Genomic DNA, 461,373 nt, shown 5'->3' on the forward strand with positions numbered 1-461,373 from the left:
CGGCGCCGTGAAGGAAGTCATGCGCGAAGATGCGCTGCTCCAGCACACGCGCGGTGAGCCAGACGAAGTGCTCGGCGCGGAAGAGCGGGGAGTGCGCCGGGGGCGTCGGGGGCGTCGGGGGGAGTGGGTATGCTCCGGTTTCGGCCATGCGTCAGACCGTAGGGCGGAAAGCGGTCTCGGCTGGCGCTCACGGAGGGGGACGCCCCCGAGGGCGGGATACTGGGGTCATGCGGTTGACGGTCTTCTGGCAGCGGATGGACGAGCACTTCGGCACGGGGTACGCCGAGACCTTCGCGCGCGATCACGTGATGACGGAACTCGGCGGGCGCACCGTGCGCGAGGCGCTGGCGGAAGGCTGGGCGGCCAAGGACGTGTGGCGCGTGGTCTGTGCGGTGATGAACGTTCCTCAGGAAATGCGCTGATCGTCAGGAAAGATCGCAGGCGGCGGTCCGATTGTCGGTGGGGTAGGCGAGACTTGATCCGTGGCACCCACTGACGAAACCGGGCGGACAGCCCAGAACGCGCCCCCGCACGGCCCGACGCCGCCTCCCGGACCCCCTCCGGTCGAAGACGGCGCCGCGCACGGCGCGCGCATGCCGCGCTGGCTGCCGCGCGCCATGGTGCTCGCGCTCGCTCTCATCGCGGCGTTCCAACTCGGCACGTGGGCGTTCCACCAGCTCATCGGCCTGCTGATCAACGTACTCATCGCGTTCTTCCTGGCCCTCGCCGTGGAGCCCGCGGTCAGCCGGTTGGCCGCTCGCGGGATGCGCAGGGGGTTCGCCACCTTTCTGGTCTTCTTCGGCCTGCTGATCGTGGTCGCCGGCTTCTTCACACTGCTCGGCTCGATGCTCGCGGGACAGATCATCAAGATGATCGAGGGCTTCCCGGACTATCTGGACTCCGTGATCAACTGGATCAACACCACGTTCCACACCGAACTCAGGCGCGTGGACATCCAGGAGGGACTGCTCCACTCCGACTGGCTGCGCAAGTACGCCCAGAACAGCGCGGCCGGGGTCCTGGACGTCTCCACTCAGGTCCTCGGCGGTCTTTTCCAGCTGCTGACGATCGCCCTGTTCTCGTTCTACTTCGCCGCCGACGGACCGCGTCTGCGCCGGGCCCTGTGTTCCGTCCTGCCTCCGGCCAAGCAGGCCGAGGTGCTGCGCGCGTGGGAGATCGCCGTCGACAAGACGGGCGGCTACCTCTACTCCCGCGGGTTGATGGCGCTGATCTCCGGTGTGGCGCACTATGTGCTGCTGGAGGCCCTCGGCATCCCCTATGCGCCCGTGCTCGCCGTCTGGGTGGGCGTCGTCTCGCAGTTCATCCCCACCATCGGCACCTATCTCGCGGGCGCCCTGCCGATGCTGATCGCCTTCACGGTCTCGCCGCTGTACGCGCTGTGGGTGCTGATCTTCGTCGTGGTGTACCAGCAGTTCGAGAACTACGTGCTGCAGCCCAAGCTGACCTCGAAGACGGTTGACATCCACCCTGCTGTCGCGTTCGGCTCCGTCATCGCGGGCACCGCCCTCCTGGGCGCGATAGGCGCGCTGATCGCCATCCCGGCGGTGGCCACGCTGCAGGCGTTCCTGGGCGCCTACGTGAAGCGGTACGACGTCACGGACGATCCCCGCGTCCACGGCCACCGGGAGCGTGGCGAGGGGCCCGGCCCGTTCGCGCGCGTGCAGCAACTGTGGACCCGGGCGCGCAGCCGGACGAGGGGCTCGCGGGACAGGTCCGGCTGAGGGCGGAACCGGGCGTCAGCGGGTTCGGTGTGGCAGGCAGGGCGCGTCGGCAGCCTCAGTAGGTGTGGGCAGCCTCAATAGGTGAGGACGGCCCACACGCCTGCCGCGACGACCGCGGCCGCGTAGCAGCCCACCGCCGCCGCGGTGATCCGCCACCGCACCCTCTCGTTCCAGGCCGTGCGGGACGACATCAGCCAGGCCAGCGCGGGAAGCACCAGGACGGCGTGCAGGCTGACTCCGTGCAGCGGCTTGAGCGGTGCCGTGGAGCCGTACGCCGCCTCCTGGTGGCCGGTGCGGGTGAGCACGACACCGCGCGCGATCATCGCCGCCCCGGAGACGAGCGCGACCAGCAGGATCGCGAAGCCGGAGCGCACCGCGAGAGCCATCCCGGCCGGGCCCGTCGGTCGATGCCGGAAGGAGGCCACGGCGAACACGGTGAGCAGCGCGACGAGGACGCCGCCTCCGACTGCGAGCGTCATGGACACGGCGGTGTCGAAGGGCGTCTCCATGTCCAGGTGCGAGGGCACTCTCCGCCAGGCCTGGAGGGTGATGCCCCCGACCTCGACGACACAGTCGGCGGCGAACACCCCGAGCAGCGCGGTGCGCACCCGTGGGCTCATCCGCAGGAAGGACGTCACCCCGACGACGGCCCGGAGGGTCACGCCGAAGGAGAGCCCGAAGGTCACCGGCTTGCGCCAGGAGACGGGGCCGTTCCAGGGGCCGCCGTCGACGGCGAACACCACCAGGTGCAGGAGACCGGAGGCGATGAGGACCAGCGCCGTCGCCCCGTAGACGCCCCCGGCTCCGCCCCCGCCCCCGGCCCCGGCCCCGGTCCCGGTCCTGGTCCTGGTCCTGGTCCCGGTCCCGGCTCCCGTCCCCGCCCCGCTCCCGGCTCCGGCCTTGGCTTCGGTGCGGGCCGCGGCTTCGGGTCCGGTCTCGGCGCCCGTCTCGGACCCGGTTCCCTTGTGGCGCCGTGCGGTCGTCTGCTCGTCCATGCGACCGAGCGTCCCGGTCGCGGTGGCACGCCGTCGTCGTCCTGCCGAAGACACCCGTCGTACGCCCGGGGGAGCAGCAGGCGGGCCAGCCGGTGGAAAGGACGGGCGGACGGGTCGCGCCGGAGCCGGGTTTCGCGGTGGCGGCGGTTCGTGAACGTAGCCTCGGGAGTGCCGCGTGGTGCGCTTGACACAAAAATCGAACATCCGTTCTTATGGGGGCTCCGGCGGCTCTCGCGGCGGGCGTTCTGTCCCGTCTGGAGTCGATAAGCGCCTGAGTTATCCACAGGCCGGACCGGCGTCGAGGCGCATTGTCAGTGGCAGGCGTTAGCGTCTTTGACGTGAAGCGATCGACTCAAGCAAACCGGGTGGAACCCATGGCAGGAACCGACCGCGAGAAGGCGTTGGACGCCGCACTCGCACAGATTGAACGGCAGTTCGGCAAGGGCGCGGTGATGCGACTCGGCGAGCGGCCGAACGAGCCCATCGAGGTCATCCCCACCGGGTCGACCGCACTCGACGTCGCCCTCGGTGTCGGCGGGCTGCCCCGTGGCCGCGTGGTGGAGGTGTACGGGCCGGAGTCCTCCGGTAAGACGACGCTGACGCTGCACGCGGTGGCGAACGCGCAGAAGGCAGGCGGCCAGGTCGCGTTCGTGGACGCGGAGCACGCCCTCGACCCCGAGTACGCCAAGAAGCTCGGCGTCGACATCGACAACCTGATCCTCTCCCAGCCGGACAACGGCGAGCAGGCTCTGGAGATCGTGGACATGCTGGTCCGCTCCGGCGCCCTCGACCTGATCGTCATCGACTCCGTTGCCGCACTCGTCCCGCGTGCGGAGATCGAGGGCGAGATGGGCGACAGCCACGTCGGTCTGCAGGCCCGTCTGATGAGTCAGGCGCTGCGGAAGATCACCAGCGCGCTCAACCAGTCCAAGACCACCGCGATCTTCATCAACCAGCTCCGCGAGAAGATCGGCGTCATGTTCGGCTCCCCGGAGACCACGACCGGTGGCCGGGCGCTGAAGTTCTACGCCTCGGTGCGCCTGGACATCCGCCGCATCGAGACGCTGAAGGACGGTACGGACGCGGTCGGCAACCGCACCCGCGTCAAGGTCGTCAAGAACAAGGTCGCCCCGCCCTTCAAGCAGGCCGAGTTCGACATCCTCTACGGGCAGGGCATCAGCCGCGAGGGCGGCCTGATCGACATGGGCGTGGAGCACGGCTTCGTCCGCAAGGCGGGCGCCTGGTACACGTACGAGGGCGACCAGCTCGGCCAGGGCAAGGAGAACGCGCGCAACTTCCTGAAGGACAACCCCGATCTGGCCAACGAGATCGAGCGGAAGATCAAGGAGAAGCTGGGCGTCGGCGTGCGCCCGGACGAGTCGACCACCGAGTCGGGCACGGACACCGCGGCGGCCGCGGGCGCGACCGCGGACGACGCCAAGGCGGTTCCGGCTCCCGCAGCCAAGGCCGCCAAGCCCAAGGCCGCAGCTGCCAAGAGCTGATCCGTGACACGACGAACGGACTGGGCCGAGTACGTCCACCCCGGCGCCCCCGGGGGGACGGGCAACGGGGTCGACGGCGGCCTGTCCCAGGACGGCGACGACCGGTCGGACACCGGCCGGGCAGCGGTCGGTGACGAGGGCGGTCCACGTGGCGGGCGTGGGCGCCGTCGGCGCGGCCCCCGGAAACCGTCCACCGAGGACGGAGGCGCTTCTTCCTCGTCGAGGGCCGAGAAGGGGCAGTCTTCGGGGGACCCGGCTGAGCGGGCACGGGCGATCTGCCTGCGCCTGCTCACCGGGACCCCGCGCACGCGCAAGCAGCTCGCCGACGCCCTGCACAAACGGGAGATCCCCGACGGCGTGGCGGAGGAGGTGCTTTCGCGGTTCGAGGAGGTCGGACTGATCAACGACGGTGCCTTCGCGGACGCCTGGGTGGAGTCCCGTCACCACGGCAGAGGACTGGCCCGGCGCGCGCTCGCCCAGGAGCTGCGGACCAAGGGCGTCGACCCCGAGCTGATCGAAGAGGCCGTCGGCCGGCTCGACTCCGAGCAGGAGGAGGAGACGGCGCGCGAACTCGTCGCCCGCAAGCTGCGCGCGACCCGTGGTCTCGACCGCGACAGACGGCTGCGCCGCCTCGCCGGCATGCTCGCACGCAAGGGCTACCCCGAGGGCCTGGCCCTGCGGGTGGTCCGGCAGGCGCTGGAGGAAGAGGGCGAGGACACGGAGTCCCTGGAGGGCGACGGGTTCTGAGCGCAGCCGCGCCACCACCAGCGTGCGGCTACTGCGTCACCGGGAGGCCCGCCGCCTTCCACGCCTGGAAGCCGCCGACGAGATCGGTCGCCCGGTGCAGTCCCAGCTGGTGCAGGGAGGCGGCGGCCAGGCTCGACGCGTAGCCCTCGTTGCAGATCACGATCGCCCGCACGTCATGGCTCGTGGCCTCGGGGAGGCGATGACTGCCCTGAGGGTCGAGACGCCACTCCAGTTCGTTGCGCTCCACGACCAGCGCGCCGGGGATCAGCCCGTCCCGCTCCCGCAGAGCGGCGTACCGGATGTCGACGAGCAGTGCCCCGCCGGAGCGGGCGGCCTCGAACGCTTCCCGGGCCTCCACGCGCGCGTACCCGGCACGGACCCGCTCGAGCAACTCGTCGATCCCCGTGGGCTGTTCACCGCGTCGATCCTGGTGCGGTTCCTCGTGTCGCTCACCGTGCCGTTCGTCATCCTGCCGTCGCTGCCGGGCGGTGCTCGCGTCGCCGCTCACTGCCAGTCCTGCGGACGTTCGACCTGCTCCAGCCGCAGCACCTGTCCGGTACGGCTGTAGCGGCGGATGCGGGGCAGCGGCGGGTAGTAGGCGTGGACGGAGACGGCGTGGTCCTCGGCGGACTCGTTCATGACCTCGTGGACGTGGTGGCGGCCGAAGGACCGGCCCCGGCCGGCGGGCAGGGTGCGCGACCGGTCCACACCGTCGGTCAGCTCCAGGGTCCGCCAGCCGTCGGTGGGCAGCCGGGCGGCCAGCGAGTACTCCTTGAGCGCACCCCGCGCGGTCAGGAACGCGCCCACCGAGTCGGCGTGGTCGTGCCAGCCGGTGCCCGTGCCTGGCGGCCAGCCGATCAGCCAGGCCTCGCTGCCGCCCGGCCCCTCCAGACGCACCCAGGTGCGGCCCTCCGGATCGAGGGGGAGCGAAGCGATCAGCGCGGAGTCCGCAGCCGTACGCCGGACGAAGTCGAGGAGGTCCGCCTGCGTGGGTGCGGCGACGGCAGTGCGCGACGAGGTGGGCGACGGGCGGGTGGCAGGGGAGGACGAAGAGAGGGAGGCGGAGACAGACACGGAAACCGTCCTGGGAACGTTCGCGAGGAGCGCGGACCGCACGCGGGCGGAGGCGCATCGGCGGCGCGCGCCGTGGGGAAGGGGGCGAGTTCAGCAGGACGGACGACACACGCAGCCCGCATAGCGGACGAGGTCCATATGGACCCTCCGCCACAGGCGCACATCGGTGTCGGTCACGATCCGGAGTAGAGCATGCCGGTGCACCGCGGTCAACTCACCGTCACTCTGTGGACCGCACGGTGACGACTGCGCGGGCACCGCGGGTCCGGTGACCGGTTTTGCCGCAGGGCCGGTGCCGAGAGTCATGGCCGTGGGCCCTGCGTTCCTACCGGCCCCCCCGTCCCGGCCCGCAGTCGGCTGACGTCGCGCACGCATCCCGTTGCCGCTACCGGTTCGCGCCGGGCCGCCATGCTCGGGACGCGAGGTCAGCCGTCACGCGGCGGCGAAGTACGCCGTCATTTCGCCGCCGAGCCCGCTGTCGCCTCCGCCGCGGGCGCATCCTCGGCCGTGTGTGCCGGGCCGCCCACGGCTGCCTCCGCCGCGGCGTACAGGTCGGCCGCGCGCACCCCGTTGAGCGCGGTGACGAGATGGCCGTCCGGACGGATCAGCAGGACCGTATGTGCGGCCGCACCCGGGTAGCTCTCGGCCACCAGCAGCTCGGCGGGGCACGGCAGGGCCGTCACCGCGGCGGCCAGCCGGGGCATGATCCCGGCGCCGACCCAGTGCCGGCGTTCCCACACGCCGGTGCCCGGTGCGATCAGCAGCACGAGCAGGGCGCCCCGGCCGAGCCGGTCCCGGAGCCGGACGAACGAGCCGTCCTCCGCGGTCACCCGGACGTCCTCGACGGGCGCCCCGGGAGGCGTGTCCACCGGTGTCTCCGCCTCCAGGTGCCGGGGCGCGAGCGGGGAGCCGGCGTACGAACCCGGCGCGCCCAGCGGGCCGCGTCCCAGGTGACCGTCGGTGAGCAGCACGTCGTGACCGCGGGCCGCGCCGGGGACGTACGCCCTGATGCCCCCGCCGCCGCGCAGCAGCGGGAGCGCCTGGTCGGCCGCCCGCAGCCGGGCGGCGACGACCGCGCGGCGCTCGGCCTGGTAGCTGTCGAGCAGTGCCTCGTGCGGCCCGTGGTGCCAGGCCAGGGCCAGTTTCCAGGCGAGGTTGTCGGCGTCCCGCAGGCCCTCGTCCAGGCCTTGGGTGCCGAGCGTGCCGAGAAGGTGGGCGGCGTCCCCCGCGAGGAAGACCCGGCCCACGCGCCAGCGGCGGGCCAGCCGGTGGTGCACGGTGTGCACGCCGGTGTCGAGCAGTTCGTACGGAGGCGTGGAGCCGCCGCTCCAGCCCGCCAGGGTCTCGCGGACGCGCGCCACCAGTACCTCGGGCGTGACCAGGTCCTTGCCGGGCGGCAGCAGCCAGTCGAGCCGCCAGACGCCGTGGGGCAGCGGGCGGCCCGTGACCTCCGCGGCAGGGGGACCGGATGCCCGCCAGGGCGGGGTCCGATGGAGCAACGCCTCGCTGTCCCACGGAAGTTCCGCGCGCAGTGCGGCCACGGCGTGTCGCTCCACCGCGGTACGGCCGGGGAAGCGGATGTCGAGGAGCTTGCGGACGGTGGAGCGGGGGCCGTCGCAGCCGATGAGATAGCTGCCGCGCCACCAGGTGCCCTGCGGGCCGCGCGTGTGCGCGGTGACCCCGGAGGGCTCCTGCTCGACGGTGTCCAGACGGCTGTTCACGGCGATCTTCGCCAGCCGCTCGCCGGCGAGGGCGGCGCGCAGGGCCCCGGTCAGCTCGTGCTGGGCGATGTGCAGCGGTGCGGGCTCGGCGGCGGCGTCGAAGGCGATCTCCTGCGTCACCTGCTTGCGCCGCATGGACCGCCATCCGGACCAGCGCACCCCGGCGTCGGCGAGGGACGCTCCGGTCAGCCGCTCCAGGAGGGCGGCGGTGTCCTCGCGCAGCACGACGGTGCGCGCGAGGCGGTGCTCGTCCTTGCCGGGGCCCTCGTCGAGGACCACGGACGGCACCTGCTGGCGCGCCAGCGCCAGGGCGAGCGTGAGCCCCACCGGCCCCGCTCCGACGATGATCACCGGGTCCACGGCGCGGCGCTCCCTGCCTTCGACGGTGTCCTCGCGGGCTTGGGTGAACAACAGGTTGGAGCAGGGTGCACGATCACAGAACGTATGCAACCCATTGTCGTTGTTTGCGTCAAGCGACGAAAGGCAGTGGCGCGCACGCCACTGCCTTTCGTACGGACATGATCCTTGATTCTGCGTCAGATACCGCCGCCACCCGCGCCGGCGCCGTACGAACCGCCTACCTCCGCCGCGTTCAGGTCGTCGACCTTCTCCACGCCCAGCACCGCGCCCGTGCTGCGCTTGCTGCGCCGCAGCCTCTTCTCCAGCCAGCTCGCGAAGCTGGTCAGGATGAAGTTCAGCACGATGAACATGATCGCGACGACGATGAAGCTCGGGATCACGTTGGCGTAGTTGGCCGCGAGCGTGCCGCGCGAGTTGAGCAGCTCGGTGAAACCGATCATCACTCCGCCGAGCGCGGTGTCCTTCACGATGACGACCAGTTGGCTGACGATCGCCGGGAGCATCGCGGTGACCGCCTGCGGAAGCAGGATGCTGCTCATGGTCTGTCCCTTGCGCAGACCGATGGCGTACGCCGCCTCGGTCTGCCCCCTGGGCAGGGAGAGGATGCCGGCCCGGACGACCTCGGCCAGGACGGCCGCGTTGTAGAGCACCAGACCGGTGACGACGGCGTAGAGGGGGCGGTCGTCACTGCTGACGTCCGTGTAGCGGGAGTAGAACTCGTTGGCGAACAGCATCAGCAGCAGTACCGGGATCGCCCGGAAGAATTCCACCACCGTGCCGGACACTCCGCGTACCCACCGGTGGTCGGACAGCCGGGCGATGCCGAAGACCGCGCCCAGGGGGAGGGCGATCACCATGGCGAGCGCCGCGGCCTTCAGCGTGTTGGCGAGGCCGGGCAGCAGGTACGTCGTCCACGCCTCGGACTGGGCGAACGGCTTCCACAGCGCGGAGTCGAGCTGGTTCTTGTCGTCCATCTTCTGCCACACCCACCACAGGAGCAGGGCGAGCAGGACGGTGAAGAGCGCCGAGAACAGGACGTTGCGCCGCTTGGCACGAGGTCCGGGAGTGTCGTAGAGGACCGAGCTCATCGCTTCACCGCCAGTCGCTTGCTGAGCCAGCCCAGGATGAGGCCGGTCGGCAGGGTCAGAACCACGAACCCGAACGCGAAGACCACGCCGATGAGCAGTGTCTGCGCCTCGTTCTCGATCATCGTCTTCATCAGGTAGGCGGCCTCGGCGACGCCGATGGCGGCCGCCACCGTGGTGTTCTTGGTCAGAGCGATCAGGACGTTGGCCAGCGGTCCGATGACCGAGCGGAAGGCCTGCGGAAGGACGACGAGGGTCAGGGTCTGGCTGAAGCTCAGACCGATGGCCCGGGCCGCCTCCGCCTGGCCGACCGGCACGGTGTTGATGCCGGAGCGGATCGCCTCGCACACGAACGCCGCGGTGTAGCCGACCAGGCTGAGCACGGCCAGCCGGAAGCCCTGGACGTCGAAGTCGTCGCTCCCCATGGTCATGCCGAAGATGTCGGCGAGGCCGAGCGAGCTGAAGAGGATGATGACCGTCAGGGGGATGTTCCGGACGACGTTGACGTAGACGGTGCCGAACCCGCGCATGAGCGGAACCGGGCTCACCCGCATCGCGGCCAGCAGGGTGCCCCAGATCAGGGAGCCCACGGCGGAGACGGCGGTGAGCTTCACCGTCATCCAGAACGCCCCTAGGACGTCATAACCTTCAAGAAAGTCGAACACGATCTCCCGCGCTTCCGACTGGGTGGCGTATGTGGAGGGCGGGGCGCGCCGCCGCCGTGATCGCGACGGACGGCGGCGCACCGCAGGAACCCCGCTGTGGCTGAGCGTGGTTACGAGGCGTTCGGGACAATGACGCCGATCTTCGGGGCCTGCTCGTTCTTGTAGTTCGCCGGGCCGAAGTTGTCCTTGACGGCCTTGTCCCACGAACCGTCGCTGACCATCTGCTCCAGCGCCTTGTTGATCTTGTCGACGGTCGCGGTGTCGCCCTTCTTGACGCCGATGCCGTAGTTCTCGTTGCTGAGCTTCAGGCCCGCGAGCTTGAACTTGCCCTTGTACTGGTCCTGGGACGCGAAGCCGGCGAGGATCGAGTCGTCGGTGGTGACCGCGTCCACGGCGCCGCTCTGCAGGCCGGCGATGCACTCCGAGTAGGAGCTCACCTTCTTGAGGTTCGCGTCCGGGGCGATGGTGTTCTTGACGTTCTGCGCCGACGTCGACCCGGTCACGGAACACAGCTTCTTGCCGTTGAGGTCCGTGCCCTTGGAGATGTCCGAGTCGGACTTGATCAGCAGGTCCTGATGGGCCAGCAGGTACGGGCCCGCGAAGTCGACCTTCTTCTTGCGCTCGTCGTTGATCGAGTAGGTGGCGGCGATGAACTTCACGTCACCGCGCGAGAGGGCGTTCTCGCGGTCGGCGCTCTTGGTCTCGACGAACTCGATCTGGTCCGGCTGGTAGCCGAGCTGCTTGGCGACGTAGGTCGCGACGTCCACGTCGAAGCCGGCGAAGGACCCGTCGGGCTTCTTCAGACCGAGGCCGGGCTGGTCGTACTTGATGCCGACCTTGATCTTGCCGCCGCCACCGCTGCCCGCGCTGGCGCTGCTGCTCGTGTCGTCGTCCTTGCTGTCGCCGCCGCCGCACGCGGTGGCGGTCAGGGCGAGGACGAGGGCTGCGGCCGAGGCGGCGGTGACCTTGCGAAGCTTCATGGTGACTTCCTTTTGAGAAGAGTGGTGAAGTTATGCGAGCGGTGCGGGTTTCCGTCGGTGATGCGGATCAGTGGTGCAGGATCTTCGACAGGAAGTCCTTGGCCCGGTCGCTGCGCGGATTGCTGAAGAACTGGTCGGGCGCAGCCTCTTCGACGATGCGCCCGTCCGCCATGAACACCACGCGGTTTGCAGCCGATCGTGCGAAACCCATCTCATGGGTGACGACGATCATGGTCATGCCGTCCCGGGCCAGCTGCTGCATGACTTCGAGGACCTCGTTGATCATCTCGGGGTCCAGGGCCGACGTCGGCTCGTCGAAAAGCATGACCTTCGGGTCCATCGCCAGCGCCCGCGCGATGGCGACGCGCTGTTGCTGGCCGCCCGAGAGCTGGGCAGGGTACTTGTCGGCCTGGGTGCCCACGCCGACCCGGTCGAGCAGGGCGCGGGCATTGGCCGCGGCCTGCGTCTTGTCGGCCTTGCGGACCTTGATCTGGCCGAGCATCACGTTCTCGAGCACGGTCTTGTGAGCGAACAGGTTGAACGACTGGAACACCATGCCGACATCGGCGCGCAGCCGGGCCAGCGCCTTGCCCTCCTGGGGCAGCGGCTTTCCGTCGATCGTGATCGCGCCGTCGTCGATCGTCTCCAGGCGGTTGATCGTGCGGCACAGCGTCGACTTGCCGGACCCGGAGGGGCCGATGACCACGACGACCTCCCCGCGGGCGATCGTCAGGTCGATGTCCTGGAGAACGTGCAACGCGCCGAAGTGCTTGTTGACGCTCTTCAGGACGACCAGGTCACCGCTCGCGACCGCGTCCTCCTTGGTCACCGATACTTCGGTCATCGCTTCGGGGCTCCGTCCTCCTCGGTTTCGGAGGACAGTAGTGACCCGCCCCGACCAGCGTCATTACATCTGAGGGGAATCTGAGCATCACGATCCGATAGCAATCGGACACATGTCGTAGCACTTGTGACCTGCGCGCGTATCGGCCCAGTAACGGTAGCCGCGCGCAACCGGAAGCCACTTGACTGCGTCTCGTCCATCCGCGTGACTGCCATGATGCACGCACGCGTGTGCCGCCGATTCGCGGAGCCGCAGAACCGAACACCCGTTGTAGTGAGTCAGACCGTATGTCCGACGAACCGGAGGAGGCCGGGATGAGACTGCTTCTCGTCGAGGACGACAACCATGTCGCCGCCGCCCTGTCCGCGGTTCTCAAGCGGCACGGTTTCGACGTCACCCACGCGCGCAGCGGCGAGGAGGCGCTGCAGGCGCTCGTCCCGGAGGGGCCCGGCTTCGGCGTCGTCCTGCTCGACCTGGGGCTGCCGGACCAGGACGGCTACGAGGTGTGCGGCAAGATCCGCAAGCGCACCGCCACCCCGGTGATCATGGTGACCGCCCGCTCCGACGTGCGCTCCAGGATCCACGGCCTCAACCTGGGCGCCGACGACTACGTGGTGAAGCCGTACGACACCGGGGAACTGCTCGCCCGTATCCACGCCGTGGCCCGCCGCACCGTCCACGAGGACGCGGCCGCCGAGGCGGAGAGCGCGCTGCGTCTGGGCCCCGTGCAGATCGAGCTGCCCACCCGGCGCGTCACGGTGGACGGCACGGCCGTCCAGCTGACCCGTAAGGAGTTCGACCTGCTGGCGCTGCTCGCGCAGCGACCCGGCGTGGTGTTCCGGCGGGAGCAGATCATCAGCGAGGTGTGGCGCACCAGCTGGGAGGGGACCGGGCGCACCCTGGAGGTGCACGTGGCCTCGCTGCGCGCCAAGCTGCGCATGCCCGCGCTGATCGAGACGGTGCGCGGAGTCGGATACCGGCTCGTCGCGCCGGCCGCTTAGCGGGGACCCCTGTTGAGTACGCGTCTGCTGCCGCTCCTCATCGTCCTGATGGCGGCCGTGCTGCTGGCCCTCGGGGTGCCGCTGGCCATCAGCGTGGCGGGCGCCGAGCAGCAGCGGGTGGTCGTCGACCGCATCGACGACACCGCGCGCTTCGCGGCGCTCGCCCAGTTCGTGACCGTCTCCTCGGGAGTGGACGATCCGACGTCGGCGTCCACGAACGAGCGGCGCGAGACCCTCAGTCGGGAACTTGCCAGCTACTACGACGTCTACGGCATTCGTGCCGGGGTCTTCTACACCACCGACACCCCCATGGCTCATGCCCCGCGCGACTGGTTCCTCCCCGAATCGGGTGAGGTGCGGGACGCGTTCGAGGAGGCGTCGCTCAGCCGGCGCAGCCACGACCCCCGGCAGGTGTGGCCCTGGCAGCGCAACCGGCTCGTGGTGGCCTCCCCGGTCATCCGGGACGGTGACGTCGTCGCCGTCGTCGTCACCGACTCGCCCACCGGACCGATGCGGTCCCGGATCCTGAACGGCTGGCTGGTGATCGGCGCCGGAGAGGCCGCCGCGATGCTGCTGGCCATCGGCGCCGCCCTGCGGCTGACCGGCTGGGTGCTGCGGCCGGTGCGCGTCCTGGACGCCACCACCCACGAGATCGCGAGCGGCAGGCTGAAGTCGCGGGTCGCGGTGGCCGGCGGGCCGCCGGAACTCAGAAGGCTGGCCGGCGCGTTCAACGAGATGGCGGACAACGTCGAGGAGGTGCTGGAGCAGCAGCGTGCCTTCGTCGCCGACGCCTCGCACCAGTTGCGCAACCCGCTCGCCGCCCTGCTGCTGCGCATCGAACTGCTGGGGTACGAACTTCCCGAGGGCAACGAGGAGATCGCCTCCGTCCAGCACGAGGGCAGGCGCCTCGCCCAGGTCCTGGACGACCTGCTGGGCCTGGCCCTCGCCGAGCACGCCGACGCCGACCTGCGGGTCACCGACATCGGCGCGCTGGCCGCCGAGCGGGTCGCCGCCTGGGCGCCCACCGCCACGGCCAAGGGCGTCCGGCTGGTGGGAGACTGCCCGCCCACCACGGCGTGGGCCGACCCGGTGACGCTGTCCAGCGCGCTGGACGCGGTCATCGACAACGCCGTGAAGTTCACCCCCGAGGGAGAGAGCGTCGAGGTCACGGTCATCGCAGTGGGCGGGACCTCCTCGGTCGTCGTCACGGACAGCGGGCCGGGGCTGACCGACGAGGAGCTCACGCGCGTGGGCGACCGCTTCTGGCGCAGCGGCCGCCACCAGAACGTCAAGGGCTCGGGCCTCGGCCTGTCCATCTCCCGCGCCCTGCTCGCGGCGGGCGGCGGCTCCCTGTCGTACGCCCACCACGAGCCGAGCGGACTGACGGCGACCGTGTCGGTACCCCGGTCGCCGACGTCGTAGCGGCGCGTCCTACGGCTTGACGGAGCGGTAGTAGCGCCGGGCGCCCGTGTGCAGTGTGAGCGGGTCGGTGTAGATGGCCGTGCGCAGGTCGACCAGCTGGGCGGAGTGCACATGCGCGCCGATGAGGTCCCGGCTCCTGATGACGGTACGGGTCACCCACTCGGTGAGCCGGGGGTCCACGTCGCTGCGGGTGATCAGCAGGTTGGACACGGCGATCGTCGCCACCGTGGAGCCGTTCTGGATGGTGGGGTAGGCCGACTCGGGCATGTTCGTCGCCCGGTAGTAGCCCGTGGCGTCGTCCTGGTCGTGCATCTTGGCGACGAGTTCGGGGCTGATCGGCACGAACCGGAAGGTGAAACCGTCGGCCAGCGTCTCCAGTCCGGCCGTCGGTACCCCTCCCGACCAGAAGAACGCGTCGATCTTCCCCTGCTTGAGCTGCTCGGGACCGGTGTCGATGCCCCGCTCCACCGCCTTGATGTCCTTCGCCGGGTCCAGGCCCGCCGCCTTGAGGACCCGCTCGGCGATCAGCCGCACGCCGGAGCGGGGCAGGCCCGTCGCCACCGTCCTGCCCCGCAGGTCCGCGAGGGAGTGGATGTCCGAGTCACGGGCCACCACGAGCTGGACGTAGTCGTCGTACAGCCGGGCCACCCCGCGCAGCCGGGCGGCAGGGCCGGGATGCTGCGCCTGGTACGTCTGCACCGCGTCGGCCGCGGCGATGGCGAAGTCCGCCTCGCCCGCCGCCACGCGCGCGACGTTCTCCGGCGACCCGTTGCTGGCCGACAGTTTCACGTCCAGGTCGGGCATGTCCTTGGCGAGCGCGGTGCGCAGCTGGCTGCCGTACGCGTAGTAGACACCGCTCGTCGTGCCCGTGTTGAGGGTGATCGAACCGCTCGGCGGCTCCTCGCCCAGCGGCAGCAGCCACCACAGCAGCAGCCCGAGGACGACGACACCGGCGGCCGTGCCCTGTAGGGCGCGGGCACGGCTCTTGCCGATTCGGGGGAACGACGGGGACATGGGCGCGATCCTGCCAGCCGTCACGCGGTGCTGGCCAGGGCGGGGCGCACCGGGCCGACGGGAAAGGCGGACGGGAGGGACGAGAAGGGCAGAAAGGGTAGAAGGGGCGAACGGGATGGGAAGGGTGGCAGGGGCGGACGGGACGGGAGGGAGGGGTGAGCGCGGGTGTCGGTGGCCGTCGATACAGTCGGGGCATGAGTTCCTCGCCTGCCGACCTGGTCCGTGAGTTCCACCGTGCCTTCGGGCTCGACGCCCGCAGTACGCCCACGCAGGTGTCTCCCGCGTTGGCCGCCCACCGCGGGGAACTGCTCGCCGAGGAGGCCGCGGAGGTAGCCGAGGTGTCCGTCAGCGGGCCCCTGGACCGGCTGGCGCACGAGCTGGCCGACGTCGTGTACGTCGCGTACGGCACGGCCCTCGTGCACGGGATCGACCTCGACGCGGTGCTCGCCGAGATCCACCGGTCGAACATGACCAAGCGGGGCCCGGACGGCCGGATCGCCCGCCGCCCCGACGGCAAGGTCCTCAAGGGCGACCACTACGAGGTCCCGGACGTGTCCGAGGTCCTGCGCCGCCAGGGGTGGACCGGCAGCGCCGACGGCAGCGGCAGCGGCACAAGCAACGGGGCGTGAGGCGGCCGGGGGCGGGCGGTCGGGCCGGGAACAGGGTGATGCCGTGTCGGCCCGGCATCACCGCGTACCCCGCCGCCGCGTCCCCGCCCCAGCCTCCGCCTCCGCCTCAGTCACCCACCCGGGTCTGGGGGCGTGGCTCGGGCTGTGACGTCGGTGTGCTGTCGGCGCGGGGTTGCCCGCGCCGGGACCAGCGGGCCGCCAGGGGTTCCGTGTAGCGGGCGGTGAGGGGGCCCACGATGACCAGGATCAGGACGTACGCCGTCGCCAGCGGGCCGAGCGACGGCTCGATTCCCGCCGTGACCGCCAGTCCCGCGATGACGATCGAGAACTCCCCGCGCGCCACCAGCGCACCGCCGGCCCGCCAGCGTCCCCTGACCGGGATCCCGGCGCGGCGCGCCGCCCAGTACCCGGTGGCGATCTTCGTGGCGGCCGTGACGACCGCCAGGGCGAGGGCCGGAGCGAGAACGGGAGGGATGCTCGCGGGATCGGTGTGCAGGCCGAAGAAGACGAAGAAGACGGCGGCGAACAGGTCCCGCAGCGGGCTGAGCAGGGTGTGCGCGCCCTCGGCGACCTCCCCGGAGAGCGCGATGCCCACCAGGAACGCCCCCACCGCCGCGGACACCTGCAACTGCTGCGCCACGCCGGCGACCAGGATCGTCAGCCCCAGCACCACCAGGAGCAGCTTCTCCGGGTCGTCGCTCGACACGAAACGGGAGATGACCCGGCCGTAGCGCACCGCGGCGAAGAGCACGAGGCCCGCGACGCCCAGTGCGATCGCCAGGGTGACGCTGCCGGCCGCCAGCCCCGCCCCGGCCACCAGGGCGGTGACGATGGGCAGGTAGACGGCCATCGCCAGGTCCTCCAGGACCAGCACGCTGAGGATCACCGGCGTCTCTCGGTTGCCGACCCGGCCCAGGTCGCCGAGTACCTTGGCGATGACCCCGGACGACGAGATCCAGGTGACGCCCGCCAGCACCACGGCGGCCACCGGCCCCCAGCCCAGCAGCAGCGCGACGGCGGCGCCCGGCACGGCGTTGAGGGCGCAGTCGACGAGGCCGGGGCGCTGTCGGCCCAGGAGCGTGAGCGTCACCGTGTCGCCCGGGAGCTGCACGACGAGGTGGGCCAGACCCTGACCGCCGTACTGCTCCAGCTCAAGCGCGTCGCCGACCGGGCCCCGGGGGAACTGCGGGAGGAACTGGGTCAGGCACAGGAGGCCACCCGGGCCGGTCTCGACGAGATCCGCCGCATCGCCCGCCGACTGCGCCCCGGCGTCCTCGACGAGCTCGGCCTGCTCAGCGGGCTGCGCTCACTCGCCGGCGAGTTCACGACGCACGGACTGACGGTGCGCCACGATCTGCGCCCGGGCCTGCCCCCACTGACCGAGGAGACGGAGCTGGTGCTCTACCGCGTGGCGCAGGAAGCCCTCACCAACACCGCACGGCACGCCGGGGCCGACCGCGCCGAACTCCGCCTGTGCCCGGTTCCCGGCGGCGTCGAGCTCCTGGTGCGGGACAACGGCACGGGTCTGGGCGCGGCGGCCGGTGAGGGCGCCGGAATCCGCGGGATGCGCGAACGGGCCCTGCTGATCGGCGCGCACCTCACCATCTCGTCGCCGGCACACGGGACCGGCGGTGGGACGGTCGTACGGCTGCGGGCGGCGGCGGACAACGACCGGGGCGAATCCGTCGGTCGCACCGGAACCGTCGATCCAGCCGCGCTCGTCCACCGGGCGGAGCCGGCACGTCCGGCAGTCTCGGCCCGCCGCACGGACTCGCCGGTCTCTCGGGGAGGCCGCCGGTGACGGACGGCACCCCAGCGACGCCCCCACCCACAACCCCACCGACGCCGCCGCCGACGACTCCACCGAAGACCCCGACGGCCGGATCAGGTGCACCCGGCGCAGGCGTGCCGCCCACGCGCGTGCTGCTGGCCGACGATCACACCCTCGTGCGCAGGGGAGTGCGGCTCATCCTGGACGGTGAGCCCGATCTCACGGTGGTCGCCGAGGCGGGCGACGGGGCGGAAGCGGTCGAGCGGGCCCGCGCGGGCGACGTCGATCTGGCCGTCCTCGACGTGGCCATGCCCCGGATGACCGGCCTGCAGGCGGCCCGTGAACTCTCCCGGCGCCTCCCGGACCTGCCCATCCTCATCCTCACGATGTACGACAACGAGCAGTACTTCTTCGAGGCCCTCAAGGCGGGCGCCGGCGGGTACGTCCTCAAGTCGGTCGCCGACCGGGACCTGGTCGAGGCGTGCCGGGCGGTCGTGCGCGACGAGCCGTTCATCTACCCGGGCGCGGAACGGGCCCTCGTCCGCTCCTACCTGGACCGGCTGCACCGCGGCGACGACGTGGGCGGCCTGCCCGAGCGGCCCATCACCGAGCGCGAGGAGGAGATCCTGAAGCTCGTGGCCGAGGGGCACACCTCCCGGGAGATCGGCGCCCTGCTGTTCATCAGCGCCAAGACGGTCGAACGGCACCGTGCCAACCTTTTGCAGAAGCTCGGCATGCGCGACCGGTTGGAGCTGACCCGCTATGCGATCCGCGCCGGGCTCATCGACCCCTGAGGCGTCGCTGATCGTCCCCGCGCCTCACGGGGACGGGCGTTCTCCGCGACCGCCTACCCTTGACGCATGACCAGCAGCAGTGACCGGAGCCTCGCCGTGGACGCGCCCGCACCCAAGAGCTACGAAATCCGCACTTACGGGTGCCAGATGAACGTCCATGACTCCGAGCGATTGTCCGGACTGCTCGAAGAGGCCGGGTACGTGCGCGCCCCCGACGGGTCGGACGGCGACGCCGACGTCGTCGTCTTCAACACCTGCGCGGTGCGAGAGAACGCCGACAACCGGCTCTACGGCAACCTCGGCCGGCTCGCGCCGCGCAAGGCGAGCCGGCCCGGCATGCAGATCGCGGTCGGCGGCTGCCTGGCGCAGAAGGACCGCGACACCATCGTCAAGAAGGCGCCCTGGGTGGACGTCGTCTTCGGCACGCACAACATCGGCAAACTCCCGGTGCTGCTGGAACGCGCGCGCGTGCAGGAAGAGGCGCAGGTCGAGATCGCCGAGTCGCTCGAGGCCTTCCCCTCCACACTGCCCACCCGGCGCGAGAGCGCCTACGCGGCCTGGGTGTCCATCTCCGTCGGCTGCAACAACACCTGCACCTTCTGCATCGTCCCGGCGTTGCGCGGCAAGGAGAAGGACCGGCGCACCGGCGACATCCTGGCCGAGATCGAGGCGCTGGTCGGCGAGGGCGTCAGCGAGATCACCCTGCTCGGCCAGAACGTCAACGCCTACGGCTCCGACATCGGCGACCGCGAGGCCTTCAGCAAGCTGCTGCGCGCGTGCGGCACGGTCGAGGGCCTGGAGCGCGTCCGCTTCACCTCCCCGCACCCGCGCGACTTCACCGACGACGTCATCGCCGCCATGGCCGAGACGCCCAACGTGATGCCGCAGCTGCACATGCCGCTGCAGTCCGGCTCGGACACGGTCCTGAAGGCGATGCGACGCTCGTACCGGCAGGAGCGCTACCTCGGGATCATCGAGAAGGTGCGCGCCTCGATTCCGCACGCCGCGATCACCACCGACATCATCGTGGGCTTCCCCGGCGAGACCGAGGAGGACTTCGAGCAGACGCTTCACGCGGTGCGCGAGGCACGGTTCGCACAGGCGTTCACCTTCCAGTACTCCAAGCGCCCCGGCACGCCGGCCGCGACGATGGAGGACCAGATCCCCAAGGAGGTCGTGCAGGCGCGGTACGAGCGTCTCGTGGCACTCCAGGAGGAGATCTCCTGGGAGGAGAACAAGAAGCAGGTGGGCCGCACCCTGGAGTTGATGGTCGCCGAGGGCGAGGGCCGCAAGGACGGCGCCACCCACCGCCTCTCCGGCCGCGCCCCCGACAACCGCCTGGTCCACTTCACCAAGCCGGAGCAGGAGGTACGCCCCGGCGACGTCGTGACCGTGGAGATCACCTACGCCGCCCCGCACCACCTCCTCGCCGAGGGTGCAGTCCTGGAGGTGCGCCGCACACGCGCGGGGGACGCCTGGGAGAAGCGCACGGCCGAGAAGGCGGCGAAGCCGGCGGGCGTGATGCTGGGTCTGCCGAAGGTCGGCGCCCCGGATCCGGTGCCGACGGCCGTGGCGAGCGGCTGCGGCTGCGACTGACGGCCTGACGGGAGCGACGGACACGAGCGACGGGACACGAGCGACTCACACGAGCGGGCGGCAACGGTCCGGTCGAGGACCGGCACCGGGTCGTGCCACAGCGTTACCCTGCTGATCATGCTTGTCGCCGCCGCAGTCTGCCCCTGCCCGCCGCTCCTCGTGCCCGAGGTCGCCGCGGGCGCCGCGCCCGAGCTGGACCCCGTGCGCACCGCCTGCTCCGACGCGCTGGCCGTGCTGGCGGCCGCCCGGGCGGACCGGCTCGTCGTCGTCGGGCCCGCCGAGCAGTCGGGACGCGGTCCGCACCCCGAGGGCGCCCGGGGTTCGTTCCGGGGCTTCGGAGTGGATCTCGACGTCCGGCTGGGTCGCGGCGGCGCGGACACGCCCGCCGGACGTGAGCTGCCGCCGTCCCTCGCCGTGGCGGCCTGGCTGCTCGAGTGGGCCGGCTGGTCGGGCGCCCCGTGGAGGGCCTCGGCGTGGGCGAACCGCTCGCAGCCGAGCGGTGCGTCGAGGCCGGCCGGCAGATCGGCGGCGCGGCGGGGCGGATCGCGCTGCTGGTGATGGGCGACGGCAGCGCGTGCCGGACGCTGAAAGCCCCGGGCTACCTCGACGAGCGCGCGGCGCCGTTCGACGCGGCGGTCGCCCGTGCCCTCGGCACGGCGGACGTCGAGGCCCTCAAGGCGCTGGACACGGAGCTGGCCCACGAGCTCAAGGCGGCGGGCCGGGCGCCCTGGCAGGTGCTGGCGGGCGCCGCCGAGGGCACGGAGCCGGCCGGGGCCCTGCTGTACGAAGACGCGCCGTACGGCGTGGGGTACGTGGTCGCGACCTGGTCGTAGCCGCGCGTCCATGACGTCCGGCACTGCACGACGTCCGCCACCTGGTCGCAGCCGCGTCTCCACGACGTCGCGTCACTGACGGCCGACGGCAGGCGCGAGACGTCCCGCCACGGACGGCGGACGGCCGCGAGGCTGTTCGCCACGCGGCCGTCCGCAGCTCGCCGGTTCGGCGCAGGTGTTGCTCAGGAGGCCGGCGGGGGCGTGTTCGGCGGCGTGAAGGTGTCGCCGCCCCCTGCGGAGCCGTCTTTGTGCGCGAGCCGGTCCATGGCTCCCTTGGCCTTGCCGGTGCCCGTGTGGATCCTGTCGCTGTACTTGCCCTTGGTCTTCTCGTCGACGACGTGCGCGGCCTTGTCGATGCCGTGCTGGATCTTGTCCCCGTGCTGGTGCGCGAGGTCCGAGACCTTGCCTTTGGCCGGGGTGAGCTTGGCCTTCAAACTGTCCAAGAGACGCATGGGTCACCTTCCTCGCGGGTTCCTCACGTGCGGGCGCCGTCGTCCGCCGCGCTGTCGGCGGCCTCCTCGGCGGACTGCTGCCGGGGGATCCCGACGCCTTCGCCGGCGGCCGTTTCCGTCTCACTCTCCGGTTCCGGTTCCGGCTCCGTCTTCGACTCTGTCGCCGACTTCCTCTCGGTCCCGGCTCGGTCCCGGTCCCGGGCTCGGTCCCGGGCTCGGTCTCGGGCTCGGTTTCGGCGGCGGTGTCCTCGGCCCTGGCCTCGGCCTTGTCCTCTGCCTCGGTCCCGGCGAGCTCCTGTGTCGGGGAGACCTCGGCCGACTCCTCGACCTCGCCGACGGTCGCCGCCTCCTCCGCTGCGGCTCCTTCCGTCGCCGCCTCCTGCGAGGCCTTCGACCTTCCGAAAAGTCGCTCAAAAACGCCCATATCCACTCCATACGGTACTCGTGCGGGCGAAATCCCGCGTCGGCCGGTGCGTCCGTTCGCGCCACCGGAGGCCGCCGTTCCCGCCAGGGCGACGGGAATCCCGCAACGGGGAACGACGCCGCACCGGCCCCGTCACGTAACTCGTTCGAGGGCGGCCGTGGAGGTTTGCGAGACTGGTGCCGTGAGCAGCGCACCCCCCGCCCCCCGCGTCATCGCCGTCGTCGGACCGACTGCGGCCGGAAAGTCCGATCTGGGCGTCTTCCTGGCCCAGCGGCTCGGCGGCGAGGTCGTCAACGCCGACTCCATGCAGCTCTACCGAGGGATGGACATCGGGACCGCCAAACTGACGGCCGAGGAACGCGGCGGCGTCCCGCACCACCTCCTGGACGTCTGGGACGTCACGGTCACCGCCTCCGTCGCCGAGTACCAGCGGCTGGCGCGGGAGCGGATCGACGCCCTGCTCGCCGAGGGCAGGTGGCCGATTCTGGTCGGCGGCTCCGGCCTGTACGTCCGCGGCGCCGTCGACAACCTGGAGTTCCCCGGCACCGACCCCCAGGTCCGCTCCCGGCTCGAGGAGGAGCTCACGCTGCGCGGTTCGGGAGCCCTGCACGCCCGGCTGGCCGCGGCCGACCCGGAGGCCGCGCAGGCGATCCTGCCCGGCAACGGCCGCCGTATCGTCCGCGCGCTCGAGGTGATCGAGATCACCGGCAAGCCGTTCACCGCCAACCTGCCCGGACATGACTCCGTCTACGACACCGTCCAGATCGGCGTGGACGTGGCGCGCCCGGAACTCGACGAGCGCATCGCCCGCCGCGTAGACCGGATGTGGGACGCGGGGCTCGTGGAAGAGGTCCGCGCGCTGGAGGCCCGGGGTCTGCGGGAGGGCCGTACGGCCTCACGCGCACTCGGCTATCAGCAGGTCCTCACGGCCCTGAGCGGGGAGTGCACGCAGGACGAGGCGCGCGCGGAGACCGTCCGTGCCACCAAGCGCTTCGCGCGCCGTCAGGATTCGTGGTTCAGGCGCGATCCGCGGGTGCACTGGTTGAGTGGGGCCGCGGCTGATCTCGCGGAACTTCCGGAGTCCGCACTGGCGTTCGTGGAGCGACCGGTCACAGCCTGATCACGTCATGGCATCGGGACGCCCAGGCCGTCATCCAGGTCCCCCGCGCCGTGCCATCATCGAGCTTCGATCGACCAAGTGGAGTCCGAGTTGGGAGGGCGCGTGGCGATGGAGGCCGGCCCTCGCGACACCGCACACGGCACCGAACCCCTCACCACCGAGCGTGGTGAACCGGAGCCGGAGGAAGGCCGTCTGAGCCCCGACGGGCCGGACGAGGACGACACCCAGGGCGGCGTGACCGACGACGGTCCCGAGCCCGAGGAGATGTTCGCGAGAGGCCCCGAGGTCGAGGTCGAGCTGCGCCCGCAGCGACGGCTGCGGATCTGGCAGCTCGCGCCCATCGTGGCCCTGGCCGCCACCGGCTCCCTGATGTTCGCCTTCCCGCTCGCCTTCGACTTCGGCGACAGCGGCGCCATGATCGCCATGCTCGGGCTGCTGATCTGCTTCTGCGCGGCCGGATGGGGCATGACGGCCGCCCGCCGCGTCGGTTACACGTGGCCCGGGCTGCCCCCGCGCGGCTCCGGGCGCAGACCGGACTGGCGGGTCGCCCTCGCCTATGTCGTGATGGTCGCGGCAGTGGTGGCGCTGGCCGTCTGGCGGGTCGCCAGGCTGCGCTGAGCTGCCGCGCGGCACGCCGTACGATCGAGGAATGAGCACCCGGATCGCCTTCCTCAAGGGGCACGGGACCGAGAACGACTTCGTGATCGTCCCGGACCCCGAGAACGCCCTAGACCTCTCCCCGGCCCACGTCGCCGCCCTGTGCGACCGCCGCGCGGGCATCGGGGGCGACGGTGTGCTGCACGTCGTGCGCTCCGCGGCGCACCCCGAGGCCGGGCACATGGCCGCCGAGGCGGAGTGGTTCATGGACTACCGCAACGGCGACGGCTCCGTCGCCGAGATGTGCGGCAACGGCGTCCGTGTCTTCGCGCGCTACCTCCAGTACGCCGGACTCGTCACCGACGGCGACCTGGCGGTCGCCACGCGCGGGGGCGTGAAGCGCGTCCACCTTGCGAAGGACGGCGACGTCACGGTCGGCATGGGCAGGGCCCGCCTCCCCGAGGGCGACGTCACGGTGAGCGTCGGGGAGCGCAGCTGGCCCGCGCGCAACGTGAACATGGGCAACCCGCACGCCGTCGCCTTCGTGGACGACCTCGCGCACGCCGGCGCCCTGCTCTCCCCGCCGCCCTTCGGCCCGGCCGCCGCCTACCCGGACGGGGTCAACGTCGAGTTCGTCGTGTACCGCGGCCCGCGGCATGTCGCTCTGCGCGTGCACGAACGGGGCTCCGGCGAGACGCGCTCGTGCGGCACGGGCGCGTGCGCCGTCGCCGTGGCCGCCGCGCGCCGGGACGGCGCCGACCCGGCGGCCACCGGAACGCCCGTCACGTACACGGTCGACCTGCCGGGCGGACGCCTGGTGATCACCGAGCGACCCGACGGCGAGATCGAGATGACCGGGCCGGCCGTGATCGTCGCCACAGGTGAGATCGATGCCCAGTGGCTGGAAAACGCCGTTCGCTGACGCGGTCGAGGCTTGGCATCGGAGGTGGGGCACGGCCTGGAGTAGCCATGAAGGCCTCCCCGCCCCGATCACGGGTTTCGAATTCCCGATCGAGTTCAGTCACGGTGGCTCGAAATCGTAAACCTGCGATCCGTCGCTCGAATGGGTGATCCGTTTCACGCTCGACGAGAGGCGGTCAGTCGCGCGTGATGGGCTCGGTAGCATCAAGCACCGGCCCGGACGGGGGACGTTGAACCAGTCCCCTGAGCCGTGTCCGCCCTGGGACACCCCGTCCGCCGGTCCACGCAGCCGGAGGTGCCCATGAGTGCGGAGGCCACGAACCCTGCGACCCCAGGCCCGGTAACCCCGGCCACGCCCCGCAGGCGCAGCCTTCCCCGGATCGACCTGCGCCGCCTGGGCCGGGCCGCGCTGCTCGGCCCCGCCTCCCGCGGCCGGCTGCCCGACGCGATCAGCCATGTCGTCGAGGTGCATCGCGCGCATCACCCCGATGCCGACCTCGAAACCCTGCGCCGCGCCTATGTGCTCGCCGAGTCCTCGCACCGCGGGCAGATGCGCAAGAGCGGCGAGCCCTACATCACCCACCCTCTCGCGGTGACGTTGATCCTGGCCGAACTCGGCGCGGAGACCACCGCCTTGACGGCCTCGCTGCTCCACGACACCGTCGAGGACACCGATGTGACGCTCGATCAGGTCGGCGAGGAGTTCGGCGCCGAGGTGCGCTATCTCGTCGACGGCGTCACGAAGTTGGAAAAGGTCGACTACGGCGCGGCCGCCGAACCCGAGACGTTCCGCAAGATGCTCGTGGCCACCGGCAACGACGTCCGCGTGATGTCGATCAAACTCGCCGACCGGCTGCACAACATGCGCACTCTCGGCGTGATGCGCCCCGAGAAGCAGGCGCGCATCGCCAAGGTGACCCGCGACGTCCTCATCCCGCTCGCCGAACGCCTCGGCGTCCAGGCCCTCAAGACGGAGCTGGAAGACCTCGTCTTCGCGATCCTGCACCCCGAGGAGTACGCGCACACCCGCGAGCTGATCGCCGGCAACGCGGCGCAGGAGACCGACCCGCTCGCCGAGTTCTCCGACGTGATGCGCACGGTGCTGCGCGAGGCCGGCATCCAGGCCGAAGTCCTCATCAGGCCGCGGCACTTCGTCTCGGTCCACCGGGTCTCCCGCAAACGCGGCCGGCTGCGGGGCTGCGACTTCGGCCGGCTGCTGGTGCTGGTGAACGAGGACGCCGACTGCTACGCCGTGCTGGGCGAACTGCACACCTGTATGACGCCGGTCGTCTCGGAGTTCAAGGACTTCATCGCGGTTCCCAAGTTCAACCTGTACCAGTCGCTGCACACCGCGGTGGCCCGCGAGGACGGCCAGGTCGCGGAAGTCCTCATCCGCACGCACCAGATGCACAAGGTCGCCGAGGCCGGCGTCATCGCGCTCGGAAACCCCTACACGGCCTCCGCGGAGGAACAGACCGGCCCGGGCGCCCCCGCGTACGAGGAGCGCGTCGACCCCACCCGGCCCGGCTGGCTCTCCCGCCTCCTGGACTGGCAGGAAGCGGCGCCCGATCCCGACACCTTCTGGTCGACCCTGCGCGAGGACCTCGCCCAGGACCGCGAGATCACCGTCTACCGCCCCGACGGCGGGGCCCTCGGCCTGCCCGAAGGGGCCACCTGCGTGGACGCCGCCTACGCGCAGTACGGCGAAGACGCCCACGCCTGCATCGGCGCCCGGGTGAACGGCCGGCTGGCGACCCTCAGCACCGTCCTGCGGGACGGCGACACCGTCCAGCTCCTCATGGGCCAGGACCCCGCCTCGGAGCCCTCCCGGGAGTGGCTGGAGCACGCCCACACACCCGCCGCCCGGATCGCCATCCAGCGCTGGCTGACGACGCACCCCGCGCCCGCCGAGGACGACGCAGCCGAACCCGCCGCCGAGCCTGCCGCCGGGCCCGCTGCCGGACCCTCGCCCCGACCCGCCGAGACCGCGCCCCCCGCCCGGGCGACGGCCGAGACCGCGCCCCCCGCCCGGGCGACGGCCGATACCGCGCAGCCCGTCCGGTCGGCGACCGGTGCCGCCCCGGCGGACCCGTCCGCCCCGCGCCCAGGAGCCGCGATCACCGTCGTCGACCGGCCCGACGCGAACGTCCGGCTCGCCGGGTGCTGCACCCCGGTGCCGCTCGACGAGGTCACCGGCTTCTCGGTGCGCGGGGGAGTGGTCACCGTGCACCGCGTCGAGTGCGCCGCCGTGGCGCGCATGGCGGACGCGGGGCGCGAGGAGGTCGCCGTGCAGTGGGGCGACACCACCGGATGCCGGGTCACCCTGGTCGCCGAGTCGTTCGGACGCCCCCACCTGCTCGCCGACCTCACCGAGGCCATGGCACTCGAGGGCGCCGAGATCGTCTCCGCCACCGTCGAACCGCCGAGCCAGCAGCGGGTGCGGCACACCTACACCGTGCAACTGCCGGACGCGGCCCGCCTGCCCGCCCTCCTGCGGGCCATGCGCAACGTGCCCGGTGTGTACGACGTGGGGCGTGCGCAGCACCACGCGGCGGCCTCCTCCGGGACGAGGGCCCCCTCCGGGACGAGGTAGGTCCGCCCACGCGCGCGAGTCGCCGAGGCCGCGCGTGCGGGTCTGCCCACGCGCGCGTGAGCCACCCGTTCGAGTGGGCCGGGCGCGCGTCGCCGACGCGGCGCCCCCGCCCGCTGGTAGCGGTGGTGCATGCTGCTCACCCCCCGCGCCCGGCTGAAGTCCGCGCTGCTCGCCTCGGCCGTCTCCGTCTGCCTCGTCGCCGCGAGCGCGCCGGCGGCCCCGCTCGGCGTCGGCGACCGCCTCTTCCCGCACCTCGGCAACCCCGGATACGACGTCGCGTCGTACGACCTGTCCTTCACCTACTCCGGCGCCAACGACAAGCCGCTCCAGGCCGTCACCGTCATCAACGCCTGGACCACCGCCGCCCTGGACCGGATCAACCTCGACTTCGCGCACGGCAAGGTCGACTCGGTCGAGGTGGACGGCAGGCCGGCCGACTTCACCGGCGTGGACGACGACCTGGTGATCACTCCGCAGGACACCCTCGTTCCGGGGAGCTGGACGCGCATCACCGTGCGGCACACCAGCGATCCCGTGATGAGCGGCGACCGTGACGGCGGCTGGGTCAGGACCGCGGACGGCCTCGCCATGGCCAACCAGGCGGACGCCGCCCACATCGTCTTCCCGTGCAACGACCACCCCTCCGACAAGGCGATGTTCACCATCCGGGTGACCGCGCCGGACGCATACACCGCCGTCGCCAACGGGCTGCCCGCCGGCGTGGAGAAGTCCGGCGGGACGACCACCTGGACGTACCGCAGCCAGCACCCCATGGCCACCGAGCTCGCCCAGGTGTCCGTCGGCCGCTCCACCGTCGTGCACCGCGAGGGGCCGCACGCACTGCCCCTGCGGGACGTCGTGCCCACCAAGGACCGCGCCCTCCTCGAACCCTGGCTGAAGAAGACCCCCGAACAGATCGCGTGGCTGGAACGCAAGGTCGGCCCCTACCCCTTCGAGACCTACGGGCTGCTCATGGCCGACGCCGCCACCGGGTTCGAGCTCGAGACGCAGACGCTGTCCCTCTTCGAGAAGGACCTCTTCACCCAGCCCGCCTACCCCAAGTGGTACGTCGAGTCGGTCATGGTCCACGAGCTGGCCCACCAGTGGTTCGGCGACAGCGTCTCGCCGCGCACCTGGTCCGACCTGTGGCTGAACGAGGGACACGCCACCTGGTACGAGGCGCTGTACGCGGAGGAGAAGTCGGGCCGCACCCTGGAGGCGCGCATGAAGGCGGCCTACGCCGCATCCGACCGCTGGCGCGCCGCGGGAGGCCCGCCCGCACTGCCCAAGGCGCCGAAGTCCGGCCAGAAGATCAGCATCTTCCGCCCCAACGTGTACGACGGCGCCGCGCTCGTCCTGTACGCGCTGCGCCAGGAGATCGGCCGGGCCGCGTTCGCGCACCTGGAGCGCGCCTGGACGCACAACCACCGGGACTCGACGGCGGGCACCGCCGACTTCGCCCGCCTCGCTGAGAACGTCTCCGGACGCGACCTGACCCCGTTCTTCAGGGAGTGGCTCTACGGCGAGAAGACCCCGCCGATGCCGGGCCACCCGGACTGGACGCCGACGGAGCCCGTCACGAAGAGCCCGGCCGGCAAGGCCCCGAAGCCTGCCCCGCAGGCCCCGCCCGCCGCGAAATAAGGCCGTGACGAGACGGGCCGTGCCGTGCGACCATCGTCAGGTCGCCACGGCACGGGAGACGGGAATCTCCCGGGCTGCTCGCGCGTTGAGCAGCATGAAGGACGCCGAGTCGGCACCTCCAACGACGTAAGGACCCAATGACCTCCTCTTCTTCCTTTTCCCAGGACACCCAGCGCATGGCGCACGCCTACCCCGAAGGTCTTCGGGCCGATGCCCTGATGGAAGAGGACGTCGCCTGGAGCCACGAGATCGACGGAGACCGGGACGGCGACCAGTTCGACCGCTCCGAGCGCGCGGCACTGCGCCGCGTGGCAGGCCTCTCCACCGAGCTCGAGGACGTCACCGAGGTCGAGTACCGACAGCTCCGCCTGGAGCGCGTCGTACTCGTCGGCGTCTGGACCACGGGGACCGCGCAGGACGCGGACAACTCCCTCGCGGAGCTCGCCGCCCTCGCGGAGACCGCGGGCGCGCTCGTGCTCGACGGCGTCATCCAGCGCCGCGACAAGCCCGACGCGGCCACCTACATCGGCTCCGGCAAGGCGAGCGAGCTGCGCGACATCGTCCTCGAGACGGGCGCCGACACCGTCATCTGCGACGGTGAGCTCAGCCCGGGCCAGCTCATCCACCTCGAGGACGTCGTCAAGGTCAAGGTCATCGACCGTACGGCCCTCATCCTCGACATCTTCGCCCAGCACGCCAAGTCCCGAGAGGGCAAGGCGCAGGTCGCACTCGCGCAGATGCAGTACATGCTGCCGCGGCTGCGCGGCTGGGGTCAGTCGCTGTCCCGTCAGATGGGCGGCGGCAAGGGCGGCGGCCTCGCCACCCGCGGTCCCGGTGAGACCAAGATCGAGACGGACCGGCGGCGGATCCGCGAGAAGATGGCGAAGATGCGCCGGGAGATCGCGGAGATGAAGACCGGCCGCGAGATCAAGCGCCAGGAGCGCAAACGCCACAAGGTGCCGTCCGTCGCCATCGCGGGCTACACCAACGCGGGCAAGTCCTCCCTGCTCAACCGCCTCACGGGCGCGGGTGTCCTGGTCGAGAACGCCCTGTTCGCGACCCTGGACCCGACCGTGCGCCGGGCCGAGACGCCCAGCGGCCGTCTGTACACCCTGGCGGACACCGTCGGATTCGTCCGGCACCTGCCGCACCACCTGGTCGAGGCGTTCCGCTCCACGATGGAGGAGGTCGGCGAGTCCGACCTGATCCTGCACGTCGTGGACGGCTCGCACCCTGACCCGGAGGAGCAGCTGGCCGCCGTGCGCGAGGTGGTGCGGGACGTCGGCGCCACCGGCGTGCCCGAGATCGTCGTCATCAACAAGGCGGACGCGGCCGACCCGCTCACCCTGCAGCGGCTCATGCGGGTCGAGAAGCGCTCCATCGCGGTCTCCGCCCGCACCGGCCAGGGCATCGAAGAGCTGCTCGCGCTGATCGACGACGAGCTGCCGAGGCCGTCCGTCGAGATCGAGGCGCTCGTGCCGTACACGCACGGCAAGCTGGTCGCCCGTGCCCACGACGAGGGCGAGGTGCTCTCCGCGGAGCACACGGCGGAGGGCACCCTGCTCAAGGCGCGCGTGCACGAGGAGCTGGCGGCGGAACTCGCGCCGTACACGCCGGCGCCGGCCGCCTGAGCCGTCCGTCCTGGTTTGAAGCCCGCGAAGGGCTGAACACACGAACGCCCGCCCCCTGCGGCAAGCAGGGGGCGGGCGTTCGCGTGTGCGCGCGGCGGCGCCCGTCAGACGCGCGCCGCCGCACGCTCGGTCACCGGCCGGCGAACTTCTTGCTCACCGAGTCGTACACGCCCTTGGCCACGTCGTTCAGCCGCGGGCCCGCGAGCCAGCCCGCGCGCACCGGGCCGATCGAGGTGTTCGACACCAGCGCGGGCTTGCCGTCCGAGCCCGTGGCGACCCAGCCGCCGCCCGACGCGCCGCCGGTCATCGTGCACCCGATGCGGTACATCGTCGGGTCCGCGGTGCTCAGCGAGAACCGTCCCGGCTTGGCCTTGCACTGGTAGAGCTTCTGCCCGTCGTAGGGCGCCGCCGCCGGGTAGCCGGTCGCGGTGATACGGCCCGCCTTCGGCACCGCCGGGGCCTTGAAGTCCACCGGGAGCGCCGAACCGACCGTCTCCTCCAGGGACTTGCCGGAACCGCCCTCCTCCGGCGTCACATGGATGACGGCGTAGTCGTAGGAGGCGCCGTCACCGCCGGTCTGGCCGCCCTGGGCGATCCACTGGTCGGAGGTCTGCGCCCAGTCGCCCCACCACACGCCGTGGGGAGCCGCCTCCTTCTTGGTCGCCGACTCCATCTGCGCGGCCGACTTGCCCGAGTCGTTGTACGACGGAACGAACGCGATGTTCCGGTACCAGCCGCCCTTCTTGCCGGCGTGCACGCAGTGACCCGCCGTCCAGACCAGGTTGGACTTCCCGGGGTGGGCCGGGTCCTGTACGACCGTCGCCGAGCAGACCATCGTGCCCTCGGGAGAGTCGAAGAACACCTTGCCCGCCTGGGGCGCGTTGTCGTGGTACGCGGGCGGCACGGCCTTCGCCTGCACAGTCGCCGGCGTCGGGTCGGTCACCCCCTGGTCGCCGGAGAGGTCGCTGTCGTCGACGCCCCGGTCCGGGTCCTCGGCCTCGCGCATCCGGTCCGGGTCCCACAGCCCCTTGATGATCGGATTGACGTAGTCCTGCGCTTCCCGCAGCCAGTCGTCCTGGTCCCAGTTCTTCCAGGCGCCGTTCCTCCACTTGTCGAGATCGATCCCGTGCTCTTTGAGCCGGTCCTTGATGTCGTCCGGGATCGTGATCTTCCCGTCGTCCGTGGCCGACGCCGAGGCGCTCGCCTGACCGCTCGCGTCGGCGTCGCCCGAATCGCAGGCGGTCGCGGTGAGCGCGAGCACCGAGGCGAGGGCGAGCGCGCTCAGCACGGGGGAGGTTCTGCGACGCGCGTTCCTCCCCCGGCGAGCGGTGGACGAAGGCCGTATGGATCGCATGCTGTTACTCCCCCTGCTGTCAACGAACTTGAAGCACCGGCCGTCCCACGGAGCGAACACGGTCGAACTCGATCGGAAGCGGCTGCGCTCCGTCGAGCTCGGTTCAACTCGGCCGAACGCAGACGAACTCGGTCACGTCCCTCGAACTCATCGTGATCTCACGTCGAGTTCAAGCGGGTCTCACGACCGGGTGCGATGCCACCACACGATATGCGGTCGCTGTGGGGGACTTCCGACGGAACGGCAACTGTTCGGTCACAGCAGCGATCTTGAGGCAACCCGTAACCGGTCGATGCGTCCGGGGTTGTAGCGACAGGGGCTCCTTGATGCCCGCCGCTGACCGCGGGCCGGCAGGGAACGCGGCCGGGGAGCGCGGCCGTGGCCCGAGCCGGTGCCCCTGGGCGTTCGTGATCGGGCCGGCGGGCTGGGCGCGGTGGGCGAGCAGCCCCGCACGATGCCGTGTCACCGCCGCGATCACGCACGGCCCCCCTTCTTCACCAGGAGCGACCTTGACCACCTCCCTCGAGTCCACCGTCGATCTCCTGGACCACCCCGATCCGCACACGGCGGCCCAGGCCGCTGCCGTGGAGAACCTGCTGCGCTGCTGGGCGCGCGAGGCCGGCCTGTCCGCACCCGCCGACGACCTCCTCCGGGTGCCGCTGCCCGCCAGCGGGGTCGCCCTGCTGGCGCCCGTCCTCTACTGGTCCCCGACGGGCATGCACCGCTTCGGCCTGCCCCGCCTGGCGGGTGCGCCCGAACAGACCCCGCCCGTGGACGCCGTCATGGTCGCGGCGCTGCTGGCGCGCGAGGCGAACCCGGGCGACGCTCGGACCGGCCCGCTCCGCGGGCCCGGCGGAGCCCGGCCGGTCACCGCCGACGGCGAAGGAGTCGAGCTGGTCGCACGGGTCGCCGACTCCGTCCGCCGTACCGCCGCCTTCATCGGCGAGCGCCGGGAACGCCCCGCCGACGCTCCCGACCTGTTCCTCGCCGCCGAGCAGGCACTGGTGCTCGGGCATCCGCTGCATCCCACACCGAAGAGCCGGGAAGGGCTCACGGAGGGTGACGCGCGCCTGTACTCGCCCGAGGCACGGGGTGCGTTCCCCCTGCACTGGCTCGCTGTCGATCCGTCCGTGCTGGCCACCGACTCCGCCTGGACCGAGGGCGGCCGCCCCGTGCCCGCCGCCGTGCTGACGGCCCGGCTCGCCGGCCGCGGGCTTTTGCTGCCCGAGGGCTTCGCGGCGCTGCCGGTGCATCCCTGGCAACTGCGCGAGGCGCGGCGCCGGCCCGAGGTCCGGTCCCTGTTCGACGCCGGACTGCTCCGGGACCTGGGCCCCCACGGCCTGCCCTGGCACCCGACGTCCTCCGTGCGCACCCTCCATCGCTCCGGTGCCGCCGCGATGCTCAAACTGTCGCTGGGACTGCGCATCACCAACTCCCGGCGCGAGAACCTCCGCAAGGAACTGCACCGCGGTGTCGAGGTGCACCGGCTGCTGCGGGCCGGCCTGGCGGCGCGGTGGCGGGCCGCCCACCCCGGCTTCGACATCGTCCGGGACCCGGCCTGGCTCGCCGTCGACGGTCCGGACGGCCTCCCGCTGACGGGGCTCGACGTGGTGATCCGCCACAATCCGTTCGCCCCGTCGGACGACGTCACCTGCCTCGCCGCTCTCGTCGCACCCCGGCCGCACGGCCCGCGGACGGCCGCCGACGCCGCTGCCCCGGACCCGGCCGCCGCCCCCCGCTCACGGCTGGCCGCGATCGTCCAGCGCCTCGCCCGACGCATCGGCCGGACCCCCGGGGCGGTCGCCGCCGAGTGGTTCCTGCGCTACCTGGAACGGATCGTCCGTCCCGTCCTGTGGCTCGACGGCGAGGCGGGCATCGCGCTGGAGGCGCACCAGCAGAACACCCTCCTCCTGCTGGACGCCGACGGCTGGCCCACCGGCGGCCGCTACCGCGACAACCAGGGCTACTACTTCCGCGAGTCCCGCCGCGCGGACCTCGCCGCCCGACTGCCCGGGATCGGCGAGGCCAGCGACACCTTCGTCGCCGACGAGGTCACCGACGAGCGCTTCTGCTACTACCTGGGGATCAACAACGTCCTCGGACTCGTCGGCGCGTTCGGCTCGCAGCGGCTCGCCGACGAACGACTGCTGCTCGCCGCCTTCCGGCGTTTCCTCGGGGACGCCGCCCACGGCCCGGGCCGACTGCGCAGTTCACTGCCCGCACGGCTGCTCGACTCGCCCGTCCTGCGCTGCAAGGCCAATCTGCTGACCCGGCTGCACGGTCTCGACGAGCTCGTCGGACCGGTGGACACCCAGTCCGTCTACGTCACCGTCCCCAATCCGCTGCGCCCCTGAGCCGAGCGCCCGCTGTTCGCCTGCCGTCGGCGCTGCCGCCGTCCGCCTTGCCGTGTGTCCCCCTGAGAGGAGCCTGCCGTGCGGTCCGTCGAGACCGGAGCCGAAGCCCACCCCGTCTGCTGCCCCGTCTCCGGTCTCGGTGACTGGGGGACCGCCCGGACGCACGCGGGCGGGTTCCGCCTCATCCCCGTGCGCATCGAACGGGACCTGTCCCTCGTCGGCCGCTGGATGAACGACCCCGCCGTCGCGGCCTTCTGGGAACTGGCGGGGCCCGAACGCGTCACGGCGCGGCACCTGCGCGATCAACTCGCCGACGGCGGCCGAAGCGTCCCGTGCCTCGGTGTGCTGGAGGGGCGGCCCATGAGCTACTGGGAGATCTACCGGGCCGATCTCGATCCGCTCGCCGGCCACTATCCGGCCCGGCCGTACGACACCGGGATCCACCTGCTCATCGGCGGTGCCGCCGACCGGGGGCGGGGGCTCGGGAGCATGCTGCTGCGCGTCGTCGCCGATCTCGTCCTGGCCGGGTCGCCCGCGTGTGCCCGGGTGGTCGCCGAACCCGACCTGCGCAACGTCGCGTCCGTCGCCGCGTTCCTGACCGCCGGTTTCCGGCTCTTCACCGAGCTCGATCTTCCCGCCAAACGGGCCGCCCTCATGGTCCGGGACCGGAGCCTGCGTGATCTGCTGTGAGGCCTGGCCTGGCCGGTCCAGACCAGACCGGTCCTGTGTGGTCTTCGGTGGTCGGGTTCGGCCGCCGGCCGATCACCGATCGGTCATTTCCCTTCCCGTCCCTTCCCGGTTCGCTCACCTTCGTCCGCCTCACCTCCCCGCAGCGAGAGGCCACCGTCTTGATCCCTTCCCTCCCGTCCGCCTCGACCGCCCGTTTGTCAGTGCCGCGCCGTAGGGTGGTCGCGCTATGACGAAGCCCTCACTCCCCGAACTCCTGCACGCCGCCGTCGCCGCCGTCGGCGGCACGGAGCGCCCCGGCCAGGTGACCATGGCCGAAGCCGTCGCCGAGGCGATCGACGACGGATCCCATCTGCTGGTCCAGGCCGGCACCGGCACCGGCAAGTCGCTCGGCTACCTCGTGCCCGCGCTCGCCCACGGGGAGCGCGTCGTGGTGGCGACCGCCACGCTCGCCCTGCAGCGCCAGCTCGTGGAGCGGGACCTGCCGCGCACGGTCGAGGCCCTGCACCCGCTGCTGCGGCGCCGCCCGGAGTTCGCCATGCTCAAGGGCAGATCGAACTACCTGTGTCTGCACCGGCTGCACGAAGGCGTCCCGCAGGACGAGGAGGAAGGCCTCTTCGACCAGTTCGAGGCCGCCGCGCCCACCAGCAAGCTGGGCCAGGACCTGTTGCGGCTGCGGGACTGGTCCGGCGAGACCGAGTCCGGTGACCGCGACGACCTGACCCCGGGCGTGTCCGACCGGGCCTGGGCGCAGATCTCGGTCTCCTCCCGGGAGTGCCTGGGTGCGACGAAGTGCGCGTACGGCGCCGAGTGCTTCGCGGAGATGGCCCGCGAGCGCGCGAAGCTCGCCGAGGTCGTCGTCACCAACCACGCCCTGCTCGCCATCGACGCCATCGAGGGCGCCCCCGTCCTTCCGCCGCACGAGGTGCTGATCGTCGACGAGGCGCACGAGCTGGTCTCCCGGGTCACCGGCGTCGCGACCGGCGAGCTCACCCCCGGCCAGGTCAACCGGGCCGTGCGCCGGGCGGCGAAGCTGGTCGACGAAAAGTCCGCCGACCAACTGCAGACGGCCGCCGAGGGCTTCGAGCGGCTGATGGAGCTGGCGCTGCCCGGCCGTCTGGAGGAGGTCCCGGAGGATCTCGGCTACGCGCTCATGGCGCTGCGCGACGCCGCGCGGACCGTGATCTCCGCCATCGGCGCGACCCGCGACAAGTCCGTCCAGGACGAGGACGCGGTCCGCAAACAGGCGCTGGCCTCGGTCGAGTCGGTGCACGACGTGGCGGAACGCATCACCAACGGATCCGAGTGGGACGTCGTCTGGTACGAGCGGCACGACCGTTTCGGCGCGTCGCTGCGGGTCGCCCCGATGTCGGTGTCGGGTCTGCTGCGGGAGAAGCTTTTCACGGACCGCTCCGTCACCCTCGCCTCGGCCACGTTGAAGCTGGGCGGCGACTTCAACGGGGTGGGCGCTTCGATGGGGCTGGCCCCGGAAGGCGCGGAGGGGGAGGACGTCCCGCAGTGGAAGGGCATCGACGTCGGATCGCCCTTCGACTACCGCAAGCAGGGCATCCTGTACGTCGCCAGACACCTCGCGCGCCCCGCGCGGGACGGCGACCGCGCCGACATGCTCGACGAGCTGACCGAACTGATCCAGGCGGCCGGCGGTCGCACCCTCGGCCTCTTCTCCTCCATGCGGGCGGCGCAGCTCGCCGCCGAGGAACTGCGTGTGCGCATCCCCGAGTTCCCGATCCTGCTCCAGGGCGAGGAGACCCTCGGCGAGCTGATCAAGAACTTCTCGGCGGATCCGCAGACCTGTCTCTTCGGCACGCTGTCGCTCTGGCAGGGCGTCGACGTCCCCGGCGCCAGCTGTCAGTTGGTCGTCATGGACAAGATCCCGTTCCCGCGCCCCGACGACCCCCTCATGACCGCACGCCAGAAGGCGGTGGAGGAGGCCGGAGGCAACGGCTTCATGGCTGTGGCGGCCACGCACGCGGCGCTGCTCATGGCCCAGGGGGCGGGCCGTCTCGTCCGGGCGTCGGGGGACCGTGGAGTCGTCGCAGTGTTGGACCAGCGGCTTGCGACGGCCCGCTACGGCAGCTATCTCAAGGCGTCCCTTCCCGACTTCTGGTACACCACGGACCCCCACCAGGTCCGCAGGTCGCTGGCGGCGATCGACGCGAAGGCGAAGCAGGCGGAGACGGTGACGGAATAGACCCGGCGGCGAACGCCCGGGCCCTTCGAGGGCCCGGGCGCGTGGAGGGACCCGGGCCCGTCGAGTCGAGGGCCCGTGCGCCGCACAGGCTTTGGGCGCCGCACAGGCTTTCGGGCACAGCACAGGGCCCCGGAACCGGCGCAGGGATCCCGGGGCCCAGTCAGGGGGACGGGAAAGGCCCGTCCGTCGCCGTGCTCAGACGCGGCGGAGTACGGCCACCACCTTGCCGAGGATCGTCGCATCGTCGCCGGGGATCGGCTCGTAGGCGGCGTTGTGGGGGAGCAGCCACACATGGCCGTCCTCGCGCTTGAAGCGCTTGACGGTGGCCTCGCCGTCGAGCATCGCGGCCACGATGTCGCCGTTCTCCGCGACGGGCTGGCGACGCACGGTGACCCAGTCGCCGTCGCAGATGGCGGCTTCGATCATCGAGTCGCCGACGACCTTCAGTACGAAGAGCTCGCCGTCGCCGACCAGCTGCCTCGGGAGCGGGAAGACGTCCTCCACCGATTCCTCGGCGAGGATCGGACCGCCGGCGGCGATACGCCCGACGAGCGGGACGTACGACGCGGCGGGCTTGCCGGCGGTGTCCGTGGGCTGCACGGAGGCCGCCTGGTCGGAGCCTCGCACCTCGTACGCGCGCGGGCGGTGCGGGTCACGGCGCAGGAAGCCCTTGCGCTCCAGCGCCATCAACTGGTGTGCGACCGAGGAGGTGCTGGACAGGCCGACCGCCTGGCCGATCTCCCGCATCGACGGCGGGTAGCCGCGCCGTTGTACGGAATCCCTGATGACTTCGATCACTCGGCGCTGCCGGTCCGTGAGTCCCGAGCTGTCCGCGCGGATGCCTGGAGGTCGGCCCGGCAGGGAACGCTTGTGTCCCTCGGGATTCATGGCTTCGTTCATCGCATGCACCGGCTCGAGTCGGCCCTGGGAGCGGTCCTGGGCAGTGATGGTGGCACTGTCTGCGGTGGTGGTCACGTCGGCCCCTCTCGGTTGTCTCCCTGCTGGACAACGGTAGTGGCTTTCGAAAGGTTGCGCCAAACACACGTTCGAGTGAAAAAGCGCGGATAGCCTTACTTGATCACGTGTCGGGGTGTATGGGCTGGCGCGGTTCGGTGACGGAGGGGCGAGATCGTCGTCGTACCCGTTGTTGTAGTCTTCACCGCCGGAGCCGGTGACCTTGTGAGGCGTGGCCCCAGTGTGCCATCCGGCCTCCTGTAGATCGGGAACGGGCCGCGCTCTGCGCGAGAATCCCACCGCTCCTCCTTGTGGCGCTCACGGTATCGCCGCATCAGCTCCGGCGATACGACTGCACGCGCGTGCGTGCCTCGGGTGCGCGTGTCACGCGTGCGCGTGCCGCGAGTCCGGCTTGCGGAGCGGCTCGCGAGTGAGGCTGTCGGCGTGTGGGCGCGCCACCCGGCGGGCCTGCGGACGGGCAGGTCCCGTGCGTGGTTCCGGGTGCGCAAAGTGACCGCCGCAACGCGTGCGGTGAGATCGGCGAGGCGACACGCGATATGGCCTGGATGTATGAGCCAATCCCTACATCTAGTGGTTGGATGGCCGAAGCGGCCCAGAAGTTGTGGTCCCCGGTGTCTTCGGATGCTCATGGATCGCCTATGCTTGGGGCTGCTTCGAGGGGCCCGTGAGGCCTGGCGAGGCTATTTGGTCTGCTGTGAGGAGGGTTGGAGTACATGCACTGCCCCTTCTGCAGGCACCCCGACAGCCGGGTCGTCGACAGTCGGACCACGGACGACGGCACGTCGATCCGGCGGCGTCGCCAATGTCCCGACTGCTCTCGTCGGTTCACGACCGTGGAGACGTGCTCGCTGATGGTGGTCAAGCGGTCCGGCGTCACCGAGCCGTTCAGCCGCACAAAGGTCATCAACGGCGTACGCAAGGCATGCCAGGGGCGGCCGGTCACCGAGGACGCTCTCGCTCAGCTCGGCCAGCGGGTCGAGGAGGCGGTGCGGGCCACCGGAAGTGCCGAGTTGACCACCCATGACGTGGGACTGGCCATACTCGGTCCGCTGCAGGAACTCGATCTCGTCGCCTATCTGCGGTTCGCCTCCGTCTACCGGGCGTTCGACTCGCTCGAGGACTTCGAGGCCGCCGTCGCGGAACTCAGGCGCGGGGCGGGGGGCTCCGACGCGGACGACGACGACCGTGCGGACGACGCCCGGGCCGAGGACGACACAGGAGCCGTCGCGGGGAGCCGGGAAGACGGCGGCGGGCCGGGAGGGACCGTGCAGGTCCCCGAGCCCGCCCACGCCACCGACTGACCGCCGGAACCGGACTCATGAGTCCGGGCGGCCGGTGCGGCGGCGGACGAAGACCTGCTGCGGGCGGTGGCGCGTGGACGCCCGCAGTACCAGGCAGTACCAGACAGAACAACGTGCCACGGGAACAACGTGGCATTTCAGGGCGTTTTCGCCCGCAGAGGGAGGCGGCATGACAGAGACGGCGAGCGGTCCGGCACGAGGTTCCCGAGCCAAGGGCGCCAAGACCACCAAGGGCCTGCGTATCGAGCGTGTCCACACCACCCCCGGAGTTCATCCGTACGACGAGGTGGTCTGGGAACGCCGTGACGTCGTCATGACCAACTGGCGCGACGGCTCGGTCAATTTCGAGCAGCGTGGCGTCGAGTTCCCCGACTTCTGGTCGGTGAACGCGGTCAACATCGTCACCAGCAAGTACTTCCGGGGCGCCGTCGGCACCCCGCAGCGCGAGACCGGCCTCAGGCAGCTGATCGACCGCATCGTGAAGACGTACCGGAAGGCCGGCGAGGACCACAGGTACTTCGCCTCGCCCGCCGATGCCGAGATCTTCGAGCACGAGCTGGCATACGCCCTCCTGCACCAGATCTTCAGCTTCAACAGCCCTGTCTGGTTCAACGTGGGCACCCCGCAGCCCCAGCAGGTCTCCGCCTGCTTCATCCTGGCCGTCGACGACTCCATGGAGTCGATCCTCGACTGGTACAAGGAAGAGGGCATGATCTTCAAGGGCGGCTCCGGCGCCGGCCTGAACCTCTCCCGCATCCGCTCCTCCAAGGAACTTCTCTCCTCCGGCGGCAACGCCTCCGGCCCGGTCTCCTTCATGCGTGGCGCCGACGCCTCCGCCGGCACCATCAAGTCCGGCGGCGCCACCCGTCGCGCGGCCAAGATGGTCGTCCTCGACGTGGACCACCCGGACGTAGAGGACTTCATCGCCACCAAGGTGAAGGAAGAGGAGAAGATCCGCGCCCTGCGCGACGCGGGCTTCGACATGGACCTGGGCGGCGACGACATCACGTCCGTCCAGTACCAGAACGCCAACAACAGCGTCCGGGTGAACGACGAGTTCATGACGGCCGTCGAGAACGGCACCGAGTTCGGCCTGCGCGCCCGGATGACCGGCGAGATCATCGAGAAGGTCGACGCCAAGGCGCTCTTCCGCAAGCTCGCCGAGGCCGCGTGGGCCTGTGCCGACCCGGGCATCCAGTACGACGGCGTGATCAACAACTGGCACACCTGCCCCGAGTCCGGCCGGATCACCGCGTCGAACCCGTGCAGCGAGTACATGCACCTGGACAACACGTCCTGCAATCTCGCCTCGCTGAACCTGATGAAGTTCCTCAAGGACGACAGCAAGGGCCACCAGTCCTTCGACGCCGACCGCTTCCAGAAGGTCGTCGAGCTCGTCATCACCGCGATGGACATCTCCATCTGCTTCGCGGACTTCCCGACCCAGAAGATCGGCGAGAACACGCGCGCGTTCCGCCAGCTCGGCATCGGCTACGCCAACCTCGGCGCCCTGCTGATGGCGACCGGCCACGCCTACGACTCCGCCGGCGGCCGCTCGCTGGCCGGCGCGATCACCTCGCTGATGACCGGCACGGCCTACCGCCGCTCCTCCGAACTGGCGGCGGTCGTCGGCCCGTACGACGGCTACGCCCGCAACGCCGACGCCCACAACCGCGTCATGAAGCAGCACTCCGACGCCAACGCCACAGCCGTCCGCATGGACGACCTGGACACCCCGGTCTGGGCCGCCGCCACGGAGGCCTGGCAGGACGTGCTGCGCCTCGGCGAGAAGAACGGCTTCCGCAACTCCCAGGCGTCCGTGCTCGCCCCGACCGGCACCATCGGTCTGGCGATGTCCTGCGACACCACGGGTGTCGAGCCCGACCTCGCCCTGGTCAAGTTCAAGAAGCTGGTCGGCGGCGGCTCGATGCAGATCGTCAACGGCACCGTTCCGCAGGCCCTGCGCCGCCTGGGCTACCAGGAGGAGCAGATCGAGGCGATCGTCGCCCACATCGCCGAGAACGGCAACGTGATCGACGCCCCCGGTCTGGCGCACGAGCACTACGAGGTCTTCGACTGCGCCATGGGCGAGCGCGCCATCTCCCCGATGGGTCACGTCCGCATGATGGCCGCGATCCAGCCGTGGATCTCCGGCGCCATCTCCAAGACGGTCAACATGCCGGAGACGGCGACCGTCGAGGAGGTCGAGGAGATCTACTTCGAGGCCTGGAAGCTCGGCGTCAAGGCCCTCGCGATCTACCGCGACAACTGCAAGGTCGGCCAGCCCCTCTCCGCGAAGACCAAGGAGAAGGAGAAGACCGAGGTCACGGCAAAGGCCGAGGACACGATCCGCGCCGCGGTCGAGAAGGTCATCGAGTACCGCCCGGTCCGCAAGCGGCTGCCCAAGGGGCGTCCCGGCATCACGACCTCGTTCACGGTCGGCGGCGCCGAGGGTTACATGACCGCCAACTCCTACCCGGACGACGGTCTCGGCGAGGTCTTCCTGAAGATGTCCAAGCAGGGCTCGACCCTCGCCGGCATGATGGACGCGTTCTCCATCGCCGTCTCGGTCGGCCTCCAGTACGGCGTGCCGCTGGAGACCTACGTCTCGAAGTTCACCAACATGCGCTTCGAGCCGGCTGGCATGACCGACGACCCGGATGTGCGGATGGCGCAGTCGATCGTCGACTACATCTTCCGGCGTCTGGCGCTCGACTTCCTGCCGTTCGAGACGCGTTCCGCGCTCGGCATCCACTCCGCCGAGGAGCGTCAGCGCCACCTGGAGACCGGTTCGTACGAGCCGACCTTCGAGGAGGAGAACGTGGACGTCGAGGGCCTGGCTCAGTCGGCCCCGCGTCAGACGGACCTCAAGGCCGTCGCCGCCCCGAAGGCCGAGGTCGAGGCCGTCGAGCCGGCCCCGAAGCAGGTCCACACCAGCGCCGAACTGGTGGAGATGCAGCTGGGCATCCAGGCCGACGCCCCGCTCTGCTTCTCCTGCGGCACGAAGATGCAGCGCGCGGGTTCCTGCTACATCTGCGAGGGCTGCGGTTCCACGAGCGGCTGCAGCTGACGTCGGACGTCCGCTGGAACTGATCCAGCTCGTCGGGGCGGTGGAGTCGATGTCCGGCTCCGCCGCCCTCGGCGTTTTTGCGCCCGGGAGGCGGCTCCGGCGCCCGGGAGGCTTCGCCTACAGGAGGCCTCCGTGGACGGCGCGGAGCCCGGCGGCGGTCAGGAGCGGCGCGTCCGGCCCATGATCCGGGTGAACGTCGACGGATCGTCCTCGAAGCCCTGGACGCCGGAGTGGAACGACCAGCTGTCCGACGTCTCCCGGACGAACTCCGCGACGGTCGCCGCCGTCGCGCCGAGGACGTCGCCGAAGTCGTTCTCGTCCAGGACGGTGTAGCCCTCCCTTATCCGGAAGGCCGGGTTCAGCACGCTGACGAACGTCCGGTGGTCCTGTAGCTGCTGGATGACGACGCCGACCACCACGCGCGCGTACCGCGCGTCCAGACGGTCGAGTTCCAGCGTCATGACCTCGTCCCAGCCGAAGCCCTTGCCGTCCTTGCTGTCCCGGTTGAGGTAGATCGTGCCGTCGGGGGAGCGGCTGTCGAAGTGCACGACGTAGGCCGGCTCCCCCTGCGGGTCGCTCGTCAGATAGGTCGCGGCCACGATGTCCAGGTCGGTGGGCGGCCGGCCTGCCGGGCTCGGGTCCCACTTGAGCGACATCTCGATCTTGCGGATGCCCTTCTTCAGTCCGCTCACCGGACTTCCCCTCCCCGTTTCCCCGTCTGTCTGCCGATACCCCGAACTGCTCGGCCGTCAGGGCCGGTTGTCCATCCTGCCACGCGCGCGTGCGCGGTCGCAGGCTAGCTCTCTGTCCAAGGGTGACCAACGCCACGTCCGGTGGCCTTACCATGGCGCGGTGCTGGTCAAGTGGATTCGCTGCACCGTGGTGGACCGCCGCGGTTTCGAACGGGGACAGCGAAAGTGGGCGGGGCTTCTGGGCGAGCCGGGATTCAGGGGACAGGGCGGGGGCTGGAGCAGGGCACGGCCCTCCGTCGCCCATGTCTTCGCCTTCTGGGAGAGCCGCGCCTTCTACGACTCCTTCATGGCCCGCTCCCACGACCGGCTGGCGACCGCTCAGGCGGGCACGTTCAAGGACGTCCAGGCACGGCTGTTCGACTACCGCTTCGACGTCAAGACCGGCTTCGAGCCCCGCTTCACCGACTCCGACGTGGTGCGGGTGGCGCTGTGCCGGGTCCACGAGGAACGCGCCGAGCACTTCACGCTGATGCAGGAGAAGGTCTGGAACCCGGCCATGGCCGGCTCGCCCGGCATGATCCGGGGCATGTTCGCCGAGGCGCCCGGACACGAGTTCCTGGTGCTGTCGATGTGGCGCTCGCAGGCCGAACACGGCAAGTACCGCACCGAGCGGGTGGAGCGGCTCGCCCTCCGTGCGCAGACGGAGGCGGACATCGCCTCCCTCACCGGCGACATCGTCGAACTCGAGTCGGCCTGGACGGTCTGACCCCGCAGCCCAGGGGTGGGGAACGTGCGCCGTCCGGCGTCTTCCGGTGCGGGCGCGGTGTGACCTACGCCGTATGGAGGCCGCCCGAGTGCTCTATCGGGCGTCCGTCGATCTAGGGTCTTGGCATGGCACGACCACGGCGCATCGTCCTTGTCCGGCACGGCGAGTCGACGGGCAATGTTGATGACACCGTCTACGAGCGAGAACCCGATCATGCTCTGGGCCTGACGGAGCTGGGCCGTCGGCAGGCGGAGGAGACGGGAAAGAACCTGCGGGAGGTGTTCGGCCGCGAGCGGGTCAGCGTGTACGTCTCGCCCTACCGGCGTACACACGAGACCCTCCGAGCCTTCCGCCTCGACCCCGAACTCATACGCGTACGGGAGGAGCCCCGGCTGCGCGAGCAGGACTGGGGAAACTGGCAGGACCGTGACGACGTCCAGTTGCAGAAGACCTACCGGGACGCCTACGGGCACTTCTTCTACCGGTTCGCGCAAGGCGAGAGCGGAGCCGACGTCTACGACCGCGTCGGCGGCTTCCTGGAGAGCCTGTTCCGCAGTTTCGAGGCCCCCGACCACCCTCCGAACGTGCTCCTCGTGACCCACGGGCTGGCGATGCGGCTGTTCTGCATGCGCTGGTTCCACTGGACGGTCGCCGACTTCGAGTCGCTCGCCAATCCCGGGAACGCCGAGATGCGGATGCTCGTTCTCGGTGACGACGGCAAGTACACCCTCGACCGGCCGTTCAACCGCTGGCGGGAGCCGGAGCCGTACGGAATCACCGGAGATAGAGTGGCAGAGAGATGACAGCTGATTCCTCCGGTGTCTGTGGTGCCTCCGGTGCCTCTGGCTCCTCGCCTGAGGGCCGCCTCGACCGGGCGCTCGCCAGTCTGCGCGGCCTCGCCGTGGGCGACGCACTGGGCTCGCAGTTCTTCGTTCCGGTGAACTTCCCCCTGCTCCAGCGCCGCGAGCCACCGCCCGGACCGTGGCAGTGGACGGACGACACCGAGATGGCCTGCTCCGTCGTCGCCGTCCTGGCCGCCCACCAGCGCATCGATCAGGACGCCCTGGCCCGCTCCTTCGCGGAGCACCACGACTTCGACCGCGGCTACGGTCCCGCCGTCAACCGACTGCTGCGGCTCGTCAGGGAGGGCGCGGACTGGCGTGAGCTGTCGGCCGCCCTGTTCAACGGACAGGGATCCTGGGGCAACGGCGCGGCGATGCGCATCGCCCCTCTCGGCGCCTGGTACGCGGATGATCCGGAGCAGGCGACCCATCAGGCCGAGATCTCCGCCTATCCCACCCACCAGCACCGGGAGGCCGTGGTCGGGGCCATGGCCGTCGCCGCGGCCGCCGCGCTGGCGGCCGCCCCCGCGGGCCCGCCCAGCGCAGAGGCGCTGCTGGACGGCGTCGTCGACCTCGTGCCGAAGAGCGCCGTCGGCGCCGGGCTGCGTCGCGCCCGGGACATGCTCGACTACGCGGACGCGGCCACCGTCGCGGCCGTCCTCGGCTGCGGGCGGCGTACCTCGGCCCATGACACCGTCCCCTTCGCGGTCTGGTCGGCCGCCCGCGCTCTCGGGGACTTCGAGGCGGCGTTCTGGACGACCGCGCAGGTCGGCGGGGACGTGGACACGACCTGCGCCATCGTGGGCGGAATCGTGGCCGGCGGCAAGACCGGAACTCCGCCGGCCGCCTGGACGCGGCAGGCCGAGGAACTCCCGGAGTGGGTGCCCACCGCAGGTTGACGCCGCGGGTGCCCGCCATCGCACTCGTCACCGCGAGTCGTCCGGTGCCCGTTCACGTGTGACGTCGGGCGCATGTCGCTGCGAGATGTCCAGGGCCTGTCAGTGTGTGGCGCCCGTGCCCTGCGTCTCCGCTCGGCGGCGGGCCGGGCCCCTGGCCGATGAGAACTCTCTGTGCCCGGCGGGAACTCTGTGTGATCGTCCCGCGTTGTCCGAATACCGCCGCGCGACATGTGCGAAGTCCACGGCGCGACGGGAGCGGGTGGGTGCCGGGGGTGCCAGGGGTGCCGGGGGTGCATGGACCGGGGCTGTGGCCGGGGAGCGATCCAGGGGGTGGGTATGAGGTTCGTGCTGGCGATGCTGTTCGTGATCATGTCGATGTGCCGGGGCTGCCGACGGGGCCGGCCCCGGGGCGACCATGGCCGCGCTGTGGCAGACCGTGACGCTCCCGGGGCGGCTCGTGCGGTCGTACGGTCACCCCACCGCGGGGCCCGCCGTACCGGACAGCGCTTCCAGGTCGCTCTTGCGGACCCGGATCACGAACCAGGCCGTCACCAGAGCGAGCACCGCCATGGCGGCGGCCGGCACGAACGCCGCCGAGATGCCGTGGGCGAGCACCTCGTGCCCCCAGGGGGCGGGCAACTGGTGCGTTGTGGCGAACTCCGCCTTCTGCTCTGCGGTGCCGTCGGCGAGGAACCGGGGCAGCTGCTTCTCCGCCTCGTCCTTGCTCGCCGACCCGAAGACGGTCGTCAGGATGGACAACCCCAGCGAGCCGCCCACCTGTTGCGTGGCGTTGAGCAGCCCGGAGGCCGCGCCCGCCTCGTGCGCGGGCACCCCGGACACCGCCGTGACGGTGACCGTCACGAAGTTGAGCCCCATCCCGAAGGCGAAGATCAGGATCGGCCCGAGGACCCCGCCGGCATAGGAGCTGTCCGGGGTGATGAACGCCTGCCAGCCGAGCCCGATCGCCACCAGGGCGGAGCCGACGAGCATGAACGGCTTGGGACCCAGTACCGGCAGGAAGCGCTGCGACAGGCCCGCGCCCACCGCGATGGCGACCGTGACCGGCAGGAAGGCGAGACCGGCCTTGATCGGGCTGTACCCCAATATGTTCTGCACGAAGAGCACGATGTAGAAGAACATGCCGAACATGGCGGCCGCGAGGCTCAGCATGATCACGTACGTGCCGGAGCGGTTGCGGTCGGCGAACATCTTCAGCGGGGTGATCGGCTCCTTGGCGCGCATCTCGGTGAAGACGAAGCCGATCAGCAGGATCACCGCCGCTGCGAACGCGCCGAGGGTCAGGCCGTCCCGCCAGCCTTCCTCGGCCGCGCGGATGAAGGCGTAGACCAAGGAGGCCATGCCGGCCGTCGACGTCAGTGCGCCCACGATGTCGAAGCGACCGGGATGCCGCTCGGACTCGTTGATGTACATCGGCGCGACGACAGCGATGAGCACCCCGATGGGCACGTTCACGAACAGCACCCAGCGCCAGTCGAGCCACTCGGTGAGCATGCCGCCCGCGAGCAGTCCGATGGCGCCGCCGCCTGCGGAGACCGCTGCGAAGACGCCGAAGGCCCGGTTGCGCTCGGGGCCCTCGGGGAACGTCGTGGTGATGAGCGCCAGCGAGGTGGGCGACGCGATGGCGCCGCCCACGCCTTGCAGCGCCCGTGCGGCCAGCAACTGCCAGGGCTCCTGGGCCAGTCCGCCCAGGAGCGAGGCGAAGGTGAAGATCAGGATGCCGGCCATGAAGGCACGTCGCCGGCCGAGGATGTCGCCCGCCCGGGCGCCGAGCAGCAGCAGCCCGCCGAAGGTGAGCGTGTAGGCGCTGACCACCCAGGTGAGGTCGGTGGTGCTGAACTTGAGCGCGTCTTGAATGTGCGGGAGTGCGATGTTCACAATCGTCGCGTCGAGCACCACCATGAGTTGGCAGGCCGCGATGACGGTGAGCGCGATGCCGGGGTGTCCCGCCCGGCGGGCCGCACCTGGTTTCTGTTTTTTGGTCAACTGAGAGGTCGTCACGAAGGGTCCCCCACAAGAGCGTTAGTGAACGCTGGCGTTCACTGGCGCGTCAACGGTAGTGAGTCCCTAGTAGTGAACGCAAGCGTTCACTTGCGGCGTCGCCCCAGGGCGTGTCCCCCGTCGCGATCACGCAGGGCCTCACCCGGCCCCGGTCCCCGCTTCACCCGCGATCCCCGCTCCTACTGCTCGCTGGAGACAGTCAGATGGATACTTTGCGCTGGACGGCCGCCCCCGCTCAGGCGGCCTCCCCCCGCCGGCGCGGCGCCGTGCTCGAACGTGCGATTCTCGATGCCGCGCTGGAGCAGTTGGGCACGGTCGGCTGGAACGGCCTCACGATGGAGGGCGTCGCGGCCGGCGCCCAGACCGGCAAGGCGGCCGTCTACCGTCGCTGGCCGTCCAAGGAGGATCTCGTCGCCGACGCCCTGCGGGCCGCACTGCCCAGCTTCGACCGTGTTCCGGATCTGGGAAGCGTGCGGGCGGACCTGGTGGCCCTGTGCCGCACCGCGCGGGACGCGATGTTCTCCCGCCCGGGTTCCGCCTTGCGCTCGGTGATTCACGAATGCGATCCGTCCCAGGCGGGGCGCTTCCAGACCCTGATCCTCGAGGGCGTGGTGGAACCCACCGTCGGACTTCTGCACGAGGTGATCAGTCGTGGGATCGAGAGGGGAGAGGTGCGGGCCGATGCGGCGAACGGCTATGTCTTCGACGTCATCCCGGCCGTCATGATGTACCGCTCCAAGGTGTGCGCGTGCGAATGGAGCGACCGTGATCTCGACGAGATGATCGACACGCTCATGTTGCCGCTGCTGCGGCCGGACGCGTCCTGAACGGCGGTTCGGCGACGCCGGAATCGGGCCGTGCCGCGGCCCGGCGGGGGCCGGGGCGACCGGGGTGTCGCTCCGGGATCCGGTCGGCGTAACCTAAGGACGCCATGCCGTACGAACCACCTACTCACACCGTCGAGCGCTCCCTTCGCGCCACGACCGGAGCGAAGATCATTGCCGGTGTCGACGAGGTGGGCCGCGGTGCCTGGGCCGGACCCGTCACCGTCTGCGCGGCGGTCACCGGACTACGCCGACCGCCCGCCGGCCTCACCGACTCCAAGCTGCTCACCCTCAAGCGGCGTACCGCCCTCTCCGCGGTGCTGCTCGACTGGGTGACGGCGTACGCCCTCGGGCACGCCTCCCCGGAGGAGATCGACGATCTGGGGATGACCGCCGCGCTGCGGCTCGCCGCCCAACGCGCGCTGGACGCTCTCCCGGTCCGGCCGGACGCGGTGATCCTCGACGGGAAGCACGACTATCTCGGCGCTCCGTGGCAGGTCCGCACGGTGATCAAGGGCGACCAGTCGTGCGTGGCGGTCGCGGCTGCCTCGGTGATCGCCAAGGTCCAGCGCGACAAAATGATGGCCGAACTGGGCATCGACCATGCAGACTTCGGCTTTGCGGACAACGCCGGCTATCCGTCGCCCGTGCACAAGGCCGCACTGGAGGAGCGGGGCCCCACCCCGTACCACCGGTTGTCGTGGGCGTATCTTGATGCGCTGCCCCAGTGGCGGCACCTCAAGAAGGCCCGCAGCTGGGCGATCGGAAGCGCTCCGGAGATCGAAGGCCAGCTCGGCTTCGACTTCTGACGACTTCGGCCGTTCCGATGTGTCACCCGCCGGCGTGGGCCGCACCCACGTCTGATAAATAACAGCTCATGCCTCTCATTCCCGAGGAGCCTCAGATTCACGAGAGTGCCCAGGGTCCCCGCGCGACTCCGGCCAGCGGCCGCACCGCGCCGACCCCTCGACCTGTACCCGGCCCCCGTCCCGCGGCTCCGTCGCGTCCGGGTCGTCCCGGACCCCTCCGGCCCACGCCGCCGGCGCAGCGCGTGCCGCGTGACGGGGCCGTCAAACCTGGGCCGCCGGCCCCGGCTTCCCCTGCCGTCGCGCCCGCTGCGGCGGCTCCCCAGATCCAGTTGCTCCAGGCCTCGGCCGAGGGGGCGCTGGACGCCGCCGAGGAGGCCGTGGACCTCCTCCTGGAGTCGGGCCGCGCCCCGGGGGACGTGCTGGTGATCACCACCGGCGAGCAGCACCCCTGGGCCGCCCACGAGCTCTCCTTCGGTGAGGCCTCCTACTGGGCGCAGCACGACGCGGGCGACGACGTGTTCTACGCCGACGCTGCCCTGGCGGGCCGCGCGGGCGTGCGTCCGGTGGTCGTGGTCGCCGTCAACGGCGGCGCCGACACGGTGACCGCGGCTCTGCCGCTGGCCCGCGCCCGGGCCGGCGCCCTGCTGATCTGCTGCGGCGACCCCCAGCTGATCAACCCCGTGCTGGGCGCGGGCGTCTGATCCGCTGCGGCGTTACCCACGGCAGGCCGGGTGCGCCCGGAGTCCAGGTCCACAGAGGCGCCGTGCTGCGACGCCTCTGTGGTCTGCCCCGGGCGTCGAACGTCTGTCCGCGGCCGATGGTCCCGGGGCGGGCAGCCCGTCGCCCTGCGCCGAGTGACCGGTGCTCCCGCGCCACATGACCGGTGACCGTGCGCCGACCGCCCCCTCGTACGCATGCACGGTATGCGGGGGACGGGTGACCGTGCGCCGAGGGAGTGGCCGTCCGGCTACTGCGGGCGACGGAGCCGCGACGGGTGCACACCACGACTGCCCGGCGAGCGGTCGCCCTCAAGGGGCGGCCGTTCGTGCGTCAGCGGGCGGCGGCGCGGCGCAGTACCTCTGAGGCGGAGCCGCCGGTCCGCGGCAGTGGAGGCGGGGCCTCGGAGAGCGCGAACGGCTCGGGGACCGAGTCCGCGTTGGGACGGCGGCCGCCACGACCCTCGCCGAGAACCTGCCAGCCGTCCCGGGTCAGCGTGATGTACGCCCCGCAGCGCAGTCCGTGCAGCGTGCAGGCGTCCCGCAGGCCCCACATCCACGCGCCGTCCTCCTCCGTCCAGCGGGCGTCGCCGTCACGGCAGTAGAGCAGCACGGCGGTGCGTACCGGCGTGCGGCGCCGCAGGTCGTGCGGGACGACCCGGCGCAGCTGGGCCAGCAGGGCGTTGCGGTACATCCAGCCGTCGGTCGACGCCTGGCGCCGGGTGAACGAGGCGCTCGCCCGCACCCTCTCGTCCGGGTCGAGTACGGCCACGATCGCGGTGGCCGGCCCCGGCCGGTGCCGTGAGTGCAGCCCGCTGACGACCTCCCGCGGACTGCGCAGCAGCGGGATGCCGGCCGAAGCCCATTCGGCAGGCTCGAGCAAACGGTTGGCGGAAGTGGCGGACGTGTTCGTCGACAACGATGCCGCCGAGGACGGAGCGAATCCGAAGGTCACGATCCTCCCTTCGGCTACGGCCCACACTGCGGGCGGGGCGGATGAGGGGGAGCGCACGCCGCAGCAGAGCCCTACCGGACTACGGGCGAGCCGTGCGGGGAGCGGACCTCAATTCTTCCTGTCGAACTTGGATGCGGCAACGAGCAATTGGGGCTGCCGACCGTTATATGGCGGCGAGTGACTTATATCCCTACCCGGTGATTCACGGCAGGACGCCTGAGCGCACCGTTGCAGTCCGGCTCGCCGGACCCGGCGGACCCATCGCGAGACCGTCGTCACGCTGCGTGAAGTAGCTGATTGTCAGTGCCATCGGGTTGCATGGAGACATGGACGATCTGGATCTGCGCACCGAGGCCGACGCCATCCTCGCCGAGCTCGTGGGCGCCCCCGGGGGCGCGGCACGGCTGCGGGAGGACCAGTGGCAGGCGGTGGCGGCCCTGGTGCGGGAGCGCCGGCGGGCCCTGGTGGTGCAGCGCACCGGATGGGGCAAGTCCGCGGTGTACTTCGTCGCCACCGCTCTGCTGCGCCGACGCGGCTCCGGCCCGACGGTGATCGTCTCGCCGCTGCTGGCGCTGATGCGCAATCAGGTGGAGGCGGCGGCGCGCGCCGGGATCCGGGCCCGCACCATCAACTCGGCCAACCCGGAGGAGTGGGACACCGTCTACGACGAGGTCGAGCGCGGCGAGACCGACGTCCTCCTGGTCAGCCCCGAACGCCTCAACTCCGTCGACTTCCGTGACCAGGTGCTGCCCAAGCTCGCGTCCACGACCGGACTCCTGGTGGTCGACGAGGCGCACTGCATCTCCGACTGGGGACACGATTTCCGGCCCGACTACCGCCGGTTGCGGGCCATGCTCGCCGAACTCGCCCCCGGCGTGCCGGTGCTGGCCACCACCGCGACCGCCAACGCCCGGGTGACAGCCGATGTGGCCGAGCAGTTGGGCACCGGCGGCGGCGAGGCCCTGGTGCTCCGCGGTCCGCTGGACCGGGAGAGCCTGCGGCTGGGCGTGGTCCGGCTGCCGGACGCGGCGCACCGCCTGGCCTGGCTCGCCGAGCACCTGGACGAGCTGCCGGGCTCGGGAATCGTCTACGCGCTCACTGTCGCCGCCGCCGAGGAGGCCACCGCCTTCCTGCGGCAGCGCGGCTTCGAGGTCGCGTCCTACACGGGCCGTACGGAGAACGCCGACCGGTTGCAGGCCGAGGCCGACCTGCAGGAGAACCGGGTGAAGGCACTGGTGGCGACGTCCGCGCTGGGCATGGGGTTCGACAAGCCGGACCTGGGCTTCGTGATCCATCTCGGGTCGCCGTCCTCGCCGATCGCCTACTACCAGCAGGTGGGGCGCGCGGGCCGCGGCGTGGCCCACGCCGACGTGCTGCTGTTGCCGGGCAAGGAGGACGAGGCCATCTGGCGCTACTTCGCCGACACCGCGTTCCCGCCCGAGCCGCAGGTCAGGCAGACCCTCGCGGCTCTCGGCGAGGCCGGACGGCCACTGTCCGTGCCGGCTCTGGAGACGGCGGTGGATCTCCGGCGCAGCCGACTGGAGACCATGCTGAAGGTGCTCGACGTCGACGGCGCGGTCAAGCGCGTCAAGGGCGGCTGGACGGCCACGGGCGCCGCATGGGTGTACGACGCCGAACGCTATGCGTGGGTGGCACGGCAGCGGGCCGCGGAGCAGCAGGCCATGCGCGACTACGTGAGCACGTCGGGGTGCCGGATGGAGTTCCTGCGCCGTCAGCTGGACGACGAAGGCGCCGAACCTTGCGGCCGGTGCGACAACTGTGCGGGGCCCTGGGCCGACCCGACGGTCTCGGCGGAGACGCTGACCGGCGCGACGAGGGAGCTCGACCGCCCGGGAGTGGAGGTCGAGCCGCGCCGGATGTGGCCGACCGGGCTGCCCGCGCTGGGCGTCGAGTTGAAGGGCCGTATCCCCGCCAAGGAGCAGTGCGCCGCGGGACGGGCTCTGGGCCGCCTGTCGGACATCGGCTGGGGCAACCGGCTGCGCCCGCTGCTGGCCGAGAACGCCCCTGACCAGACGGTTCCGGACGACGTTCTGAAGGCGGCGGTGGCGGTGCTCGCCGACTGGGCGCGCTCTCCCGAGGGCTGGGCCACGAACGGCCCGGACGCCGCTGCCCGGCCGGTGGGAGTCGTCGCCGTGCCGTCCCTGTCCCGCCCGCGGCTGGTCGGCTCCCTCGCCGAGGGCATCGCGGCCGTCGGCCGGCTGCCCTTCCTCGGCGCGCTGACCTACACGGGTCCGGGCGGTGCGCACGCGGCGCGTCGCAGCAACTCCGCCCAGCGGGTCCGGGCGTTGTCCGGCGCGTTCGCCGTCTCGGAGGAGCTGGCCGAGGCCCTGGCAGGGCCTCAGGGCCCCGTACTGCTCGTGGACGACTTCACCGACTCCGGCTGGACTCTCGCCGTCGCGGCGCGGCTGCTGCGCCGTGCGGGCGGGGGCGAGGTCCTCCCGCTGGTGCTCGCCACGGCCGGCTGAACTCCCCCGGCGGTGCTGCCGCGTAAGGCGCGGAGAGGCTCCGATTTCCCTGTCGGGAAGAGCCGTTCGAGCGTCGGGCGGAACGTTGAGTGAACTGCCCGAGGGCCACTGCGCCTATGAGGAGGAGGCGATCGTCACCGCGCTCGACGCTACGGCGTCGGCTCCGCACTTCGGCTGACATGTCTCCGACCTGAGTTATCCACAGGCCAAGCGGAACTTTGCGATCCGCGAGATCGTCGGGGCATGACGAACCACAGCGAAGCCCCGGGAACCCCCGAAAACAGCGACATTACGGGCTGGGTAGAGCCCGGTCCGGACGCCCCCGACCGGCACGAGGGAGGTCAGGAAGGGTGGGACGGCGCCGTCCACCAGGTCACCCTGCGCACCCCGGCCGAACTGGCTGACGCACTGCCCTACCTGCTCGGCTACCGTCCGGAGGACAGCATCGTCCTGGTCGCCCTGCAGGACGAGGGCGGGCGAGGTCGGTTCGGCGGCCGGGCCCGGCTCGGCATCCCCTCGAACCCCGACGACTGGCAGGCCGTCGCCGAGCAGTTGGCGCGAGGGCTCGTGACAGGTGGTGAACGCCGGGGCGCGCGTCCCGCGCAGATGGTCGCCTATCTCTGCCAGGAACCTACGAAAGGCGAGACGGGCCGTCAGACCATGGAACGGCTGCAGCCACTGGCCCAGCAACTGCGGGTGGCGTGCGGGCGCCTCGACGTCCCGGTGATCGAGGCACTCTGCATCGCCGACGGCCGCTTCTGGTCGTACTGCTGCGCGGGCAAGGCCTGCTGCCCGGTCGAGGGAGTCCCGATGGGCCTCCCCGGGACCTCCGTCATGGCCGCGGCCGCGACCTACGCGGGCATCCAGGTCCGAGGCACCTTGCGTGAACTGCGCGCTCGGCTGCAGCCCTTGGAGTCCGCGGCCGCGCTGGAGCAGGAAGTCGCCCTGGACACCGCGGGCCTGGAGCTCGTCCCGCGGATCCTCGACGGGTCGAGCCGCCCGTCGGTGGCCGACGAGACGATCGGACTGGCTCGACTTGTCATGAGCCGCCTCGCCGACGCACCGGTCGTGCCGGGCTCCCCGGCGGCCGACGTCCGGGACGACGAACTGCTCGCCCCGGACGAAGCCGCGGCCCTGATCCTCGGACTGCAGGACCGGGTGACGCGCGACCGGGCGGCGGAGTGGATGGAGGGCGACGAGGCCGCCCCGGCGCTGCGTCTGTGGCGGGCGCTGGCCCGCCGCTGTGTCGGACCGTACGGCGAACACGCGGCGGCGCCCCTCACCCTGGCCGGCTGGGTGGCATGGTCCAGCGGCGACGAGCTCGAGGCGAGGGAGGCCCTGGCGATGGCTCTGGGCGCCGACCCCGGATATCTCTTCGCCCGCCTCCTGCACCAGGCCTGCAACGAAGGGCTCGACCCCGAGTCGGTACGCCGCTGCCTCCGAGCCGAACGCACGGGACGAACGCGCCCCACGGTGCTCGGGACAGAGGAGGAGCCGAGGCAGGAGGGGGAGCCCGGACGGGAATCGGCGCGAACGCCGGCACCGGTGCGGTCACCGGAAACGGGAGAGGAGCCGAAACCGGGAGAGGAGCCGCAGGCATCGGGAGAGACGCCGAAATCTGGCGAGGAGCCTGAAAACTCGCTCGCACGACCCGAACCGACGAGCAGTGCTTCTACGGTGCGCGCCTCCCGCTCCCGCCTGCAGAAGCCGCAGCCCACGCGTCCCGCTGCGGGCGGACGGGCCACGTCCCGCCCACGCCCGGCCGGCAAGGCCTCCGCGCGGCGTCGTGGCACCCGCCCCGAAGGCGCACGATCCGAGGGAGACGCCGCCCCGGGCAGGTCGTGACGCCGGAGCGGGAGCGCCGGGCGCGTGCGCCGGAGTGCCTGGCCTGTCCACCGCCATTCGGTGGGGTCTGCGACCCGGTGCGTGACCTGGGGGAGTGCAGCCCCGTTCACCTGAGTGGCGGAACGCCCGCACGGGTGGACCGCCGCGCGCACCCGCCCTCCCGGAGCCTTCCAGCAGGCCTCGACCATGCCCGAGGCGCACAGAGTGCAGAAGAGGTCACCCATGCATCAGTCGACTCCGCCCTCCGACGCCGACGAGCGCTCCCGCCTGGACAGCCCGGGCCCTGCGCCGGGTCCTACGTCGCCTTCTCCACCCGCTCCACCCGGCTCCTCGGTCCCGCCCGTCTCCCCGGGTCTGCCGGGACCGCCGACTGGGTCTGTCCGGCAGCCGTCGTCCACTCCTCGTGCCCCGGGTCCCTCGCCGCGTGCGGAGCCGACAGGCGGGCAGGGCCCGGCGTCGGGTCAGGGCGTCCGCGGCACACCCCGCTTCCCGTCGGCGGGTGCGCCGCGGCGTGCGTCCACGCCGGCGTTCAGGGGCACCGCGTCGCCGTCCGGTCCGCCGTCCCCGCCGCGCGCCGCCGGACTGCCTCCGGCCCACACGGCGATGATCTGCGTCGCCCTGCCGGGCCTCGCCGTCTCCTCCGACCAGGGACAGCTGACGGGGCGCGGACTGGACGGGATCTACCGCGCGGGCCGACGGATTCTGTCCCGCTGCCAGCTGCGGGTGGCGGGGCGCGAACCACTCGTCGTCCAGGCCCGGATGACATCCGCCGACTGTGCCCGCTTCGTCGCCGCCCTGCGCGTCACGCCGCACGGCGGCCCGGACCCCGACGTGATCGTCGAACGGACCCGTTCGGCGGACGGCGTCGAACGGATCACCCTGCGCAGTGCCGCCGCCCGGCCACTGCGCCTGCCGGTGGAGGTGGCTCTCGGCGCCGACCTGGCCGACCTGGGCGCGATCGCGGCCGGCGCCGCCGGTCCCGAACTATCCGCCAGCGTCCACGACTCGGGCCTGCGCTGGTCCGGCGCCACAGGAACCTCGTACGTCACCGCGCATCCGCCGCCCGCCGACGCGATCGCCGCCGCAGGTCTGTTGCGCTGGGAGTTCGACGTTCCACCTGGCGGCAGCGTCTGCGTCGAGCTGCGCGTGCGTCTGGACGGCACCGGACCGGTCCGGGCCGTGGGCCGTGCGGCGACCGGCCCCCTGGCGCAGGCGAGCGCCACCGGCGACGATCCGCGCGTCCGGGCCCTGCTGGCGACGAGCGTCAGGGATCTGCGGGCGTTGCTGGTGCGCGACCCCGCGCACCCCGCGGACACCCATCTGGCCGCCGGAGCGCCCTGGCGCTGCGGCCTCGCCCCGGCCGACGCGCTGGCCGCCGCCCGTATGACACTGCCGCTCGGCACGCGCCTCGCCGCGGGGACACTGCGCACCCTGGCCCGCACCCAGATCAGCGGGCCGGGCCCCCGCTCCGGCATGATCCCCGGCCCCCGGCGGGACGCCGGACCGCACCTCCCGCCGGGCTGCACGGGAACGGAGGCCACGCTGCTCTTCCCGGTGCTCCTCGCCGAGGCCCGCCGCTGGGGACTGCCCGATCACGAGACGGAGGAACTCCTGCCGGCGGCCGAGCGCTGCCTGACCTGGCTGCGCGGCGCGGTAGGAGACCAGCCCTACCTGAGCGATCCCCAACCCGACGGACCCGTGCGCTGCGAGACCCAGGCCCACGCACACCGCGCGGCCCTGCTCGGGGCCGATCTGCTCGACGCCTGCGCGAGACCGGGCGGCGGCACCCTGCGGGAATGGGCCCGGACCTCGCGTGCCGTGTTCCGCAGGGACTTCTGGATCGACGACCCCGGAGGGGGCAGGCCCGCCGCCGCGCGCACTTCGGACGGGCGGACGCTGCCCCACCTCTGCGCGACCGCGGCCCATCTCCTCGACACCGGACTGCTGGGCGGCGGCGCCCACGCCCCGGGGCTGTTGGACAAGGTGCAGACCGAGCAGCTCGCCCGGCTGCTCGGCGGTCCCGTCATGGATTCCGGCTGGGGGCTTCGCAGCCTCGGCGCCAAGGAAACCGGCTACAACCCCTTCGGCCACCGTAGCGGCGCCGTGCGCATCCATGAGACCGCGATCGCTGTCGCGGGCATGGCGGCCGCGGGCTACGAGAAGGAGAGCACCGCGCTGCTCAGGGGTGTTCTGGCCGCGTCCGAGGCCTTCGGCCACCGCCTCCCGGAAATGTACGCCGGGGAGCAGCGCGGGGACGGCAGCGCACCACTTTCCCATCCAGCCGCATGCCGGCCCGCCGCGACCGCCGCGGCGGCGGGCGTCCTGCTGCTGACCGCCCTCGTCGGCATCCGCCCCGACGCGCCGGCCGGCACCGTCGCCCTGCGCCCGTTGCCCAGCGCACCCCTGGGAGAAGTCGGTCTCACGGGGCTGCGGGTCGCGGAAGCCCCCTTCTCCGTACGGGTCAGCCGCCTCGGACTCGCCATGGTGGAGGAAGCGGCCGAATGCCTTCAACTGGGCGTGTGACCTCTGTGTTCCGACCGCTTTCGGGTCGCGGGCCGGGCATTGACGAGGCCGACGAAGGGCGTGTTTATCGTCAGGAAGACGACTATGATCGCCGTATGTCCTACGACCCGTCAGCCTTTCCGCCCTTCGCCGTCACCGTGGATCTGGTCGTGCTGACCGTGCGCCGCCATGCCCTGTGCGCGCTGGCGGTACGCAGGGGCGAGGCGCCGTTCCAGGGATGGTGGGCGCTACCCGGCGGATTCGTACGGGCCGACGAGGACCTCACCCAGGCGGCGGCGCGCGAGCTGGCGGAGGAGACAGGGCTGCACACCCATGACCCCTCGGTCCCGGCCCAGGACAACGGCGCCCACCTCGAGCAGCTGGCCACGTACGGCGATCCCGACCGCGATCCCCGTATGCGCGTGGTGAGCGTCGCGCACCTGGCGCTCGCCCCCGACCTGCCGGCTCCGCGAGCGGGAGGCGACGCCAGCAACGCGCGGTGGGCGCCCGTCGAGGAACTGCTCCAGCAAAACGAGCACGGGAGGGAGGGCGGGCACGGGAAGGACGGCGAACCGGGCGCACCGCTGGCCTTCGACCACGCGCGGATCCTCGCCGACGGAGTGGAACGCGCCCGCTCCAAGATCGAGTACTCCTCCCTCGCGACCGCGTTCTGCCCCACGGAGTTCACGGTCGGCGAACTGCGCCGTGTCTACGAGGCGGTGTGGGGCGTGGCGCTCGACCCGCGCAACTTCCACCGCAAGGTGACGGGCACACCAGGCTTCCTGGTCCCCACCGGCGGCACCACCACCCGGCAGGGGGGCCGCCCCGCGCAGCTGTTCAGGGCCGGCGGCGCGACGTTGCTCAACCCGCCGATGCTGCGCCCGGAGGTGTGAGAGCCGGCGCCGGGGGAGCGCTGATGCACGACTGACAGTGCGGTACACGGAAAAAAGGGATATAACGCGCTATCTTCCTGAAGGTGATCCAGGCCTACGGACTGACCAGCGATTCCCGTAAGGCGCTTCCGCCCGCCGTCGACGACGTCTCCTTCGAGGCGCACGCGGGCCGCGTCACCGTGCTGCTCGGAGCGCCGGGCAGCGGCAAGACCACCGTGCTGAGACTTCTGCTCGGACTTCAGCAGGGCCGCGGCGTCGCCTACTTCAGAGGCCGCCCGCTGCATCGCGTCGCCCACCCCTCGCGCGAGGTCGGCGTCCTCCTCGGCGATGTGCCGGGACACCCCGCCCGCACGGTCCGCGGCCACCTGCGCATGCTGTGCGCGGCCGCCGGCGTCGCGGTCCGGCGGGCCGACGAAGTGCTCGAGGTGGTCGGCCTGGTCAGCCTCCGAGACGAACGCCTCGGCGGCCTCTCCCGTGGCATGGACCGTCGGCTCGGACTGGCCGGCGCACTGCTCGCCGACCCGCACACCCTCGCCCTCGACGATCCGGCCGATGGACTGTCCGGACGCGAGAGCCGTTGGCTGTACGGCATGCTGCGCGCGCACGCGGAGCAGGGGGGCACGGTGCTGACGACCATGGCCGACCCGAAGGAGGCCGCCCGCGTCGCCGACCGGGTCCTCACCCTGGACCGGGGCAGGCTCGTCGCCGACCAGGAGGCCGCCGTCTTCGCCCGCACCCGGTTGCGCCAACGGGTGGCCGTCCGCAGCCCCCACGCGGTCCGCCTCGCCGCGCAGCTCACCAGGGAGGCCCGCGCCGCGCAACGCTCCGTCGAGGTCGTGCAGGAGGGCGGCAACCGGCTCTCCGTGTACGGCAGCAGCTGCGCCGACGTCGGCGAGACGGCCTTCCGGCACGGCATCCTCGTCCATCAACTCGCCGACGAGACAGGCGACATGGGGCCGGGGGCGGGGGCGGAGAACAAGGCTGCGGGGAACAGAGCTGCAGGGAACAGAGCTGCGGGGGACAGGGCTACGGGGCAAGAGGCTGCGGAGAGCGCGGCGGGGGAGAACAAGGCCGGGGAGAACACGGCTGCGGGGAGCATGACCGCGGCGAGCGTGGCCGTGGGTACGGGCGGGACGCCGACGGAATCCGGACCCGCGACGGAACAGGCCCCCTCGGCCGCGAGCCCGCACGTCCTCACGTCGCCGGAGCACCCCGCCCCCACGGATCGTCCCGTGGGAACGGACGACCCCCGTCCCGAATCCCACGCCGAGCCCCCTGCGTCGCCCTCGCCGCCCTCCTCGCCCCGTCTCGCCGCCCACACCCCCGACGGCCTTCCCGCGCTGCCGCCACCCCTCTCCGTGCGCTCCGCGCCGAGCCCCCTGCGCCCCCTCCGCTACGAGATCCGCCGCGCCACCGGTATCAGCACCGGCTTCCTCACCGCCGCCGCCGTCCTGCTCGTCTCCGCCCTCACCGCCGTGATGCTGGGCGGCGCGGGCCACACCGCTCAGGCACGCCTGCTGACCGCCTGGCCCGTACAGCTCCCGCTGCCGCCCGCGGCCCTCGGTGCAGGCCTGCTCGGCGCGCTGGCCTTCGGGGACGAGTTCCGCCATCCCGCCCTGGCCGCGGACCGAGGCACCGTGCCGCGAAGACTCGGGGTGCTCACCGCCAAACTGCTCGTCGCCGCCGTCACCGCCCTGACGCTGGCCTTCCTCACGGTGGGCTGCGACGCCGAGGTGCTCTACCTCGTCTACGGACAGGAGCTCGTCCGAGTTCCCGCGGACTGGATGGCGCTCGGCGTGAGTTGGCTCGCGTTCGTGGTCGGCTGCGCCTGGGCCGGGGTGCTGGCTGCCGGCGTGTTCCGGTCCACCACGGCCGGGCTGGCGGCGGTGGTCGCGGTGCCCGTCGTCGTCGTGCCCGTCGTACAGAAGGCCGTGCAGAGTGCGTCCGTGCGGACGGCGGCCGGATTCTCGATGCGGTTGCGCGAGACGCTTCTGGTGCAGTGGCCCTTCGGAGGGGGGCGGTATGTGGACGCCGCGGCGCGCGTGCTCGGCCAACCCGTCGGCGGGGCAATGGCGTTGTCGCTGACCGCGCTGCTGTGCGCGTATCTGCTCACGGCCCTGCGCGGCAGGGTCCGATGACGACCGTCCGTACCCAACCGGTCCCGGCGTGTGCGCAACTCCCCGTAGAAAGCCCATTTCTTTCCGATAAGGCGTCAATTGCGACGGGGTGAGCGATCACCCTTTCGTGTGCTTTTCACCAAAGACCTCAAGGGAGTTGGAAACAGCGCCGACAAAGGATCCGTGAGTACCCTTGCGCACACCATGATGACCGCCGCCCGCTCCACCGACTCCGGTCTGGCCGGCCCGGGCGAACTCGACCGCTATCCCTACGCCGAGGCCCCCGTCGCCGACCGCGTCGGAGCCCCTGTCTGGGAGGCCGCGGAGCCCGAGCTGGGCCGCGTGGGCCGCCGCTCCACGGGGAACCGCGGGCGCGGACTGCACGGCCAGCTCGTCCAGCAGCTGGGTCAGATGATCGTCTCGGGCGACCTGGGCGCCGACCGGCCCCTCGTGCCCGAGGAGATCGGCCAGCGATTCGAGGTGTCCCGTACCGTCGTCCGCGAGTCGCTGCGCGTCCTCGAGGCCAAGGGCCTGGTCAGCGCACGTCCGAACGTCGGCACGCGCGTGCGCCCCGTGAGCGACTGGAATCTTCTCGACCCGGACATCATCGAGTGGCGCGCCTACGGCCCCCAGCGCGACGACCAGCGGCGCGAGCTGAGTGAGCTGCGCTGGACGATCGAGCCGCTGGCCGCCCGCCTCGCCGCCGGGCACGGACGGGAGGACGTCCAGCAGCGGCTGTCGGACATGGTGGAGATCATGGCCCACGCGATGACGCAGGGCGACGCGCTCACCTATTCCCGAGCCGACACCGAGTTCCATTCCCTGCTCATCCAGGTCGCCGGTAACCGCATGCTGGAGCACCTTTCCGGGATCGTGTCCTCCGCCCTGCAGGTCTCCGGCGGTCCGGTCACGGGCTGTGAGCGGCCCAACGACGCCTCGCTGGCACACCACGGCAGGATCGTAGACGCCCTGGCCGCGGGCGACGGAACCGCGGCCGAGGTGGCCATGCGCCAGCTGCTCACCGTGCACCCCGAGGTGGAGCGCGTCGTGCCGGCGCCGCGCGAGCACTGACCCGCAGTCCGCGGGCGCGACGGTCCGGGAGGCCTTCCCCTTCCCGCACCTTCCCCGACCCGGTAGGCCCGCACCGCACCCCCGTCGGACCCCGCAGCACCCGTCCCGGGAACTGCGGGGTCCGACGGTCTGTGTGGCGGGATTTGGTGGCGGAGGTGTGGGTAGACACCACGGGTGACCACCTCTGCCCGTGTCTGACCGTTTTTGAACGCTTACGGGGTGTGACTCGGGCCACGAAGATTGGGCGTAACGCTTGTGGAAACCACGCGATGACCTAAGAGGTGACAGCCGCAGAGGGAATACGGACGCCGTTCACGGCGCTGTGCATCCTCCCGGCCCCCGCCCGCACCGTCGGCCCGTTTCCAGGCCGGTGGTCGGCTCCAGTCCGTCGTGGACGGGGCCGGAAGCCGTTTTCCAACGTTCCGAGAGGTTGTTCGTGTCGGCCAGCACATCCCGTACGCTCCCGCCGGAGATCGCCGAGTCCGTCTCTGTCATGGCGCTCATTGAGCGGGGAAAGGCTGAGGGGCAGATCGCCGGCGACGATGTGCGTCGGGCCTTCGAAGCTGACCAGATTCCGGCCACTCAGTGGAAGAACGTACTGCGCAGCCTCAACCAGATCCTCGAGGAAGAGGGTGTGACGCTGATGGTCAGTGCCGCGGAGCCCAAGCGCACCCGAAAGAGCGTCGCAGCGAAGAGTCCGGCCAAGCGCACCGCCACCAAGACGGTCGCGGCGAAGACGGTGACCACGCGGAAGACCGCCGCTGACGCCGCCCCGGCCACCCAGGCCGCACCTGCTGTGGACGACCCCGCAGAAGAAGAAGCCGCCCCCGCCAAGAAGGCGGCTGCCAAGAAGACCACGACGGCCAAGAAGGCTGTTGCGAAGAAGACCGTCGCGGCCAAGAAGACGGCGGCCAAGAAGACCGCCGGCAAGAAGGACGACGCCGAGCCGGTCGAGGAAGAGGCCATCGAGGACGCCCCCAAGGCGGGCGACGAGCCCGAGGGCACCGAGAGCGCCGGTTTCGTTCTCTCCGACGACGACGAGGACGACGCGCCGGCCCAGCAGGTTGCCGCCGCGGGCGCCACCGCCGACCCGGTCAAGGACTACCTCAAGCAGATCGGCAAGGTCCCGCTGCTCAACGCCGAGCAGGAGGTCGAGCTCGCCAAGCGCATCGAGGCCGGTCTGTTCGCCGAGGACAAGCTGGCAAACGCCGACAAGCTCGCACCGAAGCTGAAGCGCGAGCTGGAGATCATCGCGGAGGACGGCCGCCGCGCGAAGAACCACCTCCTGGAGGCCAACCTCCGTCTGGTGGTCTCCCTGGCCAAGCGTTACACCGGCCGCGGCATGCTCTTCCTGGACCTCATCCAGGAGGGCAACCTCGGTCTCATCCGCGCGGTCGAGAAGTTCGACTACACCAAGGGCTACAAGTTCTCCACGTACGCCACCTGGTGGATCCGTCAGGCGATCACCCGCGCGATGGCCGACCAGGCCCGCACCATCCGCATCCCGGTGCACATGGTCGAGGTCATCAACAAGCTCGCGCGCGTGCAACGTCAGATGCTCCAGGACCTGGGCCGCGAGCCCACGCCGGAGGAGCTGGCCAAGGAACTCGACATGACCCCCGAGAAGGTCATCGAGGTCCAGAAGTACGGCCGTGAGCCCATCTCGCTGCACACCCCGCTGGGCGAGGACGGTGACAGCGAGTTCGGTGACCTCATCGAGGACTCCGAGGCCGTCGTGCCGGCGGACGCGGTCAGCTTCACGCTTCTGCAGGAGCAGCTGCACTCGGTTCTCGACACCCTGTCCGAGCGTGAGGCGGGCGTCGTCTCCATGCGGTTCGGTCTCACCGACGGTCAGCCGAAGACCCTCGACGAGATCGGCAAGGTGTACGGCGTCACGCGTGAGCGGATCCGTCAGATCGAATCCAAGACCATGTCGAAGCTGCGTCACCCGTCGCGTTCGCAGGTGCTGCGCGACTACCTCGACTAGGTCGCTTCCGTACGCGTCGAAGGCCCGGTGTCCCGTGAGGGAGCCGGGTCTTCGACATGTGCGCGCGGGTGCGTCCCGCCGCGGGTTGGATCACTGTGGGTGTTCACCGAGCACTGCAGAGTGAGGAGCCCTCATGCGACGTCCCCTGGTCCGGGCCCTGTCCCGGCCGTTGATTCTGGCCGCCATGGCCATGGTCATACCGTTGGCCTCCGCCACCCCTGCCGCCTCCGACGGCGTCGTCCTCGGGGGCTACCCGGTCGACATCGCGCAGAGCCCGTGGACGGTCGCGCTGTCCAGCCGTGACCGGTTCGGAGGTATGCGCTCGGGGCAGTTCTGCGGAGGCGTGGCGGTCGGCCCGACGACCGTGCTCACCGCGGCACACTGCATGGGCGAGGAGGCCCTGGGTCAGCGGCCGGAGCGGGTCTCGGACCTCAAGGTCGTCGCCGGCCGTACGGATCTGTACTCGGATGCCGGGCAGGAGGTCTCGGTGCACAGCGTCTGGGTGAACCCCCGCTACGACAGCGTCAGCAACACCGGGGACTTCGCCGTGCTCACCCTGGCCGCGCCCCTCCCGGCGGGAGCGGCCATCGGCATGGCCGCCGCGGGTGACGCGGCGTACCGGCCCGGCGGGGAGGCCGTGGTGTACGGCTGGGGCGACACCACGGGGTTCGGCGCGTACGCGCACACGCTCCGGGCGGCACAGGTGCACGTGCTGGCCGACTCGCTCTGCGAGCGAGCGTATCCGGGTTCGGCCGAGGGCGCGTACGTCGCGCGAAGCATGGTGTGCGCCGGGGAGACCCGTGGGGGCCACGATGCCTGCCAGGGGGACAGCGGCGGGCCGCTGGTCGCACAGGGCCGGCTCATCGGGCTCGTGTCGTGGGGCAGCGGCTGTGGGCGGCCCGGCAGCCCCGGCGTCTACATGCGGATCTCCGACGCCCTGCGGACGCTGGGGTGGGATGTCGGCCACCCGAGGCCCGCTCAGGGCTCCTGACGGCCCCTGAACGGCCATTGCCCTGGGTGGGGGCCGGGTGGCGGGGTGTGGGTATGAAGCGGGCGGCCGCCCCTGATGTCAGGGACGGCCGCCCGTCCGCCGGCCTGTGCCGACTCTTGCTCGTCGTGGACGTGTCGGATCAGCGCTCTTCTTCCAAGGTGGACGCCGGGACGGTAGTCAGCCGCTCCGTCTCGTCCTGTATCTCAGCGGCGATCTTCTTGAGTTCCGGCTCGAACTTGCGGCCGTGGTGGGCGCAGAAGAGCAGTTCTCCGCCGCTGAGCAGCACGACGCGTACGTACGCCTGGGCGCCGCAGCGGTCGCAGCGGTCAGCGGCCGTCAGCGGGCTCGCGGGGGTCAGAACAGTAGTCACGTCGCCTCTTCTCTAGCTCGACGAGCTGTCGTACCAGGGTCAACATCCAACCAGCCCCAAAACGTTCCCGCTCGTGGCTTGTCCTCGAAAAAATCTTTCCGAGGTGGCCGTCTGCTGCCGGTTTGGCGGCGAATGTGCCGTATTGCGTGGTCTGTAATGCTTACGGTTTCGCGCTGTCGGTCATGGTTCGATCCTCCCGGCCGGCTTGCCGGTTTGTTCATGAGGACGTGCCCGGAGCCTAAATGGTTCATGCCCCGAAGGGAACGTGATATGTACTTCACTCCAACGAGGGATCGAACACGCATGCGATGCTGGACTAGTCTGAGTTTCGGACGAGGGTGGCGTGACAACGGCTCTACCAGGCCTCGGTACCCTCTTGGCGGCTACCCGAGCCGCGCCCTTACCCGTAAGGGCCCCAAGTGAAATTCAGCGAGGAGCGAACCGCGTGACCGCCGAAACGTCCGTGCCGTCCACAGCGCTGCTGGCAGGAGCAGACCGGGACGGTTCCAACTACACCGCGCGGCACCTGCTCGTCCTCGAGGGCCTCGAGGCCGTGCGGAAGCGCCCGGGAATGTACATCGGCTCGACCGACAGTCGCGGTCTGATGCACTGCCTGTGGGAGATCATCGACAACTCGGTCGACGAAGCCCTGGGCGGGTACTGCGACCACATCGAGGTGATCCTCCACGACGACGCCTCGGTCGAGGTCCGTGACAACGGCCGGGGCATCCCCGTCGACGTCGAGCCCAAGACAGGTCTGTCCGGCGTCGAGGTCGTCATGACCAAGCTGCACGCCGGCGGCAAGTTCGGCGGCGGTTCCTACGCCGCCTCCGGCGGTCTGCACGGCGTCGGCGCCTCCGTCGTCAACGCCCTGTCCGCCCGACTCGACGTCGAGGTGGACCGAGGGGGCCACACGCACGCGATCAGCTTCCGGCGCGGGGTCCCGGGCGCCTTCGCCGCAGGCGGTCCCGACGCCAAGTTCGAGCCGGGCGGCTTGCGCAAGGTCAAGCGGGTCGCCAGGAACCGCACCGGCACGCGCGTGCGGTACTGGGCCGACCGCCAGATCTTCCTCAAGGACGCCAAGCTCTCCCTGGAGAACCTGCACGGCCGCGCCCGCCAGACCGCTTTCCTGGTGCCCGGCCTGACGATCGTCGTCCGCGACGAGTACGGTCTGGGAGACGGTGGAAGCAAGGGTGAGGAGTCCTTCCGCTTCGACGGCGGCATCAGCGAGTTCTGCGAGTACCTGGCCACCGACAAGCCGGTCTGCGACGTCCTCCGCTTCACCGGGCAGGGCACCTTCAAGGAGACCGTCCCGGTCCTGGACGAGCACGGGCAGATGACCCCGACCGAGGTGACCCGTGAGCTCGGCGTCGACGTGGCGCTGCGCTGGGGCACCGGCTACGACACGAACCTCAGGTCGTTCGTCAACATCATCGCCACACCCAAGGGCGGCACGCACGTCGCGGGCTTCGAACAGGCCGTCGCCAAGACGATGAACGAAGTGCTGCGCGCCAAGAAGCTGCTGCGCGTCGCCGAGGACGACATCGTCAAGGACGACGCCCTGGAGGGCCTGACCGCCGTTGTCACCGTACGTCTGGCCGAACCCCAGTTCGAAGGCCAGACGAAGGAGGTCCTCGGCACCTCGGCCGCCCGGCGCATCGTGAACACCGTGATCTCCAGGGAACTCAAGGCGTTCCTGACCTCCACCAAGCGCGACGCCGCGGCTCAGGCCCGGGTCGTGATGGAGAAGGCGGTCGCCGCCGCACGGACGCGCATCGCGGCCCGGCAGCACAAGGACGCGCAGCGTCGCAAGACGGCGCTGGAGTCCTCGTCACTGCCCGCGAAGCTGGCCGACTGCCGCAGTGACGACGTCGAGCGCAGCGAACTGTTCATCGTCGAGGGGGACTCGGCGCTCGGCACCGCCAAACTCGCCCGGAACTCCGAGTTCCAGGCGCTGCTGCCGATCCGGGGCAAGATCCTCAACGTCCAGAAGTCGTCCGTGACCGACATGCTGAAGAACGCCGAGTGCGGCGCGATCATCCAGGTCATAGGAGCCGGTTCCGGGCGGACGTTCGACATCGACGCGGCTCGCTACGGCAAGATCATCATGATGACGGACGCCGATGTGGACGGCTCCCACATCCGCACGCTGCTTCTGACGCTGTTCCACCGCTACATGCGGCCCATGGTCGAGTCCGGCCGGGTGTTCGCCGCGGTCCCGCCGCTGCACCGGATCGAGCTCGTCCAGCCCAGGAAGGGCCAGGACAAGTACGTGTACACGTACTCGGACCGTGAGTTGCGCGACCGGCTCATGGAGTTCCAGAGCAAGGGTGTCCGGTACAAGGACTCCATCCAGCGCTACAAGGGTCTCGGTGAGATGGACGCCGACCAGCTGGCCGAGACCACGATGGACCCGCGCCACCGCACGCTGCGCCGCATCAACCTCTCCGACCTGGAGTCGGCCGAGCAGGTGTTCGATCTGCTCATGGGCAACGACGTGGCACCACGCAAGGAGTTCATCTCCAGCTCGGCGGCGACGCTGGACCGGTCGCGCATCGACGCGTGACCGCCGCGTCGGTCCGTGGCCCTTCCGCCCGGGCGGGCTCGGCCGGGTTGGGCGGACGGGCCGGGTTGGGCTCGGGCCGGGAGTGGTGCAGTGGGTCCGAGTAACTGGACCGCCGGGCTGACCCGGGCTTCTCCACCCTCGGGTGGAGAAGCCCGGCCCGTGGAGATCCACCCATGATCCACCCTGGCTCCGATCTGCGGCGCGGGTCGATTCCGTAGCGTCGAAGGCGTCGGCAGCGCTGGCTGCCGGCATTCCCTTCCCGCTCACGGAGGCAGTGATGTCCGGGTTCCTCGACGCACTGGTGATCGCGGCCGTGGTCGTTCTCGTGATCGTGCGGCAGTTCCGGGCGAGCCGTATAGCGGCGGACCGGCGATGGTGGGTCCTGCCCGGGATCCTGGCGGTCACGGCGCTGCGCGAGCCCGGCCTGCTGGACGCGCGCCACCCCGCCACGTCCGCCCTGATGCTCGGCTCCGAACTGATCGTCGCCCTGGTCATGGGGGCCGCCTGGGCCTGGACCACCCGCGTATGGGTCGAGGCGGACGGCTCGGTGTGGAGCAAAGGCACCAAGGCCGGCGTAGCCGTCTGGTTCGCCGGCATCGCAACTCGGCTCGGCCTCTTCGGACTCGGCGCGCTGATGGGCGTCCACCAGCACAGTTCGACCCTGATGCTGGGACTCGCGGGCACCCTGCTGGTGCGCTCCGGGCTTCTGGTCCTGCGTGCGCAGTCCCTGCACGGGACCCTCCCCGCACAGGCCACGGCTTACGGTGACCGCGTGTCCCTGGCCGCGTGGAAGGAGCGCGTGTGACGGAGAACTTCTGGACCCGCTGGCCCTCACGAGAGGCGCTGAGCCCGAAGGCGATCACCCGGTCCAGGCGGCTGCTGGCCTGGGGAGTGCGGCTGCTGGCACTCGTCGCGCTGGTGTGGAGCGCCCTCCACGACAGCCGCCTCCACGGGTGGGCGGGGGTGGCCGGAGCGGGAGGGCTGCTGGTGGCCGGCGGGCTGGCGTGGGCCCTGCTCCGGACCACGCTCGAGCACCGGCTGTGGCCCTCCCTCGCTCTTTTCCTCACGCTGCTGGGACTGGCCGGCGGGGCCGAGGCCGCCGGATTCCGCTCCCCGGCTGTGGTCCTGTGCTGCGGTTGTGCCGTCGCGGCTCTGGAGCGACTGCCGCTGTCCGTCGCCCTGCCCGTGGCGGCGGCCGGTTTCGCCGCTTTCGCCGTGGTCGACGACGACCGAGGGGCGGTCTCGGCCTCCGTCATCGGGGGCATGGCCCTCGCGGGCTACGCGCTGCGGCTCGACGCCGAGGCCAGAGGCACCGCACAGCGCCTGCTCGCCCAGGAACGGGCGGCGCGCGCGGCCGAGGCGGAATCCGCGGCGCTGGCGGAGCGCGCCCGCATCGCCCGGGAGATCCACGACGTGCTCGCCCACAGTCTCTCGGCACAGTTGGTACACCTGGAGGCCGCCCGGCTGCTGATCGAGCGGGGCGCGGACCGCGAACAGATCCTCGAACGCGTGGTGGCAGCACGTGGCATGGCCCGTGACGGTCTCGAGGAGACGAGGCAGTCGCTCTCCGCGCTGCGCGGTGAGGTGACGCCGCTGGAGGAGTTCCTCACCGGCCTCGTCGGCGCGTCCGACGGAGCCGAGGTCACGGTCGCCGGCGAACGCGTACCGCTTCCGGTCGAGGCCTCGCAGGCCGTGCGCAGGGTTGCCCAGGAAGCCCTGACGAACGCGCGCAAGCACGCGCCGGGCGCGAAGGTGAGCGTGCGGCTCGAGTACGGCCCCCGCGAAGTCATCCTGAACGTGCGGGACTCGGGCGGCTCGCCGGGCGAACTCGCCGGGGCCGGCGGCGGGTACGGTCTGCTGGGTATGCGTGAGCGCGCCGAGTTGCTCGGCGGCTCGCTCGCCGCAGGGCCGGCCGAGGAAGGGTTCGTGGTGACGCTGAGGGTGCCCGTATGACCGGGGATCGGGAGAGGCCCGCCAGGGTGGTGGTCGCGGACGACCAGACCGTTGTCAGAGAAGGCATCGTGATGCTGCTCGGGCTGCTGCCGGGCGTCGAGGTCGTGGGGGCCGCGGGGGACGGCGAGGAGGCGGTGCGGCTCGTCGCCGAACTCGCTCCCGACGTGGTGCTGATGGACCTGCGCATGCCTCGCTGCGACGGTGTGGAGGCGACTCGGCGCATCACGGCGGAGTACCCCGGCACCCAGGTCGTGGTACTCACCACGTACGCGGACGACGAGTCCCTGTTCCCGGCGCTCAAGGCCGGAGCCCGGGGATACCTCACGAAGGACGCCGGCGGGGACGAGATCGTGCGGGCGGTGCACAGCGTGCTGTCCGGGGACGCCGGCCTGTCGCCGAGTGTCCAGCGCAGGCTGCTGGAACGCCTGTCGGCGCCCGAACCCGCACCTGCGCGGCCCGCCGTCATGCCCGACGGGCTCACCACACGGGAGGCGGAGGTTCTGGTGCTGATCGCCGAAGGCCTCAGCAATTCGGAGATCGCGCGCAGGCTGAGCGTCTCCATCGCCACGGTGAAGACCCACATCAACAACATGTTCTCCAAGACGGGACTCAAGGACCGTGCTCAGGCAGTGAGTTACGCGTACCGGAAAGGACTGGTGCCGCCGCCCGCCGCGGGATCGGCCTGATGGTCACCTGATGGAGTGAAGTGTGCGGGGAAGAAGAGTCAGGGATCTTCCCGTTCTGTCCATCCTTGGGCATGCAGTCAAGCAACGGTTGTGTCCGCACCGGCGGGGACGATCCCGAGACCGGCGGCGCCACGCCGCATGCGCGCAGGACACACCCACGTCAGGAGCGGACGAACCCGGGAACGACGGGTGAGGTGCACTACGACGATCCGTGGTATGACGCGCTCGCCTCGGGCTGGGGCGAGTCGGCCGCGGGGCACCTGCCCCCGACCGAGATTCCGGCGGCGCGCGCGAGCGGCGCCGCGGCGACGGCCGAGATCTACCTCGAAGTGCAGCGCAGCCCGGCCTTCCAGGAGGTGCGCAGCCGGTATCGGCGGTTCGTGGTGCCCGCCGTCGTCGGGTTCCTCGTCTGGTACGTGGCGTATGTCGTGACGGCCACGACCGCGCCCGCGTTCATGGCGCGGCCGGTGGTGGGCGCGGTGAACCTGGGGCTGCTCGCCGGGCTCGGACAGTTCCTCAGCACGTTTCTGCTCACCTGGGCCTACGCCCGGCACGCACGGCTGCGCCGCGACCGCGTGGCGCTCGAACTGCGCTGGGACACCCAGGAACTGACGCGCGAAGCCCGCGGCGGTGCGTGGTGACCGGCGACCATCAGGCGCTCGCGTTGACGCTGTTCAGCGTCTTCGTCGCGGTGACGCTGGGGATCACCACCTGGGTGAGCCGCAACCGGCAGGGTTCGGCGGAGGAGTTCTACGCCGGGGGCAGGCTGTTCTCCCCGATGGAGAATGGTTTTGCCATCGCCGGCGACTACATGTCCGCCGCCTCCTTCCTCGGCATCTCCGGATTGATTGCGCTCTTCGGATACGACGGCCTGCTGTACTCGGTGGGTTTCCTGGTCGCCTGGCTGGTGGTGCTGTTCCTGGTGGCCGAACTGGTGCGCAACTGCGGGCAGTTCACCCTGGCCGACGTGGTCGCCGCACGGATGAGGGAGCGGCCGGTGCGGATCGCGGCGGGAACCTCCTCGGTCACCGTCTCCGTTCTCTATCTGGTGGCGCAGATGGTGGGCGCGGGCAGTCTGGTCGCGCTGCTGCTCGGGAACACGGGGGAGGAGGCCCGGTCCTGGGCCGTCATCGGCGTCGGTGCGCTCATGGTCGTCTATGTGTCGCTGGGAGGGATGCGGGCCACGACGTGGATCCAGATCGTCAAGGCGGTTCTGCTGCTGGGCGGCACCGTCACGCTCACCGTGCTCGTCCTCGTGCGTTTCCACGGCGATTTCGACCAACTGCTGCGTACGGCCGCCGAGCGCAGCGGGCACGGCGACGCGTTTCTGGCGCCCGGGCTGAAGTACGGCGGGGACTGGACCGCGCGCTTCGACTTCATGAGCCTCGGTCTCGCGCTGGCGCTGGGCACGGCCGGGCTGCCGCACATCCTGTCCCGCTTCTACACCGTGCCCACCGCGCAGGCCGCCCGGCGGTCCGTCGTCTGGTCGATCGGGCTCATCGGAGGCTTCTATCTGATGACGATCGTGCTGGGCTTCGGCGCGGCGGCGATCGTCGGCCCGGAGGCGGTCCGCGGCTCGAACGCCTCCGGGAACACGGCGGTGCCCCTTCTGGCCCTCGATCTGGGCGGCGGTCCCGACTCCACGGGCGGCACCGTTCTGTTCGCGGTGGTGGCGGCCGTCGCCTTCGCCACGATCCTCGCGGTCGTCGCCGGGATCACGCTGGCCTCCTCGGCGTCGGTGGCGCACGACCTCTACGCCTCTCTGCGGCGCCGGCGCTCCCGGCCCCGCAGTGAGGTGGCGGTGGCGCGGGTCGCCGCCGTCGGAGTCGGAGTGGTCGCGATCGCCCTCGGCCTGCTGGCGCGTGACCTCAACGTCGCCTTCCTGGTCGGACTCGCGTTCGCCGTCGCGGCCTCCGCGAACCTGCCGGTCCTTCTGTACTCACTGTTCTGGCGGGGCTTCACCACGCGGGGCGCCGTGTGCGCGGTGTACGGCGGGCTGATTCCGGCCCTGGCGCTCGTGGTGTTGTCGCCGGTGGTGTCGGGCAGTCCGGGGTCGCTCTTCCCTGCGATGGACTTCCAGTACTTCCCGCTGGAGAACCCCGGCCTGGTCTCGATTCCGCTGGGCTTCCTGGCGGGCTGGCTGGGCACGGTCACCTCGGCCGAGGTCGCCGACGAGGCCAAGCACGCGGAGGCCGAGGTGCGGTCGCTGACCGGGGCCGGCGCGGCGTAGGGACGGGCCCGGGGTGCGGGTGCGGTCGAAGCTGTGCCGTGCGCGGTCGTGCCGCACCGCAGCCGCAGCCACAGTTGCAGCCCCAGCGCGAGGGCCGGGCGCGGCTAAGGGGTCACCCACGCGTACCGGTGCTCGGGGCGGCCCGTGTCGCCGTACTTGAGGGAGAGATGCAGTCGGCCGGCCTGCTCGAGGTGGCGCAGGTAGCGCTGGGCGGTGGAGCGGCTCAGACCGGTCTCGGCGGCGACCTCGTGGGCCGACAGCGGGTGGTCGGCGCGGTGCAGCACCGTGCAGATCAGGTCGGTGGTGGGTTCCGAGTGCCCGCTGGGCAGGCCGGGGGACGGCGGGGCCGGCGTGGTGCGCAGAGCGCTGAAGATCCGGTCCACCTGTTCCTGACCGGCGACGCCGTGGCCGCCCACCCGGTCCACCGTGCGGCGCAGGGCGGCGTAGGAGTCGAGGCGGGTGCGCAGAGCCGCGAAGGTGAACGGCTTCACCAGGTAGTGCAGGGCGCCCAGCCGCATCGCGGTCTGCACCGTCGTCACGTCACCGGCCGCTGTGATCATGATGACGTCCGTGCCGTGGCCCTGCTCCCTCATGCGGTGGACGAGTTCCAGTCCGGTCCCGTCGGGAAGGTAGTGGTCGAGCAGGACCAGGTCGATGCCTTGGCGCTGCACCGAGGCGAGCGCCTGGGCGGCACTGTGCGCGCGGGCGGCGACCCGGAAGCCGGGAACCTTCCCCACGTATTTGGCGTTGATCTCGGCGACACGGAAGTCGTCGTCCACCACCAGGACGTCAATCATCGGGCCTCTCTCCGTCAAGGCCAGGCGGGCGATGTGCCCGTGTTTCGGCTTCGTTGTTCTAGCGCGAGCTAAACGAGCACAACAGGCCCTTGCAAGCAAAAGAAGCGCATGCGCCCAGAAGGCTGCTCCAGTCCCGCCGCTCGCCTCTACCGTCCCGGGCCATGAGCGCACACACCAGCCCCGCCATCGAGCTGCGGGGTGCGAGCAAGGTCTTCAGGACCCCTTCGGGGGCCCCGCACACCGCTGTGCGGGACCTCGACCTCACCGTCGCACGCGGTGAGTTCGTGGCCGTCGTCGGACCGACCGGCTGCGGCAAGTCGACCACGTTGACCCTGGTCAGCGGGCTGGAAGAGCCCACCCAGGGCGAGGTGCTGGTCACCGGTCAGTCGGTGCGCGGCGTCGGCGACAACGTCGGCTTCGTCTTCCAGCAGGACGCGACTTTCCCGTGGCGTACGGTCCTGTCCAACGTCATGGCCGGGCCCCGATTCCGCGGTGTGCCCAAAGCGGAGGCCAAGCGCAGGGCCCGTGAGTGGCTGGACCGGGTCGGACTCGCCGCCTTCGAGGACCGCTATCCCCATCAGCTCTCCGGTGGCCAGCGCAAGCGCGTCGCCCTCGCCGCGACCTTCGTCAACGACCCCGAGATCCTGCTCATGGACGAGCCGTTCTCGGCGCTCGACGTGCAGACCCGGGCGCTGATGTCGGACGAGCTCCTCGAACTGTGGGAGGGCACCGGCGCGTCCGTGGTGTTCGTCACCCACGACCTGGAGGAGTCCATCGCGCTGGCCGACAGGGTCGTCGTGATGACCGCCGGCCCCGCCACCGTGAAGCAGGTCTTCGACATCGACCTGCCGCGTCCGCGCAAGGTCGAGTCGGTGCGCCTGGAGCCGCGGTTCATCGAGATCTACCGCGAGATCTGGGAGTCCCTCGGTGAAGAGGTCCGCATCACCCGTGAAAGAGGTGCCGCACATGTCGCCTGACGTTCTCAGCACGCCGGTCGTCGGCACGGCCAAGGCGCCGGACCGCGCCCACTCCCGCGCGCGTGCCGCACGCAGGCGCAAGGCCCTCGTCATGGCCTCGAGAGCGCTGCTCCTGGTGGCCGTGCTCGGTCTGTGGGAGGCGCTCTCCCGGGCCGAGATCATCGATCCGTTCAACTTCTCGATGCCCACGAAGATCTGGGACCAGATCTACACCTGGGTGATGCACGGAACCGCTCTCGGTTCACTGGGCGAGCAGATCTGGTACACGCTCCACGAGGCGCTGCTGGGGTGGGTCATCGGTGTGGCCGCGGGTGTGGTGTGCGGTATCGCGCTCGGGCGGATCGCCTTTCTCGCCGATGTCCTCGGCCCGTACATCAAGGTGCTCAACTCCATACCGAGGATCGTGCTGGCCCCGATCTTCGTGATCTGGTTCGGCCTCGGCCCGGCCTCCAAGGTCGCCTCGGCCGTCGTCCTGGTCTTCTTCCCGGTCTTCTTCAACGCCTTCCAGGGCGCTCGCGAGGTCGACCGCAACCTTGTCGCCAACGCCCGCATCCTCGGCGCGAGTGATCGGCGGGTGACGTTCCAGGTGGTCATCCCGTCCGCCACGTCCTGGATCTTCACCAGCCTTCATGTCAGCTTCGGGTTCGCGCTCATCGGCGCCATCGTCGGCGAGTACATCGGCGCGACCAAGGGCATCGGCCTGCTGGTCGCGCAGTCGCAGGGCACCTTCAACGCGGCCGGCGTGTACGCCGCCATGGTCATCCTCGCCGCCGTCGCCCTGGTCGCCGAGGGACTGCTGACCTTCGCCGAGAGCCGCATCTTCCGCTGGAAGCCGGCCGGCTCCGACGGCTGATCTCTTCGTTGATCGGTCCTTCGAGACTTTCGTCCACTCGTCACACCCAGGTATCGCCTCCCCAGGTATCGCCTCCCTCGGTACTGCCCTTCCCTGGTATCGCCTTCTCACAAGGACGTGAACCCGTCATGCGCACAACCGTCAGATACACGGCCCTCGCCGCCGCCGGCCTGCTCGCCCTCACCTCACTCACGGCCTGTGCCGACGACGCGGCGAGCACCGCGTCGACCGGCTCGGGCAGTAAGGGGGACGGCAAGGGGACGAAGGTCAAGATCATGGTCGGTGGCCTGGACAAGGTCATCTACCTGCCGGCCATGCTCACCCAGCGGCTGGGCTACTTCGACGCCGAGGGGCTCGATGTCGAACTGTTGAGCGAGCCGGCCGGGGTGCAGGCCGAGACCGCGCTCGTCTCGGGCCAGGTCCAGGGCGCCGTCGGCTTCTACGACCACACCCTCGACCTCCAGGTGAAGGGCAAGGACGTGGAGTCCGTCGTGCAGTTCTCGCACGCACCGGGCGAGGTCGAGATCGTCTCCACCGACGCACAGGACGACATCGACTCGCCCGAGGACTTCAAGGGCAGGAAACTCGGCGTCACGGGCCTCGGCTCCTCGACCGACTTCCTCACCAAGTACCTCGCCGTGAAGAACGGAGTGAAGGTCAGCGACTTCACCCCGGTCGCCGTCGGCGCGGGTCCGACCTTCATCGCGGCGCTCCAGCAGGGCTCCATCGACGCCGGGATGACGACCGACCCGACCGTCGCGACCGTCCTCGACAAGAAGGCCGGCAAGATCCTCGTCGACATGCGCACCCCGCAGGGCTCGGAGGAGGCGCTCGGCGGACCGTATCCGTCGTCGAGCCTGTACATGCAGACGGACTGGGTCAACGGTCACAAGGACACCGTCCAGAAGTTGGCCAATGCATTCGTCAAGACGCTCAAGTGGATGTCCACCCACAGCGCCTCCGAGATCGCCGAGAAGATGCCGGCCGACTACTCGCAGGGAAACAAGATGCTCTACTCGGTGGCCATCAAGAACACGCTGCCGATGTTCACCGTGGACGGTGTGATGCCCAAGAACGGGCCCGAGACCGTCGAGAAGGTCCTCAAGGCGTTCAACCCGACCATCAAGAACGCCACGGTGGACCTGGACAAGACGTACACGACCGAGTTCGTCTCCAAGGCGACGGGCTGACGGCCGCGTAGCCGCCCGCCGCGCATCGACGGCCCCGCGCCGTCGGCGTCGCCTCGAGGACCGTGCTGTCAGGCGCGGGTCGCCCACACGTAACGGTGTTCCGGGCGGCCCGCGTCGCCGTACTTCAAGGTCAGCCGGGCCCTCCCCGTGCGCTCCAGGAGCTTCAGATAGCGCTGGGCGGTCTGTCGGCTCACGCCGGTGCGGTCGGCGATCTCCTGGGCCGACAGCGGCCCTTCGGCGTTCATCAGGGACTGCCGCACGAGTTCGGCGGTCGTGGGGGAGTGGCCCTTGGGCAGACCGGGCTCCGAGGGAGCGGACAGCGCGCCGAAGATGCGGTCGACGTCCGCCTGCTCGGCCTCGCCCCCGCCGTCGAGCGTGCGGCGCAGATCCGCGTACGCCTCCAGCTTGCCGCGCAGACCGGCGAAGGCGAACGGCTTCACCAGGTACTGCAGCGCGCCCTGGCGCATCGCGGCCTGCACGGTCGAGACGTCCCGCGCGGCGGTCACCATGATCACGTCCGTCTGGTGGCCACGCCGGCGCATCTCCTGGACGACCTCCAGACCCGTGTCGTCGGGCAGGTAGTGGTCGAGTAGGACGAGGTCGAGGTGAGGCAGCAGCTCCAGCTGGCGCAGCGCGTCCGCCGCGCTGTGGGCCTCGCCGGCGACATGGAAGCCAGGGACCTTCTCGACGTATGCGGAGTTGACCCGGGCCACCCTGGCGTCGTCGTCCACGACCAGTACCTCGATCATCGTGACTCCTCCTCGACGGCGCCGAGCGCCGGTGCGGCCAGAACGGGTTCCGGGTCCGGCTCGGTCAGTGCCTCCGGCAGGACGATGGTGAACTCCGCGCCCCCGCCGGCCGCCTCACCGACCGTGGCGCTGCCGCCCTGCCGTTCGGCGAGCCTGCGCACCAGCGAGAGCCCGATGCCCCGCTTGCCGTGCGCCGGCGGCTTCTTCGTCGACCAGCCCTCGGTGAAGATCAACTCACGTTGCTCGTCCGGGATCCCGGGCCCGGTGTCCCGCACCCGCAGGACCGCGGTACGGCCTTCCGCCCGCAGCTCGACCTCCACGCGCGCGTGCGGAGTGCCCGCGACGGCGTCGAGCGCGTTGTCCACAAGGTTCCCGACGACCGTGACCAGTCCGCGCGGATCGATCAGCCGGTCCGGCAGACGGGTCCGGTCGGAGACCCACAGGGCGACGCCACGCTCGGCCGCGACGGTCGCCTTTCCCACCAGCAGGGCGGCGAGCAGGGGGTCGCCGATCTTCTCCGTCACCTGCTCCGCGGTGGCCCGGTGGTCGCCGACCACCTCCCCCACGAAGTCGACGGCGTCGTCGAACATCTCCAGTTCGAGCAGCCCGAGCAGGGTGTGCATGCGGTTGGCGTGCTCGTGGTCCTGGGCGCGCAGCGCGTCGATGAGACCGCGCGTGGAGTCGAGTTCCCGGCCGAGCTGTTCCAGTTCGGTGCGGTCGCGCAGGGTGGCCACGGCCCCGCCGTCGTCGGTGGGCATCCGGTTCACGACCAGGACGCGATGACCGCGCACGGCGATCAGGTCCGTGCCGGTGACCCGGCCGGCCAGGACGTCGGCGGTACGTCCCTCGCCGAGCGCCTCGTCGGGAGGCGTGCCCACCGCCTCGTCCCCGATGCCGAGGAGACGCTGGGCCTCGTCGTTGAGCAGCCGGACGCGGCCGGCGCGGTCCAGGGCCACGACGCCCTCCCGGATGCCGTGCAGCATCGCCTCGCGCTCGGAGAGCAGCGCGGAGATGTCCGAGAAGGCCAGGTCGCGGGTCTGCCGGTGGAGCCGCCGGGAGATGAGCCAGGCGGCCAGCGCACCGACGGCGAGGGCGCCTCCGGCGTACGCGAACAGCCCGGGGATGGCGTGGATGAGCCGGGCCCGCACGCTGTCGTACTCGATGCCGACCGAGACCGCGCCGATGATGTCGTCGTCGGCGTCGCGCAGGGGGACCTTGCCGCGGGCCGAGCGGCCCAGGGTGCCGCTGTCGATCTCCATGACGTCCTTGCCCGCCAGTGCCTCGCTGGGATCCGTCGAGACATGACCGCCGACCTGCTTGAGGTCCGTGTGCGACCAGCGCGTGCCGTGGAGGTCCATCACCACGACGTACTCGGCACCGCTGGCCTTGCGGATGCGTTCCGCCTCCCGCTGCACCGGGCCGTCGACCGAGGGCCGGGTGCTCTGCAGGTCCTCGGCGATCTGGGGCATCGCCGCGGTCGTCTGCGCGATGGCGAGGGCCCGGCGCATCGCCTGGTCGTCCAGCTGATTGCTGAGGGGGGCGAGGAACAGTCCGGTCGCCAGCACCACGACACCCGCGGCGATCGCCAGCTGCATCAGCAGGACCTGCGAGAACATGCGCCGCGGCATTCCGAGGCGCAGCCGGCGGGCGGGGGGAGTGGGGCTCATACCCCAGACGGTACGTGGGCCGACCCGCGCAGCCGAAGGGGTGGGTGACGTGGATCTCTTGACCGGCTCAAGAGGAAACGGTTCGGCCGACTGTGCGCGGGCGGTCCGTCCCAAGCCGCGCGGCCCGTCCCGTCCAGTACTGCCCGTCCCGTCCCGTGCGGCCCGTCCCGTCCCGTGCGGCCCGTCCCGTCCCGTGCGGCCCGTCATCGTGCCGGGGCGGCGCCCGCCAGTTCGTGCACCGCCACCACGTCCATCCGCGCGGGCGAACCGAGGACCGATGTGCCGCAGCTCTGCGGCCTGGGCGGCAGTGAGGCGCCCTGGGCCACGACGACCAGCCAGTGGCGTCCGTCCGTGTGCGCGACGGTCACCTCCCGGCGGGAGGTGCCACCGGTCGTGCGCACGACGCTCAGCACCCCGGCGGCGTCCTCGCCGGTCTCCGCGCGCACCGCCAGTTCCGCCGCCTGGCCGGGCCGCTCCCAGGCCGAGCTGCCCCGGCAGCCCTCCGCGACGATCCGGCCTTCCTGGACGCCGCGCAGCACCTCCTTGACCGTGTGCGCCGCGACCCGGCCGTACGCGTAGCCGTGCGGCAGCACGAGCAGGGTGGGGGAGAAGCGATGACCGCCCAGATGAGTGACCTCCCAGGCTCCCCGTACCCCCGAGGCGGCGAGCTCCGCGGCCAGCGGACGGCCGAGCAGCGCACAGCATCGGTCCTGCTTGCCGTTGGTGCAGACAAGGGCGAGCGGGTCGCCCGTGTGGGCTTCGCCGCCCAGCACGCTGTCGAACGTGTGGTGCTCGCCCCGGCCGAGCGCGGCGAAGTCGAGGTCCAGCAGTCGGCGCGGGTCGTGGGTGGTGGCGCCGTGCAGCCACACGCGTCCGGGAACGGTGTGGGCCGCGTACACCTGCCGCAAGGCCGGTGCGCCGAGGTCCGCGTGGCGACCGGGGCGCCGGATGAGCGCGACGCGCACACCCGTGTCCTGCGCGGCGGCCTCCAGGGCACGCCCCAGAGCGGGGTCCAGATGGCTCGAGACCAGTGCAGGGGCACCCCAGGGGCCGGGCTGTTCCAGGAGCAGCCAGGTGGTTGCCGTGGCCGCGGTTCCGGCGATGGGCTCGCCGAGGTCCCGCGAGACGGTCGCGCACGTACTCACAGAGGTGAGCCTAACCTGAGTTGCCGCCAGACGACTTCCGGACGGTTCACACGGTTCACACGGTCCGGTGGCGCGGGCCGTGACACCGCGCGGGCCGTCGAGCGCGCGGCCCGCCCGGGCGGTCGGGGGCCGACGCCCGGCCCGCCCGGCTCAGGGCAACACACCGCCGAGTCTGCCCTGGCCGTCCATGCCGGCCTGGCCGTCCTGGCGGCAGGACTGCCAGGCCGGCCAGGGCTACTTCGGCAGGGGCTGAGGCGGTTCGGGGCCCACGTAGTGGCCGCTCGGGCGCATCCGCAGGGGCCGTTCGCCGTACTCCTCCAGCGCATGGGCGATCCAGCCCGCCGTACGGGCCACGGCGAAGACCGTCTCGGCGGCTGAGGGCTCCATGCCGCAGGACACGGTGAACACGGCGAGGGCCAGGTCCACATTGGCGTGCAGCGGCGAGTGACGGGCGGTCGTGGCGACGACGTCCCGGGCGGCGTCGAGGGCGGGCACGGCCTCGGGGATGTCCTCCAGGAGCGCGAACAGCGCACCCGCGCGTGGGTCCTCGCCGGAGTACAGCGAGTGGCCGAGGCCGGGGATGCGGCGGCCGGCCCGCAGTTCCTCCGCGATCACGGGGCCGGCGCTGCCGAGGTCGAGCACCTCCAACAGCATGCGGTGGGCGAGCCCGCCGGCCGCGCCGTGCAGCGGCCCTTCGAGCACCCCGAGCCCGGCGGAGACGGCGGCGTAGGCGTGTGCCCGGGCGGAGGCGGCGACCCGCACGGCGAGTGTCGAGGCGGCCAGGTCGTGGTCGGCCAGCAGGCCGAGCGCCGTGTCGAGGACGTGCAGCCGTGCCTCCTCGACGGGGCGTCCGCTGAGCCGCCCCCACAGGCGGCGGGCCAGTGGACCTTCGGTGCGGTCCCCGTGCCGTCGCGGGGGCAGGGCGGCGACGAACGTGGGGATCAGGGTCCGCGCGGTACCGAGCACGGCCTCCTCGGACAGGTCGAACCGCAACGGGTCCACGGCCGCCGCCGCCACCGCTGCGACCCGCAGACGGTCGGTCGTGCCGGTGTGCTCGGGCAGCGCGTCGACGGCTCGGACGGCGGCCTCGACGGACTCGGCGGGGGCCGTGAAGACGGCTCCGGGGCGCAGCCGCCCGGTCCACAGCCATTCGGCGACCTCCTCGTAGGAGTGCCGGCCGGCCAGCTCGACGGCGTCGACCCCGCGGAAGTAGCAGCGGTCCTTGTCGATCGACGTGAGGCGGGTGCGTACGGACAGTTCCGTCCCGGGCCTGGGAGCCCCGTCGGTCTCGCGCCTGTTGCGCCGGGCGAGGGCCTCGACCTCCCCGGCGTCGAAGGTGCTGCCCCGGCCCCCGGGGGTGCGTCTGCTGCCCAGCCGGCCGCGGCTGACGTACGCGTACACCGTCTCGGGTTTCACCCCGAGCAACTCGGCGGCCTCTGTGGTGCTCAGCCGTCGTTCGAGGCGGCCGGGACCGGGTTCCTGATCACGCATGGGGGCACCGTATCCACATCTCCTCGGGTTGATTCGATCAATGTGGATGCCGGAAGGGCAGGAGTCCGGCCCGAAATCGTGGAAGGTCCGGCACCGCGAGGTGCCGGACCGCAGGGCGCTCGTCATCCCGACCCGCCGTTCCGGCGAGGCGCGTCGAGTCGAGTCGAGGACGAGGATCAGCTCCAGGGCGTTCTCACGCGTCGGGGATGTCGGACTTGGCGCGCACCAGCGTCTCCCGAGTGATCACGACGATGCGCTCGTAGTCGGCGCGGGACGCGTCGGACGGCAGCTCCCCGTCGAGCTTGTCGGTCATGTCCCGGCCGATCACGGCGAAGCTCCCGTCGGCCAACTCGAAGATGTCGGGGCAGTTCCCGCCTCCCGTGCTCCCCCGCTCGCAGGGGGGCACACCGATCCGACGGATGATCTGACTCACTGTTGGTTCCTCTGGCTTTCACGGGTGAACTTCGCTGAAGAGTGCGCGCACGGCGACTGCGGGGCGCGAAGGCCGCCCTGTGGGGCGCGTTCGTCATCCGGCGGCGTGAGCGACGGACTTATGGGGTCGCCCTACGCGATCACGTGTGAGTCAACCCCAGCCGCGCCTGGGACAACGCCCTACTTCATCCGTTTGTTATCGCCCGTAGGCGTGAAGCTGCCGACGCGCGCCCTCAGTCGACGGGGGGCTCGCCCACCACCCACCACTCGTCGATGTCCGCTTCCTCGAGCCGGCGCAGGAGTTCGTCGACCATGCGCCCCAGACTCGCCTCGTCCGAATCGTTCGGGAGGGTGGCCCGCTGGCCTTGCGTCGCGTACCAGTACCCGCGCACGACCGGGTTCTGGAGCAGTCCCCGCATACGGCCGTGGAACTCCTCACGGCTGAGGTTGCCGATGCGGTAGTAGAACAACAGGTTCGTGTAGAGCGCGTTCGCGAAGAGGTACTGCCGTCGCTGTTGCGGAGACGCCGGGGCCTCGAAGATGTCCAGCACCTCCGCCAGTTCGGGACTGTCGATGGCCTTGCTCAGCAGTTCCCAGTGCAGCCGCTGCTGATGGGCGAGGTTGGTGTGGCGTTGGTCCCGGGCCGCCGTCTCGAGATGCTCGAGCCGCACGCGCAGCGCGTCGAGGGTGTGCCGCTGAGCGGCCAGTGCGGCGAGGGCGCCCGCGGCCAGGCCGAGGCCCGCCGCGGCGACGGGGACCAGTCCCCGTGCCCGTGACTTCTGTGTGGCCATGTCAACCCCCGGATCAGGCGGCCGTGCGCCGGTCGTCGGGGTGCGGGTGGCGAGACGGGGACCGGCGAGCGGTGGGCGGCACTTGCCGTCTCCCAGAGTGCCGAGCGGCTCTGATCGGCGGGGGAGGCGGAGAGGAGGCGCACGGAGGGAAGCGAGGGTCGCACGCCAGAGCGCCTTGCCTGACGTCTGCCCCGCGCGTGCTGCCGACAATCGTTCACATCGCGGGCATTCACCCGGCTCGTATCCTGGGCGCGCAGTCAGTCCGCGTATGTGCGCCGGGGTCGTGAGCCGGTGCACGCACAGGTGTCAGAGAGGTCGCACGGTGGCACACAGTCCCGGTCCGCAGCAGATCCCGGTCGTCGTCCTCGCCGGATTCCTGGGCTCCGGAAAGACGACGCTGCTCAACCACCTCCTGCACCGCAGCGGGGGCAGCCGGATCGGTGCGATCGTCAACGACTTCGGCGCCATCGAGATCGACGCCATGGCCGTGGCCGGCGCACTCGGCGACTCCACCGTCTCGCTCGGCAACGGCTGCCTGTGCTGCGCGGTCGACGCCGGCGAACTGGACGTCTACCTCGAGCGACTGACCCGGCCCGGCACCGGGATCGACGTCGTCGTGATCGAGGCCAGCGGCCTCGCCGAACCGCAGGAACTCGTCCGCATGGTGCTCGCCAGCGATCACCCGGGCATCGTCTACGGCGGGCTCGTCGAGGTCGTCGACGCGGCCGAGTTCGACGACACCCGGGCGAGGCACCCCGAGATCGACCGGCATCTCGCCCTCGCCGATCTCGTCGTGGTGAACAAGCTCGACCGCGCACCGGACCCCGAGCGCGTCCTCGGGCTCGTCCGCACCCTCACCGACCGGGCGGCCGTCGTCCCGGCCACCCACGGCCGGGTGGACCCCGAGCTGCTCTTCGACTGCCGGCCGAGCGAGGAGCGCATCGGGCAGCTGTCCTTCGACGACCTGCACCGGCACGCCGATCCGCACGACGCCGATCCGCACGACGCCGATCCGCACGACGCCGAAGCGGATGCGCACGGCGGGCACCTGCACACCGGCTACGACAGCGTGTCCTTCGTCTCCGAAGTCCCCCTCGACCCGCGCCGGCTGATGCGGTTCCTCGACAGGAGGCCGCAGGGGCTCTACCGGATCAAGGGGTACGTCGATTTCGGCCCGCACGACCCGGTCAACCGGTACGCCGTGCACGCGGTCGGGCCCTTCCTGCGCTTCTACCCGGAGCCCTGGCCGACCGCCGGCGCCCGACTCAGCCAGCTCGTGCTCATCGGCGCCGCCATCGACACCGAAGCCCTGGGCGAGGAGCTCGCGGGCTGTCGCAACGACGCCCCACCCGCCGACGAACACGGCATGTGGGGCGTCCTGCGCTTCGTCCGGAACCCCGAGGAAGCCGAGGAAGACCTCCCCGAGGCGGCCGGGGTCTAGTGCCGTGACCGGAGAGGTTCACCGGCTCGCGACGCCCGGCACGGCACGGCACTCCCCCAGCCTTCGGCCGGGGGTTGTCAGCTGCTCGCTCTGGAGCATGCATAACGTCGTTTCAGCTCGATCGTGCGATGGTCGGCTTCTGGGCTTGCGGCGCGACGGGTCGTTCGGGCTACGGTGACCGTGCGGTCTGGGAGGCCGGGTAGGGCGCCGGTGTGCGGGGCCCCGGCTCCACCAGCGAGACGGCTCGGGGCCTCCCCGTCGCCTTTGGCCGTATCCATATGTCCAGGTCGTGCGGGAGCCGGCCTCCCGGGTTCGGACCACGCACCGGATGCGTGTCGCTGCCCCGGGGTCGAGTACGCCGGTAACCGGTGCGCCCAAGACCGTCCGGGGCGTGCGGCTGAGCAGGACCCACTTCTGCTCAGTCCACAGGAACGGTACCCCCAGGCCGCGTTAGATCGGCCCCGCCACCACGCTCACCGTCTTCGCCAGTGACACGCCCGAGCCGTCACGACGCGGGTCGATCTCCGGCAGCTCGGCCGGCAGGCCGTTCTTCTGGGCCGCCTTGGCCGGGACGGGGCCGGCCCAGGCCAGCGACAGGCAGTCCTCGCCCTTCAGGAACCGCTGGCAGCGCACGCCGCCGGTGGCGCGGCCCTTGCGCGGATACTGGTCGAACGGGGTCAGCTTGGCGGTCGTCTGGACCGAGTCGTCCAGCGTGCCCCGGGAGCCGGCGATGGTGAACACCACGGCGTCCACGGCCGGGTCCACGGCTGTGAACGAGATCACCTTCGCGCCCTCGGTGAGCTTGACGCCCGCCATGCCGCCCGCCGGACGGCCCTGCGGACGCACCTGAGAGGCCTGGTAGCGCAGCAGTTGGGCGTCGTCGGTGATGAAGACCAGATCCTCCTCGCCGGTGCGCAGTTCGACCGCGCCGGCGATCCGGTCCCCGTCCTTGAGGGTGATGACCTCCAGCTCGTCCTTGTTCGTCGGGTAGTCGGGCACGACGCGCTTGACGACGCCCTGTTCCGTGCCGATGGCCAGCCCGGGGGACGACTCGTCGAGCGTGGTGAGGCAGACCACCGTCTCGTCGCCCTCGAGGGACACGAACTCCGCCAGCGGGGCGCCGCCGGACAGGTTCGGCGCGGACGCCGTGTCCGGAAGCTGCGGCAGGTCGACGACGTTGATCCGCAGCAGGCGCCCCGAGGACGTCACCGCGCCGATCTCCCCGCGCGCGGTGGCCGGCACCGCCGAGACGATCACGTCGTGCTTGGTGCGCTTGCCGTCCCCGTCCCCGTCCCCGTCCTCGGCGTTCGCCGTGAAGGGATCGCCGTTCGCCGTGCGGGCCAGCAGCCCTGTGGAGGACAGCAGGACGCGGCACGGGTCGTCCGCCACCTGGAGGGGCACGGCGGCGGCCGTGGCGCCCGACGACTCCAGCAGGACCGTACGCCGCTCGGTGCCGAACTTCTTGGCCACCGTGGCGAGTTCCGCGGAGACCAGCTTGCGCAGCTCCGCGTCCGAGTCCAGGATCCGGGTCAGCTCGGCGATCTCCCCGGTGAGCCGCTCCTTCTCCGACTCCAGCTCGATGCGGTCGAACTTGGTGAGGCGGCGCAGCGGAGTGTCCAGGATGTACTGGGTCTGGATCTCCGACAGCCCGAAGCGCTCCATCAGGCGCTCCTTCGCCTGCGCGCTGTTCTCGCTGGAGCGGATCAGCCGGATGACCTCGTCGATGTCGACGAGGGCCGTCAGCAGGCCCTCCACCAGGTGCAGCCGGTCGCGGCGCTTGGTGCGGCGGAACTCGCTGCGGCGCCGCACGACGTTGAACCGGTGGTCGAGGTAGACCTCCAGCAGCTCCTTCAGGCCCAGCGTGAGCGGCTGGCCGTCCACCAGCGCCACGTTGTTGATGCCGAAGGACTCCTCCATCGGCGTCAGCTTGTAGAGCTGCTCCAGCACCGCCTCCGGCACGAAGCCGTTCTTGATCTCGATGACCAGGCGCAGGCCGTGCGCCCGGTCGGTGAGGTCCTTGACGTCGGCGATGCCCTGGATCTTCTTCGAGCCGACCAGGTCCTTGATCTTGGCGATGACCTTCTCGGGGCCGACCGTGAAGGGCAGTTCGGTGACGACCAGGCCCTTGCGGCGGGCCGTGACCGTCTCCACCGCGACCGTGGCGCGGATCTTGAAGGTGCCGCGGCCGCTCTCGTAGGCGTCACGGATGCCGGAGAGGCCGACGATCCGGCCGCCGGTCGGCAGATCGGGACCGGGGACGAACTTCATCAGGGCGTCCAGATCCGCGCCGGGGTGGCGGATCAGATGGCGGGCGGCCGCGACGACCTCGCCCAGGTTGTGCGGCGGCATGTTCGTGGCCATGCCGACCGCGATCCCGGAGGCGCCGTTGACCAGCAGGTTCGGGAAGGCGGCGGGCAGCGCGACCGGCTCCTGCTCCTGCCCGTCGTAGTTCGGCGCGAAGTCGACCGTGTCCTCGTCGATCGACTCCGTCATCAGGCTCGTCGCCGCGGCCTGGCGGCACTCCGTGTACCGCATGGCGGCCGGCGGGTCGTCGTTGCCCAGGGAGCCGAAGTTGCCGTGGCCGTCGATGAGCGGCACGCGCATGGAGAAGGGCTGGGCCATGCGCACCAGGGCGTCGTAGATCGAGGAGTCGCCGTGCGGGTGCAGCTTGCCCATGACCTCGCCCACGACACGGGCGCACTTCACATAGCCGCGCTCGGGGCGCAGGCCCATCTCGTTCATCTGGTAGACGATGCGGCGGTGCACCGGCTTCAGGCCGTCACGGGCGTCCGGCAGGGCGCGGGAGTAGATGACCGAGTACGCGTACTCGAGGAAGGAGCCCTGCATCTCGTCGACGACGTCGATGTCGAGGATCCGCTCCTCGTACGAGTCGTCGGGCGGCGGGGTCTTCGTGCTGCGGCGGGCCATCGCTGCCGGCTCCTTGCTGGGGCGTGTGACGGGATCTGACGCGGACCATTGTGGACCGTGGCACTGACAGGGCGGCGAGGACCCGGCGGCGGCCCTTGGGCCCCGCCCGCTTCAGTCGCCTCGTCCACGGCTGCCCGCAGGCTACGCGATCTCGCTCTCGGCGTATGTCGTCCGGGAACTTCGCCTCCTGTCCGCACGCTTGCATACAGTGACAGGACCGGCAGGAAAACCGCGGTTTCGACGACCGCGTCCGCGATCGGAAGGGACGTACATGCCCATGGGTCACACGGCCACAGCCCAGGCAGGCTCCGGGGGCCTGACAGCGACCGAGCACCGCCTGGCCAACGGCCTGCGCGTGGTGCTCTCGGAGGACCACCTGACCCCCGTGGCGGCGGTGTGCCTCTGGTACGACGTCGGCTCACGCCATGAAGTCAAGGGTCGTACCGGCCTTGCTCACCTTTTCGAGCACCTGATGTTCCAGGGGTCCGGCCAGGTCAAGGGCAACGGCCACTTCGAGCTCGTCCAGGGCGCCGGCGGTTCGCTGAACGGCACCACCAGCTTCGAGCGCACCAACTACTTCGAGACCATGCCCGCACACCAGCTGGAGCTCGCCCTCTGGCTGGAGGCGGACCGGATGGGATCGCTGCTCACCGCGCTCGACGACGAGTCGATGGAGAACCAGCGCGACGTCGTCAAGAACGAGCGCCGCCAGCGTTACGACAACGTTCCCTACGGCACCGCCTTCGAGAAGCTCACCGCTCTCGCCTACCCCGACGGCCACCCCTACCACCACACGCCGATCGGCTCGATGGCCGACCTGGACGCGGCGACGCTGGAGGACGCGCGTGCGTTCTTCCGCACGTACTACGCGCCCAACAACGCGGTCCTGTCCGTGGTCGGCGACATCGACCCGGAGCAGACGCTCGCCTGGATCGAGAAGTACTTCGGCTCCATCGCCGGGCACGACGGCAAGCAAGCGCCGCGCGACGGCTCGCTGCCCGACGTCATCGGCGGGCAGCTGCGCGAGGTCGTCGAGGAGGAGGTGCCGGCCCGCGCCCTGATGGCCGCCTACCGACTGCCCGAGGACGGCACGCGCGCGTGCGACGCCGTCGACCTGGCGCTGACCGTCCTCGGCGGCGGCGAGTCCTCCCGCCTCTACAACCGGCTCGTGCGCCGCGACCGTACGGCGGTGGCGGCCGGCTTCGGCCTGCTGCGGCTCGCCGGGGCGCCCTCCCTGGGCTGGCTGGACGTGAAGACGTCCGGCGACGTCGAGGTGCCCGTCATCGAGGAGGCCATCGACGAGGAGCTCGCCCGGTTCGCCGCGGAGGGCCCCACTGCCGAGGAGATGGAGCGCGCCCAGGCCCAGTTGGAGCGCGAGTGGCTCGACCGCCTCGGCACGGTCGCCGGCCGCGCCGACGAACTGTGCCGGTTCGCCGTCCTGTTCGGCGACCCGCAGCTCGCCCTGACCGCGGTCCAGCGGGTGCTGGACGTGACGGCCGAGGAGGTGCGGGAGATCGCCGAGGCCCGCCTGCGTCCCGACAACCGCGCGGTGCTCGTCTACGAGCCCACCGCCCCCGAAACCCCCGCCGACCAGGACGAGAACGAGGAGGCGGCCCGGTGACCGAGCTCGCCACGATGGACTTCCACCCCCAGCCCCGGGCGGGCGAGGCCAAGCCGTGGGCGTTCCCGGCGCCCGAGCGCACCGCCCTGGCCAACGGCCTGACGGTGCTGCACTGCCACCGCCCCGGCCAGCAGGTCGTCGCCGTCGAGATCCTGCTCGACGCCCCGCTGGACGCCGAACCGGCCGGTCTCGACGGCGTGGCCACGATCATGGCGCGCGCCTTCTCCGAGGGCACCGACAAGCACTCCGCCGAGGAGTTCGCCGCCGAACTGGAGCGCTGCGGCGCCACTTTGGACGCGCATGCCGATCACCCCGGCGTCCGCATCAGCCTCGAGATCCCGGCCTCGCGCCTGACCAAGGGCCTCGGTCTGCTCGCCGACGCCCTCAGGGCGCCCGCGTTCGCCGACAGCGAGGTCGAGCGCCTCGTACGCAACCGGCTGGACGAGATCCCGCACGAGCTGGCCAACCCCTCCCGGCGCGCGGCCAAGGAGCTCTCCAAGGAGCTGTTCCCGGCCACCGCCCGCATGTCGCGTCCGCGGCAGGGCACCGCCGAGACGGTCGAGAAGATCGACTCCGCGGCCGTCCGGGCCTTCTACGACAAGCACGTCCGCCCCGCGACGGCCACCGCCGTGGTCGTCGGCGACCTCACCGGCGTCGACCTGGACGCGCTCCTGGGCGACACCCTGGGCGCCTGGACGGGCTCCGCCGCCGAGCCCCGCCCCGTGCCGCCGGTGACCGCCGACGACGCCGGCCGGGTCGTCATCGTGGACCGCCCGGGGGCCGTCCAGACGCAACTGCTGATCGGCCGGATCGGCGCAGACCGGCACGACCGCGTGTGGGCCGCCCAGGTGCTCGGCACCTACTGCCTCGGCGGCACCCTCACCTCCCGTCTGGACCGCGTCCTGCGTGAGGAGAAGGGCTACACCTACGGCGTCCGCGCCTTCGGACAGGTCCTGCGGTCCGCGCCGGACGGCTCGGGCGCCGCGATGCTCGCCATCAGCGGTTCCGTCGACACCCCGAACACCGGTCCCGCGCTGGACGACCTGTGGAAGGTGCTGCGCACCCTCGCCGCCGAGGGGCTGACCGACGCCGAGCGTGACGTCGCCGTGCAGAACCTGGTCGGGGTGGCGCCGCTGAAGTACGAGACCGCGGCGGCCGTCGCGAGCACGCTGGCCGACCAGGTCGAACAGCACCTGCCCGACGACTACCAGGCGACGCTGTACCAGCAGCTCGCCGCGACCGGCACGGTGGAGGCGACCGCGGCGGCCGTGAACGCCTTCCCGGTCGACCGTCTCGTGACGGTTCTGGTGGGCGACGCGGCCCAGATCAAGGCACCGGTCGAGGCCCTGGGCATCGGCGAGGTGAAGGTCGTGTCCGCCGAGTAGTCGCCCGGTCGCCGACCGCCGCGGCACAACGGCACGCACGCACAGGGGCCCTGGTCGACCGAGCGTCACCAGGGCTGCCGTTTGTCCGAATTGGGGCGGAGGTTGCCTGTCTGCCCTGTGGGATGCGCTACAAAAACCGTGATCCGTTTGAGGATTGGACCCCCTGCCGCTTAGCTTCATCCGGGCTGTCCGTCAGGCACTGCGCCGCAGCCGCGGCACCGGACAGTCATCGCCGAGTCCCCGTACGGCGCGAGCCAGGGGAGCCGGGGACCCACTTTGTGCAGTCCCTGGGGTGAATCGGACGCCCGCGTGTACGCGAGGGGGTCCGTAGGAGACCTTCCTGCTCCGAACCCGTCAGCTAACCCGGTAGGCGAGAGGGAAGGAAAGGACACCCCTGACTTCATGGCGTTCACCTGCGCCACCGGGAAGCACCGCCGGCCCAGCCGGATGCAGCGTTCCACCGCTCGCGCGGTCGGCGTGGCGGCGCTCACCACCACCGGTGTGATGGCCACCGTCGCCTCCACCCCGGCCCTCGCGGCCGAGCAGCCCACCCCCGAGCAGACCGGTCTGATCCCCGTCGTCACGGCCGGCGAGTCCATCGCCGAGTCGGTGGCCGACCAGGTCGACGAGCAGGTCGCCGCGCAGAAAAAGGCCGCTTTCGAGGAGGCCGCCCGCAAGGCCGCCGCGAAGAAGGCCGTGGAGGAGCGCGAGGCACGCGTGCGTGCCGCCCGTGAGGCCGAGCGCAAGCGCCTCAACACCTTCGTGCTGCCGATCACCGCCTCCTATGTCTCCACCGGCTACCAGGCCAGCAGCTCGCTGTGGTCCTCCGGGAGCCACACCGGCGTCGACTTCCACGCGGCCCGTGGCACCACCGTGCACGCGGTCGGATCCGGCACCGTGGTCGAGGCCGGCTGGGGCGACGCCTACGGCAACCAGATCGTGATCAAGATGCACGACGGGACGTACACGCAGTACGCCCACCTGTCGTCCATCGAGGTGTCGGTGGGCCAGACGGTCACCCCCGGGCAGCGCATCGGCCTGTCCGGCGACACCGGCAACGTCACGGGGCCGCATCTGCACTTCGAGGCCCGCACGACCCCCGAGTACGGCTCGGACATCAATCCGGTCACCTATCTCCGCCAGCACGGCGTCGGCATCTGACGACCGACGGCGACAGATCGTTCGGCCCCGGCCCCTCGGCCGGGGCTTTGCCGTTTCCGGGGCCCCGCTGTCCAAAAAATATCCCTGGATTCCGGCTCCCCGTCGGAAATTCCCGCTCATTGCAATAGAGTCACGGAACACGCGTCAATCGTCGACGTTTCACGGGGATCAAGGCGGAGGTCCGTCATGCGAATTCCGGCGCACTCGGTGTGCACGGCCATCCGGGACGACATCGTCGCGGGTGTCTACGAACGCGGCAGCCGCCTCACCGAGGAACTCCTCGCCCGCCGCTACGGCGTCTCGCGCGTCCCCGTCCGTGAGGCGCTGCGCACCCTGGAGGCCGAGGGCTTCGTCGTCATCCGGCGGCACGCGGGCGCGTGCGTGGCGGAGCCCACCGAGCAGGAGGCCGCGGACCTGCTGGAGATGCGGCTGCTGCTGGAGCCGCTCGGCGCGTCCCGGGCCGCCCAGCGGCGCACGGAGGCCCATCTGAAGGTGTTGCGCGGCCTGGTCCGGCTGGGCCAGGAGCGGGCCAGGAGGGGCAACAGCGACGATCTGCGCTCCCTGGGGTGCTGGTTCCACGAGACCCTCGCGCAGGCCTGCGGGAGCCCTGCCCTCGCATCGATGCTCACCCAGCTCCGGCACAAGATCGCCTGGATGTACGCGGTGGAGGCGCCGGCCGACCCCGTGGAGTCCTGGGCGGAGCACGGCGTCATCGTCGACGCGGTGACGCGCGGCGACGGGGAGCGCGCGCGGGCGGTCACGGCGCTGCACACCGAGCGCGCGACGCTCGCGCACCGGCTGCGCTTTTCCCAGGGAACCGAGGCCGCCGACCGTGTGAGGACTTCGCAACGTCCCGTAAACATGACGGGCCTGCGGAATTAACACGAGAGCCGTATACAAGTTCGGGTAATTCACGGGGGATTACTCATGCTGCCGTCGGCGGGAAATGTAAAGGGCTCGCCCGGTAATTCGGACGAGCCCTTCACCGCGGAATGCAGCGGTGCTCAGACGGTCTCGGGAAGTTCCTCGAGGCCCTCGGCGACCAGCTTCGCCAGCCGGTCGAGCGCGGCGTCCGCGCCCTCGGCGTCGGACGCGAGGACGATCTCCTCGCCGCCCTGGGCGCCCAGGCCGAGAACGGCCAGCATGGAGGCCGCGTTGACGGCGTTGCCGTCGGCCTTGGCGATCGTCACGGGGATGCCTGCGGCCGTGGCGGCCCGGACGAAGATGGAAGCGGGGCGGGCGTGGAGGCCCTCGGCCCAGCCGACGTTGACGCGGCGCTCAGCCATGTGATGCTGCCCTTCGGTGTCTCAGGTTGTCTAGACCAGTGTTCCACACGTGAAGCGTGTGAGGGACGGTCCCTGGGTGTCCCGTCACCATGTGGCCGTCGGATCGCGGCCTCGACCCGACGTGCGCCCTCCAGACTGCCTCGCGCTGTTGTCGGAAGCGAGCCGTAGTGTGGGCCCCATGCAGAGCGCGTCGGACCGGCACGAGTACCCCGCCCACTGGGAGGCCGACGTGGTGCTGCGCGACGGCGGCACCGCGCGCGTGCGCCCCATCACCGCCGACGACGCCCAGCGCCTGGTCAGCTTCTACGAGCAGGTCTCGGACGAGTCGAAGTACTACCGCTTCTTCGCGCCCTACCCGCGCCTGTCCGCGAAGGACGTCCACCGGTTCACGCACCACGACTTCGTGGACCGGGTGGGACTCGCGGCCACGGTCGGCGGCGAGTTCATCGCCACCGTGCGGTACGACCGCATCGGCCCGGACGGCATGGCCGCCTCCGCGCCGGCCGACGAGGCCGAGGTGGCCTTCCTCGTGCAGGACGCCCACCAGGGACGCGGCGTCGCCTCCGCGCTCCTCGAACACATCGCGGCCGTCGCCCGCGAACGCGGTATCCGCCGCTTCGCCGCCGAGGTGCTCCCCGCCAACAACAAGATGATCAAGGTGTTCACGGACGCCGGCTACACCCAGAAGCGCAGCTTCGAGGACGGCGTCGTCCGCCTGGAGTTCGACCTCGAACCCACCGAGCGCTCCCTCGCCGTGCAGCGCGCGCGGGAACAGCGCGCCGAGGCGCACTCCGTACGGCGGCTCCTGACACCCGGCTCGGTCGCCGTCGTGGGTGTCGGTCGCGGCCCGGGCGGGGTCGGCCGAAGCGTCCTCGGCAACCTCCTGGCGGCCGGGTTCACCGGACGCCTGCACGCCGTGAACCAGGCCTTCCCCGAGGACCTGAAGGAACTGGACGGGGTGCCCGCCCACCGTTCGATCCGGGACATCGCGGAGCCCGTGGACCTCGCGGTCGTCGCCGTCCGGGCCGAGCAGGTGCCCGCGGCCGTCGCCGAATGCGGCGAACACGGCGTGCAGGGACTCGTCGTGCTGTCCGCCGGCTATGCCGAGAGCGGCCCCGACGGGCGCGAGCGGCAGCGCGAGCTCGTGCGCCACGCGCGCGCGTACGGCATGCGGATCATCGGCCCCAACGCCTTCGGGGTCATCAACACCTCTCCCGCGGTGCGGCTCAACGCCTCCCTCGCCCCCGAGATGCCGAGGCCGGGCCGGATCGGCCTGTTCGCCCAGTCCGGGGCCATCGGCATCGCCCTGCTGTCCCGGCTGCACCGGCGCGGCGGCGGGGTCACCGGCGTCACCGGCGTGTCGACGTTCGTCTCCTCCGGCAACCGCGCGGACGTCTCCGGCAACGACGTCCTCCAGTACTGGTACGACGACCCCGACACCGACGTCGCCCTCATGTACCTGGAATCCATCGGCAACCCGCGCAAGTTCACCCGCCTCGCCCGGCGCACCGCGGCCGCCAAGCCCCTGGTCGTCGTCCAGGGCGCCGGTTCCGCCCCGCAGGGGCACGCCGTACGGGCCACGCGGCTGCCGCACGCGACGGTGTCGGCGCTGCTGCGGCAGGCCGGCGTGATCCGCGTGGACACCATCACCGAACTGGTCGACACGGGCCTGCTCCTCGCCCGTCAGCCGCTGCCGACGGGCCCGCGCGTCGCGATCCTCGGCAACTCCGAGTCCCTCGGACTGCTCACGTACGACGCCTGCCTCTCGGAGGGGCTGCGTCCCCTGCCTCCGCTGGACCTGACCACGGAGGCCACGGCGGAGGACTTCCACGCCGCACTGACGCGCGCCCTGGCCGACGCGACGTGCGACGCGGTGGTCGTGACGGCCATCCCGGCGATCGGGGAGACCTCGCCCGGCGACGCGGAACTCGCCGAGGCCCTGCGCTCGGCCGCGGCCGCGGCCCCCGCCAAACCGGTGCTCGTGGTGCACGTGGAGCTCGGCGGCCTCGCGGCGGCGCTGTCCGCCGCTGCGAGCACCGCACCGCGCGCGGGCGCGAGCCCACGCGCGCGTGTCGCGGCGCAGGACGCCGGGCAGCTGCAGCCCCCCGTCGTCGAGGCGCCGGCGGGAGCGCACCTCATCCCCGCCTACCCGGCCGCCGAACGCGCCGTCCGCGCCCTCGCGGAGGCCGTGAAGTACGCCCAGTGGCGGCGCGAGGCGGCGGACCCGGGCCGGGTGCCCGAGTACGAGGACATCGACGAGCGGGGCGCCGCCGCGCTGATCGACGGGCTCCTCACGCGCGGGCAGGGACTCACCCTGGGCGCCGAGGAGACCGGCGAACTGCTCGGCCGTTACGGCGTCCGCATCCGCAGGGCGATCCCCGCGCCCTCTCCCGACGAGGCCGCGCGGGCCGCCGCCGATCTCGGCTACCCCGTCGCCCTCAAGGCCACCGCCCCGCACCTGCGGCACCGGGCCGACCTGGGCGGCGTCCGTCTCGACCTGGCCGACGAGGAGCAACTGCGCAGGGCCTACGCCGAGTTGACCGACCTCTTCGGGCGGCCCCAGGAGCTCCGGCCGGTCGTCCAGGCGATGGCGCCGCGCGGGGTCGACACCGTGGTACGAGCGGTCATCGACCCGGCGGCGGGGGCCGTGCTGTCCTTCGGGCTCGCCGGAGCCGCCTCGCAGCTCCTCGGGGACATGGCGCACCGACTGGTTCCGGTCACCGACCGCGACGCGACGTCGCTGATCCGCTCGATCCGGACCGCCCCGCTCCTCTTCGGCTGGCGGGGCTCGACGCCCGTCGACACCAGGGCCCTGGAGGAGCTGCTGCTGCGCGTCTCACGACTGGTGGACGACCACCCCGAGGTCGTCGCGGTCACCCTGGAGCCGGTGGTCGTCGCCCCGCACGGCCTGAGCGTCCTCGGCGCGTCCGTCCGCCTCGCACCCCCGCCCGCGCGCGACGACCTCGGTCCGCGGACCCTGCCGGTGTACTGAGGTGGACGCACGGCGGACCCGGGTGCCGAAGGACGGGGGAGAGCCGGCGCGGACGCTGGAGGCCGGGGTCCCCGCGGCCGTGCGGCACCCCGCGGTCGGCCTGCCCGAGGGGTCCTGGTGGGACTGGGACGTCGTGGCCTGGACCCCCGGCGAGTTCCGGTTGGCGGCCGGCGCGGATCTCGCGTACCACCACGGCCTGGAACTCGTCTTCGCCGACCCCGCCTTCGTGGCCTGTCCGGCGGCCTTCCACGACCCCGTGTTCCGGGAGCCGACGCCCGGCGAACTCGAGAGCCTGGACCGCCGCCTCGGCGAACGCCCCCCGGTCGTGGCCGCGTTCGACGCGGACGCGGGCGGCCCCGATCCCACCCCCTGCCTCGTGGCCGCGGAGCGGCTCGAGATCGTCCGGGAGCACGTGCTCAGGTACGCGCGCGAGGACGCGCCCCCCGGGCAGCGGTTCGCCCCGTGGGTGTGCCGGCCCCACCGCTGAGAAGACGCGCCCCGCGCCTGCTCCCGGCCCCCGGAAGCGATCGCGAGCGGCACCTCGCAGTCAGTGGGTCCCCGTAGGATGGACCCCATGGCCAAGACCAGTACGACGACCCAGGGGCTGCGCGCGGCGATCGAGCGCAGCGGCTACTACCCGGCCCTCGTGGCCGAGGCGGTGGAGGCCGCCGTCGGCGGCGATCCGATCCGGTCGTACCTGGTTCACCAGGAGACCACGTTCGACCAGAACGAGGTGCGCCGGCATGTGACGGTGCTGGTGCTCACCGGCAATCGCTTCATCGTCAGCCACACCGACGAGCAGGCCGCCGACACCACCTCCCCGACGCCGTACGCCACGACGTCCACGGAGTCCGTGAAGCTCGGCCGGATCTCGTCGGTCGTCGTCAGCCGCGTGGTCGCCAACCCGGAGTCGTACACGCCGGGCACCCTGCCGCGCGAGGTGGTGCTGACCATCGGCTGGGGCGCCGTCTCCCGCATCGACCTGGAGCCGGCCGCCTGCGGCGACCCCAACTGCGACGCCGACCACGGCTACACCGGCAACTCGACGGCGGACGACCTCAGCCTGCGCGTCAGCGAGGCCGGAGACGGCCCGGAGACGGTGCGCCAGGCGCTCGCCTTCGCGCAGGCGCTCTCCGAGGCGACAGCGGACGTCCCCCGCTGATGACGCAGCAGGCCTCCTGGGACTTCCCCGAACCGCTCGCCGTCGCCTCCGCGCCCGTCCCCGCATACGGCTCCGGCTCCCTCGCCGACCTGCTCCCCACGCTGGCGGCGGGCCTGGGCGTGCCCGGCACGACCGCGGCGATCCCCGAACTGACGCCGGCCGACCGTAACTGCGTCTTCCTGATCGACGGCCTCGGCTGGGAGCAGATCAAGGCCCACCCCGACGAGGCGCCCTACCTGCACGCGCTTCTCGGCAGCTCGCGCGGGGGCACCGGACGCCCGCTCACCGCCGGCTATCCGGCGACCACCGCGACCTCCCTCGCCTCCGTCGGCACCGGCCTCCCGCCGGGTGCGCACGGCCTGCCCGGCTACACCGTGCGCAACCCCGCCACCGGCGAGCTGATGAACCAACTGCGCTGGCAGCCGTGGACCGCTCCGGGCGTCTGGCAGCCCTATCCCACGGTCTTCCAGCTCGCCCACAAGGCGGGCGTGCACGCCGCCCAGGTGTCGTCCCCCGCGTTCCAGAACACCCCGCTGACCAAGGTCGCGCTCAGCGGCGGAACGTTTCACGGGCGGCTCACCGGCGAGGAGCGCATGGACTGCGCCGCCCAGCAGCTCGCCGCCGGCGACCGCTCCCTCGTCTACACCTACTACGCCGAACTGGACGGCGCCGGGCACCGCTACGGCGTCGCCTCCGACACCTGGCGCGGTCAGCTCATGTACGTCGACCGGCTGGTGCAGCGTCTGGCCGAGCAGCTCCCGCCGCGCAGCGCGCTCTACGTCACCGCCGACCACGGCATGATCGACGTGCCCTTCGACGAGGAGCACCGGATCGACTTCGACGCGGACTGGGAGCTGAGCGCCGGCGTCGCCCTGCTCGGCGGTGAGGGCCGCGCCCGCCATGTCTACGCCGTGCCGGGCGCCGCAGGCGACGTCCTGACCTGCTGGCGCGAGGTGCTCGGCGAGCAGTTCTGGGTGGCCTCCCGGGAGGAGGCGATCGACGCGGGCTGGTTCGGTCCGCGGATCGACGAGCGGGTGCACGCCCGCCTCGGCGACGTGATCGCGGCCGCCCGGGACGACGTCCTGCTCATCGCCTCCGAGAGGGAGCCCAAGGAGTCGTCGATGGTCGGCAACCACGGTTCCATGACCCCTGCCGAGCAGCTGGTCCCCCTGCTCGAAGTACGCTCCTGAAACTCCAGAACCGCCCCTGTTCCGCCGCACTTCACCGAAAGGCGTCCAACTCCCCATGCCCGAGCTGGTGTTCTTCTCCGGAACCATGGACTGCGGGAAGTCGACTTTGGCGCTGCAAATCGGCCACAACCGGTCGGCCAGAGGGCTTCAGGGTGTGATCTTCACACGGGACGACCGAGCGGGGGAGGGGAAGCTGTCGTCTCGGCTGGGGCTGGTGACCGAGGCGGTGGAGGCGGGCCCGGGCCGGGATCTCTACGGCTATGTGGTGGCGCAGTTGTCGCGGGGCGGCAAAGTCGACTACGTGATCGTGGACGAGGCGCAGTTCCTCGCGCCGGAGCAGGTCGACCAGCTGGCCCGCATCGTCGACGACCTGAATCTGGACGTGTTCGCGTTCGGTATCACCACCGACTTCCGAACCCGGCTCTTCCCCGGCTCCCAGCGGCTGATCGAGCTGGCCGACCGGCTGGCGACGCTGCAGGTCGAGGCGATGTGCTGGTGCGGTGCCCGGGCGACGCACAATGCGCGGACGGTGGGCGGGGAGATGGTGGTCGAGGGCGAGCAGGTCGTGGTCGGAGACGTGCACCGGCCGGCGGAGGACGTGGGGTACGAGGTGCTGTGTCGGCGCCACCACCGTAAGCGGATGACGAGTGACGTGGCTCGGGCGGCTGCCCTGTCTCCCGACGTGCTGCCGGTCGCCTCGGGCTGAGTCGGCTTCGGCGACGGGCGTGGTGGCAAGGGGCTCATCGACGGCGCGACGGAGTTCTGAGGCCGGCCGCGGCGTGAAGACGACGGCGAGGTAACGGCTCCGGGCGTCAGGGTTCTCGGTTCGTGGAATCTCAAGGACCGTCAAGCCTCCGCGGGACACCGGCACGCAGCATCGTGGGCGGGGTCTGCGTGGGTTGGCGCAGTCGTGGGCGGCGCACTGCGCCCCGGAAGGGCGACTTGAGAGAGATCGCGAGGCTGTCGGACCCTGCATCAGCTCCGACAGCGGCAAGCGGAGCCGGCCGGCGCAGATCATATAGGGTGAATGCGTTTTCTTGATCGCTCACGGAAGTAGGCCCATATGACTCAGGTCGTGCTCACCACCAACTTTGGGACGATTACACTCGCGCTCGACGCCGAGAAGGCGCCGAAGACGGTCGAAAACTTCTTGGCCTATGTCAATGACGGGCACTACGACCAGACCATCTTTCACCGAGTCATCCAGACCTTCATGATCCAGGGTGGCGGCTTCGTCGAGGGCATGTCGCAGAAGCCGACCCGCGCCCCGATCGAGAACGAGGCGCGCAACGGTCTGCGCAACACCCACTACGCCGTGGCCATGGCCCGTACCTCCGACCCGCACTCGGCGTCGGCGCAGTTCTTCATCAACACGGCAGACAACGGCTTCCTCGACCACACCGCCCCTTCCCCGCAGGGGTGGGGATACGCGGTGTTCGGCAAGGTCGTCGAGGGCTTCGAAGTGGTGGACAGGGTCGCCGCAGTCCCGACCGGCCGCCGCAACGGCTTCCAGGACGTTCCGGTGGAGTCCGTGGTCATCATCAGTGCCAAGGTCGAGCAGTGAGGCCGTGACCGAAGGTTCGCCGGCCTGACGCCGGCGGACACCCGGATTGCTCAAGCGGGCCGGCCCGACGTCCCGTCAACTGCAGCCGCTGCAGTGCCAGGCCAGGCTCTCCGGCCACGAGTCCCGGCATCAGCCTGGTCCTGGCGCAGGTGGTGATCGCGGAGGTCGGGGCGGACGGAGAAGCGGATCACTTCGCCCATCGACCGGGCGGAGAACGGCGGACCCGACGCCTGCTCGCCCGACCCGCGGCACTCGGCCACGGTGATCACACGAGCGGTGCATCACGCGGTCGCCCGGTTGCGGCTGCCGGACGAGGGGCAGGGCGCCGGCCGCCACTGCCGCCGCGGAGACGGTCACGGCCGGCGGGAACCCGCAGGACCTGAATCAGACCTGAGCGAGGCTCCGTGTCGGCCTGGGCGAGGCTCCGTGTCGGCCTGAGCAAAAGCCGCATAGGCGATCATGATGCGAGTTAACTCCCCATTGGGGTCAACGTCTCGAATTAATCGATCAGAGCGAAAGTTATGAGGATGACCCCAAGGCCCCAAGCAGATGCCTAGCTACCGCTAACGAACATATGGCCTTGCAGGCCATAGTGTGCTGGTGTAGGTTGAAGATCACGGGGGAATCTTCTGAAAGCGTTCGTGTTGGTTCAGGAGTTTTCCCAGGCGGTCTGTTTTGTTAGCGACGTCTTTGGGATTCGTTGTGGACGGGCATGAGCGGTTAATCAGCACACCGACAGGGGACTCTGCTTATCGGCGGCGTCGTGACGAGATCGCGGCTCTCGCGACTGCTTACGTGCGCGGGGATGTCATCCCCGAGGTGGAGTACACCGATGCCGAGCACGCCGTGTGGCGATTAGTGGCCGAACGACTGCGGGAGCGGCACCGGTCCCACGCAGCACCCGAATTTCTCGAAGCGGCCGAACAGCTCGGTGTGGGTGTTGAAGAAATTCCGCAGCTGCAGGGTGTTGCCGACCGACTGAACGGGCTGACCGGCTTCCGGCTGCAGCCTGCTGCGGGCGTGGTTCCCTTCCATCGTTTCTGCGGCTCCCTGGCTGACGGTTATTTCCATTCCACGCAGTACATTCGCGACGGCGTGACGCCGTTCTACTCGGCCGAACCGGACGTCTTGCACGAGGTCATCGGGCACGGCAGTGCCTTGGCCGACAGCCGGTTCGCCAACCTGTACAGGCTGGCGGGCGAGGCAGTGCGGCGAGTGGAAACCGAAGCTGCGGTGCAATTCATTTCCAAAGTCTTCTGGTTCACCATCGAGTGCGGCCTCCTTGATGCGCCCGACGGGCCGCGCGCTTATGGCGCCAGCATCGTGTCGTCCTACGGCGAGCTGGACCAGTTCCGCTCCGCCGAGATCCGAAGGCTGACCATCGCCGACATGGTCGGTACCGGCTACGACATCACCCGGTATCAGGAGACCCTTTACAGTGCCCGCTCCCTGGCGCATCTGGAGGATGTGGCCGGCGGGTTCTGGGAATCCTGCGATGACGCGTCCATCGACCGGCTTCTGGAGGCTGCGAAATGACCGGTACAGCGGTTGAAGGAGACGCCCTGGAGAGCGTCCGCCCGGTGAAGCCAGTGGTGCTGGACGTCGCAGGAATCGGGTTCGGTGCCGCGAATCTTGCCCTGGCCGCCGCACTGCACGAAACCGGTCGATCGGCGGGGGCGCTTTTCCTGGAAAAGCAGCAGAATTTCGGTTGGCATAGAGGCATGCTCATGGAAGGCGCCTCGATGCAGGTGTCCTTTCTCAAGGACATCGCCACGATGCGGAACCCGGTGAGTGACTTCGGCTTCCTCTCCTACTTGCAGGAGAAGGGCCGGCTGGTGGATTTCATCAATCACGCCGTGCTGACACCCTCGCGGTCCGAGTTCCACGACTATCTCAACTGGGCCGCCGACCGGGTGCGCCACATGGTCGAGTACAGGACCGAGGTCACGGATGTCCGGCCGGTGACGGCGGACGGTGCGGTCGTCGCGCTGGACGTACTGGCAGGTGACCGGGTGGCCGCACGGGCCAGGAACCTGGTCATCGCACAGGGCCTGCGTCCGCGCCTGCCTGAGGGTGTCGAGACCGGAGAGCGCGTCTGGCACAGTTCTCAACTGCTGCACCGACTGCCCGAGTTCGACGAACGGGCTCCGAAGCGGGTCGTGGTGGTCGGTGCGGGGCAGAGCGCTGCCGAGATCGCCTCTCACCTGATGGACCGTTACCCGGCGGCCGAGGTGTGTGCGGTGTTCACCCGCTACGGCTACAGCATCGCCGACGCCAGCCCCTTCGCCAACCGGGTCTTCGACCCGGCCGCGGTGGACGACTTCTACAACGCTCCGTCGGCGGTGAAGCAGTCGTTGCTGCGCTACCACGGCACCACCAACTACGCGGCGGTCGACGGGCAGGTACTCGATGGCCTGTACCGCCGGCAGTACGAACAGAGGGTGACGGGCGAGCCGCGACTGCGGGTCATGCACACTTCCCGGATCGACTCCGTCGACCCGCGTGCGGACAGTGTGGCGGTGCGCGTGCGATTCCTGCCCACGGACGAGGTCACCGATCTCGAAGCCGATCTGCTCATCTACGCCACGGGGTACACCTCGCCCGACCCCGCGGAGCTGCTCGGCGGTATCGCGGGTTCGCTGTGCCGCGATGAGACGGGGGAGCTGCTGATCGGCCGTGACTACCGGCTCCGCACCACCGCTGATTTCCGTTGCGGCATCTACGTGCAGGGCGCTACCGAGGCGACGCACGGTATCGCCTCGACCCTTCTTTCGATGACCGCGGTCCGCGCGGGCGAGATCGCGGAGTCGCTGGCGGGCGACCGGCGGGCGCGGGAGCGGGCTGCAGAGAACTGGAACTGACATGTTCGAGCGTCCGCAGTACTCCGACAACCGCAGCGGTCCGGTTCTGGCCTTGCTGAAGGCCAACCCGTTGGCTCTGGTGGTGACGTCGGGGGAGACGGCCCCGTTGGGCACGCACGCGCCGGTGCTGTTCCGTCACGGGCCCGACGGCGCCGACGAGGAGACCGTCGCGGAAGACGGGACTTCCTTGGTCGGTGCGACGCTGGTCGGTCACATAGACATACGCAACCCGCAGTGGACCGCGATGCGAGAGGGCGACCGGGCGCTGGTGGTGTGCCAGGGCCCGCACGGCTATGTGTCACCGACGGTGTACGGGGTCACCCCGGCGGCGCCCACATGGGACTTCACCGCGGTGCACATCGTGGGTTCCCTGCGCCCCGTCGTCGACCCCGCAGAGGTGCTGGAGATCGTGCGGGACACCGCACGACGGCTGGAAGCCGACTTCGGGCAGGGGTGGGACCAGGAGTCCTCCGTGGACTACTTCCGCAGGATCGCGCCCGGTGTGGGTGCCTTCGAGCTACAGGTGGAGTCGGTACAGACGATGTTCAAGCTCAGCCAGGAGAAGCCGGCGCCGATGCGGCGGAGGATCGTCGAGGACTTCGAGGGCAGCGAGTCGGGGACCCACCAAAACCTCGCCGCACTGATGCGGTCCCGGGGCATCGTCGGCCCGGGCGAAGAGCCCGAGGCGCTCATATGACCGGCAGCGCGGGGAGGCGGCCGGGTCTGCACTCGGCGCTGAGCAGGCTGAAGGAGCGCACGGCGAAGGCGGGCGCGGCGTCCACAGGCATCACGCCCGTGTCGCGGGACCGGCCGCTGGAGTTGTCGTTCGCACAACAACGGCTGTGGTTCCTCGACCGACTCATGCCGGGCAGCGCGTTCTACAACTTCGGATCCGCCGTACGCGTGCGCGGCCCCTTGCGCACCGAGGTGCTCGGCCGGGCGCTGAGCCGGATCGTGGCGCGGCACGACACGCTGCGCACCGTCTTCTCCGACGACGGCGGTGTGCCGTCCGCCGTCGTACTGCCCGCCGTGCCGGTGCCGGTGCCCGTGGTCGACGTCGCCGACGAGGTCGACGCGGAGCGACTGGCGGGTGAGGAAGCCGCACGTCCCTTCGACCTGCGCCATGGCCCGTTGCTGCGCACCCGTCTGCTGCGGCTGGCCGAGGACGATCACGTACTGCTGCTGACGGTGCATCACATCGCGACCGATGGCTGGTCGCACGGCGTGCTGTGGGCCGAGCTGATCGCCGCGTACACCGCGCTGGCCGACGGCCGGGAACCACAGCTGCCCGAACTGAGCGTGCAGTACGCCGACTTCGCCGCGTGGCAGCGCCGCATGCTGCCACCTGCCGAGCTGGTTCGGCGCCTGGCGTTCTGGCGGGAGAGCCTCGCCGGCCTCACCCCCCTCGAGCTGCCGTTGGACCGGCCGCGCCCCGCGGTGGCGTCGGCCGAGGGCGGGGTCGTCATGTGGCGGCTGCCCGCGGACGTGGTCGCGGCCGCCCGAGCCGTGGGGGAGCAGCAGGGCGCGACCCTGCACATGACCCTGCTGGCAGCCTTCAGCATCGTGCTCGCGCGGCACGCCCGCACCGAGGACGTCGCGGTGGCACAACCCGTCGCCGGCCGGCCGCTGTCCGAGGTCGAGGGCCTGATCGGGTTCTTCGTCAACACCGTCGTGACGCGCACCGACCTGTCCGGCGACCCGACATTCCGCGAACTGGTCGACCGCGTGCGTACCGCGTCCGTGGACGCGATGGCGCATCAGGACGTGCCGTTCGAGTACCTGGTGGAGAAGCTGGTCCCCGAGCGTGATCTGTCGCGCAATCCGCTGGCCCAGGTCGTGTTCCAGGTCGTGCCGAGGGCGACGTCGGGCCTTGCGCCCTTCCCCGGCACTACCACCGAGCCGTTCCAGGGCGACCGCGCCTTCACACGGATGGACCTGGAGGTCTACCTCGGCGAGGACGCCGACGGCGGGGTGGGCGGCCTGGCCAACTACAGTCGGGCACTTTTCGACGCCGAGACGGTCGAAGGGCTGGCCCGGCATCTGACGTCGGTCCTGCGCGCGGCGTCCGAAGCCCCGGACGCGCCGCTGTCCCGGCTGCCGATGACGGACGCCGACGAGCGGGCCGCGCTGCTCGCGGCCGCGCACGGCGCGACCGTGCCGCTGCCCGAGGCCGCACTGCCGGAGCTGTTCGCCGCGCAGGCCGGGCGGACGCCGGACGCCGTGGCGGTGGCCGACGGAGCCGACCTGTGGACGTACGCCGCACTCGACCGGGCCGCCAACCGGCTCGCGCACGTCCTCAAGGACCGCGGCGTCAAAGCGGAACACGTCGTCGCGCTGGCGGCGCGGCGGTCCGCGCGCCTGGTGGTCGCCGTCCTCGCCGTACTCAAGGCGGGCGGCGCGTACCTGCCGCTGGACGACCGCAACCCGGCGGGGCGCACCCGAGCCGTCCTCACCGCCACCGGCGCGACATTGCTGCTGACCGACCGCGACGAGGCGGTCCCCGGCGCCGAGGACCTGCCCGTGGTGGACCTTCGGGTCGACCCGCCCGACGTCCCGGACACCGCGCCCGGCACGGTCGCGCACCCCGACGGCCTGGCGTACGTGATGTCCACCTCGGGTTCCACCGGTACGCCCAAGGGCGTCGTCGTGACGCACCGCGCCGTGGCCGCCCTGGCCCTGGACCGGCGCTGGGCCGACGGAGCGCACGAGCGCGTCCTGCTGCACTCGCCGCACGCCTTCGACGCCTCGACCTACGAACTGTGGTCGCCCCTGCTGTCGGGCCGCCGCGTGGTCGTCGCCCCGCCCGGAGCGATCGGGCCGAGGGCGATCGCGCGCGCCACCGCCGAACACGGCGTCACCGCGCTCTGGCTGACCTCGGGCCTGTTCGACCTGGTCGCCGAGGAGGACGTGGCCTGCCTCGCGGGCCTCCGCACGGTCATAGCCGGCGGCGACGCCGTGCAGCCCGCGACCGTGGCCCGCGTGCGCGCCGCCCACCCCGGCCTCACGGTGCTCAACGGTTACGGCCCCACCGAGACCACGACGTTCGCCACCGTGCACGCCATCGCGCCGGGGGAGCCCTCGCCGGCCGGCCGCGTGCCCATCGGCACCCCGCTCGACAACACCCGCGCCCACGTCCTCGACGACCACCTGCGGCCGGTGCCCTTCGGCGTGCCCGGTGAGCTGTACGTCGCCGGCGTGGGCCTCGCGCGCGGTTACGTGGGTGACCCCGCGGCCACCGCGGAACGCTTCCTGCCCGACCCGTTCGGGCCGCCCGGCACACGCATGTACCGCACGGGCGACGTGGTGCGCCGCCGCCCCGGCGGCGTGCTGGAGTTCCTCGGCCGCGCCGACGGTCAGGTGAAGCTGCGGGGCTTCCGCGTGGAGCCGGGCGAGGTCGAGGCCGCACTCGCCGGGCACCCCGCCGTCGCGCGTGTCGCCGTCGTCGTACGGGAGGACGGTGCGGCGGGCAAGCGGCTCGTCGCCTACGCCGTCCCGCGCGCCGGAGCCGAGCTCGACGTCGCCGAGCTGCGCACGCACGCCTCGGCCGCCCTGCCGGACTACCTGGTGCCGTCGGCGTACGTCCTGCTCGACACGCTGCCGCTCGCCGCGACCGGCAAGGTCGACCGCGCCGCGCTGCCCGCCCCCGAGGAGGAGACGGGCGCGGGTGACGTCGCGCCGCGCACCGAGACCGAGCGGGCGCTGTGCGACATCTTCGCCGAGGTGCTGGGCGTCGCGGAGGTCGGTGTCGAGGACGACTTCTTCGTACGCGGCGGGCACTCGCTGCTCGCGACGCGCGTCATCGCCCGCATCGCGGGCGCGCTCGGGGCCGAGGTGTCCCTGCGGAACCTGTTCGAGCGGCGCACGCCCCGCACGCTGGCCTCCGTCGTGGCAGCGGCGGCGGCCGGCACCGCGCCGCCGCTGGTACCGGTGGAGCGCGGTGGCCCGCTGCCGCTGTCGTTCGGGCAGCAGCGTCTGTGGTTCCTCGACCAACTCACCCCGGGCAGCGCGTCCTACACCTCCGGCGGGGCCGTGCGGGTGCGCGGCGTCATCGACCCGGAGCGGCTGGCGGCGGCCCTGACGGCCGTCGTCGCCCGGCACGAAGCGCTGCGGACGGCCTTCGCCATCGAGGACGGCGTCCCCGTCGCGGTCATCGCTCCTCCCACCGCCGTCCCGCTGCCCCTGATCGAGGTGGAGGGTGTCGACGCCGCGCGCGCGGCGGCCTCCGACGAGCTCTCCACCGGCTTCGACCTGGCCCGAGGCCCGCTGCTGCGCGCCACCCTGCTGCGCCTCGGCCCGGTCGACCACGTGCTCGTCGTCGCCGTGCACCACGTGGCGACCGACGGCTGGTCCCAGGCGCTGCTGTGGGCGGAGGTGGCCGCCGCGTACTCCGGTACCGCGTCGGCGGACCTGCCCGTGCAGTACGCCGACTTCGCCGTGTGGCAGCGGTCCTGGCTCTCCGGAGACGTCCTGGAGCGGCGCGCCGAGCACTGGACGGAGCGGCTGGCCGACCTCGCTCCGCTGGAGCTGCCGCTCGACAGGGCGCGCCCCGCCGTCGCCTCCGGCCGGGCGGGCGCCCTTCCGTGGGCCGTCCCCGCCGAACTGGTCCGCGCCGCCCGCGCCGTCGCCGCTCAGGAGGGCGCAACGCTGTACATGGTCCTCCTGGCCGCGTTCGACGTCGTGCTGTCCCGCTACGCGCAGACCGACGACGTGGCCGTGGGCTCGCCCACGGCGGGCCGCACGCACGCCGAGGTCGAGGCGCTGATCGGCTTCTTCGTCAACGTCGTCGTGGTACGCACGGACACCTCGGGCGACCCGACGTTCCGGGAACTCCTGGGCCGCGTACGGGAGGTGGCCGTCAGCGCCGTCGAGCACCAGGACGTGCCGTTCGAGCACCTGGTGGAGCGGCTGCGCCCGGAGCGCGACCTCTCGCGCAACCCCTTGGTGCAGGTGGCGTTCCAGCTGCTCACCGGTGCACCGGGGTGGCCGTCGTGGTCGGACGCCGAGGTCGAGCACTTCGACCTCGACCACGCGTACACCCGGATGGACCTCGAAGTGCACGCCGTCGAGGTCGGCGACGACGTCACCGCGACCGTGCTCTACGCGGCCGACCTGTTCGACGCCGACACCGTCCGCCAGCTCATGCACCACGTCACCGTGGTCCTCGGCCAGGTGCTCGCCGACCCCGACCGGCCGATCTCCGCCGCGACGATGCTCGACGACGCAGACCGGCACCGCGTGCTCGTCGAGTGGAACGACACCGCCGCACCGCTGCCGGACGGTTCCGTGCCACGGCTCTACGCCGAGCAGGTCGCCCGTACGCCCGACGCCGTGGCCCTGGTGTGTGGCGACCAGCGGGTGACGTACGCGGAACTCGACCGGCGCGCCAACCGGTTCGCGCACGTCCTGCTCGCGCACGGCGTCGCGCCGGACGAACCGGTCGGCGTGGCCACCGGCCGCTCGGTCGACATGGTCGCGGCCGTGCTCGGCGTGCTCAAGGCGGGCGGCGCCTACGTGCCGCTCGACCCGCGCAACCCCGCGGGCCGCACCGAGCGGATCGTGACCACGTCCGGCCTGCGCGTCGTCATCGCCGACCGGCCCGTGCCCGGCGCCGCCGGCGTGACGGTCCTCGACGCGGCCCACCCGGGTGACGCCCCCGACACGGACCCCGGCATCGACCCGGGCCGCGACTCGACGGCGTACGTGATCTACACGTCCGGATCGAGCGGCGAGCCCAAGGGCGTCGCGGTGACGCACGGCAACATCGTGGTGCTTGCCGCCGACCGCCGGTGGCGCAACGGCAACCACGAGCGGGTGCTGTTGCACTACCCGCTGGCCACCGACATCTCCACCTACGAGCTGTGGCCGTTCCTGCTGGCGGGCAAGCAGATCGTCATCGCCGCCGACGAGCACGTCGAGCCGCAGACCTTCGACCGGCTGATCCGCGAGCACGGCGTCACCGCGATGTGCCTGCCCGCGCCGCTCTTCAGCCTGCTCGTCGAGGAGTGCCTGCCCTGCTTCGAGGGCCTGCGCGAGGTGCTGACCGGCGGCGAGGCCGTGTCGGGCGAGACCGTCGCCCGCGTCATGGCCGCCCACCCGAAGCTGACTGTGGTCGACGCCTACGGCCCGACCGAGGCGACCGCGTTCGCCACGCTGTTCCCGATGGAACCCGGCTTCACCCTGGCGGGCTCCCGGGTCCCGATCGGCGCGCCGATCGACAACACCCGTGTGTACGTCGTCGACGGCGACCTGCGGCCGGTACCGCTGGGCGTCGCGGGTGAGCTGGTCGTCGCCGGGCCGCGCGTGGCGCGCGGCTACGTGGGGATGCCCGAGCTGACCGCCGAGAAGTTCGTGCCCGACCCGTGGGGCCCGGCCGGCGCGCGGATGTACCGCACCGGCGACGTCGTGCGCTGGCTGCCCGGCGGCGCCCTCGAGTTCCTGGGCCGCGGCGACGCGCAGGTGAAGATCCGCGGCTTCCGGGTGGAGCCGGGCGAGATCGAGGCCGTGCTGCTGCGCCACCCCGCCGTGTCGCAGGTGACCGTCGCCGTCCGCGAGGACGTCCCCGGCGACAAGCGGCTGGTGGCGTATGTGGTGCTCGAGCCCGGCAGCGGCCGGGGCGTGCTGCCCGAGCTCCGCGCCCACGCGGTCGGCGGCGTGCCGGACTACATGGTGCCGTCGGCGTTCGTGGTGCTCGACGAGTTCCCGCTCTCCACCACCGGAAAGATCGACCGCAGGGCGCTGCCCGCGCCGGACGCGCGTTCCGTCGCCGAGGCCGCGTACGCACCGCCCACCACCGAGACCGAGCGGGCACTCTGCGACATCTTCGCCGAGGTCCTCGAGGTGCAGCCGATCGGCGCCGACGACGACTTCTTCGCCCTCGGCGGCCACTCGCTCCTGGCCACCCGGGCGATCGCGAAGATCCGTGCCAGCTTCGGGCCCGACACCGCGCTCAAGTCGCTGTTCGAGCTGCGCACACCCCGCAGGCTGGCCGAGGCGGTGGGCGACCTCGCCGCCGAGGCGGACCTGATCCGCCCCGTCCCTCGCGACGGAGCGCTGCCGCTCTCCTTCTCCCAGCAGCGGCTGTGGTTCCTCGACCGGCTCACCCCGGACAGCGGCTTCTGGAACGTGGCGATGGGCGTACGCGCCCGTGGACCCTTCGACGTCGACGCCTTCCGCTCCGCGCTGTCGGTCGTCGTCGCCCGGCACGAGGCGCTGCGCACGGTGTTCCCCGACGACGGGGGAGGCACACCGGTCGCCGTCGTCCAGGACGGCCGGGAGATCTCCGTCGCCGTCACCGAGGTGGCGGACGAGGCCGAGGCGCTGGCGCTGGCCGCGGCGGACGCCGCCCTGCCGTTCGACCTGGCGCGAGGCCCGCTGCTCCGCGCCCGCGTGCTGCGGCTCGCGCCGCAGGACCACGCCGTCCTGATCACCGCGCACCACGCCGTCACCGACGGCTGGTCGCACGCGGTCTTCTGGGGCGAGCTGGCCGAGGCGTACACCGCCGTGCTCGAGGGGCGCGAGCCCGTCCTGCCCGAACTGGCCGTGCAGTACGCAGACTTCGCCGTCTGGCAGCGCGCGCACCTCGACGGTCCCGTGCTCGACCGGCATGTGCAGTACTGGCGCGACCGGCTCGCCGGGGTACGGCCGCTGGAACTGCCGCTGGACCACCCGCGTCCCGCCCTGGCCACCTCGGCGGGCGCCTCCCAGTCGTGGGAGCTGCCCGAGGACCTGGTCCGCGCCGCGCGGGCGCTCGGCGACGACGAGGGCGCCACGCTCTACATGACGCTGCTCGCCGCGTTCTCCGTCGTCCTCGCGCGCTTCGCCGGCACCGAGGACGTCGCCGTCGGCACGCCCGTCGCGGGCCGCACCCGCGCCGAGGTGGAGCGGCTGATCGGCTTCTTCGTCAACATGCTGGTGCTGCGGACCGATCTGTCCGGCGACCCGACGTTCCGGGAACTGCTCGGCCGGGTGCGCGAGTCGGCGGTCGGCGCCATGGAGCACCAGGACCTGCCGTTCGAGAACCTCGTGGAGGCGCTGGCACCCGAGCGCGACCTCTCCCGCAACCCGCTGGTGCAGGTGGTCTTCCAGCTCATGCGGGCGCCCGGCGACAAGGGCGACCGCCTCGGCGAGGCGCGGCTCGAACCACTGCTCGACGAGCACGCGTTCACCCGTGTCGACCTGGAGGTGCACCTGGCCGAGGACGGCGACCGCGTAAGCGGCACGGTCCTGCACGCCACGGCGCTCTTCGAGGCCGAGACCGTACGCAGGCTGCTGCACCACCTGACCGTCGTCCTGCGCGCCGCGCTCGCCGACCCGGACGCACCGCTGTCCACGGTCTCCCTCCTGGACGACTCCGACCGCCACCAGCTCCTGGAGGCCTGGAACGACACGGCGGTGCCGTACCGGGACGCGTCGCTCGCCGAGCTCTTCGACGAACAGGTCGCCCGCACGCCGGACGCCCGCGCCGTGGAGTACGGCGACGACACGCTCACCTACGCCGAACTGGGCCGCGCCGCCGAGCGGGTCGCCCGGCGGCTGCGCGCCCGAGGGGTGCGGCCGGACGACCTCGTCGGGCTCTGTCTGGGCCGGAGCACCGCGATGATCGTGGGGCTCGTCGGCATCCTGAAGGCGGGCGCGGCGTACGTGCCGATCGACCCGACCCACCCGGCCGAGCGGGTCCGGCTCATCGTGGACGACGCAGGGGTGGCCGTGGCCGTCACCGAGCGGGCCCACGCGGGCGTGTTCGCCCATGACACCGCGCTCGTCCTGCTGGACGCGCTCTCCGGCATCGACACCGACACCGACACCGACACCGAGCCGGACGCCCCGGTCGACGCCGGGCCGGACACCGGCCCCGGTCCCGACTCGCCGGCGTACGTCGTCTACACCTCGGGCTCCACCGGCACCCCGAAGGGCATCGCCATGCCCGCGCGGTGCGTGGTGAACATGCTGGCCTGGCAGAAGAAGGCCGTCCCCGGCGGTCCCGGCACGCGCACCGCGCAGTTCACCGCCCTCACCTTCGACGTCTCGGTGCAGGAGGTCCTCTCCGCGCTGCTCTACGGCGAGACGCTGGTCATCCCCGCCGACGAGGTGCGCCGCGACCCGGCACGCTTCGCCCGCTGGCTGGACGAGCGGGCCGTCGAGCAGGTCTTCGTACCGAACCTGATGATCCGCGCGCTCGCCGAGGAGGCCAACGCGGGCCGCGCCCGGCTGACCTCCCTGCGGCACATGTCGCAGGCCGGCGAGCCGCTGACGCTGGACGCCGCGCTGCGGGAGTTCTGTGCCGCCCGGCCGGAGCTGCGCATCCACAACCACTACGGCTCGACCGAGATCCAGGTCGTGACCGCCTTCACCCTGCCGGCCGCCGTCGCCGACTGGCCCGACACCGCTCACCTCGGGTGGCCGGTCGACAATTCCCGCGCGTACGTGCTCGACCGCGAGCTGCGGCCCGTGCCCGTGGGCGTGGCGGGCGAGCTGTGCTTCGCGGGGCCCGGCCTCGCGCTCGGCTACCTCGGCAAGCCGGAACTGACCGCGGCGAAGTTCGTGCCGAACCCCTTCGGGCCGCCCGGCTCCCGCCTCTACCGCACCGGCGACCTCGGCCGTTGGCGGCCGGACGGCAGTCTGGAGTTCCTGGGCCGACTCGACCACCAGGTCAAGGTCCGTGGCTTCCGGGTGGAGCTGGGCGAGGTCGAGGCCGTGCTGCTGCGCCATCCCGACGTGGCGCGCGCCGTGGTCGTCGCCCGTGAGGACGCCCCGGGCGTCAAGCGGCTCGTCGGCTACGTCGTGCCCGCCCCCGGAGCCGACCGCGACCTGCCCGCGCGGCTGCGCGCGCACCTCGCCGAGGCCGTACCGGACTACATGGTGCCGTCGGCGTTCGTCGCGCTTGACGCGTTCCCGCTGACCACCACCGGCAAGGTCGACCGCGGTGCGCTGCCCGCGCCCGATCTGCGCACCGTCCTCGACGTGGACTTCGCCGCGGCGGGCAGCCGCGAGGAGGAGGCCCTCTGCGGCATCTTCCGCGAGGTCCTGGAGGCCGAACGGGTCGGTGTCGACGACGACTTCTTCGCCCTGGGCGGGCACTCGCTGGTCGCGGCCCGCACGGTCGCCCGCATCCGCGAGGTGCTGGGCGTCGAGGTGTCCCTGCGTGAACTGTTCCACCACCGCACGCCGCGCGCGCTCGCCGAGGTCGCGGCCACCGCGCCGCGCTCGGCCGTGCCGCCGCTGGTGCCGGTGGACAGGGACCGGCCGCTGCCGCTCTCGCTGACCCAGCGCCAGCTGTGGAGCCTGCACGAGGCGGACCCGGACGACGCGATGTGGACCATCCCGTTGGCCGTACGGATCCGCGGCGACCTGAACGTGGAGCTGCTCGGCCGGGCGGTGACCGAGGTCGTCCGCAGGCACGAGGTGCTGCGTACCGTGTTCGTGCCGGGCGACGAGCCCACGACGGTCGTGCTGCCCGCCGCCGAGGTCGAACTCGTCGCCGTGGACGTGCCGGACGAGGAGGCCGCGCGCGCCGCCGCGGGCGAGGAGGCCGCCCGGCCCTTCGACCTGGCCCGGGGCCCGGTGCTCCGGCCGGCGCTGCTGCGGATCGCCGCCGACGACCACGTCCTGCTGCTGACGGTGCATCACATCGCCACGGACGGCTGGTCTCAGGGCGTGCTCTGGTCGGAGCTGTCCCGGACGTACGAGGCGCTTCGTGCGGGTCGCGTGCCGGATCTGCCTGAACTTCCCGTACAGTACGGCGACTTCGCCGTCTGGCAGCGTTCCTGGCTGACCGGCGCCGTACTCGACGAGCAGCTCGACCACTGGCGCGACCGGCTGCGCGGGCTCCGGCCCCTGGCGCTGCCCGGCGCCCGGACCGGGCCGGTTCGTGACGACGTCGGCGTGCTGACCGAGTGGCGGCTTCCCGCCGAACTGGTCGACGCGGCCCGGCGGGTCGGCGCCGCGCACGGGGTCACGCTCTACATGACCCTGCTCGCCGCCTTCACCGCGACGCTCGCCCGGCACACGGGCTCCGACGACCTCGCCGTGGGCTCGCCCGTGGCGGGCCGCACCCGGTCCGAGGTGGAGGGTCTGATCGGCTTCTTCGCCAACTTCGTACCCCTGCGCGTCGGCTTCGAGGGCGCCCCGACCTTCGCCGAACTGCTGGGCCGCGTCCACGCGACCTCGGTCGACGCCTACGCCCACCAGGCGCTGCCGTGGGAGCGGGTCGCCGAGGGCCTTGGCCTCGCCCCGGACCAGCCGCTGGTGGACGTGGTGTTCCAGCTCGTCAACGTCGAGCTGGGCGAGCTGCGCCTGCCCGGAGTGCGCGTCGAGCCGTTCGCCGGCGAGCGCGTGTACGCCCGCTGGAACCTCGAAGTGCACCTCGTCGAGGACCCCGAAGGCGGCCTCACCGGGCACGTGGTGCACCGCGCAGCCGTACTCGACCAGGCCACCGTCGACGGCCTGCTCACGGACACGGCCGCGCTGCTGGCCGCCGCGCTCGCCGATCCCGCCCTGCCCGTCTCCACTCTCCCGATCTCGGACCCGCTGGAGGGGACCACCCATGCCTGAACCGCTGGACGCCTCCCCGGCCGGTCGGTTGCCCGCACTCGCGCACCGCCTCGGCGGTCTGCCCGAGCCCGAGCGGCGCAGACTGGTGCTGGACCTCGTACTCGCCCAGGTCGCCGAGGTGCTCGAACTCGGCACCGCCGAGGACGTGCAGCCCGACCGCGCCATCCGCGAGCTGGGACTGCGCTCGCTGACCGCCGTACAACTGCTGCTGCGGCTCCACCGGATCACCGGCGTCAAGCTGCCGACGACGGCCATCTACGACTACCCGACCGCGCAGGCCCTGGCGGACGTGCTGGTCGACGCCGCGGGCGGGAAGCGCATCGCCCCGGCCGAGGACGAGGAGCCCGTGCGGCGCGCGGACGACGACGATCCGGTCGCGGTGGTCGGCATGGCCTGCCGCTACCCGGGCGGTGTGACCACGCCCGACGAACTGTGGCGGGTCGTCGCCGAGGAGCGCGACGCGATCTCGTCCTTCCCCGACGACCGGGGCTGGGACCTCGCCGCGCTCGCCGATCCGTCGGGACCGACGGCCAGCCTCACCCGGCACGGCGGATTCCTCCAGGACGTGGCCCTGTTCGACGCGGGGTTCTTCGGCATCAGCCCGCGTGAGGCGCAGCTGATGGACCCGCAGCAGCGACTGCTGCTCGAAACCTCGTGGGAGGCGCTGGAGCGCGCGGGCGTCGCGCCCGGCTCATGGCGCGGCGGCAAGGTCGGCGTGTTCGTCGGCGCCAACGCCCAGTCGTACTCCTCGCTGCTCGCGGGCGTACCCGAGGGCGGCGACGGCCACGCGCTGACCGGCCGGCTCGGCAGCGTGCTGTCCGGCCGCATCGCCTATGTGCTGGGCCTGGAGGGGCCGGCGGTCACGGTCGACACGGCGTGTTCGTCCTCGCTGGTGGCCATCCACATGGCGATACGGTCGCTGCGCTCGGGTGAGTCCACGATGGCACTCGCGGGCGGCGTGACCGTGATGCACACCCCCGAACTGTTCGTCGACTTCACCAAGCAGGGCGGCCTCTCCGCCGACGGCCGCAGCCGCTCCTACGCCGAGGCCGCCGAGGGCCTGGGCTGGTCCGAGGGCGTCGGAGTGCTGCTCCTCGAACGCCTCTCCGACGCGCGCCGCAACGGACACGAGGTCCTGGCGCTGCTGACCGGTAGCGCGACCAACCAGGACGGCGCGTCCAACGGCCTGACCGCCCCGAGCGGCGCGGCCCAGCAGCGTGTGGTGCGGCAGGCGCTCGCCGACGCGGGGCTGCGCGCCGCCGACGTGGACGCGGTCGAGGGCCACGGCACCGGCACCAAGCTGGGCGACCCGATCGAGGCGCAGGCGCTGCTCGCCTCGTACGGGCAGGACCGTGACCGGCCGCTGTGGCTGGGCTCGTTGAAGTCCAACCTCGGCCACACGCAGGCCGCGGCGGGCGTCGGCGGCGTCATGAAGATGGTCCTCGCGCTGCGTCACGGCGTACTGCCGAAGACCCTGCACGTGGACGCGCCGTCGCCGCACGTGGACTGGGTGTCGGGCGCGGTGGAGCTGCTGACCGAGGCCCGGGACTGGCCGCGCGCCGACCGGCCGCGCCGCGCGGGTGTGTCCTCGTTCGGCGTGAGCGGAACCAACGTCCATGTGATCGTGCAGGAAGCCCCCGAGGCCGAGGCCGAGGCAGTGGCAGGGGCAGGGGCCGGCGGCGAGGCCGGCGCCCTGACCGCGCCGGTGCCCTGGACGCTGTCCGCGCGCACCGACGACGCGCTGCGCGCCCAGGCCGCCCGCCTGCGCGCGTTCGTCGCGGCCGACCCCGAGCTGAAGCCCGCCGAGGTGGGCCTGTCGCTGGTGACCCGCCGCACGGCCTTCGACCACCGCGCGGCCGTCGTGGGCCGGGACCGCGCCGAACTCCTCGCCGGTCTCGACGTGCTGGCCTCCGGCGGCGCCGACCCGGCCGTCGTGCGCGGCACCGCCGGGGCAGACGGCCGTGTGGTGTTCGTCTTCGCCGGACAGGGCGGCCAGTGGCTCGGCATGGGTGTGGAACTCCTCGACAGCTCGCCGGTGTTCGCCGAGCGGATGGCCGCCTGCGAACGCGCCCTCGCCCCGTACCTCGACTGGTCGGTCGTCGACGTGCTGCGCGGTGCCGAGGGCGCGCCGCCGCTGCGCCGCGTGGACGTGGTGCAGCCGGTGCTGTTCGCCCTGATGGTGTCGCTGGCCGCGGTATGGCGCGAGCACGGCGTGGTGCCGTCGGCCGTGGTCGGGCACTCGCAGGGCGAGATCGCCGCCGCGTGCGTCGCGGGTGCCCTCACCCTGGAAGACGCGGCGAAGACCGTCGCTCTGCGCGCCAAGGCCGTGGTCGACCTGCCCGGCCGCTGCGGCATGGGCTTCGTGGCCGCGCCCGCCGCCGACGTCGAGAAGATGGTGGAGCGCTGGCCCGGCCGGCTCGGCGTGGCCGCGGTCAACAGCCCTCGGTCGCTGGTGGTCGCGGGCGAGCGCGACGCGCTGGAGGAACTGCTCGACCTCTGCGACGACGAGAACCTGCGCGCGGGCCGCGTCGCCGCCGACTACGCGTCGCACTCCCCGCAGGTCGAGGCCGTCCGCGAGCGGCTCCTCGGCGAGCTGAAGGGCATCAGGCCCCGCGACAGCGAGATCCCGCTCTTCTCCACGGTGACCGCCGACTGGGCTGACGGCGGTGAGCTGGACGCCCGCTACTGGTACAGCAACCTGCGTCGGCCGGTGCGCTTCGCCGACGCCGTACGAGGACTCCTGGCCGAGGGCTACCGAGGGTTCGTCGAGGTGAGCCCGCACCCCGTACTGACCGTCGCCATACAGCAGACCGCTGAAGCCGAGGGCGTGGAGCCGCTCGTCGCCGCGACCCTGCGCCGGGACGAGAGCGACCGGCAGAGGTTCACCCTGTCCCTGGCCGAGGTGGCCGCCGCGGGCGTGCCGGTCGACTGGCGGCCGCTGTTCGACGCGGTCGGCGCCCGACCGGTCGAGCTGCCCACGTACGCCTTCCAGCGGGAGCGCTACTGGCTCGCCCCCGGGACGGCGGGCGCGGGCGACCTCGCCGCCGTCGGCCTGGTCGCGGGCGGGCACCCGCTGGCCGGCGCCGAGGTCGAACTGCCCGACGACGGCGGCCTCGTCCTGTCCGGCTGCGTCACCCCCGACGCGTACCCGTGGCTGGCTGACCACGCCGTCCTGGGCACGGTCGTCGTGCCGGGCACGGCCGTCCTCGAGGTCGTCGCCCACGCGGGCGCCCGGGTGGGCTGCGGCCGGATCGAGGAACTCACCCTGGCCGCGCCGATCGGCGTGCCGGCCGACGGGCTCGCCCTTCGCGTGACCGTACGCGGTGCCGACGAGCACGGTCGGCGCGCCGTCGCCGTCCACACGCTCGCCGACGGCGACTGGACCCCGCACGCGTCGGGCGTGCTGGCCCCGGCCGAGCCGCTCGCGGCCGTCGAGGGGCAGTGGCCGCCCGCCGACGCGCGACCCGTGTCCCTGGACGGGATCTACGACCGGTTCGCCGGACGCGGCTTCGGCTACGGCCCCGCCTTCCGCGGGCTGAGGTCGCTGTGGCGCCGCGCCGCCGAGAGCGCCGAGAGCGCCGAGGTCTTCGCCGAGGTCGAGCTGCCCGAGGCCGTCGACGCGGCGGGGTTCGCGGTGCACCCGGCGCTGCTCGACGCAGCCACCCAGGCCGTGCTGGCTGCGGAGCCCGACGACTCCCCGGTGCTGCTGCCGTTCTCGTGGAGCGGCGTGACGGTGCGCCCGAGCGCCGCCCGCGTGCTGCGGGTGCGCGCCGCACGCGCCGGCGGGGATGAGGTGCGGCTCACCGCGACCGACACCGACGGCACGCCCGTGGTGGAGCTGTCCGCGCTGCGGCTGCGGCCCGCGTCGGCCGACCAGCTGCGCGCCGCGACGTCCGCGGGCACGCGGGACGCGCAGTTCCGCGTGGACTGGGTGGCCGCCGAGCCCGCCACCGCCGCGCGCAGCGCCGTGGTCGGTGCGGACGCGGCGGGCCTCGACGCCCCCCTGCACGCCACGCTCGCCGACATCAGCTCCCTACCGGATCTGGTACTCGCTCCGGTGACGACCGGCGCCGACATGGTCGGTGAGACGCACCGGGTGACCGCCGAGGTGCTCGGTCTGCTGCGGGAGTGGCTCGCCGACGAGCGGTTCGCAGCCGCCCGGCTCGCCGTGGTGACGCGCGGCGCCGTCGTGGTCCGGCCCTTCGAGGCCCCCGATCCGGCCGCCGCCGCGGTGTGGGGCCTCGTACGCTCCGCGCAGACCGAGCACCCCGACCGCTTCCTGCTCGTCGACACCGACGGCACGGCCGACTCCCTGCGCGCCGTGGCGACCGTGGGCGACGAGCCGCAGTCCGCACTCCGAGAAGGGGAACTGTCCGTCGCACGGCTGGTCCGCGCGGCCGACGGCACGCTGCGGCCGCCCGCGGGGGCCGACGCCTGGCGGGTCGACGTGGTGCGGCCCGGCTCCCTCGACGGCATCGAGGCCGTCGCCGCACCCGACGCCGCCGCTCCTCTCGCACCCGGTCAGATCCGCGTCGCCGTACGGGCGGCGGGTCTGAACTTCCGCGATGTGCTGTGCGCGCTGGACATGTACCCAGACGACGTCGACGCCATCGGCTCCGAGGCCGCGGGCACCGTGCTCGAAGTCGGCGCCGAGGTGACCGACCTGGCCGTGGGCGACCGCGTACTCGGCATGGTGCCGGGCGGGTTCGGACCGCTGGCCGTGGTGGACCGCCGGCTCGTCGTGCCGGTCCCCGAGGGCTGGACGTGGGTGGAGGCCGCGGCGTTGCCGTCGGCGTTCGCCACCGCCCGGTACGCGTTGGTCGACCTCGCCGGCGTACGGCCGGGCGACCGCGTCCTCGTACACGCCGCCGCCGGCGGCGTCGGTCTGGCCGCGGTCCGGCTCGCCCGCCTGCTCGGTGCGGAGGTGTTCGCCACGGCGAGCCCGGCCAAGCACGGGGTGCTGCGCGCGGAAGGCCTGGCCGAGGACCACATCGCGTCGTCCCGGACCACGGAGTTCGCCGAGCGGTTCCCGGCCGTGGACGTGGTGCTCAACTCGCTGGCGGGCGAGCTCACCGACGCCTCCCTCGAACTGCTCGCCGACGGCGGCCGGTTCGTCGAGCTCGGCAAGACCGACCGCCGTGATCCCGAGACCCTGCCCAACGTCACGTACCGAGCCTTCGATCTGCTGGAAGCGGGCCCCGAGCGCATCCAGGGCCTGCTGACCGAGGTCGTCGCCCACGTCGCCGCCGGCGAGGTGCGCGGTCTGCCCACCCGCACCTGGCCCCTGTCCGACGCCCGCGCCGCGCTGCGGTTCATGGCGCATGCCCGGCACACCGGCAAGATCGTGTTCACCGTCGCTCCCTACGCCGACGGCACGGTGCTGCTCACCGGCGCGGGCGTACTGGGCGGCATGCTGGCCCGGCACCTGGTCACCGAGCACGGCGCCCGGCACCTGGTCCTCGCCAGCCGCCGGGGCGGCGACGCGCCGCGAGCCGCCGAACTGGTCGCGGAACTGGCCGAGTCGGGTGCCACCGCGCGGTTCGCGCGGTGCGACGTCACGGATCGCGCCGACGTCGACGCGCTCCTGGCGAGCCTGCCTGCCGAGCACCCGCTGACCGCCGTCGTGCACACCGCCGGCGCCCTCGACGACGGCGTGCTGACCGAGCTGACCGCCGATCGGCTGCCTGCCGTACTGCGCCCGAAGGCCGACGCCGTCGCACATCTGCACGAGGCGACCCGCGACCGCGGCCTGTCCGCGTTCGTGCTGTTCTCCTCCGCGGCCGCCACCCTCGGCACGCCGGCCCAGGCCAACTACGCCGCCGCGAACGCCTTCCTCGACGCACTCGCCGAGCGACGCCGCGCCGATGGACTGCCTGCGACCTCACTCGCGTGGGGACTGTGGGCGGACGCCACCGGACTGACCGGGCACCTCGACGCCGCTGACGTGGCACGGGCCGGCCGGGGTGGCATCGTCGCGATGGCCTCGGCCGAGGGCCTGGCCCTCTTCGACGCGGCCACCCGCACCGGGGACGCCGTGACCGTCGCCGCGCGACTCGACCTCGCCGCACTGCGCGCGGGAGCGGCGCCCCGGCTGCTGCGCGGCCTGACCGGAGCCTACGCCGGGCCGGCCGAGACCTCGCGCCCCGTCGACGCCGCCGCCGCCCTCGTCGCGCGGATCGCCGCGCTGCCCGAGACCGAGCGGGCTCACGCGCTGCTCGACGTCGTCCGTGGCCACGCCGCCGACGTACTCGGCTACACCGGGCCCGCCGCCGTGGACTTCACCCGCGGATTCAAGGAGCTGGGCTTCGACTCGCTGACCGCCGTCGAGCTGCGCAACCGGCTCGGCGCGGCCACCGGGCTGCGCCTGGCGACCACGCTGGTCTTCGACCACCCGACGTCGGCCGCGCTCGCCGACCACCTGCTCGCGTCGCTGATGCCGGGCGAGGCCGAAGGCGCCGCCGCCGACCGGCTCATCGCCGAACTGGCCCGGCTGGAGGGAGCGCTCGCCGCGCTGCCCGCCGACGGCGCCGACCGGACCCGCGTCGCGGAGCACTTGCGCCGACTGGCCTCCCGCTGGGACGCCGCCGAGTCCGCAGAAGGAACCGACGTGGCCGCGTTGGACGCCGCCACCGCGGACGAGCTGTTCGACCTGATCGACCGGGGGATCGCATGACCGAGCAGTCCGACCGACCTGACGGTGCGCCCAAGGCCGACGAGGCGAAGCTGCTCAGCTACCTCAAGCAGGTCACCGGTGACCTGCAGACCACCCGGCGCAGGCTGCGGGAGGTCGAGAGCCGCGACAGCGAGCCGATCGCCATCGTCGGCATGGCGTGCCGCTACCCCGGCGGCGTCGCGTCCCCCGAGGACCTGTGGGAGCTGATCGCGAACGAGACCGACGCGGTCTCGGCGTTCCCGACCGAACGCGGCTGGGACATGGACTCGGTCTACGACCCGGACCCGGACCGGCCGGGCACCTCGTACGCCCGTGAAGGCGGCTTCCTCACCGACGCCGCCGGGTTCGACGCGGGCTTCTTCCGGGTCGGCCCCCGCGAGGCGCTGGCGATGGACCCGCAGCAGCGGCTGGTCCTGGAGACCGCGTGGGAGGCGCTGGAGCGGGCCGGGATCGCCCCCGACAGCCTGCGCGGAAGCGAGACCGGCGTGTACGTCGGATTCAGCAGCGAGGACTACTCCGACATCGCCGGAGCGGCCGGCAGCCGACTGGAGGGCTACGTCGTCACCGGCACCTCGCCCAGCGTGCTGTCCGGCCGGGTGGCCTACACCCTGGGCCTCGAGGGCCCGGCCGTGTCGATCGACACGGCGTGCTCGTCGTCGCTGGTGGCGCTGCACCTCGCGGTGAGGTCGCTGCGGTCGGGCGAGTCCACGATGGCGCTCGCGGGCGGCGCGACCGTGCTGTCGACCCCGGCCGTGTTCACCGAGTACAGCCGCCAGCGCGCGCTGGCCGCCGACGGCCGGTGCAAGGCGTTCGCCGCGGCCGCCGACGGGTTCGGCTTCGGCGAGGGCGTCGGCATGTTGGTACTGGAGCGGCTGTCGGATGCGCGTCGTCATGGTCGTCGTGTGTTGGCTGTGGTGCGTGGTTCGGCGGTGAATCAGGATGGTGCTTCCAATGGTCTGACGGCGCCGAACGGGCCTTCGCAGCAGCGTGTGGTGCGTCGGGCGTTGGCGGATGCGGGTCTTGCGTCGTCGGATGTGGATGTGGTGGAGGCGCATGGGACGGGGACGCGGTTGGGTGATCCGATCGAGGCGCAGGCGTTGCTCGCGACGTATGGGCAGGGTCGTGAGCGGCCGTTGTGGTTGGGGTCGGTGAAGTCGAACATCGGGCATGCGCAGGCTGCTGCGGGTGTGGCGGGTGTGATCAAGATGGTGCAGGCGATGCGGCATGGTGTGTTGCCGCGGACGTTGCATGTGGATGAGCCGTCGCGGGAGGTGGACTGGTCTGCTGGTGCGGTGGAGTTGTTGACGCGGGCGCGGGCGTGGCCTGAGACGGGTGCTCCGCGTCGGGCGGGTGTGTCGTCGTTCGGTGTGAGTGGCACGAACGCGCATGTGGTGTTGGAGGAGGGGCCGGCGTTCGAGGGTGTGCCGGTGGGGCCGGTGGGGGCGGTGGGTCCGGTGGGGGCGGTGGTGCGGGAGTTGCCGGTTGTTGCGTGGGTGGTGTCGGCTGGTTCGGCGGTGGGGCTGCGTGCGCAGGCGGGGCGGTTGGTGGGGCATGGGTCGGTGGTGGGGGCGGATCCGTGTGATGTGGGGTTGGCGTTGGGGACGTCGCGTTCGGTGTTGGGGCATCGTGCGGTGGTTGTGGGTGGGGGGCGGGCTGAGTTGTCGGCTGGTCTTTCGGCGTTGGCGCGGGGTGTTGAGGTTGCGGGTGTGGTGCGGGGGGTGGCGGCGGGTGATGGCCGGGTGGTTTTCGTTTTTCCGGGTCAGGGTTCGCAGTGGGTGGGGATGGGGGTGGAGCTGCTGGAGACGTCTTCGGTGTTCGCGGCGCGGATGGCGGAGTGTGGGGAGGCGTTGTCTGCGTTTGTGGAGTGGTCGTTGCTCGATGTGCTGCGGGGGGTTGAGGGTGCTCCGGGGCTGGATCGGGTTGATGTGGTGCAGCCGGTGTTGTGGGCGGTGATGGTGTCGTTGGCCGAGGTGTGGCGTGCGCATGGTGTGGTGCCGTCGGCTGTGGTGGGGCATTCGCAGGGTGAGATCGCCGCTGCGTGTGTGGCGGGTGTGCTGTCGTTGTCGGACGGTGCGCGGGTGGTGGCTTTGCGTTCCAGGGTGATCGGTGAGGGGTTGGCGGGTCGGGGTGGGATGTTGTCGGTGGCGTTGTCGGCTGAGGCGGTGGCGGGGCGGATCGGGCCGTGGGCGGGGCGTGTCTGGGTCGCCGCGCTCAATGGGCCTGCTGCGACGGTGGTGTCGGGTGATGGGGAGGCGTTGGACGAGCTGGGTGCGGCGTGTGCTGCCGACGGTGTGCGGGTGCGGCGGGTTCCGGTGGATTACGCGTCGCATTCGCCTGCGGTCGATGTGCTGCGTGAGCGTCTGGTGACCGGTCTTGCGGGGGTGGTTGCGGGGGCGGGAACGGTTCCGTTGTTCTCGACGGTGACGGGGGGCTGGATCGGGGGTACGGCGTTGGACGCGGGGTACTGGTTTCGGAATCTGCGGGAGCCGGTGCGTTATGCGGATGCGGTGGGGGGTCTGCTCGCTCAGGGTTATCGGGGTTTCGTGGAGTGCAGTCCGCATCCGGTGCTGGCCGTGGGTACGCAGGAGGCGGTGGAGGCGGCTGGTGTGACGGCTGTCGTGGTGGGTTCGTTGCGGCGTGACAGTGGTGGGCTGGCGACGTTGGTGCGTCATCTGGCGGAGGCGCACGTCGGTGGTGTGCGGGTCGACTGGGCCGCGTTCTTCGCCGGCACGGGTGCGCGGGCGGTGGAGTTGCCGACGTACGCCTTCCAGCGCGAACGCTACTGGCCGCCGGTCGACGGCATTGTGCGCCCGACCGTGGCCGCCCCCGTGGAGCTGCCCGCCGAGGTGGACGACACGACCTGGCGCGACGGCCTCGCCGGGCTGCCCGCGGCCGACCGCCGCCGCAAGACGCTGGACCTGGTGCGCGCCCGGACCGCCGTGGTACTCGGCCACGCCGACCCGGCGGCCGTCGAGCCGCGGCGTGGCTTCAGCGACCTCGGGTTCGACTCCCTGGCCGCCCTGCGCCTGCGTACCGCGCTGAACGAGGCGACCGGCCTGAGCCTGCCCACCACCGTCGTCTTCGACCACCCCGACCCCGCCGCGCTCGCCGCGCACCTGCTCGCCGAGCTGGACGGCGCCCGGCGACGGCGGCCACCCCGGTCCGTGACGCCGTACGCTCCGCCGTTCCCGCCCCCACCGCCGCCCCCGTCCGGGCCGTCGTGCCCCCCGCCGTCCGCACCACCGCCACGGACGAGCCGCTGGCCGTGGTCGCCATGGCCTGCCGCTTCCCCGGCGGCGTCGACGGGCCCGACGACCTGTGGCGCGTACTGACCGAGGGCCGGGAGACCATCGGTGACTTCCCCGCCGACCGGGGCTGGGACCTTGACGGCCTCTACGACCCCGATCCCGACAAGGCGGGCAGCAGCTATCTGAGCAAGGGCGGATTCCTCGACGGCGCCGCCGACTTCGACGCCGCCTTCTTCGGCGTCAGCCCGCGCGAGGCGCTGGCGATGGATCCGCAGCAGCGCCTGTTCCTGGAAGTGGCGTGGGAGGCGTTCGAGCGCGCGGGCCTCGACCCGCTCAGGCTGCGCGGCTCCGCCACGGGCGTGTTCGCCGGCGTCACCGACCAGCGCTACGACACGCGCCACGGCGTGGTGCGCCACGGGGTGGACGAGGGGCTGCTCGGCACGGGCAACTACGCCAGTGTGCTGTCCGGACGGGTGTCCTACACCCTCGGCCTCGAAGGTCCCGCGATCAGTGTGGACACCGCGTGCTCCTCGTCGCTGGTGGCGCTGCACCTCGCGGGGCAGTCGCTGCGCAGCGGCGAGTCCTCGCTGGCGCTCGCCGGCGGCGTGATGGTCATGTCGACCCCGCGTGCGTTCGTGGAGTTCTCCCGGCAGCGCGGCCTCTCCCCGGATGGCCGGTGCAAGGCCTTCGCCGCCGCCGCCGACGGCATCGGCTGGTCCGAGGGCGCGGGCGTCGTGCTCCTGGAACGGCTGTCGGACGCGCGCCGCAACGGCCACCCCGTCCTGGCCGTGGTGCGCGGCTCGGCGATCAACCAGGACGGCGCGTCCTCCGGGCTCACCGCGCCCAACGGCACGGCGCAGCAGCGGGTCATCCGCGCCGCGCTGGCCGCGTCGCGACTCGCGCCGTCCGACGTGGACGTCGTCGAGGCGCACGGCACCGGCACGACCCTGGGCGACCCGATCGAGGCCAACGCCCTGCTGGCCACCTACGGGCAGGACCGCGAACGGCCGCTGCGGCTCGGCTCGCTCAAGTCCAACCTCGGCCACACCGGGCCCGCCGCCGGCGTCGCGGGCGTCATCAAGATGGTGCTCGCGCTGCGCGCGGGCGAGGTCCCGGCGACGCTGCACGTGGACGCGCCCTCTCCGCACATCGACTGGGCGTCGGGGTCCGTCGAGCTGGTGACCGAGGCCGAGTCGTGGACCCGGTCCGGCCGACCGCGCCGCGCGGGCGTGTCGTCCTTCGGCGCCAGCGGCACGAACGCGCACCTGGTGCTGGAGGAGGCCCCCGAGGAACCGGCCACGCCTGCCGAGCACGACGGCGAGCGCGCCGCCGAGTCGCGCTGGCTGCCGTGGGCCATGTCCGCGCGGTCGGACGCGGCCCTGGCCGCTCAGGCCACCCGCCTCGCCGAGCGGGTCGAGGCCGACCCCGGGCTCGACCCGGTGGACGTGGCCTGGTCGTTGGCCGCGTCCCGCGCTTCGCTGCCGCGCCGCGCGGTCGTGGTCGCCGCCGACCGTGCGCAGGCGCTGCGCGGCCTCGCCGCGCTGGCGGCCGGGGAGCCCGCGGACTCCTTTGTCACCGGCACCGCCGACGCCGCCGACCCGGGCGTCGTGTTCGTCTTTCCCGGTCAGGGTTCGCAGTGGGTGGGGATGGGGGTGGAACTGCTCGAGACGTCTTCGGTGTTCGCGGCGCGGATGGCGGAGTGCGCTGACGCGCTGTCCTCGTTCGTCGAATGGTCGTTGCTCGATGTGCTGCGGGGGGTTGAGGGAGCTCCCGGGCTGGATCGGGTCGATGTGGTGCAGCCGGTGTTGTGGGCGGTGATGGTGTCGCTGGCCGAGGTGTGGCGTGCGCACGGTGTGGTGCCGTCGGCCGTGGTGGGGCATTCGCAGGGTGAGATCGCCGCCGCGTGTGTCGCCGGTGCGCTGTCGCTGTCGGACGGCGCACGGGTGGTGGCTCTGCGTTCCAAGGTGATCGGTGAGGGGTTGGCCGGTCGGGGTGGGATGTTGTCGGTCGCTTTGCCGGCCGACACGGTGGCCGGGCGGATCGGGCCGTGGGCGGGGCGTGTCTCGGTCGCCGCGCTCAACGGGCCTGCCGCGACGGTGGTGTCGGGCGACGGGGACGCGCTGGACGAGCTGAGTGCCGCCTGCGCTGCCGACGGTGTACGTGTGCGGCGGATCCCCGTGGACTACGCGTCCCACTCAGCCCACGTCGAGTCGGTCGAGGCCGAACTCCTGACCGTGCTCGCACAGGTGCGGCCGAACTCGTCGGACGTCCCCTTCCACTCGACGCTGACCGGTGGACCGCTCGACACGACCGCGCTCGACGCGGGCTACTGGTACCGGAACCTCCGCGAGACCGTCCGGTTCGAGCCCGTCGTCCGAGCCCTGCTCGACGACGGCCGTACCGTCTTCGTGGAGGTCAGCCCGCACCCGGTGCTGACCTCGGCCGTGCAGGAGACAGCGGACGCCGTCGACGCGGCCGCCACGGCGATCGGGTCGCTGCGCCGCGACGAGGGCGGTCCGCGTCGCTTCCTCACCTCGCTGGCCGAGGCCGCCGTACGTGGTGTGCCGGTCGACTGGGGCGTCGTCTGCCAGGGCGGACGCCGTGTCGAGCTGCCCACGTACGCTTTCCAGCGCAGCCGCTTCTGGCCGCAGGGAGCGGTGGCGGCGGTCGATGCGACCGGCCTGGGCCTGGCCGACGCCGGGCACCCGCTGCTCGGCGCCGCCACCGCCCTCGCGGACCTCGGCGGTCAGGTGTTCACCGGCCGGGTGGCGTCGGGCACCGCGCTGTCCGCGGCCACGTCGGTGGAGCTGGCGCTGTGGGCCGGCGGCGGCCGTGTGCTGGCCGAACTGGTCGAGGACGCGCCCCTGACGGCGGCCGACGGCGCTCTGCGGCTGCAGGTCACCGTGGGCGCCGAGGACGCCGACGGCACGTGCCCGGTCGCCGTGTTCTCCCGGCCGGAGGACGCCGCGGACGACCGGCCCTGGACCCGGCACGCGACCGGCGCGCTCATCACCGGGACCGGAACCGGACCCGGACTCGGAACGGGAACCGGACTCGAAACCGGCGCCGGCGAGCCGGCCCGCGCCGATGACGTCGTCGCCGAGGTGACGGCCGAAGGCGCGGGCGACTGGGGCGTGCACCCGGCACTGCTCGACGCCGCCTTCGCGGAGGTCCGCCCCGGACTGGTGCCCGGCGCCTGGCGCGGTGTCACCCGGCACGCGGTCGGCGCGAGCCGGCTCCGCGTACGGCTCTCGCCCAGGGGCCAGGACGCGTTCGCCCTGTACGCCACCGACGGCACCGGGGCGCCCGTACTGACGGTCGACTCCGTCGAGTTGCGACAGCCGCGCGCCACGGAGTCGGCCAGGGACCGCGAGCTGTACCGCGTCGAGTGGACGCCCGTACCGCTCCCCGCCGCCACGGCCGACGGGATCGCTGTCCTCGGTGATCTCCCGCTGCCCGGCTTCCGCCTGTACCCGGACGTCGCCGCCGTCGCCGCCCTGGACACCGTCCCCGACGTCCTGGTCCTGCCCTGCCGGCCGCCGCGGTCGAAGGACGTCGTCGGCGCCGCGCACGCCGCCTCGCACCGTGTGCTGGCCGTGCTCCAGGAATGGCTCGCCGAGGACCGGCTGGCCGCCACACGGCTGGTGGTCCTCACCCACGGCGCGGTCGCCGTCGGCGACGAGGACGTCACCGACCTGGCGCACGCTCCCGTCCGGGGCTTGATCCGCTCGGCCCGCGCCGAGCACCCAGGCAGGCTCGTGCTGGTCGACGTGGACAGCCCGGACGCCCTCCAGCAGCTGCCCGCCGCGCTCGTCGTCGACGAGCCGGAGGTCGCCGTCCGCGCGGGTCGCGCCCGCGCACCCCGGCTGGTCCGCGCACCGCTGACCGAGGCGCCCGCGCTCGCATGGGACCCCGACGGCGTCGTCCTCGTCACCGGCGGAACCGGCACGCTCGGCGCGCTGTGTGCCAGGCATCTGGTGACCGAGCACGCGGTGCGCAGGCTCGTGCTCGCCGGCCGACGTGGCGCCGCCGCGCCCGAGGCCGTCGCGCTCGCCGAGGAACTGCGCGGACTGGGCGCCGAAGTGTCCGTCGCCGCGTGCGACGCCGCCGACCGGACCGCGCTGGCCGCGCTCATCGCGGAGATCACCGCGCAGCGGCCGCTGACCGGAGTCGTGCACACCGCAGGCGTCCTCGACGACGGCGTCATCGCCTCCCAGACCCCCGAGCGGGTCGACCGCGCGCTGCGGCCCAAGGTCGACGCCGCCTGGCACCTGCACGAGCTGACCCAGGGTCACGACCTGGCCGCGTTCATCCTGTTCTCCTCCACCTCGGGCCTCTTCGGAGCGCCAGGACAGGGCAATTACGCTGCGGGCAACGCGTTCGTGGACGCGCTCGCCCAGCACCGCCGCGCCCTCGGCCTTCCGGCCGTGTCCCAGGTGTGGGGCCTGTGGGCGCACGCCAGCGGAATGACCGGACACCTCGGCACCGCCGACCTGCGCCGAGCCGCCCGTGACGGCGTGGTGCCGCTGGCCACGGCCGACGCGCTGTCCCTCTTCGACCGGGCAGCCGCCGGCGCGGACCCCGTACTCGTGCCCGCGTGGCTGGACCTGACGTCGTTCGCCACGGGCGGCACCCCCGTGCCCGCGCTGCTGCGGAGCCTCGTCCGGGGCCCCGCGCGCCGCGCCGCCGACGCCGGGGCCGGGCAGGACACGCTCGCCCAGCGGCTCGCCGGCCTCGGCGCTGCCGAACGCGACCGCCTCCTGCTCGACCTGGTCCGCGGCCACGCCCGCGTGGTCCTCGGCCACGCGGACGGCGACGCCGTGGCACCCGGTCACGCCTTCAAGGAGTTGGGCTTCGACTCGCTGACGGCGGTGGAACTGCGTAACCGCCTGGCCGCCGCGACCGGTCTGCGGCTGCCCGCGACGCTGGTCTTCGACCACCCGAACCCGCGCGCGCTCGCCGAGCACCTGCGCGGTGAGCTGCTGGGCGAGCGGGTCGCACCGGTCGCGGCCGTCGCCGTCGGCACGGCGGGCGACGACCCGATTGCCGTCGTCGGCATGTCCTGCCGCCTTCCGGGTGGCGTCGCGTCTCCTGAGGATTTGTGGCGGCTGCTTGCGGAGGGGCGTGACGCGCTGTCCGCGTTCCCGGGCGACCGGGGGTGGGACGTGGAGGGGCTGTACCACCCGGATCCGGAGCATGTGGGTACGTCGTACGTGCGTGAGGGCGGGTTCCTCGACGGGGCGGCGGAGTTCGACGCCGGGTTCTTCGGGATCTCGCCGCGTGAGGCGTTGGCGATGGATCCGCAGCAGCGGCTCGCGCTGGAGACCGCGTGGGAGGCCGTCGAGCGCGCCGGGATCGACCCGAAGTCGCTGCGCGGCAAGGACGTCGGCGTCTTCCTCGGCACCAACGGCCAGGACTACGTGTCGCTGCTGCGGCCGGGCGTCGAGAGCGCCGAGGGCTACGTCGGCATCGGCAACTCCGCCAGCGTGCTCTCCGGCCGCATCTCGTACGTCCTCGGCCTCGAGGGCCCGGCCGTCACGGTCGACACCGCGTGCTCGTCCTCGCTCGTCGCGCTGCACTGGGCCGTCCAGTCCCTGCGTACCGGTGAGTGCTCGATGGCGCTCGTCGGCGGTGTCACCGTGATGGCGACCCCGGACGTCTTCGTCGACTTCTCCCGCCAGCGCGGCCTGGCCGCCGACGGCCGGTGCAAGGCCTTCTCCGCGAGCGCCGACGGCACGGGCTGGTCGGAGGGCGCCGGCACGCTGCTCGTGGAGCGGCTGTCGGACGCGCGCAGGCACGGGCACCGGGTCCTGGCGGTCGTGCGGGGAACGGCGATCAACCAGGACGGCGCGTCCAACGGCCTCACCGCGCCGAACGGCCCCTCGCAGCAGCGGGTCATCCGTCAGGCGCTGGCCAACGCCGGCCTCGAACCGTCCGACGTGGACGCCGTCGAGGCGCACGGTACGGGCACCACGCTGGGCGACCCGATCGAGGCGCAGGCGCTGCTGGCCACGTACGGCCAGGACCGCGCCGAACCCGCGTGGCTCGGGTCGGTGAAGTCGAACCTGGGCCACACCCAGGCCGCCGCCGGCGTCGCGGGCGTCATCAAGATGGTGCTCGCGCTGAACGAGGGCGAACTGCCGCGCACCCTGCACGTCACCGAGCCGTCCCCGGAGGTCGACTGGTCGGCCGGCGCGGTACGGCTGCTCACCGAGCCGCAGCCCTGGCCGGCAGGGCAGCGTCCCCGCCGCGCCGGTGTGTCGTCGTTCGGCGTGAGCGGGACCAACGCGCACGTCGTGATCGAGGAGGGCGAGCCCACCGAGTCGGTCGCGTCCTCGGCACCCGAAGCACCCCAAGCACCCCAAGCACCCCAAGCGCCCGAAGCACCCGTGACACCGGTCGCGTCGCGCCCCGATGCCGTGGTGCCGTGGCTGCTGTCGGCGCGTACGGAGACGGCCCTGCGGGCGCAGGCCGAGCGGCTGCGGGCCTTCGTCACGGCCCACCCCGAGGTGAGTCCCGCCGACGTCGGACTGACGCTGGCCACCGCGCGGTCCCGCTTCGAGTACCGCGCCGTGGTGGCCGGAGCCGACCACGACGGACTGCTGTCCGGTCTGGCCGACCTCGACCCGGTGGCCGGGGAGGCCGGACCGACGGCGTTCCTGTTCACGGGGCAGGGGGCGCAGCGGGTCGGTATGGGTGTGGAGCTGGCTGGGGCGTATCCGGTGTTCGCCGAGGTGTTCGATCGGGTGTGTGCGGAGTTCGATTCGGTGCTCGACCGTTCGCTGCGTGAGGTGATCGTCTCGGGTGAGGGGCTGGACGAGACGGGGTATGCGCAGCCGGCGCTGTTCGCGGTGGAGGTGGCTCTTTACCGGCTGGTGGAGTCGTGGGGTGTGGTTCCGGACATGCTGATCGGTCATTCGATCGGTGAGCTGGTCGCCGCGCATGTGGCGGGTGTGTGGTCGTTGCGTGACGCGGTGAGTGTGGTGGCGGCGCGGGGGCGGTTGATGGGGGCTCTGCCGGGGGGCGGTGCGATGGTGGCGGTGGAGGCCACGGAGGAGGAGATCGTTCCGGCGTTGGTGGGGGGTGCGGGGATCGCGGCGGTCAACGGGCCGTCGGCGGTCGTCGTCTCCGGTGACGAGGACGCGGTGCTGGCGGTCGCGGCTCATTGGGCCGGGCAGGGGCGCAGGGTCAAGCGGTTGGCGGTGAGTCATGCCTTCCACTCGCATCGGATGGAGCCGATGCTCGCCGACTTCGAGCGGGTCCTTGACACTGTGGTCTTCGGCAGGCCCGGCATTCCGGTCGTGTCGACGGTGACCGGGGGCGCCGAGGACATGGGCACGCCCGGGTACTGGCTGCGCAACGTTCGCGAGGCCGTACGGTACGCCGACGGTGTCGCCGCGCTGCGGGCCGCCGGAGTCACCACCCTCGTCGAGGTCGGTCCGGACGGTGTGCTCGCCGCGCTGACCGAGGGCGCCGTGCCCCTGCTGCGCAAGGGCAGGCCCGAGGCACTCACGCTGGTCGACGGGCTCGCCCGGTCCGGCGTGGCCGTCGACTGGCCGACCTTCTTCGCCGACACCGGGGCGCGCCGGGCCGACCTGCCGACGTACCCGTTCCAGCGCACCCGCTTCTGGCCCGAGACCCCCGAGCGGCCGTCGGCCGACCCCGTCGCGTCGTGGTGCTACCGCGTGCGCTGGGAGCCGGTCGACGGCGTGTCGGAAAAGCCCCTGCTCGGCCGCTGGGTGGTCGCTGTCCCGGCCGGCCGCGCGGATCAGCCGCTCGTCCGGGCGTCTTCGCGCGCTCTCGCCGAACGAGGCGTGGACGTCGTCGAGTTGGTCGTGCCCGAGGTTCCCGACCGTGCCCGGCTCGCCGAGCAGCTCGCGGGCCCGGTGGACGGTGTGCTGTCGCTGCTCGCGCTCGGCCGGGACGGCACCGCGGCCACCCTCGTGCTGGCGCAGGCGCTGGGCGACGCCGACACGTCCGCACCGCTGTGGTGCGTGACCGCCGACGCCATGGGCGTGGCGGAAGGCGATGTCGCCGACCCGGCGCAGGCGCAGGTCTGGGGCCTCGGTCGGGTGCTGTGCCTGGAGGCGCCGCACCGCTGGGGCGGCCTGGTCGACATGCCCGCCGACCCGGACGACCACGCCGTCGGCCTGCTGTGCGACGTGCTCGCGGGGATCGACGGCGAGGACCAGGTGGCCGTGCGCGCCACGGGCGTCCACGGCCGCAGACTCGTCCGCGCGACCACCCCCGCACGCGAGGGGTGGCGTCCCACCGGCACCGTCCTGATCACCGGCGGCACGGGCGCCCTCGGCGGGCACATGGCCCGCTGGGCGGCCCGCTCGGGCGCCGACCGGGTCGTCCTGGTGAGCAGGCGCGGCCCGGCCGCAGAGGGCGCCGCGGAACTCGTGGCGGAGCTGACCGCGCTCGGCGCCCAGGCTCTGGCCGAGGCCTGCGACGCGGCCGACCGCGCCGCGCTCGGCGCACTGCTCGACCGGATCGCCGCCGACGGACCGCCGTTGACCGCGGTCGTGCACACGGCCGGTGTCCTGGACGACGGCGTGCACGACACCCTGACACCAGAACGGCTGGCCACGGTGCTGCGCGCCAAGGCCGACGCCGCGACCGTGCTGCACGAGCTGACGGAGCGTCTGTCCCTGGACGCGTTCGTCCTGTTCGGCGCGCTCGGAGGCGTCGTCGGCGGCGCCGGCCAGGCGAACTACGCCGCGGCCAACGCCCATCTCGACGCCCTCGCCGAGCGCCGCCGCACCGTGGGCCTGCCCGCCACCTCGGTGGCGTGGGGCGCGTGGGCGGGCGGCGGCATGGCCGACGCGGACGAGGTGCGCAGGCGCCTCGACCGTGACGGCCTGCGGTCCATGGACCCCGAGCGAGCCGTCGACGCGCTCAGCCGGGAGATCGCCGGCGGCGACCCGGCCGTGGTCCTCGCGGACGTGGACTGGGCGCGGCTCGCGCCCTCCCTGCACGCCGTACGGCCCAGCCCGCTGATCTCCGGCATACCCGAGGCCCACCGGGCCGTCGCGCCGGGCGTCGGCGCGGCCCCTTCCGAGACGGAGCTGCGGCAGCGCGTCGCGGGCCTGTCCGCCGCCGAACGCGGGCGGGTCGTCCTCGACCTGGTCCGTACCGCGGTCGCCGCCGTACTCGGACACCGGGACCCGGCGGCGGTCGACACCGAGCGCGGTTTCCTCGACCTCGGGTTCGACTCGCTCACCGCGGTGGAGCTGCGCAACCGGCTGACCCGAGCCACCGGGCTCACGCTGCCGCTCACGCTGGTCTTCGACCACCCCACCGCGGACGAACTGGCCGCGCATGTCGCGGCCGGGCTCGCGCCCGCCGAGACGGCGCCGTCGGTGGCCGACCTCGACCGGTTCGCCGGGCTCGACCCGGCCGGGGCGGACGAGTCGACCCGCGCGAAGGTCACCGCCGAGCTGCGCCGCCTGCTGGGGGAGTGGACGCCGGTGACGGCCGGTTCCTCGGCCGCCGCTGACCAGCTGAAAGCGGCATCCGCCGACGAGATCTTCGATTTCATCCAAAACGAGCTCGGGAAGTCCTGAACGTGGAGAACGAGAGCAAGCTGCTCGAGCACCTGCGGTGGGTCACAGGCGAGTTGGCCCAGGCGCGCCAGACGCTGCGCGAGACGGCCGAACGCGCCGCCGAACCCGTCGCGGTGGTCGGCATGTCCTGCCGCCTTCCGGGTGGCGTCGCGTCTCCTGAGGATTTGTGGCGGCTGCTTGCGGAGGGGCGTGACGCGCTGTCCGCGTTCCCGGGCGACCGGGGGTGGGACGTGGAGGGGCTGTACCACCCGGATCCGGAGCATGTGGGTACGTCGTACGTGCGTGAGGGCGGGTTCCTCGACGGGGCGGCGGAGTTCGACGCCGGGTTCTTCGGGATCTCGCCGCGTGAGGCGTTGGCGATGGATCCGCAGCAGCGGCTCGCGCTGGAGACCGCGTGGGAGGCCGTCGAGCGCGCCGGGATCGACCCGAAGTCGCTGCGCGGCAAGGACGTCGGCGTCTTCCTCGGCACCAACGGCCAGGACTACGTCTCCGCCGCGCGGCCCGTCCTCGACCGCGTCGAGGGCTACGCGGGCACCGGAAACGCGGCCAGCGTCCTGTCCGGACGCCTCGCCTACGTCCTCGGCCTCCAGGGGCCGGCGGCCACCGTCGACACGGCCTGTTCGGCGTCGCTCGTGGCGCTGCACCTCGCGATGCGGTCCCTGCGGTCGCAGGAGTGCGCGATGGCGCTCGCGGGCGGTGTGACGGTCATGTCCTCGCCCGCCACGTTCGTGGAGTTCTCCCGCCAGCGCGGTCTCGCGCCCGACGGCCGGTGCAAGCCGTTCGCGGCCGCCGCCGACGGCACCGGTTGGGGCGAGGGCGCGGGCGTGCTCCTGCTGGAGCGGCTCTCCGACGCCCGACGGCTCGGCCACCCGGTCCTTGCCGTGCTGCGTGGCTCGGCCGTCAACCAGGACGGCGCCAGCAGCGGCCTCACCGCCCCGAACGGCCCGGCACAGCAGCGGGTCATCAAGGCGGCGCTCGCCGACGCCCGGCTCGCACCCTCCGACGTGGACCTCGTCGAGGCGCACGGCACGGGCACGGTGCTGGGCGACCCGATCGAGGCGCAGGCGCTGCTCGCCACGTACGGCGCCGACCGGGACGAGCCGCTGTGGCTCGGCTCGGTGAAGTCCAGCGTCGGCCACACGCAGGCCGCGGCGGGCGTCGCCGGCGTGCTCAAGGTCGTACTCGCGCTGCGTCACGGCGTGTTGCCGAAGACCCTGCACGTGGACGCCCCGACGCCGAAGGTCGAGTGGTCGGCGGGCAACGTACGGCTGCTCGTAGAGGCCCGCGCCTGGCCCGCCGGCGACCGGCCGCGTCGGGCAGGCGTGTCCGCGTTCGGCGTCAGCGGCACCAACGCGCACGTCATCGTGGAAGAGGCGCCCGCGACCGAGGCGGAGCCGGAGCGGGCGGACGGGGCCGGGCCGGTGCCGTGGGTGCTGTCCGGCCGCACCGAGGACGCCCTGCGCGGCCAGGCCGCCGCGCTCCTCGCGCATCTGGCCGAGCGGCCCACCGATGAGCCCCGCGACATAGCCCTCTCCCTGGCCACCGCCCGGTCCTCGTTCGAGCACCGCGCCGTCGTCGTCGGCGCGGACCGGGCGGACCTGCTGCGCGGTACCGCCGCCCTGGCTGCCGGGAACCCCACGGCGGGCGTCGTCCGAGGCGTCGCGGGCGGACCCGGCCGGGTCGCGTTCGTCTTCCCCGGACAGGGGGCGCAGTGGGTCGGCATGGCCGTCGAACTGGCCGCCGCCGCACCCGAGTTCGCCCGACGCCTGGACGAGTGCGCCGCCGCGCTCGCCCCGCACGTGGACTGGTCGCTGCAAGAGGTCCTCGCCGACCCGGCCGCGCTGGAGAACGTCGACGTCGTCCAGCCCGCCCTGTGGGCCGTGATGGTGTCGCTGGCCGCCCTCTGGCGCGCCCACGGGGTCGAGCCCTCGGCCGTGGTCGGCCACTCGCAGGGAGAGATCGCCGCCGCGTGCGTCGCGGGCGCCCTCACCCTTGAGGACGCCGCCCTGCTGGTCACCGCCCGCGCGCGGGCACTGCGGGCGATCGCCGGCCGCGGCGGCATGGTGGCGCTGCCGCTCGCGCGGGACGCCGCGCGCGACCTGCTGGCGCCGTGGGGCGATCGGCTGTCGCTGGCCGCGCTCAACGGCCCCGCCGCCACCGTCGTGTCCGGCGACGCCGCGGCCCTGGACGAACTGATGGCCACGGCCGAGCGCGACGGCCTGAGGGCCCGGCGGATTCCCGTCGACTACGCGTCGCACTCCGCGCAGGTCGAGGCCGTACGCGCCGAGGTGTTGGCCGCCACCGCCACGATCCGCCCGCGCGCCGCCGACGTCGCGTTCGTGTCGTCGGTGACCGGCGGGTTCCTCGACACGACCGGTCTCGACGCCGCGTACTGGTTCCGCAACCTGCGGGAGCCGGTCCGCTTCGACAAGGCCACGCGCACGCTCCTCGACGCGGGCTTCGGCGCGTTCGTCGAGGTCAGCCCGCACCCCGTGCTCACCGCCGCCGTGCAGGAGGCCGACGGCACGGTCCTCGCCGTCGGTTCACTGCGCCGCGACGACGGTGGCCCCGCCACGTTCCTCGCCTCGCTCGCGGAGGCCGCGGTACGGGGCGTGCCGGTCGACTGGACGGCCGCGCTGCCCGACGCGCGGCCGGTACCGCTGCCGACGTACGCCTTCCAGCGCGAGCGCTACTGGCTCGACGTCCCGGCCCAGGACCAGGGCGGGGACGCGAAGTTCTGGACCGCCGTGCGCGGCTCGGCCGACGACCTCGCCGCCGCGCTCGGCGCGGGCGACACCGACCGGGAGCCGCTCGCCGCAGTCCACCCGCTGCTCGCCGCCTGGCACGGACGGCAGGCGGACGAGACCGCCGTCGACTCGTGGCGCTACCGCGTCGACTGGACGCCCCTGACCGTCTCCGGTGCCCCGGCCGGCCGCTGGCTGGCCGTGCTCCCCGAGGGCGACACCTGGGCCGACACCGTGGCCACGGCCCTGTCCGCACGCATGGACCTCGTCCGCACGACGGCGAACGCTCAGGGCGGCCTCGGCGATCCGGGCGATCCGAGCGAGCTGGATGATCTGGGCGGCTACGCGGGCGTCCTGGTTCTGGTCGCGCCCGGTGATCTGGACCCGCTTCCCGGCGTACTCGCCCTGGTGCAGGCCCTTGACGGCGTTCCGCTGTGGTGTGCGACCAGTGGCGCGGTCGCCGTCGGGCCGTCCGACGCAGTGGGAGACCCGACGACGGCGCAGGTCTGGGGGCTCGGTCGGGTGGCGGCGCTGGAGCGGCCCCGGGCCTGGGGCGGCCTCGTCGACCTGCCCGCCGAGGTCGACGGACGCGTGGCCGACCGGCTCGCGGCCGTACTGGCCGGCGACGAGGACCAGGTGGCCGTCCGCGCGTCCGGCGCGTTCGGCAGGAGGCTGCGCCGCGCCCCGGCCGGCCCCGTCGGCGCCGAGTGGCGGCCCGAGGGGACCGTCCTGGTCACCGGCGGCACCGGCGGCCTCGGCGCACACGTCGCCCGCTGGCTGGCCGGCGCGGGCGCCGAGCGGCTGGTGCTCACGAACCGGCGTGGCCCCGACGCGCCCGGCGCCCGGGACCTCGTCGCCGAACTGACGGCGCTGGGCGTCGCGGCCGACGTCGTCGCCTGCGACGCCGCCGACCGCGACGCGCTGGCCCGGCTCCTCGCCGAGCACCCCGTCACCGCCGTCTTCCACCTCGCGGGCATCGAGCGGTACCAGCCGCTCGCCGACGTGAGCCCGGCCGACCTCGCCGAGGTCGCCGCCGCCAAGGTCGCGGGCGCACGCCACCTGGACGAACTGACCCGCGATCAGGAGCTGTCGGCCTTCGTGCTGTTCACCTCGGGCGCGGGCTTGTGGGGCAGCAGCGGACAGGCCGCGTACGCCGCCGCCAACGCCTACCTCGACGCGCTGGCGCTGCGGCGCCGCGCCGAGGGGCTGCCCGCCACCGCCGTGGCCTGGGGCCACTGGGGTGGCGCGGGCATGTCCGACGGGCCCGCACGTGAGCAGATGGCCCGCTGGGGGCTGCCCGCCATGACGCCCGAGCGTGCCATCGCGGCGCTGCGCGGCGCGCTCGGCCGGGACGAGGCCGCGCTGGCGGTCGCGGACGTCGACTGGCCGGTGTTCGCCTCGACGTTCACCGTGGCCCGGCGCAGCCCCCTGCTGGCCGACCTGCCGGAGGCCGCCGAACCCGCCGCGCCCGAGCCGACCCAGGACGGCCCCGTACCACTCGACCGGACGGCGCTGCTGGAGCTGGTGCTCGGCGAGACCGGGGCCGTACTGGGCCACGCGTCCGCCGCGACGCTCCCCGAGGGCCGCGCGTTCCAGGAGCTGGGCTTCGACTCGCTGACCGCCGTCGAGCTGCGCAATCGCCTGCGCGACGCGACCGGCCTGAAACTGCCCGTCACGCTCGTCTTCGACCACCCCACGCCCGAGGCACTCGTCGACCATCTGCTCGACCAGCTGCCCGGCGCCGGCTCCGTCGCCGCCGAGCCGGTCGCGCGGACCGCCGCCGAGGACGATCCGGTCGTCATCGTCGGCATGGCCTGCCGCTTCCCCGGCGGCGTCGACTCGCCCGAGCGGCTGTGGGAGCTGGTGCTCGAAGGGCGCGACGCGATGGGCGGCTTCCCGGCCGACCGAGGGTGGGACGTCACGGACGCGGGCTACGCGAAGGTCGGCGCCTTCCTCGATTCGGCGGGCGCCTTCGACGCCGGGTTCTTCGGCATCAGCCCCCGTGAATCCGTCGGCATGGACCCGCAGCAACGGCTCCTGCTGGAAACCGCGTGGGAGGTCCTGGAGAACGCCGGCATCGACCCCCGCTCGGTGCGAGGCAGCCGCACCGGCGTGTTCGTCGGCTACGGCGGCCAGGACTACCTGACCAGCCTCTACGGCACGCCCGACGAGCTGCAGGGCCATCTGCTCACCGGCACGTCCGGCAGCGTGGTCTCCGGCCGCCTCGCCTACGTACTGGGCCTGGAGGGCCCGGCCGTCACCCTCGACACCGCCTGCTCGTCGTCGCTCGTGGCCCTGCACTGGGCGGCTGCCGCGCTGCGGTCCGGCGAGTGCGACCTCGCCCTTGCGGGCGGCGTCACGGTGATGGCCACCCCCGGCGTCTTCGTCGAGTTCGGACGCCAGGGCGGCCTGGCCGCCGACGGGCGCTGCAAGGCGTTCGCCGATGCCGCCGACGGCACCGGCTGGGGCGAGGGCGTGGGCCTGCTGCTGGTCGAGCGGCTGTCCGACGCACGCCGCCGAGGCCACGAGGTGCTGGCCGTGCTGCGCGGCTCCGCCGTGAACTCCGACGGCGCGTCCAACGGGCTGACCGCGCCCAACGGCCCGTCGCAGCAGCGCGTCATCCGTGCCGCGCTGACGAGCGCCGGCCTCATGCCGTCCGACGTCGACGCCGTGGAGGCACACGGCACCGGCACCGCGCTGGGCGATCCCATCGAGGCACAGGCGCTGCAGGCGGCGTACGGGCAGGACCGGGACCGTCCGCTGCTGATCGGCTCGGTGAAGTCGAACCTCGGCCACACCCAGGCCGCGTCGGGCGCCGCCGGCGTGATCAAGACGGTGCTCGCGCTCCGCCACGGCACCCTGCCCGCCACCCTGCACGTCGACCGCCCCTCCACGGCCGTCGACTGGACCCGAGGAGCCGTCTCCGTCCTCACGGAGGAGACACCGTGGCCCGAGACGGACGCGCCGCGCCGCGCGGGCGTGTCCTCGTTCGGAGTCAGCGGCACCAACGCGCACGTCATCCTCGAACAGGCCCCGCCCGTCGAGGACATGACGCCCGACGAGGCCGGCACGCCCGCCGGGAACGGCGAAGCCGTCCCGTGGGTGGTGTCCGGCCGGTCGCCCGAAGCGGCGCTCGCCCAGGTCGAGCGGCTCCGCGCGCACGTCGCCGCCCGCCCGGACGCCGACCCGGTGGCGGTCGCCCGGGCGCTCGCCACCACCCGTACCGCCTTCGAGTACCGCGTCGTCGCCGTTTCCGGCTCCGACGACCTGCTCACCGGAGCCCGGCCCGTCGCCGCCCGCCAGGGGCGTACGGCGTTTCTGTGCACCGGCCAGGGCGCGCAGCGCGTGGGCATGGGCGCCGATCTGTACACCGCCCACCCCGCCTACGCCGACGCGTTCGACGCGGTGTGCGCGCAGTTCGACCGGTTGCTCGACCGCCCGCTGCGCGATCTGGTCATGAGCGGTCCGGCCGAGGTGCTCGACCGCACGGAGTACGCGCAGCCCGCGCTGTTCGCAGTCGAGTTCGCGCTCGCCGCGCTGCTGCGCTCGTGGGGCGTCGTCCCCGACCTGCTCGCCGGCCACTCGCTCGGCGAGATCACCGCCGTGACCCTGGCGGATGTGCTGTCGCTGCCCGATGCGGCGACGCTGGTGGCCGCCCGCGGCAGACTGATGGGCGCGCTGCCCGAGGGCGGCGCGATGATCGCCGTGGAGGCGACCGAGGAGCAGGCACGGCCGCTCCTCGGCGACGAGGTCGCCCTCGCCGCCGTCAACGGGCCCCGCTCGCTCGTCCTGTCCGGCGCCGGGACCGCCGTCGGCGACACCGCCGCGCAGCTGGCCGCCGAGGGCGGCCGGACCAGGCGGCTGCGCGTCTCGCACGCGTTCCACTCGCCGCTGATGGAGCCGATGCTGGCGGAGTTCCGTTCGGTCGTGGCGGGACTGGAGTTCCGTACGCCGTCGGTGCCGGTGGTGTCGGCGCTGACCGGTCGCCCGCTGACCGCCGCCGACGTCCGCTCGCCCGACCACTGGGCGCGGCACGTGCGGGAGACCGTGCGCTTCCACGACGCGGTGCTCGGGCTGTGCGCGGCGGGCGCCGTCCGCTACCTGGAGATCGGTCCGGACGGTGTGCTCACCGCGATGGCGCGGGGCACCCTGGCCGAGTCCGGCCCCGCCTCCGCCGTCGAGGTCGACGGTGCCGGCGAGGAGCGCGAGCCGCTGGCCGTGCCGTTGCTGCGTGCCGGCCGCCCCGACACGGCCGCGCTCGCCGACGCGCTGGCCCGTGCCCACGCGGACGGTCTCCCGCTCGACTGGGCCGCCTACTTCGCCGGCCGGGGTGGCGCGCGCGTCGCCCTGCCCACGTACGCCTTCCAGCGCGAGCACTACTGGCTGCCCGCCGCTCCCGCCGCCGACCTCCGGAGCGCGGGCCTGTCCGCCGCAGGGCACCCGCTGCTGGCCGCCGCGGTCGACCTGCCGGACGGCGGTGCCGTGCTCACCGGGCGGTTGTCCCCGTCGGCGCGGCCGTGGCTGGCCGAACACGTCGTGCGCGGCGCGGCGCTGCTGCCCGGCACGGCCATGCTGGAGCTGGCACTCGCCGCCGCCGACCGGATCGGCGCGGCCGGCGTGGAGGAACTGACGCACGAAGCGCCGCTCGCCCTGCCCGCGGACGGCGCGGTGGAGGTACGTGTCACCGTCGGTGCCGCCGAGGACGACGGCAGCCGGGCGGTCGCCCTGCACGCGCGCACCGACGGGGACTGGACCCGCCATGCCACGGGCGTGCTGGGCGAGGTGCCCGAAGCCGGCCCGGTGGCGGGGGAGTGGCCGCCCGCCGGCGCCGAGCCCGCCGACGTCGCCGTCATGTACGCGGGTCTCACGGACGCCGGCTTCGGCTACGGGCCCGCGTTCCAGGGCCTGCGCGGGGCGTGGCGGCGTGGCGAGGGACCGGCGGCCGAGGTGTTCGCCGAGGTCGAGCTGCCCGTCCAGGTAGCCGACGCGGACCGCTGCGCCGTGCACCCGGCCCTGCTGGACGCCGCCCTGCACGCCATCGGCGTCGGCGGCCTGATCACCGACCCCGCGCACGGCGGCCTGCCGTTCGCCTGGACCGGCGTCCGGGTGTTCGCCCGTGGCGCCCGGGCCGTCCGCGCCCGTCTCTCCCGTACCGGTGAGGCAGGCGCCCTCGCGGTGGAACTGTCCGACGCCGACGGCCTGCCGGTGGCGGCGATCGGTTCGCTGCGCCTGCGACCCGCCGCGGCGCCCGCCGTGCCCGACATGCTCTTCGAGACCCGCTGGGCGCCCGTCGAGCCCACCGGGTCCCCGGCTCGTCGCTTCGCCCTGCGGGGACTTCCGGCAGGGACTGCGACCGGTGCTCCGGCAGGCGCCGGCTCGCCCGACGTCACCACCCTCGTGGACGGACTGCGGGCCGCGGGGGCCGAGGTCGGCGCCCAGGCGCCCGACACCGTGCTCCTCCCGGTCACGACGGACCCCGGTGCCGAACCCGTGGCCGAGACGCACCGGGTGACGGCCGAAGTCCTGGCGGTCCTGCGGGACTTCCTGGCCGACGAAGGGCCCGCCCGGCTCGCCGTGGTCACGCACGGCGCCGTCGCCGTGTCCGCCGACGAGAGCGCCGACGTCGCCGCGCGCGCCGTGTGGGGCCTCGTGCGGTCCGCCCAGGCGGAACACCCCGACCGGATCGTCCTCGCCGACCTCGACGCCGCCCCCGAGTCGGCGCGCGCCCTCGCGGGCGCGCTGGCCTGCGGGGAGCCCCAGGTCACCGTCCGGGCGGGCGCGGTCACCGCGCCACGGCTCGTGCGCGCCGGCTCCGACGCGATCGTCCTGCCCGCCGGCGGGTGGCGCCTCGAGGCCGGTTCGAACGGCACGGTCGACGGCCTGACCGCCACACCCTGCCCCGATCCGCCGCTCGCGGCGGGCGAGGTACGGGTCGCCGTCCGGGCCACCGGCGTGACCTTCCGCGACGTGCTCACCGTGCTCGGCCTCTACCCGGGAGACCCCCAGCCGCTCGGCGTCGAGGCGGCGGGCGTCGTCACCGAGGTCGGACCCGGGGTGGACGACCTGGCCCCGGGCGACCGGGTGTTCGGCCTGCTGCCCGGGTCGATGGGCTCCTCCTGCGTCGCCGACCGGCGGCTCGTCGTGCCCGTCCCCGCCGGGTGGGGCTTCGCCGAGGCGGCCGCCGTGCCGTCGGCGTTCCTCACCGCCTGGTTCGGCCTGCGCGATGTCGCCGGCGTGCGACCCGGAGACCGGGTGCTCGTCCACGCCGCCGCGGGCGGAGTGGGCATGGCCGCCGTGCAACTCGCCACGCTCTGGGGCGCGGAGGTCTTCGGCACCGCGAGCCCCGGCAAGCACGACGTGCTGCGCGCCGCCGGTCTGGCGGACGACCACATCGCCTCCTCGCGTACGACCGACTTCGCCGAGCGGTTCAAGGCGGCGACCGGCGGGCGCGGGATGGACGTCGTGCTCAACTCGCTCGCGGGGGAGTTCGTGGACGCGTCCCTGAGCCTGCTCGCACCCGGCGGCCGGTTCGGGGAACTGGGCAAGACCGACATCCGTACCGGCCTCGACGTGTCCTACCGGGCCTTCGACCTGGCGGACGCGGGCCCCGACCGCATCCAGGAGATCCTGGCCGAGGTCCTCGGGCTGTTCACGGCCGGCGCCCTGACGCCGCTGCCGGTCCGGCACCTGCCCGTCGGCCGTGCCAAGGAGGCCTTCCGGCTGATGGCGCAGGCCCGCCACGTCGGCAAGGTCGTGCTCACCACCGCTCCCTACGGCGACGGCACCGTCCTCGTCACCGGCGGCACCGGCGCCCTCGGCGGGCTCGTGGCGCGGCACCTCGTCGCCGAGCACGGCGTACAGAACCTCGTACTGACCGGCCGACGGGGCGCGACCGCCCCCGGCGTCACCGAACTGGCGGCCGACCTGACCGCCCTTGGCGCCCACGTACGGGTGGCGGCCTGCGACGTGGCCGACAGGGACGCGCTCGCCGCCCTCCTCGCGGACGTCGAGCCGCCGCTGACGGCCGTGGTGCACGCGGCGGGCGTCCTCGACGACGGCGTGGTGGGATCGCTCACTCCCGAGCGGCTCTCCGCCGTGCTGCGGCCGAAGGCGGACGCCGCGTGGCATCTGCACGAGCTGACCCGTACGGCGGACCTCTCCGCGTTCGTCCTCTTCTCGTCGGCCGCGGGCACCTTCGGCGGCCCCGGCCAGGCCAACTACGCCGCCGCCAACACCGCCCTCGACGCGCTCGCCGAACACCGCAGGGCACTCGGACTGCCCGCCGTCTCCCTGGCGTGGGGCCCGTGGGCCGCCGAGAGCACCATGACCGGCGGTCTCGGCGACGGCGACCGCGCGCGGATGTCCCGCGGCGGGATCCGTCCGCTGGCCTCCGACGAGGCGCTGGCGCTCCTCGACGCCGCCTGCCGCACCGGGTCCGGCGCGCTCGCCGCGATCCGCCTCGACACCGCGGCGCTGCTCCGGCAGGCGGGCCCCCTGCCCGCCCTCCTCGGCGGCCTGGTCCGCCCGCCCGCCCGGGCGTCACGCACCGACGCGGCCGCACTGCCCGCGCGGCTGGCCGGACTCGGGGAGGAGCAGCGACGGCGAGCGGTGCTCGACGTCGTCCGCGGCCACGCGGCGGCGGTGCTCGGCCACGCCCGGGCCTCGGCCGTGGACAGCACGCGGGGATTCCTCGACGCGGGCTTCGACTCGCTCACCGCCGTCGAGCTGCGCAATCGGCTCAAGGACGCCACAGGCCTGCGGCTCGCCGCGACCGTGGTGTTCGACCATCCGACCCCGGACGCCCTGGCCCGGTACGTCCTGGCAGAACTCGCGCTGCCCCGCAGGCCCGGACACCGGCCGGGCCGGGTGCGGGAGGCGGCGCGGGAGACGGGAACGGCGACCCGGACGACGCGTTGCGCCGCGCCATCGCGGCCATCCCGCTCGACCGGCTCCGATCGGCGGGACTCCTCGACGAGTTGGCCCGGCTCGCGGGTGTGGCGGTGCCGCCGCCGACCCGCCCGGCCGACCCGGACGGGACGCAGGACGGCCCCGCCGCGCTCCTGGACTCGCTGGAGTCCATGGGCGTCGACGACCTGCTCAAGATCGCGAACAACCATCAGCTCCACAGGGATTGAGGGACGAGCACCAATGAGCGCCAACAACGAGGAACTCGTCTCTGCCCTGCGCGGGTCCCTGCGTGAGGCCGAGCGGCTGCGGCAGCGCAACCGCTCGCTCGTGGAGGCTGCGGCCGAGCCGATCGCGATCGTCGGCACGGCCTGCCGTTTCCCCGGCGGCATCAGCTCCCCCGAGCAGCTGTGGGACGCGGTCGAGGCGGGTACGGACCTGGTGTCAGGCTTCCCCGAGGACCGGGGCTGGGACCTCGACGTGCACGATCCCGACCCCGAGCGGTCCGGCCGCAGCTACACGGACCGGGGCGGATTCCTCACCGGCGCGGCCGACTTCGACCCGGCCTTCTTCGGCATCTCGCCGCGTGAGGCGCACGCGATGGACCCTCAGCAGCGGCTGCTGCTGGAGACCTCGTGGGAGGCGTACGAGCGGGCGGGCATCGACCCGCACACCCAGCGCGGCAGCCGCACCGGCGTGTTCGCCGGCACCTGGGGCCAGGGTTACGGCCTCGGCGCCGCCGCGCCCGAGGACGCCGAGGGCTACCTGGTGACCGGCGCCGCGACCGCCGTCGTCTCCGGCCGCGTCGCCTACGCCCTGGGCCTGGAAGGCCCGGCGGTCACCGTCGACACCGCCTGCTCCTCGTCCCTGGTGGCCCTGCACTGGGCGGTGCGGTCGCTGCGGGCGGGCGAGTGCACGATGGCCCTGGCGGCGGGCGTGACCGTCATGGCCACGCCCGGCGTGTTCGTCGAGTTCTCCCGCCAGCGCGGCCTCGCGCCCGACGGCCGGTGCAAGGCGTACTCGGCCGACGCGGACGGCACCGGCTGGGGCGAGGGCGTCGGCGTCCTGCTCCTCGAGCGGCTGTCCGACGCGCGCCGCAACGGCCACCGTGTGCTGGCCGTCGTACGCGGCTCCGCCGTGAACTCCGACGGTGCGAGCAGCGGACTGACCGCGCCGAACGGCCCCTCGCAGCAGCGGGTCATCCGGCAGGCGCTCGCCGACGCCCGGCTCTCGCCGTCCGACGTGGACGTCGTGGAGGGACATGGCACCGGCACCCGGCTCGGCGACCCGATCGAGGCACAGGCGCTGCTCGCGACCTACGGGCAGGAGCGGGAGCGGCCGCTGCTGCTCGGCTCGGTCAAGTCCAACCTGGGGCACACGCAGGCCGCGGCGGGCGTCGCGGGTGTCATCAAGATGGTCGAGGCCATGCGGCGCGGCGTGGCGCCCAAAACCCTGCACGTCACGGGGCCGACGCCGCAGGTCGACTGGTCGGCCGGAGCGGTCGAGTTGCTGACCGAGGGCCGCGACTGGCCCGTGACCGGCGCGCCGCGTCGCTCGGCGGTGTCCGCGTTCGGCGTGAGCGGCACCAACGCCCACGTGGTCCTGGAGCACGTCCCCGAGCCCCGGCCCGCTCCCGGGCCCGAGGGCGCCGAGGGACGCGTGGACGCTCCCGACTCCGGACGGGTCGGGCGCCCGAGCGTGCCGTGGCTGCTGTCCGGGCACTCCCCGGCCGCGCTCCGCGCGCAGGCCGAACGGTTGGCGGCGGGCCTGCCAGCCGACGCCGAACCCCTTGACGTCGCCTCGGCGTTGGCCACCGAGCGGGCCGCGCTGCCCTTCCGCGCGGCCGTCGTCGGCGCCGACCGCGAGCGGCTGATCGCCGGTCTCGCCGCGCTCGCGGCCGGGGCGCCCACCGCCGTCGCGGGCGAGGCGCGGCCCGACCGCACCGTGGCGATGCTCTTCACCGGCCAGGGCTCGCAGCGTGCGGGCATGGGCGAGGAACTGGCCGCCGCGTACCCCGTGTTCGCCGCCGCCTGGGCCGAGGTGTGCGCCGAGTTCGACGCCGTACTGCCCCAGCCGCTGCGCGAGGTCGTGGCCGAGGGCGGCGACGACCTCGACCGGACCATGTACGCGCAGGCGGCCGTGTTCGCCTTCGAGGTCGCGCTGGCCACCCTCCTCGACTCGTGGGGGCTCCGTCCCGACCTCGTCCTCGGCCACTCCGTCGGCGAACTGGCCGCCGCCCACGTGGCGGGTGTGCTGTCGCTGCGCCACGCGGTCGTCGTGGTCGCCGCGCGCGGCAGGCTCATGCAGGCGCTGCCCAACGGCGGCGCGATGGTCGCCGTCCAGGCGAGCGAGGCCGAGGTCGCGGGCGAACTCGGCCCGGCGGTGGCGCTGGCCGCCGTGAACGGGCCCGCGTCGGTCGTGCTCTCGGGTGACGAGGACGCCGTGCTCGCCGCTGCCGAACGGTTCGCCGCGCTCGGCCGCAAGACGCGGCGGCTTCGGGTCAGCCACGCGTTCCACTCGCATCGGATGGAGCCGGTCCTCGACCGCTTCCGTCAGGTCCTGGGAGCGGTGACGCTCACCCCGCCCCGGGTGCCGTTCGTCTCCTCCGTGACCGGAGCGCTGGTGGGCGAGGAACTCTGCGACCCCGAGTACTGGGTGCGCAACGTCCGAAACACCGTCCGCTTCGCCGACGGCGTCCGGGCGTTGGCCGACGACGGCACGGACGTCTTCGTCGAGGTGGGCCCGGACGCGGTGCTCGGCGCGCTGGTCGCCGACGCCCTGCCGGAGGACCCCGACCGGCCCGAGGTCCTCGCTGTCTCCGCCGCCCGCGCCGACCGGCCCGAGGCCGAGACCCTGGTCACCGCGCTCGCCCGCGTGCACGCCCACGGCGGACGGGTGGACTGGGCCGGCTTCTTCGGCCCCGGCACGCTCCCCGTCGACCTGCCCACGTACGCCTTCCAGCACCAGCGGTACTGGCTGGCCGCCGAGCCTGCCGACGACCTCGGCACCGCCGGACTCGTCGCCGCCGGCCACCCGCTGCTGCGGGCCGCCGTGGAGCTGCCCGCCGAGGACTTCGCCGACTCCGACCGGCCGGACGCCCCCGGCGCAGTGGTGTTCACCGGCACCTTCTCCCTCCGCACCCACCCGTGGCTGGCCGATCACGCCGTCCTCGGCACACCCTTGGTGCCCGGCACCGCGTTCGCCGAACTCGCCGCCGCCGCCGGCGACCGGATCGGCTGCGGCACGGTCACCGAACTGGTGCTGACCGCCCCGCTGGCCCTCCACGGCTCCGACACCGTCCGGCTGCGGGTACGCGTCGACTCCCCGGACGGTGAGGGCCTGCGCGCCGTCACGGTCCACTCCCGGCCCGACGACGGCCCCGCCGACGGAACCGGCTGGACCCGCCACGCGACCGGCACGCTCGCCCCCGCCGACCCCGAGCCCGCCGACGTCCTCGCGACGTGGCCGCCCGCCGGCGCGCACCCGGTCGCCGTCGACGCGCTCTACGACGACCTCGCGGCCGCAGGTTTCGGCTACGGCCCCGCCTTCCGAGGCGTGCGTGCCGCGTGGCGCCACGACGGCGCGATGCTCGCCGAGGTCGAACTGCCCGAAGGCACCGACGAGGCCGGATTCGGCCTGCACCCGGCCCTGTTCGACGCCGCCCTGCACGCCCTCGGTCTCGGCGGTGTGGTGGAGCGCGGCGGACTGCCCTTCACCTGGACCGGTGTGCGGCTGCACGCCGTCGGCGCGCGGTCCCTGCGCGTGCGGCTGAGGCCGACCGGACCGGACGCCGTCGCGGTCACCATGGCCGACGCCGAGGGCAGGCCGGTCGCCACCGTGGCCGACCTCAGGCTGCGGCCCGCCGTCGAGGCCGGCGGCAGCACGAGCGCCGACGCCCTGTACCGCGTGCAGTGGGAGCCGCGCCCGGCCGGCCGGTCGACCGCCGCCCGCTGGACGGTCCTCGGCGCCGACGCGGACGGCATCGCGGCCGCGCTGACCGACGCCGGCGCCGAGGTCACCGGCGCGGAGCGCGACATCCGCGACACCCTGGCCACCCTCGACCCGGCCGGCGCGGATGCCGTCGTGGTCTCCGTCCGCATGGCCACGGACGGGACCGTTCCCGACGCGGTGCGGGCCGCCACGCACGAGGCCCTCGCGCTCGTCCGCACCTGGCTGGCCGAGGACCGCACGGACGTCCCGCTCGTCGTGGTGACGCACGGATCGGTCGCCGCCGACCAGGGCGACACCGTGCCCGACCTGGCCGGCGCCGCCGTATGGGGCCTGCTCCGCAGCGTCCAGTCCGAACACCCCGGCCGGGTCGTCCTGGTCGACCTGGACACCCCCGGAGCCGCCGCCGCCCTCCCCGGCGCGCTCGCCACCGGCGAACCACAACTCGCGGTGCGGGGCGGAGCCCTGCGCGTTCCCCGGCTCGCCCGGACCGCCGTACCGGCGGACGGCACCGCCGGCTTCGACGGCTTCGACGGCACCGCCGGCTTCGACGGCACCGTACTCGTCACCGGCGGAACCGGTGCGCTGGGCCGCCTCGTTGCCCGGCACCTCGTCGAACACCACGGTGTGCGGGGGCTCTTGCTGCTCGGCAGGCGGGGCGCCGAAGCGCCCGGCGCCGCCGAGCTGGTGGCCGAGCTCACGGCGCTCGGCGCCACCGCGGAGGTCGTCGCCTGCGACGTGACGGACCGTGACGCCCTCGCGGGCGCCCTCGCGGGCATCCCGGCCGAGCGACCGCTGACCGCCGTCGTCCACGCGGCGGGTGTGCTCGACGACGCCACGGTGGAGTCCCTGACACCCGACCGGCTCGACACCGTGCTCCGCCCGAAGGCCGACGCCGCCTCGCACCTGCACGAGCTGACCGCCGACCTCGACCTGCGCGCGTTCGTGCTGTTCTCCTCGCTGGCCGCCACCGTCGGCAGCCCCGGCCAGGGCAGCTACGCCGCGGCCAACGCCTTCCTCGACGCCCTGGCCGCACACCGGCGCGCACTCGGCCTGCCCGGCACCTCGATCGCCTGGGGCCCGTGGTCCGACGGCATGGCCGGCGGACTGGACCGCGTGGACACGGCTCGCCTCGCGCGTGGCGGCGTCACCCCGCTGCCGCCTGCCGACGGCCTCGCCCTGTTCGACGCGGCCTGCGCCGCCCCCGCCCCCCTGACCGTCGCCGCGCGCCTCGACCTTCCCGTGCTGCGCGCGCAGCACGGGCTGTTGCCGGCCGTCCTGCGGGGCCTCGTCCCCGTCGCCGGCCGCCGTACCGCGGCGGCCGCACGGACCGGCGACTTCGCCGAGCGGCTGGCCGCGCTCCCCGAGGCCGACCGGCGCCGCGTGGCGGTGGAACTCGTCCGCGAGAACGCGGCGGCCGTGCTCGGCCACGCCGGAGCCGACGCGATCGCCGCCGACCGGGCGTTCCTCCAGCTGGGCTTCGACTCGCTGACCGCCGTCGAGCTGCGCAACCGGCTCGGCGCCGCGACCGGTCTGCGACTCGCGGCGACCGTCACCTTCGACCACCCCACCCCCACTTCCCTGGCGGACCACCTGCTGGCCGAGGCGCTCGGGACGGGCAGCCCGGCGCCGCAGGCGGTGACGACCACCGCGCCGGTCGACGAGCCCATCGCCATCGTCGGCATGGCGTGCCGCTACCCCGGCGGCGTCGCGTCCCCCGAAGACCTCTGGCAGCTCGTGCTCGACGGCACCGACGCCGTCACCGGCTTCCCCGAGGACCGGGGCTGGGACCTCGGGGGCGTGTACGACCCCGACGAGTCCCGTGCGGGCACCAGCTACACCCGTGAGGGCGGCTTCCTGCTCGACGCCGCCGAGTTCGACGCGTCCTTCTTCGGCATCTCGCCGCGCGAGGCGCTGGCGATGGACCCGCAGCAGCGCCTGCTTCTGGAGACCTCCTGGGAGGCGATCGAGCGCGCGGGCCTGGACCCCGCGACCCTGCGCGGCAGCGCCACGGGCGTCTTCGCCGGCCTGATGTACCACGACTACGGCAGCGGCGCCGGCACGCTGCCCGAGGGTGTCGAGGGCTACCTCGGGCTCGGCACCGCGGGAAGCGTGCTGACCGGCCGTGTCGCCTACACCCTGGGCCTCGAGGGCCCGGCGGTCACGGTCGACACGGCGTGCTCGTCGTCCCTGGTCGCGCTGCACTGGGCGATCCAGGCGCTGCGGTCGGGCGAGTGCTCGATGGCACTGGCGGGCGGCGTCACGGTGATGGCCACCCCCGGCACGTTCGTGGAGTTCTCGCGTCAGCGTGGCCTCTCCCCGGACGGCCGGTGCAAGTCGTTCGCGGCGTCGGCCGACGGCGTCGGCTGGGCCGAGGGCGCGGGCGTGCTCCTGGTCGAGCGGCTGTCGGATGCGCGTCGTCATGGTCGTCGTGTGTTGGCTGTGGTGCGTGGTTCGGCGGTGAATCAGGATGGTGCTTCCAATGGTCTGACGGCGCCGAACGGGCCTTCGCAGCAGCGTGTGGTGCGTCGGGCGTTGGCGGATGCGGGTCTTGCGTCGTCGGATGTGGATGTGGTGGAGGCGCATGGGACGGGGACGCGGTTGGGTGATCCGATCGAGGCGCAGGCGTTGCTCGCGACGTATGGGCAGGGTCGTGAGCGGCCGTTGTGGTTGGGGTCGGTGAAGTCGAACATCGGGCATGCGCAGGCTGCTGCGGGTGTGGCGGGTGTGATCAAGATGGTGCAGGCGATGCGGCATGGTGTGTTGCCGCGGACGTTGCATGTGGATGAGCCGTCGCGGGAGGTGGACTGGTCTGCTGGTGCGGTGGAGTTGTTGACGCGGGCGCGGGCGTGGCCTGAGACGGGTGCTCCGCGTCGGGCGGGTGTGTCGTCGTTCGGTGTGAGTGGCACGAACGCGCATGTGGTGTTGGAGGAGGGGCCGGCGTTCGAGGGTGTGCCGGTGGGGCCGGTGGGGCCGGTGGGGGCGGTGGGGCCGGTGGGGGCGGTGGTGCGGGAGTTGCCGGTTGTTGCGTGGGTGGTGTCGGCTGGTTCGGCGGTGGGGCTGCGTGCGCAGGCGGGGCGGTTGGTGGGGCATGGGTCGGTGGTGGGGGCGGATCCGTGTGATGTGGGGTTGGCGTTGGGGACGTCGCGTTCGGTGTTGGGGCATCGTGCGGTGGTTGTGGGTGGGGGGCGGGCTGAGTTGTCGGCTGGTCTTTCGGCGTTGGCGCGGGGTGTTGAGGTTGCGGGTGTGGTGCGGGGGGTGGCGGCGGGTGATGGCCGGGTGGTTTTCGTTTTTCCGGGTCAGGGTTCGCAGTGGGTGGGGATGGGGGTGGAGCTGCTGGAGACGTCTTCGGTGTTCGCGGCGCGGATGGCGGAGTGTGGGGAGGCGTTGTCTGCGTTTGTGGAGTGGTCGTTGCTCGATGTGCTGCGGGGGGTTGAGGGTGCTCCGGGGCTGGATCGGGTTGATGTGGTGCAGCCGGTGTTGTGGGCGGTGATGGTGTCGTTGGCCGAGGTGTGGCGTGCGCATGGTGTGGTGCCGTCGGCTGTGGTGGGGCATTCGCAGGGTGAGATCGCCGCTGCGTGTGTGGCGGGTGTGCTGTCGTTGTCGGACGGTGCGCGGGTGGTGGCTTTGCGTTCCAGGGTGATCGGTGAGGGGTTGGCGGGTCGGGGTGGGATGTTGTCGGTGGCGTTGTCGGCTGAGGCGGTGGCGGGGCGGATCGGGCCGTGGGCGGGGCGTGTCTGGGTCGCCGCGCTCAATGGGCCTGCTGCGACGGTGGTGTCGGGTGATGGGGAGGCGTTGGACGAGCTGGGTGCGGCGTGTGCTGCCGACGGTGTGCGGGTGCGGCGGGTTCCGGTGGATTACGCGTCGCATTCGCCTGCGGTCGATGTGCTGCGTGAGCGTCTGGTGACCGGTCTTGCGGGGGTGGTTGCGGGGGCGGGAACGGTTCCGTTGTTCTCGACGGTGACGGGGGGCTGGATCGGGGGTACGGCGTTGGACGCGGGGTACTGGTTTCGGAATCTGCGGGAGCCGGTGCGTTATGCGGATGCGGTGGGGGGTCTGCTCGCTCAGGGTTATCGGGGTTTCGTGGAGTGCAGTCCGCATCCGGTGCTGGCCGTGGGTACGCAGGAGGCGGTGGAGGCGGCTGGTGTGACGGCTGTCGTGGTGGGTTCGTTGCGGCGTGACAGTGGTGGGCTGGCGACGTTGGTGCGTCATCTGGCGGAGGCGCACGTCGGTGGTGTGCGGGTCGACTGGGCCGCGTTCTTCGCCGGCACGGGTGCGCGGGCGGTGGAGTTGCCGACGTACGCCTTCCAGCGCGAACGCTACTGGCTGGCGCCGACCGGACCCGCCCTGGGCGACCTCGCGAGCGCCGGTCTGGCTGTCGCCGGGCACCCCTTGCTCGGCGCGGCCGTCGACCTCGCGGAGGACGGCGGACTCGTCCTGACCGGGCGCCTCGCGCCGGGCGCGCCCGCCTGGGCGGCCGACCACGTCGTCCTCGGCGCCGTGCTGCTGCCCGGCGCGGCGATGGCCGAGATCGTGCTCGCCGCGGGCGACCGGCTCGGTTGCGGAGTGCTCGACGAGATGGTGATCGGCGAGCCGCTGGCACTGCCCGAGCGCGGCACCGTCCAGCTCCAGGTCCGGGTGGGCCCGGCCGAGCCCGACGGCCGCCGTGCCGTCGGGGTCCACACACGTCTCGTGGGCGACGACGGTCCATGGACGCGGCACGCCACCGGCGTACTCGCGCCGACGAGCGCCGACACCGGTACGCCGCTGACCGAGTGGCCGCCCGCCGGCGCCGAACCGGTCGACGTGTCGGAGCTCTACGCCGACCTGGCCGACCGCGGTCTCGACTACGGCCCCGTCTTCCGGGGCGTCCGCGCGGCATGGCGACGCGGGACCGGACAGCGTCGCGAGGTGTTCGCCGAGGTCGCGTTGGAGTCGGAGGACCCGGCGGGCTTCCTGCTGCACCCCGCCCTGCTCGACGCGGCCCTGCACCCGATCGGCCTCGGCGGTCTGGTCGGCACGGGCGGGCTGCCCTTCGCGTGGCAGGGCGTGCGCGTGTACGCCGTCGGCGCCCGCTCGGTGCGGGTCCGACTGGCCGCCCTCGGCGGTGACGCCGTGGCGGTCGACCTCGCCGACGGCACCGGCGCGCCCGTGGCGAGTGTCGAGGCGCTGCGGCTGCGTGCCGTCACCGCCGCGCAGGTCGCCGCGGCCCGCACGGCGGGCGACCCCCTTCTGCACCTCGACTGGCTCCCCGCGTCCACGCCCGAGGTGCCCGCTGACGCCGGGCTGCACGGCCGGGCGGTGGCCGAGGCCGACGTCGTACTGCTGCGTCTCGACGAGGCCGACAGGCCCGACGAACCCGGCGACGTCCGCCGGGCCGTGCACGAGCTGCTCGCCGAGGTCCAGCGCTGGATCGCCGACGACCGGCCCGAGCGCCTGGTGGTCGTCACCCGCGCCACGGACCTCGCGGGTGCCGCCGTCGGCGGTCTGCTGCGCGCGGCCCAGGCCGAGCACCCCGGCCGGTTCGGGCATGTCGAGATCGACGAGGACGCCGATTCTTCGCGGGCCGTGCCGATCGCGGCGGCCCTGGCCGACGAGCCGCGGGTCGCCGTGCGCGCGGGCGAGGTGTTCGTCCCGCGCCTGGCCCGCACTCCGGCAGCCGACGACGCGGGCACCATTGCCTTCGGACCGGACGACACCGTCCTCGTCACCGGCGCGGGCGGCACACTGGGCGGCCTCGTCGCCCGGCACCTGGTGACCGCGCACGGCGTGGGCGGGCTGGTCCTGGTCGGCAGGCGGGGCGCCGAAGCGCCAGGCGCCGCCGACCTGGTGGCCGAGCTGACCGCGCTCGGCGCCCGGGTCTCCTTCGCCGCGTGCGACGCCGCCGACCGCGATGTGCTCGCCCAGGTGCTGGCCGCGCACCCGGTCACCGGTGTCGTGCACGCGGCGGGTGTCCTCGACGACGCGACCGTGGAGTCGCTCACCCCCGAGCGGGTGGACGCGGTGCTCCGCCCCAAGGTAGACGCCGCCTGGCACCTGCACGAGCTGACGGCGGAGCTCGGTATCCGCTCCTTCGTGCTCTTCTCGTCCCTCGCGGGCGTGCTGGGCGGCCCCGGCCAGGGCAACTACGCCGCCGCCAACTCCTACCTCGACGCGCTCGCCGAGCACCGCCGGTCCCTCGGCCTGCCCGGCGTGTCGATCGCCTGGGGCTTGTGGGCGCCGGCCAGTGCCATGACGGGCCGCGCCGACACCTCGCGCATGGCGCGCGGCGGTGTCCTGCCGCTGCCGGCCGACCGCGGCCTGGCCCTGTTCGACGCGGCCGTCGCGGGCGGCGGCCTGACCGTCGCCGCCCGGCTCGACCCGGCCGCCCTGCGCGACCAGGGCACCCGTCTGCCCGCCGCGCTGCGCGGCCTCGCGGGCGCGCCGCGCCGCCGGGTCGCCCGCGACGGAGACCCGGGTGGGCTGCGTGACCGCCTCACCGCCCAGCCCACCGCCGAACGCACGCGGACCGTACTGGACCTGGTGCGCGGTCAGGCCGCCGCCGTGCTCGGGCACGGCTCGGCCGACGCTGTCGCCGCCGACCGGCCGTTCCTCGAATGCGGCTTCGACTCGCTGACCGCCGTGGAACTGCGCAACCGGCTCGGCACGGCCACCGGCCTGCGGCTGCCTGCCACGACCGTGTTCGACCACCCGACGCCGGCCGCGCTGGCCCAGCACATCCTCGCCGAGCTGCTCGGGACCGCCGCCGACAGGCCCACGGCCCCGAGCACCCTCACGCGGCTGGACGAGCCGATCGCCATCGTCGGCATGGCCTGCCGGTTCCCAGGCGGCGTGGCGTCGCCGGAGGACCTGTGGCGCGTCGTCGCCGAGGGCCGCGACGTCATCTCCGCCTTCCCCGCCGACCGGGGCTGGGACCTCGACGCGCTCTACCACGCCGACCCGGACCACGAAGGCACGAGCTACACCCGTGAGGGCGGCTTCCTGCACGACGCGGGCGACTTCGACGCGTCCTTCTTCGGCATCTCTCCGCGTGAGGCGCTGGCGATGGACCCGCAGCAGCGGCTCCTGCTGGAGACGGCATGGGAGGCCGTGGAGCGGGCGGGCATCGACCCCACCTCGCTGCACGGCAGCAGGACGGGCGTCTTCGCCGGAATGATGTACCACGACTACGCCGCGCGGCTCGGCGCGACGCCCGAGGGGCTCGAGGGCTACCTCGGCATGGGCAACTCCGGCAGCGTGGCCTCCGGCCGCATCGCCTATACCTTCGGTCTGGAGGGCCCCGCGGTCACGGTCGACACCGCCTGCTCGTCCTCCCTGGTCGCCCTGCACTGGGCGACCCGTGCGCTGCGCTCCGGCGAGTGCGACCTCGCGCTCGCGGGCGGTGTCGCGGTGATGGCCACCCCTGGCACGTTCGTCGAGTTCTCGCGGCAGCGCGGCCTTGCCCCTGACGGCCGCTGCAAGTCCTTCGCGGGCGCCGCTGACGGCGCGAGCTGGTCCGAGGGCGTCGGGATGCTCCTGGTCGAGCGGCTCTCCGACGCGCGCCGCAACGGCCACCGCGTGCTGGCCGTCGTACGAGGCTCCGCCGTCAACCAGGACGGCGCGTCCAACGGCCTCACCGCGCCGAACGGTCCGTCGCAGCAGCGGGTCATCCGCAGCGCGCTCGCCGACGCCGGACTCACCGCCGCCGACGTGGACCTGATCGAGGGCCACGGGACGGGCACGACGCTCGGCGACCCGATCGAGGCCCAGGCCATCATCGCCGCCTACGGGCAGGACCGGGACCGGCCGCTGTGGCTGGGCTCGGTCAAGTCGAACCTGGGGCACACCCAGGCCGCCGCCGGCATGGCGGGCGTGATCAAGGCCGTGGAGGCGATGCGGCACGGCGTGTTGCCCAAGACGCTGCACGTGGACGAGCCGTCCTCGCACGTCGACTGGTCGGCGGGCGCGGTGGAGCTGCTGACCGAGCCCCGGGAGTGGCCGGAGACGGGCGCGCCGCGCCGGGCGGGCGTCTCGTCGTTCGGCGTCAGCGGGACCAACGCGCACGTCGTCCTGGAGGCCGCGCCGGACGCCGTCGAGGGCCCGGCGCCCACGCGGGTGCCGGGCGCCGTGCCGTGGGTGCTGTCGGCCCGTACGACGACCGGACTGCGGGCCCAGGCGGCGCAGATCCTGGACTGGGTCCGCGACGACACCGACGTCCTGGGCACCGGCTTCTCGCTGGCCACCGGCCGGGCCGCGCTTGCGCACCGCGCGGTCGTCGTCGGCGCCGACCGGGGCGAGCTGGCCGACGGGCTGGCCGCCCTGGCGGCCGGCCGGCCCACCCCGCACGTCGAGTCCGCGCGGGCCCGCACGGACGCGGTCACGGCGTTCCTGTTCACGGGGCAGGGGGCGCAGCGGGTCGGTATGGGTGTGGAGCTGGCTGGGGCGTATCCGGTGTTCGCCGAGGTGTTCGATCGGGTGTGTGCGGAGTTCGATTCGGTGCTCGACCGTTCGCTGCGTGAGGTGATCGTCTCGGGTGAGGGGCTGGACGAGACGGGGTATGCGCAGCCGGCGCTGTTCGCGGTGGAGGTGGCTCTTTACCGGCTGGTGGAGTCGTGGGGTGTGGTTCCGGACATGCTGATCGGTCATTCGATCGGTGAGCTGGTCGCCGCGCATGTGGCGGGTGTGTGGTCGTTGCGTGACGCGGTGAGTGTGGTGGCGGCGCGGGGGCGGTTGATGGGGGCTCTGCCGGGGGGCGGTGCGATGGTGGCGGTGGAGGCCACGGAGGAGGAGATCGTTCCGGCGTTGGTGGGGGGTGCGGGGATCGCGGCGGTCAACGGGCCGTCGGCGGTCGTCGTCTCCGGTGACGAGGACGCGGTGCTGGCGGTCGCGGCTCATTGGGCCGGGCAGGGGCGCAGGGTCAAGCGGTTGGCGGTGAGTCATGCCTTCCACTCGCATCGGATGGAGCCGATGCTCGCCGACTTCGAGCGGGTCCTTGACACTGTGGTCTTCGGCAGGCCCGGCATTCCGGTCGTGTCGACGGTGACCGGGGGCGCCGAGGACATGGGCACGCCCGGGTACTGGCTGCGCAACGTTCGCGAGGCCGTACGGTACGCCGACGCCGTGCGGACCGCGCGCGCGGCCGGCGTCACGGCGTTCCTCGAACTCGGCCCCGACGCCGTGCTGTCCGGCCTGGTCGCCGACACCGCCGGCGCGGACGCCGTGGCCGTCGCCGCCCAGCGCGACGGCAGGCCCGGCGAGCGTACGGTTGTCGCCGCGCTGGCCCGCCTGCACGCCGAGGGCGTCCCGGTCGACTGGTCCGCGTTCTTCGCGGACACGGGCGGCCGGTGGGTCGACCCGCCGACCACCGCCTTCGAGCGCACGCGCTACTGGCTCGACGTTCCGGCGCCGCAGGCCGCCCTCGCGGACGACACCTTCTGGGCCGCCGTCGAGCGCGGCGACGTCGCCGACCTGCTCGGCGTCGCCGCCGACGCCGGCCTCGACGCGCTGCTGCCCGCCCTGTCGTCGTGGCGCGACCGGGACCGTACCGCCGCAGCCGTGGACGGCTGGCGCCATCGGGTCAGGTGGACGCCGTCGGCCGATCGGCCCACCGCGTCGCCGACCGGCCGGTGGCTGCTCGTCGTCCCGGGCGGCGACCTGCCGCTCGCCGCCGACTGCGCCGCCGCGCTGCGCGAGCACGGCGCCGACGTCACATACGTCGAACTGCCCGAGGGCGCCGACCGCGCGACCGTCGCGGCTCTGCTGGACACGCCCGACGCCGCCGGTGTGCTCTCCCTGCTCGCCCTCTCCGCCGACCCGGTGCAGGACACGCTCACCCTCGTCCAGGCGCTGGGAGACGCCGGGGTGGGCGCGCCGCTGTGGTGCGCTACCTCGGGCTCCGTCTCCGTGGGTTCCTGGGACCGGATCCCGGACACCGCCGTCGCCTCTGCCGGCGTGTGGGGGCTCGGCCGGGTGGTCCGCCTGGAGGCCCCGGACCGCTGGGGCGGCGTGGTCGACCTGCCGGGCGCGTTGGACGAGCGGGCCCGACGGCGGCTGGCCGGCGTCCTCGCGGGCACCGAGAACGAGTGCGCGGTCCGCGCGAGCGGCACCTTCGCCGCCCGACTGGTCCGCGCCGCCGACAGCCCCCGCCACGAATGGCGGCCCCGGGGCACGGTCCTGGTCACCGGCGGCACCGGCGCGCTCGGCGGACACGTCGCCCGGGGCCTCGCCGAGCGCGGCGCGGCCCACCTGCTGCTGGTCAGCAGGCGCGGCCCGACCGCCGACGGCGCGGACGAACTGGCCCGCGCCGTCGAGGCCGCCGGAGCCCGGGTGACCCTCGCCGCCTGCGACGTCGGCGACCCGGCCGACCTGGCCGCCCTGCTGGCCCGGTTGCCCGAGGACGAACCGCTGACCGCCGTCGTACACGCCGCGGGCGTACTGGACGACGCGCCGCTGGACGCCCTCACCCCCGACCGCGTTGCTGCCGTGCTGCGAGCCAAGGCGGACGCCGCGCTGGCGCTGCACACGGCGACCGCCGGTCTCGACCTCGACGCGTTCGTGCTGTTCTCCTCGCTCGCGGGCACCCTCGGCAACCTGGGCCAGGGCGCCTACGCCGCCGCGAACGCCGTGCTCGACGCGCTCGCGGCGCACCGCCGCGCACTCGGCCTGCCCGGCACCGCCGTGGCATGGGGTCCGTGGGCGGGCGGCGGGATGCTCGACGCGGCCGCCGCCGACCGGATGCGCCGCGCGGGCCTGACCCCGCTCGACCCCGCCCGCGCCCTCGTCGCGCTCGACTTCGCGGTGGGCGGCGACGACGCGCACCTCGTGGTGGCCGACGCCGACTGGGACCGCTTCGCGGCCGGACCCGTGCTGGCCGAACTGTCCGCACCCGCGCCGGTCGAGCCGACCGCGGAACTCCTCGGCCCCGACCGGGAACGGGTGGCGCTCGACCTGGTCCGCGCGCACGTCACCGCCGTCCTCGGCCACGGCGGCGGCGCCGACGTCGACACCGACGCCGCCTTCCGCGATCTCGGCTTCGACTCGCTCGCCGCCGTCCAGTTGCGCAACCGGCTCACGGCCGCGACGGGCGTGCCGCTCGCCGCGACCGCCGTCTTCGACCACCCGACCGCCCGCTCCCTGACCGCGCACGTCCTCGCCCTCCTGGCGGACGGCGCCGCCGACCCGGTGCACCCGGCCCCGGCCACCGTGGCGTCCGCGTCCCGATCCATGTCCATGTCCATGTCCATGGACATGGACGAGCCGATCGCCATCGTCGGCCTCGCCTGCCGGTTCCCCGGCGGCGTCGAGTCGCCGGAGGACCTCTGGCGGCTGCTCGCCGACGGCGTCGACGCCGTCGGCCCGATCCCCGCCGACCGGGGCTGGGAGACCGCCGACGCCTACGCCGAGGGCGGCTTCCTCACCGACGCCGCCGGGTTCGACGCCGACTTCTTCGGCATCTCGCCGCGCGAGGCCCTGGTGATGGACCCGCAGCAGCGGCTCGCGCTGGAGACGGCGTGGGAGGCGTTCGAGCGCGCGGGCCTCGACCCGCACGGGGCACGCGGCACCTCGGTAGGCGTGTTCCTCGGCACCAACGGGCAGGACTACGCGGCCCTGCTCGGCGGAGCCACCGAGGCGCACGAGGGACACATCGGCACCGGCAACTCGGCCAGCGTGCTCTCCGGCCGCGTCGCCTACGCGCTCGGCCTTCACGGCCCCGCCGTCACGGTGGACACGGCGTGCTCCTCGTCGCTGGTGGCGCTGCACTGGGCGATCCAGGCGCTGCGGTCGGGCGAGTGCTCGATGGCGCTCGCGGGCGGCGTGACCGTCATGGCGACGCCGGGCGCGTTCGCCGAGTTCGCCCGGCAGAGCGGCCTCGCGGCCGACGGGCGCTGCAAGGCCTTCGCCGCCGGGGCCGACGGCACCGGCTGGGGCGAGGGCGCCGGCGTCCTGCTCGTGGAGCGGCTCTCCGACGCGCTGAGGCTCGGGCACCCGGTGCGCGCGGTCGTGCGTGGCTCCGCCGTGAACTCCGACGGCGCGTCGAACGGCCTCACCGCGCCCAACGGGCCCGCGCAGCAGCGGGTCATCCGTGCTGCCCTGGACGCCGCCGGGCTCCTGGCGTCCGACGTGGACGCCGTCGAGGCCCATGGCACCGGCACCTCCCTGGGCGACCCGATCGAGGCGCAGGCGCTGCTCGCGACCTACGGCCAGGACCGGGACGAGCCGCTGTGGCTCGGGTCGGTGAAGTCGAACATCGGCCACACCCAGGCCGCCGCCGGCGTCGCCGGGGTCATCAAGATGGTGCTCGCGCTGAACGCGGGCGAACTGCCCCGGACCTTGCACGTGGACGAGCCGTCGTCGTACGTCGACTGGTCGGCGGGCGCGGTGGAGCTGCTGACCGAGCCCCGGGAGTGGCCGAAGACGGGCGCGCCGCGCCGGGCGGGCGTCTCGTCGTTCGGCGTCAGCGGAACCAACGCGCACGTGATCATCGAAGAGGCCCCCGCCGCCGACGCCCCCGCCGTCACGGCGCCTTCCACCGTCGACCCCGCGCCCGAGCGGGCGACCGGACCGGTGCCCTGGCTGGTGTCCGGGCGTACGGAGGATGCGCTGCGGGCGCAGGTCGAGCGGCTGCGGGCGTTCGTCACCGCACACCCCGACGCCGACCCGGCCGACATCGGTCTCAGCCTGGTCACGGGCCGGGCCGCGCTGGCGCACCGTGTCGCCGCCGTCGGAGAGCGGACGGACGAGCTGCTCGCCGCGCTCGATGCCGCCGTGCCGACGGTGGCCAGGGAAGGCCGGACGGCGTTCCTGTTCACGGGGCAGGGGGCGCAGCGGGTCGGTATGGGTGTGGAGCTGGCTGGGGCGTATCCGGTGTTCGCCGAGGTGTTCGATCGGGTGTGTGCGGAGTTCGATTCGGTGCTCGACCGTTCGCTGCGTGAGGTGATCGTCTCGGGTGAGGGGCTGGACGAGACGGGGTATGCGCAGCCGGCGCTGTTCGCGGTGGAGGTGGCTCTTTACCGGCTGGTGGAGTCGTGGGGTGTGGTTCCGGACATGCTGATCGGTCATTCGATCGGTGAGCTGGTCGCCGCGCATGTGGCGGGTGTGTGGTCGTTGCGTGACGCGGTGAGTGTGGTGGCGGCGCGGGGGCGGTTGATGGGGGCTCTGCCGGGGGGCGGTGCGATGGTGGCGGTGGAGGCCACGGAGGAGGAGATCGTTCCGGCGTTGGTGGGGGGTGCGGGGATCGCGGCGGTCAACGGGCCGTCGGCGGTCGTCGTCTCCGGTGACGAGGACGCGGTGCTGGCGGTCGCGGCTCATTGGGCCGGGCAGGGGCGCAGGGTCAAGCGGTTGGCGGTGAGTCATGCCTTCCACTCGCATCGGATGGAGCCGATGCTCGCCGACTTCGAGCGGGTCCTTGACACTGTGGTCTTCGGCAGGCCCGGCATTCCGGTCGTGTCGACGGTGACCGGGGGCGCCGAGGACATGGGCACGCCCGGGTACTGGCTGCGCAACGTTCGCGAGGCCGTACGGTACGCCGACGCCGTGCGGACCGCGCGCGCGGCCGGCGTCACGGCGTTCCTCGAACTCGGCCCCGACGCCGCACTCAGCGCGCCGACCGCCGAGTCCGTGGACGACGTCCTGGTCGTCCCTGTACAGCGAGCGGACCGGCCCGGTGCCGCGACCGCCGTGGCAGCCCTCGCCGCCCTGCACACCAGTGGCGCGCGGGTCGACCGGGCCGCGTACTTCGCGGACAGGGACGCCCGTCCCGTCGACCTGCCCACGTACGCCTTCCAGCACCAGCGGTACTGGCTCAGCCCGCCCGCGACCACCCCGGCGGGTCTGGCGGGCGCGGGCCTGACCACCGTCGGGCACCCGCTGCTCGGCGCGGCCGTCGAGCTGCCCGGCGCGGACGGGGTCGTGTTCACCGGCAGCCTGTCGCTGCGTACCCACCCCTGGCTGGCCGACCACGCCATCCTCGGTCCCGCGCTGCTGCCGGGCACCGCGTTCCTCGACCTCGCCCTCGCGGCCGGCCGGCATGTCGGCTGCCCCCGCGTCGACGACCTGGCCCTTGAAGCCCCGCTGCCGCTGCCCGCACGGGGCGCGGTGCGCCTGCAGGTCCGGGTCGAGGCGCTGGAGGCCGACGGCCGCCGCCCGATCGGCGTCTACTCGCGGCCCGAGGACGACGAGTATGCCTGGACCCGCCACGCGGCGGGCGTCCTCGCCCCCGACAGCGGTCCGGTCCCCGAGCCGCTGACCGAGTGGCCGCCCCCGGGCGCCGAACCACTTCCGATCGGCGACCTGTACGAGGACCTGGCCGCCGCGGGCTTCGGCTACGGCCCCGTCTTCCGCGGCCTGCGCGCCGTATGGGGGCGTGACGACGCCGTGTACGCCGACGTCGCGCTGCCCGACGACGCCGGGTCGTCCGACGAGTACAGCGTGCACCCCGCCCTGCTCGACGCCGCCCTGCACGCCCTCGGATTCGGCGATCTGGTCGCGGACTGGGGGCGCGGGCAGCTGCCGTTCGCCTGGACCGGCGCACGGGTCCATGCCGTCGGCGCGCGGGTCCTGCGCGTGCGGCTCACCGCCGAGGGCGGCGGCATCACGCTGACCGCCGCCGATCCCACCGGGCAGCCGGTGGTCACGGTCGAGGGCGTCCGCCTGCGACCCGTGGCCGACGCGCCCGCCGCCGTCAGGTCCGCGAGGCCGCACCGGATCGAGTGGACGCCCGTCGCGGCCGGCACCGTAGAGGGGGACGACGTCACCGAGCTGATCGTCCCTGGCGGGACGCCTGGCGGTGACGTGGTGGCCGAGACGCACGCGGCCGTCGTCGACGCGCTGGCCCGGATCCGGGCCTGGCTCGCCGACGACCGGGCCGGACGCCTGGTGTTCGTCACGCGCGGAGCCGTCGCGGCGGGTGCCGACGAGGCGCCCGACCCCGTGGCGGGCGCCGTGTGGGGTCTGGTGCGTTCGGCCCAGTCCGAACACCCCGACCGGTTCACGCTCGTGGACCTGGCCCCGGGCGGCGACCGCTTTGACGCGGCCGCGGCGGTCCGCACGGGCGAGGCGCAACTCGCCGTACGCGGTTCGGCCGTACTGGCGCCCCGACTGGCCCGCACGCTGCCCGCGCCCGCTCCCACGGCGGTCTTCGACCCTGACGGCACCGTGCTCGTCACGGGCGGCACCGGCACCCTCGGCGTCGTCGTCGCCCGCCACCTCGCCGTCGAGCACGGCGTACGCCACCTGGTCCTGACGGGCCGGCGGGGCCCGGACGCCCCCGGCGCGGCCGAGCTCGTGGCCGAACTGGCCGCGCTCGGCACCACGGCCAGGGTCGTGGCCTGCGACGCCGCCGACCGGGAGGCGCTGGCCGGCCTGCTGGCGGGCATCGAGCCGCCGCTCACCGGTGTGGTGCACGCGGCGGGCGTCCTCGACGACGCGACAGTGGAGTCACTGACCCCCGAGCGGGTACGGACGGTGCTCCGCCCCAAGGTCGACGCCGCCTGGCATCTGCACGAACTGACGGCGGGCCTCGACCTGACCGCCTTCGTGCTGTTCTCCTCGGCCGCCGGCGTCCTCGGCGCCCCCGGCCAGGGCAACTACGCCGCCGCCAACGCCTTCCTCGACACCCTCGCCGCGCACCGCCGCGCACGGGGCCTGCCCGGTGTGGCCCTCGCGTACGGACTGTGGGAGGCGCGCGGCGGCATGACCGCGGGCCTCGGCGACGCCGATGTCCGCCGCGTCGGCCGCGCGGGCCTGCGACCGCTCGGCGCCGAGGACGGTACGGCCCTGTTCGACGCCGCGGTACACGGCGGCGACGCCCTGGCCGTGGCCGCGCTCTGGGACCTCCCCGCACTGCGGGCGGCCGCCGACGCGCTCCCGCCGCTCCTGCGCGGCCTCGTCGGGCAGCCCGCCCGCCGGGTCGCGAGCGCCGGGACCGACGCGGGGGCCGACCGGTTCGCGGGTCTGTCCGAGGCCGAGCGGGAGCGCGCCGCCGTCGACCTCGTACGGGAGCACGTGGCAGCGGTCCTCGGCCACGCGTCCGCCACGGCGGTGGCCGCCGACCGCGCGTTCCTCGACCTCGGCTTCGACTCGCTGACCGCCGTGGAGCTGCGCAACCGGCTCGGTGCGGCGCTCGGTCTCAGGCTCGGCACCACCGCCGTGTTCGACTACCCGACTCCGGCCGCCCTGGCGGCGCACCTCATGGAACGCGCACTCGGCACCACGCCGCCCGTCGAACGGGCGCCGGCGCCGGTCGCCCCGGCGGACGAGCCGATCGCGATCGTCGGCATGGCGTGCCGCTACCCCGGCGGCGTCGTGTCGCCGGACGACCTGTGGCGGCTGGTGGACGAGGGCCGCGACGCCGTGTCCGGGTTTCCCGCCGACCGCGGCTGGGACCTCGGCGCGCTGTTCGCCGACGACCCCGACCGGCCGGGCAGCAGCCACACCCGCGAGGGTGGCTTCCTGCACGACGCGGGCGAGTTCGACGCCGGGTTCTTCGGCATCTCGCCGCGCGAGGCGCTGGCGATGGACCCGCAGCAGCGGCTGCTCCTGGAGACCTCCTGGGAAGCCGTGGAGCGGGCGGGCATCGACCCGGCGTCGCTGCGCGGCAGCCGTACCGGCGTGTACGCGGGAGTCATGTACCACGACTACGTGGCCGGGGTGGGCACGCTGCCGGACGGCGTCGAGGGCTACCTCGGCACCGGCAACTCGGGCAGCGTCGCGTCGGGCCGCGTCGCCTACACCCTGGGTCTGGAAGGGCCCGCGGTGACGGTCGACACGGCGTGCTCCTCCTCGCTGGTCGCGCTGCACTGGGCCATCCAGTCGCTGCGCTCGGGTGAGAGCGACCTCGCGCTCGCGGGCGGTGTCACGGTGATGGCGACGCCGGGCGTGTTCGTGGACTTCTCCCGGCAGCGCGGCCTCGCCGCGGACGGCCGCTGCAAGTCCTACTCCACCGGGGCCGACGGCACCGGCTGGGCCGAGGGCGCGGGCATGCTGCTCGTCGAGCGGCTGTCCGACGCGCGCCGCAACGGCCACCCCGTGCTGGCCGTCGTACGCGGCTCGGCGGTGAACCAGGACGGTGCGTCGAACGGTCTGACGGCGCCGAACGGTCCGTCGCAGCAACGGGTCATCCGCAGCGCGCTGGCCGAGGCAGGCCTGCGGCCGACCGACGTGGACGCCGTCGAGGGCCACGGCACCGGCACCTCGCTGGGCGATCCGATCGAGGCCGAGGCCCTGCTGGCCACGTACGGCCAGGAGCGGGACCAGCCGCTGTGGCTGGGCTCGGTGAAGTCCAACCTCGGGCACACCCAGGCCGCCGCAGGCGTGGCGGGCGTGATCAAGATGGTCCAGGCCATGAGGCACGGCGTGCTGCCCAGGACGCTGCATGTCGACGAGCCGTCGACGCACGTGGACTGGTCGGCGGGCGCGGTGGAGCTGCTGACCGAGGGCCGGGAGTGGCCCGAGGGCGAGGGGCCCCGCCGCGCGGCGGTGTCGTCCTTCGGCCTCAGCGGCACCAACGCCCATGTGGTGCTCGAACAGGGCGAGCCGCAGACGCGGCCCGCCGGGGAGCCCACGGAGCAGCCCACCGACGGGCCCGCCGTCGAGCGGACCGCCGTCGCCGTCCCGGTGACGCTGTCGGCGCGGACGGACGACGGGCTGCGCCTGCAGGCCGACCGGCTCGCCGCGGCGCTGGTCGCCGATCCGGTGCTCACCCCGCTCGACGTCGCCTACTCCGCCGCCACCGGCCGGGGACGTCTCGGACGAGGTGTCACGGTCGTGGCGAGCACCCGCGCCGAGCTGCTCGCGGGCCTGGCCGCGCCGGGCGGTCCGGCCACCGAGCAGGGCACCGGCCGTACGGCGTTCCTGCTGACCGGCCAGGGCGCCCAGCGCGCCGGCACGGGCGAGGAACTCGCGGCGACGTACCCGGTGTTCGCCGACGCCTACGCCGAGGTGTGCGCGGAGTTCGACGCCGTGCTCGACCGCCCCCTGCGGCAGGTCGTCGCCTCCGGCGAGGGGCTGGACGACACCGCGTACGCGCAGCCCGCGCTCTTCGCGCTGGAGGTCGCTCTCGCGCGGCTGCTCGGCTCCTGGGGCGTGGCGCCGGACTTCCTGCTCGGCCACTCGGTCGGCGAGCTGGCCGCCGCGCATCTGGCGGGCGTGTGGTCGCTGCGCGACGCGGTGACCGTCGTCGCCACGCGGGGCCGTCTGATGGCTGCGCTGCCCGCCGGGGGCGCGATGGCCGCGATCGAGGCGCCCGAGGCCGAGGTCGCCGCCGAGCTGGTGACCGGGGCGGTCGTCGCCGCGGTCAACGGTCCGGCGTCGGTCGTCGTCTCCGGCGCCGAGGACGCCGTACTGGCCACGGCCGCGCTCTGGGCCGAACGGGGGCGCAGGACACGGCGGCTGAAGGTGAGCCACGCGTTCCACTCGCCGCTGATGGAGCCGATGCTGGCGGAGTTCGCGGAGGTCCTCGCGTCCGTCGGGTACCGGCAGCCGCGCGTCCCCGTGGTGTCCACGGTCACCGGTGAGGTCGTCGGCGAGGAGTTCGCCACCCCCGACTACTGGGTGCGGCACGTGCGGGAGGCGGTGGGCTTCGCCGACGGCGTGCGCGCCCTCGACGCGGCGGGCGTGGACACCATGGTGGAGCTCGGCCCCGACGCCGTGCTCACCGCGATGGCGGCCCAGTTGCTGCCCGGTACCACCGCTGTCGTACCCGTGCTGCGCGCCGGACGGCCGGAGGCGCCCGCCGTGGTCACCGCGCTCGGCACCCTGCACCACCGGGGCGCCGACGTGGACTGGGCAGCGTTCTTCGCGGGCCTCGGCGCCCGACGCGTCGAACTGCCGACGACCGCGTTCCAGCGCACGCGCTACTGGTTGGAGTCCACGCCGCGCGTCGGCGACCTCTCCGCCGCCGGGCTCGCCGTCGCGGACCACCCGATGCTGGGGGCCGTCGTGGAGTCCCCCGACGGGGTGACGCTGACCGCCCGCCTCGGCGCGGCGACCCACCCCTGGCTGGCCGACCACGCCGTACTCGGCAGTGTCCTGCTGCCCGGGACCGCCTTCGTCGAGCTGGCCGTCGCGGCGGGCGGACACGTCGGCTCGCCCCGGGTGCGCGAACTGACCCTGGCCGCACCGCTGGTGCTGCCGGCGGACGGCTCGGTGTCCGTGCAGGTCCAGGTCGGTGCCTCCGTCGACGGCGAGCGGCCGGTCACGGTGTCCGGTCGCGCCGACGGCACGCACGAGTGGACCAGGTACGCGACCGGCGTCCTCGCGGCGAGCGGCCCCGCGCCCGCCGCAGGCTCACGGGAGTGGCCGCCGGAAGGCGCCGAGCCGGTGCCGACCGACAGCGTCTACGACGACCTGGCCACGGCCGGGTTCGGCTACGGACCGGTCTTCCGCGGCCTGCGCGCGCTCTGGCGGCGCGGTACGGACGCGACGGCCGAGGTGTTCGCCGAAGTGGAGCTGCCGTCCGTGGCCGAGCCGGCGGGGTTCGGCGTGCACCCGGCGCTCCTGGACGCTGCGCTGCACGCGGTCGGCGCCGGTGAACTGCGCGCCCAGGGCGTTCCGTTCTCCTGGACCGACGTCACCGTGCACGCCACGGGCGCTCGCTCGGTGCGGGTGCGGCTCGCACCGAGTGGCGCCGACGAGGTGTCCCTGCACGCGTGGGACCACGACGGCGACCCGGTGGTCACCGTCGAGTCGCTGCGCCTGCGGCCGCTCGGCCCGGACGACCTGCGAGCCGCGCCCACCGTGGCCGACGCGCTGTTCGACCTCGACTGGGTGCCCGTCGCCGCCACCGGCGCGACCCCGGGCCGCTGGGCGCTGCTCGGCGGGGAGGAGCACGGTCTGGCCGACGCGCTGCGCCCGGTGGCCGACGTCGAGGGGCATCCGGACCTGGACACCGTGGGCGAGGGCGTGGCCGTGGTGATCGCGCCGCTGCCCGCGAAGGGCTCGCAGGACGTGCCGTCCGCTGTACGGGACGTCCTGCGCGACACACTCGAGCTGGTGCGGTCGTGGGTGACGGGCGACCGCGCGACCGACGCGCGTCTGATCGTCCTCACCCGCGGTGCGGTGGTCGCCGACGACGGTGAGCGGCCCGACCTGGCCGGAGCCGCCGCCTGGGGACTGGTGCGCGCGGCGCAGTCCGAACACCCGGGCCGGATCGTGCTGGTCGACACCGACGACGCCCCGGCGTCGCTCGCGGCCCTGCCCGCCGCACTGGCGACGGCCGAGCCCCAGCTGGTGGTCCGCGCCGGTGGCGTGCGGGCGGCCCGCCTGGTCCGGTCCGCGGCCGCCGAGCCGGCCGCGCCGCTGGGCGCGCGCGGCACGGTCCTCGTGACCGGCGCGACCGGTGCACTGGGCGCGCTGACGGTCCGCCATCTCGTGGCGGAACACGGCGTACGCAGGCTGCTGCTGGTCAGCCGGTCCGGGGAGAATCCCGAGCTGGCCCAGGAGTTGGCAGCGTCCGGCGCGGTCGCCGAGTTCGCCGCGTGCGACGTCGGTGACCGGACGGCCCTGGCCGCCCTGCTGGCGGGCGTCGGACCCGAGCACCCCGTGACGGCCGTGGTGCACGCCGCGGGCCTGCTCGACGACGGCGTGGTGGAGTCGCTCACGCCGGACCGGCTCGACACGGTGCTGCGGCCCAAGGCCGACGCCGCGTGGCACCTGCACGAACTGACCCGTGACCTGGACGCGTTCGTGCTGTTCTCGTCCGCCGCGGGCCTGCTCGGCGGGCCCGGCCAGGGCAACTACGCCGCGGCCAACGCCTTCCTCGACGCCCTCGCGGCGCTCAGACGGGCCGAGGGCCTGTCCGCGACGTCGATCGCATGGGGGCCTTGGGCCGAGGGCATGGCGGGGCAGGTCGACACGCGCCGGGCGGCCCGAGCGGGCATGCTGCCGCTCGGCGCCGCGCAGGGCCTGACCCTGTTCGACGTCGCGCGGGGCGGTGCGCCGGTCGCGCTCGCCGCACGCCTCGACCTGCCGGGAATGCGGGCCCGCGCGGCGGAACTGCCGCCGGTGCTGCGGGCCCTGGTGCCCGCGCCGGCGCGGCCGACGACGGAGGCGGCCGAGCCGCTGATGCGGACGCTCGCCGCGCTGTCCGCCGCCGAGCGGGAGCGGGCGACGCTCGACGTCGTGCTGCGCCACACCGCCGACGTGCTCGGCCACGCGGCGCCCGAGGGCGTCGACCCGGGCCGCGGCTTCCAACAACTCGGCTTCGACTCACTGATGTCGGTCGAGCTGCGCAACCGTCTCAGCGCCGCCGCCGGACTGCGGCTGTCCGCCACGACGATCTTCGACCACCCGACGCCCACCGCGCTCGCGGCGCACCTGATGGCCGGGCTGACTCCAGGCCGGGTCACCGTGTCCTCGCTGCGCACCAGCACGCTCGCCGAACTGGAGGGCGCATCGGCCGAGTTGGCCGCCGACGTGGAGCTGCGCGACGCCGTGCGGTCCCGGTTGCGCGCGCTGCTGCGGACGTTGGAGGACGACGGGGGCGACGCGCGCGACGACGCGTTGGGCGAGGTGAGCCTCGACGAGCTGCTCGACCTCGCCGACCAGGAGCTGGGGGACCTTTCATGACTGACCACGACCGCACGAACAGCACAGACCGCAGGGTGCGAGGAGCAGAAGCGTTGTCCAACGAACAGAGCGGCGACCAGAAGGTCCTGGAGACGCTGAAGCGGCTCACCACCGACCTCCGCCGCACGAAGCAGCGCCTGCGCGAGGCCGAGGACCGGGGCCACGAGCCGATCGCGATCGTCGGCATGGCGTGCCGCTACCCCGGCGGCGTCGTGTCGCCGGACGACCTGTGGCGGCTGGTGGACGAGGGCCGCGACGCCGTGTCCGGGTTTCCCGCCGACCGCGGCTGGGACCTCGGCGCGCTGTTCGCCGACGACCCCGACCGGCCGGGCAGCAGCCACACCCGCGAGGGTGGCTTCCTGCACGACGCGGGCGAGTTCGACGCCGGGTTCTTCGGCATCTCGCCGCGCGAGGCGCTGGCGATGGACCCGCAGCAGCGGCTGCTCCTGGAGACCTCCTGGGAAGCCGTGGAGCGGGCGGGCATCGACCCGGCGTCGCTGCGCGGCAGCCGTACCGGCGTGTACGCGGGAGTCATGTACCACGACTACGGCACGGGCGCGGACCCGCTCCCCGAGGGTGTCGAGGGCCACCTGGGCCTCGGCACCGCCGGCAGTGTCGCCTCCGGTCGCATCGCGTACGTCCTGGGACTGGAGGGCCCGGCCGTCACGCTGGACACCGCGTGCTCGTCGTCGCTGGTGGCGCTGCACTCCGCCGTACGGGCGCTGCGCGCGGGGGAGTGCACGATGGCGCTGGCCGGCGGTGCGACCGTGCTGTCCACCCCGGCCGTCTTCGTCGACTTCTCCCGGCAGCGCGGTCTCGCCGCCGACGGCCGCTGCAAGCCCTACTCCGCCCAGGCCGACGGCGTCGGCTGGTCCGAAGGCGCGGGCATGCTGCTCGTCGAACGGCTGGCCGACGCCGAACGGCTCGGCCACCCGGTCCTCGCGGTGCTGCGCGGGTCCGCGGTGAACCAGGACGGCGCCAGCAGCGGCCTCACCACGCCCAACGGGCCCGCGCAGCAACGGGTCATCCGGCAGGCGCTGGCCGACGCCCGGCTCGACCCGGTCGACGTGGACTTCGTGGAGGGCCACGGGACCGGTACGGCCCTGGGCGACCCGATCGAGGCGCAGGCGCTGCTCGCGACCTACGGCCAGGACCGGGACGAGCCGCTGTGGCTCGGCTCGGTGAAGTCGAACATAGGCCACACCCAGGCCGCCGCCGGCGTCGCGGGGATCATCAAGGCCGTCATGGCCCTCCGCCACGGTGTGCTGCCCGGCACCCCGCACCTGTCCGAGCTGTCCCCGCAGGTCGACTGGGGCTCCGGCGCGGTCGAGCCGCTGCGCGGGGCTCGCCCGTGGCCCGAGGCCGGCAGGCCGCGCCGGGCGGCGGTGTCGTCGTTCGGCATCAGCGGCACCAACGCCCACATCGTCCTGGAACAGGCACTGGAACAGGTACCGGCCGCACCGGCCGCGCTGGTCTCGGCCCCTGCGCCGACCGCCCCCGCGTCGGCCGGTTCGGCTGCGCCCGCCGAGGACCGGACCGAACCCGTCGCGGTCCCGGTCGTGTTGTCGGGCGCGACGGAGCCCGCGCTGCGCGCGCAGGCCCGACGGCTGGCCGCGCACCTCGCGGACCACCCCGACCTGGCCCCGGTGGACGTGGCGTACAGCGCGGCCACCGGCCGTACCGCCCTGCCCAGCCGCGCGGTCGTCGTGGCCGACGATCGCGACGGGCTGCTCGAAGGGCTCAACGCGCTCGCCGAGCAGCGGTCCCGCCCGGACGTCGTCACCGGCACCGCCGGGGCGGGCGTCCGGCGGACCGCGTTCGTCTTCCCGGGACAGGGCGCCCAGTGGGCGGGCATGGCCGTGCCGTTGCTCGACTCGTCGCCCGCGTTCGCGGCCCGGTGGGCCGAGTGCGGCCGCGCGCTCGCGCCGTACACCGGCTGGTCGCTCGACGAGGCGGTCCGCTCACCGGAGGCCCTGGAGCGCGTCGACGTCGTACAGCCCGTGCTCTGGGCCGTCATGGTGAGCCTGGCCGAACTGTGGCGTGCGGCGGGCGTACGGCCCGATGCCGTCCTGGGCCACTCGCAGGGCGAGATCGCCGCCGCCTGCGTCGCGAACGCGCTGTCCCTGGAGGACGGCGCGAAGGTCGTCGCGCTGCGGGCGAAGGCCCTGCTGGCGCTCGCGGGCCGGGGCGGCATGCTGTCCGTACCGCTGCCGGAGGCCGAGGTGCGGGCCCGGCTCGCCCAGTGGCCCGGTCTGGGCGTGGCAGCCGTCAACGGCCCGTCGGCGGTGGTCGTCTCCGGCGCGGTGGCCGCTCTCGACGCGGCCCAGGCCGCCTGGGAGGCCGAGGACGTCCGGGTGCGCCGCGTACCCGTCGACTACGCCTCGCACTCGCCGCAGGTTGAGGAGATCCGCGAGCGACTCGCGGCCGACCTGGCGGGCATCACCCCGCGCCGCACCGATGTCGCCTTCCTCTCCACCCTCACCGGCGAACCCCTCGACACCACCGGGCTGGACGCCGACTACTGGTACCGCAACCTGCGCGAGCCGGTCCGCTTCGAGGAAGCCACCCGCCGGGCGATCAAGGACGGCTACCGCGTCTTCATCGAGTCCGGGCCGCACCCGGTGCTCACCGTCGGCGTGCAGCAGACGGCCGAGGTCCTGGACGTCCCCGTCGCCTCGGTGGCCACCCTCCGCCGTGACCAGGGCGACCTGGGCCGGTTCCGTACGGCGTTGGCCGAGGCCGCCGTGCTCGGCACGCCCGTCGACTGGGCGGCCGAACTGGCCCCGTACGCACCGCGCAGGGTCGACCTGCCGACGTACGCCTTCCAGCGCGAGCGGTTCTGGCTCACGCCGCAGCGCCGCGCCGCCGTGGCCGCGGCGGCGGGCGCCGACCCGTGGGAAGCCGGGTTCTGGGACGTCGTGGACCGCGTCGACGTCGAGGCGCTGTCCCGCGCGCTCGGCGTCGACACGGCCGAACCGCTCAGCGCCGTCGTGCCCGTGCTGTCCCAGTGGCACCGGGACCGGCACGAACGGTCGACCGTGGACACCTGGCGGTACGCGGTGGAGTGGGAGCGTCGCGCCGTCCCCGACGACGCGCGCCTGACCGGCCGGTGGCTCCTCGTCGTACCCGAGGGGCGCCCGGGCACGACGCCCGCCGACTGCGTCCGCGTGCTCGCCGCCCGGGGAGCCGACGTCACGACGCTGGCCCTCGCCGACGGCGACAGCGGACGCGACGTGCTCGCCGCCCGCCTCGCCGAGGTCCGCGGCGAGGCGGGCGGCGACACCGGCCTCGCCGACGTCCGCTTCGCCGGCGTGCTGTCCCTGCTCGCCCTCCACGACGAGCCGCACCCCGAACACCCCGCCCTGCCGGCGGGCCTGGCCCTGACGGTCGCGCTCGTGCAGGCCCTCGGCGACGCCGGCGTCGACGCCCCGCTGTGGTGCGTCACCAGGGGCGCGGTCGCGGCCGGCCCCGCCGAGCGCGTCACCGCGCCCGCGCAAGCCCAGACGTGGGGCCTGGGCCGCGTCGTCGCCCTGGAGCACCCCGACCGCTGGGGCGGTCTCGTCGACCTGCCCGCCGAGCTGGACGACCGCGCGGCCGGCCGGCTGGCCGCCGTCCTCGCGGGCGACGGCGGCGACGAGGACCAGGTGGCGCTGCGCGACACCGGCCTCTCGGTGCGCCGCCTGGTCCGCGCACCGCTCGGCGCCGCCCCTGCCCCTCGCCGGTGGCAGCCCACCGGCACCGTGCTGCTCACCGGCGGCACCGGTGCGCTCGGCCCGCACCTGGTGCGCTGGCTGGCCGCCCAGGGCGCCGAGCGCGTCGTGCTGCCCGGCCGGCGCGGCGCGGCCGCCCCGGTCGCGGCGGAACTGACCGCCGAACTCGCCGGATCCGGCACCGCCCTCGAGTTCCCGGCCTGCGACGTCGCCGATCGCGACCAACTCCGCGCACTGGTCACCCAACTGGCCCAGGCCGGTACTCCGGTACGCAGTGTCCTGCACGCCGCGACCGCGCTGGAGCTCCGGCCGCTGACCGACACCCCGGTGGGCGAGTTCGCCGACGAGGTGGCCGCCAAGGTGCTCGGCGCCCGTCACCTCGACGAGCTCTTCGGCGGCGCCGGGGCCGACCTCGACGCCTTCGTCCTCTTCTCGTCCATCGCGGGTGTGTGGGGCAGCGGTGAACACGCCCCCTACGCCGCCGCGAACGCCTACCTCGACGCGCTCGCCGAGGACCGCCGGGCCCGGGGCCTGACCGCGACGTCGGTCGCCTGGGGCATCTGGGCCGCCGTCAACGACTGGGACGGCATCCGCGAGGGCATCGACCCGGAGCGCGTACGCAGGCAGGGCCTGCCGTTCCTCGACCCCGACCTGGCCGTCGCGGGCCTGGGACAGGTGCTCGACCACGACGAGACCGCCGTCGCGCTCGCCGACGTGGACTGGGCCCGGTTCGTGCCGGTGTTCTGCTCGGCGCGGCGCAGGCCTCTCCTCGAGGGCGTACCGGAAGCCGCGGCCCTGCTGCGCGCCACCGCCGTCGACACCGGGACGACCTCGGCATTGCGCGAACGGCTGGCCGCGCTGCCCGAAGGGGAGCGCACACGGGCCGTGACCGAACTGGTCCGTGAGCACGCGGCTGTCGTCCTCGGCCACGCCTCACCGTCGGCGCTCCCCGCCGACCGGGCGTTCCGCGACGTCGGGTTCGACTCGATCACCGCCGTCGAACTGCGCAACAGGATCGGCGCGGCCACCGGTCTGACGCTGCCCGCGACCCTGGTCTTCGACCACCCGTCGCCCGCCGCGCTCGCCGAGCACCTGCTCGCCGAGGCGTTCAGAGCCGTCGCGACGTCCGCGCCCGTCGTCACCGCGCGGACGGACGATGACGACGACCCGATCGCCATCGTCGGCCTCAGCTGCCGGTACCCGGGCGGCGTCGAGTCGCCGGACGACCTGTGGCGCCTGGTCGTGGCGGACGGGGACGCGGTGGGCGACCTGCCCGACGACCGGGCTGGGACCTCGACGCGCTCTACGACCTCGACCCGGACGCCCGGGCCGCAGCTACGTGCGAGGCGGCGGCTTCCTGCCCGGTCTCGCGGACTTCGACGCGTCGTTCTTCGGGATCTCCCCGCTGGAGGCCCGCGCCACCGACCCGCAGCAGCGCCTCCTCCTCGAGGCGGCGTGGGAGGCGTTCGAGCACGCCGGCATCGACCCGGCGGGCCTGCGCGGCAGCCGTACGGGCGTCTTCGCGGGCGCCAACGTCGGTGACTACGCGTCCAGCCGGGGCCCTGGCGCCGGAGGCTCCGACGGGCAGCTCCTCACCGGCAACGTGCCGAGCGTCGTGTCCGGCCGGATCTCCTACACCCTCGGCCTGGAGGGGCCGGCCGTTACGGTCGACACGGCCTGTTCGTCGTCGCTGGTCGCACTCCACCTGGCCTGCCAGTCGGTGCGCCGGGGTGAGAGCGACCTGGCCCTGGCGGGCGGCGTCGCCGTGATGTCCAGCCCGGCCGCGCTGATCGGCTTCTCCGCCCAGCGCGGTCTGTCCGGCGACGGCCGCTGCAAGGCGTTCGCCGACGCGGCTGACGGCACCGGCCTGGCCGAGGGCGTCGGCTTCGTGCTGGTCGAGCGGCTGTCCCGGGCACGGGCCCGGGGTCATCGCGTGCTCGCCCTGGTCCGCGGCTCCGCCATCAACCAGGACGGCGCGTCCAACGGGCTGACCGCGCCCAGCGGCCCGGCCCAACAGCGCGTGATCACCGCAGCGTTGGGAGACGCCGGTCTGCGGCCGTCCGACGTGGACGCCGTGGAGGCGCACGGCACCGGCACCCGCCTCGGCGACCCGATCGAGGCACAGGCGCTGCTGGCCACGTACGGCCGCGACCGGACCGAGCCGCTGTGGCTCGGCTCGGTGAAGTCCAACATCGGTCACACCCAGGCGGCTTCGGGCGCCGCCGGCGTGATCAAGATGGTGCAGGCCGTCCGGCACGGACTGCTGCCGAGGACGCTGCACGTCGACGCGCCCACCGCACAGGTCGACTGGACGGTCGGCGCCGTCTCGCTGCTCACCGAGCCGTTGGAGTGGCCCACCGTGGACCGCCCACGCCGTGCGGGCATCTCGTCGTTCGGCCTGTCCGGCACGAACGCCCACGTGATCATCGAGCAGGCACCCGCCGAGCACGAGCCCGCCGAGCACGAGCCCGGTGAACACGCGCCCGTCGCCGACGCGCCGGAGCCCGGCGCCCAGCCGGATCCGGTCGTGGTGTGGCCGGTGCACGGTCGTACCGAGGCCGCCCTCCGCGCGCAGGCGGCGCGGCTGCGTGACCATGTGGCGGCCGTTCCCGACGCCCGCCCGGCGGACATCGGCTGGTCGCTGGCGGTCGGCCGTACCGCGTTCGACCACCGGGCAGTCGTGCTCGGCGCCGACAGGGCCGAACTGCTGAGCGGCCTCGACGCCGTCGCCGTCGCCGGCGCCACCGCCCGCCCGGCGGCGCAGGACGCCGCCGCGGGCGCCGACCGGGTCGCGTTCGTCTTCCCCGGCCACGGCGCCCAGTGGCCCGGCATGGCCAAGGGGCTCCTTCAGGAGTTCCCGGTGTTCCGGGAGAGCGTGCACGCGTGCGCGGAAGCGTTCGCCGAGTTCATCGAATGGGACCTGCTCGACGTGCTCCACGACGTCGAGGGCGCGCCGCCGTTGCACCGCGTGGACGTCGTGCAGCCCGCGCTGTTCACGATGATGGTGTCGCTGGCCGCGCTGTGGCGCGCACACGGCGTGCACCCGTCGGCGGTGGTCGGCCACAGCCAGGGCGAGATAGCCGCCGCGTACGTGGCGGGCGCACTGACCCTGCGTGACGCGGCCCGGATCGTCGCCACCCGGGGCAAGGCGTGGCTGACGCTGGCGGGCACCGGCGGCATGGCGGCCGTCGCGCTGCCCAAGGCGGAGGTGCTCCGGCGGCTGGAGCCGTGGGGGGCGAGTCTCGACATCGCGGCGGTCAACGACCCCCGCTCCGTCACCGTCGCAGGCGACCTCGACGCGCTGGAGGAACTGCTCACCGGCCTGGAGGGCGAGGGCGTACGGGTGCGTCGCGTCCGGCAGATCGTCGGCGCGGGCCACACGGCGCACGTGGACGTGCTGCGGGACCGTCTCGTCGAGGCGCTGGCGCCGACCGCCCCCCGTTCGTCGGCGATCCCGTTCTACTCCACGGTGACCGGCGGCCTGCTCGACACCGCGGGCCTCGACGCGCGCTACTGGTACGAGAACGCGCGCCGGACCGTGGAGTTCGAGCAGGCCGTGCGCGCCATGGCCGAGCAGGGCCACGGGCCGTTCCTCGAGGTCAGCGGGCATCCGATGTTCACCGTGGCCCTGCAGCAGACGCTGGAGGACGCGGGCAGCGGGGCCGCCGCGCTCGGCACCCTGCGCCGGGACGAGGGCGGCCGCGAGCAGTTCCTGCGCGCCGCCGCCGAGGCGCACACGGCGGGCGCCACCGTCGACTGGCGGCCCGTCTTCGCGGGCACCGGCGCCCGCACGGTCGAGCTGCCGACGTACGCGTTCCAGCGCGCCCGGCACTGGCTGGAGCCCTCGGTGGGCGCCGGCGACATGACGGCGGCGGGCCTGGCCCCGGCCGGGCACCCGCTCCTCGGCGCCGAGGTCGACCTCGCGGGCGGTGGGCTCGTCCTCACCGGCAGGCTCTCCGCCGCCGCCCAGCCGTGGCTGCCCGGCGAGGTGCCCGGGGCGGTGCTCGTCGACCTCGTCCTGGCCGCGGCCGACCGGGTCGGCAGCGCGGGCATCGGCGAACTGACCGCGTACGCGCCGCTCGCGCTCGCCGAGGGCGCCGTCACCGTGCAGGTGCGGGTCGGCGAGCCCGACGGCGACGGCACCCGGTCGGTCGGCGTGCACGGGCGGACCGACGGTGGGTGGGCGCGCCACGCCGAAGGCACGCTCGTGGCCCGCACCGCGCCCGGCGCCGCGCTCACCCCATGGCCGCCGGCGGGCGCCGAGCCCGTCGACGACCTCTACGCCGGCCTCGACGCGGCCGGCGTAAATCCCGCCCCGGCGTGGCGTGCCGTACGGACCGCGTGGCGTCGCGGCGACGACGTGTTCGCCGACGTGGCGCTCGACGCCGACGCCGCCGAACGGGCCGACGGCTTCGCCCTCCACCCCGTGCTGCTCGACGCCGCCCTGCACGCCGTCCTCGACACCGACCGGGTGCCCGCCGCGTGGTCGGGGGTACGCCTGCACGCGACCGGCGCACGGGCCGTGCGGGTACGCGGCGAGCGCACCGGCCCGGACACCATGGCCCTCACCCTGGCCGATCCCGCCGGCGACCCGGTGCTCACCGTCGACTCGGTCCGGTTCGGCGCCGTGACGGACCGCGCCGTCCCCGGGCGGATCGGTCGCGACGCCCTGTTCCGCGTGGACTGGGTCCCGGCGGCCGCGACCGACGCCGAGGCCAGGTCCGGCCGGTGGGCGGTGCTCGGGGCCGATCCGCTGGGCGCCGCCCAGGAGCTGCGCGGCCTCGGGCATCCCGTGGTCGGCGCGGCGGACCCGGCGGCCCTGCGCGAGGTACCCGACGCCGTCCTGGTCACCGCCGTGAGCGGTCAGGGCGACGTGCCCGCCGAGGTGCGCTCCGTCGCGCACGCCACGCTGGCGGTCGTCCAGGCATGGCTGGCCGACGACCGGTTCGCCGCCGTCCCGCTCGTCGTGCTCACGCGCGGTGCGGCGGCCGACCAGGCATCCGATCTCGCGGGCGCCGCCGCCTGGGGCCTGGTGCGGTCGGCCCAGTCGGAGCACCCCGACCGGTTCGTCCTGGTCGACACCGACGGCGAGCCCGAGTCGTGGCGGGCGCTCCCCGCCGCGCCGGCCGCCGGGGAACCCCAGCTCGCGCTGCGCGGCGGCGCGGCTCTGGTGCCGCGCCTCGCCCACCTCGCCGAAAGGGACGGCGTCGCGCCGTGGGACCCGGCCGGCACCGTCCTGGTCACCGGCGCGTCCGGCGACCTCGGCACGCTGGTCGCCCGCCATCTGGTGACCGAACACGGCGTCCGGCACCTCATGCTGGCCTCCCGGCGCGGCCCGGCCGCACCGGGCGCGGGCGAGCTGAGCGAGGAGCTCGTCACACTCGGCGCCCAGGTCACCCACGTGACGTGCGACGTCGCCGACCGCAAGGCGCTCGCGGAACTGCTCGCGGCGATCCCGGACGAGCACCCCCTGACTGCCGTCGTGCACAGCGCCTCGGTCCTCGACGACGGCGTCGTCGCCGCGCTCACCCCGGAGCGGGTGGACACGACGCTGCGCCCGAAGGCCGACGCGGCCTGGCATCTGCACGAGCTGACCCAGCACCTCGACCTGGCCGCGTTCGTGCTGTTCTCCTCGATGGCGGGCACACTCGGCGGCCTCGGCCAGGGCAACTACGCGGCAGGCAACGCCTTCCTCGACGCCCTGGCCCGGCACCGCCGGGCCCATGGCCTGACGGCGACGTCCGTGGCCTGGGGCTGGTGGGCCGAGCGGGCGGCCAAGAGCGGCCACGAGGTGGCCCCGGACGAGACCGCCGTCATCAACGGCATGGTGCCGCTGACCGAGGAGCGCGGTCTCGCGCTCTTCGACGCGGCGTGCCGGGGCGACGAACCCTTCGTCGCGGCGAGCGCGCTGAACCTGCGGTCGTTGCGGGCCGCAGCCGACGAGCTGCCTCCGATGCTGCGCGCGCTGTCGGGCGTACCAGCCCGCCGAGCCGCCGCGCAGGCGGCGGCCGCGCCCACCCTGACGCGTGATCTCACCGGCCGCCCGCGCGCGGAGCAGGAGGCGTTCCTGCTGGATCTGGTCCGTGCCGAGGCCGCGCTGGTGCTCAGCCACCCGAGCGGCGACGACGTCCAAGTCCACCACCGGTTCCTCGAGCAGGGATTCGACTCGCTGGCGGCGCTGAAGCTGCGGAACCGGATCGCCGCGGTCACCGGGCTGCGACTGCCGCCGACGCTGGTGTTCGACCACCCGACCCCGGCCGAGCTGGCCCGGCACCTGCTGGCCGAACTGGCACCGGCCGACGGAGAGGATCCGGCGGAGTTCGCCGACGAGGACGCCGCGACGGCCGTTCTGGTCCTGGAGGAGCTCGGCCGGCTCGACGAGGCCATCACCCGGCTGCCCGCCGACGGCCCCGAACGGGCACGGATCGCGGAGCTGTTGGACGGCCTCGTGGCGAGGTGGAACCGTTGATGATCAACGCGGCGGCCATCCTGATAGCGTCGACTTCAGGCGCGAAGCTGCTCGTCATACCGGCCAAAAACACGCAGACCTGGGGGAGTTGATGGAGACAGTCAGGGCATGGGTTCTGCCCGCCGGCCCGGAGGACCGCTCGAACGGGCCGGTGCGCGGTGAGTTGACCCTCGCACGCGTTCCGATCGCGTCGCCGGGCGAGCACGAGGTACTGGTCGAGCCCCTGGTGGGCTGTTGGGAGGCGAACATGGAGCACGCCCTCGCGCGCAGCCCCGTCGACATCGTCCGGCAGCGCGGCGAGGAGCAGATCACGGTCGGCACGTGCGGCGTGGTGCGCGTGCTGTCCGCCGGGTCCGCCGTGCGCGGGCTGCGCGAGGGCCAGGACTGCCTGTGGATCCCGTTCGGCCGGATCGACCGCAACGGCTACGCCGAGACCATCTCCGCCTACGACGCGCCCGGTTCGCCCGGTCTGCTCGCCGAGCGCATGGTCGTGCCCGCCGACCGGCTGGTGCCGCTGCCGGACGACGGCCGGTACCCCGTGGAGCGCTGGGCTCCGTTCGCGCGGTACTTCACCGCCTGGGACAACTGGCGGGTCACCAGCCGCTGCCTGCGCAGCCAGGTCGACGACGCCTGGGACGAGCAGCCGCTCGTCCTCGGCTGGGGCGGCGGGGTGGTCTACGCCGAGTTGGAACTGGCCCGGCGCGAGGGATTCCGTACGGCGATGGTGTCCGGCCGGGACAGCAGGCTCAAGGACATCGCCGCCTCGGGCGCGATCCCGGTCGACCGTCGGGAGTTCCCGGACCTGGACTACACCTGGGCGAAGGAGTCCGGTGAGCCCGACGCGATGGACCGCTACCGCGCCTCCGAGGCGCGGTTCCTGGAGATCGTCGGCGAGCTGTCCGGCGGCCTCGGCGTCTCGGTCTTCCTGGACAACCTCGGCGGCGGCCTCCACCGGGCCACGCTGAAGAGCCTGGCGCGCGAGGGCGTGGTGTCCACCGTGGGCTGGAAGACCGGGATGCGGCTGTGGAACCTGCGCGCCACCGAGTGCATCACCCGGCACATCCACGTCCATACGCACGCGTGGCGGTTCCAGGACGGCCCCCGCATCCGGGACGTGATGCAGGAGACCGGATGGCTGCCCGACATCGCCGACGGCCCGGTGACGCCGTTCGACCGAATACCCGAACTCGCCGAGGCCTACGGCCTCGACGGCCTCGACGGGTACTTCCCGCTGTTCTCCGTGGCCGGAAGGAACTGACCCGATGAGCGCCCGATCCTTCGACGTCGCGGTCGTCGGCATGGCCTGCGCCTTCCCCGGCGCGCCCGACCTCGCCCAGTACTGGGCGAACGTCGTCGCCGGCGTCGACTCGGTCACCGAGGTCGACGCGGAGCGCTGGCCGACCGAACGCCATTGGGCGGGCGCCGAGGCCCCGTCGGCGGAGCAGTCGCCGTCGAAGTGGGGCGGGTTCCTGCCGCCCCTGCCGTTCGACGCACTGAGCCACGGCGTGCCGCCGGCCTCGCTGGGCGCCATCGAGCCCGCCCAGCTGCTGGCCCTGGAGACCGCCACCCGGGCGCTCGCGGACGCCGGCTACGCCGACCGGCCCTTCGACCGGGAGACGACGTCCGTCGTCTTCGCCGCGGAGGCGGGCGCCGACCTCGCCTCCGCCTACGCGATGCGGTCGCTGCTGCCGCTGCACCTGGACGGATTACCCGCCGAGCTCGACGCGCGGCTGCCGCACCTGACCGAGGACTCGTTCCCCGGCACGCTGGCCAACGTGATCGCGGGCCGGGTGGCCAACCGCCTGGACCTCGGCGGACCGAACTACACGGTGGACGCAGCGTGCGCGTCGTCGCTGGCCGCGCTGGACCAGGCCTGCAAGGAACTCCTCGCGGGCACCAGCGACATGGTCCTGTGCGGGGCCGTCGACACGCACAACGGCCTGCACGACTACCTGATGTTCGGCTCGGTGAAGGCGCTCTCGCCGACGGGGCGGTGCCGTCCCTTCGACGCGTCCGCCGACGGCATCGTGCTCGCCGAGGGCGTGGCCTGCCTCGTCCTGAAGCGGCTGGAGGACGCCGAGCGGGACGGCGACCGCGTCTACGCCGTGATCAAGGGCGTCGGCGCGGCCAGCGACGGGCGCGGGCTCGGCCTGACCGCACCCCGCCCCGAGGGCCAGCGGCGCGCGCTGGAGCGTGCCTACGCCACCGCCGGAGTCTCGCCGCGCGAGGTCGGCCTCGTGGAGGCGCACGGCACCGGCACGGTACTGGGCGACCGGACCGAGCTGGAGACGCTGACCGGCGTGTTCAATGAGGCGGGCGCCGAACCCGGCGCGTGCTCGCTGGGTTCGGTGAAGTCGCTCATCGGCCACGCCAAGTGCGCGGCGGGCATGGCCGGACTGATCAAGGCGGTGCTCGCCGTGCACACCGGCGTACGACCGCCGACGCCGCACCTGAAGGACCCCAACACGGCCTGGTCCGCCGAGACCAGCCCCTTCGCCTTCGACACCGCAGCCCGTCCGTGGACCGACACCGAACGGGTCGCCGGGGTCAGCGCGTTCGGGTTCGGCGGCGTCAACTACCACGCGGTCCTCGCCGCCTCCGAGCCGCGCTCGAACGCCCCCGCGCCCGCCGGTTCGAAAGCCCGGCTGCTGTTGTTCCGGGGCACCGAGGACGAGGTACGAACCGCCCTGGGCGCGCTCGCCGACCGGTGGGCCGACGGCACCGCGCTGCGCGACCTGGCCGGTGTCACCGGGACCGGCCCGACCCGGGTCGCGATCGTCGCCGAGGACACGGCCGGGCTGCGCGAACAGATCGACCTGGCGCTGCGCCTCCAGGACGCGCCCGAGCGCGGCGTCCACGTGGGCGACGGCACCCGCAGGCCCGTCGCGCTGCTCGTCCCCGGACAGGGCAGCCAGCGGCCGGGGATGCTCGCCGACCTCTTCCTGGCTTTCCCCCGCCTGCACCGCTTCCTGCGCGCCGACCCGGCTCTGGCCGACGCCGTGTTCCCGCCCGGCGTCTTCGACGGCGACGTCCCGAGCCTGGTGGACACCCGCCTCGCGCAACCCGCCCTCGGCATCGGCGGCCTGGCCGCGCTCGACCTGCTGCGCGCCTGCGGTGTCGAGGCCGACCTGCTGGGCGGCCACAGCTACGGCGAGCTCGTCGCCCTCGCCGCCGCCGGCGTGCTTCCCGAGAGTGCCGTGCTGCCCCTGAGCGGCGCCCGCGCCGAGGCCATGCACGCCGCCGCCGGTACGGACGCGGGCGCGATGGCCGCCGTCGCCGCGCCCGCCGACGCCGTCGCCGCGCTGCTCGCCGAACACGGCCTGGCCGAGGACGTGGTCCTCGCCAACCACAACGCGCCGGATCAGGTGGTGCTCGCCGGATCCGGCGCCGGGATCGACGCCGCCGTCACCGCGCTGCGCACCGCCGGGCGCACGGCCAAGCGGCTCCCGGTCGCCGCCGCGTTCCACAGCCCCCGGATGGCGCCCGCCGCCGAGGCGTTCGCCGAGGTGCTGGCGGCCCAGGAGTTCCACGCGCCCGAGGTGCCCGTGTGGTCCGGGGCCACCGCGGAGCCGTACCCGGCCGAACCGGCCGCCGCACGGGCGCTGCTGGCCGGCGCCCTCGCGAAACCCGTCCGGTTCGCCGAACAGATCGAGCGGATGTACGCCGCCGGGGCCCGCGTCTTCGTCGAGGCGGGGCCCGGCACCGTGCTGACCCGCCTGGTCGGCGCCGTCCTCGGTGACCGCCCGCACACGGCCCTGTCCGTGGAGGCACCCGGCCGCCCCGGCCTGCCTCACCTGCTCGGCACCCTCGCCGCCCTCGCCGTACGCGGGGTACCGGTACGGCCGGACGAGCTGACCGGGGACCGTACGACGGCACCGGAACCGGCGGTTTCCGCGCGGTGGACGGTGGACGGCCACCTGGTCCGTACGGCGGACGGCGAGCCGGTCCCGGGCGGCCTGCGGCCCGTCGAACCGCCTGTGGCGCTCACCGCCACGGGCGGGGAACGCGACGAGAGCGTCATCGAGTTCCTGCGCGGCACCCAGCGCATCGTCGCCGCTCAGCAGGAGGTCATGCTCCGCTACCTCGGCGGCGAGGCCTCCGCCGGCACGTCCGCCCCTGACCCCGCACCGGTGAAGCCGCCCGCCGAGTCCGTACCCGCATCCGCCGCGGCATCCGCTCCCGATTCCGCTGCCGCGCCGACGGTGCGGGAACTGATCGCGCGGCGCACCGGGTATCCGGCCGACATGCTCGACCCGGACCTGGACCTGGAGGCCGCGCTCGGCGTCGACTCGCTCAAGCGCACCGAGATAGCCGCCACCCTCCTCGGCGGCACCCCGCACGCCGAGTCCGTGGGCGCCCTCGCCGACCTGCGCACCATCCGGGAGATGACCGACTGGCTGGCCGCCCGCACCGACAGCGGTACGCGTCGCCACGTGGTCGAGCTGGTGCCCGCGCCGCACGTCGCGGGGGAGTGGCGGGTCGAACGCGCGGCGATCAGCGGAGGCGGCGAGGTCGCCGCCGAACTGGCCCTGCTGCTCAAGGAGCGCGGTACCGAGGTCGTGGACGACCCCGCAGACTGCGACACGTTCCTGCTGCTCGACGCGCTCGGAGGCGGCGACCCCGTCCTGCCCGGCCGCTTCGCCGCCCTGCGGGCGGCCGTCCTGGCGGGCGTACGCACCCTGTTACTGGCCACGTGCCATGACGGAGGTCCAGCCGGCGCGGGCCTGCACGGCTTCGCCCGTGCCGTCTCCCGCGAGCACCCCGGCCTGGCCGTGGTCGCCGTCGATCTGCCCGATGGGCAGCCGCCCTCCGTGGCGGCGCGGACGCTGGCGGACGAACTCGGCGCGCTTCGGCCGTCCGTCGGTCACCTCGACGGGCACCGCGCGCTGTGGCGCACGACCCCCGCCGCGCTGCCCGCTGCGCCGGCCGGCGGTGTCACCGCAGCGGACCTCGGGCTCGACAGCGAAAGCGTCGTCCTGCTCACGGGCGGCGCCCGCGGCATCACCGCCCGCCTCGCGGCCGCCCTGGCCGAACGCACCGGCTGCCACATCGAGTTGGTCAGCCGCAGCGAGCCGGCCGCCGACGCCGCCCTGGACGAGGCCGCTCTGCGGGCCCGGCTGATCACCGAGGGCGGACGCACCCCGGCCGAGATCGAGCGTGAGGTGCGCGCGTACGCCGCGTCCCGCGAAGTCCGGCTCTGCCTCGACGCCCTCGCCGGGACAGCCGCGTCGGTGCGCCACCACCGCGCGGACGTACGTGATCCGGAGCGGCTCCGTGCCGTCCTCGACGACGTGTACAACCGGCACGGACGCCTCGACACCGTCGTGCACGCGGCGGGCGTCGTCCACGACCAGCTGCTGCGCGACAAGTCCCCGGAGTCTTTCGCCGAGGTCTTCGAGACCAAGGTCGCGGGCGCCCGCGCACTGGCGGCGCACCTGCGCCCCGGGCTGCGTCACCTGGTGCTGTTCGGCAGCATCGCGGGCGTCCTCGGCAACCGGGGCCAGAGCGACTACGCCGCCGCCAACGACGCCCTCGACACCTTGGCCCGCCAGTGGTCCGGCCGGGTCGCCGACCGGGTGCTCGCCCTGGACTGGGGCCCGTGGGCCGCGGACGCGGGCGGCATGGTCACCCCCGAGCTGGAGCGTGCGTATGTACGCGGCGGCATCGGCCTGATCGACCCGGACGAGGGCGTGGCGGCGTTCCTGCGCGAGCTGGCGTTCGGCCGCGACCTCCAGGTGCTGCACGCCGTCGGCGACCTCGCCGCTTTCGGGGGCGGCCTTGACTGACGTGCTCCTCGCCGCCGGGCGCACGCCCGCCGAGCTGCTCGACGCGCTGCGCTCGCGCCGCCCCGCCGGCGCCGGGCACTGCCGGGTCGCCGTGTTCGACCCCACGCCCGAGCGCCTGGAACAAGCCGCCCTGCTCGTCGCACGCGGTGAGCCCTGGCGCGGCGGCAACGACCTGTGGTTCACCCCGGGCCCCGGGCTCGCGGGCGGTGTCGTGTTCCTCTTCCCCGGCCTGGACGCCCGCACCGGTCCGGCCCCCGACGACGTCAGAGGCTGGTTGGGCCTGCCCGCCGAACCAGGGACCGGCGACGACACCCTCGGCGCTCGCACCCAGGCGGCGCTGCGGTTGAACCGGGCCCTCGACACCGCGCTGCGCCGCGTCGGGATCGCCCCCGACGCCGTGGCGGGCCACAGCGCGGGAGAGTGGAGCGCCCTGTTCGCCGCGGGCACGTTCCCCGCGTCGGCCTTCGAGGCGCTGGCCCGCGACATGGGCGCCTCGCCGGTGCCGGACGTCGTCTTCGCCGCCGTCGGCCTGCCCGCCGAAGCGGCCGCCCGGCTGGCCGAGGGCGAGGCCCGCGTCGTGCTCTCCCACGACAACGCGCCCGACCAGAGCGTGCTCTGCGGAGACGAGGACGCCGTGGCCCGCTGCCTGGACCGGATCGCCGACCCCGCAGTGCCGCGCCGGACGCTGCCGTTCCGGTCGGGGTTCCACACGCCGATGCTGGCCCCGTACCTGCCCGGCTTCGCCGCCGTGTTCGACCGGATACCGCTGGAGCGGCCCGCGGTACGCGTCTGGTCCGCGACCACGGTCCGCCCTTACCCGGACGACGAGGTGCCGTTACGGGCGCTGCTGCAACGGCACCTGCTCGAACCCGTCCTCTTCCGCTCGGTGGTGGAGCGCCTCTACGACGACGGCGCCCGCGTGTTCGTCCAGGTCGGCTGTGGAAGCCTCCCCCGCTTCGTCGCGGCCACGCTCGCCGACCGCCCCCACGCGGTGGTCAGCGCCGGGTCCACGACCCGGCCGCAACTCGACCAGCTGCGCTGGGCCGCCGCCGCGCTCTGGGCGGAGGGCCGCGCCCCCGACCTGGGCGCGCTCGGCCTGGCCCCGCCCGGCGGCGACACCGTGGCCGCCGCCTACGAGGCGGCCATGGCCACCGTCAGTGCGTCCATCGACGAGGTCTACCGGAACTGGAAGGGGCAGGGGTGAGCGAGCAGCGGCGAGCAGTCGTGACGGGTGCGGCCAGCGGGATCGGCGCGGCCGTCGCCGGGCGGCTCCTGCGGGCGGGCTGGGCGGTCACCGGCTGGGACCGCACGTCCGGCACCGACTCCGGCATCGACTGGCACACGGTGGACGTCCGCGACGCCGAGGCAGTGCACGCCGCCGCCGAGGCGGTGCCCGAGGCCGACCTGCTCGTCAACAGCGCGGGCGTGGGCACCATCGCGCCGTCGGCCGAGCTGCGGCCGAAGACCTGGGAGCGCGTCCTCGGAGTCAACCTCAGCGGCACGTTCTACTGCTCCCAGGCCCTGTTCCCCGCGCTGGCCGCGCGCGGCGGACTCGTGGTGAACGTCGCCTCCGTCATGGCGCACCGCGCCGTCCCGGGCCGCGCCGCCTACTGCGCCTCGAAGGCAGGCGTCGTGATGCTCACCGAAGTGCTCGGCGTGGAGTGGGCCGAACACGGGGTGCGCGTCCTGGCCGTCAGCCCCGCCTATGTGCGTACGCCGCTGGTGGAGAAGGGCTTCGAGAACGGCAACCTCGACGAGGCCGCCATCGCCGCCCGCACCCCGCTGGGCAGGCTCGCCACGCCCGACGAGGTCGCCGACCTCGTCCTCGGCCTCACCGGCGACCGATTCGCGTACATGACCGCCTCCACCCTGCGTTTCGACGGCGGCTGGGTCGCCGACGGCGTGTTCCCCCGCTGAGCCGCCCACGATGAAGGAGTACCGACCATGCCTCCCGCCGACTTCGGGATCCTCGGCCTCGCGCACGCCCTCGGCGACCCGAGGGACGTCACCGCCACCGCGGCCGACCACGTCGACGACCCCGACCGGGTGCTGCTCTGGGGCTACCGCACCTACCACCGGTCGCCCGAGGGCACCCGGCCCACCGAGCTCGCCGCCCGCGCCGCGACGAAGGCGCTCGCCAAGGCGGGCGTCGACCCGAGGGACCTCGATCTCGTCGTGGTCGCGGACAGCAGCGTCCCCGACTACCTGCTGTGGGACGCCTCCACGGCGCTCGCGCGCGAGATCGGCGCCACCGCGTCGCCCACGCTGCTGCTCACCCAGGGCTGCGCGTCCGGCGTCACCGCCTTCCAGCACATCGCCGGCGTGTTCGCGATCCGAGACGACGTCGACACCGTGCTGCTCGTCGCTGTGAACCAGGCGAGCGAGGCGCACACCAACCGCATGCGCAGCAACACGCTGCTCTCGAGTGACGGCGCCGCGGCAGCCGTGCTGCGCAGAGGCCACGGCAGGGGGCGGTGGCTGGCCACCGAGCAGATCACCGACCCGACGTACAACGACTTCTACCGTGTCGAGTACGGCGGCGCCGCCGCGCCCTTCGCGCCCGAGGGCACCGGCAACCTCGACGTCGACCCGCTCGCGCTCGTGTACCGGCACTTCCGCCGTGAGCCCGAGGACCTGGCGCGGTTCGTCCGTACCCTCAACAGCCGGGTACGCACGGTCTACGAGCGCGCCTGCGACCACGCGGGCGTGGACACCGGCCAAGTGGCGAAGTTCCTGTTCCTCAACGACAACCAGGACAGCCTCGCCGACATCGCCAAGGCCGTCGGCATACCGCTGGAGCGCACCAACGCCGTGCTCGGCGCCGACCTCGGCCACTGCGGCGGTGCCGACCAGCTGATCTGCCTCGACACCTATCTGGAGCGCGGTGAGCTCGCCGAGGGCGACGTGGTCGCCCTCGCCGGCATCTCCATCGGCATGCACTGGTACTGCACGCTGCTCGCCGTCTGACCCCGTGACCCGGCAACCGACACCAAAAGAGGAAAGCGCTATGGCGGAACTGACCATCCAGGACCTGATCGACGTGTTCAACCGCAGCATCGGCGACCAGGACCCGGTCGAGCCGGAAGGCGACCCGTCGGACCTGACGTTCGCCGCGCTCGGCTTCGACTCGCTGACCACGCTCAACGCCGTGCGGCGCATCGAGCGCAAGCACGGCATCGATCTCGGAGAGAACGTGGTCAGCGAGGCGAGGACCCCCCGCCGACTGCTCGACCGCGTCAACACCGCCCTCACCGGCGTCTGAGGAGGAACGGCGATGTGCGGGATAACCGGATGGGTGGCGCACGGCGAGGACCTCGCCCGGCACCGCCCGGTCGTGCAGGCGATGACCGACACCATGGGCTGCCGCGGCCCCGACGCGGAGGGGGTCTGGATCGACGGGCCGGCCGCGTTGGGCCACCGCAGGCTCTCCATCATCGACCCTGTGGGCGGCACGCAGCCCATGGTCGCCGAGCGCGAAGGCCGAACGCTGGCCGTGCTGACGTTCTGCGGTGAGATCTACAACCACCAGGAGCTCCGCCAGGAACTGGCGGCGCTGGGGCACGAGTTCCGCACCCGCAGCGACACCGAGGTCGTGCTCACCGCCTACCTGCAGTGGGGTGCGGGCTTCGCCGCCCGGCTCAACGGCATGTTCGCCATCGGGCTGTGGGACGCGGCCACCCGCGAACTGCTGTTGGTGCGCGACCCGATCGGGGTCAAGCCGCTGTACTACGCGCGCACGCCGAACGGTGTGCTGTTCGGCTCGGAGCCCAAGGCCGTGCTGGCCAACCGCGCCGTGCCGCGCCGTGTCGACGCCCAGGGCCTCGCCGAGATCCTCGACATGGTCAAAACCCCGGAGATCACCCCGTTCTCCGGCCTCTTCGAGGTCCGGCCCGGCCACACAGTGCGGGTGACCGAGGGCGGCGTGACCAAGACGTCGTACTGGCAGCTCACCGCTCGCGAGCACACCGACGACCTCGACACCACGATCGGCACCGTCCGCGGCCTGCTGGAGGACATAGTGTCCCGCCAGCTCATCGCGGACGTCCCGGTCGCCACGCTGCTCTCCGGCGGCCTGGACTCGTCGGCGATCACCGCGCTGGCCCATCGCGCGCTCACCGCCGAGGGCCGTGGCCCGTTGAGGTCGTACTCGGTCGACTTCGAGGGCGCGGCCGACCGGTTCGAGCCCGACGCGGTGCGCGGCACGGCCGACGCGCCGTACGTGCGCGACTTCGTCGCCCAGGTGGGCACCGACCACCGTGAGGTGCTCCTCGACAGCGCGGAGCTGGCCGACCCGGCCGTACGGGCGGCGATCCTCCGCGCCACCGACCTGCCGCCCGCGTACTGGGGCGACCTGTGGCCGTCGCTGTACCTGTTGTGCCGGGAGATACGACAGCGGGCGACCGTGGTCCTGTCCGGCGAGTCCGCCGACGAGTTGTTCGGCGGCTACCGGTGGTATCAGCGGGAGGAAGCGGTCAACGCGCCGACGTTCCCATGGCTCACCCCGGGCTCGGCGCGCATATTCGGCGGCAGCTCGCTGATCGACCAGGGCCTGCTGGAGAAGTTGGACCTCGCGGGCTACCGCCAGGACCGCTACGCCGACGCCGTCGCCGAGGTGCCGGTGCTGCCCGGCGAGAATGCCGTCGACCGGCGGATGCGCGAGGTCACCTACCTCAACATCACCCGGTTCATGCAGGCTGTGCTCGACCGCAAGGACCGGATGAGCATGGCCGTCGGCCTGGAGGTACGCGTCCCGTTCTGCGACCACCGCCTGATGGACTACGTGTTCAACGTGCCGTGGGCGATGAAGTCCTTCGACGGCAGGGAGAAGAGCCTGCTGCGCGCCGCCACCCGCGACGTGCTGCCGAACTCCATCCTGGAGCGCACCAAGACGCCGTTTCCGGCCACCCAGGACACCCGGTACGAGCAGGCCCTCCGCGCCGAGCTGCGCGAGGTGCTGGCTGACCCGGACTCCCCGGTGCGGCCCCTGCTGAACACCACCAGGGTCACTCGGGTCCTGAACCGCGAACTGGAGGAAGTCAGCCTTCCGCACGATCGCGGCGGCCTGGAGATGGTTCTGTGGCTCAACCGATGGCTGACCTCCTATGACGTGACCGTGGACGTCTGAGCCACCTTGCGTGCCGACCGGCCTCAGGTCGGTCGGCACGCCCGGTCCGGAAGCGGGACACCGTCCCGCCCTCCGCACCGTTCGATCCGACTGTACGTTTTACATAAGGGGAATTGATGGCGAGCCGATCCAGCGCGGAACACAAGCTATGGATGCGGAACTTCCATCCGTCGTCGCCCGGCGCACCGCGCCTTGTCTGTCTGCCGCACGCGGGGGGCTCCGCGAGCTTCTACTTCCCCGTATCGGCAGCGCTGGCGCCCGAGGTGGAAGTCCTCGCGGTGCAGTATCCCGGCCGCCAGGACCGGCGACTGGATCCTCCTGCTGAGTCAGTCGAGGCCCTCGCGGACGAGCTGTTCAGTGTGCTGGACCCCCAGGACGACACCCCCCTCGCCTTGTTCGGGCACAGCATGGGCGCCGTGGTCGGCTTCGAGCTGGCCCGCCGTCTGGAAGCCGCCGGACGCCCGCTCGCCGTGTTCTTCGCTTCCGGACGCAGGGGCCCGTCCCGGGTGCGCAGCGAATCCGTCCACCGGCGCGACGACGCGGGTCTGTTGGAGGAGATCAAGAAACTCAACGGCACCGACCTCGCTCTGCTGGACGACGAGGAGATGCTGCAAATGATCATGCCGGCGCTCCGCGCCGACTACCGGCTCGTGGAGACCTATCAGCGTGGCCCGGGGCCGCGGTTGAGCTGCCCGGTCGTCGCGATGACCGGTGACGCCGATCCCAGGGTGACGATCGACGAAGCGCGGAGCTGGGCAGAGGAGACCAGCGGCGCGTTCGAGCTCCTGGTGCACCCGGGCGGCCACTTCTACCTGGCGCCGCGGCAGCGTGCCGTCAACGCCCAGATCGCGGAGTACCTGCACAGGGTCGCTCCGCGCACGGAAGCCCAGGCGTGAGACCTATGGACGACCCACGGCCCGGCCGACCGCTCGCGCCGAGTGACCCGCTGCCGCGCCCGGTGCTTCCGGAACGGCCGCGCGGATCCGCAGCTCGGCTCATGTGAGGAGAACACGTGAAGGACATCGTCAGTGCGATCCTCTCGGGGGAAGCGACCGCTGATGACATTCGCACCCTGCCGATCCCCGAAAGCTATCGGGCGACGGTCGTCCGCAAGGACGAGGCCGAGATCTTCGAGGGTATGCATTCCGCGGACAAGGACCCGCGCAAATCCCTCCACCTGGACGAGGTGCCGGTTCCCGAGCTGGGACCCGGCGAAGCACTCGTCGCGGTGATGGCCAGTTCGATCAACTACAACACCGTGTGGAGCTCGATCTTCGAACCGCTGCCCACCTTCGGCTTCCTGGAGCGCTACGGAAAACAGCAGCCGCAGGGCCGGCGCCACGACCTGCCATATCACGTCCTCGGCTCGGATCTCGCGGGCGTGGTGTTGCGCACCGGCCCGGGCGTGAACGCGTGGCAGCCGGGCGATGAGGTCGTCGCGCACTGTCTGTCGGTCGAGCTGGAGTCGTCGGACGGGCACAACGACACGATGCTCGACCCTCAGCAGCGCATCTGGGGCTTCGAGACCAACTTCGGCGGGCTCGCCGAGATCGCGCTGGTCAAGTCCAACCAGCTGATGCCCAAGCCCAGGCACCTGGCCTGGGAGGAGGCCGCCTCCTTGGGCCTGGTCAACTCCACTGCCTACCGCCAGTTGGTCTCCCGCAACGGCGCCGGCATGAAGCAGGGCGACAACGTGCTGATCTGGGGCGCGAGCGGTGGCCTGGGATCGTACGCGACCCAACTCGCGCTGGCCGGCGGCGCCGTCCCGGTGTGCGTGGTCTCCAGTTCGGAGAAGGCCGAGATCTGCCGTGCCATGGGGGCCGAGGCGGTTATCGACCGCAACGTCGAGGGTTACCGGTTCTGGAAGGACGAGCACACCCAGGACCCGCGGGAGTGGAAGCGCTTCGGTAAACGGATTCGCGATCTGACCGGCGGCGAGGACGTGGACATCGTCTTCGAGCACCCGGGCCGCGAGACCTTCGGGGCCAGCGTCTATGTCGCCCGGAAGGGCGGCACCATCGTGACCTGCGCCTCCACATCGGGCTACACCCATGAATACGACAACCGGTACCTGTGGATGTCGCTCAAGCGGATAGTCGGCTCACACTTCGCCAACTACCGTGAAGCCTGGGAGGCCAACCGCCTTGTCATGAAGGGCAGGATCCATCCCACACTCTCCAGGACCTACTCCCTGGAGGAGACCGGACAAGCGGCCTATGACGTCCATGGAAACCTGCACCAGGGCAAGGTCGGAGTGCTCTGCCTCGCCCCCCGGGAGGGCCTGGGAGTACGCGACGAGGAACTGCGCACACAGCACCTCGACGCCATCAACCGATTCCGTAAGCCCGCCGAGAGGCTGAGTCTGAGCGAAGGCCCCGCCGCCCAGCCGCGGACCGTGTGCGCAGGGGCCTGACGCCCGAAGGGTTGCGGCACCCGAACCGTGCGCCACCTCGCAACGACATTCGCCTGGGTGTGGTTCGTCTCCGGGAACGTTTCCGGAGACGAACCACACCCACATCTGCTCACCGACTTCTGCACGGTGGATCCAGGCTCGGGCGGGTGCGGCCGCCGTCACGGCGGAGACGCTCAGCGATCCCTTCGCAAGGCCTGGACGAGCCAGGTGTACACGGGGATCAGGCCCGGTACCACCTGCCAGTCGTTGACGATCCACACCAGCCGCCAGTACTCGTCCACCCGGGGGTCACAGGCCACTTCGAACTGCTGGGCCATCCAGTCCCGGAATTCCGCGTCAGGGGCGCGTGTGAACGCCGCGGCGAATCGCTGCACGAGGTCGTCGACGACGGGCGTGGCCTCGTCGCTGAGCGGGTCCAGGCCACACTCCCTGACCTCGGCGAGCTTCTGACGGGTGAACTCCATCAGTTCGTCGCCGGCTTCGGTCTCGATGCCGAGCGTGTGCTGGTTGGCCTGGTAGCCGGCCGTCCGGCGCATACGGGTCCGGAAGTCCTCGTCACCGAGCAGCTCGGCGAGCTCCAGCCAGGCGGCGACCTGGTCGGTGGACGGATCCTCCGGAAGATCGGGAGTGGCAGCGCGAACCATGGCCACCGCACTCGGGTCGGCGCTCTCCGTGCCGAAGGTGCCATCGATGAAATCGTCGATCAGACGGCGGCGCTCCTCGTGGGACAATCGAGTGAGCTTGTGCATGAGCTTGGTCTCCTTGGGGCTGGATCCGAATCTGGCCGCAGCTCGCAGGACACTCCGGCGCAGTGTCAACATGTGGATCTGGACGTCCACGGCATCGGCATGCGCCGAGGCGACTTCCGCCATCGAGACTTCGCGGTTCAGCACCCGTTGGACCGTGGGGAGGTCGATCCCCAACTCACGTAGCGTGCGGACGAGTTCCAGGCGAAGCAGTGCGTCGAGGTCGTACAGCCGGTATCCGGCGGGAGTGCGACTGGTCGGCGCGACCACCTTCGCATCGGAGTAGAACCGGATCGTCCTTACCGACAAACCGGTGCGCCGGGAGAGTTCCCCGATCGAGTAGAGAGTCGCGCCGTCCATGTCTCCTACCCTGATGTCTCCAGTCACTGGAGAGTCAAGGCTACTTCGAACCGTTTGGACCGAGCCCGCCGATCACCCGGTTGTCCGGAGGACCGATGTGCATCGCCGCCGGTCGCGGATCGCCGTGCGGACGGGAGCGGTCGGACGGCGGTGACCGGTTCCTCGCCGAGGATGCGGGAACGCGTGCGTGCGGCCGCCTACCGCGGTTCCTGGATCAGGGCGAAGCGGGCGCCCTCCGGGTCGGCGACGACCGCCACGCGCCCGTGCGTGCTGTCCTGGGCAGGCGTGAGGACACGTCCGCCGAGTTCGACCACGCGGACCATCGCCGCGTCCGTGTCGCCCACCTCGAAGTACGTCGTCCAGTGCGGTCCCTGGTCCCGGGGCAGAGCGGCGCCCACACCGTGCAGGCCGGCCACCGGGTGGCCGCCGACGTGCAGGGTCACGTAGTCGTGGTCGGGGGACTCCACGGCCTCCTCGGCGTAGCCGAAGACCGTCTCGTAGAACTTGCGGACGCCCGCCGTCTCATAGGTCGTCAGATCGTTCCAGACGGGGGTTCCGGGCACGCCGGAGACGGTGGCTCCCACGTGGCCCGCGGCCTGCCAGACGCCGAACACCGCGCCGGACGGGTCGGAGCCGATCGCCAGCCGCCCGGCGTCGGAGGCGTCCAGGGGGCCCACCCCGATCGTCCCGCCGCACAGCCGTACCGTTTCCGCGGTGCTGTCCACGTCGTCGGAGGCGAAGTAGGGCGTCCACGCGACGGGCAGATGGCGGTCCGGGGGGAGTTGGCCGATTCCGGCGACCTCCTCACCGTCGAGCAGCGCGCGCACATAGGGCCCGAGCTGTTCCGGGCCGGGCTGGAAGTCCCAGCCGAAGAGCTGCCCGTAGAACTCCTGCGTGGCCGTCAACCCGTGCGCCATGAGACTCACCCAGCAGGGTGTCCCGGGCGCGTACCGCGCGTGTGTCGCGCCGATCGTGCCGGCCGGCCCGCCTGCCTCGGTCATCGTCTCCCTCTCCTCGGCCACTCGGGGTGTCGTGTCGCTGCCGCGCTCGGAGGATCCCTGGTGGGGGTGTTCCAGGGTTCACGCGCGGTTGTCGCCGTATGTCGGTCGCCTGTACGGCATGTGCTCGATCCCGCACGCCTCGTGATCGAGGCTGTCCGGCCGAGCAGAGTAGCCGGACCCGGGCGGCGGGGCCACCCCGTACGCGAGGATGGTGGCCATGAACGCCATCATCACCGCATCGGAACTGGCCGGCGACCTGGCGGGGGAGAACCCGCCCGTCGTCCTCGACGTCCGCTGGCAGCTCAGTACGGCGAGGGCGGCCGGCGAGCCGCCCTTCGACGGCCGCGCCGCCTACGAGTCCGGGCATGTGCCGGGCGCGGTCTACGTCGACCTGGACCGCGATCTCGCGGGCGCCGCGGGAGCGGCCGGCCGCCACCCGCTGCCCGGCCTGGGGGAGTTCGGCGCGGCGATGCGCCGTGCGGGCGTCTTCGCCGGCCGGCCGGTGGTGGTGTACGACGGCGGGCAGGGCTGGGCGGCGGCCCGCGCGTGGTGGCTGCTGCGCTGGACGGGTCACCCGGACGTGCGGGTCCTGGACGGCGGTTTGCCGTCGTGGCAGGGGGAGCTCTCGGTGGACGTCCCCGCGCGCGTGGAGGGCGATTTCGCGCCGGTCCCGGGCGCCACGGGCCTCCTCGACGCCGGCGGGGCCGCGGCCCTGGCCCGCTCCGGAGTGCTGTTCGACGCCCGCGCGGGGGAGCGGTACCGGGGCGAGGTCGAGCCGATCGACCGCGTCGGCGGGCACATCCCGGGCGCCGTCTCCGCGCCGACGAACGACAACGTGGGCCCGGACGGCCGGTTCCTGCCTCCGGAGGACCTGAGGGACCGCTTCAAGGCGCTGGGGGCGTCCGACGGCGCCGAGGTCGGCGTCTACTGCGGCTCGGGCGTCTCCGGCGCGCACGAGGTGCTCGCCCTGGCCGTCGCCGGCATCCCCGCGGCTCTGTACGTCGGCTCCTGGTCGGAGTGGTCCTCGGATCCGTCCCGGCCGGTCGCCGTGGGCCCGGACCCCCAGTGATCCCACCGGGCGGGCAGCACAGGAGGGCCGCACCGAACGGGTGCGGCCCTCCTGGTGTGCAGACAGAGCCGTGTGCGCCGACGTCGGCGCACCGGCGGACGCCCTGAAGGGCCGGCCCGCGGACCCCGTCACTCCTGCTTCTTGCGCCGGGTGCCGAACACGATCTCGTCCCAGCTCGGCACCGCGGCCCGGCGGCCCGGACGGACGCCGTCCGCCTCGGCCTGGCGGTCGGTGGCGCCCACGAGACGGTCGCGGTGGCTGCCGACGGAACGCGGCATGAGGACGTCCGCGTAGGCGGAACCCGCCGAGGCGGCGGGCGCGGGCGGCTCCTCGACCTCGGGCTCCTGCTCGTCCGGCTCCTCCGTGACGGGATCCGCCGGGCGCTCCGGCACGACCATGTCGCCACGGAAGCTCGGCACCGCCTCCAACAGGCTGGTCAGCGAGTCGCGTTCACGCTCGCCGGTCTCCTCGGCCGGCTCGGACGGCGGGGCCGGCAGGCTGGGCCGCTCCCGGTCGAGGGCGCGGTCCAGCGGCCGGTCGCGCGGCAGCCGGGCGATGCGCGGGACGAACGGAAAGCTGGGCTCCGGAGCGGCCAGGTCGTCGGACTCGCCGATCAGCGAACGCGCTTCGTCGTCGACGGCCTGGACGAGCCGCCGGGGCGGGTCGTACGTCCAGCTCGCCGAATGCGGTTCGCCCGCGACCAGGTAGACGAGCAGGACCTCCCAGGTGCCGTCGTCGCGACGCCACGAGTCCCACTGGACGGTGTCCTTGTCGGCGCCGCGCAGCAGCAGCCGTTCCTGGACGGCCTCGCCGAGTTGGGGTCCGGCGTTCTCACCGGGCCGGCGGACCGGAGTCTTCCGGGCCCGCTCGGCCATGAAGGCGCGCTCGGCCAGCACGGGACCCTCGAAACGGCGCACACGGTCGACGGGGATGCCGGCCATCTGGGCGACTTCTTCCGCGGTGGCACCGGCACGTATCCGCGCCTGGATGTCGCGGGGGCGGAGATGGCTCTCCACCTCGATCTCGATCTGGCCGAGGCGGGGACGGTCGCCGCGTACGGCGGCGCGCAGACGCTCATCGATCGGAAGCGTGTACTCCGTGCTGTCCGCAGCCTTCAGCACCAGCCGTGTGCCGTCATTCGAGACGGCCACGACACGCAGTTCGGGCATGGGGACCTCCCGGGTGGTGCCTGCCGACGTCACGTGCGTCGCTGCTTCCGCTAGTCGAGTGTGGCCTGCCCGGGTGCAGCCTGCCACAACCTTGCCGAGTTGCCCGGCGTGTCGGGCACGGGTCCCGCGCCGCCGTTATGGCACGGTTACCTTTTCTCCACGCTGAGTCACCGAAGCCGTCACCCTGTGCGACCGGTCCCCCTTCAGGCGGTCCGGCGAGGCCCCGGGCATCCTGGCGGGAGACCGGGGCCAGGGCTCGCAACAGTACTCCATTTGGGCCACGTGCGTGGATTGGCGCGCCACCCGACTTCCGGCGCGAGGTGGGACTTGGCCCTTCGTGGCGCGCCTTTCGCGATCTTGAAAGTGGTGTACCTCACGCAATCGCCCGAATCGGAACTCCCGGTTTCGTCCGTACGTCCCCTTCTCGCGTATGTGGCTGATCTCGTGAGGAAAAGTCAGATGAGTTGCCGGTGCCCGTGAAAGGCCGGAAATCGTCGTCGCGCCCGGGCCGGAAGGCCGCGAACGCGAAGACGAACGCGAAGGCTGAGGCGTTGCGGCGGGCCGGGCTCGTCGGCGATGTCCGCTACCGGGATTCACTCGCAGTGCATCGGGCTTCAGGATTCTGCTGAGACCTCAGCAGAATCCTGAAGCCCGATGGTGAAGCGAATCCGGTGGTCGCGACGCGAAGCGTCGCGGTGACCTTCCGGCGGAGCCGGACAGAGAGGCACTGGCCGCCGGTAGCCGGTGACAGCGGTCGCGGTGGAGGACCCGGCGGTCAAAGGACTGGCGCGCACGAGGCCGGCCAAGAGCGTGCACGACGCGGGCTGGTCACAGTTCGTGACCATGCTCGCGTACAAGGCCGAACGGTACGGCCGCACCTTCATCAAGATCGACCGGTCCGAGCCGACCGGCCAGGTCTGCTCCGCCTGCGGCCATCGTGACGGTCCCAAACCCCTCGACGTGCGCGAGTGGACCTGCCCCGCCTGCGGGACCTTGCACGACCGCGACGTGAACGCCGCGCAGAACGTGAAACAGGCCGCCGGACTGGCGGTGACAGCCTGCGGAGCGCGGGTAAGACGCGGGACTCGTCCCGGCACAGCGCGAAGAAACAGGAAGCCACGGAATCCCTACAGGAAACTGTGCCGCGTAGCGGCACGGCACCCCGTCGGGACGGCCGGAATCCTCGGGCTTCAGCCCGAGGAGCATGTCAAGCCCCCAGGATCCGGCGCACGTAGTCGTTCTGGAACCGGCGGTCGGGATCGAGCCGGTCCCGCAGCGCCGTGAACTCGCCGAAGCGCGGGTAGACGGAGGCGAAGTACTCGGCGTCCCGTGTGTGGATCTTGCCCCAGTGCGGTCGGCCCTCGTACGCGGTGAAGATGCGCTCGGCGGCGGTGAAGTACGCCGAGTAGGGCGTGCCCTTGACCATGTGCACGGCGATGTACGCGCTGTCGCGTCCCGATGCGGTGGACAGGGTGATGTCGTCCGCCGGCGCGGTGCGCACCTCCACGGGGAAACTGACCCGCAGACCGGAGCGGTCGACCATCGCCTTCAGCTCACGCAGCGCCTCGGTGACCGCCTCGCGGGGGAGTGCGTACTCCATCTCCAGGAACCGCACCCGGCGCGGGGACGTGTAGACCTTGTAGGGGATGTCCGTGTAGGTGCGCGCGGACAGGGCCTTGCTGGAGATCTTCGCGATGGCCGGGACCGTGGCGGGCGCCGCCCGCCCGACCCACTGGGCGACCTGGAAGACACCGTTGGAGAGGAGCTCGTCCTCGACGAAGCCGGCGAACCGGCTCACCGGCTCGCGGGGCCCGGCGCTGCGGTTGTTGCGCTTGGTGTTGGTGCTGCCCGTGTGCGGGAACCAGTAGAACTCGAAGTGCTCGTTCTCGGCCCACAGTTCGTCGAAGTCGGCGAGGACCCTGTCGAAGGGCATCGGCTCCTCGCGCGCGGTGAGCAGGAAGATCGGCTCCACGGCGAAGGTGATCGCCGTGACGATGCCGAGGGCGCCCAGCCCGATCCGCGCCGCCGCGAAGACGTCGGGGTTCTCCTTCTCGGAGCAGGTGAGCACCGAGCCGTCGGCCGTCACCAGTTCGAGGCCCTTGATCTGGGCGGCGATGGAGGCCGACTCGCGGCCCGTGCCGTGGGTGCCGGTGCTGGTGGCGCCCGACACCGTCTGCTCCATGATGTCGCCCATGTTGGTGAGCGACAGGCCCTCCCGCGCGAGAGCCATGTTGAGCCTCTTGAGCGGCGTGCCGGCCTCGACCGTGACGGTCATGTTCTCCCGGTCGACGCCGCGGATGCCGGTCAACAGTTGAGGGCGGATCAACACGCCGTCGGTCGCGGCGATCGCAGTGAAGGAGTGGCCGGAGCCGACCGCCTTCACCCTCAGCCCGTCCTCGGCGGCCCGGCGCACCGCGGCGGCCAGTTCATCGACGGAGGCGGGCGTGACCTCCCGCGCGGGACGTGCGACGACGTTGCCGCCCCAGTTACGCCAGACGGCGTTCTTCCCGCTCGCTGTGCTGCTCAACGGTGCCTCCACGACCCGGCGCCGGCCTGCTCAGCCGGCGGTACCCGAGGAAACCGACCGCGACCGCGACGGCCCCGGACACCGCCGGAACCCCGTACCCGGCCCGCGCCCCGGCCGCGTCGATGACCCAGCCGGCGACGGAGGAGCCGATCGCGACGCCGATCGCGAGCCCGGTGCTGATCCAGGTCATGCCCTCGGTCGATCGCGCGCGTGGTACGTGCTCTTCGATGAGGGACATGGTGGTGATCATCGTGGGAGCGATGGCCAGACCCGCTACGAACAGCGCCACGGCCAGAAACGGCAAGTTTCCGACCAGTAGGAGGGGGATCATACTCACGGCCATCATGAACACGCCCAACAGCCAGCGCCGCTCCGCCGGACCCTTCGGGCGCAGCAGTCCGAACACGAGCCCCGCCAGGCAGGAACCCGTCGCGTAGAGCGCCAGGACGACGCTGGCGGCCGCCTGGTGACCCTGCTCGTCGGCGAACGCGACGGTGACCACGTCGACCGCTCCGAAGATCGCGCCGGTCGCCACGAACGTGGCCACCAGAACCCGCAGTCCCGGTGAGCGCAGCGCCGAGCCCGTGCCCTGCTGCTCGTCGCGCGGGTGCGGCGCCGGCTCGGTGGCCCGCTGGGCGGTCAGCCAGAAGACCCCGACGGCGAGGAAGCAGGCCGCGAGCAGCGGTCCGGCCTCCGGGAACCAGGCCGTGGACAGACCGATGGAGATGATCGGCCCGAAGATGAAGCACACCTCGTCGACCACGGACTCGAAGGAGTACGCGGTGTGCAGCTGGGGAGTGCCCCGGTACAGGGAGGCCCAGCGGGCCCGGATCATCGCGCCGAGACTGGGCACCGTGCCGACGCCGGCGGCGCACACGAACAGCACCCAGTCGGGCCACTCGAAGCGCGCGGCCGCCAGCAGTCCGGTCGCGGCGCCGAGGGCGACCAGGGTCGCGGGGCGCAGCACCCTGCGCTGACCGTGGCGGTCCACCAGGCGCGAGATCCGCGGTCCGAAGACCGCGGCCGCCAGCGCGATGGTCGCCGACAGCGCGCCCGCGAGCCCGTAGCGCCCCGTGAGCTGCGAGACCATCGTGACCACGCCGATGCCCATCATCGACAGCGGCATCCGGCCCACGAACCCGGCGGCGGAGAAGCTCCTGGAGCCGGGGGCGGCGAACAGGGCGCGGTACGGGCTGGGCACGAGGGTCTCCGGGAGGTCCGGTCACGCGCGTGTGCGAGGCCGGCGCGGCGTGAGGGAGGCGGCCCGGCAGGGACTCGGCGGACGTGCGGGTCCCGGCGGAACCGGTAAGGCGTGAAGCAGCTCATACAGCTGACGAACTTAGGCAACCCTAATGCATCCCGGCGGACGGCCGTGCTCCCGTCCGGCACCCCGCCCTGCCGCGGCTGTCGGAGGCGGGTGGCAGGATCGACCCATGCGAGACGCGCGAGACGCCACCCCCTACGACGCCCTGCTCCTGCTCTCCTTCGGCGGCCCCGAAGGACCGGACGACGTGGTTCCGTTCCTGGAGAACGTGACGCGCGGGCGCGGCATCCCCAAGGAACGCCTCAAGGAGGTCGGGCAGCACTACTTCCTGTTCGGCGGGGTCAGCCCCATCAACGACCAGAACCGCGCCCTCCTGGACGCCCTGCGCAAGGACTTCGCCGAGCACGGCCTGGACCTGCCGGTCTACTGGGGCAACCGCAACTGGGCCCCGTACCTCACGGACACCCTGCGCAAGATGGTCGCCGACGGCCGCCGGCGCGTTCTCGTCCTCGCCACCAGCGCCTACGCCTCGTACTCCGGCTGCCGTCAGTACCGCGAGAACCTGGCCGACGCGCTGGCCACCCTGGAGGCCGAGGGCCTGGAGCCGCCCCGGGTCGACAAGCTGCGCCACTACTTCAACCACCCCGGTTTCGTGGAGCCCATGATCGACGGCGTTCTGCGGTCGCTGGCCGACCTCCCCGAGGACGTCCGGGACGGCGCGCACCTCGCCTTCTCGACCCACTCGATCCCGATCGCCGCCGCCGACTCCTCCGGCCCGGCCGACGAGCACGGCGACGGCGGCGCGTACGTGAAGCAGCACCTGGACACCGCCCGGCTCGTCGCGGACGCCGTCCGTGAGCGGACCGGCGTGGACCATCCCTGGCAGCTCGTCTACCAGTCCCGCTCCGGCGCCCCGCACGTCCCCTGGCTGGAGCCCGACATCTGCGACCACCTCGAGGAACGGCACGCGGCCGGCGTCCCGGCGGTAGTGATGGCCCCGATCGGCTTCGTCTCCGACCACATGGAGGTCCTCTACGACCTCGACACGGAGGCCACGGCCAAGGCGCGGGAGCTCGGCCTGCCGGTGCGCCGCTCGGCCACCGTGGGCGCCGACCCGCGCTTCGCCGCCGCGATCCGCGAGCTCGTCCTGGAACGCGCCGCGGCCCAGAGCGGCCTCGAGGTCACCCGGTGCGCCCTGGGCGCGCTGCGGGCGAGCCACGACCTGTGCCCGGTCGGCTGCTGCCCCGCCCGCGCCCCCAAGCCCGCCGCCGCGGGCGCCGACAGCCCCTACGCGTGAGGAACGGCGTGACCGACCCCCTGCACACGGAACTGCTCCGACTCGCCGAGGAGGCCGCCCGCCGCGCCGGTGAGCTGCTGCGCGACGGACGTCCGGCCGACCTCACGGTCGCCGCCACCAAGTCGAGCCCGATCGACGTCGTCACCGAGATGGACATCGCGGCCGAGAAACTGATCACCTCGCTGATCGCCGAACACCGCCCCGACGACGGCCTCCTCGGCGAGGAGGGCGCCTCCCACGCGGGCAGCAGCGGCGTCCGCTGGGTGATCGACCCTCTCGACGGCACCGTGAACTACCTGTACGGCCTCCCCACCTGGGCCGTCTCCATCGCGGCCGAGCAGGACGGCGAGACCGTCGTCGGGGTCGTCGCGACACCCCTGCGCGGCGAGACGTACCGCGCGGTGCGCGGCGGCGGGGCCTGGGCGACCGATGCCCGCGGGCACGAGCGGGCCCTGTCCTGCCGACAGGCGGCGCCCCTGGACCAGGCGCTGGTCTCCACCGGCTTCAACTACGTCACCGACGTCCGCACCCACCAGGCCGCCGTCGCGCAGCGGCTGATCCCGCTGCTGCGCGACATCCGCCGCGGCGGATCGGCGGCCGTGGACCTGTGCGACGTGGCCGCCGGCCGCCTCGACGGCTACTTCGAACGCGGCCTGCACCCCTGGGACCTGGCGGCGGGCGACCTGATCGCCCGGGAGGCGGGCGCGCTGACCGGTGGACGGCCAGGAGAGCGACCAGGACGCGATCTGACGATCGCGGCCACCCCCGGCGTCTTCGAGCCCCTGCAGCGCCTGCTGGAGGACTTCGGCGCCTGGCACGACTGAGCCGTCGCACGAGCAGGACGAACACGAGCAGGACGAGGGGGCCCCGGCGCTGGATTCGCCGGGGCCCCCTCGTCGTGCCGCGAACTGGCTTCAGACGCTTGTCGCGCCGACCTCCACACCGTGGTCGGCGGCGAGGCGGCGCAGGTCGTCGAGCTCGCCCTGCTCCACCTCGGCGAGGAACTCGTCGCCCTCGTCGCGAGCCCGCGTCAGGTCGGACTCGGTCGCCCTTATGCGCTGCAGAAGTCCTGCGGTGAATGCGTCCATGCTGCGCCCCCTCGTCCTGGGTCGTGGGTCGTTGGCACGGGGGTGTGCCGGTTGGGAAGGGGCGATCACGTCTCTCACAGGTGCCCGGCGCAGCCCCGCCGGGCGGCGACGGTGCCGGACACCCACGCCCACTCTGCGGAAGCGGAACGCGCAGTGCCGCATGGTGCTACGGCACATGCAGAGCGTGATCGCGGGGTGTAAAGCCGTCCTCCCCCCGCGCTCTTCCACGGAAACCTCGACCCGACGAGAAAATCTCGCATTCCCGGGCCTCACACCCGCTCTTCATCTGGCGCCCACCGCCTTACCGCCGACTTATGGCCGAAAAGGGCAGGATGGAAGCCCACACCCGCCGGAACCCCTGCCCGCGTGCGCTCGAGTGGCGCTACGCGGGTGGACACAGGAAGGACAAGCGACGTGCGCGTACTCGTCGTCGAGGACGAGCAGCTGCTCGCCGATGCGGTGGCCACCGGACTGCGCCGGGAGGCCATGGCCGTCGACGTCGTGTACGACGGTGCGGCCGCCCTCGAGCGCATCGGCGTCAACGACTACGACGTGGTCGTCCTCGACCGGGACCTCCCCCTCGTGCACGGCGACGACGTCTGCCGCAGGATCGTCGAACTCGGCATGCCCACGCGCGTGCTGATGCTCACGGCCTCCGGCGACGTCAGCGACCGCGTCGAGGGACTGGAGATCGGCGCCGACGACTATCTGCCCAAGCCCTTCGCCTTCAGCGAGCTGATCGCGCGCGTGCGCGCCCTCGGCCGGCGCACCAGCGTGCCGCTGCCGCCCGTCCTGGAGCGGGCCGGCATCAAGCTCGACCCCAACCGCCGCGAGGTCTTCCGCGACGGCAAGGAGGTCCAGCTCGCGCCCAAGGAGTTCGCCGTCCTCGAGGTGCTGATGCGCAGCGAGGGGGCGGTGGTGTCCGCGGAGCAGCTCCTCGAAAAGGCCTGGGACGAGAACACCGACCCGTTCACCAACGTCGTACGCGTGACCGTCATGACGCTGCGCCGCAAGCTGGGCGAACCTCCGGTGATCGTCACCGTTCCCGGTTCCGGCTACCGGATCTGATCCGCCATGGCAACGACCCCCACGCCCGTGCAGGCGCCCCCCAAGCCCACCTGGGACCCCAGGAGCCCGCAGACCCCCTTCCCGTGGCTGCGGCCGACCATTCGCATACGCCTCACCCTGCTGTACGGCGGGATGTTCCTGATCGCCGGCATCGTGCTGCTGTCGATCATCTACCTGCTGGCCGCGCAGGCCCTCCACGAGGGCGGCGGCGGCCAGTCCCTCCAGGTGCGCGGGGTCAGTCTGGACGTCACCAGCGCGTCCTGTCCCGCGGTGAACAGCGCGCCCGAGGCAGAGATCAACGCGGTGCTCAAGCAGTGCGACGCCATCCAGCGGCAGCAGGCTCTGGACGACCTCCTCAGCCGCTCCCTGCTGGCCCTCCTCGGCCTCGCCGTCATCGCCTTCGCCTTCGGCTACGCCATGGCCGGACGCGTCCTGTCCCCGCTGGGCCGGATCACGCGCACCGCGCGCGCGGTGGCGGGCTCCGACCTGTCCCGCCGGATCGAGCTGGACGGACCGGACGACGAACTGAAGGAGCTTGCCGACACCTTCGACGACATGCTGGAGCGTCTGCAGCGCGCGTTCACCGCCCAGCAGCGTTTCGTGGGCAACGCCTCGCACGAGCTGCGCACACCGCTCGCGATCAACCGCACCCTGCTGGAGGTGCACCTCTCCGACCCGGGCGCGCCGCCGGAGCTGCAGCAGCTGGGCAAGACGCTGCTGGCCACCAACGAGCGCAGCGAGCAACTGGTCGAGGGGCTGCTGCTGCTCGCCCGCAGCGACAACCAGATCGTCGAGCGCAAGCCGGTCGACCTGGCCGAGGTGGCCGAGCAGGCCATCGATCAGGTGCACGGGGAGGCGGCGGCGAAGGGCGTGCTGATCCGCGGGGAGCAGAAGCCCGCGGTCGTCCAGGGCAACGGCGTCCTGCTGGAGCGGATCGCCCTGAACCTCGTCCAGAACGCGGTTCGGTACAACGTTCCCGAGGGCGGGTGGGTCGAGGTGACCACCGAGATCCAGCACGGCCAGGCGGTGCTCGTGGTGTCGAACACCGGGCCGGTCGTGCCGGCGTATGAGATCGACAATCTGTTCGAGCCTTTCCGCCGGTTGCGCACCGAGCGGACGGGTAGCGACAAGGGGGTCGGGCTGGGTCTTTCCATCGTGCGGTCCGTGGCCCGGGCGCACGGCGGTCACATCGCGGCTCAGCCGCGCGAGGGAGGAGGGCTTGTGATGCGGGTCACTTTGCCCGTCTGAGATCATGACCCGACACTCGCGGGCTTGTTCGCTTTGCGCGGAATTTTCCTGGGCCTTCCGGGGCTTACCCGTGTGTGATCGATCACAGGGGCGAATATCCGGCCATCTACTCTCCGTGATCATGAATGCCATCATAACGCCCGGAAAATCCGGGTTTTCGGGGGTGCTGATCACGGGAAGTACACGGTGAGACGCCTTTGAAGTGCGGCATTCGGACCGTGTACGGTCCCGATCGCCATCCCAGCCGATCACTCATGAGGAGTTCGGTTGGGTGTCGATTGAGTAACAGACCTTGATGTGAGGCAAAATCTCCGCCTCGAGGCGGGCACAAGTCCGGCCTCTCACGCGTTACGTGCGCTGGAGACACCGCAGACACCCAGAGGGGGAGAGGCGACATGGCCACCGATTACGACACCCCACGCAAGACAGATGACGACGTCGATTCAGACAGCCTTGAGGAGCTGAAGGCACGGCGGAACGACAAGTCCGCCTCGGCGGTCGACGTCGACGAGTTCGAGGCGGCGGAGGGCCTTGAGCTGCCCGGCGCAGACCTCTCGAACGAGGAGTTGGCCGTCCGGGTGCTGCCGAAGCAGCAGGACGAGTTCACCTGCATGAGCTGCTTCCTGGTGCACCACCGCAGCCAGCTGGCCCGCGAGAAGAACGGCCAGCCGATCTGCCGCGACTGCGACTGAGGGCGGGTCGGCCGTGACTGGCTCGACCCCTCCTCGGAAGCGCCGCTTCCCCTTGCGGGGATCGGACAAGGGGCCCGCGCAGGGCCCTCACGGCGTGCGTGACGACGAGCGAGGCTCATCCGGTTCGGGAGCGGTCCCGACAGGATCGGCCTCGCTCGAACGTGCGACTGGCCGGGCTGACCTCCCGGCGCCGGCACGGAACACCGCCCCCGTCGCCAAGCGACGGGCGGCGGTCATCCGGGACAAGGCCACCGGTCTGGCCCGGGAGGGCCTCCACAAGAGCGGAAGCCACGCCAGGGCGGGCCTGGCGCATCTGGCCGACCGGATCATCGACATCGCCCCGCGGGTCCCCGTACGGGACCTCCGGACGCTTCGCGCACATTTCCCCGGTCTCGGGCCCGAGCAGCTCGCGGACAAGCTCGTGACGGGCGCGGCGAACGCCACGTCCACAGTGGGGGCGGCCATCGGCGCCGCGGCGATGCTGCCGGTGCCGCCGGCGATGCCGACCGAACTGGCCGCGGAGATCACCGGGGTCGCCGCGATCGAACTGAAGCTGATCGCCGAACTCCACGAGGTCTACGGCCTGCGGCCGCCGGGCGGTCTCAAGGACCGCAGCACCGCCTATCTGCGCTCGTGGTCGGGTGAACGCGGAATCGACGTCAGGAAACCGTCCTCGGTCAACTCCGCCCTCGGCGGCCAGATGAAGCGCGAGCTCCGTCAGCAGATCATGAAGCGCATGGTCCGCAGCCTGCCGAACCTGATGCCCTTCATGGTGGGCGCCGCGGTCGGCGCGCTCATGAACCGGCGGGACACCAGAAGGGTGGCCGCAAGGATCCGGGCCGACCTGCGGAAGGCGCAGGTGCCGTGGGACGGGCTGGCGGAACTGCCGGCGCTCGAGGAGCCCGCGGAGCCGCTGCCGATGGGGGAGATCACCCACAACCCGCTGAACCCCGAGGACCCCGACCACCCCGGCGAACCCGGACGCTGAGCCTGCAGACGCCTGCTGACGCCTGCCCAGGCCGGTGGAGCCCGTTGGGGCCGGGGTGGAGCCCGGTGGGGCCAGGCGGGGCCGGTGGAGCCCGGTGGGCTCCGTCAGGACCGCCGCGTGAGGCTACGCCTGCGCCGCGGCCTCGCGCGCCGACTCGATGGCTCGCGCCAGCCGCTCCGGTTCCCGGGTCGACAGGTACAGGTACGGCGTCGGGTCCTGCGGGTCGGTGACCTCCACCTTCAGCGCGGTGGGGATGTAGGAGCGCAGCAGCAGGAACGCCCTGGTGTCGGCCTTGTGCGTGCGCCAGGCGCGCGCCTCCTCCGCGTCCAGGACCTCCGCGTCGCCCAGCGCCGTGACCGGGATCTTCGCCTCGCCCGCGATCAGGGAGTCGCCCACCACGCGGATGCGCGGGGACCCGTAGGAGCTGGCCACGACGGCCGCGGCCGCGGTGCCGCCGACCAGACCGCCGAGCAGCGGCAGGGTGCCGAAGGGCAGCAGGATCAGAGCCATGGAGACGCCCACGAGGAACGAGACGAGCCACCACGAGCGGGGGGCGGTGAGGCGTTCTTCGTACGGGGCGGCGGAGAGCTGCATGGAGCCAAGCTTGGCACGGTCCCCGGTGCAGGCCGGGCACAGGGGGGCCGCGTACAGCCCTGCCGGGCACGCTGCCGGGCAAGGGGCCGGGCAAGGGGCCGGGCACGGTGGCGGCGGGCGTCGGGTGGGCGGGTAAGGTCTGCGGCTGTGAGTGGTACTTCCGCAGCTCTCGAGCCTCCGGCCGGGGCCCAGAAACCCGTCCGGCACCCCGACGCTCCCGCGCCCGGCGAACTGCTCGGCGCCCACTACGAACACTGTTTCGGATGCGGCGACGGGCAGGCCCATGGTCTGCATCTGCAGGCGCGGGCCGGCGAGGGCGTGACCGTCACCGCCGAGTTCACCGTGCAGCCGGCCCACCAGGGCGCGCCGGGTCTGGCGCACGGGGGGATTCTGGCGTCCGCGCTGGACGAGACGCTCGGCTCGCTGAACTGGCTGCTGCGGACGATCGCCGTGACCGGACGGCTGGAGACCGACTTCGTCCGGCCCGTGCCCGTCGGCACCGCGCTGCACCTGGAGGCGGAGGTCACCGCCGTCGCCCGGCGCAAGATCTACTCGACCGCGACCGGTCGGATCGGCGGCCCCGACGGGCCCGTCGCGGTCCGGGCCGACGCCCTCTTCATCGAGGTCGCCGTCGAACACTTCGTGGATCACGGCCGCGCGGAGGAGATCCAGGCCGCCATGAGCGACCCGGACCAGGTCCGGCGCGCCCGCGCCTTCGAGGTGAACCCGTGAGCCGCGGTCCCCTGGACGTCCTGATCCGGCGCGTCGACCCGGACGTACCGCTTCCGGCGTACGAGCACCCCGGTGACGCGGGAGCCGATCTGCGCACGACGGAGAGCCGCGAACTGGCGCCGGGGGAGCGGGCCGTGCTGCCCACGGGGGTCCGTGTCGCCCTGCCGGAGGGGTACGCGGCCTTCGTGCATCCCCGGTCGGGGCTGGCCGCCCGGTGCGGCGTCGCTCTCGTGAATGCCCCGGGGACGGTTGATGCCGGGTACCGTGGGGAGATCAAGGTGATCGTGGTGAATCTCGACCCGCGCGAGTCGGTGCGGTTCGAGCGCTTCGACCGGATTGCCCAACTGGTCGTCCAGCAGGTCGAGAGGGTCCGCTTCCAGGAGGTCGCGGAGCTTCCCGGGTCGGCGCGGGCCGCAGGGGGCTTCGGGTCCACCGGCGGCCATGCCGCCGTGGGCGGCGCGAGCGGTACAAGCGGTCAGGCCGCCGACGGCGGCGCGACGGGTGGGAATCGATACGCTTCGGTCGTATCCGACCGGGAAGGACAGTGACGTGTTCGGACGTCGCAACAAGAAGGGTGCCGCCGAGGACGCGGCCGGCGAGGCCGAGCAGGTCGTCGACAGTGTCGACGCTGAGGCGGACGACGCGGAGGGTGCGCGCGAGCGCGTGCGGCTCGAGCCCGAGCCGCGGCCCGACGGGCCCTGGGACGACTCGGAGGTGCGCGACCCCGCCGAGGGGCGCGTGGACCTCGGCGGGCTCTTCGTGCCCGGGGTCGACGGCATGGAGCTGCGGGTCGAGGTCGCCGGCGACGCGATCGTCGCGGCGACGGTCGTGCTGCGCGACAGCGCCATCCAGCTGCAGGCCTTCGCCGCTCCCAAGCGCGAGGGCATCTGGGGCGAGGTGCGCGAGGAGATCGGCTCCGGCATCACCCAGCAGGGTGGCATCGTCGACGAGGTCGAAGGACCGCTGGGCTGGGAGCTGCGGGCCCAGGTGCCGGTGCAGCTGCCGGATGGCACGGGCGGCTTCCATGTCGTGCGCTTCGTCGGCGTGGACGGTCCCCGCTGGTTCCTGCGCGGGGTGATCTCGGGTCAGGGCGCGGTGCAGCCGCAGGCGGCGGGTCTGCTCGAGCAGATCTTCCGGGACACGGTCGTGGTGCGCGGCGAGGGCCCGATGGCGCCTCGCGACCCGATCGTCCTGAAGCTGCCGAACGACGCTCAGATGGTGCCCGAGGGCGTGCAGCAGCAGGACGAGAGCTCCCGCTTCTCCGGCGGCATGGGCCAGCTGCAGCGCGGACCGGAGATCACCGAGGTCCGGTAGGCGGGCGACGGGCCCCCGACGGCTGACAGGGCCGCATCCCCCACGGGTGCGGCCCTTCGTCGTGCCCGCCTGCGGGTGCCGTCCCGCTCTCCTCGCCGCGCGCGTTCTCGCGAGGCGGGCCCGAGCCGCCCCCGCCGTCCTCGCCCACCCCGAGGTCGCCGTCTCGGGCGCCCGGCCGGGCTTCGTCGTCACGGACCACACCGGCAGCAACGCGCCCCGCAGACCGGCTGGGCCGGCCACGCGCTGCCCTGCACCATCGCCTGGGCATCGCGATGAGCGACACCGGGGCGCCGGCGCGCTGACCCTGCGGAACCGCCCGGCCGCCGCCGACGACCTCCTCGTCGCGCGGGAGACGCCGGCCCGCGGGGGAATCCCGCGTGAACCGATCCGGGGGCTCGTCCGATGAAAGGGCGAGGGGTGTCGACGGTCGCCGCCGTCGCGTCAGAGCTTCGGCGCCGCCCCTCATCCATCGGATCATCCCATTTGTCGAGACCGTTGGCCGTAAGGTCGACGCTGCGCCCCGAGCGGCAACCCGTGCGAACCGAAAGGCGGCCTCATGCCGAGCCAGGCCGGAGGGTCACCCCAGGCATCCACGAGGGTGCTCGTCGTCGACGAGCCGCAGATCGTGGCCGCCCTCGTGAGCAACCTCGAGGCCCACGGCTACGAGGTCGACGCGACCCACGACGGTGCCACCGCCCTCCGGCTCGCCGACGCCCATCACCCCGACGTGGTCGTCCTCGGCCCCGGGTTGCCGGACCTCGCCGGCGTGGCGGTGGTCGAGCGGCTCCGCGACCGGACCAGGGCGCCGATCCTGGTGCTGCCCGCCCGGCAGTCCTCCGACGAGACGGCCGAGGCACCCGACGCGGGCGCCGACGACCACGTCACCGAGCCCTACGGCACGGACGGGCTGCTGGCGAGGCTGCGTGCCGCCGTGCGCCGGGCCGAACCCGCCGCGGGCGAGGACGAGACCCTGGTGGAGACCGACGGGTTCACCGTCGACCTGGTCGCCAAGAAGGTCGACCGGGCCGGGAAGGACGTCCGGCTGACCCCCACGGAGTGGCATCTGCTGGAGGTGCTGGTGCGCAACGCCGGTCGTCTGGTCGGCCAGAAGCAGTTGCTGCAGGAGGTGTGGGGGCCGTCCTACGGGACGGAGACCAACTATCTGCGGGTGTACATGGCGCAGCTCAGACGCAAGCTCGAGGCGGATCCCTCGCACCCCCGGCACTTCCACACGGAACCCGGGGCGGGTTACCGGTTCGAGCGCTGAACCCGGGACGGGGCCGACGGTTCGAGCGGGTACGGCGGTGGCTACGGGTCGGAGGGAGCGCCCCGGTACGCTTCCTACATGAGTGCTGTCCCTCGTTCCGAAAAGCCGGTGGGCCGGTTCCGGCGCATGCTCGACCGGCTCTCCTCGTCGCAGGAGGACCTGGAGTCCGAGGAGCTGCGCGAGGACACCGAGACGGCCGGCTGCACGCGGATAGGCGACTGCCAGGACCGACAGATCGTCACGGTTACTGGTACCTTGCGCACGGTCACCCTGCGGCCGCGCGCCGGAGTCCCGGCACTCGAGGCCGAGCTGTTCGACGGCAGCGCCGCGCTGGACGTGGTGTGGCTGGGCAGGCGCTCCATAGTGGGCATCGAGCCGGGACGCAGGCTCATCGCATCGGGCCGGGTCTCCATGAGCCGGGGCCGCCGGGTGCTGTTCAACCCCAAGTACGAACTGAGACCCCTGGGTAGGGAGTAGCCGGTGACGTCGCTCGACAAGCCGACCGAAGACACGACCGTGGAGCAGCCGACCGCGGAGGACACCGCCGCGGCCGACGCTCGGGCGGTGACGGAGGCCGCGCTGTTCGAGGCGTTCGGCGGGATCCGCGGCATGGTCGAGACGGTGGTGCCCGGCCTGGTCTTCGTCACGATCTTCACGATCAACAAGGACCTGCACATGTCCGCGATCGCCGCGCTCGCGGTGTCGCTGGTCCTGGTCGTGGTCCGCCTGGCGATGAAGGACACGGTCAAGCACGCCTTCAGCGGGGTCTTCGGCGTCGCCTTCGGCGTCGTCTTCGCGATGATGACCGGCAACGCCAAGGCCTTCTACCTGCCCGGCATGCTCTACACGCTGGGTCTGGCGCTCGCGTACATCATCACGACGCTGTGCGGGGTGCCGCTGATCGGTCTGATCCTCGGCCCGGTCTTCAAGGAGAACCTCTCCTGGCGTACCCGCAACCCCGGGCGCAAGACGGCCTACGCCAAGGCCAGCTGGGCCTGGGGTCTGATCCTGCTCGCCAAGTGCGCGATCCTCTTCCCGCTGTACTGGTGGGCCGACACCACCCAGCTCGGCTGGGTGCTGGTGGCACTGAAGATCCCGCCGTTCCTGCTGGCCGTCTGGCTGACCTGGGTGTTCCTCGCGAAGGCGCCCGCGCCGATCGACGTGTTCGCGGAGATGGAGGCGGAGGAGAAGGCCGCGGCCGCTGCCGCGGAGGCGTCGGAGTCGGCGGAGTCGGCGGCGGAGGTCGGCGGGCGGCACCGTGGGGAGGGGTAGTTCCCGTGTCGGGGTGACCGCCCCCGGGGGCCTGCGCCCCCGGACCCCCGCTTCGGCCCTGAACGGGCCTCGTCCTCAAACGCCGGACGGGCCGAAGGATGCCGACCGGCGCTGAAAGAGGCGACGCAAACTGCATGGGGGGGCCCGGAGTCTTCCCGGGCGCCCCCCATCGTCGTCACCCTTTGGCGGCTCAGCCGCCGGTGTCGTCCTTCCGGACCGACAGCAGGTCCTCGAGCTGTTCCTCTCTCGCCTGGGCGGCGACGAAGAGCAGTTCGTCGCCCGCCTCGAGGGAGTCCTCCCGGGTCGGGGTGAGGACCCGGGTGCCGCGGATGATGGTGACCAGCGAGGTGTCCTCCGGCCATTCCACGTCGCCGACCTGGGTCCCGGCCAGGGCCGACTCCTCCGGAAGCGTCAGTTCGACGAGGTTGGCGTCACCGTGGCTGAAGCGCAGCAGGCGCACCAGGTCGCCCACGCTCACCGCCTCCTCGACCAGCGCCGACATCAGGCGAGGGGTGGACACGGCCACGTCCACGCCCCAGGACTCGTTGAAGAGCCACTCGTTCTTCGGGTTGTTGACCCGGGCCACGACGCGCGGGACGCCGTACTCCGTCTTGGCCAGCAGCGAGACGACCAGGTTGACCTTGTCGTCACCGGTCGCGGCGATGACGACGTTGCAGCGCTGCAGGGCCGCCTCGTCCAGTGAGGTGATCTCGCAGGCGTCGGCCAGCAGCCACTCCGCCTGGGGGACGCGCTCGACCGAGATGGCGGTCGGCGCCTTGTCGACGAGGAGGACCTCGTGACCGTTCTCCAGCAGTTCGCCGGCGATCGAGCGGCCGACGGCACCGGCTCCGGCAATGGCGACCCTCATCGGTGACCGTCCTCCTTCGGGCCTTCGGCGAACGCCGCCTCGACCTTGCCGACCTCGTCGGTACGCAGCATCACGTGCACCAGGTCGCCCTCCTGGAGGACCGTCTGCGAGCTGGGCAGCATGGCCTCGCCGAGCCGGGTCAGGAACGCCACGCGGACACCCGTCTCCTCCTGCATCGTGCTGATCTTGTGGCCGACCCAGGACGCGGCGGCGTGCACCTCGGCCAGCTGGACGCCCCCGGTGGGGTCGCGCCACAGCGGCTCGGCGCCCGACGGCAGCAGCCTGCGCAGCATCTGGTCGGCCGTCCAGCGGACGGTGGCGACGGTGGGGATGCCCAGGCGCTGGTAGACCTCCGCGCGGCGCGGGTCGTAGATGCGGGCCGCGACGTTCTCGATGCCGAACATCTCACGGGCCACCCGGGCGGCGATGATGTTCGAGTTGTCGCCGCTGGAGACGGCCGCGAACGCGCCTGCCTCCTCGATGCCGGCCTCACGCAGGGTGTCCTGGTCGAAACCGACCCCGGTGACTCGACGGCCGCCGAAACCGGAGCCCAGTCGTCGGAAGGCGGTGGGGTCCTGATCGATCACGGCGACCGTGTGCCCCTGATGCTCCAGGGTCTGCGCGAGAGCGGAGCCCACTCTGCCGCAGCCCATGATGACGATGTGCACGACCGTCCTTCCGAGGGTCAAGAAGTAAAGAAGTCCATAAATTTCTGGCTTGGCTGGGAACAGCGTCTCAGACCGCCGCCCAAGCTACACAGGCGCGGTCGCCGCAGGGCACCCCCGTGCACCGTTGCGCCCCTTTGGGCAGAGCGGGATCAGCGTCGGCTGATGCTCCACAGACTCAGGAAGGTGAGAACTCCCAGGCCTACCAAGGCTCCTACGGCGCCGATGAGCTCCGCGGTCGTGTGCATGGACCCTCCGAAGGACGGCAGTGGGCACGAAATTGTCATATAGACATGGCGACCGCCGCGGCCGTGCAACCCGCAGCCGCAGACCGGCCGAATTCACCCGGGAGGCAGACGCGCCACGCCGTCACCCGGCTGAGCCCGGGGGAGGGTGGGCGGTCCCGTGTTCGAAGGCCTACGATCCTCTGTTGTGTCCAAACTGACCGACGTGCCCAAACGGATTCTGATCGGGCGCGCACTGCGCAGTGATCGGCTCGGAGAAACGCTCCTGCCGAAGCGCATCGCTCTGCCCGTCTTCGCTTCCGACCCGCTGTCCTCCGTGGCCTACGCGCCTGGGGAGGTACTGCTGGTCCTGTCCATCGCGGGCGTGTCGGCCTACCACTTCAGCCCGTGGATCGCCCTCGCCGTCGTCGTGCTGATGTTCACGGTGGTCGCCTCCTACCGGCAGAACGTCCACGCCTACCCGAGCGGCGGTGGCGACTACGAGGTGGCCACCACCAACCTCGGCCCCAAGGCGGGCCTGACCGTGGCGAGCGCGCTGCTCGTCGACTACGTCCTCACGGTGGCCGTCTCCATCGCCTCCGGCATCGAGAACCTCGGCTCGGCGATCCCGTTCGTCGTCGAACACAAGGTGGCCTGCGCGGTCGCCGTGATCGTCCTGCTGACGCTGATGAACCTGCGCGGCGTCAAGGAGTCCGGCAAGCTCTTCGCCATCCCGACCTACGTCTTCGTCGCGGGCGTCTTCATCATGATCGCCTGGGGAGCCTTCCGCGGGGTGGTGCTCGGCGACTCCATGCGGGCGCCGACCGCCGAGTACACGATCAAGGCCGAGCACCAGGGCCTGGCCGGTTTCGCCCTGGTCTTCCTGCTGCTGCGCGCCTTCTCCTCCGGCTGTGCGGCGCTCACCGGCGTGGAGGCGATCTCCAACGGCGTCCCCGCCTTTCGCAAGCCCAAGTCGAAGAACGCGGCGAGCACGCTCGCGGCGATGGGCCTGCTGGCCGTCACCATGTTCTGCGGGATCATCGTCCTCGCGCTGGTGACCGACGTCCGGATGGCCGAGAACCCGGCTGCCGACCTGCTGCACAACGGCGTCGCCGTCGGCTCCGGGTATGTCCAGAACCCGGTGATCACCCAGGTCGCCGAGGCGGTCTTCGGCAAGGGCAGCTTCCTGTTCGTCGTGCTCGCCGCGGCCACCGCCCTGGTGCTGTTCCTGGCGGCGAACACCGCCTACAACGGCTTCCCGGTGCTCGGCTCGATCCTCGCCCAGGACCGCTACCTGCCCCGCCAGCTGCACACCCGAGGCGACCGCCTCGCCTTCTCCAACGGCATCGTGCTGCTCGCCGGCGCGGCCACCCTGCTGGTCGTCATCTACGGCGCCGACTCCACCCGGCTGATCCAGCTGTACATCGTCGGCGTGTTCGTGTCCTTCACGCTCAGCCAGACCGGCATGGTCCGGCACTGGAACCGCCTCCTGGCCACCGAGACCGACCAGGGCAAGCGCCGTCACATGGTCCGCTCGCGGGCGATCAACACCTTCGGCGCCTTCTTCACCGGCCTGGTCCTGGTCGTCGTCCTCGGCACCAAGTTCACACACGGAGCCTGGGTCGCCCTGCTGGGCATGGTGATCTTCTACGGGACGATGACCGCGATCCGCCGCCACTACGACCGCGTCGCCGCCGAGATCGCCGCCCCCGAGGGTCCCAGCGACGACAGCGTCCGGCCCTCGCGCGTCCACTCGGTGCTGCTCATCTCCAAGATCCACCGGCCGACGCTGCGTGCCCTCGCCTACGCCAAGCTGATGCGCTCCGACACCCTGGAGGCGCTGACCGTCAACGTGGACCCGGCCGAGACGAAGACGCTGCGCGACGAGTGGGAACGGCGCGGGATCGACGTACCGCTGAAGGTCCTGGACTCGCCCTACCGCGAGGTCACCCGGCCGGTCATCGAGTACGTCAAGAGTCTGCGCAGGGAGTCGCCGCGCGATGCCGTGTCGGTGATCATCCCCGAGTACGTGGTCGGACACTGGTACGAGCACCTGCTGCACAACCAGAGCGCGCTGCGGCTGAAGGGCCGGCTGCTGTTCACGCCGGGCGTCATGGTCACGTCCATCCCCTACCAGCTGCAGTCCTCCGAGGCGGCGAAGCAGCGGGCACGCAGGCGTTCGGAGTGGAACGCTCCCGGTTCGGTGCGGCGCGGTCCCCTCCAGGAGGGGCGGCCGAAGGAGCCGGACGCTCCGCGCACCCGGCCGGCCTCCGGCAACGCCGAGAGCGACCCGGGTCCGGACGCGAAGAACTGACCCTGCACGGACCTTGAACGGACCCTGAGCCGGCCTTCGTCCGTGCGTGCGTTCCGGCGCGTGGTGAACGGCCGGACGGCAGCCACGTAGACTGGTGGGCTGTTGTCCGGCCGTTCCTCGTTCGACGTTGTGGAGTCACCCCGCCATGCAGGCAGAACCGAAGAATCCGCAGGCGGTGTCGCTCGTCGGGCAGGAATACGAGGTCGAGATCGGCCCCGTCGCCCACGGCGGCCACTGCATCGCCCGGACGGAGGCCGGCCAGGTCCTGTTCGTCCGGCACACGCTGCCCGGAGAGCGGGTGGTGGCCCGGGTGACGGAGGGCGAGGAGGGCGCGCGTTTCCTGCGGGCGGACGCCGTGCGGGTCCTTCAGGCGTCCAAGGACCGCGTCGAGGCTCCCTGCCCCTACGCCGGTCCCGGCCGCTGCGGCGGCTGCGACTGGCAGCATGCCAAGCCTGGCGCGCAACGCCGCCTCAAGGGCGAGGTCATCGCCGAGCAGCTGCAGCGGCTCGCGGGCCTCACGCCCGAGGAGGCCGGCTGGGACGGCACCGTGATGCCGGCCGAGGGTGACAAGCTGCCGCCGGGCCAGGTGCCCCAGTGGCGCACCCGCGTGCAGTACGCGGTGGACGCCGACGGCAACGCCGGCCTGCGGCGCCACCGCTCGCACGAGGTCGAGCCGATCGAGCACTGCATGATCGCGGCACAGGGCGTCAGCGAGCTGGGCATCGAGGAGCGCGACTGGTCCGGCATGGCCTCCGTCGACGCCATCGCCGCGACGGGCTCCCAGGACCGCATGGTGATCCTCGAGCCCCGACCCGGCGCCCGCCTGCCCCTCGTCGAGCTCGACAGGCCCGTCTCCGTCATGCGCGTCGAGGAGCACGACGGCGGCATCCACCGCGTCCACGGCCGCGGGTTCGTACGGGAGCGGGCCGACGGCCGCACCCACCGCGTCGGCAGCGGCGGCTTCTGGCAGGTCCACCTGCAGGCCGCGGACACCCTCGTCAAGGCCGTCATGCAGGGCCTGCTGCCGCGCAAGGGCGACATGGCGCTCGACCTGTACTGCGGCGTCGGCCTCTTCGCCGGAGCGCTCGCCGACCGGATCGGCGACAAGGGCGCGGTCCTCGGCATCGAGTCCGGCAAGCGCGCCGTCGAGGACGCCCGGCACAACCTCGCCGGCTTCGAGCGGGTGCGGATCGAGCAGGGCAAGGTCGAGAGCGTCCTTCCGCGCACCGGGATCACCGAGGTCGACCTCGTCGTCCTGGACCCGCCGCGCGCGGGGGCGGGCAAGAAGACGGTGGAACACCTGTCGTCGCTGGGCGCGCGCAAGATCGCCTACGTGGCCTGCGACCCGGCCGCACTGGCCCGGGACGTGGCCTACTTCCGGGACGGCGGATACCGGGTCCGGACGCTGCGCGCGTTCGACCTGTTCCCGATGACGTCGCACGTGGAGTGTGTGGCGATTCTCGAACCGGCTTCAAAGGCGCTCTGACCTGCCGTTTTCTTGGACTGCTCAGGTGCGTCGAGGTGTGCCCGACCTGTTTCCCTCAGCCCATCGCGTGGAGTGCGTCGCAGGCTCGCGCCACAGGCCTCACCTGCTGCTTCGAACAGCGGGGTGCGGGCGATGAACGCTCTGCCTCGGCTTCGTGAGGGGGCGGTGGGGGACGTGTCTTGACGCTCGTTCGACGCTGCTTCTGATGGGGCGGCACGCGGCTCGTGCGCCTGAAACAGCAGCGAGGTCAATGATCAAACCTAGACTGCACGCGGGCTCAGGAGTTGGACGCCGGGCGCGGGTCGAGTCCGTACTGATCCGGCACGCCAAGGTGGCCCCGCAGTGTGCTGGTCTCGTAGTCGCCACGTGACCTCACGGTCAGCGGTCTCGACCCGCCTTGTCACATCGGTCGAGAGCTTTCGGATTGCGACCGACAACGCTGGCCGCGGCTCTGGGGTCGGTCTGGAGCCTCGACCGCGCCTGCGGTCCCCTCGTGTACGGGGCGCGGCGAGATGGTGAGTGACGTGCAGGCCATCAGCGCAACGCGTGCCGTCGATGACAGCGGTGGCGACGGTGGGCGCGGCGACTTTTACGGCTGCTGTCTCAGCACGCGCTCTTGGCGCCGTGCCGGTCGATCAACCAGGCGGTTTCGAGGACGAGCAGGCTCGCCTGCGCGAAGTCGCTGCGTGAGCGCGCGATGAGCTCCTGCACCACGCCCTCGTCGGCGAGCGTTTTGTCGACGCGATGCGCCTGCGCTACACCATCCCCCTGCTGAAACAGGCCCGGAAGATCAACCCGCAGTTGGCCGTCATGGCCACTCCGTGGAGCCCACCCGGGTGGATGAAGACCAGCGACACCATGAACGGCGGCCGGCTCAAGCCGGGCGCCTACCAGCAACTCGCCGACTACTTCGCGAAGTTCCTCAAGGCATACGCGGCAGCCGGCGTGCCGGTGCGCTACGTCACCCCGCAGAACGAGCCGCTGAACAACACGTCCGCCTACCCGAGCATGGGCCTGACGGCGGACGACGCCAAGACCTTCATCAACGACTACCTCGTCCCGACACTGCGCAAGCAGGGTCTGTCCACCGGCATTCTGGGCTACGACCACAACTGGGACGTCACCAGCTACCCCGAGACCCTGTACACCGACGCGGCGAGCGCCAAGAACGCCACCGGCACGGCCTGGCACTGCTACGCCGGCGACGTCTCGGCACAGACCGTCGTCCACAACGACTACCCGGGCAAGCCCGCCTTCCAGAGCGAGTGCTCCGGCGGCAGCTGGGAGGGCAACGAGCAGGGCGCCTTCGCCGGTGTGATGGACAACGTCATCAACGGTCCGCGGAACTGGGCCCAGAGCATCATCCGCTGGAACCTCGCCCTGGACTCCAGTAGCGGTCCCACCAACAACGGCTGCCAGGGCTGCCGCCCTGTGGTGACCGTCTCCCCGAACACCAACGGCACCTGGACCTACACGCCCACGGCCGACTACTGGGGGCTGGCGCAGGCCAGCAAGTTCGTCCAGCCCGGTGCCCGCCGGGTCGCCTCCAACACCTTCGGCAAGGGCAACGTCGAGGACGTCGCCTTCACCAACCCCGACGGCTCCACCGCGCTGGTCACCTACAACGCCGGCAGCACGGCACGCACCTTCACCGTCGGCTGGGGCGACCGCCACTTCACCTACACCCTGGCCGCGGGAGCAGCCGCGACCTTCACCTGGACCGGCACCCAGCACGGCAGCACCGACGCGGCCGCCATCGGCTCCGTCGACATCCCCTTCAGCAACCCCGACGGCAGCCAGCCCCTGATCAGCTACGACAGCGGACTGCTCGCCCAGCAGCCCCAGATACGCATCGGCGACCAGTGGCTCGGCTACACCCTGCCCACCGGCGCCTCCCTCACTCCGCCCACCGGCGAGACAGCCCTGCCCCGCGACGGCTGGCAGGCATCGGCCTCCGCGAGCAGCTCGGACGACCCGCCGTCCAAGGCCATCGACGGCGACGCGACCACCCGGTGGAGCCTGGGACACGGCATGCAACCGGGTGACTGGTTCCAGGTCGACCTCGGCTCGACCCAGACCTTCGACCAACTTGTCCTGGACACGAGCGCCTCGTCCGGCGACTTCGTCCGCCAGTACGACGTGTACGCCTCCGACGACGGCACCAGCTGGGGCAAGCCGATCGCCACCGGCCCCGGCAGAACCGTGAGCCGGATCCTGCTGCCCACCACCACCGCCCGCTACATCCGCGTGGTCAACAAGGCAAGCTCTGGCAGCTGGTGGTCCCTCCACGACCTCTCCGTCTTCGCCTCCGACGGCAAGACCATGTCGCCCCCGGCCACGAGCGCCGGCCTCCAGCGCAAGAACGCGACCCTGCCCGACGGCACCAAGCTGCAGGTGACGTACAACTCCGGCAGCGGGGCTGCCACATTCGACGTCCCGTGGGGCGGCACGACGTACAGCTACCGACTGCCCGCCGACGCCGCCGCGATCCTCACCGCGCGCGCTGCCTGAACGCACGCCTGCGGAAACCGCCAGTATGAAGCCACACAGCGAGGGCCCGCGCAGAGGAAATCTGCGCGGGCCCTCGCCCTCTTGCGCTCTCAGCTCGGCACTACTACCCGGAGGAACGCGTGGAACGAGCCGGCATCGACGAGACCTTTGTCCGTGATCTTGTTCGTGATCAGCACCCGGACCTGGCGGACCTCGAGATCCAGCCGGTTCCCTCGGGCTGGGACAACCAACTCTGGCGACCCGGCGACGAACTGGCCGTGCGCCTGCCGATGACCGAACGAGCCCCCGCGCTCTTGAGTAAAGAGTTCCGGTGGCTCCCCGAACTCGCCAAGCGTCTGCCGCTGCCGGTACCGACGCCCCAGCGCCTCAGCGAGCCGACACCACGCTTTCCCTGGCCGTGGGTCATCGCGGCATGGGTTCCTGGCGAACCGGCGGACACCGCCGCAGGCTGAGCGAGCGACCATTCCGGCCCACGTTCCTTGGGGCCGAGAACGCGGCCCGACCGCGCCGCGTTGATACCGGTCAGGTATCATCTCTGTATGGCGATGACACTCCGGCTCCCCGACGACCTTGACGCGAAGCTCACCGAGCGGGCTCGTCGGGAGGGTCGCAGCAAGCAGGAACTTGCCATCGAGGCCATCCGTGACGCCCAGAACCGGGCCGAGCTGAAGGTCGACGACGTCTTGGCCGAGGTCATGGACAGCGATGCGGAGATCCTGGACTACTTGAAGTGACCGACATGCGCTGTCTCCAGATCGACGAGATCCTGGCCATCGCCCGCACGGTCAACGGTACCGAGCACGGCGTGCGCGACATGGGCCTTCTGGTGTCGGCGATCGAGCGACCCCGGACGAACGTGTTCGGAGCCGAGTTGTATCCCACGCTGCACGAGAAGGCTGCGGCGCTGCTGCACTCCGTCGCCCGCAATCACGCGCTGATCGACGGCAACAAGCGCACCGCCTGGCTCGCCATGCGTGTCTTCCTGCGGTTCAACGGCGTCAGCGCCGGTGCCGTCCCCCCACCCGTCTCCGCTGCCGGCCCGTTCGTCGAGGACGTCGCACAGGACAACATCGACGTACCGGCCATTGCCAAGCGCCTCTCGACCTGGTTCCCCATTTCCTGACGTTCGGCCTCGTGTGGTGGGGGACGGAATGAGGCCCCGAAAGCGGCACTGGCTCTGCACGCCTACCTGCGGTGGCGCAACGCCAACGCCCGCCACCGCGACGTCCTGGCCGCCGAACGCAAGGAACGCGCCCGCATCCAAAGCGAGTAGGGCATCCGGCGGGGCGGACGCCCGCTCACGACGGCGCCTGACGAAAACGCTCCGCGGGTCAGACCACCAGCGCCGCGCGCAGCGCACGGAATGCCTCACGAAGTTCCAACGTGGAGATCGGATCGATCTCCATCTGCAAATGGCACACGTCGTCGTCGCCGTTGGGAGTCAGACGCACGAAAAAGGCGAAACCATCTCCGACTGGCTCCGCCTTCAACCTCAGCGGATTGTTCCGACCGGGAGTCACTGCAGCCGAAAAGCGCACGCCCGGCGAGGGCGCGCGCAAGTGAGAGAGCACGCGGGCCACGAAGTCCATGACCTCCGCAGCGCTGAGATCCGCAGTGAAGTCAGCTGTCAGCCAGGACGACCAGTCTGCTGTGATCCGCCAGCTGTCCGCACCGATCCGAGCCAGTTCCAGCCACACATCATCGTTGCCGAGGCGTATCCGATGCTGTTCCATCGTCGCCCTCCGGCATCCATGGCCTGGGCTCAAGATCCTATGGTGCGGATCTCCATCGTCGGAAGTCGTTGCACGTCATCCACCCTCCCCACCAACCTGCGAACCTTCCCGGTCAGAGCACTGGACCAGCGGCTACCGACCCCCGTCGGTCACTCCGCGCGCGGTCGGTACAGCCGCTTCGGGCTCGTCCGGCACGGGCCCCGCCTCTGCCGTAGTCCGAGCGGTCGCAGTCCCGGAAAGCTCGCTTCCCCTCGTGCCCGGATTCGTCGTGGCCTCCTGTCCCCGCTCGATCATGCCCAGCGCCACCCCGACGATGATGATCACGCCGCCTGTCACCTGGGCGAGCCGGATCGACTCCCCGTTGATCACGACGGCGCCGATGACGCCGAAGACCGGTACCAGGTTGAGGATGTTGACCGCGACGCTCGACGCCATCCTGCGCAGGCCGTAGTTGTAGAGCAGGAAGCCGCCGACCGAGCACGCCACGGCCAGGTAGACCAACAGCGATGAGGCGGTCGCGCCAGGCATCCGCCAGTCGTCGGCCTCCAGCAGGGACGCGAGCAGGAAGCCGGCCGCGCCCGCCAAGGTCTGGTAGTAGGTGACGCTCGCGGCGTCCTGGCCAGCGCTCGCGCGCTTGCCGAGCACGTTGTAGCCGGCCCAGGCCAGCCCGCCGAGCAGCAGCAGGATGTCCCCCAGCCAGCGCGAACTGCCGCCGACCTCGGCCCCGTTGCGCACGACGAGGAAGGCGCCGACGGTGGCCAGCAGCACGCCCGTCACGCGCGGCAGCGGCATCCGGGTGCGGAAGACGAGCAGTTCCACCAGCATGGTCATCAGCGGATACGTGGCCACGATCAGGGACGCGTCGGATGCCGTGGACAGGCCGACGCCGACGTTCTCCAGGATGAAGTACACGGTGATGCCGAGGAACCCGCTCAGGTAGAGCTGCCGCCGTTGCCGGGGGGCTGGACGGGCCGGGCGGTGCCTGCTCAGCCGTACCGTCACGCCCAGGAGTAACGCCGCGAGGGTGAACCTGATGGCGCCGATAGTGAGCGGGCCGACATCCTCCAGCACCTGCTTGGTCACCGCGTACGAACTGCTCCAGAACAGCGCGGCCGCCATGACCGCACACACCGCCCACACCGTGGGTCCTTGTTTGCGCATACCAAGTCGCCCCTCTCTGCTACCCACTGCCGCCCACCGAAAGTGATGCGAGGAGTCCGAATTACCTTCGGAATCCGGCAGGAAGAGGCAAGCGTGGACGAACTAGATTCGGCGTTGGTGCGGATGCTCCAGGAGGATGGTCGGCGCACCAACCGGGACATGGCCCAGGAACTCGGTATCGCCCCGTCCACATGTCTGGAGCGAATCCGGTCGCTGCGCAGCAGCGGCATCCTGACGGGATTTCATGCGGAGGCAGACCTCGCGGCGATCGGCCGCGGGCTGCAGGCGGTGATCGCCGTACGGGTCCGCCCCCCGACACGTGCTGTGATCGAGGCCTTCCAGACCTTCCTGGAGGGGATGCCCGAGGTCGTCTCGATCTTCGTCCTCACCGGGAACGACGACTTCCTCGTGCACGTCGCCGTCCGGGACACCGACCATCTGCACGCAGTGGTCCTGGAGAAGCTGGCGAAGCGCCCGGAACTCGCCGACGTACGGACGTCGGTGGTCTATGGGCACCTGCGCAAGAAGGTCATCGATCCGGCGTGACACCGACGCGGACCTCGCTCGCGGCGGGCCACCGGGCCCGTGGTGCGGTCTCCTTGGCCGCCGCAACGAGCAGGTCGTTCGCCTCGGCCCGGCTCATTGCCCCCCGCAGGCCGCTGCCCGGGGACCGCAGACCAGCGGACCGCGCCGCTCCCACTCCTGAGCAACCGTCCGAGGCATCGCCCGCGGCAGCCACAGGGCGGCCGCGGGCGCGCGCACGAGGTAGGCCCAGGCTTGCCCCGCGCCACAGCCGGGGGCGGCTCACACGTCCGCTGTCTCCCAGCAGCGCGCTGGAACAACGGCGTGGCCGACCCGTCGGCACGCTCACGATCGCAACCGCGGCGACAGCCGGGCGTGAGCTGCTGCCGGAGTGCTCGCCGCGCTCGCCGCATCATGCCCGTCCTTGGACGTCCGCACCCTGGAGGCCACGGACGAGCGATGCACCCCGCACCGCCGATCCGCCCGAATCCCACACCATGGAGCAGCTGGAGGCATTCCTGCCGGTTGCCGATGTCACGCTCCCGGCCGACGTGCTCGACGCCATCGACGAGATCGTCGCCCCCGGAGTCACGGTCAACCCCCGTCGACAACAGCTACGGAGACTTCGAGCTGCGGGCTGACCGGCGGCGGCGCCGACGTGAACCGGCTCGGCCGGTCATGGCCGATCGAGTCTGGTCACCGTGACGGCATACCGGCCGGGTGATCGGCCCCGGGGCTGCGCCCCGCTCGACCGCCGACTCCCGTGACAGAGCTGCGTCTCCCCGCCCCTGCACGCGCGGCGGTTAGGTGTGGCGCCTCACAGTAGATCGGCATGCGGCGTCAACGCTGCCCGCCGTGACGCCGATTTGACGCTCCGTGCCGCCGATCGCTCCTCGAGGGTGACAGGCGCCGACCGGATCGTCGTCATGGAGGTCGGCCGGGTCCGGTCGGTGGGCACCCACGAGGAACTGGTGGCCCAGGACCGGCTGTACGCGCAGCTGGCTGCCACCCAGCTCCTGACCCCCCTCGCGATGACCTGATCCACCCCACGTAGGGTTGTCCGGCCGTCCACTGCCCCCATTCCGGCCGGGCAACCCCACGCACCGACACCCACGGAAGACCAAGACCGCGAAAGGCCCCGCATGCACACCGAGTCGGCCATCCCTTACAGACGTGCGGTGTGGGACTGGCTGGCGCAGCCGACTGCGCTGTTCGGCGGTGTGTACGGGCTCCTGGTGTCGAGTTCGGCCGTCGCCGCGCTCACGCAGTCCGGCGAGGTGACCCGGGCGGCGCGTATGGACGACGCCCTGTGGGTCCTGTTCACCGCCCTTGCCTCGGCCCTGGCTCATGGTTATGCCCACCAGATCGCCTACCGCGATGCCCAGGGCCATACCGGCGTACGGGGTGTGGTGCGTGCCGTGCTCGCCAAATGGCCGCTGGTGCTGGCGGCCCTCCCCACCACACTGCTGCTGTGGGGGGCGGGCCTCGGCTGGTGGCGTTCCCAGGGCATCGAATACGTCGCCTTCGCAATCAACACCGTCCTGCTGCTGTGCTGGGGCCTGCTCGCATGCCGGGCTGCAGGCCGCACGTGGGGACGAGCCGTCAGGATCGGCTGCGTCGACGCGCTCTTGGGAGTGGCCGTCGCATTGGTCAGCACACTGCTGAAGTAGCGCGGCGACGGTCACTCATGCCGGTGCGGAGGGCCGGACCGATGCGCTGAGCCGCGCACCTGGCCGGCCTCCGTCAGGCGCTGACGGAGGCCTGGAATTGGTGGCTGACGTCCTGGCGGGAGATGACCGAAGCGATTGAGTGAGGAAGCCGCTTCGGCCAGCCGTGACGCTCGTTTGACGCTCCGAGTGCCAGAAGGCTCCTCCCGTAGACCGAAAATGGCCGTGACCTGCTGTTATGTCACGTCCCTCGTTTCGCGACATCTTTCCGATGACCCACCATGTGGAGTGTGTTGCGATCCTTGAGCCTGCGGCAAAGGGCTCCTGACCTGCAGGTTCGGGTGGTGTGCGTAAGAATGGAAGCAGGCCGAGGCCAAGGAGAAGCTGGCCCGGACAGTCGAGGCATTCCGCCAGTTCCAGCAAGGACAGCTGCCCGCCGGCCCCGGAGCCGACGCTCTCATGGCCACCTTCCGCACCGTCGAGGAGGAGTTGGAGGGGAATGATCCGGGACCGGCGAAGGTGGTTACCGACCGGCAGGTCGAGCTATTGCTGAAGAAGAAGGCCGCCGTCCTGCATCTGTCCGCCGCGAACTACTGCTGGTTCGAGGACCCGGCGAAGGCTCTCTGTCTCAAGCTCGCCGGCGCCAAGTCCGCGAGGGCGCCGTTGACGGGGCTGTGTGACAGCGTCCGCTGCCCGCAGGCCACCCACCATCTCGTCCACCGGCCCATCTGGCAAACGTCAGCCGACAACGGCACTGCATTGCTGAGCAGCCCCCGCATTCCGGCGGGGGAGAGGACTCGTCTGCGTGCTGAGCATGAGCGTTCGCAGCACGTCCTGGAGGAAATCGACAAGGCCAGCGGAAAGGCGGAATGACGTGGCCCTCACTCCTGAACAGCGTGAGCAGACCGAACGGCGGATCCGCGCGGCCATCGACCGTCTGCTGGCCGGGCAGATTCCGCCCGGCGGGGCTTGCGACGTCAAGACCCTGGCCCGCGAGGCCGGTATCTCCCGCGCAGCTCTCTACCGGACCTGGGGACATCTCAAGGACGAGTTCGAGCAACGACGGTCCACCGCCCGGGCCGCCGGCCAGCAGCCCGACCCGCGCGAGGCTCGGATCGTCCGCCTGCGAGCACACAACCAGCGACTCACCAGCAAACTCGCCCGCACTCACACCGAACTCGCCCAGCTCAGGGAACGCCATCAACTGGCCCTGTCGGTCCTGGCCGCCCAGGACGACGAACTCCAGCGGCTCCGCCGCCAGCTGAGCACGATCAGCCCCACCGCCCCTGCAGGCGTCGTCCCTCTGCCCCCCGATGAACCCCTCCAGCGCGTGCTCAAGAGGGTAGAGAGGTGGTTGTCGTTGAGTGAGAGGACGGGAGTCACGTGAACGTGTATGAAGCTGTGGACAGTCGGCGGGCCGTGCGGGCGTCAGCGATGAGCCCGTACCCACAGAGGTTCTCGAACGAGTGCTGACCGCTGCCACGCGGGCTCCGTCAAGATCTCCAGCCGTGGCATGTCTATGTCGTGGCCGGCGATCCCTTGGCCGAACTGAAGAAGCGTGCGACTGCCAGGGCGCTTGCGGGAGACCCGGGCGATGAGCGGGAGTAACCGATGTATCGGGCCGAGCTACCTTCACCGTATCTGGTCCGCTTTTCCGCCGCGGCCGCCCAGCGGTACCAAGCGCTGGGAATCGAGCGCGACGACCCGACAGGCCCATGAAGATCGCCGCCTTGAACTCGCAGGCGTCGGCACGCGCCGCGGCACGCCCGCCTGCTCCCGCCACGTGCTCGGAGAGCGCGACAGCGTCGGCGCGACGGACACCGAAGGCGTCAGGCGAGTCCAGAAGGTACTCAAGGCGTATGGCGCGCAGCTCGCGCCACTCCTCCGCCGTGATCCGGCGTATGACGTACTTCATGGTCCTTACTCTGTTCGGGGCGGTCAGGGGCGGCGTGCGGGCACGATGTCCTTCGTCAGTAGCCTGTTGCCGGACCAGCAGAGCCGGTAGAGGTCCACTTCGTCCAACAGGTCGCGGCCGGAACGGTAGAACTCGCAACGGGCGCCGGGCGGGCGGGATGCTGACCGGGCCTGGTCGGACGGGTAGGGGTAGGCGCGGGCCGGCAGCAGAGGGGCGAGTTCGGCGCGCGGCCGGCCGGTGGTCAACTCCTCGAACCGGAATCATGACGAACGGGTACGACCTCAACAAGGGCCAGCATTCCTCGCCTGCCCCCGTCATGCGGATGCTGCGCGAGTACGACGAGCAGACGGCCCCGGCCGCCGTCGCGCAACCTTCCGCATGTCGGGGGAACTCAAGGAGCCACAAGGCCAGGGCCAGTGTCTGTCCTGAGGATCTTGATGGCCTAGCGGTCACACTCCGATGAAGCTCACTGTTTCTGTCATGTCCGCCCGCCCGGTGCGCAGCCGTGGCACGTCTTCCTTCTCGAATCCCACCGAGACGCCACAGAACAGCACGAGCCCATCACTGGCTCCGACTGTCTGGCTGACGGACTTGCGATACATCGTCCACATCACCTGGGGGCAGCTGTGCACCCCTTCCGCCCTTAGCAACAGCATGACCGTCTGCAAGTACATCCCCGCGTCCCCCCACTGTCCGGGCCCCATCGTCCGGTCGAGGTAGCAGAACAGTACGACCGGCGCCCCGAACGCCTGCGAGTTCAGGGCAGCGATCTTCATGGGTCTGTCGGGGTCGTCGCGCTCGATCCCCAGCGCCGTGTACCGCTGGGCAGCCGCGGCGGAAAAGCGGTCCAGATACGGCGAGGTCAGTTCGGCCGGGTACATCGCTACTCCCGCTCGTCACCCGGGTCTCCCCGCAGTGCCCTGGCCGTCGCGTGCCTCTTCAGTTCGGCCAAGGGCTCGCCGGTCACGACATACACGTGCCACGGCTGGAGGTTCCCACTCGACGGTGCCCGCGTCGCTGCGGCCAGCACTCGGTCGAGTATGTCTTTGGGTACAGGCTCATCACTGAACGCCCGCACGGCCCGGCGACTGTCCACGGCTTCATACACATCCACGTTTTCTCGTCCTCTCATCCAATGACAGCCACCTCTCTACCGTCCTCAGCACGCAAGAAGGCAACAGAGGAGGTTAGTGCCGAGGTAAGCCCAAAGCCCTCTTGTCGCCACGCCACCTACCGCACCCGCGAGGCTCCCGAGCGGGTACGCGAAGCCGTTACCGCCCGCGTTACGCCGTACCGGTCGCCGTGCAGGGCTCCGTCGTTCTCGCGGTCAGCCCGAAGTCGCCAGTATGGGCCCGATACCCCAAGTCGGCGGCGGTGGGCGGTTCGTACGGGCGGTGGATACGCCTGCAGGCGGCTTCCGGTGATCATGGAGTGTCGAGTTTTTTGAGACAGGCTCCGGCCTTGGACGACAGGTTGACACCCGCCTCCACCGCATCCGGTCCGCTGCCGGCGTCGACGCCACCGCCGCTGCTGTCGGCGTGGGCTCCCAGCGCCATCGTCCCGCCCGGCGCCATCCCGTCGGAGCCCGCGATCCGTCACAGGTCCCGGGCCGGGGAGCGGTACAGTGCTGCGCCACGTTCCGCCGTCCGCGGCGCCGCGCGCTCCTCGGACGGGGCGAGCCAGAACAGGACGGGCGGAAGGCCGACCTCGATCACCGCGAGCGCGATCTGGAACCACTGCGGCCAGCCGAGGACGGCCAGGGAGATCAGCCGGCCGAGCCCACCGAGCAGGAAGGCGGCGGAGAGGGCGCGCACCGCCGTCGCCGGGATCGGCCGCTGCCGGGCGGCCCAGAGCCAGGCCAGTCCGTAGCCGACGAAGCTCGCCCCCATGAACCGCCCCCAGCTGTCGACGGTCGCCCCGGCAGAGCCCGCGCCCGGGATGGCCGCGTTGCCGAGGGCGACATGGAACAGCCCGATCGCTACACACGCCCAGCCCATGAGCTGTACGAGTACGCGCAGAGTCCTGGCCATTGGTCCATCACCCTGTCTTGGTCCGACGTCATAGTTGACGTGTGTCTACTAAGCTCGACCACAGCGTGGCGAGTAAGTAGACGCGTGTCAAGTAAGCTTTGGCCGTGCCTCCCCGCCAGCGCCTCAGCCCCGCCGACCGCCGCGCCCAGCTCCTCGCCGTCGGCGCGCGGATGTTCGCAGCCCGCCCCTACGAGGACGTGCTGATGGACGACGTCGCCCGGCAGGCCGGCGTCTCACGGGCCCTGCTCTACCGTTACTTCCCGAGCAAGCACGCGCTCTTCGCCGCGGTCTACCAGCAGGCCGCCGACCGGCTGCTCGCCGAGACGAAGCTCGACCCCGCCGACTCGCTCGTCGGGCAACTCGTCCAGGGGATGGACATCCACCTCGATTACTTCGTGGCCAACCGCCACACCGTCCTCGCCGCGAACCGGGTGCTCGCGGGCGACCCGGTCCTCCAGACGATCATGACCGGCGAGCTGGACGCGCTCCGCGCCCGCCTGCTCGCCGTGCTGCCCCTCGCGGACGAGAGCGCGCGCCGAACCGTCTCGGCCGTACTGAAGAGCTGGTTGGTCTTCGTCCAGATCCTCGTCGTCGACTGGCTCACCGAGCAGACCTGCTCCCGCACCGAGCTCCGCGACATCTGCATCGGCGCCGTCCTCGGCGCCCTGCGCCCCCTGCTCCCTGCGGACCGCGTGCCGAACTGGCCCTGACTCTCGGGTGAGCCGACGGCGGGGTCGGCTTGGGGCCGGGTGCCGCCGGCGCGGATGGCGGGGACGCTCCAGCCGGGTCGCGGGGAACGTTTCGGCCCGGTCCCGCCTCCTGACATGCCGAAGCGGGCCCGCAGGAGACCCGCCGCAGGCGAGAGGTGTTTCCCATGACATCGAGCACAACGTCGGCCACGGCCGCCACGAGCAGGCCGCTCCCGAACGCCGAAGGGGCGGAGCATCGCTGGGTGGATGTGCGCGGCATCCGGCTACATGTCGCCGAGTACGGGACCGGGGCGGCGGTCCTGCTGCTGCATGGCTTCCCGCAGCACTGGTTCGCCTGGCACCGGGTCGCCGCCCTGTCGGCCGCCGGACCACGGCTGATCTGCCCGGATCTGCGGGGTCTCGGCTGGTCGGAGCAGACCCGGCGCGGCTACGACATCGACAGCCTGTCCGAGGACATGCTCGCACTGCTGGACGCACTCGGCCTCGACCGCGTGGGCCTGGTCGGTCACGACTGGGGCGCCCACGTCGGTTTCCGGCTGTGCCTGCGGGCACCGGAGCGGTTCAGCGGCTTCCTGGCGCTCAACATGGCGCACCCGTGGACCCGGCAGCGGGCCATCCTGCCGAACCTGTGGCGGCAGAACTCCCCGCCCGGCTCGGTCTGGACGTCCAGGGCCTTCGCGGCGCGGGCGTGGCGGGCGCGCATGCGCTGTTCGGTGTCCGGGTCAGGGGGAGGCGAGTACACCAGTGATCTCCCGCAACTTGGCGGCGGTCAGGGAGGGTTGGGCGACGGCGTCGGCCGCCTGACTCCAGTGTGGCGCACCGGACGCGGCCAGAAGGACGTCCGTCACTCCTGGGCATGACGCGACCGCGAGGACGCACGCCTGTGCGGGGGTCAGGCCCGGACGGATGAGGTCGGCGAGCTCTTGGTCGACCATGCCGGGCAGTTCACCGCCGTGCAGCGGCGCCGACGCCATCACCCGCAGCCTCGCCCCGGCGGCGGCCGGGAGCGGGCCACGGCCGTACAGGGCCTGGACGATCGGCGTCATCATCACCAGGCTCACCGGCATCTGGACCGCGACCAGGTGGTGCCGACCGCCCGCGGCTTCGGCGGCCAGGGCGAGCAGCTCCCCCACCGTGAACGCCTCCTCTTCCAGGCCCGCCCACGTGGCAATGCCGTACCCGGCCACCCGCCCGGCTGCCACGGCTTCCTCGAGGACGACGAACGCCTCCCGCATCGCGCGGTGCAGGGCCAGGCGGTCGCCGGGGTGGGCGCGCTCCGGGTTGTGCAGCAGGACCAGGTCCAGCCGCTCGCGCCCGACTGCTCGCAGTTGCGGCCCATCTGCCAGCGCACGTACTGCGGGGCGAGGCTGTGCCCGACCACGGCCAGGTCCTCGGTGAGAACGCTGGCGTTCACGGCATCGGCACCGGTGGCCGCGGTGAAGTACCCGGCCTTGGTGGAAACCTGCAAGGTCGGGTGGGCGGCCAGGACTGGGGCCAGCAGGGTCTGCGCCTGGCCGGTGGCGTAGTTGGGGGCAGTGTCGATCCACTGCGCGCCGGAGGCGGCCGCACGGACGGCCGCCTCCGGGATCGCCCGGCACCGGTAGGTGCCCAGAGCGAGCTGTGCTGTCACAGCAGGCTCCCCACCGTCGCGGCCTGCCCGGCAACGAGCTCCTGCACCAGCCCCGCGACGTCCTCCAGGGCGAGGCCGGCTGTTTCGGCGAGCGAGGCCAGGTCCACGGTGCGGCCGTCGACCAGCGGGCGCAGCACCGCCTCCGCCTCGGGTGCGAACTCGAACGTGCTCCCGGCGGCGGAGAGCGTCACCGCGTCCTCGCCGACCTCCAGCACGGCGCGGGCGGTGGTCAGCCGGACCCGCAGAGCGCCGTCGACGAGGAGGCCGTCGCTGTACGGCAGGCTCGGCACCGTCCGGCCGACGGCCTGCCCGTCCATCGCGGCCCGGTAGCGGGCGAGCAGCGTCGGGTCGTCCAGCAGTTCGGCGAGTCGCTTGCGCATCCCGTCCACGGCGTGGGCCTGGACGTCCGGTGCGGCGAGCAGCGGCAGGTCGCGCCGCCAGTCCTCGTGCGTGAGCAGCTGCTCGGACACCCACGCCATCAGGTCGGTCGCCGTGTGGGTCTGAAGGCCGCAGGTGACGTGCAGGGAGCGGGTGCCCTGGTCGGCGGAGACCTCGTGCCACGCCTGAGCCTCGCGTTCGGCTGCCTCCTGCGCGAGACGGCGTCGCGTGTCCTCGGCACGGCAGGCGAGGGCGGCATCCCGGCGGGGGAAGCTCATAGCCCAGCCCCCCACCGGCCTATTCCCGACCCCGACCTCCGGTTATCAGCTTTGGAGTGTTTGGCCGTGTCTGCTGATCCGGAAGTATTGGACTGGATTGAGGCCCAGTTGGAGCACCGTGTCGTCTGTCTGCCGGATAGTGGCCACGGTCATGCCCTCGGGTTCGCGTAGGCATCGGTACACAGGCGGGTCGCTCTGCTGCCTCGTGCACGGGCGAGGCTCTTCGATCGCACAATGCGGGCTGTCCCACGACAGGGTCTGTCCGCCGGCGACCAACTGACCCGCTTCCCGCGCGCCCTTCAGGGGGGTGGTGGTGTGCCTGAAGGGGATGGGCGATCCAGGTTGGTCGCCGGCGTTGAGGATCTCGTCGAGTACGTCGCCCACGTCACCTTGGGCACTGTAGTAGGCAGTGACGTACAGGGTGCAGGACACCTTGTACTCGTTGTCGGCGGTGAAGGTCCATCCGCCGCCCCCTGTGCATACGTCCTCCAAGGTGAGCAGGCGGAAGGTGAGGGAGGGGACGGCATCGTAGGCGCGGACGATGCTGCGAAGCCGTTGTTCGGCCGCCTCACGGGCCTGCTGTGCCTGACGCCTTCCGGCGAATCGGCGCACCGTCCTCGGGCGAGTCCTGTTGACGTAGTCGTAGGCGTTGCCGAGAACGACGACACCAGCGGTGGCGGAAATACGCGCCACGCCCCCCATGGCCTGTTTCGTCCTCGTTTTCCAGCTCACCGCTTTGCCCGGGTACTCGCGGGCATGGCAGCCGACTGCACCACGGATGCCGCGGCCGTCACAGCGGTCTGCACGGCCACCCATGCGACGACCGCTCCCAGGGAGGGGTGGGAACCCACGAGATGGGGAGCGGTGAAGGCCACCCAGACGAAGGCCGAGACAATGACGGCAAGGTGATTGCCTCGCACCCGTACGAGCCTCAGAAGTCCCCACACCGCTACCGGTACGAACGCCCAGCCTGCCGCGTTGGCCACAAGGTACTGGCTGGTTCCTGCGAACCACTCCGACTGTCCGGAATCAACTTCGGCGTCGGCAGCGTGATCAGCCCACACATAGAGGGATTCGAAGAGACGCCATCCGGCCAGCGTAGCTGCGGCAGCCGCGGCAGCTGCTTTCGCTGCACGTATGAAATAGCCCATGGCCACGATCCTCCTCCTGCCTGCGGCCGGGGTGGTATCCGTCAACATACTCATACCGAGGAGCCCGGAGGCGCCGGAAAGGTGTCCGGCGCCCCCGGGCGAGGTGGGTGGGTCGCTACTGTGCGAGAGCTCCCACAAATGCCTTCGCGTAGTTGAGTGTTCCGGAGACTTTCGGATGAAACGACTTCATCGAAGGTTTCGGTGCCGTCTTGTCCGCCCTGGAGCGCCCCCTGAGGACGATGCCGTGTATCGTTTCGGGGTCACCGCAGATCGCCTGTCCCGCGAACGCCTCACGGGGGTCGGCGAATACGCCATTCACCTGGTTCTGCGTGTTGGCGTCGTCGACGGCTCCCTTCATCTCCTGCGCCACGGTGTCGGCCATGCTGTTGAGCCACGGACCCTCTGCGAGGCCGATGCCGGGCACGCACTGGCCCGAGTTCTCAAGTAGCCTCGGATATCCCATCAGGACGATCTTTGCGTACGGGGCTTGCTTGTGAAGTGCGACCAGGGTCTTCACGAGCCGGGGCCGGACCGTGTCATGCGCCCAGGCAGGGGCCCAGTCCTTCAGCGCGGGAGTACTGGTGCCGGTCTCGTCACCGGTGTCGGGGTTTCGCTCATCGATCGACGCATCCTGGCATTTCTGCGTCACGGCCAGCACGCACTTGGTGATGATGTCGGCGAACGCCATGTCGTTCCCGCCGATTGACAGGGCGACAAGGGTGGTGTTCTGGTCCAGGTAGCCCTGTTGGATCTGTGGCAGTTCGCCGGCCTGGGATGTGTTGAGGATGTTGTAGTGGCGGGCGCCGGAGCAGGCGATGAGGTGGTAGTCCATCCGCGCGCTCCATGAGTCGTCCAACTCGCCGGTGGACAGGGCTTCTCCGGGGAGAACCGCCCGCCGTGTCCACGCGTACTTGGAGCGGTGGCAGTCGTTCCGCACCTTGTCTCCGTCGACCCTTCCAACATAGTCCGACTCCGGGTAGTAGTCGTCCCCTCCCGGATCCGAGGCGCCTTCGCCAGAAGCATACGAGTCGCCCATGGCGACAACCACATTGTTGGGCTTGCCGGGGAGGGGCTGGAAGGCGACAGCATCCCAGGCGACGTCCTCGTCTGCTGTGCCGTCGTCAGTGGCGTTGGTGAGGGTGACGCTGGGCGTGCCGGTGAAGTGGAAGGCGCCGAGACTGACCCAGCGGTTCGCGCGCTGCTCCACGATCCGGTGAGGGGAGGTGCTGTCGGAGCCGCCGATCACATACGCCGCCTGCCGGGTGTGGGCTCCGGTATCCGGCAGATGCACCAGCACACGGGCCCACTCGATGTTCTTGTCGAGGGTCCAGGTGCCTTTGACGGTCATCAGCCCGGAGTCCCCGCCGAGATGCGCTCTGTCGCGGGTGTGGGTGTACCAGAAGTGTCCGCCGTGCCCGCCGCCGATCTGGTGCAGGTCTCCCTTGGCCTGGTACGGGCCCAGGCCGGGTCCGGTCGATGACGAGTTGGGGTAGAACGTGAACTGGAAGTGCCCGGAATCGGTGCCGCTTGGCCCGCATTCGTCGTTGTAGGTGTCGATGTTGTCGGGCACGGATTCCACGATCAGCGCCCCAGCCGGGGCAGCGCCGCACTTCGGGGTGCCGTACTCCAATCGGTACCCCCGGCCCGGTTCCGCGCGCGACGTGGCGTACTTGATGTTCTCGTGGCCGCAATCGTTGGCGCAGTTCTGCTTCCATGTCACGTTGGATCCGCGCCACCAGTAGGACGCTGCCGGCTTGAACCTCTACGATAACGCGGCGTGCCAGGAGAACTGGGGGGCGTCGAAGTTCAAGGCCCATCTTTGGTACAACTCAGCCCAGGGCGGAGCGTTTCGCAACATCGGGTACAGCGTGTACGACTTCGGCGCATTGCGCCCGGGTGACGGGCACGCACACCCGTTGAGGTACTGCTACTTTGGGGCGAGTTCGCCCTGGCCGGGCTCTAGTCAGAACATCAAGAACAACGCCGCGTCCGGCGAGAACACACACTCCAAGTACATGGCACGGATCTATTACGGCAGCGGCTACAAGAAGCCGTACCAGACCATGGGCGCTTATCAGCAAATTGACAAGTTCACGACCGTCTATAACGAAAACGCGTCGTTCGCCTGGATCCAGCCGTAGGCCGGATAGAAGGAGACTGCAGTGAAAACCCTGGGAAAGTCCCTCAAGGTCGCGCTGCCACTGGCCGCTGCGGCCGCCGTGTGCACTGTCGCCGTCGTCGGCGCGATGTCGTCTGACAACGGTTCATCTCATCCTCATGAGAGGGCTGCTGAATCGAAGGTGGCCGCCCCGCCGCCAGCCAGGGCGGCAGTGGGAGACCCGAGTAATCCGGCCACCTGGCGGTTACCCGTCGAGGCATACATGCCGGCACCCTCCGCGCGCCTGACCATCACGAACGTGCGCGACGACCTGATGGACGCGTGCATGAGCAAGGCGGGCTTCGATAACTGGACGCCTGCCCCGGACCTGCCCAACATCGACGGTGCGAGCTTCACGGACGGCCGCTACGGGATTTCCGACGCCGAGCAGGTTACGCAGTGGGGCTATCACCGCGACCCGGCGTTGATGCGGTCCTACAACGACGCGATGCTCGACGGGGCGGTCGACGAATCCGGAGCGGACGACGCACAAGTGCGCCAGTGCGTACAAGAGGCCGACGGAAGCGTTACGGCGGTCCAGACCGCCCCGCTCGTCGAGCAGATCGACATCGAGGGCTACAAGACGTCGCTGACGGATCCCGCGGTCAAAGGCGTGTTCGCCAAATGGTCGGCCTGTATGAAGGGCAAGGGCTACAGCTACGCCACACCCCCGGACGCGCAGGAAGACCCGAAATTCACCGATCCCGAAAAGATCACTCCTGCAGAGATCGCCACCGCGAAAGCCGACCTCTCATGCCGTAACCAGTACCCGGTAGTCAAGACCTGGTTCGACACCGAAGTGAAACTGCAACAGGCCGCGATCGCCAAGAACCAGGGCGCCCTGGACGACATCCAAGCCACCAACCAAGCGCAGGCCGCAAAGGCCAACAGTCTCGCCCAGGCCCAGTGAGCTTCTTCAGCGTTGCCGCTCCAGCGTGAGGATGGCCTTGGCGATTGACGTCATGCGATTGGGGCTGCATCGGGACCTGCGGAAGATCCGCCAGGACTTCAGCCTCGCGACGCCGCGTTCGACGGGTACTCGCGCTGCGGCCAGTGCCTGATTGAGAGTCCTCTCGGTGGGGGTGAGTTCCTGCAGAGGCCTGCGTTTGATGCCGGTGGTCAGCCACGTGCCGGCGCCCTGGTAGGCAAGATCGGCCAGGATGGGAACGCCTTGGCGCTCGCAGATCCGGATGATCCGGTGGGTGCGGGCTGCAGTCAGGTCATGGGTGCGGCCCGGCAGGGCGGGCGAGAGCCACAGCAGCTGGCCGCCGGGGTCGGTGACGACCTGCACGTTCACGCCGTGGCGCCGGTGTTTGTGGGAGTAGTCGGCCCGGCCGTCGCCGACCCGGTCGCACTCGGCGAGGGTGCCGTCGAGCAGGACGAAGTCGGGGTCGTGCTCGCGCAGCGTCTTCAGCAGACCCGGTGCACGTTCGGCCAGCAGGTCGACGACCGTGCTGGTGTAGGCGTGGGCGGTGGACTCGCTGATCCCGAACCCCGCGGCGATCTTCGCGAGGGTGGTGTGTTCGCGCAGGTACACCAGTGCCACCATCGCGCGCTGGGACGGACGGAGCTTGCAGCGCCGGTCGCCCTCACGGGTGATGAGCAGCATGGTGACCCACTCCACGAGTGCATGCGGCAGGTCGAGTGCGGCAGGATGGATGACCAACGAGGCCCCCGAGCAGCGTGATTGAGACGTCAGACATCTCGATCAACAGCCCGGGGGCCTCGCTCGTTGCGCTGCACGGCCCGTCACCCGATCGGTGGCCAACTCGAAGAAGCTCAGTGAACCTCTTTCATCCTGAATACGTGCAGGTCATCAGGGTGTGGACGGCTTGGACGATGGTGCCAATGCGGCGGGTGGAGCATCTGGCGCGTCGGAGGAGTCGACAGGTCTTCAGCTGTGCGAAGGTGCGTTCTCCGGGAGCCCGCAGTCGGGCGTGATCACGGCTGAACTGCTGGTAGTGCTCAGGTTGTTCGCGGTGGTGGTAGTAGGGGTGCGGACGGTGGCGCCGGCGCCCTGATAGGCCCGGTCCGCGAGCACGAGGATCTCCCGGGTCAGGCACGCCTGGACGATGCCGTGGGCTCGCGCGGCGGTCCGATCGTGGGTGCGCCCCGGTGTCGCGCGGGAGAACCAGAGCGGGGCCGTCCGGCCTGCGATGACCTGGACGTTCATGCCGTGCTGCTTGTGTTTTGGGAGTAGTACGGCTCGTCGACCTTGACGCGGTCGATGGGGTTGCTTTCCACTCGGTGGACTTGGTGGAATCCGGCGGCACACCTGGTCAAGGGGTCCGCATCGAGTGCACTGCGTCCGATGCACCGTCACCCTCTGTACGCACATCGCCGTGGATCGGGCGGGAGTGGCGGCCACTCCGAAGCGCGCCGGTGGAGCGTGCGTTGGGTGGGAGTGCATGGCATCGTCGGCGGGCGCACCGGTGCGCCCGATGCACCGCACCGAGCGCACCGGATGCCGGGATGTTCCGCACTCCCCCACCGGGTGAAGCGCACCGAGTGGACCGCCCGATCCGCACCACCGTGGTCTCCGCTCCCCTCCGTGCACGGGCGCGCGGCGGAGTTCACGATGTCCACTCATCCCCGGCGACGGCCCCGCGCGGTGCGCCACGGGTTCGGCCAGCCGCCGGGGTACTGCCGTGTCCGGGAGCGGCGCCGGGCGGGTGGCGGCACCAGCGACGGGGATAGCGCCATACGCAGCCGGGCCGCGTCGGCGAGCTGCTGCAGGCGCTCGCGCTGCTCCGGCGAAAGGTGCGGCGGGGTCGAGGGCCTCCGTGCTTGAGGGTCGGTCCCTGGCACCCTCGCCCGCTCCCGGGTGACTTCGGGGGTGGGCGGCCGGTCGCGTTCCGGCGCCTGGCACGGTGACTTCGTCGTCCGTCCCCCTGTGCGGGCCGCAGGGGGCTTCACGGCCGGAGGCCCTGGCCCTGGCCTTGGCCAGGATCGGGCTGCTGGCGCTGCTGCTCGTGCTCCTGGCGGTGCTGGTCGACCGGACTGGCCGGGTCGGCGGCCGGGGCCTTTCGGTCCTCCATGGCGCGGCGGCGGGTGTCGGCGGCGCGGGTGAGGGCCGCGAGCCGGTCCAGGTTCTTTGGTGTGCGCAGCCACGTCGCCGGGTCGGTCGTGCGGCCCTCCAGGTACTCCTCGGGCATCGCGGCCTGCTGGTGGGCCTGGACGGCGGCGGCCCGCTGCGCCGGGGTCAGGGCGGCGTCCCGGCCCGGGTGGTCGACGGCGTGCTGCCGGTCGGATGCCTGGTCGTGGTGCTGGTCGTCGGGGTGCGCGGCGGCTGACGTCGTCGCGGCCGGAGCGTCGTCCCGTCCGGCGGTCGCAGTGCGGGCGGCGCGGATCGCGTTGCGTACGGCGAGGCTTGCGACCCGGGCCCGCTCGTAGCAGCTCGACTCCCGCGGCGGCTTGCCGTCGGTGCCGGCGATCCACCAGGGCTCGGGCTCGGCGAAGTCGGCGGTGTAGTGGTACACCGCCTTCGTCGAGTACCCAGTCATCGGCAGGGCCGTGCTGCGCCACTGGCCTGCGTTCAGTCGCTTCCTGCTGCGGCACCAGGTCGCCGACCCGTCGGTCTGGCAAGCCGGCGAGCTTGCGGAGTTCAGCGCCGCGGCCCAGGCCGGCGCGCATGCCGGGCAGGCCATGTTCTGGCAGTACGTGGTCCGAGAGATCCCCGCGCTGCTGCGCGGCACATGGCGCGGGCAGCGGCTGACCGTCCCGACCCTGCTGCTGGGCGGCGAGCGGGACAACGTGATCCCGCTATCCATGCTGGCCGGAGGCGAGAGCCACGCAGACGACCTCACCGTACGGATCGTGCCGGGCGTCGGCCACTTCCTGCCTCAGGAGAGTCCTCAAGTGGTCGCTAAACCCCCGCACTCACCGACCAAGATCAGTCGCAGGTCGGCCCATTAGGGTCGGTGGCATGACGACATCCCTTGCTAGCAGTGCCTTCGACTCGCTCCGCCTCGACGCCGTGCCCGATCAGGACGCGTTGCGCCGGGTCTACGAGCTGCCCAAGGACACGGCCGTACGCAAGCAGATGACCGAACTCACCGAGCAGGCCCGGCGGTTGATCGGCTGCTCTTCGCTGGTCCTGGTCGCGAGCGCGGACGCCGAGGGTAACTGTGACGTTTCCCCGCGCGGCGGCCCCGCCGGGTTCGTCTCCGTCCTGGACGCGCGGACGGTGGCGATACCGGACGCGACCGGCAACAAGCGTCTGGATACCCTGCAGAACGTCATCGCCACCGGACGGGCCGGGCTGCTGTTCGTCATCCCAGGGCGGATAACGACGCTCAGGGTGAACGGCCGGGCCTGCGTCTCCACCCGCCCGGAGCTGCTGTCGCAGCTGACCGCCGTGGGCAAGCCGCCGGCCAGTGCGCTGGTGCTGGGGATCGAGGAGGTCTACCCGCACTGCCCCAAGTCGCTCCTGCGCAGCGGAGCCTGGAAGCCGGAGCAGTGGCTGTCGGCGGACGCCCAGCCGACCTCTGCTGAGGTGACGCTGGCCCAGCTGCGGATGCCGGAGCTGACGATCGCTGACATCGAGCAGGCGGAAGCGGACTCGCTGAAGTACCGGTACGAGTAACGAGCCGACCTGCGCTAACTGAACCACCAGCTCGTCGAATCCCCGGACCAGCACGCCCCCAAGACCAATCGCGGGACGGCCCCGGAATACGGGCGGTCGTGCCTGGCAACTCGTAGAGGTTGAGATTCCAAACGCTTCACCCGCACGGATGAACCTCGCCCCGGCCCACAGCCGAGACACGTGATCTCCGTGTCTTCTACGCCGAGATCACAGCGCGGCCCCTCCCGACGAGACACCACGGAAGGCAGACACGCCCAACGCCGCGATAATCCAGTGATCCCCGGTTTCGCTAACCGGGGATCCGGTGCTATAAGGCGTCGCCGATGTTTGCGACCGCCGGTCGCAAGGACGGCCGCCACATCGGCGTGGCGCCCTTGGATAGGCCGCCGAAGCCGTTGCGGTTCCCGGTCGTCCCGGGGGCAACTGCCACGTGGGCCGGGTCGGACTTCTCGCGGTCGGTGCCGAAGTTGCGATCTTCGGTCGCCCCAAGGACGACCGTCGCCACCGTGATATCCGGTCGACCGCACGTACACCCGTGACGGCGACGGCACCGTGGTGATGTCCGACGCGGTCACCGAGTCCGTGCAGGGCCAGACGACCAGCCACGCCGGCTGGTCGGACCAGAGCTGCCGGTACGACGCCGCCGGCCGCCTCACCCAGGTCGACGACACGGTGGAGACGGTCTGCACCCGGCGCACCTACGGCTTCGACAAGCATGCCAACCGCACGTCTCTGACCACGTCCGCCGCGGCCCCCGGTCTGGACTGCCCCACCTCCGGAGGAACCAGCAAGACCTCGACGTTCGACAGTGCCGACCGCATCACCGACTCGGGTTACGTGTACGACGCCTTCGGCCGCACCAGCGCCCTGGCGGGCGGCGTGAGCGTCGGCTACTACACCAACGATCTCGCCTACCAGCAGACCAGCGGCACCAAGCGGCAGACCTGGACCTTCGACGCGGCACTGCGCTTCCGCGCGTGGACGGTGGAGACCAACAGCGGCGGCACATGGTCGCCCACCGAGAACAAGCTCAACCACTACGACGGCGACAACGACAATCCGCGGTGGATCGTCGAGAACACCGCCACCGGTGCCCTGACCCGCAACGTGGGCTCCCTGTCCGGGAACCTCGGCGCGGTCACCAGCGCCACCGGTGACACCGTGCTCCAGTTCACCGACATCCACGGCGACGTGGCGCTCCAGCTCCCGCTCAACGCGGGCGAGGCGCCGGTCGTCCTGGACACCGACGAGTACGGCAACCCGCGCGACCGTCAGCAGGCCGTGCGCTACGGCTGGCTGGGCGGAAAGCAGCGCTCCAGCGAGACAGTGGCCGGCTACACCCTCATGGGCGTACGCCAGTACAACCCCGCCACCGGCCGCTTCCTGTCGGTCGACCCCCAGCACGGGGGCAACGCCAACGCCTACGAGTACTGCTCGGCCGACCCAGTCAACTGCTTCGACCTCGACGGCAAATGGGGCTGGAAGAAGATCTTCAAGAGGGCCAAACGCTGGGCCTGGCACAACAAGTGGGACATCGCGCTCACCGCGGCGGGCTTCATCCCCGGCCTCGGTACCGCCGCGTGGGGCTACCGCGCCTACCGCGGCTACCGTGCCCTGCGAGCGGCCCGCACCATCGCCCGCAGTTGCCGCCGGAACTCCTTCCTGCCCGAGACGCCGGTCGTCATGGCCGACGGCAGCACCAAGCCGATCAGCCAGGTCGAGGTCGGAGACCTGGTCCAGGCGGTGGACGAGATCACCGGTGAGACCTCGATCTCCCCGGTCGCAGACGTGATCACCGGTCACGGCACCAAGGACCTCGTCACCTTGTCCGTGGACGCGGACGGCGACGGCACGTCGAAGAAGATCACCGCGACCGCCAACCACCCGTTCTTCGTCCAGGGCTGCGGATGGGTCGACGCGGTCCAGCTGAACCCGGGCTCACGCCTGTCGAACCCCAGCGGGACCGCACCGAAGGTCACGGCCACCAGCCGCACGCAGGCGGTCCGCACCGTCTTCAACCTGACCGTCGCCGGCACCCACACCTATTACGTGGTGGCTGACGGACAGTCCGCGCTCGTCCACAACTGCGCCCGGTACATCCCCAAGAAGCGCAACGTACTGAACTGGTGGCATCCCACCCGATTCAGCAGCAAGGGTGCTGCGATCCGCCACGCCAAGCAGGTAGCGCGAACCGGAGGCCGCTGCCGATACCGGGGCCCCTGCGGCTCCGGCAACCACGTGCATGTCGACTTCATCAACCGATTCGGACGGATCTTCCGCACGAATCGCTACCGCTGGTGAACCCCTCGGCCATGAAGCGAAAGGAGTGACATGAAGCTCGGGGCGGTCAGCACCTGCCGACCGCCCCGACTCATGCCGTCCCTATGGCCTCAGCAGAATTCCTCGACGTACAGCAGGACACGGCCGTCCTCGGAGCGAAAGTCGAACGCCTGGTACCTCCCCGACCCGGATGCGTTCAGCTCGTCCTTGATCAGGGTCCATGCCTCCTCGCGTCCGTCGGCCGGCACGGGCCGCAGCACCTCTCCGGCGCCCTCCCCGACGATCATCTCGTCCGCGCTGCTCACCAGTCGCCTGATCAGCCGAGCGTCCAGCGGGCCCCTGCTCTTCCGCCACAGACAGCCCTGCTGGTCGACGAGTTCGCCCGCGCTCGCGGGGGAGAACTGACCGGTGGCCGGTTCAGACCCCTCCCCGGGCTCCAAGGAGGCCATCACCTCGGCGAAACTCTTGTCGGACGTTCGCTTTTTCGGCATGAGTCCAGTCTGTCAGCAGACCGTGCGCCGACGACCTGGTTCGGGGGAGGGGCCACCCGTGATGATCTCTCGGCTGGGAATCGAAGAATCGGAAATGGAGGAAAGGTATCAACCCATGACTGTCCCTGTTGCGCCGAATGAGCTCGTGGCCGCCTTGAAGGAACATGCCGGGGTGATGTCCGGACAGGACGTCGCGCCCAAAAGGGCTGTCGACGTCATGGAGCGGGTACGTGTCGCCGGTGACGGCTCGGTAACCGCAGACGCCGAGCGCATCAGCATCACGAGCCGCTGGGACTTCATCGTGACGGACCAGGAGGCATCGTCAGTTCGTCGAGGCCCGCGGCGCCGCATCAGATCACATTTCGGGCGTCCCAGCAGCCACGGAACCACGCGAGTGTCTCGGCCAGCAACTGGCGGTTGTGGTTCTCTTCCAGAAGGGAGAGACGGAAGTTGGGACGCAGTTCCAGCTTTCCCTCGGGGATGTCGACACCCTTCAGCTCGTTGAGCCGCCGCAGCAGTTCGGCGCGCAGCCCGCGGTCGGTGAACGGCTCACGCGCGGCGAGGTGCTGGAACACCACCTCGGCCGTGCCACCGCGTCCGCCGCCCGGGTAGAGCGTCAGCGGCCAGATGCCGCGGCCCGGTGCCCCGGCCTCTCCGAGCATGAGGAACGCGCTGGTGATGGCCTGCCCGGCTCCGTGGCCGACCCATCCGCCGAGCTCCTCCCAACGGGTGAGGAGGGCACGGACCGCGTCGACCGTTGCAGGGGAGTCGTCTGCCGCGAGCTGACGGAAGAACCGGTCGGCGCGCGTCTCCTCGCTCTGGCCTTGCACCGTGCGCTGTGCCGTGTCGCCGTCCGCCTGGGTGTCGTCGACGCCGGTGAGCAGGAGGGCGAGATCGTCGGCAGTGATGCGTTGGGCCGGATCGGCGGCGCCGTTGACCGTGAAGCGGAGGCCGTCCGCGGTCAACCGGGCGCGGACGTCGCCGCCCTCGCCCGGGGACGTCCAGCGGAACCCGTCGGAGACCTTGCCGTCGGAGGTGAGCACGCGATGGGCGTTGGCCACGCCCGGGGTGGCGGCCAAATGGTTCCCCACGGCCTGCGCGCCCGAACCGAGGAATGCGGCGAGGTCACCGTAGGACGTCCAGGTGCCGTGAGGCAGCGCCGCGAGTACCTGATGGGCCAGCTGCCAGTCGCGGCTGCGCTCTGCCCGGCCGATTCCGCGCAGTGGGGCCGGCCACAGTGAGATCGCCCGCTCCGCGAGATCGTCGGCGCGGGCCAGAATCTCCTGCGCGCCCCACCGGTCGGTGGCGGCGATGCGTCGGTTCATCTCCAGGTGGCTGCCCTTGAGCAGGTCCTGCTTGCGCTCGAACGGGTGGTTGGACAGTTCCGAGTTGACCGCCGTGAGGGTCAGGTTGCCGAGCGTATGCCGGAGCCGCGCGTGCAACTCCTCGGCGGTTTCCGTAGCGGCCGCGTCCTCGCTCAGCATCCGCATCCACTCGTCCCCCGCGGACTGGGGCAGCACGTGTTCGATCGTGAGCTGCGCGGAGGCGAAGTCCACCGGTTCGGGGTGCCCATGGCTTTCCTCCAGCCGCTGGAGCACCATCTTGCGCTGGTGCCACCGCCCGTACTGGTAGAAGGGCGCGCTCCGGATCTTCCCGCGCAACTCGTCGTCGTCCGGCCAGAAGCGATTGTCCGCGGAGAGCAACTGATGCAGTCCGTCGGCCACGGGTACATCCAGCGGCAGCTGTCCGGGCACGGCCTGAAAAACGCGATTGAGGTTGTTCGTCGGCACCCGGCAGATCATCCGGCGCACCAGGAAGCTCTCGATGTACGACATCGCTCGGGCGGTGTCCGAGGAGCCGATCTCTCCGCGCTCACGTCGGTCCAGCAGCAGCATCAGAGCGGGGTAGGTGACCTGGGCCTGCCAGGTGTCCAAACGGCGCAAGTGGGCACGGACGGCGGGGTCCTGCTCCTCCTCGGGGTGGAGCAGGCGACGGAACAGCGCGCCGCGGTGGTGCAAGTCCCTGATGTACGCCTCGATCTCCGCTTCGGTGATCTCGCGGCGCTCGAAGTGCTGTTGCTGAGACGCGTACAGGTCTTGACGGCGCACACGGTCGTCCCCGCCCAGCACCAACTGGAGCCACATGAGCTGTTCGAGTTCGTCGTTGCTCAGGCTGTTCTGCAGCGGCAGCCAGTAGGTCTCGTAGACGTGCTCGCCACGGGTGGGCATCCGCATGAAGAGGTAGTTGCGCAGCAGGTCGGCTTGGCTGAGCTTGAGACCGGTGTTGTTGAGGGACTCGAAGATGCGGTGGACGTTGTCGCCGCGTTCGGCGGTCACCGCGACCAGAGTGAGCCTGGACGTGATGGCCTGCTCGATGCGGAACACGTCCTGCGGGGCGGCCGGATCTTCCGCTTCGAGGAGTTTGCGGCGGAAGAAGCCGTAGGCCGTGCCGACGTTTCCGCCGCCTGCCTGTGTTCCGAGCGGACCACGGACGTGCGCGGCGAACTGTGGCCGGTCGGCCTGCGTCGGCAGCAGCCGGAAATGGTCGGTGCCGTTCTTGCGCTTGTTGATCAGGTATTCCTCGTCGATGCGCTCGGCCTCGTCCGGCTGGGCGTCCGCGATGTGGTCGCGGATCGCGGCCAGAGCGAGTGACAGCGTCGTCAGCCGCTGCTGACCGTCGACGACGAGCCATCGAGGGAACGTCGCCTCGTTCTGCGGGGAAGGCGCCAGGACGACGGAGCCCAGGAAGTGGGTGCTAGCTCCGTCCCCGGACTCCAGCAGCTCGGCCTGCTCCAGGATGTCGGCCCACAGCTGTCCGAGTTGCCGCTCGGTCCAGGAGTACGTCCGCTGATAGAGCGGCACCTGGAACTGCTGGGCCCTGCCCTGCACGAGATCGGCGAACAGGGTCTCCTTCGCCTGCATGATGTCCCCCCTGGCGAACCGTGTGTGACGACGTGCGGCAACGACCCTATGACCTCCGCCGGGGCACAGGTGGGCCAAGGCGGAAACCTGCCCCGGAGCCGGGAGTCACCTCCCGCCGCGGTCGGTCTGCGCCCACGAGCTGTCGAGGAACGGGCTGGGCCTGCCGTGCCAGAAGACGTCCACACTGTCGCGAGCCCGGGTCGCGGCCACGAAGAGCAGGGACCGGGCGCGCTGCATCTCGTGCCGGTAGCGGGCGGGTTCACGGTCACGCAGTCGGCTCACGTCCTCGCGCGGAACGAGCCCGTCGGTCACGCCCGCGATGATCATCCGCTGGTACTCCAGCCCCTTGAACCGGAACATCGTGCCGATGTGCACCCCGGTGGAGCCGTTCGGCCCGTCGGAGCGGATCTCCACCGAGTCGACGCCGTGCAGCTTCAGCGTGTACCCCAGCTCGGTCGCCATCTGATTGGTCGGGACGCACACCGCGATCCGCTCGTGCGGGACAGCCGTGTCCGGGTCCGTGTCCCACTCCGTGATCAGAGCGGCGACACCCTCCCGCTCGGCCTCCCAGTCCGGGAAGGCGTGCCCGGCCGGGAGGCCGCCGTTGAGCACGGACCGGTATCCGGCGAGGGTCTCCGTGCCGCCGTCGAGATCGTCGTACGTCGTCTCGCCCAGGACTGCGAGGGCCGAGCGCAGGATCTGCCGCGTGGTGCGGTAGCTGAGGGTCAGCTTCGCGGACCGGCCGCGGATGTTGACGCCCAGACTGCCGAGCGTCACCTGGTTCTTGTAGATGCGCTGGTGGGTGTCGCCCACCAGGAACAGGTCGTCCGACGTACGGGGGGCCATGGCGCGCAGCATCTTCCAGTGGGCGGGGCGCAGGTCCTGGGCCTCGTCCACCACGATGTGGCGGTACCGGTAGCGCAGCCGGCCTCCGGAGCCGTCCTGCAGGTGGATGTTGTCGAGGCCACCCGCTTCCTCCCGCTGCCGCGCGATGTTCCGGATGCGTTGTTCCCGGCCCATCTCCAGGCGCGCCGCGCGCTCCGCCACCTGGTCCCAGGTCTGCCGCCCGAGCCGGTCGAGCCGCTGGGCGAAGCGTTCGGCGAGCTGCCAGATCTCGGCCCGCTCGCCGCGGCCGACGCTCTTGCCGCGCCCGGCCCGCCGGGCACGGAAGTAGTCGGTGCGGCTGCCGACCGCCTGGCCGAGGATGACCTGGGTCCACTCCTCGTGCAGGAATTCCGGGTCCCAGGTGTTCTCGCCCAGTTCGTCGAGCAGTGCGCGCCACTCGCGTACGGCCTGCCCGTCGTCGATGGCCTGCTTGCCGTTGCCGGGTTCGGCCTCGCGGACGACGCGCAGCGCCAACTGGTCGACGTGACTCACGTCGACCCGGCCGAGCAGTTCCTCACCGCCCAGCTCCAGCAACCGGGAGCGCAGGTCGGCGGCGAGGTTCTTGTTGTAGGTGGTGAGCAGGACCGGCTTGTCGTGCCCCGGGGGGAGTTGCCGGACGAGGTGGCGTACCCGGTGCAGGGCGACGACGGTCTTGCCCGTGCCGGGCCCGCCTCCGACCCGTGCCGGTCCGTTGTAGCGGCGCTCGACGAGTCTGGCCTGAGTGGGGTGCAGGAAGCTCTTCCACCGGCCGAAGTCACCGCTCTCCAGGGCTCCGCGCAGGTCCTCGTCCGTGGTGGTGACGACCGTGGCCGGTCGCCGGGCGGCGGCCGCGAAGTCGTCCGGGTCGACCGGCTCGGTGGCGGCCACCGGTCGGGTCACCTGGTCGAGCACGTCGTCGTACGACGCGCCGTCGAACAGGGCGATCAGCACCTCGCCGGTCAGCTGCGGCGCGTACTCGACGAGTCCCAGCAACTGGTCCTCGGTGGTGAGCGTGCGGATGACCGGCAGCAGGGGTTCCGCGACGCCGAGTTCGGACAACTGAAGGTCGGAGAGGGCCGTGAACAGGGGCTCGGACCGCGACACCGGGGGGAGCGGTTCGGGGGCGGCCGGCGGGTGCGGTTCGGGCGTGGCGGCCGGTGCCGGGGCGGTCGCGCCGGGCAGCCTGCCCAGGACGCTGTCCTCCACCACCTCCAGATCGACGTACTCGATGCCGCCGGTGACCTGGTTGACCCCGTACGAGAGCCGGTTGTAGACGTCCTTGCGGTGCTTGACGGAGACGATCAGCCAGTCGTCGTCGGCGAGGCGCAGCAGCAGGGCCCGGTACTCGTCGTTGACGCGTGCCGACCACAACCGGTGGTCGCCCTTGAGCTGCTGGAGTTTGAGGCCGGTGGTGTGCGGGTTCGTCCTGAACTTGTGCTGGAAGTCGAAGAAGGCGCCCTTGACCGTGCGGGGCAGCTTGAGGATCTCCTTGTCGGCCCGGTCGAGCAGGCGCAGTGTGACGCCGGAGGTGGTCATCGCTTCGGCTCCCCGTCGCTGGTGGTGTCCTTGTTCGGGTCCCGGCCTTCGAGCCGGGCGATCAGCTCGGCGCTGTCCCAGTCGGCCGCCGTGCGGACCGTCCAGCCGGCCGCTGTGAACGCGCGCTCCTGGTCCTCGGCCTCGTAGTCCGGCTCGTCGCCGGCCGGGCGGGGGGCGCGGACCACGCCGATCAGGGCGTCCGGCCAGGCGAGATCGGCCTGCCAGCCGTGGCCGTCCAGTTCGTAGCCGTCCCGCGGGAGCGGCACCGCCGCCGAGGCCAGCGCGTGTGCGAGGGCGGCGAGCCCCGGCTCCTCCGGGTCCAGCAGCTCGATGACCTGGTCCCAGCCGGGGTCCCGGCCGTGGTCCGTGCGGCCGCGCTGCTCCGCCGCATCCGCTTCCCGCGCGGCGGTGTCGTCGGCGGGGACGGCGGGGACGGCCGGTACGGCGGCGGCTTCCACGGCGGAGGGCTCCTCCGCGGGCCGGGGCGCCGGGATGCGCGCGGAGGACAACCAGCCCTCTCCGCCGGTCACGGTGAGGACCTCGGGGTCGAAGCCGTCGAGCATGCCCGATGTCAGCTGCGCGCTGTCACCGCCGCCGTGTTCGAGGAACTGCAGCACATTGCCCCACCAGAGCCAGGCGCGCCAGCGCCGCTTGTGAGCCGGCCCTTCCTCCAGGGCCGCGGCGCTGTCGTCGAGCACGGCCAGTCCCGTCCACACGGGCGGGGTCCGCCTGCCGTCGGCGGCCAGCACCAGGCGGCAGCCCGAGGCGTCGGAGCCGTACAGCATCCGCACCGGCCCGGCGGCCCCGGCGGCTACGCCTTCGCGCAGCGCCTCCCGGATGCCCGCTGCGGCCTCGGCGCCGGTGAGGGCGGCGCCACGGATCCCGGTGGCCCCGCTCATGCCCGCGGCCACCGCTTCCGCCCGCCGTCGCCAGCGTTCGGGATCGGGCGAGCGCAGGTAGGCCAGCAGCATCCGGGCCGGGTTGACCCACATGGTCTCGGCGAGTTCGCCGGGCAGCCCGCGGCCCACCCGGTCGTAGTAGTCGCGGGCGCGTTGTCGGCCGGTGGTGTCGTAGGGCGTCCACACGGAGATGTCCGCGTCGGTCCCCGCGTACCCGGAGTCGTTGATCCGGCGGCGCCACGCCATCACGTCGTGGTAGGTCAGCTGGAACACCCGCAGCCCGTCGGCCCGGAGCCGGGTGCGCTTCACGGCGTCGTCCGCGAGCCGGTTGTGTTCGCGGGTGGCGTGGTACGCGTAGCCGTCGAGGTACAGCGCGACGCGCGGACTCGGGGAGTCCAGCCGCTCCAGGAGTATGTCGGGCCGGGTGCCGTCCAGCGCGCGCTGCTGGGAGACGCGCCAGCTGACGGTGGAGCCGTCCGGTGCCGTGAGCCGCAGGTCCAGGGCGTAGGTGCCGGCCGAGGTGGTGTAGGCGTCCGCCGCGGCCTTGGATTCCGGGAGCTTGGCCCAGTCCCGCAACGTCTCGACGAACAAGACCTCGAGGTCGCTCTCGGCCTGCCGCTGAATCGGGATGTCCTGGGTGGTCCTGACCCGTGAGGTGCGCCAGCGTTCTCCTTCGGCGCCCAGGAGTTCGTCCAGCATCTGCCGGACCTCGTTGCGGCTGACCTTGTCGTAGTCGGCGGCCGGCACCCGCCGCAGCAGGCACTGGTGGCAGCCGTCCATGCCCTTCTCCTGGCACGGGCAGTGCTCGATGACGTCCCGTGCCCGGAGCAGTACCTCCCGGAAGCCGTCCGCGGAGGCCAGCCGGTGCAGGTAGCCGGTGCCGCCGGGCAGCCGGTCGTAGACGACCAGGAAGCGCCGGGGCCAGTCGGTCTCCGGGTCGCCCGCGTCGTCGGGCATGGTCGCCTCGGCGATGTCGATGTGGTCGGGATCGCCGCCGTAGCGGGCGGCGATCCCCGCGAACAGGGCGGCGGTGAACGACGCGAGGCGCTCCTTGAAGCGGGCCACCGAGGCGGGCAGCAGGATGCGGACGGCCTCGGTGGTCAGTTCGTGGGCCAGCAGCAGGGGCACGTCCCGGCCCGCGCCCTGCGCTCCGACCGTGCTCGCCGCGGCGCCACGGATCCGACGGCGCGGGCACCACAGCAGATGGTGCGCCGAGGCCGGGGCGCTCGCCGCGCCGGACTCGGTGAGCGCGTGCTGGGGCACGTCCACCACCGGTCTGCCGTCGGCCGTCGCGCCGCCGCAGGAGGTGCAGACGTAGAAGGGGTTGAGGCGGACGTCCTCCCCGGCGAGCGGCACCGTGCTGCTGCCGTCCTCGCGGTCGAGGCCCAGGTTCAGGGTCCGGATCGTGGCGTGACGCGTGAAGTCCACGCCGAACACGGCCCCGTCGTGCCGCCAGGATCCGGGAACGAGACGGTCGGGGTCGATGTCGACGGTGGTGAGGGTCGCGTAGTGCCTGCGGTCGCGTTCGTCGCGGTCGTCGCGCACCCGGGCGTCCTCGCGCCTGTCGCGGGACAGCACACGCCGGGGACGCAGCACGTACTGCACGCAGCCCGCGTCGGCGATCTCCCGGCCGCGGCAGCGCGGGCACGGCGTCGTGTCGCGCTCGGCGTTCTCGGTCCGCACGTAGCCGCAGGCGGGACAGAGCCGCCACACCGACCAGGAGCGCCGGTCGGGGCCGCCGATGTCGAGGGCGCGGACCACGTGCCGGTAGCCGTTGACGTAGAAGCTGTTGCCGGGGGCGAGTTCGGTCAGGGCCAGGGTGCTGGACCGTTCGTAGTCCCGGGTCTCGCTGCGGTACACCTTGGCCGCGGCCGGCCGGGCCCCCTCCTCCTGCGGGCCGTCCTCCTCGTCGGGGGTCTGAGACCAGTACAGCGTGGCTTCCAGCCGGGTGGTGGTGTCCGTCAGGCTGTAGTTCGGCAGCAGGCCGAGGTCCACCAGGGTGGCGTGAGCGGCGGACTGGCTCAGTTCCCGCAGCAGGTCCCCGGCGGCACGGCGCTCGGCCAGCAGTTCGCGCCGCTCCCGCTCCTGCGTGTCGTCGGACGAGGCGAGCTGCCCGGCCGCCTCGTCGATCGCCGCGATTCTGCGGCGCACCTCCTCGCGCCGGCCGGTCCAGTCCTCCTCCGCCTCCTGAAGCACCCGGACGATTCCGCCGGTCGCGTACGCGCGCAGTTCGTCCGCCGCGTGCTCCGAGACGCCCTCCATGTCGGTGTCCTGGCCGTCGCCGGCGGGGAACAGCGCGAGGAAGTCCTCCACGAGGCGCGTCCCGTGTGTCTGCGCGGCGTCCGCGAGATCCTGGCACCATCCGCCGGTGCCGAACAGGGCGGACGACAGCCGGGGCACGGGCGGGAGGGTTTCGCCGTCCGAGGTCCGCAGTTCCCCGCGGGCCGCCAGGTCCAAGAGCCGGGCTGTGTACTGGCGGCGCAGGATCTCCACGGCCGACAGGTAGCAGCCGGGCGGCAGGATGGTCCCGGCGATCATCTCGCGTGGCTGGTCCAGGTAGTACAGGTCGCGTGCCCGGCGTCCGCCGAAAGCGACCACCAGCGCGTTGCCGGTGCGTCGTCCGGCCCGCCCCGCCCGCTGCACGTAGTTGGCCGGACCGGCGGGCAGGGAGCCGAGCAGGACGGCCGACAGGTCGCCGATGTCGATGCCGAGTTCCAGGGTGGGGGTGCACGCCAGGACGTTGGGGTCGGTGTAGTGCGTGCCCGCCTTGAAGGCGCGCTCGACGCGCTCCCGTTCGGGACGGCTCAGCATGCCGGTGTGCTCGGCCGTCACCACGCGGAACGTGCCGCCCGTCAGGTAGAGGCGCCGGTAGTAGTCCCGGCGGTAGTCCCGCTCCCGCACGGGCCGTTCGGGGCGGAGGCCTTCGACTCCGGTGGTGGAGATGTCGGGCTGCGGCGCGGTGAGGCGTCCCTTGCACCGATAGCGGGGGCAGGGGTGGCCGTACCAGCGGGTGCGCCGCTCGGGGACGACGACCTGCTGCCAGCCGCAGTCCTCGCAGGCGACGAAGGCCTTGTTGACGACGGCGTCGTCGAGCAGTCGTACCTGGATGTGACCGGGCTGGAGCCCGTACACCCGGGTCTGACGGTCGCGGCTGGTGCGCGCCGACAGGACACCGGCGTCGGCGAGGTGGGGCAGCAGTCTGCGCAGGTACTCGGTCGCGCCGGCGGCGTCCAGGTCCAGACATCGGCGGGTCCAGTCCTGGTACCAGCCCAGCCGTCCGGTGACCGCGTCGAACTCGGACCCGTCCTTCTGTCCGTCCAGCAGGAACCGCGGCGGAGCGACGCCCTCGGGGAAGGCGGGCATGCCGTCGGGTCTGCGCCCGGAGATGAGGTAGCGGTTGACGCCGGCTTCCTTGATCCAGGTGTCGAGCCAGCGGTGCCGCACCGCGCCGCGCTGCCGCAGCCGCTCCAGCAGACCCCGGAGGTAGGCGAGATAGCGCTCGGGTGTGGGCAGCCCGCCCACGGCCAGCAGCTGGCCGGGCAGGGCCAGGTGAACGTCCCGGGCGAGGTCGGTGACTCCGTCGGGGTCGGCCACCGTCACCTCGGCCGCCGCGGTCCGGGTCAGTTCCAGGGTGCGGCCCATGCGGCTGCGCAGCCCGAACTCCATGACGGTCGCGAAGGCCAGCCGCTCGCCGATCAGCCTCCAGGTGCGCGCGTCGCCCGTGCCCCGGCCGGACAGCAGCCGGTCGACGCCCGGCTCGTCGTGGAGGTCGGGGGGCACGACGGCGGCCAGCGCCTCGGGATCGTCCACCGACTCCAGGACCAGCCCGATCAGGTCGTTGAGCGCCGTCGGAGCCCCGGATTCGTCCAGGTTGTGCGCGAGCAGCGAGCGCAGGGAGAACTTGTACGAGGCGTTCGCGACGTATCCCGCCCGGTGTGCCGCGTCCTGGGTGGAGTCGTTGAACAGCAGCGTCTTGCGTTCTTCCGGGACGAGCGCGATGTCGCCGCCGGTGAACAGCTGGGTGACCGTCGCCGAGGCGAGGGCCGCCTGGGCGGTACCGAGGAAGCGGATGCTGTTGTCGGTGTGGCAGGCCGGGCACCGGTCGTCCTTCGCGGCCCGGTCGGCGCTCTTGCGGTCGAGCACGGCCAGCGCGAACCAGGCGTCGATCAGTTCCCCGTCGTCCGCGGGGGTGGGCAGTCGGTAGGCGCCCCGTGAGCCGTCCAGGACGACGACGGACAGCGGGTCGACGCCGCCGTCCGAGGGCCGGGCCCCGGTGAGCGCGTCGAGGGTCTGCCGTCGCTCACCTGGCGTGGCGGCGATGAAGTAGCGCAGGCGCCGCTTGTCCCGGCCGACACCGGCCCGCCAGATGCGGTCCTGCGCGGTGACGAGCTGCTGCGGATCGGCCTCGGGGGACAGCGCGGCCCATCCGGAGCGTCCGCAGGTGCGGCAGTACACGGCCGGAAGGTGCACCTGGGCGGGGCGCGGGGCGGTGTCGGCGCCCGGCAGGGGCTGTGGCCGGCGGCTCGACGCGTACGACGGCATGCTTGCGGAGGAGGCGTCCGCGTCCTCCTCGCCGGGCGGCCCGGCGTTGAGCGCCTCCCGGCGGGCGGCGGTCCGGTCGTCCTCGTACCAGCGGAACTCGGGGGCCGGTCCGACTCCGCGCAGCACGCGGGTCACGGGCCGCACCCACAGGTGCGCCTCGATGTGCAGCAGCGGCCGGGGGCTGCGCTCGTCGGAGTCCGGGTCGCGGGCGGCGGACAGGAGTGCCACGAACCGGGAGAGCGCCTGGAGCGCCAGCCGGGGGTTCTCGCGCGCGGTGCGGCCCCAGGCGTACCCGAACCGGGGGCCGAGCCGGTCGCGCAGCGTCCATTCGTCCAGTGGTTCGCCGTCGAGCAGCGACAGCACGCCGAGGGTGAAGTCGTGGCGCTTCAGCATCCGTCCGACGCGGAAGACGTCCAGGCCGCTGCGGCCCAGCAGCCGGGTGGCGAGCGCGTCCAGGTCCAGCAGGTCGGGCCGTGCCTCGACGTCCGGCCCGCCGGACACCGCGACGACCTCCTGCGGGCTCGGCGGTTCGGGCAGCTCGTAGTCGACGGCGCCGGTGAACTCGTCGGCGGTCATCCGCTCCTCGCCGACGACCGCGTCCGCGGGGAACGGCATGCCGAAGACCCGCGCCGCCACGTCGAGGACGCCCCCGGCCTCCTTGCCGGGCGCTCCCTCGCCGAGGGTCGCCGAGGTCGCCACCGGGCAGATCGACCCCAGGGGCCGACCGGGCCTGGCCGCGCCGGTGGCGGCGGCGAGCCTGCGCAGCAGCATCGCCACGTCGGTGCCCTGCGCGCCGTCGTACGTGTGGAACTCGTCCAGCACGACGTACGCGGGCTCGGCGCCCTCCCACAGCCCCCGGTCCTCGCCGCGCTGGAGCAGCAGATCGAGCATCTTGTAGTTGGTGATCAGTACGTCGGGCGGTGACAGACGCATCTCCTCGCGCCGCGTCATCACCCGCCGGAAGTCGGTGTCGGGCCGGTCGCCGATGTACAGCCCCGCCGTGACCTGGGCCAGCTCCGGACGCGCCAGGTACTCGGCGATGCGTCCCGCCTGGTCGGTGGCGAGCGCGTTCATGGGGTAGAGCAGCACCGCCTTGATCCCGCGCACGCCCTCGGCCTTCCGCCGTCGGCAGTGGTCCAGCACGGGGACCAGGAAGGACTCGGTCTTGCCGGATCCGGTGCCGGTGGTCACCAGCGTCGGCCGGGCGGGCCCGTGCAGGGTGGACAGCCGGGCCCACGCCTTGGCCTGATGCCGCCACGGAGCGAACCCGGGGAACCCCGCGGACCACTCCACGTCCCGTCGCCAGCCGTCGCCGGCGACGTGGAACGGTGTCCGGATCCGCAGGTAGGGGCCGCGGAAGATGCCGGTCTCGGGGTGCCCGAGGAAGCGTTCCAGGGCGCCGCGGGTGGTCTCGTCGGCGAGGGCGTACGTCGTCGTGAGGTACTGCGTGAGACTGCCGCGCAGCTGCGCGGCGGCCATGGTGGGCTTCACGACGGTCCCCCTTGCGATGCCGTGCCCTGGTGATCGGTACCACCGTATAGCGGTGACCGACAGGCCGGGTGTTCGGTGTCCGGCCTGGTCAGCCGCCCTGGCTACTGCCAGCCCGCCAGTTCGTCGGCGAAGTCGCGGAACGAGCGGTTGTTGCCGCTGGGGCGCGCGCTCACGTGGCCGTGCCGGACAGCCTCGTCCATGATCTTCGGAGAGTGGGATTCCCGGTAGGTCGGCTTTCCGAGATGCCTCTTCAAGTGCTCTTTCGGGTCCGGCAGGAGACCCAGGTCGCGGCGACAGTCCTGGGGACGCATAGCCCAGCCCCGGTTCACTTTGGGAAAGGCGTCCGGGAACTGCATCAGCCACGCCTCCATCTCGACCGCGGCCAAGGCCAGGGCGGAGTTGCAGGGGAGCCCCGCGCGAAGTTGTGCTGTGACCCGGTCGCGGACTCTGTCGTAGCCCTGGTCGGCCACGGCGTCCAGGTCGGCGTGCACCACGATGCCGACCAGCTCGGCATCGCAGTCCTCGGCCTTGGCCAGCGCATGCTTGCGGATCGTCTCGATCCGGGGACTCAGCTGGTTGATGGCCGCCGCCAGTTTGATCTCATCTCCGATCTCCTCGATCTTCGGGCAGGTCCAGGGATTGCAGCACGTTGGACTTGCCGGCCGCGTTCGGGCCGGACAGGACGGTCAGCGCGCCCAGTGGCAGCTTCACGTCGGTGAGGGTGCGGAAGTTCCGCACGGTCAGACCGAGTATCCGGTGGTTCACGCCTCGCGCCCGGCCAGCGAACTGGTCGGCGCACGGCGGACGGTCCCGAGGCGTGCCGCTGAGTGCCGCTCAGTTCCCCATGTGCATCGTCCACTTGGCGCGTCCGACCACCGAGCATCACGAAGCGTACAACTTGCGTCACACCGTCACCAGGTGGTTGAACACATCGGCCACGCGGGCTGAAATCGCTCTCTTTTCAACTGCTCCGAGGCGAACGGACCCTGGTGGGAAGGGATGCGCACGGACGGTGCCGAGGGGGAGCCGCGATGTCCGGACCGCTCTATGTTCCCGTTCTGCCGACAAAGCCGCACGCGGCCGGGGCCTGCGGGCGTCTGTGGCCGGACGTCCGGGCCGTGGTCAGGCCGCTGTGGAACCTCCCGCCGTTGCCCGGGGCAGCCCCGGAGACGCTGGCCGCGGTGGTCGGCAAGTACGCCGATCCGGTGAGTGCCGTGAGCCGGCACGGCGGATGGATCGACGCTCCCTTCGGGGAGGACGCCCAGACCGCCGCCCTCGCCGAAGCCCTGTCCGTGTACTGCGAGTTGGGGCGGCTGCGGCCGGTCACCGGGCCCGAGAGGGCCGAGGCACAGCAGGCGGCGGCCGTGGAGACGGCCCGGCGCTCCCTGCGCGGACTGGGTGTCCGGGTGCGGGTCACGGGGGAGTGGGACGGTCGCCTCGGGGAGGCGGTGCGGGGGCTGCTGGCCGGGACCGGGCCCGAGGTGCCCGTGGATCTGCTGCTCGACATGGGCGCGGTCCTCGACGACCGGCCCGACGCGGGCAAGGAGGCGCTGCGCGCCCTCGACGCGCTGATGCCGTTGGCGGTATGGCGGAGCGCCACTGTGCTCGGGGGAGGCTTTCCCCGGGTCAGCGCCGACATGCTGGAGGAAGGGCCGTGCGAGGAGTCGCGGGCGGAGTGGCGCATGTGGCACGAGGTGCGCGCGACGGGCAGGGCCTATGCTCCGCTGCTCGGTTACGGCGACTACGGGGTGCAGCCTCCGAGCGCCCTCGCGCAGGCCCCGGCGCCCGGGAGGAAGGGCGGCCCGCCCTGGGGTGTGCTGCGCTACACCACCGACAGCTCGTACGTCCTCGTCAAGACGTTGACCCGGGGAACCGACCGGATCGCCGTCAACCGCGCTGCCGCCCGCAGGATCACCGAACTGCCCGAGTTCCGGGGCGCGGGGGCCGGGCAGGGCGAGGAGTGGCTGAGCGACTGCGCGAACGGCCCCCTCTCGACCAGCGAGGGCGTGGGCGGGCCCGCGGAGTGGCTGCGGGCGGGCAACCTTCAGCACATGACGTACGTCGTGCGGAGTCTGCCCGGCGGCTGAGCGGGACGCCGGGCCCGGCCGTGCGGGCCCGGTCGCCTCACTGGGACTCAGTCGAACAGCGCGGCCAGCGCGGTCTCGCCCGCAAGGATCCGCCAGACGGGCACCCGTACCGTACGGTTCACCGGGCCGGGCTTGGCCCCGTGGCCCCCGGAGGGCAGTCCGGTGAGCAGGTCGCCTCGCGCGTGGGTGAGCCGAAGGTGCCGCGCGGGGTCTTCGCCGGGCCTCGGGCCGGGGTCGATCAGCACCGCCGTGTTCTCGCCGGCGTCGGTGAACAGCAGGTCCACCGGGTGTCCGCCCACCGGCACGGCTCGCTCCAGATCCGTGACGCCTCGTCCGGTCAGGTACCGCTGCAGGAGGTCGGCGAGGTCCTCGCGCGCTTCGCTCACCGGGCCGGGCCTGCCGGCCTCGGCCGCGGTGCCGCCGTCGCCCGCTCCCAGCGGTGCCGAGCGCGCGGCGAGGAGGGCGGGCAGCCCGCTCTGGTCGTGCCAGAAGGCGTGGCCGCCCACGGTGATCAGCTGTGACTTGGCCCGGGTGACCGCCACGTTCCACAGGTTGACCTGGCTCGCGACCCAGTGCGTGGTCCGGGGCGGTGTGTTGTGCGCCGCCACCGGGCTGAGCACCATCACGTCACGCTGTCCGCCCTGGAAGGTGTGGACGGTGCCGACCCGGACCCGGTCGTCGTCCCGCCACATCCGGGCCAGTGTCTCCTTCTGCGCCCGGAACGGCGTGACCACTCCGACCGTCGCGTCCGGCGGAAGTCCCGCCAGCAGTGCGTCGACCACGCGCCGGACGGCCTCCGCCTCCGCCGCGTTGCGCCAGGACCGCCCGTCTCCGCCGCGCGCCGACTCCCCGGACGGCACGTCGACCCAACCGAGCACCGGTGCCGGGTCCGCCGCTCCGATCGGGTCGTGCGCCGGTACCTGCCGCCGCACGTCGGTCAGCACCCGCAACCGGCCGCCGTAGCAGTGGCCGTTGACGACGTCCGCGATCCGCGGGTGGCAGCGGTAGTGCTCGTCGAGGAGCAGCGCGCCGTCGCCGTGCTGTTCGGCCGCGTGGTACGAGGAGTACACGTGGTAGGCGAGGCGGTGGTGCTCCAGTTGCGCGGCGCTCAGCCCGGCCCGCGTCCGTGCCTGCCGCTCCTGCTGCGGTGACACTCCGGGGATGTGCCCGAGCTGCATGGGGTCGCCGATGATCAGTGCCCGCCGGGCCCGGAACAGCAGCGGCAGCACCGACGGGATGGAGCACTGGCTGGCCTCGTCGATGACGACGAGGTCGAACAGCTTCGGGGTGAGTTCCAGCTGTCGCACCGAGTGGGTGCTGACGGCCCATCCCTTGATGTGGGTCATCAGGTTCTTCTGGCTGCGCTGGTAGCCGGAGTGGCGGCGGAGTGCCTGGAGCCGCTGGTTCATGAGCCCGGTGGCCCGGTCGAGGCTCTCGGCGGACAGCGCGCGGGACAGTTCCGCCGCCAGGCCGGACAGCGTCTCGGCCGTCGCCTGTCTGGAATCCTTGAGCCCTTCCTCGTCCCAGTCCCCCTGCCCGCGGACGAGTTCGCGCACCTCCCGCTCCACGGTCACGATTCCGGCCAGGGACTCCAGCAACTCGGGCGGTACCGGTCGTCCCGTCGCCCACTTGGGCCACGCCGGTCCGGCCCCCTCGGGCTGCTCCGCCCCGGCCGAGACCAGCGCGGCGAGCGCACGCCCGCGCCGCCATGCCCCCAGCTGCCACCAGCGGGCCCCGGCCGTCTTCCGCGCCCGGTCCGCCCACCGGCTCAGCGCTGCCGGGCCGTCCGCGTCCGCCGCCCAGGCCCCTTCGAGGAGGGGCAGGGCCAGCTCCAGTCCGGCGGCCCGCTCCTCCCGGTCGTGGAGCAGTTCCAGCAGCCGCGTCTCCTCACCGACGCGGTGCGCCGCCTCCGCCCGCAGCCGGTCGGCGGTACCTCGGGTGTTGCGCAGCTCGCCGCCGACGGTGGCCGATCCGCGCCGCGGTGCCGCGACCGGTTCGGCGAGCAGCCGTTCCAGTTTGGCCGCCTCCCGCTCCAGCGCGTCCTTGTTGCCCGTCCGCATCAGCAGGCCGGGCGCGATGTCGTCGCAGCGCTCGGCGACGACGTTCACGGCCTCGTTGTTCGTGGAGGCGACCAGCACCGACTGTCCCGCGGCGACGCAGGTGGTGACGACCGCCGTGACGACCTCGCTCTTGCCCGTGCCGGGCGGCCCCGTCGCCACCGTCAACGGCTGGGTCATCGCCGAGGAGATCACCTGCTCCTGGCTCTCGTTGCACGGCCCCGGGGCGACGGGTGTCACCGGGTTGGCCGGGGCCGGCGCCTGCCGGGCCCCGCTGTCCAGCAGCGCCTCCAGGGCGGTGCCCGGGATCTGGGCGGTCCGCGTGGAGATCTCCAGCAGGTTCTCCACCAGCGCCTGGGTGGCCATGGCCTCCGCACCGGACGGCACCAGCAGCACGGCCGCGTTGTGCGCGCCGGGCCGCAGTGCCTGCATGACCGTGCGCTCGCTGAGGGCCGACGGGTCCAGCGGTTCGAGTTCCGGCAGCCCCAGTTCCTCCAGCAACTCCCTTATGGCGCGCAGCATCTGGGCGTCGTTGCCCTCCTGCCAGGCCGGCTGCCAGCGGGCGACCAGGTCGGCGGCGTCGCCCGCGTCCAGGAGCTCCGAGACGACCCCGGTGTGCAGGGACGGCACGCCGCTGGGCCGGAGCACGTCCCGGCCGTCCTCGTCCGGCGCCAGCTCCATCTGCTGGACGAGCAGCGGCGCCAGCTCGACCGCCGCGCGCCGCCCCCGGCCGCCGTCCCGCGAGGGAAGGGTGATCGCCGGATACCCGTACCAGTACTCCTGCCGCGTCCCCGCCTCGGCGCCCGAGCCGGTCCGACCGTCCTGGGGCCGGGGCAGCGATCCGGGCGCGACGATGTGCGGTCCGCGGCCCGACTGGACGGTCTCCTCGCCCTGGGCCAGCAGGAAGTACTTCGTGTTCCGCCCGCCGTCCCGGTCGGGCCGCATCCCGGCCGCCGCCTGCGCGGTGAGGCAGTCCGCGTAGTACCGCAGCAGCCGCTGCGGGTCGACGCCGTCCCGTTCGTCCGCCTCGGCCAGTTCCCGGGCCTTGAGCAGCGCGGGGGAGCGCCGGGCGGCTTCGGTGGCGTCGTGGGGGAGCGCGGGAAGGCGTACGGGCCGTGCCACCGACCGGGCGAAGGGGAGGCTCCGGGTGGCCCGGATCGTGGACTTGGTGGGCCGCTGCTCCTGCGGGACGCCCTCGCGGGCCATCTGGGCGGTCAGGTAGTCGAAGAGGTCGTCCGGGGTGATCCAGCCGCCGTCCTTGATCCGGCCGTTGCGCAGCCCCTCGACGATCTCCCCGGTGAAGCGGGAAGTGCCGAGGTCCGACCCCTGCGGCGCCATCGCGGAGGCCGCCTGGAGGGCGTCGGACGCGGTGATGAAGTACACGCCGGTCGGCCGCAGCAGGGTGCTCGGCGCGGGCCGGTCCCGTTCTCCCGCCGGGCCCTTGGCGGTCCAGCCCTGGACGACGGAACCGCTGGAGCAGCAGTCCAGCAGGACCAGTTTGGAGGCGGCCCGGCAGGACTGGAGCATCCGCTCCAGGAACTCCGCCGGCACGGCCGTGCCCGGCAAGTCGGCGGGGTCGGTGTCCCGGGTCAGGAAGTACAGCTGGCCGTCCTGCTCGCAGTACTCCCCGTGCCCGCTGAAGTAGAGCAGCGCGGTCTCACTGGGCTGCCGGGCCTCCAGGAACGTCTCGACGGCGTGCAGCATCTCCGCGCGCGTCGGCTCGGCGGCCACCGCGCACTCGTTGTACATGCCGATCTCGGTGTTCTCCAGGACCGCCCGCATGTAGTGCAGATCGGCCCGCACGGCCGGGAGGTCCTGGTACGCCTCGCTGTCGTACGTGGAGACGCCGACGAGTAAGGCATGACGGTCGTTGTCGGTCATCGCCGCTCAGCCCGCCGTCGTGCCGTCGTCGCTCTCGTCCGCGAGGAACCGCTCGACCAGCGTGTCGTCCTCGCGGGCCTCCTTGCCGGTGAGGTGCAGGACGGCCCCGTCGGGCCGCTTGACCACGACGGTGCGCTGCGGGATACGCGCCAGCCACACCTGCACCAGCGCGGCGACGAACGAACCGGCGCTCAGCAGCAGCCCGACGGTCTCAGCGGTCGGGCCGCCCTTGTCGAGGCCTCCCGCCAGGCTGCCCGGTTCGGGCAGGTCCAGCGTGGCCGTGGAGTCCGCCTCGGCGAGAGCGGCGAGCAGTTCGCGTGCGTCCTTGCGGGCGCGCAGCGGGTCCTCGTCGACGACGGAGATCCGGTATCCGGTGTGGTTGTCGGGCATGGCGTTCTCGTGCTCCCCCTCGGTTCACCGGCTCCTTGCCGGGCGAACGAGACTAGCGTCCGCCACTGACACCGACGGTCCAACGCGCCCTGTCCGCCCGGCCGTTGGCGTGAACACGGTTGCCGATGGCCGGGTCGTGTGCGTCTCACGCGGGGCGCAGTTCCGCCCAGACCGTCTTGCCCGGCGCGCCGTCGCGCGGCGCGACGGCCCAGCGGGTCGCCAGCCCCGCGACGATCAGCAGACCCCGGCCGGACTCCGCGTCGCCGGGCGGTTCCAGGTCGGAGAGCACGGGGACGCGTTCGGTCCTGGTGTCGGTGACCTCGACGCGCAGGGTGTCGGTGCTGTGAGTGAGCCGGAGGTGGAAGTCCCGTCCGGCGACGTGCCCGTGCCGTACGGCGTTGGCGGCCAGTTCGGCGGTGATCAGCGTGAGCGTGTCGTTGGCCCGGCCGCCGTACGGGTGCCCCCACGCGTCGAGCCGGTGCGAGACCAGCCTGCGGGCGAGGCGCGCGCCGCGCGGGGAGGAGGTGAACGTCATCGCGAACTCGTGGAGCGGGCGGGCGGTTTCCGCCTCCGCGCCGGGGACGTGCACCCGGGGGGTGGAGATTGGGCTGTTCATGTGGCCCACGCTGCCGGTGTCGCCCTAGCGTGACCAGATACGGCGCGCACACGGAGAGTCGCTGTACGTGGCCGGTGTGCGGGTGTCGGCGGGACGGAGCGTGACGGCCGGCGCGGGTGCGCGTTGGCCGAGGGAGGTGGTGCGGGATGAGTGAACCGACGGGACCGGTGGACGAAGCGTCCGCGGGCGACGGCGACGGTGGCGGCGAGCGGCAGTCCGAACCGGACGCCGGATCCGGTGTCCTGCGCGTCTTCGGGCGGCAGTTGAAGCGGTTCCGGGTGCGGGCGGGCATGGAGCGGCCCGAGTTCGGCTCGCGGACGGGTTACTCGATGTCGACCATCGCCGCGTACGAGCAGGGACGCCGGGTCCCGCCGCCGAAGTTCATCGACCAGGCGGATGAGGTGCTGGACGCGGGCGGGGTCCTCCAGGAGATGAAGGAGGAGGTGGCTCGGGCCCAGTATCCGGCGTTCTTCCGGGATGCGGCCAAGTTGGAGACTGAAGCGGTTGAGCTGCACGTGTATGCGACGAAGGCTGTGCCGGGGCTGCTCCAGTCCGACGACTATGCGCGCGCGGTGTGCACCATGTGGCGGCCGTTGCTGACGCAGGACGTCATCGAGGAGCGGGTGGCGGCCCGTCTCGCCCGGCAAGAGATCTTCGCCCGCATGCCACAGCCCACCATCAGCTTCGTCATCGAAGAGGCGGTACTGAGAAGGCCACTCGGGGGGCGGGCGGTCATGAGGGGACAACTGGAACAAGTCCTGCTGTACGGCCAGCGCCGCAACGTCGAAATCCAGGTGGTGCCCACCGACTTGGAGGAGCACGCTGGACTTGAGGGGCCGTTCACCTTGATCGAGACGCGCGACGGGCGCAGGATCGCTTACGTGGAGGGGTACAAGGACAGCCGCCTGCATACGGAACGCAGGGCGGTCCGGGAGCTTGAGGAGCAGTACGGCATCCTCAGGGCTCAAGCGCTCACCCCACGCGCGTCACTGGCCTTCGTCGAAAAGTTGCTGGGAGAACAATGAACGCCGAGAAGTCCACCGGTTCTGCGTTGACGTGGTTCAAGAGCAGTTACAGCACGGGCTCGGGCGGGGAGTGCATCGAGGTCGCCGTCAGCCCTCGTGTCGTTCGAGTGCGTGACTCGAAGGACGTTGCTCGTCCTGGCCTTGCGGTCGATGCCGAGGCTTGGACAGTGTTTGTTGGCTTCGCTGCGCAGTGATCGATAGACCTGCCCCCGGCCCTGTACCGGGGGCAGGCTTGTGTCAGGCCGCTTGGTCTACTACGCGTTCGTCCTTTCGCGGGTGGTCGGAGTCCAGCGACCGGCGGCGATCTCGGCGTCCAGCCTGGCCTGGAAGTGCGCGTGCGCAGCCCTCATCTCGGCCTCTCGGTCGGCCTTGTAGAAGGGGGCCTGGTAGTCCTCCGGGGGTGGGGTTCCCTCCGGGTCTTCCAAGTGGGCAAGGAGATCGAGGTAGTCCTGCTTGGTCTGGCCGTGGCCGTAACTGAATGAACTGGCGGCGATTTTCCGACCATTAGCGTCGAAGTAGGTGGCCGCTTCGAAGTCATACAGCTGCGGGTAGCGAGACTTGAAGATTGCTGCGAGCTGGTCGGCAGTGATCCCAAGCCAGACCGCGACGAGGGCATCGAGTTCGACGAGCGCGGCTCGGCGCTCGTACTCCGTGCGGAGCGGGCTGCTGTACTCCCAGGTGGGCTTGAGGGCGGCAGCGAGGGGCTTCAAGTGCAGCCAGTTGGGGTTGGCCCAGTCCTCGTAGCCTGCCCAGCGGGGGTCGAACAGCTCTGTCCACAGGGGGGCGTAGTGCGTGGTCAGGGCGTTCAGGCGGAGAGTGCGGAGGAGGAGGGCCGGGGCGAGGGGATGCTTCGGGTCAGGGGCCGGCATCTTCCTGGCTTCGCTGGTCTGGAGATGCGAACGCCCGGCAATGCGCAGCAGGTAGTCGAGCGGTAGCGCCGCCCAGAAGCCTGCGTTGAGGACGGTCAAGCACTCATCCTCCAGGGCCATCGATTGCACGTTGTGGATATGGGCGGGGCCGGGCGGAATGAGGGCAGCTTGAAGGCTGCGGCTGGTATTGAAAGAGATCATGACTCGCCAGGCCAGCCGGTAGAACGTGGTGAACGGTTTACCGAGCCAGGTATCCTGGGCTTTCCGATATGTCGTCTCGTCGGTGGCCCGCACGTAGTTGGTCACGGGGACGCATGTTTCCGGGAGTTCAGTCAGGATGAGCGAATCCCAGTGCCTGTTGCTAAGGCAGGGGATCTTCGGCTCCTTGGAAAACGGGAGTGCCGATGCGAAGTGGGGTCCCTGGAGGATAACGTCATTGAACGCGGGGACAGCTTGGTTGCCCCAGCGGATCAGCCCGTCCTTCTTGGCGTTGGCTTCGTCGTACCCCCTTGTGATCATCGGGCAGTAGTCGGCAAGGCTGCTGCGGTAAGCGGCGATTGCCTCGATCGCTCCTTGCTCGCCTACGAGGACTGGGTAGAGCAGAGGAGTCTGTGTCACTCCACCAGTTGAGCCCGTCAGGGCTTGCCAACTGGCCAGCAAGTTCGTATCCACGTGCACGACGCGGTCGTGGTGCGGTCTGATGTCCCACGAACCGTTGCTCCTGATGCCAGGTGCAGGGCCTTGTCCGTCATGTGTCAGTGACTCGGGAAGGACCTCGGCGTCGCGGAGTTCGCTGAGGTGCAAGAAGTCAGGTTCTTGTTGCGCGCCGTAAATGTGCATCCCGAATTGTTGGGCCCAGTCTAGATCGGCAAACGCCCATTGGGCCGAATTCACGAAATGTGCATGAATGCGGAGGTGTCGGTATGCCGCAGCCCGGATAGCACCCTCACGCGCGCCAGCGAAATGCGTGTCCGGGTGGATCAGACCAGCACTGCCGTGAGGTGCGATCTGCCGCCACACCCGGGCCATGAAGGCCCGGTAGAGGTCGCCCTGCGTACCGACAAGGAGTGGATATGCGGCTGGGCTGCCCAGCACGGCGACGGCGCCCGCATGGTTGGCCAGCTCAGACAGAAGGAAGCGCTGCCTGTCCGTATGCGCGGCCAGCACGTCTTCCTTACGGAGCCGCCATTCCGCCGCACTCGGTTTCTCCGCCAGCATGAACCACGGCTCCAACTCCGCCAGAACCAGATCCTCCTGCCACCGAGGCCGAACCCAAGGCGGATTCCCCACCTGCAACTCAAACCCACCCCGCGCAAACACCTGCGCGAACTCCAGCTCCCAGTGGAAGAACCCCTGGGCCTTGGCCACATCCCGCGCCGCGCCCGCCCACAGGAACCGCTCCTCCAGGGACTGGAACCGGTCCATGCCCATCCACTCGGGCAGCTCGTCCTCGTACCGGGACAGATCGTCAAGGTCGTCGAACGTCGACACCAGCGACTCCTCCGGCACGTCCTGCGTGCCCAGCAGCGCCTCGGCGAAGTCGATCCAGTCGTCCAGGTCGGCGAGCGCGATGACGTCGCGACGCTCACCCTTGATCTGCCCCTTGCGGCGGCCGGTGCGGCGACGCGACACGGAGTCCCGCGTCAACGTCATCTGCTGCGGCTCGGCGGTGAAGCCGGGCAGGGCGTCCGCCTCCCAGGCCATCAGGACTTCGTCCGCGCCGCTCTCCGCACCGTCCTCGGCGCTCACCGTCTCCAACTCCGCCGCCCGCGCGGCCAGCGCCTCCGCCCGCGCGTACCGCTCGTCCGTACCGTCCAGCAGCGCCGCGTTCTGAACCGGCCAGAACCACAGCGCGCACCACGTGTCCATGAGTGTCTTGAGGCGCCAGTAGGGAGTGTCCTCCGCCTGGAGGTCGGCCAGGATCACGTCCCGCTGCACGGCGGCCTTCGGCCGGCGCAGCCAGTCCTTCTTCGCTCCCCACACCCGGATGTCGCGGGAGATGTCCCGCTCCGACAGTTCCAGCCGCCGTACGACCAGCCCCCACAGGTACTCGGCCCGCCGGGCCAGCCCCTGGAGCCGGGCCGTCTGCTTCGCCGAAGGCGACTTCGTGACCGCCTTCCGCCACGCGGCCAGTGCCTTCGCCTCGGCCGGGGCGAGGGCCTTCGCCTCCTTCTCGGCCGCGACCGCGCCCCACTCCTTCGCCGGGAGCAGGAAGTGGTGCACCGCGCCTTCCGGAAGCGACGCGCCCGCCACCGCCTCCGCCAGCGGGAAGCGCTCCGGAGTGGTCCCCAGCCAGCCGCCCTTCCTCAGCCGTTCCGCCGCGTACACCTCGCGCCGGCCGCCGATGAGGGAGTTGCCGCGCCGCAGGTGCAGGCCGAACCAGGGGGCCTCCATGCCGGGGTGCATGGTGTTGAGCCACAGGGAGACCTCGGCCAGCTCCACGGCCGTCTCGTTGAGGTCGACCCCGAACGAATTGTGCAGGGCGATGTACGCCTTCGCCTTCTGGAGTTCGACGGCGTACTGCTCGGTGTCGATCGACTCGCCCAGCTCGGCCTGCCTGCGCCGCAGGTACTCCGCCGCGACCTGGTTGATCGCCTCGTTGAGGAACGCGCCCGAGCCGAGGGCGGGTTCGCAGATCCGCCAGTCCAGGAGGTCCTTCGCCTCCGTGGTGTCGGTGAGGAGCTGCTGGAGGGCCAGTTGCACGGTGACCCGCGTCAGTGACTCGGGCGTGTAGTACGACGCGGAGGTCTGCCGGTCGCGTCCGGAGAGGCGGTACACGAACGTGCCCGGCGCGTACCGCACGCGCAGGTCCTCGCCGGTGAGCCGGTCCCGGCGCCGTACGAACACCGAGTCGTCGTAGTCCGCGATCTTCGACGCGGGGACGAGCCAGGAACCGTCCTTCGGGTCACCGTGCCTGGCGACCTCGTACAGCTCCTCGCCCGCGATGAAGCCGCTGTACGACATCAGGCCCTCGTAGACCGCGCCGAGCTGGTTGATGCCGAGCTGCGCGTACGAGATGAAGCCGCCGCGCTCCCCCCGCTTTCCCTGGGTGATCATCAGGCTGTGCAGCACCTGGTGGAGGGTGGCGTTGCGCAGCCGGGTGTCCAGGCAGCGGACGGACTCGCCGCGTGCCAGGGCCTCGTCCGAGTCGTACCGCGGGTCGGGGAGGCTGTCCGCGCCGATCAGGCGGATGGCGTCGTGCTCGAACAGCTTGCTGTGCAGCGGCTCGAAGCGCAGGCCGACATCCTCGCTGATCCGCGCGTCCGCCATGTCGTCGGCGTCCGCCTCCACGCCGTGGGTGCGGCGCGGGCGGTAGCCGTCCTGCACCTTGCGGAACAGCAGGTCCAGGGACTCGTACAGGTAGAAGCCCTTGCGGGCGGTGTCGCTCACCGGCTCCCGCTCGGCGACGAGTTCACCGAGCCGGCCGAGTCCGTACCCCTGCTGGTACTCGGGGTAGTCGGCGGGCAGGATGCCCAGCTCGGGGCGGGCCTCCGCGTACAGCAGGAACAGGATGCGGTACAGGTAGCGCAGCGACTCACGCGTCAACCGGCGTCCCAGCTCCGGGAGTTCGCCGACGTCCTCGGGGCGGACGCCCTGGTCGCGCAGCCGTTCCAGCACCTCGTTCGCGATCAGCTCGACGCTCTTGCGCAGGCCGTCGCGCAGTTCGCTGGAGACCCCGACGGCGTGCTTGGCCGACTTGCCGACCAGTTCGGCCAGCGGGTTCTCGCCGCCCTCCTCCGGGGTGCGCAGCGAGTCCGCGCCGAACAGCGCGGCCACCGTGTCGAGTTCGCCGCCCGCCCGGGTGTCGTTGCGCTGGAGCGCCATGTCGAGGGAGACACCGAGATAGCGTCCCTCGCCCCACACCGCGCGGTCGGCGAGGACGATCACCCCGCCGCCGAGCAGCAGCACGTACCGGGGCGGCTCCTCGCAGGCGAACAGGAAGGAGGCGAGCTTGGAGCCGGTCTCCACCGGGTCGGGGCCGTCCAGCGGCACCGGTTCCAGCAGGCGTCCCCGGCCCCTCGGGTCGAGAGCGGCGTCGGGTTCGGCGGCCCAGCCGCAGTCCAGCGCGACGAGGCCCTTCTCTGCGTGGGCGACCGGGACCTCGTACCCCCGGCCCGCGCGCTCGACGGAGAGGACGCGCGGCTTGGCGTCGTAGCCGAGCGCACGCAGCACCTCGGCGTTGAGCGCCCGCACCCGCTCCCGCCACTGCGGCACCCCGTAGGTCAGGACGTCGTCGTCGGCGTCCCGGACGGTGATGATGCCGTCCTCGTCCTCAGGGAGGGCGAAGGAGGATCGGGCCCGGAAGTAGTCCCGGCGCAGCGTCCGCAGCCCCGCGCGCGGGGTCACCGGCAGTTCGGTCCGGCCGGGCGTCGGTGCGGCGGACGTCTCCTCCTCGGTTCCGCCGTCGCCCCCGGCGGCCGGGCGCACCGCCTCCTCGCGCTCCTTCCACTTCTGGAGCAGGCCCGACTTGAGATCCTTCGGCAGCACCTCGGCCAGGTAGTGAGCCGAGAAGTAGTCGCCACGGTTGACCAGGGAGTCGTACGTCATGACAGGGCTTCTCTCAGGGGATCACAGACCGGGGTCACCGGGCGGCGCGCTGGGGCACGTGGCGGAAGGGGGACGACGACGGGGCGGAGAGGGAGACGGGACGGGTTCCGTCGCCGTCCCCGCGCACGGCGTCGGTCTCGGTGTCCGGCACCAGCACCGCGAGGACCCGCAGCAGGGGCCTGCCCGTCGTCAGCAGCGAGTCGGCCAGATCGGCGAGGCGTTCCCGGGTGCGCTCCCCGCCCAGCGTGGGCTGCTCCCAGGCGCCGAGCCGCAGCTTGTACTCCTCGACGGGCCGGCGCAGCGGCTCGTCCCATGCGTCGCGGTGGGCGTTGAGGAACGCCTCGGCCGTCTCCAGCACCCGGGGGAGGGCCGCGCGCACGGGCGCGGGATCGCGGTAGCCCCGCTTGTTCGCCATGGCGGGGCCGACACCGGCGCGGCGCAGCAGGGACACCATGTCGTCGACGGCCAGTCCTTCCTGTGCGGCCTCCCGCCAGGTCACGCCCATCCACTTCACGACGGTGGGCCGGCCCAGCTTGTTGGAGTACACGCCCTGGACGAGATAGACCGGCTCCGCCACGTTCGCCGTGATCATCGGCGCCTCCTGGCGGCCCAGGCCGACGAGGACCTTGTCGGTGATCCAGTCGACGACCGGGTGCAGGTCCGTGAGCAGGGAGATCTCCGGCCAGCTCGACGTGGAGGACTGCCGGGCCCGCTGGAGGGAGTGCTCGGCGAGGCGGCGGTTGAAGGTCACCAGCAGCCGCTCGCGCAGCCGCTGCTCACGCAGGTAGTCCGAGGGCAGCGCCTTGAGACGGTGGACGAGTTCCGCCGGCGGGCGGAAGGAGATCAGCCCGGACTGCTGGTCGCGGTCCAGCTCCAGACGGTCGCGGGCGTCCGGATACACCTCGCGCAGCGCCTCGTCCACGAAATGGGCGGTGGAGTCGAAGAGGCGGGGGAGGACCGGGCTCGCGTCGGAACCGTCGGCCGACGGCGGCGTCCCGACGTCCAGCGGCTCCTCGCGTCCGTCGGCGCCCAAGCCCCCGGCCTGCTCCGCCGTCGCGTCCACCGAGCCGAAGAAGTCCGCGAGGAAGTCGTCCAGACCCGCGTCCTGGCCGTCGGCGCCGGCGTGGGGGGTGTCCAGGGACTCGTCGACGGTCCTGCCCCGCAGCAGGTCCTGAATGAGGGACCGCTCCTCCGCCTCCGCCCGGTACAGGCCGGTCACCGCCTCCGCCGTGCCCAGCGAGCGGTGCGCCTGGTCCTCGCGTTCCATCAGCCGCTCGGCGACCACCGTGTCGTCCTTCGCGCCGTCCACCTCGCTGGTGAGGATCAGTGCCCGGAACTGCGGCGGGTGGGCCTGTCCGTACCGGTCGATGCGGCCGTTGCGCTGCTCGATGCGGATCAGGGACCACGGCACGTCGTAGTGCACGAGCTGGTGGCACTGCCGGTGCAGGTTGACGCCCTCGGACGCCACGTCACCGGTGAGCAGGACCCGGACGGGCGTGTCGGCCAGGCCGAACTCCTCGACACGGTCCATCTGCTGCTCGTCCGAGAGGCCGCCGTGCATGACACGGACGCAGTCGCGGGCCGCGCGGCCACGGAAGCCGAGGGCGACGGGCAGCACTTCGGCCAGCCACTCCAGCGTCTGGACCCGCTCGGAGAACACCACGACCCGCGTCTCGGAGGCGGGTCCCACCCCGATCTCCTCGCGCAACAACCGCACCAGGGCGGCGAACTTCGCGGAGTCCGCCTCGGTGAGGCCGGCGGACAGCTCCGACAGCCGGTGCAGGGCGGCGAGTTCGGCCTCCGTGCCGCGCCGGTCCTCCTTCTTCTCCAGCGTCCTGATCCGCGCGGAGACCGTGGACCGCAGCGCGGCGGGGGAGGACAGGAACGACTTCAGCAGCGTGTAGGGGAAGAGGGGTACCGCGCTGACCGAAGCGGCGCCGTCACCGGGCAGCCAGACGGCGGCCAGCTCCTCGAAGATCCGCTCCTCCGAGGGGGTGGCCGGACAGTGCACCGAACGGGAGGGACCCCGGTCCGCCCACTGGCCCTTCATCTGCTCGCGGACCTCGGGGCTGATCTTCGTCCGCCGGATGAACAGGTGCTCGATGTCGGCCGCGCGGTAGTTCTCCGGGTCGCGGATCGCCACCGGGTCCAGCAGCCGGATCAGTTCGGCGAAGGACTTGGCGTCGCCGTTGTGCGGGGTCGCGGAGGCCAGGATCAGCGCGTCCGTGCGGGGCGCGAGGGTGCGCGCGAGCTGGTTGCGCAGCGAACCGCGGTTGATCAGGTTGTGCGACTCGTCGATGACGACCGCGTCCCAGCGGATCTGCTCGAGGTGGTGCTGGTACTGGTTGGTGTTCTTGAGGGTGTCGATGGAGACGATGACCCGCTTGAACGAGGTGAACGGGTTGCGGCCGGCCGGGATCTCCCGCTGGATCCGCTCGATGCCCACCGAGTCCAGGCGTACCAGCGGGATCGCGAACCGCGTCCACAGCTCGTGCTGGAACTGCTCCAGCACGTGCTGCGGGGTGACCACCAGGATGCGTTCGCCCCGGCCGCGGCGGATCAGCTCGGCCAGGGTCAGGCCGATCTCCAGGGTCTTGCCGAGGCCCACCACGTCCGCGATCAGCAGCCGAGGGCGCAGATTGGCGCCGGACAGGGCCAGCTGGGCGGGGCGCCGCTGGTAGGGCAGCGGGTCCATCAGGAACGAGTCGGCGAGCGCCAGACGGTGTTCCGACTGGGGCAGGGCGGTGCGGCGCAGCACCGCCTCCAGGAACAGGCGGGAGCGGCGGTAGTTCGGGGAGTCGTCCATGACGAGCGTGGTCGCGCCCGGGTCGAGCAGTTCGATGCGGTCCAGGCCGGAGAAGAACACGGCCTCCTGGTCGCGGACGAACTCCGACACCCCGGTGACCTCGATGCGCGTCCCGTCGTCGGACGTCGGCATCGAGCTTCTGACCAGCCACTCCTCGTCCCGTACCACGACCAGCGCACCGGCCGGGTACTGGTCCTGGCCGCTCGTGGCACCGGTCTGTTCCTCGCCGGTCTGCTCCACGCTGGTCTGGACGGCGGTCACCGCTGGCCTCCTGAGGCGGGTCGATCGTGCGGGTCGGGCCCTCTCGGGGGCCCGCCCATTATCGCGGGTCACAGGGGCGTACGGGTCAGAAGGGTGTACTGGCCGCATACGCCTCGCGCAGCCGCCGAGCGGTGATCCGGGCCTGCGCCGAAGTCCGCGGGGAGGGCCGGTCCGCCGCGCCGCGCCCGGACGTGCGGCGCGGGGACAACGGAGCGGCGGACCGCGCGCCGGCCGGGTCCCGGACCGGACCGTCGGCCTCGGCCCGCGCGCGGGCGGCGGGCGCGGAGTCGGCGCGGGCGTCGGCGGACGGCGGGGCCGAAGGGGTGTCGTCGACACGATGGAGCAGAAGACGGGGATCGGCGGGCGGCTCCGCCGGAGCGGGCACCGACGGCAGCTCGTGACCAGCCGGGAAACCGCCCTGCCGTCGCCGAGCCGGCCGGGGGTCCGCCGCCTCCCGTTCCCGCTCGGCAGGGGGAGACGCGAGGGGAGTCCCGACCGTCCCGGCCCCTGTGCGCGGCTCCGCCCCGGAGGCACGGCCGACGGCGAGGAGGTCGTCCAGGACATGGGTGGGAGCGGCGGTGTACGTGGTGAGTCTGCGACGTGCCTGGGCGACCTTCAGCCCCTGCGCCTCGATCAGCGCGCGGCACCGCCGGACGACCTCGGCGAGGTCCGGCCGGTCCTGCGGACGCTGGGCCAGCATGGCGGTGAGCAGCGGTACCAGCTCGTCCGGGGTCCCGGACAGATCCGGTGCGCACGCGGGGTCGACGACCTGGTGGAAGAGAAGGTGGATGTTGTCCGCGCGGTAGGGCGCATGGCCCGAGGCGGCGAACAGCAGGACGGCGCCCAGCGCGTACACGTCGACCGCGGGCGTCAGGGGCTTCTCGCCGTTGGCCTGCTCGGGCGGCATGCAGGAGGGGGTGCCGACGACCATGTGCGGCGCGGTCAGCGACACACTCGACTCCGCGAACACCGCGAGCCCGAAGTCGATCACCTTCGGGCCGTTCGGGCCGAGCAGCACGTTGGCCGGCTTCAGGTCACGGTGCAGCAGACCCTGACGGTGCACGCCGGCCAGGGCCTCGGCCAGCGTCGCGCCCAGCGCCGCCGTCAGCAGTGCGGGGAGCGGGCCGTGGGCGGCCACGTGGCGGCTCAGGTCGAGACCCTCGACGTACTCGGTGGCCAGCCAGGGGCGCTCGGCGTCCGGGTCGGCGTCCAGGAGGGCGGCGATCCGGGCGCCCCAGATCGTCTTGAGAATCTCCACTTCCTGCGCGAACCGCGTCCGCGTCTCGGAGTCGACCACGGACGGCTTGATCACCTTCACGGCGGCCGGTTCCCCGCCAGGCGACTCGCCCAGGTACACCTGCCCCATCCCGCCCTGCCCGATCCGGCCGAGCAGTTCGTATCCGCCCAGTTCGCAAGGGTCGTCGGGGCTGAGGGGCGCGATGTGCACGAAGGGCCTCACCATCGGGCGGAAACGGTGTCCACGGTCACGCTAGACCACCGCCCGCGCCCGCGGGAGGCGGTCACCGCCCATTCCCCGGCAGACCGGGGCGCACACCCCTCTTCCGGGACACGGCCCGTGATGTCGGTGCCGCCCTCTACGGTGGAGATCGCCGATGCCGCGGGGACGGTGGGGAGGGACGACAGGGGTGCGCAGGGTGCCACCGGAGATGTTCCGGTTCACGACAGGTGAGAAGGCCGACCTGAACGGGGCGGTGCTGGACGCCTTCGGCGTGGCCGGCGAGCACCTCGAGGCCACGCTCGGGCCCGACGCGGTACGCGAGCGACTGCGCCTGGCGGGCTGGGTGGCGGCCGTCGACGACGGGGAACTGCACGACGCGCTCGCCCGGCTCGTGAAGTGGGAGCTCCTCGACGTCGTGCACAACCATGCGGAGAACTACCGCACGGCCGAGGAGTACGAGCGGCGCAACCTCCAGTACTCGCTGACCCGCCGAGGCGAGGCGGCTCTCGCCGGAGTGCGGCACGCGCTCGAGGTGCTGGCTTCCACGGGGGCGTTGCAGACGGCCGTGCTGGAGGCCATCGCCGACCGCCTGGACGACCTGTGCCTGCTGTCCGGCGAACCCGCCTCCGCCGATCGGCGGATCTTCAGCACGCTGCGCGAGCTGGAGGCGCACCTGGAAGCCCTGGTGGAGAACACCAAGGCGTTCAACGGCGAACTGCAGCGCCTCCTGCGCGCCGAGGGCGCGGACCTGGACGTGTTCCGTGAGGTCAAGGCCGCCACCGTCGCGTACCTCCAGGAGTTCCTCGTCAACCTCGACCGGCGCGGACAGGCGGTCGCCGCCGCCGTGGCCCGGGTGGAGGAACGGGGGACCGCCGTGCTGCGCGAGCGCGCCCTGCGCGGGGCCGAACTGCCCCCGGCCGCCGGTGAGGACCCCGCGGCCGGCTGGCTGGAGAGCAGGCGGGCGCGCTGGGCGGGCCTGCGGGCGTGGTTCCTGCCGGACGACGGGGCACGGCCCCGGATCGAGCAGCTGCACGACATCGCCCGGCGCGCCATCGTCTCGCTCCTGCAGGTCCTGGAGCGGATCAACGAGTCACGGCGCCGTTCCTCCAGCGCCGTGCAGGACTTCCGGGAGCTGGCGCGCTGGTTCGCCGCGGCCCCGGCGGAGGAGGACCTGCACCGGCTGTGGTCGGCGGCCTTCGGACTCGGCCCGGCGCGCCACGCGCACCTCGCCCACCCTGACCCGGAGTTGATCCCGTCGTCCCGTTCCTGGTCCGAGGCCCCGCCCGTGGAGGTGTCGGCGCTGCTGCGCACCAGCGGACGGACCGAGCGCTTCACCCGCACGGGCAGGGTGCGGGACGTCACGGCGGTCAGGGCCGAGCGCGCGGAGCGGGCCCGCGCGGAGCGGGCGGAACTCGCGCGTGCCTGGCAGGCGTTGGAGACGGACGGCCCCGTGCGCCTGTCCTCCTTCGGCACACTGGATCCCGCCGTCTTCGAGCGGCTGCTCGACCTGGTGGGCCGGGCCCTGGCCGCCCGGCCGGACACGACCGGCTCGCGGCGCGCCACGACCGGGGACGGCCGGGTGGAGATCGCGCTGTCCCCACCTACCGACGAGCGCACCGCCGTACTGCGCACGACGAAGGGCACCCTCGCCGGACCGGACTACGTCGTGCTCATCACAGCGGCCGGCGGAGCGAGCGCCCTCCCACGGCCGGGCGCCGCGCGGCGGGAGGCAGCCGGATGAGCACCCTCGCCAACCAACTCGCCGCCGCGGAACGGGAGCAGGTCGCCCGTGCCATCCGTCTCCTGCTGGCCCGGCCCCTGCTGACCGAGGCCACCGACCCGGCCGGCTTCGAACTCGTACGCCGCCGTCGCGAGCCGCTGGCCCAGTGGTTCGACTACACCTGCGGCTGGAGCCTGGTGGTGGAACCGCGCCGCGGCTACGCCCGCCTCACCAAGGTCCGCGCCGACCCGGACGGCTCCCGGCCGGCCCGCAGGGCGCGTTCCGGCCGGGCCCCGTTCGACCGCCGGCGTTACGTGCTGCTGTGCGTGACCGCCGCCGAGCTGCTGTCCATGCCGATGACGACCATCGGCATGCTCGCCGACCGTGTCGTGCAGGCCACGTCGGCCGACCGGGCGCTGGCCGCGTTCGACCCGGTGCACAAGCCGGAGCGCATGGCGTTCGTCGACGTCCTGAAGCTGCTGGAGTCGTACGACGTGCTGCGCGCGGTCGACGGGAGCACCGAGGCCAGGCACCCGAACGCGGCGGTGTGCAGTAGAGCGCGGACGAGGTTCCAGGTGACCCACCGGTTCTCGAAGTGCTCACTGGCCATGGCCAGGCCGTCGGCGTCGCGCAGGGGGGCGACCTTGGCGAGCTGGTCGTTGAGCGGGACGTCGACTGCGCCAGTGATGCCGAAGGCCACAGGTACAGCAGCAGTGCGGCGATGATCCAGGGGAGGGCGGGTCGGCTGTGGCCGCGCCAGGCCAGGACGGCGGCCGGCGCCAGCAGGGGGATCGAGCCCATGAAAGGGATCGTGAACGTGGGGTTGAAATGGCCTTGTTGATGTTCTGCATCGCCTTGACCAGGGTGCGGTCGGAGGGCCGGCCCAGGCCGGGCACGACCGAGTAGGCGAAGCCGGCGAACAGTCCGGCCATCAGGCCGGTGCTCACAGTGGACGCCATGGACGCCAGGAGCACGACTGTCTGCAGGGGCTTGATGGGTGCGCTCGCTTCGTCGGGCTGGTGGTGAGGGCCGGTGGCGGGGTCAGGCGTGCTCGATTCCGGTCGGGGTCGCCCACTCGACGAACTGGACGATCACGCCGTTGGGGTCGGTGACCTGGAAGAGGCGCTCTCCCCAGGGCTCCTCGCGCAGCGGCATGGTGATCTCGACGCCCGCGGCGCGCAGCCGCTTCTCCTCTTCGGCGACGTCGGTGACGGTGAAGGCGAGGATCAGGCCGGAGGCGCGCTGGTCGCGCTGGTCGGCCGGCAACACCTGGGTGCCGCGTGCGAGCAGGACGACGTCCACCGCGGCGTCGTCGCGCGACAGGGAGGCGAATCCGTGGGCGGCGGCCTGCTCGACGTAGCCGAGGTGGGTGATGAAGAACCGCTGGGACGCGGCAAGGTCGTTGACGGTGAGCGAGACGGTTGACGCGGTGATCTGCAAGCGGGTGCTCCTTATTGGTGGGGCTTGTCGTCGGCCGGTTGGCGGGGCGCCCAGCCGAGGATGCAAATTTACGATGGACGTAAACTTATTCCGGCAGCATCAAGGCTGTCAACATAAAAATGCTACGAGTGTAAGATTGCACCCATGGCTACCGACACCACATCGTCCGCGCAGCCCACCGGCTTGCGGGACGCCAAGAAGCAGGAGACGAGGCAGCTCATCTCCGACCACGCCACCCGCCTGTTCATCGCGCAGGGCTTCGAACAGACCACCATCGCCGAGATTGCCACCGCCGCCAGGGTTGCCAAGAAGACCGTCACCAACTACTTCCCACGCAAGGAAGACCTGGCCCTGGACCATCAGGACGCCTTCATCGCCTCCCTGGCTCACGCCGTGACCGACCGTCGGCCCGGCGAGTCCGCCCTGGCGGCGCTACGCCGCGCCTTCGCCGACGCCGCGGCGGCCGCGGATCCGGTCGCCGGGTTCTCCGGCCCCGCCTTCGCCCGCATGATCGCCGACAGTCCCACCCTCTCGGCCTGCCTGCGCGGCCTGCACGACCGGCGCGAACATGCCTTGGCCGAGGCTCTCGCTGCGGCTGTCGGCGCACCACGAGACGACATCACCGTCCGCACCGCCGCCGGACTGCTCGGCACCGTCCACCGCATCCTGTTCCAGCGCATCCAAGACCTCACCCTGGCCGACCGCCCCAATGCCGAGATCGCCGAGACCGTCGACGCGGAGGCATCCCTCGCCTTCGACCTGCTCGAACCCTCCCTCGGCCACTACGCCATCGTCTGAACACTCCCGGCTCCACGGAGGGTGCACATGAGCGGATGTCGGCTCATGCAGGGGGAACTGGTCGTGGCGGTCTGTTCCCCCTGAAGAGGGGGATGGCTGGGGGCCATGACGCCCGTTTGACGCTCTGGGTGCCGACACGCGGGACGGGAGCCCAGAAATGGGCTCTGACCTGGTCTTTTGTGAGACCGGCTCAGGTCGACATCCTTCCGATGACGTCGCATGTGGAGTGTGTGGCGATTCTTGAGCCCGCTACAAAAGGGCTCTGACCTGCGGTTTTGTTGCTCTGGTGGGTTGCTCGGCCTGTTTCCCTCCGGGTAGCGGTTCGAGCGGACGGATCGATCTTTGAGAGCTCTGTGACCTGCGAATTCGTGAGCGAGGCGCTTGCAACGGCGACGCCTTCGAGTGGCTCTTGCGGAGAGCCCGGGCGGTCGGCAGTACTTGAAGGCTTGGCAGGCCGCCCGCCGAATACGGCGGCCTGCCAAGCGTTGGCGAACTGGGCGGGAGCTGACAGCGGTTGTGGTCAGAGGCCGATGTCGGCCAGCCACTGGCTTGTGGTCCGGGGGGTGACTCCCAGCAGCTTCTGGGCGGAGGTCTCCGGCGTGATCGAGCGGCCGGGCATGGCGCTCATCGCCTGGTAGGCGCCTGCGATGTCAGCGGCGGCGCTCTCGCCGATCAGGGGCGCCATTGAGGTACGGAACTCCTCGGCGGTGATCTGGTCGAAGACCACGTCCCGTCCGAGCCGGGCGCCGAACGCCTCGGCCAGGTCCGGCCCCGTGATGGCCGGGTACTGGCCGACGGAGACCACGCCGGTGACGTCCGTGCGGTCGAGCAGGGCGACGACGGCGTCGGCGATGTCCAGGTGGGAGGCCCAGGAGACGGGGAAGTCGGCCCGGATCGGGTAGGGCAGAACACCGTGCTCGCGGACCGAGCCGATGACGTGCGGCATGAGCAGGTTCTCGAGGTACAGCTCGGGCGCGATGACCGCGTGGGACACGCCGGAGTCGGCGAGGCCGGCGGCCAGCGTCGCGGCGGCACCGCCGATGGCGGGATCGATGGGGAAGCCGCTGGTGGAGAACACGACGCGGTCCGGCCGGGCCTCGCGGACGGCGGTGAGGATGTTGTGCGCGTAGGTCTGGCGGTCCTCTTCCGAGGCCACCGGCAGGTGGACGAAGACCCCCTCGGCACCTCGGTAGGCGTCGGTCAGGCCGGCGGCTGAGGAGTAGCCGGCGGCCACGACATGCTGCGCGCCGGGCACGACGGCGTCGGGGTTGCGGGTCAGAGCGGTCACGGACTTGCCCGTGGCGGCGAGAGCGGAGACAACAGGGGCGCCCTGGGCGCCGGTGGCGCCGTGAATAACGTAGGTCATGGCCCCATTAGTGCATGCGATGCACCAGTTACATCAACTGCACTAATGGGGTACAGTCAAAACTGTGACTGATCCCTGTCTGCCCGAGTGCGGTGTCGCCCGGTTCCTCACGCTGCTCAACGGGCCGTGGGCCACCCTGATCGTGCGCGAACTGCTGCACGGCTCCCACCGGTTCACCCAGTTGCGCGAGGCCCTGCCCGGCATCAGCCCGCACACCCTGACCAGCCGGCTGCGCCAGTTCGAGCGGCACGGCATCGTCACCCGCACGACTTACGCGGAGATTCCGCCGCGGGTCGAGTACGCGCTCACCCCCCTCGGTGAGGGGCTGCGCGAGGTCCTGGAGGCCATGGGGACGTGGGCCACGGCGGTGCCGGATCCCGAGTCCGGCGTCACCGCCTGACGTACCCCTGGCCCGGCGACCCGGTCACGGTCACGGTCACGGTCACGGTCACGCCGAGGATGCGAGCCTCTGCCGCAGGGCGTCGTTGTCGTCGTGGTGGACGACCTCCTCGAAGCGCAGCCGCAGCCCGTGCTTGTCCAGCAGTTCCGCCACGATCGCGTCGAGCTGTTCGCTGTGCTCCTTCGTCCGCGCCTGGAGGTACGCCTCGCGGACGTCCTCGGGCTCGTCGGCGAGGACCTGGTCCATGAGCTCGCGGATGTACCGCTTGAGGTTGATGTGCTCCATGAACACCTCACCGACTCCCGCCTCGACGAGCCGGGCGAAGAGGTCGTCGAGGAGTTCGGGCCGGGTGGCGAAGTGGGGCAGGAGCGGGCCGACGAAGGCGTAGGTGGGGATGCCGGCCTCGTTGAGTTCGGCCAGGGTGCGCAGGCGGCGGGAGGCGAGCGGGGCGCGGACCTCCAGCCAGCGGCTGACCTTGTCGTCGGTGCTGGTCACGGTCATGCCGACTTCGGCGCGGGCAGGCTGGTGAGCAGGTCGATGTCGCGGGTGACCACCGGTGACTTGGTCAGGATGCGGACCAGGCCCGGGTACTCGACCGCTTGCAGTTCGCGCAGGATGCCGCGGGTGAGCCGGTACTTCGTCTCGTGGCCCTGGTAGGCGTCGGTGACGGAGCTGAGCAGCATCGTGCCCCGCCGCTTGTCCTCGGGCATCTTCGCCAGCTCCTTGCGGGCGAGCTCGACCGCGTTTTTCTTCACGTACAGCTAGTCGCCCCACTCCTTGACCGACCGGCCGAACTGGCGCCCGGCGAAGCTGGCGAAGCAGTAGGCGCAGCCCAGCACGCAGCCTGTGCAGGGGTTGACGACGTAGTCGTCCGACGGGGTCTTCGACTTCTGGATCAGGGTCTTCGCCTCGATCTCGACCGGCTCCATGACGTACTTCCTTCCTGCGGCCCGGCCGTTCGTGTCCGACGTACCGGGGTCCTGTGCTGTCCGAGGGCCGCGAGTCCGCAGGTCACCGAACCCATACATCCGGAACAATAATCTGCGGAAGTTGATTCCATGGAATCTAAATGGTTTGCTGGAGGCTGGCCGGCCCGGAGCCCGTCATTCCTGCCGAGTTGCCGTAAGTCCTCTCCGTGGAGTGGTGGTCGCCTCCTGGATTTGGCCTGCCCCACAGAGTCACATTTCTCCCCTTTTGGGGAGTGAGGAGTGCGTGTCATGACCGTTCCCGCCTTCAACTCGGTCGCCTGGTTCGAGTTCGGCACCGACCAGCCCGAGAAGGTCAAGGAGTTCTACGGCGGGCTCTTCGACTGGAAGTACGCCCTCAACACCAACACCCCCGGCGTGACGTACCACTCCGTGATGACGCCGGGCGCCGGGCAGCCGACCGGCGGCGTGTGGGAGTCGGAGGGCAATTTTCCCAACTACGCGATCTTCTACGTCCTGGTCCAGGACGTCGCCGCGACCGTCGAGCGCGCCCGGGAACTCGGCGCCACGGTCCTCATGGAGCCTGTCTCCGACTCGGCGGGCCTCACCTTCGCCCGGCTGGAGGACACCGCCGGCAACCACTTCGGCGTCTTCTCCGCACCCGCCCCGTAAGCCCGACCACGGGCTGCCGCCCCGCCGGCCGCCCTCCAGGGAGCGGGCGGGCCCGTAAACCTGTGCCTCTTCCGCCCTGCCTCCCGCCGGAGCGCGCCGCAGGGCCTCGCACCACCGTTCCCCCGACCGAGAGGTTCCCCGATGTCCGGCGCCAGCGCCACCAGCGAAAAAATCCCCGTCCGCGTCTACGGCGGCCCCACCGCCCTGATCGAGTACGGCGGACTCAGGTTCGTCACCGACCCCACCTTCGACCCGCCCGGCGAATACCCCATGCCCCTCCCGGGCAACCACAGGCTGGTCAAGACCGACTCCTCGCCGGTCACCGCCGCCGACCTCGGCCCCATCGATGCCGTCCTCCTCTCCCACGACGAGCACGACGACAACCTCGACAACGCCGGCCGTGCCCTGCTGGCTGAGGTGCCGGTCGTCTTCACCACCGACAGCGGCGCCGGCCGCCTGGGCGGCAACGTTCGCGGCCTCGCCTTCTGGCAGACCGCCGAGCTCAAGCGGCCCGACGGCGGCACCGTGGCCGTTACCGGCGTGCCTGCCCGACACGGCCCCGTGGGCTGCGAGCCGATCACCGGTGACGTCATCGGCTTCATGCTCACCTCCGACGACCTTCCCTCGGTCTACGTAAGCGGCGACAACGCCGCCCTGGAGCACGTCAAGGAGATCGCCGAAAAGTTCGCACCCGTCGACACCGCGATCCTCTTCCTCGGCGGCGCCCGGATGCCGTTCGCCTTCGACGGCGCACTGCTCACCCTCGACAGCGCCCTGGGCGCCGAGGCGGCCAAGACGCTCGGCGCCCGACGCGTCGTCCCCGCGCACTACGACAGCTGGGCCCACTTCCAGGAAGGCCGCGCCGAGATCGAGGCTGCCTTCACCGAGGCCGGCCTCGCCGACCGTCTCGACTTCGCCCGATGACCCCGACCGAACCCACGGAGACCACGGTGACCACTGCCAACCTCGACCTGGCCCGCGCCTACTTCCAGGCCGTGCAGACCGGAGACATGGCTGCCCTCGGCAGCCTCCTCGACGAGGAGATCGTCTGGCACCAGCCTGGCGCCAACCAGTTCTCGGGCGACCACAAGGGCCAGGGCGCCGTCTTCCAGATGCTTGGCTCCATGATGGAGGCCAGTCAGGGCACCTTCGCCATCGGCAAGATCCACTCGCTCATGGGCAACGGTGACCTGGTCGCCGCCACCATCCACTTCACCGGCCGCCGCGGTGACGCGTCCATGACCATGGACGGCGTGGATCTCCTGCGCATCCAGAACGGCAGGATCACCGAGATGTGGCTCTTCTCCGGCGACCAGAACGCCGAAGACGCCTTCTGGGGCCGCTGATACCCGTCGTGTGCCCCGAGGTCGGCCCGGCGTCGGGGCACACGACGGTTCCCCTACTGGCACGGCTTCTCCACCAGCGTGAAAGGGATCGCATGCGGAAGATGACCGACGAGCAGTGGCGGGCGTTCGTCACGCACGGCACCCGCACCGGCAAGCTGTCGACCGTCCGGAGCGACGGCAGCCCGCACGTCACCCCGGTCTGGTTCCTCCTCGACGGCGACGACATTGTGCTCACCACCGAGAAGGACGGCGTCAAGGGCCGCAACCTCGCCCGCGACGGGCGCTTCGCCCTCTGCGTCGACGACGACCGCCCCCCGTACGCGTTCGTCATCCTCCAAGGGCGCGCGGAGACCTCCGCGAACCTCGACGAGATGCTGCACTGGGGCGGCCTCCTCGGCGCCCGCTACATGGGCGAAGACCGCACCCAGGAGTACGCCGCCCGCAACGGCGGCCCCGGCAACCTTCTCGTCCGCGCCCACATCGACAAAGTCATCGCTTTCAACGGCATCGCCGACTGAACGCCCGAGACGCTCTGGCTCACGAGGCCGGCCGGCCGGGCTGCTTCGGCGCCCGCGCGGCCGGCACCGGCGTCCGACCCGCGGCCTTCCGCTCCGCGTCCAGAGCACGCCCGGCCGCCCGCAGCGCACTGAGGACCGCGGTCACCTCCCGCACGGACTCCTCGGGAATCACCGACCCGATCCGCAACTCCAGCTCCTCCTCGAAGACCTTCAGCGCCCCCTCCGCCAGCTTCCGCCCCTCAGGGGTCAGCTCCACGATCGAGGAACGGCGGTCCTTCGGATTGGCCCTCCGCCCACACAGGCCCGCCCCCTCAAGGCGGTCGACGACCTTGCTCGTGCCGCCCACCGTGATCGAGAACTCCTCCGCGATGTCCTGGATCCGCCGCCCGGGCCGCCGCAGCAGCAGGTGCAACACCTCGAACGAGGTCAGCGCCAAGTCGTACTCGGCCCTCAATCGTCCCTCGATGCCGTCCCACAGCTCGATCTCCAGCGAGACCAGCTCCCGGTACAGCAGCTTCAGGTGCTCATTGCAGGCGATCGCGGCGGATATGTAACGGATGTGCTGCAATGGGTGAGTGAAGTTTGAGCATGACAACATGGTCGGTGTCCGCCTGGCTGTGTCGCTGGTGAATCTTGAGGCGGGTGGTTCGTGGCGGGCTGAGGCGTTGGAGCAGGTGCTTGAGCGTCATGCGATTCGGCGTGCTGGTGTGACTGGTTCGGCTGGCGAGGAGATCAGGGTGTGGTCGCGGCGCTTGCGGCCCGTTTTCGAGGCCGTCTCCCAGGACGAGCGGTGCGAGACGCTCAATGCCTTGCTCGCCGACGGTGCCGGAAGGGTCTATCTGACTACGCACGACGGGTTGCGGCCGCATCTGCACTTCGCGCCGGACGGCAAGGACGTGCAGAGCCGTGTGCGGGCCGTGACCGCGGGAGGGCTGGCCATCTTCGCCATGGAGGCGGAGGGCCGGCGGCTGGGGGTGTGCGCGTTGGATTCGTGCCGGACGGCTTTCGCCGACACCAGCCGCAATGGTCGCCGCGCCTACTGCAGTGCTCGCTGCGCCAACACTGATGCGGTCCGCCGCCACCGTATGAAGCGGGGCTGACAGCGGCCGCAGGGTCGAGGGCCCCGGTGGTCAGGTGGGGAGGAGGGCCGTGACGAGCGGGACGGCGGCGATGCCCATGAGGGTCTGTGTTGCGGTGATGCCGGCCATCATCGGTGCGTCCCCGCCGAGCTGTCGGGCCATGATGTACGACGACGATGCCGTGGGCAGGGCCTGGAAGAGCACGGCGACGACCAGTGCCGACGCCCCGAGGCCAAGTGGCTGGGCCAGCAGGAAGGTCACGGCCGGCATAAGGACGAACTTCATGGTCGAGGACGTGAGGATCGGGCCCGTCCATGCGCGTGCCTGGCCAAAGCGCAGGGCGGCGCCGATGCACAGCAGCCCCAGCGGCATCGAAGCCGCTCCCAGCGACTGCAGTGCTGGCTCGATGCCCGGTGGCAGACCCAGGTTCAGGGACTGGAGCAGGCCGCCTGCCACGCAGGCGAGGATGAGCGGGTTGGTCACCAGTTGCCGGGCGATGCCCGTCAGGCTCAGGCGGGCGCCGCCGAACCAGGCGAAGACCAGCACGCACAGCACGTTGACCGTGGGCACGATCGCCGCGTTGCAGACCGCGGCCATGGCCACGCCCTGCGTGCCGTACAGGCCGGAGGCGATGGTCACGCCGATGTAGTTGTTGAATCGGATGCTGCCCTGGAAGACCGAGGTGAAGCCGTCGCCGGGCAGCCGCATCAGGGGCCTCAGGGCGACGACCAGCGCGGCGACCACCACGGTGGAAGCGACCAGGACGGCTGTCAGGGTTCTCACCGGAAGGCCATGGGTGTCCGCCGTCGCGAGGCCGTGCAGGAACAGTGCCGGCAACAGCACCCGGTAACCGAGGCTCTCGGCCCCGGCCCAGAAGCTCTCGCCCTGGATCATCCACCGCTTGACGACAAAGCCGAGCCCGATCAGCAGGACGACCGGTATCAGGGCCTTGAGTGTCAGCGCGGTCACGAGGCGACCTCGTCAAGGACGGCGACGACGGTGCGGCAGCCCGCTTGCAGCGTGGTGATGTCGGTGGCGAAGCAGAGCCGCAGATGGTCCGGCGCGCCGAAGGCGCTGCCCGGCACCGTTGCGCATCCCGCCTCCAGGAGCGCGTCCGCCACCGCGAGATCGTCACCGGTCACAAGGCGCGGGAAGAGGTAGAACGCGCCGTCCGGCGCCACCGTGTCCAGGCGCGGGCTCTGGCACAGGATTGCCAGCGCGGCATCCCGGCGGCGGAGGTAGATCGCCCGCCGCTCCGCCAGGATTCCCTGAGGCAGTTCGGTGATAGCCGCCCGCAGCGCTTGCGGCGTGAGGCGGAAGCCAGACTCGGCCGGGCAGCCGACGACCACCGGCAGCCCGCCGCACAGGCGGATCATGTCGGGGTAGCTCGCCCAGTACGGCACCGGGACGATCACCTCGTCCCCCGGGCGCAGGGTGGCGAAGAACGCGTTGAAGATGACTTGCTTCGCGCCGCATCCCACCGCCACCTGGGCGTCCGCGTACTCCAGTCCGCGATCCCGCTGAACCGCGTGCCGCACGGCTCGGCGCAGTTCGGGCAGGCCGTTGGCGGGGCTGTAGCCCAGCACACGGCCGGCCGCCTCTTGGGCCGCGGCAATGACATGGCCGGGCGGGGCGAAATCCGGCTCACCAAGCGTGAGATCGACGATGTGACGGCCCTGCGCGCGATACTCGGCCGCGCGGCGGGCCATCTCCAGGATGGGCGATCCAGCAGGCGTCCCCAGGCGACCGGTCACCGCGCATCCCTCCCGCAGGGGAACGACAGCTGCGCACGGCGGGGAGGCACCTTGTGCCGCAGGGACAGACGCCCCGGGGCACCGAGTGTCGAAGCAGGCATGCAGACACACTGATGTAACTGTGCGGGGCACTTCAACCATTACATGGCAGGCTCGGGAGCCGTACGAAAGGGCTGGTCACCGCAGCCGTCGAGCCGGCTCGGGCGGCGACCGGCGCGCCTTCGGAAATCCGTACCGCCCGGGCAGCGACTCAGTTGCTCCGGCCCGGGTGCGGCTGGGTCGGCAGCGCCCGGATCGGGGGGTTGGGCTGGGACAGCGAATGGAGCAGTTGCCGGTTTCTCGGGCGTCCCGCGGGTGTCGACTACGGTCTTGGACCTGCCGAGAGCCTTGCGCGTGGCACGGACGAGCTGATGGGGACGGCCCAGCACGTCGGGGACGTCGATGGTCGGTACCGGCGGCGGTTGCGCAGCCTTCTCGGCTTCCTCGTCGACCAACGTGAAGACGCAGTCACCACGCTGCCGTCCGGTCCGGCGCAGCTTGAGCTCTCCCGGTACGTGATCGTGATGGAGCGCGTCGTAGAAGGCCGCCCGCCACCGCCCCCGGGTCTGCGGGCCCGGATCGGGGACGGTGAGCTTCCCGGCAGTCGCGGACTGGAGTCGAGCGATCAGCTCGGCTCCGTCGGCAGGAGCGCGCTCGGCCTGTTCGGCATCACCGGCCAAGCGCTCCTTCTCGGCTCGGACCTCCTTGGGATGCTTGCCGTGTTTGAGGAAGTAGCGGCCGTCCGACGTCACCACTGCGACGTGCCCGCTACCGCGCCAGCGCCGCTTGATCAGCCCACGCTGCTCAAGGGCCCAAGCCGTGTTCGAACTCTTGGGAGCGATGGGCGAGGCTCGTACTGCAACGGTGCTTGTTCTGAGTGCTGGGCAGGTTTCAGGGGCTGTGTCCGCGTCGTTTGCAGTGACTGGCCCGGGCTTGGTGCTGGCGTCGTCGGCGCCATGTCGACCAGTGCAGGATGCGGTCGATCAGAGTGCGTCCACGGCCGGTGGCGTAGGCGAGGAAGACTCCGACCTGGCAGTTCTCCGTGCGGCCCGCGGTGCCGGAATACTGCCGCTGCACTCCTGCCGAGCGGGTGCCCTTCTTCAGGAAGCCCGTGTCGCCGACGATGAGCACCGCCTCCCGGTCACCGAGGTTGTCGACCACGTAGAGGCGCACATCGTCTAGGACCTCGTCGGCGTCCCACTCGATCCGGTTCAACATCCTCTGGATACGGTCCGGGCCGGCATGGCCGGCCTCCTCCGCCAGCGTCCAGCCGTTCTTCCGCTGCAACGGAGCGATCAGGCCCCGCATATAGGCCAGTGCCGACTCCCGCGGCTCCGACCGGCTGAACCGGTGCACAAACCGCCCGTGCACCGCATCCAACTCACTCGCCCACACAGGCACATCAGCAAGGTCCCCACCCATAACCACACCAACGACCGAGCTGGTCAGCAGTCACGGTAGACACCGTTGCAGTACTAGGAACAAGGGACTGTGTCGCCGTAGGCGCGACGCCATCCACTCGCCCTGCGGGGCACGCCGCTGAGGGCCGAGCTTCCGAGGCCCCGTCAACTCGAAGCGTGCCCTCTGTGGAGTGGGTCGGCCGTGCGGCCGCCAACGCGGGGGGAGGGAAGGGGGACTCGCACCGTCTCGCGTCGTAGCGCGTGCGCGATGGCGCGCGCTTCGATGCCGGCCTGACGAAGGACACCCGTGAGGGGATTGGTGTAACCGGTGAAGTACAGACGCGAGGCTTCGGGATGGGTCTGTGCCCCTACGGCGAGGGGTTGCCCGTCCCCGTTGAGTACGCCAAGGGACCCGACCAGGTCGTGCAGGTTGGGCTGGTACCCGGTGGCGGCGATGACCGTGTCGGGTTGCAGTCGGGTGCCGTCGGCCAGTAACACGTCGGGGCCGTCGAACGCCCGGACGGCTGCGACCGGCTCGACCCGCCCGGACCGGACGGCGTCCACGAAGCCGTGGTCGAGCACCGGGTTGACCCCTTCTCGGGCATTGCGGGTGTACAGCCCCGTGCAGGGCCGCGGGAGTCCCCGTGGGGTCAGGTCGGGCACCGCTAGACGTTGCGTGAGCAGGGAGGTGCGGTCGCGCCACGCGAGCGGGAGGATCTCCGTCAGCCGGCCGGCCGCGTGCCATCGGGCGCTGGAGCGGGGCAGGATGTTGGGTGGGGTACGGACTGCGATCCGTACCCGTGCGGCCCCGGCCCCGGCGAGGACGCTCGCGATCTCGGTACCGCTGTTACCGGCGCCGACCACCAGGACGTCCCGCCCGCGGTAGGGGGCCGGAGAGCGGTAGTGGGCCGAGTGGAGCAGCGTGCCGGTGAAGATCGAACGGCCGGGCCATTCCGGGACGTTCGGGGTGTGGCAGCGGCCGGTGGCCACCACGACCGCGCCAGCGGGCACCGGGCCGTCGGGGGTATGGACCAGCCACTGTGCTCCTGAACCCGGCTCGGCCCGTTCGATGCGCTGCACCAGGGTGGTCACCCGGACGTCGAGTCGGTGATGGGCGACGTAGCTCTCCAGGTATCGCACATAGTCGTCCCGGCTCACCCACGGGCCCGCTTGGCGCGGCACCGACAGGCCGGGGAGCCACGAGGTGCCGGGAGTGGTGTGCAGGCGTAGATGGTCATAGCGCTGCGCCCAGCTCGCTCCCACCCGGTCCGATCGTTCCAGGATCACGGCCGGCACCCCGGAGCGGCGCAGCAGCGCGGCGGCCGCCAGGCCGTGGGGGCCCGCTCCGATCACGATCGTGGGAGCGCTGGGGTTTTGCTGCGGTGTCGAGGGCATCGCCTCCTACAACGGCAGACCGCGGCTCGGGTCACGCTCGACGGGGAGGCGCCAAGCCTGTCGAGTGGTGACGACGGCTGCACAACGGAACAGCGGGTGGCTGCCGTTACACCAGCGGTACGGACTCGTTGGACACCGGGCAGCAGCGCGCCGCCTCACGCGGCGGATCGGTCCGCCGAGGGCAAGACCGCCGGGACTGTCCGGGCCGGGCGCGGCTGAGCGGTCATGAGCCGGGCAGGCCAGGGGACATGCGCCTGCACGGCGCCGGCCTCTGCGGCGGCTCTGGGTCGGCTCGCTACACCAGTCTGAATCTTTCGAGGGGCTCATGTGCAGGCAGTGACGACGCGCCATCGGCCACGGCTGCGGATCAGCGGAGTCGGCAAGGCATACGGCGGCAGGCAGATCCTGCGCGATGTGGATCTCGACGTGCCTGCCGGGACGATGGTGGGAGTCGTCGGCGAGAACGGTGCGGGCAAGAGCACTCTGTTGCAGATCGCCGTGGGACATCTTGTGCCCGACCGCGGAACGGTGACAAGGACCGGGGCGGTCGGGTACTGCCCACAACAGGCCGTACTGAACGATGCGTTCACCGTCGGACAGCATCTGCGGTTGTTCCAGATGGCCTACCGGCTGCCGACGCTGGCGCGCGCCGGCGAGCTGATGGAGCTGCTGGCGCTGACCGGTTGCCGGCGTCAGCAGGTCGGCGAACTCAGTGGCGGAACGCGGCAGAAGCTGAACCTCCTGATCGCTCTCATGCACGATCCGCAGTTGCTGGTCCTGGACGAGCCCTACCAGGGTTTCGACTGGGACACTCATCAGCGGTTCTGGGCCCTGGCCGCCGATCTGCGTGATCAGGGCCGGTCGATCATCGTGGTTTCGCACCTGCTGCACGACCTGCACCACTTCGACGCGATCGCTCATCTGCGCCAGGGGCGTCTGCACTACGAGGAGACCGACCGTTGAGGCTCTCCTGGACGGCATTCACCGAACTGCTGCGCTGCACTCTTCGGGGCCACCTGCGCAACCGGCTGGCCCTGGTTCTGGCGGTCGCGTTCATCCCCATCTGGATTTTCGTGGCGCGCTTGTGCACCTCCGACCAAGTGGTGCGTATCCGGCTGGACGCCATCAGCGGCCACGTCTCCGCTCCGGCCGGCCAGGTGGGCCAGGTGGCCAGCGCGCTGGGCGCCATCACCATGGTCGCCGGCTTCATCGCCTTCACCGAGACCTTCCAATCGCGGGAGATGGACCGCCGTCTGCTGCTGGCCGGGTACCCCCGGCTGCCGATGCTGCTGGCCAAACTCGCTGCCGTCGCCCTCACCGCCGCCCTGCTGGCCCTCTACACCACGATCCTGCTGTGGATCTCCCTGCCCGTACGCCACACAGCACCCCTGGCGCTGGCCCTTGTGGGTGCCGGCCTCGCCTACGGCGGCATCGGCCTTCTGCTCGGTTCTCTGGTCCGCGGCGAGCTGGAGGGCTTCTTCCTCATCATCATGCTCAGCCTGGTCGACACCGGACTGCAGAACCCCGTGTTCAACACACTCATGGATGTGGCAGGCGTGGCCGCGCTTCCTCTGTACGGCGTGAACCAGCTGGCGCTGAGCTCAGCCCTCACCCCGCACATCCCCTGGTCCCACGGCCTGCTCTCCCTCACCTGGTCCGCAGCGACCGGCGCCCTGGCGCTGCTCGTCCTCCACACGCACCGCCCTTCCCGCTCCCCGTGGTTCCGCAGGACGAGAGCCCATGCAGGGTGATCACGGTGCGGATGGTCCTGCGGGACTCTGCTTGGCCCGAGGACTGTCCAATCAGCGGTGTGAGCAGGGTTGCCGGTGGCGGCGTCGGTGTCGCTTGGGCGGACCTGGGCCAGCGGGGAGTCGCAGAAGGAGCCCAGGGAGCGGTGCCTCGACGTCGACCAGCACGGTGCCGTAGGTGCCGCCCTTGCGGATCCCTGTGCCCCCGCAGCTCGGCGCCGAGGGGCACCAGGTGCAGGGGCACTCCCTCCCCGCTGACGCCCCGCCCCGGGCGGTGTGAGCCCGGGGCGGGGCGTCGGGCTGGTCAGGCAGGAGCCTTGTGGATCTTCCAGTCGGCGACGGCGGAGTTGCTGCGGTTGTAGTAGCCGTTGGTGCACACGTCGTACTTGCCGCCCGAGGCGGTGCTGTTGTGGTTGGTCTCCAGGAAGCCGCCGTTGTCGTCGTAGACGTTGAACAGGTGGACGGTGTCGCCGACGCGGACGCTCTGGTCGAGAGGGCTGGAGGTCTGGGCGAAGATCCGCCAGCGGCCGGTGCCTTCCGCCCGGTCCCTGTCCTGGGAGGTGGAGACGTCGTACTTGGCGCCGGCGTTCTTCTGGTCGGTGGTGGCGTGGTTGTTGGTGTCGAGGTAGCCGCCGTCGCCGCCGTAGAGGTTGCGCAGGTAGATCAGGTCACCGGTGACGACCGCGGCGCCGGCGGCCTTCCCGGAGGCGGAGAGCACCTCCCAGGTGCCCGTGCCCGTGCCACGGTTGGGGGTGTCCGTGGTGGAGACCTCGTACTTGGCCCCGCTGTTGCTGGCGTGGCCGTTGGTGTCGAGGTAGCCGCCCTGCCAGTTGTTGTAGCCGTTCTGCAGATGGATACGGTCGCCGTACTTGAGCTCGTTCGACACGCGTGTCCCTTCACCTGCTGGAGATCCTGTCCCGCCTGGGCCACCGGGGCGCCCATCCCCGCTGACCGTGCCGGGCGTTCAAGCCCTCGGCACCGCCCCAGGACAGCGCAGGCCGCCGCGCGGCGGTAGGCGACGGGGAAGCAGACACGTCATTCCACGTTGACGCGTTTATCCAGCGGGCCAGTGTCACCGCATGGGGCTGACGCGCGGTGCAAAAGCGGCGGAAACGGTTCCTCTGTAACCTGGAGGCCAGGCAGAACGGCGGAAAAGGGGTGCCTGTCCCTCCCCGATGGCCACCCTCAGGAGTGGACTGTCGGAGAGCCGTGTTGACGTTCTCCCTGGTGTCGGTCCAGGCCCCGTTGTGCCGGCTCAGGCGTAGTGGGTGAGGGCGAGGAGGACGAAGATGTCGGTGAGGACGGGGATGGTGTAGCGCAGGGGGCGGGGGGCTGCCTGGTCGGAGACGGAGGTGTAGCCGCCGTCGGGGTCTTGCCGGCTGAGCAGGTAGTGCAGGCCCGTCTGAACGGTGGGGTGGGTGCGGTGGGTGGGGGCAAGCGCGGTGAGGGTGTAGGCGGTGCTCATCGGGTCGCTGGCCTCGCCGGGGGTCCGGCCCCAGCCGCCGTCCGGGTTGGGGGTGACGAGCAGGCGCTGGTGGATGGAGTCGATGGCCGGCACAAGGCGCCCACGATGGCCTGCGGGGTTGTGCTGGTGGGCGAGGGTGAGGGCGTTCAGGGCGCGGAGCATGGCGTTGGCTTCGCTCAGGCTCCAGCTGCGTTCGAACGTGCCGTCGGGTTTCTGCGTGTCGAGGAGGTAGCGGGTTGCGCGTTCCAGCAGGTGGGTGTGGGCGAAGTGGTAGGGCTGCAGGGCGGTGATGGTGTTGGCGGTCATGGTCGGCTCGGAGGGCTGGCCAGGCCGGTAGGTGGGTACCCCGCCGTCCTCACCCAGGTGCCTGGTCAGGTTCTGCCGGGCGGCGTGAAGAGGGGCCTGGTATCGCTCGGGATCGAGGGTGTGCAGGAAGGCCAGGACGTGGGCGGTGCTGTCGGTGTCGGTCTGGACGACGTCCTGGGCGTAGGCGAAGCCGCCATTGCCGGCCTGCTGGGCTGTCAGGTAGTCGCCCATCGCGTACAGCACGTGCCGGTCGGCGCCGGCGCGGGCCAGGGCGAGGCCGGCGGTGGCGGTGGAGAAGGTCTCCTCGCTGGTGATGAAGGGCATGCCGCCGTCGTCGCGGACGGCTCTGGCCAGCGCGGTGATGCCGTCGTCGATGACCCGGTGGCCGGGCGCCGTCCGCTGCAGCGACAGCAGCGCGAACAGGTGCGCGAACACGTTTCCTTCGATGATCCCGCGGGCCTGGCCGCGTTCGGTCATCTTCAGCAGACGGGTGGTGAGTTCCGGGGCGACGGGGTCGGGCACGTGCAGGTGGTGGAGGGCGATCTGCCGCAGGCGGGTCCAGGTGGCCTCGTTGTGGTGCTCGAACGCGTGGGAGGGGGCGTCGACGTGGAAGGGTTCGGGTCCCACGACGGCGAGGATCGCCTCCAGGGCGAGCTTCTTTCGGTCGGAGGAGTGCTGGGCGGCGCCGGCAAAGGTCTCCTCGATCAGCCGATGCCGGTCCGCCGGCGCGATGCCGTGCAGGGTGGCGTCGATGACCGACGTGTCGAAGGCGTCGGCGGCCGTGCGGCTGCGCGACAGGTAGGTGTGCAGCCGGCTCTGCACCCCGGGCAGGGTCTTCGCCCGGCGCAGCAGGGTCAGCATCAGGGCCGACTCGGTGACCCGGCTGCGGCATTCGCCCGTGACGGCTCCCTGTCCGCCCACCTGGTCCAGCAGCCGCTCGGTCAGCCGCCGGACCGCACTGGCCACCGACGTCGCCGGCGCTGTGGGGCGAGTCGACGGCAGATCGCGGGCCGGGCGCGGCGGGGGCACGGGCAGGGCGGCTTGGTCGCGCAGGTGAGTGAGCAGGCTGGTGCGGTCACACACGGGCCAGGAGCGGTGGCGGGCCAGCAGCCTGAGCGCGGGCGTCGGCTCGAAGACCACTGGTCGGCCGACCTGGCTCAGCGACGATACGTCCCCCAGCGAGTTGCCCACCGCCAGTGAACCCGGCCAGTCGATGCGCTCCTCGCCCACCAGATCCTGAGCGGCCGCGTCCTTCCCGCCGCAGACCGTGGCGGCCACGCGTCCGGTGTACAGCCCGTCAGCCGTATCGAGCCGGGTGCCGCGGAAGAGGGGCACGCCCAGCTCACCGGCAAGATGGGCCACCATCTCCTGCGGGCCGCCCGAGATCAGCACCGGCACACAGCCGGCCTCCTTCAACGCCGTGATCAGCGGCCTGGTGAAGTCGAACAGCCGCTCGCGTTGCCGCTGCCACAGATCGGCCATCGTCGTCGACACCGCCCGGCACGGCACATCGGTCAGCATCGCGGCGAACAACTCGTGCAACCGCGCCGCCGCCTGCACATCCTCCGCATCCGAATCGGTCTGCGCACGGCGCAGCCGCGCCAGCCGGTCCCGGGGAACGAGCCCCGCCTCGGCCAGCATTCCCGGCAGTGGGCCGGCCAGCGTGCCGGCGATCAAAGTCCCGTCCACATCCAGCACCGCGATACGCATGCCCCGACCCTCGCGGGTCCGCCACCGCATCAACGCCGATTCCCCGGCCTGTCACCCGATGGAAGACAGCGCCGTCCGCGCTGCCCCAGAGCAGCGGCCGCTCCCAAATCGGACACCTGCCCGCACGCGTACTCCACCACCTGGGCGGTAAGCGGCGGCGAGTGGCCATGAACGGTCCTCTGGTCTCACCACTGTGGGCCGTCGCACGCCGGGGCGGCGGCCTGTCCGCATGAGCGGGCGAGCGCGTGTGCGTATGCCTCGTCGAGCAGTTTCCGCAGTGTGGAGGTGGTGGGTGCGATGGCGGTGGCGAGCAGTGCCGGACCGCCTGCCAGCGGTGCCAGGACGGCACACCCGTCCTTGGTGCCTTCGCCGAGCAGTATCGGGTCTTGTCGGTGGTCGAGGCGTGGGGCCACGATGAGGAGTTGGCCGACGGCGCGGTGTCCGTTGAGGACGGCCGGGCCGTCCCAGCCGGGTTCGGGGGCCCCGTATGCCGTGTGCTCGTCGAGTAGCGGGCGTCCGGCGCGGTGGACAAGGATCCGGCTGACGAGGTGGCCTGGTTCTTCGCCGGCCCGACCCAGGAGTTGCTCTTCTCGCAGTGTCAGTCGTGCGGTGGCGGCGAGTTCGACGGTGTACGTCTGGTGCAGGTTGCTGCTGGTGGCACTGATCAGCGGCTGCGGCAGCCAGCGCAGGCTGGCGTGCTCTCCTACGGTGAGCCGGACGTCGTAGGTGGCCGCTGAGGCGGTGGGGCCGCGCAGGGCGAGTGTGGCGGCGGCTGTGGTGACCTCCAGTTCGGCCCGGTCCTCGGCGGTGATGTCGAGGGTGAGCCGGTCGCCGCCCAACGGTGCGCTCATCGCGCCGATGATCCCTACCTTGGCGGCGCTGCCGGCGGTGCGCAGGCGCCGCAGGTGGAAGGGGCCGTCGCTGTGCAGTTGCGGGAGAGTGGTGACGCGTCCGTTGTACGCGGCGCGGATCCGGGCCGTGGCGCGTACGCCGTCCGGGTGTCCGGCGGGCTCCCGGGCACCGACTGAGGGGGTGTCGGGGCCGGAGATGGTTCGGGCGGTGCCAACTTGCGAGAAGGGGTTCATGCGGTTGCCCCGGCGCGCCACTGGGTGAGGTGGCCGGTGACCCAGTCGGCGACCTCGCGGATGCCGTCGTCGCAGGTGAGGCTGGTGAAGATGACGGGCAGGTCGCCGCGCTGTCGTTTCGCGTCGATGGCCATGGTGTCCAGGTCGGCGCCGACGTGCGGGGCGAGGTCGGTCTTGTTGATGACGAGGAGGTCGGCGGTGGTGATGCCGGGGCCGCCCTTGCGGGGGATGTCGTCGCCGCTGGCCACGTCGATGACGAAGATCTGCACGTCGACGAGGCCTTTGGAGAAGGTGGCGGTCAGGTTGTCGCCACCGGACTCGATGAGCACGAGGTCGAGGGGGTGGAGGGTTGCTTCGAGGTGTTCGACGGCTTCCAGGTTGGCGGAGATGTCGTCGCGGATCGCGGTGTGGGGGCAGGCGCCGGTCTCGACGGCGGTGATGCGCTCGGGCGGCAGGACGGCTTCGCGCCGCAGGTACTCGGCGTCCTCGCGGGTGTAGATGTCGTTGGTGACGACGGCGATGGGCCAGCGGTCGCGCAGGGTGCGGCAGAGCGCGGCGACGGTCGCGGTCTTGCCGGAGCCGACCGGGCCGCCCAGGCCGACGCGCAGCGCGCGGCGGCTGCCGTCGGCGCGGAGCGGCTCGGCGCTGTGGGTGTGGCGCTGCGGCATGGTCCCGGGGTGGTCGAGGTGCACAAGAACTCCAGGTGGGAAGGGGCGGTTTCAGGAGGCGAAGAGCCGGACGGTCCAGGCGGCGTGCTGTTCACCGGTGATGTCCAGCAGCGGCGAGGACGCCGACGGCAGGGCGTCGATGCCCTCGGCCGTGACGCGGTCTGCGGCTTGGGCGGCAGCTGTGGCGACGGCGTCGGTGTCAGAGCTGAGGCGGGCCAGCAGCCCTGAGGCGTCGAGCGGGTCGAGGCTGAGCAGGCGCACTGCCGCGGTGGCCGGGCCGCCGGCGTTCTCGTACGCGGCGGCATAGGCGGCGTCGAGCGGGGTGAGCCCGGCGGCCCGGGCGGCCAGGCCCAGCACGATGGGCTGGTGGGCGCCCTGGGGACGCGCGGCGGCCAGCAGTTCCAGCTCTTCGGACGGGAAGGTGGCACGGGCCGCGCGCATCATCTGCCGGCCGAGCCGACGGGCGACGGCACGCAGCGCTGGGACGGGAGTGCGCGCGTCAGCGGCGTCGTCCAGCAGCAGCGGGTCGACTCCGGCGGCGGCTGCGGCGGCCAGCCCGGCCGCCGTCAGACCGGTGGTGTGCAGACGTCCGCGACAGAACGCCTCCAAACTGTGGGTGTCGTGTACGGCTCCGTGGGCGACGGCGGCTTCGACGCCGCCGGAGTGGGCGTGCCCGCCGGCGGGGAAGCGGCCGTCGGCCAGGAGGAGCAGGGCTGCGCGGCTCATGGGTGAGCGGCTGACCTTTCGCAGGGTCGGATGGTGAGCCGGTGGCCCGGGCTGGCACATCGAGCCCGCCCAAGCCACCGACCAGAGGGGCCGGGCAGGCGGCCGTTCAGAAGAGGAAGTAACGCTGTGCCAGGGGGACTTCAGTGACGTAGGAGCGTGGCACGGTTGCCCCGTTGAGTTCGGTGCGGGCGTCACTCGTCGTCGCGCCGCCGATGGTGACCTCGAAACTGTTGTGGTCGACTTCGAGACTGTCGGGAATGGTGTCGTTCAATTTCATGTCGGCCTTCGTGACGTGCCGGGTGCTTGTGATGTCCACGAAGCCCTTGTCGAGACCGAGACCCGGATTACCGCTGGTGCCGTCTCCGTTCAAGTTGGCGGCCACACCCGGAGCCACGAAGATCACCGAGTTGCGTCCAGGGGAGTGGCCGGTGGAGCCCCAGACCGGACGCGGCAGGTACGGCTGCGGCGTGGTGATCGACGCGTTGGCGTCGCCGACCTGCGCGTACGCGAGCTGGCCGCCCTTGAGGAGCATGTGCGGTTTGACGCCGAAGAACTTCGGCTCCCACAGCACCAGGTCGGCGAGCTTCCCGGTCTCCACTGAGCCGGCGTGGCGGTCGATGCCGTGAGTGATCGCCGGGTTGATCGTGTACTTGGCGACGTACCGGCGGGCGCGGAAGTTGTCGTTCGGCTGCAGTTGCTGGTCGTTGAAGGAGTGGTCTGTGTCGTCGGTGATCGTGCGGACCCTCGCGGCTTCGAGGTCTTCCTTCAGTGCCCCGTAGCGGCTCTTCATGACGTGGGCGGTCTGCCAGGTACGCATGATCATCTCTCCGATGCGGCCCATCGCCTGGGCGTCGGAGGACATCATCGAGATGGCGCCCATGTCGTGGAGGAGGTCCTCCGCGGCCATGGTGGACGGCCGGATCCGGGAGTCGGCGAAGGCCATGTCTGCCGGGATCTCCGGGTTGAGGTGATGGCACACGATCATCATGTCGACGTGCTCCTTGACGGTGTTGACCGTCAGCGGACGCGTCGGGTTGGTCGAGGCGGGCAGGACGTTCGGGTCCTTGACCAGCTCGATCATGTCGGGCGCGTGACCGCCGCCGGCGCCCTCGACATGGAAGATGTGGATGCAGCGTGCCTTCTTCGCCGTGAACTTCCCCTCTGCGTCCCTGGCGTCGCCGGTGAACGCTGCGCGTGTGCTCTCCAGGAACCCTGACTCGTTCAGTGAGTCGGCGTGCAGGGCAAGCTGGACGCCGCGCTCTTCGCAGACGTCCAGGGCCCGGTCGATCACCGCAGGCGTGGCGCCCCAGTCCTCGTGGACCTTGAACCCGCAGACACCGGCGTCCACCTGCGCGTTGAGTTCGTGCTTGTTCATCGTGCTGCCCTTGCCGAGCAGGCCGATGTTGACCGGGAACTCGTCCAGCGCCTCGAAGAGCCGCCTGATGTGCCATGCACCCGGTGTCACGGTGGTGGCCGTACTTCCCTCGGCCGGTCCCGTGCCGCCGCCGATCAGCGTGGTCACGCCCGAGGCCAGAGCCTCGTGGATCTCCTCGGGGCAGATGAAGTGGACATGGGTGTCCACGCCACCCGCGGTGAGGATCCGCCCGTTGCCGGAGATGACCTCGGTGCTCGGCCCGACCACGAAACTCACCGGCGTCACCGGAACCGCATTGCCGACAGTCGTACGGTTCGGCATCTCGAACCGGTTGCTCGGAATCGGATCCATCGTCTCGGGGTTGTACGCCTTGCCGAGGGCCGCGATCCGGCCGTCGAGGATGCCGATGTCGGCCTTGACCACGCCCCACCAGTCGAGGATCAGCGCGCCGGTGATGACGGTGTCCACGGGCCTGTGGTCCGTGGCGTCGCCTTTGCTGTTCCTCCCGTCCCTGGCCAGGTGTGACATCCCCATCGACTCGCGGATCACCTTGCCGCCGCCGAAGATCATCTCGTTGCCGCTGTACGAAGGGCCGCCGCTCCAGTCGGCGTCGATCTCCAACGTCAGGTCGGTGTCGGCTAGCCGGACCCTGTCCCGCGTCGTCGGCCCGTACAGTGCGGTGTAATCCGTCCGCGTCAGCTCGTTGCTCGGCTTCGGTCGGGCCTTTTCAGGCTTCGGCGCCTGGCCGCGGCCTCGTTCCTGTGGATTGCTCATCGGACGATCCCTTCGCGCAATCCCTGGATCCTGGTGAGGTCGCTGGTATTGCCGCCGTCGGCCGTGACATCACCCTGGATCTGCACGAGTTCCACGCAGCACTCGTCGCCCGGTTCGAAACGCACGGACGTGCCCGCGGCGATGTTGAGCCGCCGGCCCCTCGCCGCGTCGCAGTTCCAGAGACTGCGGTCCTGGGGGACTGTCTGACCGGCGGGGACCTCGACGCCGACGACCTTCAGACCTGGGTTGACCTCGGCGAAGTGATAGTGGGAGCCGACTTGAACGGGACGGTCCGACTCGTTCTTCACCTTGATCTTCGTCTTGCCCGGCCCCGGCAGCGTGGTGGCGTCCGTCTGCAGGCTGACGCCCTGCGTGTCCCCGTCGAGATGCACGTTGAAGTAGATCGCGTCGTACCGGGAGATTGTGTCGTCGTCCTTGTCGGAGCGTACGGACGGGTTGGCGCTGTCGCCGCAGTCGATCGGGGAGCCTGGCTTGCGGGGTGGCTTGGGGTGCTCGACCTTGCCCGGGTAGACCTCGGGTTCCTCCGTGGCCTCGGGGATGGGGTCGTGGATGGTGACCAGTTTGGTGCCGTCGGGGAAGGTCGCCTCCACCTGGACGTTCTTGATCATCTCCGGGACGCCATCCATCACGTCGTCACGGGTGAGTACCCGTCGGCCCGAGTCCATGATGTCGCTGACCGTCTTACCGTCGCGCGCCGCCTCGAAGACGTGAGCGGTCAGTAGGGCCATCGTTTCGGGGTAGTTCAAACGCAACCCCCGGTTGCGGCGCTTGCCGGCCACGTCGGCCGCGACGTGGATCAGCAAGCGCTCCTGCTCATGCGGAGTCAAGTGCACGATGACTCGTCTCTGTTGTTCGGATGGTGCGTGCGGCCGGGCATCCCAAAGGTCACGGACAACGCTCCCCGGATGGCAACAGGCGCTCTCCGAGCATCAGTGGAGAGGAACGGCGGCACGGTCAAACGGCGGCTGATCTACACCATCTGGTGAATCAGCGAATACCCCGACATCCCGCCGGGCAGAAGGGACCCGTATCCGAAATCGACGCATGCTGCGAGTTGGTGGCTGCAAGGGACTTCGGCGATGAGTCATCGCCCTCACCGGGTTCCGTACCGACCTGCCCCGGCTAACCGAATGACGTCTCGACTGGACGTGCGGCGATTGAGGCTTGCGGCGCGATCGCTCCGCTCATGGATCTCGCCTGGGATCCCACGTGTGCCTGCTCAGCATGAAGAGCTACGGCCACGAGGCCGCCGCCTCTTCTCGTTCGCACGACGGAGACCAGACCTGCTTCGACCGCTGCTTTCACGAGGGGCGATTACGGTTCGGGTTCGGCTACCCAGGCCCCCAGCGAGCGAGCTCTGCGATTGCGGTCCAGTCGCAGTCGACTCTGCGTGAAGTTCCCCCCCCCGAACTGGACAGCGGGTGTTTACGCTGCCGGGGCGAGGTTCTGCCTGAGCAAGGATCTCGTTTCGAGCGGGGTGACGTACCCGTAGTCGGGGTGCCGACGAGCCGGCTGCGGTTGTACTCGACTTCGACGTAGCGGAAAACGTCGGCCCGGGCGGTCTCGCGGGTCTCCCACATGTCCTGTGCGAAGAAGGCGGTCGCTTTTCCCAGAACCTCGATCGTGGCCTCCTGCTCGCGAACCTTTCGCCGCAGCCGGACCAACTCCTCACGCTCCGCAGTGGTCAAAGCCCCGGCGGGTCCCTCACCGCGGTCGGCCTTCGCCTGCTTCACCCACCCGCGCAGCCCTTCGGGACTCACGCCCAGATCCCTCGCGACCTCGGTGACCGTCTTCTCCGAGGACAACGCCAAGGCGACCGCGTCCCGCTTGAACTCGGCCGTGTACCGCTTACTCATGTTGCTCTTGCTGCTCACTAACTGTGACTGCTTCCTCCGGGACCATCCGTCCCAGTATCAAGCTGTCCGGCTGGCAGGGGGAGCCTCAGCGGGCTGTCCGGCTGGCGACCGCTTGGTGCCAAGGCCGGCCGCGACCCGATGCACCGGACAGCGGACAACCGCATGGGCTGTGCCAGGTCCTCGCCTCTGTGCCAGGTCCTCGGCCCGCAGCTGGACCCTTTCATCAAGTGCGCCCCGATCGGGTGAGTGCTGGCCAGGTCTGCGTCAGCTCACCGACGGGAGGAGCGACCATACGGGCAACGGGTTCTTCCGAGGGAAAGGGTCTCGATGCGCCGTGCATTGATCGTTGTTGATGTGCAGAAGGACTTCTGCGAGGGCGGCAGCATTCCGGTGAAGGGCGGCGCGGGCAGGGCCGTGGCCATCGCCGACCTGGTGCGGCGCGCCGATGGAAGGTACGCGCACGTCGTCGCCACCCGTGACCACCACATCGACCCGGGGGCCCACTTCTCCGAGCATCCGGACTTCCAGAGTTCTTTTCCCGAGCACTGCGTCGTCGGCAGCGAGGGAGGCGAGTTCCATCCGGACTTCGCGCCCGCCGTCACCTCTGGCGGCGTGGACGAGGTGTTCTACAAGGGGGCGTACTCCGCCTCGAAGAGCGGTTTCGAGGGCTCGGCTCAGGACGGCACACCACTGGCCGACTGGCTGCGTGCCCGCCATATCAGTGGTCTCGACGTCGTCGGCATCGCGACCGACCACTGTGTGAAGGCCACCGCGCTCGACGGCGTACGAGCGGGCTTCGCCGTCCGGGTCCTGCTCGACTACACCGCCGGTGTTGCCGCCGACACCACCAGCACCGCGATCAATGAGCTACGCCAAGCCGGTGTGGTGCTGAGCGGCAAGCCAGTCGTCCTCGTCTGAGAACCACGGCCGCCTTCGCCGCGGGGCCTGCCCGCAACAGGCGCACCGTCCGTATAACGGTCCTGGCGTGGCTGCTGGTAGCCCGTTGATCAGCATCACCCCGGCGCGGGCGCCGCCGGCCAAGCCGAACAGAGCTGCGTGCATGGCTGGGCACAGCCGGACCTCTTCGGTGGCATGGGCGAGCTGGAGGGGAAGGGCGCGGCGCCCGGACGCTTCCGGGCCGGTGCTGAGCCGTCCCGTGTCCAGGTCGGCCGGGCCGTTCGGGAGAACCGCCGTGAACGAGTTGGGGCAGCCTGGCCTGTCTCCGCAGAAGAGGGGATGGGCTGTTGGCCATGACGCTCGTTTGACGCTCCGGGTGCCCGCAGGCGGTACAGCGGGCCGCAAAATGGGCTCTGACCTGCAACTTTCCGGATCCCGCTGAAGCCGACATCTTTCCGATGACGCATCACGTGGAGTGCGTGGCTATTCTGGAGCCGGTGGGCAAGGGTGCCTGACCTGCAGTTTTGTTGCTCTGGTGGGTTGCTCGACCTGTTTTCCCTCCAGGCAGCGGTTCGAGCGGACGGATCGATCTTTGAGAGCTCTGTGACCTGCGAATTCGTGAGCGAGGCGCTTGCAACGGCGACGCCTTCGAGTGGCTCTTGCGGAGATTCTTGACGCTCGGATGACGCTCGAATCGGAAGTCTCCACTGGCCTTCGCGGTAGCGATGCGCACGGCCGCCTGGTCCCACGCTCCGCGGAGCCGAGGACGCGACCCGACCGCGCCGGCCGATACCAGGCTGGTATCATCTCTGTATGGCGATGACACTCCGGCTCCCCGACGACCTTGACGCGAAGCTCACCGAGCGTGCTCGCCGGGAGGGCCGCAGCAAACAGGAACTTGCCATTGAGGCCATCCGCGACGCCCAGAACCGGGCCGAGCTGAAGGTCGACGACGTCCTGGCCGAGCTCATGGACAGCGATGCGGAGATCCTGGACTACCTGAAGTGACGGACGTGCGCTACATCCAGATCGACGAGATCCTGGCCATCGCCCGCACGGTCAACGGTACCGAGCACAGCGTGCGCGACATGGGCCTTCTGGTGTCGGCGATCGAGCGACCCCGGACGAACGTGTTCGGAGCCGAGTTGTATCCCACGCTGCACGAGAAGGCTGCGGCGCTGCTGCACTCCGTCGCCCGCAATCACGCGCTGATCGACGGCAACAAGCGCACCGCCTGGCTCGCCATGCGTGTCTTCCTGCGGTTCAACGGCGTCAACGCCAGTACCGTCCCGCCGGCCGTCTCCGTTGCCGGCCCGTTCGTGGAGGAAGTCGCGCAGGACAACATGGAGGTACCGGCCATCGCCAAGCGCCTCTCGACCTGGTTCCCCATCTCCTGACGTTCGACGTCGTGCGGTGGGGGGGGCGAAAGGGTGATCTGGGCTCCGTGCATTCCGTCGGCAGACTGATCCCGTTCTCTTGGGATCTGGCGTGCGGGGGCAGCCGGCGCTCGACGTCGGGTCGGCGCAGGTCCTTCAGCCGGCCCTCGACGTCCCAGGGGCGAGCAGCATGAAGACTCCTGGCCGCCGCCGATCCCGAACTCGTCGCCGCCGGGATCACGTTCAGTCTGGAGCGGCGTGACGAGCGCCTCGACCTCGCGGCCGTCGTCCGCCTGCTGCTGCGGCTCGGGGTGCTGCGGCGGGTGGCCGGCGAGGAGGACGCCTACGTCAGCGGATCGGGCGACGTCCTGTACGACGTGCGGCGGCGGCCCGTGAACACGGCCGGGGTCTTGCGCTGTGCGAAGCCGCCGGCGGTGGCGGCCGTCGGCTCAGTCGGCGGCGAGCAGGTGGGCGGGGGCGATCCGGGACAGCCCCCGGATCGGCACCGTCAGAGCCGCCACCACCAGGGCGGTCGCCGCGAGCGTGGCCAGCAGCGCGGCGCCGGCGACCGGGAACAGGTGTCCGTGCAGCACGCCCCGGCCGAGGACCAGCACCCCGGCCAGACCGGCCACCGCACCGGACAGTCCGCCCAGCAGAGCCAGTCCGATTCCCTCGTAGAGGGTCAGCTTCGCCAGCTCGCGGTTGGTCCAGCCGGTCGCCCGCAGCACCGCGAGATCGGCGGCGCGTTCGCGCTGCGAGATGACCAGGACGTCGATGGCGCCGGCGGCGCCCAGCAGCAGGGACAGAGCGACGCTGAGGTAGTCGGCCTCGCGCGCCTGCGCCACCACGGCACTGCCGAGCAGCGACCCGGCCACCTCGCCCCGGAAGGCCAGCGTCAGGGCGAGCAGCACAGTGAAGGCGGCCACTCCCAGCGCCAGCCCTGCCGCACCCAGCAGCGTGCGGCCCCGCACCCGCAGCAGGTTGAGCATGGCCAGTCCGGCCACCGAACGCACCGGGTGCGCGCGGCGGGCCGCCGTCACCGGGGGCCGGACGGCTTCCATCGGTCCCAGCCGGGTGGCGAGCCAGGCGGGGATCAGGCCCGCCGCCGTGGCCAGGAGGAGCGCCACCGGGAGCACGAGGAGTGACTTGGCGCCGGCTTCGGGCTGGCCCAGCACCCGGCCCAGCACGTACGCGAGCACCGTGCCCACGGCTCCGGCGGCGAGGCCGATCAGCGCCAGTTCGGCGAGGACCAGGCGGAGCACTTCGCCACCGCTCCAGCCAAGGCAGCGCAGCGTGCCGATCTCGATGCGACGTGAGCGCACCGAGGCCAGCGCCGCCTGGCCGATGAAGAGCGCGCACACGACGAGGACCAGCACGAAGAGCACCGCGCTCTTGGTGTCCACCGCCCGGAGAATGCGCAGTGCCACGCCCTTGGCGACCCAACGCTCCGTCACCTGCGCCGAGGCGCTCAGTGCCACCGTCTGCGGCGCGGGCGAGCTGCCGACGGTGACGTCGACCTGGAGCCGGGGGTAGGTGGCCCGGATCTTCCCGGCCACCGCGTTCACCCGCGCCCGGGAGGCGGTGTCGACGCCGGTCACTCCGGCCACCCGGATCCTGATCGCGCTGACCGGCGCCTTGTCCTGGAGGCTCGGGACCCGACGGCTCTTGGTGAGCGCGGTGATGGAGTCCATCGTCGTCAGCATGGTGGGCGGCGGGCTGACGTAGCCGCCCAGGTTGCGGTCGGGCTGCAGCGGCTTGCCGTGGAGCCTCGCTCGGGTCGCGCTGTCCGCACCGGTGACCTGTGGCGTCTGGTAGGTCTCCAACGGGGCGTCGGACAGGGGTGAGAAGCCGGGCAGTTTGCCGGTGTCGTATCGGCCGACCAGGTGGACGAAGGGATTGGGCAGGCGTCCGGAGTCCACGCCGTCGCAAGTACCCAGTCCGATGCAGCTCGTGGCGGCGTGACTGGTCACCTTCCGGTACTGGGCGCCCTGGTGGTTCTCTTCGGGGACGTTGGGGAACGGCTGCTGGTTCGAGTTGGTGATCCACAGGCTGGGCTTCTGCGGGGGCTGCGGCTGCGCGGCGAGGTCGCCGTCGGAGGTCCGGCGGTAGGTGACCGGGCCGACCGTCCAGTAGCTGCCGGTGTCGAACGAGTCCTCGGTCAGTGCCTTCCGGTAGCCCTTGCTCAGGTCGACTCGGGTCTTACCCACCGTTGTGCCGTGCAGGTTTCGGACGAAGCTGTCGGCTGTCGGGTTGCCCAGTTTCGAGGGCAGCTCGGCCGGGTCCCCGACGTCGAGCCGCTCGACGGTGGCGTCGAGTGTGCCGGTGGTCAGCGGGGTGTCGCTGAGCAGCGCCGGGATGTAGGAGTCGTGCTGTCCGTGGACGCTCTTGGCGCCCGACACCCTCCACGGCTTGTCCTGCTCGGTGAGCATCCGGCCCGAGGCGATGGTGTCGCCCAGGCCCACCAGTCGGTCCTCGGCCACCGGGTCGATGGCGGACAGCAGCACGGGGTAACTGACCGGAACGTCGATGGTGGCCTTGCCCTGGCCGGACTGGCAGTTCATCCGCGAACTCAGGTCGGGGTCGAACGGCGACCTGTCCCTGAGGTCCTCGGCGATGATGTTCGGCTTCAACGGCAGATCCAGGTTGAACTCGGTCTGCTCGGTCTTGTCCCGGTTGAAGTAGAAGCAGACGTCGTACTTCCCCTTGATCCGGTACCGCTGGGTGCTCTTGTCGACCGCACCCGTTTCCAGGGTGTCGGACTCGAAGAGGCCGTCCGACTCCGATGCCGACGTCAGGGGGGAGCGGGTGAGGTAGACGTACTCGTCCGAGGTGCGGTAGGTGCCCAGTCCGGAGGTGAGCGTAGGGCGGATGCGCAGGATCTGCCGGGACGCCTTGCCGTCCAGGAAGCGGGACACGTCCACCGTGACGGTGCTCGCCACCATGAGGTAGCCGATGTTGGCGACCGGCGCCGCCACATCGACCCCGGCCATGCCGCGGATGCGCCGGTACTGGTCGACGGTGATGCCGCCGAACGTGCCGGACAGGAAGTTCGGCGTGACCAGACCGCTCCGCCGCTCCACGTCCGTCTGCGAGTCGGGCGGGCGTACCAGGACGTCGTACGCGGAGCGTGCGTTCTTCCGTACCGTGCCCACGGTGGTCGCCTGGCTCGTGCTCACCGTCGCGGTCAGCAGGGTGAAACTGGTCGCCGCCACCAGGATCCCGGCGGCCAGGGCCAGCGCGCGCCCGCGTCGCCGCCGTAGCTGGTCGAGAATCATCGCCATCACGGGCGCAGGCCCCCCAGCCGGTGCAGTACGTCGCCGGACGGTGTGATCCGCTGGTCCGAGGTGATCCTGCCGTCCTGCAGCCGCACCACCCGGTCGCCGCCCGCGGCGACCTCCGCGTCGTGCGTGGCGATCAGCATCGTCATCCCGTAGCGCTCGCGCAGTGACATCAGCAGGTCGATGATCTCCCGCCCGATGACGCTGTCCAGATTGCCCGTGGGCTCGTCTGCCAGTAACAGTCCCGGCCGGTTGATCAACGCGCGTGCGACGGCGACGCGTTGCTGCTGGCCTCCCGACAACTGCGAGGGCAGGGCGTCGGCCCGCTGCTCCAGGCCGACAGCTTCGAGCAGCTCCATGCCGCGCGCACGCCGGTCGAAGTCGACTCTGCGCGGCAGGACGGGGGCGAGCACGTTGTCCAGCGCGGTCAGCGCGGGCAGCAGGTGGAAGCGCTGGAAGACGAAGCCGACACGCCGCCGGTGACGGTCCAGGTCCCGGGGCACCAGTTGTGTGCCGTCGATCTCGACGTGCCCCTCGTCGGGCTGGTCCATGCCGCCCGTCACATGCAGGACGGTGGACTTGCCGGCGCCGGACGGCCCGGTCAGCATCACCACCTCGCCGGCTGCGACCTCCAGGTCGATCTCGTCCAGAGCGGTCAGCCCGGGATACCGGCGGCTCACCCCGCGCAAAGTCACGCTCACAGCCATTGATGCAGCCTCGCCCTCGTACATCGCAGCACGTACATCGCCGCCCCTGCATTGCGACAATTCAGGGGTATGTTGTCACAATGTAGAAGGGACGTGTATGCCGCTCCATCACGCCGTGCTCGCGCTGCTGACCCGGCGACCGAATCACGGATACGAACTCAAGGCCCGTTTCGAGGAGGCCGTCGGCCCGCAGTGGGGTGGCCTGAACATCGGTCACCTCTACCAGATCCTCGAACGGCTGGTCCGTGACGGCTATGTCTCGCGCTCGCAGGTCACGCAGACCGACCGGCCCGACAAGAACCTCTACACGCTCACCGAAGCGGGCGAGGCCGAGCTGCGCTCGTGGGCGACCACCGCCTGGGTGCGCGTCGGCGGCTTCCGCGACGAGCTGTTCCTGAAGCTCCTCGGCGCTGTCGCGCTGGGCCCGCAGGCCCTGGCCACACTGATCGAGTCGCAGCGGCAGACGTACCTGTCGGAGCTTGCGGGCCTGGCGCAACAGCGCCGCGCACACGCCGACGAGCCACTGGTCGCCGTCCTGATCGACGCCGCCATCGCGCACACCAAGGCCGACCTCGGACTGCTGGACAGCGCCGCACAGCATCTGGGCCCGCTCGCCGCGGCACAGAGCGCGCAGGCGCCGGAGCGCTCACGGGTACGGGGCGACGCCGACGAGGCTCCGAGGGGCAGGGCGGGATGAGAGGGGCCGTACGCGCGGGGATGGATTGCCGGCGGGTGCGTCCAGCGGTGGCACCCTCAAGTCTGGAGACGCCGGCGCGAAGGGCAGTCGTTCAGCCTGATCGGGCGGGCACTCGGGACACCGATGCAGCGCGCCCGTCGCTTCCTGCTCGGTACGAAGAGAGGCTGAGCGACTCGACGCTCGTTGTGACGCCTGTCATCGAGCGGGACGCCGGTACTGCCGCCCTCCGTTGAAGATGCCGTCGTGTGCTCCCCGGAGATGGGCCGCATCGGTGGTGTGCACCGGCGGCGTCGAGGGCTCGCGCGGGTTCGGGTTCGCCGGGCGTCGAGGAGAGGGCCCCGGGCCGGTCGGGGTCCGAGGCCTTCGGGTCAGGCCGGCGTGTCAGCGTCCTGCGTGGCGGCCGCGAAGGCCTCGGGGCCCTGTTCCGCAGCCGCCGGGTCCATCCACATGACCTGCCAGCCGTGGCCGTCGAGGTCGTAGAAGCTGCGCGAGTACATGAAACCGTAGTCCTCGGCGCCGTCCGCCTCGGCGCCGCCCGCGGCGAGTGCGGCGGCGCTGACCTTGTCGACCTCCTCGCGGGACGACACGCTGAAGCAGTACAGCGCCAGCGTGTGCGTGGTGGGATCGGCCAGGGGCAGCTCGGCGAACTCCGCGAACTTCTCGCGGCTGAGCAGCATCACGAAGGCGTGCTCGCCGACCAGCATGCAGGCGGAGGTCTCGTCGGTGAACTTCGGGTTGAAACCGAACCCGAGGCCGGCGAAGAACGCCTTGCTGCGGTCGAGGTCCGCGACGGGGATGTTCAGGAACAGCATGCGGCCGGGGTGTGCGGGGTTCGTCATGACGGGTCTCCAGTCGGCGTATCGGTGACGTACGTCCTGTAGACCGGGGCGGGCGACGAAACTCATCGGTGTGCTCCGACGGCCCCTGCCGGGCCGTGTCCGGTCCTGGCAGGCGTCACGCCGTGTACAGGGCCGCCGCGAAGCTCCGGAATCATCCGGCTGATCGACCCGTGCTGAACGGCCGGGTACCCGGTGAAGTCCTTGGCGTCGACGGCCAGGATGCCGCGATAGGGGGGAAGCGAACGGCTGTGGGCATAGGGCTGGTCGGTACGTGACACGGGATCTCCTCGCATGGGACTTCGTTCGTCGTGGACAGCTCGAGCCTGCCGGGAAGGGGGGTGACCGTGTGCTCGCGGCGTGCAGAAGCGGCGTGACGCACGCCACACATGCTGGTGCGTTCGCCCTACGTCTCCCCGTCGGCGGTGAGTCGCAGAGCCCGTAGGTCGTCGAGGACGATCCGCCTGCGTTCCGCGCGCACACCGCGGGACGCCAGGGCGCGCAGGGCGGTGGTGACCGTGTTCCGGGACACCCCCAGGTGCTGTGCCAGCTCGTGCCGGGTGAGCGCGAGCTCCACAGCGCCGCCCGCGCCGAGCGCGATGGGGGGCTGCGCCGAGATGTCGATCAGGTACACCAGCGCGGCGGCCAACCGGACGTGGATGTCGCCGCCGCCTCGAGCCTCGTCCGACTCCCTCAGCCGCGTGAGGGCGTACCTCACGAGTGTGGGGAACAGGCCATGGTCATCGACGAATGCCAGGAAGTCCGCCTTGCCCAAGGCCCCCACGACACAAGAGGAGATGGATTCGACGTTCGCCGAGCGGACGCCGTCGTCCAGCTCACCCGGGCCGCGGAAGGCGAGCAGCGACAGATCCCCGTTCCGCTCCACGGATGACCTTGGCCACGCCCGTGACGACGGCAAGCACGTGCGTCCCGGGCTCGCCCTGCCGCAGCAGTACGGTGCCCGCCGAATGCCTCCGCTCGAAGGAGCGCTCCAACAGATCGGCCCAGACCGTTTCTCCGGTGAAGTCGCGAAGGCTCCGCCGTGGCGGCGTCGACTCCCCTCCTTCGGACCGGCGCGCCTGCCGATTTCGCTGATGCGGCGTCATGTCGACCATCATGCTGGACCGTTAGGGGAGTTCGGGCAGCGTTCGCCACCTCCGTCTGGCGATGCCGCCCACCGGTCACGGTCACCGGGCGCTCCCGCGCGCGCCCTCGGACCCTTGTGCGAGTCGCGTCCCCACCGGCCCGCGCTCGTGGCGAGCACCCACCCCGGCGCCCGGCGGGGGACGGGCGACGTGCCCCGTCATGCGCCGGGAACAGCTGCTTCTCCCGCGTCCAGAACCAGCACCGCGACGTGCAGGGACGTGCGCTGCAGACCTGATTCCAGGTCGCAGCCGAGGAGCCGTTCGATGGTGTGGAGGCGCTGGTAGTACGCCTGCCGGGACATGCCGGCGCGTTTCGCCGCGACCGATTTGTTCCCGGCCGCCGCCAGATAGGCGCGCAGTGCCGGGAGCAGATCGCCGCCGTTGCGGTCGTCGTGCTCGATGAGGCGGGTCAGTTGCCGTTCCGCGTACCGCTGCAGACGGGTGTCCTTCCGCAGGAGGCCCAGCAGCTCCGGCAGCCGGACGTCGGCGGGGACGTAGAACCACCGCTCGGGGGAGGCCGGTGTGATGGCCTCGGCCGTCTGCTCCGCCTCCTGCCACGACCGGGCGATCCCGCCGAGATCGGTCACCCCCGGGCCGACGGCGACGACGGCCCGCGGTCCGAGCTCCTCCCGGGTCAGACGGCCGATCCGCTCGGCGACCGGCTGCCAGGCGCTCGCCTGTGCCAGTGCCATGAGTACGCCGATCCGGCCCGGGGCCGTCTCGCCGACGAGGGCGCGCACGCCCGTGTGCGTCAGCGCCTTCGCGATCCGTTCGTCGAGGTGCTCGTCCTCGGTGCCGGTGTACGGGTGGCGGATGACCACGGCGAACAGCCGGTGCCCGAGGGCCGGGAGTCCCAGTGCCTCCGCGCGGGCGCGCGCGTCGGCGGGGGAGCGGAAACGCCGCTCGTACAGGTCCCGCAGTACCGAGCGGTGGGCCCTGCGTTCCCACCAGGCCTGTCCGGCCTGGCGCGCCATGGTCAGCGCGACCGCCGCACGTTCCAGTACGAGGACGTGTTCCGGGTCGGGCTCGGCGTTCAGCCGGTCCTCCAGCAGGACCAGCCGTCCCCACGGGCCGTGGTGGTCCTGCACCGGAGCGATCAGCCACCCCTCCGGGCCGCTCGGCGTGATCCTCTCCGGCGTCGGGGCGGCCCGCGACCGCCGCGACCAGGCCGACACCACCGGCTCGTACGGCCGGCCGAGCAGCTCGCACATCAGGACCCGGTGGGTGAGGTCCTCCAGCACCACGGGGGCTCCGGTGAGCTCCGCGGTGGTGTGCACCAGTTCCTCGGGGTCCGCGCCCCGCAGCGTCAGGGCGGTGAAGATGTCCTGGATCTCCCGCCCGCGGCGCAGCAGTGCCCCCTGGGCGTCGAGGATGAGCGCGTGCACGGTCTGCGTGACGTCGATGAACCGGACGCCACGGGCCAGCTCGACCAGCGGCACCTCACGGGCGCGGCACGCCGCCACCAGCTCGGGGGGCACCTTCCGGTACCGGTAGCCGAGCTCCACGACCAGGCCGGCCGCGCCGACGTCCGCGAGCTGGTCGACGTAGCCGCGCAGTTCGGAGGCGTCCTCGGGATGCGGCATGCCCGTCGTCAGCACCAGCTCGCCGCCCTCCAGGAAATCGGCGGGGTTGAGCAGCTCGGTGACATGTACCCAGCGCACCGGGCCGTCCAGCTGGGACTCGCCGGCCAGCACGCGCGGCATCCCTTCGGCGAGCACGGGCAGGCGCAGTACCTCCCTCAGTGTGGGGAAGTGCCCGGGTGCGTGATGTCTGGGCGGCATAGGGGGTGCTTTCATCCGAGGGAATCGGGCTCACCCTCGCACCGGCCACCCACCGTGACAAGAGGGGGGCCGGTATTGGTGCAGCCCGGCCGTCCGCTGTGACAGACCGTCTCGAGAAGGCCCCGAGGCGGAACACAGTGTGGGTTGACCTGCAGGTTCCCCCGGGCGGAAAGTGAACGCCATCCCCAGCAGGACCCGAACCGGAAAGGCCCGCACGGTGTCCGGACGGTGTCCGGACGGTGCTGGGGCCCGACTGCCACCCACCCCACCATCGAGAGGAGCGACCTCATGCGCATCCCGAAGCGCGTCGCCGTGATCGGTGCCGGCAGCATGGGCAGCCAGGCCATGTGGCGACTGGCGGCCCGCGGAGCCGAGGTCATCGGCTACGACCGGTACGCACCGGGTCACGACCGCGGCGCGGCCGGGGGCGAGAGCCGCATCTACCGAGCCGCCCACCTCGGCGAGCCCGGGTACGTTCCGCTGCTGCGGCTCGCGGACCGGATGTGGGAGCAGCTCCAGGCGGAGACGGGCCGGTCGCTGCGACGCCGCAGCGGCAGCCTGGTGATGGGGGATGCCTCCTCGCCGTCCATGAGCGTCCTCCTCTCCACCAGCGCCGCCCAGGGGCTGGATCACGAGGTACTGGACCGGGAGGAACTCGCCCGCCGCTACCCGCAGCACCGGCTCCCGGACGGACACACCGCCGTCCTCGACCGGTTGGGCGCCGTCATCAGGCCGGAGGCGTCGATCCAGGCCGCCGCCGCCCGTGCCGAGCAGTTGGGCGCCCGGCTGCACCGCTACACCACGGTGCGCGAGGTCGTCCCCGCGGCGGGCGGCGGGGTTCGGGTCGTCACCGACCGGGGCACGGACCACGTGGACGCCGCCGTGGTGACCGTGGGCCCGTGGATCAACACCCTGCTCCCGGACCTCCCCCGGACCGTCGACGTCCGCCGGGTGGTCTGCTCCTGGCACCTGCCCACCCGCCACGACTGGTTCGCGGGGGGCGCCCCGCCCTTCGTGCGCGCCGCACCCCACGACTGCTTCGGGATCCCGTCGCCCGACGGCATCTCCGTCAAGCTCGGTCTCTCCGTCAAATACCATGCGCCGGTGCCCGCGCCCGAACGGCTCGAGCGTACGGTCCGTCCCGAGGAACTCGGGGTCTTCCGCGAGCTCATCGGTGAACTCATGCCCGACCTGAACCCCGACCCCATCAGGATGTCGGCCTACATGGAGGGCTACACCGACTCCGGGAACCCGCTCGTCGGTCATCTCCCCGGCGAGGACGACATCACCGTCATGGCCGGGTTCTCCGGCAGCGGCTTCAAGTTCTCGCCCGCGATGGGAGAGATCGCCGCAGACCTGGCGCTCGACGGCGCCACGCAGCACCCCGTCGACTTCCTCGCCCCGGCAGAAGCCGGCACCGCCTGATCCCGGCGATCGTCGAACTCATCACCCCCGCTCACGGACATCACCCCCCGCTCACTGTCATCACCCCCCACTCGCCACATCTTCGTCATGAGCATGCCCAAAAGAGCCCACGCCGGCCCTGACCAGTTCCCCGAAGCAAGAAAGTGGAGCACTTCCATGCCCATTCCCTCGTTCCAGTTCCGCCCGAAGTACGTCTCGTTCGACTGCTACGGCACATTGATCGAGTGGCCGATGACCCCCATCACGCGTGAACTCGTCGGCGACCAGATCCCGGCCGAGCACTGGGACCAGTTCGTCAAGGAGTTCCGCGGCTACCGCTACGACTCGGTCCTCGGCAAGTACTACCCCTACGAGCAGACTCTGCAGGACGCCTTCGAGGGGGTCTGCCGCAAGTGGGGCGTGAAGGCCGCCCCGGACGCCGGCAAGCGGTTCGCCGACGGCGTGCGCAGCTGGGGCCCGCACGCGGACGTGCCGGAACCGCTGAAGAAGATGGGCGAGAACTACAAGCTGGTGATCCTCTCCAACGCCGGCGACGCCTTCCTCGAGGAGAGCGTGCCCCGGCTCGGGGCGGACTTCCACGCGGTCTTCACCGCGGAGCAGGCCGGCTACTACAAGCCCCGGTACGCGGCGTTCGAGTACATGCTCGACCAGCTCGGCGCGTCCCCGGAGGACTTCGTGCACGTCTCCTCCCACACCCGTTACGACCTGATGCCGATGCACGACATGGGCTTCCGCAACCTCGTCCTCCTGGACCGCGGCTGCGACCCGGTCACCCACGGATACGACTACGTGACGGTGAAGTCCCTGGACGAGCTCAACACCATGCTCGGCATCTGACGCGCGACGCACACCCGCCCACGCAGCACCTACTTCCCGGCGGGCGCCCGGTCTCGTGCGGCCGCCCATGAGCCCGGCACGTCTTCGGGCACCGGCCGACGACGTCCCACCCCGTCGTGACCCGTACGTCGTCCCCGCGTCACGGATTCCCCGCGTCACGGATTCCCCGCGTCACGGATTCCCCGCATCACCGATTCCCCGTATGCCCAGCGTTTCTTCAGGAGGCACCGCCATGGAAAGCAACCGGACAGGCCGCAGAACCGTACTCCGCACCGCAGGCGCTGTGGCCGCCGCCATGCAGGTCAACAGAAACTTGAGTGTCCCGATCGTCACGGCGGCCCTGGCTCTCGCGCTCGCCGCGTGCGGGGCGAGCGGCACGCCGCAGAACGTGGGGGCCAAGGGCACGGCGCAAGGCGGAGGTTCCGGATCGTCGGCCGAGCACACCGACGACATCTCGGTGGGCGTGAAGCCGGATGCCAAGGCCGTGAAGCTGCTGCCCGCGGCGGTGAAGGCCGAGGGCACGCTCTCGGTGGCCATGGACCTGGCCTACCCGCCCACCACGTTCATGGCGTCGGACAACAAGACCCCGATCGGGTTCAACCCGGACATGGCCCGGCTGATCGCCGCCAAGCTCGGCCTGAAGCTGCAGATCAACAACGTCAAGTTCGACACCATCATCACCGGCCTGCAGGCCGGTCGGTACGACTTCACGGCCTCCACCATGGGCACCACGAAGGACCGGCTGAAGGTGCTCGACATGGTCGACTACTTCAAGGCCGGGACCGGAGTCTCCGTCCCCTACGGGAACCCGCAGAAGCTGGGCACCCACACGCTGTGCGGGCACCGCGTCGGCGTCACGTCCGGCAGCACCCAGGAGCTGCAGTGGGTGCCGCTGCTGTCCAAGCAGGACTGTACGAGCAAGGGCAAGCCGGCCATCGACGCGGTGACCCTGCCCAGCGTGAACGACGCACTCACCCAGCTGGTCTCCAAGCGGCTCGACGCGGTGATGTACGACTTCACCGCGCTCGGGTGGGCGGCCGAGCAGCAGCCCAAGACGTTCGAGGTCCTCAAGCCCATGGTGACCGCCAAGACCGTGGCCGTCGCGCTGAAGAAGGACTCGCCGCTGACCCCCGCGGTGCAGGCCGCCCTCCAGTCGATCATCGACAGCCCCGAGTACGCCGATGCCCTGGGCCGCTGGGGCTTCCCGGATCTCGGGATCACGACCGCGGCCATGGCCGTCCCGCAGGACTGACATGAGCACGGATCTGATCGGTACGAAGACCAGGAGCCGACCGGTGCCCGAACTGCTGCCCGAACACAAGAAGCGGATCACGCCGAAGCGTCCGCGCGACTACGTCGCCTGGGTGGTCGCGATCGCGATCGTCGCCGGCCTGGTGTGGACCGCGGTGACGAACGAGAACTATCGCTGGCCGGTGGTGTTCAGCTACTTCACCACGCAGACCATTCTCGACGGCCTGCTGGTCACGCTGATTCTGACCGTGGCGAGTATGGCCCTGGGCACGCTGCTGGGGCTGGTGCTGGCGGTGATGCGCATGTCGCCGCAGCGGCCCATTTCCGGGCTGGCCCAGCTCTACATCACCTTCTTCCGCGGCACCCCGGTGCTCGTGCAGCTGGTCTTCTGGTTCAACATCGCGGCGCTCTACCCGAACCTGTCGGTCGGCATCCCGTTCACCGGCATCTCCACACCGGTGGACGTGAACGCGATCATGACCCCGATGACGGCGGCCGTCGTGGGGCTCACCCTGAACCAGGCCGCGTACATGTCCGAGATCATCCGTGGCGGGTTCGCGTCGGTCAGCCGCGGACAGCACGAGGCCGCGGAGTCCCTGGGCATGTCGGGGTTCACCAAGCTCCGCCATGTGATCATCCCGCAGACCATGCCGGCGATCATCCCGGCCACCGGCAACCAGGTGATCGGCATGCTCAAGGAGACCTCGCTGGTGAGCGTGCTCGGCGTCGCCGACCTGCTGCAGAGCGCACAGGCGATCTACGCCCGCAACTACCAGACGATCCCGCTGCTGATCGTGGCCAGCCTCTGGTACCTGATCATGACGCTGGTGCTGAGCGTGCCCCAGTCCATGATCGAGCGCCGCTTCTCCCGCTCCACCCGGGCGCGGCTGACCCCGGCCGCCACCGCCGCCGAGCCCGGGGCCGGACAGCCCGTTCCCACCACGAGGGAGTCCCTGCTGTGAACGCCGACGGAACGATCGTCGCACGCAAGCTGTGCAAGAGCTTCGGACGTCACCAGGTCCTGCGCGACATCGACCTGACCGTCGCGGCCGGGGAGATCTCCTGCATCATCGGGCCCAGCGGATCCGGCAAATCGACCCTGCTGCGCTGCGTCAACGGCCTGGAGACCGTGGACCGCGGAGTCCTGAAGGTCAACGGAGAGGACTTCGGCTACGTCGAGAAGGACGACGCCTACCACGCCGTCCGCCCCAAGCGGCTGGCCGAGCAACGCGCCCGCATCGGCATGGTGTTCCAGCAGTTCAACCTGTTCCCGAACATGACCGCCGAGAGCAACGTCATGGCCGGACCGGTGCTGGTGCACAAGAAGGACCGCGCCGCCTGCCGGGAGCGGGCACAGCAACTGCTGGCCAGGGTCGGCCTCGAGGGGTGCGGCCACAAGTACCCCGCCCAGCTCTCCGGCGGCCAGCAGCAGCGCGTGGCCATCGCCCGCGCCCTCGCGATGGACCCCACCATCATGCTGTTCGACGAACCCACCAGCGCCCTCGACCCCGAGCGCGTGGGCGAAGTGCTCGCCGTCATGCGCGACCTCGCCGGCAACGGCATGACCATGTTGCTCGTCACCCACGAGATGGGCTTCGCCCGCGAGGTCGCCGACGAGATCCTCTTCATGGACGAAGGCATCGCCGTCGAACGCGGCGACGCACGCGAAGTGCTGGCCGACCCACGCGAGAAACGCACCCAGGCATTCCTCGAACGGGTGCTGTAGAAGCGGCCCGGACACGCGGCAGCGGACCCGGCGGCAGACCCGGCGGTGAGTCCGGAGAAGACGCTGGTCGACTGCGGCTGACGTGATCCCCGCACCCTGCCCGTCCTGGTCTTCGCTCCTGGTCGCGCCCGACCTCGCCTCCCTCGAACCCCCCGCTAAGGACCCGACATGAAGACGATTCCCTACTGGACAGATACCGCTGGGGCGTTTCCCGACCGGTCCGGCAAGCCGCTGACCGAGGACACCGACCTGGTGGTCGTCGGCGCCGGCCTGACGGGTCTGTCCACCGCCCTGCACTCCGCCCGCAAGGGCGCCCGCGTCACCCTCGTCGAGAAGGGCCAGATCGGCTCCGGCGCCTCCGCCCGCAACGGCGGCATGGCCAACCTGGGATTCACCATCGGCGTGGGCCAGGCCGTCCGCCGGTACGGACTCGAACGGGCCCGGGAGATCTACAACTCCTACGGCGAGGCCGTGGACACCGTCGAGCGGCTCGTGAACGAGGAGTCCATCGACTGCCAGTTCCGCCGTGTCGGACGCCTGGGCGTCGCCTCCCGCCCCGCGCACTTCGAGAGCAAGAAGGCCCAACAGCGCGACCTGGCAAAGTACTTCGGACACGAGACGACTCTGGTCGGCAAGTCCGAGCTGCGTTCGGAGATCGGATCCGACGCCTACCACGGCGGCCTGCTCGACCCGTTCAGCGCCGCCCTGCACGTCGGCCGATTCGTGCGCGGTATGGCCGACGCGTGCGAGCGCACCGGTGTCGAGATCCACGAGCGCAACGCGGCCATCGGCGTGCGGCGCACCGCCGCCGGCCGGTTCGAGGTCAGTACCGAGCGCGGTGTCATCCGCGCCGGGCAGGTCATGATGGCCACCGACGCCTACACCGACCAGAACTTCCCGTGGCTGCGCCGCCAACAGGTCTGCGTGGGCAGCTTCATCATCGTCACCGAGCCGCTCGGCGAGGAGCTCGCCCGGGACGTCATCCCCAAGGCCCGCCTCATCGTCGACTCCAACAAGGTCTGCCACTACTTCCGGCTCACCCCGGACAACCGGCTGCTGTTCGGCGGCCGCGCCCGCTTCGCACCGTCGGACCCGACCTCGGACAAGAAGAGCGGGGCCGTTCTGTTCCGTGAGATGTGCGGGATCTTCCCCCAGCTCTCCCGCACCAGGATCGAGTACGTGTGGGGCGGCTCCGTCGGTTTCGCCATGGACCGCATCGTGCACGCCGGGCAGACCGAGGACGGCGTCCACTACTCCATGGGATACGCGGGCCACGGCGTGCAGATGGCCACCCACATGGGGCAGGTCATGGCCGAGGTGATGGACGGCCACCCCGAGGTCAGCCCCGTCCGCGACCTCGCCCCGCCCCGCATCCCCCTCTACAACGGCACCGCCTGGTTCCTGCCCTTCGCGGGCGCCTACTACAAGACGCTGGACCGCATCCGCTGACCGGTCGGCAGCCCCCTCTGCACACACAAGGAGACACCCACGATGACTGTCGTCCGTGATGTTCCCAAGCAGCTGTTCATCGGCGGCGATTGGCAGGACGCGGAGTCCGGCCGGACGCTGTCCGTCGACAACCCGGCCACCGGCGAGGAACTGTGCCAGGTCGCCGACGCCTCACCCGCCGACGGCCGGCGTGCCGTCGAGGCGGCGGTCGCCGCGCAGGCCGCCTGGGCCGCCACCCCGCCGCGCGTGCGCAGCGAGATCCTGCGCCGCGCCTACGACATCATCGTCGCGCGCACCGAGGACCTCGCACTGCTGATGACCCTGGAGATGGGCAAGCCCCTGGCCGAGGCGCGTGCCGAGGTCGCCTACGGCGCGGAGTTCTTCCGCTGGTTCTCCGAGGAGGCCGTCCGTGTCGACGGCGGCATGATGACCGCTCCCGACGGCAGGAACCGTCTGCTGGTCTCCCGTCAGCCCGTCGGCCCCTGCCTGCTCGTCACCCCCTGGAACTTCCCCCTGGCGATGGGCACCCGCAAGATCGGCCCCGCCATCGCCGCAGGCTGCACCATCGTCCTCAAACCCGCGCCCCAGACTCCCCTGGCCAGCCTCGCCCTGGCGGAGATCCTCACCCAAGCGGGCCTGCCGGCCGGTGTGCTGAACATCGTCACCACCTCCGACGCCGCCGATGTCGTCGAACCCCTGCTGCGCGGCGGGAAGATCCGCAAGCTCTCCTTCACCGGCTCCACCCAGGTCGGCCGGATCCTGCTGGCCCAGTGCGCCGACACGGTCGTCCGCACCTCCATGGAACTGGGCGGCAACGCCCCCCTCGTCGTCTTCGACGACGCCGACCTCGACGTGGCCGTCGAGGGCACCATGGTCGCCAAGATGCGCAACATGGGCGAGTCCTGCTGCGCGGCCAACCGCATCTTCGTCCACACCAGTGTCGCCGAGGAGTTCGCCTCCCGCCTCGCCGCCCGCATGGCCGCCCTCACCGTCGGGCCCGGCACCGAACCCGGCACCGACGTCGGCCCCCTCATCGACCTCGCCGGCCGCAGCAAGGCCCACGACCTGGTGCGCGACGCCGTCAAGCGCGGCGCCACCGTCCTGACGGGCGGTGAACTCCCCGAAGGGCCGGGCTGCTTCTATCCGCCCACCGTCCTCACCGGAATCGCCCCCGACTCCGCGATCACCGACACCGAGATCTTCGGCCCCGTCGCCGCGATCCGTTCCTTCGAGACCGAGGACGAGGCCGTCGCCGCCGCCAACGACACCGAATTCGGGCTGGCCGCTTACCTGTTCACCCAGAACCTCGACCGCGCCCTGCGCGTCGCCGAACGCCTCGAAAGCGGAATGATCGGCATCAACACCGGACTGGTCTCCAACCCCGCCGCGCCCTTCGGCGGCGTCAAGCAGTCGGGCCTCGGCCGCGAAGGCGGACGCGTCGGCATCGACGAGTTCCTGGAGTACAAGTACCTGGCCGTCCCCGTCGGAGCCTGACATGCGCGACCGACTCGTCGTCCTCTACCGCGGCAACCGGCCCCCCGCCACCGCACGCATCGAACGCCTCGCGGACACCGTCTACGCCACCGAGGAGGAACTGCCCCACCTCCTCCCCGGCGCCGACGTCCTGCTGGCCTGGGTGACCATCACCCCGGCCATCCGGGAGGCGTGGCCGGACGATCCGCAGAAGGCGCCCCGCTGGGTCCACGCGTCCTCCGCGGGCGTGGACTCCTTCCTGTTCCCCGCCCTGGTGGACGAGCCGCGCGTCCTCCTGACCAACGCCCGCGGGGTCTACGAGCAGCCGACCGCCGAGTACGTCCTCGGCCTGATCCTCGCCCTCGCCAAGGACTTCCCCGGCACCTGGGAGCACCAGCGGCGCCGCGAGTGGCGTCCGCGCCCCAGTGACGGCGTCACCGGACGCACCGTGCTGGTCTGGGGGACGGGGCCGATCGGCCGGGCCATCGCCCGGCTGCTGCGCGCCGTCGGGATGCGGGTGAGCGGTGCGGGCCGCAGGTCCCGCACGGACGACCCCGACTTCGGCACGGTCCACGGTGCGACGACCCTGCGCTACGCCCTGACGGAAGCGGACTACGTCGTCCTGGCCGCCCCCCTCACCGAGGACACCCGGGGCATGGTCGACGCTCCCGTGCTCGCCGCCATGAAGCCGGGGGCGCGGCTGATCAACGTAGGCCGTGGCGGACTCGTCGACGAGGAGGCGCTGGTCGACCACCTCGCCGCCGGACGGCTCGCCGGCGCGGCCCTGGACGTGTTCGCCCAGGAACCGCTGCCCGCCGAATCACCCCTGTGGAACCTGCCCGGCGTGATGATCTCCCCGCACACGGCGGGCGAGACCACCAGCGAGCGGGAGGCGCTGGTCGGGTTGTTCCTCGACAACCTCACCCGGCACATCGAGGGCCGGCCCCTGCGCAACATGGTGGACAAGCGGCGCGGATACGTGGTCGAGGACACGCACCCCGCCTGAAGGCGAGCAGCACGCGCCCCGGCCGGCGATCCCTACCGGCCGGGGCGCGTGCTGCTCGCCCTTCTGCGGAGACGAACTGGTCCACCGCACCCGGGTGTCGCGGGTGACGCGGTGATGCCGTCAGGCCCGTACGCGAGGGGGCGTCACGCCGGCTCGGTGCGGCGGCCGCCCTCCGGGATGACCAGGGGGGTGCCGGCGACAGGGCAGTCGATGACCGCGGCGCGCAGGCCGAAGACCTCCCGCACCAGGTCCGGAGTGACGATGTCCGAGGGGGCGCCGGCGGCGACGACCCGGCCGTCGCGCATGGCGATGAGGTGGTCGGCGTAGCGGCAGGCGAGGTTCACCTCGTGCAGGACCATCACCACCGTGCGCCCCTCGGTGCGGTTGAGTGCGGCGACCAGTTCGAGGACGTCGACCTGGTGGGCCAGGTCCAGGTAGGTCGTCGGCTCGTCGAGCAGCAGGACGGGCGTGTCCTGGGCGAGGGCCATGGCGATCCAGACGCGCTGGCGCTGGCCGCCGGACAGTTCGTCGATGGACCGGGTCGCGAGGTCCGTGGCTCCGGTGGCCGCCAGGGCGCCGTCCACGGCGGCCTCGTCGGAGGAGGACCACTGGCGCCACCAGCGCTGGTGGGGGGTGCGGCCGCGGGCCACCAGATCGCGGACGGTGATGCCGTCGGGTGCGCTGGGGGTCTGCGGGAGCAGGGCGAGGCGCAACGCGAAGTCGCGGGCGGACAGGCCGGCGATGTCCTCGCCGTTCAGGTGGACCGTGCCGCCAGCCGGCTTCAGGAGCCGGGCGAGGGCGCGCAGCGCGGTGGACTTGCCGCAGGCGTTGGGGCCGACGAGCGCGGTGATCTTCCCCGCCGGGATGGTCAGGTCGAGGTCGTCGGCGACCACGCGGTCGCCGTATCCGAGGCGCAGACCGGCGCCGGTCAAGGCGGCGGTGACGGCTTCGGTGAGCTGTGCGGTCATGTCAGCCTCCCTTTCCGGCCCGGTTGGTCCGGGCGAGGAGCAGCAGCAGGTAGGGGGCGCCGACGGCGCCCGTGAGCACGCCGACGGGCAGTTCCGTCGGGGCCAGGACGGTCCGGGCGGCGAGATCGGCGAAGATGACCAGGACGGCGCCGGTGAGCGCGCTGCACACCATCGGGATGCCGGGGGTGCCCGCGAGCCGCCGGGCGATCTGCGGGGCGCCGAGGGCGACGAAGGCGATCGGGCCCGCCGCCGAGGTGGCCAGGGCGGTCAGGCAGGTGGCGAGGACGAGCAGCGCGATGCGGGCGTGGCGGAGCGGCACGCCGAGGCTGCGTGCGGTGTCGTCGTCGTACTGGAGCAGTTGGTACGGGCGGGCCAGCGCGACGGTCAGCGGCAGCAGCAGCGCGAGGGAGAGGCCCGCCCACTGGACGTGCTCGTAGCCGCGTCCGTTGAGGCTGCCGGTGAGCCACACCATCGCCCGGGAGGCCTGGTCGATGTCGGCGCGGGCGAGCATCCAGCGGGTGAGGGCGACGAGGGCGCCGTTCGCGGCGATGCCGACGAGGACGAAGCGGTAGCCGGTGATCGTGCCGTCCCGGAAGGCCAGGAGATAGATGACGGCGGAGGTGAGCAGCGCACCGGCCAGGGCCCCGAAGGGCACGGCCCCGAACGTCCCGGCGCCGGCGGACGCGACGCCGCCGATCAGGATGGCGCCGACCGCGCCGACGCCGGCGCCCGCCGAGATGCCGATGAGGTCGGGGCTGGCCAGCGGGTTGCGGGTGACGGCCTGGTAGACGGCGCCGGCCAGCCCGAACGCGGCGCCGACCAGGAGGGCCGTCAGGGCGCGGGGCAACCGGAGTTCATGGATGATCAGGTCGGCGGCGCCGTCGCCGGCGCCGAGGACGGCACCCAGGACCTCGCCGACGGGGATGGCGTACGTGCCGAGCGACACCGAGGCGACCAGGCCGGCGAAGCCCAGCAGGATCAGCACGACGAGAGTGAGTGCCACCCTCAGGCGCACGGCCGCTCCGAACGGGCCGATCTCCATGCGCAGGGCCGTCGGCCGCGGGGTCGTCGGCCGCGGGGCCGTCGTGCGCGGCGTCTTCGTGCGCGGGGTCGTCGTGCGCGGGGTGCTCATCGGGTGTGCTCCTTGAGCTTGCCGCGCTTGACCATCACGGCGAGGAACGGGGCTCCGAGCAGCGCGGTGACCACTCCCGCCTCCAGTTCTCCGGGACGGGCGACCATGCGTCCGACGACATCGGCGGTGAGCATCAGCGTGGCGCCGCCGAGCGCCGAACAGGGCACCAGCCAGCGGGCGTCGGGACCGGTGAACGCCCGCACGACGTGGGGGACGACGAGGCCGACGAAGGTGACGGGCCCGGCCGCGGCGACGGCGGCCCCGGTGAGCAGGATGACCGCGACGGCGCCGAGGGCCCGGGTGGTCCGCACGCGGGTGCCGAGGGTGGTCGCGAGGTCGTCGCCGAGGGCGAGGGAGTTGAGCCGGCCGCTGAGTCCGATCGCGAGCAGCAGGCCGACGGCGATGAACGGCAGTAGTTCCAGGCCGAGTTGTGCGTCCCGTCCGGCGAGCGAGCCGACGGCCCAGAAACGGAACTGGTCCAGGGTGCGGACGTCGAGCAGGACCAGCGTGTTGGTACCGGCGTCGAGCAGGACGGACACCGCCGCGCCGGCCAGGGCGAGCTTGGCCGGCGTGGCGCCGCCGTATCCGGTGCCGCCGACGGCGTACGCGATCAGTCCCGCGAGCGCCCCGCCGAGGAAGGCGAACCATATGTATTCGTACGAACTGGTCAGTCCGAAGGCCCCGATGCCGGCCGCGACGGCGAACGCCCCACCGGCGCTGATGCCGATGAGACCGGGATCACCCAGCGGATTGCGGGTGATGTCCTGGGCGAGGGCTCCGGCGGCGCCGAGCGCCAGTCCGACGAGGAGGCCCAGGAAGGTACGGGGCATACGCAGTTCGCGGACGACGACGGCGTCGCCGTCCGTTCCGCCGACGATCGCGTGCAGGACGTCGGAGAGCGGGACGGACTTGGTGCCGATGGCGAGCGAGGCGCAGGACACCGCGACGAGCGCGGCCACGAGAAGGACCGCGACGACGGCGCGCGGGGCGGCTCGTGGGGCGACTCGTGGGGGTTGGTGAGGTGGTGGGGCGGGCGGGGGCGCGGCGGCGGCCGAGTCGGGGACGGGCTTCACAGACACCTGCATAAGGTAAGGCATGCCTAACGGTTGTGTGTACGACCGTCCCGCCGTGTGGATCCGGCCGCGCGGAGCCGCTATTCTCACAACTCCGTCATAGGTAAGCCTTACCTAAGTGTCAGTTTGTGTATCGGAGATCCATGAACACCCTCATCCAGCGCCGCCGACCCGGCCGGTTCGCCGCTGCCCTGCTCACCGCGGTCGTGGCCTTCTCCGTGGCCGCCTGTGGCGGCGGAAGCGGCGACGACGAGCCCGCCGCGGACAAGGCGGCCGCGGCCTCCGACGCGAGCTTCCCCCGCACCGTCACCCACGACAAGGGCAAGACCGAGATCAAGGCGAAGCCCAAGCGTGTCGTGGCGCTGGACAACAGCCTGGTCGAGGCCGTCGTCGCACTGGACGCCCCGCTCGTGGGCGGCGTCGGCTCGTACCGGGACCAGAAGGGTTTCCCTCCGTACCTCGGTGACGCGGTGAAGGACACCAAGGACGTCGGCCCGCTCGACAGCCCGAACCTCGAGGCGATCGCCGCCCTGAAGCCGGACCTCATCGTGTCGGCGACGGTGCGTCACGAGGACCTCTACGACCAGCTGAGCAAGATCGCGCCGACGGTCTTCGTGAAGACCACCGGCCCGATCTGGAAGGAGAACATCACCTTCCTGGGCACGGTGCTGGGCGAGGAGAAGAAGGCCGCGGACAAGCTCACGGCGTACCAGACGCGCGCGAAGAAGATCGGTGACGCGATCAACGCGAAGAATCCCAGGCAGACTTACTCGCTGGTCCGCTTCCTCGACGGTCCGACGCGCATCTACCTGCAGAAGACCTTCAGCGGCATCATCCTGACCGACATGGGACTCTCGCGTCCGGCGAACCAGCAGGACCCGGAGGAGTTCAACATCGAGATCAGCGAGGAGCAGATCGGCCAGGCCGACGCGGACCACATCTTCGTCACCACCTTCTCGGGCGGTGCGGAGCGCAAGGCGAAGTTCCTCGCCAACCCGCTGTGGAAGCGCCTGAAGGCGGTGCAGAAGGGCAACGTCCACGAGGTCGAGGACGCCACCTGGATGACCTCCGTCTCGCTCCAGGGCGCCGACCTGGTGCTCGACGACATGGCGAAGATCTTCAAGGTCGACCCGGCCAAGTAGGCACGGCCGAGTTGGGCCAAGCAGGCAGGGCCGTTCCGGGCGGGCCGGTGCCGGCGGCGTACGAGACCGTACGACCGCGGGGACCGGCCCGTCGTGCTGTGTCCACCCGGTGCCGGTGTTCAGTCCGCGTCCTCGAGTCGGCGCAGCCGCTCGGCGTCGCGGGTCCTCGGGCAGGTCAGGCACGCCTGGTCCGGTTCGATCGCGTAGTACAGGCAGCAGCCGAGGCGAGTGCGGGTCGGGTAGCGGCGGCCGTCGCGCCCCGAGAGGCGTCGGAAGTCGGCCCCTCCCGGAAAGGGCGCGATCGCCGTCGGAAGCAGCTCGGTCGCCGCCCGCACCGCGTGCTCCTCCTGGTCGAGCATCCGGCCGAGGTACCAGACACCGGAGAGCAGATCGTCGGCGACCATGCCCCACAGGGCGCGCGGTCCGCGCCGGATCGACGGGCCGATCGCGGCCAGCAGCGGGCGTACGTGGTCGACGACCGCGGCCCGCAACTCGGCGCGCAACTCCTCCTCGTGGCCGACGGTCCGGGCGCCGGCGGCTCCCGCCGCCGGGTCGGCCGGCAGGCAGGCGAAGTCCTGCCCGGGGACGAGACCGATCGCGCCCGTCGTCAGGTCCACCCGGATGTCGCGCGGTGAGATGCGCGGCACGCGACGGTCCAGGTACCAGGCCCCGCTCATCAGCAGACTGACGGACCACAGGTACTCGTGCAGTGCCCGGGAGGCGGCGACGTCCCTGCGCGGGGCGTGGCCCCGGCATGCGCGGACACGGGCCGCCGAGGCGTCGAGGAAGGAATCCAGCACGCCGGGGGCGCCGGCCAGTTGCGCTCCGTCGGGCATGGGCGCGGCGGGGTCGTCCGGCGCCCCCGGGCGGACGATCCGGGCGTCGAGCGCTTCGCAGACGGCGATGACGCGCAGGTAGGTGCCGGTGAGGGCGGACGCTTCGCCGGGGGCATCGCGCTCGGCCGTGCCCGCCGCGGCGGTCATCGACCCCGGACCCATCCTCATCGGAACTCCTTCACGACAGTAAGTGAGGTCAGGCTTACCTTAGTGGTAATCGGGGTGACGGAAGGTCGGCGCGCCCGGTCGGCCTCGAGGGGAACGTCCGGTCGGCCTCGGGGGAAAGGGGAGTCGGGTCGGGTCGATCCGGTTGAAATCTTAGGATTGCCTAACCTAAGCTCAATGTTGCGGCACCGCGAGCGCGCGCGACTGTGCCCCGCACCACGCGTTCCCCTTCCCGGAAGGCCCCGTCCACTCCCATGCGGCTGTATCTGCTCGCCCTGAACCCCACCGACTCGGTCACCGAGGGATTCCTCCCCGCAGCAGCCCGACTCGGTCTCGACGTCACCGTCCTGACGGACCGGCCCGCCGCCCACCGGGACCACCCGGACATCGAGATCCTGGAGTGCGACGTACGCGACTTCCGCGCCGTCATCACCAGGATCGCCACCCACCACCGGCCCGACGCGGTGTTCACCAACAGCGACCACCTCCAGACACAGGCGGCGCTGGCGGCGGAGTACTTCGGCCTGCCCGCCAAGGACTGGCGGGCCGCGCTGCGAGCCAAGGACAAGGCGCACCTGCGGCGCCATCTGGCCCTGACCGGAGCCGACACGGTCCGGTCGGCCGAACTCCCCGCCGGAGCGGATCCGTCCGTGCTCGCCGGACTCGACGTGCCGTTTCCGTGTGTGGTCAAGCCGCGCGAGGGCGTCGCCAGCGAGGACGTGGTCCTGGCCGCCGACAGCGAGGAACTCCTGCTGCGCTGCAAGGAGATACAGGCCCGGCGGCCCGAAGCGGCGCTGGTCGTCGAGGAGTTCCTGGCCGGCGAGCTGTACACCCTGGAGACGCTGGGCGACGGACGCGTCCGGCACGTCCTGGGCGGATTCCACACCGAGCTGTCGCCGCCGCCGTACTTCATCGAGGAGCGGCTGACCTTCGTCCCCGCCCACCCCGAGCCGGTCGCCGAGCAGATCCTCGCCCAGCTCGACGCCCTCGGAGTCGGCTTCGGCGCCTGTCACACCGAGTTCGTCGTCCACGAGGGCCGGGCCCGCATCATCGAGGTGAACTACCGGGCCATCGGCGACCAGTGCGACCTGCTGCTCGCCCAGCTCCTCGACATCCCGCTCTTCGAGCACATCCTGCGCACCCACCTCGGGGAGCCGCTCCCCGCGGACCTCGGCGCCCGCACCGACGGCGCCGCCCGCCTGGAGTACCCCTGCGCCGAAGCCGCCGGCACGCTGGTGTCCGCCCCGGGCCCCGTCGACCTCGACGTCGACGGCGTGAGGCTGACCTACCGTCCGCTGCGCGAGACCGGCGAGCGCCACGAGCTCCACCACACCAACCGCGACTATCTGGGCGTCCTGCGCGCCACCGGCACCGACCAGTCGACCGTCGACCGGGTCGCCGCGGACTTCCTGGCCGCGCGGCGCTGGGAGATCGCCCCGTGACGACACTCGCCGCAACGGCTCCCGGCCAGGCCGGCACGGCGGAGCGGGACCTGCTCCTGCGGGTCCTGTCCGCGCTGCTGCGGGAGGACGTCGTCGGGCTGCGCAGCCGGAGCACCCTCGTCCAGCGGGCGGACGGCCCGTGGCTGCGCCGCACCTCGCAAGACGGTGACACCCTGCTGATGCCGGTCGCCGAGGACGGCTTCCAGAGCGCGTACGCGGCCCGGCTGCCGCTGCTCGTCCGGGAGGCGGACGGCAGCCGGCTCACCACGTACGACGAGATCGTCGGCGCCCTCAAGGACCTGGCCGAGCCGGTCGACCACCCCGGCTTCGACGCGTACACCGAGGAGTGCCGGCAGACCCTCGCCACCATGCGGCTGCACGAGCGGACCCGCGAGGAGACCGCCGCACGGCTCACCGCCTGCCACGGGGGCGACCCCGCCCGCTGGACGGGTCACGCGGGAGGGCTCGCGCACGACACGCTCGCCGCGCGTCTCGATCATCCCGTGTACCCGACGGCACGCGGCCGCGCGGGCCTGGACGACGACCAGGTGCGGGCGTACGCACCCGAGTTCCACCCGCGTTTCGCGCTGCACTGGGTCGCCGTGCCGCACGAGTCCGTCACCGTGCCCGGCGGCGCCGACCACCGGCCCGCCCGCTGGCCCACGCCGGCCGAACTGGGACTGCCGGAGCTCTCCCGGACCCATCTCGCGCTGCCCGTCCACCCGCTCACGACGGGCGCGCCACTGGAGGAGGCGCTGCGGGCGACCGGCCTGCACGAGCGCGCGGTGCTCGCCCCGCGCCCGCACCTGGACGTCGTACCGACGCTGTCCATGCGGACCGTCGCCCTGGCCGACGAACCGTCCCTGCACCTCAAGCTGCCGCTGGCCACCGCGACCCTGGGCCTGCGCAACCGACGCACCATCAAGCCCGGAACCCTCGTGGACGGTGCGGCGGGACAGCGACTCCTCGAGACCGTGATCGCCCGGGAGCCACGCTTCCGGGAAGCGATCCTGCACGCCGACGAGACGGTGTACGCCCACGCCGGGCACGAGCTCCTCGCCGTCCTGTGCCGCCGCTACCCCGCCGGCCTCGACGACTGCGTCATCGTCCCCATGGCGGCACTGCTCAGTGAGGCGCCCGGCGGCCGGCTGGTCCTCGACCACCTTGCGGACCGGTTCCACGGCGGGGACCCGGTGGCCCTGCTCGACGCCGTGCTCACCCTGCTGTTCGACTGGCAGACCACGCTGTTCGGCCATGGCATCGCCCTGGAGTCGCACCAGCAGAACATCTCGCTCGTCTGGGACCGGGGTACGAACGGCGGCAACCGGCTCCGGCTGCTGCTGAAGGACAACGACGGCCCGCGCGTCAACCTCCGCCGACTGCGGGACAGCCTGGGCGCCGACGCCCCCGACCCGGCCGAGTTCGACGACGCCCGCGTCTTCGGCGACGACGACCGGGCCGTCACCGACCTGTTCACCACCATCACCGTGCACCTGTGCGCGGGCGCCTACGCCTTCGGCCTCGCCCGGCACGGCCGCGCCCCGCTCAGGACGCTGCTGGCGCTGGTACGGGACCGGCTCTCCGAGGCCGTCGAACGGCTCGGCACCGCTCCCGGCGAGCCCGGCGCCGTACTGCGCGCGCACCTCCTGGACGCGCCGGAACTTCCGGTCAAGGCCATGGTCACCGCCGGAACGCTGCTGTCCAAGGAACGGTCGGGCGCCGCCGACGTCAACAAGCACTACACCACCGGCCCCAACTACCTGAGGACCGAACGTTGAGTGCCACCGCCGCCCCTCCGAACGGCACCGCCGCAGCCGCCGCCTCCGCGACGGACCCCGTACTCGCCCGCCGGCAAGTGCACGCCGTGGCCGGATGCTACTTCGTGGCGTCCTTCGCCGCCCTCGGCCTGCCGCCCTTCCTCACCGAGATCCTGCCGGAGCTCGGTGACCCCACCGCCCGCTGGGCCGGCGTGCTCTACGTCGTCCCGACCGTCTTCGGCGCCGTCGGCGCGCCCCTGTGGGGCCGTCTCGCGGACCGGTACGGCCGCAGGCGGCTGCTGCTGCGCGCGCAGCTCGGGCTCGCCGTGTCGTTCCTGCTCGCGGGCTGGGCCGACTCGATCGCCACCTTCACCGCCGCACTCGTCCTCCAGGGCATCCTCGGCGGCACGTTCGCCGCGTCCAACGGCTACCTGGGGGCGGCACTGGAGGGCCCGGCCCTGTCGAAGGCGCTCACCCTCATGCAGGGCGCGGCGCGCGCCGCTCTCGTCGTCGCGCCGATCGTCGTCGGCTCCCTCTCGCCCTGGCTCTCCCCGCACCGCCAGTACGCCCTGCTGGCCGTGCTGCCGCTCACCGCTGCCCTGTTGATCTGCGCGCTGCCGGAGTCCCGGGGCGAGCGCGCCGGGACCCCGAGGGCGCAGGACGCGCCGGAGGCGGACGCGGAGATGGACGAGGAGGCGGACGACGAGGCGCAACCGTCACCGCGGACGGCACCGGCACCGGCTTCGTCACCGGCACCGGCTTCGGCTTCGGCACCGGCACCGGCTTCGTCACCGGCACCGGCGACGTCTCTGCGGGCCCTCTACGCCCTGGAGTTCGTCTTCGTCTTCTCCACCGTCATCTCCTTCCCGTACCTCGTCGCGCTCATCGAGGAGCGGCTGCCCGGCACCTCCCCGGCCGTCTCAGGTGTCCTGTTCGCCCTGCCGCACCTTTGCTATCTGGTCACGGCGATGGCGGTGCACAAAGCGTTCCACCGCCGACCCCGGCTCGGTCTCGCCCTCGGCTTCCTCTGCATCGCGCTCGGTCTCGCCGGACACGGCGTCGCCGTCTCGCTGGCCGCCCTCACCGCCGTACGTCTCGTGCTCGGAGCGGGCCTCACCCTCGGGCTCGTGTGTCTGTCCGTGCTGGCCGCCGACTGCGCCAAGGGCCGGTCACCCGGCGGCATGTTCGGCTCGCTCGAGTTCTTCTCGAAGGCCGGGGCCGTCGCGGCAGGCGTCGCCGCCGCGGTCGGCAACGGCTTCTTCGGACCGGCCGCCCCGGTCCTGACGGGCACCGTCGTGGCCATGGCCGTGATCGTTCCCGTCGCTCTGCCCCTTGTGAACCCCCTCCGCACGCGCTGGAGCCGTTGATGTCGCAGCCCCGACCCCAGGGCATCGCCACCCGCCCGCCCGCCGAACTGCCCGACGCGGACACGACGGTGGCGCACACCCTCCTCAACTGCCTGCTGCGGGAGGTCTCCGGACCGGAGCACCAGACGGCAGCCAGCGACGGCCACCTCCTGTTGCGCCTGCCTCGCGCCGGCGTGCTGCTGCGCGTGGCGCTGCGCCGTACCTCCCTGCTCGGCGCGCACCGCTTCGCCGGCCCCGTCCACGAGCAGCGGGACGGCGCATGGGAGCGCATCGACTGGCGGCGCCTCGCCGAACACGTCCAGGACGAGCTGTCGTTGCGCACCGGGGTGCGCAACGACGAGTTCCTCGGCCAGATCGCCTCCAGCCACCAGGCCGTCACGGCGGCGCTCGCCGCCCGCGCGACCGGCACCGTCCACCAGGACACCTACCTCGCCTCGGAGCAGTCCCTGCTCTTCGGCCACCGGTTCCACCCCACCCCCAAGGCCCGCACCGGTGACGCCGCCTCCTGGCTCACGTACGCCCCCGAGGTCGGCGCGTCCTTCCGCCTGCGCCACCTCGCCGTCCGCGAGAACCTGATCGTCGAGGAGAGCGCCGACCCGGCGGCCACAGCGCGCCTCGACCGGCTCGCCGACGGCGTACCGGAGGGCTACCGTCTGCTGCCCGTGCACCCGTGGCAGTACGAATTGCTCAGCGACCACCCGGCGCTGCGCGCCGCCCTGGACCGCGGCGACATCCTGGACCTCGGGACCGGCGGCGTCCCCTTCGCCGCCACGGCCTCCGTCCGCACCCTCTACGACGGTGACGTGTTCCTCAAGTTCAGCCTGAACGTCCGCATCACCAACTGCCTGCGCAAGAACGCGAGTTACGAGCTGGCCGGCGCGGTGGCCCTGACCCGGCTCGGCGCACCCGTTCTCGACGGGCTGACCGACCGGTTCCCCGGCAGCGCCATGCTCCGCGAGCCCGCCTACCGCAGCCTCGCCCTGCCCGGCCCCGACGGCACGCCGGACCAGGACCTGCTCGAAGGCTTCGGCGTGATCGTCCGCGAGGGGCTCGCCGCCCGGCTGCTGCCCGGCACCACCCCGCTCCTCGCCGCCGCCGTCGCCGACGAGTACCCGAGCGGACCCGGCCACATCTCCCGCCTCCTCGACGACGCGAGCCCCGGCATCGCGCTCGACTGGTGGGCCGCGTACCTGAAACTCCTCGTCCCGCCAGTCCTGGCCGCCTACTTCGATCACGGCCTGGTCCTGGAACCCCATTTGCAGAACGTGGTCGTCTGCGTCGACGACGACGGCATGCCCGCCCAGGTGCTCTTCCGCGACCTGGAGGGCACCAAGCTGGTGCCCGAGCACCACGCCGACACCCTCGCCGCGCTGCCCTCCGCGGTGGCCGGGCCCATGACGTACGACGCCGAGCGCGGCTGGGACCGTGTCGCGTACTGCCTGTTCGTCAACCACATCGCCGAGATGCTGGCCGCCGTCGCCGATCTGCACCCGCAGACCGAGCCCGCGCTGTGGGCCCAGGTCCGCGCCACCCTCCAGGCGTACGCCGACCGCCACGGCTGCCCGCCCCGGCTCGCCGCGCTCCTCGCCGGCGTCCCGCTGCCCGCCAAGGCCAACCTGCTCACCCGCTGGGAGCGCAAGGCCGACCGCGAGGCCGGTTACGTCCGCCTGCCCTCCCCCTTCGCCGAGGACGTGCTGTCCGAGGCCGCCGACCACTCGTGGAGCCACGCCCGATGACCGCCCCCACGCGCGCGGTGCGCGCCCTCGTCCGCGACCTGTCCTGCGACGGCCTGCCCGCCTACGTCTACGACCTCGCGGCGCTGCGCGAGCACGCCGCCGCCGTGCGGGCCGCGCTGCCCGAGCGCGTCGAGCTCTACTACGCCGCCAAGGCCAACCCCGAACCGGAGCTGCTGGCCGCGCTCTCGCCGTACGTCGACGGATACGAGGTGTCGTCGGGCGGCGAGCTCGCCCACGTGGGCCGCGCCGTGCCCGGCCGCCCCCTCGCGTTCGGAGGTCCCGGCAAGACCCCGGCCGAGATCACCGCTGCCCTGGACCTCGGAGTGGAGCGTTTCCACGTCGAGAGCCTCCACGAGCTGCGCATGCTCGCCGATCTGGCCGCCCGCAGGGCCCCGGACACCCCCGTCGGCGTCCTCCTGCGGTTCAACCTGCCCCTGTCCGCCGCCTCTCTGGAGGGCAGCTCCCTCGCCATGGGCGGCCGGCCGGCCCCGTTCGGCCTCGACCCCTTGGACGCCGACACCGCCGTCGCCCTGCTGGCCGACGGCACGTTCCCGCACCTGCGGCTCCTGGGCGTCCACGCCCACCTGGCCAGCGGCCTGGAGGCGCAGGAGCAGATCGACGTCGCCGAGTCGGTCGTCGACTGGGCCACCGCCCTCGCCGCCCGGCACCGCGTCCGCCTCGCCGAGGTCAACGTCGGCGGCGGTATGCACGTCGACTACACGACCCCCGACCGCCGCTACGACTGGGACACCTACGGCAAGGGGCTCGCCCGGCTCGTGGAGCACCACCCGGACCTGACCCTGCGCATCGAACCGGGCCGAGCGCTCACCGCCTACTGCGGCTGGTACGCCACCGAGGTCCTGGACGTGAAGCGCAGCCACGGCGAGGACTTCGCCGTCGTGCGCGGCGGCACGCACCACCTGCGCACCCCGGCGACCAAGGGCCACGACCAGCCCTGCTCGGCGCTGCCCGTGGAGGCCTGGCCCCACCCGTGGCCCCGGCCCGCCGCCGGATCCGGCACGGTCACCCTGACCGGCCAGCTGTGCACCCCCAAGGACCTCCTCGCCCGGCGGGTTCCGCTGCCGGGCCTGCGGGCGGGCGACAGGGTGGCTTTCAGCGTCGTCGGCGCGTACGCGTGGAACATCTCGCACCACGACTTCCTCATGCACCCCCCGCCGGGGTTCCACTTCGTCGGCTGGTAGGTCTCCGTCAGGTCGTCCTGGCGACTCGCGGCGAAGGCGTGTCCTTCGTCGAGCCACTGGCCGAGGACGGTGTCGGGCGGCCGGTCATGTCGAAGACGCGCGTGCCGGGGCCGCGTCGGTGTTGTCCGGACCGGCCCGCACCATGGCAGCCGGCGCTCGGAGTGGGACGCCGGCTGCCGGCCGGGGACGGACAATCCCGAGCACCGCTGAGCCGAGCCTGCGCTGCGGATCTCATGGCGGACGGCTCCAGCCCGTGCACGGCACCGGGCTCCCACCCGCGCCCGAGAGGCCGCCGTAAGCATTCCGTCATCACCTCCGGGACACGGAACGGCCGCCCGCTTCTGTTGGATGGGGAGGGACAGGCCACTTCCAGGAAGAGAGGCGGGGGATGGGCGCGTGCGAAAACTACTGAGCAGGCCGTTGGTCATCGTGGTGCTGATGGTGGCGGTTGCCGGAGCCGGCTTCGGGGCGTACTGGTTCCAGCCGTGGAAGCTGTGGCAGGACGAGACCGTCGAGGAGGCCCTGCCTGACACCGTCGAGACCTCCCCACCTCCTGCCGGGGTGCCGTCGAAGGAAGAGCCCTCCGAGCAGCCCTCGCCGACCACCAGTGGTCCGCAGACGCTGGCGAGTGGTGACCTGATCAGCCACGAGCACGCGACATCGGGCACAGTGAAGCTCGTAAGGCTGGCCGACGGCTCCCACGTCGTCCGGCTGGAGAACCTCGACACCAGCAACGGACCGGACCTGCGTGTCTGGCTGACCGACGCGCCGGTGAAACAAGGGAGGGCAGGGTGGCACGTCTTCGACGACGGAAAGCACGTCAGCCTCGGCAAGCTCAAAGGCAACAAGGGAAGCCAGAACTACGCGCTGCCCAGTGACGTGAACTGGTCGAGCTACAACAGCGTGAGTATCTGGTGCGACCGTTTCGACGTCTCATTCGGCGCCGCCGAGCTCGCCCGTCTCTGACAGCGGTGCGACCGCAGCTCGACCGGGTCGGGCAGCGGCAGAGCTGTGGGGACCGGCCGTCGTACGACTCGAGGAGTCATCGCTGAGGGTCACGGAAGCAGGATCATCTTGCGTAAAACCGAATCCGGCTCGCCCGTAGAGCTGCCTCTTGATTCTCTTGATGCGGTTCACGGCGCCTTCGGTGCTGCCGGAGCTCCGGTCCAGGGTGCGTGCGGCTGTCACTGCGTCGAGGTCTCGGAGAAGGCGGAGTGCGAAGCCGGTGAGACCGGATAGCCGGCCGGCAGGGTCGAACGTGAAAGGTGTGGGCACCGATGGATGGACAGCACACGTGACGCCGGGCGCACGGGCCCCACAGCGACACGCTCACGACGAGAGAGGAAGACCATGGCCGCACCGGAAGCGGAAACGGAAGCGCAGCGGATAGGCATACCCGCCGAGTCCACCGCGGGCGAGACGAGAGTTGCGGCGACACCCGCCACCGCGGCCCGACTTGTCGCCCTCGGATACCACGTGGTCGTCGAGGCGGGAGCGGGAGAGTCGTCCCGCTTCCCGGACGCGGCCTACGTACACGCGGGCGCCCGACTCGGCGACCCCTGGGCGGCGGACATCGTCCTGAAGGTCAACGGCCCCTCGAACGAGGAGATCGGCCGACTGCGCGACGGAGCGACGCTGATCGCGCTGATCGGCCCCGCACTGCACCCGGAACGGGTCGAGGAACTGGCGCGGCGCCCGATCACCGTGCTCGCCATGGACGCCGTCCCACGCATCTCACGCGCCCAGTCCCTCGACGTCCTCAGCTCGATGGCGAACATCGCCGGATACCGGGCCGTGGTCGAGGCCGCGCACGCCTTCGGCCGCTTCTTCACGGGCCAGGTCACCGCCGCCGGCAAGGTGCCGCCGGCCAAGGTCCTGGTGGCCGGCGCGGGTGTGGCCGGACTCGCCGCGATCGCCGCGGCCCGCAGCCTCGGCGCCGTCGTCCGCGCCACCGACCCCCGGCCGGAGGTCGCCGAACAAGTCCGCTCGCTGGGCGGCGAGTTCCTGGCCGTGCAGTCCAGGCAGGAGACCGGCGCCGACGGGTACGCCAAGGCCACCTCCCACGACTACGACCGGCTCGCCGCGCAGCTCTACGCCGAGCAGGCGGCCGAGGTCGACATCATCGTCACCACCGCGCTCGTCCCGGGCCGGCCCGCGCCGAAGCTGATCACCGCCGAGGACGTCGCGCGCATGAAGTCCGGCAGCGTGATCGTCGACATGGCCGCGGCCCAGGGCGGCAACGTCGAGGGCACGGTCGCCGGTACGGCGGTCGTCACCGACAACGACGTGACGATCATCGGCTACACCGACCTGCCCGGCCGGCTCCCCGCCCAGTCGTCCCAGCTGTACGGCACCAACCTCGTCAACCTGATGAAACTCCTCACCCCCGGCAAGGACGGCCGGCTCGTCCTCGACTTCGACGACGTCGTACAGCGGTCGATGACGGTGGTCCGCGACGGCGAGAAGACCTGGCCGCCGCCTCCGGTGCAGGTGTCCGCCGCGCCCGCCCCCGCCGCGGCCCCGGAACCCGCCACGCCCCCCGACCTGCAGGCGAAGCCCGCACGGTCCGCCCCGTCCGTACGGTCCGCGCGGTCCGGGTACGCGCTCGTCGGCGCCGGAGCCCTCGCGCTCTTCCTGGTGACCGCCTTCTCGCCGCCCCCACTCGTCGCCCACTTCACGGTCTTCGTCCTGGCGATCGTCATCGGCTTCTACGTCATCGGCCAGGTGCACCCCGCGCTGCACACCCCGCTGATGTCGGTCACCAACGCGATCTCCGGGATCGTCGTGGTCGGCGCGCTGCTGCAGATCGGGCAGGGGGACACCGCCGTCACCGTGCTGTCGTTCGCCGCGATCCTGCTGGCGAGCATCAACATCTTCGGCGGGTTCGCCGTCACCCGCCGCATGCTCGGCATGTTCTCGAAAGGCTGATCACGGATGACCACCACCACGGCCGCACACGCCGCCTACGTCGTCGCCGCGCTGCTGTTCGTCCTCAGCCTCGCCGGACTCTCGCAGCACCGGACCTCCCGCTCGGGCATCGTCTGGGGGATCACGGGCATGGTCATCGCGCTGACCGCCACCGTCGGCCTCGCCTCGCGCACCGTCACCGGCACCGGCCTCGTGCTGACCGCCGTCGCCATGGCTCTCGGCGCGGGCATCGGACTGTGGCGCGCCCGGGTCGTCGAGATGACCGGCATGCCGGAGCTGATCGCCGTCATGCACAGTCTCGTCGGCCTCGCCGCGGCGCTCGTCGGCTGGAACGGCTACCTCGACGTCGAAGGCGCGGGCGGCCACGCCGGGCAGCAGCTCACCGGCTCGCTGCTGCGCATCCATCACGCCGAGGTCTTCATCGGCGTGTTCATCGGCGGCGTCACCTTCACCGGTTCGGTCGTCGCCTACCTGAAGCTGTCGGCGCGCATCAGGTCCAGCCCGCTCATGCTCCCCGGCAGACACGCCCTCAACCTCGGCGCCCTCGCCGCGTCCGCAGTGCTCACGATCGCGTTCGTCACGCGCCCCCACCCGGCACTGCTGGTCGCGGTCGCCGCGGTGGCCCTGGCCCTCGGCGCGCATCTGGTCGCCTCCATCGGCGGCGGCGACATGCCGGTGGTCGTCTCGATGCTGAACAGCTACTCCGGCTGGGCCGCCGCGGCCTCCGGCTTCCTGCTCGACAACGACCTGCTGATCGTCACCGGCGCGCTGGTCGGCTCCTCCGGCGCCTACCTGTCGTACATCATGTGCAAGGCGATGAACCGCTCCTTCCTCTCGGTGATCGCGGGCGGCTTCGGTGTCCAGGCGGTGGCGGGCGAGGACGGCGACCACGGGGAGCACCGGGAGATCAGCGCGCTGGGCACCGCGGAACTCCTGCGCGACGCGTCCTCGGTGATCATCACGCCGGGCTACGGCATGGCGGTCGCCCAAGCCCAGTACCCCGTCGCGGAGCTGGCCCGCAAGCTGCGCGAGCGCGGCGTCGAGGTGCGGTTCGGCATCCACCCGGTCGCCGGCCGGCTGCCCGGGCACATGAACGTGCTGCTCGCCGAGGCGAACGTGCCCTACGACATCGTCCTGGAGATGGACGAGATCAACGACGACTTCGCCGCCTCCTCGGTCGTCCTGGTCATCGGCGCCAACGACACCGTCAACCCGGCCGCCGCCGAGGATCCGGCCAGCCCCATCGCCGGGATGCCGGTACTGCACGTGTGGGAGGCGGTCGACGTGATCGTCTTCAAGCGCTCCATGGCCACCGGATACGCCGGGGTGCAGAACCCGCTGTTCTTCCGGGAGAACACCCAGATGCTGTTCGGCGACGCCAAGCAACGGGTGGAGGACATCCTGCGCAGCCTCGACGCCACGGACGCCCCGGCCCCGGTCATGGCCGGCGCGAACGGCTGAGGGCCCTCGTCCGGGGCTCCGGTGTGTCGGCAGCGCGCCTCGCCGTGCAGATACCGGTCAGGTATCTGCACGGCGTGTGGCGATGACACTCCGGCTCCCGGACGACCTGCCGGTCATCGCCGAGCGCCTGGCGGTGTGGTTTCCCGTTTCCTGACGCCTGCGCCGTCGGCCGTCCCCGTTGCGGTGAGCGGTGAGCGGCGGGCGTGGGCCGTGCGCCGAGTCGGTCACCGCCCCTTCCACGAGCTGGGTTCCTGCTCGCGGAAGGGGCGTGGCGTCCTCGGCGCACGGCTCGGGCCGGTCCGGCGGCGAGGCCGGTCCGGCGGCGAGGCCGGTCAGGCGGCGAAGCGGATCACGCGGTGGTGGGGACGAGCTTCCACTGCTGGCAGTTGTTGTTCAGCCAGGACCACTGGCGTACGTCGACGCCGTTGCCGGTACCGCAGTTGGCGACGTCGGCGACCTTGCCGGTGGCGGCGTTGGTGATGCGGACGTAGTCGCCGCCGGTGTAGATCAGGCGGAACTTCTGGCAGTTGTTGTTCAGCCAGGACCACTGCCGGATGTCGGTGCCGTCGGCGGAGGCGCAGCCGGCGACGTCGGCGACCTTGCCGGTGGCCACGTTGACCAGGCGGCTGGTGTCGTCGGCCATGTCCTCGATGCGCCACTTCTGGTTGGCGCCGCCGGTGCAGCTCCACTGGAAGATGTTGGTGCCGTCGGCGGTGTTGCCGCCCTCGACGTCGAGGCACTTGCCGCTGTTGCGGTTGACGATGTTGTAGGCGGTCGGGGTGGTCGCGGTCTCACCGGAGGGGCCGGGCAGCGAGGTGCCGAGGGCGACCGGGGCGCCGAAGTTCGGGGTGCCGTCGGCGTTCCACGTGAACTTCTGCGCGCGGGTGGTACGGCCGTTGCCGCAGCCGCCGTTGGCCGCGCTGTTGGCGTGGTAGACGATCCAGTTCTCGGTGCCGTCGGGCGAGCTGAAGAAGCCGTTGTGACCGGGACCGTAGACGCTTGCCGCGTCATTGCGCTGGAAGACCGGCGTCTGCTTCTTCGTCCAGGAGGCGGGGTTCAGCGGGTCGCTGCCGGTCAGCTCCAGCTGGCCCAGCTTGTAGTCGGCGGTGCCGCAGAAGCTCGCGGAGTAGGACAGGAAGGTGCGGCCGTCGTGGTAGAGCGGCTCGGGGCCCTCGTTGACCGGACCGCCCTGGGTCTCCCAGCTCAGCGTGGGGCTGGAGATGATCTTGAAGGGGCCGCTGAGCGTGTACGGGTTGCTCATCGGGGCGATGACGAGGCTCTGCGTACTGCCGTTGATCTTGCCGCTGCCCACCAGGTAGAGGTCGTCGTCGTGCTTGAGGACGGTGGCGTCGATCAGCCAGCCCTGCGCGGCGGCCGGCCCGGGGGTGAGGCTGGCGTCGGTGAGGATGTTCTTGTACGTGTACGGGCCCAGCGGGTCGGTGCCGGAGCTCTCCAGCACGTGCGTGCGCTGGGTGTCGCAGCAGGAGGCGCCGGCCTGGGCGGCGGAGTAGTACAGGTACCACTTGCCGTCGAGGAAGTGGATCTCCGGAGCCCAGATGTTGTCGTTGCGGCCCGCGGTGGTGTCCGACCAGACCTCCACGCTCGGGGCGGTGCTCAGCCCGGCGAGGGTCGGGGACTTCCGTATGAGCAGTTTGTTGGTGAACGTGGTCGTCACCAGGTAGTAGTTGCCGCTGTAGTACTCCAGCCAGGGGTCCGCGCCCTTCTGCGACTTGAGCGGGTTGGTGTAGGGCTGGCCGGCGGCCGCGGCGGTGGGCTGCGTGGCGACGACCAGCAGGGTGGCGATCAGGGACAGCAGGGCTGTCCCGAGCATCGCCCAGCGACGGCTCGATCCTTGACGGTACATGGTGCGGAACACGGGGGTCCTTCCGGCAGCGGCTCGTCCAGGCCTCTCGTTCTAGCGGCTTCCCCTCCGCTTGTTCGAGATGGCGAACGGTGTGCGTAGTGTCGGCCGAAAGGTAAAGGTGTGCCGGGAGTGACGTCAATGGTTCGGACATGGTCGGATGACTCGGACACGGCCGACTGCCCGAACGACCCCGAAGTCGACCCCGACGCCTGACCGCCCGCTGGTTCGGCCGCCGTGCCCACCCCCCCCACACACACACCCTGCAGGCGTCCCTTGCAATTGATCATCTAGTGGCCGCGGTTCAGCAGGAGGTGGGATGCGGGGCGGCATGGTCTGCCGATATCGGTGCATCGCCTCTCGAAGTCTGGTGGGAGCCAGGAGATCGTCCCCCCGTCAGGAATCCCGAAGTCGCGCACGACCGCACGACCGCACGCAGGCGGTGTCCCCGGCCCGAGGGCTGTTCGAGGGGGCGCCGCCTCGTCGCGTGCCGGGTCAGGCGCGAGGCGGGTCCTCGGGTCCTCAGGCGGGGTAGGCGTGGGTCTGGGTGGCCTTGACCGTTGCCCATACCGCGGTGCCCGGGTGCAGGCCGAGTTCCGCCGCCGCCACCGTCGTGAGGTCGGCGGCGAGGGGGAGTTCGCCGGTGAGGTCGGCGCGGATCAGGTCGCCGCGGGTGTCCAGGCCGGCGACCTCGCACCGCCAGAGGTTGCGTGCGCTGGAGCCGGTGGGGCGGTCCCGGTGCAGGGTGACCGCGCTGGGCCGGAAGGCGACGAAGACCGGGCCGGTGAGGTCCTCGGTGGTCGTGATCCGGGTCGTGACACCGGGGCCGCCGTCGACGTGGACCGTGTGGCCTTGCGCCTCGCCCTGGTAGAGGTTGAGGCCGACGAGGTGGGCGATGTAGTCGGTGCGCGGGTGGCGGGCGATGTCGGCGGGGCTGCCCTGCTGGACGATGTGGCCGTCCTCGATGACGACGAGGTGGTCGGCCAGGACCATCGCGTCCAGCGGGTCGTGCGTGACGAGGACGGCTACCGCTTCGAACTCGGCCAGGTGGTGCCCGAGTTGAGCGCGGACGTCGAGGCGGGTGCGGGCGTCGAGGGCGGCGAGCGGCTCGTCGAGGAGCAGCAGACGCGGGTGGGTGGCCAGGGCCCGGGCGAGCGCGACGCGTTGCGCCTGGCCGCCGGAGAGCTTGCGGGGCTTGCTCCCGGCGTGGTCGGCGAGGCCCATGCGGTCCAGCCACCGCGCGGCCTGGGCACGTGCCTGCGCCTTGGTCGCGCCGTGGCAGCGCGGCCCGAAGGCCACGTTGTCCAGCGCGCTCAGGTGAGGGAAGAGCAGGTAGTCCTGGAAGACGACTCCGACCGGGCGGGACTCCGGCGTGGTGCGGTGCAACTCGACGCCGTCCAGGCGGAGGTGGCCGTCGGTGAGCGGGACGAGGCCGGCGAGGGCGCGCAGCGCGGTCGTCTTGCCGGCGCCGTTGGGACCGAGGAGCGCGACGACGTCACCGGGCGCCGCGGTCAGTGCCACGTCGAGGCGGAAGGAACCGCGGTCGAGCAGCAGCCGGGCGTCGAGCCCTGCTCCGTCCGGGGCGGACGCGCCGACCGGGTCCTGCGCGTGGTGCGCGTCGCGTGCGGTCTTCTCGGTGTCGCTCATGAGGCCGTCATCCAGCGGTCACGCAGTCCGGCCAGCACCGCGATCGACACGGCCAGCAGGACGAGGCTCAGGGCGATCGCGGCCTCCGGGTCGCTCTGCAACGCCAGGTACACGACGAGCGGCATGGTCTGCGTACGGCCGGGGAAGTTGCCGGCGAAGGTGATCGTCGCGCCGAACTCACCGAGCGCCCGGGCCCACGCCAGCACGGCGCCGGCCGCGATGCCGGGGGCGATGAGCGGCAGTGTGACCCGGCGGAACGCGGTGAAGCGCGACGCGCCGAGCGTCGTGGCCGCCTCCTCGTAGCGCGGGTCGGCGGCGCGCAGGGTGCCCTCGACGCTGATGACGAGGAACGGCATCGCCACGAAGGCTTCCGCGACGACGACCCCGGCGGTGGTGAACGGCAGGGTGATCCCGAACCAGGAGTCCAGCCACCGGCCCATGACGCCGTTGCGGCCGAGCGCCATCAGCAGGGCCACGCCGCCCACCACCGGCGGCAGCACCAGCGGAAGGGTGACCAGCGCCCGCAGAAGCCCGCGTCCCGGGAACTCGACCCGGGCCAGCAGCCAGGCCAGCGGCACCCCCAGGACCAGGCTCACCGCGGTCGCCGCCGTCGCGCAGACCAGGGACAGCTGGAGCGCCTGCCACACCTCGGTGCTGGTCAGCAGCTCGGGCATGCTGCGCCAGGGGGCCCGGATCAGCAGGGCGACGAGGGGGAGGACCAGGAACGCCAGCCCGAGCAGCGCGGGCAGGAGAAGGGGAAGCGGGGCGCCCCTGCCGACCCCGCGGGCCCCCGGGGTCCTGTGGGCGTGGGGGCGGCGTGGGCCGCCGGTCAGGGTGTCCGCGGCGTCGGCGGCGCCGGCCTTGTCCGGGCGCGGGGAGGTCGTCACGGCTGGAGGAACCCGGCCTCGGTGAGGACCTTCTGACCTTCGGCCGACTGCACCAGCGCGATGAACGCCTTGGCGGTCTCGACGTTCTTCGAGTCCTTGAGCAGGGCGATCGGGTACGCGTTGACGGCCTGCGCCGACTCGGGGAAGTCCACGCCCTCCACCTTGCCGCCGGCGGCCTTCACATCGGTCTTGTAGACCACGGCGGCGTCGGCCTCCTTCAGGACCACCTTGGTCAGGGCCGACTTGACGTCCTCCTCGTAGGAGACCGGGGTGAGCTTCAGCTTGCCGGCGTCCAGGGCTTTCTGGGCGGCGGCGCCGCACGGGACGGTCTTGTCGCACAGGACGACCTTCAGCGAGGACTTCGTGAGGTCCTTCAGGGAGGCGATCTTGTCCGGGTTGCCGGGAAGGGTGGCGATCTCCAGCTGGTTGCGGACGAAGGCGGTGGGCGTCCCCGAGGCGTTCCCCGCGTCCGTCACGATCTTCATCGTCTTGGGGCTGGCGGAGGCGAACACGTCGGCGGGGGCGCCACCGGTGATGCTCGCGGCGAGGGAGTCGCTGCCGCCGAAGCTGAAGGTGACCTCCGTGTCCGGGTGGGCCTTCTCGAAGGCCTTGCCGAGCGTGGTGAAGCTCTCCTTGAGCGAGGCCGCGGCGAAGACCGTGACCGTGCCGGACGGCTTGCCCGAGGTGGAGGAGCCTGACGTCGCGGACGAGTCGGAGTCGGACGACGAGCAGGCGCTCAGGGCCAGCAGGGCGGCGGCCCCCGCTCCGGTCACCTGCAGCATCCGGCGAGTCAGGGTCAGGGTCGGGGTCCGGCGGGTCGGGCGCACGGAACGGGTCATCACGGGTGAACTCCCTCTGGTCCTGACGGACGCCTCTACGCTCTCGTTCGATCATTCTGCCGCAGATGCGAGGCATATATCTCCTGTCGCATCGCATGAGCCGGAGCACGGATCTTCATTGCATGGCATGTGCGTTCGTGCGACGAAGCGGTGGCCGGCGGGCCGGGACCGGACGGACGGTGTGCGGGCGGTGACGATATGCTCATGTGCGGTCCGGAATCCTCGTCGTGCCGTCGTCGAGGGGCCCCGGAGGCCGGTGGGACGAGGAGCCGTTCAGGTCGGGCGCGGGGGCGCCGGGGCGGGCGGCGGGGGAGGCGATGGGATGCGGCAGGCGGGTGTGCTCGACGTCGGGTGTCACAGTGCGCTGCTGACGGTGGTGCGGCGGCGTCCGGGTACGGTGCTGGAGCCCGTGTTCTCCCGCAAGGTCCGGCTGCGACTGCACGAGACCCTCGACCGCACGGGGCGTCTCGACAAGGCCGGCGTGCGCAGTGTCGAGCGGGCCGTCGCCGAGGCGGTCGCCGCAGATCCGCGGCCGCGCGGACCGGAGGTGTTCGCGTTCGCGACCTCCGTCATCAGGGACGCGCCCAACCGGGACGAGGTCATCGCCCGAGTGGCCCGCACCACCGGCACCCGTCTGCGCGTGCTGACCGGCGAGGAGGAGGCGCGGCTGGCCTATGTGGCCGCCCGCCAGTGGGCCGGCCCGGCGGCCCGGCAGTTGCTGGTCCTGGACATCGGCGGCGGCACCGTGGAGATCGCCTCCGGCACCGGCGACCGGCCCCGCGTCGTCCACTCGCTGCCGCTGGGCGCCCGCAGGATCACCCGGGACCGGCTTCCCGGCGGCACAGTGCCCTCCCCGCGTCGCCTGGCGGAGATCCTTCAGCACCTCCGCCGGTCCCTGGCAGCCGTCCCCGACCTGCCGCGGGCCGAGCCGGGAGGGCGGGTGCTGGCCTGCTCCAAGACCTTCGAACAGCTCGCCCGGCTCGCCGCCGCCCAGAGCGGGAAACCGCGCACAGGACGGCGGCTGACGCTGCCCCGACTGCACGTGGCCGCGCGCCTGCTGGCGGACGCGGCGCCGTCCCGCCGTGCCGAACTCCCGGGCATCTCCCGGCACCGTGCCGGGCAGTCACTGGCCGGAGCCCTGATCGCGCAGGCGCTCATGGAGGCCTGCGGGGCCGAGAGCGTCGAGATCTGCCCCTGGTCCACCCGGGAAGGGCTCCTGCTCGAACACCTCGGCGTGACTCCGGCCGTCGCGGGCGTTGACGGCTGACCGCACATCGACGGTCAGCCGCACATCGACGACTAGCCGATCCGTTCGGCCAGGGCGACGATGATTCCCGACGGGCCGCGGAGGTCGCAGAGGCGGTAGACGTTCTCGTACTCGGCCACCTCGCCGAGGAGTTCGGCGCCATGGCGGCGCAGGCGGGTGATCGTGTCGTCGATGTCGTCGACGGCGAACATGACACGGTGCAGGCCCAGCGTGTGGGGCGGCGGGTTCGGCGGTCCGGCGGTGACCGCCGCGGGGGCGTGGAACTTCGTCAGCTCCAGCTTGCCGTGGCCGTCCGGGGTGCGCATCATCGCGATGGCGCTGCGGACCCCGTCGAGGCCGAGCATCCGGTCCGGGCAGACGCCCTCGAGCTCCGCTTCGCCCTCCAGCTCCATGCCGAGCTCGGTGAAGAAGGCGACGGCGGCCTCCAGGTCGTCGACGACGATGCCTACGTTGTCCATCCGCTGAATCGTCACGGGGTGCTCCTTCTTCGTCGCGCAGTACGTTCTGACTACTGATACCGCCACGACGGAGCCGGTGCGGCGTTCTTTGCACCTCGGCGTGACCGCGTCGTTGGTTAGGGTGGTGACAGCTTGCGCGCGGGCCAAGTCCTACACATCGGGGGGTCGTTGGTGGGGAGTCGGCAGGGGGGACCCGCGGGACGCGAGGGGCGCGGGGGACGCGAGGGGCGGGTGAACGGGCGGTCGGCGGGCTCGGCGCTGCCTTTGTCGCTGCGCGCGTCGCTCGGGCCGGTCGGGGGACTCGCCGCGCTGGTGGTCGTCGTGCTCGGGGTGCTGTACGCGGGCGACGGCGAGCCCGGCAGGGTGGACCGGTGGGTCGTCCGGCCGACGGAGGACAGTGTGCGGTCGCCGTGGCGGAACGCCGCCCTGGCCGTGGACTTCCTGGGGGAGCCCGTGGGGGCGGCGCTGCTGCTGGTGGCCTTCGTGACGGGCTGCCTGCTGCTTCGGCGTCCTCGCTCGGCGGTGCTCGTCGTCCTCGGCGCCGGCCTCGCCGTGGGGACGGCGACGCTGCTCAAATCCCTGGTGGGACGCACCATCCACGGTGACGACAACCTGTCCTACCCGAGCGGGCACACCGCGTTCGCCACCGCGCTCGCCCTTATGGCGGCGCTGCTCGTGACCGGCCGGCTCGGCCTCCGCGGGACCGCCGGCACGTCACTGATGCTCATCGCGGCGACGGCCGCCGGCGCGGCCATGGGCTGGGCGCAGGTCGCCCTGGGCGCGCACTATCCGACCGACGTCCTCGGCGGCTGCTGCACCGCGCTGGCGGTGGTGCCGGCGACCGCGTGGCTGATCGACCGGACGGCCGACCGGCTGGCCGACCGGTCGGCGGACAGGTCGGCAGGTCCGGTCGCCGACTCGTCGGCCGATCCGGTCGCCGGTCCGCCGGCCGACGTCGGCCGGCACGAGCGCCGCTGACGTGACGTGAGGGGACGTCAGCGCCGCGCCGCGCCACGTCACGCCAGGCGGCGGAAGACGGGCTTCACGGGTCGTCCGCCGAGCCAGGGGGTGGGGTCGCCGGCGTCCAGGGCCTTGCGGTACACGGCGCACGCCTGGGCCACCACGTCGACGGTGTGAGCGATGTCGGAGTCGTCGAGCGCGCTGCTCACCACGAACGACGGGGCGAGCACCCCGCCCGCGAGGAGTCGGCGCAGGAACAGGGTGCGGTACTCCTGCGACGGCCGCCCGTGTTCGTCGAGGGTGGCGAAGACCAGGTTGCTGGCCCGGCCCCGCACGACGAGGTGGTCGCCGACGCCCATGCCGGCCGCGGCGTCGCGGACCCCGGCGGCCAGCCGTTCGCCGAGGGCGTGCAGCCGCGCGGTGACGCCCTCCTCGACGTAGGTGGTGAGCACGGCCGTAGCGGCGGCCAGCGAGTGCGTCTCCGCGCCGTGCGTGGTGGACAGCAGGAACACCCGGTCGCCGGGGTGGCGCAGCCCGCCCCGCTCCATCAGCTCGCGGCGCCCGGCCAGCGCGGAGACGGCGAACCCGTTGCCCAGCGCCTTGCCGAACGTGGAGAGGTCGGGGACGACGCCGTACAGGCCCTGGGCGCCCGCCTCGGACCAGCGCAGGCCGGTGATCATCTCGTCGAAGACCAGGACACAGCCGTGCCGGTCGGCCAGTTCGCGCAGACCCTCGAGGTAGCCGGGCGGCGGCTCGGTGTGCGTGGCGGGTTCCAGGATCAGGCAGGCGACCTCGTCCTGGTACCGGGTGAGCAGCTCCTCCGTGGCGGCCAGGTCGCCGTAGGGGAACGCCACGGTGAGTTCGGCGGTGGCGTCCGGGATGCCGGCGGACATCGGCGTGGTGCCGATGAACCAGTCGTCGGTGGAGAAGAACGGGTGGTCGGCGCAGAGGGCCACACGTGGGCGGCCGGTGACGGCGCGGGCGAGGCGCACCGCGGCGGTGGTGGCGTCGGAGCCGTTCTTCGTGAACTTCACCATCTCGGCGGTCGGCACCGTCGCCAGGAAGCGTTCCGCGGCCTCGGCCTCCACGATGGACGGCCGGACGAAGTTGCTGCCGCGGTCGAGTTGCCGTCGCACCGCCTCGACCACCCGGGGGTGGGCGTGGCCGAGGCTGACCGAGCGCAGGCCGGAACCGTACTCGATGTACCGGTTGCCGTCGACGTCCCACACGTGGGCGCCGTGGCCGTGGCTGATGACCGGGGCCAGGTTCTCGGGGTACTGGTCGTCGCCCTTGGCGTAGGTGTGCGCGCCCCCGGGGATCAGGGCGTGCAGCCGCTCGTTCGCCGCCCGCGACCGGGGCAGCACAAGCTCTCCGGTGTCTTCGGTGTCCACGCCGACCTCAACTCTCGATTTGCTGGAGGACCTTGGCGAGGCTCGGCGCCTCCCGGTCCCGCTGGGACATCGACGTGACCGGCAGCGGCCAGGGAACGGCCAGCTCGGGGTCGTCGAAGGCGATGGTCACGTCCTCGGCCGGATCGTGCGGGCGGTCGATCCGGTACGAGGTGTCGGCGGTCTCCGTCAGCGCCTGGAAACCGTGCGCGCATCCCGCCGGAATGTACAGGGTCGTCTGCGTCTCGCCGGACAGCTCGAAGGTGGCCACGTTGCGGTAGGTCGCCGAGCCCGGGCGCAGGTCCACGACGACGTCGAAGATCCTCCCGTACGAGCACCGCACCAGCTTCGCCTCGCCGGCGCCGGAGCGCAGGTGCAGGCCGCGCAGCACACCGCCGGCCGAGCGGGACAGGCTGTCCTGCACGAAGGCGTCCGGGTCGAGGCCCACCGAGCGGAGCACGTCGGCCTCGAAGGTGCGGCAGAAGAAGCCGCGCTCGTCGGCGTACGGCGTCGGCTCGAACAGGTATGCGCCGGAGATCTCCGGGACTTCGGTCGCTTTCACGGGGTCTCCTGCCGGGCTTGGGCTTGGGCCTGTGCGTGGGCTTGCGGTTGGGTGCGGGGGTGACCGGGCGTCGGGAACAGGGCCGCGGTCAGGGCGGCGAACTGGCGCTCGACACGCCGCGAGGCGGCCAGATTGCCCGCGGCGAGGGTCCGCCGCAGCTCCGCCGATCGCTGTTCCAGCGTCCGGAACTGTTCCAGCAGCCGATCGGCGTCGACCTCGCGGGCCGGGTGGCAGTACGCGCCCAGTCCCATCCGTTCCATGAGCGCGTCGCTCTTCGCCGAGTAGCTGATGGCCAGGGTCGGCACGCCGACCTTCAGCGAGCAGACCAGGTTGTGGTAGCGGGTCGCCACCACGGCGCCGGCTGCCGCGATCTCCTTCATCAGCTCGGCCAGCGAGGTCGTCTCGGCGGCGGTGACCAGCGGCGAGTCCACCGCGTCGACGATCGCGGCGGCCACCGGCCCGTCGAGATCGTCGCCGGTGATCAGCCGGACCGGCCTGCCTTCCTCGACCAGCGCGCGGACGAAACGGGTCGTCCCGTCGAGGTAGCGCCGGTGGATCTCCTCGGCCCGGGCGCGGTCGTCGTCGCTGCCGTGGAAGTCCATCACGCCGACGCAGACCGGTCCCGGCGGCTGCGGCGGTCCCGCGGGCACGCTCGCCGACGGCGCCGGCAGGGCGAACGCGAGGTCCTCGTAGATCTCGTCGCGCGAGGTGTCCGCGCCCATCGCCCGCATCGCCTCGCGGGACATCGCGTCCCGGAACGACCGGTAGCCGGCCAGCCGCGCCGACCAGCGCGTCAGGGTCCGGGTCGACCGCCGGCCGATCACCGCGGCTCCCACACTCACCAGCGCGACCCGGGTGCGCAGCAGCCGGCCGGACGCGCAGAGCAGGAACAGCGAGTACGGGAAGCCCCACGGCCGCAGCGGCAGCGTGGCCTCCAGGACGCCCGTGCCCGGCACGATCACCACGTCGTGCCGGCGCACCCAGGCGCTGATGCGGACGACGTCGACGAGCTTGCCCAGACCCTTGCCCGCGATCGCGCCCGCGCGTGACGCGGTCCGGTACTCCCCGCGGTACCAGTTCATCCGCGTCGCGGGGATCCGGTACCTGGCCGTGACGTCCTCGGGCCCGCCGCACAGCGCGTCCACGACCGCGTCCGGGTGCTCGGCGCGGAGGTAGCCGAGCACCGCCTCGAGCGACCCGTTGTTGCCGACGTTGCCGGCGCCGAGCAGGCCGAACACCCCGACACGCACCGGAGTCCTCTGCGTGGACGTCATCCCTGCCTCCCCTCACGGCCGGCGACGAGGGCGTCGACGGAGACGGTGAGCCCGGCCGGGTCCACCGGGGCGCGGTCCTCGACCCGCTCGCCGGCGCCCGGCCGGACGCGGCTGGTCATCCAGGCGGCGAGGTGGCCGTAACACGCGCGCCGGTCCGCCGTGGACAGCGGGGCCCGCCGGATCGCCGAGACGAAACCCCAGACGTACTCGGCGAGCAGTCGGGGCGTCGGGTGCAGCGGGCCCGCCCGGCGCGGGTCCAGGTTGACGCACCGGGACCGCTTGGACGGGTTCGCCCGCTCGGCGCGGGTGGGATGGTCGCGGCGGAAGTACAGCAGCTCGGGCACCTGGTGGAAGGGCCCGTGCAGGGTGATCTCGGCGACGAACGCGCGGTCCGCGTGGTGGTAGCTGTCGTGCGGTTTCACCCGGCGCAGCACGTCGGCCCGCATCACCCCGTAGAAGTCGTCGCCGCCGGGCTCGAACAGCAGGCTGCGGAAGCGCTCCGGCGCGTGCGGCGAGTCGGTGGCGAGCCCGTACGCGTAGGGGACCTTCACCCGGCCGTCGCCGTCGATGACCGCCTGCCCGCTGTGCGCGAGGACGACGCCCGGCCGTTCGTCCAGCGCCTCCACACAGCGCCGCAGCAGGTCCCGGGCGTACAGGTCGTCGTGCGAGGCCCACTTGAACAGTTCGCCGCGGCACTCGGTGAACACGTGGTTGTGGTTCGGCGCGGCGCCGATGTTCCGGGCCAGCCGGATGTACCGGATCCGCGAGTCCTTCGCCGCGTACGCGCGGCAGATGTCCTCGGTCCCGTCGGTCGAGGCGTTGTCGGAGACGACCAGCTCGAAGTCCTCGTAGGTCTGGCCGAGGAGGGCGTCGAACGACTCGGCGAGGTACTCCTCGCCGTTGTACACGGGCAGGCCGATGCTCAGCCGGGGTCGGGCGGTCATGACGTCCTCACTTCGCGGATGGGTTCGTGGTGGCGCTCGCGCAGGGCGGACCGCAACTGCAGCCACCACACGGCAGAGCTGCAGACGGACGCGCAGGCGACGCCCCAGGCCGAGCCGGCCGTGCCGGCCGCGACCGCGCCGCCGAGCCCGCCGCCGACGTAGCAGACGGACGCGAACAGCTGGCAGCGCAGGCTGCGCCGGGCGGCGGCGAGCGCGCGCAGCCCGGCCGCCGCGCCGGTGCCGAGGCCCGCGCCGGCGACGCTGAGGGTGACCGGCGCGATGAGCTCCGCGGCCGACTGCCAGACGTCGCCGAGCGCCAGCTCGCCGAGCCGGTCCGGCATCAGCTGCAGCGCCGCGCCCCAGAGCAGCGCGGCGGCGGCCTGCCCGCCGCCGAGCAGGAGGCAGAACTTCCCGAGCCGGTGCGGGGCCTGCCGGAGCACCCGTGCCGCCTCCGGGACGGTCACCAGCGACAGGCCCATGAGCACGGCGAGGAACGGGCCGAGCAGCAGCTCCGCGCCCCGGACCGCACCGACCGCGCCGACTCCGACGATCGCGCCGAGTCCGTACGCCCGCAGCTGGCTCGCGCCGCTGAGGCTGACGTTCTCGACCAGGTACCGGTAGCCGAGATCGCGCTGCTCGCGAAGCCAGCCGCGGGCCTGGGCCGGCCGCGGCCGGATGCCGGACTGGAGGCAGCCGTACGCGGCTGCCACCGCGGCGGACGCGCCCCAGGCGAGCAGGAACGCGGCCACGCTGCCCCAGCGGGCCGCCACGACCATCGCGGGGACGAGCGCGACGCACCACACGAGGTCGTTGACGAACGCCTTCCGGCCGGCGCCGGCGGCGAAGAACGAGAACCGCCAGGCGTCCTGCAGCACCAGCCCCGGCAGCACCACGCCGAGACACGCGAACGCCGGCCCCAGGCGGCCGCCGAGAGCGAGGCCGATCGCCGCACACGCCGCGCCGATGGCCACGCCGACACCGAGCGCGGTTCCCGACGACCGGGCCACCGCACCGCGCCAGGACGCCTCGGAGACGCCGCTGAAGCGCACCACGAGCGGGTCGGTGGTCAGCCCGCGGGAGACGTTGAGCACCACGCCGTACGTCACCCAGGCCAGGCTGAACACGCCGAACGCGGTCAGTCCCAGCGAGCGGGCGACGTAGACGCCCACCGCGAAGTTGGACACGCTGGAGGCCGCCTGGTCGGCCAGCCCCCAGGACAGCCGGCCGAGGAGGGCCCGCTTGGCGGATCCGGCCGGCGCCGTCGTCTTCTCCCCCTCGGTGGTCATCGGCGTCATGCCTTGATCAGTTCGGCGTCGCGCAGGGCGTCCGCCGCCGCGGCGACCGTGTCGAACGGCAGCCCGGACCGCTCGGCGACGTCCAGCAGACTGTGCTCGCCGTCGGAGAGGCTGAGCACCCACAACATGGCCAGCTGCGCCTCCTTCGCGTCGCTGCGGCCGCCGAGCGAGTCGTACAGCCCGCGCCGGCCCAGCTGCGGCTCGCCGTAGGGGCTGAGGTTGACGTACCGCCGGTTGCGGTCGAGGACGGCGAACGCCTCACGGCAGACGGCGAGGGTGTCCGCCATCGCCTCCGGGGTGACGAAGCCGGGGTCGTCCGCCGAGGTGTGGTACTCGGGATACCCGGCGTACGGGGTCCGGCTGAGCGAGCCCACGGCGAGGTCGAACCCCGGCGAGCAGTACTGCCGCTCGTCGTAGCCGTAGGGAGTGAACTCCTTGATGTCGTGCGGGCGTTCGGAGGCCGTCAGGACATGGCGCAGCACCCGGTCGATCTCCGCGTCGCCGCGCCTGCTCTGCTTGTACGTCAGCCGGCCCCGGTCGCCGGCGCAGGCCAGCACCAGCCCGTGCTTGACCCGCTCGACCCGTTCCGCGTTGCGGGCCAGCCAGGTGATCGCCCCGATCGTGCCGGGCGCGTAGATGAACCGGTAGGTGTAGTGCGGCGTTTGCTCCGCGAGCGACCGGGCCAGGAACGTCGCCACCGCGATGCCGGCCAGGTTGTCGTTGGCCAGCGACGGGTGGCAGACATGGCAGGAGACGATCACCTCGTCGGCGACCTGCCCGGGGACCACGTGCTCGGCGTAGGTGAGATGGCCGTCGGCGAGCGTCGCGTCGACGCACACCTCGTACTCGCCGTCCGGCATCGCGTCCAGGGTCTCCTGGGCCAGGCAGAACCCCCACTGCGGCTGGTAGTAGCTGGTGCGGTACGGCACCCAGGACGGGTGGTCCGGCAGGGTGTGCAGATGTCCGCGCAGCTCGGCGAGCGGCATCCGCGCCGACACCGGCACGCTGTAGCCGAGCACGTGCAGGCTGGACGCGGCGAAGTCGACGACGCGTTTCCCGGCGGCGTCGGCGATGTACGCGTCCTTGATGTTCCACTCCTGCGGCACCGTCCAGTCGAGCACCCGGGTCCCCGTCGGCACCTCGTGCACCTGGAGCGGGACGTACTCGCCGACGATGTCCAGGGTGGCGCGCACCCCGTCGCCGGTGATGCTCCGGCACAGCGGGTACAGCCGCTCCACCAGGGCGTGCATCTCCTGGCCGGTCACGGTCACCGGCGCCACCGCAGGGTGTCGTCGACGGCGCCGGCGTCGGACGCGGCGCGCAGCACGGCGAGCCGGGTGAAGCGCTGCTCGAATGCCTCCCGGGTCAGCGCGTGCTCGCGGTAGGCGTCGGCGAGTTCGAGCGCGCCCCGTTTCACCGTCCACTCGCAGTCGAAGCCGGGGATCGCGGCGCGGAACCGGGAGAAGTCCACCCGGTAGGACCGCGGGTCGGCGCCGTTCTCCCCGGTGATCACCACTTCGGAGCCGGCCACCGCCTCGGCGACCTGGCCGGCGATCTCGGCGACCGTGACGTTGTTGGTCTCGCTGCCGATGTTGAACGCCCGGTCGTGCACCGCCTCGCGCGGCGCGACCAGCGCGGCCGAGAAGGCGCGGGCGATGTCGGCGGCGTGCACCAGCGGGCGCCACGGCGTGCCGTCGGACAGCACCCGCACCTCGCCGGACAGCAGGGCGTGCCCCACCAGGTTGTTCAGCACGATGTCGGCGCGCAGCCGGGGCGAGTACCCGAAGGCGGTGGCGTTGCGCATGTACACCGGGGTGAAGTCGCCGTCGGCGAGCGCGTGCAGGTCGTCCTCGACCCGCACCTTGGACTCCGCGTACGGCGTGACCGGGCGCAGCGGGGCGTCCTCGCCGACCAAGTTCGACAAGTCGGGGTCGCCGGCGGCGCCGTACACCGAGCAGGTCGACGCGTACAGGAAGCGCCGCACCCCGGCCTCCCGGGCGAGCCGGGCCAGCCGCACGGACGCGTGGTGGTTGATGTCGTAGGTGAGCTCCGGCGCCAGCGATCCCAGCGGGTCGTTGGACAGGGCGGCCAGGTGGATCACGGCGTCCACCCCGGCCACGTGCTCGGCGGTGACGTCGCGCAGGTCCACCCGGTGCCCCGGCGGGTCCGCGGGCGCCGGGCCGAGGACGCAGTCGGCGAACAGGCCGGCGTCCAGGCCGACGACCTCGTGCCCGGCGGCCGCGAGGACCGGGGCCATGACGGTCCCCAGGTAGCCCTGGTGTCCGGTCAGCAGTACGCGCATGGTTCAACCCCCCAGGTTGAGCGTGAGTTTGGTGACGGCGAACGCCTCGGCGTATCGCTCGTGGCATTCGATGCCGCGGATCCGGGCGAGGCCGAGGAAGGCCTCCCGGTCGTACCAGGGCCGGTGCCGCTGCGAGGGGTAGTGCTCCTGCAGCAGCCGCACCTTCTCCTCGGCGATCTGCGGCGACAGCGGCTGGTACCCGGACGGCCGGCCGAGGTCGCCGTCCCACTTGACGATCTCGTAGCCGAGCACGAGGTGGTCGCGGAACGCGGTGCGCATCAGCTTCGCCAGACCGCGGTGGTCCTGGTGCGCGTCGTCGGTGCGCGGGGCGAGGACGAGATCCGGTTCGGTCTGCCCGCGCAGCTCCTCGACGGCGTCCTTCGCCTCGCCCCAGTGCGACGGCAGCCGGCCGTCCGGCAGCTTGAGCACGGTCAGCCGCAGATCGGCGCCCGGGCAGAAGGCGGCGAGCGCGGCCCGCTCCTCCTGCTCGCGCTCACCGCCGCCACCGGACAGCACCAGCGCGTCGACACGGAGGCCCGGCCGCGCGAGGCACAGCGTCAGCAGGGTGCCGCCCGCGCCGATGGCGATGTCGTCGCAGTGCGCGCCCACCGCGACGACCCGGTCCAGGCGCCCCGCCCCGAGCCGGATCACGCGCTCACCCCCGCGCCGTCCCGTTCCCACACGGCCCACGGACGCTCACCCCGGGCGTACGCCTCGTCGAGCGCGGCCCGCTCCTTCACCGTGTCGGTCGGCTTCCAGAAACCGCGGTGCTGGTGCGCCACCAGCCGCCCCTGCTTGGCCAGTCGGGCACAGCCGTCGGCCACCAGGTCGCCGCCCTCCGGGATGTGGTCGAAGACCTCCTGACGGAGCACGAAGTACCCGCCGTTCTCCCACAGCGGCATGTCGCTCACCGCGGTGATGCCCCCGACCAGGCCGTCCTCGCCCAGGTCCACGCAGTGGAACGAGGACTGCGGCGGCACCACCATCATCGACGCGCCGGCGTCACGCCGGGCGAAGTTGTCGATCATCTCCGGCAGCGGGGCGTCGGTCAGCACGTCCGCGTAGTTGGCGAGGAACATCTCGTCGCCGTCCAGGTGGTGCCGCACCCGGCGCAGCCGCTCCCCGATCGGCGACTCGATGCCGGTCTGCGCGAACGTGATCGTCCAGTCCGAGATGTCGGTGGACAACAGCTCCGTCCGCCCGCCCCTCAGCACGAAGTCGTTGGACGTCGTCTCCTCGTAGTTGAGGAAGAAGTCCTTGATGTGGTGCGCCCCGTAGCCGAGACACAGGACGAACTCCGTGTGCCCGAAGTGCGCGTAGTAGCGCATGACGTGCCAGATCAGCGGCCGCGGTCCGACCATCGCCATCGGCTTGGGCACGTCGTCCGCGGCGCCGCTGCGCATCCGCATCCCGTAACCGCCGCAGAACAGAACGACCTTCATCGCTTGACCTCGACAATGCTCAGTTCCGGTATGGGAAAGACCAGCCGCCCGCCCCACTCGTGCACGAACGACAGCTGCTCGACGAGTTCGGCGCGCAGGTTCCACGGGAGGACGAGGACGTAGTCCGGCCTGTCGGCGGCGATCTGCTCGGGCGCCAGGACCGGAATACGCGTGCCCGGGGTGAACCTGCCGTGCTTGTAGGGGTTGCGGTCCACCGTGTAGGGCAGCAGGTCGGGCCGGATGCCGCAGTGGTTGAGCAGGGTGTTGCCCTTGCCCGGGGCGCCGTAGCCGACGACCGTCTCACCGCGCTCGGCCGCCTCGATGAGGAACCGCAGCAGGTCCCGGCGCACCTTGGCCACCCGGGCGGAGAACTCGGTGTACCCGGACAGCTCCTGCAGCCCGGCCGCCTTCTCCCGGTCCAGCACCTCGGCCACCCGCCGGCTCGGCTCGCCGGCCACCTCGGACGGCCGGGCCCACAGCCGGATCGAGCCGCCGTGCGTCGGCAGCAACTCGACGTCCACCAGCGCGAGTCCGCCGCTCGCCAGCGCCCGGATCGCGGACGCCACCGTGTAGTACTGGAAATGCTCGTGGTAGATCGTGTCGTACTGGTTCTCCTCGATCAGCGTCAGCAGGTGCTGCACCTCGATCGAGACCCAGCCGTCGTCGGCGACCAGCGAACGCAGCCCCCGGGTGAACCCGACCACGTCCGGGATGTGCGCGTACACGTTGTTCGCCACCACCAGATCCGCCGGGCCGTGCTCGGCACGCACCGCCGCACCGGTCTGCGGGCTCAGGAACTCCGTGAGCGTGGGAACCCCCGCGTCCCGCGCGGCGGCGCCGACGTTCACCGACGGCTCGATGCCGAGGCAGCGGATCCCCCGCTCCACCACATGCCTCAGCAGATACCCGTCGTTGCTCGCGACCTCGACCACGAAGGCGTCGGAGCCTTCGGCGGCGATCCCCACCCGCTCCACGGCGTCCGCGACGAACGTGCGCGCGTGCTCCACCCAGGACGTCGAGAACGAGGAGAAGTACGCGTACTCCTTGAACGTCTCCTCCGGCGTGATCAGCGGCGGGATCTGCGCGAGCCAGCAGTCGGTGCACACCCGCAGATGCAGCGGGTACGCCGGCTCCGGATCGTCCAGCCGGTCCGCGGCGAGAAAACTCTCGCACGGCGGGGTCGCCCCCAGATCGACGACGCTCGCCAGCGCCGCCGAGCCGCAGAGTCGGCATCGTGTCATTTACTGCCCCCCATTGATTCGGTCCGACCCGCGATCGCGGTGCGGTACCCCTCCACCAGGCGCTCCAGGCCGACGGCCGGACTGAAGCCCTGCTCGTAACGGAGCCGGGCCGCCCGGCCCATCTCCCGGTTGAGCGCCGGATCGGCCGTGATCCGGCGCAGCGCGGACGCGAGCGAGGCCGCCTCGCCCGGCCGGTGCAGCAGCCCGGTCACCTGCTCCTCGACGAGTTCGACGAACGCTCCGTGCCCGGCGGCGACGACCGGCACCCCGGCCGCCATCGCCTCCACCGCCACCAGGCCGAACGCCTCCAGCCACGTGGACGGAACCACCACGGCCACCGACCGGGCGATGGCCTTCCGGCACTCCGCCGAGTCGTACAGGCCGACATAGCGCACGTCGTCGCGGCCCGCCGCCCAGGCGGCCACCTCCCGCTCCAGCGGCCCCGTGCCCGCGATCACCAGCGGCACGCCCACACCGCCGCCCGCGGCGATCTCGTCCCAGGCGGCCATGAGCAGCCGCACGCCCTTGGCCTCCGCGAGCCGGCCGAGGTAGAGCAGCTGCTCGCCGTCGCCCACCGGCGATCGTCCGGATCGGGCACGAAGTTGTGCTTCACCGCCAGCCGTTCGGCCGGCATGCCGGCACGCGCCAGGACGTCGCGCTGCGCCGCGGAGATGCAGAAGAACCGCTCCACACCGGACCACCACCGCCGCCGGTTCACGGACAGACTGACCGCGAGCGGCACCGTCGCCAGCCGGGAGTTCCGGTAGCAGCCGTGCCGGACGGCGGGCAGCGGCGTCGACCCGACGCACTCGGTGCACGGCCCGCCGTCCCGCTGCAGCGTGCCGGGCGGACAGACCTGGGTGTAGTTGTGCAGCGTGGCGACGGCCGGCACACCGGCGTCCGCGCAGGCCGCCAGCACCGCGGGCGACAGCAGCGGGAAGACGTTGTGGACGTGGACCACGTCCGGCCGTCCGGCGCGCAGCCTCGCGGCGAGTTCCCTGCGCACCCCCGGGTTCCACGGCACCAGCAGCGGTATCGCCGCCTTGCCGGGCAACGACCGGGCGGCGATGTCGTCGCTGCGCCGCTCGAACACCTCCACCCGGTGCCCGGCCCCGCGCAGCAACGCCACCTCCTGGTCGACGACCTTGTTCTCCCCGCTCGGCTGCGCCGAGGCGTAGCGGTTGTGCACCACGACGACGTGCATGCTCAGGTCACCTCCGAGGTACGGGCCCAGCGCGGGACGGGACGTCGAGGAACTCCGGGCCGAGAGTCTTCGGGCCGAGAGTCTTCGGGCGGAGAGTCTTCGGGCCGGGAGACGTCGGGCCTCGACGGGGGAGCGGGTTCGGCGGGCGCCGCCAGCAGCGAGGCGGCCAGGGCCAGATGCAGCAGATACGGCGAGGCGTCGCCGAGACCGGCCTCGGTGTACGAGGCGATCGCGCAGTAGCTGATCAGGAAGATCGCGCAGGCTCTCGACAGCGACGGCGGCCGCAGCAACGCGACGCCGCCCAGCACGACGATGATCGTCGCCACCAGCACGATGCCGGTCACACCCTGCTCGTTGTAGACGGCCAGCCAGCTGTTGTCGATCGGCAGCCCGCCGAACGACTTGTCGCCCAGACCCGTGCCGAACACGTGCTCCGTGGCCGTCCGGGGCGCCGCCAGCAGCGCGTGCCACACCTTCGCCCGGCCGGTGAGACTGGCGAAGTTCTGCTGGCTCTGCCCGCGCAGGAACCACGCCTGGAGCGCCGAGCTGAACCCCACCGCGGCCACCGCGGCGCACAGCACCGCCCACGAGAAGAGCCGGCGCGCGGCGGCGCTGGTCAGCACGAGGGAGGCGATCGCCAGCACCAGAGCGACGATCAGGCCGAGCGTCGCCGTGCGGGTGTGGGTCAGCGCGAGCAGGGCGAGGGAGGGCACGATGATCAGCGCCGCGCTGGTCCGGTCGGTGCGGCGGCCCAGCAGAAGCAGCGCGGTGAGCCCGGTGATCACCGCGGCGTACTGTCCGATCTGCGGCGGGGTGAGCGGCCACAACGCTCCCACCAGCCGCCCGCCGTAGAGGTCGGGCAGGGCGGCGCCCGGCGAGACGACCAGGCCGGCGGCCACCGTCCCGAGCACCGCGAAGTACATCCGGATGTGATGCCGGACGAACGTCGGGCCGCCGTCCCACCAGCGGCTGAGCAGCCACAACGTGCCGACGAAGAGAGCCAGCCGGGCGCACCGGAACAGCGCGCCGAACCCGGCCCCCTGGTTCACGCTGGCGATCAGGCTCGGCACCAGCAGCAGGGTGAGCAGGAACACGTAGGCGCTGGCCCGGATCCGCACCCGGGGGTTGACCAGGAGCGCCAGCGCGAACGCGGCGACCAGCGCGCCCATGGTGACCATCTGGATGAGGGAGCGGGGCAGCGGGACGATGGTCCTCGCCCCGGCGGAGCCGAGGGTGTTGAGGACGAGCAGCCCCCAGACCGCCCCGACGATCTTCGACGTGCGGTCGGTGGTGCCGGTGTGGTCGGTGCGGTCGGTGCGGGTGTCCGCGGGTCTCATCTCAATCACCGTCCCCGGCGCGGAAGGCGCTGCCCGCGTCCTGCCGGTACGGCGTGCCCCGCCACTGCTTGACGCCGACCGTCCGGCTCGCGTCGTGCACGACGAAGGTCCACGGTCCGACGTAGACGTTGTCGTGCCAGCGGTTGTGCTGCCCGCCGGTGATCGCCTCGGCCACCCGCTCGCCCTGGTACGGCGACCAGTCCGGGTACGTGCCGTAGTTGGACAGCACCGCCATATGGCCGCACCTCGCCGTGCAGCCCACGACGGACTTGTCCAGCACGAAGCGGTTTTCGTGGATGTCCACCCGCTGTGTCTTCCACCGGCAGTCGGAGTACAGCGGCGCCTCGGCGATCGCCGGCCGCACGCAGCGGCCGGTGTCCTTCACCAGCAACGTGCAGTCACCGGACGACGTGTTGGCCGGGCTGTTGCAGAACCGGTCGGCGTTCTCCCACAGGGTGATCCCGGACCAGTTGTTCTCCAGCACGTTGCGGTAGACCTCGATCTTGTCCGTGCGGGCCCGGATCCGCGGTTCGCCCCCCGACTCGGAGAGGTAGACCGTCGCGAACGGGAACGTGTCGCCGCCGGCCGCGGAGGCCCGGCCGTCGACCCAGTCGTTGCGCCGGATCGTGTTGTTCCGTACGACCGCGTTGTAACTGATCTCGTAGATCAGCGCGGCGCCGGCGTTGTCCTCGATCAGGTTGCCCTCGATGAGGAAGTCGTTGTTGTTGGTGTCCGCCCACAGCCCGGTCCCGTGGTTGCCGTGCACCCAGTTGCCGCGTACGTCCGCGCCGTTCACGGCCCAGAACTTGACGCCCCCGCTGCAGCCGCACTGCGGCCGTTGCCGCTCCCAGTCGTCCGTGTTGTTGCCCGTGATCTCGTTGCCCTCGACCACCAGGCCGCTGAGGTCGCCGTCCTTGTACGCGTTCATCCCGTACTGGCCGTTGTCGCGCAGACAGCTCGCGCGGACCTGCTGGCGGGCCCCGGCCATCAGCCCGGCCCCGGAGTTGTCCCGGATCATGGCGTGCTCGATCACCCATCCGTCGGCCGAGTCGTGGTTGACCACGCCCTCGTCACGGGGCGCGACGAAGCCCCGCACGGTCAGGTGCCGGATGGTGACGTCGGGGGCGGCGCCGCCGAACGCGTAGTGGTTGCTCTCGCGGCCGTCGAGCACCGCGCCCGGCGCGCCGACGTAGACGTTCCCCTCCTTGGGGATCACCTGGTCGTAGCGGTCCGTCAGGAGCGTGTGCCTGCCCGGCCGCAGCCAGAACGTGGTGTGCGGGGGACTGCTCCCGGTCTTCGCGGCCAGGTCGCCGGGGACCGCCGGGTCGACCGTCACCGCGCCCGCCGGCGCCTTCGCCGGCCCGGCGGCCGGCTTGGCGCACACGCGGGCGACGGACGTCGGGGGCTTGGAGGGCGCGGTCGTCGGTCTCGGCGTCGCGTCCGTCGTGCCGCCGTCACAGCCGGTCGCCGCCAGCAGAGCCACCGCCAGCGCTGCCGCAGGCAGCGCCCGGCGCCGCCACATGATCCCCACGCGCCCTCCCCCTTCCCTAATCCTGGAACCCGAGCACGGTGGTGAAGCCCTCCGTGCCGTCCGTGAAGCCCGCCGTGCCGTCGGTGAAGCTCTCCGTGCCGTCGGTGAAGCCGGAGCCGACCAGGGTGGTGGCGGGTTCCTTGCGCCCGAACCCGGCGGAGTACCAGCCGAGCGGCGGGTCGCTCTCCCCGCGGTGCGCCGCCCAGGACAGCTGCCCGGGCAGGTCGAGCACCGCGGAGCGGTCCTCGCCGTCCCGGGTCCAGGTGAGCAGCGCCCGGTTCCCCGCCAGTTCGGCGGTGACCGCCGGACCGAGGTGGAACGCCAGCCGCACGGCCCGCCGCGGGCCGCGCACCTCGTCGACCATCCGCAGCTCCCCGCGTGCGGGCGTCAGCTCCACCCGGCGGCGGTGCACGGAGGGCAGATACCCGTCGTGCTCGGCGCACCAGCGGACCGTCCCCCCGTCACCGGCGCCGGCCGTGTCCGCGACCAGGATCCGGCTGCGGGCGTGCCGGGTCCACAGGAACGGGCCGCCGGAGACCGACTGGTCCTCGCCGTCCAGCTCCAGCGTGTTGTGGCCGAGGGTCGAGCGGAAGTACCGCCGCCACTCGGGCTGGCCGTGATAGCAGAACGTCCCCGGGTCGGCGAGCACGTCGACGCCGTCGTGCCGGACCTCCACGGACAGCGCGTCCGCGTGGGCGTGCGCGGCGATGGACAGGAACCCGTGCGGGCCGCCGTCGCAACGGCACCAGATCTCCCCCGTCTTTCCCGCCCCCCGCAGGACGGTCAGGCCGGCGTCGGCGAAGTGCCCCGGCCGTTCCGCCGGGCGTCCCACCGGTCGCCCTGCCGCCCGTCCCGCCGGTTGTGCCGCCGGCCGTTCAGCCGGCCGTCCCGCCGGGCGGGACACGGCCGGCGCGGTCGTCTCTTTCGCGTACGGCCTAAGGAGCGCCGCCAGCAGCCCGGTGCGCACATCGGCGCCGGTCACCGGCGGCCACCAGTCGAGCCGGCCGAACACGGCGTCCCCGGTGGCCAGCAGCGAGCCCCACCGGTCGGTGCCCGCGCCGTCCACCACCAGACCGTGCCCGTCGTCCGCGTCCCCCTGGCGCGGCGGCCGCAGCCGGTCGTCCACGACGGCCGCGAGGGCGTCGGTCATCCGCAGCAGCACCAGCCGCACCGTCGCGGGCGCCGGCACGCCCGCGGCGTCCGCCTCGGCCAGCGCGGCCAGACCGAGCTCCAGCACCAGCCCGTGGTACTCGCTCGCCAGCTCGCGGTTGAGGCCGGACGGGAAGGTGTTGGCGCGCAACTGCCGCTCCAGCGACCGCAGCGCGTCGGTCCGCCAGCGCGCCGAGGCCGGGAACCAGTCGAACGCGCAGGCCGCGGCGAACTGCCCGGCCGTCTCGGCGATGACGTGGTTGTTCGCCGACGACGCCCGGCTGGGGAACGCCGCCAGCCAGCGCTGGTGGTGCCAGATCTGCCGGTGCGCCACCGGGTTGCCCTCGAACAGCTCCGCCGCGCCCGGCCAGCCGTCGAGCAGCCGGCGGACCCACACCCACGACAGCAGCCGGATCCCCAGCTCGATGCCGCTGGTCCAGTGCACCCCGCGCAGCGGCGCGTTGACCGCCCACCACGACCGCAGGTGCGCGGCCACCCGCTCGGCGTACCGCTCGTTCCCGGTGACCGCGTAGGCCGCGGCGAGCACGGTGAGGTGGTGATGCCGGGACAGCTCCCAGATCTGCTTGACGTCCCCGGCCGCGTCCTCGTCGCGGTACGGCACGTCGAACGCGTAGCCCCCCGGAGCCCGGCGCCCGGTCTTCGGGTCGAAGAACCAGTCCGGGTCGGCCAGGTCGTCGCGGGGCACCCCGAAGTACTCGGCGTGCCCGGCCATCAGCCGGTCCGCCTCGGCGACGAGACGTTTCGCGGCGTCCGGCGGCACCGCGTCGAGCGTCCCCGCGGGCAGGACCGCGGTGAACCGGGCGCCGGTCACCGTCGGGCCGTCGGGCAGCCCCGACCGCCACCGCCGCCTGCGCACCGCGTCGCCCACCCGGCCGCCGACCTCCCGCGGCCCCATCCGGGACAGCCGCCGCAGGTACCAGACCGGACTTCCCGCGCTCACCGTCATCGGGCCTCCGCGAGCGTCACCGGCGCACCGCAGGCGAGGCCGGCCGGCACGGCGAGGGTGGCCGCCGTGGTGGCGACCAGCGACTCCAGCGGCACCGGCATCGGCCCGCCGGTCCGCACGGCCCGCACGAACGCGGCCAGTTCGGCCGACTGGCCCTTGTCCCGGGCCTTCGGCAGCCGCGAACTGACCCACCGCTCGGGCCCGTGGACCGAGGCGCGGACGAAGTCGTCGAGCCGCAGCACCTTGCCGTCGGCGACCAGGTCCAGCGTCTCCTTGGGGAAGCCGGGCGCGCCGGTGGTGACGTAACTGACGGTGGCGGTGGACCCGTCCGGGTAGCGCAGCACGACCTGGAGGTCCTCGTTGCCGGGTGTGGCCGTCGCGTACACCGACACCGGATCGGCGTCCAGCAGCCAGCTCGCCGTGTCGATGAAATGGCCGCCCTCGCCGGCGAAGCGCGAGCCCTCGCTGCCCTGCCGGAGGTACCAGCTGCCGTGATCGAGACGGCCGGCGTTGACCAGATAGCGCAGGCTCGCCGGTCCGGTCCGGACGCCGAACCGCTTCCTTGCCTCGTTGAGCAGCGGCGCGAAGCGGCGGTTGAAGCCCACCTGCAGCCGGTCGTTGCCGGACTCCTCCACCGCGGCGAGCACATCCGCCAGTTCGTCCTCGGACAGCGCCAGCGGCTTCTCCACGAACACCGTCTTGCCGGCCAGCAGCGCCTTGCGGGTCAGTTCGGCGTGCGAGCTGTGGCGGGTGACCACGAACACCGCGTCGACCGACGGGTCGCCGAGCACGGCGTCGAGATCGGTGGTGGCCGCGGCGAAGCCGAACTTGCGCTGCGCGTTGGCCGCCGACAGCGCCGTCGTGGTGACGACCGTGGACAACTCGACGCCGTCGCGCTGCGACAGGTGCGGCAGCAGCATCGACGTCGCGTAGTTGCCGGCGCCGACGAAGGCGAGGCGCACCGGCGCCTTGGCGGCCCGGGCCGGGGAGGGCGCCGCCGTGCCGCGACGCACCGCGGGCACGGTCACCGCGAGGGCCTGCGCCTCCGCCGCGTCCTCCTTCTGCCCGGGGTACCGGAACAGCACGGCCACGGCCTTCAACTCGCCGTCCTTCAGCCGCTGATACGTCTCGACGGCCTCGTCGAAGGCGGCGATGTGGGAGATCAGGGGCTCCACGTCGACCCGGCCGCGGGCGGCGAGGTCGAGGAAGCACGCCAGGTTGCGCCGCTCGGTCCAGCGCACATAGCCGATCGGGTAGTCCCGCCCCTCCAGCTCGTACGCCGGGTCGTAGCGCCCGGGGCCGTAACTGCGGGAGAACCGGACGTCGAGCTCCTTCTCGTAGTACGCGTTCCACGGCAGGTCCAGCCGGCACTTGCCGATGTCGACGACCCGGCCGCGGTCCCGGCACAGCCGGGCGGCCAGCTCGACGGGCTGATTGCTGCCGCCGCCGGCGGCCAGGTACACCTGGTCCACGCCGTGGCCGTCGGTGAGTTCGGCGACGGCGTTCTCCACGGCCGCGGAGCCGGGATCGCCGCAGGCCGCCGCGCCCAGCCGCTCGGCGAGCTCGCAGCGCGCCGGGTCGGGGTCGGCCCCGACGACACGGACCCCCGACGCGGCGAGCAGTTGCACCACCAGTTGCCCGATCAGCCCGAGGCCGATGACCAGGGCCACCTCGCCGAGCCGCGACTCGCCCTGACGGACGCCCTGCATCGCGATCGACCCGACGGTGCCGAAGGCCGCGTGCCGCGGCGCGAGACCGTCCGGCACCGGCGCGTACAGGTTCTTCGGCACCCAGTTCAACTCGGCGTGCAACGCGTGCTCGTTGCCCGCGCAGGCCACGAGGTCGCCCACCTTCACGTCGTCGACGCCGGCGCCGACCTGCTCGACCACCCCGCACAGCGAGTAACCCAGCGGCGTGTACGAGTCCAGCTTGCCCATCACCTTGCGGTACGTGGCGGGCACCCCGTTGGCGGCCACGCTCTGCACGACCTTGGCCACCTGGTCCGGCCGCGAACGGGCCTTGCCCAGCATCGACATGCCGGCCTCGGACACCTTCATCAGCTCGGTCCCGGTGGAGATCAGCGAGTAGGCGCTGCGGACCAGCACACCGCCCGCCTTGCACCCCGGCACCGGCACGTCGATCAGCGCCAGCTCACCGCTCTTGTAGTTCTGCACGACCTGTTTCACCCGAAGTCCTCTTGTCTCTACGCCGTCGTCAGTGGTCAAGTCGCCGGTTGTTCGGTCGAGTCGATGGGCATCTCGGTCGAGTCCTCGGTTGTCGGTTCAGCTGGCCGTGGTCAAGTGGTTCGAGCGGTCGAGTGGTCGAAGTCGCCGGTGGTCAAGTCACCTATGGTCAAAGGGGGTTCGGGCCGGAACCGGAGGTCGCGCCGCGATACCAGTGCTCGAGGGTCAGCACGTGCCACAGATGCTTGGAGAAGTCCCGCCGCCCGGCGGCGTCCTCGGCGACCATGCGCGCCAGCGCGTCACGGCGCAGGATCCCGGAACGCACCAGCTCGCCGTCGTTCACCACCTCGCGCACAAGCGGCGCCAGATCCCGGCTCATCCAGGCCCGCAGCGGGGCGCTGAACAGGCCCTTGGGCCGGTACACGATCTCCCGGGGCAGCACCGAGACGGCCGCCTCCTTGAGGACGGCCTTGCCCTGCCGCCCGACGATCTTGCGGGCGCCGGGCACGGCGAACGCAGCCCGGACCACCTCGACGTCCACGTACGGCACCCGCACCTCCATCGACGCGGCCATGCTCGACCGGTCGGTGTAGGCGAGGTTCAGACCCGGCAGGAACATGCGGGCGTCGCCCAGGCACATACGGTTGACGAAGTCGTCGAGGTCGTTGTCCCGGTAGACGTCCGCGTGTTCGGTCAGCACGTCGTCGACCGTCCCGGCCAGGTCCGGATCGATCAGGTCCAGCAGCTCGCCCCGGTCGTACATGGTGTAACTGCGCCGGAACGCGGTCTCCTCCGGCAGATCGGCGAAGGACAGGAACCGCTTCGCGAAGCGCACCGACCGGTACCCGCGGCGCGCCGACGCGACCGGCAGCCGGTCCACCGCCGCCGACAGTCCGCGCCGCAGCGGCCGCGGGACGCGCTGGTAACGCAGTGCCAGCACGTTCGCCAGATGCTTGCGGTACCCGGCGAACAGCTCGTCGGCGCCCATCCCGGACAGCATCACCTTGACCCCGGCCTCCCGGGCGGCCGAGCAGATCAGGAACGTGTTGATCGCGGCGGGGTCGCCGATCGGCTCGTCCAGGTGGTACGTCATCCGCGGCAGCAGGTCGAGCACGTTCGGGGCGATCTCGATCTCGTGCAGGTCGACGCCGTACCGCCCGGCCACCTGCCGGGCGTAACGCAGGTCGTCCGGCATCGCCTCGAACCGGGCGTCCTCGGCGCGGAACCCGATCGTGTAGGCGGAGATCCCGGGCCGGTCGCGGGCCGCCAACGCGGTCAGATAGCTGGAGTCGAGGCCCCCGGAGAGGAACGTCGCCACCGGCACGTCGGAGATCAGGTGGCGCCGGGTCGACTCCTCGACGACGGCCGCGAGGTCCGGCAGCTCACCGGCCAGGGCCCGCTCCCGGCCCTCGGCGGCGACGTCCCGCAGGTTCCAGAACCGGCCGCGCTCCACCCGGCCGTCGGGCCGGCACCTCAGCCAGCTGCCCGGCGGCAGCTTCTCCGCCTCACGGAACGCGCACCGCGAGTCGGGCACCCAGTAGTACAGCAGCGACGCCACCAGCGCCGCGTGGTCCACCTCCAGCGACCCGCCCGTCACGGCGGCGAGCGCCTTCAGCTCGGAGGCGAACACCAGGCCCTCGCCGCGCCGCAGCAGGAACAGCGGCTTGATGCCGAGCTGGTCGCGGACCAGCACCAGGTCACCCGTCCGCTCGTCGAAGATCCCGAACGCGAACATGCCGCGCAGCCGGGGCAGGCAGTCCGTGCCCCACCGTCGCCAGGCCTCCAGCAGCACCTCGGTGTCGGAGCTGCCGCGAAAGCGCACCCCGGCGGCCGCCAGCTCGGCACGCAGCTCCGGCGCGTTGTACAGCTCGCCGTTGTACGTCAGCACGAGGCCGTCCGAGACCATCGGCTGGGCGCCGGTCCCGGTCAGGTCGATGATGGCGAGCCGGCGGTGCCCGAGGTGCACCTCGCTGTCACCGACGGCGTGGCTGTAGCGGCCCGACCCGTCCGGTCCGCGGTGGGCGAGGGTGTCGGTGAGCCGGTCGGTCACGGCCTTCCCGTCCGGCCAGCGGTACGTTCCTGCGATGCCACACATGTGCTACTGAGCCTCCTGGTCGCTGTCCGGGACCCGCGCCGCCCACATCGGCTGCCGCTCGGCCCGCCGCGGGGCCTCCCCCACTGCCTGAACGGCGTGGGAGGTACCCCCACCCTTCGGCCGGGCCGGCCGCTCGCCGCGGCCGCGCGGCGCGGTGTGCGGCCCGTCCCACAGCGTGCCGTCGGTCCGGTCACGCGGGTCGGGGTCGATCAGCACCACACCGATCACGAAAATGTGCTGGTCCGCGAGCTGCCGTGCCACGGTGTGCAGCCATGCGGCGCTGCCGTGCCCGGCCCGCACGACGAGCACCGTACGAGTGCCGAGGTACTGCAGGTCGGTCCACGCCGTGCCCGGCGCCACCGAGCCGACGCCGATCCGGCGCTCCTGCGGCGAGCCGTCCGCGGCCCGCTCGCCGGTGACGACGACCGGGTCCCCCGGCTTCGTCCGGCGATCGGCGAGGTGCCGGCCCGGCAGACCGTCGACGACGACCACCGGCCCGTCGGCCGCCAGTGCCCCGGCGAGGTCCAGGGCGATCACGCCCGTGTTGCGCGCGCAGCCCAGCTCCAGCAGCGACACGGGCTCCGCGGAGCCGCGCACGGAACGGGCCAGGGACGTGGTGAGCCGGGTCCGTGCCGCCCGGACCCGGCGGCGCTGCCACCGCCCGCCCGTCCGGTGGGGCAGCTCCGCGACGACCGAGGCGCCGAGGTTCTGGGCGATCTCCCGGCGCAGCACGGGACGGTCCGCCACCACCGCGCCGACCGCCGCCGCCGCGAGGCCGAGGAAGAGCCCGAGGAAGAGCCCGATCGCGGCGTCGGTGCCGACCGTCCTGGGCAGGGAGTGCCGCACCACGTACGGGGCGTCCACGATCTGCGTGCCGGCCACGAGCCGCGGCGCACCGATGCTCGCCTCCCCGGCGCGCTGGCTGAAATCGGTGATCTGCGAGGTGAGTTCGGCCCGGCGGGCGTAGAGCGACTCCAGGTCCGCCGACGACCCCGGCCCGCTCGCCTCGGTGCCGTCCCCGATCGTCTTGTTGACCTGCGCGAGTTGTCTCTTCAGCTCGTCGCGCTGGTCGAGCAGGGCCTTGGCCTCGGCTTTCGCGGTGCCCTGTATCCGCCGCACATGGTCCGCGACGAACGCTTCGGCCAACGCCTCGGCGCGGGCCACCGCTTCCGCGTCGGTGTCACCGGTCACGGTGATCTGCAGCAGGTTGTTGGTCACCCCGGTACCGCTGTAGTCCCGCATGAAGTCCTCGGCCTTCTCCGGGGACCTGAGGGACTTCAGGGCCTGCTCGGCGATCCGGGTGGTCTGCAGCAGCGCGACGTCGGTGCGGATCAGCGTTCCGGGGTCGCTCGGCTGGTCGTCCTCGTGCGCGACCAGCACCTTGGTCACGGCGGTCGGCGGCTGCGGCAGCAGGAACGCCACCGCCGCGCCGGCGAGCAGCCCCACCAGCGCCAGCGAGAGCCACAGGCGGCGCCGCCTGCGCACCGCCGCCACCAGGACCTGCAGATCCAGCAGCGGAGCGGCGGCCGACGACTGGGCGGTCGTACTCGTCGTCACCCGGTGACTCCTGTCGCGTCGTCCCGTTCGCCGTCGAATCGCGCGGCCGTCCGGACGGCGCTGCCCGGACCGGCGGAGTCCGGACCGGCGCGGTCCGGTACGGCGGTGTCCGCCACCTTGGTGTCCCGTACGGCGGTGCGCCGAGGACGGTCGGCCGACCGCGTCGCACGGACCGGACCGGCGAGGACGACGCCGACGACCGCGTGCCGCGCGTCCGCGCACGCCTCGGAGACACCGGCGAGCTCCGCCGCCGTCCAGCTGCCGGCGCTGAGCACGACCAGCGCCCCCGACTCGCGGCCGCGGTCCGGCACCATCGGCCGGGACACCGGGACCGCCACCGCGCGCAGCAGCGGATCGCTCCCGGCCTCCACGACGAGCTGCTCCGCGGCCCGGCGGGCGATCTCGTCCCCCTCGGGGAAGACGACCAGCAGCCGCTGCGGGGCCGGCAGCCGGTCCCGGAGGCGGGAGCAGACCCGCCGGTAGCGGGTCTGCCTGCTGGCCTCGTCGCCCGACAGCTGCGGCGCCGGGATGTCCCACCGGACGTCCAGGCCCAGCAGCCGACGGACCCACGACCGCGGGCCCCGGCCTTCCGGCCGGTGCGTGGGCCGCTTCACGGGCACGTCGACGGTACCCAGCAGCGTCGAGCCCAGCGCCGCGGTGATCTCGGACTCGCCGCGGAGCCGGCGGCTCATCCGCGCGGCGGTGAGATGGCCGATGACCGCGCACAGGAAGAACAGCAGCGCTCCGCCGGAGACGAGCTGAGTCCTCGTCGGCGGCGCCTCACCGGTCGGCCGGGCCGCCGACCCCATGACGACCAGTCTCTTCGCCTCGTCGTCGGACGGGTCGGCCTGCTTGATGGTGCTGATGGCCTCCCGCAGCGCGGTGCGCAGCTTCTCCAGCTCGGTGCGGGTCTGCACGCTCTCGACGGTCTCCCCCCGATCGGTCGCGTCGGCGAGCTTGCTGATGCGGCGGCTGGTGTCCTCCACCGACTGCCGGAGCGCGGCGAGTTCCTCCGCCGCTCCCGGGTCGGCCGTCTCGCTCGCGATCCGGGTGGCGTAGGAGACGAACTCCTTGGCCACCTGGTCGGCGAGCCGCTGCGCACGCTCCGGGGACTCGGCCGTGCCGGAGATCTTGATGATGTTCCCGTCGGTGGGCTTGGCGCCGACCCGCTCCCGCAGGTCGCTGCCGCTGACCCCGGCCCAGCCGAGCGTGGCGGCCGCGCGGTCGACCACCACCGAACTGGTCGCCACCTCCGTCTGCGTCAGCAGCTCACGTTCCTCCCACGTCCCCGGCAGCAGCACCGACGCCGAGGTCGTGTACCGCGGCGGGAACAGCACGGAGGCGCCGTAGCCGACGAGCGCGCCCAGCAGGGCGAACAGGGTGAGCAGCCGCCAGCGCCGGCGGACAATCCGCCCGATGGTGACCAGGCGTATCGTGTCATCGCTCAATGGTGCGACCTTCCCCTGCCGGGTCCGGGTCGCGCGCGGTCACCGGGGCCGCCCGGTCACCGCAGGCGGCGTCGTAGGCGGCGAGCAGCGATCGCTGGGAGTTCCGCCACGACAGCGGCCCGCCGATCCGTTCCTGGCCGATCTTGCCCATCAGGGCCCGCTTCTCCGGGTCGTCCAGCAGCAGGGCGATGAGCCGGGCGAACTCGGCCTCGTCGTCGGCGGGCGCGTACACGGCGGCGTCACCGGCGGAGACCCGCGCCTCCCTGAGGTCGAACGAGACGACCGGCCGCCCCATCACCATGTACTCGAGGACCTTGTTCATGGTCGACACGTCGTTGAGCGGATTGTTCGGGTCGGGGGAGAGGCAGACGTCCGCGGTGGACAGGTAGCGCACCAGGTCGGCGTCCGGGATGCGCCCGGTGAACTCCACCTGCTCCGAGAGCCCGAGCCGCCGCGACAACTCCACCATCGCGTCGAAGGTGTCGCCGCCGCCGACGAACACCGCGTGCCAGTCGCTCCGCCCGACCTCGTCGCGCAGTTTCGCCAGGGCCCGCAACGCGTAGTCGACGCCGTCCTGCGGGCCCATCACGCCGAGGTAGCACAGCAGATGAGGCTTGCCGCGCTTCAGCTCCGGCTCGGGCGGCACGGGATGGAACCGCTCGACGTCGGGCGCGCTGCGCACCACGAACACGTCCCCCGGCCGCTTGCCGCCGCGGCGCACCGCGACGTCCCGGTAGGTCTCGTTCGTGGCGAGCACGACGTCGGCGGCCCGGTAGGTCCGCCGTTCCAGCGCGCACACGGCACGGTAGAGCAGGTCCTTGCCGCGGCCGAACCGGGACAGGTACAGCTCGGGCACCAGGTCGTGCTGGTCGAAGACGAACCGCGCGCCGCGCCGCTTCAGCCACAGCGCGGGCAGGAACAGCAGGTCGGGCGGGTTGCAGGCGTGGACCACGTGGACCGGGCCGACCCTGCGGGCCAGCCGGACCGTGTGCCACAGCGCCGATCCGTACTCCCGCAGATAGCCGGCCGGCCCCCCGGTGGCCGCACGCAACGGGTAGCGGTGGATCCGCACCCCGTCGATCACGGCCTCCGGCTCCGTGTCCCGTTTGGTCCCCTGCGGGCAGATGACGTGCACCGTCCAGCCCGCGTCGCGCAGCGTCGTGCACTCCTGCCACACCCGCCGGTCGAACGGCACCGACAGGTTCTCCACCAGGATCAGCGCACGCCGCTTCGACCGCTCGCCGCTTCTCACGTCACCAGGCAAGGCCCACGTACCCCCGGTCGGCCCGCCGCGCGTCGGCGTCGGGGAGATGGACGAGGTCGACGATCACCGGACCGTCGTCGCCACGGGGCAGCGCCGACAGCACGGCCGGGTCCCTCGTCCCGACCAGGCACACCTCGGCGTGGTCCAGCACCTCCTCGACGGAGTCCGCGAGCAGTTGCGCGAGATGCGGCAGCCGGGTCTCGATGTACTCCCGGTTCGCGCCGAGCAGCCGGGACATGCTCACGTTCGCGTCGTAGATCTTCAGGTCGTACCCCTTGCCGAAGAGCCGCTCCGCCAGCTCGACGAGCGGGCTCTCGCGAAGGTCGTCGGTGCCGGGCTTGAAGGACAGCCCGAACAGGCCCGCCCGGCGTTTCCCGGTGCGCTCCACCAGCTCCACCGCACGCTGCAGATGGTCGGAGTTGGAGGGCAGCACATGGGACAGGATGGGCACCGAGACGTCGGCCCGCTGCGCCGCGTGGACCAGGCTGCGCAGGTCCTTGGGCAGGCACGAGCCGCCGAAGGCGAAGCCGGGCCGCAGATAGGCGGGGCTGATGTTCAGTTTGCGGTCGGCCAGGAACACGTCCATCACCTGGTGCGAGTCCACGCCGAGCGCCTGGCACACCGCGCCCAGCTCGTTCGCGAAACCGATCTTGAGGCCGTGGAACGCGTTGTCCGCGTACTTGATCGCCTCGGCGGTCGGGACCGGCACCCGGAACACCTCGCCGGGCAGGTCCCCGTACAGCGCCGCCACCGCGTCGCCGCTCGCCGGGTCGAGTTCGCCGATGACGGTCTTGGGCGGGTCGAAGAAGTCCCGCACGCTGGTGCCCTCGCGCAGGAACTCAGGGTTGACCGCGACCCCGACGTCCACCCCGGCCGTGCCCCCGACGTACTTCTCCAGGATCGGCACCAGCAGGTTCAGGCAGGTGCCCGGCAGCATGGTGCTGCGGAACACCACGGTGTGCCGCCCGCCCCGCTCGGCCAGCGCCGCGCCGATCTCCTCGGTGACCCGCTCCAAGTACGTCGTGCACAGGCTGCCGTTGGGCTCCGACGGCGTGCCCACGCAGACCAGCGAGATCTCACTGTCCATGATCGCCTCGCGGACGTCGCCGGTGGCGCGCAGCGCCCCGGTCCGCACGACGCCGGCGATGAGCTCGCCGATGCGCTCCTCCACCACCGGTGCCTTGCCGTCGTTGACCAGGTCGACCTTCACCTGGTTGACGTCCACCCCGACGACCTCGTGACCCATGCTCGCCAGGCACGCGGCCGACACACAGCCCACGTAGCCGAGCCCGAAAACGCTGACCTTCATGACCCGTTCCTCCCCCCGGGCAGGCCCTCACGGCCTGCGGTCCGCACACCGACGGGGCCGTCGGATCGCAGCCCCCCGCGCATCCGTTGACCCGCGCGTATCCGTTGGCCTCCGCGTATCCGTAGGCCCTCGCGCATCAGTCGCCCCCCGTGCATCAGTTCCCCTCGGCGCATCTGTCGCCCCCGGCACGTCAGTCGCCCCCGGCGCCTCAGCGGGCCCCGGCGCATCAGTAGGCCCCCTGGCCGTAGAGCACCGCACGCAGCGTCTTCCACAAGATCACCGTGTCCAGGGCGAGCGACCAGTCCTCCACGTACCGCAGGTCCAGCCGTACCGCCTCCTCCCACGACAGGTCACTGCGTCCGCTGATCTGCCACAGACCGGTGAGCCCGGGTTTGACCAGCAGCCGCCGCCGGATGTCCGGGCCGTACGCGGCGGACTCCTCCGGCAGCGGGGGCCGCGGGCCGACGAGCGACATCGATCCGGTGAGCACGTTGAACAACTGCGGGAGTTCGTCGATCGAGTACCGGCGCAGCACCGCTCCCACCCGGGTCACCCGCGGATCCCGGCGGAGCTTGAACAGCGGACCGGCGCCCTCGTTGAGGGCGGACAGCTGGGCCCGCGCCCGGTCGGCGTCGGCGACCATGGTGCGGAACTTGAGAATGGTGAACTCGCCGCCGTCCTTGCCGACTCTGCGCTGTCGGTAGAACACCCCGCCCCGGCTGTCCACCAGCACGAGCAGCCCGACGCACACCATCAGCGGCGCGAACACGACGAGCAGGACCGCCGCGCCCATCCGGTCGACGACGCCCTTGACCGCCCGGCGGCCCCCGGTGAAGGTCGGCATGCTGACCCGCAGCAGCGGGATGCCGAGCACCGCGTCGATGTGCAGCCGCGGGCCGGCCACCTCCATCAGCACGGGGGCCACGACCATCTCGGCGTCGCTGCCCTCGAGGTTCCAGGCCAGCCGCTGCAGCCGGTCCGGTGACCAGTACGGGTCCGGGGTGACCGCGACGACCCGGTAGCCGTCGCGGCGCACATGGCCCGCGACGTCCGCCAGCCGGCCGACGACCGGCACTCCCTCCACCAGGTCGCCGTCGAGCGCGAGACCGTCCGTCGTGCACACCGCGTCCACCCGCCAGCCGAGGTGCGGGAACTTGCGGGTCCGGGCGATCAGGTCGCGCACGGTGGCCGGGCTGCCGGCGGCGAGCACCGGTCGCAGACACCGTCCTTCCTTCCGCTGTTTGTGCAGCCAAAGCCGCAGCACATACCGCGCCGTCATGGTGACGATCGCGATCGCGGGGACCGCGACGAAGATCCAGAGCTTGATGTTGCGCGAGGTGAGGGCGATCCCGCCGAGCGCCAGGACGACGGTCGCCGCGAACAGCGAACGTCCGAGCCGGCGGAACTCCTCGGCGCCCTGGCCGAGCACGGCCGGAGCCCACGACCGGCTCACCGCGAGCGCCCCCAGCACCAGCAACTCGGTGCCGAACGCGAGAATGCCCCACTTCTCATGCCAGTTGGCCGCGTCCCGGGCCCCGAAGAAGTTGCCGATGCCCGCCACCACGAACGCGGTGGCCGCGGTATCGCTGATGATCACGGTACGGCGGTACCGCTGCTCCCAGTCGATGGCGGGCCGGCTGATCGTGTCGTTCTCCAGACGCCCGCGCGCCGACGGAAACGGGCTGACTAGCTCCCCTTGCCGCACAGAACCCCCCAGGTTCCCCAGTGGTTCGACGTGTTCGCCTAACACTGATTCCTCCCCCCGGGAGGCCCCCGCCCCCCGTACCGTCCCTCCCCTCGGGAGGCCCCCGCCCCCCTTGTCGCGCTGTTCCTCCCGCGGCAGGCCCCCGCCCCCCGCGCACGACATCCCGGTATTCCAGCGCTATGTGAACACCCACCCCGGCGGCAGCGGACGCACAGGTCCTGCCCGACTCTCGAGGTGTGCGGCGACCCGTCGAAGATCTCGGATGCTCCCCGCACCCGAGCCCCTCCAGGGCCCCATGAATCGATCACCCCCACGTCCGGCGCCGGGGACGCGACTACCGCCCTTTCGTAACGCCAGACCTATAGATCATTACGGGTCGCCTCGTGTTCGAACGGCCGAAGCAAGGTCAATCTAGACCATCGGGGGCCGGTATGAAGAGAGTATGTGTGTAATTTGTGCTCGAGCTTTGCGGCTGATCCGTCGATCGACGACCGCCTACAGGTCCGTTGACGCCGACACGCGTCGCGGCAGCTCGCCCGGCCCCGGCCGTGGCTGCCGCGCGGCGGAGGCTCGCGCTCCACAACAGGCTTCCCCCACGCCCACGTTGGGCGGCGACCGCCCGGTGCTCGCGCACGGCGGCGTGTCGCCGCGAGTCCCCGAGGTGGCGGGGCGACCGCCCGGCCGTCGTGCCGCAGGAATTGATCACGAATGGCGCGGGGCGACATCTCCGAGGACGGCCGAACCCGCCCCGACCCTCCCCGTTCCGGGCCGCCGGCCGATGAATGACGAATCCCCTTGAATCCGCGTTGACATATGCCGAAGGCAATTCACCACATGGTCGTGCCGTCTCGGTACGGCGAAAACACCAAGAGGGGCAACCGGCTTGCTTTATCGGGTGCGAACTCGATGATCAATTGCGTCACCCGACAAGGGGGAAGCCGCAGCCGCGTCGGCTCAAGCGTCGGCCGGCCCGGTGCTCGCCCCGGGGTGGGCGTCGGCGTCGGCTTCGGCGTCGGCTGCGGTCCTGGCAGCGTTGTCGGGCAGCGGGCCGCTCAGGGCGGCGCATTGTTCAGGGCCCATCACGTGGTCCAGCGCCGCGGTGACCGTCTCGGCGAGCGACGCCGTCACCGCCACCCTCCGCTTCACGCGCAAGCCCGCCTGACGAGGGCCGCTCTCCGGCGAGGGCCGGGGGCCGCTCTCCGGCGAGGGCCGGGGGCCGCTCTCCGGCGGCGGCGCGACGAACGGGCGTCTCGGGGGAGGCGGTGCGGTGGCGGCCCGTGTCGCTGTTGGGCCGAACGGGTGACTTGGCGTAAGAATTGACTGGTGGACGCATTGAAGGCGAGTCAGTTCGGGGGGTGCCGGTGAACCGTTACGACGTCACCGATGAGCAGTGGGAAGGGCTCGCACAGGTCGTTCCGTTGCGCGGCCGGGACGCGTGGCCCTCGGCGGTGGACCACCGCTCGCTCCCGGACTCCGAGACGGAGACCCGGCGCCGTTTCGTCGTCCTGCGGGTCAACGTCTTCGCGGACGCCCGTGAGGTCGCCGAGACGCTGATGGCGGGCATCCCGGTGCTGCTCGACCTGACCGGGGCGGAGACCGACACCGCCAAACGGGTGCTGGACTTCTCCACCGGGGTCGTCTTCGGCCTCGCCAGCGGTATGCACCGGGTCGACCGCAACGTCTTCCTGCTCACCCCGCCGGGCACCGAGGTCGGCGGGATCATGGAGGGAGCCGGCGTACCGGAGGTCTGAGGTGCGGGGCACGTCGCTCGATGGTGGGAAGCTCGTCGGGGCGTAACGGTTCGGCTGACGGTGGAGTCCTACCGTCCGGACATGCCCTCGTCGTTCTCCTCTTCCGCCCCCCTGCCGCACGCCGCTCCTGTGCCGCGCGCCGCCCACGTGCCGCACGCCGCGCCCGACGGGGCGGCGACCGGGGACGCGCCCCCCATCGTGCCCGCACAGGCGAAGCCACAGCCGCAGCCGCAGCCGCAGACGTATCGCCACGGGGAGCAGCAGACCGCGCCCCGTGGCGGCGGCGTGCGGACGGCAGCCGCCGGCGGGCTCACGCCACCGCCACCGCCATCGCGCGCCCGTCCGGCGTCCGAGCCCGCCGCAACGGCGTCCACATCCCTGCGGCAACCGCGAGCTTGCGTCACCGAGTTGCGGCTCTCCGCTTTCGCGGGACATCGGGGCGCGCGGTTCCCGCTGGGGGCCGTCACCTTGTTCACCGGGGCCAGCGGCACCGGAAAGAGCACGGCGCTGCGGGCGTACGAGGCGCTGGCGCGGCTCGGGGGAGGAGCACGGCTGGCCGAGGTGTTCGCCGATCCGGTCGCGTGCGTGCCGCAGGGCGCACGCCCCGACGCGCAGCGACGCCGCGGATTCCGTATCGGCTGCACGGCCGACGGCCCCGCCGGGCCGGTCCGGCTCGACGTCGCCGTGCAGGCCGAGCCGGAACTGCGCATCGTCGGCGAGCGGCTGAGCGCGGGCGGCGTCGTCCTGCTGGAGACCGCGCTGCGCGATCCCGGACGGCGCACGGTGCAGGCCGCCTGGCACACCGGTGGCTCCGCGCCGGTGACCCGCGCCCCGCTGCCCGACGACCGCCTCGGCACCGCGCTGCTGCCGCTGCGCGTCGCGGGCAAGACCGACGGCCAGCGACAGGTGCTGGCCGCCGCCGAACAGATGGTGGTCGCCCTGCGGTCCGTCTTCGCCTGCGATCCGCAGCCCGACTGGATGGGCGTCCCCGTCCCCACCGGCTCCGGCCGCCTGCTGACCGGCTGCGACAACCTCGCCGCCGTCCTCTGGCGCATCCGCGAGGAATGCGGACGGCGGCACGCGGCCCTGGTGGCCGCGCTGTCCGCCGGATCCGCGGGACGCGCCGGGCCGGTGGTGGACCTTCGCGCCGAACCACTGCCCGACGGCACGGTCCGCGCGGTGCTCGACCGCGCAGGCGGCGGGTGTACGGAACTCGCCCGGCTGGGATACGGCGAACTGCGCTACCTCGCCCTCGCCCTGGTGCTGCTCACCGGGCCGGGCGTCCTCGACGTCGACCCGGCCGGCGAGGTTCCCGCCGCGACGCAGACCCTCACTCTGCTCGCCGACGGCCTGGACCGCGGCCTCGACGTCCGACAGCGCGCCGAACTGCTGCGCCTGGCGGTGCGGATGGCCGAACGCGGGCACATCCGCTGCGTCGGCGCGGTCAGCGACGGCTCCTGGGCCGCCCGTACCGACGGCGTGACGGTGGTAGACCTGGGTCCGTGACGAAACGACACCTGGATGTGGCGAAACTGCAGCGCAGACTGGCCGAGTTCGCGGCCGTGCGGAACTGGCAGCCCTTCCACACGCCCAAGAACCTCGTCGCCGCGCTCAGCGTGGAGGCGTCCGAACTCGTCGAGATCTTCCAGTGGCTGACGCCGGAGGAGTCGGCCCGCGTGATGGACGATCCCGACACCGCCCACCGCGTGACGGACGAGGTCGCCGACGTGCTCGCCTATCTGCTGCAACTGTGCGAGGTGCTCGGGATCGACCCCCTGACGGCGCTGGACGCGAAGATCGACCGCAACGAGCGCAGATTCCCCGCCCCTTAGTGGCACCCCGCAGCGGCCACTTCGGCGGAGCGGGACAATCCGATTTCACTCTCCGCAGTCAACCGGCGGACCGAAACCGATTTGTTGTCCACAGATTTCCGTCATCCTCTGGCTTTTCGCCCCTCACGCCCTCACTCTGGGTAGTGAACAAGGGTGTTCGGGTGGGCGTGCGAACCAGCACGTCCGGACAGACGGGGCGGCGTATGGACGCGGTGCGGCTCATCCTGACGAGCAGACGCGAGCTGGCGGACAGCGGCGAAGGAGCGGAGATCCTCACGCAGGTGTGGCAGGCGCAGGCCCTGGCGCAGGCGATCGGCAGCCGCCTCGCCGTCTCGGGCCCGCCCGAACTGCGCGGCGAGGCGCTGGGCCTGACGGAACTGGCGGGCCGGGGCTGCGGCGTGCTGGGCGCTCCGGACCTCGATCCGGGGGAGTTGCTCGCCGCCCGGCTGACCGAACTGGAGGACGCCCGCCAGGCGCTGCTCGATCTGGCCGGCCTGCTCGGCGAGGTCGGCATCGCCCTGGTCGGCCTGGCCAGCTCGGCGGACGACCAGGGCACGTACTGGAAGTGCATGGAGGCCATCGACGCGGCGGACGAGTCCCGGGACCGGGTCCTGGAGATGCTGCGCAAACTGACGGCACGCGAGGAACGGGAGGAACGGGAGGCCGCGGTACCGGAGCGTTGAGCACCTGTGCGGAGCCCTGAGCACCTGGCCGGACGTTGAGAGCCTGGTCGGAACGGTGAGAACCCGGGTCCGGCGGCGGCCGGGGCTCGGTGGCGTCCGGGGTCCGGTGGGGTCGCCGGGACGGACGGAGTGCAGGATGGAGGCATGGATCTTCGCATCTTCACCGAGCCCCAGCAGGGGGCGACCTACGACACCCTCCTCACCGTGGCGAAAGCCACCGAGGACCTCGGGTTCGACGCCTTCTTCCGGTCCGATCATTATCTGAAGATGGGCGACGTGAGCGGTCTTCCGGGCCCCACGGACGCCTGGATCACCCTGGCCGGTCTCGCCCGCGAAACGAAGCGCATCCGCCTCGGCACCCTGATGACCGCCGGCACCTTCCGGCTGCCCGGCGTGCTCGCCATCCAGGTCGCGCAGGTGGACCAGATGTCCGGCGGGCGCATCGAACTGGGCCTCGGCACAGGCTGGTTCGAGGAGGAGCACAGGGCGTACGGCATCCCCTTCCCGAAGGAGAAGTTCGGCCGGCTGGAGGAGCAGCTGGAGATCGTCACGGGCCTGTGGGCAACCGAGCCCGGCAAGACCTACGACTTCCACGGCACGTACTACGAGCTCACCGGCTCGCCCGCGCTGCCCAAGCCCGCACAGGCGAAGATCCCCGTGCTGATCGGCGGGAACGGCGCGACCCGCACCCCGCGGCTCGCCGCCCGGTTCGCCGACGAGTTCAACATGCCGTTCGGCACGGTCGAGGACAGCGAGCGGCAGTTCGGCCGGGTGCGGGCGGCCGCCGAGGAGATCGGGCGCGACGCGGACGCGATCACTCTGTCCAACGCCCTCGTCGTCTGCGTCGGCAAGGACGACCAGGAGCTCGCCCGGCGGGCCGCCGCGATCGGCCGCGAGGTCGACGAGCTTCGCACCAACGGGCTGGCCGGTTCCCCGGCCGAGGTCGTCGACAGGATCGGCCGCTTCGCCGAGATCGGCTCCCGGCGGATGTACCTCCAGGTCCTGGACCTGCACGACCTGGACCACCTGGAACTGATCTCCGCGCAGGTGCAGGCGCAGCTGCCGTAGGTCACAGGGCGCGAGAGGCCGGGAACGCGAGAGGCCGGGGCGGGCTCGGTTGCGCGGGCTCGGTGGCGCGTCCGAACACCGGGAGGGCGCCTGGCCGGTGATCTGTGACACGGCTGTGACCGGAGGAGTGGCCTCCGTCACGGCCGGTCCGGCGGGGCCCTGATGGGGTTGCCGGATGCGCAGACCCGCCCTCCTCCTCACCGCCGTCGCCGCCGCGCTGCTGCTCACAGCGTGCGGATCGGAACACGCCGGCACGCAGAACGGGGGTGCCCGCGCAGGCGGTTCGACGTCGCCCTCCCCGGTCGACCGGCCCGCGGTCGACGGCGTGCGGATCACCTCGGTGACCATCCCCTCCGCGTCCCCCTCCGCTTCTGTGGCGGCTCCCGTTTCCGCCGCCTACGAGGTGGTCAACTCGACCCCCGGCGCTCTGACGTACACCGTCCTCTTCGGCTTCACGACGAGCACGGGCGGGGCCATGGGCAACCAGAAGGTGACCGTCCGCTCGGTCGGAGCGGGCCGTACGGTCACCGGGACCGTACGGATGGCGACGCTCCCACCGGGAGCGCCTCCGGTGACGACGGTGAAGGTCGCCCAGGTCACCAAGGTGCCCGCGGACGAGGCGCCGACCGAACCGGGAGTCTGCCCGCCCTCCGGCGTCCGGGTCACCGCCGACGACGGCGACGCCGCCATGGGCCTGCGTGTCGTGGGACTGTTCCTGGAGAACTGCGGGACCAAGAACCGCACCCTCGAGGGCTACCCGCGACTGAGCCTGCTCGACGACGATCTCCAGCCGGTCCGGGGCGTCAAGGTGATGAAGGGCAGCGGCGGAATCGCCACCGTCACCGGATTCGACGACCAGCCCCGGGCCGTGACCCTGAAGCCCGGGGAGCGGGCGCGCGCCGGGATGATGTGGCGCAACACCACCGGCTTCGGCGAGGCCGTCGACGTCCCCTACGTCAGGGTGCGCGCCACGGCCGGCGCCGCGCCGGTGACGGTGACCCCCCACCTGGACCTCGGCACCACGGGGAAACTGGGAGTCAGCCCGTGGCGCAGGGCGGAGGAGCCGGCCGGTATCGGCTCCTAGCCCGGCCGTCCGTCCCAGCCCCGGCCGTCCAGGACGTTCCCCGCGGCCGTTCCCCGCGGCCGTTCCCCGCGGCCGTTCCCCGCGGCCGTTCCCCATGGCCGACGCCCATGGCCGTCCCCCGTGGCCGACCCCCGCGGCTGACCAGGGACGACGGTGCCGGGCGGCACCGAAATTCCCGCGTGCCGACGAAGGTACGTCGATAGGTTGGAGTGCGCGTGAGCACGTGAGAAGCGTTCCCGCACCCCATCCGCACTCATCCGAGGCACCCACCGTGTTCCTGACGATCAGCACCACCGGCATCCCCGAACGCCCGGCCACCGACCTGGGCTTCCTGCTGCACAAGCACCCCGAGAAAACGCAGGCGTTCTCGACCTCCTACGGCACGGCCCACGTCTTCTATCCACAGGCCGACGCCGAGCGCTGCACCGCGGCGCTGCTGCTGGAGCTCGACGCCGTGGCGCTGGTCCGGCGCGGCAAGGGCAAGGGCCGCGGCGGCGCTCCCGACACCGCCCTCGCCCAGTACGTCAACGACCGCCCCTACGCGGCCTCCTCGCTGCTCGCGGTGGCGCTCAGCGGCGTGTTCTCCAGCGCGATGCGCGGCGTCTGTGCGGCGAAGCCCGAACTGCCCGCACAGACAAGGCCGTTGCACGTGGAGGTGCCCGCGCTGCCCGCCCGCGGCGGCACCGGTCTGGTCCGCGCCCTGTTCGAGCCGCTCGGCTGGACGGCGAGCGCCGAACCGATCGCCCTCGACACGGAGTTCCCGCAGTGGGGCGACTCGCGGTACGTGAGCCTGGTCCTGGAGTCGGAGACGCTCACCCTCGCCGAGGCCCTGCGTCACCTGTACGTCCTGCTGCCCGTCCTCGACGACGCCAAGCACTACTGGGTGTCGTCCGACGAGGTCGACAAACTGCTGCGCGCCGGCGAGGGCTGGCTGCCCGACCACCCCGAGCAGAAACTGATCACCAGCCGTTACCTGTCCCGTCGCTGGTCTCTGACCCGGCAGGCGATGGAGCGGCTGGAACTGGTCCGGCTCGCCGAGGCCGACGACAGCGAGGTCGACGAGATCGACAACGCGGTCGGGGCGGATGCCGAGACGGAGGAGAAGCCGACACCGCTGGCCGTGCAGCGGCGCGACGCGATCGTCGCCGCGCTGACCGAGGCCGGCGCCGCCCGGGTCCTCGACCTCGGCTGCGGCCAGGGCCAGCTGGTGCAGGCGCTGCTCAAGGACCGGCGGTTCACCGAGATCGTCGGCGTCGACGTGTCGATGCGCGCGCTCACCATCGCCTCCCGTCGGCTGAAGCTCGACCGTATGGGGGAGCGGCAGGCCTCGCGCGTGCGGCTCCTGCAAGGCTCCCTCGCCTACACCGACACCCGCCTCAAGGGCTACGACGCCGCCGTGCTCAGCGAGGTGATCGAACACCTCGACCTGCCCCGGCTGCCCGCCCTGGAGTACGCGGTGTTCGGTTCCGCCCGCCCGCGCACGGTCCTCGTGACCACCCCGAACGTCGAGTACAACGTGCGCTGGGAGAGCCTGCCGGCCGGACACGTCCGGCACGGCGACCACCGCTTCGAGTGGACCCGCGAGGAGTTCCGGACGTGGGCGTCGCAGGTCGCCGAACGCCACGGATACGACGTCCGGTTCACCCCGGTCGGACCGGACGACCCGGAGGTCGGCCCGCCCACCCAGATGGCCGTCTTCGAGCTGAGCACCGCCACCACGACCACAACCGCCACCACGACCGCAACCGCCACCACGACCGCAACCACCGCTACAGCCGACGCCGACGCCGGCACCGGCGCCGAGAAGAAGGAGGCGAAGGCAGCATGACCGACACCCGAGTACCTCCGAAGCAGGGCCGCGTGCTGCCCGTCACCGACCTGTCCCTCGTCGTGCTCGTCGGCGCGTCGGGATCCGGCAAGTCCACCTTCGCCCGCCGCCACTTCAAGCCCACCGAGATCATCTCCTCCGACTTCTGCCGAGGCCTCGTCTCCGACGACGAGAACGACCAGAGCGCCACCCGGGACGCCTTCGACGTCCTGCACTACATCGCCGGCAAACGGCTCGCGGCCGGCCGTCGCACGGTCGTCGACGCGACCAGCGTGCAGCCGGACGCCCGACGCCAACTCGTCGACCTGGCACGCCAGTACGACGTGCTGCCCATCGCCGTCGTGCTGGACGTGCCGGAAGAGGTGTGCGCCGAACGCAACGCCGCCCGCACCGACCGCGCCGACATGCCGCGCCGCGTCATCCAGCGCCACATCCGTGAACTGAGGCGTTCCCTGCGGGGCCTGGAACGCGAAGGCTTCCGCAAGGTGCACATCCTGCGCGGCGTCGAGGACGTCGACAACGCCACGATCGTCACCGAGAAGCGCTTCAACGACCTGACCCACCTCACCGGCCCCTTCGACATCATCGGCGACATCCACGGCTGCGCCTTCGAACTGGAGTCGCTGCTCGGCAAGTTGGGCTATGCCGACGGCGTCCACCCGGAAGGCCGGCAGGCCGTGTTCGTCGGCGACCTCGTCGACCGGGGCCCGGACAGCCCGGCCGTGCTGCGCCGCGTGATGTCCATGGTCAAGTCGGGCAACGCCCTGTGCGTCCCCGGCAACCACGAGAACAAGTACGGCCGGTTCCTCAAGGGCCGCAACGTCCAGCACACCCACGGACTCGCCGAGACCATCGAGCAGATGGCGGGCGAGAGCGACGAGTTCCGCACCGAGGTAAGGGAGTTCATCGACAAACTGGTCAGCCACTACGTCCTCGACGGCGGACGGCTGGTCGTCTGCCACGCCGGTCTGCCGGAGAAGTACCACGGCCGCACCTCCGGCCGCGTCCGCTCGCACGCGCTCTACGGCGAGACCACCGGCGAGACCGACGAGTTCGGCCTGCCCGTCCGCTACCCGTGGGCGGAGGACTACCGGGGCCGCGCGGCCGTCGTGTACGGCCACACGCCCGTGCCCGAGGCCACCTGGCTGAACAACACCATCTGCCTGGACACCGGCGTCGTCTTCGGCGGCAAGCTGACCGCGTTGCGCTGGCCGGAGCGCGAACTGGTCGACGTCCCGGCGGAGCAGGTCTGGTACGAGCCGGTGAAGCCGCTGCGGTCCGAGGCTCCGGGCGGCCACGACGGCCGACCGCTGGACCTGGCGGACGTCCACGGCCGACGCATCGTCGAAACCCGTTACGACGGCCAGCGCCGTATCTCGATCCGGGAGGAGAACGCCGCCGCGGCCCTCGAGGTCATGAGCCGGTTCGCCGTCGATCCGCGCCTGCTGCCCTACCTTCCGCCGACCATGGCCCCGACCGCCACCAGCCGGGTGGACGGCTACCTGGAGCACCCGGCGGAGGCGTTCGCGCAGTACGCTCGCGACGGCGTCGCACGGGTCGTGTGCGAGGAGAAGCACATGGGCTCGCGCGCGGTGGCCCTGGTCTGCCGCGACGCGGAAACAGCCCACAAGCGTTTCGGCACGGCAGGCACCGTCGGCGGCGACGACGGCCCCACCGGGTCTCTCTACACCCGCACCGGCCGCCCGTTCTTCGACGACGTCAAGGTCACCGAGGAGATCCTCGGCCGGATACGCGCGGCGGCGGACGAGGCCGGCCTCTGGACGGAGCTGGACACCGACTGGCTGCTGCTGGACGCGGAGCTGATGCCGTGGTCGCTGAAGGCGTCGGGCCTGCTGCGTTCGCAGTACGCGGCCGTGGGCGCCGCCTCCGGCGCCGTCTTCCCGGGTGCGCTCGCCGCTCTGGACGGAGCCGCGGCCAGGGGCGTCGACGTCGCCGACCTGCTCGCCCGCCAGCGTGAACGCGCCTCGGACGCGGCGGCGTTCACCGACGCCTACCGACGCTACTGCTGGACGACGGACGGTCTGGACGGCGTACGCCTCGCCCCGTTCCAGATCCTCGCCGTCCAGGGCCGCAGCCTCGCCGGCCTGCCGCACGACGAACAACTGTCGCTCCTCGACCGGCTGGTGGAGCACGACACCACCGGCCTGCTCCGGACCACCCGCCGCCTGTACGTCGACACGGCCGACCCCGAGTCGGTCCGGGCCGGCGTCGACTGGTGGCTGGAGATGACGGGACGCGGCGGCGAGGGCATGGTCGTCAAGCCGCTGGGCGCGCTGTGCCGGGACGGAGAGGGCCGCCTGGTCCAGCCCGGCATCAAGTGCCGGGGCCGCGAGTATCTCCGGATCATCTACGGCCCGGAGTACACCCGCCCGGACAACCTCACCCGGCTGCGCGGCCGCTTCCTCAACCACAAGCGGTCGCTGGCGATCCGTGAGTACGCCCTCGGCCTGGAGTCCCTGTCCCGGCTGGCGGAGGGCGAGCCGCTGTGGCGCGTCCACGAGGCGGTCTTCGGCGTCCTCGCCCTGGAATCGGAACCGGTCGACCCCCGACTGTGAGGCCGTAGCCGACGACGCTCGGCTGTGCCCTGTCGGGCCCGGCCCGTCCGGCGACGTATCGCGCGCAGCGCGGTGGCGGCGTCGGACGGGCCGCGCGCCTCACCCCGCCCGTGCGAGCCGCGCAGGCGGGCCCCTGAAACGCCGGCGCCGCTCACCCCGCCAGCCGTAGCCGCTCCCCGCACACCCCCACCCGCACCCGCTGCCCCCACGTCAGTTCCAGGGCGTCGCTCTCGATGCCGTCGCCGAAGGCGATGAGGCGCTCCGACTCGACCGTCAGCGTCAGCCGGCCGCCGGCCGCGAGCTCGCCCGCGACCAGGGACGTTCCGGTCGCCGGGGACGGCCAGGCCTCCCGCACGAACCACACCAGCCGGTCCTCCGTCGGCCCCGGCAGCCGTAGGCGACCGTCGCTCCCGGCCCCGCCCCGCTCCTGCCACACCGACCGGAGCCAGCCGGTCGCCCCCGTGCCCGTGCCCACCAGCACCCCGGAGGAGGCCTGGGCCTCGACGACACCCCCGTCGTCGTCGAGGCCCAGGCGGTAACGGGCGGTCTGATGACCTGCGGCGCCCAGATAGATCTCGTTGAGGGCCAGCAGCCGTTGGGTGTCGTCCGCGACCGCTTCCACCATGGTCAGCTCGTCCCGACCGACGCCGGCCGCCAGGACGGAGGGCAGGAGCGACGCGGCGTCCCGCGGCCGGTGACGGACCAGGACGCCCGGGTTGCGGCCCGGATCGGTGTCGATGCCCACCACCGGCTGCCCGGTCAGGTACTTGGCGACGTTCGCCACCAGACCGTCCTGACCGACCACGACCACCACGTCCTCCGGCGCGAACAGGAAACGGTCCAAGTCGGCCCGCTCCACCCGTGTCTGACGCCAAGTTAGAGGAATCGCCGCCGTCACCTCCGCCAGCGCCCGCCGGGTGCGGCGGTGGCGTTCGGCGACCTCCTCGATGTCCCGGCCCCGCGAGGAGAGGAAGAAGGCGGCCTGGCCGTGCGTGCCGTGCCGGGCCGTCAACTCCTCGTACTCCGTGGTGCGATGGACCAGCACGGCCCGCGGGGCGAGACTCACTCGGTCGCTCCCAGCTTGGCCAGCAGCCCCGTCAGCACATCCGGCGAGATCGTCACGCTGTCGATGTGCGGCAGGTTCTCCGCGAGCCGGGTCCCGGTGAGGGCGTGCAGCGTCGCCACGTCGACGTCCCCGTGCACCCGCAGCCAGGCGGCCTGCGCCTGGGCCCGCGCCTCGCCGACCTCGCGCGCCGCCTCCGCCTCGGCGCGGGCGAGCTGGACCGAGCGGGCCGCCTCCGCCTCGGAGAGCCGGACCAGACGCACCGCCTCCGCCTGCGCCAACCGCTCGGTGCGCAGCGCCTCGGCGTCCGCCAGCCGTATCTGCTTCGCCGCCTCCGCCTCCCCGAGCTTCACCGACCGGGCCGCCTCCGCCTCCGCGAGTCGCACGGTCCGCGTCGCCTCCGCCTCGGCCCGCACCTTGTCCGCGGCGGCGCTCTCCTCCGCCTCGCGACGGGTGTTCGTGCCGCGCTGCTCGACCAGCTGTTCTTCACGGCGGGCCAGCTCGATCTTGCTGGCCAGCTCGTTCTCCGCGATCGTCCGCTCCCGTTCGACGGCCACCGCCCGCCGCTCGTACGTCGCCCGGTCGGCCTCCTGCTGGATCAGCTCGCGCGCCGGCGTCCGCAGCGCCCGCTCCACCTCGGGCTCCGGCCGCAGCGCCACCACCCGGACGGCCACGATCTCGATGCCGGTGGCCGGCAGTCGCGGCTCCGCCGCCAGCCCCGCGGCGACCCGCTCCCGCACCGCCGTCACACCGTCCACCAGCGCCGACGACAGCGACGTGCGGGCGAGGACGTCCAACGCGTGCTGCTGCGCCGTCTCGGTCAGCAGGGTGCCGAGCTGTTCCAGCGGCGCGCCGCGCCACGCCCCGGTGTCGGGGTCGATGGAGAAGTCCAGACGGGCGGCGGCCACCGCCGGGTCGCTGATCCGGTACGTCACCGTCGCCTGCACCGCCACATCCTGGAAGTCGACCGTGCGGGCGTGGAACGTCATCGCCAACTCGCGGTCGTCCACCGGCACTTCGGAGAGCGCGGCGCTCAGCGCACGGAACCAGAAGCTGAGCCCCGGCCCGTCGTGCGCCAGTTTGCCGGAACGGTGGTGGCGCACGTGTGCGGTCGGCGCGCCGCGCAGATGGCGCCAGCCCGACCGCCGGGTGATGTCGGCCATGAGTGACCCCCCTCGGTCTCGATTCTCGTCAAAGCGACGATAAGAAAACGATAATCCACCCTCCCCTTGTCGTCAAGGGGACGAAAACCGGGAGCGGGACAAGCCCGCGCGGAAACGGTCCGGTAGCGGGTGAAGGCGGTCCTCGGTGGTCAGGATGGAGGCATGGGATTTCATGTCGACTCCGAAGCCGGGCGCCTGCGCCGCGTCATCCTGCACCGGCCGGATCTCGAGCTCAAAAGGCTCACACCCAGTAACAAGGACGCACTTCTCTTCGACGACGTGCTCTGGGTGCGTCGGGCGCGCGCCGAGCATGACGGGTTCGCCGACGCACTGCGCGACCGCGGCGTCGCCGTCCACCTCTTCGGCGACCTGCTCACCGAGGCCCTGGCGATCCCGGCGGCCCGAGCACTCGTCCTGGACCGCGTCTTCGACGAGAAGGAGTACGGGGTGCTCGCCACCGACCACCTCCGCGCCGCCTTCGAGGACCTGCCCGCCCCGCAACTGGTGGAGGCCCTCGTCGGCGGCATGACCAAGCGGGAGTTTCTGGAAGCGCATCCGGAACCGACCTCCGTGCGTTTCCACGCCATGGAGCTCGACGACTTCCTCCTCGACCCGCTCCCCAACCACCTCTTCACCCGCGACACCTCGGCCTGGATCTACGACGGCGTCGCCATCAACGCCATGCGCTGGCCGGCCCGGCAGCGCGAGACCGTCCACTTCGAGGCCATCTACCGCCATCACCCCCTCTTCCGCGACGAGACGTTCCGCGTCTGGTCCGAGGGGCAGGCCGACTACCCGTCCACCATCGAGGGCGGGGACGTCCTCGTCATCGGCAACGGCGCCGTCCTGATCGGCATGAGCGAGCGCACCACCCCGCAGGCCGTCGAGATGCTCGCCCACAAGCTGTTCGCCGCCGGCTCGGCGCAGACCATCGTGGCGCTCGACATGCCCAAGCGGCGGGCCTTCATGCACCTCGACACCGTGATGACGATGGTCGACGGCGACACCTTCACCCAGTACGCCGGCCTCGGCATGCTCCGCTCGTACACCATCGAACCGGGCGTCGGGGAGAAGGAACTCAAGGTCACCGACCACCCGCCGGAGCACATGCACCGTGCGATCGCCGCCGCCCTCGGCCTCAGCGAGATCCGCGTCCTCACCGCCACCCAGGACGTCCACGCCGCCGAGCGCGAGCAGTGGGACGACGGCTGCAACGTGCTCGCCGTGGAACCGGGCGTCGTCATCGCCTACGAGCGCAACGTCACCACCAACACCCACCTGCGCAAACAAGGGATCGAAGTGATAGAGATCCCCGGCAGCGAACTCGGCCGGGGGAGAGGGGGCCCGCGCTGCATGAGCTGCCCGGTCGAACGCGGCCCTGTATAGAAATGCTAATCTTCGTATAGAGTTCCAGTGTCCTGTTCTCGTATGTCTGGAGCGCCCCCATGGCGACTGTCCCGACCGCCCTCGCCGGCCGCCACTTCCTCAAGGAGCTGGACTTCACGGGGGAGGAGTTCCGTGGCCTGATCGAGCTGGCCGCCGAGCTGAAGGCCGCCAAGAAGGCCGGGGCCGAGGTACAGCACCTGCGCGGCAGGAACATCGCCCTGATCTTCGAGAAGACCTCGACGCGCACCCGCTGCGCGTTCGAGGTCGCCGCCGCCGACCAGGGCGCCTCGACCACCTATCTGGACCCTGCCGGCTCGCAGATCGGCCACAAGGAGTCCGTCAAGGACACCGCGCGCGTGCTGGGCCGGATGTACGACGGCATCGAGTACCGCGGCGACAGCCAGCACAAGGCCGAGGAGCTCGCCGCCCACGCGGGCGTGCCGGTCTTCAACGGCCTCACCGACGACTGGCACCCCACCCAGATGCTCGCCGACGTGCTGACGATGACCGAGCACTGTGCGAAGGGCCTGGACGGCGGGATCGTCTTCGCCTACCTCGGCGACGCGCGCTTCAACATGGGTAACTCCTACCTGATCACCGGGGCGCTGCTCGGCATGGACGTCCGCATCGTCGCGCCGAAGGAGTACTGGCCCGCCGACGAGGTCGTCGCGAAGGCCCGCGAGCTCGCCGCGGACAGCGGGGCCGCCGTCCTGCTCACCGAGGACGTCGCCGAGGGCGTGCGCGGCGCCGACTTCGTCGCCACCGACGTCTGGGTCTCCATGGGCGAGCCCAAGGAGGTCTGGAGCGAGCGGATCGTCGCCCTCGGCCCCTACGCCGTCACCATGGACGTCCTGCGCGCCACCGGGAACCCGGACGTCCGGTTCCTGCACTGCCTGCCGGCCTTCCACGACCTGGGCACCGCGGTCGGCCAGGGGATATACGAGAGCCACGGCCTCGAAAGCCTCGAGGTGACCGACGAGGTCTTCGAGTCGGAGCACTCCGTCGTCTTCGACGAGGCGGAGAACCGTCTGCACACCATCAAGGCCGTCCTGGTCGCCACCCTCGCCGGTCAGTCCTGATCAGGGACCACTGCGGGAGGGACGGGGCGGGACGGGGCGGGATGGGACGGGGTGGGATGGGACGGATGAGGGCAGCGGGGCGGGGTGAGGGCAGCGGGCGGGCCGGGGGCGCCGTGCTCACGCGAGACGCGGACCGCGCTGCGGCGGGACCGCCGCCAGCCGGAACCACACCGCCTTGCCCTGATCGGTGGGCCGGTGCCCGCAGGACGAGCTGAGCGCGCGGATCAGCAGCAGCCCGCGCCCGTGCTCCTGCCAGGGATCGGGCTCCCTGCCGGACGGACGGGTGAGGTCGCCGGGCGGCGCCGGGTCTGCGTCGTGCACCTCGACCTGGCACCCGCTCGGATGCAGCTCCACGACCAGCTCTATGGGCGCGTCCCCCGCGGTGTGCTCCACGGCGTTCGCCACCAGCTCGGCGGTGAGCAGCTCCGCCGTGTCGCTGTCCGCCCCGTGCTTCAGCTCGGCCAGCGCCGTACGGACCAGCGCACGGGCCACCGGCACGGCCGCGGCGGAGTGCGGCAGTGCGATTCGCCAGGAGGCGGCGGAGTCGGAGGGGCGTTCGTGCAAGGCGAGTCCGTTCATGGCGCAGGTTCCCGTGATCGACATCAGGCGTCCTGCCTTCAACTTCAGGAATGGTACGGCGACCTCCGGCAGAGGCGCTCGATGGGCACCGCGCGGGACCTTCGGACCCCGCTGTCGAGCGGCTTACCCGCGTCAACGGTCTCCCTCGCGCACCTGATCCGGTTGTTACCGCCTTATCGACGACCGGTGACGTGTGTGACGGGCGCATGTCGTGCGGTGACACGGCGTTGCACGGCGTTGCACGGCGATGCACGGCGGATCATGTCGTGCGGTGACACGGCGATACACGGCGATTCTGCCCCCGCCGTATATCGCGTACTCATGACGACGGTCACGCGAGGGTGATAACTTCGAAGGCGACTGTCGAGGAGGCCGCCCTCATGAGTCCCTTCACCGGCTCCGCCGCCCGCACCCCCGACTGGCGTCACCTGCACGTCGAGCGCACCGACGGCGTCGCCACCGTCACCCTCGCCCGCCCGGAAAAGCTCAACGCCCTCACTTTCGGCGCCTACGCCGACCTGCGCGATCTGCTCGCCGAGCTGTCCAGGGAGCGGTCGGTCCGCGCCCTGGTGCTGACCGGCGAAGGCCGGGGCTTCTGCTCCGGCGGCGACGTCGACGAGATCATCGGCGCCACCCTCGGCATGGACACCGCTCAGCTCCTCGACTTCAACCGGATGACCGGCCAGGTCGTACGGGCCCTGCGGGAATGCCCGTTCCCGGTGATCGCCGCCGTGCACGGAGTGGCGGCCGGCGCCGGCGCGGTCCTCGCCCTGGCCGCGGACTTCCGGGTCGCCGACCCCGGCGCCCGCTTCGCCTTCCTCTTCACCCGCGTCGGCCTCTCCGGCGGCGACATGGGCGCCGCCTATCTGCTGCCCCGGATCGTCGGGCTCGGCCACGCCACCCGGCTGCTCATGCTCGGCGAACCCGTCCACGCAGCGGAGGCCGAGCGGATCGGCCTGATCAGCGAACTGACCGGGGAAGGGCAGGCGGACGCGGCCGCCCGGACCCTGGCCCGCCGCCTGGCCGACGGCCCGGCACTCGCCTACGCCCAGACGAAAGCGCTGCTGACGGCCGAACTGGACATGCCGCTCGCGGCCTCCGTGGAACTCGACGCCGCCACCCAGGCCCTGCTCATGAACGGCGAGGACTACGCCGAATTCCACGAGGCGTTCACCCAGAAGCGCGCCCCGAAATGGCGAGGCCGATGAAACCGCCTTCGAGAACAACGCCTCCGAGAACAACGCCTTCGAGAACACCGCCTTCCAGGACACCGGTTTCCGCGGCAACGTCGGCGATACCGGTTTCAGGGGCTGGGGCTGGGGCTGGGGCTGGGGCTGGGGCGTCGGGGGCCGCACCGTCCGTTCCACCGGCTTCGGAAACGGCAACGTCCGTGACACCGGTTTCCGAAACGGCAACGGCCGCGACACCCGTTTCCGACACGGCAACGCACGCGACACCGGTTTCCGCGTTTTCCGAGGTGACATCCTCCCGGACACCGGTTTCCGAGACGAACCCAGAAACGCACGCCGCGGCCGGCCGTCCCCGGCGTATCGCGATCGTGGGCGGCGGTCCCGGCGGCCTCTACGCCGCCGCCCTGCTCAAACGCCTCGACCCCGCCCGCGAGATCACCCTCTGGGAACGCAACGCACCCGAGGACACCTTCGGCTTCGGCGTCGTCCTCTCCGACGAGACCCTGGGCGGCATCGAACACGCCGACCCGGACGTGTACCGGGCCTTGCGGAAGGACTTCGTCCGCTGGGACGACATCGACATCGTCCACCGAGGCGTCCGCCACACCTCCAAAGGGCACGGCTTCGCCGCCCTGGGCCGCCGCAGGCTGCTGGAGATCCTGCACGAGCGCTGCCGCTCCCTCGGCGTCGACCTGCGTTTCCGCACGCAGGCGCCGGCACCCGCCCACCTGGCGGAGGAGTACGACCTCGTCATCGCGGCGGACGGCGTGCACAGTGGCACCCGGGAAACGTACGCGGACGTGTTCAGCCCCCAGGTGACCGGCCACCGCTGCCGTTACATCTGGCTCGCCGCGGACTTCGCCTTCGACGCCTTCCGCTTCGACATCGCCGAGACCGAGCACGGCGTGATGCAACTGCACGGCTACCCCTACGCGGCCGACGCGTCGACCGTGATCGTCGAGATGCGCGAGGAAGTCTGGCGGGCAAGCGGTTTCGACGAACTCGACGAGGACGAGTCGGTCGAACGCTGCGCCAAGATCTTCGCCGAGGCGCTCGGCGGCCGCCCCCTGAAGTCCAACAACTCCGCCTGGACCGCTTTCCGCACGGTCGTCAACGCACGCTGGTCGCACGGCAACGTGGTGCTCCTGGGCGACGCGGCGCACACCGCCCACTTCTCCATCGGCTCGGGCACCAAGCTGGCCGTCGAGGACGCCCTGGCGCTCGCTGCCTGTCTGACGGAACACCCCCGTCTGCGCACCGCGTTGTCCGCCTACGAGGAGGAGCGCAGACCTGTCGTCGCCTCCACCCAGCGGGCCGCCCGCGCCAGCCTGGAGTGGTTCGAGAACATCGGCCTCTACCTCGGGCAGCCACCCCGGAGGTTCGCCTTCAACCTGCTCACCCGCAGCCGTCGCGTCACCCACGACAACCTGCGGCTGCGTGACCCCCACTTCACCGGCGCCGTGGAGCGGGAGTTCGGCTGCCCGCCCGGAACGCCCCCGATGTTCACCCCGTTCCGGCTGCGCGGCCTGACCCTGCGCAACCGCGTCGTCGTCTCACCCATGGACATGTACTCGGCGGTGGACGGGCTCCCCGGCGACTTCCACCTCGTCCACCTCGGCGCCCGCGCCCTCGGCGGAGCCGGACTGGTGATGACGGAGATGGTGTGCGTGTCCCCGGAGGGCCGCATCACACCCGGTTGCACCGGTCTCTACACCGGCCGGCAGACCGACGGCTGGCGGCGCATCACCGACTTCGTGCACGAACGCGCCCCGCAAGCCGCGATCGGCGTGCAGCTCGGCCACTCCGGACGCAAGGGCTCGACGAGACTGATGTGGGAGGGCATGGACGAACCGCTGCCGGACGGCAACTGGCCGCTCGTGGCCGCGTCCCCCCTGCCGTACAGAACGGGAAGCCAGACCCCGCGCCAACTGGGTCGCGCCCAACTTGTCGACGTGCGCGAACAGTTCACCGCCGCAGCCCGCCGGGCCGCCCGGGCGGACTTCGATCTCCTCGAACTCCACTGCGCACACGGCTACTTGCTGTCCGGCTTCCTCTCCCCACTGACCAACCACCGCACGGACGCCTACGGAGGCTCACTCGCCCGACGCCTGCGCTTCCCGCTCGAGGTCTTCGACGCGGTCCGCGAGGTGTGGCCGGCGGAGCGGCCCATGACCGTCCGCATCTCCGCCGCCGACTGGGCCGAGGGCGGCACCTCGACCGACGACGCCGTCGGTATCGCCCGCGCGTTCGCCGAGCACGGTGCCGACGCCGTCGACGTCTCCACGGGGCAGGTGGTGGCCGAGGAGCGGCCCGAGTACGGGCGCTCGTACCAGACGCCGTTCGCCGACCGCATCCGGCACGAGGTGGGCATCCCGGTGATCGCGGTCGGCGCGATCTCCTCCTGGGACGACGTCAACTCACTGATCCTGGCGGGCCGTACCGACCTCTGCGCCCTCGCCCGACCACACCTCTACGACCCGAACTGGACCCTGCACGCCGCCGCCGAACAGGGCTACACCGGGCCGGGCGCCGAATGGCCCGCACCGTACCGCGCGGGCAGCAGACCACCGCGCACCGGCCGGGCCGACGCCCCCAAACCCCGCCTGACCCTGTGAAGACGGGCGCAAAAGATCGGGAACTCCAGCAACTTTTTCCACTTCGTATGTCTTTCGCATGTCTGTCGGGAACCACGAGGCGGCGTCGCGCCCCGGCTCACACCCCGACGAACTCCGCTCCCGCGTCGCGCAGCCGCTCGTGCAGCCCCTGGAAAACGGCCGCCGAACGCGTGCCCGGCCAGTCCTGCGGCAGCAGCCGGGCGGGCAGTCCGGGATCGAGATAGGGCAGATGGCGCCAGGAGTCCAGCGCGAGGAGGTAGTCGCGATAGGCCTCCTCGGGCGGAGTGTCCGGACGCTGCTGCCAGTCCCGCAGCACGCGCGCGTGGCGGTCGAGGAACGCCTCGTGCTCCTTGGCGATGGCCGCCAGATCCCACCAGCGGGCGACGGCGTCGACGGTCGGCGCGAAGCCGAGATGCTCGCCCCGGAACAGATCGACGTACGTATCGAGACGCAGCCGCCGGAGCGTGTGCCGGGTCTCGTCGTACAGGCGCGCCGGGGCGATCCAGACCCCTGGGGTCGCTGTGCCGAACCCCAGTCCCGCCAGCCGCGACCGCAGCACATGCCGCTTCTGCCGCTCCGACTCGGGCACCGAGAACACCGCCAGCACCCAGCCTTCGTCCGCCGGAGGCGTCGTGGCGTAGACGCGCCGGTCGCCGTGCTCGAGCAACTGCCGTGCCTCAGCGGACAGTTCGTACCCGGCCGCACCCTGGGCGGTGCGCGCCGGCAACAACAGTCCGCGGCGTTTCAGCCGGGAGACCGAGGAACGCACGGAGGGCGCGTCTACGCCGACCGCGGCGAGCAGCCGGATCAGCTCGGCGACGGGCACCGGCCCCGGGACGAAGCGGCCGTACGCGCCGTAGAGCGTGACGATGAGAGACCGAGGTGCAGGCTGGTCGGACACGTTGATCATCTTAGGTCTTCGGCATCACGGCTGGTCACCTTCGGTGCAACCGCTTACGCGCAGCCTGAACCGCTGGAGCTTGCCGGTCGCCGTGCGCGGCAGCGCCTCCAGGAAGACCACCTCACGCGGGCACTTGTAGGGCGCGAGCTCCTCCTTGAGGTAGGCGCGCAGGGCCTCGGCGTCACGCCGTGCGCCCTCGCGCAGGACCGTGAACGCGACCACCGCCTGTCCACGCCGCTCGTCGGGTCGTCCCACGACCGCCGCCTCGAGTACGTCGGGATGCCGCAGCAGCGCCTCCTCGACCTCGGGCCCGGAGATGTTGTACCCGGCAGAGATGATCATGTCGTCGGCGCGGGCGACGTACCGGAAATAGCCGTCGGTCTCGCGGACGTAGGTGTCACCGGTGACGTTCCAGCCGTCGCGGACGTAACTCTGCTGCCGAGGGTCGGCCAGGTAGCGGCAGCCCACCGGGCCGCGCACGGCGAGCAGTCCGGGCTCGCCGTCCGGCACGGGCGCACCGGAGGCGTCCTGCACGCGCGCGTGCCAGCCGGGCACCGGAACGCCGGTGGTGCCGGGCCGGACGCTCTCGTCCGCGGCGGAGATGAAGATGTGCAGCAGCTCCGTGGCGCCGATGCCGTTGATCAGCCGCAGGCCGGTGCGCTCGTGCCAGGCGCGCCAGGTGGCCGCGGGCAGGTTCTCACCGGCGGAGACGCAGCGCCGCAGGGAGGACACGTCGTGGTCGTCGAGATCGTCGAGCATCGCGCGATAGGCGGTGGGCGCGGTGAAAAGCACGGACACGCGGTGCGCGGCGATCGCCGGCAACAACTGCCGGGGCGCTGCCTGTTCCAGCAGCAGAGCGCTCGCGCCGGCCCGCATCGGGAAGACGACGAGACCGCCGAGTCCGAAAGTGAAGCCGAGCGGTGGGCTGCCCGCGAAGACATCGTCCGCAAGCGGTTTCAGGACGTGTTCCGAGAAGGTGTCGGCGATCGCCAGCACGTCCCGGTGGAAGTGCAGACAGCCCTTCGGACGACCCGTGGTGCCGGAGGTGAACGCGATCAGCGCAATGTCGTCGGAAGCGGTTTCGACAGCCCGGAACGGCTCTGCCGGCGACGGTCGGTTCAGCAGGTCGTCGGGGCCGTCACCGCCGTACGTCGTGATCCGCAGACCGGGTGTTTCCGCCTTGACGAGGTCGTCGACGGCACGGATGTCGCACAGCGCATGCCCGACCCGCGCGATCTCGCACATGGTGCGCAGCTCGTGCGGCCGCTGCTGGGCGAGGACGGTAACCGCGATCGCACCCGCTTTCAGCACGGCCAGCCAGCAGGCCGCCAGCCACGGCGTGGTGGGCCCGCGCAGCAGCACCCGGTTGCCGGGGACGACCCCCAGGTCGTCGGTGAGCACATGAGCGATCCGGTCGACACGGACACGCAACTCGCCGTACGTCCACGACGGCCCGGACACGGTGTGGAACACGGGCCGCTCCGGCGCGGCCCCGTCGAGCAGCTCGGCGGCGCAGTTCACCCGGTCGGGGTAGTGCAGTTCGGGCAGCTCGAAGCGCAGCTCGGGCCAGTTGCCGGGCGGCGGGAGATGGTCGCGCGCGAAGGTGTCGACGTGGGCCGAGACGTTCATGGGTGTTCGCCCCCTTGCCTGGATGGACTGTCCGGCTGGGCTGCCCGGGAGGGCGTCGTCATCGTCGTGGGCTCGCGCAACGAGCGTATCGCGTTGGTGACGGCAGTCAACGGTACGCGATACCGTCGAAAGAGGGCACGGACGGTGCGACCGTACGGACCGCCCGGGAGCACCGCACGGGCGAGCCGCCCGACCTCCCGGGAGGGACACCCGGGTGCGCGGGATGCCGCCTGGCCACACGGAGGGGAAACCGGTCACGGAAACCGGCCAGGGGAAACCGGCCCGCACGCACGACCGGCAGGCCACGACCGACACGGGAGGACCGGGGTGCACGGACCAGCGGCGGACAGTCACCTCGTCCGCGACGTCCGCGACGGGCACCTCGTCCGCGACGTCCGCGACGGGCACCTCGTCCGCGACGTCCGCGCCGCGACCGGGCGGATCATTCACGGCAGAGGGGAAAGGCGATGCCCGCAGGGATGCCCGCAGCAATGCCCGCGTTCTCGATCGATCCGGCACGAGCCGCCTGGTGCGCCGAACTGCGCACCCTGGCCGCCGACCGGCTGCGCCCACTCGCCGAGAAGGGCGAACCGGGCCGGGTCAACCGCCCGCTCGTCGCCGAACTCGGCCGCCTGGGACTCTTGTCCCGGCTGTTCACCTCCGGCGCGGTCGACCTCTGCCTGATGCGCGAGTCCCTGGCGTACGCCTGCACCGAGGCCGAGACGGCGCTCGCGCTGCAGGGGCTGGGCGCACACCCGGTCCACGCGCACGGCACGCCCGTCCAGCGCCGCCGCTGGCTGCCCGGAGTCGCCGACGGTGCCGTAGTGGCGGCCTTCGCGCTGAGCGAGCCCGGCGCGGGCTCGGACGCGGCCGCGCTGTCCCTGGCCGCCGAGCGGGACGGAACGGCCGCCTGGCGGCTCACCGGCGAGAAGTGCTGGATCTCCAACGCTCCCGAAGCCGATTTCTATACAGTTTTCGCCCGCACCACGCCCAGAGTCGGCGCACGAGGCGTAACCGCTTTCCTGCTTCCCGCCGACCGCCCCGGCCTCACCGGATCCGCCCTCGACATGCTCTCCCCGCACCCCATCGGCACACTCCGCCTCGACGCCGTCCCGGTCACCGCGGACGACGTGCTCGGCGAGCCCGACCGAGGCTTCCGCGTCGCCATGGGCACCCTCGACCTGTTCCGCCCGAGTGTCGGCGCGTTCGCCGTCGGCATGGCACAGGCCGCGCTCGACGCCACCCTCGCCCACACCGCCCGCCGCGACGCGTTCGGCGGCAAGCTGCGGGATCTGCAAACGGTTTCCCACCAGGTCGCCGAGATGGCGCTGCGCACGGAGGCGGCCCGGCTGATGGTCCACGCGGCGGCGACGGCGTATGATGCCGCCGCCCCGGACGTCTCCCGGCGAGCCGCGATGGCCAAGCTGCTCGCCACCGAGACGGCGCAGTACGTCGTCGACGCGGCCGTCCAACTCCACGGCGCGCGTGCTCTGCGCCGAGGCCACCTGCTCGAGCACCTCTACCGGGAGGTGCGCGCACCACGGATCTACGAGGGGGCCAGCGAGGTGCAACGCGACATCATCGCAAGGGAGTTGTACGCGGAGCTCGCAAGGCGGACGGACCCCGGAGAGCAGGGTGTGCAGGCTGACCGAACCGAGCGAGGCGGCCGGGCGGCCCTGCGGACCGAACGGACACCACACGCCGCACAGGCCGAGCGAGCCCACCGGGAAGCCGAGCGAGCCGGCCGTGAGACCCGACGAGCCGACCGGGAGGCCGAGTGACCGTCGAGCGCGTCAACCCGCCCGGGCTTTCGCCGCCCACCGGCTTCTCCCACGCCGTTGTCGCCACCGGCAGCCGCATCGTCTTCCTGGCCGGCCAGACCGCGCTGGACACCGACGGGAAAATCGTGGGGGAGTCGTTGCCGGATCAGTTCGCACGGGCGCTCACGAACCTGCTGGCGGCGCTGACGGCAGCCGGCGGCACGTCGTCGGACCTGGCGCGCGTCACCGTCTACGTCACGGACGTCGCCGCCTATCGTGAGCACGCCGCCGAACTGGGCACGATCTGGCGGCGGTCGGCCGGCCGCGACTATCCGGCGATGGCGGTCGTCGGAATCGTCCGGCTCTGGGACGAGAGGGCACTCGTCGAACTGGACGGGTTCGCGGTGCTGGACCACTGACCACGCTCTCACGACACGGCCGTCGGGCAGCAGTTCGCCCGAGTCGTCGACCATGGCCCGAGCGATGCGCGGTGATCGAGGACAGCGCATACGGGGTGCAGGCAGCCCGGGCCGCCGGCATGCGGGCCTTCGGTTACTGCGGCGGCCTCACCCCTGCCTCGCGGCTGGAGGGACCAGGTACCGTCGTGTTCGACGACATGCGCAACCTGCCCGGACTGCTGGCAACTGCCACCGCCTGAGCGCGCACGGCCTCGTCGCCGGGGAGCGTCCGGCCACGGGTCAGGCGCGCATCGTCGGCGACGGAGAATCGTCAGCGGATGGCGAGAAGGCCGTCTACCAGAGCTTGGAGCCCGTCCAGGTAGGTGTCCTCGCCGGTCAGCAGTGCCCAGCGGTCCGCGATCTGCGCCAACCGGGGCAGCTCACCCGGGTCGAGATTGCCGAAGACCTGCTCCCGGTAGGTCCTTCGGTCGTCGTCTTCGCGCCGCCGGGCCGCCGTCGCCCTGACCACGATCTCTCCAGCGGTGTAGTACCAGATCGCGCGGTAACCGTGCACGGCACGCTCGGGGGACAGTCCGCATTCGACCAGGCCGTCGACGATCTGCTCGACAAACCACAGCGCCGACGTGGACATCAGGTCATCGGCGGTCAACACGTCCACGATCCAGGGACAGGCGGCGAGCGCCTCGTGGATCGCGGCGGCGGCAACGACGATCCGCCGGCGAGGGTGCTCAGGCAGTTCGGGTCGGCGCAGCGCCTGCGCCGCGTAGTCGTCCAGCAGCAGGACGAGCAGTTCCTCCTTGTTGCGGACGTGGTGGTAGAGCGCCATCGGCGTACTGCCGATCTCCGTGGCCAGCCGCCGCATGGTCAGCCGATCCACGCCTTCCTCAGTCACGATGCGGCGGGCCGTCCCGATGACCTCCTCGCGGGAGATGCGGGGAGGTCGGCCAGGAGATTTGCGCGGTGCGGACGGCTGCGGCATGCCCCCATCATTCCCCAGGTGTCGACAAGGACGATCCCCTGTCGCTAATTTACTTACATGTATAAAAACCCGTACGGGCGACGCGGAGTGGTGCTGGCGGCGGCGGCCGTCGCCCAGTTCGTCTTCGCTCTGGACATGTCGGTGGTCAACGTCGCACTGCCCGCAATCCGCACCGCGCTGGGATTCGCGCCGCTCGACCTGTCGTGGATCGTGCACGTCTACGCACTCACCTTCGGCGGACTGCTGCTACTGGGAGGCCGTGCGTGTGACCTGTACGGTCACCGTCGGCTGTTCGTGTCAGGCCTGGTCGTCTTCGGGCTGTGCTCGCTGGTGGGCGGGCTGGCCCAGGCGCCCTGGCAACTGATCGCTGCCCGCGCCGGGCAGGGCCTGGGTGCTGCCGCAGCCGCCCCAGCCGCTCTGGGCATGCTCACCACCACGTTCCCTGAGGGCCCTCGGCGTGTCCGGGCGCTCGGGGTGTGGAGCGCGGTGAACGCCGCAGGGGGAGCGCTGGGGGTACTGGCTGGCGGCCTGCTGACCGAGTACGCGGGTTGGCGTTGGGTGATGCTCGTCAACCTGCCCATCGTGGCGGCGGCTCTCGCGCTGGTTCTGGCAGGCGTGCCCGCCGAAGCGCAGCCCGACCGGCGCGAGAGGCTGGACGTGCTCGGCGCTGTCCTGGCGACCGGCGGAGTCGGGCTGCTGGTGTTCGGTGTCGTCCGCACCGACGCCCGGGGTTGGGGATCCCCGGCCACCGTGGCGACCCTCGCCGCTGCGGCCGCGCTCCTGGCCGCCTTCGTCTTCGCCGAATCCAGGGCGCCCGCGCCGTTGCTGCGCCTCGGCCTGCTGCGCAGCCGCTGGGTGGCCGGCGCCAACGTGCTGGTGTTCTTGGCCGCGGCCGGGCAGTTCACGGCGTTCTACTTCGTGTCCCTGTACCTGCAGCAGGTCCTGGGCATGGGTGCCGCGGCGACCGGCGCCGCGTTCCTGCCGTTCTCCGTGAGCCTGGTCGCCGGCGCCGTCGTCGCGACCCGCGTCACCGCGGCACGCACCCCCCGAGCCGCCCTGGTGCCCGGCGCTCTGCTGGCCGCCGTGGGCCTGGCCTGGTGTGCCTTCATCAGCCCCGGCGGCGGCTTCCTCACCGACGTGCTCGGTCCCTGCGTCATCACTGGCGTAGGCGTCGGACTGGTCATGGCTCCTGTCGCCGCCGCCGCGACCACCGGCGTCGCCTCCCGCGAGGCGGGCACGGCCTCCGGCCTTTTCAACAGCTCCCGCCAACTCGGCGGCTGCGTCGGCCTGGCCGCTCTGGCCACCATCGCCGCACTCCGCACCGGCACGGCCACCGACCCCGCTGCCCTCAACGACGGCTATGCCCTGGGCCTTGCCGTTACCGCCGGCCTCTTCGTACTCGCGGCAGTCGTGGCGATCGGGGTGTTGCCCCGACGTCAGGCCTCCCTGCCTGACCCGCAACCCGCCGCCCCCACAAAGAACCGACTGGAAGGAACGCCGTCATGACGTCGACCCCCATCGACCTGTTCGTCTCCGCGCTGCAGTTCCCGACGGCGATGTCCGAGCCGCCGAACGGCAGATGGTGAGCGGTGACTCCGGCGCCTGGCAGATCACGACGTTCCACGTGGAGACCGGTGTCGACGTTCACGCCGACCACTGGGAGATGCACCCGGATGCCGAAGAGGCGGTGTGCAGCCTGACGGGCGGTGTGCGCCTCTACGCGAAGCGTCGCGGTGACCTTCCGGCGGAGCCGGACAGAGAGGCACTGGCCGCCGGTAGCCGGTGACACGTTGAACGAATGTTCTGCCTGGTGCCAACGGTTCGGCTGTTTCTGCGATGCTCGCATGCAGCGTCGGTACGTCTTCAGGGTGTACCCGGAGCCCGGCCGGCAGGGCGCGTTGGCGAGGGCGTTCGGGTGCGCCCGCGTCGTGTTCAACGATGCTGTGCGGGCCCGCCGCGACGCCCGCGCGGCCGGGGAGAAGTACCCGACGTCCGCCGCGCTGTCCAAGGCGCTGATCTGCGCCCGGCCCGGAGTCGTCGCCGGGGCACGTCCGAAAACGTGACAGCACCAGGACGACTCCCGGACGGTACGTCGACGGCCGGTGCGGACTCGCCACCGAAGGAGTGACGATCACCGTTCCGGACGCGCGCGCCCGGTACCAGTGGAGGCCCCACAACAGGAGGTTCTGCCATGTTCTTGCGCCCCGCCCTGTCCGCTGCCGCCGGCGCCGCCCTGCTTCTGCTGGCCGCGCCCGCGGTCGTCGCCGTCGCAGTCCCAGGCCCGACGGAGTCCGTCACGGTCGACCCGGTCGGCCGCATCGCCGCCGACGGCACCGTCACGCTCTCCGGCACCTACCGCTGCGTCGCCGGCACGGGCCCGGTCTTCGTCAGCTCCTCGGTCGGCCAGGCCTCCCAGGACGCCACGCACGGCATGGGCGGCACCCGAGCGGTGTGCGACGGTGCCGAGCACACCTGGAAGAACACCGGCAAGGCCACCCCCAACGACCTCGCCCCCGGCGCGGCGCGCGTCGAGGCCACCCTGATGGAACTCCGTTCCGACGGCGGCCTGCCCCTGCCCCGCTTCCACGCGACACAGAAGCGGGACGTCACGTTGACCGAGAGCTGATCCGGGCAGTTCCCGCGCGGCGGTCCACGGTGCAGGCACGCGGTGCAGGCACGCGGTGCACGCACGCCATGCACGCCATGCACGCCATGCACGCCATGCACGCACATGGTGCAGGCGACGACCGGCCGGGACCGCCGAACGCGGGTGGCGACGGCGACGGCCAGAAGACGAAGGCGACGGCGGACACCCGCGCACCGGCCAGATGCCAGTGTTTTCGCCGTCGCCCGGGCCCCCGGGCGGCTCGGCCGGCCCCCGGAGCCCCAGGGCGGCGCGGCCTACGCCGCCGGTGTGCCGACCGCCCCGACCTGTCCGGGGCCATACCGCGAAGCCTCGGCGTCCCTCTCGACCGGCTCGCGTCGAGGCAGCTGAGGCGAGCGCGTTCCGAGCTGCTCCCCGGGTGACGGGCTCATCGGCTCGCTGGCCCTGACCTGCGGCCGTGACTCCCGGGACCCGATGCCGAGGGTAGTGCCGGGAGACCCTTTCCGACCTCGGTCGACGGCGCGTTTTCCGCGCACAAACCTGCGTCAGCTCGTCGTTGACCGGCGATCCGCGGCCGGTCAGGGTGATGGGGACGGGCGGGCCATTCCGATCGCCTGTTTCCGGTCACCGAACCGAGTCCAGGAGGCCGCGGTGCTCCAGACGCAAACCCGTGCACACGACGAACTAGCGGACGGCCCCGAAGCGGTCGCCGTCGACGCGACCCCGCCGGACATGTCGCCGGACATGCCGCCGGACATGCCGCCGGACATGCCGCCGGACATGCCGGAGGCACCGGCTGCCGGCCGCGAGCTCTTCTTCCAGCGTTGCCGGTGGTGTGGCACCCCGGGCTACCGGCGCTCCTTCTGCCGCGCCTGCGGATCCGTGGCTTTCGTGCTGGAACGCAGCGCGGGCCTCGGAGTCGTCGTGCGCCGAAACGGCCACGCCCAGCACAACACGTGGTTCGTCGCGATGGACGAAGGCTTCAACCTGCTGTGCCGGATCGTCGGCACGGCGCCGTTCGTCGTGGCGGTGGGGGCACGCGTGACCGCCGTACGGACCGTCGCGCCCGCCGGCCGGGGCATCCCCACCGTCGAGCTCACCGACCCGGTCCCGGTCCAGCCGTCGCAGAGCTGGTGGTGACGGGATGCGGCGCAGCAGACAGCAGTCCGGGCGTGATGATCGGAGAGGAGGGTGTGTGAGCACCCAGCATGACGTGGCGGACGTGCCGGACATATCGGGAGCCGGACGCGGCGCGCTGGACGGTCTGCGCATCGCGGACTTCTCACGGGTCCTCGCCGGGCCCTACGCCACCATGCTCCTCGGCGACCTGGGCGCCGACGTGGTCAAGGTCGAGCGGCCGGGCATCGGGGACGAGACGCGGGCCTGGCACCCTCCCGCGGACAGCGACGGCACGTCCACCTATTTCCTGAGCGTCAACCGGAACAAGAGGTCGGTCGTCCTCGACCTGGCCACGGAGTCCGGCCGTGAACAGGCCCGAGCCCTGGTCGCCGAGTGTGACGTGGTGGTGGAGAACTTCCGCCCCGGCACGATGGAGCGTCTCGGCCTGGGATACGACGAACTCCGCGCCCGTAAACCGGAGTTGGTCTACTGCTCGATCAGTGGGTTCGGCAGCGGCGCGGGCGCCTCGATCCCCGGATACGACCTGTTGGTGCAGGCTGTCGGCGGTCTGATGAGCGTGACCGGCGCCGCGGACGGCGAGCCGGTGAAGGCGGGCGTGGCCCTGGTCGACGTCATCACCGGCCTGCACGCCTGCCTCGGTGTCCTCGCGGCCCTCCGGCACCGCGACGCCACCGGGCGGGGTCAGCGGGTGGAGGTGAACCTGCTCGGCTCGCTGCTGTCCGCGATGGTCAACCAGGCGTCGGCGTTCGCCGTCGCCGGCGTCGTGCCGGGCCGCATGGGCAACGCGCATCCGAGCATCGCCCCGTACGAGACCTTCCCGACCGCTGATCGCCCCATCGCGCTCGCCGTGGGCAACGACCGGCAGTTCGCGGCGCTCGCCGTGGCCGCCGGGGATGCCGGTCTCGCTCTCGACGACCGTTTCCGCACCAACGCCGACCGGGTCGCCCACCGCGCCGAACTGCGGGACATCCTGACCGAGCGGCTCGGCGCGGCAGGCGCGGACCACTGGTCGACCGTCCTGCTGGCCGCCGGGGTGCCCGCCGGACCCGTCAACACCCTCGACGACGCCTTCGCCTTCGCCGGTCGACTCGGCCTGCCCGGCATCGTCGACATCCCCGCCGCTCCCGCCGACGGGGAGGCGAGCCGGCCGTCCCGCCAGGTCGCGCACCCCATCGCGCTGAGCGAGACGCCCGCGCAGTACCGGCTGCCCCCGCCCCGTCTGGGCCGGCACACCACGCAGATCCTCCACGGCCGGCCGGACGAGCCCCGACCGTGACCCCGCGTGACCCCGCGTGCCCCCGGAACGCTCCCCGACTTCCGGCGTCATCGGCGCCCTGCCGAACCGACGACCCGGATGCCCCGACCGAACCGACGACCGGCATGGCCCGACCCGGCCGACGACCCGGACCATCCGGACGACCCGGTCGACTCGAACCACCCGTATATCCACCCGCGTGACAAGGAGCTCATCATGAGTGGCAAGCCGCTGAAGGACCCTCTCGACCTGCTCGACATCGCCTCCACCCTCACCGACGAGGAGCGCGAGATCCAGGCCACCGTGGCCAAGTTCCTCGCCGACCGGGTGCGACCGCACGTCGGGGAATGGTTCGAGAACGCCCACTTCGCCCGCGAACTCGCTCCAGAACTCGGCAAGTTGGGGGTTCTGGGCATGCACCTCGAAGGCTACGGCTGTGCCGGCACCAACGCCGTGTCCTACGGCCTGGCCTGTCTGGAACTGGAGGCGGCGGACTCCGGCTTTCGCAGCTTCGTCTCCGTGCAGGGCTCGCTGTCGATGTTCTCCATCTGGAAGTGGGGCTCGGAGGAGCAGAAGCGCGAGTGGCTGCCTCGCCTCGCCGCGGGTGAGGCGATCGGCTGCTTCGGCCTGACCGAGCCCGACTTCGGCAGCGACCCCGCCGGGATGCGCACCCGGGCCGTGCGCGACGGCGGCGACTGGATCCTGAACGGCTCCAAGATGTGGATCACCAACGGCGGTATCGCCGATGTGGCCACCGTGTGGGCGCAGACCGAGGACGGCGTCCGCGGATTCCTCGTGCCGCGCGGCACGCCGGGCTTCACCACGCAGGACATCAAGCAGAAGATGTCGCTGCGCGCCTCCGTCACCTCGGAGCTGTACTTCGACGACGTGCGGCTGCCCGACTCGGCGCGGCTGCCGCTGGCGGAGGGTCTGCGCGGCCCGCTGTCCTGCCTGAACGAGGCCCGCTTCGGCATTCTGTTCGGCGTCGTCGGCGCGGCCCGGGACAGCCTGCAGGCGGTCATCGAGTACGCCGACTCGCGCGTGCAGTTCGGCAAGCCGATCAGCGCCTTCCAGCTCACCCAGAAGAAGCTCGCCGACATGACCGTCTCCCTGGGCGGTGCGGCGCTGCTCGCCCTGCACCTGGGCCGGCTGAAGGACCAGCACCGCATCCGGGCCGAGCAGATCAGCGTGGGCAAGCTCAACAACGTCCGGGAGGCGATCGCGATCGCGCGGGAGTGCCGCACCGTCCTGGGCGCCAACGGCATCTCCCTGGAGTATTCGCCGCTGCGGCACGCCAACAACCTGGAGTCCGTCCTCACGTACGAGGGCACCAACGAGATGCACACGCTGGTCGTCGGTCAGGCGGTCACCGGCTACCCGGCTTTCCGCTGACCGCCACGGCTGAAGGAAGACGACCGTGAACATCGTCGTACTCGTCAAGCAGGTCCCGGACACCGCTGCCGAACGCACCCTGTCCGAGGTCGATCACCGCCTTGACCGCGAGAGCGCCGATCTCGTCCTGGACGAGATCAACGAGCGCGCCGCGGAGGAGGCGCTGACCCTGAAGGAGGCGGTGGGCGCCGAGGTCACCGTCGTGTCCATGGGACCTGACTCCGCGCTCGACGCCGTCCGCAAGGTCCTCGCGATGGGCGCCGACCGCGGAATCCACGTCTGCGACGACAGACTCGAGGGCGCCGACGTCGTGACCACCGCGCAGGTGCTGGCGGCCGCCGTACGGGCAGTGGCGGACGTCGACCTGGTCTTCGCGGGCAACGCGGCGACCGACGGACAGACGAGCGCGGTCCCCGCCGTCGTCGCGGACCTGCTCGGCCTTCCTGCGCTGACGCATGCGCGGGAGCTGACCGTGGAAGCGGGTGGCCTGGGAGGTGCCCCCAGCCGGATCGGGTGTTGCTGGGCGCGCCTTCCGATCGCCACGGCGGCAGCCTCATGGCGAGTGGTCTTACGAGTCGTGCTGGTGAGGGGTTTGTGCCAGTGCTGGGCTCCCCAGCGGCTGGTGTAGGCGGGGTCGACGGCGATGACCGCGATCCCCGTCTGATCCGTCATCGAAGCCAGCCGGGCGCGCAGGCGGCCGGTGGGCATGCCGGAGATCAGCTTGCGGAAGCGTCTCCTTGAGCACACTCCAACCCGAGCAGCTCCGACCCCGGCCCCGCCCCCTTCCGGACCAGCCGACAACACCTCGACGAAGCGGTGACCCACCCGTGCCCACCGAACACGCGTGTCAGTCCGCGGCTGAACTCGCCGCAGAGCACCTGGACGCGCTGCGCCCATTCCTGCAATCCGGTCATCCGCACGGAGAGGACGGGGGCGGCATCGGAGACTGGCCGCTGGGCGCGTCGGCCCTGCTCGTCGTCCTCGCCGGCCTCCAAGCCGATCGGCCCGGGGAGCAGGCGCTCTGGCACGCCCATGCCGGCGATCGGATCCGCGAAGCCCTGGGTCTGCCCGCCGCCAGGACCGAGCAATTCCCGGCGCGGCGGCAACCACGGGGCTGGGACGCTTTGGCAGTCGTGCAGCACAAGGCACAAGAGCTGCTCACCGACCTGTCCGACGGCTGCGGCCCGGGTCGGTCGGGTGCGTTGTCAGGACGGCTGGCGCGGGTGGAGGACGCGCTCGCCGGCGCCCTGCGGCGGATGGCCGTGCCGGAGGAGGCGTCGACGCGCTGCGCTGCGGGGCTTGCGGAAGCCGCCGGTTCACTGTTCGGACTGCGCCCGTCCTCACCCCCCGCCGTCCCGCCCCACCCCACCACGCCGCCTCTGCCGGCGACCCCGCCGGTCGCGAACCCCGCGCTCCCGCCCGACTTGACTGCGAGGATCCTCTTCTAGCCCTTTCTAGCCCTTTCTAGCCCTTCTAGCTCGGTTCTCGACGCGGCCGCGCTGCCCTTAGTGGCGCCTGGACGAAGCCGAAGCCGAACTCGAAGCCGAACTCGAACCCGGAGCAGAGCCGACGCGCCGATGCAGAAGCCCGCGCCGTCACGCTGGCGACCGATGTCGCCACCCGTCACACGCGGCCGACCGACGGAACCCGACGTTTCCGCGCACCGGAACTGTCGGCCGGGTGCGGCTGTCGTCCGACGTGTTCTCAGGTCGCCGGGTAGTCGAAGAACCCCTGCCCCGACTTGCGGCCCAGCAGGCCCGACTCGACCATGCGCCGCAGCAGCGGCGGAGGGGCGTACAGCGGTTCCCGGTACTCCTCGTAGAGCGCTTCGCCTATCGCCGCCACGGTGTCCAGTCCGATGAGGTCCGCCAGTCGGAGGGGTCCCATGGGGTGGGCGCAACCGGCGGTCATCCCGGTGTCGATGTCCTCCGCCGTCGCCGTACCGGAGCCGACCATCCGCACGGCCGCCAACAGGAAGGGAATCAGCAGGGAGTTGACGACGAATCCCGCGCGGTCCTGCGCGACGATCGTCTTCTTGCCCAGGATCTCGCCGGCGAATTGCCGCACCCGCCGTTCCGTGGCCTTCGAGGTGTGCAGCGAGGGGATGATCTCGACCAGGGGCATGACGGGAACCGGGTTGAAGAAGTGCAGACCGACCACGGTGTCCGGACGTCCGGCCGCGGCGGCGAGCCGAGCGATGGGGATCGAGGAGGTGTTGGTCGCCAGCACCGTGGCCGGGTCGGTGACCAGCTCGCCCAGTTGCCGGAACAAGGCCGTCTTGGCCTGCTCGTCCTCGACTGCGGCCTCGATGACGAGATCGGCCCCGGCCAGGCGGGAGAGGTCGCCCGTGACGGAGACGCCGGCCAGGGCGTGTGCGCGGTCCTCGGACCGGAGGGCGCCGCGCTTCTCCGCCTTCAGCAGGGAGTCCGCCACGCCGGCGAGGCCCGCCCGGGCCCTGGCCTCGGTCACGTCGCACAACGTGACGTGCAGGCCCGCCCGGGCACAGACCTCCGTGATGCCCCGGCCCATCTGGCCCGCGCCTACGACGCCCACGTGCCTGATCGTTGTCATCTGTTTCCTCCGCCTGTTCCTGGGCCGGGCGGCGGTCGACGGACCCCGCCACGGTGTGTGCTGCCGTGTTGAGCGTAAGTCGGGAACACCCCCTCTGACCTGCTCGGACAGTGCGTCATCCGCGTACAAACGTGCGCCGCTTCGACGATGACCGACAGGCAGCGACAGACCGTTCGACCGCATGCCCGTGAGGCGTCGGGCCGATGCCCGACGCCTGCGGTGGGATCCCGTCTCAGGCGGTAGTAGAGGTGGTCGTGGGGGCAGAGGCAGAGGCGGAGTCAGAGGCAGAGGTGGCGGTGGAGGCGGAGGAGGCGGCGGCAGCGGCCTCCCGCAGCCGGCGGATCACGCCGCGTACCGCAGGCGAGGTCTCCCCCCTGCGGTAGGCGCCGACCAGCCGGGTGGTCAGAGCCACGTCCGCCAGCGGACGGTACGCCACTCCCGGAATCCGCACGCGCCGCAGCGAATCCGGCACCAGTGCCACCGCGAGACCTCCGCCCACCAGCGTCAGAGCCGCGATGAAGTCCCGCACCGGGGGAGACCACCGCGGACTGAACCCCCCTCGCCGCGCCACCTCGAGGATCTGGTCACGGCAGCCGTACTCCTCGTCGAAGTGCGGGGCCACGAAGTTCTCGTCGCACAGCTTCGCCGCCGGTATCGCCTCGTACGCCGCGAGCGGCGCGGCGGCCGGCAGCGCCAGGACGACCTGCTCGGTGAGCAGGCAGGTGGCCATGACCTCCGGCGGGTATTCGGGCCGCCAGCGCAGGAAGCCCACGTCGACGTCCCCGCACGCCAGTGCCTCCAGCTGCGCAGGCGTCTCCAACTCCCGTACCTGCACGGTGAGTTCGGTGCCGGGGGCCGCGCAGCGGGTGAGAACGTCGGTCAGCACGCCGGAGAACGCGGCCGAGGCGACGTACGCGAACTGGGCGTGTCCCAGCTCCCCGCGGCCGGCGCGCCGGCCCACCGCCTCGGCACGTGCCGCCTGGTCGAGCGTCAGCCGCGCCTCGTCGAGGAACAGCCGCCCGGCGCTGGTCAGCGCCGGGCGGGTACGCCGTCCACGGTCGATCAGCCGTACCCCCAGGTGCGACTCCAGCGCCCGGACCTGGGCGCTGAGTGCCGACGGCGCCAGGTGCAGGCGATCGGCCGCCCGAGCGAAGTGCAGCTCGTCGGCGACCACGACGAAAGATTCCAGCCAGCGTAGTTCCATCGGTTCCTCCATCCCGCCGGGAATGCACACCCCGCGGCGGCGTCAGGGCAGGACGGGACCGCCGCGGGGTGAGTCCGGTGGATCGCGGATCGGGTTCAGGGGATCACGACGTAGTTGCTGAAACCGCCGTCGAGGTCCGTGGCACGTCCGGAGATCGCCTCGTTGACCTCCGACAGCGGGAAGGGCTTGCTGATCAGGTAGGACAGGTCCAGGGCCCCGGTGGCCACCATGTCGGCGACCTCCTGGCCCTGCGCGGTGGTGAACCAGTTGGAGCCGATCAGCTGGACCTGCTCGTCCATCAGCCACTTCACGTCCACGGGCAGCCGGTCGGCCACGCCGCCGACATTGACGACCCGGCCGCCGCGGCGGACGCCCTGCATGGAGTCGAGCATCGTCTCCACCGGGGCCTTCGCGCCGAGCGCGCTGATGACGAAGTCCGCGCCCTCGCCGCCGGTCCGGGACTTCGCCCACGCGCCGGTGGAGCCTTCGCCCAGCCGCATGACCTCGATCCGGTCCGGGGCCAGTTCCCTGACCCGCTCGAGGAGCTCCTCGTTGCGGCCGGTCCCGAGGACCCGGGCGACACCCGAGGCCAGCGCGAGGAGAGCGGACGCGACACCGAGGGTGCCGGTGATGCCGTCGATCAGGGCGACCTGGCCGGGCCCGGCCGCGGCGTGTCTCAGAGCGCCGTACGAGGTGCCGATGTAGCCCAGCTTGCCGGCCTGCTCGAACGTCATGGTGTCCGGGATGTTGACGATCGCGTGCTGCGGCGCCGTCATGTACTCGCAGAACCCGCCGTAGGGGTAGAGGTCGAAGATCCGCTGACCGTCGCGGGAGGTGCTGAAGTAGCCGTTCAGCGTGAAGTAGCGGCAGCGGCTCAGCTCGCCGCCCCGGCAGACCTGGCAGCTGCCGCAGGACCGCAGCGGGCTGACATAGACCCGGTCGCCGGGCCTGGTGTTCAGCACCGCCTCGCCGACCGCCTCGACCACGCCGGCGGGGTCCAGGCCGAAGACCGCGGGCAGTTTGGGCAGCGGCTGGTGCGGGTACCAGGTGGGCCAGTTGTTGATCACGTTGGCCATGTTCGGCACGATTCCGCATGCCTTGACGCGCACCAGCACGTCGGTCGGCCGCGGGGTGGGCACGTCGACCGTGTCCACGGACATCGGCTCACCGAGCGCGTGCAGTCGTGCAGCGAGCATCTTCGCCATTGACATACTCCTTGGAACTGTTCCGTCCCGACGGTCGAGGGCCGGAGTCTTCTTTTCGGCGGGACCGAGGCGGTGGAACTGCGGCTCGGAAACGGTCACCCTTGCTTTGCCGCATCACCTTTGCTGCGCCGCAGTACCTGCGAGGCGGTGACGACGGGCCGTGCGGCGCCGAGGGCTACGCATCCCGGAACGGGTCCGCGTAGCCGTCCTCGAGGTCGATGCCCAGCAGGCCCATGATGCGGACGCCGGAGTTGTACCAGGCGATGGACAAGGACAGTTCGACCATCTGGCGGCTCGACAGGTGCGCTGCGGCGGCGCGCCACGTCCCCTCGGAGACGTCGACGTGGAGCGTGGACTCCTTGGCGAGGCGCATCACCGCCTTCTCCGTCTCGTCGAACAGAGCGGACGACTCGAAGTCGGCGACCGCCGCGAGCTGCTCCTCGGTGAGGCCCGCCGCGCGCCCGTGCGACTGGTGGTGGGCCACCTCGTAGGCGGACCGGGTCGCATGGCCGACGGTCAGGATGGCCAGTTCGCGCAGTTTCGGGCTGAGGTCGGCGGCCCGCAACGAGTTGGCGTAGGTCAGGAAGGCGTCCAGCTGAGCCGGTGCGTGGGTGAGGGCGAGGAAGATGTTCGCCGTCGGTACTCTGCGTTCGGTCTCCAGCCGGTCGTACAACGGCTTCAGCGACGCGTCCGCGTCCTCGCGGCGAACGTAGGGAACTCGTGCCATGGCGTCTCCTTGAGGGACGGGCGTGGGAGGGACCAGCGGGAGGAATCAGGAGCGGGACCAGCGGGAGGAATCAGGGGAGGGGCTGTTCGCGCAGGAAACGCTCCAGCGACATCGGATTCGGCGGTTCGGCCGGCGGAGTTCGGGGTGCGCCGACGAACGGCGACGCCTCGAAGTACCACTTCTCCAGCGCCGGCAGACCCCAGCGGGCGTTGGTGCTCAAAGAGGCCGCGTCCCAGCGCACGGGTTCGATCTCGGTGTCGATGGTCTGGTAGTGGCTGTTGAAGACCTCCACCCGGTGACCGTCGGGATCGCGGAGGTAGGCGAAGAGCATCCCGCCCGGACCGTGCCGTCCGGGGCCCCGCTCCACACCGTCGCCGTAACCGAGGATGCCCGCCCAGTCGCAGGCGCTGAAGATGTCGTGGCTCTCGGAGACGGTGTAGGCGAAGTGGTGCAGGGCGGGCCCGCTGTTCTCGACGATCGCGAGGTCGAGGCAGGTGCCCTTGCGGTACATGAACGCACCCAGCAGCTTGTCGCCGTGCTCCAGGTACTCCGAGTTGCGGAAGCCGAGTTCGCTGTAGAAAGCGCACAGCTCGTAGGTTTCGGGCGCGAAGATCTGGTAGTGGTCCAGCCGCTGCGCGTGAGCCCCCGGTACTGCTCGAAGTCGATGTGCAGCCGCGGCCGGGTCTCCATGTGCGCGCACAGTTCGAGCGGCGTGCCGATGGGGTCGGCGACGTGCAGGGTACGACCCTGGTGCGGGACGTCGACCCACTCGGCGGGCAGCCCCCGCTCACGGAACCAGGCGTACGCGAGGTCGAGGTCCTCGTCGAAGAACACCCGGAAGCCGATCCTCCGGCAGGCGCCCCCGCCTTCCTCGTCGATTTCCAGGACGAGGCTGTGGTGGCAGGCTTCGGCCAGCCCGCGCAGGTAGCAGGTGCGGTCGTCCTCGTCGCTGACGACGAGCCCCAGCGCTTTCGTGTAGAAGTCGCGGCTCGCGGCCAGGTCGGCGACGGTGAGCCGGACATGGCTGGAGCGGGTGATGTTGAAAGGCGGGCGCAGATTGACGGGTGGCAGCATGCTGGTCTCCGTGCTCCGATCGGCTCTTGAATGCGATGACGGTCGTCTTCGCAGCAGTCTTACGGCGTGGTCGTGAAAGGTCCGGTCTCAGCGAAGGTGAATGCGGACCAGCCGCTGAATTCCGCGGAGTCGCCGAGGGACTCCTCGATGCGCAGAACCTCGTTCCACTTGGCCATGCGTTCGGAGCGCGTGAACGAGCCGACCTTCAGCTGGCCGGCGTCCCAGCCGACGCTCAGATGCGCGATGGTGACGTCCTCGGACTCGCCGGAGCGGGCCGACACGATGGTGCCGAAGCCCGCGTCCTTCCCGGCGCGCAGGGCCCGGTACGCCTCGGTGACCGTGCCCGCCTGGTTGGGTTTGACCAGGACGGCGTTCGCCGCGCCGTCGGTGGCCGCCGCTTCGACCCGTCGGGCGTTCGTGACCAGGTAGTCGTCGCCGATGACCTGGCAGCGGCTCCCGTAGCGGCGGGTGAACTCCCTCATGCCCTCGTGGTCGTCCTCGCCCACCGGGTCCTCGACGGACAGGATCGGGTACTGCTCGATCCAGCCGCCCAGCATGTCGATCAGTGCCGCGGTGTCCAGTGTGCGCTCGTCGAGTGCCAGCGTGTACCGGCCCGCGCCGCCGAACTGCGAGGCCGCGACGTCCAGCGAGATGCCGACCTCGGTCGAGGGCGTGAAACCGGCGCTCTCGATGGCCCGGGTCAGCATCTCCAGGGCCTCCTCGTTGGAGTCGAACGCCGGCCAGAAGCCACCCTCGTCGGCCACACCCTGTGCCTTCCCCGCCTTCCGCATCAGGCTCCCGGCGACCCGGTAGATCTCCGCCGTCCAGTCCAGCGCCTCGGAGAAGCTGCCTGCCGCGGGGCAGACGACCATGAAGTCCTGCACGTCCACGCGCCGGTCCGCGTGAGCGCCGCCGCCGAAGATCTGGATCTCCGGGAGCGGGATGCGCACCCGCCGTCCGCCGGCCAGGTGCTGCCACAGCGGCACACCCGCCGACGCGGCGGTGGCGTGCAGAACGGCCATGGACGTGGCCACGATCGCGTTGCCGCCGAGACGGCTGCGGTCGGGGGTGCCGTCGAGGTCGATCAGGAGCCGGTCGACGGTCTCCTGGTCGGTCGTGTCCAGGCCGAGGAGAGCGGGCGCGATCTCACCGTTCACCGAGCCGACCGCGCGCCGGACGTCCAGTCCGCCGAAGCGGAGCCCGCCGTCGCGCAGGTCGAGCGCCTCGCCCCGGCCCGTCGAGGCCCCGGCCGGCGCGATGGCCCGTCCGGTCGCGCCGTTCGCGAGGTGTGCCTCGACCTCCACGGTCGGCCGACCACGTGAGTCCCACACCCTGCGGCCGTGGAGCTTGGCGATCCGCGCGTCTGTCATGGCGGTGCGACCTTTCGGAGTCGGGATGGTGCGGGCGGCGAGCGGTCCCGTGCGGGGCCTGTCGTGGGACGGGGGCATGCCCGTCCCACGACAGGCCCGTGGCCGGAGGAGAGCCATGTCCTTCGTAGGACGAGAGCTGTGTCCTTCGTAGGACGAGGGTCAGGTCCGTGGGCGGACGAGGGTCATGTCCGTCGTGGGGCATGTCGCTGGTCGGCGGTGCCGGACCGGTGCGCAGGACGCCAGGGACGCCCGCCCGGGCCGGCGACGAGGGTGCCGACCGTTCGTGCTAACGATAGCGCAATCGTGCGAGGCGTTGGGGACCGTGTCAAGACTCTAGCGGCGCGAAGATGGGGAGCGGTGATGGGGAGAACTCGGCAGAAACGGTGCCGCGCGCGAGGGTCGTGCGCTCGACAGCGCAGTGCTATCGTTCGCACAGCCGGGTATCCCGGCCGGAACCCCGGCGGACCCGCCCTTCCTGGACGGACGGACAGCACAGGTGCGCGGGTCCGCCGGACCGGATCACGGCACCGAGGAAAGCGAGCCCGACATGGCAAACGCGCCCGACACGCCTGCCGCGCCCTCCGAAGCGCCCATGACCCTCACCGTCGTGGTGGCCAGCACGCGTCCCGGACGTGTCGGCAGGTCCGTCGCGGACTGGTTCACCGCCCGGGCCGCGCAGTGCGAGCGGTTCGAGTCGCACACCGTCGACCTCCAGGAACTCGCCCTGCCGTGCACCCCGGAGTGCAACGGGGGGCTTCCCCGCCCCGTTGAAGAACGCCTGGGGCTGCCTGGTCGTGGAGTGGCAGCACAAGCCGGCCGCGTTCGTCGGCTACGGCAGGGGTGGCGGCAGGCACCCGGGCGGTGCAGATGGGCAAGCAGGTCGGCGAACCTCAGGATGCTGCCGATCGGTCCGACGGTGAGCATTCCGTTCATCGGTGAACTCGTCGAGGACGGTGCTTTCCGGCCCGGCAAGATCCACGAGGCGGCGGCCGAGCAGGTGCTGGACGAGCTGGCGCGTACGTCGCGTGTCATGCGGAGTCTGCGCGGCGGAACGCACTGAGAGGACGTTCGCGTCACTTATGTGACGCTTCATGGGGGTTCGCTCCTGCCGGAATTCGCGTCGTACAGGCGAAACAGGTAGTTTGCGGCCGCAGTCGCGTCGGTGCTGATCTCGCATTTCGCGATGGTTAAAGCCGATAGCTCCTGTCCGGTTCGAATACCTTCTGAAAGACGGCTTTTGCCTCGCTCGATCGAGCGATATGCCCGGGTGTGGTCCTCGTGCATGAGTATCCCCATGACCTCCTCGCAGCAGCGCCAGCCGTACCTGAGCGATCTGTCCGATGCCCGCTGGGCATTGATCGAGCCGACGTTGACGGCCTGGCGGGCCGAGCGGCAGAAGACCTCGCTCAACCTCGGGGGAAAGGTCACTGACCTGCGGGAAGTCATGAACGCGATCCTCTTCCTCAACCGGACCGGCGTCCCCTGGCGCTACCTGCCCCATGACTTCCCGCCGCACACCACCGTGTTCGGTTACTTCAGCGCCTGGACCGCCGACGGCACCATCGAGAAACTCGGCCTCCACCTGCACCGGATGGTCCGTGAGCAGGCAGGACGCACCGCCGAACCCACTGCCTGTGTCATTGACGCCCAGAGCGTCAAGACCGCGACCAGCGTTCCCACCGACACCCAAGGCACCGACGCCGGCACTGTGGATGAGCGGCGGCCCGGGTACCCGGGCGGCCGCCGAGGTGGCGTTGACCGGCACGGACGAGGACATCCGGCACTTCCTGGACTCCGAGGCGGCCGACGCCACCGTGCAGGACCAGCGGGTCGCCGCCGCCCAGATCGCGAGCATCGGCGGACTGAGCCTGATCGACGCAGCTCGTAAGGCCCTCGCCGGAACCCCGCAAGACCTGTCGGTCTTCCTCAAGGACGGCTGGAAGGCTCCGCTGGAGCAGGACCAGCGCGTCCGCATCGCCCAGATTATCGACCAGGGCGGACAGAATGTGCAGGACAAGGGCCGGGCAGCCCTGAACGGCACGGCCGAAGAGCGCCAGGCGTTCCTCGACAACGACCAGTACGTCCAACGCGAGCAGGACGAGCGCATTCAGGTCGCGCAGATCCTCAGCACCGGTGGCGCGAACGTCGTTGCCGCCGCCCGCCTAGCGCTACGGGGCACCGCCGCCGACATCCACGAGTTCCTCACTGTCGGCCAGTTCGTAGCACGCGCCCGTGACCAGGAACAGACCACCGTGAGCCAGCTGGCCGACCAGGCTGCTGAAGCGGGCCGTCAGGCCGCCGCGGAGACCAAGAAGGCTAAGGATGCCGGGGCTCGCGCCGCAGCGGCCGCGCAGCTGGCCAAGGAGGCGGCAAAGAAGGCCGCCGCCGAGACGGAAGCGGCCAAGAACGACTCCCTCCATGCAGCTTCGGCCGCCGCGCGTGCAGCCTCGGCCGCCAAGCAGGCCGCGGGTGCGGCGCAGCAGGCCATCACCGCCGCCCGCGCCGCCAACGTCTCGTCCCGAGCTGCGGCCAACGCAGCTGCTCAGGCAGCGGCCGCGGCTGTAGGTGCCGCCCAGGCCGCGTCCCGTGCCCGTAACGCCGCCGCCGACGCGGCGGGCGACGCGACCAAGGCTTCCGCCGCGCGCAAGGCCGCGGAGGAAGCACGCAACGCTGCCAAGGGCGCTCGGTGGGCGGCCGGCGCCGCAGAGCAAGCCGGAGTCGCGGCGACCGAGGCGGGGGCGGCGGCCCGGGCCGCGTCCGGGGCGGGCGCGAGCGCCGAGGCCGCCGCCCAAGCGGCGGACGCGGCGAACGCCTATGCGGACCAGGCCGGAGTGCACTCCGGGGACGCAGCGCGGGCGGCGGCCGAGACGCGCCGTCACGCACACGAGGCCACCCGCGCCGCCAACGCCGCGGAGACGCTGGCCACGAAGGCGGCGACCGCAGCGCGTGAGTCCCGCGACGAAGCGAACTCTGCGGCCACGCACGCAGACAACGCCGCGAAGGCGGCCGACGCGGCAGCGGAGCACGCGGGCCAGGCGGCCACCGCCGCGAAGGAAGCCACCGCGCACGCGCTGGCCGCCAAGGGGGCGGCGGACGCAGCCACCGCGGCCGTCAAGAAGGCAAAGGCCACCTACGCGCTCGCACGTGACGTCGAGACGGAGGAACTCACCGCCCGCACCAATGACGGTGTCGTCCAGGCGCAGGACCTCAAGGCGCAGGAGAAACAGCGCCAGATGGCGCAGACGGCCGTACGGCAGCGGTCCAAGGCACTCGCCACTACCGCCGCACGCCTGGCCTCCGAACTGGCCCAGCCCGGTGCTGACACGTCCTCCCTCGCGCGTGCGGGACGAGGCATGGCCGTTGAGGTTATGAAGGTCCGGGGCCCCTGGAGCCGAGGCGCCGCGGCTACCGCGCTGGCGGGAAGCGACGACGAGGTCATCGCTTATCTCCGTACCGGATGGGCGGAGGCGGAGCGCCAGGACATGCGCGTGGAGGTGGAGAACCTGTGGATCAACTCGCCCTCGGCGAAGCTGCGCGCGGCTGCCAACGACGTACTGCGGGGTGAGCCGTCCCTGTTGGACGCGTTCCTGACCGAGGGCCAGTACAAGACGATGGAGCAGGACCTTCGCGTCTACATCGCGCAGATCATCGACGCGGGTGGGCCCATCGCCAAGGAGCGGGGTCGGGCGGCACTCGCCTCCGGCTCAGTGAGCGATCTGCGCGACTTCGCCACCGCTGGGCAGTACGAGGCGCGAGGCGAGGACGAGCGGGTCGCCGCCGCGCAGCTCATCGACTCCGGCGGACCGGAGGTGAAGGCGGCGGCACGCATTGCGCTGGAGGGTCCCGCTCCCTTGCTCCACGCCTTCGTCCAGACCGGTCAGTACATGGCGCGGCAGAAGGACCAATTGGCGGCCGCGCATGTGGCCCAAGTTCAGAGCCTAATCTCCGGTGCCGCTCGCATCGCCGCGACCGCGCAGAGCAACGCCTCGCTCGCCGCGAAAGTCGCTGCCGAGGCTAGGAAGTCCGCGCAGGAGGCACTGGACGCGGCCAAGGCGGCAGAGGCTTCGGCGAAGCAGGCCGACGGCTATGCAGCCGACGCCAAGCAGTCCGCCGACGAGGCCGCCACGTCCGCAGCACAGGCGGCGGAGTCCGCCAGGAAGGCCCGCAAGGCACAGGCCGACGCCAGCCACGCCGTCACTCGTGCGGTCAACTCTGCAGCGCACGCGCAGCGTTCCGCCGGTGCCGCCCAGGCGTCGGCCAGCCAAGCCGGCGCTGCCGCCGAGCAGGCTCGGGCCTCCGCGCAGGCAGCCGGCAAGGACTCCGCCGCGGCCACCAAGGCATACGCCGACGCGTTCAAGATCGCGGTGCAGAAGCAGAACGAGGAGACCGCCCGCTGGGAGAAGATCAAGAGGGACTACCTCGAGGAGCACCCGGTAGAAGAGGAAGACGACGACTGGATACCCGACTGGCTCGAGGACACCGGAGACACGATCCTCAACTATGGCGAGGCTATCTTCACCAGCCCCGAGCTGTGGATCGGAGCGGCGGAGACCGGTGCGTCGATTTTCCTAATGGGGTTCGGGGCGAGTGAGGATCTCGCGGGGGGCGCCATCTGCCTGACCGGCGTCGGCTGTCTCGCAGGCGCCCCCGCCATCGCCATGGGGACGGGCCTGATCGTCACCGGTGCCTACGGTGTCGGGGACGGCATATCGCGCATGGACGACGGCCTGCGTACGGCCCTGCGCAACGCGGAGGAGTCCACCGGCCGCACTTCGGCGGGCGGTGGCAACGAACAGCGCGCGATGGACCTGGTTCGAGAGAATCCGGAGTACGGCAACCAGCTGCCGGTCGTGATGAAGGACCCGCGATGGCCCGCCTCCGACGGGTGGGTCAAGATGGAGCAGACTGTCGACGGCGTCGAGATCCACTACGTGTGGAACACGCAGACCCGGACGGCAGCCGACTTCAAGTACAAGGACCGCGCCAACTAGGCGGCGGCCCATCGGAACGACCTCGGCACGATCTCCCACGAAATGAGGCACATGATGAACGAGGAGGCCGACCAGCCTTCTGACTGGCCGGCGAACGCCTGGCCGACGGGCACGCGCGTCCGTGTCATCCAAGATCCCTCCTGGGCCGGCCCGTGGCCTGTGGAGTTCTGGGGAACGGTGGACGATCTGCGCTCGCCGGTCCCGGTGGACCACGCTTCGGCGCGGGAGGGTGAGCTCGTCTACTGGATCCGCTTCGACGAGCCCCAGGTCGACAGTGACGGCTCTGGTCCCTATCGCGGCGCGGAAATCTGGGACCGCTACCTGACTAGGGAGTCGACGGAGCCGGTCGGGTAACCCACCGCCCGTACGCACCACACGTCGGCCCTCTCACCCGAGGGGGCCGACCGGGCCAGGGGCTAACAACGCCTACTGAGGTTGAACTCGTGGAGTCGTAGGGGCTGGCGACTTGTCGCCGGTGAGGTATCACCGAAGGCATGCGGTATCCACAAGGGGGCGGGCCGACCGCCGAACGGCAGCAGTTCCGCGAGGAGTTACGGCTCAAGGCGGCCGAGAGGTTCGCCCGGGGTGAGGCGAGCTCGGTGATCGCGAAGGACCTGCGGGTCAGTGTCCGGTCGGTGCAGCGGTGGCGGCAGATCTGGGGCGAGGGCGGTCCGCGGGCTCTGCGGTCGCAGGGGCCGGCGTCGCTTCCGAGGCTGAGCGAGAAGCAGTTCGCGCAGTTGGAGGCGGAACTGGCCAAGGGACCGGTCGCGCATGGCTGGGAAGACCAGCGTTGGACGCTGGCGCGGGTCAAAACGGTGATCGGACGACGCTTCCACCTGGCCTACACGGTCCAGGGTGTGCGCAAGCTCCTGGTGTGCAACGGCTGGTCCTGCCAGGTCCCGGCCCGACGGGCCATGGAACGGGACGACGCCGCGGTCGCGGGACGGCACGTCCAGACGCCAACTGTTAGTGAAGCGCACTCGCAGGCCGCCTGAATCAGCTGCATGGACCTCGGCGACCACCTGATCGAGCAGTTGCGGCAGTCGGTCCAGGTTGATCCGTGCTGATGCGTGGACAGGCACGACTTCGTGGTCCGTTGTCAGCTCGGCGGGACTGTGCGCCTCGATCCGGTTTGAACCGGTGTGAAGTCGCAGGACGCTGCCGATGATCATCTCGCCGATGCCGATCCCACGCATCGAGCGGATGTCCCATCCGTCTTCCACACGGTTGATCCCGTTGTCCATACCGCAAGACTACGGACCCTGGCTGCCACGCTGCCACACAAGATCGTGTTACGAGCTCTTTGTACAGGCTCCCCAGATCCGGGCGTAGGTCTGCATTTTGGTCAAACTGATTGCCGGGGCTTCGTTGTGAATCCTGTCCATGGTCATCCCTCCTGTATCCCGTGACACCCTCGTTCTCGCGGTCGCGGCCGTGGCATGAGGAGCGACGACTGGTGGGCGGTTGCCGAGCCGGCCGATTGGGAGGAGTGGCTATACCTCGAACTCGGCGTTGAGTCGCAGTCGAGCGCCCAGTGCGCGCAGGTATCTGGCGAGTGTGCCGACCTCGGTTGCTTCGAGGGTCCCGGTTTCGATAGCAGATACGCGCGACTGGGAGACATTCATCCGCTTGGCGACGGCTTGCTGTGTGAGCCCACGGCGTTTGCGTTCCATGCGCAGTGCCGCCATCAGGAGCTGCAGGTCGTCGGACATGGCCTCGTCGGCGGCGGGGAGGTCCTCTCTGAGAGGACGTCCTGCTTGAAGAAGCGATAGTTCATGGTTTGTGCCAGGTTATGACCGTTTCACCCGTCGCTCGTTTTGCGAGATTGGAGATCATCGCGAGGCGAATCATGCTCTCGGAGTGCGCCGGTTTGGTCTCGTAGTCGCGGGCGAGGCGACGGTGCATCATGATCCACCCGAAACTCCGCTCCACGACCCAGCGCCGCGGGATCACGGAAAAGCCTTTGACCTGCTCGTTCCGTGGAACGACGTCGACATCGATACCGAGCGAGGCGCCGTGTTCGATGGCCTTCTTCTTGTAGCCGGTGTCGACCCATGCCTTGCTGATGGTGGGGTGGTCGGCGGCGACGCGGGTGAGGAGCTGGATACCGGCCGCGTTGTCCGAGACGCTGGCGGCGGTCACCATGACCAGCAGTAACAGGCCGAGAGTGTCGACGACGATGCTGCGTTTGCGTCCGACGATCTTCTTGCCGGCGTCGGTGCCTTGGGTGTCGGTGGGAACGCTGGTCGCGGTCTTGACGCTCTGGGCGTCAATGACACAGGCAGTGGGTTCGGCGGTGCGTCCTGCCTGCTCACGGACCATCCGGTGCAGGTGGAGGCCGAGTTTCTCGATGGTGCCGTCGGCGGTCCAGGCGCTGAAGTAACCGAACACGGTGGTGTGCGGCGGGAAGTCATGGGGCAGGTAGCGCCAGGGGACGCCGGTCCGGTTGAGGAAGAGGATCGCGTTCATGACTTCCCGCAGGTCAGTGACCTTTCCCCCGAGGTTGAGCGAGGTCTTCTGCCGCTCGGCCCGCCAGGCCGTCAACGTCGGCTCGATCAATGCCCAGCGGGCATCGGACAGATCGCTCAGGTACGGCTGGCGCTGCTGCGAGGAGGTCATGGGGATACTCATGCACGAGGACCACACCCGGGCATATCGCTCGATCGAGCGAGGCAAAAGCCGTCTTTCAGAAGGTATTCGAACCGGACAGGAGCTATCGGCTTTAACCATCGCGAAATGCGAGATCAGCACCGACGCGACTGCGGCCGCAAACTACCTGTTTCGCCTGTACGACGCGAATTCCGGCAGGAGCGAACCCCCATGAAGCGTCACATAAGTGACGCGAACGTCCTCTGAGCCGAGCCGGCCCCGGCATGACGCCGACATGGCGCCGGGAGTGACAGCGGGAGTGTCACCGGGAGTGACGGCGGGCGTGGCGGCGGAATGACATCGGGTGTGACGGCGGACTGGCGCCCGGCATGACGTCCGGCATGACGCCGGGCACGACTTCCGGCACGCACGACTTCCGGCATGACGCCGGGCACGACGCCCGGCATGACGAAGGCGCCCGGAGTGATGCACCCCGGGCGCCTTCGTCATGCCGGGCGCGCCTTCCGGACGCCTTGGCCCCGCGCGTTCCGGGTGGCACCGGCATGTCGCGTTCCGGGCGCCTTCGCCGTGCCCGGCACCGGGCACGGCAAAGGCGCGCGCACCGGGCCGGGTGTCGTCGTCTCGCCGGATCAGTCGGCTGCAGTGGCGCGTGCGCTCCGGGACGGCCCCCGGCCGTCGGGAGGCGCCGTGCTGCCGCGCAGGATCAGGGAGCCGGGAGAGACCGAGGTGTACGGGCCGTCGTTGCCCGCCCCGGTCTTGAGCCTGCGCATCAGCCACAGCGCGCAGCCGGTGGCCATCTCCTGGATCGGCATGCCGATCGTGGTGAGTCCGGGGCCCCACCAGGAGAAGCCGGGCTCGTCACCGAATCCGACCACGGACAGTTCGCCGGGCACCTTCACCCCCTGCTCGGACAACTCCTCCAGAACCCCCAGGGTGAGCTGGATCGATCCCAGGACGAGCGCGGTGGGCGCGTCGGAGCCGCTCAGCAGCCGGCGCACCGCCCGGCGCCCGTGGTCCACGGACGACGGCGGCCCCAACTCCGTACGCCGGGCGTCGTACGGCAGGCCGCCGTCGTGCAGGGCGGTGCGGAAGCCGCGCAGACGGTCCGCGCCCGTCGGTAGTTCCTCGGGGCCGCCCAGGTAGGCGATGTCGGTGTGGCCCAACGTCACCAGGTGGGCCGTGGCCCGGCGCAGCGCCTCGTGGTCGTCCACGCCGAACCACTGGGAGCCGAGCGAGGGGTGGCGGCGCAGCAGTTGCAGGTGCGGCAGCGTGCGCAGCAGCTTGACGGACTCGTTGTGCGGGCGGGCGGTGGGCACGATGATGACGCCGGCCACGCGGGTCGCGGACAGTTCCCGCAGATGGCGCAGCTCCACCATCCGGTCGTCGTCGGTCTCCGAGAGCATCAACTGATAGCCCTCGGCCTCCATGTTCTTGGACAGTTCATGGGCGATGGTCGAGTAGAAACTGTTGCGGATGTCCGGGATCACCAGCGCGACCACGTTGCTGGACGCGCCCCGCATCATCCGTGCGGCGCGGTTGCCGACGTATCCCATCTCCGAAGCGGCCTGCCGTACCCGGAACTTGGTCTCCTCGCTGATCCGCGCGTCGTCGGCGAGCGCCCGGCCGACGGTCGAGACGGAGACCCCGAGGCGTTCGGCGATGTCCTTGGTCGTGACCACGTAAAGGATCCCCCTCGACTCACTGGCCGGTGCTGTCACTTTCCGTATGCCAACGATAGCGCTCGTCGTCGCGCTCCGTGGTCGGGCGGGTGACGTCCCTCCATCGATCATTCCGACCGTGCTAACGTTAGCATTGTTCGTGGGGTCGTGCAGTCGCCTGTGGCTGCCCAGTTGCGGAGGTGTCCGTGCGGATCGTCAGATACGCCGTCGGCGGCGTGCGTCACTACGGGGAACTCGAAAAGGGCGACGTCGGGATCGCGCGATACGAAGGTGATCCCTATACCGGGCTGGTGCCCACGGGCCACGTCGACCAGGTCGGTGACGTGAGGCTTCTTCCGCCGCTCGACCGGCCCCGGATCTTCGGATTCGCCTACAACTACGCCGCGCACGTCGACGAGACCGACCAAGAGATTCCGGACGTTCCCGTGTGTTTCATGAAGCCGAGCACTGCGGTCATCGGTCCGGGAGACGCCATCGTCTATCCGGCGGACGGTGAACTGATCCATTTCGAGGGCGAGTTGGTTGTCGTCATCGGAAAGGAAGCCCGTCATGTGAAGCCTTCCGAGGCCGCGGAATACATCCTCGGTTACACATGCGGCAATGACATCAGCGATCGCATCGTCCAGCGCAGGGAAAGCGCATACGGGACGCTTCTCATCGGGAAGGGCCAGGACACGTTCGCGCCCCTCGGTCCCGTCATCGCCACCGGGCTCGACCCCGCGATGCTCTCCCTGACGACCCGGGTGAACGGCGCCGTCGTGCAGTCGGCGAGCACGTCCGACCTGCTGCTCACCGTCCCCGACCTCGTCAGCTACCTCAGCCGCCATCTGACGCTGCTCCCCGGAGACGCGATCATGACCGGCACACCGTCCGGGGTGGGACCGATCCGGCCCGGGGACGAGGTCGAGGTCGAGATCGAGGGGATCGGCGTCCTGCGCAACCCGGTCGTGGCCGAGAGCCGCTGACCCCGGCCGCTCGCCGAGAGCCCGCACGCTACGAGGGCCCGACACCGTCAGACGGTGTCGGGCCCTCGTAGCGTGCGGGTGGGCGGCCGGGGGCCCTGGCGGACCCCGGCCGGGGCCCTAGCGGACCGCGTTGTTGAACTGCGCGGGGCGGACGAAGACCAGGGCGGCGACGCCCACCAGCGGCAGGAGTGTCACCTGCAGCAACCCCGCTCCCGTCCAGCCGAAGGAGTCCACCAGGGCGGCGAAGAGCAGGCCCGAGAAGGCCGCCGTGCCGTAGTAGCTGGTGACGAAGAGACCGGAGGCGCGGCCGATCTGCTCCGGGCGGACGGCCCGCTGCATCGCGCTGTTGCTGTTGGGGTAGATGAAGCCCAGCCCGAAGGCGCCCATGAGGAAGGCGAACGCGCACTGCAGCCCGACGCCGGCGTGCGTCTCGTAGATGCAGGCGGCGATGGCCGAGACGGCGAGCAGGCTGGCGATCAGCAGGTTCCGCTGGTTGATCCGGTCGCCGAGCCAGCCGCCGAGAACAGCCGTCATGCCGCCGAAACCGAGCAGGCTCATCGCCAGCGCCGCCTGCTCGGAGGTGTAGTGCAGCGAGGTGATGAGGTACGTCGGGTAGAGGCCGAGGAACCCGTAGATGGCCACACCGCTGACGATCGAGTGGATCGCCAGCGCGACGGTGTTGCGGTTGTAGGCGGAGGAGGGCATGTACTCGTAGGTCCCGCCCGAAACGGCTTTCTCGACCCGCTGCTCGGTCAGGCCGGTCCTGACGAGGAACAGCGAGGCGGCGGCGATCAGCAGTCCGGCCGTACCGAACAGATAGAACGGCGCATGCCACGTGCCGTGCGTGTTCATGAGCCGCACACCGATGAGCGGGGCGATGAACACGCCGACGGAGTAACCCACCCCGATGATGCCGAAGGCCAGGCCCCGCCGGTGGGTGAAGAAGGCGCCGATCGCGGCGAAGATGGCCGCGGACTGCATGCCCTCGCCGAAGCCCGAGACGACGCGGTACACCGTCATGTCGGCGAGGCCGGTCGCCAGCGGAGTGGCCATCGTGCCCAGGGAGTAGATCACGATGCTGACCAGGAGGACCGTCTTGCGGCGGAAGCGGTCCAGAAGGTAGCCCGCGGGCAGTCCGGCCAGGGCCATGCCGAGCGTGAAGTTCGTCGCCAGCAGCCCGCCCTGCTCCAGCGAGAAGCCGTAGTCCTGGCGAATGTCGGGCAGCAGCGGCGGGAAGACCTGGCGGTCCATCGCGTTGACCATGTAGGAGAGGACGACCAGCAGGAAGCCCACGGCGATCATCGCCCGGGAAATGGGCGCACGGTTGCTTTCCTGGGTTCCGTCGGCGGACACGGCAGGGGTGTCTACTTGGGCTGCGTGAGTCATTGCGGCTCCAGAGGAGGGATGGGTCGCGGCAGGCCGCGGCCGGTTCATCGCGGGTACGGTCCCGTACGGCGACGACGAGAAGCGGTGAGCTGAACACTGATGCGGTCCGGCCGAAGGCGTCGATGCGCCCAGGGGCCGGACGCGCGGCCGAATGCGGCGACAGGGCTGACGCGCGGTCGGACGCCGCATGCGGAATTCAGCCGTTGCTCGCCTGTCGGGGACATCCCTGGCGGTGGAGTCTTCGACGGCTCGACCCGTTACGGAATGTTCCGGAAAATCGGGTCGGCGATGGCAGAAACCATGCGGGGAAGTCCGCGGTGCGTCAAGACGTGAACGCCGCTTTTCTTCGTCTGCCCTCGTATTCGTGGCGGTGCGGCCTTTCTTGGCCGGCGCCGGACGAGCCCGCCGCGGGGCCGGCGTCAGTGCGCGTACCGCACTCTTGACGCGTCGAAGGGCCTCAGTGCTATCGTTAGCATCGCCTGGCTGTGACAGAGTGATTCGACATACCTCCGCAGTGCCCCGCAGCGCCCCTGCCGGCCCTGCGGCGCCCCCGCACACGCGTGACCCGTTCCGGGGGCGGCCCGCGACGTCTTCGCCGACCACAAGCCGGCGGGAGCCGACGCCCGACCCCAGCCCAGCGACCCTCTCCACCTCGCCCGCGGCGACCGCCGGCCCCATCGGACAGGACCGGTCGGTCGCCCCCCGGGTGACGATCAACCCGCTGACCGCATACGACCGGGCACCACGCCCGGCCGTCCGCATCGACCGCACGATTGCGCGAGGACGACCTGCCATGAAACCACCGAGCCGCCGCGGCACCGTGCTGCTCACCGACCACGCCTGGCCCGACGACTCCGTCGAGCGAGCGGTCCTCGAAGAGGCCGGCCACACCCTCGTGACCGGTCCCGCCGAACCCGCCTCCGCGGAAGTGATCGACGGCCTGGTCGCCGAACACCGACCCGCCGGCATCCTCACCTGCTGGGCGCCCGTCTCCACCACCGCAGTTCAGACGTCACCGGACCTGAGGGTCGTCGCCAGACTCGGCGTCGGTCTCGACAACATCGCCGTGGACACCGCGACCGAAAGCGGCGTGTGGGTCACCAACGTGCCGGACTACTGCGTCGAGGAGGTGTCCGACCACGCGGTGGGCATGGTGCTGGCCTGGACCCGCGGCCTGGCCGCGTTCGACCGCGACGTCCGGGCCGGCCGCTGGAACCCCGCGAGCGCCAGACTGCGCCGACTCTCCACGCTGACCTGCGGCGTCGTCGGATACGGGCGCATCGGCCGCGCCACCGCACGCAAACTCGGCGCGTTCGGCTGCCGCATCCTCGCGCACGACCCGCACCCGCCGAAGAGCGCCCCCGGAGTGGAGCCGGTGGGCCTGGAGGAGCTGCTGCGCCGCAGCGACGTGGTGATCCTCCACGTGCCGCTCACACCCGGCACCCACCACGTCATCGGCGCCGAACAGCTGGCCCTGATGAAGCCGGGCGGCCTGCTCGTCAACGTCAGCCGGGGAGGTCTCGTCGACACCGACGCGGTCGTCGAGGCACTGGACACCGGACAGCTGGACGGAGCCGCCTTCGACGTGCTGGAAAGCGAACCGCACGTCCCCGCCGGACTGCTCCATCAGCCCGGAGCCCTGATCACCCCGCACGTCGCCTTCTCCTCCGACGCCTCGGTCACGGAACTGCGCCGCCGCGCCGCGCAGGACGTCGTACGCGTTCTCGCGGGCGAGGCCCCCGCCCACGCCTGCAACAACCCCCACGGCCTGACGACCGAACCGGCGGAACAGCGATGAGCGCCGACGCCACGCGTCCGGCGCCGGGTCCGGAGGCCACGCATCCGAGCCCGGAGGCCACGCATCCGAGCCCGGAGGCCACGCATCCGAGCCCGGAGGCCACGCATCCGAGCCCGGAGGCCACGCATCCCGATCCGGACGCCACGCATCCGAGCCCGGACGCCGCGCTGACCGACTTCCTGGTCGCGCACCGGCTCGCCCGCCCCGGTGAAACCGCCCGCGGGACGCCGCTGGCCGGCGGCGTCTCCTCCGACCTGTGGCGGGTGGACCTCCCGGGACGCTCCCTCTGCGTCAAACGCGCGCTGGCCAGGCTCAAGGTCGCCGCCGACTGGCAGGCACCGGTCTCGCGCAACGCCTACGAATGGGCGTGGATGCGGTTCGCCTCCCGGCACCGGCCCGACAGCGTGCCCGAGCTGCTGGCCCACGATCCCGAAGCCGGACTCTTCGCGATGGCGTACCTGCCGCCCGAGCACTACCCCGTGTGGAAGGCGCGACTGCTGGCCGGAGAAGTGGCCCCGAAGACCGCGGCGGCCGTCGGGGAACTGCTCGGCACCCTGCACGCCAGGAGCGCCGGCGACGCCGGCCTCGCGAAGGAATTCGCCACCGACGACAACTTCCACGCGCTGCGCATCGAGCCGTACCTGTTGGCGACCGCCGCCGAGCACCCCGATCTGGGCGATGTCCTCCAGCGACTCGCCGACCGCACTGCCACCACGCATCTGGCCCTGGTCCACGGCGACGTCAGCCCCAAGAACATCCTCGTCGGCCCGACGGGACCCGTCCTGCTGGACGCCGAGTGCGCCTGGTACGGAGACCCGGCCTTCGACCTCGCCTTCTGCGTCAACCATCTGCTGCTCAAGAGCCTGGTCGTGCAAGGGCGACGCGCCGAGCTGCTGCGGTCCGCCCGCGCGCTGGCCGAGGCATACGGCCGGTGCGTCGACTGGGAGGACCTGAGCCGCCTCGAGTCACGAGCCGCCTCCCTCCTGCCGGCCCTGCTGCTCGCGCGCGTGGACGGCAAGTCCCCGGTGGAATACCTCACGGACGAACGGCGCCGGGACTTCGTCCGCACTGTGGCGTCGGCGCTCCTGCGGGCGCCCGCGCACACGGTGACGGAGGTTTTGGACGCCTGGGCCACGGCACTGAAGGCCCCGCCCGAACCGCTCAGCCTGCCTGCCCGCCCCCTCGGCAGCCGGTCGGACTGACCCCTCGGCAATCGGCCTGCCCGCCCCCTCAGCCGCCGGCCTGCCCGATCCGTCAGCAGTCGGCCAGACTGCCCCCCCCGGCAGTCGGCCGGACCGGCCCGGCGGATTCGACGTGCCGCGGGGTCCGACCAAGGAGAGAGACATGCGCAGAGTCGTCACCGGCCGCGACGCGAACGGCAGGTCGGTCGTCACCAGCGACGGACCGATCCCGCGCAGCCGCGAGTTCACCAGCCTTCCGGGCTGGGTGTCCCGCCTGCCCTGGGCCACCGAGCCCGGCGAACCGGTCAGCCGCAGGGGCGAGGACCCCACGCCGAGGATCACGAGCCTGCTCCCGGCGCCCGGCGGCACCCGGTTCATCGTGCTGACCTTCCCGCCGGACAGCGCCATGGCCGATCCGTCGTTCGATCCCGTCGCCTTCGACGAGGAGCAGCGCGCCGACTCGCCGGGCATCGCGGACCTCATGGAGCCCGACGGCATGCACACGACGCCGACCGTCGACTACGGCCTCGTGCTGCAGGGCGAGATCGTCCTCGAACTGGACGACGGCCGGTGCACCCGACTGTCGGCCGGTGACCTCGTCATCCAGAACGGCACCCGGCACGCGTGGCGCAACCGCAGTGACGAACCGGTGACCATGGCCTTCGTCCTCGTCGGCGCGAACCACGACGACTGACCGAGCCCCGACACAGACACCGTTCGGTCCCGTCCGCCCGGCCGGCCCCCGGCCCCCCGCATGCACCCTCCCTGACCCGCCGGGCACAGGGCCGGGCCGGTGGGGGAGCCACGCGACTACCGGGTGGAAGCCGATGGGAACTGCCGGGAGAGGCCGGCGGGGGCTACCGGGTCGAGGCCCGACGGGCTTGGCCGAGCCGGCTCGCCGGCCGCCCCGACTCCTCGATCAGCTCGGCGGGCTCGTGCACCACGAAGTCGTGGCCTGAGCAGCGCCTCGTTTGTCAGTGGTGCTGCGTGGCCTCCATGGGCATCTCGGTCGGTTCCTCGTCGACGGGCCGTGTTCAGTGGATCCGCAGAACGTCGAGTGCCGTAAGCGCCACGTGGAGTCCGGTGCGCTGTTCGCCGGATTCCAGGTCGCAGTCGAGTATCCGCTCGATCGTGCGCAGGCGTTGGTAGACGGTCTCCCGGGACAGACCGCTGGAGCGGGCGGCGATCGTCTTGTTGCCGGCCGCGTCCAGGTAGTGGCGCAAGGTGGTCAGGAGGTCGGTGCCGTGGCGGGTGTCGTGGTCGACCAGGCGGCCGAGCTGTCGTTCGGCGTAGTCCTGGATGCGGGTGTCGTCACGGAGGGCGAACAGCAGACGGGCCAGACCGATGTCGGACCGTTCGTGAAAGGAGCGGCCCGCGGGGAGGGGCTGGCCGGGCCGGGTGGCCTCGGCGACGCGGGCTGCCTCGCGGAAGGAGCGGGCGACGTGAGCGAGGTCCGTGGCCTCGGAGCCGACACTCACGGTCGCCGTGGGGGCCAGGTCCAGCGAGGTGCGGCTCAGGTGCTCGACCGTGGGGCGCCAGGGTTGGGAGGGGCGCAGCGCCAGCAGGATGCCGAGGCGAGTGGGGGTGAGGTGGCCGACGAGTGCCTGGATTCCTGACGTCCTCAGTTCTTCGGAGAGGCGGCTTTCGGTTTTCGCGGTGTCGTCCTTGGCGGGGATGTCCGCGAGTACGGCGATGAAGGAGGTGTTCTCGGTGGGCAGGCCCAGTGCGGCGACACGGGCGCGGGCGTCCGTGGGGGAGCGGTGGCGCTGTTCGACGAGATCGCGCAAGGTGTTGCGGTGGGCGGTGCGTTCCCAGGGTGTGGGGTGGATGAGGCGGGCGATGGTGATGGCCATCGCGGTCCTTTCGAGGACCGTGACGTCTTCGGGGCCGAAGGGGCTCGGAGACGATGTGTCGGGTGTGGTGGGGAGCATGGCCACGCGGCCCCAGCGTGCGCCCTGGTATTCCACGGGTGCCACGAGCCAGTCCTCGGGGCCGGACACAACTGTGTGATCGGCAGGTGGAGTGGCCCGGGAGCGCCGTTCCCAGTCGGCCAGTGCGGCTTCCGTGGTGCTGCCGGAAGGCTCGCAGATCAGTGCCTGGTGGACCAGGTTCTCCAGCACGACCGGGTGGCCGCTCATGTCCGCCGCGGCACGTACGACGTCCTCGGGGCCGGCCCCGCGCAGCGTGAGCGCGGTGAACGCTTCGTGGATGTGCTGGGTCCGGCGCATCGCATCGGCCTGGTTGCCGAGGATGAGTGCGTGGACCACCTGGGTGACCTCCAGGAAGTTGACGTCCTTGGCCAAGGTCACGAGGGGGAGGCCACGGGCCTGGCAGGCGTGGACGAGCGCGTCCGGCGGGCGGTGGTACCGGCGGACCAGCTCGATGACCAGGGCTGCCGCGTCGACGTCGGCGAGTTCGTCCACGTAACGGCGTACGCCGACCGCGTCCTCGGGCAGGGGCATTCCGGTGGTGAGGACGAGTTCGCCGCCCTTGAGGAAGGAGGCGGGGTCGGTCAGCTCGGTGATGTGGACCCAGCGGACGGGGCGGTCGAGCCCGGCCACGCCGGCGACGACCTGGGGCTGTCCGGCGGTGAGGACGGGAAGCGCCAGTACGTCGGCCACGGTGAGCGGCCTGCCGACCGCGTCCATGTCCCGGCCCGGCAGGGAGGCGTCAGGGCCGTCGGTGCCGGGCCCTGGAGCCGCGTGGTGGTTCTCGCTCACGGTGCCTCCCTGCCCGCCCAGTCACTCTGACAAGTGGCGCTGACCTGCGCAAGGGGAGTGGGCCGACGGTCATAGGGATCACAGGCCGGGTATGCGGACGGCGCGGTTGACACAACGTCCGGATACCGCGTCCCGGCTGGACAGATCGCACGTTGGCTCCTTGGGGGGCGGCGGAGATGCTCGGGGGACCGCAACCGTCCGACGACCCACGCCGGGAGACGAACATGACCGCACTGTCGCCGCACCTTCGCCAGGCCACGCCCGTGAGCGCGGTGCGGGGCGAGGGCGTCCACCTGTACGGCGAGGACGGTCGCCGCTACCTCGACTTCACCGCCGGCATCGGCGTCACCAGCACCGGACACTGCCACCCCAAGGTCGTCGCGGCAGCCCAGGAGCAGGTCGGCACCCTCATCCACGGCCAGTACACGACGGTCATGCACCAGCCCCTGCGGCAGCTCGTCGACAAGCTCGGCGAGGTGCTGCCGACCGGCCTGGACAGCCTGTTCTTCACCAACTCCGGCAGCGAGGCGGTGGAGGCCGCGCTGCGGCTGGCCCGCCAGGCCACCGGCCGCCCGAACGTCGTCGTGTGCCACGGCGGCTTCCACGGCCGTACGGTGGCCGCCGCCGCCATGACCACCTCCGGCACCCGCTTCCGGTCCGGTTTCTCCCCGCTGATGAGCGGGGTGGTCGTCACCCCCTTCCCGTCGGCCTACCGGTACGGCTGGGACGAGGAGACCGCGACCCGTTTCGCCCTGAAGGAGCTGGACTACACACTCCAGACGATCTCCTCGCCCGCCGACACGGCCGCGATCATCGTCGAGCCGGTGCTGGGCGAGGGCGGCTACGTGCCCGCGACCCGTGCTTTCCTCGAAGGTCTGCGCGAGCGGGCGGACCGGCACGGCTTCCTGCTGATCCTGGACGAGGTGCAGACCGGCGTGGGCCGCACAGGCCGCTTCTGGGGCCACGACCACTTCGGTGTCACTCCGGACATCCTCGTCACCGCTAAGGGCCTGGCCAGCGGCTTCCCGATCTCCGGCATCGCGGCCTCCGAGGAGCTGATGGCGAAGGCGTGGCCTGGCTCGCAGGGCGGTACGTACGGCGCCAACGCGGTGGCGTGCGCGGCGGCCTGCGCCACTTTGGACGTCGTTCGCGAGGAGAGGCTCGTCGAGAACGCCGAGGCGATGGGAGCGCGGCTGCGGCAGGGCCTGGAGGCGGTCGCCGACCGGACACCGGCCATCGGGGACGTACGCGGCCTCGGGCTGATGCTGGCCACCGAGTTCGTCACCGAGGACGGCAGCCCCGACCCCGAGACCGCCGCCCGCGTACAGCGTGCCGCGGTCGACGAGGGCCTGCTGCTGTTGCTGTGCGGCGCCTGGAACCAGGTCGTGCGCATGATCCCGGCGCTGGTGATCGACGAGACGGCGGTGGACGAGGGGCTCCAGGCGTGGGCGGCCGCGGTGGAGGCCGGGACGTCGGGAGCGACGGCACGATGAGCGACGTCCTCGTGCGGCTGACCGCCCGGCTCGCCGAGACCGCTCCCGGCCTGCGGGTGGAGACCGGGCCCGGGACCGGCCCCTACGCCTACGACGCCTCCAACTACCGCGTTCCGCCACAGGCCGTGGCCTTCCCCCGCGGTGCCGACGACGTGGTCGCGGTGGTGCGGGCCTGCCGGGAGACGGGCGTTGCGGTCACCGCGCGCGGCGGCGGCACCAGCATGGCGGGCAACGCGGTCGGGCCGGGTGTCGTCCTGGACTTCTCCCGGTACATGAACCGCATCCTGGACATCGACCCGGAGGCGTCGACGGCGCGGGTGGAGGCCGGTGTGGTCCTCGACGCGCTGCAGAGTGCGACCGCCCTGCACGGCCTCGCCTTCGGCCCCGACCCGTCCTCGCACAGCCGCTGCACCCTCGGCGGCATGATCGGCAACGACGCGTGCGGGAACCGGTCCGTGCGACACGGGCGGACCGGCAGCCACATCGAGGCGCTGGAGATCGTCATGGCGGACGGCGTGCGAGCCGTCGCGGACCGCGCCGGGCTGCACCCGGTCGACCCTGCGGAGGCGGATCGCGTCGCCGGCCTCGAAGCGGACGTACGTCGCCTGATCAACGCCGACCTGGCTCCGATCCGCACCGAACTGGGCCGCATTCCGCGCCAGGTCTCCGGATACCAGTTGCATCACCTGCTGCCGGAGAACGGCTTCGACATGGCCCGCGCCCTGGTCGGCACCGAGGGTTCCTGTGCGGTCGTCACCGCCGCGACGGTCCGCCTGGTGGCGACCGCACAGGCTTCGGCACTGCTGACCCTCGGCTACGACGACGTCGTGGACGCCGCGGAGGACGTCCCGGAGATCCTGCGCTGGGATCCCACCGCCGTGGAGGGCATGGACGAGGCGATCGTCGACACCATGCGTGCGCGGCGCGGGCCGGACTCCGTCACCGGGCTGCCGGAGGGACGTGCCTGGTTGTACGTCGAGCTCGACGGCGACGACGAGGCCACGGTGAACGCCCGTGCGGCCGAGCTCCTCGACGTGCTCGAGGCGCAGGGCCGGATGACCGGCGGCCGGGTCGTGGCGAGCCCGGCAGAGCGGCGCTCGCTGTGGCGGGTCCGCGAGGACGGCGCCGGTCTGGCCGCCCGTCTCGTCGACGGCGGGGAGTCCTGGCCAGGCTGGGAGGACTCGGCGGTCGCCCCCGAGGATCTGGCCGGCTACCTGCGGGACTTCCGCAAGCTGCTGGCTGCGCACGGGCTGACCGGCGTGATGTACGGGCACTTCGGCGCCGGCTGCGTCCACGTGCGCATCGACTTCGACCTCGCCTCGGACGAGGGCCGCGTCGCCGCCCGCCGCTTCCTCCAGGAGGCCGCCGCCCTGGTCGTCGAGCACGGCGGGACGCTGTCAGGTGAGCACGGTGACGGGCGGGCGCGCGGTGAGCTGCTGGAGGTCATGTACAGCCACCGGATGATCCGGGCTTTCGCCGCCTTCAAGGAGGTCTTCGACCCCGACGGGCTGCTGAACCCGGGCGTCATCGTCGCTCCGGCCCCGCTCGACGCCGACCTCGCGCTGCACCAGATCCAGCCCCTGGCGACGGAGTTCACCTTCCCGCACGACGAGGACGGCTTCGCGGGCGCGGCCCGGCGCTGTGTCGGCGTCGGCCGCTGCCGCAGCGACGCGGGCGGCGTGATGTGTCCCAGCTACCGGGCCACGGGAGAGGAGAACGACTCCACAAGGGGCCGCGCCCGGATGCTCCAGGAGATGGTGCGCGGTGAGACGGTGAAGGACGGCTGGCGCTCGACCGAGGTCAAGGACGCCCTCGATCTGTGCCTGTCGTGCAAGGCGTGCTCCAGTGACTGTCCGGTGGGCGTCGACATGGCCACGTACAAGGCCGAGTTCCTGCACCACCACTACAAGGGGCGCATCAGGCCCCGCTCCCACTACTCGCTCGGCTGGCTGCCCCTGACCTCCGCCCTCGCGGGTTTCGCGGCCCGCCCGATCAACGCCCTGCTGCGCGGCCCGCTCGGCAGGCTGCTCGCCCGTCTCGGCGGCGTGACCACGAAGCGCACCATCCCTGCGTTCGCCTCCCGCCGCACCCGGCGCGAGGTGCTGCGCGCGGCGAAGACGGAAGAACCGGCGAAGGCCCTGCTCTTCGTCGACAGCTTCACCCGTGCCTTCCGCCCCCAGGTGGCCGGGGCCGCCAGTCGCGTCCTCGCCGACGCGGGCATCTGCACTACGGTGGAGGACGGCCTGTGCTGCGGCCTGACCTGGGTCAGCACCGGCCAGCTGTCCGTGGCGCGCCGCATCATGGCCCGTACGGTCGCCCACCTGGACAACGGCGACGAGCGGCCCATCATCGTGGCCGAGCCCAGCTGCGCCGCCGCCCTCGCACGCGACGTCCCCGAACTCCTCGGCACCGACGCCGCCCGCCGGATCGCCGCTCGCGTCCACACCTTCACCGGCGCCCTGACCGACCTGGCCGAGCCGGGCTGGACGCCGCCGCCGCTGCCCGAGGACATCGTGCTCCAGACCCACTGCCACGAGTACGCCACCTTCAAGGGCCGCCGCCCCGCCGACCTGCTGCGCCGGCTCGGCGTCCGCAAGGTCGACGAGGCCGAGGGCTGCTGCGGACTGGCCGGCAACTTCGGCTTCGAGGAACAGCACTACGACACCTCGATGGCCGTCGCCGACCTGGCCCTGAAGCCACGCCTCGACGGCGCCGGTGCGCGCACCGCCGTCGTCGCCGACGGCTTCAGCTGCGCCACCCAGATCGACCACCTCGCCGGTGACCGAGGCGTCCGCGCCCTGCACCTCGCGGAACTGCTCGACCCCGCCGTCGACCACCTCGTCGACCGACCAGGAGTGACCTCATGACCGACACACCCACGCAGTTGTTCATCGGCGGTGCCTGGGTGGACGCCGCGGACGGCGCCACCATGCCCGTGGACGACCCCGCCACCGGCGAGATCCTCTGCCACGTCGCCGACGCCGGCGCCAAGGACGCCCGGCTCGCAGAGGAGGCGGCCGTGCAGGCGCAGGAGGAATGGGCCCGTACCGCGCCCCGGGCGCGCAGCGAGATCCTGCGCCGCGCCTACGAGATCATCCTCGAACGCACCGACGAGCTCGCCCACCTCATGACGTCCGAGATGGGCAAGCCGCTGGCCGAGGCCAGGGGAGAGGTCGCGTACGCGGCGGAGTTCTTCCGCTGGTTCTCCGAGGAGGCCGTACGGATCGACGGCGGCGGCGGCATCCTGCCCGACGGTCGCAACCGCATGCTGCTCTCCCGTCGCCCGGTCGGCCCCTGCCTGCTGATCACCCCGTGGAACTTCCCGCTGGCCATGGGCACCCGCAAGATCGGCCCCGCCATCGCCGCGGGCTGCACGATGATCCTCAAGCCGGCCCCGCAGACCCCGCTCTCCAGCCTGGCTCTCGCCGCGATCCTCAAGGAGGCCGGGCTGCCGGACGGCGTGCTGAACGTCGTCACCACATCCCGTGCGGGGGAGGTGTGCGAACCGCTCCTGCGCGGCGGGCGGATTCGCAAACTGTCCTTCACGGGCTCCACGCAAGTCGGACGGATTCTCCTGGCCCAGAGCGCGGACGCGGTCGTACGGACCTCGATGGAGCTCGGCGGCAATGCCCCGTTCATCGTCTTCGAGGACGCAGACCTGGACAAGGCCGTAGACGGCGCCATGCTCGCCAAGATGCGCAACATGGGCGAGGCATGCACCGCCGCCAACCGCTTCTTCGTCCACAGCTCGTTGGCCGACGAGTTCGGGCGGCGTCTGGCCGAACGCATGGGCGCCCTCGTGGTCGGCCCGGGCACCCGGGACGGCGTCGACGTCGGCCCGCTGATCGACAGGACCGGCCGCGCCAAGGTCGAGGAACTGGTCGCCGACGCGGTGGAGCGCGGCGCAGAGGTGCTCGTCGGCGGCCGTGCCCCGGAAGGGCCGGGCTGCTTCTATCCGCCGACCGTGCTCGCGGGAGTCGACCCCGAGAGCCGCCTGATGGACACGGAGATCTTCGGTCCGGTCGCCGCGATCCTCACCTTCGACGACGAGGACGAGGTCGTCCGCCGCGCCAACGACACCCCCTGGGGACTCGTCGGCTACGTCTTCACCGAGGGCCTCGAACGCGCCCTGCGCGTCAGCGAACGCCTGGAGGTGGGCATGGTGGGCCTCAACACCGGCCTCGTCTCCAACCCCGCCGCCCCCTTCGGCGGCGTCAAGCAGTCCGGGCTCGGCCGCGAGGGCGGCCGGGTCGGAATCGAGGAGTTCCTGGAGTACCAGTACCTCGCGGTGCCCGTGCGATGACGGCGGTAGTCCTGCCCTGACACACGCCCCATCGCGCACCGCGCGGGCCCGCCCCGTGACCGGCCCACTTCTCCCCCTGGCCGGGCACGGGGCGTCGTCCTGCCTTCGCCCAGCCGGACGGCCGCCTGCTCCGGCGAGCGAGGTGTGCAGGCGACCGTACCGCGCGCAGGCGGGCGAGTCGGATACCGCGCCGGGGGCCGGTGCCCTGCACATCGGCTGCGGTCCGGGCCGGCGGCGTGCTGTCGTTCCCCGGCGGCGGGACGCGGCTGTCGCCCCGGTCCGGGGCTGTCCTCAGCCCAGGTGGCGGGCGGTGATTTCCGCCGCCGTGTCGGTAACCCGCCGCCCCAGCTCGGCGAGCCGGTCGGGATCGAAGCGGGAGTCGGGCATGGAGATGCCCACGGCGGCCAGCGGCACACCGTCACCGTCCAGGACGGGTGCTGCGATGGCGCAGACACCCTGGATGTACTGGTTGTGGTTGACGGCGTATCCGCGCTCTCTGACCCGGCGAATCTCCGCGCGTAGCGCGACCGGGTCGGTGATGGTCTCCTCCCCGTAGCCCTCCAGCGCGCCCGCCGTGAGCTCGTCGACCTCGGTCTTCGGCAGATGGGCGAGGACGGCGCGCCCGGTGGCTGTGGCGTGCAGGGGTGAGGTGTCGCCGATGGTGTGGAAGGTCCGTACGGGGTGGTCGCAGTCCACGCGGTCCACCACGACCATGCACTGCAGGGCGTCCGGGACCGACAGGTGGATGGTCTCGTTCAGCGCGTCGCGGAGCCGCATCATCGGCTCGCGGGCGGCGGCGTACAGGCTGGAGCCCTGGAGGGCGGCGGGGCGTACGGCGAGCACGCGTGCGCCGATCTCCCAGCGGGTGGTGTCCCTGCGGTTCGCCCGCAGCCACCCCGCCTCGTTCAGGGTGACCAGGGTGCGCTGCACGGTCGACTTCGGGAGGCCGAAGAGCTTCGTCAGCTCCCCCACGGTCACCGGCTGATGCTGTGCCACGGCCTCCAGGACGCGCAGCGACCTGGTCACACTCTTCATTTCCATATCGGGCCCCCGGGGGTTCTGCGGACTTCGTCGGACTCACCTCTTGACTCGCTCCCGGAGCCGCAGGCATGATCGTGCCGCATTCTAGCATGACGTCCCACGATGCGGCATGCGCTGCGGCTTGTTCGGTGGTCGGACCGTGCCGAGGAGGAGCGCGGATCCGACGCCCGCGGCGTCCGACGGTGGTCGCCCGCACGCGCCGTACCGTGCCGCGTGAGGCGGCCTCCCGTGCCCGGCACCCTCCCCCTCCGGCCGGGCGCGGGAGTGGGCATGCCGCGAAACACGTCGAGGGCCGGCTCCCGGGCATGGGAGCCGGCCCTCGTTGCTGCGGGGCCGAAGCCGCCGCTTCCCGCTCAGACGCCCAGGCGGCGCCCCGAGATCTCCGCGGCCGTGTCGGCGACGAGGCGGCCCCACTCGGACAGCTGGTCCTCGTCGTACCGGGATTCGGGCATGGAGATGGCTACCGTGGCCAGCGGTGTGCCGTCCTCGTCGAGGACGGGCGCGGCGATGGCGCAGACGCCCGGCCGGTACTGGTTTCGGTTGACCGCGTAGCCGTCGGTGCTGATCCGGCGCAGCTCGGCGCGGAGGTCCGCGGGGTCCGCCGGTGTCGTCTCGCTGTAGCGCTCCAGTCCCTGGCTGATGAACTCCTCGACCTCGGTCTTCGGCAGATGGGCGAGGACGGCGCGCCCGGTGGCTGTGGCGTGCAGGGGTGAGGTGTCGCCGATCGCGTGGAAGGTCCGTACGGGGTGGTCGCAGTCCACGCGGTCCACCACGACCATGCACTGCAGGGCGTCCGGGACCGACAGGTGGATGGTCTCGTTCATCTTGTCTCTCAGTCGCACCATGGGCTCGCGGGCGGCGGCGAACAGGCTGGAGCCCTGGAGGGCGGCGGGGCGTACGGCGAGCACCCGTGCGCCGATCTCCCAGCGGGTGGTGTCCCTGCGGTTCGCCCGCAGCCACCCCGCCTCGTTCAGGGTGACCAGGGTGCGCTGCACGGTCGACTTCGGGAGGCCGAAGAGCTTCGTCAGCTCCCCCACGGTCACCGGCTGATGCTGGGCGACCGCCTCCAGGATGCGCAGTGATCTGGTGACGCTCTTCATTTCCATCCGATTTCCCCCCGTTAATCCTCGGAATTCTCTGTGGACACCCTCTTGACTCCCCTTCGTGCCCCTGTCATTGTCTGTGCCAGATTCTAGCACAGCGTTCCACAGTGTGGCACGGCTCCCGCGGGTCCCGCCGGAGCGAGCCGGACTCCGAGAAGTGGGCGGGAGCGAGCTGTCGGGCCGCAGAGGAGCCCCAGCCCTCGTCCGAACCACCTCGAATCGAACAGCCTCACGTCGGGGCCAGCATGCGCCCCGGCGAAACGAAAGGAAAGTCCCGTGTCAGCTGCCAGGAAGCGCGTCGCCGTCGTCGGCGTCGGAACGATGGGCAGCCAGGCCGCCTGGCGCCTGGCCGCCCGTGGAGCCGAGGTGGTGGGCTACGACCGCTTCGCCCCGGGCCACGACCGCAGCGCCGCCGGCGGCGAGACCCGCATCTTCCGCAGCGCCCACTTCGAGGACTCCCGGTACGTCCCGCTCCTCCAGCACGCCGACGCCCTGTGGGAGCGGCTCCAGCAGGAGACCGGCCGCGAACTGCGCCGCCTGACCGGCTGCCTGCTGATGGGACCCACCGAGCACCAGCAGATGGCCACGGTTCTTCAGTCCATCGCCGAGCACGGCCTTGACCACGAGGTGCTCGACGCCGACTCGCTCGCCAAGCGCTTCCCGCAGTTCCGCATCGAGGACGGGGACGCGGCCGTACTCGACCGCAGGGCCGGCTTCATCCGCCCGGAGCTGTCGATCCAGACCGCCGCCCGCCGCGCCGAGGAGCTGGGCGCGCGCATCCACCGCTACACCGCGGTCCGCGAGATCGTCCCCGTCGCGAACGGCGTCGAGATCCGCACCGACTCCGGCAGCGAGCACTTCGACACGGCCGTGGTCAGTCCCGGTCCGTGGGTCAACGACCTGCTGCCGGACCTGCCCTGGGAGGTGGACATCCGCCGCCTCATCAGCGCCTGGTACGTGCCCACCACCGGCGCCTGGTTCGGCGAGGAGCGCCCCGCCTTCATCCGTACCGCGCCCACGCACTGCTACGGCCTGCCCTCCCCGGACGGCGTCTCCGTCAAGCTCGGTCTCTCCCGCGCCCTGCACCGCCCCGCCGGTGACCCGAACCAGCTGGACCGGACGGTAGAGCCCGAGGAGCTGGAAATCTTCACCGAGCTGATCGGGCGTCACATGCCGGACCTGAACCCCGACCCGACCCGTCTCTCCGTCTACATGGAGGGCTACACCGAGAGCAGCCGCCCGCTGGTCGGTCCGCTGCCCGGCGCCGGGAACGTCGTCCTGCTCGCCGGGTTCTCCGGCCACGGCTTCAAACTCGCGCCCGCCTTCGGTGACATCGCGGCGGACCTGGCGCTGGACGGCAACTCGCCGCAGCCCGTCGACTTCCTGTCCACCCTCGACCGGACGGAGGCGTGACGACCATGACCTCGACGAAGAGCTCCCTGTCCGTCGGCGCCCTGAGCGCCGAGCCCGGCGCCAAGGTCCGCGGCACCGTCTCCGCCGACCTGGGCACGCTCACCGTGGACATCCCGCTGACCCTGGTCAACGGCGCCCACCCCGGCCCCCACGTCCTCATCACGGCAGGCGTGCACGGCGGCGAGTTCACCGGCATCGACGCGGCCACCCGGCTCGCGGCCCTGCTGGAACCCGGCGAGGTGCGCGGCCAGGTCGTCGTCTGCCCGGTCGCCAACCCGCCGGCGGTGTACCAGGGACGGCTCGGCGTCTCCCCGGTCGACGGCGTCAACATCAACCGCGTCTTCCCCGGCGACCCCGAAGGCGGCCCCACCGAGCGGCTGGCCGCCTGGCTCTTCACCCACCTCGTCGAAGGCGCCGACGCCTACGTCGACCTGCACTCCGGCGGCATCGACGAGGTCCTCGAGGACTTCGTCGGCTACCGCCTCACCGGCGACGCCGAACTCGACGGCAGGACGGCCGACATGGCCGGCGTCCTCGGCATCGAAGACGTCATCTTCGGCATGAACGCGGACGGCGGCAACAGTCACGCGGCCGCCGCCCGGCAGGGAATCCCGGCGATCCTCGTCGAGACCGGCCAGCTCGGTGAACGCGACTCGGACGCCGCCCGTCGGCTGGTCGGCGGCCTGTACGGGGTGCTGAGCCGGCTCGGCGTCCTCGACACACGGCCCCAGGACCCGGCGTCGCCGGTCCGCGAGTGGGTCTGGGCCGCGGGCGTCACCGCCGAGACCACCGGCCTCTGGTACCCGGAGTTCACCGCCGGTGACGACGTGACGGCCGGCCAGGTCGTCGGCCACGTCATCGACCCGGCCGACGGCCAGGAGCACAAGATCCACACCCCCGCCACCGGACGGATCTTCTACGGGATGCGTGGCCTCACCGTCGCTCCCGGTGCCGAACTGGCAGCCATCGCCGCCCCGGCTCCCCGGGAATCCGGCGACCACTGACCCCACCCCCTGCAAGGCCCCCTCCCCACAGGACCAGAACGAGAAACCGCTCCAGCCCGCACCCCCACACGCATCCTCTCCCCTCGTACCGCACCTCCAGGAGGCACCCGGTGAAGGACTTTCGGACCGACCGCAGAGTGTTTCTGCGCGGCGCAGGCGGCGTCGCCGCAGGAATCGCCGCCGCCACGTCGCTCAGCGCCTGCGGCACCGGCACCAGCCGGTCCGTCGGCAGCGGCGGCAAGAGCTCCAAGACCCTTGTCGTGCGCAACAGCGGCGGCTCCTACGGTGACGCCAACCAGCAGGCGATCTACGAGCCGTTCACCAAGGAGACCGGCATCCAGGTCAAGGTGGTGAACATCGAGTACGCCCAGATGCTCGCCCAGATCAAGCAGGGCCGCCCGCAGTTCGACGTCATCGACGACTCGATGGCCGACTTCGTCCTCTTCAAGCAGCAGGACGCGACCGAGGACCTCGACCACGACCGGCTGAAGAACTTCAAGAACGCCGGCATCGCCAAGGCCCTGGTCACCTCCAACGCGGTCGGCAAGAACTACTGGGCCAGTGTGATGGCCTACCGCACCGACTCCTTCGGTAAGCAGAAACCTTCCTCCTGGGCCGACTTCTGGGACACCAAGGCGTTCCCCGGCAACCGCGCCCTGCAGGCCCTGGACGCCGACCTGCCCGAACTGGAGTTCGCCCTCCTCGCCGACGGCGTGGCCCTGGACAAGCTCTACCCCCTCGACGTGGACCGCGCCTTCAAGGTCCTGAGCGAGATCAAGCCCCGCGTCCGCAAGTTCTGGGACACCGGCGCCCTGCCCGGCGTGCTCCTGGGCCGCAAGGAGGTCGACGCCTCCAGCGTCTGGCACGGCCGCCTGGACGCCCTGATCAAGGGCGGCGCACCGCTCGCCTACCAGTGGAACGGCGCCCGCCGACAGAGCAACGCCCTCGGCATCCCCAAGGGCGCCGCGAACCTCGACGCCGCCTACCAGCTCATCGACTTCGCGCTGCGCCCCGAGGTACAGGCCGCCTACGCCGAGATCTACCCGATGGCCCCGTCGGTGCCCGGCGCCTACAAGAAGCTCTCCACCACCACCGCCGCCAACCTGGCCAGCTCGCCCGAGCACCTGGAGTCCGGCTTCGACCTGGACGTCGACTGGTGGATCAAGAACCAGGACGCCGTGTCCAAGCGCTGGCAGGAGTGGACGCATGCCTGACCTGAACGTGATGCCCGAGCCGTCGCTCGCCGTTCCGGCGGGGTTGACCGGCAGCGGGAAGCCTTTGTCCGTGACGAAGCTTCGCAAGACCTACGGCGGCGTCACCGCCGTCGACGAGGTCTCCATGGAGATCGCGGCGGGCGAGTTCGTCACCTTCCTGGGGTCCTCCGGCTCCGGCAAGACCACCACCCTGATGATGATCGCCGGGTTCTGCGAGCCCGATTCCGGCAGCATCGTCGTCGGTGGCAACGACGTCACCCGCCTCGCCCCGCAGAAGCGCGGCCTGGGCTTCGTCTTCCAGCAGTACCTGCTCTTCCCGCACATGACGGTGTGGGAGAACGTGGCCTTCCCGCTGCAATTGCGAGGTGTGCCGAAGGCGGAGCTGCGCCGCAGGGTCGGCGAGACGCTGGAGATGGCCGGACTGTCCGCCATGGCCCGGCGCCGGCCGCGCGAGCTGTCCGGGGGCCAGCAGCAGCGCGTCGCGCTGTGCCGGGCGCTGGTCTACCGGCCGCCGGTGATCCTCATGGACGAGCCGCTCGGCGCCCTCGACAAGAAGCTGCGCGACCAGCTCCAGACCGAGATCAAACGCATCCAGCAGGAACTCGGCCTCACCGTCATCTATGTGACGCACGACCAGGAAGAGGCGCTGGTTCTGTCCGACCGCATCGCGGTCATGCGGGACGGCCGGATCGACCAGTTCGACACCCCGCAGGAGCTGTTCGAGCGGCCACGCACCCCGTTCGTCGCCGACTTCCTCGGCGCCGCCAACTTCCTCCACGGCAAGGTGGAGCAGCAGACCTCCGCCCACACCCTCGTCCGCCTCGACAGCGGCGGCACGTTGAAGGCGCGTCCGCAGGCGGGATCCGAGGGGACTCGCGTCCGCGCGGCGGTCCAGCCCGGCCGGCTCACCCTCTGTCCCGCCGGCGACGGATTCTGTACCGGGACCGTCGAGACGGTCACCTACGTCGGCACCCTGGTCCGGGTCACCGTCCGCCCCCTCGGCGGCACGGACACCGAACTCATACGACTGGAACTGCCCGCCGGCCGCGCCCCCGCCCTCGGCGAGCGGATCGACCTGGCCGCGGACCCCGCCAATGTCAGCGTCTTTCCCGACGCGGAACACGGGGGCTGATCATGGCCGGATCCGTATCGGCACCCACCGCGGCCCCCGCCGCCGCCGCGACCTCACCCGCCCCGGGCCAGAGCCGCCTGGGCCGCGCGCTGTCCGACCGTCGCACCCGCTTCGGACTGCTCAACGCCACGCCCGTCGTCGTATACCTGCTGATCCTCTTCGTCTATCCGATCTTCAGCACCCTGATGCTGAGCCTCAAGGGCGACAACGGCGGCCTCACCCTGCACTGGTACACCGACGCCTTCCAAGGCGCCAACCTGGAGATCCTCCTCACCACCCTGCGGATCTCCGCCGAGACCTCCCTGCTCGCCCTGGTCATCGGCTTCCTGCTGGCCTCCGCCATCTCCCGGCTCAAGCCCCTCCTGGCCGGCCTGGTGATGATCGTCGTGGTCGTCCCGCACTTCATCAGCGCCCTGGTGCGCACCTACGGCTGGATCATCCTGCTCGGTGACAACGGCATGGTGAACAACCTCCTCACGGACGTCCACTTCCCGGGCGCGCCCTTCCAGTTGCTCTACAACGAGATCGGCGTCGTCATCGGCACCACCGCGGTGATGCTGCCCTACACCGTGCTGCTGCTGTACGCGGTCATGAAGGGCATCGACCGGCGACTGCTCGCCGCTGCCGCCAGCATGGGCGCCGGACGGATCACGATCTTCCGCCGGGTCTACGTCCCCCTCGTGGCCCCCGGCCTGGTCAACGCGGGAGTCCTGTCCTTCATCCTCTGCCTGGGCTACTACCTCACCCCCGCCCTCATGGGCGGCGAGAAGCAGACCATGGTCGCCTCCCTCATCGACGAACAGGTCATGAAGCAGAACCAGTGGAACGGCGCCTCCGCGCTCGGCATCATCCTGCTGCTGCTCACCTTCGCCGGACTGCTGCTGCTCAGGCTGCTGAAGTCGGCCGGCGAGGCCCTTCGGAACCGGGGGACGGCGTCATGATCGAGCTCCGTTCCACCCTGGCCGGGCGCATCACCCTGGCCGTGTTCTCCACACTGATCCTGCTGTTCCTGGCCATGCCGATCGTCGTCATCGTCGTGACCTCCTTCGGCAAGGACGCCTTCGGCTCCTTCCCGCCGGACTCCTGGACGCTCGACTGGTACACGCAGTTGTTCGCCGACGGCAGCAAGTGGCCCGCCGCACTGTCGCTCAGCGCCCTGGTCGCGGCGATGACCACGATCTTCTCGCTCATCCTGGGCATGACGGCGGCCACCGCCCTGGTCCGCAGCGAACTGCCGCTGCGCTCGGCGGTCTACGGCCTGGTCCTGGCCCCGCTGGTGATTCCCCAAGTGGTCATCGCCCTTGGTCTGTTCCTGCTCTTCGAGCCCGCCTCGATGCTCGGCAGCCCGGTCGCCATCGCCCTCGGACACACCGTGCTCGCCTCACCGATCGCCGTGATGATCCTGATGGCCACACTGAAGGGCATCGACGAACGCCTGGAGGACGCGGCGGCCAGCATGGGCGCGAGCCGTCTGACCATCGCCCGCCGCATCACCCTCCCGCTGGCCATGCCCGGCCTGGTCGCCGCCGGCATCTTCGCCTTCATCACCAGCTTCGACGAGTTCTTCATCTCGCAGTTCCTGTCCTCCGTGGACACGACGACCCTGCCGGTCCAGGTGTTCAACGTCCTCCAGTACAACGTCGACCCGTCGGTGACCGCCGTCAGCGCGATCCTCATCGCGGTCGCCGTCGTGGCCCTGGCACTGGTCGGCGTCGTGCGCAAGCTCAGTGGCTCCGGCAAGCAGGACGGCCTGCTGCCCACAGAACCCGCAGTGGGCCTCCCCGCCGGAAGTGAGACCGCATCATGACCACCACCAGCACCCCCGCCGACGAGATGTCCGCCACCGCGGCCAGACACCTCCTGCTCAACATGACCCCCAACGGCTCGCTCGGGCAGGACGGCGAGAACCTCTTCGTCGTCCAGCGCGGGGAGGGACCGTACATCGACGACGCGGACGGCAAGCGCTACATCGACGGCCTGTCCGGCCTCTACTGCTGCCAGATCGGCTACTCCTACGCCCCCGAGTTCGCCGAGGCCGCCGACAAGCAGCTGCGCGAACTGTGCTTCAGCCCGTTGTGGTCCGGGTCCGCGCACCCCACGGCGATCGAACTCGCCGAGCGGCTCTCGCGGATCGCGCCCGCCGACGTCGAGCACACCTTCTTCTCCGGCGGCGGAGCGGAAGCCGTCGAGACCGCCTGGAAGATCGCTCGGCGCTACCACGCCCTGCGCGGGGAACCGGGCCGGGTCAAGGCGATCTCCCGCCGTGGCGCCTACCACGGCCTGACCATCGGCGCCCTCTCCCTCACCGACGACCCCGGGCTGCGGGAGCCCTACGGCCCCGGCGCGATCGACACCCGTTTCGTGTCCAACACCAACCGCTTCGGCCTCGCGCCGGAGTTCGCCGACGACGACGTGTACGCGACCCACCTGCTCGCCGAGCTGGAGGCCGCGATCCTCGCCGAGGGCCCGGAGACGATCGCCATGCTGATCGCCGAGCCGGTGCAGAACCGGGGCGGCTGCATCACCCCGCCCCAGGGCTACTGGCCCGGGCTGCGGGCGCTCGCCGACCGGTACGGCTTCCTGCTCGTCGCCGACGAGGTCATCACCGCCTTCGGACGGCTGGGGGAGTGGTTCGGCGGCGACCTGTACGGTGCCCGTCCCGACATGGTCACCGTCGCCAAGGGCATCACCGCCGGCTACGCCCCCATGGGCGCCACCCTGGTCAGCAACCAGGTCACCGAGGTCATCAACCGGCCCGGCACGGTCCTCAACCACGGCTACACCTTCGCCGGACACCCGCTCAGTGCCGCGATCGCCCTGCGCAGCCTGGAGATCATGGAGCGGGACCGGATCCTGGAGAACGTCCGCGGTCACCAGGATCACCTTGCCCAGCGCATGGCCTCGCTCGCGGACCTGCCGATCGTCGGGAACGTCCGGGGCGCCGGCTTCTTCTATGCCTGCGAACTCGTCGGCGACCTCGACGGCGGCGGCTTCAGCGACACCGTCCGGGGCGACCTGATCGCCGATCTGATCCCGCGCCGGCTGCGCGAGGCCGGACTCCTCGCCCGCGTCTACAACCGCGCCGCCCCCCTGGTGCAGATCGCGCCCCCGCTGATCAGCGACCGTCACCTGCTCGACCGTATCGCCGACATCCTCGCCGAGACGCTCGACGAGGCGTCCCACCGCCTCTGATCCACGTCCGTGAACCCGCTTTCGAAAGGAACCCTCTGATGTATTCCATCGGTCCGCTGACCGTCGCCCCCGGCGAGCGCGCCCAGGGCCTGATCCCGGTCGGCACCAGCAGCTACGGCGTTGAGCTCGGCATCCCGCTGATCGTCGTCAACGGCGCCGAGGACGGCCCGGTGCTGTGCGTGGACGCGGGTGTGCACGGCGACGAGTACGACGGCCAGGAGTCCATCCGCCGTGTCCTCGCCGAGATCGACCCTGCCACTCTGCGCGGCACACTGGTCGGCATCCCCTGCATGAACACCCCGGCCTTCGAGGCGGCGGCCCGCACCAGCGGCCTGGACCACCTCAACCTCAACCGGATCTTCCCCGGCGACGCGGACGGCTCGTACTCCCTGCGCCTGGCCGCCACCTTCGTCGAGCAGGTCGTGCCCACCATCGACGCCCTGGTCGACCTGCACACCGGCGGCACCTTCGGCGAGATCGCGCCGCTCGTCATCCTCCAGGGCGGCTACGAGGAGCTGGCCACGGATCTGGCGCTGGCCGCCGGTCACGAGCTGGTCTGGAAGGGTGGCAAGTGGGGCGGCACGGTCCGCCACCCCACCCTCGCGGCGGGCAAGCCCGCGATCACCATCGAGGCCGGCGGTGGCACCTACCGCGAGTCCAATGTCGAGCTGCACATCCACTCGATCCGCAACATCATGCGCAAGCTCGGCATGATCGACGGCGACGTGGAACTACGCGACAGCTACACGACGGTCTCCGGCACCTTCGCCCGCTCCGCGGCCGGCGGCTTCTTCCTCGGCCACGCCGAGCCGGGCGAGACCTGCAAGGAAGGCGACCTGATCGCCCACATCGTCGACCACTACGGCAACACGCTGGAGGAGGTCCGCGCCCCGCAGGACGGCACCGTGCTCTGGGTCCGCCGGATCCGCACCGTGCGGCCGGGCGACGAGGTCGTCATCTTCGGCGAGGTGCTGGGGGAGATCCAGCCATGACCGCCGACCTCCAGCTGCTCCTCGTCGACGGCAAGCAGGTCCCCGCCGCCGACGGGCGTACCTTCACCGTCGTCGACCCGGCGGACGGCACGGCCATCGCCCAGGTCGCGCTGGCCGGTGCGGCGGACGTGGACCAGGCGGTGGCCGCCGCTCGCGCGGCCTTCACCTCGCCCGGGTGGGCCCGGATGCGGGCCGCCGACCGGGGCAGGATCCTGTACCGGATCGCTGAGGCGATCCGCTACCAGGGCGAACGCCTGGCCCGCCTGGAGAGCCAGGACGTCGGCAAGCCGCTCCGCCAGGCCAAGGCCGATGTCGAGAGTGCCGCCCGCTACTTCGAGTTCTACGCCGGCATCGCCGACAAGCTCGGCGGCACCACGATCCCCCTCGGGCCCGGTCTGGTCGACTACACCGTCCGCGAGCCGATCGGCGTCTCCGGCCAGATCATCCCGTTCAACTACCCGCTCCAGAACACCGCGAGGGGCTCCGCCCCCGCGCTGGCCGCGGGCTGCACGGTGGTGCTGAAGCCGTCGCCCGAGGCTCCGCTGACCCCGCTGGAGATCGCCAGGATCGCCCTCGAGTGCGGTTTGCCGCCCGGTGTGCTGAACGTCGTCCCCGGTGACGCGGAGACGGGTGCGGCCCTGGCCGGTCACCCGGACATCGACCAGGTCACCTTCACCGGTTCGGTGCCGACCGGCATCAAGGTCGCCCAGGCGGCCGCCGCCAACGTGGTGCCCTCCGTAACGGAGTTGGGCGGCAAGTCGCCGTTCGTCGTCTTCGCCGACGCCGACTTCGACCTGGCGCTGAACGCCGTCCTCGGCTGGTCGTTCAGCAACGCCGGCCAGATGTGCTCGGCCGGCACGAGGCTGCTGCTCCAGCGCGGTGCCGAGGAGTTCCTGGACCGGCTGGTCGAAAAGGTCGCCGCCCTGCGCATCGGTCCCGGCCTGACGGACCCGGACATCGGCCCTCTGGTCGCCGCCCGGCAACGCGACCGGGTACTGGGCTACCTCGACCTGGCTCGGCAGGAGGGCGCCGTCGCACGCGTCGGTGGCGGAGCTCCCTCCGCCCCGGAGCTGGCCGACGGCTACTACATCGAGCCGACCGTCCTCACCGGCCTGACGAACCGGGCCCGTTGCGCCCGCGAGGAGATCTTCGGCCCCGTCGTCACCGTCATCGAGTTCGACGACGCCGACGAGGCCCTCCAGATCGCCGACGACAGCCCGTACGGCCTCGCCTCCTACGTCTGGACCCGCGACATCGACAAGGCCATGACCCTGGCCGGCGGCATCCGGGCCGGCCAGGTCTACGTCAACGTCACCAGCGCAGGGACCGGTATCGAACTCCCCTTCGGCGGCTACAAGCACAGTGGCTGGGGCCGGGAGAAGGGCCTGGAAGCCCTGGCCAGCTACACGCAGACCAAGAACGTATGCATCGGATTCGGGGACCGGTCATGAGATACCGCACCCTCGGTGAGCGCGGACCGACCGTCTCCGTGGTCGGCGTCGGCGGCAACAACTTCGGCTCCCGCCTCGACGAGGAGGGCACGAAGGCCGTCGTGCACGCAGCCCTCGACGCCGGGATCACCCTGTTCGACACGGCCGACATGTACGGCGGCTTCGGCGAGCAGGGCGGGACGCGCGGCGACGGGGAACGGCTCCTCGGGGCCGCCCTCAAGGGCCACCGCGACGAGGTCGTGCTGGCCACCAAGTTCGGCATGGAGATGGGCCGGGAGGCCGATCTGTACGGCCCGCGCGGCGCCCGCGGCTACATCCGCCACGCCGTGGAGGCGTCGCTGCGCCGCCTGGGCACCGACCGGATCGACTTGTTCCAGTACCACGAGCCGGACGGGGTCACGCCGCTCGACGAGACGATCGCAGCTCTGCGGGAACTGACAGACGAGGGGAAGATCGGCTACACCGGCTGCTCCAACCTGCCTGCCGAGGACCTGTCCGACGCCTTCGTGTCCACCCAGGCCCGCTACCACCTTCTCGACCGCAGCGTGGAAGCCGACCTGATCCCGGCCTGCCTGCACCACGGCATCGGCCTGCTCCCGTACTACCCGCTTGCCAACGGCCTGCTCAGCGGCAAGTACCGGCGCGGCGAGCAGCCACCCGCGGGCAGCCGCCTGTCCTGGCGGCAGGGCTGGCTCACCGACGAAGCCCTCGACCGCGTGGAAGCGCTGACGGAGTACGGCGCCGAACGCGGCCTGAGCCTTCTCCAGGTCGCCGTCGGCGGCCTGGCCGCTCTCCCCGCTGTCGGCTCCGTGATCTGCGGCGCCATGACCCCCGAGCAGGTCACCGCCAACGCGGCGGCGGCCGGCTGGATCCCCGACGCGGCCGACCTGGCCGCCCTGGACGCGATCGTCACGCCCGGCGAACGCGTCGTCTGAACCCCCCGAAGCCTGCACACCACCACTCGCGACTCGCATTCCGCGCAGCGAGACTCTCTCTTGAAACGAGGTTGAACCCATGCGAGAGATCGTCACCTTCGACGCGTACGCCACCCTCATCGACTTCCAGCTCGGCCCCACCACCCTGAAGGTCCTGGAAGACCGGCTGGACCTGGACAACCTGGACGTCGACGAGTTCCTCGACGACTTCCGCGTCATGCGCTTCCAGGCCGTCCTGGAGGCATACCGCCCCTACCGCGAGGTCCTGCACTCCAGCCTGCGCAACGCCATGCGCCTGCACGGCCTGGAGTACCGCACGTCCGACGGCGACGCCCTCGTCGAGACCGTCCCCACCTTCGGCCCCTTCCCGGAGGTCCCGGACGCCCTGCGCGCGCTGAAGTCGCGCTACGAGATCGCGATCATCTCCAACACGGACGACGACCTGATCGCCCGCAACGTCGAGAACATCGGCGTGGAGTTCGACTACGTCATCACCGCCCAGCAGGCCGGCGCCTACAAGCCGGACCGCCAGACCTTCGAGCACGCCTTCAAGACCATGGGCGTCGAGCCCTCGCAGGTGATCCACACGGCCCAGGGCTGGGAGTACGACCACATCCCGACCCGTGACCTCGGCCTGAAGCGCCGGGTGTGGATCAACCGCTACGGCCGCAAGGGCAGCGCCGACTACCAGCCCTACGACGAGCTGCCCGACCTGTCGGGCCTGCCGAAGCTGCTCGGCTGCTGATCGGCCGGGACCCCAAGCACACAGAGACAGAACACAGAGGACGCACGTCATGAAGCAGATCCCCTACTGGCTCGACACCGCTCCAGCCCTGCCCGACCGTTCCGGCAAGGCGCTGCCCGACGAGGCGGACGTGGTGGTCATCGGCGGCGGCCTCACCGGTCTGTCCACCGCCTATCACGCCGCCCGCAAGGGCGCCCGGGTCGTCCTCGTCGAGAAGGACAAGGTCGGCTCGGGCGCCTCGGGGCGCAACGGCAGCATGTGCACCCAGGGCATCACCATCGGCACGGGCGAGGCCCGCAAGCGCTTCGGGCAGGACCGCGCCCGTGAGTTGTACGGCGCGTTCCGCGAGGCGGTCGACGTCGTCGAGGAACTCACCCACACCGAGAAGATCGACTGCGACTTCCACCGTGCGGGCCGCCTGGGCGTGGCGTACAAGCCGCAGCACTTCGAGTCGATGAAGGCCACCCAGCGCGACCTGGCCGAGAACTTCGATCATGAGACCCAGCTCCTGAGCCGCGGTGAACTGAAGTCGGAACTGGGCTCGGACTACTACCACGGCGCCCTGCTCGACCCGCTGAGTGCCGCCCTGCATGTGGGCAAGTACGTCCACGGCCTGGCAGAGGCCGCTGAACGCGCCGGCGCCGAGATCCACGAACGCAACGCCGCCACCGGACTCACCCGCCTGCCGGGCGGCGGGTTCGACGTGGAGACCCTGCACGGCACGATCCGCGCCAAGCAGGTCATGGCCGCCACCGACGCCTACACCGACAAGGCGCTGCCCTGGTTCCGCAAGCGGCTGATCAACGTGGGCAGCTTCATCATCGTCACCGAGCCTCTCGGTGAGGCGCGGGCCCGCGAACTGATCCCCAACGGTCGCCTGGTGGTCGACTCCAAGAACATCGGCCACTACCTCCGCCTCACCCCGGACAACCGTCTCGCCTTCGGCGGCCGGGCCCGGTTCGCCCCCTCCAACCCCGCCTCCGACGTCAAGAGCGGCGACATCCTGAAGCAGGAGATGACGGAGATCTTCCCGCAACTGGCGGGCGTCCGCGTCGACTACGTGTGGGGCGGCATGGTCGGCTTCTCCTGGGACCGCCTCCCACACGCCGGCGAGGCCGAGGGGGCCAAGGGCCTGTACTACTCCATGGGGTACTGCGGGCACGGCGTCCAGATGGCCACGTACATGGGCCGCGCGGTCGCCGAGATGATGGACGGCAAGCCGGAGGCCAACCCCCTTCGCGGCCTCGGCTTCCCCAAGGTCCCCGTCCCCTTCTACAACGGCACCCCGTGGTTCCTGCCCTTCGGCGGCGCCTACTACAAGGCCAAGGACCGCCTGCGCTGACCCGCTGCCCACAGTGGCGACACCGCGGGGGCTTTCCGCGATGCGGTCGTGGAGAGCCCCCGCGGATACGGGACAGCCCGCTCCCCGAGCGAGGCGTTCGCCGGGGCGACCGCTGACGTCCCGATGACCGCGGTGCGCCCCTGTCCTTCCCCTTCTCCGCTCCGCACCTCACATCCACGTGTCCGAGCCCGCGTATCCCCAGTCCGCATTTGCTTGCAGAGAAGGTCCGCACAGCCATGACCGCCGTCGTCACCCGCAGCGAACACGATCTGCTCGGAGAACGGGACATCCCCGCCGATGCGTACTGGGGCATCCACTGTCTGCGTGCCACGGAGAACTTCCCCATCACCGGGACGCCGATCTCCGCCCACCCGCACCTCATCGACGCCCTCGCCGCCGTCAAGGAAGCCACGGCTCTGGCCAACGAGGAGCTCGGTCTGCTGGCGCCGGAGAAGGCGGCCGCCATCGTCGCCGCCTGCCGTGAGATCCGCGACGGCAGGCTGCACGACCAGTTCGTCGTGGACGTGATCCAGGGCGGCGCCGGTACCTCGACCAACATGAACGCCAACGAGGTCGTCGCGAACCGGGCTTTGGAGCTGCTCGGGTACGCCAAGGGGGAGTACGGGCACCTGCACCCCAACGAGGACGTCAACCTCGGGCAGTCGACGAACGACGTGTACCCGACCGCCGTCAAGGTCGCGACCGTCTTCGCCGTGCACGGGCTGCTCAAGGCGATGGCCACGCTCCAGGACTCCTTCGGGCGCAAGGCCGTCGAGTTCCGTGATGTGCTGAAGATGGGCCGGACGCAGCTGCAGGACGCGGTGCCGATGACGCTCGGTCAGGAGTTCTCGACGTACGCGGTGATGCTCGGCGAGGACCGCAGCCGCCTCGCCGAGGCCGCCGAGCTGGTCCACGAGATCAACCTGGGCGCCACGGCGATCGGTACCGGGCTCAACGCCCCTGCCGGATACGCCGAGTCGGCCCGCCGCCACCTCGCCGAGATCACCGGCCTGCCTCTCGTCACCGCCGCCAACCTGGTCGAGGCCACGCAGGACTGCGGCGCGTTCGTCCAGATGTCCGGCGTGCTGAAGCGGATCGCCGTGAAGCTCTCCAAGAGCTGCAACGACCTGAGGCTGCTCTCTTCCGGGCCGCGCGCCGGTCTCGGCGAGATCAACCTGCCGCCGGTGCAGGCCGGTTCGTCCATCATGCCCGGCAAGGTCAACCCCGTGATCCCCGAGGTCGTCAACCAGGTCGCCTTCGAGGTCATCGGCAACGACGTCACCATCACCATGGCCGCCGAGGCCGGACAGCTCCAGCTCAACGCCTTCGAGCCGATCATCCTGCACTCCCTGTCGGAGTCCATCACCCACCTGCGGACCGCCTGCCTGACCCTCGCCGAGCGGTGCGTGGACGGCATCACCGCCAACGCCGAGGTTCTGCGCGCGAACGTGGAGAACTCCATCGGCCTGGTGACCGCCCTCAACCCGCACATCGGATACACGGCCGCCACGGACATTGCCAAGGAGGCCCTGGTCACCGGTCGGGGGGTCGCCGAACTCGTCCAGGAGAAGGGCCTGTTGTCCGCCGAGACGCTCGCGTACCTGCTGCACCCCGAGACCGTGGCGGGCAGCCGCCAGGCCCTAATTCAGTAGAGGAAAAGCATGTCGCTCCTGAAAACCATCGACACCCACCCCTCCTTCGCGCCCCGCGAGTCCGGCCCGCTTCCGGAACGTCTGATTTCCGGCGACCCGACCTTCAAGACGTGGGCCCAGGACGTCGCCCGCGGGGAAATGATCAATACGGGCGTCTGGGAAGCCACGCCGGGCGAGACGCGATCGATCAAGGGCGAGAGCTTCGAGTTCTGCCACATCCTCTCCGGCGTCGTCGAGATCACGCCGGAAGGCGGTGAGCCGGTGGTCTACAAGGCGGGTGACAGTTTTGTCATGAAGCCGGGCTTCTTCGGTGTCTGGAAGACCATCGAAACCGTGCGCAAGATCTACCTGATCGTGTCGTGATGCCGATGCCGATGCCACACGACTCGATCGTCGTCGAGACCTCTCTCAACCGCCCCGCCCAGAAGGCAGACTCAAAACGCCGGCGGGGGTTGCTCCTGCTGCGGTCCTGAGCGCCGAGACCCGTGGCGACCGCGTCGTCCTGACCCTCGGCAGGCGCGGCCTGACCCTGCCGGCCTCCTTGCTGCCCTTCCTCACCGACCTGCTCTCCCGCACCCGGTTCCGCCCTTCGGACCTTCCCGACCCAGGCGGCAGGGAGCTCCGCGACCGTGCGCTCGGTCGGCTGCTCGCCGAAGGCGTGCTGGACACTGCCCGACTGATCCGGTCGTGCGCGCCCGGGCCGGTCAGGCCCGGCCCTGCGCTTCGTTCTCCGCATCCGGACCGTCAGCCGGTGCGGGCGACTCGTCTCGCCGCTGTCACGGCCCGGACCCGGACGACGCTTCGACGACTGACTGTCGGTGGCGCGTGCCACGACGGACCCGCATCGGGACGGCGCAGCGACGGATGCGGGACGAGTGCGCGGGTCGGCGGGGGGTGGGGATGGAGGCGGACGAGGCACCGCAGGCCGGGCGGCGGGTCCGGGAGTGGTGCGTACAGGGCGAGCGGCTGTACGACGCCTCCCGAACCCTGCTCACCGATCACGCCCGTGCCCTGGACGCCGTGCGCTCCGTCCTCCCCGCTCAGGGACGAACTCGTGGCGAAGGAGCTGGAGTTCATCCCGGTCTCCCGGCTGAAGGACGTCACCGAGGGGCGGCTGCGGCTGGCCGCGATCGAGGCGGCCGATCTCCGCTCGGTGCGCGCCGTGTACGAGGCGAACCGCTACGAGCTGCGGCAGATCCCCGGCGTCGGCGCCCAGACCGCCGAGCAGGCGCTCGCCGCGGCCCGGCAGATCGCGCGGGCGGTGGAGGAGACCGTCTCCTACGCATCGACGTCGACCGGCCCGAGCCCCGGATCGAACGCTCTGGTCCGCGCGCTGTACCGGCTGGTCGAGGCCGGCCCCGAGCTGCGGCGCGCCGTGGACACCGCCGACTCTCCAACGGGCTGTGAACGCTCTTGCTCGCGATGCCCCAGGCGCCTTCCCGCACCGAGCGCCGCGTCGCGACTGGCAGGACGACAGCATCGAGTTCGGCCGGGTCGCCGTGGAGTTCGCCCCCGACAGCACTTCGGAGACCGGGCCCGGCGGGAGCTACGACGTGCCGTCGTTTGAGTTCGCCGCCCGATTCGACCTGCGTCAACTGCTCGGCACTGTGGACCTCGTGGGCCTGGACGGCCGGCGTGCCTCCGCTGGGGCGCCCGCACGCGGGGCAGTGAGCCGGGAAACGGCCCTGACCTGGCCCTGTTCCCGGATTCGCTCCGGCCCACAAGGATGACGCCTTCGGTCCCGACCAAAAGTCCCAGAATAGTCCCAGAGGCGCCGCCACGCCCCCTCGTGCCTCATGTTTACGCAGGTCAGAAGGGGTATGGCGGCCTCTTTCCCGATGACCTTCAGATGTCCCGGAAGATCTCGATCTGCGCGCCGATCGAGTTCAGCCGCTCGGCCAGATCCTCGTAACCGCGGTTGATGACGTACACGTTGCGCAGCACGGACGTGCCTTCCGCCGCCATCATCGCCAGCAGGACGACCACGGCGGGGCGCAGGGCCGGCGGGCACATCATCTCGGCGGCGCGCCAGCGTGTCGGGCCCTCCACCAACACCCGGTGCGGGTCGAGGAGTTGCAGACGCCCGCCGAGCCGGTTGAGGTCCGTGAGGTAGATGGCCCGGTTGTCGTACACCCAGTCGTGGATGAGGGTCTTGCCCTGGGCGACGGCCGCGATGGCCGCGAAGAACGGGACGTTGTCGATGTTCAGGCCGGGGAACGGCATCGGGTGGATCTTGTCGATCGGCGCCTCCAGCTTGGAGGGCCGTACCGTGAGGTCCACCAGCCGGGTGCGGCCGTTGTCGGCCGGGTACTCCGGCGTGCGGTCGTGGTCCAGGCCCATCTCCTCCAGGACCGCCAGCTCGATCTCCAGGAACTCGATGGGCACCCGCCGCACCGTCAGCTCCGACTCCGTGACGACGGCGGCGGCCAGCAGACTCATCGCCTCGACCGGGTCCTCGGAAGGGGAGTAGTCCACGTCCACGTCGATGTCCGGCACGCCGTGCACGGTGAGCGTCGTGCTGCCGATGCCCTCGACCCGGACGCCGAGCGCCTCCAGGAAGAAACACAGATCCTGGACCATGTAGTTGGAGGAAGCGTTACGGATGACAGTTACCCCGTCGTACCGGGCGGCCGCCAGCAACGCGTTTTCGGTAACCGTGTCGCCGCGCTCGGTCAGCACGATCGGCCGGTCCGGGCGGACGGCGCGGTCGACGACGGCGTGGTACTGCCCCTCCGTCGCCGCGACGTCCAGCCCGAACCGGCGCAGGGCGATCATGTGCGGCTCGATGGTCCGGGTCCCGAGGTCGCAGCCGCCCGCGTAGGGCAGCTTGAAGTGGGTCATCCGGTGCAGCAGCGGACCGAGGAACATGATGATGGAGCGCGTGCGCACGGCGGCCTCGGCGTCGATCGCCGCCATGTCCAGCTCGGCCGGCGGCACGATCTCCAGGTCGACGCCGCCGTTGATCCAGCGCGTCCGTACACCGATGGATCCGAGGACCTCGAGCAGCCGGTAGACCTCCTCGATGCGGGCGACCCGACGCAGCACCGTGCGCCCCTGGTTGAGCAGCGACGCGCACAGCAGGGCCACGCACGCGTTCTTGCTGGTCTTCACGTCGATCGCGCCGGACAGCCGGCGGCCGCCCACGACCCGCAGATGCATCGGCCCCGCGTAGCCCAGAGAGACGATCTCGCTGTCCAGGGCTTCACCGATGCGAGCGATCATCTCAAGGCTGATGTTCTGGTTGCCCCGCTCGATGCGGTTGACGGCACTCTGGCTGGTTCCGAGCGCCTCGGCCAGCTGTGCCTGTGTCCAGCCCCGGTGCTGCCGGGCGTCACGGATGAGCTTGCCGATGCGTACGAGGTAGTCGTCTGCCATGAGGCTGAGGTTATCTCAGATATGAGATCGCGCATCCTGAGGGGGCCGTTCGGGTGACATGCCGTCAACGCCGCCTGGCGTGACGGGTACGACGCCAGCCGAAAGGTCCGGGCAAATCCATCGATGTCGTACGACGTCCAGTGCTGCTGTGTGTCTGACGCGGCCCGTGCCGGCCGCCGCCGGTCGTGATCGACCAGGAATGCCGGTTGATGTTCAGCCGCACACCGGGGAGGATGCGGAAACTCTTGCGGAAAGTGAGGGGCATCGGGCCTCCTTCGTCCGGGGAGTGCTTGTCCGCTCTCGTCTACCCCGACCGGGCGGGCCCATGGCGCGCGTTCAGGAACCGTCCCGCCGTAACGCTGTCGCGCCGCCACCCGTCGCGCACAGCGCGGTCACGCCGCCACCGTGTGCCGCGCGTCGGCCGGCCGTTTGTCCGGCCGGCAGAACGGCGTCGGTCGAGGATGTACGGGGCTCCGTACGGGCGGGCGAGTGCTTCGCGAACCGGCGGTTTTCCCGCCCTGGACGGCGTGGGCGGCCGGCGCGGCGGCTGTCGTCTCAACTGGGCTGACTGGTCCGTTGTCGGCGTTTCCCATAGGGCCAGTGGAAGGGCATACGAGATTGAGCATGCACGATGACCAAGTGGACGTGACCACCGAAAAAGTTACGACCTTGATCCACGAACAGTTTCCCCAGTGGAGCGGCGAGGCGATCCGACCCCTGGCGTCGACCGGGACGGTCCACGCCATTTTCCGCATCGGAAACGACCTCTCTGCGCGTTTCCCCCTGCGTCTGGCCGATGCTGCCGAGGTGCTGGCGGTCCTGGAACAGGAAGCCCGGGCGAGCGCGGAGCTGGCACAGGTGTCTCGGGTCCCCGCCCCGGAGCCCGTCGCCCTGGGAAAGCCGGGAGCGGGTTACCCCATGCCGTGGTCGGTCCAGACGTGGTTGCCGGGGACGATCGCCTCCGATGCCGACCCGAGCGGATCGGACGCTTTTGCCGAGGACCTCGCGGCCTTCATCGCGGCCCTGCGGGACGCCGGGACGCGGGGGCGGCATTTCAGCGGCGCACATCGTGGCGGCGTTCTCGCTCACCACGACGAGTGGATGGCGAAGTGCTTCGAGGAGAGTGCGGAGCTGCTCGATGTGCCCCGGCTGCGCCAGGTGTGGAGCCGCTTTCGCACCTTGCCGCGCGCGGGTGCCGACGTGATGAGCCATGGTGACTTGATTCCCGGCAATGTACTTGTCGCGGGAGGCCGGCTCAGCGGCGTGCTCGACACCGGCGGCTTCGGCCCGGCCGACCCCGCGCTGGATCTGGTCAGTGCCTGGCACCTCTTGCAGTCGGGCCCGCGGGAAGTGCTCCGGCGGAGACTCGACTGTGACGATCTGGAGTGGGAGCGCGGCAAGGCGTGGGCGTTCGAACAGGCGATGGGGGTCGTCTGGTACTACGTCGAGAGCAATCCGACGATGAGCGCGATGGGGCGGCGGACGCTCGCCCGCATTCTGGAGTCGATGGGTGACGCGCCCTGAGCGTCGGCCGGCGGCGACAGAGACGATCGCGTGCCGCCCCAGCGACAACAGCACCGATGGGAAACGACCGGCCGAGCCGGGACACCTCGGCCCGTTTCAGGAAACTACTGAGCGCGGACCGCGGCCCCCGTGGCGAGCGATCCTCAGACGCCTGGATCGGATGACAGCGGACAGGCGAGCCCGGGCATGACCATCCAGCCCCTATGTACTAGAGTTATCTCGACATCGAGATATCTGCCGAAGGCGCACCGCAGCCGTCGTTCAGTAAGGGTTACCTAATTTAGCCTGACCTCAGCGGATCGGCCAAGCCCCGCGTGACGCAGGATGCGGTGGTACGCGCACATCAATGAAGGAGACTGTCGTGTCGGCGAACAGCTTCGACGCCCGCAGCACGCTGCAGGTGGGCGACGAGTCGTACGAGATCTTCCGGCTGGACAAGGTGGAAGGCTCGGCTCGCCTTCCGTACAGCCTGAAGGTGCTGCTGGAGAACCTGCTCCGTACCGAGGACGGCGCGAACATCACCGCCGACCACATCCGTGCCCTCGGCGGCTGGGACTCGCAGGCCCAGCCGTCGCAGGAGATCCAGTTCACGCCGGCCCGCGTGATCATGCAGGACTTCACCGGCGTTCCGTGTGTCGTCGACCTCGCCACCATGCGTGAGGCCGTCAAGGCGCTCGGCGGCGACCCGGCGAAGGTCAACCCGCTCTCCCCGGCCGAGCTGGTCATCGACCACTCCGTCATCGCCGACAAGTTCGGCACCAACGACGCCTTCGCCCAGAACGTCGAGCTGGAGTACGGGCGCAACAAGGAGCGCTACCAGTTCCTGCGCTGGGGCCAGACCGCGTTCGACGACTTCAAGGTCGTCCCGCCGGGCACCGGCATCGTCCACCAGGTGAACATCGAGCACCTGGCCCGGACCGTCATGGTCCGTAACGGGCAGGCGTACCCCGACACCCTGGTCGGCACCGACTCGCACACCACCATGGTCAACGGCCTCGGTGTGCTGGGCTGGGGCGTCGGCGGCATCGAGGCCGAGGCCGCGATGCTCGGGCAACCGGTTTCGATGCTGATCCCGCGCGTCGTCGGCTTCAAGCTGACCGGTGAGCTGCCCACCGGCACCACCGCCACCGACCTCGTCCTCACGATCACCGAGATGCTGCGCAAGCACGGCGTCGTCGGCAAGTTCGTCGAGTTCTACGGTGAGGGCGTCGCCGCCACCTCCCTCGCGAACCGCGCCACCATCGGCAACATGTCGCCGGAGTTCGGCTCCACCGCCGCGATCTTCCCGATCGACGACGAGACCCTGAAGTACCTCAAGCTCACCGGCCGCTCCGAGCAGCAGGTCGCGCTCGTCGAGGCGTACGCCAAGCAGCAGGGCCTCTGGCTGGACCCGAAGGCCGAGCCCGACTTCTCCGAGAAGCTCGAGCTGGACCTCTCCACCGTCGTCCCGTCGATCGCCGGCCCGAAGCGCCCGCAGGACCGCATCGTCCTCGCGAACGCCGCCGAGCAGTTCAAGGTCGACGTGCGCAACTACGTCGACAGCGTGGACGAGGCGGGCCAGGAGTCCTTCCCGGCCTCCGACGCCCCGGCCGTCGCCCCGAACGGCTCCCCGTCCAACCCGGTCACCGTGACCGCCGCGGACGGCTCGACGTACGAGATCGACCACGGCGCGGTGACCGTCGCGGCCATCACCTCCTGCACCAACACCTCCAACCCGTACGTCATGGTCGCCGCCGCGCTCGTCGCGAAGAAGGCCGTGGAGAAGGGCCTGACCCGCAAGCCGTGGGTCAAGACCACCCTCGCCCCGGGTTCGAAGGTCGTCACCGACTACTTCGACAAGGCCGGTCTCACGCCGTACCTCGACAAGGTCGGCTTCAACCTGGTCGGCTACGGCTGCACCACCTGCATCGGCAACTCCGGCCCGCTGCCGGAGGAGGTCTCCAAGGCCGTCAACGACCATGATCTCGCGGTGACTTCGGTCCTCTCCGGCAACCGGAACTTCGAGGGCCGCATCAACCCCGACGTCAAGATGAACTACCTGGCCTCCCCGCCGCTGGTCGTCGCGTACGCCCTCGCGGGCTCCATGAAGGTGGACATCACCAAGGACGCCCTGGGCATCGACCAGGACGGCAACCCGGTCTTCCTCAAGGACATCTGGCCTTCCGAGGCCGAGGTCAACGACGTCGTGGCGAACGCCATCGGCGAGGACATGTTCAACAAGTCCTACCAGGACGTCTTCGCGGGCGACGCCCAGTGGCAGGCGCTGCCGATCCCGACCGGCAACACCTTCGAGTGGGACGCCGAGTCGACCTACGTCCGCAAGCCCCCGTACTTCGAGGGCATGACGATGGAGACCACCCCGGTCTCCGACATCACCGGCGCCCGCGTGCTGGCCAAGCTGGGTGATTCGGTCACCACCGACCACATCTCCCCGGCCGGCGCCATCAAGGCCGACACCCCGGCCGGCAAGTACCTCACCGAGCACGGTGTGGAGCGTCGTGACTTCAACTCCTACGGCTCCCGCCGAGGCAACCACGAGGTCATGATCCGCGGCACGTTCGCCAACATCCGCCTGCGCAACCAGATCGCGCCGGGGACGGAAGGCGGTTACACCCGCGACTTCACCCAGGACGGCGGTCCGGTGTCGTTCATCTACGACGCCTCCCGCAACTACATCGAGCAGGGCGTCCCGCTGGCCATCCTGGCCGGCAAGGAGTACGGCTCGGGCTCGTCCCGGGACTGGGCCGCCAAGGGCACCGCACTGCTCGGCGTCAAGGCCGTCATCGCCGAGTCGTACGAGCGCATCCACCG

The 461,373-nt window shown here is 71.7% G+C and carries 316 protein-coding genes, 30 pseudogenes and 1 riboswitch (2 of these 347 running past the window's edge); of the genes and pseudogenes, 202 read left to right on the forward strand and 144 right to left on the reverse strand.

Translation table 11 applies throughout. The annotated features are described in order from the left end of the window. Window positions 1-148: the beginning of a hypothetical protein gene (locus tag QA802_RS30955; protein ID WP_334529480.1), read on the reverse strand. It extends 806 nt beyond the left edge of the window; only the first 148 of its 954 coding nucleotides appear in the window; it begins with the start codon at window positions 146-148; its stop codon lies off the left edge, out of view. 79 nt (window positions 149-227) lie between these two features. Between QA802_RS30955 and QA802_RS30960 the strand changes: the two genes are divergently transcribed. After that, window positions 228-422 carry a DUF3046 domain-containing protein gene (locus QA802_RS30960; RefSeq protein WP_334529483.1) on the forward strand — a complete coding sequence of 65 codons (195 nt, stop codon included), beginning with the start codon at window positions 228-230 and terminating at the stop codon, window positions 420-422. Window positions 423-482: 60 nt separating this feature from the next. Beyond that, complete coding sequence (locus QA802_RS30965) at window positions 483-1,742, forward strand: AI-2E family transporter (RefSeq protein WP_334529485.1); 1,260 nt, start codon at window positions 483-485, stop codon at window positions 1,740-1,742. A 74-nt stretch (window positions 1,743-1,816) separates the two neighbouring features. Here QA802_RS30965 and QA802_RS30970 read toward each other — a convergent pair whose 3' ends face one another. Then, window positions 1,817-2,737 carry a hypothetical protein gene (locus QA802_RS30970; protein ID WP_334529488.1) on the reverse strand — a complete coding sequence of 307 codons (921 nt, stop codon included), beginning with the start codon at window positions 2,735-2,737 and terminating at the stop codon, window positions 1,817-1,819. Window positions 2,738-3,111: 374 nt separating this feature from the next. Here QA802_RS30970 and recA point away from each other — a divergent pair, with 374 nt between their 5' ends. Both recA and recX read left to right on the forward strand, forming a co-directional pair. After that, entirely contained in the window at window positions 3,112-4,239 is a 1,128-nt protein-coding gene (gene recA / locus QA802_RS30975) for a recombinase RecA (RefSeq protein WP_334529491.1), read from the forward strand. A 3-nt stretch (window positions 4,240-4,242) separates the two neighbouring features. Next, complete coding sequence (gene recX / locus QA802_RS30980; protein ID WP_334529494.1) at window positions 4,243-4,986, forward strand: recombination regulator RecX; 744 nt, start codon at window positions 4,243-4,245, stop codon at window positions 4,984-4,986. 28 nt (window positions 4,987-5,014) lie between these two features. On the opposite strand, the gene QA802_RS30985 is transcribed toward recX, so the two are convergent. From QA802_RS30985 to QA802_RS31015, 8 genes are all read right to left on the reverse strand, one after another. After that, window positions 5,015-5,386, reverse strand: coding sequence for a rhodanese-like domain-containing protein (locus tag QA802_RS30985; protein WP_334534990.1), 372 nt, complete (start codon window positions 5,384-5,386; stop codon window positions 5,015-5,017). Window positions 5,387-5,490: 104 nt separating this feature from the next. After that, a complete protein-coding gene (locus tag QA802_RS30990; protein ID WP_334529497.1) occupies window positions 5,491-6,060 on the reverse strand; it encodes a cupin domain-containing protein in 570 nt (189 codons plus the stop codon). Window positions 6,061-6,150: 90 nt separating this feature from the next. After that, the gene (locus tag QA802_RS41705) at window positions 6,151-6,435 is read right to left on the reverse strand and encodes a putative leader peptide (protein WP_443042197.1); all 285 of its coding nucleotides are present in this window, start codon (window positions 6,433-6,435) and stop codon (window positions 6,151-6,153) included. A gap of 80 nt (window positions 6,436-6,515) precedes the next feature. Then, window positions 6,516-8,141, reverse strand: a complete 1,626-nt coding sequence (locus tag QA802_RS30995) for an FAD-dependent monooxygenase (protein WP_334534992.1) — start codon at window positions 8,139-8,141, stop codon at window positions 6,516-6,518. A 176-nt stretch (window positions 8,142-8,317) separates the two neighbouring features. Beyond that, window positions 8,318-9,229, reverse strand: coding sequence for an amino acid ABC transporter permease (locus QA802_RS31000; protein WP_334529500.1), 912 nt, complete (start codon window positions 9,227-9,229; stop codon window positions 8,318-8,320). Further along, on the reverse strand, window positions 9,226-9,891 hold the full coding sequence (locus tag QA802_RS31005) for an amino acid ABC transporter permease (RefSeq protein ID WP_334529503.1): 666 nt from the start codon (window positions 9,889-9,891) through the stop codon (window positions 9,226-9,228). The genes QA802_RS31000 and QA802_RS31005 overlap by 4 nt, the downstream gene beginning before the upstream one ends. A gap of 110 nt (window positions 9,892-10,001) precedes the next feature. Continuing rightward, window positions 10,002-10,871, reverse strand: coding sequence for a glutamate ABC transporter substrate-binding protein (locus tag QA802_RS31010; protein ID WP_334529506.1), 870 nt, complete (start codon window positions 10,869-10,871; stop codon window positions 10,002-10,004). A 67-nt stretch (window positions 10,872-10,938) separates the two neighbouring features. After that, window positions 10,939-11,715 carry an amino acid ABC transporter ATP-binding protein gene (locus QA802_RS31015; RefSeq protein WP_319170146.1) on the reverse strand — a complete coding sequence of 259 codons (777 nt, stop codon included), beginning with the start codon at window positions 11,713-11,715 and terminating at the stop codon, window positions 10,939-10,941. Between the two features lie 314 nt (window positions 11,716-12,029). Here QA802_RS31015 and QA802_RS31020 point away from each other — a divergent pair, with 314 nt between their 5' ends. Both QA802_RS31020 and QA802_RS31025 read left to right on the forward strand, forming a co-directional pair. Beyond that, window positions 12,030-12,716, forward strand: a complete 687-nt coding sequence (locus tag QA802_RS31020; protein WP_319170145.1) for a response regulator transcription factor — start codon at window positions 12,030-12,032, stop codon at window positions 12,714-12,716. Between the two features lie 12 nt (window positions 12,717-12,728). Continuing rightward, a complete protein-coding gene (locus QA802_RS31025) occupies window positions 12,729-14,138 on the forward strand; it encodes a HAMP domain-containing sensor histidine kinase (RefSeq protein WP_334529509.1) in 1,410 nt (469 codons plus the stop codon). A 9-nt stretch (window positions 14,139-14,147) separates the two neighbouring features. Here the strand turns inward: QA802_RS31025 and QA802_RS31030 are convergent, their stop codons facing one another. After that, a complete protein-coding gene (locus tag QA802_RS31030) occupies window positions 14,148-15,152 on the reverse strand; it encodes a TAXI family TRAP transporter solute-binding subunit (RefSeq protein WP_334529511.1) in 1,005 nt (334 codons plus the stop codon). Window positions 15,153-15,346: 194 nt separating this feature from the next. Between QA802_RS31030 and QA802_RS31035 the strand changes: the two genes are divergently transcribed. Beyond that, the gene (locus QA802_RS31035) at window positions 15,347-15,781 is read left to right on the forward strand and encodes a pyrophosphohydrolase domain-containing protein (protein WP_334529513.1); all 435 of its coding nucleotides are present in this window, start codon (window positions 15,347-15,349) and stop codon (window positions 15,779-15,781) included. Window positions 15,782-15,887: 106 nt separating this feature from the next. Here the strand turns inward: QA802_RS31035 and QA802_RS31040 are convergent. Further along, window positions 15,888-16,841 (reverse strand): annotated as a pseudogene (locus QA802_RS31040) (cation:proton antiporter); the annotation flags it as partial. Between QA802_RS31040 and QA802_RS31045 the strand changes: the two are divergent. The 4 genes and pseudogenes from QA802_RS31045 to QA802_RS31060 form a co-directional block, all read left to right on the forward strand. Next, window positions 16,833-17,582: pseudogene (locus QA802_RS31045) on the forward strand (sensor histidine kinase); the annotation flags it as partial. The pseudogenes QA802_RS31040 and QA802_RS31045 overlap by 9 nt on opposite strands. 104 nt (window positions 17,583-17,686) lie before the next feature. Beyond that, window positions 17,687-18,346: a response regulator gene (locus QA802_RS31050; protein ID WP_334529517.1), complete on the forward strand. Its 660-nt coding sequence runs from the start codon at window positions 17,687-17,689 to the stop codon at window positions 18,344-18,346. A gap of 66 nt (window positions 18,347-18,412) precedes the next feature. Further along, the gene (gene miaB / locus QA802_RS31055) at window positions 18,413-19,942 is read left to right on the forward strand and encodes a tRNA (N6-isopentenyl adenosine(37)-C2)-methylthiotransferase MiaB (protein WP_334529520.1); all 1,530 of its coding nucleotides are present in this window, start codon (window positions 18,413-18,415) and stop codon (window positions 19,940-19,942) included. Window positions 19,943-20,059: 117 nt separating this feature from the next. Then, window positions 20,060-20,775: pseudogene (locus QA802_RS31060) on the forward strand (class III extradiol dioxygenase subunit B-like domain-containing protein). A gap of 182 nt (window positions 20,776-20,957) precedes the next feature. Here QA802_RS31060 and QA802_RS31065 read toward each other — a convergent pair. Next, on the reverse strand, window positions 20,958-21,227 hold the full coding sequence (locus tag QA802_RS31065; RefSeq protein ID WP_319170137.1) for an antitoxin: 270 nt from the start codon (window positions 21,225-21,227) through the stop codon (window positions 20,958-20,960). Window positions 21,228-21,832: 605 nt separating this feature from the next. Here QA802_RS31065 and miaA point away from each other — a divergent pair. The 6 genes from miaA (at window position 21,833) to hflX (ending at window position 30,154) form a co-directional block, all read left to right on the forward strand. Further along, window positions 21,833-22,771 carry a tRNA (adenosine(37)-N6)-dimethylallyltransferase MiaA gene (gene miaA, locus QA802_RS31070; RefSeq protein WP_334529524.1) on the forward strand — a complete coding sequence of 313 codons (939 nt, stop codon included), beginning with the start codon at window positions 21,833-21,835 and terminating at the stop codon, window positions 22,769-22,771. Between the two features lie 108 nt (window positions 22,772-22,879). Continuing rightward, window positions 22,880-23,389, forward strand: a complete 510-nt coding sequence (locus QA802_RS31075) for a hypothetical protein (RefSeq protein ID WP_334534994.1) — start codon at window positions 22,880-22,882, stop codon at window positions 23,387-23,389. A gap of 31 nt (window positions 23,390-23,420) precedes the next feature. Beyond that, window positions 23,421-24,290 carry a diaminopimelate epimerase gene (dapF, locus tag QA802_RS31080; protein WP_334529527.1) on the forward strand — a complete coding sequence of 290 codons (870 nt, stop codon included), beginning with the start codon at window positions 23,421-23,423 and terminating at the stop codon, window positions 24,288-24,290. A gap of 300 nt (window positions 24,291-24,590) precedes the next feature. Further along, window positions 24,591-26,882, forward strand: a complete 2,292-nt coding sequence (locus tag QA802_RS31085; RefSeq protein ID WP_334529531.1) for a RelA/SpoT family protein — start codon at window positions 24,591-24,593, stop codon at window positions 26,880-26,882. A gap of 129 nt (window positions 26,883-27,011) precedes the next feature. Then, window positions 27,012-28,523: a M1 family metallopeptidase gene (locus tag QA802_RS31090; protein WP_334529534.1), complete on the forward strand. Its 1,512-nt coding sequence runs from the start codon at window positions 27,012-27,014 to the stop codon at window positions 28,521-28,523. Between the two features lie 137 nt (window positions 28,524-28,660). Then, window positions 28,661-30,154: a GTPase HflX gene (gene hflX, locus QA802_RS31095; protein WP_334529537.1), complete on the forward strand. Its 1,494-nt coding sequence runs from the start codon at window positions 28,661-28,663 to the stop codon at window positions 30,152-30,154. 130 nt (window positions 30,155-30,284) lie between these two features. Here the strand turns inward: hflX and QA802_RS31100 are convergent, their stop codons facing one another. Further along, complete coding sequence (locus tag QA802_RS31100) at window positions 30,285-31,508, reverse strand: trypsin-like serine peptidase (RefSeq protein WP_334529540.1); 1,224 nt, start codon at window positions 31,506-31,508, stop codon at window positions 30,285-30,287. A gap of 326 nt (window positions 31,509-31,834) precedes the next feature. Here QA802_RS31100 and QA802_RS31105 point away from each other — a divergent pair, with 326 nt between their 5' ends. The 3 genes and pseudogenes from QA802_RS31105 (at window position 31,835) to QA802_RS31115 (ending at window position 36,761) form a co-directional block, all read left to right on the forward strand. After that, window positions 31,835-33,862, forward strand: a complete 2,028-nt coding sequence (locus QA802_RS31105) for an IucA/IucC family protein (RefSeq protein WP_443042198.1) — start codon at window positions 31,835-31,837, stop codon at window positions 33,860-33,862. A 135-nt stretch (window positions 33,863-33,997) separates the two neighbouring features. Further along, window positions 33,998-34,552: pseudogene (locus QA802_RS31110) on the forward strand (GNAT family N-acetyltransferase); the annotation flags it as partial. A gap of 226 nt (window positions 34,553-34,778) precedes the next feature. Further along, window positions 34,779-36,761: an ATP-dependent DNA helicase gene (locus QA802_RS31115; RefSeq protein WP_334529548.1), complete on the forward strand. Its 1,983-nt coding sequence runs from the start codon at window positions 34,779-34,781 to the stop codon at window positions 36,759-36,761. Window positions 36,762-36,956: 195 nt separating this feature from the next. Here the strand turns inward: QA802_RS31115 and lexA are convergent, their stop codons facing one another. Beyond that, a complete protein-coding gene (lexA, locus tag QA802_RS31120; RefSeq protein WP_057575372.1) occupies window positions 36,957-37,736 on the reverse strand; it encodes a transcriptional repressor LexA in 780 nt (259 codons plus the stop codon). 713 nt (window positions 37,737-38,449) lie between these two features. Between lexA and nrdR the strand changes: the two genes are divergently transcribed. Both nrdR and QA802_RS31130 read left to right on the forward strand, forming a co-directional pair. Continuing rightward, window positions 38,450-39,037: a transcriptional regulator NrdR gene (nrdR, locus tag QA802_RS31125; RefSeq protein ID WP_334529551.1), complete on the forward strand. Its 588-nt coding sequence runs from the start codon at window positions 38,450-38,452 to the stop codon at window positions 39,035-39,037. A 169-nt stretch (window positions 39,038-39,206) separates the two neighbouring features. Further along, window positions 39,207-42,107 (forward strand): vitamin B12-dependent ribonucleotide reductase, encoded by a 2,901-nt coding sequence (locus QA802_RS31130; RefSeq protein ID WP_334529554.1) that lies wholly within the window; start codon window positions 39,207-39,209, stop codon window positions 42,105-42,107. 158 nt (window positions 42,108-42,265) lie between these two features. Here QA802_RS31130 and QA802_RS31135 read toward each other — a convergent pair whose 3' ends face one another. Next, window positions 42,266-42,799: a TerD family protein gene (locus QA802_RS31135; RefSeq protein WP_334529557.1), complete on the reverse strand. Its 534-nt coding sequence runs from the start codon at window positions 42,797-42,799 to the stop codon at window positions 42,266-42,268. 160 nt (window positions 42,800-42,959) lie between these two features. Between QA802_RS31135 and QA802_RS31140 the strand changes: the two genes are divergently transcribed. From QA802_RS31140 to QA802_RS31150, 3 genes are all read left to right on the forward strand, one after another. Further along, the gene (locus QA802_RS31140; protein ID WP_334529559.1) at window positions 42,960-43,565 is read left to right on the forward strand and encodes a YdbC family protein; all 606 of its coding nucleotides are present in this window, start codon (window positions 42,960-42,962) and stop codon (window positions 43,563-43,565) included. 125 nt (window positions 43,566-43,690) lie between these two features. After that, window positions 43,691-44,368 (forward strand): histidine phosphatase family protein, encoded by a 678-nt coding sequence (locus tag QA802_RS31145; protein ID WP_334529561.1) that lies wholly within the window; start codon window positions 43,691-43,693, stop codon window positions 44,366-44,368. Further along, window positions 44,365-45,306: an ADP-ribosylglycohydrolase family protein gene (locus QA802_RS31150; protein WP_334529563.1), complete on the forward strand. Its 942-nt coding sequence runs from the start codon at window positions 44,365-44,367 to the stop codon at window positions 45,304-45,306. Before QA802_RS31145 ends, QA802_RS31150 begins: the two co-directional genes overlap by 4 nt. 471 nt (window positions 45,307-45,777) lie before the next feature. On the opposite strand, the gene QA802_RS31155 is transcribed toward QA802_RS31150, so the two are convergent. Then, a complete protein-coding gene (locus tag QA802_RS31155; RefSeq protein ID WP_334529566.1) occupies window positions 45,778-47,325 on the reverse strand; it encodes an MFS transporter in 1,548 nt (515 codons plus the stop codon). A gap of 203 nt (window positions 47,326-47,528) precedes the next feature. On the opposite strand from QA802_RS31155, the gene QA802_RS31160 reads away from it, so the two are divergent. The 3 genes from QA802_RS31160 (at window position 47,529) to QA802_RS31170 (ending at window position 49,659) form a co-directional block, all read left to right on the forward strand. Next, window positions 47,529-48,152 (forward strand): TetR/AcrR family transcriptional regulator, encoded by a 624-nt coding sequence (locus tag QA802_RS31160; protein ID WP_334529569.1) that lies wholly within the window; start codon window positions 47,529-47,531, stop codon window positions 48,150-48,152. Window positions 48,153-48,256: 104 nt separating this feature from the next. Next, a complete protein-coding gene (rnhB, locus tag QA802_RS31165) occupies window positions 48,257-48,958 on the forward strand; it encodes a ribonuclease HII (RefSeq protein ID WP_319170119.1) in 702 nt (233 codons plus the stop codon). Between the two features lie 68 nt (window positions 48,959-49,026). Further along, window positions 49,027-49,659: a hypothetical protein gene (locus tag QA802_RS31170; protein WP_334529572.1), complete on the forward strand. Its 633-nt coding sequence runs from the start codon at window positions 49,027-49,029 to the stop codon at window positions 49,657-49,659. Between the two features lie 349 nt (window positions 49,660-50,008). Here QA802_RS31170 and QA802_RS31175 read toward each other — a convergent pair whose 3' ends face one another. Further along, window positions 50,009-50,629 (reverse strand): hypothetical protein, encoded by a 621-nt coding sequence (locus tag QA802_RS31175; RefSeq protein WP_334529575.1) that lies wholly within the window; start codon window positions 50,627-50,629, stop codon window positions 50,009-50,011. Between the two features lie 326 nt (window positions 50,630-50,955). On the opposite strand from QA802_RS31175, the gene QA802_RS31180 reads away from it, so the two are divergent. The 8 genes from QA802_RS31180 (at window position 50,956) to QA802_RS31215 (ending at window position 64,521) form a co-directional block, all read left to right on the forward strand. Beyond that, window positions 50,956-53,115: a RecQ family ATP-dependent DNA helicase gene (locus tag QA802_RS31180; RefSeq protein ID WP_334529578.1), complete on the forward strand. Its 2,160-nt coding sequence runs from the start codon at window positions 50,956-50,958 to the stop codon at window positions 53,113-53,115. Between the two features lie 243 nt (window positions 53,116-53,358). After that, window positions 53,359-54,960 carry a DUF4192 domain-containing protein gene (locus QA802_RS31185; RefSeq protein ID WP_334529581.1) on the forward strand — a complete coding sequence of 534 codons (1,602 nt, stop codon included), beginning with the start codon at window positions 53,359-53,361 and terminating at the stop codon, window positions 54,958-54,960. A gap of 603 nt (window positions 54,961-55,563) precedes the next feature. Further along, entirely contained in the window at window positions 55,564-57,483 is a 1,920-nt protein-coding gene (locus QA802_RS31190; RefSeq protein ID WP_334529584.1) for a glycogen debranching N-terminal domain-containing protein, read from the forward strand. 95 nt (window positions 57,484-57,578) lie between these two features. Further along, window positions 57,579-58,355 carry an NUDIX hydrolase gene (locus QA802_RS31195; RefSeq protein ID WP_334529587.1) on the forward strand — a complete coding sequence of 259 codons (777 nt, stop codon included), beginning with the start codon at window positions 57,579-57,581 and terminating at the stop codon, window positions 58,353-58,355. Between the two features lie 83 nt (window positions 58,356-58,438). Next, window positions 58,439-60,493: an ATP-binding cassette domain-containing protein gene (locus QA802_RS31200; protein WP_334529590.1), complete on the forward strand. Its 2,055-nt coding sequence runs from the start codon at window positions 58,439-58,441 to the stop codon at window positions 60,491-60,493. Window positions 60,494-60,655: 162 nt separating this feature from the next. Next, entirely contained in the window at window positions 60,656-61,543 is an 888-nt protein-coding gene (locus QA802_RS31205; protein ID WP_319170111.1) for a FadR/GntR family transcriptional regulator, read from the forward strand. Window positions 61,544-61,979: 436 nt separating this feature from the next. Then, window positions 61,980-63,530 carry an RNA polymerase sigma factor gene (locus tag QA802_RS31210; protein ID WP_334529594.1) on the forward strand — a complete coding sequence of 517 codons (1,551 nt, stop codon included), beginning with the start codon at window positions 61,980-61,982 and terminating at the stop codon, window positions 63,528-63,530. 133 nt (window positions 63,531-63,663) lie between these two features. Beyond that, window positions 63,664-64,521 carry a S1 family peptidase gene (locus tag QA802_RS31215; protein WP_334529597.1) on the forward strand — a complete coding sequence of 286 codons (858 nt, stop codon included), beginning with the start codon at window positions 63,664-63,666 and terminating at the stop codon, window positions 64,519-64,521. A 139-nt stretch (window positions 64,522-64,660) separates the two neighbouring features. Here the strand turns inward: QA802_RS31215 and QA802_RS31220 are convergent, their stop codons facing one another. After that, on the reverse strand, window positions 64,661-64,891 hold the full coding sequence (locus tag QA802_RS31220) for a DUF7455 domain-containing protein (protein WP_319170108.1): 231 nt from the start codon (window positions 64,889-64,891) through the stop codon (window positions 64,661-64,663). Window positions 64,892-65,336: 445 nt separating this feature from the next. Between QA802_RS31220 and QA802_RS31225 the strand changes: the two genes are divergently transcribed. From QA802_RS31225 to QA802_RS31250, 6 genes are all read left to right on the forward strand, one after another. Beyond that, entirely contained in the window at window positions 65,337-67,457 is a 2,121-nt protein-coding gene (locus tag QA802_RS31225; RefSeq protein WP_334529601.1) for a DNA gyrase/topoisomerase IV subunit B, read from the forward strand. A 277-nt stretch (window positions 67,458-67,734) separates the two neighbouring features. Then, window positions 67,735-68,262 (forward strand): DUF1453 domain-containing protein, encoded by a 528-nt coding sequence (locus tag QA802_RS31230; RefSeq protein WP_334529604.1) that lies wholly within the window; start codon window positions 67,735-67,737, stop codon window positions 68,260-68,262. After that, window positions 68,259-69,410, forward strand: a complete 1,152-nt coding sequence (locus QA802_RS31235; RefSeq protein ID WP_334529607.1) for a sensor histidine kinase — start codon at window positions 68,259-68,261, stop codon at window positions 69,408-69,410. Before QA802_RS31230 ends, QA802_RS31235 begins: the two co-directional genes overlap by 4 nt. Further along, a complete protein-coding gene (locus QA802_RS31240; RefSeq protein WP_334529610.1) occupies window positions 69,407-70,096 on the forward strand; it encodes a response regulator transcription factor in 690 nt (229 codons plus the stop codon). Before QA802_RS31235 ends, QA802_RS31240 begins: the two co-directional genes overlap by 4 nt. Before the next feature lie 71 nt (window positions 70,097-70,167). Further along, window positions 70,168-70,737 (forward strand): DUF485 domain-containing protein, encoded by a 570-nt coding sequence (locus tag QA802_RS31245; protein WP_443042199.1) that lies wholly within the window; start codon window positions 70,168-70,170, stop codon window positions 70,735-70,737. Continuing rightward, window positions 70,734-72,326 (forward strand): monocarboxylic acid transporter, encoded by a 1,593-nt coding sequence (locus tag QA802_RS31250; RefSeq protein ID WP_334529616.1) that lies wholly within the window; start codon window positions 70,734-70,736, stop codon window positions 72,324-72,326. The genes QA802_RS31245 and QA802_RS31250 overlap by 4 nt, the downstream gene beginning before the upstream one ends. A 104-nt stretch (window positions 72,327-72,430) precedes the next feature. Here the strand turns inward: QA802_RS31250 and QA802_RS31255 are convergent, their stop codons facing one another. After that, the gene (locus QA802_RS31255; RefSeq protein ID WP_334529619.1) at window positions 72,431-73,123 is read right to left on the reverse strand and encodes a response regulator; all 693 of its coding nucleotides are present in this window, start codon (window positions 73,121-73,123) and stop codon (window positions 72,431-72,433) included. Between the two features lie 161 nt (window positions 73,124-73,284). On the opposite strand from QA802_RS31255, the gene QA802_RS31260 reads away from it, so the two are divergent. The 3 genes from QA802_RS31260 (at window position 73,285) to QA802_RS31270 (ending at window position 76,143) form a co-directional block, all read left to right on the forward strand. After that, on the forward strand, window positions 73,285-74,100 hold the full coding sequence (locus QA802_RS31260; protein WP_334529622.1) for an ABC transporter ATP-binding protein: 816 nt from the start codon (window positions 73,285-73,287) through the stop codon (window positions 74,098-74,100). Beyond that, complete coding sequence (locus QA802_RS31265; RefSeq protein ID WP_334529625.1) at window positions 74,090-74,953, forward strand: ABC transporter permease; 864 nt, start codon at window positions 74,090-74,092, stop codon at window positions 74,951-74,953. The genes QA802_RS31260 and QA802_RS31265 overlap by 11 nt, the downstream gene beginning before the upstream one ends. Before the next feature lie 128 nt (window positions 74,954-75,081). Next, window positions 75,082-76,143: an ABC transporter substrate-binding protein gene (locus tag QA802_RS31270; RefSeq protein ID WP_334529628.1), complete on the forward strand. Its 1,062-nt coding sequence runs from the start codon at window positions 75,082-75,084 to the stop codon at window positions 76,141-76,143. A gap of 68 nt (window positions 76,144-76,211) precedes the next feature. Here QA802_RS31270 and QA802_RS31275 read toward each other — a convergent pair whose 3' ends face one another. The 6 genes from QA802_RS31275 to QA802_RS31300 all read right to left on the reverse strand — a co-directional run bounded on the left by QA802_RS31275 (window position 76,212) and on the right by QA802_RS31300 (window position 82,418). Then, window positions 76,212-76,892 carry a response regulator gene (locus QA802_RS31275; RefSeq protein WP_334529631.1) on the reverse strand — a complete coding sequence of 227 codons (681 nt, stop codon included), beginning with the start codon at window positions 76,890-76,892 and terminating at the stop codon, window positions 76,212-76,214. Next, the gene (locus QA802_RS31280) at window positions 76,889-78,559 is read right to left on the reverse strand and encodes a sensor histidine kinase (RefSeq protein WP_334529634.1); all 1,671 of its coding nucleotides are present in this window, start codon (window positions 78,557-78,559) and stop codon (window positions 76,889-76,891) included. Before QA802_RS31280 ends, QA802_RS31275 begins: the two co-directional genes overlap by 4 nt. 203 nt (window positions 78,560-78,762) lie before the next feature. Continuing rightward, window positions 78,763-79,704: a ferredoxin family protein gene (locus QA802_RS31285; protein WP_334529637.1), complete on the reverse strand. Its 942-nt coding sequence runs from the start codon at window positions 79,702-79,704 to the stop codon at window positions 78,763-78,765. 234 nt (window positions 79,705-79,938) lie between these two features. Beyond that, entirely contained in the window at window positions 79,939-81,195 is a 1,257-nt protein-coding gene (locus QA802_RS31290; protein WP_334529640.1) for a citrate synthase, read from the reverse strand. A gap of 193 nt (window positions 81,196-81,388) precedes the next feature. Further along, a complete protein-coding gene (locus QA802_RS31295; protein WP_319170094.1) occupies window positions 81,389-81,628 on the reverse strand; it encodes a hypothetical protein in 240 nt (79 codons plus the stop codon). A gap of 232 nt (window positions 81,629-81,860) precedes the next feature. Further along, on the reverse strand, window positions 81,861-82,418 hold the full coding sequence (locus QA802_RS31300; RefSeq protein WP_334529643.1) for a DUF6082 family protein: 558 nt from the start codon (window positions 82,416-82,418) through the stop codon (window positions 81,861-81,863). A gap of 322 nt (window positions 82,419-82,740) precedes the next feature. On the opposite strand from QA802_RS31300, the gene QA802_RS31305 reads away from it, so the two are divergent. Next, window positions 82,741-83,859 (forward strand): CobW family GTP-binding protein, encoded by a 1,119-nt coding sequence (locus QA802_RS31305; protein WP_334529646.1) that lies wholly within the window; start codon window positions 82,741-82,743, stop codon window positions 83,857-83,859. Between the two features lie 450 nt (window positions 83,860-84,309). On the opposite strand, the gene QA802_RS31310 is transcribed toward QA802_RS31305, so the two are convergent. Next, window positions 84,310-86,787, reverse strand: coding sequence for a DNA gyrase/topoisomerase IV subunit A (locus QA802_RS31310; RefSeq protein WP_334529649.1), 2,478 nt, complete (start codon window positions 86,785-86,787; stop codon window positions 84,310-84,312). A 271-nt stretch (window positions 86,788-87,058) separates the two neighbouring features. Here QA802_RS31310 and QA802_RS31315 point away from each other — a divergent pair, with 271 nt between their 5' ends. From QA802_RS31315 to QA802_RS31330, 4 genes are all read left to right on the forward strand, one after another. Continuing rightward, window positions 87,059-88,408: a M16 family metallopeptidase gene (locus tag QA802_RS31315; RefSeq protein WP_319170090.1), complete on the forward strand. Its 1,350-nt coding sequence runs from the start codon at window positions 87,059-87,061 to the stop codon at window positions 88,406-88,408. After that, window positions 88,405-89,793: a M16 family metallopeptidase gene (locus QA802_RS31320; RefSeq protein WP_319170089.1), complete on the forward strand. Its 1,389-nt coding sequence runs from the start codon at window positions 88,405-88,407 to the stop codon at window positions 89,791-89,793. The genes QA802_RS31315 and QA802_RS31320 overlap by 4 nt, the downstream gene beginning before the upstream one ends. 220 nt (window positions 89,794-90,013) lie before the next feature. Further along, a riboswitch (cyclic di-AMP (ydaO/yuaA leader) is annotated at window positions 90,014-90,181 on the forward strand. Window positions 90,182-90,195: 14 nt separating this feature from the next. Beyond that, window positions 90,196-90,954, forward strand: a complete 759-nt coding sequence (locus QA802_RS31325) for a M23 family metallopeptidase (RefSeq protein WP_334529654.1) — start codon at window positions 90,196-90,198, stop codon at window positions 90,952-90,954. Window positions 90,955-91,140: 186 nt separating this feature from the next. Next, complete coding sequence (locus QA802_RS31330) at window positions 91,141-91,836, forward strand: GntR family transcriptional regulator (protein ID WP_334529657.1); 696 nt, start codon at window positions 91,141-91,143, stop codon at window positions 91,834-91,836. Between the two features lie 122 nt (window positions 91,837-91,958). Here QA802_RS31330 and QA802_RS31335 read toward each other — a convergent pair whose 3' ends face one another. Further along, the gene (locus tag QA802_RS31335; protein ID WP_015657377.1) at window positions 91,959-92,240 is read right to left on the reverse strand and encodes an HPr family phosphocarrier protein; all 282 of its coding nucleotides are present in this window, start codon (window positions 92,238-92,240) and stop codon (window positions 91,959-91,961) included. A 178-nt stretch (window positions 92,241-92,418) separates the two neighbouring features. Between QA802_RS31335 and QA802_RS31340 the strand changes: the two genes are divergently transcribed. The 25 genes and pseudogenes from QA802_RS31340 to ccrA all read left to right on the forward strand — a co-directional run bounded on the left by QA802_RS31340 (window position 92,419) and on the right by ccrA (window position 192,692). Beyond that, window positions 92,419-95,232 carry a bifunctional acetate--CoA ligase family protein/GNAT family N-acetyltransferase gene (locus QA802_RS31340; RefSeq protein ID WP_334529662.1) on the forward strand — a complete coding sequence of 938 codons (2,814 nt, stop codon included), beginning with the start codon at window positions 92,419-92,421 and terminating at the stop codon, window positions 95,230-95,232. Window position 95,233: 1 nt separating this feature from the next. Beyond that, window positions 95,234-95,719 (forward strand): hypothetical protein, encoded by a 486-nt coding sequence (locus QA802_RS31345; protein ID WP_334529665.1) that lies wholly within the window; start codon window positions 95,234-95,236, stop codon window positions 95,717-95,719. Between the two features lie 78 nt (window positions 95,720-95,797). Beyond that, window positions 95,798-96,394 (forward strand): DUF5998 family protein, encoded by a 597-nt coding sequence (locus tag QA802_RS31350; protein WP_107441529.1) that lies wholly within the window; start codon window positions 95,798-95,800, stop codon window positions 96,392-96,394. Beyond that, window positions 96,394-97,584, forward strand: a complete 1,191-nt coding sequence (locus QA802_RS31355; RefSeq protein WP_334529672.1) for an alkaline phosphatase family protein — start codon at window positions 96,394-96,396, stop codon at window positions 97,582-97,584. Before QA802_RS31350 ends, QA802_RS31355 begins: the two co-directional genes overlap by 1 nt. A 55-nt stretch (window positions 97,585-97,639) precedes the next feature. Continuing rightward, window positions 97,640-98,290: a thymidine kinase gene (locus QA802_RS31360; RefSeq protein WP_334529675.1), complete on the forward strand. Its 651-nt coding sequence runs from the start codon at window positions 97,640-97,642 to the stop codon at window positions 98,288-98,290. 357 nt (window positions 98,291-98,647) lie between these two features. Further along, the gene (locus QA802_RS31365) at window positions 98,648-99,148 is read left to right on the forward strand and encodes a peptidylprolyl isomerase (protein WP_334529677.1); all 501 of its coding nucleotides are present in this window, start codon (window positions 98,648-98,650) and stop codon (window positions 99,146-99,148) included. A gap of 702 nt (window positions 99,149-99,850) precedes the next feature. After that, complete coding sequence (locus tag QA802_RS31370; protein WP_334529679.1) at window positions 99,851-100,684, forward strand: phenylalanine 4-monooxygenase; 834 nt, start codon at window positions 99,851-99,853, stop codon at window positions 100,682-100,684. A gap of 53 nt (window positions 100,685-100,737) precedes the next feature. Then, entirely contained in the window at window positions 100,738-102,009 is a 1,272-nt protein-coding gene (locus tag QA802_RS31375; RefSeq protein WP_334529682.1) for a lysine N(6)-hydroxylase/L-ornithine N(5)-oxygenase family protein, read from the forward strand. 1 nt (window position 102,010) lies between these two features. After that, on the forward strand, window positions 102,011-102,706 hold the full coding sequence (locus QA802_RS31380) for an FMN-binding negative transcriptional regulator (RefSeq protein ID WP_334529685.1): 696 nt from the start codon (window positions 102,011-102,013) through the stop codon (window positions 102,704-102,706). Next, entirely contained in the window at window positions 102,703-113,559 is a 10,857-nt protein-coding gene (locus tag QA802_RS31385; RefSeq protein WP_334529688.1) for a non-ribosomal peptide synthetase, read from the forward strand. The genes QA802_RS31380 and QA802_RS31385 overlap by 4 nt, the downstream gene beginning before the upstream one ends. A 91-nt stretch (window positions 113,560-113,650) precedes the next feature. Then, a pseudogene (locus QA802_RS31390) lies at window positions 113,651-120,232 on the forward strand (SDR family NAD(P)-dependent oxidoreductase); the annotation flags it as partial. A gap of 50 nt (window positions 120,233-120,282) precedes the next feature. Beyond that, window positions 120,283-122,874, forward strand: a pseudogene (locus tag QA802_RS31395) (type I polyketide synthase); the annotation flags it as partial. Between the two features lie 218 nt (window positions 122,875-123,092). Next, entirely contained in the window at window positions 123,093-133,049 is a 9,957-nt protein-coding gene (locus QA802_RS31400) for an SDR family NAD(P)-dependent oxidoreductase (RefSeq protein ID WP_443042304.1), read from the forward strand. Between the two features lie 2 nt (window positions 133,050-133,051). After that, window positions 133,052-169,189 (forward strand): type I polyketide synthase, encoded by a 36,138-nt coding sequence (locus QA802_RS31405; protein ID WP_334529697.1) that lies wholly within the window; start codon window positions 133,052-133,054, stop codon window positions 169,187-169,189. A gap of 212 nt (window positions 169,190-169,401) precedes the next feature. Beyond that, window positions 169,402-176,740, forward strand: a pseudogene (locus tag QA802_RS41710) (type I polyketide synthase); the annotation flags it as partial. 63 nt (window positions 176,741-176,803) lie between these two features. Further along, a pseudogene (locus QA802_RS41715) lies at window positions 176,804-179,368 on the forward strand (type I polyketide synthase); the annotation flags it as partial. Window positions 179,369-179,459: 91 nt separating this feature from the next. After that, window positions 179,460-180,626: a zinc-binding alcohol dehydrogenase family protein gene (locus tag QA802_RS31420; protein ID WP_334529703.1), complete on the forward strand. Its 1,167-nt coding sequence runs from the start codon at window positions 179,460-179,462 to the stop codon at window positions 180,624-180,626. Between the two features lie 4 nt (window positions 180,627-180,630). Further along, window positions 180,631-185,154, forward strand: a complete 4,524-nt coding sequence (locus tag QA802_RS31425) for a type I polyketide synthase (protein ID WP_334529706.1) — start codon at window positions 180,631-180,633, stop codon at window positions 185,152-185,154. A 1-nt stretch (window position 185,155) separates the two neighbouring features. Continuing rightward, complete coding sequence (locus tag QA802_RS31430; RefSeq protein ID WP_334534998.1) at window positions 185,156-186,358, forward strand: ACP S-malonyltransferase; 1,203 nt, start codon at window positions 185,156-185,158, stop codon at window positions 186,356-186,358. Beyond that, on the forward strand, window positions 186,355-187,071 hold the full coding sequence (locus tag QA802_RS31435) for an SDR family NAD(P)-dependent oxidoreductase (RefSeq protein WP_334529709.1): 717 nt from the start codon (window positions 186,355-186,357) through the stop codon (window positions 187,069-187,071). Before QA802_RS31430 ends, QA802_RS31435 begins: the two co-directional genes overlap by 4 nt. Window positions 187,072-187,098: 27 nt before the next feature. Beyond that, window positions 187,099-188,121 carry a 3-oxoacyl-ACP synthase III family protein gene (locus QA802_RS31440; protein ID WP_334529712.1) on the forward strand — a complete coding sequence of 341 codons (1,023 nt, stop codon included), beginning with the start codon at window positions 187,099-187,101 and terminating at the stop codon, window positions 188,119-188,121. Window positions 188,122-188,161: 40 nt separating this feature from the next. Next, complete coding sequence (locus tag QA802_RS31445) at window positions 188,162-188,416, forward strand: acyl carrier protein (protein WP_334529715.1); 255 nt, start codon at window positions 188,162-188,164, stop codon at window positions 188,414-188,416. 12 nt (window positions 188,417-188,428) lie between these two features. Next, window positions 188,429-190,279 carry an asparagine synthase (glutamine-hydrolyzing) gene (asnB, locus tag QA802_RS31450; RefSeq protein ID WP_334529718.1) on the forward strand — a complete coding sequence of 617 codons (1,851 nt, stop codon included), beginning with the start codon at window positions 188,429-188,431 and terminating at the stop codon, window positions 190,277-190,279. Between the two features lie 116 nt (window positions 190,280-190,395). Continuing rightward, window positions 190,396-191,175 (forward strand): thioesterase II family protein, encoded by a 780-nt coding sequence (locus QA802_RS31455; protein WP_443042200.1) that lies wholly within the window; start codon window positions 190,396-190,398, stop codon window positions 191,173-191,175. A gap of 116 nt (window positions 191,176-191,291) precedes the next feature. Continuing rightward, the gene (gene ccrA / locus QA802_RS31460; RefSeq protein WP_443042201.1) at window positions 191,292-192,692 is read left to right on the forward strand and encodes a crotonyl-CoA carboxylase/reductase; all 1,401 of its coding nucleotides are present in this window, start codon (window positions 191,292-191,294) and stop codon (window positions 192,690-192,692) included. A gap of 173 nt (window positions 192,693-192,865) precedes the next feature. On the opposite strand, the gene QA802_RS31465 is transcribed toward ccrA, so the two are convergent. From QA802_RS31465 to QA802_RS31475, 3 genes are all read right to left on the reverse strand, one after another. Next, on the reverse strand, window positions 192,866-193,798 hold the full coding sequence (locus tag QA802_RS31465; protein ID WP_334529724.1) for a helix-turn-helix domain-containing protein: 933 nt from the start codon (window positions 193,796-193,798) through the stop codon (window positions 192,866-192,868). 197 nt (window positions 193,799-193,995) lie between these two features. Beyond that, window positions 193,996-194,799, reverse strand: a complete 804-nt coding sequence (locus QA802_RS31470; protein ID WP_334529727.1) for a VOC family protein — start codon at window positions 194,797-194,799, stop codon at window positions 193,996-193,998. Between the two features lie 78 nt (window positions 194,800-194,877). Next, a complete protein-coding gene (locus QA802_RS31475; RefSeq protein WP_334529730.1) occupies window positions 194,878-195,018 on the reverse strand; it encodes a hypothetical protein in 141 nt (46 codons plus the stop codon). Here QA802_RS31475 and QA802_RS31480 point away from each other — a divergent pair. After that, window positions 195,017-195,868: a sulfurtransferase gene (locus QA802_RS31480; RefSeq protein WP_334529733.1), complete on the forward strand. Its 852-nt coding sequence runs from the start codon at window positions 195,017-195,019 to the stop codon at window positions 195,866-195,868. The two genes, QA802_RS31475 and QA802_RS31480, sit on opposite strands and share 2 nt — an antisense overlap. Before the next feature lie 128 nt (window positions 195,869-195,996). Here the strand turns inward: QA802_RS31480 and sepH are convergent, their stop codons facing one another. Further along, window positions 195,997-197,037 (reverse strand): septation protein SepH, encoded by a 1,041-nt coding sequence (gene sepH, locus QA802_RS31485; protein ID WP_319168799.1) that lies wholly within the window; start codon window positions 197,035-197,037, stop codon window positions 195,997-195,999. 750 nt (window positions 197,038-197,787) lie between these two features. On the opposite strand from sepH, the pseudogene QA802_RS31490 reads away from it, so the two are divergent. Continuing rightward, window positions 197,788-198,187, forward strand: a pseudogene (locus tag QA802_RS31490) (RNA-guided endonuclease InsQ/TnpB family protein); the annotation flags it as partial. A gap of 57 nt (window positions 198,188-198,244) precedes the next feature. Here the strand turns inward: QA802_RS31490 and QA802_RS31495 are convergent. Both QA802_RS31495 and QA802_RS31500 read right to left on the reverse strand, forming a co-directional pair. After that, a complete protein-coding gene (locus tag QA802_RS31495; protein ID WP_334529740.1) occupies window positions 198,245-199,564 on the reverse strand; it encodes a D-arabinono-1,4-lactone oxidase in 1,320 nt (439 codons plus the stop codon). Continuing rightward, on the reverse strand, window positions 199,524-200,765 hold the full coding sequence (locus tag QA802_RS31500; protein ID WP_334529741.1) for an MFS transporter: 1,242 nt from the start codon (window positions 200,763-200,765) through the stop codon (window positions 199,524-199,526). The genes QA802_RS31495 and QA802_RS31500 overlap by 41 nt, the downstream gene beginning before the upstream one ends. A 232-nt stretch (window positions 200,766-200,997) precedes the next feature. On the opposite strand from QA802_RS31500, the gene QA802_RS31505 reads away from it, so the two are divergent. After that, entirely contained in the window at window positions 200,998-202,125 is a 1,128-nt protein-coding gene (locus QA802_RS31505) for a ferrochelatase (protein ID WP_334529744.1), read from the forward strand. Window positions 202,126-202,133: 8 nt separating this feature from the next. After that, window positions 202,134-202,949, forward strand: coding sequence for an inositol monophosphatase family protein (locus tag QA802_RS31510; protein WP_334529747.1), 816 nt, complete (start codon window positions 202,134-202,136; stop codon window positions 202,947-202,949). Window positions 202,950-203,039: 90 nt separating this feature from the next. On the opposite strand, the gene QA802_RS31515 is transcribed toward QA802_RS31510, so the two are convergent. Then, on the reverse strand, window positions 203,040-203,213 hold the full coding sequence (locus tag QA802_RS31515) for a hypothetical protein (RefSeq protein WP_173985551.1): 174 nt from the start codon (window positions 203,211-203,213) through the stop codon (window positions 203,040-203,042). Window positions 203,214-203,627: 414 nt separating this feature from the next. Here QA802_RS31515 and QA802_RS31520 point away from each other — a divergent pair, with 414 nt between their 5' ends. The 4 genes from QA802_RS31520 (at window position 203,628) to QA802_RS31535 (ending at window position 207,209) form a co-directional block, all read left to right on the forward strand. Next, window positions 203,628-204,281, forward strand: a complete 654-nt coding sequence (locus QA802_RS31520) for a response regulator transcription factor (RefSeq protein WP_007387794.1) — start codon at window positions 203,628-203,630, stop codon at window positions 204,279-204,281. Between the two features lie 6 nt (window positions 204,282-204,287). Beyond that, entirely contained in the window at window positions 204,288-205,529 is a 1,242-nt protein-coding gene (locus tag QA802_RS31525; protein ID WP_334529750.1) for a sensor histidine kinase, read from the forward strand. Window positions 205,530-205,924: 395 nt separating this feature from the next. Continuing rightward, on the forward strand, window positions 205,925-206,221 hold the full coding sequence (locus QA802_RS31530; RefSeq protein WP_003993510.1) for a DUF4193 domain-containing protein: 297 nt from the start codon (window positions 205,925-205,927) through the stop codon (window positions 206,219-206,221). Window positions 206,222-206,234: 13 nt separating this feature from the next. Beyond that, window positions 206,235-207,209 (forward strand): hypothetical protein, encoded by a 975-nt coding sequence (locus tag QA802_RS31535; protein WP_334529753.1) that lies wholly within the window; start codon window positions 206,235-206,237, stop codon window positions 207,207-207,209. A gap of 123 nt (window positions 207,210-207,332) precedes the next feature. Here the strand turns inward: QA802_RS31535 and QA802_RS31540 are convergent, their stop codons facing one another. Continuing rightward, complete coding sequence (locus tag QA802_RS31540) at window positions 207,333-207,803, reverse strand: DUF3093 domain-containing protein (protein ID WP_334529756.1); 471 nt, start codon at window positions 207,801-207,803, stop codon at window positions 207,333-207,335. A 147-nt stretch (window positions 207,804-207,950) separates the two neighbouring features. On the opposite strand from QA802_RS31540, the gene QA802_RS31545 reads away from it, so the two are divergent. From QA802_RS31545 to QA802_RS31570, 6 genes are all read left to right on the forward strand, one after another. Continuing rightward, window positions 207,951-208,535, forward strand: a complete 585-nt coding sequence (locus QA802_RS31545; RefSeq protein WP_334529759.1) for a PaaI family thioesterase — start codon at window positions 207,951-207,953, stop codon at window positions 208,533-208,535. Then, window positions 208,532-209,083 (forward strand): dUTP diphosphatase, encoded by a 552-nt coding sequence (dut, locus tag QA802_RS31550; RefSeq protein ID WP_334529762.1) that lies wholly within the window; start codon window positions 208,532-208,534, stop codon window positions 209,081-209,083. The genes QA802_RS31545 and dut overlap by 4 nt, the downstream gene beginning before the upstream one ends. A 1-nt stretch (window position 209,084) precedes the next feature. Continuing rightward, entirely contained in the window at window positions 209,085-209,849 is a 765-nt protein-coding gene (locus QA802_RS31555) for a DUF3710 domain-containing protein (RefSeq protein WP_334529765.1), read from the forward strand. A 556-nt stretch (window positions 209,850-210,405) separates the two neighbouring features. Next, window positions 210,406-211,116, forward strand: a complete 711-nt coding sequence (locus QA802_RS31560; RefSeq protein WP_334529768.1) for a winged helix-turn-helix domain-containing protein — start codon at window positions 210,406-210,408, stop codon at window positions 211,114-211,116. Between the two features lie 78 nt (window positions 211,117-211,194). Beyond that, window positions 211,195-211,593, forward strand: a complete 399-nt coding sequence (locus QA802_RS31565) for an OB-fold nucleic acid binding domain-containing protein (RefSeq protein ID WP_306948879.1) — start codon at window positions 211,195-211,197, stop codon at window positions 211,591-211,593. 3 nt (window positions 211,594-211,596) lie between these two features. Further along, on the forward strand, window positions 211,597-212,388 hold the full coding sequence (locus tag QA802_RS31570; protein ID WP_334529773.1) for a DUF3159 domain-containing protein: 792 nt from the start codon (window positions 211,597-211,599) through the stop codon (window positions 212,386-212,388). Between the two features lie 190 nt (window positions 212,389-212,578). Here the strand turns inward: QA802_RS31570 and QA802_RS31575 are convergent, their stop codons facing one another. Together QA802_RS31575 and QA802_RS31580 are read right to left on the reverse strand one after the other, a co-directional pair. Further along, window positions 212,579-213,256, reverse strand: a complete 678-nt coding sequence (locus tag QA802_RS31575) for a potassium channel family protein (RefSeq protein ID WP_319168812.1) — start codon at window positions 213,254-213,256, stop codon at window positions 212,579-212,581. Then, complete coding sequence (locus QA802_RS31580) at window positions 213,253-213,924, reverse strand: potassium channel family protein (protein WP_334529776.1); 672 nt, start codon at window positions 213,922-213,924, stop codon at window positions 213,253-213,255. Before QA802_RS31580 ends, QA802_RS31575 begins: the two co-directional genes overlap by 4 nt. Window positions 213,925-214,353: 429 nt before the next feature. Here QA802_RS31580 and QA802_RS31585 point away from each other — a divergent pair, with 429 nt between their 5' ends. The 7 genes and pseudogenes from QA802_RS31585 to QA802_RS31615 form a co-directional block, all read left to right on the forward strand. After that, window positions 214,354-216,459: an APC family permease gene (locus QA802_RS31585; protein WP_334529779.1), complete on the forward strand. Its 2,106-nt coding sequence runs from the start codon at window positions 214,354-214,356 to the stop codon at window positions 216,457-216,459. Window positions 216,460-216,604: 145 nt separating this feature from the next. After that, window positions 216,605-217,945: a class I SAM-dependent RNA methyltransferase gene (locus QA802_RS31590; protein WP_334529781.1), complete on the forward strand. Its 1,341-nt coding sequence runs from the start codon at window positions 216,605-216,607 to the stop codon at window positions 217,943-217,945. Between the two features lie 744 nt (window positions 217,946-218,689). Next, window positions 218,690-220,456 carry a discoidin domain-containing protein gene (locus QA802_RS31595; RefSeq protein WP_334529784.1) on the forward strand — a complete coding sequence of 589 codons (1,767 nt, stop codon included), beginning with the start codon at window positions 218,690-218,692 and terminating at the stop codon, window positions 220,454-220,456. Window positions 220,457-220,575: 119 nt separating this feature from the next. Then, the gene (locus tag QA802_RS31600; protein ID WP_443042202.1) at window positions 220,576-220,908 is read left to right on the forward strand and encodes a phosphotransferase; all 333 of its coding nucleotides are present in this window, start codon (window positions 220,576-220,578) and stop codon (window positions 220,906-220,908) included. Window positions 220,909-220,995: 87 nt separating this feature from the next. Next, the gene (locus QA802_RS31605; protein ID WP_334529787.1) at window positions 220,996-221,190 is read left to right on the forward strand and encodes a ribbon-helix-helix protein, CopG family; all 195 of its coding nucleotides are present in this window, start codon (window positions 220,996-220,998) and stop codon (window positions 221,188-221,190) included. Beyond that, the gene (locus tag QA802_RS31610; protein ID WP_334529790.1) at window positions 221,187-221,579 is read left to right on the forward strand and encodes a type II toxin-antitoxin system death-on-curing family toxin; all 393 of its coding nucleotides are present in this window, start codon (window positions 221,187-221,189) and stop codon (window positions 221,577-221,579) included. The genes QA802_RS31605 and QA802_RS31610 overlap by 4 nt, the downstream gene beginning before the upstream one ends. A 51-nt stretch (window positions 221,580-221,630) precedes the next feature. After that, a pseudogene (locus QA802_RS31615) lies at window positions 221,631-221,729 on the forward strand (integrase); the annotation flags it as partial. 58 nt (window positions 221,730-221,787) lie between these two features. Here QA802_RS31615 and QA802_RS31620 read toward each other — a convergent pair. Together QA802_RS31620 and QA802_RS31625 are read right to left on the reverse strand one after the other, a co-directional pair. Next, on the reverse strand, window positions 221,788-222,189 hold the full coding sequence (locus tag QA802_RS31620) for a hypothetical protein (protein WP_334529793.1): 402 nt from the start codon (window positions 222,187-222,189) through the stop codon (window positions 221,788-221,790). A gap of 132 nt (window positions 222,190-222,321) precedes the next feature. Beyond that, entirely contained in the window at window positions 222,322-223,350 is a 1,029-nt protein-coding gene (locus tag QA802_RS31625) for a DMT family transporter (RefSeq protein WP_334529796.1), read from the reverse strand. A gap of 93 nt (window positions 223,351-223,443) precedes the next feature. Here QA802_RS31625 and QA802_RS31630 point away from each other — a divergent pair, with 93 nt between their 5' ends. The 7 genes and pseudogenes from QA802_RS31630 to QA802_RS31660 all read left to right on the forward strand — a co-directional run. Continuing rightward, window positions 223,444-223,896, forward strand: a complete 453-nt coding sequence (locus tag QA802_RS31630; protein WP_334529799.1) for an Lrp/AsnC family transcriptional regulator — start codon at window positions 223,444-223,446, stop codon at window positions 223,894-223,896. 473 nt (window positions 223,897-224,369) lie between these two features. Next, the gene (locus tag QA802_RS31635; RefSeq protein WP_334529802.1) at window positions 224,370-224,513 is read left to right on the forward strand and encodes a hypothetical protein; all 144 of its coding nucleotides are present in this window, start codon (window positions 224,370-224,372) and stop codon (window positions 224,511-224,513) included. Between the two features lie 231 nt (window positions 224,514-224,744). After that, window positions 224,745-224,912 (forward strand): annotated as a pseudogene (locus QA802_RS31640) (ABC transporter ATP-binding protein); the annotation flags it as partial. Between the two features lie 138 nt (window positions 224,913-225,050). Next, complete coding sequence (locus tag QA802_RS31645) at window positions 225,051-225,542, forward strand: hypothetical protein (protein ID WP_334529805.1); 492 nt, start codon at window positions 225,051-225,053, stop codon at window positions 225,540-225,542. A 456-nt stretch (window positions 225,543-225,998) separates the two neighbouring features. Continuing rightward, complete coding sequence (locus QA802_RS31650; RefSeq protein ID WP_334529807.1) at window positions 225,999-226,412, forward strand: hypothetical protein; 414 nt, start codon at window positions 225,999-226,001, stop codon at window positions 226,410-226,412. Window position 226,413: 1 nt separating this feature from the next. Then, window positions 226,414-226,926 (forward strand): hypothetical protein, encoded by a 513-nt coding sequence (locus QA802_RS31655; protein ID WP_334529809.1) that lies wholly within the window; start codon window positions 226,414-226,416, stop codon window positions 226,924-226,926. Continuing rightward, a pseudogene (locus tag QA802_RS31660) lies at window positions 226,923-227,284 on the forward strand (nitroreductase family protein); the annotation flags it as partial. The gene QA802_RS31655 and the pseudogene QA802_RS31660, both read left to right, overlap by 4 nt. 193 nt (window positions 227,285-227,477) lie before the next feature. Here QA802_RS31660 and QA802_RS31665 read toward each other — a convergent pair. From QA802_RS31665 to QA802_RS31675, 3 genes and pseudogenes are all read right to left on the reverse strand, one after another. Next, window positions 227,478-227,711, reverse strand: a pseudogene (locus QA802_RS31665) (histidine kinase); the annotation flags it as partial. A 192-nt stretch (window positions 227,712-227,903) separates the two neighbouring features. Then, a pseudogene (locus QA802_RS31670) lies at window positions 227,904-228,568 on the reverse strand (nitroreductase). 481 nt (window positions 228,569-229,049) lie between these two features. Further along, complete coding sequence (locus tag QA802_RS31675; RefSeq protein WP_334529812.1) at window positions 229,050-229,484, reverse strand: DUF4345 domain-containing protein; 435 nt, start codon at window positions 229,482-229,484, stop codon at window positions 229,050-229,052. A gap of 104 nt (window positions 229,485-229,588) precedes the next feature. Between QA802_RS31675 and QA802_RS31680 the strand changes: the two genes are divergently transcribed. Both QA802_RS31680 and QA802_RS31685 read left to right on the forward strand, forming a co-directional pair. Further along, window positions 229,589-230,194, forward strand: a complete 606-nt coding sequence (locus QA802_RS31680; RefSeq protein ID WP_334529815.1) for a TetR/AcrR family transcriptional regulator — start codon at window positions 229,589-229,591, stop codon at window positions 230,192-230,194. A 164-nt stretch (window positions 230,195-230,358) separates the two neighbouring features. After that, on the forward strand, window positions 230,359-231,054 hold the full coding sequence (locus tag QA802_RS31685) for an alpha/beta fold hydrolase (RefSeq protein WP_334529818.1): 696 nt from the start codon (window positions 230,359-230,361) through the stop codon (window positions 231,052-231,054). A 126-nt stretch (window positions 231,055-231,180) separates the two neighbouring features. Here QA802_RS31685 and QA802_RS31690 read toward each other — a convergent pair. The 5 genes and pseudogenes from QA802_RS31690 to QA802_RS31710 form a co-directional block, all read right to left on the reverse strand. Beyond that, window positions 231,181-231,792 (reverse strand): annotated as a pseudogene (locus tag QA802_RS31690) (aldo/keto reductase); the annotation flags it as partial. 28 nt (window positions 231,793-231,820) lie between these two features. Continuing rightward, the gene (locus QA802_RS31695) at window positions 231,821-232,480 is read right to left on the reverse strand and encodes a winged helix domain-containing protein (protein ID WP_334529821.1); all 660 of its coding nucleotides are present in this window, start codon (window positions 232,478-232,480) and stop codon (window positions 231,821-231,823) included. Window positions 232,481-232,525: 45 nt separating this feature from the next. Next, a complete protein-coding gene (locus tag QA802_RS31700) occupies window positions 232,526-233,173 on the reverse strand; it encodes a hypothetical protein (protein WP_334529824.1) in 648 nt (215 codons plus the stop codon). Window positions 233,174-233,208: 35 nt separating this feature from the next. Further along, the gene (locus QA802_RS31705) at window positions 233,209-233,637 is read right to left on the reverse strand and encodes a hypothetical protein (protein WP_334529827.1); all 429 of its coding nucleotides are present in this window, start codon (window positions 233,635-233,637) and stop codon (window positions 233,209-233,211) included. Between the two features lie 109 nt (window positions 233,638-233,746). Beyond that, window positions 233,747-235,351 (reverse strand): SGNH/GDSL hydrolase family protein, encoded by a 1,605-nt coding sequence (locus tag QA802_RS31710; protein WP_334529830.1) that lies wholly within the window; start codon window positions 235,349-235,351, stop codon window positions 233,747-233,749. Window positions 235,352-235,385: 34 nt separating this feature from the next. Between QA802_RS31710 and QA802_RS31715 the strand changes: the two genes are divergently transcribed. Both QA802_RS31715 and QA802_RS31720 read left to right on the forward strand, forming a co-directional pair. Further along, entirely contained in the window at window positions 235,386-235,772 is a 387-nt protein-coding gene (locus tag QA802_RS31715) for a hypothetical protein (RefSeq protein WP_334529833.1), read from the forward strand. Between the two features lie 21 nt (window positions 235,773-235,793). Further along, window positions 235,794-236,699: a hypothetical protein gene (locus QA802_RS31720; RefSeq protein WP_334529836.1), complete on the forward strand. Its 906-nt coding sequence runs from the start codon at window positions 235,794-235,796 to the stop codon at window positions 236,697-236,699. Window positions 236,700-236,705: 6 nt separating this feature from the next. Here the strand turns inward: QA802_RS31720 and QA802_RS31725 are convergent, their stop codons facing one another. From QA802_RS31725 to QA802_RS31735, 3 genes and pseudogenes are all read right to left on the reverse strand, one after another. After that, window positions 236,706-237,455, reverse strand: coding sequence for a transposase family protein (locus QA802_RS31725; protein ID WP_334529838.1), 750 nt, complete (start codon window positions 237,453-237,455; stop codon window positions 236,706-236,708). A 127-nt stretch (window positions 237,456-237,582) separates the two neighbouring features. Next, a pseudogene (locus QA802_RS31730) lies at window positions 237,583-238,006 on the reverse strand (transposase family protein); the annotation flags it as partial. 695 nt (window positions 238,007-238,701) lie between these two features. After that, window positions 238,702-239,292, reverse strand: coding sequence for a hypothetical protein (locus QA802_RS31735; RefSeq protein WP_334529840.1), 591 nt, complete (start codon window positions 239,290-239,292; stop codon window positions 238,702-238,704). 10 nt (window positions 239,293-239,302) lie between these two features. Between QA802_RS31735 and QA802_RS31740 the strand changes: the two genes are divergently transcribed. From QA802_RS31740 to QA802_RS31755, 4 genes and pseudogenes are all read left to right on the forward strand, one after another. Beyond that, window positions 239,303-239,704, forward strand: a complete 402-nt coding sequence (locus tag QA802_RS31740; RefSeq protein ID WP_334529842.1) for an alpha/beta fold hydrolase — start codon at window positions 239,303-239,305, stop codon at window positions 239,702-239,704. Window positions 239,705-239,714: 10 nt separating this feature from the next. Next, window positions 239,715-240,374: an MSMEG_1061 family FMN-dependent PPOX-type flavoprotein gene (locus QA802_RS31745; RefSeq protein ID WP_334529844.1), complete on the forward strand. Its 660-nt coding sequence runs from the start codon at window positions 239,715-239,717 to the stop codon at window positions 240,372-240,374. 522 nt (window positions 240,375-240,896) lie between these two features. Continuing rightward, window positions 240,897-242,027 (forward strand): annotated as a pseudogene (locus QA802_RS31750) (RHS repeat-associated core domain-containing protein); the annotation flags it as partial. Between the two features lie 30 nt (window positions 242,028-242,057). Beyond that, window positions 242,058-242,675, forward strand: a complete 618-nt coding sequence (locus tag QA802_RS31755) for a polymorphic toxin-type HINT domain-containing protein (RefSeq protein ID WP_334535000.1) — start codon at window positions 242,058-242,060, stop codon at window positions 242,673-242,675. Between the two features lie 89 nt (window positions 242,676-242,764). Here the strand turns inward: QA802_RS31755 and QA802_RS31760 are convergent, their stop codons facing one another. The 6 genes from QA802_RS31760 to QA802_RS31785 form a co-directional block, all read right to left on the reverse strand. Beyond that, window positions 242,765-243,145: a hypothetical protein gene (locus QA802_RS31760; RefSeq protein WP_334529847.1), complete on the reverse strand. Its 381-nt coding sequence runs from the start codon at window positions 243,143-243,145 to the stop codon at window positions 242,765-242,767. 350 nt (window positions 243,146-243,495) lie between these two features. Next, window positions 243,496-246,066 carry a GmrSD restriction endonuclease domain-containing protein gene (locus QA802_RS31765; RefSeq protein ID WP_334529849.1) on the reverse strand — a complete coding sequence of 857 codons (2,571 nt, stop codon included), beginning with the start codon at window positions 246,064-246,066 and terminating at the stop codon, window positions 243,496-243,498. Window positions 246,067-246,171: 105 nt separating this feature from the next. Beyond that, window positions 246,172-248,466: a UvrD-helicase domain-containing protein gene (locus tag QA802_RS31770; protein ID WP_334529851.1), complete on the reverse strand. Its 2,295-nt coding sequence runs from the start codon at window positions 248,464-248,466 to the stop codon at window positions 246,172-246,174. After that, window positions 248,463-255,398, reverse strand: coding sequence for a DEAD/DEAH box helicase (locus tag QA802_RS31775; protein ID WP_334529854.1), 6,936 nt, complete (start codon window positions 255,396-255,398; stop codon window positions 248,463-248,465). Before QA802_RS31775 ends, QA802_RS31770 begins: the two co-directional genes overlap by 4 nt. A 101-nt stretch (window positions 255,399-255,499) precedes the next feature. Then, window positions 255,500-255,892 (reverse strand): hypothetical protein, encoded by a 393-nt coding sequence (locus QA802_RS31780; RefSeq protein ID WP_334529857.1) that lies wholly within the window; start codon window positions 255,890-255,892, stop codon window positions 255,500-255,502. A gap of 106 nt (window positions 255,893-255,998) precedes the next feature. Further along, the gene (locus tag QA802_RS31785) at window positions 255,999-256,163 is read right to left on the reverse strand and encodes an AAA family ATPase (RefSeq protein ID WP_334529860.1); all 165 of its coding nucleotides are present in this window, start codon (window positions 256,161-256,163) and stop codon (window positions 255,999-256,001) included. 266 nt (window positions 256,164-256,429) lie between these two features. Between QA802_RS31785 and QA802_RS31790 the strand changes: the two genes are divergently transcribed. Beyond that, complete coding sequence (locus QA802_RS31790; protein ID WP_334529862.1) at window positions 256,430-257,485, forward strand: beta family protein; 1,056 nt, start codon at window positions 256,430-256,432, stop codon at window positions 257,483-257,485. Between the two features lie 47 nt (window positions 257,486-257,532). Here the strand turns inward: QA802_RS31790 and QA802_RS31795 are convergent, their stop codons facing one another. From QA802_RS31795 to QA802_RS31805, 3 genes are all read right to left on the reverse strand, one after another. Further along, on the reverse strand, window positions 257,533-261,423 hold the full coding sequence (locus QA802_RS31795; protein ID WP_334529864.1) for a caspase, EACC1-associated type: 3,891 nt from the start codon (window positions 261,421-261,423) through the stop codon (window positions 257,533-257,535). A gap of 6 nt (window positions 261,424-261,429) precedes the next feature. Further along, complete coding sequence (locus QA802_RS31800; protein ID WP_334529867.1) at window positions 261,430-261,813, reverse strand: effector-associated constant component EACC1; 384 nt, start codon at window positions 261,811-261,813, stop codon at window positions 261,430-261,432. Between the two features lie 145 nt (window positions 261,814-261,958). Beyond that, window positions 261,959-262,429, reverse strand: a complete 471-nt coding sequence (locus QA802_RS31805) for an ATP-binding protein (RefSeq protein WP_334529870.1) — start codon at window positions 262,427-262,429, stop codon at window positions 261,959-261,961. A gap of 146 nt (window positions 262,430-262,575) precedes the next feature. Between QA802_RS31805 and QA802_RS31810 the strand changes: the two genes are divergently transcribed. Together QA802_RS31810 and QA802_RS31815 are read left to right on the forward strand one after the other, a co-directional pair. Beyond that, the gene (locus tag QA802_RS31810; protein ID WP_334529873.1) at window positions 262,576-263,454 is read left to right on the forward strand and encodes a helix-turn-helix domain-containing protein; all 879 of its coding nucleotides are present in this window, start codon (window positions 262,576-262,578) and stop codon (window positions 263,452-263,454) included. Beyond that, the gene (locus tag QA802_RS31815; RefSeq protein ID WP_334529876.1) at window positions 263,451-263,648 is read left to right on the forward strand and encodes a DUF397 domain-containing protein; all 198 of its coding nucleotides are present in this window, start codon (window positions 263,451-263,453) and stop codon (window positions 263,646-263,648) included. Before QA802_RS31810 ends, QA802_RS31815 begins: the two co-directional genes overlap by 4 nt. Window positions 263,649-263,708: 60 nt before the next feature. Here QA802_RS31815 and QA802_RS31820 read toward each other — a convergent pair whose 3' ends face one another. The 3 genes from QA802_RS31820 to QA802_RS31830 all read right to left on the reverse strand — a co-directional run bounded on the left by QA802_RS31820 (window position 263,709) and on the right by QA802_RS31830 (window position 273,385). Next, complete coding sequence (locus QA802_RS31820) at window positions 263,709-268,871, reverse strand: class I SAM-dependent DNA methyltransferase (protein ID WP_334529879.1); 5,163 nt, start codon at window positions 268,869-268,871, stop codon at window positions 263,709-263,711. Window positions 268,872-268,905: 34 nt separating this feature from the next. Further along, entirely contained in the window at window positions 268,906-271,938 is a 3,033-nt protein-coding gene (locus QA802_RS31825; RefSeq protein WP_334529881.1) for a DEAD/DEAH box helicase, read from the reverse strand. An 85-nt stretch (window positions 271,939-272,023) separates the two neighbouring features. After that, window positions 272,024-273,385, reverse strand: coding sequence for a serine/threonine-protein kinase (locus QA802_RS31830; protein ID WP_334529883.1), 1,362 nt, complete (start codon window positions 273,383-273,385; stop codon window positions 272,024-272,026). 220 nt (window positions 273,386-273,605) lie between these two features. Here QA802_RS31830 and QA802_RS31835 point away from each other — a divergent pair, with 220 nt between their 5' ends. Together QA802_RS31835 and QA802_RS31840 are read left to right on the forward strand one after the other, a co-directional pair. Next, window positions 273,606-275,138 carry a TIGR02677 family protein gene (locus tag QA802_RS31835; RefSeq protein WP_334529886.1) on the forward strand — a complete coding sequence of 511 codons (1,533 nt, stop codon included), beginning with the start codon at window positions 273,606-273,608 and terminating at the stop codon, window positions 275,136-275,138. Further along, window positions 275,135-275,644 (forward strand): annotated as a pseudogene (locus tag QA802_RS31840) (TIGR02678 family protein); the annotation flags it as partial. The gene QA802_RS31835 and the pseudogene QA802_RS31840, both read left to right, overlap by 4 nt. Before the next feature lie 62 nt (window positions 275,645-275,706). Here QA802_RS31840 and QA802_RS31845 read toward each other — a convergent pair. Beyond that, window positions 275,707-275,817, reverse strand: a pseudogene (locus QA802_RS31845) (DUF1772 domain-containing protein); the annotation flags it as partial. A 341-nt stretch (window positions 275,818-276,158) separates the two neighbouring features. Beyond that, a complete protein-coding gene (locus QA802_RS31850) occupies window positions 276,159-276,557 on the reverse strand; it encodes a VOC family protein (RefSeq protein ID WP_334529889.1) in 399 nt (132 codons plus the stop codon). Between the two features lie 144 nt (window positions 276,558-276,701). Here QA802_RS31850 and QA802_RS31855 point away from each other — a divergent pair, with 144 nt between their 5' ends. Further along, the gene (locus QA802_RS31855; protein WP_329414455.1) at window positions 276,702-277,355 is read left to right on the forward strand and encodes a TetR/AcrR family transcriptional regulator; all 654 of its coding nucleotides are present in this window, start codon (window positions 276,702-276,704) and stop codon (window positions 277,353-277,355) included. A 520-nt stretch (window positions 277,356-277,875) separates the two neighbouring features. Here QA802_RS31855 and QA802_RS31860 read toward each other — a convergent pair. Next, on the reverse strand, window positions 277,876-278,721 hold the full coding sequence (locus QA802_RS31860; protein WP_334529902.1) for an SDR family oxidoreductase: 846 nt from the start codon (window positions 278,719-278,721) through the stop codon (window positions 277,876-277,878). A gap of 64 nt (window positions 278,722-278,785) precedes the next feature. Here QA802_RS31860 and QA802_RS31865 point away from each other — a divergent pair, with 64 nt between their 5' ends. Continuing rightward, entirely contained in the window at window positions 278,786-279,121 is a 336-nt protein-coding gene (locus QA802_RS31865) for a winged helix-turn-helix transcriptional regulator (protein ID WP_334529905.1), read from the forward strand. 48 nt (window positions 279,122-279,169) lie between these two features. On the opposite strand, the gene QA802_RS31870 is transcribed toward QA802_RS31865, so the two are convergent. From QA802_RS31870 to QA802_RS31880, 3 genes are read right to left on the reverse strand one after another with little or no spacing between them, the layout of a single operon-like run. Further along, window positions 279,170-279,622 (reverse strand): radical SAM family protein, encoded by a 453-nt coding sequence (locus tag QA802_RS31870; protein WP_334529908.1) that lies wholly within the window; start codon window positions 279,620-279,622, stop codon window positions 279,170-279,172. Next, window positions 279,619-279,876, reverse strand: coding sequence for a radical SAM family protein (locus QA802_RS31875; RefSeq protein ID WP_334529910.1), 258 nt, complete (start codon window positions 279,874-279,876; stop codon window positions 279,619-279,621). Before QA802_RS31875 ends, QA802_RS31870 begins: the two co-directional genes overlap by 4 nt. 6 nt (window positions 279,877-279,882) lie before the next feature. Next, window positions 279,883-280,050, reverse strand: a complete 168-nt coding sequence (locus tag QA802_RS31880) for a hypothetical protein (protein WP_334529913.1) — start codon at window positions 280,048-280,050, stop codon at window positions 279,883-279,885. Window positions 280,051-280,338: 288 nt separating this feature from the next. On the opposite strand from QA802_RS31880, the gene QA802_RS31885 reads away from it, so the two are divergent. From QA802_RS31885 to QA802_RS31900, 4 genes are all read left to right on the forward strand, one after another. Beyond that, on the forward strand, window positions 280,339-280,719 hold the full coding sequence (locus tag QA802_RS31885; protein ID WP_334529916.1) for a VOC family protein: 381 nt from the start codon (window positions 280,339-280,341) through the stop codon (window positions 280,717-280,719). A gap of 141 nt (window positions 280,720-280,860) precedes the next feature. Continuing rightward, window positions 280,861-281,643, forward strand: coding sequence for an MBL fold metallo-hydrolase (locus QA802_RS31890; RefSeq protein ID WP_334529919.1), 783 nt, complete (start codon window positions 280,861-280,863; stop codon window positions 281,641-281,643). A gap of 26 nt (window positions 281,644-281,669) precedes the next feature. Continuing rightward, on the forward strand, window positions 281,670-282,065 hold the full coding sequence (locus tag QA802_RS31895; protein WP_334535001.1) for a nuclear transport factor 2 family protein: 396 nt from the start codon (window positions 281,670-281,672) through the stop codon (window positions 282,063-282,065). A gap of 92 nt (window positions 282,066-282,157) precedes the next feature. After that, window positions 282,158-282,583, forward strand: a complete 426-nt coding sequence (locus QA802_RS31900; protein WP_334529922.1) for a PPOX class F420-dependent oxidoreductase — start codon at window positions 282,158-282,160, stop codon at window positions 282,581-282,583. Between the two features lie 19 nt (window positions 282,584-282,602). On the opposite strand, the gene QA802_RS31905 is transcribed toward QA802_RS31900, so the two are convergent. Then, window positions 282,603-283,151: a MarR family winged helix-turn-helix transcriptional regulator gene (locus QA802_RS31905; RefSeq protein ID WP_334529925.1), complete on the reverse strand. Its 549-nt coding sequence runs from the start codon at window positions 283,149-283,151 to the stop codon at window positions 282,603-282,605. Between the two features lie 7 nt (window positions 283,152-283,158). Here QA802_RS31905 and QA802_RS31910 point away from each other — a divergent pair, with 7 nt between their 5' ends. Then, the gene (locus QA802_RS31910) at window positions 283,159-283,683 is read left to right on the forward strand and encodes a CGNR zinc finger domain-containing protein (protein ID WP_334529928.1); all 525 of its coding nucleotides are present in this window, start codon (window positions 283,159-283,161) and stop codon (window positions 283,681-283,683) included. Between the two features lie 30 nt (window positions 283,684-283,713). On the opposite strand, the gene QA802_RS31915 is transcribed toward QA802_RS31910, so the two are convergent. The 5 genes and pseudogenes from QA802_RS31915 to QA802_RS31935 form a co-directional block, all read right to left on the reverse strand. Then, window positions 283,714-284,631, reverse strand: a complete 918-nt coding sequence (locus QA802_RS31915; protein WP_334529931.1) for an AEC family transporter — start codon at window positions 284,629-284,631, stop codon at window positions 283,714-283,716. Further along, window positions 284,628-285,416: an aminotransferase class I/II-fold pyridoxal phosphate-dependent enzyme gene (locus QA802_RS31920; protein ID WP_334529935.1), complete on the reverse strand. Its 789-nt coding sequence runs from the start codon at window positions 285,414-285,416 to the stop codon at window positions 284,628-284,630. The genes QA802_RS31915 and QA802_RS31920 overlap by 4 nt, the downstream gene beginning before the upstream one ends. Window positions 285,417-285,556: 140 nt before the next feature. After that, complete coding sequence (locus tag QA802_RS31925) at window positions 285,557-286,207, reverse strand: hypothetical protein (protein WP_334529938.1); 651 nt, start codon at window positions 286,205-286,207, stop codon at window positions 285,557-285,559. A 172-nt stretch (window positions 286,208-286,379) separates the two neighbouring features. Continuing rightward, window positions 286,380-286,877, reverse strand: a pseudogene (locus QA802_RS31930) (IS701 family transposase); the annotation flags it as partial. A gap of 143 nt (window positions 286,878-287,020) precedes the next feature. Continuing rightward, window positions 287,021-288,250, reverse strand: coding sequence for a flavin-containing monooxygenase (locus QA802_RS31935; RefSeq protein WP_334529944.1), 1,230 nt, complete (start codon window positions 288,248-288,250; stop codon window positions 287,021-287,023). A 336-nt stretch (window positions 288,251-288,586) separates the two neighbouring features. Here QA802_RS31935 and QA802_RS31940 point away from each other — a divergent pair, with 336 nt between their 5' ends. Both QA802_RS31940 and QA802_RS31945 read left to right on the forward strand, forming a co-directional pair. Continuing rightward, window positions 288,587-289,213 carry an ABC transporter ATP-binding protein gene (locus QA802_RS31940; protein ID WP_443042203.1) on the forward strand — a complete coding sequence of 209 codons (627 nt, stop codon included), beginning with the start codon at window positions 288,587-288,589 and terminating at the stop codon, window positions 289,211-289,213. Next, window positions 289,210-290,001 carry a hypothetical protein gene (locus tag QA802_RS31945; RefSeq protein ID WP_334529950.1) on the forward strand — a complete coding sequence of 264 codons (792 nt, stop codon included), beginning with the start codon at window positions 289,210-289,212 and terminating at the stop codon, window positions 289,999-290,001. The genes QA802_RS31940 and QA802_RS31945 overlap by 4 nt, the downstream gene beginning before the upstream one ends. Window positions 290,002-290,302: 301 nt before the next feature. On the opposite strand, the gene QA802_RS31950 is transcribed toward QA802_RS31945, so the two are convergent. The 9 genes and pseudogenes from QA802_RS31950 to QA802_RS31990 form a co-directional block, all read right to left on the reverse strand. Continuing rightward, window positions 290,303-290,884, reverse strand: a complete 582-nt coding sequence (locus QA802_RS31950; RefSeq protein WP_334529953.1) for a hypothetical protein — start codon at window positions 290,882-290,884, stop codon at window positions 290,303-290,305. Between the two features lie 369 nt (window positions 290,885-291,253). Continuing rightward, entirely contained in the window at window positions 291,254-293,479 is a 2,226-nt protein-coding gene (locus tag QA802_RS31955) for a haloacid dehalogenase-like hydrolase (protein WP_334529956.1), read from the reverse strand. A gap of 185 nt (window positions 293,480-293,664) precedes the next feature. Beyond that, entirely contained in the window at window positions 293,665-294,564 is a 900-nt protein-coding gene (locus tag QA802_RS31960; protein ID WP_334529959.1) for an urease accessory protein UreD, read from the reverse strand. Continuing rightward, a complete protein-coding gene (gene ureG / locus QA802_RS31965) occupies window positions 294,561-295,256 on the reverse strand; it encodes an urease accessory protein UreG (RefSeq protein WP_334529961.1) in 696 nt (231 codons plus the stop codon). Before ureG ends, QA802_RS31960 begins: the two co-directional genes overlap by 4 nt. A gap of 27 nt (window positions 295,257-295,283) precedes the next feature. Continuing rightward, entirely contained in the window at window positions 295,284-295,958 is a 675-nt protein-coding gene (locus QA802_RS31970; RefSeq protein ID WP_334529963.1) for an urease accessory protein UreF, read from the reverse strand. Window positions 295,959-296,064: 106 nt separating this feature from the next. Beyond that, window positions 296,065-298,107: an urease subunit alpha gene (locus QA802_RS31975; protein ID WP_334529965.1), complete on the reverse strand. Its 2,043-nt coding sequence runs from the start codon at window positions 298,105-298,107 to the stop codon at window positions 296,065-296,067. Beyond that, window positions 298,104-298,499, reverse strand: a complete 396-nt coding sequence (locus tag QA802_RS31980; RefSeq protein WP_334535002.1) for an urease subunit beta — start codon at window positions 298,497-298,499, stop codon at window positions 298,104-298,106. The genes QA802_RS31975 and QA802_RS31980 overlap by 4 nt, the downstream gene beginning before the upstream one ends. 165 nt (window positions 298,500-298,664) lie before the next feature. Continuing rightward, window positions 298,665-298,961 (reverse strand): annotated as a pseudogene (locus QA802_RS31985) (urease subunit gamma); the annotation flags it as partial. 498 nt (window positions 298,962-299,459) lie between these two features. Beyond that, window positions 299,460-300,002, reverse strand: a complete 543-nt coding sequence (locus QA802_RS31990) for a transposase (RefSeq protein ID WP_334529968.1) — start codon at window positions 300,000-300,002, stop codon at window positions 299,460-299,462. Between the two features lie 309 nt (window positions 300,003-300,311). On the opposite strand from QA802_RS31990, the gene QA802_RS31995 reads away from it, so the two are divergent. The 4 genes and pseudogenes from QA802_RS31995 to QA802_RS32010 form a co-directional block, all read left to right on the forward strand. Continuing rightward, window positions 300,312-300,902, forward strand: a complete 591-nt coding sequence (locus QA802_RS31995; RefSeq protein ID WP_334529971.1) for an isochorismatase family protein — start codon at window positions 300,312-300,314, stop codon at window positions 300,900-300,902. A 792-nt stretch (window positions 300,903-301,694) separates the two neighbouring features. Next, window positions 301,695-301,889: a ribbon-helix-helix protein, CopG family gene (locus tag QA802_RS32000; RefSeq protein WP_037672007.1), complete on the forward strand. Its 195-nt coding sequence runs from the start codon at window positions 301,695-301,697 to the stop codon at window positions 301,887-301,889. Beyond that, complete coding sequence (locus tag QA802_RS32005) at window positions 301,886-302,278, forward strand: type II toxin-antitoxin system death-on-curing family toxin (protein WP_334529974.1); 393 nt, start codon at window positions 301,886-301,888, stop codon at window positions 302,276-302,278. Before QA802_RS32000 ends, QA802_RS32005 begins: the two co-directional genes overlap by 4 nt. Window positions 302,279-302,457: 179 nt before the next feature. Beyond that, window positions 302,458-302,634, forward strand: a pseudogene (locus QA802_RS32010) (DUF2398 family protein); the annotation flags it as partial. A gap of 72 nt (window positions 302,635-302,706) precedes the next feature. Here QA802_RS32010 and QA802_RS32015 read toward each other — a convergent pair. Both QA802_RS32015 and QA802_RS32020 read right to left on the reverse strand, forming a co-directional pair. Further along, window positions 302,707-305,538 carry an FtsX-like permease family protein gene (locus tag QA802_RS32015; protein ID WP_334529977.1) on the reverse strand — a complete coding sequence of 944 codons (2,832 nt, stop codon included), beginning with the start codon at window positions 305,536-305,538 and terminating at the stop codon, window positions 302,707-302,709. Continuing rightward, the gene (locus QA802_RS32020; RefSeq protein WP_334529979.1) at window positions 305,538-306,215 is read right to left on the reverse strand and encodes an ABC transporter ATP-binding protein; all 678 of its coding nucleotides are present in this window, start codon (window positions 306,213-306,215) and stop codon (window positions 305,538-305,540) included. Before QA802_RS32020 ends, QA802_RS32015 begins: the two co-directional genes overlap by 1 nt. Window positions 306,216-306,339: 124 nt before the next feature. Between QA802_RS32020 and QA802_RS32025 the strand changes: the two genes are divergently transcribed. Beyond that, a complete protein-coding gene (locus QA802_RS32025; protein ID WP_334529982.1) occupies window positions 306,340-306,939 on the forward strand; it encodes a PadR family transcriptional regulator in 600 nt (199 codons plus the stop codon). Window positions 306,940-307,307: 368 nt separating this feature from the next. Here QA802_RS32025 and QA802_RS32030 read toward each other — a convergent pair whose 3' ends face one another. The 3 genes from QA802_RS32030 to QA802_RS32040 all read right to left on the reverse strand — a co-directional run bounded on the left by QA802_RS32030 (window position 307,308) and on the right by QA802_RS32040 (window position 310,701). Next, on the reverse strand, window positions 307,308-307,778 hold the full coding sequence (locus QA802_RS32030; protein ID WP_334529985.1) for a VOC family protein: 471 nt from the start codon (window positions 307,776-307,778) through the stop codon (window positions 307,308-307,310). Between the two features lie 403 nt (window positions 307,779-308,181). Next, the gene (locus QA802_RS32035) at window positions 308,182-308,661 is read right to left on the reverse strand and encodes a Crp/Fnr family transcriptional regulator (protein ID WP_334529988.1); all 480 of its coding nucleotides are present in this window, start codon (window positions 308,659-308,661) and stop codon (window positions 308,182-308,184) included. A 417-nt stretch (window positions 308,662-309,078) separates the two neighbouring features. Next, complete coding sequence (locus QA802_RS32040; RefSeq protein WP_334529990.1) at window positions 309,079-310,701, reverse strand: PucR family transcriptional regulator; 1,623 nt, start codon at window positions 310,699-310,701, stop codon at window positions 309,079-309,081. Window positions 310,702-310,989: 288 nt separating this feature from the next. Here QA802_RS32040 and solA (QA802_RS32045) point away from each other — a divergent pair, with 288 nt between their 5' ends. From solA (QA802_RS32045) to QA802_RS32080, 8 genes are all read left to right on the forward strand, one after another. Continuing rightward, on the forward strand, window positions 310,990-312,126 hold the full coding sequence (gene solA, locus QA802_RS32045) for an N-methyl-L-tryptophan oxidase (RefSeq protein ID WP_334529993.1): 1,137 nt from the start codon (window positions 310,990-310,992) through the stop codon (window positions 312,124-312,126). A gap of 156 nt (window positions 312,127-312,282) precedes the next feature. Beyond that, the gene (locus QA802_RS32050; RefSeq protein ID WP_334529995.1) at window positions 312,283-312,963 is read left to right on the forward strand and encodes a haloacid dehalogenase type II; all 681 of its coding nucleotides are present in this window, start codon (window positions 312,283-312,285) and stop codon (window positions 312,961-312,963) included. Window positions 312,964-313,276: 313 nt separating this feature from the next. Beyond that, window positions 313,277-314,215 (forward strand): ABC transporter substrate-binding protein, encoded by a 939-nt coding sequence (locus QA802_RS32055; RefSeq protein ID WP_334529998.1) that lies wholly within the window; start codon window positions 313,277-313,279, stop codon window positions 314,213-314,215. Window position 314,216: 1 nt separating this feature from the next. Continuing rightward, window positions 314,217-315,176, forward strand: coding sequence for an amino acid ABC transporter permease (locus QA802_RS32060; protein WP_334530001.1), 960 nt, complete (start codon window positions 314,217-314,219; stop codon window positions 315,174-315,176). Further along, window positions 315,173-315,940 (forward strand): amino acid ABC transporter ATP-binding protein, encoded by a 768-nt coding sequence (locus tag QA802_RS32065; protein WP_334530004.1) that lies wholly within the window; start codon window positions 315,173-315,175, stop codon window positions 315,938-315,940. The genes QA802_RS32060 and QA802_RS32065 overlap by 4 nt, the downstream gene beginning before the upstream one ends. 168 nt (window positions 315,941-316,108) lie before the next feature. Next, window positions 316,109-317,389 (forward strand): NAD(P)/FAD-dependent oxidoreductase, encoded by a 1,281-nt coding sequence (locus QA802_RS32070; RefSeq protein WP_334530007.1) that lies wholly within the window; start codon window positions 316,109-316,111, stop codon window positions 317,387-317,389. Between the two features lie 42 nt (window positions 317,390-317,431). Continuing rightward, window positions 317,432-318,883 carry an NAD-dependent succinate-semialdehyde dehydrogenase gene (locus QA802_RS32075; protein ID WP_334530011.1) on the forward strand — a complete coding sequence of 484 codons (1,452 nt, stop codon included), beginning with the start codon at window positions 317,432-317,434 and terminating at the stop codon, window positions 318,881-318,883. Between the two features lies 1 nt (window position 318,884). Continuing rightward, a complete protein-coding gene (locus QA802_RS32080) occupies window positions 318,885-319,868 on the forward strand; it encodes a D-2-hydroxyacid dehydrogenase (protein WP_334530014.1) in 984 nt (327 codons plus the stop codon). A gap of 143 nt (window positions 319,869-320,011) precedes the next feature. Here the strand turns inward: QA802_RS32080 and QA802_RS32085 are convergent, their stop codons facing one another. Genes QA802_RS32085 through QA802_RS32095 form a run of 3 tightly spaced genes read right to left on the reverse strand, consistent with a single transcriptional unit; the run spans window position 320,012 to window position 323,047 of the window. Next, window positions 320,012-320,836 (reverse strand): ABC transporter ATP-binding protein, encoded by an 825-nt coding sequence (locus QA802_RS32085; RefSeq protein ID WP_334530017.1) that lies wholly within the window; start codon window positions 320,834-320,836, stop codon window positions 320,012-320,014. A gap of 1 nt (window position 320,837) precedes the next feature. Further along, window positions 320,838-321,968 (reverse strand): FecCD family ABC transporter permease, encoded by a 1,131-nt coding sequence (locus tag QA802_RS32090; RefSeq protein ID WP_334530020.1) that lies wholly within the window; start codon window positions 321,966-321,968, stop codon window positions 320,838-320,840. Continuing rightward, on the reverse strand, window positions 321,965-323,047 hold the full coding sequence (locus QA802_RS32095) for a FecCD family ABC transporter permease (RefSeq protein WP_334530023.1): 1,083 nt from the start codon (window positions 323,045-323,047) through the stop codon (window positions 321,965-321,967). Before QA802_RS32095 ends, QA802_RS32090 begins: the two co-directional genes overlap by 4 nt. Window positions 323,048-323,184: 137 nt before the next feature. Here QA802_RS32095 and QA802_RS32100 point away from each other — a divergent pair, with 137 nt between their 5' ends. Further along, window positions 323,185-324,183, forward strand: a complete 999-nt coding sequence (locus QA802_RS32100; protein ID WP_334530026.1) for an ABC transporter substrate-binding protein — start codon at window positions 323,185-323,187, stop codon at window positions 324,181-324,183. Between the two features lie 119 nt (window positions 324,184-324,302). On the opposite strand, the gene QA802_RS32105 is transcribed toward QA802_RS32100, so the two are convergent. Beyond that, complete coding sequence (locus QA802_RS32105) at window positions 324,303-325,166, reverse strand: (2Fe-2S)-binding protein (RefSeq protein ID WP_443042305.1); 864 nt, start codon at window positions 325,164-325,166, stop codon at window positions 324,303-324,305. A 272-nt stretch (window positions 325,167-325,438) separates the two neighbouring features. Between QA802_RS32105 and QA802_RS32110 the strand changes: the two genes are divergently transcribed. The 8 genes from QA802_RS32110 to pntB all read left to right on the forward strand — a co-directional run bounded on the left by QA802_RS32110 (window position 325,439) and on the right by pntB (window position 337,077). Continuing rightward, window positions 325,439-326,626, forward strand: a complete 1,188-nt coding sequence (locus QA802_RS32110; RefSeq protein WP_334530029.1) for an ATP-grasp domain-containing protein — start codon at window positions 325,439-325,441, stop codon at window positions 326,624-326,626. After that, entirely contained in the window at window positions 326,623-328,404 is a 1,782-nt protein-coding gene (locus tag QA802_RS32115) for an IucA/IucC family protein (RefSeq protein WP_334530032.1), read from the forward strand. The genes QA802_RS32110 and QA802_RS32115 overlap by 4 nt, the downstream gene beginning before the upstream one ends. After that, window positions 328,401-329,750 carry an MFS transporter gene (locus QA802_RS32120; RefSeq protein ID WP_443042204.1) on the forward strand — a complete coding sequence of 450 codons (1,350 nt, stop codon included), beginning with the start codon at window positions 328,401-328,403 and terminating at the stop codon, window positions 329,748-329,750. The genes QA802_RS32115 and QA802_RS32120 overlap by 4 nt, the downstream gene beginning before the upstream one ends. Next, a complete protein-coding gene (locus tag QA802_RS32125) occupies window positions 329,750-331,486 on the forward strand; it encodes an IucA/IucC family protein (protein WP_334530035.1) in 1,737 nt (578 codons plus the stop codon). The genes QA802_RS32120 and QA802_RS32125 overlap by 1 nt, the downstream gene beginning before the upstream one ends. Continuing rightward, window positions 331,483-332,688, forward strand: a complete 1,206-nt coding sequence (locus QA802_RS32130) for a type III PLP-dependent enzyme (protein WP_334530038.1) — start codon at window positions 331,483-331,485, stop codon at window positions 332,686-332,688. The genes QA802_RS32125 and QA802_RS32130 overlap by 4 nt, the downstream gene beginning before the upstream one ends. Window positions 332,689-333,126: 438 nt before the next feature. Next, the gene (locus QA802_RS32135; protein WP_334535008.1) at window positions 333,127-333,654 is read left to right on the forward strand and encodes a DM13 domain-containing protein; all 528 of its coding nucleotides are present in this window, start codon (window positions 333,127-333,129) and stop codon (window positions 333,652-333,654) included. A gap of 384 nt (window positions 333,655-334,038) precedes the next feature. Further along, window positions 334,039-335,616, forward strand: coding sequence for a Re/Si-specific NAD(P)(+) transhydrogenase subunit alpha (locus QA802_RS32140; protein WP_334530039.1), 1,578 nt, complete (start codon window positions 334,039-334,041; stop codon window positions 335,614-335,616). 6 nt (window positions 335,617-335,622) lie between these two features. Then, window positions 335,623-337,077: a Re/Si-specific NAD(P)(+) transhydrogenase subunit beta gene (gene pntB, locus QA802_RS32145; RefSeq protein ID WP_334530042.1), complete on the forward strand. Its 1,455-nt coding sequence runs from the start codon at window positions 335,623-335,625 to the stop codon at window positions 337,075-337,077. A 349-nt stretch (window positions 337,078-337,426) separates the two neighbouring features. On the opposite strand, the gene QA802_RS32150 is transcribed toward pntB, so the two are convergent. From QA802_RS32150 to modA, 4 genes are all read right to left on the reverse strand, one after another. Beyond that, entirely contained in the window at window positions 337,427-338,908 is a 1,482-nt protein-coding gene (locus tag QA802_RS32150) for a family 43 glycosylhydrolase (protein ID WP_443042306.1), read from the reverse strand. Between the two features lie 552 nt (window positions 338,909-339,460). Further along, complete coding sequence (locus QA802_RS32155; RefSeq protein ID WP_334530045.1) at window positions 339,461-340,585, reverse strand: ABC transporter ATP-binding protein; 1,125 nt, start codon at window positions 340,583-340,585, stop codon at window positions 339,461-339,463. Continuing rightward, the gene (gene modB, locus QA802_RS32160; protein WP_334530048.1) at window positions 340,582-341,472 is read right to left on the reverse strand and encodes a molybdate ABC transporter permease subunit; all 891 of its coding nucleotides are present in this window, start codon (window positions 341,470-341,472) and stop codon (window positions 340,582-340,584) included. Before modB ends, QA802_RS32155 begins: the two co-directional genes overlap by 4 nt. Further along, complete coding sequence (modA, locus tag QA802_RS32165; RefSeq protein WP_334530051.1) at window positions 341,469-342,311, reverse strand: molybdate ABC transporter substrate-binding protein; 843 nt, start codon at window positions 342,309-342,311, stop codon at window positions 341,469-341,471. The genes modB and modA overlap by 4 nt, the downstream gene beginning before the upstream one ends. Before the next feature lie 322 nt (window positions 342,312-342,633). Here modA and QA802_RS32170 point away from each other — a divergent pair, with 322 nt between their 5' ends. Further along, a complete protein-coding gene (locus tag QA802_RS32170) occupies window positions 342,634-343,578 on the forward strand; it encodes a Ppx/GppA phosphatase family protein (protein WP_334530054.1) in 945 nt (314 codons plus the stop codon). A gap of 32 nt (window positions 343,579-343,610) precedes the next feature. Here QA802_RS32170 and QA802_RS32175 read toward each other — a convergent pair whose 3' ends face one another. Further along, window positions 343,611-344,051: a VOC family protein gene (locus QA802_RS32175; RefSeq protein WP_334530057.1), complete on the reverse strand. Its 441-nt coding sequence runs from the start codon at window positions 344,049-344,051 to the stop codon at window positions 343,611-343,613. Between the two features lie 216 nt (window positions 344,052-344,267). On the opposite strand from QA802_RS32175, the gene QA802_RS32180 reads away from it, so the two are divergent. Continuing rightward, on the forward strand, window positions 344,268-345,014 hold the full coding sequence (locus QA802_RS32180) for a phosphatase PAP2 family protein (RefSeq protein WP_334530060.1): 747 nt from the start codon (window positions 344,268-344,270) through the stop codon (window positions 345,012-345,014). A gap of 38 nt (window positions 345,015-345,052) precedes the next feature. On the opposite strand, the gene QA802_RS32185 is transcribed toward QA802_RS32180, so the two are convergent. The 22 genes and pseudogenes from QA802_RS32185 to QA802_RS32290 all read right to left on the reverse strand — a co-directional run bounded on the left by QA802_RS32185 (window position 345,053) and on the right by QA802_RS32290 (window position 374,339). After that, window positions 345,053-346,387, reverse strand: a complete 1,335-nt coding sequence (locus QA802_RS32185) for a glutamate-1-semialdehyde 2,1-aminomutase (RefSeq protein WP_334530063.1) — start codon at window positions 346,385-346,387, stop codon at window positions 345,053-345,055. A gap of 7 nt (window positions 346,388-346,394) precedes the next feature. Continuing rightward, entirely contained in the window at window positions 346,395-346,946 is a 552-nt protein-coding gene (locus QA802_RS32190) for a dTDP-4-dehydrorhamnose 3,5-epimerase family protein (RefSeq protein ID WP_334530066.1), read from the reverse strand. Then, a complete protein-coding gene (locus QA802_RS32195) occupies window positions 346,943-348,220 on the reverse strand; it encodes a polysaccharide pyruvyl transferase family protein (RefSeq protein WP_334530069.1) in 1,278 nt (425 codons plus the stop codon). The genes QA802_RS32190 and QA802_RS32195 overlap by 4 nt, the downstream gene beginning before the upstream one ends. After that, window positions 348,217-349,164 (reverse strand): glycosyltransferase family 2 protein, encoded by a 948-nt coding sequence (locus tag QA802_RS32200; RefSeq protein ID WP_334530072.1) that lies wholly within the window; start codon window positions 349,162-349,164, stop codon window positions 348,217-348,219. Before QA802_RS32200 ends, QA802_RS32195 begins: the two co-directional genes overlap by 4 nt. After that, entirely contained in the window at window positions 349,161-350,450 is a 1,290-nt protein-coding gene (locus QA802_RS32205) for an MATE family efflux transporter (RefSeq protein ID WP_334530076.1), read from the reverse strand. The genes QA802_RS32200 and QA802_RS32205 overlap by 4 nt, the downstream gene beginning before the upstream one ends. Window positions 350,451-350,455: 5 nt before the next feature. Further along, the gene (locus QA802_RS32210; RefSeq protein ID WP_334530080.1) at window positions 350,456-351,739 is read right to left on the reverse strand and encodes a DUF4910 domain-containing protein; all 1,284 of its coding nucleotides are present in this window, start codon (window positions 351,737-351,739) and stop codon (window positions 350,456-350,458) included. Next, window positions 351,727-352,761, reverse strand: coding sequence for an NAD-dependent epimerase/dehydratase family protein (locus QA802_RS32215; protein WP_334530082.1), 1,035 nt, complete (start codon window positions 352,759-352,761; stop codon window positions 351,727-351,729). Before QA802_RS32215 ends, QA802_RS32210 begins: the two co-directional genes overlap by 13 nt. 3 nt (window positions 352,762-352,764) lie before the next feature. Beyond that, window positions 352,765-353,412: a PIG-L deacetylase family protein gene (locus QA802_RS32220; protein WP_334530085.1), complete on the reverse strand. Its 648-nt coding sequence runs from the start codon at window positions 353,410-353,412 to the stop codon at window positions 352,765-352,767. Continuing rightward, the gene (locus QA802_RS32225; RefSeq protein ID WP_334530088.1) at window positions 353,409-354,203 is read right to left on the reverse strand and encodes a glycosyltransferase family protein; all 795 of its coding nucleotides are present in this window, start codon (window positions 354,201-354,203) and stop codon (window positions 353,409-353,411) included. The genes QA802_RS32220 and QA802_RS32225 overlap by 4 nt, the downstream gene beginning before the upstream one ends. Then, complete coding sequence (locus QA802_RS32230; RefSeq protein WP_334530091.1) at window positions 354,200-355,444, reverse strand: class I SAM-dependent methyltransferase; 1,245 nt, start codon at window positions 355,442-355,444, stop codon at window positions 354,200-354,202. Before QA802_RS32230 ends, QA802_RS32225 begins: the two co-directional genes overlap by 4 nt. Beyond that, window positions 355,441-356,648, reverse strand: a pseudogene (locus tag QA802_RS32235) (glycosyltransferase). Before QA802_RS32235 ends, QA802_RS32230 begins: the two are co-directional and overlap by 4 nt. Before the next feature lie 2 nt (window positions 356,649-356,650). After that, window positions 356,651-357,985 carry an O-antigen ligase family protein gene (locus tag QA802_RS32240; RefSeq protein ID WP_334530094.1) on the reverse strand — a complete coding sequence of 445 codons (1,335 nt, stop codon included), beginning with the start codon at window positions 357,983-357,985 and terminating at the stop codon, window positions 356,651-356,653. Between the two features lies 1 nt (window position 357,986). Continuing rightward, the gene (locus QA802_RS32245) at window positions 357,987-359,507 is read right to left on the reverse strand and encodes a right-handed parallel beta-helix repeat-containing protein (RefSeq protein WP_334535012.1); all 1,521 of its coding nucleotides are present in this window, start codon (window positions 359,505-359,507) and stop codon (window positions 357,987-357,989) included. A 25-nt stretch (window positions 359,508-359,532) separates the two neighbouring features. After that, entirely contained in the window at window positions 359,533-361,632 is a 2,100-nt protein-coding gene (locus tag QA802_RS32250) for a heparinase II/III family protein (RefSeq protein ID WP_334530097.1), read from the reverse strand. Continuing rightward, window positions 361,629-363,818 carry a bi-domain-containing oxidoreductase gene (locus QA802_RS32255; RefSeq protein WP_334530100.1) on the reverse strand — a complete coding sequence of 730 codons (2,190 nt, stop codon included), beginning with the start codon at window positions 363,816-363,818 and terminating at the stop codon, window positions 361,629-361,631. Before QA802_RS32255 ends, QA802_RS32250 begins: the two co-directional genes overlap by 4 nt. A gap of 166 nt (window positions 363,819-363,984) precedes the next feature. Further along, the gene (gene asnB, locus QA802_RS32260; RefSeq protein ID WP_334530103.1) at window positions 363,985-365,910 is read right to left on the reverse strand and encodes an asparagine synthase (glutamine-hydrolyzing); all 1,926 of its coding nucleotides are present in this window, start codon (window positions 365,908-365,910) and stop codon (window positions 363,985-363,987) included. A gap of 3 nt (window positions 365,911-365,913) precedes the next feature. Continuing rightward, window positions 365,914-367,467 carry a Wzz/FepE/Etk N-terminal domain-containing protein gene (locus tag QA802_RS32265; protein WP_334530106.1) on the reverse strand — a complete coding sequence of 518 codons (1,554 nt, stop codon included), beginning with the start codon at window positions 367,465-367,467 and terminating at the stop codon, window positions 365,914-365,916. Further along, on the reverse strand, window positions 367,464-368,915 hold the full coding sequence (locus QA802_RS32270; protein ID WP_334530109.1) for a Wzz/FepE/Etk N-terminal domain-containing protein: 1,452 nt from the start codon (window positions 368,913-368,915) through the stop codon (window positions 367,464-367,466). The genes QA802_RS32265 and QA802_RS32270 overlap by 4 nt, the downstream gene beginning before the upstream one ends. Continuing rightward, complete coding sequence (locus QA802_RS32275) at window positions 368,905-370,167, reverse strand: glycosyltransferase family 4 protein (RefSeq protein ID WP_443042205.1); 1,263 nt, start codon at window positions 370,165-370,167, stop codon at window positions 368,905-368,907. The genes QA802_RS32270 and QA802_RS32275 overlap by 11 nt, the downstream gene beginning before the upstream one ends. A gap of 1 nt (window position 370,168) precedes the next feature. Beyond that, window positions 370,169-371,488: a nucleotide sugar dehydrogenase gene (locus QA802_RS32280; protein WP_319168920.1), complete on the reverse strand. Its 1,320-nt coding sequence runs from the start codon at window positions 371,486-371,488 to the stop codon at window positions 370,169-370,171. 226 nt (window positions 371,489-371,714) lie between these two features. Then, on the reverse strand, window positions 371,715-373,193 hold the full coding sequence (locus QA802_RS32285) for a sugar transferase (RefSeq protein ID WP_334535014.1): 1,479 nt from the start codon (window positions 373,191-373,193) through the stop codon (window positions 371,715-371,717). 954 nt (window positions 373,194-374,147) lie between these two features. Next, window positions 374,148-374,339, reverse strand: a complete 192-nt coding sequence (locus QA802_RS32290) for a hypothetical protein (RefSeq protein ID WP_334530117.1) — start codon at window positions 374,337-374,339, stop codon at window positions 374,148-374,150. 215 nt (window positions 374,340-374,554) lie between these two features. Between QA802_RS32290 and QA802_RS32295 the strand changes: the two genes are divergently transcribed. The 8 genes from QA802_RS32295 to QA802_RS32330 all read left to right on the forward strand — a co-directional run bounded on the left by QA802_RS32295 (window position 374,555) and on the right by QA802_RS32330 (window position 384,015). After that, window positions 374,555-374,944: a cell division protein SepF gene (locus tag QA802_RS32295; protein WP_319168924.1), complete on the forward strand. Its 390-nt coding sequence runs from the start codon at window positions 374,555-374,557 to the stop codon at window positions 374,942-374,944. 81 nt (window positions 374,945-375,025) lie between these two features. Continuing rightward, the gene (locus tag QA802_RS32300) at window positions 375,026-376,450 is read left to right on the forward strand and encodes an AAA family ATPase (RefSeq protein ID WP_334530120.1); all 1,425 of its coding nucleotides are present in this window, start codon (window positions 375,026-375,028) and stop codon (window positions 376,448-376,450) included. Then, window positions 376,447-376,776 carry a nucleotide pyrophosphohydrolase gene (locus QA802_RS32305; RefSeq protein ID WP_334530123.1) on the forward strand — a complete coding sequence of 110 codons (330 nt, stop codon included), beginning with the start codon at window positions 376,447-376,449 and terminating at the stop codon, window positions 376,774-376,776. The genes QA802_RS32300 and QA802_RS32305 overlap by 4 nt, the downstream gene beginning before the upstream one ends. A gap of 203 nt (window positions 376,777-376,979) precedes the next feature. Beyond that, complete coding sequence (locus tag QA802_RS32310) at window positions 376,980-377,459, forward strand: DUF6099 family protein (protein ID WP_334535016.1); 480 nt, start codon at window positions 376,980-376,982, stop codon at window positions 377,457-377,459. Between the two features lie 144 nt (window positions 377,460-377,603). Continuing rightward, complete coding sequence (locus tag QA802_RS32315; RefSeq protein WP_334530126.1) at window positions 377,604-378,527, forward strand: LLM class F420-dependent oxidoreductase; 924 nt, start codon at window positions 377,604-377,606, stop codon at window positions 378,525-378,527. 175 nt (window positions 378,528-378,702) lie between these two features. Then, complete coding sequence (locus QA802_RS32320; protein ID WP_334530129.1) at window positions 378,703-379,611, forward strand: DUF4232 domain-containing protein; 909 nt, start codon at window positions 378,703-378,705, stop codon at window positions 379,609-379,611. 271 nt (window positions 379,612-379,882) lie between these two features. After that, a complete protein-coding gene (locus tag QA802_RS32325; RefSeq protein WP_334530132.1) occupies window positions 379,883-381,439 on the forward strand; it encodes a 3' terminal RNA ribose 2'-O-methyltransferase Hen1 in 1,557 nt (518 codons plus the stop codon). Next, the gene (locus QA802_RS32330) at window positions 381,436-384,015 is read left to right on the forward strand and encodes a polynucleotide kinase-phosphatase (protein WP_334530135.1); all 2,580 of its coding nucleotides are present in this window, start codon (window positions 381,436-381,438) and stop codon (window positions 384,013-384,015) included. Before QA802_RS32325 ends, QA802_RS32330 begins: the two co-directional genes overlap by 4 nt. A gap of 151 nt (window positions 384,016-384,166) precedes the next feature. Here QA802_RS32330 and QA802_RS32335 read toward each other — a convergent pair whose 3' ends face one another. Together QA802_RS32335 and QA802_RS32340 are read right to left on the reverse strand one after the other, a co-directional pair. After that, window positions 384,167-385,081, reverse strand: a complete 915-nt coding sequence (locus QA802_RS32335; RefSeq protein WP_334530138.1) for an NAD(+)/NADH kinase — start codon at window positions 385,079-385,081, stop codon at window positions 384,167-384,169. Beyond that, window positions 385,078-386,241, reverse strand: a complete 1,164-nt coding sequence (locus tag QA802_RS32340) for an SPFH domain-containing protein (protein WP_334530141.1) — start codon at window positions 386,239-386,241, stop codon at window positions 385,078-385,080. Before QA802_RS32340 ends, QA802_RS32335 begins: the two co-directional genes overlap by 4 nt. A 162-nt stretch (window positions 386,242-386,403) precedes the next feature. Here QA802_RS32340 and QA802_RS32345 point away from each other — a divergent pair, with 162 nt between their 5' ends. Beyond that, a complete protein-coding gene (locus QA802_RS32345; RefSeq protein ID WP_334530144.1) occupies window positions 386,404-387,627 on the forward strand; it encodes an arginine deiminase in 1,224 nt (407 codons plus the stop codon). 59 nt (window positions 387,628-387,686) lie between these two features. Next, a complete protein-coding gene (gene argF / locus QA802_RS32350; RefSeq protein WP_334530147.1) occupies window positions 387,687-388,706 on the forward strand; it encodes an ornithine carbamoyltransferase in 1,020 nt (339 codons plus the stop codon). A 117-nt stretch (window positions 388,707-388,823) separates the two neighbouring features. Here the strand turns inward: argF and QA802_RS32355 are convergent, their stop codons facing one another. After that, on the reverse strand, window positions 388,824-389,309 hold the full coding sequence (locus QA802_RS32355; protein WP_334530150.1) for an ATP-binding protein: 486 nt from the start codon (window positions 389,307-389,309) through the stop codon (window positions 388,824-388,826). Between the two features lie 356 nt (window positions 389,310-389,665). Between QA802_RS32355 and QA802_RS32360 the strand changes: the two genes are divergently transcribed. Together QA802_RS32360 and QA802_RS32365 are read left to right on the forward strand one after the other, a co-directional pair. After that, the gene (locus tag QA802_RS32360) at window positions 389,666-390,493 is read left to right on the forward strand and encodes an enoyl-CoA hydratase family protein (protein WP_334530153.1); all 828 of its coding nucleotides are present in this window, start codon (window positions 389,666-389,668) and stop codon (window positions 390,491-390,493) included. Window positions 390,494-390,834: 341 nt separating this feature from the next. Continuing rightward, window positions 390,835-393,090, forward strand: coding sequence for a bifunctional salicylyl-CoA 5-hydroxylase/oxidoreductase (locus tag QA802_RS32365; protein ID WP_334535018.1), 2,256 nt, complete (start codon window positions 390,835-390,837; stop codon window positions 393,088-393,090). Between the two features lie 97 nt (window positions 393,091-393,187). On the opposite strand, the gene QA802_RS32370 is transcribed toward QA802_RS32365, so the two are convergent. Continuing rightward, on the reverse strand, window positions 393,188-394,000 hold the full coding sequence (locus QA802_RS32370) for a PaaX family transcriptional regulator (protein WP_334530157.1): 813 nt from the start codon (window positions 393,998-394,000) through the stop codon (window positions 393,188-393,190). A gap of 15 nt (window positions 394,001-394,015) precedes the next feature. Further along, the gene (locus QA802_RS32375) at window positions 394,016-395,620 is read right to left on the reverse strand and encodes an AMP-binding protein (RefSeq protein WP_334530160.1); all 1,605 of its coding nucleotides are present in this window, start codon (window positions 395,618-395,620) and stop codon (window positions 394,016-394,018) included. Between the two features lie 491 nt (window positions 395,621-396,111). Here QA802_RS32375 and QA802_RS32380 point away from each other — a divergent pair, with 491 nt between their 5' ends. From QA802_RS32380 to QA802_RS32390, 3 genes and pseudogenes are all read left to right on the forward strand, one after another. Next, window positions 396,112-397,401 carry an acyl-CoA dehydrogenase family protein gene (locus tag QA802_RS32380; RefSeq protein ID WP_334530163.1) on the forward strand — a complete coding sequence of 430 codons (1,290 nt, stop codon included), beginning with the start codon at window positions 396,112-396,114 and terminating at the stop codon, window positions 397,399-397,401. Further along, the gene (locus QA802_RS32385) at window positions 397,398-397,799 is read left to right on the forward strand and encodes a RidA family protein (protein ID WP_334530166.1); all 402 of its coding nucleotides are present in this window, start codon (window positions 397,398-397,400) and stop codon (window positions 397,797-397,799) included. Before QA802_RS32380 ends, QA802_RS32385 begins: the two co-directional genes overlap by 4 nt. Before the next feature lie 56 nt (window positions 397,800-397,855). After that, window positions 397,856-398,038 (forward strand): annotated as a pseudogene (locus QA802_RS32390) (HAD family hydrolase); the annotation flags it as partial. A 71-nt stretch (window positions 398,039-398,109) separates the two neighbouring features. Here QA802_RS32390 and QA802_RS32395 read toward each other — a convergent pair. Further along, window positions 398,110-398,778 carry a TetR/AcrR family transcriptional regulator gene (locus QA802_RS32395; protein WP_334530169.1) on the reverse strand — a complete coding sequence of 223 codons (669 nt, stop codon included), beginning with the start codon at window positions 398,776-398,778 and terminating at the stop codon, window positions 398,110-398,112. 57 nt (window positions 398,779-398,835) lie between these two features. Between QA802_RS32395 and QA802_RS32400 the strand changes: the two genes are divergently transcribed. From QA802_RS32400 to QA802_RS32435, 8 genes and pseudogenes are all read left to right on the forward strand, one after another. Then, on the forward strand, window positions 398,836-400,284 hold the full coding sequence (locus QA802_RS32400) for an MFS transporter (protein ID WP_319168944.1): 1,449 nt from the start codon (window positions 398,836-398,838) through the stop codon (window positions 400,282-400,284). Window positions 400,285-400,357: 73 nt separating this feature from the next. Beyond that, window positions 400,358-400,564, forward strand: coding sequence for a hypothetical protein (locus tag QA802_RS32405; protein WP_334530173.1), 207 nt, complete (start codon window positions 400,358-400,360; stop codon window positions 400,562-400,564). A 58-nt stretch (window positions 400,565-400,622) separates the two neighbouring features. After that, a complete protein-coding gene (locus QA802_RS32410; RefSeq protein ID WP_334530176.1) occupies window positions 400,623-400,841 on the forward strand; it encodes a helix-turn-helix domain-containing protein in 219 nt (72 codons plus the stop codon). Window positions 400,842-400,969: 128 nt separating this feature from the next. Further along, on the forward strand, window positions 400,970-401,404 hold the full coding sequence (locus QA802_RS32415; RefSeq protein ID WP_319168947.1) for a DUF6299 family protein: 435 nt from the start codon (window positions 400,970-400,972) through the stop codon (window positions 401,402-401,404). Window positions 401,405-402,034: 630 nt separating this feature from the next. Next, complete coding sequence (locus QA802_RS32420) at window positions 402,035-402,523, forward strand: Zn-ribbon domain-containing OB-fold protein (protein ID WP_334530181.1); 489 nt, start codon at window positions 402,035-402,037, stop codon at window positions 402,521-402,523. A 55-nt stretch (window positions 402,524-402,578) separates the two neighbouring features. After that, window positions 402,579-403,799 (forward strand): CaiB/BaiF CoA transferase family protein, encoded by a 1,221-nt coding sequence (locus QA802_RS32425; protein WP_334530184.1) that lies wholly within the window; start codon window positions 402,579-402,581, stop codon window positions 403,797-403,799. Between the two features lie 195 nt (window positions 403,800-403,994). After that, the gene (locus QA802_RS32430) at window positions 403,995-405,170 is read left to right on the forward strand and encodes an acyl-CoA dehydrogenase family protein (RefSeq protein ID WP_334530187.1); all 1,176 of its coding nucleotides are present in this window, start codon (window positions 403,995-403,997) and stop codon (window positions 405,168-405,170) included. A gap of 25 nt (window positions 405,171-405,195) precedes the next feature. Next, window positions 405,196-405,597, forward strand: a pseudogene (locus tag QA802_RS32435) (electron transfer flavoprotein subunit beta/FixA family protein); the annotation flags it as partial. Window positions 405,598-405,667: 70 nt separating this feature from the next. Here QA802_RS32435 and QA802_RS32440 read toward each other — a convergent pair. Further along, window positions 405,668-405,908 (reverse strand): annotated as a pseudogene (locus tag QA802_RS32440) (IS200/IS605 family accessory protein TnpB-related protein); the annotation flags it as partial. 89 nt (window positions 405,909-405,997) lie between these two features. Here QA802_RS32440 and QA802_RS32445 point away from each other — a divergent pair. Continuing rightward, complete coding sequence (locus tag QA802_RS32445) at window positions 405,998-406,618, forward strand: hypothetical protein (RefSeq protein WP_334530190.1); 621 nt, start codon at window positions 405,998-406,000, stop codon at window positions 406,616-406,618. Window positions 406,619-406,874: 256 nt separating this feature from the next. Here the strand turns inward: QA802_RS32445 and QA802_RS32450 are convergent, their stop codons facing one another. The 7 genes and pseudogenes from QA802_RS32450 to eno all read right to left on the reverse strand — a co-directional run bounded on the left by QA802_RS32450 (window position 406,875) and on the right by eno (window position 413,321). Further along, window positions 406,875-407,741, reverse strand: coding sequence for a 3-hydroxybutyryl-CoA dehydrogenase (locus QA802_RS32450; RefSeq protein WP_334530193.1), 867 nt, complete (start codon window positions 407,739-407,741; stop codon window positions 406,875-406,877). A gap of 232 nt (window positions 407,742-407,973) precedes the next feature. Beyond that, window positions 407,974-408,945 (reverse strand): LysR substrate-binding domain-containing protein, encoded by a 972-nt coding sequence (locus QA802_RS32455; protein WP_334530196.1) that lies wholly within the window; start codon window positions 408,943-408,945, stop codon window positions 407,974-407,976. Window positions 408,946-409,040: 95 nt separating this feature from the next. Then, complete coding sequence (locus tag QA802_RS32460) at window positions 409,041-410,150, reverse strand: alcohol dehydrogenase catalytic domain-containing protein (RefSeq protein ID WP_334530199.1); 1,110 nt, start codon at window positions 410,148-410,150, stop codon at window positions 409,041-409,043. A gap of 175 nt (window positions 410,151-410,325) precedes the next feature. Next, window positions 410,326-410,877, reverse strand: a complete 552-nt coding sequence (locus QA802_RS32465) for a carboxymuconolactone decarboxylase family protein (RefSeq protein WP_334530202.1) — start codon at window positions 410,875-410,877, stop codon at window positions 410,326-410,328. Between the two features lie 70 nt (window positions 410,878-410,947). Further along, complete coding sequence (locus QA802_RS32470) at window positions 410,948-411,577, reverse strand: VOC family protein (RefSeq protein WP_334530205.1); 630 nt, start codon at window positions 411,575-411,577, stop codon at window positions 410,948-410,950. 62 nt (window positions 411,578-411,639) lie between these two features. Further along, window positions 411,640-411,951: pseudogene (locus tag QA802_RS41720) on the reverse strand (VOC family protein); the annotation flags it as partial. 59 nt (window positions 411,952-412,010) lie between these two features. Continuing rightward, window positions 412,011-413,321, reverse strand: a complete 1,311-nt coding sequence (eno, locus tag QA802_RS32480) for a phosphopyruvate hydratase (RefSeq protein WP_334530211.1) — start codon at window positions 413,319-413,321, stop codon at window positions 412,011-412,013. A 547-nt stretch (window positions 413,322-413,868) separates the two neighbouring features. On the opposite strand from eno, the gene QA802_RS32485 reads away from it, so the two are divergent. From QA802_RS32485 to QA802_RS32505, 5 genes and pseudogenes are all read left to right on the forward strand, one after another. Beyond that, a complete protein-coding gene (locus QA802_RS32485) occupies window positions 413,869-414,381 on the forward strand; it encodes an NADPH-dependent FMN reductase (protein ID WP_319168957.1) in 513 nt (170 codons plus the stop codon). 234 nt (window positions 414,382-414,615) lie between these two features. Continuing rightward, window positions 414,616-415,026, forward strand: a pseudogene (locus QA802_RS32490) (transposase); the annotation flags it as partial. A 7-nt stretch (window positions 415,027-415,033) separates the two neighbouring features. Then, window positions 415,034-418,312 carry an ALF repeat-containing protein gene (locus QA802_RS32495; protein WP_334530216.1) on the forward strand — a complete coding sequence of 1,093 codons (3,279 nt, stop codon included), beginning with the start codon at window positions 415,034-415,036 and terminating at the stop codon, window positions 418,310-418,312. A 51-nt stretch (window positions 418,313-418,363) separates the two neighbouring features. Beyond that, window positions 418,364-418,666 (forward strand): ferrous iron transport protein A, encoded by a 303-nt coding sequence (locus tag QA802_RS32500; protein ID WP_334530219.1) that lies wholly within the window; start codon window positions 418,364-418,366, stop codon window positions 418,664-418,666. Between the two features lie 140 nt (window positions 418,667-418,806). Then, window positions 418,807-419,250, forward strand: a pseudogene (locus QA802_RS32505) (winged helix-turn-helix domain-containing protein); the annotation flags it as partial. A gap of 57 nt (window positions 419,251-419,307) precedes the next feature. On the opposite strand, the pseudogene QA802_RS41725 reads toward QA802_RS32505, so the two are convergent. From QA802_RS41725 to QA802_RS32520, 4 genes and pseudogenes are all read right to left on the reverse strand, one after another. Next, window positions 419,308-419,556, reverse strand: a pseudogene (locus QA802_RS41725) (hypothetical protein); the annotation flags it as partial. A 249-nt stretch (window positions 419,557-419,805) separates the two neighbouring features. Further along, entirely contained in the window at window positions 419,806-420,024 is a 219-nt protein-coding gene (locus QA802_RS32510) for a helix-turn-helix domain-containing protein (protein WP_334530222.1), read from the reverse strand. A 61-nt stretch (window positions 420,025-420,085) separates the two neighbouring features. Continuing rightward, on the reverse strand, window positions 420,086-420,931 hold the full coding sequence (locus QA802_RS32515) for an IS5 family transposase (RefSeq protein WP_053847073.1): 846 nt from the start codon (window positions 420,929-420,931) through the stop codon (window positions 420,086-420,088). Between the two features lie 620 nt (window positions 420,932-421,551). Further along, complete coding sequence (locus QA802_RS32520) at window positions 421,552-422,601, reverse strand: LacI family DNA-binding transcriptional regulator (protein ID WP_334530226.1); 1,050 nt, start codon at window positions 422,599-422,601, stop codon at window positions 421,552-421,554. A 185-nt stretch (window positions 422,602-422,786) separates the two neighbouring features. On the opposite strand from QA802_RS32520, the gene QA802_RS32525 reads away from it, so the two are divergent. Then, a complete protein-coding gene (locus QA802_RS32525; RefSeq protein ID WP_334530229.1) occupies window positions 422,787-423,566 on the forward strand; it encodes a fumarylacetoacetate hydrolase family protein in 780 nt (259 codons plus the stop codon). 117 nt (window positions 423,567-423,683) lie between these two features. Here the strand turns inward: QA802_RS32525 and QA802_RS32530 are convergent, their stop codons facing one another. Further along, window positions 423,684-424,919, reverse strand: a complete 1,236-nt coding sequence (locus QA802_RS32530; protein ID WP_334530232.1) for an MFS transporter — start codon at window positions 424,917-424,919, stop codon at window positions 423,684-423,686. A gap of 826 nt (window positions 424,920-425,745) precedes the next feature. Here QA802_RS32530 and QA802_RS32535 point away from each other — a divergent pair. From QA802_RS32535 to QA802_RS32545, 3 genes are all read left to right on the forward strand, one after another. Then, entirely contained in the window at window positions 425,746-426,750 is a 1,005-nt protein-coding gene (locus QA802_RS32535; RefSeq protein WP_319169637.1) for a C-terminal binding protein, read from the forward strand. Next, window positions 426,747-427,952, forward strand: a complete 1,206-nt coding sequence (locus tag QA802_RS32540; protein ID WP_334530236.1) for a phosphotransferase family protein — start codon at window positions 426,747-426,749, stop codon at window positions 427,950-427,952. Before QA802_RS32535 ends, QA802_RS32540 begins: the two co-directional genes overlap by 4 nt. 142 nt (window positions 427,953-428,094) lie before the next feature. Beyond that, entirely contained in the window at window positions 428,095-428,625 is a 531-nt protein-coding gene (locus QA802_RS32545) for a cupin domain-containing protein (RefSeq protein WP_319169635.1), read from the forward strand. Window positions 428,626-428,965: 340 nt separating this feature from the next. Here the strand turns inward: QA802_RS32545 and QA802_RS32550 are convergent, their stop codons facing one another. Continuing rightward, complete coding sequence (locus QA802_RS32550) at window positions 428,966-430,651, reverse strand: PucR family transcriptional regulator (RefSeq protein WP_443042206.1); 1,686 nt, start codon at window positions 430,649-430,651, stop codon at window positions 428,966-428,968. 224 nt (window positions 430,652-430,875) lie between these two features. Here QA802_RS32550 and QA802_RS32555 point away from each other — a divergent pair, with 224 nt between their 5' ends. The 3 genes from QA802_RS32555 to QA802_RS32565 are packed head-to-tail and all read left to right on the forward strand — an operon-like array spanning window position 430,876 to window position 436,447. After that, window positions 430,876-432,144, forward strand: coding sequence for an aspartate aminotransferase family protein (locus QA802_RS32555; protein ID WP_334530240.1), 1,269 nt, complete (start codon window positions 430,876-430,878; stop codon window positions 432,142-432,144). Continuing rightward, window positions 432,141-435,011 (forward strand): FAD-binding and (Fe-S)-binding domain-containing protein, encoded by a 2,871-nt coding sequence (locus QA802_RS32560; protein WP_334530243.1) that lies wholly within the window; start codon window positions 432,141-432,143, stop codon window positions 435,009-435,011. Before QA802_RS32555 ends, QA802_RS32560 begins: the two co-directional genes overlap by 4 nt. Further along, window positions 435,008-436,447, forward strand: coding sequence for an NAD-dependent succinate-semialdehyde dehydrogenase (locus QA802_RS32565; protein ID WP_334530246.1), 1,440 nt, complete (start codon window positions 435,008-435,010; stop codon window positions 436,445-436,447). Before QA802_RS32560 ends, QA802_RS32565 begins: the two co-directional genes overlap by 4 nt. Window positions 436,448-436,738: 291 nt before the next feature. Here the strand turns inward: QA802_RS32565 and QA802_RS32570 are convergent, their stop codons facing one another. Continuing rightward, on the reverse strand, window positions 436,739-437,482 hold the full coding sequence (locus tag QA802_RS32570) for an IclR family transcriptional regulator (RefSeq protein WP_334530249.1): 744 nt from the start codon (window positions 437,480-437,482) through the stop codon (window positions 436,739-436,741). Between the two features lie 359 nt (window positions 437,483-437,841). Next, window positions 437,842-438,588 (reverse strand): IclR family transcriptional regulator, encoded by a 747-nt coding sequence (locus tag QA802_RS32575; protein ID WP_334535022.1) that lies wholly within the window; start codon window positions 438,586-438,588, stop codon window positions 437,842-437,844. A gap of 279 nt (window positions 438,589-438,867) precedes the next feature. On the opposite strand from QA802_RS32575, the gene solA (QA802_RS32580) reads away from it, so the two are divergent. From solA (QA802_RS32580) to QA802_RS32650, 15 genes are all read left to right on the forward strand, one after another. Continuing rightward, window positions 438,868-440,004, forward strand: coding sequence for an N-methyl-L-tryptophan oxidase (gene solA, locus QA802_RS32580; RefSeq protein WP_334530252.1), 1,137 nt, complete (start codon window positions 438,868-438,870; stop codon window positions 440,002-440,004). A gap of 5 nt (window positions 440,005-440,009) precedes the next feature. After that, a complete protein-coding gene (locus tag QA802_RS32585; protein WP_334530255.1) occupies window positions 440,010-441,008 on the forward strand; it encodes a succinylglutamate desuccinylase/aspartoacylase family protein in 999 nt (332 codons plus the stop codon). Between the two features lie 110 nt (window positions 441,009-441,118). Beyond that, on the forward strand, window positions 441,119-442,222 hold the full coding sequence (locus QA802_RS32590) for an extracellular solute-binding protein (protein ID WP_334530258.1): 1,104 nt from the start codon (window positions 441,119-441,121) through the stop codon (window positions 442,220-442,222). Further along, entirely contained in the window at window positions 442,215-443,354 is a 1,140-nt protein-coding gene (locus QA802_RS32595; protein WP_334530261.1) for an ABC transporter ATP-binding protein, read from the forward strand. Before QA802_RS32590 ends, QA802_RS32595 begins: the two co-directional genes overlap by 8 nt. A 2-nt stretch (window positions 443,355-443,356) precedes the next feature. Beyond that, the gene (locus QA802_RS32600; RefSeq protein ID WP_334530264.1) at window positions 443,357-444,295 is read left to right on the forward strand and encodes an ABC transporter permease; all 939 of its coding nucleotides are present in this window, start codon (window positions 443,357-443,359) and stop codon (window positions 444,293-444,295) included. Next, window positions 444,292-445,161, forward strand: coding sequence for an ABC transporter permease (locus QA802_RS32605; protein ID WP_334530267.1), 870 nt, complete (start codon window positions 444,292-444,294; stop codon window positions 445,159-445,161). Before QA802_RS32600 ends, QA802_RS32605 begins: the two co-directional genes overlap by 4 nt. Next, window positions 445,158-446,546 carry an aminotransferase class III-fold pyridoxal phosphate-dependent enzyme gene (locus tag QA802_RS32610; protein ID WP_334530270.1) on the forward strand — a complete coding sequence of 463 codons (1,389 nt, stop codon included), beginning with the start codon at window positions 445,158-445,160 and terminating at the stop codon, window positions 446,544-446,546. The genes QA802_RS32605 and QA802_RS32610 overlap by 4 nt, the downstream gene beginning before the upstream one ends. A 38-nt stretch (window positions 446,547-446,584) precedes the next feature. Next, window positions 446,585-447,538 carry a succinylglutamate desuccinylase/aspartoacylase family protein gene (locus QA802_RS32615; RefSeq protein WP_334530272.1) on the forward strand — a complete coding sequence of 318 codons (954 nt, stop codon included), beginning with the start codon at window positions 446,585-446,587 and terminating at the stop codon, window positions 447,536-447,538. After that, window positions 447,535-448,989, forward strand: a complete 1,455-nt coding sequence (locus QA802_RS32620) for an aldehyde dehydrogenase family protein (protein ID WP_334530275.1) — start codon at window positions 447,535-447,537, stop codon at window positions 448,987-448,989. The genes QA802_RS32615 and QA802_RS32620 overlap by 4 nt, the downstream gene beginning before the upstream one ends. Continuing rightward, on the forward strand, window positions 448,986-449,924 hold the full coding sequence (locus QA802_RS32625; protein WP_334530277.1) for an aldo/keto reductase: 939 nt from the start codon (window positions 448,986-448,988) through the stop codon (window positions 449,922-449,924). The genes QA802_RS32620 and QA802_RS32625 overlap by 4 nt, the downstream gene beginning before the upstream one ends. 79 nt (window positions 449,925-450,003) lie before the next feature. Continuing rightward, a complete protein-coding gene (locus QA802_RS32630; protein WP_334530280.1) occupies window positions 450,004-450,669 on the forward strand; it encodes a haloacid dehalogenase type II in 666 nt (221 codons plus the stop codon). Window positions 450,670-450,718: 49 nt separating this feature from the next. Continuing rightward, window positions 450,719-452,011 carry an NAD(P)/FAD-dependent oxidoreductase gene (locus QA802_RS32635; protein WP_319169619.1) on the forward strand — a complete coding sequence of 431 codons (1,293 nt, stop codon included), beginning with the start codon at window positions 450,719-450,721 and terminating at the stop codon, window positions 452,009-452,011. A gap of 236 nt (window positions 452,012-452,247) precedes the next feature. After that, window positions 452,248-453,663: an aspartate ammonia-lyase gene (aspA, locus tag QA802_RS32640; protein ID WP_334530285.1), complete on the forward strand. Its 1,416-nt coding sequence runs from the start codon at window positions 452,248-452,250 to the stop codon at window positions 453,661-453,663. Between the two features lie 9 nt (window positions 453,664-453,672). Then, window positions 453,673-454,026, forward strand: coding sequence for a cupin domain-containing protein (locus tag QA802_RS32645; RefSeq protein ID WP_334530288.1), 354 nt, complete (start codon window positions 453,673-453,675; stop codon window positions 454,024-454,026). Window positions 454,027-454,717: 691 nt separating this feature from the next. Beyond that, complete coding sequence (locus QA802_RS32650) at window positions 454,718-455,230, forward strand: helix-hairpin-helix domain-containing protein (protein ID WP_334530291.1); 513 nt, start codon at window positions 454,718-454,720, stop codon at window positions 455,228-455,230. A gap of 278 nt (window positions 455,231-455,508) precedes the next feature. Here QA802_RS32650 and QA802_RS32655 read toward each other — a convergent pair whose 3' ends face one another. Together QA802_RS32655 and QA802_RS32660 are read right to left on the reverse strand one after the other, a co-directional pair. Next, window positions 455,509-457,038: a helix-turn-helix domain-containing protein gene (locus QA802_RS32655; protein ID WP_334530294.1), complete on the reverse strand. Its 1,530-nt coding sequence runs from the start codon at window positions 457,036-457,038 to the stop codon at window positions 455,509-455,511. 64 nt (window positions 457,039-457,102) lie between these two features. Continuing rightward, the gene (locus tag QA802_RS32660) at window positions 457,103-457,303 is read right to left on the reverse strand and encodes a DUF4236 domain-containing protein (protein WP_319169602.1); all 201 of its coding nucleotides are present in this window, start codon (window positions 457,301-457,303) and stop codon (window positions 457,103-457,105) included. A gap of 359 nt (window positions 457,304-457,662) precedes the next feature. On the opposite strand from QA802_RS32660, the gene QA802_RS32665 reads away from it, so the two are divergent. Both QA802_RS32665 and acnA read left to right on the forward strand, forming a co-directional pair. Then, window positions 457,663-458,562, forward strand: a complete 900-nt coding sequence (locus QA802_RS32665; protein WP_334530300.1) for an aminoglycoside phosphotransferase family protein — start codon at window positions 457,663-457,665, stop codon at window positions 458,560-458,562. 361 nt (window positions 458,563-458,923) lie between these two features. Next, on the forward strand, window positions 458,924-461,373 hold the 5' portion of the coding sequence (acnA, locus tag QA802_RS32670) for an aconitate hydratase AcnA (protein ID WP_334530303.1). It continues 268 nt past the right edge of the window; only the first 2,450 of its 2,718 coding nucleotides appear in the window; its start codon is at window positions 458,924-458,926; the stop codon falls past the right edge of the window.

The organism is Streptomyces sp. B21-105 (assembly GCF_036898465.1).
Taxonomy (GTDB): domain Bacteria; phylum Actinomycetota; class Actinomycetes; order Streptomycetales; family Streptomycetaceae; genus Streptomyces.

Coding starts and splice junctions, on each gene's coding strand:
- QA802_RS32125 (WP_334530035.1), top strand. CDS start 329,750: ATGTCGCAGCCCCGACCCCAGGGCATCGCCACCCGCCCGCCCGCCGAA.
- QA802_RS32375 (WP_334530160.1), bottom strand. CDS start 395,620: ATGAACGTCTCGGCCCACGTCGACACCTTCGCGCGCGACCATCTCCCG.
- QA802_RS31240 (WP_334529610.1), top strand. CDS start 69,407: ATGACCGGGGATCGGGAGAGGCCCGCCAGGGTGGTGGTCGCGGACGAC.
- QA802_RS32245 (WP_334535012.1), bottom strand. CDS start 359,507: ATGTGGCGGCGCCGGGCGCTGCCTGCGGCAGCGCTGGCGGTGGCTCTG.
- QA802_RS32460 (WP_334530199.1), bottom strand. CDS start 410,150: ATGGCGAAGATGCTCGCTGCACGACTGCACGCGCTCGGTGAGCCGATG.
- QA802_RS31455 (WP_443042200.1), top strand. CDS start 190,396: ATGGCGAGCCGATCCAGCGCGGAACACAAGCTATGGATGCGGAACTTC.
- QA802_RS31190 (WP_334529584.1), top strand. CDS start 55,564: ATGATCTGCGTCGCCCTGCCGGGCCTCGCCGTCTCCTCCGACCAGGGA.
- QA802_RS32100 (WP_334530026.1), top strand. CDS start 323,185: ATGAACACCCTCATCCAGCGCCGCCGACCCGGCCGGTTCGCCGCTGCC.
- QA802_RS31265 (WP_334529625.1), top strand. CDS start 74,090: ATGTCGCCTGACGTTCTCAGCACGCCGGTCGTCGGCACGGCCAAGGCG.
- QA802_RS31170 (WP_334529572.1), top strand. CDS start 49,027: ATGCCTCTCATTCCCGAGGAGCCTCAGATTCACGAGAGTGCCCAGGGT.
- QA802_RS31215 (WP_334529597.1), top strand. CDS start 63,664: ATGCGACGTCCCCTGGTCCGGGCCCTGTCCCGGCCGTTGATTCTGGCC.
- QA802_RS31560 (WP_334529768.1), top strand. CDS start 210,406: ATGCCGAGCCAGGCCGGAGGGTCACCCCAGGCATCCACGAGGGTGCTC.
- QA802_RS31530 (WP_003993510.1), top strand. CDS start 205,925: ATGGCCACCGATTACGACACCCCACGCAAGACAGATGACGACGTCGAT.
- QA802_RS32025 (WP_334529982.1), top strand. CDS start 306,340: ATGCCGCTCCATCACGCCGTGCTCGCGCTGCTGACCCGGCGACCGAAT.
- QA802_RS31075 (WP_334534994.1), top strand. CDS start 22,880: ATGGAGGCCGGCCCTCGCGACACCGCACACGGCACCGAACCCCTCACC.
- QA802_RS31420 (WP_334529703.1), top strand. CDS start 179,460: ATGGAGACAGTCAGGGCATGGGTTCTGCCCGCCGGCCCGGAGGACCGC.
- QA802_RS31245 (WP_443042199.1), top strand. CDS start 70,168: ATGCAGTCAAGCAACGGTTGTGTCCGCACCGGCGGGGACGATCCCGAG.
- QA802_RS31440 (WP_334529712.1), top strand. CDS start 187,099: ATGCCTCCCGCCGACTTCGGGATCCTCGGCCTCGCGCACGCCCTCGGC.
- QA802_RS31900 (WP_334529922.1), top strand. CDS start 282,158: ATGCGGAAGATGACCGACGAGCAGTGGCGGGCGTTCGTCACGCACGGC.
- solA (WP_334529993.1), top strand. CDS start 310,990: ATGCGCATCCCGAAGCGCGTCGCCGTGATCGGTGCCGGCAGCATGGGC.
- QA802_RS31010 (WP_334529506.1), bottom strand. CDS start 10,871: ATGAAGCTTCGCAAGGTCACCGCCGCCTCGGCCGCAGCCCTCGTCCTC.
- QA802_RS31255 (WP_334529619.1), bottom strand. CDS start 73,123: ATGATTGACGTCCTGGTGGTGGACGACGACTTCCGTGTCGCCGAGATC.
- QA802_RS31475 (WP_334529730.1), bottom strand. CDS start 195,018: ATGGCCACCATCCTCGCGTACGGGGTGGCCCCGCCGCCCGGGTCCGGC.
- QA802_RS31160 (WP_334529569.1), top strand. CDS start 47,529: ATGGATACTTTGCGCTGGACGGCCGCCCCCGCTCAGGCGGCCTCCCCC.
- QA802_RS30970 (WP_334529488.1), bottom strand. CDS start 2,737: ATGGACGAGCAGACGACCGCACGGCGCCACAAGGGAACCGGGTCCGAG.
- QA802_RS32315 (WP_334530126.1), top strand. CDS start 377,604: ATGGATCTTCGCATCTTCACCGAGCCCCAGCAGGGGGCGACCTACGAC.
- QA802_RS31090 (WP_334529534.1), top strand. CDS start 27,012: ATGCTGCTCACCCCCCGCGCCCGGCTGAAGTCCGCGCTGCTCGCCTCG.
- hflX (WP_334529537.1), top strand. CDS start 28,661: ATGACCTCCTCTTCTTCCTTTTCCCAGGACACCCAGCGCATGGCGCAC.
- QA802_RS31760 (WP_334529847.1), bottom strand. CDS start 243,145: ATGCCGAAAAAGCGAACGTCCGACAAGAGTTTCGCCGAGGTGATGGCC.
- QA802_RS32625 (WP_334530277.1), top strand. CDS start 448,986: ATGAGATACCGCACCCTCGGTGAGCGCGGACCGACCGTCTCCGTGGTC.
- QA802_RS32605 (WP_334530267.1), top strand. CDS start 444,292: ATGATCGAGCTCCGTTCCACCCTGGCCGGGCGCATCACCCTGGCCGTG.
- QA802_RS32455 (WP_334530196.1), bottom strand. CDS start 408,945: ATGGAACTACGCTGGCTGGAATCTTTCGTCGTGGTCGCCGACGAGCTG.
- QA802_RS32570 (WP_334530249.1), bottom strand. CDS start 437,482: ATGAAGAGTGTGACCAGGTCGCTGCGCGTCCTGGAGGCCGTGGCACAG.
- QA802_RS32555 (WP_334530240.1), top strand. CDS start 430,876: ATGACCGCACTGTCGCCGCACCTTCGCCAGGCCACGCCCGTGAGCGCG.
- QA802_RS32500 (WP_334530219.1), top strand. CDS start 418,364: ATGATGAACGAGGAGGCCGACCAGCCTTCTGACTGGCCGGCGAACGCC.
- QA802_RS31590 (WP_334529781.1), top strand. CDS start 216,605: ATGCAGGCAGAACCGAAGAATCCGCAGGCGGTGTCGCTCGTCGGGCAG.
- QA802_RS32595 (WP_334530261.1), top strand. CDS start 442,215: ATGCCTGACCTGAACGTGATGCCCGAGCCGTCGCTCGCCGTTCCGGCG.
- QA802_RS31770 (WP_334529851.1), bottom strand. CDS start 248,466: ATGACCACCTCCGGCGTCACACTGCGCCTGCTCGACCGGGCCGACAAG.
- QA802_RS32515 (WP_053847073.1), bottom strand. CDS start 420,931: ATGACCTCCTCGCAGCAGCGCCAGCCGTACCTGAGCGATCTGTCCGAT.
- QA802_RS31605 (WP_334529787.1), top strand. CDS start 220,996: ATGGCGATGACACTCCGGCTCCCCGACGACCTTGACGCGAAGCTCACC.
- QA802_RS32340 (WP_334530141.1), bottom strand. CDS start 386,241: ATGGCCGACATCACCCGGCGGTCGGGCTGGCGCCATCTGCGCGGCGCG.
- QA802_RS31030 (WP_334529511.1), bottom strand. CDS start 15,152: ATGTCCCCGTCGTTCCCCCGAATCGGCAAGAGCCGTGCCCGCGCCCTA.
- sepH (WP_319168799.1), bottom strand. CDS start 197,037: ATGCCCGAACTGCGTGTCGTGGCCGTCTCGAATGACGGCACACGGCTG.
- QA802_RS32430 (WP_334530187.1), top strand. CDS start 403,995: ATGAGTGGCAAGCCGCTGAAGGACCCTCTCGACCTGCTCGACATCGCC.
- QA802_RS31335 (WP_015657377.1), bottom strand. CDS start 92,240: ATGGCTGAGCGCCGCGTCAACGTCGGCTGGGCCGAGGGCCTCCACGCC.
- QA802_RS31525 (WP_334529750.1), top strand. CDS start 204,288: ATGGCAACGACCCCCACGCCCGTGCAGGCGCCCCCCAAGCCCACCTGG.
- QA802_RS32070 (WP_334530007.1), top strand. CDS start 316,109: ATGAAGACGATTCCCTACTGGACAGATACCGCTGGGGCGTTTCCCGAC.
- QA802_RS32485 (WP_319168957.1), top strand. CDS start 413,869: ATGGCAAACGCGCCCGACACGCCTGCCGCGCCCTCCGAAGCGCCCATG.
- QA802_RS31800 (WP_334529867.1), bottom strand. CDS start 261,813: ATGCCCGACAACCACACCGGATACCGGATCTCCGTCGTCGACGAGGAC.
- QA802_RS32215 (WP_334530082.1), bottom strand. CDS start 352,761: ATGCGCGTACTGCTGACCGGACACCAGGGCTACCTGGGGACCGTCATG.
- QA802_RS32155 (WP_334530045.1), bottom strand. CDS start 340,585: ATGAGCGACACCGAGAAGACCGCACGCGACGCGCACCACGCGCAGGAC.
- QA802_RS31820 (WP_334529879.1), bottom strand. CDS start 268,871: ATGACGTACGACTCCCTGGTCAACCGTGGCGACTACTTCTCGGCTCAC.
- QA802_RS31795 (WP_334529864.1), bottom strand. CDS start 261,423: ATGACCGACAACGACCGTCATGCCTTACTCGTCGGCGTCTCCACGTAC.
- QA802_RS31695 (WP_334529821.1), bottom strand. CDS start 232,480: ATGAGCTTCCCCCGCCGGGATGCCGCCCTCGCCTGCCGTGCCGAGGAC.
- QA802_RS31230 (WP_334529604.1), top strand. CDS start 67,735: ATGTCCGGGTTCCTCGACGCACTGGTGATCGCGGCCGTGGTCGTTCTC.
- QA802_RS31635 (WP_334529802.1), top strand. CDS start 224,370: ATGGAGCAGCTGGAGGCATTCCTGCCGGTTGCCGATGTCACGCTCCCG.
- QA802_RS31325 (WP_334529654.1), top strand. CDS start 90,196: ATGGCGTTCACCTGCGCCACCGGGAAGCACCGCCGGCCCAGCCGGATG.
- QA802_RS31275 (WP_334529631.1), bottom strand. CDS start 76,892: ATGATCGAGGTACTGGTCGTGGACGACGACGCCAGGGTGGCCCGGGTC.
- QA802_RS31805 (WP_334529870.1), bottom strand. CDS start 262,429: ATGAACAGCCCAATCTCCACCCCCCGGGTGCACGTCCCCGGCGCGGAG.
- QA802_RS32575 (WP_334535022.1), bottom strand. CDS start 438,588: ATGAAGAGCGTCACCAGATCACTGCGCATCCTGGAGGCGGTCGCCCAG.
- QA802_RS32140 (WP_334530039.1), top strand. CDS start 334,039: ATGGCCGCACCGGAAGCGGAAACGGAAGCGCAGCGGATAGGCATACCC.
- argF (WP_334530147.1), top strand. CDS start 387,687: ATGGCGACTGTCCCGACCGCCCTCGCCGGCCGCCACTTCCTCAAGGAG.
- QA802_RS31470 (WP_334529727.1), bottom strand. CDS start 194,799: ATGACCGAGGCAGGCGGGCCGGCCGGCACGATCGGCGCGACACACGCG.
- QA802_RS32030 (WP_334529985.1), bottom strand. CDS start 307,778: ATGACGAACCCCGCACACCCCGGCCGCATGCTGTTCCTGAACATCCCC.
- QA802_RS32355 (WP_334530150.1), bottom strand. CDS start 389,309: ATGTCGATCACGGGAACCTGCGCCATGAACGGACTCGCCTTGCACGAA.
- QA802_RS31270 (WP_334529628.1), top strand. CDS start 75,082: ATGCGCACAACCGTCAGATACACGGCCCTCGCCGCCGCCGGCCTGCTC.
- QA802_RS31340 (WP_334529662.1), top strand. CDS start 92,419: ATGCAGAGCGCGTCGGACCGGCACGAGTACCCCGCCCACTGGGAGGCC.
- QA802_RS31955 (WP_334529956.1), bottom strand. CDS start 293,479: ATGCGTATCGCGGTGCTGGATGTGGACGGGACTTTGATCGCCGGCACG.
- QA802_RS31130 (WP_334529554.1), top strand. CDS start 39,207: ATGACAGAGACGGCGAGCGGTCCGGCACGAGGTTCCCGAGCCAAGGGC.
- QA802_RS32170 (WP_334530054.1), top strand. CDS start 342,634: ATGCGGCAGGCGGGTGTGCTCGACGTCGGGTGTCACAGTGCGCTGCTG.
- QA802_RS32655 (WP_334530294.1), bottom strand. CDS start 457,038: ATGGCAGACGACTACCTCGTACGCATCGGCAAGCTCATCCGTGACGCC.
- QA802_RS31330 (WP_334529657.1), top strand. CDS start 91,141: ATGCGAATTCCGGCGCACTCGGTGTGCACGGCCATCCGGGACGACATC.
- QA802_RS32135 (WP_334535008.1), top strand. CDS start 333,127: ATGGTGGCGGTTGCCGGAGCCGGCTTCGGGGCGTACTGGTTCCAGCCG.
- QA802_RS32535 (WP_319169637.1), top strand. CDS start 425,746: ATGAAACCACCGAGCCGCCGCGGCACCGTGCTGCTCACCGACCACGCC.
- QA802_RS31575 (WP_319168812.1), bottom strand. CDS start 213,256: ATGAGGGTCGCCATTGCCGGAGCCGGTGCCGTCGGCCGCTCGATCGCC.
- QA802_RS31310 (WP_334529649.1), bottom strand. CDS start 86,787: ATGGCCCGCCGCAGCACGAAGACCCCGCCGCCCGACGACTCGTACGAG.
- asnB (WP_334529718.1), top strand. CDS start 188,429: ATGTGCGGGATAACCGGATGGGTGGCGCACGGCGAGGACCTCGCCCGG.
- rnhB (WP_319170119.1), top strand. CDS start 48,257: ATGCCGTACGAACCACCTACTCACACCGTCGAGCGCTCCCTTCGCGCC.
- QA802_RS32150 (WP_443042306.1), bottom strand. CDS start 338,908: ATGCTCGGGACAGCCCTGCTGTCCCTGATCGCCACCCTGCTGGTCGTC.
- QA802_RS32060 (WP_334530001.1), top strand. CDS start 314,217: ATGAGCACGGATCTGATCGGTACGAAGACCAGGAGCCGACCGGTGCCC.
- QA802_RS31935 (WP_334529944.1), bottom strand. CDS start 288,250: ATGCCCTCGACACCGCAGCAAAACCCCAGCGCTCCCACGATCGTGATC.
- QA802_RS32370 (WP_334530157.1), bottom strand. CDS start 394,000: ATGATCAACGTGTCCGACCAGCCTGCACCTCGGTCTCTCATCGTCACG.
- QA802_RS32195 (WP_334530069.1), bottom strand. CDS start 348,220: ATGACGTCCACGCAGAGGACTCCGGTGCGTGTCGGGGTGTTCGGCCTG.
- QA802_RS31365 (WP_334529677.1), top strand. CDS start 98,648: ATGACTCAGGTCGTGCTCACCACCAACTTTGGGACGATTACACTCGCG.
- QA802_RS31150 (WP_334529563.1), top strand. CDS start 44,365: ATGACAGCTGATTCCTCCGGTGTCTGTGGTGCCTCCGGTGCCTCTGGC.
- QA802_RS32110 (WP_334530029.1), top strand. CDS start 325,439: ATGCGGCTGTATCTGCTCGCCCTGAACCCCACCGACTCGGTCACCGAG.
- QA802_RS31890 (WP_334529919.1), top strand. CDS start 280,861: ATGTCCGGCGCCAGCGCCACCAGCGAAAAAATCCCCGTCCGCGTCTAC.
- QA802_RS31995 (WP_334529971.1), top strand. CDS start 300,312: ATGCGCCGTGCATTGATCGTTGTTGATGTGCAGAAGGACTTCTGCGAG.
- QA802_RS32495 (WP_334530216.1), top strand. CDS start 415,034: ATGAGCGGCGGCCCGGGTACCCGGGCGGCCGCCGAGGTGGCGTTGACC.
- QA802_RS32560 (WP_334530243.1), top strand. CDS start 432,141: ATGAGCGACGTCCTCGTGCGGCTGACCGCCCGGCTCGCCGAGACCGCT.
- QA802_RS31000 (WP_334529500.1), bottom strand. CDS start 9,229: ATGAGCTCGGTCCTCTACGACACTCCCGGACCTCGTGCCAAGCGGCGC.
- aspA (WP_334530285.1), top strand. CDS start 452,248: ATGACCGCCGTCGTCACCCGCAGCGAACACGATCTGCTCGGAGAACGG.
- QA802_RS31035 (WP_334529513.1), top strand. CDS start 15,347: ATGAGTTCCTCGCCTGCCGACCTGGTCCGTGAGTTCCACCGTGCCTTC.
- QA802_RS31815 (WP_334529876.1), top strand. CDS start 263,451: ATGAACGCCGAGAAGTCCACCGGTTCTGCGTTGACGTGGTTCAAGAGC.
- QA802_RS32075 (WP_334530011.1), top strand. CDS start 317,432: ATGACTGTCGTCCGTGATGTTCCCAAGCAGCTGTTCATCGGCGGCGAT.
- QA802_RS32085 (WP_334530017.1), bottom strand. CDS start 320,836: ATGACCGCACAGCTCACCGAAGCCGTCACCGCCGCCTTGACCGGCGCC.
- QA802_RS32330 (WP_334530135.1), top strand. CDS start 381,436: ATGACCGACACCCGAGTACCTCCGAAGCAGGGCCGCGTGCTGCCCGTC.
- QA802_RS31065 (WP_319170137.1), bottom strand. CDS start 21,227: ATGCGTCTCTTGGACAGTTTGAAGGCCAAGCTCACCCCGGCCAAAGGC.
- QA802_RS31685 (WP_334529818.1), top strand. CDS start 230,359: ATGACATCGAGCACAACGTCGGCCACGGCCGCCACGAGCAGGCCGCTC.
- QA802_RS31620 (WP_334529793.1), bottom strand. CDS start 222,189: ATGGAACAGCATCGGATACGCCTCGGCAACGATGATGTGTGGCTGGAA.
- QA802_RS32610 (WP_334530270.1), top strand. CDS start 445,158: ATGACCACCACCAGCACCCCCGCCGACGAGATGTCCGCCACCGCGGCC.
- QA802_RS31755 (WP_334535000.1), top strand. CDS start 242,058: ATGGCCGACGGCAGCACCAAGCCGATCAGCCAGGTCGAGGTCGGAGAC.
- QA802_RS30960 (WP_334529483.1), top strand. CDS start 228: ATGCGGTTGACGGTCTTCTGGCAGCGGATGGACGAGCACTTCGGCACG.
- QA802_RS32280 (WP_319168920.1), bottom strand. CDS start 371,488: ATGAAGGTCAGCGTTTTCGGGCTCGGCTACGTGGGCTGTGTGTCGGCC.
- QA802_RS31515 (WP_173985551.1), bottom strand. CDS start 203,213: ATGGACGCATTCACCGCAGGACTTCTGCAGCGCATAAGGGCGACCGAG.
- QA802_RS31735 (WP_334529840.1), bottom strand. CDS start 239,292: ATGACTGGGTACTCGACGAAGGCGGTGTACCACTACACCGCCGACTTC.
- pntB (WP_334530042.1), top strand. CDS start 335,623: ATGACCACCACCACGGCCGCACACGCCGCCTACGTCGTCGCCGCGCTG.
- QA802_RS31870 (WP_334529908.1), bottom strand. CDS start 279,622: ATGACCGTGACCAGCACCGACGACAAGGTCAGCCGCTGGCTGGAGGTC.
- QA802_RS31505 (WP_334529744.1), top strand. CDS start 200,998: ATGCGAGACGCGCGAGACGCCACCCCCTACGACGCCCTGCTCCTGCTC.
- QA802_RS31180 (WP_334529578.1), top strand. CDS start 50,956: ATGGACGATCTGGATCTGCGCACCGAGGCCGACGCCATCCTCGCCGAG.
- QA802_RS32665 (WP_334530300.1), top strand. CDS start 457,663: ATGCACGATGACCAAGTGGACGTGACCACCGAAAAAGTTACGACCTTG.
- QA802_RS32660 (WP_319169602.1), bottom strand. CDS start 457,303: ATGCCCCTCACTTTCCGCAAGAGTTTCCGCATCCTCCCCGGTGTGCGG.
- QA802_RS31445 (WP_334529715.1), top strand. CDS start 188,162: ATGGCGGAACTGACCATCCAGGACCTGATCGACGTGTTCAACCGCAGC.
- QA802_RS31650 (WP_334529807.1), top strand. CDS start 225,999: ATGGCCACCTTCCGCACCGTCGAGGAGGAGTTGGAGGGGAATGATCCG.
- QA802_RS32620 (WP_334530275.1), top strand. CDS start 447,535: ATGACCGCCGACCTCCAGCTGCTCCTCGTCGACGGCAAGCAGGTCCCC.
- QA802_RS31975 (WP_334529965.1), bottom strand. CDS start 298,107: ATGAGCAATCCACAGGAACGAGGCCGCGGCCAGGCGCCGAAGCCTGAA.
- QA802_RS32615 (WP_334530272.1), top strand. CDS start 446,585: ATGTATTCCATCGGTCCGCTGACCGTCGCCCCCGGCGAGCGCGCCCAG.
- QA802_RS32415 (WP_319168947.1), top strand. CDS start 400,970: ATGTTCTTGCGCCCCGCCCTGTCCGCTGCCGCCGGCGCCGCCCTGCTT.
- QA802_RS32105 (WP_443042305.1), bottom strand. CDS start 325,166: ATGACCGCCGCGGCGGGCACGGCCGAGCGCGATGCCCCCGGCGAAGCG.
- QA802_RS31350 (WP_107441529.1), top strand. CDS start 95,798: ATGGACCCCATGGCCAAGACCAGTACGACGACCCAGGGGCTGCGCGCG.
- QA802_RS31835 (WP_334529886.1), top strand. CDS start 273,606: ATGTTCCGGTTCACGACAGGTGAGAAGGCCGACCTGAACGGGGCGGTG.
- QA802_RS32540 (WP_334530236.1), top strand. CDS start 426,747: ATGAGCGCCGACGCCACGCGTCCGGCGCCGGGTCCGGAGGCCACGCAT.
- QA802_RS31790 (WP_334529862.1), top strand. CDS start 256,430: ATGTCCGGACCGCTCTATGTTCCCGTTCTGCCGACAAAGCCGCACGCG.
- QA802_RS31380 (WP_334529685.1), top strand. CDS start 102,011: ATGTTCGAGCGTCCGCAGTACTCCGACAACCGCAGCGGTCCGGTTCTG.
- QA802_RS32565 (WP_334530246.1), top strand. CDS start 435,008: ATGACCGACACACCCACGCAGTTGTTCATCGGCGGTGCCTGGGTGGAC.
- QA802_RS32050 (WP_334529995.1), top strand. CDS start 312,283: ATGCCCATTCCCTCGTTCCAGTTCCGCCCGAAGTACGTCTCGTTCGAC.
- QA802_RS31765 (WP_334529849.1), bottom strand. CDS start 246,066: ATGCAGGCGAAGGAGACCCTGTTCGCCGATCTCGTGCAGGGCAGGGCC.
- QA802_RS31745 (WP_334529844.1), top strand. CDS start 239,715: ATGACGACATCCCTTGCTAGCAGTGCCTTCGACTCGCTCCGCCTCGAC.
- QA802_RS32450 (WP_334530193.1), bottom strand. CDS start 407,741: ATGACAACGATCAGGCACGTGGGCGTCGTAGGCGCGGGCCAGATGGGC.
- QA802_RS32250 (WP_334530097.1), bottom strand. CDS start 361,632: ATGACGGTGAGCGCGGGAAGTCCGGTCTGGTACCTGCGGCGGCTGTCC.
- QA802_RS31565 (WP_306948879.1), top strand. CDS start 211,195: ATGAGTGCTGTCCCTCGTTCCGAAAAGCCGGTGGGCCGGTTCCGGCGC.
- QA802_RS32200 (WP_334530072.1), bottom strand. CDS start 349,164: ATGACCGCCCGACCCCGGCTGAGCATCGGCCTGCCCGTGTACAACGGC.
- QA802_RS32240 (WP_334530094.1), bottom strand. CDS start 357,985: ATGAGACCCGCGGACACCCGCACCGACCGCACCGACCACACCGGCACC.
- QA802_RS32645 (WP_334530288.1), top strand. CDS start 453,673: ATGTCGCTCCTGAAAACCATCGACACCCACCCCTCCTTCGCGCCCCGC.
- QA802_RS31020 (WP_319170145.1), top strand. CDS start 12,030: ATGAGACTGCTTCTCGTCGAGGACGACAACCATGTCGCCGCCGCCCTG.
- QA802_RS32380 (WP_334530163.1), top strand. CDS start 396,112: ATGCCCGCGTTCTCGATCGATCCGGCACGAGCCGCCTGGTGCGCCGAA.
- QA802_RS31860 (WP_334529902.1), bottom strand. CDS start 278,721: ATGACCTACGTTATTCACGGCGCCACCGGCGCCCAGGGCGCCCCTGTT.
- QA802_RS31425 (WP_334529706.1), top strand. CDS start 180,631: ATGAGCGCCCGATCCTTCGACGTCGCGGTCGTCGGCATGGCCTGCGCC.
- QA802_RS31100 (WP_334529540.1), bottom strand. CDS start 31,508: ATGCGATCCATACGGCCTTCGTCCACCGCTCGCCGGGGGAGGAACGCG.
- QA802_RS31145 (WP_334529561.1), top strand. CDS start 43,691: ATGGCACGACCACGGCGCATCGTCCTTGTCCGGCACGGCGAGTCGACG.
- QA802_RS32635 (WP_319169619.1), top strand. CDS start 450,719: ATGAAGCAGATCCCCTACTGGCTCGACACCGCTCCAGCCCTGCCCGAC.
- QA802_RS31385 (WP_334529688.1), top strand. CDS start 102,703: ATGACCGGCAGCGCGGGGAGGCGGCCGGGTCTGCACTCGGCGCTGAGC.
- QA802_RS32225 (WP_334530088.1), bottom strand. CDS start 354,203: ATGAAGGTCGTTCTGTTCTGCGGCGGTTACGGGATGCGGATGCGCAGC.
- QA802_RS31355 (WP_334529672.1), top strand. CDS start 96,394: ATGACGCAGCAGGCCTCCTGGGACTTCCCCGAACCGCTCGCCGTCGCC.
- QA802_RS31885 (WP_334529916.1), top strand. CDS start 280,339: ATGACCGTTCCCGCCTTCAACTCGGTCGCCTGGTTCGAGTTCGGCACC.
- QA802_RS31195 (WP_334529587.1), top strand. CDS start 57,579: ATGTCCTACGACCCGTCAGCCTTTCCGCCCTTCGCCGTCACCGTGGAT.
- QA802_RS32400 (WP_319168944.1), top strand. CDS start 398,836: ATGTATAAAAACCCGTACGGGCGACGCGGAGTGGTGCTGGCGGCGGCG.
- QA802_RS31300 (WP_334529643.1), bottom strand. CDS start 82,418: ATGGCCACACAGAAGTCACGGGCACGGGGACTGGTCCCCGTCGCCGCG.
- QA802_RS31280 (WP_334529634.1), bottom strand. CDS start 78,559: ATGAGCCCCACTCCCCCCGCCCGCCGGCTGCGCCTCGGAATGCCGCGG.
- nrdR (WP_334529551.1), top strand. CDS start 38,450: ATGCACTGCCCCTTCTGCAGGCACCCCGACAGCCGGGTCGTCGACAGT.
- QA802_RS31290 (WP_334529640.1), bottom strand. CDS start 81,195: ATGCGTGATCAGGAACCCGGTCCCGGCCGCCTCGAACGACGGCTGAGC.
- QA802_RS31465 (WP_334529724.1), bottom strand. CDS start 193,798: ATGGACGGCGCGACTCTCTACTCGATCGGGGAACTCTCCCGGCGCACC.
- QA802_RS32040 (WP_334529990.1), bottom strand. CDS start 310,701: ATGCCGCCCAGACATCACGCACCCGGGCACTTCCCCACACTGAGGGAG.
- QA802_RS31810 (WP_334529873.1), top strand. CDS start 262,576: ATGAGTGAACCGACGGGACCGGTGGACGAAGCGTCCGCGGGCGACGGC.
- QA802_RS32000 (WP_037672007.1), top strand. CDS start 301,695: ATGGCGATGACACTCCGGCTCCCCGACGACCTTGACGCGAAGCTCACC.
- QA802_RS32395 (WP_334530169.1), bottom strand. CDS start 398,778: ATGCCGCAGCCGTCCGCACCGCGCAAATCTCCTGGCCGACCTCCCCGC.
- QA802_RS32310 (WP_334535016.1), top strand. CDS start 376,980: ATGGACGCGGTGCGGCTCATCCTGACGAGCAGACGCGAGCTGGCGGAC.
- modA (WP_334530051.1), bottom strand. CDS start 342,311: ATGACCCGTTCCGTGCGCCCGACCCGCCGGACCCCGACCCTGACCCTG.
- miaB (WP_334529520.1), top strand. CDS start 18,413: ATGACCAGCAGCAGTGACCGGAGCCTCGCCGTGGACGCGCCCGCACCC.
- dapF (WP_334529527.1), top strand. CDS start 23,421: ATGAGCACCCGGATCGCCTTCCTCAAGGGGCACGGGACCGAGAACGAC.
- QA802_RS31105 (WP_443042198.1), top strand. CDS start 31,835: ATGCCCGCCGCTGACCGCGGGCCGGCAGGGAACGCGGCCGGGGAGCGC.
- recA (WP_334529491.1), top strand. CDS start 3,112: ATGGCAGGAACCGACCGCGAGAAGGCGTTGGACGCCGCACTCGCACAG.
- QA802_RS31260 (WP_334529622.1), top strand. CDS start 73,285: ATGAGCGCACACACCAGCCCCGCCATCGAGCTGCGGGGTGCGAGCAAG.
- QA802_RS32090 (WP_334530020.1), bottom strand. CDS start 321,968: ATGAGCACCCCGCGCACGACGACCCCGCGCACGAAGACGCCGCGCACG.
- QA802_RS31880 (WP_334529913.1), bottom strand. CDS start 280,050: ATGGAGCCGGTCGAGATCGAGGCGAAGACCCTGATCCAGAAGTCGAAG.
- QA802_RS31115 (WP_334529548.1), top strand. CDS start 34,779: ATGACGAAGCCCTCACTCCCCGAACTCCTGCACGCCGCCGTCGCCGCC.
- QA802_RS32545 (WP_319169635.1), top strand. CDS start 428,095: ATGCGCAGAGTCGTCACCGGCCGCGACGCGAACGGCAGGTCGGTCGTC.
- QA802_RS32630 (WP_334530280.1), top strand. CDS start 450,004: ATGCGAGAGATCGTCACCTTCGACGCGTACGCCACCCTCATCGACTTC.
- QA802_RS32465 (WP_334530202.1), bottom strand. CDS start 410,877: ATGGCACGAGTTCCCTACGTTCGCCGCGAGGACGCGGACGCGTCGCTG.
- QA802_RS32345 (WP_334530144.1), top strand. CDS start 386,404: ATGGGATTTCATGTCGACTCCGAAGCCGGGCGCCTGCGCCGCGTCATC.
- QA802_RS32205 (WP_334530076.1), bottom strand. CDS start 350,450: ATGACCACCGAGGGGGAGAAGACGACGGCGCCGGCCGGATCCGCCAAG.
- QA802_RS31625 (WP_334529796.1), bottom strand. CDS start 223,350: ATGCGCAAACAAGGACCCACGGTGTGGGCGGTGTGTGCGGTCATGGCG.
- QA802_RS32130 (WP_334530038.1), top strand. CDS start 331,483: ATGACCGCCCCCACGCGCGCGGTGCGCGCCCTCGTCCGCGACCTGTCC.
- QA802_RS41705 (WP_443042197.1), bottom strand. CDS start 6,435: ATGCGTGCGCGACGTCAGCCGACTGCGGGCCGGGACGGGGGGGCCGGT.
- QA802_RS31675 (WP_334529812.1), bottom strand. CDS start 229,484: ATGGCCAGGACTCTGCGCGTACTCGTACAGCTCATGGGCTGGGCGTGT.
- QA802_RS31480 (WP_334529733.1), top strand. CDS start 195,017: ATGAACGCCATCATCACCGCATCGGAACTGGCCGGCGACCTGGCGGGG.
- QA802_RS31855 (WP_329414455.1), top strand. CDS start 276,702: ATGGCTACCGACACCACATCGTCCGCGCAGCCCACCGGCTTGCGGGAC.
- QA802_RS31085 (WP_334529531.1), top strand. CDS start 24,591: ATGAGTGCGGAGGCCACGAACCCTGCGACCCCAGGCCCGGTAACCCCG.
- QA802_RS31595 (WP_334529784.1), top strand. CDS start 218,690: ATGCGCCTGCGCTACACCATCCCCCTGCTGAAACAGGCCCGGAAGATC.
- QA802_RS31970 (WP_334529963.1), bottom strand. CDS start 295,958: ATGAGCCGCGCAGCCCTGCTCCTCCTGGCCGACGGCCGCTTCCCCGCC.
- QA802_RS32360 (WP_334530153.1), top strand. CDS start 389,666: ATGAGTCCCTTCACCGGCTCCGCCGCCCGCACCCCCGACTGGCGTCAC.
- eno (WP_334530211.1), bottom strand. CDS start 413,321: ATGACAGACGCGCGGATCGCCAAGCTCCACGGCCGCAGGGTGTGGGAC.
- QA802_RS32600 (WP_334530264.1), top strand. CDS start 443,357: ATGGCCGGATCCGTATCGGCACCCACCGCGGCCCCCGCCGCCGCCGCG.
- QA802_RS31960 (WP_334529959.1), bottom strand. CDS start 294,564: ATGAACCCCTTCTCGCAAGTTGGCACCGCCCGAACCATCTCCGGCCCC.
- QA802_RS32320 (WP_334530129.1), top strand. CDS start 378,703: ATGCGCAGACCCGCCCTCCTCCTCACCGCCGTCGCCGCCGCGCTGCTG.
- asnB (WP_334530103.1), bottom strand. CDS start 365,910: ATGTGTGGCATCGCAGGAACGTACCGCTGGCCGGACGGGAAGGCCGTG.
- QA802_RS31185 (WP_334529581.1), top strand. CDS start 53,359: ATGACGAACCACAGCGAAGCCCCGGGAACCCCCGAAAACAGCGACATT.
- QA802_RS32230 (WP_334530091.1), bottom strand. CDS start 355,444: ATGACACGATGCCGACTCTGCGGCTCGGCGGCGCTGGCGAGCGTCGTC.
- QA802_RS32585 (WP_334530255.1), top strand. CDS start 440,010: ATGACCTCGACGAAGAGCTCCCTGTCCGTCGGCGCCCTGAGCGCCGAG.
- QA802_RS32510 (WP_334530222.1), bottom strand. CDS start 420,024: ATGTCCGACGACCTGCAGCTCCTGATGGCGGCACTGCGCATGGAACGC.
- QA802_RS31360 (WP_334529675.1), top strand. CDS start 97,640: ATGCCCGAGCTGGTGTTCTTCTCCGGAACCATGGACTGCGGGAAGTCG.
- QA802_RS32300 (WP_334530120.1), top strand. CDS start 375,026: ATGCCCTCGTCGTTCTCCTCTTCCGCCCCCCTGCCGCACGCCGCTCCT.
- QA802_RS31015 (WP_319170146.1), bottom strand. CDS start 11,715: ATGACCGAAGTATCGGTGACCAAGGAGGACGCGGTCGCGAGCGGTGAC.
- QA802_RS32405 (WP_334530173.1), top strand. CDS start 400,358: ATGGTGAGCGGTGACTCCGGCGCCTGGCAGATCACGACGTTCCACGTG.
- QA802_RS31315 (WP_319170090.1), top strand. CDS start 87,059: ATGCCCATGGGTCACACGGCCACAGCCCAGGCAGGCTCCGGGGGCCTG.
- QA802_RS31540 (WP_334529756.1), bottom strand. CDS start 207,803: ATGCAGCTCTCCGCCGCCCCGTACGAAGAACGCCTCACCGCCCCCCGC.
- QA802_RS32080 (WP_334530014.1), top strand. CDS start 318,885: ATGCGCGACCGACTCGTCGTCCTCTACCGCGGCAACCGGCCCCCCGCC.
- QA802_RS32015 (WP_334529977.1), bottom strand. CDS start 305,538: ATGGCGATGATTCTCGACCAGCTACGGCGGCGACGCGGGCGCGCGCTG.
- QA802_RS32410 (WP_334530176.1), top strand. CDS start 400,623: ATGCAGCGTCGGTACGTCTTCAGGGTGTACCCGGAGCCCGGCCGGCAG.